The organism is Lysinibacillus sp. RS10, from assembly GCF_041956855.1.
GTDB lineage: Bacteria > Bacillota > Bacilli > Bacillales_A > Planococcaceae > Lysinibacillus > Lysinibacillus xylanilyticus_A.
In genome coordinates this window covers 1,153,425-1,614,797 of record NZ_CP167122.1, presented here as the reverse complement: position 1 = coordinate 1,614,797, position 461,373 = coordinate 1,153,425, and the positions used below count along the sequence as shown (strand labels likewise).

Below are 461,373 nucleotides of genomic sequence, written 5' to 3'. Positions count from 1 at the left end.
CTGTACAACAAGCCGCTCAAGCATCAAAAGCTGGACAAGGATCACCACAAACAAAAAATATTCATCAAATTATCGTGAGTCAGGTACTTGAATTAAATAAGCAAGGTCTTTCGGTAGCCGATATAAGTATTCGCTCAAATTTAACAGAAGAGCAAGTGCGACAAGTGATTGCAAATGGAGGTCGGTAATACATGAATAATTCCTCTATTCGTGCATTTGGCATTGCACTTTTTCTTGTAGGAGCAATGCTTGCTTTAGCAACTCGTTTCGATCTTCATATTGGCCTACCAACTAAAGCTTCCTCAGGTGAGGAAAATGTAGAGGAGCTGCAAAAAAAGCTCGAACAGGCCAATAAAGAAATTGCATTGTTAAAGGAACAAGTGAATCAAGCTCCAAAGGAAAACACTCAGAAGACAGATGCACCTGAAACAAAGGCTAAAGACAATCATGAATCAGCAGACGCCCCGGCAGCCAACGTTACGACTATGACACTTCAAATTTACAGCGGCATTACACCATATATTGTGGCGCAAAAGCTTGAAGATGGTGACATTATTGCCAATAGTGTTGAAATGGAACTGTTACTTGCAAACCCTAAATATGCTCGAAGCTTACAAATTGGTTCCTACGAAGTCAATTCATCAATGTCTTTAGAGGAAATTGCAAAATTGATTACAGGGAAAAAGTGATAACCTGATCCCTTAGTGAAAGATTAAATCAGGTGTGTTGATTAACCATTTTTATCCACACTAATTAATTTGAAGGCTCTGATTTCCGCTACGGGCTACTCGCTTTTCCGCGGGAGTCGAGTAGCCCGTAGCTACAATCAGTTGAAAATGGGGATATATTAGCAAAATAGCAACAAAAAAATCCTTTTATCGCTCAATAATTAACCTATTTTTTCCTAATCAACACGCCTAAGCTTAACTATTACTATTTTTCATAATAAATGGCTGTCATCCAAAAATCACAACTCCTGATTTTTGATGACAGCCTATTTTGTTTAGTTTATGAAATTTGTTCTAAAAAGGCTTGCATCATTTTGCTGCCCTCTTTCGTTCCAATGGATTCTGGATGAAATTGTAGCCCAAAAAGTGGATAATCTTTATGTCGAATCGCCATAATTTCACCATCATCACTGGAGGTTGCTAAAATAGTGAAATCCTCATGTAACGTGCTTTGCTCAATGATGAGAGAATGATAGCGCATTACTTCGATTTTACCGTCTAACTGAGCAAATAAATCTGTTTTCTTATATTGAATTGTAGATAATTTCCCATGCATAATATGGTTAGCTTGAACGATGCTGCTGCCAAAAGCCTGCCCTATCGATTGGTGCCCAAGACAAATCCCTAAAATAGGATATTCTGTATAAAGCTCTTTAACAACATCCACAATTATTCCTGCATCAGTTGGCGTACCTGGGCCAGGCGATAAAATAATGGCTTCTGGTTGCATTTTTTTAATTTCTTCTATTGAAATTTCATCATTACGCACTACTTCTACGTCTTTCCCTAGCATACTTATTTGCTGAAATAAATTATATGTGAATGAATCATAGTTATCGATCAGTAAAATCATTTTTTTACCTCCAATAGCGCGCGAGCTTTATTGAGTGTTTCCTCATATTCAGACCATGGCACAGAATCATACACAATACCAGCCCCTGCCTGAACATGTGCACGATGATCCTTAATAACCATGGTACGAATGGCTAAAGCTAAATCCATATCCCCTGTAGTGGAAATATAGCCTACTGCTCCAGCATAGACACCACGTTTTACGGGTTCTAGCTCATTGATTAGCTGCATAGCACGAATTTTGGGTGCACCTGATACTGTACCTGCAGGCAAGCAGGCTTTGAGGACATCCAAAACATGTACATCATCACGTAATTCACCGATAACCTCTGATACAATATGCATAACATGTTTATAACGCTCAATATTCATATATTTTACAAGCTTCACTGTACCGACTTTTGCAATTCGTCCAAGATCATTACGACCTAAATCCACTAACATCCGATGTTCAGCAATTTCTTTTTCATCATTGAGTAAACCTTCAGCAATCGCTTTATCCTGTTCCACTGTTTTGCCTCTAGGCTTTGTTCCTGCGATTGGATTTGTCGTGACCTTTCGCTCCTTCACCTTCACAAGACTTTCAGGAGACGTTCCTAAAATGATATACGTTCCAAAATCCATATAGAACATATAAGGTGACGGATTTGATGTACGCAACTGACGATATAAATCAAAAGGATTCCCTATAAATGGTGATGTGAAACGTTGTGATAAGACAATTTGGAAAATGTCACCCTTACGAATATACTGTTTAGCACGGTCAACCATTGCTACAAAATCTTCTTTTTCAATCATCGGCTTGAAATCGAGCTCTCCCAGTGACATGGCGTCGAATGTTTTACCAGCATAAAGCTGTTCCTCCATCTTAGAAATAGCCACTTCCATTGCTTCAAGAGAGCGCCCTTCATCAAATAAATCAATGGCCGCTAACGTTACATCTTGCTTTACATGATCAAAAACAACAAATGTATCATAGAAGAAGACATGAACATCTGGCATTTCTAAATCATCCTGCAAAAATTCTCCTATTTTCTCTGCATAAAAGGCCGTTTCGTATCCAAAGAAACCAATCGCTCCTCCGAAAAAGGCGAAAGGATATTGTTCCTCATGGAATGGCATAACCTGCTTTAATTTAGTGAGTACATTTTCACTCGCTTTTTCGTTTTCTCCACCTTTGGTAAAAGTATATCCGCCCTTATCTCCAATCAATTCCGCAACTGGATTGACGGCAATAAATGAATAACGTCCACTTTCTTCATGTTTGGCAGACGATTCGAAAAGCATCCTATGTTTCCCTTCAAGCGATTGATAGACGGAAATTGGCGTCATCATATCACCCTGTAATGTCTTCATAGCAAACTTTCTAAGCTCAACTGTCATACTCTTCTCTCCTTCTCTATGCTCTGCTCTACTACACCATATCTTTATTCTATAGGGTAGAAACATTTCTATTGAATAAAGAAATAAAAAAATAAAAAGACCTTTCCATCACAAAAGGACGGAAAAGCCGTGGTGCCACCTTCATTGGTCTAAATCAATTATACCCTACATAATTGTGCCGTAATCGGCGTTAAAAGACCCACTCTGTACCTTATAACGTAGGTAAACGCTAATCCATACTCTTTTTCAGGATTAGAGCTCCGAAGTCCATTCACCATTCATTTGTACTAGTTTCCACCAGCCACTAGCTCTCTGTAACAAAAAATAATAGCTACTACTCTTCATCCAAGCTGATTACTCATTTTCATTGTAAAATAAATAAATTAACAATTCAAATTATTTTTTACTGTGAAGCCATTCATCTTCAGCTGGAGCAGCTAGCTCAATATTTAGTTCCTCAAATATTTGACGAATAGCAAATAATATATCCTGTTTCGTACTTAGCATCACTGCAGTATCATTTGTCGCCACATAAAAACGCACAAGAATACGATAAGAGGTTGGATAAAATTCATCTATAAATACATGGATCAATTCTTTTTCTGTAGCTGTATGCAAATAAATTTCCTTTTGAATAGCACTTAAAGCACTCCGTAATTTTTCTTCTTTATTTTCAGCAGCTACGAATAAAAATTGTTCACATTTTCGTTTTTCTCGTCTAGATAAATTATAGATTGGCCGATTGACTAAATAAGAGTTCGGGACATAAACAAGTCCTTTATCACCCGTTTGAATTAAGGTACTTCGAAGATTAATATCTTCAATAGTTCCATCAATTTTTTGATCTTCTGTCGCTATCCAGTCACCAATCTGAAACGGATTATCTAATGCAACTGACATCCCACCAAAAACATGTGCTAAAGTATCACGTATACCAAAGGCGATGGCTACTCCCGTTAAGCCAATCCCTGTTAAAAAGCCATTCAAGTTAAAATTCCAGAAAGAAGCAATCGTAAACATCGCCGCTATCATAATAAGCACTTTTCCTACGCGCAGAAAAAACGGTAATAGGACGTTTGGTTCTTCTTCACTATTCAACTGCAAAGGCTGTTTTGTATAAAAATGTAAAACATCATATACACCTTTAAAGGCAAAGAAAACAATAATAGACAATACAAAATTCTTTGTCACTGCATTTGTAAATAAATTTTCTTCTAATAATATGGTTAAGCTGAGTACAATGACAGCTGACATAAATGCATAGCGAATCTCTTTATTAAATTGTTCTAGCACTATTGCCTGAAACTCTCGCTGACGATTTCTTAAAAATGCAACAATACGATTAATAATTTTCTTTATAACAAGTTGCTGAAAAAGCCAACCAACGACGCAAATAGCGATGGCAATAATAACGTCCATCCACGTTGGTGCTGAAATATTTGGTAGTAACCATTTCAATGAATCCATGTTTTTCTCCTTTAACTACTATGTATACTCACAGAAAAGGAGCCGATCAACAATGATGATCAACTCCTTTTTTATTGAATAGCATCATCCGCAAAAAAAGCCTTGTTGGCAAACCAAAACTGCTGTTCATTAAATTTTTGTTCATGCATAGCAATCACCAAAAATTCAGCATAATACTTACGCTTCATTTCATCGAGCATGGTTTTCGCTTGCTTTCCAACGAGATGCTGACCATCAATAGGCGTTCCTTCTGTAAAAATAATAATATCCGCTTCTGTACAATGTTGATTTTCTTGTAGCAAGCCCTTTACAAAATGAAGCACGGGCAGAATTGCTGCATCTCCCTTTGCTTTGTATTCAATAAAATCCTTAAAATCACATAAATTTAAATGACCGTTTTCAAATCGATAATGTACATGAATTTGACAGTCATATGGAACGATATATAAATCTCGCCCTTCACGGTGCGCAATCATAAAAAATGGTAAAATCATACTTTTGCAAAGATCCGAATATGCTGCCATACCCGTAGTTTGTTCAAGACATACTATGATTGGACCTAGTTCTTTTTTGTATTCATCAAACGGAACATATAGGATATTTCCTTTTTTTGTTATTTGATACTTTAGCTTTTGTCGTCTAGCTATCTGCCACTTTCGGTCATAATACAAACGCTGCTCTTTTCCATTGGTCAATCGTTCAGCTTGCTCAATAGCTGGTATGTTTTCACACATTTCACGCATGATATCTGCCAATTCAAGTGCAAATGCTGCCATATTTCGCAATGTTTCACTCTTGTAAAAATAATCAATAAAGATACGTTGTTCCTTGTCACTTAATTCTTCAAGATGTAAGTTATCATAGAGAAAATGTAAAAAGTCATGTTGTTCTGACGTGAGTGCCAGAGCAAATTTCTCTATAAGTGATTCTACAGCGTCTTTCACGAAGCAACACCTCCAAAGCACGTTTTTTTGGATAATGTCTATAGTATAACCAAAATTATTTTTTGACAATACAATTATGCCTGTAGTATTTGACGCTATTTTCATCAACAATGTTGCTGTTATCCTATAGCTTTACATCATCATGACAGTAAAAAAGAGAAGAGCTTGTCAACGGCTCTTCTCCTACTAATTATTCAATTCGTAATGTTTGCCTTTGATTAAGTAGAATAAGTGTTCAGCAATATTTGTTGCATGGTCAGCTGAGCGTTCTAAATAGCGGCAAACAAATGTTAAATGTGTAATTTGAGAAATATGTGCTGGATTTTCAGCACCTGCACGCAGCAATAGCGTTACTGTCGCTCCATATAAATCATCGACGTAATCATCTAGCTCTGCAATTTCCTTGGCACGGGCCGTATCTTCATCCGTAAAGGCTTTTAAAATACTTTCTAACATTTCTACCGTCTTGTTACACATCGTTTGCAAATTTGTTATAGGAAAGACGAGTGGTGCTTTTCCAATACGAATCGTCTCTTTAGCAATATTAACCGCATAGTCCCCTACTCTTTCCATATCCGATGCCGCTTTGACAAGCACCATGAGACGACGTAAATCTGTAGCTACAGGTTGCTGCTTAGCGATTATTAAAATAACATGATCATTGATTTCTTCTTCAAGACGATTAATGATTAAATCGTCTTCAAGAATCTTTAAGGATTTCTCTAAATCCTGCTCTACTAATGCTTCAAATGCCAATTTAAGAGCATTGATACTACTAGTAGCAATGTCGATAAATTGCGCTTGAACTTCTTTTAATTCCTGTTCAAAACGTTCACGTACAACCATCTTCTGCTCCTCCTTAGCCGAATCGACCTGAAATATAATCTTCAGTACGTTGATCTGCTGGTGTTTGGAAGATAACGTCTGTTTTATCGTATTCAACAACCTCTCCGCTTAGGAAAAATGCTGTACGGTCGGAAATTCGTGCTGCTTGTTGCATATTATGTGTCACGATAATAATTGAATAATCTTTTTTCAGCTCTTGTACAAGCTCCTCGACTTTTAATGTAGAAATTGGATCAAGTGCGGATGTTGGCTCATCCATTAAAATAACATCTGGTTCAATCGCTAAACAACGCGCGATACAAATACGTTGTTGCTGACCACCTGATAAACCGTATGCATTTTGATTTAAGCGATCCTTTACTTCATCCCAAATTGCTGCACCGCGTAAAGATTTTTCAACAATTTCATCAAGAATCTTCTTATTTTTTATGCCATGGATACGTGGACCATAAGCAATATTATCGTAAATAGACTTCGGGAATGGATTTGGCTTCTGGAATACCATCCCTACACGAGTACGTAATTCCTCAACAGTATAGCTTTTATCTAAAATATTACGCTCACGATAGATTATTTCTCCTGATGTTCGAACACTTGGTACAAGCTCTACCATTCGATTTAACGTTTTTAAATAGGTAGATTTCCCACAACCAGAAGGGCCTATTATAGCTGTTACTTCATTTTCATAGATGCTTAAATTAATATCTTTTAAACCATGATGATCGCCGTACCATAAATTTAAATTACGTGTATCATATACAACTTTTTTAGCAACATCAGCTGAAGGCTTTGTCGCCATATGATTCGTTTTGACAACTGATTTTTCCTGTTTAAAATCTAGTACCATAAGGTCACCTCATTAATAACGTTTTTGGAATTTATTTCGAATAAAGATGGCAATAGAGTTCATCAGTAAAAGTACTGTCATAAGTACTAAAATACCGGCTGCCGCTACATGTTGAAATTCCTCTTGCGGGCGTTTTGCCCAATCATATATTTGCATTGGTAAAGCAGTGAATTGGCTCAATAAACCATTTGGTAAAAACTGCAAAATAACTGGAATCCCAATCACAACAAGTGGTGCCGTTTCACCAATCGCACGAGACAAGGCTAATATACTCCCCGTTAAAATTCCTGGAATGGCCGCTGGTAGCACAACATGTACAATCGTTTGCCATTTCGTCGCGCCCATACCATAAGAAGCTTCTCGTTGTTCATTCGGTACTGCACGAATTGCCTCCTGTGCCGCAACGATAATAACTGGCAAAATTAATAAACTCATTGTTAAGCCAGCTGCTAAAACACTTTTTCCTAGTCCCATCATTCGAACGAAAATTGTTAACCCTAGTAAACCAAAAACAATGGAAGGCACACCTGCTAAGTTAGAAATATTCAAACGAATAAAGTCATTTAGTTTATTTTTCTTCGCATATTCCTCTAAATAAATTGCTGTTCCTACACCTAAAATAATGGACACTGGTGCAACAACTGCCATCAGCCAAAGTGAACCTACTAGAGCCGCCTTTATGCCCGCTTTATCTGCAAAGCGCGAAGCAAAATTTGTTAAAAAGTCGATTGTTAAATAGTCAACACCCTGCGTCACAATACGATAAAGCAAAACAGCTAGTGTCACTAATGCAAAGGTCGTCGCTAGGAAAAATAAAGCTTTCCAAACTTTATTGAATGTAATACGTTTTGTCATTCGTTTCATGACGACCGTGTCATCAATATAGCGCATGCTAGTAAACCTCCCTGAAGCGTTTCGAAATATATTGAGCAAGTAAATTCATCACTAAAGTAAAGATAAATAATGTGAATCCAACTGAATAAATAGAATAATAAATTGTCGTACCATAACCAGCATCGCCTGTTGCAACTTGTACAATATACGCAGTCATCGTTTGAATCGAGTCTGTCACATTTAAATCAAGTTTAGGTGTAGCGCCTCCTGCCAGTGATACGATCATCGTTTCTCCTATTGCCCGGGAAATAGCGAGAACAACGGAAGCGACAATGCCTGATAAAGCGGCCGGTAATACTACTTTTATAGCAACCTCAAACTTTGTTGCACCAAGAGCTAGAGCTCCTTCACGCATACTATTTGGAACAGATGACATAGCATCCTCGGAAAGTGACGTAATCATCGGTAAAATCATAATACCAACAACAATACCTGGACTAAGTGCATTAAAAAGTTTTAGTTCTGGGATAATTTGCTGTAACATCGGCGTTACGAACGTTAATGCAAAGAAGCCATAAACGATTGTTGGCACACCTGCTAATATCTCTAATATAGGCTTAACAGTACGTCTTACTTTTTCGCTTGCATACTCACTTAAATATATTGCTGAAGCAATCCCAAATGGTACTGCAACGACAACAGCAATTAAGGTAACTTTCATTGTTCCCGCGATTAAAGGTAAAATCCCGAATAACGGTTCATTTCCTGAGAATGGGAGCCACTCTGTACCAAATAGGAAATCCGTAATGGGAACACGTTTGAAAAATTCAAACGTTTCAAAAATAAGGGTGAAAACAATGCCAAATGTCGTCAAGATGGAGATAAGAGCTGCAGAAAATAATAGAGCTGGCATTGCTTTTTCCACTATTTTCTTTGATTTATTATTGCGCGAATTTGCAATTAATTGCTGCACAGATGTTGTCTTGTTTTCTTTTTGAGAAACCATTGGGTACTCCTTTCAAATAAGTGAGGGAAAGAGCATACATCTCTTTCCCTCTATGCATGTCTACTTATTTTAAGCCTTCTAAAGTTTTTAAAGCTTCTGTATATTTTTCTTCAGGTAGACTGACATAGCCAACTGCTTCTGCCATATCTCCCGCCTGTTCAAGTGTAAATTTGACGAAGTCATATGCGGCTGCGTTATCTTTCATCGCACTATTTTTCACATATGTGTATAATTCGCGTGAAAGTGGCGAATATTCACCAGCTTCGATTGTTTCATTTGTTGGCTCAACACCGTTTACTTTCACAACGCTTAATTTATCTTTATTTTCTAAGTAGTAAGCATAGCCGAAGAAGCCGATTGCATTTTTGTCACCTGCTACACCTTGAACTAGCATATTATCATCCTCTGATAATGTTGCTGTTTTTGCTAGATCCGCACCGTCTAAAATCACTTCATCAAAGTAATCGTACGTGCCTGAGTCAGTACCTGGTGAGTAATACACGATTTTTTCATCTGGCCAAGATGGATCGATATCAGACCATTTTTTCTCTTTACCATCCTCAACCCAAATTTTCTTTAATTGTTCGACTGTTAAATCCTTCGCCCAATCATTTTCAGGATTCACGACTACTGATAAGCCATCATATGCTATAGGAAGCTGTGTAAAAGCAATTCCTGCTTCATCTAGTTTTGCTTTCTCTTCATCTTTTATTGGACGAGATGCATTAGAAAAGTCTGTCTCACCTGCGATGAATTTTTCAAAACCACCACCAGTACCAGAAACACCTACCGATACTTTGACATCTGGTTGAGTTCCTGCATACTCTTCAACAACTGCTTCAATAATTGGTGCTACTGTTGATGAACCATCTCCAGCTACAGCCCCTTGCAGTTTTTCGTCAGCAGCGTCTTGCCCTGAGCTCGCTGGTGCGTTTGTTTCTGCATTGTTACCATTTTGCGCTGAGTCGCTTCCACATGCACCAAGCATTAATGCTGAACCCATTACCGCTGTCATCGTTAAGTACTTCCACTTTTTCATCTCATTTGCCTCCGTCACTAACATTTTTATAGTTATTTGCCTTACAACCTTTACTATAATGACTGATTGTTGAAGTCGTATAAACGGTTCGTAAAAGAGACGTAAAGGAATGTAATGCTTTGTAAACGATTGTAAAGATGAATTTACAATTGCAATCAATTTTCGCCTTGGCGTAATTGCCTCTGTCGCTTTGCTTTCGCACAGAAAACATTTGTTGCTGACGCTGCGTTTGCACTACGCTTTCGCACAGATAACATTTGTTGAATGAATAAACTTGCTTCCTATTGGAAAGATGCTATAATAAGCAATTGTGTCAGGAAATATTCTAAGAGGAGTTTGACTTTGTGATTAAGCATGCAAAAGTACAAAATGCCGATTACTTTAAAACGTATTTAACACTTGTTATGGATCATCGGGAATTTACTCTGCAAGAAGCCATTGATTTTATGGTAGAGTCTTATTTCTGTAATAATATAGAGCTATATGGAAAAAAACCGAAGCAACAATTTGAAATAGCTATTCAACAATTATCTGTATAATAAGTCTTCTATTATATAGAAATACAAAAAACACGGTATGAAATTGATTTTTCATACCGTGTTTTTTGTTCTCGGGTTTTCTCTGAAACTGTAAAAAAACCGCTAGGCATTTTCATGCACTAGCGGTTTCTATTATTTTTGCTCATCTTCACCAATTTTTTCTTTTGTGATTGCTGGTAAAATTGGTTGTTTTACATTACTCTCTGTCACTTTCTCAGTTTCATATTTTGCTTTTAACTCAAAATATTTATCGACAGAACGTCTAGCGATAACGTTATTATGTGTCAAATGCCCACGCGTTGTTGTTGCCCATGGAATGACAACAGCATAGGCAATTTCCGGATTTTCATAAGGAGCAAAACCAACATGTGTAAGAGTAAGTGTTTCCGTACCATAATACTCTTTTAACGGTCCGAAATACACTACCTCAGCTGTTCCTGTTTTCCCGGCCGCTGTATATGGAGCATTTGCAAATTCATGTCGTGCAGTACCTTTTGAACCTGTATAAACTCGACGTAATCCTTGTTTCACATAGTTGATTTCTTCCGGTGTATTATCAATTTGATTTAAAATAGTTGGTCCTATTTCAGTTACTAATTGTCCTAACTGTTGCCCATCTTCTGATGGCTCACGTACCTCTTTGACAACATGTGGCTGAATGCGATAGCCACCATTGGCGATTGTCGAAATATACTGCGCCAATTGTAAAGGTGTATACGTATCATATTGTCCAATCGCTAAGTCGAGTACTTTCCCCCCATAAGTCGGACCAGATGGACCTTGGAAACCGCTAAATTCATTTGGTAAATCAATCCCCGTATTTACACCTAACCCGAATTGCGCATAAGAATTACGCATTTTTGGGAATGTCTCGTCATTTAGACGTAATGGCATCATGTAGCTATACGGCGTCCCATTAATTAGCAAAGCTGTTTTAAACATATAAACATTTGAAGAACGCTCAAGTGCGCTTAAACCATCCATACTTATATAACCATTATGATTGAAAATCGATTTTTTTACTGGCGTTTGCAGTAAATGGATTGGTTCATCTCCTAATACAGTGTTTGGTGTTATGGCTCCTAATTGATAACCAGTTAGTAATGTTGCTGCCTTAACGGCAGAACCTGCCTCATAAGCTGTTGTAAAAGTACCATAAGAAAAATCAACGACTTCATTTTTCCCTGTTTCAGGATTTTTTTCAATCTTCTTACCAACCATTGATAAAACATCGCCTGTATTAGGGTTCATCATGACTAAAAAGGCACGATCTAATAAATGTGATCCAGGAAGTGCTTTTAATTTAAGTAATTCTTCCTCGACAATTTTTTCTGTTTCAACCTGTAATTCACTATCTAGTGATAAGACTAAATCTTTACCAGGCTCACCTTCATATGTCGTAACGGTGTCAACTACCTGCCCTTTTTTATTCGTAATATTTTTAACTACTGTTTTTTGTCCTTGCAGTAAGTCTTCATATTGCGCTTCAATATAACTTTCACCAACACGATCATTACGTGAATAATCGCGAGCTAAATAATAATTCAGCTTTTCTTTCGGAATACCTTTTGTTGGTACTGATGTACGCCCTAAAATACCGAGTGATGATAATTTCACACGTTTCCAGTCTGTCGTCGTGTTGACACCTGGTAATTCAGTTAAACGCTCAGAAACTCGTGCAAATTCATCAGCAGATACATTTTCACTCTTAATAATTTGCGGTGATAAATTATAGCCTGATACCATCTCTCGATAGATTGCTAATACTTCTAAATCGGCTTCTGTCAATTGCGTTATTTCTTCGTGTGTAATTCGTTCACGTACAAGTGTATCAATCTGAGAATTGATTTGACTTGTCGTAATATTTTCTTGTGCACTAATTTTCTTTTTCTCTGCCTCTGTTACCTTTGCATAGGCAGCGTCATGATTTTTTAATATCCAAAAATCCTGTTTATCACGTAAAGTGACACGGTTTGTTGGCTGTTCAATCAATTGTGCCAGCTTTTCAGCTATTTCTAGCATTTCCTCTGTTGTTGTTGTCTGCATTTTCGTATATGTAATCGCATTTTCTGGTTGGTTATCCACTAAAATATGTCCATTACGATCATACATTCTTCCCCTTGGCACACTTGTATTGACAGGTACTTCCTCTGTACGCTCTAAAATACGTACATAATCTTCCCCTTTTACGATTTGCATATAACCAAGCCTGAAAATTAACATCGAAAATAGGATAAATATTGCAAAGAAAAGGACATTCATACGAAATGTTAAATTAGAGTGATGTTTTGCTTTAACACTCGCCGCGCGATTTTTTCCCGGTGCTTTACGCATATGTATTCCCCTCCTCATCTAATTACAATTTAAATACACGATACCTAGTATACCATTCGAAGGTACGACAGGAAAGCATGCACTTGCGAATTCATGCTTGAAAACACCATTTATTTGACGGCACTTTACGATAAAAAGTTTCTGTTTCTTATCGATAGCTCGAAAAAAAGATGCTTCCCCATCTTTTTTGGGGTTCTATCCGTCGTTTCTGCTCTTCTTTCCGTCACTTTGACCTTTCTTTCCGTCACTCTGATGCGGCTATCCACGATTTTGGCTGTTCTATCCACGACTTTGACGGTTCTATCCACGACTTTGTCTATTCTATCCGCCACTTTGCCGGTTCTTTCCGTCGCTTTGACCTTTCTATCCGTCGCTCTGACTTCTATCCGTCTCTTCGGCTCTTCTTTCCGTCACTTCCGCTCTTCTTTCCGTCACTTTGCCGGTTCTTTCCATCACTTTGACCTTTCTTTCCGTCGCTTTGACTTCTATCCGTCTCTTCGGCTCTTCTTTCCGTCGCTTTGACGGTTCTTTCCGTCACTTTGACCTTTCTTTCCGTCGATCTGATTTCTATCCGTCACCTTGGCTCTTCTTTCCGTCACTTTGACGGTTCTTTCCGTCGCTTTGACCTTTCTTTCTGTCGCTCTGATTTCTATCCGTCTCTTCGGCTCTTCTTTCCGTCACTTTGACCTTTCTTTCCGTCGCTCTGACTTCTTTCTGTCACTTCTGCTCTTCTTTCCGTCACTTTGCCGGTTCTTTCCGTCGCTTTGACCTTTCTATCCGTCGCTCTGACTTCTATCCGTCACTTCTGCTCTTCTTTCCGTCGCTTTGCCGGTTCTATCCGTCACTTTGACCTTTCTTTCCGTCGCTCTGACTTCTTTCCGTCACTTCGGCTCTTCTTTCCGTCACTTTGACCTTTCTTTCCGTCGCTCTGATGCGGCTATCCACGATTTTGGCTGTTCTATCCACGACTTTGACGGTTCTATCCACGACTTTGTCTATTCTATCCGCCACTTTGCCGGTTCTTTCCGTCGCTCTGACTTCATTCCGCCGCTCTGACTTCTATCCGTCTCTTCGGCTCTTCTTTCCGTCACTTTGCCGGTTCTTTCCGTCGCTTTGACCTTTCTATCCGTCGCTCTGACTTCTATCCGTCTCTTCGGCTCTTCTTTCCGTCACTTTGCCGGTTCTTTCCGTCACTTTGACCTTTCTTTCCGTCGCTCTGACTTCTTTCCGTCACTTTGGCTCTTCTTTCGGTCACTTGTTCTACTAAACCTAAAAGAAAACAGTAAAAAAGGCTATGCCAAGGTGATTCATCACCTGACATAGCCTTTTTCGGCATAATTGCGTCCGGATAACGGTTTTGTGGTTGCACAAAGCCGAATCCGTGACATCTACCGAAGAATTTAAATTATTTTGCAGCTTGGAATTTAGCTTCTACTACATCCCAGTTTACTACGTTCCAGAATGCACCGATGTAATCTGGACGACGGTTTTGGTAGTTTAAGTAGTAAGCATGCTCCCAAACGTCTAAGCCTAGGATTGGCGTTTTACCTTCCATAACTGGTGAGTCTTGGTTTGGAGTAGATGTAACAGCAACTGAGTCACCATCAACGATTAACCAAGCCCAACCTGAACCGAAGCGAGTTGTAGCAGCTTTTGCAAATTCTTCTTTGAAAGCATCTAAAGAACCGAATTTAGCATCGATTGCTTTTGCAACTTCGCCAACTGGAGTATTTGAACCTTCTGGAGCGATTACTTCCCAGAATAATGTATGGTTAGCATGTCCACCACCATTGTTACGTACTGCAGTTTGTTTGTCAGCTGGAAGAGCATCAAGGTTTGCAATAAGATCGTTAATATCTTTTTCAGCAAATTCAGTGCCTTCTACTGCTGCGTTTAAATTTGTTACATAAGTATTGTGGTGTTTTGAGTGGTGAATTTCCATTGTTTTTGCATCGATATGTGGTTCTAATGCGTCATAAGCGTAAGTTAATTGTGGTAATTCATAAGCCATTATTAAGTTCCTCCCTAAATTAAAGAAATAATTAGTACATCCTTAGATTATCAAAATTGGTCAAACCATTCAACGAAAAATACTTCATATTGAAGATTTCAGCCTTTTGACCGAAAAACCAATACGATTATCCTGCCCTCATTTTTATATGACTAAACTTTCATAGGGATGGAAATCATATCGCGATAAAGAACACAACAATCATAACGATTTGAATGACAGCCTTCGCTATTGTTGATGTTAAAAAGCCAACTAGAGAACCAATACCGCTTTTCACGGCCTCTTTCAATGTACGGCGCTCTACGATTAACTCTGCAATCACCGCTCCTAAAAATGGGCCAACTAATATCCCTGCGACTGGAATGACGAATGGTCCAATTAACAAACCAATAGTACTGCCCCACATACCAGCATTTGAGCCACCGAATTTTTTTATACCAAAGGCATTTGCCACAGTATCAGCACCAAATAATAAAACAACAAACAAAATTTCAATCGCCCAGAACCACCAGCTTAACTCTGCAAATGAGAAAAATAACCCATATACGATATAACCACCGAGTATAAATAACACACCTGGAATTATCGGGTATACTAATCCAACAAATGAAACGATAAAGCAGGCAATCACTAAAATCCAGCCAACAACTTCCATAAAAATTCTCTCCTTTTGTCGTGCATTGCCTTTAATACGAAATCACAAAGTAAAAAGTTTCATTCGCTTAATGTCGAATTCCTAATATCGAGTCTGCTATATTAACTGCATGATCTCCTATACGCTCTAAATTGCTAACGATATCCGTATAGACGATTCCTGCCGCTCCATTACATTCATTTGTATTTAAGCGTGCAATATGCTTTTGTCTTAGTTTATCTTCCATGTCATCTATCAAACTTTCGAGCTCTGTTACTTCCTGTGCCAAGCTTAAACTCGCCGTATCTAGAGCCTCTATGCTCTTACGAACAGCTTCAATGGCTAAACTAAACATGCCTATTAAATCTTGTCGTGCTGACTTACTTAAACTTACCTCGTGATGATCTTTATATTGTAAAAGCTCTAAAATATTTTCAAAATGATCACCTATACGTTCAATGTCTCGAACATTTGTTAAAAGTGTATGATGCCTTACTGAGTCTGCACGAGAAAGTGGCTGCTTAGACACCATTACTAAATAATTCGTGATTTCCTCGTCTAAATGATTGAGCGCCACTTCTAACTGTAAAACTGTAGGTATGAGTGTAGCTTCACCTGTTTTCATATATAAAAATGTTTCTTCTAGACCACGGAGTGCATGCTCACCCATGCGTAACACTTCCTCCTTTGCTTGACCAAGTGCAATCGCTGGAGAGGAATCAATAAATGATGGATCTAAATGCTTCGTTGTTACATCAATATTTCCGTCATGTCCAGGAACTATCTTCGTGACAAGTGCAGTCAATCCTGCAATAAATGGTAGCTGAATCATCATATTAATAACGTTAAACGAGCCATGCGCTATCGCTATTTGCATTTTCGCTTCTAAATGGAATAGCTCACTAACCCACTGAACATAATGCATAAATGGTGTAAAGAACACCATGAAAATAATAGTACCTATCACATTAAATAGTACATGTGCCATCGCTGCACGCTTAGCATATATAGAAGCACCGAGCGAGGCTAAAACTGCTGTAATCGTTGTGCCTATATTTTCTCCAAACAAAATAGGTAATGCACTATCTAGGCCAATTAAATGCTCAGCATATAAGCCCTGTAGCACACCGACAGTCGCTGTGGAGCTTTGTACAAGTAATGTGAATATTGTCCCAAGAAAAATTCCTATAATGGGCTGATTACTTAGATGCAACGTTAATGATTCAAAGTCAGCTAATTGATGAAGTGACTGCATGCTTGCACTCATAAGCTCTAATCCTAAAAATAATCCACCAAAGCCAAATACTATTTGCCCAATATGCTGGTATGAGGCTTTCTTAAAGAAAAATAACAACCCAGCACCAAGCGCTAGTAACGGATAAAAATAAATGCCAATATCAATACCAATAATAAATGCGGTTATTGTCGTGCCAATATTCGCACCCATGATGACGCCGATCGCTTGACGCAATGTTAAAAAGCCTGCACTCACTAACCCAACCGTAATCACTGTCGTTGCAGAGCTCGACTGTATACAAATCGTCACAAATATGCCCACTAATACACCCATTAAAGGATTTGTTGTAAAACGATTTAACCACTCACGCAGTCGATCATCTGCCGATTTTTGGAGCCCATCCCCCATAAACTTAATGGAAAATAAAAAGACTCCTAAACCGCCTAAAAATTGAAACAGTATGCTTTGCCAATCTATTGTCAATTGTATTCGCTCCAATTCCTACGTCTATACTACTCTATTCCTAATCTTTAAATGATAGTGTACAAAAAGTAAAGAAAACCTTTAACTTTTTTACACAATGTTAACATTTCAATATCGTATTCTCAGTTATTATTACTTATTTCATATCTTGTCAAAGTTGAACATGATAGAATAGCGATTGGAGGAGATATGTTATGAAACACTCACAACTATTGATCGATAGCTTAATTCATCCAAAAAAACTTGCTGCCTATCGATTATTACCTATCGGAAAAGTCATTCAATATACCTTTCTTCTAATTACTATTGTTACAGTTTTCTCTTTTGGTCGTTTTACGGCTGGTATTTCTGTTGATACATTTGATATGAATAGTGTAAATGGTATAACTGAATACATAGAAGACATTAAATGGTTATTGTATCCCGTGACATTCATCATGCTATTTGTTTTTACAACGATGCTTATTTTTACACAAATTGCTCTCTATGCTTTGGCAGGTCTATTTATTTTAAAAGTCATGAAGCGTCGCGGTGAATACCGTCATATTTGGCGTACTACAACATTTGCCATGACATGGGCTGTTCTTTTAAGTATGTTATCAGATTATTTACAAATTAACAGTACAATTATCTCTGTTTTTTCTTTCCTTTTAACGGTAACTCTATTAATTGTAGCCCTCATAAAATATCCAAAACAACCAATTGCAAAATAATATGCATGATTCCCCTCTCTTCTAAATATAGTGTAGAAAAGGAGGGGATTTTTTGCGTGCATTAGTGTTAACAGCCATCATCATTATTTTTGCTTTTGTCATAAAAGTAGATTTAACAGAGGGGTCATTACATCTCGCTGCCTTTTATCCGAAAGATACAGAAAACGCTATTTGTGAAAAGCAGCGAGAACCAAACTATATAACCGTACAGACTATCCCAGGCGATACTATCCACAGCTTATTTGCACTACATCCTGCAAAAGTACCCATGACCTTTCCTGAACGCTTACAATTATTTTATGAATTGAATCCACACTTACAATTACAGGCACTTGTCCCTGGTGAAAATATTAAGCTTCCTCTGTCATTTGAATTTGAAAACAAATGTGGAAAATGAAAAGTTAGCGTTTCTTCCTTGTCCTTATTTTCTTACACTGCTAAAATAAATGTCAGTGACGGTCGAAAGTATGGCCCGAAAAGGAGAGAAAGTTAATGAGTGAAATTTGTCACCGTACAAATACACGTCCTGTGCGTGTCGGTAACTTAACAATTGGTGGTAGTAATGAATTATTCATTCAAAGTATGTGTACAACAAAAACACATGATGTTGAAGCAACAGTAGCAGAAATTCTTCGTCTTGAGGAAGCGGGCTGTCAAATTGTTCGTGTCGCAGTACCAGATGAACGTGCAGCAGATGCGATTGCAGAAATTAAAAAGCGTATCAATATTCCATTAGTAGCTGATATCCACTTTGACTATAAATTAGCATTAAAAGCAATTGAAAATGGTATCGATAAAGTTCGTATTAACCCAGGTAATATCGGGCGTAAGGAAAAAGTAGAGGCCGTTGTGAATGCAGCTAAGGCTAAAGGTATTCCAATCCGTATCGGGGTAAACGCTGGTTCATTAGAACGTCATATTCTAGAAAAATATGGTTATCCTACTGCGGACGGTATGGTAGAATCTGCCCTTCACCATATTAAAATTTTAGAAGACTTGGACTTTCACGATATTATCGTATCCATGAAGGCATCAGACGTAAATCTTGCGATAGAAGCCTATGAGAAAGCGGCTAAAGCCTTTAATTATCCTCTACATTTAGGGATTACTGAATCAGGTACACTATTTGCTGGTACTGTAAAATCAGCAGCTGGCCTTGGAGCAATCCTATCAAAAGGTATTGGTAATACTTTACGTATTTCTCTATCTGCTGACCCTGTCGAAGAAATAAAAGTAGCACGTGAGCTATTAAAATCATTCGGTCTTGCTTCTAATATGGCAACGCTTATTTCATGCCCAACATGTGGTCGCATCGAAATTGATTTAATTTCCATTGCTAATGAAGTAGAAGAATATATTTCTACACTTGCTGTACCATTAAAAGTAGCTGTTCTTGGCTGTGCGGTAAATGGACCTGGTGAAGCACGTGAAGCAGACATCGGTATTGCTGGTGCACGTGGTGAAGGTTTACTATTTATGAAAGGCAAAACAGTTCGTAAAGTGCCTGAAGAAACAATGGTTGAAGAGCTGAAAAAGGAAATCGATAAATTAGCAGCTGAAATGGCAGAAAAACGCGCTGCTGAAGAAGCAGAAAAAGCGAACGCCTAGGGAGGTGCTAGCATGAATAAGCCCCGCTTTGGAATTGATATTGATGGGACAGTGACATGTCCTAGTACACTCATTCCACATATCAATAAACAATATAATGTAAATATTACGCTTGACGATGTGTGCGAATATGATTTTTTATCAGCATTTCCCCACCCTGTTGATCGTGTTGCATTTAATACATGGTTTAAAGAAAATGAACCCTATATGTACGAGGTATCTGAAGCGGCTAAAGATGCGAAAGATATTTTACATGCATGGAAAGATAACTACGAGCTTTATTACATCTCTGCTCGTGGTGAGAATGTATCTGATGTTACGGTAAATTGGTTTAATGCTCAGTCAATTCCATACGATCATATTGAGCTCATCGGTAGCCATGATAAGGTTTCCGTAGCTAAAAAACATGGTGTTGAGGCATTTTTTGAGGATAAGCATGATAATGCGGTCATACTTGCGGAGGAATTAAAAATACCCGTCGTATTATTTGACACTCCGTATAATCGTCTTGCTGTTCCTAACAATGTCGTACGAGTTTATAACTGGCAAGAAGCCAACCAATTTATTACTAATTATTTCAAATAATGCAGTAAAGAGTCGTGTTCAAGTGCTGAACACGACTCTTCTTATTCCCTTCTCTTTATACTTCAAGTATTCCTCGTAACCAACGCTCAACAAAATTTTCAAAGGTAATGCCATAGTTTTCATATACACTATGGTACACAAAATAAGTCCCTAATCGCTCAAGTAATTCATCATTAATCTTCATCACAAACCACTCCTTTTTTATAATTTTACTGAATTTTCAGATACAGAAACTTCCGATTCTCTTGACATTCGAGTGGAGTTCGCATCGTTGCAAAACCGTCACAATCTGCCTCCTTCATGCCCTTTCTTCGTATTTTTCTTTTCGTTAATATAGTAGTAACAACTTGCAAAACTGGAGGGACTACTTGTGAAATGGATGACAAAGGTAGCTAGTATAACATGCCTCTGTGCGTTGCTAGCTGGCTGTGGAGATCGGCTTTCTGAAATTAAAGATGCAGCATCTGGCATAAATTCAGCAGCAAACTCCGCAGCTAGTGCAGTTAGTCGCGATGTACATGCTATACGAGCAATTGACATTAACTATAAAGATACATCCTTTACAGTTAATGACCTATTTAAAACTATTTTACGTGACGTACGCTGGGATTATGACGCTGAAAAAAATGAGCTTCATGTGAAGGGTACATGGCAGGCACCACTATTTTCTGAGCAAACGTGGGATAATGCCATGAAAAAACAACTCGCGGAAACCGGTGTAGTAAGGGTTACATGCACTTTAACAGACAATATGATTGATAGTGCATCTACAAATGTAACACTTGTTTTTAATGATGAAACAATTCTCGAAATGACTGGTGAAGATGCGCTTCTTCACCTATACGATACATATTTACAAAAACAAACTCCGTAGCTATTTAACAAGGCTGTTTTCTAAAAAATTGTTACTATTTTAAAAAAAGGCAGATTTAATCTACAAAACGTGTAGAAAAAATCTGCCTTTTTTTGATATTTCGTGAATCGAATTTTTAACTAAAGCACCCCGTTTATCAGTTAGGACCGTTAGTCGGTTAATGGAATATCTCCCGTATAGCAACAGTTCTCAACGTTTACGATTTGGCTGTATCTGTTTGAAAAAATGACTACATAATTGTTAGTGTCATTTTCTCATTACAGCTCCTTCTAGACTGTTATTCTGTGGAGAGGATATGTATTTTTTCTAAATAATACTTCACGATAGCTAAATATTCTCTGGTGTAGTACTTAATACGAAATTCAGGTGGTGTTGCAGCTGGTAAGCCGGTAACGTTAAGTCCTAAATCTTCAGCAATGGATTCGGCTCGATAGAGATGGAATCGGTTTGTCACAACTACAACTGTGGAATCTTTGTCTATGTAATCCAATGAATACTGAAAGTTTTCAAGAGTGCGAGTAGAATTGGATTCGGTGATGATTCGTTGTTCATCAATACCTAATTGTATTAATGATTCTTTAATTACAGAAGCTTCAGACACAATTTCGTCCTGCCCCTGGCCACCAGAAGCGATTGCAATTGTATTTGGATTCTCTTTTAAGTATGTAGCTGCGGTCGTGATGCGCTCGAACAGCAGACTAGACGGCTGATCCCCCGATAAACGTGTACCTAAAATAATGAGGTAATCTGCATCTTCTATCGCAGTATCTTTGCCTTGAGACACGATAAGTAAGTGTAGGCAAAGAAAAAAAACAAGTACTGCAGCAAGCAATATAGTGATAAGCTTGAATATCTTCTTCATAATAATCTCCTTTTTACATTGTAACGATTGACATTATATAAATTTTCGGTAGCAAATTTCAATTTATATTGTTGATGTCCAAAATATAACTATAACATCTTCACCTAAAACAATCTCGCTCGGTGGCAGTTCTTTAGTAAATAAATCCATCCCCCGAAGAAATCTTACAATTTAGAAATATTGTGCCCTATTATTTGAAATTCATAAAAGCATCACGTTATAATCAAAGTATCACGTGATGGTTCGGAGGTGTTTGCATTGGGACAGAGAAATTAAAAATTGGCGAGCTTGCAGAAAAAACTGGCATTACAAAAAGAACAATCGATTATTATACAAACATAGGCCTATTAGCAGCTGAACGATCTGCATCAAATTATCGCTACTATGCCCCTGCAATGATTGAACGACTTCATTATATTGAGCAACGCAAACAAGAGGGTCTTTCACTCATAGACATACAACATGAACTTAACATCACACCGTACGAAGAAATCGATGTAAAAATATTACGTATAAAAATGCAAGATTTAGAGCATGATGTAACTTCTTTACTAGAACAAATGAACAAACAAGACAATAAAGATATTGAAAAGATAAAAAAAAACGTTTCACCCGAAAGCATTGCACTTATGCAATCTTTACTTTTACTTATTCATAATTAGGAGGTGACGTTCTGTTCATACAGAACGACTATTTGGAGACCATACTTAACTTATCGATTTTCACTATTTTATTAGCTTTAACTGGCTTTTTCGTGGCAACAGAATTTGCCATTGTAAAAGTGCGTTCCTCAAGACTTGACCAATTGATTGCAGAGGGCAATAAAAGAGCTATTTCTGCTAAGCATGTTGTCAATCATTTAGACGAGTATCTTTCTGCCTGTCAGCTTGGTATAACTGTAACAGCACTTGGTATCGGGATGGTCGGTGAAAAAACTTTTGAATTTATGCTACACCCCCTTTTCGACATGATTGGCATTTCAGATAAATATATGACGATTTTTACAATTGGTAGCGCTTTTGCCATTGCAACATTTTTACACGTTGTTGTCGGTGAGTTAGCACCCAAAACTGCTGCCATTCAAAAGGCTGAAACGATTACACTTCTTTTTGCCAAACCTATTATGTTGTTCTATAAGGTGATGTATCCATTTATCTGGTTCTTGAACGGCTCAGCTCGAGTGTTAGTTGGCACATTTGGTATGAAGCCAGCATCTGAGCATGAGTTATCACATACAGAGGAAGAATTGCGCTTACTGCTATCTGAAAGCTTTAAAAGTGGTGAAATCAATAAAACAGAGCTAAAGTTTGTAAATAATGTCTTTGAATTCGATCAACTTATTGCTCGTGAAATTATGGTACCTCGAACAGAAATTGTTGGAATTGAAAAAAATGATTCTTTTACAAAGATCATTCATTTTATCGCGGATGAGAAATATACTCGATATCCTGTTTATGATGGTGATCGTGATAATATTTTAGGCTTTATGAATGCCAAAGAATTGTTTACACACGGTTTGCTTGAGCAATTAACAGACGACTCTTTAATTCTTGAAAATTTCATTAATCCTGTAATCCGAGTAATTGAAACAATTCCAATTCAAGAACTACTTGTGCGTATGCAAAAAGAGCGAATTCATCTGGCCATATTAATGGATGAATACGGCGGAACATCAGGGCTTGTTACAGTCGAAGATATTTTAGAAGAAATTGTTGGTGAAATTCGCGATGAATTTGACGATGATGAAATTGCAGAAATCCGAAAAGTAAATGACAATCACTATATTTTAAATGCAAAAATGCTCATAGAGGATGTTGAAAATCTATTAAATGTAACACTTGAAGCAGAAGAAGTTGAAACATTGGGCGGTTGGTTTTTAACATTGAATAATGGCATTAAAGCAACTAGAAATATCGAATTAGCTCCATATGTATTTAGTATCTTTGAGCAGCATGGCCATCAGATTCATTTTATCGAGGTTCGTCCCCTTCGCAAAATTATACCTGCTGTAACAGAAGCATAAGACAGCCGGTACATTTTTCATACGTTTAACTTTACTAGCATCATCCAATAGGTCTATTCTAGTTTTTCTAGATACTTTCGTCTTATTCCATTATTAGGTATATACGTATATAATAGAAACATGAATATGATTCTATTTTCAGGGGGCATCACATAATGAAATTATTTAAGCTATATCATTCGGACGGTATTCATATCATTACGGACGTCAAAAAACACAAAACGAACATTGAATTAAAAACGATCACAGGTGAGGTATTATATATTATCGTTGTGACAGACGAAAACTATACTGTATACGATGATCGCTTTGCCGGCGCTTCAAAGCAATTAAATTCAGTGGAGGCATTTGATATTGACGGCAACTTCCGTAGCTTGGATTTTGATAATATGCGTTCACTTTTCAAAGAGGCATTTACGAGGCTAATGCAAGAAATCGCAGAATGTGTCAATGATAATAGCGAACTAGTAGATATTGATACACTACGTCATAAAATAAGCGATCAAATTAAAGGTATCCATTTCCGCGTTATTTCTGATACGAAAAAATACGAGATTTAAGCATTTAACAGACTGTCCAAAAATAGAATGTTGGACAGTCTGTTTTTACGTTACAAAATGCATCGACCTACTCGCCATTCATCAAAAAACACCCTCGAAAATCCCGAATTCCCACGATTTAACCACAATTACTAGCGAAACAGAAAACACTATTTACCACTTTCATGTATAATGGTACTTAACTATCTGAAAGGAAGGGTGTTTGGATGAATCGTGAACAATTAATCACACTTATTTCAGAAAAACTGAAATTAATCCGTACTGAAAAAGATTTAACGCAGGATCAGATGAGTGATTTACTAGGACTTTCTAAAAAAACACTTGTCCAAATTGAAAAAGGTCGTATTCAGACTGCCTGGACTACAACTGTTGCGGTTTGCGCATTATGCCGAGAAAGCTCAATTTTACAGCATGAGCTCGGTGGTGATCCACTTGAGATTGTCGACCTAATCGCTAATAATGGAACATTACAACCTAAAGAAAAAACGATGGGTGGATACATATGGTGGAAAAACCTTAGCGAATACAATGGTTATCGCTTACAACAAAACGCCATTAGTCAGCATTTTCGAATTCTAGATACAAACAACTATCGACTACTATCAACATTTGATGAATCATTGGCCAAGCAAGAATGGGAAAAGATTACAGTATGAATCAATTCTGCCTCGGCATAATTGCATCCGGAATCGGCTTTGCGCTTAGGCCTGCACGAGGGCCGACACGATGTCGGTCATTTCGGTAATGCCACAGGACGTGGCGTTTTTACCGATGCAGGTCAGCTAGCCGTTATCGCATGGATGCGATGATTTTAGGCTAACATCCTTTGTGAACTCCTTTACGATACCGTTACATCCGCCAAAGGCTTTAGGCCAACAGATGTTTTCTGCACGAAAGCGAAGCGGCAGCGGCAGATGCTTTTTGCGCGAAAGCGAAGCGGCAGCGGCAGATGTTTTTTGCGCGAAAGCGAAGCGACAGCGGCAGATGCTTTTTGCGCGAAAGCGAAGCGACAGCGGCAGATGCTTTTTGCGCGAAAGCGAAGCGACAGCGGCAGATGCTTTTTGCGCGAAAGCGAAGCGGCAGCGGCAGATGCTTTCTGCGCGAAAGCGAAGCGGCAGCGGCAGATGTTTTTTGCGCGAAAGCGAAGCGGCAGCGGCAGATGTTTTTTGCGCGAAAGCGAAGCGACAGCGGCAGATGTTTTTTGCGCGAAAGCGAAGCGACAGCGGCAACAACACGACGTTGGTCACTCAGGCATTTTCACAGGATGTGAAGCTCTTAGCCTGAGTTCCTCTATTTCAGCGGATGTTTGGACACCCGCTGAAAAGTTACTTAAAACCACATTCATCTCACCATCTATAGAGGCGGGAGATTTCTGTAGCTGACGCTTTGCTTTCGCTACAAAAACCATTTGCTGAAAGAAGTTAAATTTTGTTCGCGTTTAACGTAAAAGCACAATGTTTCAACGTTAAGCGCGAGTAGTTCTACAATCTCCTCCACCATTCCGTTACCGAAGACTCGGCGTGGTCTAAGCCTCCTCGTCGCCCATACTTCGCTCTATGTACTTTCATATCATTCCAACTTTTATAATTAAGAACAGATTTTAGCCAAAAAAAATTAGTTTAGCATCTATTACCATCACACCAATAGATGTATTTGCAATGGCGTCATTATATTTTTCATAGCCTCGTTGAATTTGCTGTAGCAAATAAATCTTCGTATGCTCTAGCGAACACTATAGACAAATGAGTATGAAAATGAAATCACCTCTTCATATGATAAAGTATAACTAGATACTAGTGGTATGGAGTGATAACTTTACAATCCATCTTTTGGTGTAATGTTAGATCAGTCGAATTTTGCAGAACTATTCTTGATACTTAATAGTAACTGCTCTAATACTGGAGAGGATGCGCTTTATGAATCGAATACTAGCAATTAGTGATATACATGGAGAATTGGACCTTTTTGAAGAATTATTATTAAAAGCTAAGTATGATACTATGCAAGATCAGCTATTTTTACTTGGCGATTATATTGATCGTGGGCCTTCATCTTGTGGCGTTTTAAACTTAGTGGGTGAATTGCAAACAAAAGGTGCACGTGTTCTACTAGGAAATCATGAGGCCCTTATGTTAAAAGCCTGTCGCTCCGGTCACCCCAAATCCTGGAACCATTGGGTGAAACTTTGCGGTGGTCATGCAACTCTTGCAAGCTATGGTTATCAGTTAGTCGATTTTAAGGAAGCTATTGAAAACCATACATTGCCTAGCTTTATTCAGACCTTACCAAAGCTCGAAGAACATTTACAGCTTATTGAAACCTTTGATATTTACATCGAATTAGAGGATGTCATTTTTGTACATGGTGGGGTTGTTCCTGGAGTAGCTGTGACAGAGACAGATCCGATGCAATTTTTATGGATTTGTGAAAAATTCCATGCTGGTTATCAAGGAGAAAAAACTGTAATCTTTGGCCATACACCTACCTACAGACTTCACCAAAATCCAACAGAGTACAGTGTCTTTTTTGGTGAAAATAATATCATTGGAATAGATGGTGGGGCTGTTTTTGGAGGTCAGTTACACGCAATAGAATGGCCAAGTCGGCAAATAATCTCGGTGGACAGGAAAAGCCAACAAGTGTAGAATAACTTGTTGGCTTTTCGCGCTGGATGAAGATTTAATATAATTTAAAAATAACGCCTACTACTGAGTAAACAATAACCGTTGAAAATAAAATTGTCATATGGATAAGTGAGAAAACAAACATTTTGGTTGCCCACTTCGTTTGATCTTTATTACTACGATAGCCATAAATACTCATAACAAGCCATGCGATGCTTAGTAAAAGTGCAACAAGCATAATACCAACACTTAAAGTGCCAAATAAGAAGCTTGAAAAAATCAATAATATTAAATAAAAGTTCGTTTGATAATAAGTACGGCGCATCCCTTTTACAACTGGCAGCATAGGAACTTTAGCCGCTTCATAGTCAGCATGCTTACGAATAGCAATGGCATAAAAATGGGGCATCTGCCAAATGACCATCACGAAAAATAGACCAAGTATCGCAGGATGTGTAATATCATTAGAAACAGTAGCCCAACCAATTAAAGGTGGAATTGCCCCTCCGATACTCCCAATTTCCGTGTTATAAATTGTGCGTCGTTTTGTCCACATTGTATAGGGTACTACATATAAAAACACCCCTAAAAGACCGAATGCCGCAGCTAATGGTGAAGCAAGTCCTAGCAAAGCTACCCCGATAATGAGCATGGCAAAAGCTAATATCAACGTAGATTTCGCTGACATTTCACCTGTTACAGTTGGTCGACTTTGCGTACGAGGCATAATAGCGTCAATGTCACGGTCGTATACATTATTAAATGCTCCAGCAGCCCCAATAACAAGTGCAGAACCAATCGTAGAAAAAATAATTTCAGGTATATTCTCTACAAATGTCATTTTATTTTTGTAAATACCTAGCGTTAAACCAGCCCACATAGGAATTAAATTCGATTTAATGATTCCTGTTTTAACTGTCTGCGCTAAAATAGTAGAGCGTGAGGACTTCCCTGATGATTCCTTAGAAGATTGTAGCTTATGCTCCGTTTTTAGATTTTGTTCCATTCATCTTAATTCCTTTTCTCTCAAAATTTCTACACGCTTTACTCGATAGAAAGCGACAAAATTTGCATTTAACGTATCAAATTTTAATTTTACCTCTTTTAGATAGAGTCTGTCTCTATGTTCACATAAAGTACATGATTTTCTTTTCTGATGAATAAAAATCAATTACGCTTTGGTGTATTTACCACTTTCGTTTGGACATCCATTGCATGGGAGGTACAATCGCATTCATCTCATCAATGGGTCTTCTACTGAATGAAAATAAAGATACACGTTCATTCACAACATCTTCTATGATACCACCGACTGACGTGAATTTGAACCTAATTAGCTTGATTCTTTGCATATTGCTATTCAAGTAAAACAATCTACTCTATACTAATGTGTATGTTTTAACTTTATGAAGGAGTGTCTACCACGTGAAATACGGATTTATCGGCCTTGGAAATATGACTACAGCTATTATTAAAGGAATGTGCAAAAGCAGAGATTTTGATTCCACTTTTATTTATGGCTATAATCGTACCAAAGCAAAAACAACAAAATTAGCAACCTCTTTCGGTATTCAAGCCGCAAGCTCTATTGAAGATATTATGTCAAATTGTGACGTCATTATCCTTGGTGTTAAACCCCAAATGTTACCTGATGTTTTACCAGAGGTGAAAAAGCATTTACAAGACAACCATGTCATTGTATCCATTGCTGCTGGTAAAAATATTACATACTTCCAGGGTTATCTATCTGAGGTTACCCCTATTATTCGTGTAATGCCAAATATCAATGCGCTTATCGGTGCCTCTACAAGCTGCTATACAACAAGTGAGCAAGTATCAGATATACAGCTTCAACATGTCATTTCACTGTTTGAAACAGTTGGAACAATTATCGAGATCCCTGAACACCTATTTTCGATATTTACAACGATTGGTGGTGCTTCACCAGCATTTACTTATATGTATATTGACGCTTTAGCACGTGCTGCTGTACGTGAAGGGATGCCAAAAAGCATGGCTCTTGATATTGCAGCAAATGCAGTACTCGGCAGTGCAAAAATGATTTTACAATCACAGGAACACCCATGGGCACTTGTAGACCAGGTATGTTCACCAGGTGGGACAACGATTCAAGGTGTATCCTCATTACAAAGTAATCATTTTGAAACAACTATTCACGATGCAGTAGCTGCCGTGACTGACAAAGATCGCAGCTTATCGAAATAGCTAATTGATCTACTAAAGAATAAAATAAAACCGAGACATCCTACATGTCTCGGTTTCACTTTTATTGAATAGTATCTTGTAATTCCTGTGCTAAAAATGCAGTAAGGTCACGTAAATTGTCTGGTGTAACACCGTGACCATCTGGATACTGTTTAAATGTCACAGTAGCACCAAATTGCTCAAAGATTTCTTTACTTTCAGCGCCCCATTGCGACGGGATAATATAATCATAATCACCATGAGAAATAAATGCATGTAAATGATTAACTGGTCGAATTGCATATTCCTCTGTTACGAATTTTGGCGTATAGCCACTTAACGCTACTATTCCCGTAATTAAATTCCCCATTGCAAAAGCAAGTGATTGTGCCAAAACAGCTCCTTGACTGAATCCAAGCACGTACACTTTATGTAGATCAACTTGATATTCTTCAATTGCCTCTAAGATAAATCGTTGTAATGCTACTAACACTTTATCAAAAATTTCACGGTCTGGGTTTCCGACCTCTTGGATCGTGAAAAAAGCATAGCCTGGCTTTTGCGTAATAGGTCCACGTAAACTAAAAATATGGCATTGTTCTTTAAAATCCTGTACTAATTGTGGTAAATCATCTTCATTGCTACCCATTCCATGCAATAAAAAGATCGCCGGGTATTTTTTATTCGGGTCCATATTCGTAGGTTGTGTATGTTTAAATGTAAATGGTGTATTCATTGAAAAAATTCCTTTCTGATGTTCTTACTATCCCCTTATTATACTGCATAAGGTAGTTAGACAAGAACAGGATTACCTCATTGTCATTTTAATAAATGACATGCAAAAATTTTAGTTATGAGTCAAACTATAAAATACTGTTTTATCTCGCATGAATGGGCCGTTCAATCGGATGAAGAAAACCCCTCCGATTAAAGTTTAACTTTATTAATAATCCCATCAGTATGATAAGCAATATAGCCGTTAATAATACGAATTGTTTCTTGTGGATCTGCATTAAAAAGTACTTTTGATTGCTCAGGTGTTGAGACAAGCACTGTTAATAAATCTATGCGCATTGAATGTCCAGCAGAGCTATAAGCATAATCGTAGACAATATCTTCCTCTGTCATACCATCTGTCTCATATTGCTTATGGAACAATTCTTTAGCGGCATCCATTTGTTCCGCGACCTGCTGACGAATACGCATTTGATGCATCAAAAGCTCTTCCTCAAACACAGTAGTCTTTAACCACTCTTTCTTGTCGAGCATTCCCAGAAATTCTTTTTCCCAAACTTGCTCATTTTCAGTAAAATACAACATATTGACCATCAGCCTATCCCAAAAATCAATTTGTGTTGCTGCCGATTTACGGTATATCGCAATTGTCTCTTTAAAGTGCTCCTCAACTTTCGTAATATTCATACTGCGCACTAAATGATTACAGACATCTTCAATAAATTTATTTGCCACTTCTTGTGCCATCCAAAAACCCGTCCTTTATCTTACAAATCATTTCCCCACTATCATACCATGATTGAAGAATATAAAGAAACGGGCAACGTATACCGCCTTACATATAGGCTGTTGAAATAGTTTTCATCATTGACATAGCTTCAGAAACAAAAAGGAACATCTTCGCCATATGATGAAACGAAGATGTTCTCGATTGTCACTTTATTCTTAAATTGCAGTAATTGAATCTAAAATACTCTTTGCATTCTTGTGAAGCGTTTGATAGTTTTCCTGTAAAATATTTGGATGTATCGGTTTGCTGAATAAGAAACCCTGTACAGTATCACAATTACTTGTTACTAGATAGGAGAGCTGTTCTATCTCTTCTATTCCTTCAGCAACTACCTTTAACTGTAAATGCTTGGCCACAGAAAGAATCGTGTCTACTAAAGCCTTATCTGTTGAGCTCGATTGTATTTTTTGAACGAAAGACCGATCAATTTTTAAGCAATCAATAGGGAAATCCTTCAAATAAGACAATGACGAATAGCCCGTTCCAAAATCATCTACCGCGATTGTAATCCCAAGTTCCTTCAACTGATGCAAAACCGTCGTCATATGATCGATATTAATCGTCATACTTTCTGTTATCTCTAGCTGCAAATATTGTGGCTCTAATTGTGTTTTTTCAAGAACATTATGAATCATTCCAACTAAATTTTGCTGAAAAAGTTGACCTAATGACAGATTGACTGCCACTTTAATTGGTGGCAATCCAGCACCTTCCCAACGCTTCACTTGTTTACAAGCTGTTTCTAGAACCCATTGTCCAATAGGAATAATTAATCCCGATTCCTCAGCAATTGGAATAAAGACTCCTGGCGAAATCCAACCTTTTTTAGGATGCTTCCATCTGACTAAGGCCTCTACTGACTTAACTTGACCCGTCTGTAAATCTAATTGCGGTTGATATTCTAAAAAAAGCTCTTGGTTAGCTAATGCATTATGTAAATCATTTTCTAATAAAAGTCGTTCAGTCATTCTGCTAGACATTGAGGACTCATACAACTGTATACGTGTAGGCGTTTTATGTGCTTCATGCATAGCATATAATGCAAATCTAACAAGTTCCTCTTCCCTATATGAATCCGTTGGAAATAACGCAATCCCAATATTCAATTGACTACTTAGAGAAAAATGTTGTATTTGAAATGATTCTTCCATAACCAATGACTTAGCTGCGTTAGTTGATGGATATTATTGACCTCATCAATAAAAACAACAAAATAATCTTCTCTCGGCATGGTCAGTGGATATTCCTCTGGTAAAACATTTTTCAACCTTTGCGCTATTAGTTTGATCATTTGGTCTGCATATGTACTGCCTAAAGATGCTTTAATAGTTGAAATTCTTTCTATACCGATAGCAAGAATTGCCTTTTGAGATTTAGATATGTATAAATTGCTTTTTAATAATTCCATCAAAAAACGTTCATTTGGTAAATTTGTAACTTCATTATGATAAGCCATATAATGCATCTTTTCGCGAGACTTTTCCAAATGCCCTTGAGTATCAATTAATTGTTGAAAAGGTTTTTCGATAGATGAAAAATAAATAGCTCTAAATAAAAGATAAAATGCACTTAACTCAAAAATATGTCCAATAAAATTTTTAATATCATAAACATCTTGATACATTGTAAATAAGAAATCGCTCATGATTAAATAAATCGAACTACCTAATAATAAAAATACAATTTTGGGTGCTTTATTGAAATTTTTCAACAACAGTACCATAATCACCAAAAAGAACGCAACAGCTATATATTGCAAAGTATTTTTTAAAACAGTAGGACCTTCACCTTCGATTATAAGAGGTGGCAGCATAGGCGTTGGTGCATAGATAATGACCACACAACTAATGACTATTACAATCGGCAAACTATAAATAAGCCATCGATAAATTAATTTTATTTTCTTCTCCTTAACAAAATAAATGGCAAGAAAGCCAATCGATAATAGTAATCGACCAAGCATATAAAACCATGTTGCTGCATAGGGTGTACTTTCAGTAATGAAAAATGGCATTCCTTTATAGGAGAGCGCATGGGCAATTTCTATTAAGCTAAATGTTAAAAACAATCCCCCAACATACAGAACTCTATTAGATAAAATATACGGAGAAATTAACCACGTTTGAATCGAAATAGCCATCGTCACCACAATGATGAGAATTTCCATCATTAAATGAATCGCCACATAGTTGTTCTCACCAAATATCCCATAAAACTTATCTCCACCTAATCCAATGACGATTAGGAAAATCATTGATAATAGGATGAATTGAATGCCCTGCCTTACAAATGAAAAATCCTCATTAAATTTCCACATCTAACTCCTCTCCCTTGATTTCAAAATATTTTCACTCTATTCATTATTTCACAAAGGACTTTTGGAATAATTATACTATAAGATTACCATGAAAAATCGACTTTTCAATCAAAACTAAAACTGAATAAAACTGGCTCATCACCATAACGTGTGGTTGATTTCCGTTCCGGCTGGGCGCTTTGTTGCTGCCGCTACGTTAGCACTACGCTTTCGCACAGAGCAAAGCTTCCTGGGGGCGTCCGATGAGCCGCTTCGCTTCGCTCCAGGGTCTCGGGCCAACACGATGTTGGTCACGAAGGCGTTATCACAGGACGTGATGCTCTTAGCCTTCGTTCCCCTATCGCTGATCCCCGAGGAGTCGCCAGCCTCCACTCCAATCAACCTATATATATAACAAATGTCATCCACAAATTAATTTAGCGGTTTAACAAATGCCATCCACAACTTTTGATGATGAGCCATACATGCCAATATAAATTCAATCCACCAATTTACTCAAAATCTTCATCAACCCAGATTTCACCAATCGAGTAGGAGACTAGCCATTAATTGACTAGTCGACCTCTCACACCACCGTACGTACGGTTCCGTATACGGCGGTTCGAAAGTTTTATGGTTTTAAAATGATTTGGGAGAGACTTTTTAAATTTTGTTTCTCCCAGTATTTATTATTTAGGGCTCTATTTATGATTGGATTATTGGATGAACGCCAATATCCCTTTCGGGTATTTGCTATTCTGTAAGCGTCGTTCGGGCAGATACCAAGTTTCTTAAGGTTGCGATACTTGGTTGTGGTTTTCTTCCACTCTTTCCATCGACACGCTCTCAATCTTCGGCGTATATGGGCATCCATCTTTTTAGCGTATTCTCCAATGTCCGCGATTTTAAAGTAATTAACCCATCCCTGAATCAGGTAGTTGAGGCATTTAATTCTTTCATCCATTCGCATGCTTCGATTGCGATTCGTGAGATGGCGGATTCTATCTTCCAATTTCTGTTTACTTTTCTTCGGCACGTAAATCCTTGTTTGTTGCTTGTTTCGGTAGAAACTCACTCCTAAGAATGTCCGTGCTCTCGGCTTTCCCACTGCGGATTTCTCCTCATTTACCTTAAGCTTTAGTTTCTTTTCGATAAATGTTGTCATCCCTAATTTCACACGCTCTCCTGCTTTTAGACTTTTAACATAGATATTGCAGTCATCTGCGTAACGGACGAATCTGTGACCTCGTTTTTCAAGCTCTTTATCTAGTTCATGGAGAAGGATATTACTAAGTAGTGGACTCAGTGGGCCACCTTGTGGCGTGCCTTCTTGGCTATGTACTACGACCCCATTTGCCATAGTGCCAGCGTTGAGAAACTTACGGATTAGCTTTAAGGTTGGCTTATCCTTAATATATCCCGCAACTAGTGACATCAGTTTATCGTGTTGGACACGGTCAAAGAATTTTTCAAGGTCCATGTCTACCACGAATTTGTAGCCTTCATCCATATAAGATTGCGCTTGTGTAATTGCTTGATGGGCACTTTTATTTGGACGAAAACCATAGCTATAGTCACTGAAAATTGGGTCGATGATTGGTGTTAAGATTTGAACAACCGCTTGTTGAATAACGCGGTCTGTTACAGTTGGGATTCCCAATTTTCTCGTATCACCATTTCCTTTCGGAATTTCTACCCGTTTTACCGGTTGCGGTGTATATTGCCCTGTTTGAATTTGGCGAGTAATCTTTTCTTTATTTTCTTTTAAGTATTGGCGTGTTGCCTCTATATCTTTCGCATCGACTCCGGCAGCCCCTTTATTTCTACGTACCTTCTTAAAAGCTTCATTTAGATTATCTCGGTCTGTTATTAAATAAATTAGTCCATTTGTATCCATATGTTCTCATGGTATAGGTATGCATATGAACAGTTCCACTCTTTTCGTTGCGCGATTCACGTTCTGCGTTTCAAGGCAGCGAAAAGTCTTACGATTGGCTGTGTCTTCACTGTCATATAATGTGCCCTTCCATGTTCACTCCTTTCGTTCAGCCCTTCCCATTACTGGTACTATGGCTTCTGCTGACTTCTGATGATTCAGCTATCTATCACTAAATAGGTTCTGTTTCCAGGTATTCATCAGATCTCCCGGGGTAAGTCCGTCCACTTTCACCTCATATATCCGCCACATTTATTGCCCTGACTTCCGTGGATATTTTGGATTTTGATTTGTTTGGCAATCTCGTCCAGTCAGGACAACCTCGAATGTGATTCGTGTACCTCGGACCAAGGTTTTACCGCCTGCTTCCTTCAGATTCCGTGTCACCACGGACACCCTTGCACTTGGCTAGTGGTTCGCATATCCCAACGCCCACAGTGAACTTTCATCACCTAGTTGACGGACATGCCCGGCACACCAAAAAAAAGACGTCTCAACTTCTTGAGACATCTTATCAATTTCGCCTTGGCGTAATTGCGTCAAAGGCTTTATCTTCATTCAGTAGGCTGAATGAAGATAAATGTTATGAAAACACATAGCTATCCATATTATCTATTGTATTTTGAATAGCATCTTTTAATGATCGCTGATGCTCGCCGCAAACAGCCAGCGCCTGCTCTAATGTCATCGCTGCATTTGCCATAAACGGCGCCATCTGTAGATCCTTCGCTAATTGAATCAGAACAAGTGCTTTATTCCATAGCCAACGCGCATTTTTTGAATCTAAATTAATCGCTTGCTCCAAGTAGCCTAGGGCGTCGAATGGCATCCAACCGAAGCGGTGCATCGTTTGCCCTGTAATCCCCCAATATAAAGCTTTATTAGGGTTTTCATTTACAGCTTGTTTAAAACAATGGACACTCTCATTGTAGTGATGTGCAAACAAAAACAGTTCACCCTGTGTAAAGAATGATTGTGCCTTTTCAGTTGGAGTACCTGTTTTCGCTACATCCTCTAGCTCTTTAATACGCTGAGAAAACTGTGCTTCATCTTTTATTGCACGAATTTCGACGACGGCATCCGATTCAGGATAGCTTTCATCTGTTCGTTCTTCATGCTGAGTTTCCACAAACAACGTAGCCTTTGGGTAGCTAGCAAAATCATACTCTTCCAATAATTTAATATATTGATCAGCTAACGCTTTCTCGCTGTCATCTGTAACTTGCTTAGCTACTTCATAGCATTTCATTAGCTCACCATTATAAAAATAATCATCCATTGTCATTCAATTTTCCTCCAATGTACAGCTCGTCAGTATATTCAGTATACACTACAAAAATCAATTTCGCCTTGGCGTAATTACCTTAAGATTTTGAATTGTTCTCAGGCATGCACGAGCACTTACTGAATGAAGATAAAAAAAGACTGCTCAAAATAACTTTTGAGACAGTCATGGCTTTCCTTATTTTTTTAATACTTCAGCATTTAAATAGGCACGTAACTCTTCTTCTGGTAATGCACCGACAAAGCGGTTAACCTCTTTACCATCTTCAAAATGAATGAATGTTGGCGTCGCTTCTAAATGGTATTGATCCCATAAATTTTCGTATTCATAAGTGTTTAATTGAACAATATCAACACCCAGCTCCTTAGCAATCGGCATTAATACTGGTGTGAAGGCTTGACAATGTACACATGTCGGACTGAAGAAATAAGCATTGACATCTTCACCAGCTTTTATTTTTTTCTCAAGTTCTTCAGGTAACATTATGTTTTGGTAATTTTCATCATCTAATTGATCAATTGTTTCTTGTTTTAGTACTTTGTCGCCATAAGGATTCTTTGCACTTGTTAACTTACTTTCGTTCGATACTTTTGTTAGCATAACAATTGCTATAAATAACACAACAATAACTGACCCAATAATTAGTAGTTTTTTCACTAGAATGTGTTCCTCCTTTTCTACACTAAAAAATCCTAGTTTTAGTGTATTCGCGATTGATTATAAAGTTTTTTTAAACCCTAGTAAACTAATTTGTCTTTTAAAAATAAGTTTTTCTACAATTCAAACATAATTCCGCCCATTTTTGGGACCATAAATAGTACAAAGCTTAATATAAAGGTGGAGTGGTTAATAATATGAAACACACTATCCAACAAGTTTTTCAAATTTATAAAGGTGATATCCATAATATTTTAACAAACTGGGTAGTTGCTGTCATTATTGGTGGACTTATCTTTTTACCTTCTCTTTATGCGTGGCTCAATATTTATGCCTCTATGGATCCCTATGCCCATACAGCCAATATGAAAATTGCTATTGTCAATGAAGACACAGGAGCGAATGTTAGAGGAGAAGATATACATGTCGGTAACGATGTAATCGCTAATTTAAGCACAAATAAAAGCTTTTCTTGGCAATTTACATCTCGTGAAAAAGCCATTGATCGTTTAAAAAACGGTGACTATTTTGCGGTTATCGTAATCCCTAGTGACTTTTCACAAAAACTAACCTCCATACTGTCAAATCAGCCTACTAAAGCGCATATCGATTATTATGTAAATGAAAAAATAAATGCAGTTTCACCTAAAATTACAATTAAAGGTGCTAGTGGTCTAACTCAACAAGTTTCTAGTGAATTTATCTCAACTGTCAATGGAACACTTTTCTCTATTTTTAATACAATTGGTGTTGAGATGGAACGGGAAATTCCAGACTTAAGAACGTTTGAAAATTATATTTTTACAATTGAACAACATCTTCCTGGTATTGAGACCTTTTTAGCACAAACCGCTAAAGGTGGCAAAGAAGCTGAGACATTACTGAACCATACGATGACCCAAGTTCCTGAGGTTGAAAAATTAACGAATGAAGGTCTTACAACTATTCAACAAGGTTTAAAATTGATTAATGAAGCTGACACACTGTTCACCGAGCTATCCCCTATCATTAAAAAGGATTTAGAAGCTGTCCAAAATATTGCTCAACGATTTACAGAGCTAGTAGGGAAGCTAGAAAATGCGAATGTGGATACAGCAACCATTGCCCAAACAAAGGATACGATTAAGAAACAGCTGAATGCATCTCACGAAAAAATAAATTCTAGCATACAAACACTTGAAGCACTGCAAAAATTAACACAAGCTGATGCTTCAACTCATAAACAGCTTGAAAACAAAGTGCAAAACATCCTAACAGCCCTACAGCAAAGCAATTCTGAAGAGGTTAAAACTTTACTAACTAATAAAAAAATCATTGAACAACTTGAAGCTATACGCGGGGATTTACAGGCAAATCCTAGTTTAACTGATTATTCATTAAGCTCTTTAACAGCATTAAATCAGCTAAATACTTTACTAACTGACGTCTCAAATAAAGTACAGCAGTTAAATAATATTGATGGAGAAAAGATCAAAAAAGATCTCGCGGATGTTCAAAGTGTTGCGCAAAATGCTTCTAACAATCTTAATCAATTCCTTACTCATTATAACGATCATCTAGAACCACAAATTCGCACGACCCTGTCTTCTGCGAAAAATACATTAACAAATGCATCATCCATGTTAACGGATGTAAAAAGTTTTCTTCCTCAAGTATCAGATCGTTTAACAAATGCAAAAAATACGTTAGCGACAGCTAATAAAACAATTGCTACAGTACAATCGAATTTCCCTGCTTTAAGTACAAAAATTAAGGATTTAGCAGAGAAGCTAAGAACATTAGAAAGTGAAGCAGATATTTCTGAAATTGTTCAATTATTGAAAAACGATGTCAATGCCGAGCGGGATTTCTTTGAAGAGCCTATTAAGCTTCAGGAACATAGGATGTTTCCGATTGATAATTACGGAACAGCCATGACACCATTTTACACTGTACTTTCCATCTGGGTGGGCTGTTTATTATTAATTTCACTTTTATCTGTAGATATTCACGACAATCATCAATACAGTATTCGCGAAGTATACTTTGGTCGTTTATTAACTTTTGCAACTTTTTCATTTATCCAAACGCTCATTATTACAATAGGAGATATCGTTCTTTTAGATGGATCCATTAGTGCGCCTTATTACTTTATACCATTTGGGCTCTTGATTAGCTTAGTGTTTGTTACAGTTGTCTATACACTAGTTTCGGTATTCGGAAATGTTGGGAAAGCGTTAGCCATTGTTATGTTAGTGTTACAAATTGCAGGTTCTGGCGGCACATATCCAGTAGAATTATTACCTAAGTTTTTCCAAATAATAAACCCATTTTTACCTTTTACTTATGCAATTGAAATGATGCGAGAGGCTGTTGGTGGTATTATTTGGTCCAAGGTATTCGTAGATCTCGCCTTTTTATCTTTCTTCTGGCTCATTTTTATTCTATTTGGCTTCTTCATGAAAAAATTATTGAGTGAGAAAATGGAACTTTTAATGAACAAAACACGTGGATTAGATATTTTTCATTGATTTTCACCTGCGCTTCCTGTCAATGTTTAAGCGAACGATGGTATAATGGCAGTATTGTAAACATGTAGGAGGCGCTTCTATTGAAAAAACTACTATCTATTTTTGCTATATCGTTATTAGTGTTAAGTGCTTGTGGTGAGGAGAAAAAAGTTGCTGAAAAAAATCAAAACGAAACGCCAAAAGAAGCTTCACACGAAGAACACGCACATGCTTCTGGAGATATTCAGGAGGAAACTGCATCTGCAGATGTGCTACCATCCTTTTTAAATAATCAAACTGAAAATATTCGCTTAGTGTATCAAATTGCGGGTCAGTCTACAGAAATTCTAGAATGGATGCCATGCTATTGTGGATGTGGCGATTCAGTTGGACATAAAAGCAATCTAAACTGCTTTATTCAAGAAAAACGTGAGGATGGAACAATTGTCTGGGATGATCACGGTACGCGTTGTAACGTTTGCCTAGAAATCGCTGTACAGTCTGCAAAAATGCATAAAGATGGCATGAGTCTCAAAGAAATTCGTCAAACAATTGATAACAAATATAAAGAAGGCTACGCAAAACCAACACCGACAGACATGCCTGCTTAATAAAAAAACTCATCGTTATGATGAGTTTTTTTATTATTTAACTAGCTGTAGCACCGTTTTAAAATGTGGATGATCGGCACGTTGTAGTAGCTCATATAAAATCATTTCTGTGCTTGTGGGTAAAATTCCAAGTGCCTTCATCTTCTCTAGCCCTAACTCTTTATTGGCCTTTGTACGAGAGGACACAGCATCTACAACAACTTCGACCTCAAACCCTTGCTCTTTTAACTGTCGTGCTGTTTGGTAGACACAAATATGTGTTTCGATCCCTGTCACGATAAATTGAGTACGACCGCTTGCCTTCAATGCATCGACAAATTCTTGCTCCTGGCAAGCACTGAATGCCATTTTAGCAATAGCTTGCCCTTGAAGATGCTGAGCAATATTTAACGCAGTCCCACCTAAACGACTAGGATTTTGTTCAAGCCATAAAATAGGTACTTCCAATGCCTTCATAGCTTGTACTAGCTTTGACACATTGTCAATCACCGCTTCACTTTCATCAACAATGGTCGCTAACTTACCTTGTACATCAACGACAACTAAACACGCTTCCTCTATTGTAAACATTCAAAACACCCCTTATTTCATTTTCACAGTTCATTATACCGAAAGATACTTGGATTATGGGGAAAGTTAAAAAAATTTCCGTCCATCCTATTTTAACGGCAAATATCATCAATATTACATCTTAGCCTCCATCAAACCAGTGCATATAACGGTAATATGGGCAACTTAGGCATATCTAAACAAGATACGTTTGATCATACTTTTTTCGCTCTTCAAGATGCTTAATATCATGCACTTCTATGGGCTCTTGTTGTCATAGAAGAATTTCACTATATGAAGGCTAAAACGATTGCCATAAACCCCCTTTTCCAAACACGAACATTTTATAACACCGACGATTAACTAATACGTAAATCACGAAATATAAGCTCATATATGCACACCTAAATTTTCATTTGTTCGTATTTAAAGAAAAATACTTTTAAGAATTTATCTCAATTGTGTACATTTTGTTGCAAGCCTGTCACAATTTTGCTTGAATAGTGAGAATTTTATTTTTTCTCTTGAAAATTGAGTTATAATCCAGTAAAGTGCTTTTATCCCGCTTTAACGGTCCGTACAATGCTCTGAAATAAATGACTTTGAACTGACAATAAAAGCCCGAAATTCACCTTATTAAACAACACAAGGAGTGTACCACATTGACACAACGTGCATACAATTTTAACGCAGGCCCATCTGCACTACCAGTAGAAGTATTAGAAAAAGCCCAACAGCAATTAGTAAACTTCCGTGAGTCAGGTATGTCAATTATGGAAATGAGCCATCGCAGTGCCATTTTCGATGAAGTACATAATGAGGCAATTGCTTTATTGAAAAAGCTTTATGCTATCCCAGAAAACTATGAAATCCTTTTCCTACAAGGTGGAGCTAGTCTTCAATTTACGATGATCCCAATGAACTTCCTACAGGCCGATCAAAAGGCAAGCTATGTATTATCAGGCTCATGGTCTGAAAAAGCATTCAAAGAAGTGAAATTTTTTGGTACGCCTGTTGAAGCTGCTAGCACAAAGGACAATCAATATCGCAATATCCCAGCTTTAGCAGACATTCAATTCAATGAAGATGATGCATATGTGCATATCACTTCAAACAATACAATTTACGGCACACAATGGAAGGAATTCCCTGAAACAGGCAATGTACCGTTAGTTGCAGATATGTCTAGTGATATTCTTTCTAAGCCAGTTGATGTAAGTAAATTTGGTCTAATTTATGCAGGGGCTCAAAAAAATCTTGGTCCTTCTGGTGTAACAGTAGTTATTATTCGCAAAGATTTACTTGAAAAAGCGAATAAAAATATTCCAACAATGCTAAAATACACAACGCATGCTGACAGCAACTCTTTATACAATACACCACCAACTTTTGGCATCTATATGCTAGGTGAAGTATTAAAATGGGTTGAATCTAAAGGCGGCGTTGCTGAAATTGCGAAGCATAATGAGTTAAAAGCGAAAGTAATTTACGATGCCATTGACAATAGCAATGGATTCTATAAAGGTCATGCAACACCTGAAAGCCGTTCTTTAATGAACATTACTTTCCGTGTTGCTGATGAAGAGCTTGAAAAACAATTCCTTACTGAAGCAAAAGCAGCAGGATTTGTTGGACTTAATGGACACCGTTCTGTAGGTGGTTGCCGTGCTTCTACTTATAATGCTGTACCATTAGAAGCTTGTGAAGCATTACGTGACTTTATGGTAGCTTTCCAACAAAAACACCAATAATCATAAACGACGACTAAATACTATAAATTTAAAGGGGTAGCTCCAAGTGATGTTTCACTTGGGGCTACCCCTTTTTTTACACAGTTTCATGCTTACAATCCGGACACTTACCATAGATCTCAAATTTATGATTTTCAATTTCGTAGTCTGGCAGTTTCTCTCCAAGCATTTCCATAGGACAAAGATTTAACTCCTTGACATTGCCACAATCCAAACAAATAAAATGGTGGTGATGATGTTCAGACTCACAATGCATGCGGAAATTTCGCTCCCCAGATAACTCAGTTTCTTCCAGTATTCCAAGCTTCACAAACGTTGCTAAGTTACGATAAATTGTATCAAAACTCATACCCGGAAAATCTTTTTTTAAAACATCCAATAAGTCACGAGCTGTTAGATATTTATCTGTTGCTGCAAACATATCTAATATTAACTCCCGCTTATCTGTTTTTTTATAGCCGTTGTCTTTTAAAATTTCCCACGCTCTAGAAACATTCACTGTGCTACCTCCTCTTGTTTAGCAGCCATTTTAAATACTACTTTCTTCGCTAGAATAACTAGTAACAAAATGAAGATGGAAGTGACAACAATTGTACCACCAGGCGCTAGATCCAAATAAAAAGCACTGACAAGACCGATTAACACAGCTGCTTCCCCAAAGACAATCGAGTAGATGATCGTTTGCTTAAAGCCCTTTGCTAAACGCATTGCTGCAGCCACTGGTAATGTCATAAGTGATGACACAAGCAAAATACCAACTATGCGCATACTTGCAGCAATAACTAGTGCTGTCACAATCATAAATAAAAGATGAATCCAACGAGCAGGTAGACCACTAGCTTTTGCATATTCCTCGTCAAAAGATAAAACAAAAAGCTCCTTAAAAAATAACAATAAAAAGATAATAACAACGATAGCAATTCCCACCACTACCCATAAATCCTGACGTGACACAGCTGATACTGAACCAAATAAATAGCTCATTAAATCCGTGCTAAAGCCACTGGCAAGGGAGATGAAAATAGCACTAATCCCTATCCCACCTGACATAATAATAGGAATGGCAAGCTCCTCATAGTGCTTATATAAACGTCTTAGCCGCTCAATTAAAATTGAACCGCTGACAGAGGCAAGTATACCTAGATAAATTGGATTTAGCATAGCCAAGGCTGGAACAGATTGACTGAGATATAAGCTTCCTGCTATACCTGCGAGTGTCACATGTGACAAGGCATCTGCAATAAGCGACAGCCTGCGAACAACAATAAAAACACCTAGCAAGGGTGCCAATATGCCAATTAATATCCCCGAGAAAAAGGCATTTTGTAAAAATTCATAGTTAAAAATTGCTTCAATCATTGAGCCTTCTCCTTCTAGTGAATCTTTCTCACAGAATGACCATACCAAGCTTCAAGCGCATCCTGAGAAATTGTATCAAATTCATTTTTGTAACCATGGAAGTGAATCGTTTGATTTAAACATGCTACATGGCTGATACGGTTCGACACTGTATCGACATCATGAGTGACAAGAATCATTGTAATTCCCTGTTCCCGATTCAATTTGACCAGCATATCATAAAATGACTGTACATTCTCATGATCAATGCCGACAGTTGGTTCATCTAATATTAGTAGTCTCGGTTCGCTAACTAAGGCTCGTGCAATAAAGACACGTTGCTGTTGCCCACCGGATAATTCACCAATATTACGATTCATAAAAGCTTCCATTCCAACAGCTTTTAATGCTTCTAGTACTTTTCCTTTTGCATCTCGTCCAGGTCTTTTAAATAGCCCTAATTTTTTTGTTAATCCGCTTTTTACTACCTCTTGAACGGTTGCTGGAAATCCTGAATTGAAGGCATTGGATTTTTGTGACACATATCCTATCCATTCACGATGCTTAAAAGTTGCACTTGGTTCACCAAATAACTTTATTTCTCCAGTCATTGGTTTTAATAATCCTAAAATAATTTTTAATAATGTCGATTTCCCAGAACCATTTGGACCGAGAAGTGCTAAAAAATCTCCCTCTTCTACACGGAAAGAGATATTTTTTAATACTTGTGTATAGTCATATTGAAATGACAAGTTTTCAATATCAATAAGTGATTTTTTCATGCATGACCGCTTCTTTCTAATTCAAAATCATTACGATTTACAAAATGTAAGTATAAATGAAATCACTGTTTTTGTAAAGGAAATTAGTTTACTAATAGGCTGTCGCATGTTGTGGAAAAAAGTTTAAATACATTTAGATGTCACTTTTCGCTTAAACAAAGACTTTTTTACTTGAATCACGCTCAAATTAAGTTGTAAGGCATTGATTCTAAAACTTTTAAAGTAAGGGTTTTCAAAGTTGTCACGTCGTTCACAAGAAGGATTTCGTTTCAAAGAAACTAAAAAAACTTTAAAAGGGGGATTGGCTTTGAGTATTCAATTTTTACAGCAATTAGCACAAAGTAGTGATAAAGAAGTCGTTGCCATTGCTCGTGCTGAAGGATTTGACATTACAACTTCGGAAGTAAAAAAACTACGACCTTATTTGGAGCAATTCTCATTTACTTGGCTCTTTTTAGGTATTCCGAAAGATATACTTCTAGAGGTTGAAGCTGTTTTAGGTAGAAAGCGTTCTAGACAGCTAATCGCACTATTTACAAAATAATAGAAAATAGCCCGGAAATCAGGACTTATTCTAGCTGATTTCGGGCTATTTATTTTCTATCCTCTTAGAGCATCGATTACCTCAGGTTTAAACTCTCCATTACGTAGCATCTCAATTTCATGTTTATATGGAGCCGATTTTGATTTGGCATCACTATTTAATGCGACAAAGGGTGTTTCTAAGATTTTAGGAATCTCTTTTAATTGTGGGTGATGTACAACATAATTTAATGCGTCAAAGCCAATATGACCGAAGCCAATATTTTCGTGACGGTCTTTTCCAGCACCGCGAACATTTTTTGAATCATTAATATGCAGGACTTTAATACGATCTACACCTATTAATTTATCAAACTCATTTAATACGCCATCAAAATCCTCGACAATATTGTAACCGGCGTCATGTGTATGGCAAGTATCAAAGCACACTGACAGACGCTCATTATGTGTCACACCATCAAAAATTTTGGCAAGCTCTTCAAAGGAACGACCACATTCAGTTCCCTTCCCTGCCATCGTTTCTAACGCAATCTGCACAGGGTAATCCTGTGCTAATACTTCATTTAAGCCCTCAATAATTTTAGCAATCCCTGCATCAGCACCAGCGCCTACATGGGCACCAGGATGCAACACAATCTGTGTAGCTTCCAAAGCAGCTGTACGTTCAATCTCAGTCTGTAAGAAATCTACACCAAGACGGAAAGTTTCAGGCTTTTCTGTGTTTGCAATATTGATAATGTATGGAGCATGTACAACAATATTTGTCATGCCATGCTCTTTCATGTGTAGTAAACCGTTCATAATATTAAGGTCAGCAATTGCCTTACGACGAGTATTTTGAGGTGCTCCTGTATAAATCATAAAGGTATTTGCCCCATATGAAAGAGCTTCTTTACTTGACCCGAGGAGCATTTCTTTTCCACTCATTGAAACATGTGATCCAAGTAGCATTTGAATACCTCCTTATTTTTTCCCGCGAGCTTTTATGCGACGTTCACGTTTTTTAATTTTTTCCATTTCCCATTTCATATTACGTTTGTAGCCTGGTTTTACTTTTTTCGGCTTACGTACTAATGCTTTAGCTTTCGCATCGATTTCATTTTCTTGCTTCACACGATTTTTACGTGCATGGCGCTCTTTTAGTTCAGACCATTCGCCATCTTTTACATCTTTTTGAACAAATGGAATGCCCATTTTTTCAACACGTACTACTGCATCCTCATCTGATGGCTCAAACAATGTGATAGCTGTTCCTTTATTTCCTGCACGTGCTGTACGTCCAACGCGATGAATAAAGAATTCTAAGTCCTCTGGAATTTCGTAGTTAATGACATGTGAAATTCCTTGAATATCGATACCACGTGCTGCAAGGTCTGTTGCAACGATATATTGATAGTCCAATTCTCGAATTTGCTTCATCATCTTCTTACGATCACGTGGACTTAAGTCACCATGAATTTGACCACAGCGAATCCCATTTTCATTTAAGTAGCCAGCAACGTGCTCTGCTGTTTTACGTGTGTTAGTGAAAATTACCGCTAAAAATGGATTGATCCCTTCAATAACTTCCAACAAACGTTTGTTACGAGATTTAGAACGCACTGGGACAAGCACAAAGTCAATTCCTTCTGCGACCGGGCGTTTATCGTTCATATGGATATGAACAGGTGCTTCCATATATTTTTTCAAGAAAGGCTGAAGCTTTTCTGGAATTGTTGCTGAGAATACAAACATTTCAAGGTTTTCTGGCATTTGAGAAGCAAAGCCGTCAATCTCCTCTATAAAGCCCATATCGAATGCTAAATCTGCCTCATCGACAACTAACATTGGCGCCGTATGCACAAATAACGCTTGCGCTGAAACGAGATCACGAATACGTCCTGGCGTTCCAACAACAATTTGTGGTTGCGTTTTTAACTTATCAATGGAGCGTTGTTTGTCCGTACCTCCAATAAATAGTTTCGCTTGAATAGTTGTTCCTTCTATTAATTGATTTAATGCATCAAAAATTTGTTGTGCAAGCTCACGTGTAGGTGACGTAATAACTGCTTGTACTTCCTGCTTGTCAGCATTAATTCGTTGCACAATCGGAATTAAAAAACTATGTGTTTTTCCCGTCCCTGTATGCGCTTGTCCGATTGCACTCTTCCCTTTTAGTATTAGCGGAATAATTTCCTTTTGAATCGGCGTTGGTTCTGTGAAGCCAAGTTCTGCAATTGCGTCCTGCAAAAATGGCTGAAAATTATAATCAGTATATTTTGACATAATTCGTTCCTCCTAACATCTTTCCCATTGTATCATGATTCAACTTTTAGGTATATTAACGTCCTATTATCTTAAGCATGAACATTATTTTCTACTTTAATCATAGCTGTAGAGAAGCCCTTATCAAAGTTACTCGAAATGCTGTTAATATGCAATAAAAAAAGCACTGAAATGCTGTTGAAAAAAGCTAAGAATTAGTCTATTTTATGTCAATTTATTGATATCTAATGATTTGAAGAATTACCATATGTTACGATAAAAATGTAAGATATTAGAGGAGGTTGACTTATCATGAAAGCAGCAAGATGGTATAAAGCAAAAGACATCCGAGTAGAAAACATTGAAGAACCAGTAATTGCATCAGGAAAAGTAAAGATCAAAGTACATTGGACAGGGATTTGTGGAAGTGATTTACATGAATACGCAGCTGGCCCAATCTTCATTCCAGTGGAACAACCTCACTATGTAAGTAAAGATATTGCGCCAATTGTTATGGGACATGAATTCTCTGGTGAAGTAGTAGAAGTTGGTGAAGGTGTTACAAAAGTACAAGTTGGTGATCCCGTAGTTGTAGAACCTATTCTTGCATGTGGCGAATGTGCTGCTTGTAAAAAAGGTAAATATAATATTTGTAAGCATCTAGGTTTCCACGGTCTTTCTGGCGGGGGCGGAGGATTCTCTGAATATACAATGGTAGATGAAAAAATGGTACATAAAATGCCTGAAGGGCTTTCCTATGAACAAGGTGCGCTAGTTGAACCAGCAGCAGTAGCATTACATTCAGTTCGTCAAAGTAAATTAAAAGCTGGTGATAAAGCAGCAGTCTTTGGTACTGGTCCAATTGGTCTTCTTGTGATCGAAGCATTGCGTGCTGCTGGAGCAGCTGAAATTTACGCAGTAGAACTTTCAGCTGAGCGTGCTGCCAAGGCTTTAGAGTTAGGCGCAACAGCCGTTATTAATCCTAAAGACGAGGATGCAGTAGCTCGCCTACATGAATTAACAAATGGTGGCGTAGATGTTGCATTTGAAGTAACAGGTGTCCCTGTAGTATTACAACAAGCAATTGATTCCACAACATTCGAAGGTGAAACAATTATCGTTTCCATTTGGGAATCTACGGCTTCCATTCAGCCTAACAATATCGTTCTAACAGAGCGTTCTGTAAAAGGTATTATTGCTTATCGCGATATTTTCCCAGCAGTTATGGAATTAATGAAACAAGGTTACTTCCCTGCTGAAAAACTTGTTACGAAACGAATTGCTCTTGATGAAGTCGTAACAGAAGGCTTTGAAGCCCTAATGAAAGAGCGAAACCATATTAAAATCCTTGTAAATTCACAAGCATAAAATAGAGTCAGGTAGAGAAAATAAAGAAACTTTTCTCTACCTGTTTTTGATTTGTTATCCCTCTTTTTTGCCATGTCACCATAACGCGGGGTTGATTTTCGTTCCGACTGGGCGACTCCACTCCAAGCAACTTTTAGTGATGAGCCTCATTTCCCTCCATTTTTTTCATAATATCTAGGTTGGCCATAAGGAAGTTCACTTTATTTTCTCCAAAAACCCCAAATGATCGTTTTTCTGTATTTGCCTCTATAATTTTTTCAATCTCTTTCTTAGAGAGCCCGCTTGCTTGGGCAATACGTTCAACTTGTATTTGTGCAGCTTTTACACTGATATGTGGATCTAACCCTGAACCTGAAGCAGTCATTAAATCAGCAGGTATGTCTTGTCGTTTTACGGTTGGGTTTGCTAGTAAAAACTTCTCGATATCTGCTTCTATTCGCTTCTTCAATTCTGGATTAGATGGTGCATAGTTAAAAGTTCCAGAGCTAACGCCGCTATAATTCACCTGGCCATTTTCATCTGGTATCGTATCCTCTTCCGTATAAACATTGTAATTGACGGATGAAACACGTCCCCAGAAGTACTCAGGTGCTGTAAAAGCTTGACCTATTAATTCTGAACCAACAGCTTCACCATCCATTTCTATTAAACTGCCATTTGCTTCATGAGGAAACAACCCTTGCGCTAATGCAGTCACAGCAAACGGGTATATAAAACCACATAGAACGAACATCGTCATTGTGATCAATAATGCTTGCTTTGAGTTCTCAAAAAATTTTCGCATGTATCTTCCTCCTATAACCCGAACGTATGGAATAGTGGTCCAACTAGTAAATCAATCAACTTAATGCCAATAAAGGGAGCTATAATTCCACCTACGCCATAAACAAGTAAGTTTTTATTTAATAATTTTGCAGCACTCATCGGCTTATATTTTACGCCTTTCATTGCAATTGGAATTAACAATGGAATGATGACCGCATTAAAAATTAAGGCAGAAATAATCGCACTTGAAGGTGAATTGAGATTCATAATGTTTAGTGCGCTCATCTCAGGTACAGCGACCATTAGCATAGCTGGGATAATGGCAAAATACTTTGCAATATCATTGGCAATACTGAAGGTCGTTAGTGCGCCCCGAGTCATTAGCAATTGTTTCCCAATCTCTACAACTTCAATAATTTTAGTTGGATTTGAATCTAAATCGACCATGTTAGCAGCTTCCTTCGCTGCATTCGTACCTGAATTCATAGCAAGCCCTACATTTGCCTGTGCCAGTGCTGGCGCATCATTCGTTCCATCACCAGTCATAGCTACCACTTTCCCTTGTGCCTGCTCATCTTTAATGACTTGAATTTTGTCTTCCGGCTTACTTTCTGCAATAAAGCTGTCCACTCCAGCTTCCTTTGCGATGGATGCTGCAGTAAGGGGGTTATCTCCTGTACACATAACCGTTTTAATGCCCATTGCCCGAAGTTGTTCAAAGCGTTCCTTAAGTCCAGCCTTTACAACATCCTTTAAGTAAATAACACCTAAAATTTTATCGTTTAACGTTACTACAAGTGGTGTCCCACCTACAGAAGATACTTGATGGATCAGCTGTTCTAAATTTGCAGGAATGCTATAACCTGCTTTCATACTTTCTTTTTTTATCGTATCATAGGCTCCTTTTCGAATTTTTGTTCCATCCTTCATATCCAAACCACTCATTCGTGTCTGTGCAGTAAATGGAATATGTTCACTTGACTTGATAATATTTTCTTCACCGTCTGTTTTTACTCCTAATTCGCAGGCAAGTGACAAAATAGACTTTCCTTCAGGTGTATCATCTGTTAAGGAACTAAGCCATGCAGCTCGGATTAAATCTTTACTTTCCACGCCTGTTACTGGCAGAAATTCAGCTGCCATACGATTTCCATAAGTTATCGTTCCTGTTTTATCTAAGATTAATGTATCCACATCTCCACACGCCTCTACAGCTCTTCCAGACATTGCAATAACATTAAACTGTGTAACCCTATCCATTCCTGCAATTCCGATTGCCGACAATAATCCACCAATCGTTGTAGGAATTAAACAAACTGTAAGCGCAATTAATGTTGCGATAGAAATCGGCACATTTAAATAAGATGTCATTGGATAGAGTGTCACAACAACTAACAAGAAAATAATTGTTAAGCTTACTAAAAGTGTATTGAGCGCTACTTCATTTGGCGTTTTTTTACGACTAGCTCCTTCGATGAGCGATATCATTTTATCTAAAAAGGATTCACCAGGCATCGAGGTAATTTCGATCATCAGCCAATCACTCGTAACCGTCGTGCCGCCTGTAACTGATGAAAAATCACCGCCTCGCTCCTTTACAACTGGTGCAGATTCACCCGTGATCGCCGATTCATCTACAGTAGCAATTCCTTCAATGACTTCTCCATCATTTGGAATAACCTCTCCTGCCTGAACTAAAACGATATCGCCCTTTTTTAACTCATGTGCCTGTTTAGCTATTTCAGAGCCATCACTAAGCAGAACACGAGCCTGTGTCACTGTTTTCGTCTTTTTTAACGTTTGAACCTGTGCCTTCCCTCGTCCTTCAGCAATCGACTCTGCAAAATTAGCAAATAGAATGGTTACAAAAAGAATGACGGCAACGATCGCATTATACAAGCGTTCATGTTCTCCTACTTCGTTACCAAATATATTCGGAAAAAGGGTTAATAACAGGACAAACATAAACCCTATCTCTACTACAAACATAACAGGATTTTTCACCATATATACTGGACTAAACTTCTTTAAAGCGTCTATCATCGAGCTTTTAAACATTTTACCCGTAATAAAACTTTTTCTTGCAGTTTCCATAAGTGTCTCTCCTTACTAAAATCAATTTCGCCTTGGCGTAATGGAGTCCAGATTTTGAATTGTGCCTAGGCCTGCACGAGGGCCGACACGATGTCGGTCATTTCGGTAATGCCACAGGACGTGGCGTTTTTACTGATGCAGGTCAGTTAGCCGTTTTCGCAGGGTGCGAAGGTTTTAGGCTAACATCCTTTCATTCATTCCTTTCAAAATCCGTGACATCCGCCGGAGGCTCTTCATTCAATAGGTATTCGGATACCCACTGAAAAGGAATCACATCCGCATTCATCTCACCACACTAAAAGGTGGGCGTCTTAAGATGAATGAAGATAAAGTTGTAAGTGCTCTGTAATTGGCCCAAGAGCTAATGCTGGTAAAAATGTAAGAGCACCAATCATTAAAACGATCGCAACAAGTAACAATGTAAAAACAGTATTATCCGTTTTCAATGTTCCCACCGAATCGCTGTAAAACATTTTTTTAGCAAGTAGAGACGCTATAGCTAGTTGAATAATAATCGTCAAATAACGTCCAAAGAACATGGCAAGCCCTGTCGTCACATTCCAAAATGTTGAATTGTCAGCTAACCCTTCAAAACCTGAGCCGTTGTTAGCAGAGGCAGATGCAAATTCATATAAAACCTGCGATAAACCATGTGCACCCGGATTCGTTATACCCGCTACCCCTGCTGTTGTTGCAACTGCAAGTGCTGAAAATAGTAGAATAATAGCAGGATGAATCAAAATACAAAGAGCGATCAGTTTCATTTCCTTCTCTTCAATTTTCTTGCCTAAAAACTGAGGTGTTCGACCAATCATTAAACAGGCGATGAATATCGTTAGTAACACATACATCATCATGTTCATTAAGCCGACTCCCTTGCCTCCAAACACAACATTTAGCATCATATTAAACATCGGTACAAGGCCACCAAGCGGCGTCAATGTATCGTGCATATTGTTAACAGATCCCGTTGTAAAAGCAGTAGTCACTGTTGTAAATAGTGCTGATTGTGCTACCCCAAAGCGCATCTCTTTTCCTTCCATACTGCCAAGTTCCTGCGAAATTCCGAGCTCACTAATAATTGGATTACCTGCTTTTTCCGCTACATACACAGTCACAAGCCCGACTAGGAACAGCATACTCATTGCCGCAAAAATGGATAGCCCTTGTTTCCCAAATATCGTTTTCTTTTTCCTATATGCGACCATTAAACTAAATGCAACTACACAAGCACCTGGTAATAACATCATCGATAGCATTTCCACAACATTAGAAATGACCGTTGGATTTTCAAATGGTGTCGTTGAATTCGCTCCATTAAAACCACCACCATTAGTACCTATATGCTTGATGGATTCAAGAGAAGCTACAGGTCCAAGGGCAATATCTTGGAATTTACCTTCTATTGTTTGGACAGTCTTATTCGCACTAAAAGTTTGCGGTGAACCTTGCGCTACTAAAATAATGGCAACAACAATAGATAAAGGCATTAACACACGTGTAATAACACGAACGAAATCCACAAAGAAATTCCCTATAGTGTCAGTTTTAGCAACTAGACGACGGCAGAACGCCATACAAGCTGCATAACCAGTAGCTGCAGATGTAAACATCATAAAGATAATGACTAGCATTTGTGATAAATAACTGAGTCCTGATTCGCCACTATAATGTTGAAGATTCGTATTCGTCATAAATGAAATAATGGTATTAAATGAAAGTGTTGATTCCATATTGTCAATATCGTTTGGGTTTAAAAACAGCATCGCTTGAATGCGTAAAAGAACGTATCCAATAAACACCATAAAGGCGTTCGACAAAATTAACGAAAGCACATACTGTTTACCCGTCATATCGCCTTGTTTAATGCCGCATAATTTATAAATAACAGCATCAAATCTATCCATAATTGGATCAAGCCATGTTTTTTGATGCATCGTCACTCGAAATAGATAGTGCCCAGTTAAAATCACGAGCGGTAAATAAATGATTAATACAATGGCGATTTGCCACATACTGTAGTACCTCCTACCAGCCTATTAATAGTTTTCAGGATATAGTAATGCATGCCCTAGATAACCGAAAAGGAACACAAGTACAATCCCCATAAAGATCCACATTTTCATTCCTCCTTACTTTTCTTCCACAAGCTTGAAACACCAAGCGGTTAACGCATAAAGACATGCAAAGCTTATAATTAGTAAGCCAATCATATAAAAGTCCATCAATCGAAACACCCCTCCTCCAATTAGGATGCTCTCATCATACTGACTTTCAAATTAATGTAGTGTTAGGAAATCACTTTTTCTATTAAGAAACTATAAAGAGCGAAAATCTTAATACTTTCTTAATGGTAGATAACGCTATAATACAAATGAGGTGAAAGAGGATGGAAAATGCACGTCCAACTCCAGAGACGTTTTTAGCGAGGCTTCAACAAGAGGAACAATTCGTAGGAAAGCTCAAAATTTTCCTTGGTTATGCTGCTGGGGTCGGTAAAACTTATGCAATGCTGGATGCAGCACATCAGGCGAAAAAACTAGGTAAAGATGTGGTAGTTGGTTATGTAGAGCCACATCCTCGTCCAGAGACGTTAGCTCTACTCGAAGGGCTTGAGCAAATCCCTACGAAAAAAATAAATTACAAAGAGAAAACTTTTCAGGAATTAGATATTGATGCGGTATTGCAGCGCAAGCCGGAAATTGTCCTTATTGATGAATTGGCACACACTAATGTTCCAACGATGCGGCACAAGAAACGATTTGGAGATGTAGAGGAATTACTTGCAAAGGGTATTCATGTCTATACAACAGTCAATATTCAACATATTGAAAGTCTTCATGATTTAGTAGAAGAAATAACTGACATCAAGGTACGAGAACGTATTCCAGATTATTTAATTGATCAAGCGGCACAAATAAAGATTGTCGATATTGAACCAGATGAGTTAATCCAACGCCTACAAGAAGGCAAAATCTATGTAAAACAACAAGTAGAAAAAGCACTGCAATCTTTTTTCCGTAAACAAAATTTAGTATCACTGCGAGAAATTGCACTACGGAGAGCTGCAGATACGATTAACTATAAGCAGGTAAATAGCAACGAATCTACAAAACATCCTGTACAAATCGAAGAGCATCTACTTGTTGGTATTAGTAGTTCTCCTACGAATGCTAAAGTTATTCGAACTACCGCAAGACTTGCACAAGCATTACATGGCAAATTTACAGCTCTCTACGTACAAAACGTACAGGAGCATGATCGAAATAATGCAAATTCAGAACGACTTCAGCAGCATATAAAGCTTGTTGAACAGCTTGGTGGCCATGTCGTAATTGTTCAAGAAGATGATGTAGCCGCTGCCCTTGCCAACTATGCACAAATTAGCGGCGTCACGAAATTAGTCATCGGTAGAACGAGCATGAGAAAAAAATGGTGGCGACCAAACACAAAAATCAGCGATCGACTCACCGAATTTGTACCGAATTTAGCCATACACATAGTGCCAGATCAAGAAAATGAACAATTCTACTTTCCTAATGTGAAAAATAAGCTGTCATTTGAATGGCTTGACTTATTTAAAATGGTCATCGTGTTTGGCATAGTATCAATTGTCGGGCTCTATTTCTACACAATTGGTGTAAGTGAATCGAACATCATCACGATCTATATTTTAGGCGTTTTAATTCTTGCCATTTGGTCATCAGGATGGATGATGAGCATTATTAGCTCCATCATCGCAGTACTCCTTTTTAATTACTTTTTTACAGAACCACGTTTTTCATTTGAAGCCTATCATCGCGACTATCCGATGACCTTTATGATCATGTTTCTTTCAGGAGTGATTACAAGTAGCTTAACAAAAAAAATAAAGGAGCAAACCATTGTAGCAGTTCGAAAATCTTATCGAATGGAGGTGCTCCTTGATACAAATCGCAGACTTCAACATGCTAAATCTATAGAAGAAATTATTACTGAAGGCATGTCACAAATCGTTAAGTTAGTAGAAAAACCAGTACAATTCTTTGAAATTGAAAATAATTTAATTGTGAAAACTACTTTTTTCCGTGCTGAGGGCATGACTAGCCTTGAAAATAATAAGATTGCATCCCTTTTTGACAATCCGAATGAGCATGGTGTAGTAAGTTGGGTCATAAATAATAAGCATGTAGCAGGAGTAACCACTGATATATTTCCTGAAGTGAACGCCTACTATTTACCAGTTATATCTAACGGGCGTGTTAAGGGCGTTATTGGCATTGCACTGTCAAAGCAATCACTATTACCTGCATTTGAGCGTAATATTCTGCATGCCATTATCAATGATTTTTCATTCGCACTTGATAAGTGGTATTTACAGAAACTCAATGAAGAAGTGGCTAGAGAAGCTGAACTGGAACAGATGCGAGCTAACCTTTTGCGCGCAATCTCTCATGATTTAAGAACACCGCTTACTGCTATTTCCGGAAATGCAGATATATTACTGACCAATGCATCGCAAATACGGGATGATGAAAAAAGCAAAATATATGAGGATATTTATAAAAATTCTAAATGGCTTGTACAAATGGTGGAAAACTTACTTGCTGTTTCTAAGTTGGAAGATGGACACCTTGCTTTAGAGATGCAATTAGAGCTTGTAGAGGATATTATTCAAGAGGCATTAACCCATGTCGTTCGTCTAAACAATACACACACAATATCCTATCATATTGAACCAGAATTTTTATTCGCTTTAATGGATGCACGACTTATTATTCAAGTACTGATTAATATGATCGATAATGCATTGACTTACACACCACCAGGTAGCGCTATTACTATAACGGTGAAAGAAGTTGATGGCTTAGCACAATTTAGCATTTCTGATGATGGACCTGGTATCGATGATGCGATAAAAAGCAATCTTTTTGAGCCATTCACAACTGGAAAAGTACAACGTAGCGATAGTCGAAGAGGCCTGGGATTAGGCTTAGCGCTCTGTCAAACTATTTTAAAATTACATGACAGTGAAATAACTGTTTCAGACAATAAACCTAAAGGAACGATTTTTAACTTTTCACTGAAAAAAGGAGAAATGACATTCAATGAATAAACGAATTCTAGTAGTAGAAGATGATGTAGCCATTGGCAATCTAATTAAAATGACATTGGCTACGCAAAAATATGAATTCGAAATTGTAAGAGATGGTAACAGCGCACTACAAAAGGCTCTTGCCATGAAACCAGATGTTTTTATTTTGGATTTAGGACTACCTGACATAGACGGTGTAGAACTAATAACGAAAATTAGAAGCTGGACTCAAACACCGATTATCGTTGTTAGTGCACGTGGAGAAGAACACGATAAAATCAATGCATTAGATGCTGGCGCGGACGATTATGTCACAAAGCCTTTCAGTGTTGAAGAACTATTAGCCCGTATTCGAGTAGCCTTAAGAAGATTGACGTATGAGCATCAGCTAGAAAATGAACCCTCTGTCTTTGTCAATGGTCATTTACAAATAAATTACTTAGCAAATACGGTGTTTGTGAATGAAAAAGAAGTGCATTTGACGCCTATTGAGTATAAACTATTGGTTATTTTATCAAAACATGTCGGTAAAGTTTTAACGCATAACTTTATTTTAAAGGAAATTTGGCACAACGTACTTCAGTCGGATGTTCCAAGTCTTAGAGTTTTCATGGCCACACTTCGAAAGAAAATAGAGGACAATCCAGCTAATCCAAAATTAATCCAGACACATGTCCGCGTTGGGTACAGAATGCTTCGTTGTCATGACGAAGAATAAGGGTCTGATCATGCTTCAACTTCCTAATATACTATAGTTTTCCTAAACTTTAAACTGCAAGCTTTTTATTGCTAGAGTTGATAAAAAATGATACTATACTATAGTATTTATTTGATAATGATTATCATTTACAAGGAAGTAGGTAGATCTTATGAACCTTCATTCGGTTCAATTGGGTGAACTAGTTAAAGTGAAAGATCTTCAGCAAATTGACTCTCTTTTATCTAAACGTTTAAATGCTTTTGGCATTAAGGAAGGCTGCCGAATTTGTATGATTCAAAAAGGATGGTTTTCTGGAGCATGTATATTGGAATGCCAGGGGCAGAAAATCGGGCTTAGAAAAAAAGATTTAATGAATATAAAGGTTGAGCAATTATGAGTAGATTAGCTTTAATAGGAAACCCAAATATCGGTAAAACATCATTATTCAATACGTTGACAAATTCATATGAATATGTCGGCAATTGGAGTGGTGTAACCGTTGAAAAAAAAGTAGGACAAGTAAAAAAACTACAAAAGGAAATTATTGATCTACCTGGTGTCTATACGCTGAACCCGATTTCAAGAGATGAAAGTGTTGTTACTTCATTTTTACTTGAAGATCAGGTAGATGGAATATTAAATATTATCGATGCCTCTAATTTCGAACGAAATATGCAATTAACAATAGATATACTTGAACTTAGAAAGCCTGTTTTTATCTGTTTAAATATGATTGACGTAGCGAAAAAGAAAGGCATTTCAATTGATGTCGAAAAATTACAGCGTTTTTTAGGAGTACCTGTTATTCCAATAAGCGCTCGTACTGGTAAAGGTGTCGAAGGCATTTATGCTGTTATTCAAGACTCCGATCGTACTCAACAACGTTTTACATTAACCTACGATGATTTAATTGAAGAAGGCATCTCAAAAATTGAAGCATTGTTACAGCATGTTCCTGAAGAGCAAAGAAGATGGTGTACGATTCAATTTTTAATAGGAAATGAAGCCGTTGACGCTTATTTGAAAGAAAAGGAATACTTTGAAAAGCTAGTTGCAATGCGAGATGCTTTAGAGATGAAAATTGGTGAACCAGTCAATAAAGCTATTGCTAAAAAACGTGATTTATATATTTCTAACATCTACAGCGAAGTAATTATACAAGAGAAAAGTGAAACACAATGGTCAGATAAAGTTGATAAAATTCTAACACATCCAATTTTAGGTGTTCCGATTTTCTTAGCGCTTATGTTTTTAATGTTTCAAGCAACATTTGCATGGATTGGTACCCCACTTTCGGATTTACTGGATGGCTTTGTAAGTGGAACTCTTACAGAGACAGTTACGAATGGCTTAAAAGCTATTGGTGCCGCCCCTTTTATTATTAATTTAATATGTGATGGGATCATTGCAGGTGTTGGCGGTGTCTTAGTTTTCATTCCACAAATCTTTGTACTATTTTTCTTTATTTCACTATTAGAAGATTCAGGTTATATGGCGAGAATTGCTGTTGTCATGGATCGTCTTATGGAATTTTTCGGCTTAAACGGCAAAGCCTTTATTCCGATGATTGTAAGTTTCGGATGTAATGTTCCAGGTGTAATGGCTGCAAGAACAATTGAACAGCCAAGAGAGAGGCTATTAACTATTCTAGTAGCTCCGTTTATGAGCTGTTCAGCAAGGTTACCTGTGTATGCTTTGTTTGGGGCAGCATTCTTTACTGAACATCAATCTTTAGTAGTATTCTCCCTATATATAATGGGAATCGTGATTGCGCTTATTGTAACAAAAATTTTATCTATGACGATTTTGAAAAATGAAACTTCAGTTTTTATTGTTGAATTACCAGCCTATCATGTACCACAGCTTAAAACACTTTGGCGTTCCACTTGGGAAAAAGGAAAAGGATTTTTCCGTAAAGCTGGTACTATTATCTTTGCTGGTTCCGTTATCATTTGGCTCCTTTCTTATATAGGACCACATGGCGCTAATGTCAATATGGACGAAAGTTTCTTAGCCATTATCGGAGGCGCTTTTGGCGTATTGTTTATCCCGCTTGGATTTGGAACGTGGCAAGCTGGGGCATCCCTTATTGCTGGATTCCTGGCGAAAGAAGTAATTGTTTCGACAATGGCGATTATTTATGGAGTGAGTGAGGGTGTCTTATCCTCTACAATGACAACTCACTTTACCGCTTTAAGTGCCTATACATTCTTGGCCTTTGTTTTACTTTATATGCCTTGTTTAGCAACAGTAGGTGCAATAAAAAGGGAAACACAGTCTGTAAAATGGACTTTATTTGCAACACTTTATCCATTTGTTGTAGCTTATATTATTGCACTTATCATTTATGGTATTGGGAATTTATTGATGTGAGGTGATAAGAATGACTTTATTGGTTAATATCTTGATCGGTAGTATTATATTTGGCTATGCTGGTATTACCTTATATAAGAGCATTAAGAAGCAGAAGAAAGGTAAATGCGCCGCATGCTCATTACAGAAGAGTTGTTCTACTAACACTTGTGCACCTCCTTCTAAATTGAAAGATTTTACTCAAAATTAATACAGTGAGGTAGTTCCAAATTGTTAACTTCTTTGGCGACTACCTCACTTTTTTTGTAAGCATTTAGATAAGGAAGGCTCCTTACGTACTAGCTTAGACTTAAAATTCCCTCTACTTATTGACACTACATATTTAATAAGTAAAAATTCCGTGGTTTTTAGAGGGTTACATGCAATATTACCCTAGTTATTTATTGTGTATGTCGAACGCTAACATCCCCCACTGCATATCATATTTATAATCAGGTATGTCATCAATGTTAAAGAAAGGAGATCATTATGGTATTTAGACCACCTTATCAGTTTCCAATGTATCCTGGTGGCATGAGGATGCCCATGCAAATGCCGATGCCCATGCAAATGCAAATGCCTATGCAAATGCCAATGTCACCGCAGTCCTTTTACACGCCTGGAGGCTTCCCAAACCAACCACGAATTCCAGGTGGCTTTCCAATGTCTAGTGGAATAGGTACATTCGGGGGACAAATGCCAATGCCACCAGTGCAGGATGCTTCAAAAATCGGTTCATTTTTACAAAATGCGAATAACATATTCAACACTGCTAAAACATATACGCCTTACATTCAGCAAGCAATGCCAATGGTAAAAAATATCCCGTCACTTTTAAAATTGTATAAAGGATTTCAAGGTCTACCTTCTGTAGGAACTAAAGCAGGGGCTGGAGCAACGGAGGCTGCGGCAAGCAATGGAGCAGGTTCTACTATAAGTCGAAGTGCGTCGCGGCAAAATGCATCATTTACCCCTCCTGACCCACTTCCATCTAAGCCGCGTATTTTTCAGCCACCTATGTAGATGAACGTTTCTTTGTATTCGCCGTCCCTGTCCGTTATAATGTAGATAGGTAAGCTTGAAAGGAGTCACAACCATGCAAGTATTAAAAATTAATCCACGTGGCTATTGCTACGGTGTTGTTGATGCGATGGTCATCGCTCGAAACGCCGCACTCGATAAATCATTACCAAGACCTATCTACATTTTAGGTATGATTGTGCATAATAAACATGTCACAGATGCCTTTGAAGAGGATGGTATCATCACATTAGATGGTGATAATCGTTTAGAAATTATTCAACAAGTTGAAACTGGCACTGTTATTTTCACAGCGCATGGTGTTTCACCTGAAATTCGTGAAATTGCGAAGCGCAAAGGCTTAGTATCCATTGATGCTACATGTCCTGACGTTACAGTTACACACGATTTAATTCGTGAAAAATCAGCAGATGGCTATGATATTATTTATATCGGTAAAAAAGGCCATCCCGAGCCAGAGGGAGCAATTGGGGTTGCACCAGATCACGTGCATTTAGTGCAATCATCTACTGATATTGATGCATTAAATTTAACAAATGATAAATTACTAGTAACGAATCAAACGACGATGAGTCAATGGGATGTCGCTCATTTAATGGATAGTTTAGAAGAGAAATTCCCACATATTGAAGTGCATAAAGAGATTTGTTTGGCAACTCAGGTACGTCAAGAGGCAGTTGCTCAGCAAGCTGGGGAAGCCGAATTACTTATTGTTGTAGGTGACCCTAAATCCAATAACTCGAATCGTTTAACGCAAGTATCTGTTGAAATAGCAGGAACACCATCCTATCGAATCGCAGACGTTTCCGAGCTGAAAATTGAATGGTTAAAAGGAATTAATTCCGTTGCTGTCACTGCAGGTGCTTCAACACCAACGCCTATTGTAAAAGAGGTTATTTCATTCCTCGATCAATTTGATGAGAATGATGAATCAACACATATTATTAAACGTACCGTTACATTAGATAAAATTTTACCTAAAATTAAAACACCAAAGCCTGTCGAAAAAATTATGCCTTACTAACATAAAAAAAATCCTGATTGCCTATTTGACAATCAGGATTTTTCGTTATTTACTAAAATAATAATTGACTGGACGGCCAATACCCCCATAATGCACATCCATCGTAATTTCCTCTTGTTTCTCTAAATAATCTAAGTATCGCCTTGCTGTTACGCGCGCAATGCCAACACCACTCGCAACTTCTTCCGCCGATGCTCCTTCTACAGATTGCAAATATTGCACAACTTTCTCAAGTGTTGCACGATTAAAGCCCTTAGGTAAACTTTTTTCTGACCGTAAGACATTCGATTGCTGAACCTCATTATGCCCACCATGATAATGGAATAACTGATCAAGCTCCCCTTGCGTTAGCTCACGCTCAGTTTGCATTTGCTTTTTAAAGCGCAAATAATTTTCAAGTGTTCCTTGCACTCGTTCAAATGAAAAAGGCTTCATAATATAATCAAAGACGCCAAGATGCAGGACCTGTTTTACCGTTTCCATATCATTAGCAGCAGTTACCGTAATGACATCTACAGGTAATTTGAGTTCACGAATTTTTCGTAAGCTTGTCACTCCATCCTGCTCTGGCATGAAAATATCCATAAATACTAGTTCTGGTTTAAGTTTATGGATTTGCGCAATCCCCTCAACTCCATTTGAAGCTTGTCCAATTACTTCGAATCCAGCTATCTTTTCAATAAATTGGCGATTAACCTCTCGCACCATCGGATCATCCTCTATTAATAAAACCCTCATCTGTGTCACTGTCAGACCTCCATACACTCTGTTCTATCTCTATATGTGTAAATTTCACCTAAGGAAGCAAACTAAAGGAGCGCGTCACACGGTTCCTATAGAATTTCTCGCTTCTACTTCAAAATCAACTACGACTATTAAGTATGGTAAAAAGTTATTAAAAAGCTTGTTCCCTTATTTGGTTCACTTATGACCTCTACTTCACCTTGCCCTTTTTGCACAATTTCATTTATTAAATAAAGTCCAATACCTCGACCCTTTTTCTCTTTTGTTGAATAGCCATTATCAAAAATATGTGCCTTTACTTCATCTGACATACCTATACCATTATCTGTTACTAAAATTGCCAGCACATCCTCATCCTCATCAACAGAGACATGGATAATTTTTTCGTCCATTTGTACATCCCTCAATGCATCAAAAGCATTTTCTATTAAGTTACCAAATAAAATGACGAAATCATGATGATCTAAATTTTTCGGAAAAATTGTCAAACGACTTTCCCGATCAATCTCCAAGCGAATTCCCTGTTCTTTTGCATAGGAAATTTTACTAAGTAATAGCCCTGAAATATTTTCATTTTTAATCCGTTCATTTAAAAAATTTGTAATTTCATCATGTTCTTCCTTTACTTGTGTTAAATAAGAAAGTGCTTGTTCATGATGTCCAAGCTGTAAAAGACCAGCAATAGTATGCAATTTATTTTTATGTTCATGTGTTTGAACGCGTAATGCCTGTACAAATGCCTTAACACCCGTTAATTCCTCTGCAAGCTTTTTCACTTCTGTACGACCCTTAAACATTGCAACAGCTCCAACCGTTTTTCCGTTTACTTGTATAGGAATACGATTACTCATAATACTGTGTCCATTAATATAGAGCTCACGATTGAAAATAGGTTGATCTAGCTCCAAAATCTCAGGTAATCGTGTATCAGGTAACACGTCAAAGATTTTCTTCCCTATTAATGTTGACGGTTGTTTGTGAACATCTAATATTTCACATGCTTTTTCATTAAATATAGTGATTGTCAATTTATTATCAATTGCAATAATCCCTTCATGCATTGCGTTAAAGGTTTCTGTTCGTTCTACATACATTTTAGCAATTTCATGGGGCTCTAGCCCAAACATTTGCTTTTTCATATGCAGCCCCAAAGTATGAGCACCCCATGCACTAAAGAGAAGTGATATTAAAATTGTAATAATGAGTTCTGTTTGAATAGATTGTAGTAACTCCGTAACAGTTAAAACACTATAACCTACTACTACTACACCTATTTGCTTTCCTTCATTACTCATGACCGGGACGAATGCTCGTACCATATCTCCATGTTCGCCATGTGCAGCGGATGTATAATAATGCTCAGCAAACGCCGCATTTAGATCTGCTGACTGCGAAACTTGACCGATCTCTTTTGTATTTGGATGTGAGTACTTGCGCCTATGCATATCAAGTACAACAATATACTGTGCACCATTTATATCACGTATTTCTTCCACTACAGGATTAATGTGTTGAGTAGCCTCGTTAAAATCATTATTATTTGAAATGTAGGTTTTAAGTTCAGGAAGCTGTGATACGGTTTTTGCCACAAGTAAAGCCTGATTTTCGAGCTTATCCTTCTGCTCATTCATGACAAACGCTAGCAAAAAAGTACCACCTATACTAAAGGAGAGCATGAGAATAAAAAAAGTCAAAGACATGATTTTTCTCTTCATCGATAATTTTTGAAATTTCAAGATGTTCGCCTCCCTCTTACTATATTTTAGCGTACTCCATATGTTAGAATAACAAAAACATCAGAAAATACGAATTAATTGGGTGTAATAGATGAAAAAATTTATTATTGGAACAATCGTAACCGTTTTACTGTTAACAATCGCAATAGGCGTCCAACAAGATTTACTATTTGCAAAGCCTCTTCCCTATGATGATGAGCAAAAAGGTTTGGACACACAAATTACAATTCATTTAAGTCACGTTGTAGCTGAAAATACGCCAAAAGGACAGGCCGCAAGCAAATTTGCAGAGCTTGTGGAGGAAAAAACAAATGGCGAAGTGAAGGTACACGTCTACCCGAACTCCTCCTTGTTTAATGATGAAAATGAGTTTCAGGCTTTGCAAAATGGAGAAGTAGAAATGATTATCCCTACTTTTTCAAAGATGACATCCTATCTACCAAATTGGCAGGTTCTTGATCTACCCTACCTTTTTAATACGGATGATGAAGTTCATGAGGTTCTTACTGGATCGATTGGTGAACAATTGTTAAGTGAGCTTGAGCCTTTTAAAATAAAGGGGCTGGGCTTTTGGCATAATGGCTTTAAACATTTAACCTCTGTCGATCACCCTATTCATACATTCGAGGATTTAAAAAACTTGCGTGTCCGGACAATGCCAAGTAAAACGCTTGAAAAGCAATTCGAGGCTGTTGGAGCAACACCCATCCCGATTTCCTTTAGCGAGGTTTTTACTGATTTAGAATCACACGCCATTGATGCGCAGGAAAACACTGCATCAAATATTTATTCTAAAGGTTTTTACAAAGTACAGAAGCATATGACATTAACAAAGCATGGGATTTTAGGATACGCTGTTTTAATTAACGAGAATTTTTGGAATTCCTTACCTCCAAAAATTCAAAAGCAAATTATGGCCGCTATGAAAGAAACAACAGACTGGCAGTTTGAGCAAGCTGTACAAATGAATGAAAAAGATTTGCAAAAACTAGCGCAACAAGATAACTTTGAAATTTATACGATGAGTGATCAGGAACGCCAACGCTTTAAAGAAAAGCTAGCACCTGTCTATGATTTTTATAGAAACAATGTACAAAATAATGATGTTTTATCGGAAATTGAAGAAATTGTTTCCCCGTAAGTATTTTGGGGTCAACACCATAACGTGTGGTTGATTTCCGTTCCGACTGGGCGCTTTCCAGGGGTCTTAAAAAATGTCATCCACAATTTTTGGTGATGAGCCGTATTTTTGTTCATTTATGATAAATCCTCACATTAAGTGGGGATTTTTTTTTTGTATTATAATAGATTTCAAAATTACAAAACTACTATAAAACAGCTTAAACCCTTGCTATCACTACGTTTATTCATCCTTCCACTAAAAATGACCAAAATGAACAATAGAAACATTACGGTCATAAAAACTATTTTCGGAAAATTTCAGCTATGATAACGACATGAAAGCGTTCACAAAATTTTCATTAATAGTGTAAGGGGAGAACTTTATGCGTATAAATTTTAAAAACTTAACTGTACAAGTACTGATTGCTATTGTACTAGGTATCATTGTCGGTGCTTTGTTCCCTGAGTTCGGGGCGAAGTTAAAAATATTAGCTGATATTTTTATTAAATTAATTAAAATGTTAATAGCTCCTATCATCTTCTTAACGGTTGTTATTGGCATTGGTAGTATGGGCGATGTAAAAAAAGTTGGTAAAATTGGCGGGAAGGCATTACTTTATTTTGAAATCGTCTCTACTTTCGCACTAGCGATTGGCTTAATCGTTGTCAATATTGTACAGCCAGGTAAAGGCTTTAATACAGAGGCTGCAAACGGTGCAGATGTTTCTCAATATACACAGGCTGCTGCTGAAACAGAGCATGGTTTTGGCGCATTTATTATGAATATCATTCCTGAAAATGTTGTCGGAGCACTTGCAAACGGAGAGTTATTACCCGTTTTATTCTCAGCTGTGTTATTTGGAATAGCTGCTGCTGCTATTGGTGGACCAGCTAAACCAGTTATTACATTTTTCGAACAAGTAGCGGAGATATTCTTTAAAATTGTTAATATGGTCATGAAGGTTTCCCCGATTGGTGCATTTGGTGCAATGAGCTACACAATCGGAAATTTCGGTCTTAAATCACTTGGAAACTTAGGATTTTTAATGCTATCCGTTTATATTACGATGTTTATTTTTATCGCAGTCATCCTTGGCCTAATTACACGTTACTTTGGGTTCAATATCTTTAAGTTCATTAAATATATTAAAGATGAAATTTTTATTGTGATCGGGACATCATCATCAGAATCTGCACTCCCTTCGATGATGCGCAAATTAGAAAACTATGGTTGCTCTAAACAGGTGGTTGGTCTTGTAGTTCCTACAGGATACTCCTTTAACTTAGATGGTACGTCTATTTACTTATCCATGGCAGCTATGTTTATCGCACAAGCTTATGGGGTTGATTTAGATATTTGGCATCAAATTACATTACTTGCTATTCTAATGCTGACATCCAAAGGAGCTGCAGGTGTCACAGGCTCAGGCTTTATTACACTCGCGGCAACACTAGCGGCATTCCCTATGATTCCAGTAGAGGGAATTGCACTTTTAATTGGTGTCGACCGATTTATGTCAGAGGCCCGCGCCGTTACAAACTTAATTGGTAATGGTGTCGCAACAGTTGTCGTTTCAAAAATGGAAAAAGAATTCGATCCAGAGCAGGAAAAACGTGCTCTTGCAGGAGAAGCTATCATCAAATAATAAAATGAAAGGCTGTCCGAAAGTGAAATCTTCACATGATCGGCCAGCCTTTTATTTTCCCTTTCAATATGAAACCTCATGTACCACTTACCCGTATAGTAAGTAAATTGGAGGTTTATATATGACTACATTTACTCTTACCTACCCAAAAGCATTCGAAAGCTTTTCAAATATTCCTATTGTGAATGAACAAAATGAGACAGTTTGTGTGCTGCAAAAAGTTGAGCGTTCATCCGTTGGAAAAGTATTGAACGCTGTTATGCTAGTTGCTGCACAGCAATCATTACCACATCGCTATGAAACACATTCTACTTTAGGTGCACCACTTTTTCAGGTGCAATCTACACTATTAACAAAGGGTGTCAGCCATCAGCTTATTATGCCAGATGGATCCATTTTACCAATACAACGAAAGACGGTTCAATTACTTGAATCCTCCTACTCTTTTACAATGGATGGACTCGCGTTTCGCTTCGAAAAAGATTTTACATCTACCGCCTATTTATATTGCAATGATGAAAAAATAGCAAGTGCTAGTAATATCGAAACTGAACTCGTGCGTACTGGTGTAGCTTTTAAGCTTTTTAACTCAGATGATACACTTTTTGTTGCATTGCTAGCAACTTTGTATCAGGCACTATTTTCAATGAGTAATTAGTAGGTTCACCACCATTTCGGCGAAGCGGACGGCTTTTGCGGCGGAATAAGCAGTTTTAGCGGCGAAGTGGTCGGCTTTTGCGGCGGAATAAGCAGTTTTAGCGGCGAAGTGGTCGGCTTTAGCGGCGGAATAAGCAGTTTTAGCGGCGAAGCGGACGGCTTTTGCGGCGGAATAAGTAGTTTTAGCGGCGAAGCGGTCGGCTTTTGCGGCGGAATAAGCAGTTTTAGCGGCGAAGCGGACTTATGCCTCCAATTTCCTGCTAAAAAGTTTCAAAAATTTTTCTAAGCGTTGAAAGCGGAGGCAGGGCACGTAAAAAACCTAAGGATTCTAAACGTTTTCCTTTTAAAAATGAAGGAGGGGGATGTTCAATTTCTATGTGTTTCCACATAAAAAAAGCAATATGCACTTGTTACTGTACATACTGCTTAAGGATATTATCGAATTGTTTTTAATGCTGTTGTCCAAGGAATAAGTTGATCTAACATTTGATTTACTGAATCTATTTGTACATCCTTTGGTTTAATCGTACCGTTTTCAAAGTCTGTGAATAAGGATAAAGCTGGATGTACGCGAACATCTGCTACTAATAATTCACCTAGAATACCGCGTAAATGTTCAGCTGCTCTCGCCCCACCAACAGAACCGTAAGAAACAATACCTGCTGCTTTATTATTCCATTCGTTACGTAAATAATCTAACGCATTTTTTAATGCACCCGTAATGGAATGATTATATTCTGCAGCGATAAATACAAAACCATCACAGGCAGCGACTTTTTCTGACCAAGCAGCTACTCCTGAAGTATCTCCTCCTGGCTCCCCTAGAAATGGTAATTTAAAATCAGCGATATCAATTATTTCATATGCTGCATCACCGCGTTTTTCAGCTACTCCCTGTACCCATTCTCCAACTTGTGGACTTACACGACCTTCACGTGTACTACCTAAAATAATCCCAATTTTCAACATACTACTCCTCCTTCATTCATCCCTCAAATTGTGACCGAATCATTCATTTGAATTTAAAAACGGTTCTCCTAGCCATGTTGTACAGGAATCCATCCCTTTATTCAATTCACAGGTGGTTAATTTAGCCACTTTTTACTTTGAATCAAATTATCTTCAATTCAAAATAAAAATATCATATATTTACGAAAATTGCCAATTGTTTGATTCCGAATCAATTATGCCTCGGTATAATTGTGTCCGGAATCGGCCAGAGGCTTTAACTAAATTCGCATTCATCTCATCACCTATTGAGGTGGAAGACTTCTGCGAAAGAAGTTAAATTATTTTATCTTAATTGGTCTTTCTAATGCTGCAAGCTCATCTTCAATCGATGCATATTGTCTTTCTACAACATACTTTGCATCCGAAATAGCTACATTATAAATATGTGGAGCTACATTTTCCTTGATAAAGTCCAATACACGCTCTGCTTCAAATTCTGTAATATCCTCATCTCGATTATTATAAAAAAATCGTTGAATATCAGCTATGATCGTTTCCTGTTGTTCTTTTGTAAAACGAATAAACAAACCAAAACTCCCCTTTCATACCAAAGTATACTCACCTATCATAACACTCTGAAATTAATCTATGCATACACAAAAAGACTGAATTATATTTAAATACTATAATTCAGTCTTTTTATTATTACTGGTTACATTTAAATGAATAGCTTGTTGATAAAAACTTCTTTTCCTTTGAGACAATGGCTTCTCCGCCATCTTCTTCACACTGCTCTGTCATGGCGTCAATTTTATTGGCATTTATCTTATTTGTCATAAATGTCATACCTAGCCCAAACACAGCAATCATTAAACCAATTATAAGCCATAACTTACCGGCATTATTGCCAGCAGGTCTTTCACTCGCCACATCTATTCCCCTCTCTTACACGAATAAAAACGGTTCTGTATGAATAGTAGATTGTACAAATTCAACCGTATATTTTTTATCCTCACACATTTTTGCCATCTTTTTAGCTACACCTGCAATCATCACTTTTTCAACATGATGACCCGGATCCACGATTTGTAAACCAATTGCTTGTGCGTCCTGTGCAGTATGGAAATACATATCTCCTGTTAAAAATACATCTGCTCCTGCACGCTTTGCAGAATAGATATATTTATTGCCGTCGCCACCGACAAGCGCAATTTTTTTCACCTTCGACTGTAAATCGCCAACAACTCGGACAGCCGGTACATCTAGCTGCTGCTTTACAAATTGAGTAAATTCATGAAGAGTCATTTCTTGTGGTAAGAAACCAACACGTCCTAAGCCCATTACATTTGTTTGCTGATCTAGACGAATGATATCATAGGCAGGTTCTTCATATGGATGTGCATGTAACATTGCCTTTAATATACGGTTTCGAATAGACTCCGGAAATACTACTTCTACCTTCACTTCTTCTTCAACATGTAACTCACCAATAGAACCTACATGTGGATTTGCACCTGCTAGTGCACGGAAACGTCCTTCCCCCAATGTAGTATAGCTACACGCTTCATAATCGCCGATACGACCTGCTCCCGCCTTTGCTAATGCCTCACGTAAATCATTGGCATCTGCAGTTGGTATAAAAACAGCCAACTTCAACATATTTTCCGCATATGTTTCTTCTAGAATAGAACGTTTTTCAAGCTGTAGAGCATCTGCCAGTAAATCGTTGACACCACCTTCAGCCACATCTAAATTTGTATGTGCTGCATAAACGGCAATATCATTTTTTATAAGCTTTTCATATAAACGTCCAGCTGGATTATCAGTACGAATATTAGCTAAACGTCTGAAGATTGGTGGATGATGTGCGATTATTAGCTCGCAGCCTTGCTGTATTGCCTCTGCTGCTACCGCTTCATTAACATCTAATGTGACTAATACTTTACTTACAGGCTTGTTTAATGTGCCAATAGCCAGTCCAATTGGATCATTTTCCATACAGGCAAGCTTTTTAGGTGACCATGATTCGAATAATTGGATAATTTCCTGACCGTTTACTGTTTTCATCTCACAAAACCCCTTCCACTAAATCGAGTAGTGCTCCTAACTCAGCACGTTTTTCTTCAATTTCAGGTGTTTGATCTGCAACTTCAATGGACTTTAACACACGTTGCCAATTTTCTTTTTCACGTAACCATTTTTCAATAAATGCTGGTGATTTTCGCTGCATTAATTTTGGTCCAAATAAAATTTCTGATTCCGTTAACGCCATTGGACCTCTTTGTAATACAAGAATTTCGTAAATTTTTTCATCTTCCTCTAATATCTCTTCGTCGAGAATAGCCCAATTATGTGCTAAAGCCCACTCACGAATCACTTTAGCATGAATATTCGGTTGTAAAACAAGTCGTGTTACCCCTTGCAGTTTTTCTGGATGCTTTTCTAAAATTGATACAATAAGAGGTCCACCCATCCCCGCAATCGTAACCGTATCTACGTGATCATCTGCTTCTACTGCCGCTAAACCACTTGCAAGTCGTACCGTAATTTTTTCTGTTAAACCTTCTTTTTTCACTTGTCCAACTGCTGATTCAAAAGGTCCTTTCACAACTTCCCCTGCTATCGCATAAGAAGCAATGCCTTTATGAATTAAGTAGCATGGTAAATATGCATGGTCACTGCCAATATCAGCTACAACTGCACCTGAGGGAACAAATTTTGCTACTGTTTCTAATCGCTTTGATAATTTTTGTGCGTTCATTTTTTTACCGCCTACCTTATATAGAGTCCATTATTAGTATGTATGATGTCGTGAAAAAAAACAAATGGAGTTGCCTCAAATTTTGAGCAACTCCATTTTCCATTAGCTAAATGAAGAAAATAAATGTAGCTGTACCAATCACGCTTAAACGCTTTCAGTACAGCTACCTTGTCAAATTATTTTAGAGTTGAAATGTATTCAGCGATTGCTTTTGCTTCCGCTTCATTTTTCATTCCAGGTGTCATTGGTGTACCTTCGATACCGTTCGTTAAAACGTCTACGATACGTGCCTCATCTACTTCATGTAAGTTTGGCCCTACAGCACCAGTTAAGTCAGCAGCGTGACAGCCAATACAAGATTGTACTAAAGCTGAACCGTCATCAGTAGCTTCTGTCTTTTCGCCACCGCCTTCTTTTTCAGCAGCAATTTCTTTTTTGTTCTCTGCACCTGTTAAAGACATGAAGAAAATAAGACCAATACCAAATGCCAGAATTAAGATGTAAGGAACGACTGGATTGTTTTTCATATGTTTTCCCTCCTCATTGTAAATCTACTTCTATTATAATATAGAATCAGTCAACACCTAATATTGTACTTCATTAACCATGAAACGAAAAGCCCTATTCGCTAAGTTTTCCTTTGTTTGTAACAATTTCGACATTTCTGTATCTATTGGATAAAATATGTCTTGTTTTCTCCAATATTTGGACTATCTATTACCTTTTAGCAATTTGAAACTAGCTTTTCACACGCAGTTATCTTTCCATTCTTTGCGCTTTCGTATACCCTGAAAATCAAAAATTTCTTATAACCCTATTTGCAAACAATTAATTAGCTAAATAAGTTATCCTAATATCTTAAATCTGTATTTTCAAAAGCTTATTCTGTCAATGTTTCCCCCCAAAAAAACATACTACTTTTGCCGAAAAATAAATTTTGTTGATACAAAAAAAGAATCTGTAAGCTATTTGAAAGCAAACAGATTCCTGATAGACAAAGTGAGTTCTTAAGATAAGTTTATGAGATAGTAGCCAATCAGTGCTAGTAATCCTAGAACACCTGAGACCGTGAAATAAAATAACTTCATTTTTATACCTGACCAAAGCCAAACCCCACAATTTGCTGCAATCAAGCAAAACAATGCAATATTATCTCCATTAAAATATGTAGTGTAAATTCGAATAGTCATACTGAACAATAAAACCGCAGCTATTAAATGAAAAATAGGCGCTAATAAATCATTTCTCCGTGCCACTCGAAACGCTGTAAAAAATAATGTTAGTGCGGCTATTCCAACGATTACCGTTAAAATTAACATTAAAGAGGTTATTGTAAAATACATAAACAGAAGAGCAATCATAGCGATACATATACCTACAATTAAAAATACCAACTTTCTCTTTTCAGAAGGTAATATAGCTTGCTTATGATGCACTGGGTTCAACTCTTCAAGATCAGCTCCTTCTGCGTAAAGAGTCGCTAAAAAATCACAGTAGTGCTCTGGTAATAGCTTATTCTGCTTCCAAAACAATATCTCATTTAAGATTATTTTTTTTCGAGGATTTGTCATAGTAGTTACTCCAAACATTGCTTGATAATGGTTGTTATTACAATTTTATCTCAAAATCTTCAAAAACACATCTGTATAAAGTAGCAAAAATAGCAAAATTGTCTCATTCTAATTACTCTATATAAGTATTTTCGAAACTATATTTATTAAAGTTGATGTAAGTAATTAGTCATTTCTCTTCCGGGGTATTCTCTCGGGGCGCGGATATTTGCCCATCTTTCGCGGGTATTCCCTCCCCGGCGCGGGTATTCACTTCTCTTCCGCGGGTATTCTCCCCACTATCGCGGATATCTGCTCTTCTTCCGCGGATATTCTCTCCACAATCGCGGATATTTCCCCCGGACTCGCGGGTATTCACTTTTCCTCTTTCATGTTCAGGCGGCTATTAGAAAAGCCTAAAAAGGGCTACCTGATTAGTCATTACTAATCCAGATAGCCCAACTTGATTTATTCTATTCTAAGAAATCTTTTAAACGTTTGCTGCGAGAAGGGTGGCGTAGTTTTCTAAGCGCCTTTGCTTCAATTTGGCGGATACGTTCACGTGTTACACCAAATACTTTCCCTACTTCTTCTAATGTACGTGTGCGACCATCATCTAAACCAAAACGTAGGCGAAGGACATTTTCTTCACGGTCAGTTAATGTATCTAACACGTCTTCTAATTGCTCTTTTAACAATTCATATGCTGCATGGTCAGATGGAGATTGAGCTTCAGAATCCTCGATAAAGTCTCCTAAATGTGAATCATCTTCTTCTCCAATTGGTGTTTCAAGAGATACTGGTTCTTGTGCAATTTTTAAAATTTCACGTACTTTTTCTGGTGTTAAATCCATTTCTTCTCCAATTTCTTCTGGAGATGGCTCACGGCCTAAGTCCTGTAATAATTGGCGCTGTACACGAATTAATTTATTAATGGTCTCTACCATATGCACTGGAATACGAATTGTACGTGCTTGGTCCGCAATTGCACGTGTAATTGCTTGGCGAATCCACCATGTTGCATAAGTGGAAAATTTAAAGCCTTTACGGTAGTCAAACTTCTCAACAGCCTTGATAAGCCCCATATTCCCCTCTTGAATTAAATCAAGGAATAGCATCCCACGACCAACATATCGCTTCGCAATCGATACAACAAGACGTAAATTTGCTTCTGCTAGACGTTTACGTGCTTCCTCATCACCTTGCTCAATACGTTCCGCTAATGCGATTTCTTGGTTGGCAGAAAGTAAATCAACTCGACCAATTTCTTTTAAATACATGCGTACAGGGTCATTTATTTTTACACCTGGTGGTACACTCAAATCATTTAAATCGAACGTCTCTTCGCTTGCTTCTTCTTTCATTAAGCTCTCTTCTTCAAATTCTTCTTTTCCGATGATTTGAATGTCTTTATTCTTTTCAAGATCCTCAGCAAAGTGGAAAATCTCTTCATTCTCCAATTCATAAGGCGCTAATTTCTCTGAAATTTCTTTCATCGAAATTTCACCTTCTGTTTTTGCTTTTTCTTGTAGTATTTTTTTTGCTTCATCTAATGTAATTTCAACTTCTACCTCTTTTGAACGTTCTGACTTGTCCGCCATAAACCTTCCTCCTTCTAAACAACCGAATCGGGTTAAATCGCCGATAACGATTTTCTTAAATGAATAATCTGTTGGGCGATTTCAAGTGCACGCGCATACTCATGCATCTTCTCCGCTTCCTTTGACTCATGCATCTTTTGTTGAATTTCTTGCTCAATTCTATATTTTTGCAGCTGTCGTGTTGAGTCTGTGACCTCCGCCTCTGCTTGGTCGGGATCCCGCTCTGCTAAAGCCGCTTCCATAACAATCTTTCGTAATTCCGAGTCATCTAATACCTCAACAAAACGCTGATAATCAGGATGACCATATTCCTCATAAAATCCTACTAAGCGAACAAAAACTGCCATATAGGCATCTCGTACAAACGGCTCTTTTTGCTCACTACGTAATACCCTGTCCACTACATCTATATTATGAAGCATATGAGCCAGTAATAAACGTTCGGCACGTTCAGCTGCGTCCATAGGCTTATGTTGTTGAGTGACCGGCATCGAAGGCGTCTGAACAGGCATTTCTACTTTTGCAGAACGCACCTGATTTGCCTCTAGCTTTCGGAATTGAGCATAAATCGCTTCTTCCGAGATATTGGTTTCATTCGATAGCTGTCTTATATACAAATCTCGTTCAACCGGTGACGATCTACCTACCAGTTGTTCAAGAACCTCTTGAATATATTGAAGCGTATCATTTTCAAACTGAAAGTTCTTATTTCGTCTAGCATGCATCATCATAAAAGCAATATACGCATGAGGGTTTTCCAAAATTTGTTCTTTAAATGCTTGTCCACCTAAACTACGAATGTATTCATCAGGATCTAGCTTGTCTGGTAACACCGCAATATTGACTTTCATACGTTCTGTTTGAAGTAATTGTGCCGCTCTTTTTGCCGCATCAAAACCAGCATTATCACCGTCGTAGCAAATCGTAATCTGCTCTACTAAGCGCTTTAGCTTCGTGATATGCTGATTCGTAAGCGAAGTACCCATTGTTGCTACGGCATTCGTTACACCAACAGAAGTTGCTGCTAAAACATCCATAAAACCTTCCATCAATACTACTTGACGATTTTTTCTAATTGAGGTTCGTGCTTTATCTAGGTTATATAGCACTTCACTCTTTTGAAATATTGGTGATTCTGGACTATTTAAATATTTTGCCTCTTCACCAGTTGATGAAAGGATTCGTCCTGAGAATGCAATAATCTTACCGTTCTCATCACGAATAGGAAACATAATACGCCCTCTAAAACGGTCAAAATAGCGTTCTTCCCCTTCGCGCTTGATGATTAAACCACTTTCTGCAATTTCTTGTAAGTTATAACCTTTTCTTTCAAGCAATATTGTTAATGCATCGAAGCTTGGAAGAGACCATCCAATGCTATTAGATTCTATAAGTTCCCTTGTAAATCCTCTTTCTAGCAAATAATTTAAAGGTTCTTCACCATCTTCCGTATTTAACAGTAAATGATGAAAAAAATCTGCTGCAAAAGCGTGTGCTTCTTTCATCCTTTCTTCTGCTTTAGATACCTTTTTCGTTACTTCAGGTAAACTAGGCCCAACATCTAATTCTATGCCAACACGTTCACCAAGTTTCACAACTGCGTCAGGAAAAGAAACACCTTCTATATCCATGACAAAAGTAATAGCGTTTCCACCTGCACCACAACCAAAGCAATGAAAAATTTGTTTGTCCGTTGACACAGAAAAAGATGGCGTTTGTTCTCCATGAAATGGACAGAGACCAAACCAATTGCGTCCACGCTTTGTAAGCTGCATATATTCGCTTATCACATCAACAATATCCGATTGTGTACGAATCTGTTCAATCACTTCTTCTGGAATTTTCCCTGCCAAATCATCACCATCTTTAAATTACGTTCTAAAAACACAATTCGCTATCCGATTTAAAAATCCTTTATTTCTCGACAAAAAAATAGGATTTTTCTCTTTAGAAATATTTTTACCACAATTTTATTATTATAAAACAAAAATTAGTTTTTATCTATACTATTTTCAAAACCTACTCAAAAAAACCGCCTCTTACAACCGAGGTGGTTTATCGAAATTCGTTTCTTATTTACAGGTCGAGATATGCTCAATAATGACATTTGCTGTTTCTTCTACAGCCTTATTTGTCACATCAATAACTTTACAACCAATTTTACCGACAATTTTTTCAAAATGCTGAATTTCTTCTAATATACGCTTATGTTGCGCGTAGATAGCATCATCATTCAATCCAAGAGTCATTAATCTTTCTTTTCTAATTGAGTTTAATTTATCAGGAGAAATAATTAAACCAAAACATTTTTTTGGATCAATCTTAAATAGTTCTTCAGGTGGCTCCACTTCTGGTACTAAAGGGACATTCGCCACCTTATAGCGTTTATGTGCTAAGTACTGTGATAATGGTGTTTTAGAGGTACGTGAAACACCAACAAGTACAATATCAGCCTGCAATAGACCACGTGGATCTCTTCCATCATCATATTTTACTGCAAATTCAATAGCCTCAATTTTTTTAAAGTAATCATCATCTAGCTTATGGACGATTCCTGGTGCTTCTAATGGGATCTCTTCCATAAATGTTGCCATTGTTTTTAAAGCAGGTCCTAAAATATCGATTGCATATACTTTTTCTTGTTCACACAGTTCATGTAATAACGATCGCATCTCCTGTCGAACAAGCGTGTACACAATAAATGCCTGCTGTTTCGCTGCAAGGCAAACAATTTTTCGGATGAGCTCCTCTGACTGAATATGAGGAAAACGCCGAATCACCGTGTTTTCCAAACCAGGTCGAAACTGGCTAATAACTGCTTTCGCTACTTGATCACCAGTTTCACCGACTGAATCAGATATAACAAAAACACGTAGTCTTTTCATGCTGTTCTCCTTCAAATATTTAGACATTCTGTACAAGCGATAAGAAAGCTCGTGTAATCGTCGTTTTTGTAAGACGACCGACGATTGTCAATCCGCCTTCCTGCGTCTCTACAACTGGTAACGAATCAACTTCTCGTTCAATTAGTTTATTCGCTGCGACAACTAAAGAATCTGATCTCTCACAATACGAAATATTTGGCATGCGTGTCATAATGATATGTACAGGGATTTTATTTAAATCCTGAGTACCAATACTTGTACGTAGTAAATCCTTGCGAGAAAGTACTCCTGTCAAAAACTCATTCTTATCCACGACAAAGAGTGTTCCAACATCCTCAGAAAACATGAAGCAAATCGCATCATATACAGTCATTGTTTCTGGTACTACAACCGGTCCCGAATGAAAATCTTTCACCTTTAAATTGTTAATACTATCCGTCAATGTAACGGATGTTTTTTTACCTGAATAGAAATAGCCAACACGAGGTCTAGCATCTAAAAAGCCCGCCATTGTGAGTATAGCTAAATCTGGTCTTAAAGTCGCTCTTGTCAGACTGAGACGTTCTGCAATATGTTCGCCTGTGATTGGGCCGTTTTCTTTCACAATTTGTAAAATGTCTTCCTGACGTTTATTGAGTTCGATTGGACTCACCGCCTCAAATCTAATAGTGTTATACTTATGCTCAATTATTATATACTATTTTAATAATTATTGCGAAGAAAAGAACTACATGCTACAATATTGACACATACGCTTGCTCTAAATGTATTTTCGAGCGATTTGCGTTATACAGGCGATGATAGGAAAAGAGTATCTGTTCCATTTTAAAGCGAGTAGAAGATGGTGAAAGTCTACATAGTAACAGAGAAAAGGCACTCCTTGAGCTAACTTTTTGAAAAGAGGTTTTAAACATCACGTTTAAAACAATCAGGGTGGAACCGCGGGTTATAGCACTCGTCCCTGGGCATTTAATGTGCCCGGAGACGGGTGCTATTTTTAATTTAGTTCTTACTAAATTGAAAAATATCTTTGGCGAATTTGTCGATCAGTTTTATAAATTCGCTAAAACAAAATTACTGTTCACTCTGTGAAAACTATGAAGGAGGCTATTTTTTATGGCTAACAAATCAATGGAAACAATCGTATCATTAGCGAAGCATCGCGGCTTTGTCTTCCCTGGTTCTGAAATCTACGGAGGCTTAGCAAACACATGGGATTACGGTCCACTAGGTGTTGAATTAAAAAACAATGTTAAAAAAGCATGGTGGCAAAAATTTGTTCAAGAATCAGAGCACAACGTTGGACTAGACGCTGCAATTTTAATGAATCCAAAAGCTTGGGTGGCTTCTGGTCACGTTGGTAACTTTAATGACCCCATGATTGATTGTAAGGCATGTAAAGCGCGCCATCGTGCTGATAAAATCATCGAAGACGCTGCACTAGCTAAAGGCGATGAAATTATTGTCGATGGTATGACATTTGACCAAATGAAAGAAACGATGGTTAAGTATGACGTAGTGTGCCCAGATTGCGGTAAGGCTGATTTCACAGATATCCGTCAATTCAATTTAATGTTCAAGACATTCCAAGGTGTAACAGAATCTTCTACTAACGAAATTTATTTACGCCCAGAAACAGCACAAGGTATCTTCGTAAACTTTAAAAACGTTCAACGTTCTATGCGTAAACGTACACCATTTGGTATTGCACAAATTGGTAAATCATTCCGTAACGAAATTACACCAGGTAACTTCACATTCCGCACACGTGAATTCGAACAAATGGAGCTTGAGTTTTTCTGCAAGCCAGGTGAAGATCTTGAATGGCACGCATACTGGAGAGAATTTTGTAAAAACTGGTTGTTAAACTTAGGCATGAAAGAAGAGTCTATGCGTCTTCGCGATCATGAAGAAGATGAATTATCTCACTACTCAAATGCTACAACTGATATCGAATTTAAATTCCCATTCGGCTGGGGCGAACTTTGGGGCGTAGCGGATCGTACAGATTACGATCTAAAACAACATATGGAGCATTCTGGTGAAGATTTTACTTACATCGACCCAGTTACAAACGAACGCTATGTTCCATATTGTATCGAGCCTTCTTTAGGTGCAGACCGTGTAACATTAGCATTCCTATGCGATGCTTATGATGAAGAAGAGCTTGAAGGCGATGATAAGCGTACAGTTTTACGCTTCCACCCTGCTCTAGCACCATTTAAAGCTGCAGTCTTACCACTATCTAAAAAGCTTTCAGATGAGGCTACTAATGTTTGGGCAGAGCTTCGCAAAGCATTCCCAGTTGACTTTGACGAGTCACAATCAATCGGTAAACGTTATCGTCGACAAGATGAGATCGGTACACCATTCTGTATTACTTACGACTTCGACTCACAAGAAGATGGTCAAGTAACAGTGCGTCATCGCGATTCAATGTCTCAAGTTCGTATGCCAATTACAGATGTTAAAGCATACATTGAAAAACACCTTCAATTCTAATTTAAGACGTATATAAAGAGGGAGTCGCATAATCAGCGACTCCTTTTTATCTGCATGACGCTCAGCTTTCAACACTTTTGCTCCAAGCGACTCATCGGATGTGCCCAGTCGAAACAGAGATCAACTCCACGTTACGGTGATAGACAAATTTATACATGTATTCAATAGTTTTTCAGGATATAATTCCCTCTATTATCCCCTTCATCATTTTGATATAAATAAAGTATTATAGTTAATCTTTAAATAACAACAATTCACTACAATCCCAATCTATTAAGATTCAATCTCCCGGGATCAATACTAAAAGCTTGTACATATGAAGCAGAGGGAGACGAGTACTCCTGTTTTTGAGACACTATAGGCGCGTGAATTATGCATGACAAGGATGCTTAGACCATACCCGCAGAGAGCGCCCTCCTGCAATAAAAAGTGCAGGCAAGTACATATTTTGGTGAAGAGTCATCATCCTGAAGATTGAAATTGTGGGAGGATTCTAGCAAAAGGCAACACTATAAAATATTTTGATTACTTTGGAGGAAATAATTTGAAGACTAATCGTTTTTATCAAATCGCAATGGCCTCGGCATTAGCAACAAGTGCTATTGTCATTACACCCTCGGCACATGCTGCATCGGTATTCCCCGATGTAAATGCGTCAACAGAAGAAGGCAAGGCAATTATTAACTTAGCCGAACGTGGCATTATTTCAGGCTACCCAGATGGCACATTTAAACCCGCGAACCCAATTACTCGCACACAAGCGGCAAAAATTTTGGCTGGTATTTTAAAGCTCGATACGGTTCATGTGAAAAATCCTAATTTTAAGGATGTAAAACCTGGCGATGAGAATTATGGTGCAATCGCAGCCTTAGCAAATGCAGGCATTATTAGTGGCTCAAATGGCTATTTCAACCCAACAAAAAATATTACTCGTGGACAAATGTCAAAAATGATTGTGAAAGGCTTTAATTTAACGATTACAAACGATATTGACATTCCTTTCAACGATGTCAAAGCGGGCAGTGAATACGAACCATATATAAAAACACTATTTGCCAACAGCATAACAAAAGGTACAACCCCTACTACCTTTGGACCTCAAAGCAATGTAAAGCGCTCGCAATTAGCGTCTTTCGTTGTACGCGCAGAAAATGTTCAAGGCAATGTTACTGTTTACGCTAGTCAATTCAATCAGGACTATATCTTTGCTTCATATGGCGGTATTAACACAGCTGAAGATATTTTTACATGGGACGAAGAAGAAGATATGACGGAATCTATCACCTTTAAACCGCTAAAAGAAGGCACAGGAAAATTAGTGATTTCGGGCTTTAACGAAGAAACTGAAGAATTTATGGATATCTTTTATGTAGTTCATGTGAAAAATGTAGATGGAAAGCTGCAAACAACACTTCAAGAAGTGAATGAAGCGGATCACGTAGAAGACTTACCGCTCAACTTATTGGAAACTGATTTGAAATTTATCCCTACAGAGGTTAGTATTCAAACAGCAGATGGTCAAGCCCTATCTCCTGAATTATTTAGTTTTAAATCAACTAATAATACAGCTACACTTTCTATCTATAAAAACGGGCAATATATGCTGACATTCTCCAATGGTACACAACAACAAATGATGGCTGCAGATGTCGATACGTATGATTTCGTGCGCAGTATTGACATGTATCAGATTACAGATGAGTTAGCGTTTTCTAGTGATGATCTATCGTTCGAGCCAACAAGTGTTGCTTTAGAAAAGTTAAATTATGAGCCAGCGACTGTGAAAGCTTCGATAAAGGAAAACAAAGTAAATGTTACACCACTAGCAGAAGGCACTTCTATTTTACATATTACAGGTAAAAATGGTGAAACTGCTTATTTATATATTGAATTTCTAAAAATCGCTAATAAATGGGCTACTTATTACGAATTCATGGATGATCAAGAAGAAATTTAAAGTAAAATGCCAGAAGATCAATATTATTGGTCTTCTGGCGTTTTTTCTTGATCGGCACTTGTTCTTAGGTTTAATTCGGGCGTTCTCTCAAGCTGCTCGATAAATTTTTTAGTCTTAAAACGAATTCCTGTTTGCTCTTCATAAATTGTTGAAATTATTTTTTTTATAAAATACTTTGTTTCTTTTTTTAATTCTAATTTCCCAATCTGGTCAATCGGTACAGTATAAAACATTCGAATAAGCTTAAGCTGGGTCGGTGTTAATCGAATGATATAAGGATCATGATGATAGCAGCGATGACATAAAAAGCCTCCCTGTGCAAAGGAGAATGCAAATTCACCATCGACTGAACCACAAGCAGCACACGTATGTAAGATAGGCTGCACACCTGTATAGGGTAGCATTTTCCATTCTACGAATAATGTAATAGCCTCTGGGTCATAGCCTTCCTCAATTGCTTGTAATGCTTGTAGGAGCACATCGAATGCAAATGGCTCTGCTTTTCCTTCTTCTACTACACGCTCGACAAGTTCCATTATATAACTTGCATATGCCGTTGCCATTATATCCTCACGAATATGGCGCATTGAATTAAGATGCTCACCTTGTTGCATTGTCCCCATACCCGTATGATGCTGCACCATAAACATGCCATACGTGAATGGCTGTGTCACAGATGCTAATCTACTAGAAGGCTTCTTGGCACCTCGAGCCATCGTAGCAACCTTCCCTGCTTCTCTTGTTAGTAATGTGACAATTTTATTTGATTCTCCATAGGCACGTACCTTTAGAACAATCCCTTCCCATTTATAAAGCAATAGCCCTCCTCCTTTCTACAAGCTTCGCATGAAAATAGAGCTCTCCAAAAGACTTTTGGACAGCTCCATTCAAATTTTAGACATACATAGTAATGCCGTGGAATTATTTCACAATTTCACAACAGGATCTATTAATATTCATCATCACGGAAACCGAAGTCGCGTAAATGTGTTGATTTATTTCGCCAATCCTTCTGCACTTTTACCCAAAGTTCTAAATACACTTTTGAACCAAGAAGCATTTCAATATCTTTTCGTGCACGTATCCCCACTTCTTTTAATAGCGCCCCGCGTTTACCAATTACAATCCCTTTTTGAGAATCTCTTTCCACCATAATTGTCGCTGCTACACGAATTTTACCTTCATTTTCTTCATCTCGGCGAATTTTATCAATGACAACAGCGATGGAATGTGGGATTTCTTCACGCGTTAAATGTAACACTTTTTCACGAATCAACTCTGAAATAATAAATCGCTCAGGATGATCCGTTACCTGGTCTGCTGGATAATATTGCGGACCTTCCGGTAAGTATTTCGTTACTGTCTCCAATAAATTTTCTACGTTATTCCCTTGTAAAGCTGAAATAGGCACTATTTCAGCAAAATCATAACGCTCTTTGTAGCTTTCAATGATCCCGATTAATTCGTCAGGATGAATTTGGTCGATTTTATTGATGACAAGGAATACAGGGGTTGGATTACCCGCCAACATTTCAAGGATGAATTCGTCACCCTTTCCAAGCTTCTGCTCTGCATTGACCATGAACATAATAATATCCACTTCACGCAATGTATTTTTGGAAACCTTGAGCATAAAATCCCCTAGCTTATGTTTCGGCTTGTGGATTCCTGGTGTATCAATAAAAATCATTTGGCTATCATTTGTTGTAAGTACACCTTGTACTTTATTTCGTGTTGTTTGTGGTTTATCACTCATAATCGCGATTTTCTGACCAATGACACGGTTTAAAAATGTTGATTTCCCTACATTCGGTCGACCGATTATGGAGATAAAGCCTGACTTGTAGCCATTGTTAGTTTCCAGCATTCTCTAAATCCTCCGTTGTAAATGCAAACGGTAGTAATTCGCCTACAGACGTTACCGTGACATCACCTTTTAAATTTGTTAAATATACAGGCATTGATGGCGCACAAAATTCCATCATCACTTGACGACAAGCTCCGCATGGCGCACAAGGTCCTTCCGTATCAGCTACAATAGCAATTGCCTCAAAGTCATAAATACCTTCTGACACAGCCTTGAAAAATGCTGTACGTTCTGCACAATTGGTCATACTATAGCCAGCATTTTCAATATTACAGCCATGAATAACCTCGCCATTTTTCGTTAAAAGCGCCGCACCGACTTTAAATTTTGAATAAGGTACATAAGCCTTTTCACGCGCTTTTTTTGATTCTTCTAGTAATGCATGCATTTCAATTGTCATTAATGTTCACCTCTAAATAATAAATAGCTCATCACCATAATGTGGATTGATTTCCGTTCCAGCTGTGCGTTTCCTTGGGGCGTCCGATGAGCCTCTTGGGCCAAAAGGATGTTGGTCACGAAGGCGTAATCACAGGACGTGATGCCCTTAGCCTTCGTTCCTCTATCGCTAATCCCCAAGGAGTCGCCTAGCCTCCACGCCAATCAACTTATATAAATGGTATACATTTTAACAAATGTCATACCAAACTTTTGGTGATGAGTCTAATACATCATAAATTCTCCAGCACAATTGCTACTACTTCATGACCGATTAATAATTTTAGTAATGTCAAAACCATTTCGGTATAAAGATGAGTAATCCGATTATAGCACTGAATATCGCAAATACAAGCACTGCGCCCGCTGCAAGATCTTTCGCCTGCTTAGCGAGTGGGTGCTTTTTTGGTGAAGCTAGATCCACTACTCGTTCAATAGCAGTATTAACTATTTCAAGTGCAAACATTAGTGCTATTAATATTAGCACTATATACCATTCCACACGTGATAAACCTGTAAAATAGCCAGCAATTAAAACAATTCCTGCACTTAGCAAGTGAGACTTAAAGTTTTGCTCTTTACATGCTGTAACGATACCTTCAAAGGCATAACCAAAAGACCGGATATATTTGCGAACATTCATTTAATCTCGCCCTAAGCCAAAAGATTGTAAAATTTCATCCTGCTTACCGAACATAACCTTTTCATCTTCTGGTACCATATGATCGTAACCAAGTAGATGTAAAAAACCATGCACCGCTAAAAAACCTAATTCTCGTTCAAAAGTATGGCCGTATTCATCCGCTTGTTCTTTCGTGCGATCCGTTGAAATAATAATATCGCCTAAAATGCGGGGCATTCCTTCGAATGTTACTTCCATTTCTCCCTCGCCTAATTCCTCCAAGGCAAACGAGATAACATCTGTAGGTTGGTCCTTATCACGATATTCTCGGTTTATTTCTTGAATCGCTTCATTTGTCACAAACGTCACTGACACTTCTGTTTCCGGCTCAATATTCTCTACTTTCGCAGCATGCTGTAAAAGCTTTTCAACAAGCTCCATATGCTCTGCAGCTACTTCATTTGTTTCATCTGTAAAATCAATTGTTAAAATCATAGATCCTCCTACTTATCTGCCTTTGGGTATTCAATACGTGAGTGGAAAATTCCATTCAACGTTCCACAAAGTACTCGCTCTATACATTTTAACTCTTTTATTGAAATATCGCATTCATCAAACTGATTGTCTTGTACTCGATCATCAATAATTGAGCGTACCAACTTTTGAATTTTCTCTGCATTCGGTTCTTTCATCGATCGAACTGCTGCCTCCACACTGTCAGCAACACTAATAACTGCCGCTTCCTTTGTTTGTGGTTTTGGTCCTGGATATCTGTACTTTGTTTCATCTATACATTTTCCTTCTTCCTTCGCTTTAAAGTAGAAGTATTTCAACAGACTAGTCCCATGATGTTGCAAGGCAATATCAATAATTTCCTGTGGCATCTTATAACGATTTAGCATTTCAGCCCCATCAGTTGTATGTGCGATTATAATTTCCGCACTTGTTTCCGGGGACAATGAATCATGCGGATTTATACCAGACATCTGATTCTCGATGAAAAAGGCAGGGCGTTTCGTTTTGCCAATATCATGATAATAGCATCCTACACGCGCCAGTAATCCATCTGCTCCAATTTCCTCACATGCTGCCTCTGCTAAGTTCGCCACCATTACACTATGATGATATGTTCCCGGAGACTCCATTAGTAATTTTTTCAGCAATGGATGGTTTGGGTTAGAAAGTTCAATTAAACGCAACGACGACAACAAACTAAATGCTGATTCAAAGAATGGTAAGAGACCCATTGTAAGAGCCCCTGATAGAAGGGCCGATACTAATGCAGCGATAAAGTAAAACAGCCACTCTGACAAACCATAGGAAGATTGTGTCATCAGTAAATAAAATGCGATAAACGACATATTTACTAACCCTATGACCCCAACTGCATGTAGAATATGCGATCGCTTTTCCACACTACTTAAAAAGAATAAGCTCGCAAAGCCTCCAAAAATTATATACAGTGTAATTTCCATCTGCATGACAGATGAATAACCCTCTTGAAAAATAACACCAGCAGATGCCGCTGTCATTACTGTAATAAGAACTGCAGCACGATCATCCACTAATAGCCGTACAAGCATCGTTGCCAACGCTGTTGGGAAAAGGAATGCAACAGTAACATCGAAGCCCCCTGCGACCAGGCTAATAAATTTCATCAGCAGGATGGATAAACTATAAACAATTACTGTCACCAGTAAAGCTTTACGTTTCTTGTTTTCATCCTCAACCGAACGTTCAAATAAAATAAATATGAACACCATTTGTAAAAGTATTAAAATGATGAGACCTGCAATCGGCTTCATCGATACTTTATTACTCACCATACCTAGAAGCTCTAATTGACGGAACGCCTCATTATCAATAATTTGACCTTCCTGTACGATGACTTGACCTTGAAGAATTCGAGTGGGTTCAACCGATTCCTTTGCCTGCTCTTTTCGAATTTTCGTTTGTTCATCGTTAATCGTTTCGTTTTCGATAATACTTGTACGTCCAATTAAAACTACCGTATTAAATATTTTATCTGGATAGCCTCGTTGTCCGCGAATTTTTGTTTCAAAATCATTTTGAGCCGCAAACAAATTTTCTGAACGAATGGATTTTTGTAAATATTCCTTCACGAGTTTTGATAGTTGTGTACTTGTTCTTTTTAAATCTTCTTCACTTTGTACTAACAAACCTTCTAGCTGTGAATCAGTAAAAATAATGGGCATTTGATCTGAATCTATGGATTCAAATTTTTTTCGGAGTTGCGCCACTTGATCGCCAATTGGAACAGGTTCTTTTTTGCTCGCAACATCCTCCTTTACTTCAAGAACATAGTCAAATAAAGAAGTTACAATCGCGGCTCGCTGCTCGGCGACATCCTCGGAAAATTCATAAACTGGTTCTACAGCGCTTGCTGCTTTTTCTCGCTCCTGTTGGGTTTTATAAGTATCTTCAATCGTTTTAGTAGATCGAACTGTTTCAGGCGCTAGTTGTAAAGGTTTAAAATCATATGTAACACCTTTAACATTGCCATACATAAAAACAAATTGTAGGGCTCCTGTTAAGATGAGAACGACAATTAAAAAGTAGCGGAAACCAATAAGTTTTATGAATTTTTGTAATTGTTTCTCCATCTGGCACCTCCTCTATCTACCTACTATCATACCAATTCAAAAAACATTTTTCCCGAAAAATGTATAAGAAAGTAAAAAAACAGCTATACAAATTGTATAGCTGTCACATTTTTTCCATTTTAAAGGTCCTTCACCATAACGTGTGGTTGATTTCCGTTTTATATCATCCACAATTTTTGGTGATGAGCCTTTTTACAACTAATTTCATGTTAAATCGATATTGATAACGTATTTTGAGGTTACGCTTCAATAGTTTTTTAGAATGAACTATTTGCATCTAGTGCAACTTTAAATTCGTTGCACCTGTCGCTTCGCTTTCCGTACAGACTTTAATTCGTTGCACCTACCGTTCAGTTTCACTCCACTTTCGATGCAGACTTTAATTCGTTGCACCTGTCGCTTCGCTTTCGGTGCAGACTTTAATATGACCGCTTTAGCGGTCATATTAAAGTTGCTGTTCTTCGTAGGCTTTGATGATTTTGGCTACGATTGGATGACGTACTACATCACCCTGTTCTAAAATTTGGAAATTTATAGACTTTACATATTTTAGTGTTCGCTCTGCCACAATTAATCCTGATTCTGTATTTTTAGGTAGGTCGATTTGTGTTTTATCGCCCGTAATGACCATTTTTGAGCCAAAGCCTAGTCGCGTTAAAAACATCTTCATTTGTGGATGTGTCGTATTTTGGGCTTCATCTAAAATGACAAAAGCATCGTCTAGCGTACGACCACGCATATACGCTAAAGGTGCAATTTCGATTGTCCCTCGTTCAATAAGTCGTTGCGTTTGTTCTGTCCCGTAAATATCGTTTAGAGCGTCATAAAGAGGGCGTAAATACGGATCTACCTTTTCCTTCAAATCACCTGGAAGAAAGCCTAAAGACTCCCCTGCCTCTACTGCAGGGCGTGTTAAAATAATACGCTTAACGTGCCCATTTTTTAGCGCCTGTGTTGCCATGACTACCGCTAAATACGTTTTCCCAGTACCAGCTGGACCGATACCAAAAACAACGTCTTTATGACGGATTGCTTGTATGTATTCTCGTTGACCGATTGTTTTTGCACGGATAGGCTTCCCTTTCGTCGTGCGTGCTATTTCTTCATCATATAGTTCTGCAAAATATTCGATTGTTCCTTTTTGTGTCATTTCAATAGCTGTTGCAACATCACGTTGATCAATATTAATTCCTTTGCGAATGACCTTCAAAAGAGCATGTAAAAGGAATGTCGCTTGTTCCTTCGCATCTTCTTCACCAGCAAGCTGAATTTGTTCACCACGCGTAATAATGTGGACATGTAGAGCCTCTTCGATTAACTTCATATTGGCATCGGAAATTCCGAGCAGCATGACTGCCTCGTTTGGATTATCCACTTGTAATACAGTTAAATGTTCTGACATAATCATTCTCCTTGTAGGCCTTGTATTGGACTGGCAATGTTTTCATTGACTAAAAATAGAACTTTCCCTTCAACTGTACCATTCCCCCACTTTACCTGTAAAAGGTTTTCTTTTTTTATAACCGTTTTCGTAGGTAATGAACGCAGCACCTTTTCATGTAGTAATGGTATGAGCAATGAATCTATTTTGGATTCATCAAGCTCTACTTGCATTTTTTTAGTGTACTGTTCCTCAACAATCGAAATATATGGATCGAGCCAATTAGGTAGATCTTTCTTTTGCACATAGTCAACTTTTTCTTTATGAATGCCTTTCACTAATACACGCCACCGCTTCTGTTGTAGCGTTTCCATCGTGAGCTTTGTTGGAATTTTAAACGAACACTCAAGCCAATAATCAGCGTAAACCTCTCCCTTTGCCCCAACAAAAACATCGTCTTCACCACTTTCAATTACTCCGCTTACGAGCGTATCACCTTCGTATGCCGTATCATTCACTGAAATTTTACGTTCACCATTTTGAATATTAAAGTGAGTAATCACACCACTTTTTGTTGCTACTAAATGCGTCGCAAGTTTTTCATTCGTTTGTTTAGTTTGTTTAGGGGACTCCTGAGGTCGTAAAATTACACGTCCGCCATACTTTTCAATATGCACCCATGAAAGATCTCGATGCTCTTCTAAAAGCTTCTGACGAATGACAGCGTCTGAAGGTAAGACTTTTTTAGTCATGGGCGTTTCTAATTGAAATGTATTTTGAAAGGTCTTGCCTAGACGTTGCTCTAACTCTGGAGATGCCGCTTCTATGTCGACACGCCAAATAACCTGTGCACATAGTAATGGAATTAATATCATCATCGCTAGGCCAAGCAAGGTCCAAAGCTGTGCCCGAAAAACTTGAAGCTCATCAGCATAATAGACAGCCATTTTAAGTCGATATTGACTGCGTACACGACGAATTTTGGGTAGATAGTGCATAGTTGTTTCAAAAGCAACCTCTTGCTCACGGAAGACAACACGCTTTAATGGTACATGTTGTGCGTGCAATGCTTGAATAAAAGGATGAACATTTTCGTGGCGCTTTATACGTATGATAATTGGTCGATTATTCCACATTATCGCTCACACCCATATCCTTTGTCATTTTCATATGAAGCTCCTGCAAATCCTCTACAGAAAGATGAAGCATTTCTTCTTTAAGAGCATTAATTTCTACTGATTTTCCACGCACAGTAATATGATAGTCTGCATAGATAAAAGAGCATGACGAAGCATCAGCATGTAAGAAACGGTATGGGCCAATGATTTTTAATGTTTCATATTGGAATAATTCAAGTAGTGGCGTTAATTGAAATAGTTTTCTCATAAAAAATGCCTCCTTCTTCGGCAATATATGCATCGAAAAAGGAGGACATGCTGATTATTTTCTTTTTGCTTTCGGTGGACCTAAAACTTCTGCCATTACAACAGCCTGCATGAATGATTTTTTTGAATTTGGTAATTGAAAAGCCGACTTTGATCCAGCTACTTCCACCTCTTTTTTCCCAGCTGCCAAACGACCAATACTTTCTCTTTTCGTGGTACGACTAATTGTCTCAGTTGGGATTAACGGTGGTGCTATATAACTTGGCATTTCCTCTTTCACTGTTTCTTTAACATTTTTCTTTGACTTTTCCACTTTAGGCTGTTCATTGTTCCAATCTCCTAAAAATTCACGTGTAAAATCCTCAAAGCTTTGCGCTTTAGCAGTAGGACGTTGTTTTTGAACCTCCTCAACTGGAGGCTCAACATATGAATCCTTATTAAAAGGTGGCATTGTTTTTTGTTCTTTCTTATTTTTGGATTTCCCGAAAATAGAGCTGACTATGGCAATTATCGCAACTATAATTAATTGTTCCATTTATTAGTACCGCTCCCTTCCGTTTCTATGCGTTAGATTCATTGGTTTCTGGCTTATCTGAGCTTACTTTAGAAATGGAGTCTCGCATAGCTGTATCCGCTTGAATATTACGGTAGTTCATGTAATCCATAATACCAAGATTACCCGAACGTAGAGCCTCTGCCATTGCCTGTGGCACCTCAGCTTCTGCTTCTACTACTTTTGCTTTCATCTCTTGTACACGCGCAATCATTTCTTGCTCGTTCGCTACGGCCATTGCACGACGTTCCTCTGCTTTCGCTTGGGCAATGTTTTTATCTGCCTGCGCTTGTTCAATTTGTAATTCTGCACCGATGTTTTTGCCGATATCAACGTCTGCAATATCGATCGATAAGATTTCAAACGCTGTCCCAGAATCTAGACCTTTTGATAATACAGTTTGAGAAATCATATCAGGATTTTCAAGAACTGTCGTATGACTAGAGGCGCTACCAATTGTAGAAACGATCCCCTCACCTACACGGGCAATAACTGTTTCTTCACCAGCACCACCGACTAAACGTTCAATGTTTGCGCGCACTGTAATACGTGCCTTCGCTTTTACTTCAATCCCGTTCATAGCAACACCTGCAATAAATGGTGTTTCAATAACTTTCGGGTTAACAGACATTTGTACAGCTTCTAATACATCACGACCTGCTAAATCAATTGCCGCACAACGTTCAAATGTTAACTCGATATTTGCACGATGAGCTGCGATTAACGCATTGACTACTCGGTCAACATTACCTCCTGCTAAATAGTGACTTTCAAGTTGATTAATCGTAACAGGTAATCCAGCTTTATGTGCTTTAATTAACGGGTTCACAATTCGTGATGGGATTACACGACGTAAACGCATCCCGATTAACGTGAAAATACTAACACGGACGCCTGCTGCAAGTGCAGAAATCCACAGTGCCACTGGTACAAAGGTAAAGAATACTGCGAGCACAATAAACAATACGACTAGCCCTGCAATTGGACCTATTAAAGCTAAATCAAAACCCATTTGCTATTCCTCCATCTCTTTTTCTGTTGGTCTCACAACAATACGTGAGCCTTCTACTTTAATAATTTCTACATGTTCCCCTGCATCAACGTAACCACCTTCTGATACTACGTCAATACGTTCACTACCAAATAGCATTGTACCTGCCGGACGGAGTGGTGTAATTGTTTTACCCACTTTTCCGAGCAACTCTGTGCGATTAACGTTAGACACATAGCCTTCTTCCGTTGTTGTCGCATCCAACAAGACTAACTTGTTTAAAACATGCAATTTTTTACCGAAAAATTTCATCAGAATCACCATTCCTATTATCGCTACAACAAGCGCAATGAAAATCGCTAATATCATTTGCATCATGTTTGCACCTGCCAGTATTAGACTTAGTAATATAAGCACGCCACCTAAAACACCAACAATACCTCCGGGGACAAAAAACTCCGCAATGACAAGAGCTAAACCTACAATAAATAAAAGTAATGTTTCATAACCTGCGAAGCCCGCTACCATATGACCAAAGAAAAATAATCCAAGAGCTGACAATCCCATTACACCTGGAACACCAAAACCTGGCGAAAACAGCTCCATGACAAGCCCCAAGCTAGCAATCGACAACAGTATTGGTATTATTATTGGATTCGTAATAAAACGAGCAATTTTTTCTGAAAAAGTAGGTTCAATCTGTACGACATCACTACCTTTTAATTGCGTTTTTTCCAAAAGATCTTGGAAATTTGAAACGGTTTCTTCAGAATAACCAACTTCTTTTGCCTCTGAAGCAGATAAAGTTAATAATTTCCCTTTTTCTGCTCGAAAATCTGGTAAATCAAAGGATGCATCAGCCATTGCTCGTGCATATTTTGGATTGCGATTTGACGATTCCGCAGCTGCCTCCATTTGAGCAAGCCACGCACTATGAGCCTTTAAATCTGCCATATTCCCTGCTGAGTCGATTACCGCAGCCGCACCGATTGTTCCATTTGGCACCATATAGATTTCATCCGCATGTAAGGCTAAAAAGGCACCTGCAGAATGCGCGTTTTTGTTAATATACGCAATCGTACGTATGTCCGTTGCATCCATAAGCATAGCAATATCATCCGCTGCATTCACGAAACCTCCAGGCGTATGAATGTCTAGAATTATTGCTGTTGCACCGTTTTCTTCCGCCTCTTTAAAAGCTCGTTCTAAAAATGCGTGAAGCCCTCGTTCTACTTCATTATGAATAGGTATGTGGTAGACCTTGCTACTTGCAAAAGCCGACGTTAATGGAAACGCTAACAAAAAAGTCATCCAAATAACTAATAAATAGCTGAGGAACCTCCGTCTTCGCATCTTTTTCCCTCCCTTCCAACATGCTTCTCTTCTGTATATACGATTGACCATGTAAAAAGTTTCACAAATCCTAATAATTTTATTATACAGTGAATTTTACATCTGCGGGACTTTATTAATCGATATAGTTAACGATGTATCAACGGTAATATAAAAAGCCAAATGGATCGCAATGATCACATTCGGCTTCTTCGATATGTACGTAAATTTGAGCACAAAGTAAAATACCCGAAATTAATCAAAAAATGATTAATTTCAGGTATATTTTTGTCTGCTCAGTGAATCATACAATTGCGTGTTATGAACGTAGGGATTTTTAATGGGAAATTAAATTACCACTTACGTTTACGTGCAGCTTCTGATTTCTTTTTACGTTTAACGCTAGGTTTTTCGTAGAACTCGCGCTTTCTAACTTCTTGAATTGTACCACTTTTTGATACAGTACGTTTGAAGCGGCGAAGAGCATCTTCAAGCGATTCGTTTTTGCGAACGACAGTTTTTGACATCTCTCTTTCCCTCCCTCCGAACACACGTCAGTACACAAATAGGCAAATAACCTTCTGCTGTGTACTAAAGAATTATAACGTATTGTCTAAAAATGGTCAATAGAAAGTGTAAGAATTAATATGGTGAATTTTTAATTTTATTTCTTGAGGAATTTCAGGTTGATTTTTTGACCACAATATATTGAATCTTTTCATCATTGGAGGTACCTTTATCCCCGCTGATACTTAGGGCAGATTATACCCCACCTTGTTTGCTCTGGGCGTTATCGTGCCCGTTAATGCGGGATCAATATGTATTTCAAAAAAATGGTTTACAAAAAATAGAAAATAGGCGTAGAATAATCACATTCAATTGCATAACAGCCTAATCTCAATAATGTTTGAGAACGGAGGAACCAGTATTTTGGGGTTAATTCTGCTTTAGCAGAAGGAATGAGAAACTCTTTCGCCATTCTACCCGTCAGCTAACTTCGTCGGCTCCAGCGAAGGGGGTCATGTTAGACCACTATTATGAGTATGTTTATTTTTTATGCCTTTATAATCTTGAAGCATTTAAAACAGTTGGTCTTTTTATTATGTAAATTTAATATTTTTTAGGTGATTTTAAAAATCTTTATCCAAACATTGAGGAGATTAACATGAAAACAGTTAAAAATAAATTAAATCCTCCTAAAATACTCGTGTTGGGCTTTGCAACTATTATCCTGATTGGAACGCTTTTGTTAACTCTTCCTATTTCGACAGAGAATGGTCAGGGACTTTCTTTTTTAGACGCCTTATTTACGGCTACTTCTGCAACGTGTGTAACTGGGCTGATTGTTGTAGATACTGGCGATACATTTTCAGTATTTGGAGAACTAGTCATTTTATTTCTTATCCAAATTGGTGGATTAGGCTTTATGACGTTTGCAACATTATTATTTTTACTATTAGGAAAAAAAATTTCCTTAAAAGAAAGACTTTTATTAAAAGAAGCCTTCAATAATATTACAATGGCTGGTCTTGTTAGATTGGTTAAAAGGATACTACTTTTTACTGTAGTCATTGAAATGATAGGTGGTTTAATTTTATCTATCCGTTTTTCGTTCGATATGCCTGTAGGTAAAGCAATATATTTCGGTTTCTTTCACTCCATCTCGAATTTTAATAATGCTGGATTTGATTTAATGGGGGGCTTTAATGGGTTGACCGAATATGTAGACGACCCGTTTATCGTTTTAACTATTTGCGCTCTTATTACAATTGGGGGCTTAGGGTTTATCGTCATAAATGAACTATATGAATATCGGGAAACAAAACGCCTTTCCGTGCATTCAAAAATTGTATTAACTACAACGCTTATTTTAACAGTTGGCTCGACGTTTTTAATTTTCTTATTTGAATATGGAAATAGCAAAACCATTGGACCATTGTCTGAATGGGGCAAATTCCTTGGTTCATTATACCAAGCTGTTACTCCAAGGACTGCTGGTTCTAATACTCTTCCTATTGGAGACTTAACACAATCCACACTATTTTTAATCATCTTACTGATGTTCATTGGTGCAGGTTCTGGTTCCACTGCTGGCGGAATAAAAATAACTACCTTCGCGCTTTTAGTTGCCACGATGTGGTCACAAATTAGAGGAAAAGAAGATGTTGTCCTCTTTAGACGTAGAATAGTTAACGAAACCATATTAAAAGCTTTAACAGTCACAATGTGCGGCATGATGATTGTTATACTCGTCACGTTTGTCTTAAGTATTACCGAGCAAGGACATAGTTTTATGATGTATTTATTTGAGGCAACCTCTGCGTTTGCTACAGTTGGACTTTCAATGGGTCTAACTCCAGAGCTATCACCTGGTGGCCGACTCGTCATCATATTGACAATGTTTGCAGGGAGATTAGGTCCATTAACAATTGCTTTTGCCATAACAAAACGACGGAAATCTGAGGCATTCCGTCATCCTAAGGGAAATATTATGATTGGGTAATCACGATAAAGGAGTGTAGAGTGCAATGTCTATTAAACAATATGCTGTAATTGGCCTAGGTAGATTTGGAACAAGTGTAGCTCGCAGATTACATGAAGCCGGGCAGGAAGTTTTAGGAATCGACATTAATGAGGAAAGAGTCGAAGATGCCGAACTATATGTGACACATGCAGTAGTCGCTGACACGACAGAAGAAAAAGCTCTTACCTCTTTAGGAATAGGCAATTTCGATTATGTCATCGTTGCAATAGGCAATGATATGCAATCGAGTATTTTAACCGTATCGTTATTAAAAGAACTTGGCATCAAAAAAGTGATTGCAAAGGCTCTTGGAAAAAGACACGGGCAAGTTTTAGATAAAGTAGGAGCTGACTGGATTATCTATCCTGAAAGAGATATGGGAGAGCGAGTTGCCAATCAGCTTCTCTCACCCAATATGCTAAACTATATTGAATTATCAAAAGAATACAGTATAGAAGAAATTATGATTCCTTCAAAGATGGCTGGACAAAATCTGCGAGATTTAGACCTTCGCGCGAAATATAATGTAAGTGTCATTGCCATTGTTCGAGAAGGAGACATTATCATTTCTCCCTCTCCTGAGCAGATTATTGAAAAGGAAGATTTATTAGTAATGATTGGTCACCGGAAGGATCTTGCTTTATTCGCAAATATCGAATAAGCAATCAAATAGGGTATATCAAAAGGAGTTTTCTTTTGATATACCCTATTTCTTTTTCTTACTATACAACCAATCTCTATTATCTTATAAAATCTCTATAGCCTCTTTGAACAGTAGCTTAAAATTCCGCGAGACAAAAAGATATCAATCTATACCTCGGCATAATTGCATTCGGAATCGGCTTTGTACTTGCACAAGCAACTACTTTATTTTACTATCCCATTTTCCAGAAACGGCAGATAACATTAACCATGGCTCGATCACTAAATTAATGAAAATATGAGCTACGATTGGAGCAAAGGTACTTCTTCCAGCCATAATATATAACATCGCGAGAAGACTTCCTAAAATTGTAGTACATATAATCACAGGTAGTGCAATCTTCCAATCTCCTCTCAAAAGTATCCATGCACCGTGAGCCATTCCAAATAGTAGTCCAGAAATTAGTATTTGCAATAGATCTGAAAATGCAATAGATAATAAATATTCCATAAGTAAATGTCTAAAAACCACTTCTTCGACTATTCCAGTCACAATAGCAATCCATATACCGATTATTTTAAGCCAGGAAAAGGTAAATAAATGTGCTCTTACGAAAGGTAATGCAATGATTGTATAGGCGATGTAACCTATTACAATCAAAAGTGTAAAAATCCAAATATATAAATTTGAAATTACTTCTCTCTTATAGCCAATTCCATGTTCAATAAAACCTACAGGATTATTCACAAACCAAAAAATTATACTGACTGTGAGGACAGTCGCAATAATTGTCAATATCCAACCTGTTTTAATTCTTTCTTTTGAAGTAGTTAATGCCCCCATACGATAAATCAACCTCCTTTTTGAGCTCAATATATCGAATGAAAAGCACGCAAACAATGCGTTTGGAGTAACATGTTGCCACGATTGTGTAACATGCCTTTTTCAAAGAATAACCTGCATTTTCCCAAACACTGGGTATGCTATAATTTTTTGAGAGGTGATAATTCTGAAAATAGAGATAAAAATTGATACAGAGTATGAAGAACCACACATTACAATTTGTACAGCTAAACTTACTCCAACGATTCAAGCTGCTATTTCGTTATTACAACAAGAGAATGAAGAGCAAATTTTAACAGGAATAGCCAATAATAAAACATATATCATTGATCCAAATTCAATTATTGTTATTCGAACTGAAGGAAGAGAATTAGCTTTATATGATGAGGATGAGCATCGTCTTATTTTAAGTAAACCTTTATATGAATTAGAGCAACTATTGGGGAATAATTTTATACGGATTTCTAAATCTGCAATTATAAACCTATCAAAAATTAAAAATATTGAGGCTTCATTTAATGGAACAATGGAAATTGAGCTAGTTTTGGGCATTAAAGAAGTAATTTCTCGTAATTATCGAAAGCAATTTAAAAAGCGTTTGGGGGTTTAAATAGATGCATTTTATTAAGAATGTAGGATTTGGTATAAGTATGGGATGTACAGTTTTTGTTGTTATTAATCTTTTTGGTTATTGGATTTTTGGAGACAATTTTTTAGAAGCTGTTATGGCTGATTTCATACATCAGGTTTTAGGTTCAATTATTGTAGGAGTTGCTTGTGTATTACCATCATCTATTTATAAAGTAGAGCGTTTAACGTTTTTACAACAAACGGCTATCCATTTTACCATTTCTATAGGAATATTTTTAGTTGTTGCGTTACTTTTAAATTGGATTCCAGCATCATCTCTAGGATCGATTCTGTTAATGTTATTTTTCAGTATTTTACTTTTTACTATTTCTTGGCTGCTATTTTATTTATACAACCTAACTGAAGCGAAAAAAATGAATAGAAAGATTAATAAGCTAATCAATAAGCATCATAACAACCTAAAATAATTTTATACAAAAAAATGATGTGAAATTTCAACTCACATCATTTTTAGAATGGATGATTTGGTCTATCGTTTAAGGTTTTTAGGTAAAACAGGTAAGCGCATAAAGGCTTCGAGATGCCTGAAAGTTACTAGAATAACAAATCGGAAACTACTTGTACAATTAACAAGAACAAGATAATAGGTAAAAGCGTTTGAATCCATTTACCTTTCATATAAGGTAAAATTTTCAATCCAATAAACGATCCGAAAATTGAGCCAACAGTTACAGGTATAGCAATTCCCCAATTCATAATGCCTAAAAAGTAGTAAAAGACAAATGCTCCTGAACAACTTGAAAATGATATGATTCGTGTAAACTCAACTGCTTTTATATAAAGATAATGCTTTTTCAAATAATACGTTATATTCATCAATGCTGATCCTGGTCCAAAACCCCCATCATACATACTAATAAGAAATGGAATAGCCAATGATGTCGGCTGTATTTCCGTTTCTTTTTCATCAGCTGCTAGAAAATTATTGCTCTTTACTACAATGAAAAAGGCAAAAATAAGTATGATACAAGCGATAACATTCATTATTTGCTCGGATAAGCGAGTAGCAAAAAATGCACCCATTACACCTCCAAAACTAGAAATTATAATAAGGGGTATAACGGTTTGAATTGAAATATTTCTTTTTACAATAAATGTTATAACATTTGATAAAGCTGAAACGCCTGTTGCAAATTTATTGATCGCAACAGTTGTGTGTATTGGAACTCCAACTAATAACATAGCAGGCAATAAAATAAATCCAGCTGCACCAAACATAACACCTATAATTGCGGCAATTACCCCAATAGTAAATAGTTGCAATCCATTTATTGAAATCCATTCACTTAATAAAACTCCCATAAAATCACCTCTACCTTAAAAATACTGATATAATCCATATAAAACAATTTAATATTTTTAGCAAATTCATAATTTTTTTTTATGAAAGAGGTGTTTTATGAACTTACATTCATTACGAATTTTTACTAGTGTAGCAAGGCTAGGAAGTATTACGGCAGCTGCAAATGAACTACGCTTAAGTCAACCTGCTGTCACAATTCAAATACGTAATTTAGAAAAAGAATTAAATCTAAAATTAATCAAAAATAAAGGGCGTGGTATCCAACTTACAACAGAAGGACAATACATTTACGAACAAGGTCAACGCTTATTTTATTTAGAAGAACAAATGACTGAAAAAATAAAAACATTTATAACAAAAGAAGAAAAAATACAGATTGCCTCATCCTATATTCCGATTAATTATGTTTTGCCTCCGTATATTGCGGAATATAAATTGATGAAGCCAAACGTAAAATTTGTTATTTCATTAGGGAATGTTAAGAATGTAGAAGAACAATTACTAAATTATCAAGCTGACTTTGGATTTGTGGTTCAAGGCAATCTAGAACGAGAGGATTTAAACTTCGAAAAAATAGTAGACATAGAATTTTATTTTGTCGCACATCCATTGCATAAACTGGCGAACCAAACAGTACCGCTGAAGACTTTGTCAAAAGAGGAAATCGTTTATCGAGAGAAAGGTAGCGCCACGCTAGATTTACTTGAAGCTATATTTTACACAAATGATTGTCCTTTACCTAAAGTAGGCGTACAAATGCAAGGCTTACATGAATCGATCAAGGTTGTTGAAGCAGGTTATGGCTTTATGCTTGCCCCTTCTTTTAGTGTGACAAATAGCATTGAAAGCCAAAAGTTAGCTCGGATTTATATTGATGGAATTGATATTAAACAAAGCTTATTTATTTGCACGAGGAAAAATGAAACAATTGAACACCCCTTTATACAATTTCTAAAAGAAAACTTAGATATAAAGTGATAATTAGGTGAAATTCTTATCAAATTAAGCCCCCTTTAGCCATCCATGTAGGGCTAGGCTAGTACCTGGACACAATGAAGTACAGACCTCCCTTTTATCCCAGAGGGTCTAAAAAACCTATCTAGGTGCATTATATAGATGGACTGCAACAGCGGCATGATGTCCAAGTTTAAATAAAAGTGGGGCTAGTTCGTAAAGAACAGCCCCACAACCACTACTATATTTGATTTAAGTAACCTTAATAATTAGAATCTGCAATTAAGCCATTCATAATGGCTACACCAGAGCTTGCTCCAATACGAGTTGCTCCAGCCTCAATCATTTTTTTCATGTCCTCTAAGCTTCTAACACCGCCAGACGCTTTTACACCTAGCTCTGGACCTACTGTTTTACGCATTAAGGCAATATCCTCTACTGTAGCGCCACCTGTAGAGAAGCCAGTTGATGTTTTCACATAATCAGTCCCTGCTGCGACCGCTAGCTCACATGCTTTCACTTTTTCTTCCTCTGTTAGTAAGCAAGTTTCAATAATAACTTTCACTAGCGCACTGCCTTTTGCCGCTTCAACAACTGCAGCAATATCCGCTTGTACAAGGTCATAGTTTTTATCTTTTAAAGCACCGATATTAATGACCATATCTACTTCTTTAGCGCCGTTAGCAATCGCATCTTTTGCCTCAAATGCTTTAACTGCTGGAGTATTAGCACCTAGAGGGAAGCCAATTACAGTACAAACTAAAACATCTGAGCCTTGTAAAAGCTCACTACTATATTTTACCCAAGTCGGATTTACACAAACAGAAGCAAAGCTAAATTGTTTTGCCTCGGCACAAAGTTTTTCGATTTGCTCTTTTGTTGCTTCAGCCTTTAATAATGTATGATCAATCATACGCGCAAAATTTTGTTCCATTATTAGACTCTCCTTCTATCAACAAGTTGTACGTACCTCTTTGGCATCATACCATTTTTTCACGTTGTCGTCTAATTTCTTTCTTTTTATTAGATGACAATTTTAGTAACTCTTAGAAATCCCGCTTGATTCGCTCCCACTGAACAAGGTTTTGCTGAACTTGCTTAGTTATTCGCTTAGATGGACTGCTTTTCTGAGGTTAGTCCGCTCACCTCCCCTGTTATTCGCTCAGGTACTCCGCTTTTCCGCTCGGCTTCCTCTGTTACTGCTTAGCATGTAGATTTTTAAAAGAAACAAAAAAAAGGATTGTCCTATCAAAAAACGATAGGCAATCCTTTTACTATCTAACTGTTTCTAATACACGCACAAATTGTCCTTTAGAATGAGGGTATCCAGCTTGGGTAATTTTCACCTTCACAAGCTGACCGATTAGGCTTTCCGGACCTTCAAATACTACTTTCAAGTAGTTATCTGTATAACCAGTTAAAAGTCCTTCCTCATCACTTCCATCATGCACGAATTCTTCTGGAATTACTTCTAGTACTTGATCCTCAAAGCGAGAAGCATATTCCTTCGCCAATTGGTCATTTAAAGCGATTAAGCGGTGAACACGTTCGTTTTTAATATCCTCATCAATTTGGTCCTCCATACGTGCAGCTGGTGTGCCTGTACGTGGAGAGAACGGGAATACGTGTAATTCAGAAAACTTATGATCACGAATAAAGTTATACGTTTCCATGAACTCTTCTTCAGTTTCTCCTGGGAAACCTACAATTACGTCAGATGTAACTGCTAAGTCTGGTAAAGCTTCATGTAGTTTAGTTAAGCGTTCACCGAAAAACTCCATTGTATACTTACGTCGCATACGTTTTAAAACTGTGTCAGAGCCAGATTGGATTGGAATGTGTAAATGGTTAACTACGATTTTTGATTCACGTAACACTTCAATCACTTCGTCTGTTAATTGACTTGCTTCAATTGAAGAAATACGGAGACGTTTTAAACCTTTAACATTCGCCTCTAGTTCACGTAGTAATTGTGCTAGGTTGTAATCTTTTAAGTCTTGTCCATAACCGCCTGTGTGAATACCAGTTAGGACAATTTCAAGATACCCTGCATCCACTAGTTGTTGTGCTTGGCTTAATACTTCCTTAGGGTCACGAGAACGCATTAACCCACGAGCCCACGGAATAATACAAAAAGTACAGAAATTATTACAGCCCTCTTGTATTTTTAAAGATGCACGTGTACGGTCTGTAAATGCTGGTACATCTAGTTCCTCATACACACGATTTTTCATAATGTTGCGTACAGCATTAATCGGTTGACGCTCATTAAGATATTGCTCGATATAACCAAGCAATTTTGTACGATCCTGTGTTCCAACAACAATATCAACACCAGGTATCGCCATAATTTCTGCTGGAGACGTTTGAGCATAGCATCCTGTTACACAAATAACAGCATCCGGATTTTGACGAACAGCACGTCGAATGACCTGACGTGATTTTTTATCCCCTGTATTTGTTACAGTACACGTATTAATGACATAAACGTCGGCTTGCTTATCAAATTCCGTACGTTCATAGCCTTCTTCTTTAAATAACTGCCAAATTGCTTCTGTTTCATAATGATTTACTTTACAACCTAGAGTATGGAAACTCACGATTTTTGATCGCTCGTTACTCATAATATATATCATCCTTTCAAAAATACACTACAATAAATAAATTTATCAACGTGTCTTATAATAGCACAAATAAATATAATGAGCCTAGCTTTTTGGTTAGGGTTATTATATTTCATAAAAAAACAAGCACCATAATATTTAGTACCAATTATTTGTTTATATGGATCACTTGTGTATTAAGTGCTAGATCGGCATACCTTAGAATTTGATCCTTGCTTGGACGTTGATAGCGTCACAAATTATTTACCGGTCCTAAAAAGATGGTCTTTCTACTATTATAATTATCATGCTTTTAGACAAAAAATTCAGACCACCCATCATAGTAATGTGCTGCCTTGTGATTCTCAACAGCTGAGTCCATGTCTGCTATTGAATCGAATGTTGTGTATGTTTCTAAGTATTCAATTGCCATCGTTTTCACCTCACTTTCTTGATCCTTATACCAATTACTTGAATTTTTCTTCTACAGCTGCTAATCCTTCATCTATGATTCCCAGTAACATAGTCGCAAACTCGACAACTTCACTGGATTCATCGTACTTGATAATTCCTTTCAAGTAACCTTTTACGGTAGATAATACGAGCGTTTGCTCTAATAAATAGTTAGAACGTTCATGCTCGAACTTAAAATAATTATTCACGGATACTCCTCCCCAAAAAGTAATTTAATAAACCTGTGGAAGAAAATAAAGCATGATAATTTTAGCGAAAAAGAGCTATTGGAAATTGCTGAAGTGCTTGGAGAAATATGAAGCAAATTTTATCTTAGAAGATGAAACGAAGATATAACGTATATAGATAATGAGGAAACAGATAACTAATATTGGTTGTCTGTTTTTTTATATGTACTTTAAATGCATACTTTCTTACAATGATATTTGGAAGGAAGTGCATTTATAAATGAAGAAATTATTTTATATCGGGGCATTATCAGTATTATTACTGACAGCGTGTGGCGAGGAAGAAGCTAAACCTAAAGAAGAAACCCCTGTTGCAGAGGACCACTCAAAAACCGTTGATGAAAACGAATTAAAGGATTATGCCAGTAATATCAAAGCTGGAATGTTTGTTAAAAATATTTCATTAACTGATAATTATAGTGTCATTGAATATTATGCTAATTTTGATGAGTATAAAATCGATAATACTGATAACTATTTAACGGTTGATGACTATAAGATATTCTTCGATACTGAGGAAACAATAGAAAAAATTCTTGTCATTGAAAACGTTGATTTGTTACGACAATTCCCTGAACTCACTGGAGCAAAAATGACATTACCGTTTGACGGGAAAACATATTCAATCGACATAGATAGATCGTCCGTTAATGAATACCTTGGCTTTAAAGTTGAAGATTTAAAAACGGAAGATTCTTGGACTACCAAATTCGTTAATCCTATCGGTAACGATGACCAAAAGCGACAAGATTTCATGAAAAAGTTCGGCAAAATAAATTAAGTCACTCAATTGAAGTTGCCTTTTTAACGCTATAATTTCATCAAATGAATTTAACTGGATAAGAATCGTAATCTTTTATTGCATTTAGGAATTCGGTATCTACTTTTTATAAATCATTTTTTTTAATAATACATCCTTTGTGCTAATCTGAATAGTGAAAGCACATAAGCTAAATATCGGTGTCTGCACACTGATTTTTCTGGAAATCTACCCTATGATTTTCACAAATTAACATGTGTGTTAATACAGTTTAGTATTAATTTTGAAACGTTTCATAAGTAAAGTTGTTTTTTCGACTAATTAAGCCGATTCAAAGTTTTTTGAATCGGCTCTTATTGTTAGGATTACTCACTGGGTATGGTTTTTTCTTACTCCTTCAAGCCTTACCACGACTATATTTATTCGCAATCAAATCATAATATCGTTTACTCAGGCACAACTTGAGTATGGAAACTCACGATTTTTGGCGGCTCGTTACTTTGGTAAATTAATTATACCTTGGGATAATTGCGTACGGATTCGCCTTTATGCTTACACAAAGTACTTGTTACAAAAAATATTTGCTGAAAGAAGATAAATTGTAAAAAGCAGTTGAAAATTAGATTGACCGAATTTTCAACTGTCAACTCAATTCTTGGATTTTTGTCTATGGCCATTAAATATTTCAGGGCTTTTTTTATGATTGCTTTTTTTATGATTACTTTTTTTGTATTGAACAGCCCTTTTTATCATTTCCAGACAGAAGACTCCCACTTCAATCATTAGCTACGTAGTGGGTAGTTCATGTATTATAATCCTCTAAAACTATGAATTATCATTGACCAGCAGGAGGAGTAAGTCCTAAAAGAACAGGAGTTATTATTTGACTACCAGGTCCAAGGCGAACTTGTTGAACTTGCACTACTTTTACAGTAAGTTCCAGTACAATTTTTTCACGCAATGTGCTGAAAGTACCTTCTGGTGCTGCCATAATTGGTGAAAAATCAAGTTCAAAGAAGTTTGCAGCTATTAATTCGCCAAATGGTTGTTCATTGTATTTAACAAGATTTTGGAAGAAAGCCTTATCCAATCGAGCATCCATTTGAGTATTTTCATTTAGGAAGTTTACTTCGGAAAACTCGGAAATTCCAAAGATCGGAGTAGGGCCTTCAGGTGTTTGTGGGAAAGTAAGATCTGTAAAACCAGAAAACTGAACATCGGCAATTCTATCTCGAAGTGCCCCATTACATGCTGCTGAAGCATATTCTATATTTTTCCGAATATGCCCTGCTACAAATAATTTAGCCCTTGTTACCTTAAAAAAGTCAGTTGTACCAATACGTGCAAAGCTAACCGGTACTAGTTTAACTTGATTTAGGAATACATTTTTTTTCACTCTTTTGATTTCAGTTGCTGCTGGAGTAAGCGTAATATCCGACTCCACAACTATTTGAAGTGTCGGTTCTGCAAGTACAACTGGTACTTTAATAATTGGACCCGTAACTGGTGTAGCGTGTATTGGAGTAACTTCACTAGCTAATGGTATTTGTTCAGTCGATGTCACTGGACAAGGAAGGCATTGATTTTCTAATTGATCACTCAAACAGATTCCTCTTTTCATTTTTTTTAGTATTAGAGAGCGCTCTCTATATTTCTAGAATATGTAGTAATTAGCTATATGCATAGACGTATATACTAGTTATTCAACTGATAATCAATTATGCCTCGGCAGAATTGTATCTGTCGCTACAAAAGGCATTTGCTGAAAGAAGTTAAAAAAAAGATTTTTGACGTGAACAATAAGTTTCAATTATCCTCTAGACCCTCAACACTCGAATTTGCTGTATTTGTAGCATATGAATAATTAATTCTAATACTATGTTTTGGCACAATTGATTTGATTGAACTAATGACTCATGTTGTGTAGGTACCGTATTCATTGTGTGATATGCCGTATACTCAATATTTTGATTTATAAATCCTTCAATAATTAAATTTCCCTTTAACGCTGTACAAGTCCCATTACCTAATGTTTGAGAAAACTGATTAGGTACAAATCTACTATTGGTTAATACTATCTCATTCGAGATGTCTTTAACTCCCGCAATTCCATTGTCAAATACAAAATATTCTTCTAGGCATATTTCAATTTTGTACTCTCCTACTACAACTGGAACTCTAATATTCATAAAATCATCTGAAGTACAAGAGTGATTATGTGTCTCTCCTTTTTTAATTGATTGTGTATTATGTAAGGGAACTGCAACTGATTTAAACGGATTATTCTTCTGATTATTGTTATCAAAAGTATCATTTTTCATTAAAAATATACTTTCATTTATTTTAGAACGAACCAAACGACAATTAGGCTGTTCAGGATAATCCATCGTAGTATTAATTAGTTTGGTTTCAAATTGAGGAGAAAGGTGATTGTTTTGATCAAAAAATTCAAATGTATTTTTAGCTATCTCACCACAGATAGGAGCATGGAGAAAATCATCAATTTCAACGTGAGTAGAAATTAGGATTTTTTTGGTTAGAGAACATACTTTTCCTTGTATTGAATCGGGAAATGCACTGACATGACCTGCAGGATTGGTTTTCTCCAGATCTTCTGTATCTGTAAGACTCATAATTTTATCCTCACCAGCGGTTTCAGAAAAACTTATAAATTCACGATTAGAGTCTGGTTGAGCTGCAAAATCTTGTTCTTCCATAGGATTCGTTCCTTCTGCCTCTTCTGTTTCAAGGAGATTATTCATTTCATCCTCAATTTCAATTTTAGAAGCAATGAGCAGTTCACGATTGGAATCTAGATGTGTTGCTAGATCCTGTTCTTCTATAGAATTCGTTCCTTCTGCTTCTTCTGTTTCAAGGAGATTATTCATTTCATCCTCAATTTTAACTTCAGAAGTAAAGAGCAGTTCACGATTGGAATCTAGATGTGTTGTTGCTAGATCCTGTTCTTCTATAGAATTCGTTCCTTCTGCCTCTTCTTTTTCAAGGGGATTATTCATTTCATCCTCAATTTTAATTTCAGAGGTAAAGAGCAGTTCACGATTGGAATCTAGATGTGTTGCTAGTTCCTGTTCTTCTATAGAATTCGTTCCTTCTGCCTCTTCTTTTTCAAGGGAATTATTCATTTCATCCTCAATTTTAATTTCAGAAGTAAAGAGCAGTTCACGATTGGAATCTAGATGTGTTGCTAGATCCTGTTCTTCTACAGGATCCGTTTCACCTACCTCTTCTGTTTTAAGGAGATCATTCATTCCATCCTCAATTTTATTTTCAGAAGTAAAGAGCAGTTCACGATTTGAATGAAGATGTGTTGCTAGATCCTGTTCTTCTATATAATTCGTTCCTTCTGCCTCTTCTTTTTCAAGGAGATTATTCATTTCATCCTCAATTTTATTTTCAGAAGTAAAGAGCAGTTCACGATTTGAATGAAGATGTGTTGCTAGTTCCTGTTCTTCTATAAAATTCGTTCCTTCTGCCTCTTCTTTTTCAAGGGAATTATTCATTTCATCCTCAATTTTAATTTCAGAAGTAAAGAGCAGTTCACGATTGGAATCTAGATGTGTTGCTAGATCCTGTTCTTCTACAGGATCCGTTTCACCTACCTCTTCTGTTTTAAGGAGATCATTCATTCCATCCTCAATTTTATTTTCAGAAGTAAAGAGCAGTTCACGATTTGAATGAAGATGTGTTGCTAGATCCTGTTCTTCTATAGAATTCGTTCCTTCTGCCTCTTCTTTTTCAAGGAGATTATTCATTTCATCCTCAATTTTATTTTCAGAAGTAAAGAGCAGTTCACGATTTGAATGAAGATGTGTTGCTAGTTCCTGTTCTTCTATAAAATTCGTTCCTTCTGCCTCTTCTGTTTCAAGGAGATTATTCATTTCATCCTCAATTTTAATTCCAGAAGCAATGAGCAGTTCACGATTGGAATCTAGATGTGTTGCTAGATCCTGTTCTTCTATATAATTCGTTCCTTCTGCTTCTTCTGTTTCAAGGAGATTATTCATTTCATCCTCAATTTTAACTTCAGAAGTAAAGAGCAGTTCACGATTGGAATCTAGATGTGTTGTTGCTAGTTCCTGTTCTTCTATATAATTCGTTCCTTCTGCCTCTTCTTTTTCAAGGAGATTATTCATTTCATCCTCAATTTTAATTTCAGAAGTAAAGAGCAGTTCACGATTGGAATCTAGATGTGTTGCTAGTTCCTGTTCTTCTATAAAATTCGTTCCTTCTGCCTCTTCTTTTTCAAGGGAATTATTCATTTCATCCTCAATTTTAATTTCAGAAGTAAAGAGCAGTTCACGATTGGAATCTAGATGTGTTGCTAGTTCCTGTTCTTCTATAAAATTCGTTCCTTCTGCCTCTTCTTTTTCAAGGGAATTATTCATTTCATCCTCAATTTTAATTTCAGAAGTAAAGAGCAGTTCACGATTGGAATCTAGATGTGTTGCTAGATCCTGTTCTTCTACAGGATCCGTTTCACCTACCTCTTCTGTTTTAAGGAGATCATTCATTCCATCCTCAATTTTATTTTCAGAAGCAATGAGCAGTTCACGAGTGGAATCTAGATGTACTGCAAGATTCGCTCCCTCTACAAGGCTGCTTTTATCTTCTTTTTCTATATCAAGGAGATCATTTACAAAATCGGAATCAGGAGAATTTAACATTTCACATGTAGAATTAGGTTCAGATGTATAATCTTGTCTTTTTGGAGGCTTAATTTGACTCTTACAAATGATGAAAACTTTTTGCTTAGAAGAAATTCCCTTCATCTCACTATAGTTAATCCATGGAGTTTTCATTAATTCACTCCTCGTAATAAAGTTTTAAGAAATAAAGTGCAACAGTTAATTCTTAAAATATTCCTACGCTTTTTTTCAACTAAGACATCTTCTTGATCGATTTTTCGTTTAGACTTTTGAGTTCTTCTAGGAAACATGATCAAAATTCGTTTTCTTCAAGAAAAACTCACGTAATAACCCATTTTTATTGCTTTTACTAATGCCTAAAAACAAGCACTTTTCTATTTTTACCCGGAGATATGTAGATGTGTTTAGCTCATAAAGATGCCCATATTACGAATGTCAGCAAGTACAATTTAAACAACAAAATTATAAGCTACTTTTATTTTGAACTAAGTGTTGCACTTATCATTAAAACCATTTTATGCTTTACTTTTACTTTTGTCACAGAGCATTCCAAATCTTAGTAACAATTGAGAGGCGCTGACATAGTAAAAAATTGTGCATTACTCCAAAAATCAGTCATCGAAAGAAGAGAAATTATTAGTAAGATTTTCCATATAAGAATATTATAATAAGGCAACGTGTAAGTGAATTCTAATCGTTATCTATAACAAAAAAGGCAGTTGAAAGTTCGATTCAACCGAGCTTTCAACTACCAAGTTAAATATTGAATTTTTTTCAGGGCCCCTTGAAATGCCCTTTTTTATCTCCGTTGCTCCTCTATAAAACTAAAGATTTAACAAGGATTAGAAGGAGACTCATTAACTGGTGGAGTCAATCCTGAAAGATTAGGAGTTATTACAGAACCACCAGCATCAAGGCGGACTTGTTGAACTTGCACTACTTTCACAGTAAGATCTAGTACAATTTTTTCACGCAATGTGCAGAAAGTACCTTCAGGTCTTGCCATAACTGGTGAAAAATCAAGTTCAAAGAAGTTTGCAGCTACTAACTCGCCAAATGGTTGTTCATTGTATTTAACAAGATTTTGGAAGAATGCCTTATCCAATCGAGCATCCATTTGAGTTTTTTCATTAAGGAAGTTTACTTCGGCAAACTCGGAAATTCCTAAGATTGGAGTAGGGCCCCCAGGAGTTTCTGGGAAAGTAAGGTCTGCAAAACCCGAAAACGGAACATCGGCAATTCTATCTCGAAGTGCCCCATTACATTCTGCTGCAGCATACTCTATATTTTTGCGAATATGCCCTGCTACAAATAATTTAGCCCTTGTTACTCTAAAAAAGTCACTGTTATCAATACGTGCAAATCTAACCGGTACTAGTTTAATCTGATTTAGGAATACATTTTTTTTCACTCTTTTGATTTCAGTTGCTGCAGGAGTAAGCGTAATATCCGACTCCACAACTATTTGAAGTGTTGGTTCTGCAAGTACAACTGGTACTTTAATAATTGGACGCACAACTGGTGTAGCGACTACTCGAGTAACTTCACTAGTTAATGGTATTTGTTCAGTTGATGTTACTGGGCAAGGTTGGATTTGATCATTTGATTGATTATTTGATTGATTATTCAAAAAAAATCTCCTCATTTCATTTTGTATTTTTTGAGAGCTCTCCATACCAGAATATGCAGCAATTGAATCTATGAATAGACGTGTATACTAGTTTTTTATTTTTAAAAAAGGATTTTTGAGCTGAGAGATAAAAATGAACACAAAATGCCAGGTACTCACCGTTGTCGGCACCTGGTCTAATTGTTACTATCAATTATAATAATTTTTAACTTCTGTTTTAAAGTTTTCCAATACTTGGTCCTTGCCTGATCACTGGGACTTACCTTTTCCCATTTTATGCTTTTATTTATTTTCTCGTAGTGTAAAATACCGAATCCAAAACCTATACACAAAGCTAATATTGAAATTGTAATTGGTATTTTACCTATTTCAATTAAACGAATATTAGATAATTCAGGAAAAGAAATGGTATATAAGCCTGTAGCAATTAATGAAGATTTGAATCTATTCAACATTCACTAATTACACTTGTTATTAATTGATCCTATTCTAACTAGTTTTTTGTATTACAATGAAAAAGAGCCGATTCAAGTTTTATTTTTGAATCGGCTCTTTTTATTAGGATTACTAATATCAGCAGTATTATGGTGATTTCTATCTCTTCAAAGCTTGTCACGACTGCATTTATACTCAATTATACTGACGTTTACTCTTGCACAGCTAAGTGTGTGAAGAGCCTCATTTGACAAGTTTAAAAGCTATCTCATTCAAATTCATAAGATATTGCAGACAGTGCATAAAGCGGCGCTGTTTCTGCTCGTAATATTCTGGGTCCTAAAGACATCGTTTGGGCACCAGCTTGAAGCAGAGCATCCGCTTCTTTTCTTGCTATGCCACCTTCTGGACCGAAGATAATAAGAATTGATTTCGACTTCTTCTCATGCACGTTTTTTAGCTTCTCCGCAAACCTTGTACGTAGTTCTGCTTTTGCATCCTCTTCATCTGCTATAAAAACTGCGTCGAAATTGCCCATTTGTTCTACTAGCTGTTTAAAAGAGATTGGTTCATAAATTTCAGGGATCTGTGTACGATGTGATTGTTCAGCTGCTTCTTTTGCAATTTTTTGCAAACGTTCTTGCTTTTTTACGCCCTTCTTTTTATCCCATTTAACGATAGAACGCTCAGCTTCAAATGGCAGTAGGGCAAACATTCCAAGCTCTGTTGCCTTTTGTGTAATAAGCTCTAGTTTATCGCCCTTGGGCAAACCACATGCCACGGTTACATGAACAGGTAACTCAGGAGAAGGAATCGTCTGTCCTATAGATTGGACAAGTACCTCTTCTTCTTCAAAGGCAGTAATTGTACAAATATGGGCGATATTTTGTGCAACTACCACGATTTTGTCGCCCTCTTTCATACGCATTACTCGTTCAATATGTCGTGCGTCTTCTCCGCTAATACGCGCTTCCTCTATGGTCGTCTCAATAAAATAACGCTGCATGTTAAACACTCCTTTATAACAAGAAGAGAAAACGCCAAATCACAAGCACTCGGCTCACGATTTGGCGCTTCCTCAGTCAATTTATTGTGGACGACGGGCAATGATAGCTACCCAATCTTCCATTAGTAATACTTCTTCGATCACAAAGCCTGAAGCTTCTAGTGTTGCTTTTACATCATCACGTTTTGCGCCGATGATGCCTGAAGTGACATATAATCCGCCCGGTTTAACAATTGAAAATGCATCGTCAGTAAAGGACATAATAATTTCAGCCAAAATATTGGCTACAACGACATCTGCAGGTTCCTTTACTGTATCCAGTAAGTTCCCATGGAATACAGATACTTTATCATCAACTTTGTTTAACACAATATTTTCTTGCGCTGAACGTACAGCTACTTCATCTAAATCAAGCGCGTGTACGTTTTTAGCTCCTAATAAGGCTGCACCAATTGATAGAACACCTGACCCTGTTCCGATATCGATAACCGTATCTCCCTCTTTTACAACCTTCTCAAGCCCTTGTAAGCACATAACAGTTGTTGGGTGTGTTCCCGTACCAAAGGCCATACCAGGATCTAATTCAATTATTAATTCATCTGTTGATACTGGTGCATATTCTTCCCATGTTGGTACGATTGTAAAGCGTTCAGAAATTTTTACAGGATGATAGTATTGCTTCCACGCTGTTGCCCAGTCTTCTTCGTTTACTTCCACAATCGATACAACATTTTCACCAATATCGATATTGAAGTTCGTTAGATTTGTTATAGCCGCTTTAATTTCTTCGACTGTTTCGTTTAAAAAACTAGATTCTGATAAGTAGGCCTTAACAATAACACCATCTTTCGGAAAATCCGCTTCATTTAGTGCATAAATCTCACCATATTGATCTTCACGTGGCTTAGCAAATTCAGCAGAATCCTCTATAACAACACCACTTGCCCCAGCTTCATGCAAAATATTTGAAATTGCTTCTACCGCTTCATTTTTTGTATGAATGGATAATTCTGACCACTTCACGTAGCTCTTCAGCTCCTCTAATTATTCACCTTGGAATTTTTTCTTAAATTTATCGAAAAGTGAGCTTCCTTGTTCTTCAGGAATATCGCCACTAATTTCCGCAAATTCACGTAGTATTTGTTTTTGTCTTTCTGTTAACTTTTCTGGCGTTACAACTTTTACTGTTACATATTGATTCCCTGTGCCATAGCCATGTACATTTTTGACACCTTTGTCTTTTAGACGGAATTGTGCACCTGACTGTGTCCCTGCTGGAATTCGTAATTTTACTTTCCCGTGAACAGTCGGAACTTCAATTTCATCACCAAGAGCTGCTTGAGGGAATGTCAGTCTCAGTTCGTAATAAATATCATCGCCATCACGTTCAAACTCTTGGTGTCCTTGAACGCGGAACATAATATATAAATCTCCTGCTGGCCCTCCATTTATACCTGGTTCACCTTGACCAGACACACGAATTTGCTGACCATCATCAACACCTGCTGGGATTGTTACTTTGATTTTCTTACGTTGTTGAACTTTTCCTTCGCCACGACAAGATGAACATTTTTCTTTAATGATTTTACCTGTACCTTGACATGTCGAACAAGCACGACGATTCATCATACGGCCGAATGGTGTATCCACTGCCTGATTCACTTGACCAGCACCTTTACATGTTGAACATGTTTCAGGGTTAGTTCCTGGTTTTGCACCAGAACCGTGGCAAGTATCACATACTTCATCTTTAGGAATTTCGATTTCTGTTTCTTTCCCGAAAATCGCTTCCTCAAATTTAATATTCATACGATATTGTAAGTCATCACCTTTGCGTGGTGCATTCGGGTCTTGTCGGCGACCGCCACCACCAAAGAACGAACTGAAAATATCCTCGAAGCCGCCAAAGCCGCCGCCTCCGAAGCCACCACCAAAGCCTGCATTTGGATCTTCGTGACCAAATTGATCATAGCGCGCCTTTTTTTGATCGTCACTTAATACTTCATAAGCTTCAGCGATTTCTTTGAATTTTTCATCTGCACCTGGCTCTTTATTAAGGTCAGGATGGTATTGTTTTGATAATTTACGGTAGGCTTTTTTAATTTCATCTTTAGAAGCCGATTTCGTTAAACCAAGCACCTCGTAGTAATCGCGTTTATCCATGATTCACACTCCGCTCTTTTTGCATAAAATCTATTGTATCATGCAGTTAAAAAAACTGCCTCTATTTTTATTGTTAAATATTCATTAAAAATGTTGCATATATGTTTTTTCACTTTTCTCGCAGTTAGCCTATGCAACTTAACGAATCAATTATGCCTTGGCATAATTGCGTCCGGAATCGGCTTTGTGCTTAGGCCTGCAGGATGCAGGTCAGTTAGCCGTTATCGCATGGATGCGATGATTTTAGGCTAACATCCTTTAAGAACTCCTTTCCGATTTCTGTGACATCCGCCGGAGGCTTTAACTTCTGTCAGCGGATGTTTGGATACCCGCTGAAAAGAAACTTAAACCCGTATTCATCTTCCCACCTATAGAGGTGGGAAACGTCTGTACCTGTCGCTTCGCTTTCGCTACCAACACACTTGCTGAAAGAAGTTAAATGTTTGTAGGTTATACCTAATAATATAGAGAAAAGCCAAAGCCGCAAGCGGTCTTTGGCTTCTTCACTTAACTGTGTTACTTACTATTATTTATCGTCTTTTACTTCTTCAAAGTCAGCGTCAACGATATCGTCTTTTTTACCAGCGCCAGCATCTGCACCTGCATCGCCACCTTGAGCTGCTTGAGCAGCTGCTGCAGCTTGTTCATATACTTTCATTACTAATGGCTGTAATACGCCTTCTAGTTTTTCTTTAGCAGATTTAATGCCTTCTAATTCGCCAGCTTCTAATGCTTTTTTCAGTTCATCACGAGCATCTTCAACAGATTTTTTCTCGTCTTCTGAAATTTGTTCGCCTAAGTCAGCAATTGTTTTGTCAACTTGGAACACTAATTGGTCTGCTTCGTTGCGAAGATCAGCTTCTTCTTTACGTTTAGAATCTGCATCAGCATTTGCTTCAGCATCTTTTACCATACGTTCAATTTCTTCCTCTGATAAACCAGAATCAGACTGAATAACGATTGTTTGTTCTTTGTTAGTACCAAGGTCTTTCGCTTTAACAGATACGATACCATTTTTATCAATATCGAAAGTTACTTCGATTTGTGGTACACCACGTGGTGCTGGTGGAATATCCGATAATTGGAAGCGACCTAATGTTTTGTTGTCTGCTGCCATTGAACGTTCACCTTGCAGTACGTGAATATCTACTGCTGGTTGGTTGTCAGCTGCAGTTGAGAATACTTGTGATTTAGATGTTGGGATCGTAGTGTTACGGTCAATTAATTTTGTGAATACGCCACCCATAGTTTCGATACCTAATGAAAGTGGAGTTACGTCAAGTAAAACTACGTCTTTTACATCACCAGTTAATACGCCGCCTTGAACAGCAGCACCCATTGCTACAACTTCGTCAGGGTTTACACCGCGGTGTGGCTCTTTATTAGTTTCTTTACGTACAGCTTCTTGTACAGCTGGAATACGAGTAGAACCACCAACTAAGATTACTTGGTCAAGTTCAGATGTTGATAGACCTGCATCAGATAATGCTTGACGTACTGGACCTACTGTACGGTTTACTAATGGTAATGTAATTTCGTCAAATTTTGCACGAGTTAAAGAAATTTCTAAGTGTAATGGACCCGCTTCACCAGCAGTGATGAATGGTAAAGAAATTTGAGTAGATGTTACACCAGATAAATCTTTTTTCGCTTTTTCAGCTGCATCTTTTAGACGTTGCATAGCCATTTTATCTTTTGAAAGGTCAATGCCATTTTCTTTTTTGAATTCTGCTACAAGATACTCGATGATAGCATCGTCGAAATCGTCCCCACCTAGTTTGTTATCACCAGCTGTTGCTAATACTTCAAATACTCCGTCACCTAATTCAAGAATAGATACGTCAAATGTACCACCACCAAGGTCAAATACTAATACTTTTTGATCTTGATCTTGTTTGTCTAAACCATAAGCAAGTGCAGCAGCTGTTGGTTCGTTGATAATACGCTCTACTTCTAGACCAGCGATTTTACCAGCGTCTTTTGTAGCTTGACGTTGAGCGTCATTGAAGTAAGCAGGTACTGTAATAACCGCTTTTGTTACTTTTTCACCTAAGTAATCTTCCGCATAACCTTTTAAGTATTGTAGAATCATTGCAGATACTTCTTGTGGAGTATATTCATTTTCTTCCACTTTAACTTTTTCAGATGTACCCATTTTAGATTTAATAGAAATAATTGTGTTAGGGTTTGTTACTGATTGACGTTTTGCTACTTCACCAACTTGACGTTCACCATTTTTAAATGCAACAACAGATGGTGTTGTACGGTTTCCTTCTGGGTTTGGAATTACTTTCGGTTCCCCACCTTCAAGTACAGAAACGCAAGAGTTTGTTGTTCCTAAGTCAATACCAATAATTTTGCTCATTAAAATTTCCTCCTATTAATTAAACGCAAAGGATGCGTTTTCTACTAAATGTAATTGACTAAATAGTGCTATGACTATTCGTTTACAGATACCATTGTTGGGCGTAATACACGATCCTTTAACATATAGCCTTTTTGTAGCTCGCGTAAGACAACACCCGTTTCTTTTTCACTATCTTGCTCCTGCATGACAGCTTGGTGAACATTCGGATCAAATTGCTCACCTTCTGCTTTAATAATTTGTAAGCCTTCCTTCTCAGTTGCTTCTAGTAAAGAGCGGTACACCATTTCGATACCTTTTACGATAGAAGCAGTTTCATCTGAAGTCGCTTCAACTTGTAAAGCACGCTCAAAATTATCGATGACCGGCAATAAATCTGAGAGTAAGCTCTGAGCACGGTACTTTTCAGCAGCCTCACGCTCAAGTTGACTGCGACGACGTATATTATCGAAGTCAGCACGTAAGCGTAGATGACGATTTTCCTCATCGGCTAGCTTTGCTTGTAACTCAGCTAGCTTTGCTTCGTACTGTTCTTCGATTGTTAATTCAGTTTCTTGTCCTACTTCTACTTCATTTTCAGCTTGTACATTCTTTTCTTCTTGTACAAGGTCTTTGTTTTCAGTTGTTTCCGTCACTTGAATCCTCCTCATTATCAATCACTACGATTCTTCGTAAAGGCTAGTGTTAAATCCATTCGCATTACGTCTAGTAAAGCAACAACACGTTTATAATCCATACGTGTAGGACCAATAATTGCGATAGCCCCCTGCTGGTCTTCACCAATAGAATAAGTGGTCGTAATGACACTACAGTTTTCCATTTCTAACTGTTTATTTTCCGAGCCAATACGAATTTGAATGCCCGATTCATTGGGATGGAAGAGCGACTGCACTTGGCTAGTCGTTTCCATTAAGTCCAAAATCATACGGACTTTATTTAAATCGTGGAATTCCGGTTGGTTGAACATATTTGTTTTACCACCATAGTAAATTTTACTTTCCGAATTATGCATCGTCGCTGTAACGAGAGCGTGAACAAAATCATCCGCTGATCGAACATTCTGCTGTAATACTGCTAGCACTTCAGCTTCGAGTTTTATATGAATATCCTCTAATGACACACCAACTAGGCGGTCATTTAAGATATTAACCATTTTCTCTAATTCAGAAGCGGTAAAATTAGGTGGTAAATTAAACATCCGATTTTCAACATGTCCGTTATTCGTTACGATAATCGCTACTGCTGTATCGCTAGAGAGTGGCACAATTGAAAATCGTTTAACACGATGTCTTTGAACATCAGGTCCTAAAAGAATCGATGTATACGATGTCAGCTCTGATAAAATATTGGCCGACTTTCGGATAATATGCTCCACTTCTACTAAACGTTCGTTGAAAATTGATTGGATTTGCTGAATGTCCCTTGAATTAATGCCCTGTGGGTTCAACAAATGATCTACATAAAATCTATAACCCTTTTCCGAAGGCACTCGACCAGAGGAAGTGTGCGTTTTTTCTAAGAAGCCTAATTCCTCTAAATCCGCCATTTCATTTCGAATCGTGGCTGGACTAAATGTAATCTCTTGCTTTTTGGAGATTTGGCGAGAACCTACCGGCTGTGCAAACATAATAAAGTCGTCTACAATGGCTTGCAATATTTGTAATTGCCGATTTGTTAGCATGATTATCACCTCTGTTAGCACTCAATCAAGAGGAGTGCTAATACTATTAATAAGTTATCAAATCCCACATTTTATGTCAACGATATCGCTCAATCTTCTAGTAAAAATTGTTGAAATACTTCATTACCTACAAAACGACCTTTTCGCGTAAGACGAATTCCTTTTGGATCATCTTCCAAAAGACCTTCTGAAACTAGTTTTTCAATGACATGTCGGTAACGCACATGCATCGATTCCTTAAATTTTTCTTCATATATAGTGTGTGTAATTCCTTCTATTTTACGCAGACCTAAAAACATTTGTTCTTCTCGTTTCTCATTCTCTGTTACAACATGTTCATACACAATTGGTAGTTCCCCTGCATTCACTGTCTCCATATACTTTTTCAACGGTCCATGATTTGAATAACGCACACCAGCTAGATATCCATGGGCACCAGCACCAAAGCCTGCATACTCATCGTTTTCCCAGTAAATTTTGTTATGTTTAGAACTGAAACCAGCTTGTGCAAAATTGCTAATTTCGTATTGTTGAAGTCCATGTGCCTCCATCTGGTTCATCAGCACATCATACATATCCGCTTCAAGATCTTCAGTCGGTAAATGTAGCTTCCCTTTTGTGTATTGATTATAAAAAATCGTTTTTGGCTCCACGATTAGTGAATACGCTGAAAAATGTGGTAAATCAAGTGCAAATGCTTTTTCTAAGGTATCCTTCCATTGAGCCATCGTCTGCCCCGGCAAACCATACATTAAATCTAGACTAATATTTCTGAAACCAACCTTTTTAGCCAAAGCAATTGTTTCATAGACGTGCTTGTTGCTATGTGTACGACCAATTTTCTTTAACAACTCTTGATCAAAAGATTGCACACCCATACTTAAGCGATTTACACCACCATCAAACAATGCCCGCATTTTTGCCTCTGACAGCTCGTCCGGATTGGCCTCTGATGTAAATTCTGTCACACTGCTCATCGGAATATACGTACGAATAAGCTCAAGAAGTTTCACTAATTGTTGAGGCGATAAGGCTGTTGGTGTTCCGCCTCCAAGAAATATCGTTTCGATTTGTTTAAAGCTCTCGGGATATTTTTTTGTAGCAAGCTCCATCTCCTTGCCTAGCGCTTCTATATATTCATCCACAGGTTGATTTTTAAAATAAAATTTATTGAAATCGCAATAGTTACAAATTTGATGACAAAAAGGAATATGAATGTAAACACCTCGTGCCATAGCTATCCCTTCTTTCTCGTTAAGTCTTTTTCCATTTCCTCATTATAAACAAACACTCAAGAGAACGCTATGAATCAAACCATTTAGAATGACGAATCAATTATGCCTCGGCATAATTGCGTCCGGAATCGGCTTTGTGCTTAGGCCTACACGAGGGCCTACACGATGTCGGTCATTTCGGTAATGCCACAGGACGTGGCGTTTTTACCGATGCAGGTCAGTTAGCCGTTATCGCATGGATGCGATGATATTAGGCTAACATCCTTTGTGAACTCCTTTCCGATTCCGTGACATCCGCCGGAGGCTTAACTACTATCAACGGGTGTTTGGATACCAGCTGATAGGAGTTAAGTTTAACTCGTTACTAAAGAGTAAATATGAACTTGATATTTTAATCAGCATAACTATAACCGTCGAGGAAATTACACTAAATAACGTAACATAGATTTAAATGCACAAGTTTAACGAAGCGATAGCCCAATTACGCCAGGGTCACTAAATTTTTCGGCTATGTATTCCTTTAAAATTAATAATTTTTTTCAAATGAAAAAGCGTATTCGATTGTTAAGGTCGAATACGCTTTTATGTTCGTTGGCAATAAGTTACTACTATCAAAGTGTTTTGATAGTATAATAAAAATCTAATGCTTGAGACTGATTCACAATTTCAATGGCAAGCACTCGTGCACTAGTATCTCGACGTTGAGCCTTTACGGAAGTAAGCTATTCGATGCAATTATAATTACATTGAGCTTAGTTAAAAATAACGCCTACTACAACACCTATTAGCACAAGTAAATAAGGTGGAATGCTCCAGCGTATTAAAAGCAATAAAAATACTGAAGCTATAAGTATGTCTGTTCCATCTTGAATAGTTTGCGTTACTATAGGATGAATAAAAGCAGCAGCTAAAATCCCAACAACCGCAGCATTTGCTCCAGCCATCGCCCCTCTTAATCCAGCGATACGGTTAAGTGCAAGCCAAAAAGGCATTGCCCCCACTATTAGTAAAAATGCCGGTAAAAAAATGGCTACTGTTGCTATGATGGCCCCTGGTACTCCAGCAATGACCATACCTATATAGGAGGCAAACGTAAATAATGGGCCAGGGACCGCCTGTGTCATTCCGTAGCCTGCTAAAAAATCCGAGGAACTCATTAATCCACTTTGAACAAACTGTGCCTCTAGTAAAGGCAACACGACATGACCTCCACCAAACACTAATGCACCTGATAGATAAAACTTTTCAATTAACGTAAACCAATCATATTGAATAAATAGGCTAACAACTGGTAAACCAACAAGCAATATGACAAAAAGCGCTAAAAAACATGCACCAGTCGTTTTTGAAAGAGGTATAACCGCTTCTTTTAAGCCATCCCTTTCAGCGGTTTTCTTAAAAAATTGATAGCCTATGACAGAAGCAACGAAAATAGCAGTTACCTGTGCAAGTGGATGCATCCATAAAAGCACTACTACAAGTGCTAACAAAGCGATTATAAAATGGCGAATACTAAGGATTAATTTTTTTGACATATCAAAAATAGCTTGTGCAACAATCGCAACCGCTACTAATTTTAAGCCGTGAACCCAACCCATCTCCAACTCAGTCCGTGTAGAAAAATAGGCAAATGCCATAAGCAGCAAAACTGACGGTAATGTAAAACCAAGAAATGACACAATACTACCAAAAATCCCGCCTCTTAATAAGCCGATACTCATCCCTACCTGGCTCGATGCTGGTCCGGGTAAAAATTGACTGAGTGCAACAAGCTGACTGTAGTCATGATCAGATAACCATTTACGCTTTTGAACATATTCATTTTGAAAATACCCTAAATGTGCAGTGGGACCCCCAAAGGATGTACAACCTAATTTAAGCGAAACTAAAAAAATTTCCCATAACCTACGCAATATCTTCAACTACTTTCCATATCATCTATATTTATATTACGCGGGGTAATCCTCCTCTTGGATTAAGATATTGTAAATTTTTTCAGGTATGTCAATTATCCATATTAATTAAAAGGCTCTGATTTCTGCTAAGGGCTACAATCAGTTAAAATAGGGATTTATTGGCAAAGCAGCAACAAAAAAACCCTCTTATCGCTCAATAGTAAACCTATTTTTTCCTAATCAACACGCCTGAAAGTTTTTAATACAATTACGGTTAATCAAGGATAGTTATTTTTCCCTAATCTTAACAGCAGAACCGAGTTCACTTCCATCTACAGCAACAGGAATTAGCTCATAGCCCTTCCCCGTTAAATATACTGTATCGAGGCGAACACCCCACTTCGTATAATCTTCGTTTAAAGGATACGTAGTGTTAAAGTCCCAAGATTCCCCTGATGCTGATTGGATTTTAAAATGTATCGCTTCCTTTAAAAGGCTATTCTCAGAATGAAAGTAAATCGTTGTTGATATTGGTGTAGAAATAACCTTCTCGATCGTTATCTCTTGACCATCTAATAGCTTCACTTTTTTCGCAACAGGGAAAGTCTTCCTATCTTCTTGTAGTTGCTTTTGTGAAGCTTCCACTTGAAATTCCCACGGCTCTTCAATCTTTTTTTCTCCGTTCCAGTCGTTATAGCGAATATCTAAATTTAATACTTTAGCCTTTGGTAGTTCACTCAATTTCACACTACTATAGATAGTAAAAGTTTTATCGGATTGTGCGATGGACTGTCCTCCATTTCTAACCGTGAATTCTTTCCCATTCACAAAAACCTGTGGAAAGAGATAAATTTGATCATTGAAATTTACATCCTTTACTGGCTTAAAGGTAGCATTCAATAAGATCTGATTATCGTCAATTATTATTTCATTTAATGTTAAACGTCCGAGTTTATTTTCAGTAGTTTTACCAACAACTGTTTTGTAGGCTTCGAAATTCAATTCCTTATTAAACAAAAAATAAAAAACAAATACACAAGTAACTACCAATAAAAGCAATACTACAATAAACCATGCTTTACGTCCTCGATTTTCCTTAGGCTGGCCCTCGATAATCAAATCATTGGACATCATGTACACCTCATTCTAAGAAAGTATGTCTACACAAATGCTTTTTATTTATTGTAGTTTTCAGTTGAACATTATATAACCTCTAACAATGTCAAGGTGTGACGGATTTCACTATGTATCTAAAGGAATAATTTATATTCCTTTAATGTGTTGACTCTTTGGCAAAAATGTCACTAGTGATAAAACAAAACTTCAACAAGATGTATTTTTGCGCGAAAGCGAAGCGTCAGCAATAACATGCTTTTGTCTGTGCGAAAGCAACAACGCAAGCAAAGAAATCGGTTTGACGCTTGCTCACATGAAAGTATGGTCTGAAACAGAAATTACCCTCATTTAAAGTATTGCAACAACCACAAAGATTTCCTTGACCATTTTATTTTTCAACATGCTTTGTCTGACATCTTAATCATTTCATTCATACAATAACACTATGAAAGGAATAATCTATATCCCTTATTCTTGCTGTCGAATCTTTTTAGCCTCTTCCATTAAATACTCTACAAATACCTCATCTTTCACTAACCATGCTTGATAATTTCTTTTTAAAAACCATTCCGCTTCATAAAAGCTTGTAAAGATTTGATCTAAAGGAAGTTTATTTTTTTCAATTACCCAATCAAAATCACTTATTGAATATAGGAGGAAAATTTCTCCCTTGAGGTTTTTATACAATGTCCCAAAAGAAGAAAACCTTAAATTATAGCGATTTCGTTTCGCATCCTCTGGTATTGGTTCTATATGAAATGTTTGTGCCACGTACTGCTGATAAGCTTCATCTGTTAAAGAACAACCAGCCGCTTTTTGATGGCCCCCTCCTCCAAATTCTCCTGCAATTGCCGAAACATCTATATGATCATGAATCGTTCGAAAGGAAATCTTTTTGCCTCCCATATTTAAGATAGCTATAAAATCAAGGTGTGCATTTTCTTTTCCTAATTCATTACCAAGCTCGGAATGATAAGATTCTGCATAAACCACACCTGTAAAGAACTCTCCCATAGCTGTTTGCACGAGTTCCCTTTTTTTCCGGCGGATGTAACGTTTTATTTTCTCTTCTTCCATGTTTAAAATTTTCTTTTCAAATTCATCAAAGTCAAATTGCTCACTTGATTTTAAACGTTCAAGCATTTTTTCTTCAAATTCCTCGATGGAAACTAAATAAAAGAGAGTATTTAATCGATGTGCTTGGTGATTTTCATTCTTTTCCCATTCCCATGTATCGTATTGTCTAACTAACTCTACAAATTCTGTGATGGAATTCGTTTTTTCTATTAACCCCTGTGTGATAAGATACTGATAAAATAAGGACGTTGCTGATGTTAAATATCCGTTTTCATCTTCTACTAATACTTTACCCCATTCATACTCGTTCAAATGGTGAGCCGTTTTATGATGATCAAGCAGTTGAACATTGCCAGTTGCGTTATAAAAATCATTCAATCTTTTTTCATTTTTCTCATTCGGAGATAAATCGGTAATAAATAAAAAAGTATCTTGCTGGTTATTGTCTAAAAAGTACTCAATCTCTCGGTCAAGCGACGCAATTGAATTGTATCTTACTTTTACGTGATCATGAAAAGCTAGCTTGGCTAAAATTCCGCAACCTACGCCATCTAAATCATTATGTGATAGCAATTTATACATTTTTTCACCTCAATAAATAGTATGGTTTATCGTTGAAAAAATTATTGGTATGCGGAACAAGAAAAAACTTTATGTGATTTTGGAGAATGCTATTGCAATAATTCGAATAAAGCGACCATAGAACAGAATTTGCATCTATGCAGATTCTGTTTTGACTAAAGTAGTTCTCTCTCCAATAGTCATAAAGTATTAAAACTTTCACTTTATTGTTAAATCAAAAATTATTCAAGACATAGTATTTATCATTAAGTATTTATTTCTCCACAATGCTTAACAATCACTAATTTTTACAATAATTCTCTCATTATTGTCATAAAAACCCTCTTCGATACAACCTTTGTACAAATATCCTATTAGCAAACCTCCCTTTTCAATTAATTAGATTATTTAAAAATGTCGAAAATTAATTTTTCAAGAAAATATAAATTCATTTTCTGTTATAATATGTTATTATATTTTTAGCAAAACGACCTATTTTCACAAGATGAAAAATAGAGGAAATATGAACTATAAAGGATGATGAATATGAAAAAAATCCAACAATTATTCCAAAGCGAAGACGGAAATATCGAACAAAGAGAGAATTTTTTATCTCTGTTAGAGAAAATTGTTTCATCATTAGATGAGTTAAAGAATCCAAAAACAACAACTCTTGGACCGATGAAAGAGCGTTCTGACAATTTCTATAAAGAGCTAATGCAAGATAATCAAGTACCAACTTCAGGTGTAGGACTTGATCAGGTTGTGGATGGATTAACACAATTGATGCAAGGACATCCTTACCATACACGCAACTTTGTAACAAATGTTTTACCAATGGCCAGCATTCCTGGTATTTTAGGTCAATTTACAAGTGCCTTACTTAACGGTAACAATCTATGGGATGTATACGGACCAGCTGCCGCAGAATGTGAGGTAAAGGTTGTAGCAATGATGTCGAAGTTAGTTGGCTACGACTATACGCAAAGCTTTGGCTACACAACATGGGGAGGACAAGGGGCTGTTTTCAGTGGTCTACGTCTTGCTATCGCTAAACAATTCCCTAACGCAAAGGAAGATGGCGTACCAAATAATTTATATTGCTTCGCTTCAGAAAATGCGCATTACAGCTTATTAAAATCAATTGAAGCAGTGGGCATCGGTAGTAAACATTTAATTCGTGTTAAAGCTGGAAAAGATCATTCAATGGATATTGAAGACTTACAAGCTCGTATGACGGAGGTTATAGAAAACGGTGGCATCCCAGTGTATGTAGTTGCTACAACTGGTGCTACAGATCAATTTGCCATCGATGATGTACAAGCTATCAAAAACGTTACAACTAACCTTGAGCAAAAATATTCCTTAAAACCAATACATATTCATGCTGATTCAGCTTTAGGTGGTTTTTATGCCTTTTTCAATGATTATGATTTTAAGGCAAATCCACTTCAGTTCGAGTCTGATGTTTTACAAGGATTAGAACAAATTAAAGAACGTATGCAATATCTGCCTATTGCTGATAGCCTTTGCTTTGACTTCCAAAAGCTTGGTCAAACACCTTATTTGACTAGCTTATTCTTAATTAAAGAAGGGAAACATTTACAGCTGTTAGATATTGAGGACTTCGACACACCTTATGTAGGCAATCGAGGCTATGGTTCTTATCACACAGGCTATACATTAGAGTGCTCTCGTATGGGTAGTTCAATTGCTATTTACGCTGCATTACAGGCCTTTGGTAAAGAAGGCTACCAACAAATATTAGCGAATTATGTACGTGTGAATTTAGCGTTCCGTGCGCAATTAGCGGAAAAAACGCCTATGTTACAAGTAGTAAATGAATCTAATATCGGACCAGTCACAGCATTCCGTATGTATCCTGAAGGCTTTAATTGGAAATCTGAACAGTCTGGTAGCTATACACAAGATCAGATTGAGTATATTAATGGAATTAACGCTTCTTTATTTGAAATTATTGGTGAAGGTCGCGACGAAGTATTTTTCGGTGATACAACACGAGTTTGTACTGTTATCACTAGTGATACAAAACAACAAATGCCAGTCGCTGCTGCAAAATTCTTCTCTATTTCTCCTTATACTGAGACGGAGCATATTGGTGATATGATTCATTTCTTACAACAAAAGTTGAAAGTTTTGGAGGATGCTAAAGTTGAATATAGTAACTAAGCTAAAGAGTTCTTTACTCTATAAATATATTGCTAGCTTTACTATTCCAATTACTATTATTTCAATTTTATTTAGCGTCGTATTATTTATTGCGTCTAATCAAATTATCAATAATTTCGTTATTACACAATTTGAGTCATCTTTAGATGTTATTTCTAAAACTATTTTTGAAGATATAGACATAAACGACGTCAAAGCTGCAGATGACGGTGATAAGGATAAAAATGAAGAACTATTAAATCAATTAAATGAAACACTTAAAAAGTTTAATATTGAAAATGCCTACGTCCTTTCACGTGCAAATGGTAAGGAACATATTGTTGCATTAAGCAATGAAGATAATCAACAAGAGGACTATGTTTTTAGTAAAGAAATGCGTGAAGCGTTAGATTCTGAAACCGTTAAATTTAGTGGAATTTATAAAGATGAATACGGTATTCATAAATCGATTTTTATACCATTTAAAGATACTGATATGCTTTTTGGTATAGATATGGACGCTGCCTTCATTTCTAAACTTCAAACACAGGCTATTTGGATTTGTATCGTTATGACCTTAATTTTTGTGATATTTGGTGTTATCGTGGCTTATATCATTAGTAAAGGCATAATAAAACCAATTAAAAATATGACTGGTTATGTTAGTAAAGTGGCAAAAGGAGACTTAGCCGTGGAACCACTTCATATTCAGGGTTCTCATGAAATTGCACAGCTTTCTGAAGGCATTGAAAATATGACTGCAGACTTACGCTCGCTTATTCAGCAAATTGCTGAAAATGCTGAGCAAGTAGCTGCTATGTCTGAAGAGTTAACAGCAAGCTCTGAGCAAACAAGTGCATCTATTCAACAAATTACTTCTTCTATGCAAGAAGTAGCTGCGGGATCAGAAAAACAAACTTCCTCTATTGAAGAAGTAGAACATCATATTACAACAATCTCTACAAAGATGTCAGAAGTTGTAACGAGCGTTAATGATGTCACTACTAGGGCATTTAGTGCATCTTCTATTTCAGAGAAAGGTAATTCGACGATTCAAAATGCTACTGAAAAGATGGCTGTAACATCTGATGCAATTCAAGAAACTTCGGTAGTTGTGGAACGTTTAAGCACATACACAAATGAGATCGGTGACATCGTGACATTAATTAATGAAATTACTGATCAAACAAATTTACTTGCTTTAAATGCATCGATTGAAGCGGCTCGTGCTGGTGAGCATGGTAAAGGCTTCGCGGTTGTAGCTGATGAAGTTCGCAAACTCGCAGACCAATCGTTAGCAGCGACAAATAGTATTCGAACACGTATTGAAACGATTAAGGAAGAGTCTGCCCAAGCCGTAAAATCAATGGCAATAAGCAGTAATAATCTGGCTGAAAGCTCTACTACTTTTAATGCATCAGGTGAAGCTTTTAAAGAAATCAATGCACATATTACTGAACTCACTCAAGAAATGGATCAAGTTAATAACATCATTACTACAATGAACGAAGGCGTTAATAGCATTGCCATTTCTGTAGAGGAGGTTGGTGTAGTAGCCGTTCAAGCATCTGGAAACATTCAAAATGTAGCAGCTGCTTCTGAAGAACAATCAGCAAGTATTGAAGAGATTACTGCGTCGTCCAATAATTTAGCTGAGATGGCACAGCAACTTCGCAATATCATTCAAAAATTTCAGTTATAAGAAAAACTAAGCAATAATATTCTTCTTTCTGATCACAAAAATCCGCTATACTTTTTGTGGGTAAGTTTCTCCCAACAGAAGTCTATGCGGATTTTTGTTATGATTTTTAAAAGTACTTCTATTTTAATGCCCTCTTGTTCATCCATATAATCTTTTCTTCTAGCCCTACTCTATATGAAGTACGTGGTAACGTGCCTATTTCCTTTTCGTATTTTTCCCCGCTTAAAATGACCGGTTTTTCTGTTGCATACAATATTTCAACCACTTCTTTCATAGAAGGAGAAAATATTCCGATAAGACGAATCATCCCTTTAGAGACTGTACGAATACCTTTTTTGTAGCCTGTGATGTCACGTAAAATTTTTACTAGTTCTTCCCCTGTAATTGTATGAACAGCTGGCACGTTCCAATTCTGATTATATGTGTTATCTCGTAAAGCAAACTCAACCATAGCCTTTGCTCCATCAACTGTATAAAGGAATTCCCTTTTCACCTGCATATTTCCTACAAAATTAGCTTTTTTACCTTGCGCAACGTTTTTTAACGTTTCATAGAGTATTGTATTCTCTGCATTCGGTCCATATAAATCAGGCAAATGAACGATGGTATATTACTTTCCTTCAATTTATTTTCCATTGCTAAACGAATTTTCCCCTTCTTTGTCTGCGGTTCTTTTCTCGTCTCCTCTGTAATTCGGTTTGTGGATTGTCTTCCATATGCATAAATATTATCAACAAGCGCAATCTTTGCTCTTTGCTTTTCGGCTATTTTAACCACCATATCTAAACATCGCATATGTTGCTTTTCCGATACGAAAAACATATACATTTCTTAAAAAAATGTAGACATCTCTACTGTGACACAACTTATATCTTTTGACTTTCGTTTTTGTGTCTTCCTTATTCTCCGAGTCTGGTTTCGCCGAGGCTACTGCCATTTAGGTATGACTCTCCAAAGGCTTAAATTCCGCAGTATCGTTGCGTACACATCTAAGGCTTAGTTTCAGTTCAATTATGCCTCGGCATAGTTGCGTCCGGAGGCTTTAGACCAACAGATGTTTTTTATGCGAAAGCGCAGTGCTAACGTAGCGTCAGCAACACGTCGTTGGTCACTTAGGCGTTTTCACAGGGCGTGAAGCTCTTAGCCTGAGTTCCTCTATTTCAGAGGATGTTTAGACACCCGCTGAAATAAGTTAAATTCCTTAGATTGGATTATTTGCTAAGTTAATGCTTGCGTTCAAATCTCTATCCATCTTTAAGCCGCAAGAGCAGATAAATAATCTGTCTTTCAGTTTCAAATCGGATTTGATTTGTCCACAACCAGAACAGGTTTAGCAAATTTCCCAATGAACATTAATTCCATGCGTACCACCTCTCTTTCACTAAGATAAAATACTTTACCCTATTTAGAGAGGTTGTTAACATTTTTATAGTTGTATCTATTTTTCTTGTTCACACGAAGGCGCAACCCTTCATGCAGTCTTTCTCTCATGAGTAGACCTCTTATGCTTTCACATAAGCGCAGACTATATCTTCATCTTATCTTCTGATAAGAGCCACATTTTTCTTCCGCCATTCGCTTGCGGTTTTACTCTCCCTCAAGGAGATAGTCGTTGAACGTCTTCCTTGTCTCATTAGAGATTTAGCAATAGTTACTAAAAGAAAATTTACTTCTTGGATAATAGAAAGGTAAAAAGACGAATGTTAACTAAAACAATCGGATCACCTACATAGAAGGCGATCCGATTAAACTATAATTATGAAATTAAACTTTTCACAACTTTTGAGATAATAGCACCTTCTGCTTGACCAGTTAATAGAGGTTTTGCAATTTTCATCGCTTCCCCCATATTCATCCCTTTTACAACGCCAGCTGCCACAAGTTTTTCTACAATTTCTTCTTCAGTTAATTGCTTTGGCAAAAATGATTTTAATAGTACTAATTTCGCTTCCTCTTTTTCAATTAAGTCAGCTCGTCCTGCATTTTGAGCACCCTCTAATGCCTGATTTGTTTGCTTAACCTCACGATTAACGATAGCAATTTCCTCTTCAGTCGATAAAGCTTCTCCCTTTTCCTTCTCAGCTAAATCTAGGGCAGATTTTAAAAGCGTTAGTACGCCTTTTGCTAATACGTCCTTTTCTTTCATTGCCTTTTTTAATTGTTCAAATACCTCTGTTTTTAACAATCTTTTCACTCCTTCTAGCCATTTATTTCAAATAATATTATACCATCAAATACACCTTAGCGTAATTGTGACTGTCACTTTGCTTTCGCCACATAAGACATTTCTGAAGAAAGAAAAAACACCGTACCCCTATAGGATACGGTATGTTAACTTATACTATTTTGTTTGTTGAAGAACAGATACTTCAGCTTTTGTCTCTAATAAATCAAGTGATACAATTCCAACTTTTGAATCTAAAAAATCAATTTTTTTGCTTAAATTTTGTTCAACCTTATCTAACTTTACTTCCACTGCTTCGATTTTTTCATCTAATCTTCTTTCGACTGTATCGAGTTTCTCTTCTAATCTTCTTTCGACCGCTTCAATTTGTTGCTGAAGATCTAATTTCATTTCTTGCATTTGCTTAGAAAGCTCCAAAATTGCTTGAAGGATGGTATGTTGATTCACTTCTTGTTTCATGATCGTCTTCCTCCTCACTTTTATATAATCTATTAATCTATCAATTAAATTCACGAAATTAATTATATTGACATCCGCCAGATGTTTTTTGTGCGAAAGCGAAGCGTCAGCAACATGGTTTTTGTCTGTGCGAAAGCGAAGCGTCAGCAACATGGTTTTGTCTGTGCGAAAGCGAAGCGTCAGCAACATGGTTTTGTCTGTGCGAAAGCGAAGCGTCAGCAACATGGTTTTGTCTGTGCGAAAGCGAAGCGTCAGCAACATGACGTTGGTCACTCAGGCGTTTTCACAGGATGTGAAGCTCTTAGCTTGAGCACCTCTATTTCAGCGGATATTTGGACATCTGCTGAAAGAAGTTAAAAAAGTAGAGTTACACATAAGTAACTCTACTTGTCATTCTATCTATGATTTATCTCAAAGTCAAAGTATTAATAGATGGGATTTGTCAAGTATTCATCCGTTAATTTTACTTCAAATAATCTCATGATTTACCCTTTGTATGTAAAACTGCTATAACACATAATATGTTACTAATTCTCCTAATAAGTAAAGATACTAATTGCAATTGTCATTCAAATATTACTCTTTTGCATTTACCCAATAGACAAAACCAATAACCGCTCCCCCAATAATATTACCTAGTGTTACAGGTATTAAATTTGAAAAGGCTCCAGCAAACGATACTAGTTCACCATGAGGTACTAAAAGAGCAAGTGAAAACAATGTCATATTTGCTATACAGTGCTCAAATCCGATTGTAACAAAAGGAAAAATACAGCAGAAAATCATCACTAATTTCCCAGTCTCTGTCTTTAATTTATAGGTACACCATACTGCCAAGCATACAAGCAAATTACATAAAATACCTCGACATAAAAGTTCAATGAAACTACCACTCATCTTAGCTGTAGCCAGTTTTTCAATGTAAGCTGCTGTGTCTCCTGCTGCTAGCCCCGAGTAAAAAAATAATGCGGCTGCTAAAAGAGAACCAAAGAAGTTTCCTATGTAACTAGACATCCAAATGCCTAACATTTCAAACGGAGATGATTTTTTTGATAGTGTACTAACCGTTAAAACTAAATTATCACCCGTAAATAAATTTGCCCCAGCCATCATGACCATACTAAGGGCCACACCAAATGCTAATCCTTGTACGATTTTCATACTTGGTACCCCAGCAGGACTCAATAAGCCTCCAATAGTAACGATGAGCAAAATGCCAAAGCCAATAAAAAGCCCTCCAAAAATTGCCTGCAGTAAATAATTCACAGGTCTATGCTTCATCATTCTAATTTTTGTTTCAGCTGTTAAACAAACAGCAGAAATTGTTTCTTTCATACTTTCATCTCCTAAAAAACATCAAACTAATTTATATCTCATTTTTAACGCTGATCACAAGTGGTTACCCCATTTTCACTCTAATCAACTTTTAAACAAGAGTTTCATTTTATCAAATATTATCCCAAAATAATGGTTATTAGCAGATTTAAAGTAAATTGCATCAAATTAACATATATTCATGTATTTTAAAAGGGAAGAGCGTACAAAAGTAGTAAGATATATAGTACGAAGGTTGTACTTTTTCATATGTGCCAGAAATAATAGCTACCTTTTAGGAAACAGATTGATCATGATGCCACCCAACTATTCATCAGCTAACAACTGGTCAAAACAAGTGCTAGAGATCGAATACCTATCCAAAGCAAAAAAACGAAGGGTAAATTAGATTCCCCTTCGTTTCTCTATAGGCTATCAATAGCTTGATCTGTCCGAGGCTTTAACTTCTACAGATAGAAGTTAAAAAAATCTTCCCTTTAGTGGCTTTAGAAGATTCAACGACCGTTATCGCCTTTTTAATGTCTAACAAATCATAATAAGAATCAACTGCCATCATTTTTAACGCACCACTATTAACTAGATCGATTAAGTGATGAAATGTATCTTGCCATCTTTCAATCGAGACTTGCTTATTCCAATGACGTAAATGAAACATATTTGCCTTTACATTTGCCTCTTTAACGATACTTTCCCAATTCACTTGTACACCTGATAAAAGGCCAATTGCTAAAAAATTGCCTCCCGGTTTCAAACTGAAAGCAAGTTCATTGCCTGCTGCCCCTCCAACGGAATCAATTGCAGCATCAGCACCTTTCCCATTTGTTAGTTCCATTACTGTCTCATAGAGCGGTTCTATAGAGGTATTTATCACATAAGAAGCGCCAAGCTGAATTAAATCGTCAGTATGTCTATTATTTCTCGTGACCGCGATTAGTTGAAAACCTAACAATTTTGCAAGTTGAGCAAAAATATGTCCAATTGCGGACCCACAAGCATTCACTACTAATACATCATTTGGTCGCAATTGTAGTATGTCTGTACAAGTTACCCAAGCCGTCATTGGGTTAATATACATTTGGGCTGCGGTAAAATCATCTATTGAATCGGGAATGGGAATAGCAAATTCTGCGCTAGTCCTTACAATTTCCTGCCAAGTCCCTTCTCCTCGTAACGGTAATACACGCTTTCCAATAAGATTTTGAGAAACAAACGGGCCTACATCCTCTACAATCCCCACTCCTTCATAGCCAGGAATAGTTGGTAAAGAAATGCGATGAGCATACTTTCCCCATATTGGTATTAAATCAGAAGGATTAATAGGTCGTGCCAGCATTCGAACAAGAATTTCATGTTCTTGAGGAGGTTTAATCGTTTTATTTTCAAACTTCACAACGTCCTTAGGGCTTCCAAATTCATATAATTTAATGCATTTTGCTTTCAAACAACTGTAACTCCTTTATGATTAATAATATTTTTACAACTGCTCATAAAATAACATCATTCCTGGAGCATCAGGATCACGTACTTTGAATCCAAGTTTTTGATAAAAAGGTTGTTTACCCTTTGCACATGAAAGCTGAATCCATTTTATTTTTTCTTTTTGACAATGCTCTAACAAGACCTCCATAACCATTGTGCCAACCCCTTTTCGTTGATAATCAGGGTGCACCATGACATCACATATAAAGGTTTGATAAATGCCATCTGAAATAATTCTTCCATAGCCAATTAATGACTCATCATCATAAATAGAAGCGCTATACCAACTGTTAGAAATCGCTTGATATAGTTGATCATACGTATAAAGCCCTTTCGCATTCCAGCCTGTTGTTTGATGTAAAGTTTTATATGCCCCAATCGTTGGGTTTTCTTCACTAATTACGTACGTCATAAACATCACCCTTCCAATTTCGAATAAATATACAACGAACGAATTTTTTATTCAAGCTAGAATCTATGATTTAATTAACTGATGACCATTTTTTTATAACTGCGAAATGGTAAAATCACCATTCTCTGTCATGCATAGCTGCAAGTTTTTATTGATTTCTATCTTAATAGGACTAACAATCGCTTTTTTATCAGAAAAATACCAAATACGTTCACTTGGTCCTAAAAGCAAATTTGCACCATCCTCATAATTCCCCATAAACGTGAGAACATTTGAACGAATTTCGTTATTATTCATTGGCGTTATACCGTATTCTTTTAAACTATTAGCTACTGAATCAATAGCATCCGACGTTAAATTCATTTCACCAATATTTAGTACATGTTCGGGTGAAAAAGAATCGGCATCTTGTTTTGGATTTACTTCCTGCCTTGAAATGAGCTCTATAATATTTCCTTCTGGATCATAAAAATAACATGAATGAGCCTTTAATCTGTCATAATATACTTCATCCTGTCCTTCTGAAAATAATAATTCTGCATGATCTTTCACCCAGATTTTCCCTTGTTGAAATAAATTACATGGAATATTTAATGCAAAATGATATTGTTTTTTAACATAAGAAGGTATTTTTTCAAAAGTGATAATACTTTCACCAACAGCTATATCAACAAAATTATCTGTATTCGTTATTAATGCAAATCCTAAATGATTGCAGTAAAATTCCTTCATTTTATGTACATCATACGCGTATAGCTTCACTTTTGTAATCTTCATTGTCTAGCATCTCCTTTGCAATTTATTGTATTTACTATATCTACTAAAATAAATTTATACCTCATGCAAAAGAATGAAGATTATAATTTAAGCATTTCATCGCAAGAAAAATGAAAATTACTTTATAGCTGTAGACGATCGCCTCTACTATTTGGTTGTGAAATGACTAAAACTCTACTTCTTCTTCTTCCTCTGAATCATTTCGCATCTGATGTGGTTTAAGGGGCGGCACTTTAATTCCTTCATTCTTCTGTAGGACGATACATTTTCCTTCAATATCAATTGTTGCTGTTCCAGATAGTACAAAGAAAAATTGTTGTGCATGATGATGATAATGATTTACCTCTGCTGTTTTAGTGGGCATACGCTCATGAATGATACTGAGATCATTATTCTTAACTAAATGCCAACCATCACATTGATCTCCCCATATATAATGTTCTGCACACTGTTTGCTAATTTTCAAACCTAATGACCACCTTCCCTTAATCTTCATTGACATGGATATTCACCCAATATTTGTGTAAAATATAAATAAAGAATATTAACTTTTAAAAATTTCACACAGGAGTGAGAACGATGAATATTAAAAAGCAATTGCTAGGCACTGCAATAGGCTATATGTTTACAATATTAATCGCATACTTCTTTTTCGATTATTTTTCTTGGTCGTTTACTATAGGTTCCTTATTAGGTATCTGTTTATTTGCTCTAATTTTAAAGTCTATGAGAAGGAGATAGATCCCCCACTCATAATGTATTTAATAACTTTTCAAACTTGTTTGCACTCATGATTTCATGTGTAATAAACTGACCATTGTAAAGCAGCCCAAAGGTAGTCCATATGATAGGTGCATTCTGTGCCTCATCTTTCGTCATTAGTTGATAGGCCTGGAAAGGAGTGCACCTTTTCTCTGCTATATTTTTCAAATCACCTATAACACCTACTGCAAAAGGACATTGGGTAGTGAAGTATATCTCAATACCACTGTTATTAGATATAGGATTTTTCACCTGTAATTTAAATGAAGGATCCTCGACACAATCGTTAAATTTTTAGACAGCCAGCTGAAAATAAGGCGCTGCTTGATCTACAACTTTAAATCCTAAATGCTCAAAAAAACGCTTATCACTTAGGAATGGAAGCTTTTTCTTTCCAACTATATGTACGATGCCATCCATACCTTGCGCTAGTGCATCTTCCTTACACTTTTCAAACAATCGTCTAGCGTGATTTTGATTTTTGTATTTCCCTGAAACCCATAGGCAATTAATATACATATAATTCGGTGCATCAATGGGAACCCAAGCTTGATTTGCAGGTAAATATTCAATAAACACCTTTGCCCGATCATTTAGACGATAAAAACCCAACCCTTCATCCATGCGGTTCATTAACCATTCTTTCTTTTCTTTTACCGCTTGCTCGTATTGCTTCGCACCAAATGCACAACATATATGCTCCTGTTCAATATTGTTCCTAGTAATTTGAATATATTCCACTTTACCATCCACCTCTTTATTTACCAAAAATGGTAACCACATTTACCTATATACTATCGGTAATAGAAAATGGTTAGCAATGCCCCTTCCTCTTATCTTACAACTTTTCGATGATTGGCTATCATAATCCACTTAACTTTTTCGTTCAATAAATTTACAATAATATTACAGCCACTTGAAAAGGAGGAAGACATTTGGAGAGAGTTATTTTAAGACGCCCCCAACCAACAGACACTGAAGAGTTGCATACGTTTTTTTTACTCGTTATTGCCGATACATATGCAAAGGAAGGTCTTGCAGAGCTATATGACGAGCAAAAAAACGAATGGGAAATAAAAAAACATTATTTAAAATTAGATTGTGATAGCCAAGGTGAGGAACGATTTTTCTGGTTAGCCATTCACGCAGAAACAAAGAAAATTGTAGGAACAATAGAGTATGGTATCGCGAATGAATTAATTCAAAAAAACGTACAGGGAGATCTAACAGACTTTCCTGAGATCGGGACGGTTTTTGTGCACCCTAACTATCAAAATCGAGGCATAGGAACGATGTTATTTCAACAAATGTTAACTACGCTAGAGAGTAAAAATAGTAGAGGCTTTTGTTTAGATAGTGGTTATAAACAGGCGCAATTGATTTGGCAGAAAAAATTTGGCAAGCCAGATTTTTTACTTGAGCATTATTGGGGTGAAAACAGTCACCATATGATTTGGAAGCAAACATTTCCAAATATAAAAGAGGAGGAATAATTTATGCAATACAAAATTTCACAAGAACTAGATGCAGGCAAAAAATCTTATATTAATAACAAGCTATATGAATATAATCTAAAGCATTTTCCAAATGATTTAAGGGGCAAATATCAAGAAATCAACTTATTTCTTACAGATGAAGAAGGTCAAATTTGTGGAGGCATTCTGGGAGAAATTTGCTGGAATTGGTTAGAGATACATACACTTATGATTGATGAGAATCTTCGTGGATTAGGGTATGGGTCTAAATTATTGTTAGAAATTGAACAAATTGCTATAAATAACGATTGTGATTTCATAAAGGTAGATACTTTAAGTTTTCAGGCTTTAGATTTTTATCAAAATCATGAATATGAAATCTATGGTACATTGGACAATGTCGGAAGAGATTATAAGCATTACTATTTAAAAAAGGATCTTTCATAGGATTAGCAAATGTCCTCTATGCTTTGAACAAAAAATCAAGCTCTCGTCATGGTGCATGTAGCTATCCAACTACTATGAAAACCTTATATAGATACAAAGTTCTATGTTAGGACAATTATTATCATCATCATTTAATTCTCTTACTATTCATCTTTTCATTTCTATATTTATTAATATTGTATCCTCACTGAATGAGTAAGTTAACATTCCACATATTTGTGGTAGAATTTTTTAACACATGTACTATTAACAATATTTATTAAGAATTATGTAAGGTTTAAGTAAAAAGGACGTCATGTCACTAATTTAAGCTAACATGTAGGAGCTAAATCGAACAAACAATAATATATAGTCGAGGTGCATGACTTTTATGTATTTTGGAATCATTCCGCTTATTCTATTTTTTATTTTTCTTTTTTCTTACTTGAAAGATCCTAGAAAAATAATAAATGGCTTTTTATTTAATGCCTTTTTCTGTTCATTTCTTCTATTTTGTACGATTGCATCTTTAGCATCTGAAAATAATTATTTAAAACTCATAGTTCTTATTCCAATGATCGCTCTTTTCTTTATCATCCCTTTTGGAATCGTAGCTTTAATGTTTGGTCTATTTCTTAATGCAAGAGTTTTAATGAAAAGAGAAGGAAGAAGTTTTGCAAATTCTTTAACTTTAATTGTAGCTATCATGATTTTATTATTTATCCTAACCCCTATCATAAATCCAGCAAGTGTTTTATCTAATATGTTCCAACCTATATTTGGGGGAATATCGCTTATTATTTTTTATTTTTTGATCCATTTATCAAACTTCCTAACTGCTTATTTCCTATATCAATTTAATAGACCCAAGTATAACCAAGATTTTATCATCGTGCTAGGCAGTGGGTTAATTAACGATCAAGTACCACCTCTTCTAGCAAGTAGAATTAATAAAGCTATTAATTTTTATCAGAAACAAGCAGCCGTTACATCACCACCAACTATAATTTTCTCTGGTGGGCAAGGTTCCGATGAGAATCTTCCGGAAGCGGAGGCGATGCAAAAATACGCTGTTGAAAAAGGGATTCCAGTTGAGCATACTATGCAGGAACATCGTTCTGTAAACACCTATCAAAATATGTTATTTTCGAAACGGGTTATGGATACGTTAAAACCAGATGGTAAATACAACAGCATCTTTACAACGAATAATTTCCATCTTTTCCGTGCTGGCCTATACGCTAGACAAGCTGGTCTAAATAGCCAAGGAATCGGCTCAAAAACCGCATTTTATTATTGGCCAAATGCAATGGTTCGTGAATATGTTGCTATTGTTGTAATGGAACGTAAACGACATATGAAAGTCGTCGGAGTAATTCTTGGAATCTCTCTATTCCTTTCTTTATGTGGCTTATTATTCTTTTGACTATTATTAAGCTATCTTGTTTTTTAGAAGTGTAACAAATATTAATCAACAAAAGGGTACAGAATTGTAAATATTCTAGTACCCTTTTTGTGACGTCTGAATCAATACATAGCATAGTCCTGATTCATGATTAATGACCAAGCTTTTTTCAGAATTACAGCATGGAGAAGAAGCATGCGCCGACCATAATGACACTGGTAATAGGAAAACTAATAACTACTAATATTTGAACAAGTGTTTCTAAAGCAGTTGTCAATATTTCTAATGTCTTATCAGCAATAGCATTAGCGGGTATTGTGGACGGTATTTGCGCTATTTCTGGCTCACTACAAAATGAGTGACTTTTTTATATGTACATTTTATTCCCTATTTCCTAAAATGGAAATATAGAGGGAGGAATATACAAATGAAAAAATCAGTATTTATTGCTGCATTAGTATCAAGTATAGGTTCAAAATTCATATGAATAAAGAATAAATTTCGAGTAAGAAGATGGATAAAATTGCACCCAGAGCAAGAAATCTTAATTACAAGTGAACATTATAAACGCTTGGGTGATGAAGGATTACTAAAAATTATTATTGTAGGTTCATATACGGGTAAAATCATATCCTATGATCCACAATTATTTGAGATTATGCCACCTAGTCCTAATTTTGATCCTACTTCACTTTCAAAATTGTTTAGAGACTTCACACAATATTCTAGAGATCGTTATTTGGATAATAAGAAAAAAACAACTCATTATATATAATTTGTAAGTAACCAGGTACTTACTAATTTTGAGCATCTGGTTTTAATTGTTTATATGGCTTAAAAGTAATTCATCCATTTGAGTTTTAAGTGCCTAATTAGCTTACCTTAATACTTGGTCCTCAAGGTCAAGGGGCTAATGGAATCAGACAAGGCAAACATGTTTTTCAAATCTATGGTGATAATGAGGGCAGATGTAGGTCGTGAAATGAACAGTGCTGATACAAATTGGCATTACCATCTTGCCGAGGATAATTTCAAACATCACTATGCGCAAGTTGTTTTAAAACATAACACTTTACCAGCATGGGGGTCTCCGAAAAAGTGAATGAACATAAAGAGGTTTTTATTTTAAGCTATGGTTGTGATTTAGATCATAGTAATATTAATTTCTTAGTAAAAGAGCGATTGATGCCTTTCTCTCATTGGCATAATAAGAAATCACCTAATGAAACTGATATCTGCGTTCAATATGAAGTTTTTGACGTTAATCGAAAAAAGCACAAACAACTCTATTACGGCCATAAATTTTATATTAATAAAATAAGATTAGAAGCTTTTTTGTATTCTCTTTCTAAACTTAAAGGAAATCATGTTTATGCTAACCCTCAAGTTAGAGGACATGCTTGTGCTCTTATAGATGGAGTAGAATATACTGGACGTGTATATGAGTCGTTAGAGGATGCCCAAACCTTAGTTTTTATAGATGAGGATTCAACAAATAATATGCCTTTAAGAGAGAAGTTGCCTTCTTTACGAAAAGAGTTACACTTTCTAAAAATGCCAATTAACATAACTTTCGAAGAGAGCGATTTGTTAGTTGCTAAATGGATAAAAAGCATAATTAATGAAATAAAGTAATATCAAAATATTCAACACTTGCTTTGAGAGTTTGACTGTAATGTTATCCACATAAAAAAAATGACCTAGTTCAGTTTTTATCTGTACTTAGATCATTTTTTATTTTTTTACAATATTTATTAATCGGAAGACGCGTGAATGCTATACTCGCCAAACATAAGTGTAATCATAGGTATTTAAAGCAAGCATTAAATCAAACAGTATATCCATACAAATATATCAAAGAAAACCCTTTATCATTACTCAATTACTTCGAATCATCCATCTTCAGAACAGCCATGAACGCTTCTTGCGGTACTTCGACTGAACCTACTTGTTTCATACGTTTCTTACCTTCTTTTTGTTTATCAAGAAGTTTTCGTTTACGAGAAATATCCCCACCGTAACATTTCGCTAATACATTTTTACGCATGGCTTTAATTGTTGAGCGCGCCACAATTTTTTGTCCAACTGCTGCTTGAATTGGCACTTCGAATTGTTGGCGTGGGATTAATTCTTTTAATTTTTCTACGATGATTTTACCACGTTCGTACGCAAAGTCACGGTGTACGATAAAGCTTAGTGCATCGACTTGCTCGCCATTTAGTAAAATATCCATCTTCACTAGTTTTGAAGTCTGGTAACCAATAAGTTCGTAGTCGAATGATGCATAGCCCTTCGTATTTGATTTTAAATAATCAAAGAAATCATAAACGATTTCTGATAACGGCATTTCATAAATAATGCTGACACGTGATGTATCAATATAATCCATCGTCATGAAATTACCACGCTTCAATTGACAAAGCTCCATAACTGCCCCTACATAATCGTTCGGCACCATAATTGTTGCTTTGACATATGGCTCTTCCACTCGATCAATTTTTTGTGGATCAGGCATAAATGATGGGTTGTCAACCTTTATTGATGTATCATCCGTCATATGAACATTGTAAATAACGGAAGGTGCTGTTGTAATTAAATCAATGTTAAATTCACGCTCAATACGCTCTTGAATAATTTCCATATGTAGCAGCCCTAAGAAGCCACAACGGAAACCGAAGCCAAGCGCTTGTGATGTCTCTGGTTCATATTGTAATGCAGAGTCATTCAGCTCTAGCTTTTCTAACGCTTCACGTAAGTCATTATATTTTGCCGTATCGATTGGGTATAATCCGCAATAAACCATTGGATTTAAACGGCGGTAACCTGCTAATGCTTCAGCCGCAGGGCGATTCGCAAATGTAACTGTATCCCCTACACGAGTATCACCAACGTTTTTAATGGACGCTGTTAAATAGCCTACGTCACCAACTGTTAGTTCATCCTGTGGTACAACTTTTGGTGTATGTACCCCTACCTCAATAACTTCAAATTCTGCTCCAGTAGCCATCATACGAATTTTGTCGCCTGGTTTTACTGTACCATTGACAATTCGAATGGAAATAATAACACCTTTGTAGGCATCATAGACAGAGTCAAAAATAAGGGCTTGTAGTGGTGCTTCTGGATCACCAGTTGGTGCAGGTACCTTCTCTACAATTTGCTCTAAAATATCTTCAATACCGATACCGGCCTTAGCAGAAGCTAGTACCGCTTCAGAAGCATCTAACCCAATTACGTCTTCAACTTCTTGACGTACGCGTTCTGGATCTGCTGCTGGTAAATCGATTTTATTGATAACAGGTAAAATTTCTAGGTCGTTATCAAGCGCTAAATAAACGTTTGCTAGTGTTTGTGCTTCAATGCCTTGTGCTGCGTCGACAACTAAAATTGCACCCTCACAAGCAGCTAAACTACGTGATACTTCATATGTGAAATCGACGTGTCCTGGTGTGTCGATTAAATGGAATGTATACACTTCGCCATTTTTAGCTTCATACTTTAATTGTACTGCATTTAATTTAATCGTTATGCCTCGCTCACGCTCTAAATCCATTGAGTCGAGGAGCTGTGCTTTCATTTCACGAGATGTTAATGACTTCGTTTGCTCTAAAATACGGTCAGCAAGCGTTGATTTCCCGTGGTCAATATGTGCAATAATAGAGAAATTTCGTATATTCTCTTGTCTTTTTAAACGTGCTTCTCGGTTCATCTTTTCCACTCCTAATTAAACTATAATGAATTATACTATGAAAGATATGCAAAGTACAACAACAACTAGACTAGAAAGCCTATTACATCAATACTTGTAAGTGTTTTACGCGTTTTTTAGATTTTGCAGGTTAATGTATATTACAGCATGATTTTGGGGCTAGATTGGGGCTAGATTGGGTCTAATAAAATACGGCGAGCGTGTGTACAGGAATGCGTGAGTAAGAAAGATTGAGGCTAATTACTTCGGTCTTTTTTTGTTGGTAAATTATAAGAATAGCTCACTTATATAAAAAATAGTACTGCTTGGCACAGTGCATTTCTAGGTACATTAGATAACCCTTCACAGATAATTGTGGAAGGTTACTTTATTTTCTAAATAACTACAGTTAGAACCAAGGTAATTTTTATTTATAAATATAGCACTATACATATTTGTCCAAGGAATATGTTCAGAACATCTTTCGCATTTATCTACATATTTATCACGTAATATACCATTCTCTAAAAAGACATGCCATTGTTTATCCGATAAACTTTCAGATCCATTTTTTATGAGGAGCAATGATATTTCTAACACTTCACCATCGTAAAATCTATTCTCGCTTATTAGTTCTTTCAAATATGAAATAAATTTAGATGGTTTCTTAATATTCTTTGTTTAAGCTGTTCTCTTTGCATAAAACGTCCCCTTTTCCATCTATATTTAATTCGACAAAAGGGAATGATTTCCTTCTAAATTAGACAATATATAATGTCCAGGCCAGCTGTTAAACCGCTTGGCGCTTTAATATTGCACTTCAAGACGACACAAAAAGCTGATTGGCCATCATTTACACGGGCAATCAGCTTTTTGTCGTTTAGAGATGATTAATATACGTTGAATTGAACTACTCACCACTTAGCTAACGCTTGAGGCGGGAGTCTTCTGTCGGGAACTGATAAAAAATCCTACCGACAACGCTCGGCCCTTAGGGATACCACCCGCAATAAACCAGACAGAAAACTACTGTCAGTCTTATTACCTTGCCTACCACAGTAGGCGCCTTCTCTGAATGATAGAATAGCATCTTTATCCAATATATTCAGTAAAGCAACAGATGCTTACCCGAATTGCCACGGACGATTCGCGCTCGCATTTTTCCTTGGCTTATTGGTCCCTAATTCTTCTCGACTCATTATTTGCGGTTCCATTCCCTTTTCGATTTGCGAACTAAGTGCTCTCGAAAGTGAATACACATTCGGTGCAAAATAGACCCGATTTGACTCTAATTGGCAAATAGGACAAGTTGATTTGTCTTTATTCCCTGCCATTGATTTAAAAAATAACGTAAAATCTCCACAATCATTGCAACGAAATGTGTAACTAGGCAAGAATAAACCTCCTTATCCTATCATTTTGGCATAATATTTTTATCGAATATTTTTGTAGGGATTGCAATGGTACAACAAGCATTTGGAACATCGACTATGCCATTGATTCGACTTTCAACAGGTGCTGTACTCAGCAGCATATATGCTTGTTCACCTGTATATCCCAGCGTTTTTAAATACTCAATGGCATTCAAGCATGCCCGACGAAACGCAAGAGTAGCATCTAAATAATGTTGTTTCCCATCCTTATTATCTACTGAAATCCCTTGGAAAACGAGGAAATCATTATAGTTTGGATCTACTGGGCCCGGTTGGAATACAGGATTTTCGTAAATTTTATAGGTTTCCATGCCACCTTTAATGACATCCACCTTTAGATCAATCCATCCTGCCATCTCGATACCACCACAAAATGTGATTTCTCCATCCCCTTGTGAAAAATGAAGATCTCCTACCGATAACTTCGCTCCCTCCACAAATACTGGGAAGAAGATTTTCGTCCCTTTAGATAGATTTTTAATATCACAGTTCCCGCCATTTTCCCTTGGTGGTACTGTTCGAGCTCCTTCCTTAGCTACTCGATCAAACTCAGCCCCTTTTAATGTGCCGAGCACTGCCCTCTCCGGAGTTGGTGCATTGGCCAACGTTGGAACCCGGTCCGGGTTGGTCATAATGAGTTCTTTTTCTCGTTCATTCCATTTTTGCAAAAGTTCCATAGAGGGAGCAACGCCTATTAAGCCAGGATGGATAATCCCAGCAAACTTCACACCAGGTACGTGTCTCGAAGTGGTATAAATGCCTTCAAAATCCCAGATTGATTTAGCTGCTTCTGGAAATTCGTCAACTAAGAAACTTCCCCCATTCTCTCTTGCGAAAATGCCGTTAAACCCCCACGCCGAATCTTGAAAAGTACCAATATCTAAAATATCTACGACAAGTAAATCTCCAGGTTCAACGCCGTTCACATAGACCGGTCCACTCAACACATGAACACGTGCAAGATTCACATCCCGAACATCATTTGGGCTATCATCATTCTTAATTTGTCCATCTGTCCAGTCTTTACATTCCATTCTAAAAGAAGTGCCTGGATCTACTGAAAATGCTGCTGGTATGTCTGGGTGCCATCGATTGTGACCAGGATGTGCCTGTTCTTCCATTGATTTGCTTAAATCTAGTTTGTACAGAGTTTTCACCATTTGACTTAATCCCCCCAGTTTATATCTAAATGACGTATGCGATTTCATATTATCAAAGATAAATAGTAATGTCAAATTATTTTGAATATTCTATCTTTATTTCAAAGAACAAACTAGAATGAATCTAGGGCAGTCAAATGTATTATTTCTTATTTAAAAACCTCACACATTCAGTATCCCCTATACTCACCTGTTTTTCTAAATATTCTAATTATTTATAAGAAAAATAGATGCAAACAACTATTTATATATAGTTATCATTTAATTTATTTGTTATTTATTGTATATATAAATGATTTGTAACTAGGATCATTAATTTTTCCTTTTTTATGCAAATATGTACCGACAATAAAGTACAGTATTAACATTGGAACGCCAATTGGGGCTAACAACTAACCCCACAAGCTCTGAACCGTAGATATAAAGGAAATTCTGGAACCTTTAAACTAGTATGAATACTACTATGAACCTTATACAAACCACAACATTAGAACGGTATAAAGACAGTCAAATCAATGGTTATTCTGATTGATGTGCCATTTCCTCTGCAAAACATGATGAAAAGCGAAAAAGCGTTAATAGTTAGAACTGAGAAAAATGCAAGAGGTTTTCCTTTATTCTTAACATAAAAATAGCCAGCTACACCTATAGTAAGGTGCATGCTGACTATTTTTTTACTTAATTGATTATTTATCTATCGATTGTTGAATAAGGTTCGTTAACGTCTCAATACCTTTTTGTTCTAAATGTACACCATCTGAAGCAAAATACTCTGGATGGTTAATAGCAGCCGAATGCCAATCAATCAATGTAATATTATCATGCTCTTGAGCTTTTTGTTGTAAAGAATAATTCACTTTACCTTCCCAAGAACGCGGTACCCGAGTATTTACTAAATAAATATCGGCATTGGAGAAAGCTGCAAGTAGTGCATCAATCTGATCACTCGAAAAGTAACCATTTGTGCCAAGTTGAATAATAACTGCTTTATCTGGCTGATTAAAACTAGCATAATTTGGAGCCAGTTTGACGGCTTGTGAAACTTGGCGACCAACTTTTGCATCAATTGTAATGTCCGGATAGATCTGATGTAAGCTTGTAGCAATATCTATCATGACAGAATCTCCAATAGCCAATATTCCAGTATAAGATTCATTCATAGCGTTAGCAGTTGGATCATTTTCCTCCTGTTCAGGCTCTTTTATGTCCGGTTGAGCACTAGTTTCACCTTCCCCATCCTCAACATTTGATGAATCACTTTCTGTTGTTTCTTTTTCCGTTACGGTATCATCTCGCTTTGCAGCTTGTTCAGCACCATTAATTTTAACTTCTGTTAGCTGGGATTCTTTTGATTCCGTTTGTTCTTTCCCTACAACTCCTGTAATTCCAGTCAAAAATACTAAAAGGAATAGAGGAATGAGCACTGTTGAAATTTTTCTAGTGAACGAATAGCTGCCCCATTTATTTTTATTAAATGCAAGGTACTGTCGATAATAGGAACGGAACCCTTCCTTACGTATCGGCATTTCGATAAAACGATACGATAATTCAGCAATTATCAAAATAAGAACTAGTTGTAAAGCAACTCGCCAGAAAACAGGATTACCTATTTCGTGGACTGGCGTACCTAACACGATAATCGGATAATGCCATAAATAAATTCCATACGATCTTGAACCAATCCAACGTAGAGGCTTCATAGAAAGCATTTTCCCTAAAAAGCTAATCGGATGACAAACACATGCTATTAATACAGCTGCATTCAAACAAAATAGGAACATACCACCTCTATATAAGAAAGTTTGATATTCATCTACAAAAATAATACTTAAAATGAAAATAGTAAAAGCAACAAGGCTTATAATATCTAGTTTCTTGGCATGCTCCATAGATAGTTTTTGTGACGATAATCTTTTCATCGGCCAAACGAGAGCTAGCCAACAGCCTATTAATAATTCAAAGCAACGCGTATCTGTCCCATAATATACACGACTTGGGTCAGCTCCTGGCTCATATAGTATGCCCATTAACGTAGCTGAACATAATGCACCGATAAATATGAAAATGGCTAATTTACTCTGTTTTTTAACAATATAAAGCCCAAGCATTAACAGAATCGGCCAAATAAGATAAAATTGTTCCTCAATAGCTAAAGACCATAAATTTTTTAAAGGTGAAGGGGATCCAAAACTATCAAAATAAGAAATTTCATGAAAAATGAACCACCAATTACTTGAGTAAAAAATAGAGGATATTGCATCTCCGCGCAACGTATTGAGAAGTTCCTGATGAAACAGGGTCGCCCAAGCGAATGAAGTAATAATCATTACATACGCAGCAGGTAGTAAACGTCGAAATCGTCCAATCCAAAATTTCCCTAATCCTACTGTTAACTGATTTCCTTTTAAAGGTAAAATGGTAGAGGTTATTAAGTAACCTGATAAAACAAAAAAGATATCAACTCCTAGGAACCCACCACTGGCCCAGCTGAAGTTAAAATGATAAGCAATAACAGCTAGTACTGCTAAAGCTCGAATCCCATCAAGCCCCGGGATATAACGATGATTGAACGTCTTGCCTGACATAATATTCCTTCCTCTTCTTCCAATAATCTAGTTCATCACCATAACGTGTGGTTGATTTCGCCTTGGCGTAATTGCGTCCGGATTTTGAATTGTGCCCAGGCCTGCAAATGTTTTTTGTGCGAAAGCGTAGTGTTAACGTAGCGGCAGCAACAGATGTTTTTTGCGCGAAAGCGTAGCGACAGCAGCACGATGCAGGTCAGTTAGCCGTTTTCGCAGGATGCGAAGATTTTAGGCTAACATCCTAAATTCATTCCTTTGAAAATCCGTGACATCCGTCGGAGGCTTTATCTTCATTCAGTAGGGGGTATGGAACCTATTGACAGGGAACCACATCCGTATTTATCTCACTACCTTCAGAGGTGGGAGTCTTCTACTGAATGAAGATAAAAGGCATACGTTTTAACAAATGTCATCCTCAACTTTTGGTGTGAGCCAATTATCTACAAATATTTTACATTTTTCATAGTGTAAACTTTAGTATAAAGCCAAACATCGTCCCCTTTTAACTAACAATTCAGTGCACTCACTTATATGAATGACGGGTGAGTAACTATAAAAGTTTATATAAAATGATATCTTAGAAAATTTTTGTCCCTCTCAGACAGCTAATAGTTCAAGAGAAATAACTGGGTTCTCCACAACTTACACCCAATATTTCTCCAATCAATTCGCATGAATATTTTAAATTTTCCCTTGATAACTTAAACAACACAATTAAGCTCTTCATATGTATAGTTGTACTTTATTCCATTTAAAATAATCGCTTATCTTTCCACATTCTTTTCGTCAAAAAAGCATCTCCAAAAATGGTAGATGCTTCAAAAGCGTGTTTCGCCTTTTGCATATGCAGTTCAAAAACTTTTTCCAAATCAAATCTTTATAAACTGCCTTGAAAATTATAAGCCAAGGAATGAACAATTTAAAGGTCTAACAACTATTTTTTTTAAAAAAAATTCTTGGTAATTTTACTAACAATAGGCATCGTAATTCGGGATGACATTTGTAAAAAAAATGGGCAAAAAGATGGTCATCATAAGCAGTCCATCTTTTTGCCAATTCCACTATATAAATTATAGTAATCTTTTACTAGTTTTAAAATAAGAGACCTACTATTCTTGTTTTTCTGTAATAAAGGATTTTGCAATGGCTTTTCCTATTACGGCAATTGAACGATTCAATTCTTCTTCTGTATTATCAATTCCACCTAATTCGATTAAAATCATTTCTTTTGTTAAATCCTGATTATAGCGCCCATCTACATTGTCTCCACTTTTAGAGATAACACCTCTAGAGATCTTTGGCACAATTTCATTCATAGAAGCAGATAAACTTTCTGCATAAGCAGTATTCCAACGATAATTCGTATGCTCTGCACCTACGACAATGGCAATCCGTGCATAGGATTCGTAGTTATGTGTAATCGTTGTTGTATTTTTCTTAGCAGCATCTCGATGCAAATCAATAACTAAGTCATAGGACTGCTCTTGTAAACGTTTTGATAAATACGGACGCACAGTATTGTATGAATCCGGAAAACTTTTTCCCTTAAGTTTCAGTTCCTTCATAACATCAACCTCTAATACATCCGTCTGTATACCGTTCATGCTAAAATGCTTGGAAATTGCATCTTGTAAATTATAAATATTTGTCTTTTCATCATAATTGGCCGCTTTCCCGCTAACAGCTTTTACCATCGGTTGATATGATTCTTGTGAATGCGTAAATAATAATAATACTTTAAATGGATCTTTTGTCTCCTCTTTTGTCTCTTCTTTTGTCTCCTCGAGCACACTTTGTTCAGTTAAATTAGTAGCGGCATACACGACTGGTTGATCCTCTGGTTGTTTAATCGGAGTCGATGCTTGCTTGTTGAACGGAAGTTGCCCAGCAATGACAGGTAATACGAAGAAGAACAATAATAAACCAAATGACCACTGTAGTTTTTTTAGCAAAGTCACACCCTCCTCCCCTTATCGTATGGAGGGGATGTGGCTTTTAGAACGAAAAAAAATTACAGATTATTTGCCCATTTCATAAGCATAGATGATACGATTTTAGCATATTTATCTATCCAGTAATCGGCTTCCTTTGGCGTAACCATCAGCTGTGTATGCGAGCCTGCAAATGTTTCAGCAAACAATTGCTGACGTTCTTCTTTTGTCCAGGTAGCCCATTCACCAAAAATTGGTTTTATTAAAGACATATCAAGCTCTTTATTTATATCTGGTTGCCAAGATGATAATGACAATTTTGATGAAGGCTTGCTCCGTTCTGCAACTCGTGCCGCTAAAGAACGTAGCATGAACTCTACAGCATCTGCAATTAATACAGGTGCATCAACTACTGTTGGGATACCAATTGCGGTAACAGGAATGCCAAGCATCTCATATGAAATTTCCTTACGCTGATTTCCTACGCCTGAACCAGGATGTATCCCTGTATTCGTTAATTGAATTGTTTTACATAAACGATCACTAGCCCTTGTTGCAAGTGCGTCTACGACAATAATTAATTTTGGCTTCAGTCGTTCAGCCAATGCCGCAACAAAATCACCAGTTTCATATCCTGTTTGTCCTGTTACACCAGGCGCATACATGACAAATTTTTCATCAATTACATCTAAACTATGCAAATGATCAATAAGATACGGTCCTATAGCATCGGGTGTAATGGTACGATTACCTAGACCAATAATTAAAATTTTGTCGTCCTCATTCCACGACATTGCTTCATGCATTTTATTAAAACTTACAAGCAACTCTTTCTCCAGCTGTTCAAATCCATCCTGATCATCAAGCGTCAAAGTAGGTACGGAAAGTGTAATGTACTGCCCTTTCTTCTTACCAATCTGCTTCTCACCTTCTGCATTAACGAGCACATCAGTGATTTTTACCCGACCAGTATTCCGATCTTCAATTTGGACACCGCTTTTCTCTTCAAGCGTTTCCTTTTGCTCATTCGTTTGATGTAAAACAACTTCTTCCGACTCATCAATTAAATCCGTACGTTGCCAATTTAAATTTTGCATACAGTTCACCTCAAAAGTAGTTTGTTCAAACTGTCAAGTAAATATTCTTTGCATTTATCTATTGCAATTTAGCCTAGCGTTTGTTAAAATGATTTTTGTTGTATTGACACAAGAAATCAATGAGAAGATATCATCTCGTACCTATTTTAGGAGGTGAAACATATGCCAAACATTAAATCTGCGATTAAACGCGTAAAAGTTAACGAAAAAGCTAACGCTGCTAACACTCAAGCTAAATCTGCAATGCGTACTACAGTGAAAAAAGCTGAAAACGCTGTTGCTGCTAATGCTGAGAACGCACAAGAACTTTTACAAGCAGCTTTCAAATCTTTAGATAAAGCAGCTTCAAAAGGACTTATTCACAAAAACGCGGCGGCTCGTAAAAAGTCTCGCCTTGCTAAAAAAGCGTAATTGTTATAAAGGATCAGTATACTCTATTCAGAGTAGCTGATCTTTTTATTTTTCAAAGAGCATTAATTATGACCTTAATTGCTGTGCTGCGCTATCGCACAACATGCGTCTTGATTTTGATTGTGCTAACTGTATAAAGATAAAGAGCTGCCCATATTGCTTAGGACAGCTCACCAAAAGTTGATTTCTTATTAAAATTGACGCAGTAAAAAGAGTTCTAAATAACGCTCACGATTGCCACCCGCTGTTTTCAGCTGTAAATCGACCTTTGCTAGCTGATACAACGCCTTCAGTAAACTTTCCTCTGATGGACGATTACGCTGCTCAACCATCAATTTGACACGATAAGGATGTACTTTTAAATTTTTGGCAATTTGCTGTGGATGGTAGCCTTTTTTTAATAAATAAAACACATTAGACATCGTACGAACATTGGATGCAAGCAATCCAACAAGCATGATGGGCTCTTGCTTTTGACGTAGTAAATCGTGATAAATAGACAATGCCCCTACTGAATCATTCGCAAAATAAGCATTTAACATTTTAAAGGCATCCTGCTCCAATGTTTTTGCCACTAAATCCTCAACTAACGTAGCAGTAATTTCGCCTCCATCACCTAAATAGAGAGTTAGCTTCTCAATTTCCATTTGCAACTGTAACATATTCGGCCCAACCATTGCGACAAGCTGCTCAATCGCATTTTGCGTAATACTGTTACCCTCTGCTTTAACAACACTTTGAATCCAAACAGCTAAATCCTGCTCTTTGGGCGTTTCAGTTTGGACTAATAATGCATGCTCTTTCATTAGCTTTGTCACTTTTTTACGCTCGTCTAATTTCTCATAAGGTGCGATAAAAACGGTTACTGAAAAATCGGAAGGATTCGCAAGCCATGCCTCAAGGCGTTTAACATCATGGTCGATTTTCTCTTTACCCTTTTCAGTTGCCTTTAAAAAAGATGCATTTTTTGCAATAATCAGCTTCCGTTCAGAGAAAAAAGGAATTGTATCCGCTTCATCCATAACAACATCTACTGGCATTTCTTCTAAATCAAATGTTGACATTTCTATCTCTTCCTCAGGTCCTATAGCCTCTTTTAAACGTTTAACTGTTTCATCTATAAAATAGCTTTCCTCACCAACGAGTAAATAAACTGGTGAAAGCTCTCCTCTTTTGATATTATTCCAAACCGTTGAAATCATAATTTCCCCTCCATCTAGCAATACTACTAGTATACATGATTTGAATTCCTTTGTGACTTTGACCGAATTGTGTCGATTCCTTGCCACACGGCGAATTCTCCTTTTCGATATAGCTTTTATGAAAATGATGTCTTATAATAAATAACAGAATTGGAGGGATAACAATGAATCCATTTGAAGGAAAAAACATACAATGTCGCCGTAACGATGCAATCGATTCTGGAGTTGGTTTCGGTGTATCATTTGGAGCTTTCGCAATTATGTTTTTCATCGCAATTATAGTAGAATTCGTAGCTAGATAATTATTAATGTACGATTGAAAAGGACCTTGCTCATTGGACAAGGTCTTTTTCGATTTGCACTGACCATGTTTTTCCCCGAATTCGCACCTCAATCGTGCCGTCTATTCCAGTTGTTAATGTCGGTAAATTACGACTTGCGAAACGCTCCACTACCTCATCATGCGGATGACGATAGCGATTATTGAGCCCTGCGCTGAAAATGGTTAATTCAGGCCGTAACAGCTCTACAAAAGGCTCAATACTTGATGTTTTACTGCCATGGTGTCCAGCCTTCAACAATGTCATCTCCGCTAATTGTTTGTTGTAAAGACGAATAATCTCCTGTTCACCATGCTCCTCTAAGTCACCCGTTAACAATGCTCGAAATGCCCCCTGTTGTAAATACAAAACAATTGAATCATTATTCCCCTCATAAACGGTCTCAAGGGGCCATAAATATTGAAAGCTTGTCTCTCCTATACGCCACGTTGTACCATGCATCTTTTCTTTCACTTGAACCATTTGCTTCTTCGCTTCCATCAGTAAATCTTGCATAATAGGTTTATCCATTGAACCAGGAGTGAGATGAATTTCATGCATATTAATCTCCTGCAAAATCTCCTCAGCTCCCTCTACATGATCAGCGTCTGCATGGGTGACGATAAAAATATCAATGTCTCGAATCCCTTTTCCTTTTAAAAACGGTACGACAACCTGTCTTCCAACCTCATACGGGCTTTCTGAAGTCTTCCAGAGTTCCTGCTCAAAGCGCAGTAAGCCTCCTGAATCAATAACGTATACGGCCCTCCTAAACGGTAATTCAATAACTGTACAATCACCTTGACCAACGTTTAAAAACGTAAGCTTCGTTTCATTAAATAACATCGGCAATAAATGAATACAGATTGCAGGAATGAAAATCACAACTGCAAATTTACCATAATGCTTGATCTCTATAAAATAGAAGCCCGCTAACACACTTATCAACGCCACGCAAATAAGCCAAATAGCAGGTTTTCCCGGCGACCACAACTGAAAAGGCAATTCCTGGACATATAAAATGAATGTCGTAAGCCAAATACGAAGCGGCTCGTATCCAGCAAATAAAACCTTTGCTACTGGCATCGATATAATCGTTATGACAAACATAGCAATATTTAAGGGCAAAATAACAAAGGAAAACAGTGGTACGAAAATAATATTTGCCAAAAATGATGAAATAGAAATTTCATAAAAATGATGGAGTAATAATGGATAAACAAGAAGCTGGCACACAAATGTAATGAGAAATGAACGGATTAACCAGTTCGTGGATAGTCTTAAAATGACGCCAGAATAGACGAGACTAACCGTTGCTAAATATGACAATTGAAAACCAATCTGATAAATGACACCTGGTTCTAGTAAGACAAAGCAAAGAAAGCTAATTGCTAGGGCATCATCAATCGATATTTGCCACCTAGCGTAACGCATCAGCATGATTAATTCTACGACAGATACCGCACGCCATACGGACGGAGCACCGCCAGCTAGCACTCCATAGATAGGTAAGATGATGAGTAAAACTATAGTCGCCATTTCCTTCCGTACGCCTATACGTAGAAGACCTTCAAAAAACAACCATGAGACAAGTGCCACATGCAGACCAGAGATAGCAAATAGATGTGTGATGCCAAGCTTTTGATAGGCTCTTTGAAGCTCATGATCGACTTGATCCTGTGATCCTATTAGAAGTGCTTGTGCTTCTGCAACTAGTGACTCCGGGAATGTTGTTTCAATATGTTTTTTCATAGAGTGTCTCTGTTTAGAAAGAAACGAACGAATAGATTTTTTCTCTTCTATAAAGGTCCAGTTTGAAACTTCAAATATTCCTCTTGCACCTTTACTGATCAAATATTTTTCCATAGAAAATGCATACGCATGTGCAGGTGGAAGAGGTGCTATAAGTTCTCCATGAACTAGATAGGTCCTACCAGTCAATGAAGTAGTTTCATAAAAGCTTTTCTCTTGTTCTGATGAAAATGTATAGACGACATACAACTTCTCACCTGTTTCAGTTTTTACAAAACCTCGGAGTTTTTGACCATTTATTTTATATTCACTCGACCAAGTTATTTGGAATGTTGACGGTAGAGGGGAAGATTCCGTCAGTTGAAATGTAACAATGAAGAAATAGGAAAGAAAACCAATAACCATAACAAAAGCTGAAATTAAGTGTGTTTCACCTTTCAAGTTAAGCCATAACGCGAAAAGTAGAAGAATAGCGAGTAGCCAAGCTGACTTGTGTGCCGCTAATGAAGCTACAAGTACAGCTAGTGCTACGTAAACCCATTTATGCTTTAGAGCTTTTTGCCAAATAATGCACTCACCTTCTGTTCATATGGGAGCAATTTTTCTGCAGGCATGCCACATTCACGAAGCTCGTTTAGCATGTCTATGTACAAGGCTAATTTGTCGTCGCTTAAAAAGTCGATTTTACGTTCATCAAATGGAACGTGAACTACCTCCACACCCGCTTTTCCAAATAATTCCTGTGCATAAGGATTATTTTTATAATCAGTGGCGTAATAAACGCGTTCGATACCTGCTTGAATAATAGATTTCGTACATGGTAGACACGGGAAATGTGTAACATATAAGTCTGCACCTTTTGTAGGTGTACCATATTTAGCACATTGTAGAAGTGCATTCATCTCAGCATGCACTGTACGCACACAATGATTATCAACAACATAGCAACCTTTTTCAATACAATGTTCATCACCTGTAATTGAACCGTTGTAGCCACCTGCAATAATTCGCTTATCCCGAACGACGGTTGCTCCTACTGCCAGTCTTGTACATGTACTACGTAATGCGAGTAAATGGCTTTGTGCCATGAAAAATTGATCCCAAGTAATTCGCTCCATATGACTACCTCCAAAAAAATTCGATGACAATTTTTTATAAACTGTGCATACATTGCAACAGTCAATTTTCTACTATAGTGTAGCCCTTTTTGAAAAGGGTCGTCAATATCACAAAACGTGCCGCCTCACTTTACTGTAATAGAATCTTTCAGTTTTTCATACGTCTTTTCTCCAATACCGGTCACTTTTTTTAAATCCTCAATTGTTTTAAAGCCTCCATTTTCCTCACGATAGGAAATAATACTCTGAGCCTTTGATGGACCAATACCTGACAATGTCGTAAGTGCTGCTTCATCCGCTTTATTTAAATTGACCTTTTGATCCTCCATGCCATTATTACCTTGTGAAGTACCACTAGTAGGCATCGTCAACATATTAGAGGTGATTTCGTCTAGCTTTTCACCCTCTCTAGGGATATAAATAACCATTTCATCCTGAACTTTTTGGGCATGATTAATAAGTTGCGTATTAGCATCTTGCGTATAGCCACCTGCAAGCTGTACAGCATCTATAATACGTTGGTCGGGCTGTAGCTCATAAACACCTGGATACAGTACAGCACCCTTTATATCAACAAATACCTGTTGTATGACCGCTTCATCCACAGGCTCTTTTATTTCTAGTTGTTCAATAGGTTGGATTGTTTCGATGAGCTCTTCTTGGGGAGGTGAAGAGTCAGAACTCGAAAAAAAGAAGTAACAAAGTCCACCGATTACAAGTATGCCGGGAAGCAACATACTTTTTTTGTACTTTTGCCATAAAGATTGGATCATTCATAACATCCTTTCTTTGCAAAAGGTAATCATATGGAGTCTCCTTCATCTTACAATATCATTCTTACATTGAAAAGATAATTTATCTATTAAGACAAAAAGACATCCCTGGCCTTTGCTTTTATGACACCGACATAATGATGTAAAATTATGTTATGCTTTGAATAATAGCCCATCATCATATCTTGTGGTTGATCCCCAAGGAGTCGCCCAGTCGGAACGAAGATCAACCTATATACATAGCATACGTTTTAATAAATGTCATCTACAACTTTTAGTGATGAGCCACAATAAATAAGACACATTATGCCTTTGTGTACTGAATGGAGGAAGACTATGCAGCTAACAATACAGGCAAAGGGAGAATCTTTTCTATTATGATGCACGATTACAGCATAAAGATGTCATCGTTTTATGTGAAGTCATTGAACATATTCATGAGGAACGACTTCCTAAAATAATGTCATTACTGTTATCTCAATATAGTCCTCAAACATTAATCGTGACAACACCTAATGCTGAATACAATGCTGTATACGAATTAGATGAAATGCGGCACGATGACCACCGCTTTGAATGGACACGGAGTCAATTTCAAAAATGGTGTCATGTAATGAATAGCCATGAACAATATGCGCTTTTATTTACAGGCATCGGTAATGAACATAATCTTTATGGACAACCTACCCAAATGTGCATCTTTACAAAAAAGGAGGTAAGTGTATGAACATCACAGTTCCACACACAGGGATTGTTCTGCTAATTGGTCCATCCAATAGTGGGAAATCTACGCTTTTACAACATTGGGTTAATGTAGGTATGCTTTCTCCTTCTGAAATCATTAGCTCTGATAGTTATCGCACACTTGTTGCTGATACAAATTATATTGATTTTCAAAACTATTCAAAGGAAGTAGCAGATTTATTGTATGATGAATATTTCGCTACCTCTGCACAAGCCTTCGCTGTTATGGAACGCGTCTTAGAGGCTAGATGCACATTAAATAAGTGTACATTTGTCGACGCTACTCATTTACAATCAGAAGAACGTCAAAAATACATCTTGCTTGGGAAGAAACTACATGTTCCTGTAAGTGCGATCGTATTGGATGTTCCTCTTGAAGAATTGTTACAACGAGATACTTTACGCCAAGATCCAAGAGGAAGTAAACGTATCAAACAACAGGCACGCCTATTGAAAACAGAAAAACGATTGATTAAAAAAGAGGCATTTACTAAAACCTATATGGTGAAAGAAACAGAGGAGCTAACACTATCAAGACAGAAGTCATCCTTATACTTAGATGTAGATGCTGGGCTTGATGTTATTGGAGATATCCACGCTTGCTTTGATGAATTTATCGAATTACTGGGTAAGCTAGGCTACGAAGAAAACAAGGAAGGTTACTATATTCATCCACAAGGTCGACGTTTTGTTTCAGTTGGTGATATTATGAGCCGAGGACCAAAATCTATTGAAACGATGGCCTTTTTTGAACGTCATATAGAGCGCGGACTTGCCTATATGACCGATAGTAATCATGGTTGGAAAATCGCTCGTTGGTTAGATGGACGTAAAGTAACGCTCCATCATGGAGATGAGCTAGTTGAAGCTGAATTTATCGATTATGAAAATGTTTATGGGGTGGAGCAAACAAAAGAATTTAAAGCTCGTCTCGCTAAATGTTTACTGGCCGCTCCGTCTCACTATATATTAATGAACAACGGCATTTCTTCCGCTGTTGTTACACATGCTGGTATCCGTGACCGTTATATAGGCAAACAATCGGCAAGAATTTCTGATTTTTGTCGTTATGGTGATGTACTGGGACAAGATCCATCCGGAAAACCTATTCGTAATGATTGGTTTACAGAGCATCAATCATCACAGCTTATTATCTGGGGACATGATCCTAAATTACGTCCCTTAAAGCAAAATAATACGCTGAATATTGACCAAGGAGTTGTTTTTGGTGGTCAGCTAACTGCCTTTCGTTATCCTGAAAAGACCATTGAGTTTGTGAACGCTTATAAAAACTATGCAGGTATTGAACGGAATCCTCTACTTGAAGCGAAAGCTCAACGTTTTGATCCGCCAAATATCGGTGCATTTTTAGAAGGTTTCACAGTGGAAACTGCATACTTTGGCAATGTACAAATTGGTGGTGCTCATGCAAAGGCTGCCATAGACATTGTTTCTCATTATGCATTGCCATTAGAGCAGCTCGTTTATATTCCACCAACGATGAGCCCAACTCCTCAAACATCTGCTTTAGGGGACACATTAGAGCATCCTACAGAGGCGTTTGCCTATTATCAAAAGCATGGTGTCCATACAATGATTGCCGAGAAAAAACATATGGGCAGTCGTGCTGTACTGCTGCTGTTTAAAGATTCACTCATTGCAAAGGAATATATCGATACAGAAACACTTGGCATTATGACATCTAGAACAGGAAGACGTTTTTTCGATCAAGAGACAGAGCAAAAAATTCTTCAACAACTCCATTGTGAATTAATGGAAAAAAACTTTTTCGAACAGTTTAATACAAATTTCGTACTACTTGATGCGGAAATTTTACCTTGGAACTTAAAAGCGCAGCAGTTAATCGATCAGCAATATGCACATGTAGCTGATCAAGCATTAATGGACCGTACAAAGCTTATGGAGAAACTACGTGACACAGCACATATCGATGTTTCAGAATGGCTTCAGGAGTATAAGGGGTCACTTGAAAATGCACAACGATTTTCAACCGTTTTTCAAAACTATTGTTGGGATGTCCAGGATACTTCAGCTATTCAAATTGCCCCCTTCCATGTATTAGCACATAGTTCAGAAACTTTTTTCCATAAACCACATACATGGCATATGGAAATGAATCGACTGTTTGCAAAAAATTCAGCGCTATTCATTGAAACAGAATTTAAGGTAATTACAGATGAAGCTTCTGAACAGGAAGCCATTACATGGTGGGAGGAAATGACTGCAGCTGGTCATGAAGGAATTGTTATTAAACCCGAAACCTTTGTAACCAACTATCAGGGAAAACTACTTCAGCCTGCTATCAAAGTACGCGGACGCGAATATTTACGTATCATCTATGGTATGGACTATTTACAGCCATCAAATTTAACGAAGCTAAAAGAACGCAATCCAAGTAAAAAAATGAAGCATGCATTGCGTGAATTCGCACTCGGACTGGAAGGGATAGAACGTTTTGTAAAAGGTGAATCGACTGCTCGTATTCATGAATGTGTACTCGGCACACTAGCACTCGAAAGTGACCCTGTCGATCCTAGACTTTAGTAACGCAGGACATGTATCAAAAAGTCGAGGTGAGCAAAATGTGTTGCTTCCTCAAACGTTTTGGCTACCGACCTCCCTTTTTGACATTCTATCCGTCGCTTCAATGAATCTATCCGTTACTGTGGCTTTCTATCCGTCACTTCGATGGTTCTATCCATTGCTTCGGCTCTCAAAAAGCAAAAACAGCTTGTTAGTTTTATTCTACTAACAAGCTGTTTTACTATTTCACCGCACGGATAAAAATGCGTTCACTTTCGTATTCAGGGGCTTCATCTGTAAAATCTGCCGTTACTTCCACATGTGTAAAGCCAATTGCACGAAGCCATGCCATATATTGCTCAATTGAGAATGTGCGCTGGATATGCTCCTCATCAAAGCGTTCATACAGCTCACTCACAGCATCTCGCACATAAAACGTCATTTGATGAACAACGGAATGGTCAAAATCGCCGGGTTCCGTATGCCATACATAGCTAATGTCGCCATCGTCATAAGTAAATGGTCCATCTAAAAAAATATCATTCATTTTAAATAACGAATGCACGTCAAAAAACAATTGACCTCCATCACGTAATGCGTCAAAAATACGTTGTAACGTTGAATAAACCGCCTTTTCCTCCACTACATAATTCAGTGAATCAATAGCAATCGTTACAACGTCAAGTGCCTCAAAGCCTTCTAATTCATCCATTGACATACAATAGAGCGGCACTTGTAAATCAGCCTCAGCAAAGCGCTCAGCGGCAATTGAGAGCATATCTTCAGATAAATCAATTCCACCCACCTTATAACCAGCCTGCGCAAACAACAGGCCAAGTACACCTGTACCACAACCGATATCTAAAAGATTTGGGAATTGACTGCTTGGTGCATGCTGCAAAACCCATTCCACATAAAGACTGTAAGGAATATCCGTTTGTAGCTCATCATACACGTGTGCAAATCGTTCGTAACTACTCACTTAAGCCTCAGGCATGTCTAGTTGCGGTGCGTCACCCCATAGACGTTCAAGGTTATAATAAGCACGTTCATCTTTATGGAATACATGCGCTACAACATCTCCAAGGTCTACAAGAACCCAGCGTGCGCCATCGAAGCCTTCTACACGACGAATTTCATACCCCTCTTTTACTGCTACCTCTTGTAATTCACGCGCAATTGCTTGCACTTGGCGATCTGAATTACCATGAGAAATAATAAAGTAATCCGCTAAAAGTGAAATTCCCTGCATATTTAAAACGACAATATCCTCACCGTGTTTGTCGTCAATTGCTTTGTAAGCTGCTTGTAATAAAGTTGAAGTCATCCTTCACTTTCCTCTCTTTTCATCGTATCGTTATAACATTCTATGGATAATGGATAAATTGGCTGCTTTGTGTCAATTAAAAATGCCAATGTATGGCGCACACAAGCACTCATCGCTTTATCCAAATTTTTCATTGCTTTTTTTCGCAGACGCTCAACCCCATCAAATTTACGATTTGGTTCAATCATATCTGCAACAAAAATTATTTTTTCTAAACGACTCATACCCACGCGTCCTGTTGTATGAAAACGAATTGCATTTAACGTATCCTCATCTGTAATGTCAAATTCACTTGCTACAATATATGCACCTACTGGTCCATGCAGTAATTCACTGCCCCAGCCGATTAGACGAGCATCTAATTTTTCATCACGGACGATTTGCTCCATCCACTCAATATCTGCATATTTCGCAATATCGTGAAGAATGGCTGCTGTCTCAGCTTTTTTTTCGTCCTCACCATATAATTTTGCTAGCTCAATGGCGGTTTCCATTACACCAATGGTATGAATATAGCGTTTCTCTGGTATGCGTGGCTTAATCGCCGCTAAGTACTGTTCGCGTTCCATAAAGACCTTCCTCTCGTATGAACGTCTCTACCGCTTCAGGCAGTAAAAAAGTAACCGTTCCTCCAGTGGCCAGGCGTTCACGAATCAGTGTGGACGATAGATCGATTTGGGGAGCTTCCACCATTAGTATAGGATACTCTGTCAAGGCCTCTGTTCCTGGACGCTTTACTCCTACAAATTGCACAAGCTTCACTAATTCATCAATACAGTACCATGTATGAAGCGAATCAATCATGTCGCCTCCAATGATAAAGTAAAATTTCACATTAGGTTCTCTTATACACATCGAAGTAAGCGTCTTATAAGAATAGGATACGCCACCCTTCTCTACCTCATACGACTCCACAGAAAAATGCGGATATGGACTTATTGCATGCTTTACCATTTCAAGGCGCTCCACGTCACTAGCATCATGACGTGCAAACTTATGTGGTGGTAACGCATTTGGCATAAAGCGAACTTCATCTAAATCCAAGGCATGAAGTACTTCATTAGCCATCATTAAATGTCCATTATGTGGTGGATTAAATGTGCCTCCCAATAAACCGACCTTTTTCATCGTCTCACCTTATTTCGCTGCTTTTGGTAATACAATCTTTTTATGATTACGTGATTCTTTATATAAAACAACTGTCAGACCAATTAATTGAACGAGCTCCGCATGAGCACCCTTTGCAAGTGCCTCTGCCACTTCATGCTTGTCCTCCTCACAGTTATCTAAAATACGTACCTTAATCAGCTCTCGTACTTCTAATGCTTCTCGAATTTGCTTTGTCATCTCGTCATTAACGCCGCTTTTTCCTACTTGGAAAATCGGTGTTAAGTGATGTGCTTCCGCACGTAAAAAACGTTTTTGTTTACCTGTTAACATAAAAATTAATATCCTCCTAATTGCACCTTCAGATGCGCAATCATTGAATTTGTATTTGGGTATTCACTAAGCCAGTGCTCAAAAGCAATTGCTCCTTGGTGAACGAACATTCCAAGACCCGTAACGACGGTTGCTCCTTTTTCTTCAGCCGCTTGTAGAAAAGGCGTCATTAATGGATTATACACAATATCGGCCACAATTGCGCCTTTTGCAAGTCTTTCTAATGAAAATGGCATTGAAAAATTGCCCGTAGCAAGTCCAGCCGATGTCATTTGCACTAAAATACCGAAATCAGTTAATGTTTCCTCTGCCTCTGTTAAAGAAATAGCAGTACCTATACCCATTTCATCGACAATGGCTTGTGCATTTGCCACTGTACGGTTGGCAATGGTTAAATTTGTATAACCTTGCTGTTGCATGGCAAATGCAATACCACGAGCAGCACCGCCCGCACCAATAAGAAGAACTGGCTTATTTTTATGTGACTTACCAACTGCTTCTTCTAGCGAGCGAACAAAACCAACACCGTCTGTATTGTAGCCTTTTAATTTTCCTTCTTTTGTTCGGACAACCGTATTGACAGCTCCCATTTTTTCTGCCAACTCATCTAACTCATCTAAATAGGGAATGATTGCTGTTTTATGTGGGATTGTAATGTTCCAGCCACTTGCACCTAAAGTTTTCAAGCCCGCAACTGCCGACTCTAGGTTTTCAGAAGATACGTGCACAGGAATATAAGTAGCATCTATCAACATTTCCTCAAACCAAGCATTATGCATGGCTGGTGATTTTGAATGCTCAATCGGATCTCCAATAACCGCAAACCATTTCTTCATTTTCTTCCCTCTTCTCTACTAGTACATCCTAAATAAGTGATGGGCGAATTGAAACTTGTACACCTTTTGGCGCGTAAGCTGCTACAACTACATTTTCATGCTGCACAGTAATCCATCCAAGACCAGAGAATACAACGTCTGTTTTTGCTTCTTTGATGGAGAACTCATGACGCACTAATGGTGGTAGCTGTTCAATAAATTCGGCAGTTGGAGGTGCAAGTAATTCACCCTTATGCTCTGCATATAATGTATCTGCCTTCTCAAGCTTTGTACGATGAATTGGTAAGTCATTTGCCACATGTACAGTAAATGCCGATCGATCTCCTTGAATAAAATCAAAACGTGCAAGTGCGCCAATAAATAGCGTTTGTCCAGCATTTTGCTGATAAACTTTTGGCTTTATTTCTTTTTTAGGCATAATATATTTTAATTCACTAGCGTCAATATGGTGTGCCATCTGATGATGATTAATTATTCCTGGTGTGTCATATAATGCACTACCATCATCTAATGGAATTTCAATCATATCTAAAGTTGTACCTGGGAAATGAGAAGTTGTAATAACCTCACCTTCACCTGTAGCCTGCTTGATAATACGATTAATGAACGTGGATTTCCCAACATTTGTACAACCTACAACGTACACATTTTGTCCATTACGGTTCTCATCAATGGCTTCCATCGCTTCAGCCATTCCTTTACCTTTATGGGCACTCACTAAAAGTACATCGACAGGTTGTAGACCAAGAGCCTTTGCTTCACGTTTTAGCCAATTAATTACTTTTTTCGGTTTCACAGATTTCGGTAATAAATCGGCTTTATTCGCTATTAATAACACTGGATTTTTACCAACGAAGCGGTGAAGTCCTGGTAACCAGCTCCCATTGAAGTCAAAAATATCAACAATTTTTACGATTAGGCCTTGCTGTGTTCCAAGACCGTTTAATATGCGTAAAAAGTCATCATCTGTTAATGACACTGGTTGAATTTCATTATAATTTTTCAAACGGAAGCAACGTTGGCAAATGACCACGTCTTTTTCTAATGATGATGGGGGTGCATACCCAACTGCTGTTTTATCTTCTGTTTGAATTGTTGTACCACAGCCAATACAATTTGGCATTTCGTTCATTCTTTTTCCTCCCAAGTACTGATTCCTTTTCGTTTTAAATTATTGAACACACGACGTTCAATAAATCGGTTGAATTTTGTTACGAGACCATCTGATTGTGCAACTGGTTTTACTAGTACCGTATGCAAGCCTAAGCGATTAGCGCCCATTACATCTGTTAGTAGTTGGTCTCCTACCATTACTACTTCCTGTGGTCGTAGCCCTAATTGAACAATTGCACTATAAAAGGCATTACGAAGTGGCTTTCTCGCCTTATGAATATAAGGAATACCTAATGGCTCAGCAAATTGCTTAACACGTGCTTCTTTGTTATTCGACGCAATAATAACACGAATACCTGACTCTTTCATAATACGAAGCCAAATAATAAGCTCTTCTGTTGCATCTGCACGGTCCCATTCTACAAGCGTATTATCTAAATCCGTAATGATTCCTTTAATGCCTAAGTCTTGAAGCTTTTCCGGTGTAATTTCAAAAATACTCGTCACAAATTCATCTGGTAATAAAAAATTATACAAAATAGCGACCCCTAATCTAAATGTATTATTCGACCATTATAGCATATTTGCGAAGGCTTCACCCATTCGAATTGGGCTTCCTTGCACAACATTATCCGTAAATTTAATTGCATCCTTTTCAAATAGCATGACTACTGTTGAGCCGAATGAAAAATATCCGACTTCATCACCCTTACGCCACTGAGTTGTAGTATTAGTGAGTACGATCGAGTTAACAAATGTAGCGCCAACTTTAATAAACGCTATCTGCTGATTATTTGCCACTTTCAGCTCCGTCACTGAACGATAATTATGTGAAATTGGTTTTTTACCGTATGAAAGACCTAGCTGATTAACCGGGTATGATTTTTGACCAAGCGTATATTGTCTTAGTACTCTCCCATCAATCGGGCTATGAATACGGTGATAATCTGCAGGACTCAAGTAAAACACGATAAAATGGCCATCTGCATATTGCGCAGCACGTTCTGAATTACCAAGTAAATCTTGTAATGCATAAGGCTTACCCTTTACAAGAAACGTCATATCCCATTCGATCCGTCCAAATGATTCCACTTTCGCATCCACTGGACTTACAAAGGTAGTAGGATTTTGTTCAATTGGACGTGCATTTTCTAAAAGCTCTCTTGTAAAAAAGTCATGTAAACTTGAAAATTGTTGTCGTTTTTTTGAAACCTCTTCAAGGTTAATATCGTATACCTTCATATAACTAGGGATCATACGTTTACTCCACTTTGCTTTTGCAATGCTTTGCAAAAGATGGGAGGATTGCTTGCCATTTGTTAATTCAATCAAGCGTTGATATAGTTTTTCTTTCATAAAACAAAACCCCTATCGATTAATTTAGACTGTCAATTTTTTCGCATTCGAAGTATAATGGTACAATATCTTAAGTGCAAAGGAGTGATCCCCCTTGTTTCTATATCACAAGTTGGTGGATACCACGGTTAAGAAAATGAAATCGCAAGCAGCAAACTTCATTACAATCAGTAATATGTCCTTTGGTGGCGCGGCCATAATGGCTACACTACATGAATATTATAGCTACAGCGTCTTGTTTATCTTTATCGCAGCCCTTCTTGATCGCTATGACGGGAAGGTAGCTAGAGCCCTCGGACAAGTGTCTGATTTAGGTAAACAATTAGACTCTATGAGTGATATTATATCATTTGGTGTGGCACCTGCATTATTAATGTACAAAGTTGTTTTAGTCGACTTTGGTTTTGTCGGCATGACGATGACTGTACTGTATATCGTCTGTGGTGCAATGCGATTAGCTCGCTTCAATATTAGTGAAGCAAACGGCTACTTCACAGGGTTACCAATAACAGCGGCAGGTACGCTCTTAACTTTAACGTATTTCGCATCTAATACGTTCCACCCAGCGTTTTATCTTTTCCTATTCCCAATACTAGCATTACTAATGATTAGTACAATCACGTTAAAAAAAGTGTAACAGCGCATTTGCTGTTGCACTTTTTTTCATTTAACGCAGCTTCTTAACATATACTGTCGAAAAATGGGGAAAGGATGAAATCATTCAATGAGCGGAATTTTTACATCTATGTTGCAGTTATGGCTTGAGATCCCTGCGTTACTTGGCTATTTAAAGGGGCAAACATTCCATAAACCCTTTTCAAAAGAAGAGGAAGCTGCTTGTATTGAACGATTTTTAGGCGGTGATGAGCAAGCGCGTCTTGATTTAATTGAGCGCAATATGCGACTCGTTGCACACGTTGTAAAAAAATTTCACCCGAAACACGAACAACTAGACGACTATATTTCCATTGGTACTATAGGACTTATGAAAGCCGTAGAAAGTTACACTCCTGACAAAAAAACACGCCTTGCCACTTACGCTGCCCGATGTATCGAAAATGAAATTTTAATGCATCTGCGTACTCAGAAAAAAGTGCAAAAAGATGTTTCTTTATTCGAGCCAATTGGTACAGATAAAGATGGTAACGCCTTACAGATCCGTGATCTCTTACAATGTGATGAAGAGAGCGCAACAGAAAAAATTGAACATAAAGAACATGTTGCACAACTATATCATTATTTGCATATGCTCGACGATCGTGAACTCGAAATAGTAACCCTTCGCTATGGTTTAAACCAACATGATGCCCTTACTCAAAAAGAAATCGCTGCTCGTTTAAATATTTCTCGTAGCTATGTTTCTCGCATTGAAAAGCGAGCACTTATTAAACTCTATCAATTATATAAACGAGACCAAAAGTCTACTGAGTAATATATTGTAAATTGATAATTGAAAAATTTCAATGGATCCTTAACATTAACATACCATGAATCACGTATTTTTTGTTACAAAAGGATCTAAAGAAAGAATTCTTATCCATCGAAAGCTTTAGATAAATAATGTGTACAACATAGTGAATACTATCCATTTTTCTTTTATTTGACGCTCAAAAAAGCAATTACCTTAATCCTACTAACTTTTTAAAAGATAAACGTAGTTGTTGTTGAACCAATGAAGCTATAAAAAAAAGCTCCCTTGCGACTTTGAATGTCGCAAAGGAGCGTTTGCCTCAATGAAATTCTACAGATTCTGAAAGTTCTGCTGAAATAAGTGTACCGAGTAACGTCGTTATAATGACTACACCTGCTGTTAAAAATAGCATCATGAATGCCTCCCATCCAAATATGAAGAGATTTAATTAATAACAGTTTAGCATTAGTCAGACTTTTAAACTGTGATTTTTCTCACACTACAGATCACTCATTTTGACCATTCTGTGTACTTTATCCCTATTAACGGGCAGTAAAAGGACGATTGGTGAAAACTAATAATCAGCGAGTTGGTAAAAAACTCCCCACTAATTATAGTTTTACTTTATAGCGTTTCAATAGCTTTTAATACTATTTGCGTCGAATGCTTTGCAGCTACTGGTAAAAACTCATCAAAGCTAATATTCGATTCTTTCCCAGCAATATCAGATAAAGCACGAATAACAACAAACGGAGTACCAAATTGATAGCATACTTGTGCAACAGCTGCTGCTTCCATCTCAACTGCCTTCATTTGTGGGAAGTGTTGACGGACAGCTTCTACACGAACAGGATCATTCATAAAAGCATCTCCTGAGCAAATTAAACCAATACCAAATTGGTGCTCTCCAACAGCCTTCACTGCCTCTTCAGCCACTTTCATAAGTCTTTCATCTGATTTGTAAGCTGCTGGCATACCAGCCATCTGACCAATCTCATAACCGAAAATTGTAACATCTACATCGTGATGACGGACTTCATCTGAAATAACAACTGCGCCTACTTCAAGTGTTTCGTCATACCCTCCGGCAGAGCCCGTATTAATGACTACATCAGGCTTAAATTCATGTAATAGAATGGTAGTTGACATCGCAGCGTTCACTTTACCAATACCACTTTTTAATAAAACTACATCTTTCCCTTCATAAGTTCCAGTTGTATATTCACTGCCTGCGATTGTTGTGCTTTTTGCATTGTCTAATGCTGCTCGTAAAAGCTCTACTTCTTCTTCCATTGCGCCGATTACTGCAATTTTCATGTCTCTGTTACTTCCCTTCATTGTTTAACTCTATTAAAAATACTCAATCGAGTTATTTTCGTCAATAGGCGCCATTTAATGTATTTAGTTGCTCGAGTTTCACTGGTAACCAGCCCTCATTGTCAACCCACTCCATGTTGACGCGATACATTTTTGTCTTATCATTCGTTGAAACCGTTGCTACGGCCGTATTAGCACTGCCGTTATTTTGAATACGCCAAATAATCATATTGTCCTTTTCTATGCCTGTAACAGCTGTAACTGTTGCAACCTTTTCAGCCCAGTCAACTGATGTATCATCGTAAGAAGACACGTGCTGACCTGTTTGGGTTGTAGGCGTTGGCTTCCAATCTTTATTTGTTATAACCTTGTCAACAATTGGGTTATCTGATGTAGTTTCAATAGCAGCGTCCTTTTCAGATGATGGCTGTTCTTCTTTAGGCTCTTCTTTTGTAGATTCATTATCTTTTACTGAAACATCATTATTTTCCTCTTTAGAAGGCTTTTCTTTCCCATCTCCATCATCGTTCTTTTGCTCTTGTGCTGGTTCGTCTTTCACGGCAGTTCCTACATCATCCTGCCATTTAAACACGTATGTTGCAGTTATAATAATCAATATCACGACAATACCAATTAAAACATTCAAAAGTTTATCTAGCTTTTTATTACGAGATGGCTGCAAATGACGACTGCTTCTAGTTTGTCGTTCACTCATGAATTCTCCCCCTCTCTAGCCAATATTCTATCAAGTTCAACGGGACTTGCAAAATAATTGTGCTCATGTATTTAATCAAGGGTAAAATAAAAGCTCTCTTGACGTTCATTTCAATGGATGCTGTCCCTTGATGTAAAAACTTTCATAAAAGATGAAATTAAGATAAAAGCAGCTAGCTCTCCTTAAAAAGATAAGCTAACTGCTTGTACAAAATTATTTGATTGAAATAATTTTAACTTTCATTTCGCCACCAGGTGTTTGTACGACAACCTCTTCGCCTTCAGCACGACCTAGCAAGCCTTTAGCAATTGGTGATTCATTAGAAATACGGAATTCCATTGGATCTGCCTCAGCCGAACCAACAATCGTATACGATTCCTCATCCGTTGATGGTTTACCATTAATAATTTCTACAAATGTAACCGTTTTCCCTAGTGAAACTACACTGTTGTCTGTTTCATCCTCAGAAATAATAACTGCGTTACGAATCATTGATTTTAATGTAGAAATACGACCTTCTAAAAAGGCTTGTTCTTCTTTAGCTGAATCATACTCAGCGTTTTCAGAAAGATCTCCGAAGTCGCGAGCGATTTTAATACGCTCAACAATTTCTTTACGTGTTTCTGTTTCTAATTTTACTAATTCTTCTTCTAATTTTCTTTTACCTTCAGCTGTCATTGGGTATTGTTTTTCGTTTGCCAAAGTCCTTCACTCCTTATTTCATCAATACAAAAACATAAAACTCGACCAAATGCCATGTGTGATGCATTTAATCGAATTTTATTGTTTTTAATCGGTTTCAAAATTCTCTTTGACCTAATAGTATGCATGCTTTTCAAAAATATGCAATGATACGCATGTAAATATTGTCAATACCACTCTATCTTATTACAATACGTTGTCAGTTTCAAGAATAGTTTTAATTTTCGTGACCATCAAATCAATTGCAACTTCATTATCCCCACCCTCAGGGATAATAATATCAGCATAACGTTTCGTCGGCTCAATAAATAAGTTATGCATTGGACGCACTGCCGATAAATATTGTTCGATTACAGAATCTGTTGTACGTCCACGTTCTTTTATATCACGCATAATACGACGAATAATACGTAAATCTGAGTCTGTATCTACAAATAATTTAATGTCCATTAAATCACGTAAATCTGCATCCTCTAACACTAAAATACCTTCTAGTATAATAACATCTACAGGTTCTACATGAACAACTTCTTCTGCTCTTGTATGCTGTACATAATCATATACAGGCTTGTCAATTGGTTGACGCACCAATAATTTTTTTATGTGCTCAATTAACAAATCATTATCAAACGCTAACGGATGGTCATAGTTTGTACCTAAACGCTCCTCAAACGTTAAATGACTTTGATCTTTATAGTAAAAATCTTGTTCAATTACAACTACTGAATGATCACGGAAAACATCATAAATAGCACGGGTCACACTCGTTTTTCCTGAGCATGAGCCACCAGCGATTCCGATGACGACTGGACGCTTCACTGCCATTAATTATTCTCCTTTCGCATCATGTTATGCGGTTTTAATAGTGTGTCGCATTTAAATTTAATAATTTGTAGTGGATGACGGGCAGCATCTAAGCTATTGCCATCCTCATCCCAAATTTCACCCATTGTAAAACGGAAATTTTCGATTTCTGGTCCAAAGAATTCTACCTCATCGCCAGGTTTAAAATAGTTACGTTGTTGCATTGTCACAATTTTCGTTTCTGGGTCATGTTCTAAAATAAGTCCAGCAAACTCATACGTCGTTTTGCGGCCATGTACACCAAACATTTGCTCCTCGTGGCCAGGTGCATCGTGGAAGAATGCTTCAGCCGTATCTCGGTTAGCACATTTATCTAGTTCCTCAAGCCATTCACGTTTAATCTTGAAATTGTCAGGGTCAGCACAATAAGCATCAATCACTTTACGGTACACTGAAACAACTGTAGCAACATAGTGAATGGACTTCATACGCCCCTCTACTTTCAATGAATCAATACCAAGTTCAATCATATGTGGAATGGCTTCAATTAGCTTTAAGTCTTTTGGACTCATCGCAAAAGGTGCGTGATTATCATCGAAAAGTGCCTTTTCTTCATTATCTTCTAACTCATACAAATCATAGTCCCAGCGACAAGATTGACAGCAACCACCACGGTTAGAGTCACGAGCAGTCATGTGATTTGAAAGTACACAGCGACCCGAATAAGCGATACACATTGCTCCATGAACAAATGCTTCAATTTCAATATCGACTTTTTCCTTCATCAGCTTCATTTCTTCTCCGCCAACTTCGCGGGCCAACACTACACGATGTAAACCTTCTTCTTTCCAATACTGTACTGCCTTCCAGTTTGATAAAGATTGCTGTGTAGATAGGTGAATTTCAAGCTTCGGTGCAGCTGTACGGCATGTTTCGATGATCAAAGGGTCCGCTACAATAATGCCTGTAACACCTGCAGATTCAATATCTTTTAAGTATTGCTCTAAGCCGTCCATATTTTCATTGTGGGCGAAAATATTTGTCGTCACATAGATTTTTGCACCGTATTTATTGGCGAATTCAACACCTTCGCGCATTTCTTCAATTGAGAAGTTATCTGCGTTTGAACGTAGACCGAACTCTCGTCCACCAATAAATACAGCATCTGCACCGTAATGAACGGCAACTTTTAATTTTTCTAAACTACCTGCAGGGGCAAGTAGCTCTGGTTTTTTTGTAATGACACGTTTACCGTCGACAATCTCACGGATTTTGTCATTTTGTTCTAATGCTAATGCCATGTTCTTGCCACCTCCTAGTAAACAGTTTCCTTGAAGATAAAGCCAGTATCAAGAGGTCTGATGGCAGGCTGAATGTCTTCAATTTTTGCTAATAAATCATCTTTAGTATCTTCATATGCATCTTCTGATTCGTCAAAATATGTGTCAATTGCTTGACGATAAGCTTCTGTAACTGTGATTACATATTCTGGTGTTTGAAGGACACCCTCAATTTTCAATGCATCAATGCCACCTTCGAATAATTCGCCAAGCTCATCAATCATGCACATATCGTTTGGACTGAAAATATGCGTACCATTAACATCCTCATAAATTGGATATTTATTATTACGTTCATCATCATGAAGGAACATATTGCGATTTTCCTTACGATTCTCAATTTCCATTACTTTATCCTGATATAAGAAATAATGGCCAAGTAATGCACGTTTTGATTGGAACATACATGTCATCCCATGTACTTGAACTTCAATCTCTACTTCCGCATTTTCTTTAATTTCAAGCACTTCATCTAAAGAAAGTTCACGAGCAAGTACTGCGCGAGTTGCTCCTCGTTTCCCCCAATAATTTACCGTAAACCAGTTTGTTGCAATCGTTTCTGGACTCCAGTGTAACGGTATTGTTACACCTTGATCACGACGAATGATTACTACTGCTGGATCACCGTAAATTAAACGGTCAACGCCAATGCGTTGCATTTCTTTTAAATACTCGGCAAGTGCATCCAATTTTTCATTATGGAATAATGCATTTACCGCAACATAAACTTTTTTACCCGCTGCATGAATCAGCTTTGTAGCTTCTTCCACTTCACTAACAGAAAATTCTCCTGCTAGGCGAAGACCAAATTGTTGTTCACCCATGACAAAAGCATCTGCTCCAGCCTGTAAAAGTGCTTTTACATGGTCCACTGATTGCGGTGTAACAAGCAATTCAGGTTTTTTCATAATAGTCACCTCTTCAAACATAGTAATAAACCATCACCGACTGGTAAAAATGCACTTGTATAATCAGGGTGCTCCATAATCCATTCGGTAAAGTTTTTTAAATTGCGAATCATTGTACGTTTGCGACGCGGTACATCTTTTAAATCCAAATCTGATAAGCCATGCATATACATATTATCGATATACAGAACTCCACCAGATTTTACAAGAGGTGCATACTTTTCAAAAAAGCGTTGATATTGTCCTTTTGCAGCATCAATAAACACCGCATCGAATGTTGTATGAATGGCCTCATCGTTCACCTCTAAGGCATCTCCTTCAATGGCCGTAATACGATCTGATACTGTAGAACGTTCAATATAGGCCTTCGCTCTCGCAACACGCTCTGGATCTCGCTCGATTGTAACGATCTGCACATTCGGTAAAGCCTCCGCCATTCTTATTGCAGAATAACCAATTGCTGTACCAATCTCTAAAATTTTCGACGGATTTTGAATACGTAGCAGTTGGTTTAGTGCATCAATGCCTGCAAGCTGCATAATCGGCACATGATTCTCCTCCGCAAATGCTTCCATTTCTAAAAGCAAATCATTACGTGGTTGAATAAATGATTGTATATATGCATCTGATAATTCCATTTTTAAGTTCACCCTCATATCAATTATGCCTCGGCATAACTGCGTCCGGAATCGGCTTTGTGCTTGCACAAAGCCGATTCCGTGACATCCGCCAGAGGCTTCATCATGTAGCACCAAAAAGAAAAAGACCAAACGCGATGTCTTGGTACTTCGTCATATAAAAATGAGCAATTGTTTTTTATCAGCTCAAAACAATTGCCACCACGTATATTATCCCGCATTAACGGACTGCTTGAATTATTCCATGCGGATTGATTAAAAATCACATTTTATAATAGCACGAAAATAGAAGGAAAGCTATTTTTCTTTCCTTCTATCCACATTATTGCTATATATTTTTTAATGATTTCAATTATGCCTCAGCTAATTGTGTCTGGAATCGGCTGAAAAATAACTTAAACTCGCATTCATGTCATCCCCTATAAAGATGGAGAACTTCTGTAACTGACGTTGCACTTTCGTTACAAAAAACATCTGTAACTGACGTTGCACTTTCGTTACAAAAAACATCTGTAGCTGTCGTTTCACTTTCGTTACGTAAACATTTGCTGAAAGAAGTTAAAAGTAATTACTCTGCCTTACGCAAGTATTTTTCTACTTTCTGTAAATGTTCATCATATGTTTTCGAGAAGTGGTTGACACCTTGTTTATCCGCTAAGAAGTAGAGGTAATCTGTTTTACTTGGATTTAGCGTTGCTTCAATTGAAGATTTTCCAGCACCCGCAATAGGACCAGGTGGTAAGCCTTTATTTTTATAAGTATTGTAGACGTTATCTACTTCTAAATCTTTGTACATCACACGATCTTTATGTGAGCCAAGTGCATATAAAACAGTTGGGTCTGTTTGTAGTGGCATCCCTTGATCTATACGGTTATAGAATACGCTCGCAATCGTTTCTCGATCTGTTTGGGCAGTAGCTTCTTCTTCTAGTAATGAAGCAAATGTTAACAATTGATGTACGGATATTTTCTTTTCAGCTAAAACATCGCTGTAACTCTTCACAAGCTTGTCCATAGCCCCTACCATTTCGTCTACAATTGATTCTAATGAAGGTTTTTCTTCAAAGTAAGAATAAGTTGCAGGGAATAAATAGCCCTCTAAATCATAGCGAATATTATCAGCTAAAACTGCATCTGTCACAAGCTCGGGGTATTTAGCCTTCATTTTTTGAACAAATTCATCGCTTGTTACTAGGTCCATAAATTCTTTTTGAGTGTATGGTGTTTTCTTCTCCACAATATTACCAATTTGTTCAAGTGTTAAACCTTCAGGAATTGTCATTGTAAATACTGGCTTACGGTAGACTTTTCCAGTTTTCAAACTCTCTATGATCTCATCAAATGTCATCGCCTGTGTCAAATCATATTTCCCGGCTTGGAACTGGGATTCATTTTTAAACTTAGCGTAGTATTTAAAAACACGAGCATCTTTAATAATGCCCTCTTTTTCTAGTAAAGTCGAAATAGAGCCTAAGCCTGAGCCAATTGGTACTTCAACTGCTATTGTTTTAGTCGCATCCGGATCCACTGGTTTTAAGGCACTCTTTACATAATTATAGCCAAATAAACCGATGACCCCTAATAGTAGAACAATAGAAATTGCAACAATAGCAACTATTTTTCTCACAATTTTTACCTCTGATTTTCTTTCTTCCATTTTTGAAAACATTTCTTGTTTTTTTGAACCGTTATTCACGGGTTTCCCCCCTATCACTTCATTATCATACTAGAAATCAACTATAACGACAAACAGAAATAGATAATTCAGTAAAAATAGCACACATAAAAAACTCTGAGTAGCAATTTACTACTCAGAGTTTTAATTATAAATCATTTAAGATATCTTCAACAAATTCCCATTCTTCATCTGTTTCAATTGGTAATAATTCTTCAATCGTTCCGTCATTTCCAGCTACATATTGGGCAGCAAAAATATCTCGTTCCTCCATTGGCTCGTCCGTTGCCAAAACATATAGTACATAGGATTTACCAAATTGTTCTGATGAAAATGTATGAATAACCTCGCATACCTGATCTGTTCCATCTTCATCTGTTACTGTAATTAACTGTGGCCCCTCTTCAAATTCATCTAGAAGTGTTAGGACTACCTCATTAATCATTTCCGATACGAAAAACATATACATTCTAAAAAAATGTAGACATCTCTACTGTGACACAACTTATATCTTTTGACTTTCGTTTTGTGTCTTCCTTATTCACCGAGCCTGGTTTCGCTGAAGCTACTGCCATTTTGTATGACTCTCCAAAGGCTTAAATTCCGCAGTATCGTTGCGTACACATCTAAGGCTTAGTTTTTAGATCAATTATGCCTCGGCATCATTGCGTCCGGAATCGGCTTTGTGCTTAGGCCTGCACGAGGGCCGACACGATGTCAGTCATTTCGGTAATGCCACAGGACGTGGCGTTTTTACCGATGCAGGTCAGTTAGCCGTTATCGCATGGATGCGATGATCTTAGGCTAACATCCCCTAAGAACTCCTTTCCGATTCCTTGACATCCGCCGGAGGCTTTAGGCCAGCACGATGCTGGTCACTCAGGCGGTTTCACAGGATGTGAAGTTCTTAGCCTGAGTTCCTCTATTTCAGCGGATGTTTAGACACCTGCTGAAAGAAGTTAAGCTCCTTAGATTGAATAATTTGCTAAGTTAATGCTTGCGTTCAAATCTCTATCCAACTTTAATCCGCAAGAGCAGATAAATAATCTGTCTTTCAGTCTCAAATCGGATTTGATTTGTCCACAACCAGAACAAGCTTAGCAAATTTCCCAATGGACATTAATTCCATGTGCACCACCTCTCTTTCACTAAGATAAAATACTTTACCCTATTTAGAGAGGTTGTTAACATTTTTATTTTTGTATCTATTTTTCTTGTTCACACAAAGGCGCAACCCTTCATGCAGTCTTTCTCTCACAAGTAGACCTCTTATGCTTTCACATAAGCGCAGACTATATCTTCATCTTATCTTCTGATAAGAGCCACATTTTTCTTCCGCCATTCGCTTGCGGTTTTACTCTCCCTCAAGGAGATAGTCGTTGAACGTCTTCCTTGTCTCATTAGAGATTTAGGAGTTCGCTGCTAAACATCCATTGCCAAAGCACTTAGCGCTACCGTTTTCCGTTGTCACGATGATCCTTTACGGACACTGAGTAATTTTTTTCAGCTTATGCCATCCTTGTTGTTTTTTCTGCTTTCGCACCGTTACGTCTGCCGTTTCCAGCTCCGCTTTGGTCACAAGGCTTTAGGAGTTAAAAGCAATTAACGTGGAGTTCGCACCAATCGCTTGATACGAAGGGTATTCTGTTATCAATCTATGCTTCTATACAGGTTTGTATAGTTTTGTCTAAATTTTCTGCAACAGTTTAGTTACCCACTCCGCCTCTGTTTCAACAGGCTGTAAATTTGTCATTTCCCCATTGTTATCATCATAATCGAATGTCATAGCAGAAATGTCTCCAGGAATTTCATTACCATCTTCGTCGATTAACGAAAACAATACATATGATTTTTCTTCTGCATCGAAGGTAAAGACAACTCGACACTTTTGCTCTTTGCCATTCTCTCCAATGATCAGAAATTCTTGCGTTTCCTCGTTCATGTAATCTCCTCCTTAATTAGGCTTAATTATCTTTCAAACTTTAGTAGGAGCCCTTAGATATTCAGTATCTTCCGGTGATACTGAAACTATCTCAACATAGACTCGTCTTCCTCATAGCTTCATTCTTCCTAAAGTAAAAAAGGAACAAGGAGTGCTTGTTGCCATCCTTGTTCCACACTTATAAAGAACGATGATTATTCTTCGTTTTCATCCTCTAAAGCGTTTAATACGTCTTCTACCATATCCCATTCTGCTTCTGTTTCGATTGGTGTTAATTCACCATCTTCACCATTTTCAGATGGTACAAATGAAGATACGAAGATTTCTACTGAGCCATCTTCATCTTCTTCTGCGCCTATCATAGAGTAAAATACGTAGGATTTACCAAATTCAGCTGATTCATGTACGTGAATCACTTCACAAAGCTGTTCATTTCCGTTCTCGTCAATCACTGTAATGTGTTGTACGTGTAGTTCTTCTTCATGGTTATGTTCTTGTGCCATGTGCTTGTCACCTCATCAATTAATTTTTGCTATCCAAGTAGCCTTGTAAAATCATCACAGCAGCCATTTTATCTATGACTTGCTTACGCTTTTTGCGACTTACGTCCGCTTCGATTAGCATACGTTCGGCAGCCATCGTTGTTAAACGTTCATCCCAAAGCTTGACCGGTAGTGAAAATGTTTCTTCTAAAAGCTTTTTATAGTTTTCAGAAGCCTCTCCACGTGGTCCCACCGTATTATTCATGTTTTTAGGGTATCCTACAACAAATTCTGTTATAGAGTACTCCTTCACTAGCTCGGCTATACGCTCAATGCCGAACTCGCCATTAGCTTCATCAATTTTTACGGTTTCAATACCTTGGGCCGTCCACCCTAGAGCATCACTTACAGCAACGCCCACAGTTTTAGACCCAACGTCTAACCCCATAATTCTCATTTCTAGTCCTCGTTATTCTTTTTAATATAAAACTTAACAAGCTCTTCTAGAATTTCGTCACGCTCAAGCTTGCGAATTAAATTACGAGCATCCTGATGGCGAGGAATATACGCCGGATCACCAGAAAGTAAATAACCGACAATCTGATTGATAGGGTTATATCCCTTTTCCTCTAATGAAGAATGTACTTTCAACATTACCTGCTTGACTTCCTGTTCCATTGATTCTTCTGGAAAATTAAATTTCATCGTTTGATCAAATGAACTCATGACCAGCACCTCGCTTTCAGAAATAAGGAGATGTGCAAAAAGCTCATCTCCAATTTCTCTTTATTATAACATGTTTTGGCGTATTATCAATTATGCCCCGGCATAATTGCGTCCGGAATCGGCTTTGTGTTTAGGCCTGCACGAGGGCCGACACGATGTCGGTCATTTCGGTAATGCCATAGGACGTGGCGTTTTTACCGATGCAGGTCAGTTAGCCGTTATCGCATGGATGCGATGATCTTAGGCTAACATCCCCTAAGAACTCCTTTTCCGATTCCGTGACATCCGCCGGAGGATTTAGGCCAGCACGATGCTGGTCACTCAGGCGTTTTCACAGGATGTGAAGTTCTTAGCCTGAGTTCCTCTATTTCAGCGGGTGTTTGGACACCCGCTGAAAGAAGTTAAATGGATTTAACATAATCATACACAGAAAGTAGTGCTTCATCAAGTTTTGATGCTTCTTTCGCACCTGCCATCGCCATATCTGGACGACCGCCACCTTTACCACCACATGCCTCTGCTACCATTTTTACGATATTTCCTGCATGGTAATTGCCACCAACTAAATCTTTCGTTACCCCAGCGCAAAGCATAACTTTGTCGCCATCGACAGCACCTAAAACAATAACGGCCTTAGGCATTTTAACCTTCAAGTCATCCATCATTTGACGCAGTTGATTATTGTCCTTCGCCTCAACTTTAGTAGAAAGAACTGTTACATCACCAAAAGTCTGAGCAGCGTCTACAATAGCACCAGCTTGAGTATTAGCGATTTTTTGTGATAACGCCTCATTTTCACGTTGTAATTCTTTGTAGTCAGCTTGTAACGCATGTACTTTTGTCACAATATCTTTTGAATTTGCTTTTAATAAAGCTGCTGCATCGTTTAATAAAGCTTCTTCTTCTTTTACTGCTTCATATGCAACTTTACCTGTAACAGCCTCGATACGACGAGTACCTGCACCGATACCACCTTCTGAAACAATTTTGAAGAAGCCAATTTCAGAAGAACGTTTTACGTGAAGACCACCGCAAAGCTCAATAGAATAGTCACCAATTGAAACAACGCGAACGACATCGCCATATTTCTCACCGAATAATGCCATTGCCCCCATAGCTTTCGCTTCATCGATGCCTTTTTCTTCAATTAGGACCTCTATATCATCCCACACTTTTTCATTTACGATACGTTCAATTTGTTGTAATTCCTCTTTTGTCACTTGACCGAAGTGAGAGAAGTCGAAACGTAAACGATCAGGTCCTACATATGAACCTGCTTGATTTACATGGTCGCCCAGCACGTCTTTTAATGCACGCTGCATAATATGTGTAGCTGTATGGTTTTTAATAATTAAATTACGTTCATCACGGTTCACTACTGCCTTCACCGCATCTTCAACATTCATTTCGCCAGATTCTACAAGTACTGTATGAAGAGGTTGACCATTAGGTGCTTTTTGTACATCTTTTACAATAGCAGTAAAGCTATCATTTGAGATAACACCGCTATCCGCAATTTGACCACCCATTTCAGCATAGAATGGTGTTTTAGCTAAAACAACTAGTGCTTCTTGCCCTTCAGATGCTACCTTTGATACTTGACCATTGACAATGATCGCCGCAATTTCTGTGTTTGTCGTCAATGTATCATAGCCTACAAATTCACTTGCAACAGTCAGGTTGGCTAGTACTTCATTTTGTACTTGCATAGAATCTACATCTTGACGAGCTGCACGTGCGCGTTCACGTTGTTCTTCCATCGCTACCTCAAAGCCTTCATGATCTACCTTCATGCCTACTTCTTCTGCATACTCTTCTGTTAATTCAATTGGGAAACCGTAAGTATCATATAAACGGAATGCATCTGCACCTGGAATATAGTCATGTCCAGCTACTTTTTGGGCTTCAACTACTTCGTTAAAGATTGCAAGACCTCCGTCTAATGTTTCATGGAAGCGAAGTTCTTCATTTTTAATAACACGTTGAATAAATTCACATTTTTCCGTTACCTCTGGGTAGAAATCATTCATAATTTCACCAACAGTTGGTACTAATTCAAACATAAATGGTTTTTCAATGCCAATTTGTTTTGCATAACGCACAGCACGACGTAGTAAACGACGTAATACATAACCACGACCTTCATTTGAAGGAAGCGCGCCATCACCAATAGCAAACGCCACTGTACGGATATGGTCCGCGATAACTTTAAATGGTGTATTTACATCTTCTTCTGAACCAAAGATTTCACTTAACGCTACTTCACCTGGACGTTTGTACTTACGATTTGCAAACTGTTCGATTTTTTCAATAATAGGCATGAATAAATCAGTATCAAAGTTAGTTGGAACATTTTGGATAACTGATACGATACGCTCTAGACCCATACCTGTATCAATGTTTTGCTTTGGAAGTGGCGTATATGTGCCATCAGGATTATGGTTGAATTGAGAGAACACTAAGTTCCAAATTTCAAGATAGCGTTCATTTTCACCACCCGGATACATTTCTGGATCATTTTCATCTGAACCGTATTCTTCCCCACGGTCATAGAAAATTTCTGAGTTAGGACCAGATGGACCTTCACCAATATCCCAGAAGTTCCCCTCTAGTCGGATTAAACGTTCTTCAGGAATACCAATTTCGTTATGCCAAACATCATATGCTTCTTGATCTTCAGGATGGATAGTAATAGATAAAAGCTCTGGATCAAAGCCCATCCATTTTTTATCTGTTAAGAACTCCCAAGCGTAATGAATAGCTTCTTTTTTGAAGTAATCCCCAATTGAGAAGTTCCCTAACATTTCAAAGAACGTATGGTGACGAGCTGTTTTACCTACGTTTTCAATATCATTTGTACGAATTGATTTTTGAGCATTTGTAATGCGTGGATTTTCAGGAATAATACGACCATCAAAATATGGTTTAAGTGTTGCTACACCTGAGTTGATCCAAAGTAATGATGGGTCATTAATTGGCACAAGTGGTGCTGATGGTTCATGGTGATGACCTTTTTCTTTAAAGAATTCTAAATACATGCGGCGAATTTCTACTGCTTTCATATGAAAAGTTCCTCCCTATATGTTTTGTAAAATCACGATTTGAATCCACAAATCAATTTCGCCTTGACGTAATTGCGTCCGGATTTTGAATTGTGCACGCACAATTCATTCCTTCGAAAATCCGTGACATCCGCCGGGGGCATTATCTTCATTCAGTAGGTGTTTGGTACACCCATTGAAAAGGAACCTCAACCGCATTGAATCTCCTCTCCTTCAGAAGTGAGAGTCATTTGCTGAATGAAGATAAACAAAAAAAGCCCTCATCCCATAAAAGGGACGAGGACTTGTAATTGATCTCGCGGTACCACCCTAGTTGTAAGTAATAGTATACTTACCTCTTTAGCACTTGTAACGTCAGTGAACGGCAGTGATTAACTGCACTCTGGAGTAGCTTTCTGAATTTGCTATTGTGAGGATTTTTTCAGCCTAGAAATCCCTTTCTTTTACACGCACAAATACGTACTTGTTCCATCATCGTTTTTTACTATTTTCTAACGAGAATTATAAAAAAAATATTTTCTTCTGTCAATTGCCACTATAATTGCTAATCGTAACTAATCAACCAATTTTTGAAATAAACCCACATACTCCAAGAAATACGACTAAAAAAATAAACTAATGGTCATTGTAACAATTAGGGAATCTTGGTATGGCAATGGTACATTCATTCCGAAAAAGCTTGTAATCACTGTTAATGGCAACATAATAGTTGAAATTACTGATAATAGATTATGCCAGGTGTGTTGATTAACCATTTTTTATCCATCCTAATTCATTAGAAGGCGCTGATTTCCGCTGCGGGCGGGAGTCGAGTAGCCCTACGCTACAATCAGTTGAAAATGGGAATATATTTCAAAATAGCAACAAAAAAAATCTTTTTGTCACTCAATAATAAATCTATTTTTCCTAATCAACACGACTGAGATTAAGCTTTTCTATCGATTCACCATTCATAATTGAAAAATACTGTAGTTATATGCATACAAAGCAGCCCGTGACAAATCCTCTGCATATGCAAAATAAAGAAACCGTCAAATAGAAAAGAATACTAAATTTTTTAAACGATTTCTTTTTCAAAGCTAATTATCATTTTTTAAAAAGGTTTCCACTCTATTAACTAGTGATTCCCTATCATAAGTTTTATAAAGTACAGTTGCTACACGAACTGGGTCACCAAAGAAAAAGCGCTCATACAGTGTTTGTCTTGTACCAAAGCTACTCATCGTTAAATCCCAAGCTAAGCGGAATTTTTTGACGCGCGCCTCTCCACCCTCCTGAGAAGACTGTAAATAATGTTCAAGATCACCATCATCCGCTGCAAATGCTTTTTCACTCGGAATGGACATTAACCCACTCGCACCAAGTAACTGAATTATTTCTGTGAAGGTCGGATATACTTTAGGGAAAATCTGAATAGCTACTAGTAATGTTGGATGATCAGGTCTGATAAAGCCAAAAACATCTTTTTTTGCCTCAATCTCAGACTTTAACAGTAAAGCCTTCATCGTTTCAAGTGACACAATAATATCAACAACTTTTTGCTGCACATGTTGGTAATCGCCGATACTGATTGTATCAACAATTGACTGTACAACACCTAAGACAAATTCTGTTTTGGCAATTTGACGTGAAAGAACTTGATGTAAACCATATGTTTGAAATCCACTTACGTTCATAAAGCTATTGGCAACTTCTACATTCCCATAATAAAATACGCGTTCCCATGGGACAACAACATTATCAAATACTACAATTGCGTCCATTTCCTCGAAACGACTACTTAATGGATGGTCAAAAACCGATTCCCCTCCAACAAATGACTGTCTACATAAAAACTTTAAACCTTTCGTATTACTTGGTATCGAGAAACCAAAGCCTTTTCCTTCATCATAGCCATTCGTTGATAAAACTAGGAGTTCATCTGTAATTCCTCCCTGCGTCGCAAGTAGTCTTGCCCCTTTAATTACTAATCCCTCATTTGTATTATCTACAATTTTAGCGGCAATTGTAACTTCTTCATCTTCAAAATAAAATCGGTTGCGATTTACTTGTGGCTCTATAAACGTATGTGTCATTGTCAAATCATTCTCACGTGCATACTCATAAAAATTCAGTAAATGGTTAGGAAAACAGTTTGGCTTATCTTTTAAAAAATCTGCTGCTGATGCTAAAGCCATTAATGTTGTATTCATGTAATCAGGACATCTCCCCATAAAACCATGAGTGGATAATGCCCATTCCCGTGCTGCTTTACGCCTTTTCACAAGATCTTCGACTGTCGCCACTTGAAGGAAAGACATACCTACACGCTTATTGCTTGCTGGCGACACATATGTCATTTTCTCAAGCAATTCCTTTTCATTTTGTAAATCAAAAAGCCTTGCTTGACTCTTCATAACTCCCTTAAATGCTGGATGCTCCGACACCTTCCCTGTGACAACTTTCCCATCAATATAAATATACGTTTGTAAAGCGTCAATACGATCAATATATTGCTGCCCTGTAATTACTGGCATGAAAGTCACCCCTAAACGTTACAAATATTTTTTACTCATTTAGTATATGGAATTTCCTAATATTAGGTTCCACCATAGACAACTGTACTATAGCAAATACTTAAATCAACCAAACTGTACTACTTTATAAATACAGCTAAGAACCCTCCTTCATTGCACGTTTTTTCAGTTATTTTAGATAAAAACGGTTTCAATTAGCACTTTTCTCACGAGTTCGATTTTATGTCACATTCATGAAAAAGTCTTCTTCGACTAGTACAGAATTGCTAGATTTTTCATATACGTAGGTGTAAGATAGCTTCGTAACCAAAACAAGTACATCTTTTTATTAAAGGAGAACATATATATGAATCATCAAATCATCTCGTACGTAGCGAAAATGGAAGCTGCTTTAATGAATAAAATGGAAGATCATACTGAAGAAAATCTTTTATTTTCTATTGCTTCAGAAATGATTGCTAAAGAAAAGGATCAATTTAAAAATGTTTGCCAAGCATATGAAGTCGTTAAACATCACCTAGTTGGCATCCACTAATCAAAATAGGTATAATCAAGAAAAAACCCGATCAATTCAAATTGATCGGGTTTTTTCTTTTATTGCGCATATGGTAGAACCATCTTTTGGAATTGCTCAAATGTTGTTGTTTGATTACTGGACAAGCGTTTAATTTGATACACATCATCGTACGGATTGTTATAGCCAAGCGCCGTTGAAAACGCCATTGTGAATCCCGCTTCCTTTACCGCATTAGTGATGTTGGCATTATATTGCCCAAACGGATAAGCAAAAGCCTTTGCCTCAGGAATATATGTTAAACTGCGCTGTAAATCCTGAGCAACCTCATGATATGGAATCAGAAGCATTTTGCCTTTATTCCCCACTAAATCGTGTAAATTGTAAGTGTGTGATCCATACGTATAGACATCTTGCATATTTGTCATATCCTGACGTGAAAGTGACTGTAAATCATTATAATTAAATATTTGGTCATCTTTAGAATTTTCATTGCGGTACGTAATTAAAAACTGTGTAGCTTTAAAGCCATTTTCTTTGAGCACCGGATATGCATATTCACGTGTCGATAATAAACCATCATCAAAAGTCAAAACAATTGAATAAGCAGGCAATGTAATTTCATCGCGCATGAAACGTAATAATTCGTCCGCACTAACAGTTTCATAGTTCATACTTTTCAAATACTGCATTTCTTTCGTAAATTGAACATCTGTCATTGTAGTACTTACATTTTTAAAACGTCCAAGCTCATCCTCTTTTAGAAAATGATGATACATCATTACTGGGACACCGCGATCGAGCGCTACTTTAGAGCTATGGATATATCCTTCACGGCCACCAAGCACCGTTACGTACCAACTACCTTCTTTGCGCAAAATCGGATAACGGCGATTTAAATCTAGCTTGGCAAATGGCTGTAACGTTTTTGCTGTGTAGTCATAAATCTCACTGTTTGCAGAAATAGGGATAAGATACTCATTTTTCATGGCATTGTCCTTACCCATATTTTTATAAGCAGGAGTATTTATAAATTTCACTTTTGATTTTTCTGCATAAATATACGATTTCCCCCAACGAACTTTTACATATTTTGGATCTATTGCATCTACAACCTCTAGCTGTTGCCCTTTCATCAACGTAGCAATAGCCATTGGTTTTTCACGGCGGAAATCATAAAGAGTTACGTTTTCTAAAGCCTCGATGTACCCATTTTGCTTACTAGGTGGCGGAGTTGGTTTTTCATTAGGCTTTGTTGGCTTTTCGGGCTTTGCAGGCTTTTCGGGCTTTGTATTTATTGGATCCTGGCTTTTTTCTTCTTTAACAAATTTACTATGTACAAATCCTAATCGTCCATTTACAGCAATACCATACCAATTCCCCATTCTACTATAAATAGGAAAACGTACCCCTTCTGCCAATGTTGCAAATTGCACTAGCTCATCACCTGTATTATCATAAATTGGTGCATCACTTGTAGCGACAATATAATCCTTTATCTTTACACTTGTTGGGACTGTATTTTTATAAGTTGTTACTGGTACAACCGTTGTGTAACGTTTATCAACATAACCGTAATAACCACCCCAACGAATTTGCCACCAATTAGCTCCGTAATCTTTTGTTACTTCAAAAGTTTGCTCTGCTGATAATGTCCCCACCGGTACTAGTGAGCCTGAACGATTATCAAAGACAGTTGCTTCCTCATTCACTTGGATGACGGTATTTTTTGCATATGCTTTTTCTGCAAAAGGTAATAGCATCATGAATAGAAGCAATAATAATATGCGTTTCACTATATTCACCTCATAAAAATTTTCATCAACATTTACTCATCTAAATAATCATACGGCGAGATACCATCCATTCCAATCAAAGGATGGATATATGGTTCCGTTTCGACCGTTAGTTTACTATCAATGGATGGTTTTTCTTTCTGTAAATCGTCTTTCAAAGGAATCGTTTCATCTTCCGCAACTTCCTCTGCTATATTCATTGGATTGAGTCTTGCACGTAAGGACGTAAAGCGCTGTAAATCATCCGTACGTTGTAAGCCATCTGCTAGCACATCTGACTCACCACATAAAATCAAGAAATTTTTTGCACGCGTAATACCTGTATATAATAAATTACGACGCAACATTTTAGAATAGCCTCGTACAACTGGCATAATAACTGTTTGGAACTCAGAGCCTTGCGATTTATGAATAGAACAACAATAAGCAAGTGTCAATTGATTGAGATCACTACGCTGATAAGTTACTTCTATACCATCGAATGACACAACAAGCAAATCTTGTTTCTCAATTGTTTCCTTAGCCTTGATAATACTGATGACTTCACCCATATCACCATTAAAAACATTGCTTTCAGGTTGATTGACAAGCTGTAAGACTTTATCCTTTATGCGATATGTGACATCACCAAAGACAAGCTCTTTTCTAGTACCAGTATCGTTTGGATTAATTAGCTCCTGAATCATTTTATTTAAATTGTCTATTCCTGCTGGACCTTTGTACATTGGTGCTAACACTTGGATATTACGAATTTCTTGACCTTTCGCAACCGCACTTTTCACAACCTGTGTAACAACGCTTGCTACTTGATCTGAGGAGGCTTTAATAAATGAACGGTCAGAGGTTTTTACAGTTAAATCATTAGTGATCTGACCACGTTTAATTTGATGAGCAAGTTCAATAATTGTTGAGCCCTCTGCTTGTCGATAAACTTCCGTTAATTCCACAGTAGGTATTTGCTTGGAAGCTAACAAATCCTTTAATACCTGCCCTGGACCTACTGGTGGGAGCTGATCCTGATCGCCAACAAATACAACTTGTACATCCTCATGTAAGGATTTTAATAATTGATGTGCAAGCCAAGTATCGACCATTGACATTTCGTCTACAATAATGAGTTTTCCTGTAACCTCACGTTCAGTTTCTTCTTCTTTTTCCTGACCGGTAAATCCTAGTAATCTATGAATTGTCATTGCTGGAAGTTCTGTTGATTCCGATAAACGCTTGGCAGCACGTCCTGTTGGAGCACATAAAATAATCGGAAATGGCTCTTCTTTTTGTGCGTATTCCTTCGGGTTTAATGATAGTCCGTGTAACTTTGCATACACTTCTACTACACCCCGAACAACAGTTGTTTTACCAGTACCGGGGCCACCAGTTAAAATCATAACAGCTGAGTTTAAAGCTTGCTCAATAGCATTCGCTTGTGTTTCAGCATATGTGACATGAAGCATCTCTTCTGTTTCACCAATCGCTTTACGTATTTCGTCTTTGCTAAAATGTTCAGCCTTATTGTTACGTTCGATTAAAGCTAATATTTTTGATGCAATTCCGACTTCTGAGAAATATAGAGATGGTAAATATAGTCTCGTTTCTTCCCCACAAATTTTACTTTCCTCACGTAATTCGATACAAGCTTTAGAAATAGTCTCAAAGGGAATTTCTTCTCGTTGGCTTTGCTCAAGCATATCTTTTACTAGCGGTAAAACATGTTCTGCATCTAAATACACATGCCCATCCGATAAAGCTGCTGTATTTAGAGTATGTAAAATCGCCGCCTTAATACGGTCTGGATGATTGCCAGTAATCCCTAATTTTGCACCTAGCTCGTCGGCACGAAAGAAACCCACACCCTCTACATCCTCAATAAGGCGGTATGGATTTTCAGTTAATAATTCAACTGCCTCTGTTCGATATGTTTGGTAAATTTTCATACCTAGCTGTGGTCCAAAACCCCAGTCATTTAGTTGAATCATTACTCGTTCTAAGCCAAGATTTTGTTCAATCGTACGGTGGATGACCTCTTTTTTTTCAGCAGATAGACGAGGTACAGCATCAAGTGCGTTAGGGTCCTCTAAAATAAGACGTAAAGCATTTGCTCCTAGTTTCTCTACAATTGTTTCAGCTGTTTTTTTTCCGATTCCAACAAACAAATCACTCGATAAGTAGTGAACAATTCCTTGCTCTGTTGCTGGCACTTCTTTCGTAAACATCTCAATTTGAAATTGCACACCATATTTTGGATGTTGTTTCAATAAACCTGTAAAACGATATTGCTCATCCATTTGTAACGGTGGGAAATATCCAACAACAATTATTTCCTTATCCTCATACTGTAAGTTGGTCTCTTGAATTTTCACACGAACTATCGAATACATATTTTGTGCATTATGAAAGATAGAGACGATTGGACGTCCGAGTATAAAAAATTTATTTAGTTCAAATAAATCAAGATTCTCTGCCATTTGCGATTCGTCCTTTCGTGTTCATTTCAATCATTATATTTTACCACAGCATAACGAGAAAAAACGTGTAAAAAGACAATTCACTATATTTTAATCAAGTTGGCCTCGGCATAATTGCGTCCGGGATCGGCTTAGCTTTAGGCCAACAGATGTTTTTTGTGCGAAAGCGAAACGGCAGCGGCAACAAAAGGGTTTTATCTGCGCGAAAGCGAAGCGGCAGCGGCAACAAAAGAGTTTTATCTGCGCGAAAGCGAAGCGGCAGCAGCAACAACAACACGACGTTGGTCACTCAGGCATTTTCACAGAATGTGAAGCTTTTAGCCTGAGTTCCTCTATTTCAGCAAATGTTTTTGTACCGAAAGCGTAGCGACAGGTACAGATGTTTGGTTATCCGAAGAAGAGGTGGCAGACTTCTGTTAGTTGACATTTCGCATTAGCTATCAGAATATTCGCTGAATGAAGTTGACATTATTTTGACAAATGATTTCGCCGCTATTATCAACCTTTCCATGCTATGATATAGATAATTTGTTGCACGGAAGGATTGTGAAGCTATTGGAATTTAGACCTTGCATCGATTTACACGACGGCAAAGTAAAACAAATAGTTGGCAGCACACTTGGTCATACAGATCAAGAAGTCATCGAAAACTTTATTTCAAATCATGACTCTAGTTATTATGCAAAAATGTTTGCCAAAGATCATTTAACAGGTGGTCACGTCATTATGCTAGGTGATGGAAACGAAGAAGCCGCATTAGCAGCACTAGCAGCATATCCTCAAGGTTTACAGGTTGGTGGCGGCATTACGACGGAAAATGCAAAAAAGTATATTGATGCGGGCGCTTCCCACGTTATTGTCACATCATTTATATTCTATGATGGTAAGCTCCATTTAGATCGACTAAAGCAATTAGTACAGACTATCGGTAAAGAGCATCTTGTCATCGATTTAAGCTGCCGTATGCGCGATGGAAAGTGGTTTGTTGTTACTGATAAATGGACAAAGTTTAGTGATTTTGAAGTAAATGCTGAGTCTATTGCCTATATCGAAAATTTCTGTGACGAACTACTTATTCACGCTGTTGATGTAGAAGGAAAAAAAGGCGGTATGCAGGAAAGCTTAGTGCACGATCTAGTCGCTTGGACAACAATTCCAACAACATATGCTGGTGGCGTCCGTTCTTTAGACGACTTAAAGAAATTTAAAAAAATCGCAAATGGTAAGCTTCATGTTACAATTGGTAGCGCTCTTTCAATTTTCGGTGGAGACTTGCCGTATTCAGATGTAGTAAACTATTGCAAAAAAGGCGGGGTATTGTGAAATTAATATATAAAGATTTTGTATTTCCTTTTCAAGAAACAAATTTAGAGCGCATTTTAGATGGTAAATATTTCAAGGTGAATACAAAGGACGATTCACTTTCGTTGCATATACAGCTAGATAATGAACAAATGCTGCTTGAGTTTTCAAAATCTTTAAAGGCAACATGCGGCTTCCTACGAGATCAAGAAACAGAAGCGTATATTGGTACTTATATCGATTTACAAATATTTGTGAATGAATTTAATAAACGATACAACTTAAATGCTGAAATTATCGTTTAATACCTAAGGGGACTAAAAATCCCCTTTTTTAGTTGAAACAAGAATACTACACATAGTTTAGAGCACATATTTCTATTTAGTAGCTATTTTTGCTATTATTAATGACATCACAACAAGAGAATTTCATTAATGTTACTTGGTAAAAGAAAGGATTTAATGAAGTATGAAAAATGAACTCGAAGCAACCACTTTAAAAAACCTACAAGCAGAATTAAAACGTTTCTTTTTATCCTATCGATTTGCCTTACAAGAAATTGAAACGAAAATAAATATTTTACAAGAAGAGTTTAAGTTAATTCATGAATATAACCCAATAGAACATATATCAACTCGAGTAAAATCACCAAAAAGTATATTGTTGAAGATCAAGAAAAAGAACCTTGAGCCTTCTGTCGAAGCGATTCGTGAAAACATTCGTGATATTGCAGGTGTGCGAATCACATGCTCCTTTGTAGAGGATATTTATAAAGTGAGTGAGATGCTACAGGCACAAAATGATATTGAAGTTGTGGATGTAAAGGATTATATTAAATTCCCAAAGGAAAACGGCTATCAAAGCTTGCATCTTATAATAAAAATCCCAATTTTCATGTCCGACCGTGTAGAGAATGTGTATACCGAAATTCAAATCCGTACAATCGCAATGGACTTCTGGGCTAGTCTTGAACATAAAATCTATTACAAATACAACAAGGAAGTACCTGAACATATCCGTTTGGAATTGAAAGAAGCTGCTCTTCAAGCAGCAGATCTGGATCGAAAAATGGAACGACTTAATGAAGAAATAAATATTTTAAAAGCGAACGAAGCAGAGTCGTCATTAGATGCAATGCCTATTGTACAATTAGCACAATATTTATCTCAACTACCACTTGATTATTCTTCCGAAGATGATCAAGATTAATCTCACGATATAAAAGGATGCCGAAGTAATTCCGGCATCCTTTTTCAACTATGCGCTATTTTAGTTAAATCTCTGTGCAATCATATCATAAATATAACGCGCTTGGTCGTATTCTGGCTGTAATGTAAAGGCTTGTTTCAAGTGGTACATGGCATCTTTTGATTGTTCAGTGGACACCGCATAAAGTACACCTAAATTATAATGTGCATCTGCGTTATTCCAATCCTGCTCGATTAAATAGTCTAATTCTTTCTTACCCTCTTCAAACATTTCTAAAGCACATAGCACAATTGCATATGCTAAACGAATTTGTGTGTCTTCTGGGGCAAGCTCTGAAGCTCGTTGTAAATATGGCAGTGCAAGCTTCGGATTTTCCATTCGCTCAAAGCATTTGCCCATCATATAATAGACATCTGCGCCTTCAATGTTATGCTTTAACGCATGCTCATAAAGCTTTACTGCCTCCGCATATCGTTCCGCATTATAATATAAATTTGCTAAGCCATAATAAGCAGTTGCTGCTGTTTCATCAACAGTGATTGCTTTTTGAAAGAAACGCTCTGCACGTTCAGTATCCTCCAACACCGCTAAGAGATTTCCAAAATTCACATAACCAATTGCGTTTTCAGGCTCTGCTTCAATTGCTTGTGTAAAAAGTTGTGCAGCATCCTCATAACGCTTTTCTTGAAATGCTTGTATGCCCTGCTCGTTAAAATTCATTGTTTTTGTTCACCTCTATGTAGCGAAAGACTGCCTAAATTCTATACACCTTAGGAAAGGCTGTATAAGCAGTCTTTTCGCGAATTATCCTACATATGTTAGTTTTTCATTGTTTTTAAAGACTTCGTCGATTGTACCGCCACCTAAACATTCTTCACCATCATATAATACAACAGCTTGTCCAGGTGTGATTGCACGTACTGGTTCAGCAAACGTAATATGTGTACGTCCATCTTCTAAAATTTCTACTTCCACTGGTGTATCTGTTTGACGATAACGGAATTTTGCTGTGCATGAAAATTTCCCGGGCAATTTTTTTGTCGAAGTATAGTTCATTTTCACAGCAGTTAATGAAGTAGAATATAATGACTCATGATGGAAACCTTGTCCAACAAGTAACACATTGCGTTCCAAATCTTTCCCTAGCACGAACCAAGGCTCACCATCTCCACCAATTCCAAGACCATGACGTTGACCTAGTGTATAGTACATTAATCCGTCATGCTGGCCCATTACAACGCCATCCATCGTCTCCATCTTACCAGGTTGAGCAGGTAAATATTGACTTAGGAATTCTTTGAAATTACGCTCTCCAATAAAGCAAATTCCTGTTGAATCCTTTTTCTTAGCTGTAGCTAATCCAGCTTCCTCCGCAATTTTACGGACTTCCTTTTTCTCAATATGTCCAATTGGGAACATTACATGCGACAATTGTTCCTGCGATAATTGGTTTAAGAAATACGTTTGATCTTTATTATTGTCAATGCCTCGAAGCATTTTAACTTCGCCATCTCCACTACGATCAACTCGAGCATAGTGACCAGTCGCTAAATAATCAGCTCCAAGATTCATCGCATGCTCTAAAAATGCTTTAAACTTAATTTCCTTATTACACATAACATCAGGATTTGGCGTACGTCCTGCTTTATATTCTTCTAAAAAGTATGTGAAAACCTTATCCCAATATTGCTTTTCAAAATTTACCGCATAGTATGGAATCCCGATTTGATTACATACTTTAATAACATCATCATAGTCTTCTGTAGCTGTACAAACGCCATTTTCGTCTGTATCATCCCAGTTCTTCATAAAGATCCCGATTACTTCATATCCTTGTTGTTTTAGCAAATATGCAGCAACCGAAGAATCTACCCCACCCGACATGCCGACAACAACACGAATTTGTGAGGGGTCACGTGTTTCTTTCATTATGGTCACCTTTTCTTTATTTAAATTCCATTAAATATACAATTTTCAGCAAATCATTTTTTCGCTAGTCTTTTCACGATTGCTGCTGTTTTTTCAGCCGCATGTTGTACATCAGTTTCCGTTAAATCTTGACCGAAGCTAAAGCGGATAGAGTTACGTAATTCCTCTGTCCCTTGTCCAAACATCGCAACGAGAACATGTGATGGATCAATGGAACCAGCAGTGCACGCTGAACCACTCGAAACGCAAATACCTGCCATATCAAGATTCACTAGAAATGACTCTACTTCCATACCAGAAAAACTTACATTTAAAACGTGTGGAAGTGTATTTTCTAAATCTCCACTTACATGAAATTCCAGATTTTCCTGTGTGAACACATCAAGCATAATTTGCTTAAAGTGATTGTATAGCGCACGCTTCTCTTCGCGCAACTCATTTGCAATTCGCACCGCAGTCGCAAAGCCAATCACTGCAGGTACATTTTCAGTACCAGCACGGCGCTTTTTCTCATGCGCTCCACCTAATGCATAACTAGTGAATGGTGTCCCTACCTTTTGGTAAAGGAAGCCAATTCCCTTAGGGCCATTAATTTTATGTGCGGAAACACTTAGTAAATCAACATGTAAATCAGTAACATTAATTGACTCTAAGCCATATGCCTGAACTGCATCCGTATGGAAAGTAGCCGTATGTTCACGTAATAAGTCACCAATTTCAGCAATCGGTTGAATCGTACCAACTTCATTATTACCATACATAATCGTAACTAAAATCGTATCCTTACGTAATGCATTGCGCACATCTTCTACAGATACACGTCCCTTTTCATCAACTGGCAAATATGTCACATCAAAGCCATCCCGTTCAAGCTTCTCACACGTATGTAACACTGCGTGATGTTCAATTTGTGTGGTAATTATGTGCTTTCCTTCCGCAGCACGTGCATATACAGTGCCAAAAATAGCCGTATTATCCGCCTCGGTTCCGCCACTTGTTATAATAATTTCCCCAGGTTGAGCACCAATTGATTTGGCTAATTCTTCACGAGCATCATCTAAATATTTGCGCGCCTCTCGACCTGCCCCATGAATACTTGAAGCATTCCCATAAACCTTTTGCATTGCGGTAGTCATAGCTTCTATTACTTGGTCATTCATTGGTGAAGACGCTGCATGATCGAGATAAATATATGAATTCATGTTGAAAACTCCTTTGTACGAAAAGCGCTAAAGATCCGTTTCCCTGCCACACGACATTGCGTTGACTTAGGAAGCGGTGCTTTAGCCTAAACTTTTAAATGTAGAACATATAGCCTTCCGCTACATTTTCCTCAGTATATTGTGCTAAATCCTCGATTGTCGTTGTATCCAATACATTTTTCACAGCATCGCGAATGCGGAGCCACAACTCTCGCTGAGGTGCTTCTTCATTTTCAATTCCTTCTACTGGTTGAATTGGACCTTCCAACACACTAATAACATTAGCCGCTGAAATTTCACTTGGAGGATTTGCTAACATATATCCACCATATGCACCGCGTACACTTTTCACTAAGCCTGAATTACGTAATGGTGATACTAATTGCTCTAAGTATGCTTCAGAAAGCTCCTTTTCAGCAGCAATTTTGCGTAATGGAATAGGTCCTTCTCCATAATGCTTTGCTAGTTCAATCATAATCGTTAGCCCATAACGGCCCTTTGTAGAAATTTTCATTTTATCACCCTCAAATAGTCTAGTCAAAAATACTACAAACAGTATATCATAATCTCCTCTTGAAGAACTCGGAAATACTCTTGGGAGGTTATGATATACTATTAATTGCGCTTTGGTATAGTTAGGCAAAATACTATTATCGCTTCTTTATAAGCACAAAAAAACATTGAAAACTGTTGAAAGGGGGAATTTGTTATGCATAATGAACCACTCGCTTATCGCATGCGTCCGTTAACCCTCGATGAAATTGTTGGACACCAAGATTTTATCGGTCCTACTACCGCTCTTTATAAAATGATTGAAAATGAACATGTTCCATCTATGCTACTATACGGTGAGCCAGGTATCGGTAAAACGTCAATAGCGAATGCCATAGCAGGAAGCTCGGAGCTCCCCTTTTTCGCACTTAATGCTACTCGCGCTGGTAAAAAGGACGTTGAGGATATTGTACAGGAAGCACGAATCTCAGGGAAAGTCCTACTTTTTCTAGATGAAATTCACCGTTTTAATAAATTACAACAGGATGCTTTGTTGCCACATGTTGAAAATGGCTCAATTGTGTTAATTGGAGCAACAACAGAAAATCCATACCATGATGTAAACCCCGCTATCCGCTCACGTTGCGGAGAAATTTATCAACTAAAACGTTTAACGAAAGAAAATTTAATCGAGCTTATTAGAAAAGCACTTTCTGATGAAAAACGTGGGTTGGGTAGACATCATTTTTCATTAACAGATGATCAAATTGATCAAATTGGTGGAGCAGCTAATGGGGACGCACGGAAAGCATTGACTTTGCTCGAATCGATTTATTATGCAAGTGATGAAGTTGACGGTCAAACAGTTGCAGCCGATCATATTGTTGAACATCTTATCGGTAGAATTGGTGTTTACGGTGATAAAAAAGGGTCTCATTTTTATAACTTGCTATCTGCATTGCAAAAATCTGTGCGCGGAAGTGATACAAATGCAGCATTGTATTATTTAGCACATTTATTGGAAATAGGTGATTTAGTAGCTGTTAGCCGACGCTTACTTGTTATGGCTTATGAGGATATAGGTCTTGCCAATCCTGATGTAGGACCGCATATGCTTGCAGCTGTACAAGCGGCAGAGCGTTTAGGGTTACCAGAGGCGCGAATTCCGCTTGCTAGTGCTATTATTGAAATGTGCCTTGCATCCAAATCCAATTCTGCAATTGCAGCCATTGATGCCGCAATTGCCAGCATTCACGAAGGAAAAACAGGAGACATTCCACATCATTTACGCGATGCTCATTATGGTGGAGCAAAAGATTTAGGTCATACAGGTTACCAATATCCCCACAACAGCCCGATTGGAACATTCGGAGGCTGGGTTGACCAGCAATATTTGCCCGACGAGCTTGTGGGAACTGAATTTTACAAACCTGTCATTGCAGGTGAAGAAAAACGAATGGCAGGGATCTACGAGAAACTTAAATCTTTTCATAAAGATGAAAAGTAATATCGCTACATGATTAGAGTACTGAAAAACATAATCTTATGAAAATAAGGCACTTCCACTTTAAACAAGAAGGGCCTTATTTCTTTGCTTGCGGTACAGATTTATTACTGCCCGTTAATGCGGGAAAAACAGGACAGACTGCTAAACAATCAGCCTGTAAAGGTTACTTTATTTGTTGTATAGCGCTTACTGTAAAATAAGTTCAATGTATCTTCCACATCTCTCATCAAAGGGAACTTAGTCGTTTCTTGCTCCACCTTTTCACTTTCTTTTTCATGTAAATAATTAATAAATTTTTGAGTTTGAGTGAGTAAACTAGCAAACTCCTGGGCATTCTCCCGAACTTCAAAGCGTATTGCCTTTACAGCTATTGCTTGACCAATCGATTGCTCCCTTGATGGCGAGGTTTGATCATCTTCTACATCATCATCTGCTGCTCTGTATAATACTTTTAATGCCTCATAAACTTCCTTGTTATCACAAAATCGTTCCTTTATCCACTGCAAGACAAATTGTAATAAGACAACTGCATAAATAAGTGACAGCCATTCCTCTCCAAAAGCTTTTTTCGACAAACGTTTAAAGTAATCCTCTTGTGTCACGAGCTCGAATATGATTAGACGAATTGGATATAGGAGCGCATGTCCACTGTTGATATATAATTTTTCTTGATCTTTATACATTGCCAACCAAAAATCCCTTACGATCGAGATAGATTTTCTTGTCGAGAAAGCTAATGGACATTGGATAAGCCCCTGTTCAAGTGTTGGTTGTATAAGCCGAAGAAATAAAAGTTCTTCATCCTCACTTACTAATAAAAGTGGTTTTTCTAAGTTCGACAAATCAATATCGTTACCGTTTATTAACACTGCACAGCCTCCTTCCTACAAACCTTACACATAGTTTTCAATTTTTAACTATATTTCGACAAAAAATTATAAATCCCTTTTAAGAAAAAAGTCCTTTTTTCATTTCCTTTCAACAAAATTTTGACACTACCTCGACTCTCATTCATGCTATTCTAATAAAATCCACAAAAAAAATCTGCAAAACTTTAAGAAATGGAAACCCAACCACCCCCTCATCAAGCCCGAGCGCTGTAAGGAATGGAGGATAAACCGCAAAAAGTAAGCAGATTCTAGACTGTTATTCTATTTTCAAAAAAATGATGATTAATCAATTATCCCGTAATTTCATTATCAACAAATAATTTAAATTGTTGCAAACATTGTTTGACCGCACCTTTTTGTTCAAGTACTGCATGTCGTAATGATGTTATTTTCTCTTCATCCTCTACGACTTCACTATAAAGCGAAAAAATTTCCAATAACAATTGTTCATTCTCTTCCTGTTCAATGCTAGGTAAAGAAAGGGCAGCAACCGTTAATAATTGTTCAACTTTCTCAGGTGTTTTTTGTAGCTCATTGGATGAATAATAAGTTGATGACGCTAAAAAATAGCAGAGCTTTGCACAACAATCTATAAACAAATGCCAATAAGTATTACTACTCGGTATTTCACCCGCTCTTTCAGTAATATACGCTTTATAAAATGTTGTAACTTGCGTATATAACGGATCTAGTTCCCTCATAGCCTTCTGATAATTATTAGATGTATCCAAATAGTCAAATACAATATCATTCATTTTCTCTTGAAGCTTTACAATATCTAAATGATCACGAATTACTTGAATTTTCATTTTACCACTCTCCGATGTTGTCATTTGTTTTCTAAAAGTCATTCCTACTCCCCTAAGTAGTCCTGTACATTCCAAACAAACCAATCTAGTATCTATTAGAATTATTAAAATTATAGCAATAAACTAAATAAAGAAGTGGTCACTTGAACAAAATAAGGCAATTTCGTGAATTAATAGCATTTTGAGCACCGCAAGGCGAACAATTTTGGTAAAATTACGTCCTTTGTACATAATCGTCAAATAAAGATTGCTCTTTCGTTCGATCAACAATTTCTACAATACTTCCTTGCGAATATTTTTTTATTCTTTTTTGTGGTATATAAAAATAAGCATTGTTTGTAATTAACCAGTCACTAAGCGTTAATTCACTGCCTGGCAGTTGATTTGTCAATATACGTTTATGACGAAGTATATCCGCCATTTTGTAAAAACCATCTGACAGTTCATAAGCAGAAACATCAAAATTAAAAATAGGGCTAACAACCTGTCCAATATCAAAAATATGTATCGTATGCCCTTCCTCATCAATCGCTAATTCCACTGTGCCAATTTCATCGAATAGGTTTAAACCCCTATATTCCATTTGATAGATTTGCTCCATTATTAAATGTCTCCTTTTATAGGTTCTACATTAAATGTTAGAGGGATCACAAAAGTTGTAGACCCCTTCTTCTTCACGACGTTCCTATTGTAACATAGAAAAAGCAGCTGTCTCCAAAGCCACTTGAGACAGCTACTACTATAAAATGGCACATCACCATAACGTGGGCTGGAGGGCAGCAACACGTGTTTTTTGTGCGAAAGCGAAGCGGCAGCAGTCCAATTTTCTAGGATTTCTTCGCTTTTTAATTGTTATCGAGGAATTATTTAAGTTTATCGATAACAATTTTGAATTTATCGCCTAACTTTTTATATTTATCGACATAACAGATAGTTTTCAAAGTTGTATTAACCTTGTACACGTGTAATTTTTACATCTTTTAAGATTGTGTTCACTACCCAGCTTGCAGCAATTAAGCCTGCCACTGAAGGAACAAAAGCGTTGGAAGATGGCGGCATTTTTGCTTTACGGATGGCTGCATCTGGTTTTCCGACATGCTCAACGACATCTGGACGAACTACGATAGGGCTCTCATCTGAGAATACAACCGTTACGCCTTTATGAATACCATCTTTACGTAGTTTCGTACGAATTACTTTTGCTAATGGATCTGTATGTGTTTTAGAAATATCCGCAATTTTAAAACGAGTAGGATCCATTTTATTGGCTGCACCCATACTAGATATGATTGGAATATTACGCTTTAGACATTCCTTCATCAGATGAATTTTATACATCACTGTATCACTCGCATCAATGACATAATCTATGCCTTGTGCGAAAAATTCCTCATATGTTTCCTCTGTGTAAAACATATGCATATCGATCACTTCACATTCAGGGTTAATGTCAGCAATACGCTCCTTCATAACACCTGACTTTGATTTACCGACCGTTGAAAGATAAGCCACTAATTGGCGATTTACATTGGTAATATCTACATTATCTTTATCAACCAAAATAATGCGGCCAATACCACTTCGAGCACATGCCTCAGCAGCAAATGAGCCTACACCGCCTACACCAAGAATGGCTACCGTTGTATTTTTTAATTTTTCGAGTCCCTCTGTTCCTATCGCGAGCTCGTTACGAGAAAATTGATGTAACATTCTTACACTCTCCGTCTATTGAATTTTTTATCCCGCTTTAACGGGCAGTAAAAGCCCGATTGGTGAAGACTAATAATCAGCGGTGAAGACTCCCTCTGATTATAGTTTCACTTTATTAGTAAACCAAGTTATATACTAAGATAAAATCAAACCTATCTTACATTTTATCATGATATTCATCAAGTAAAAATTATAACTAAAATAAATAAGTATTCCTAATCAAAATACTTATGCGTATGTAAAAGTTTGACTTGGGTCGATCAGCGCAATGAATCCTCACTATCCAAAGTCTGTAGTAGAAAATTTTAGGCAATTGAACTTACTTCAATTGCCTTTAGTCTCGTTACTTTCGTTTACTTCCTATCCGTTCATATTCTTTTGAAAAGATTCGACAAAACCTGAACTGAGCTGTACATTTACTTGCTTAAAAGCAGCAATTACTGCCCCGCCGATTGGTTGTAAAACCGGTGTCATAAATTGCATTGGCAGCTCATCAGCTTTTGCGAGTTGCTGTAACTGAGGTATTATGAAAGCTTCATTATTAAAAACGCCACCCACTAATACGACAGGTACGTCCCCTTTACCCCAAGCCATACAAGAGTAACATGCTTTAATTGCCACATAATATTTCTTACAAGCATCTTCAATAATGCTAATGGCAACGTCATCTCCCTTTTCAGCCACATCAAATAAATATTTGCTTAATGGCGCAATTACTGTCCGAGGATGCTCCTCTCCATAAATATACTCTATCAATTGTGATACATTTCCCACAGAAAAATAACGCAATACAACATCTGTCAAAGCTGTTGAGTCAGCTCTTCCATCATAACTTTGAAAAATAGCTTTCAGCACTTGAACCCCTAAATCATAGCCACTGCCCTCATCATCAAAAAGATAACCCCAGCCCCCTACTCGACGAAAATGTTGCTCACGATCATACCCCATTGTAATGGCACCCGTCCCTGCAATTTGCACAATGCCTTCCTTCCCAAGGGTGCCTGCGTAAAGTGCTATTAAGGCATCATTATCAACAACAATAGCTACTGTTTCATCGACATATTGGCGTACTATCGTCTCTACAACTTCCTCTGCTTGTATCTCCTTTACCCCAGCCATGCCAGCAAAACAACAATCTATGGCTGCAAATACTTGCGGATTTTGCTGTTGCAAATTTTGAAGTATATCATGAATCGTTGACTTAAAATAATGAACATCCATTGCTGTTGGGTTACTCCGAGTCGTTTCTACTTTGGCATAAATATTGCCAAGCTCATCACAAATCACTGCTGACGTTTTCGTTCCACCGCCGTCAATCGCTAATACATACATATCTCTTTGCTCCTTTCTTTTCAATCCATTTCACCCTGTCTTATTTGTAGTTGTTACTACAGAAAACATTGGTAAATCAAGATTAAAAAGGTTCATCATCAAAAGTTGTGGATGACTTTTGTTAAAACGTCTACTATGCAAATAAGTTGATTGGAGTGGAGGCGGACGACTCCTTGGGGATCAGCGAATAGAGGAACGAAGGCTAAAATCATCACGTCCTGTGATAACGCCTTCGTGACCAACATCGGTGCTGCTGCCGCTACGTTAGCACTACGCTTTCGCGCAAAAAACATCGTGCTGCTGCCGCTACGTTAGCACTACGCTTTCGCGCAAAAAACATCTGTTGGCCCAAGACCCTGCAGCGAAGCGAAGCGGCTCATCGGACGCCCCCAGGAAGCTCTGCTCTGTGCGAAAGCGTAGCGACAGCAACAACAACAACAACAACAAAGCGCCCAGCCGGAACGGAAATCAACCACACGTTTTGTGATGAACCATAAAACAAGGGATTAAGCACTTTCAACTAATGGCTTAATCCCTTCTTCTGTAATCATTTCGTAAAGCCAAATGATGCCCAAGGCTGAATATGTGCTAATAAAAATTGCTCTTCTTCTACAACTCTTGCCACAACATTTGTGGATCCAGCATTAGGCATTTCCTTTAAAACAATTTGGAGCTCACCCTTATATCGTACATCTAAATTATTATCGATTGTCACATCCCCCAATTTTAGTGGATGATTATCATGTTCAGGGAAGTCACCATTTTTATATTTAACTCGAGATTGAGTACTACGGATCACATACTCCGAAACATCTCCACGATTAAAATGGGGCTCTTTAAAAAGTATCGCTTCTTCTAAAATAGACGTTTCAACAGACTGTTCAACCTTCAGCTCTAACTTATGGCGATTTATTCGGCCTAATGCACGTATTTCTTCCTCAGAAGCATACATATTGCCAATAATACAATCATCTATTAAACCAGTGTGCCATAAATCCTTTGCTTGCACCGTAATTGGCAGATGACGATGCTCTTCTAATGTTGGCAAGCCATACTCGGTTTCTTCCCAAGGTCCAAACAGAGCATGCTGCGATGAAATCATAGCTGCTGTTCGAATATGATTCGCTTTAAATTGTTGAGATGTTTGTAAAAAATGTTGGCGTGAAAGACCTGTAAAACGTCTCGGATAAAAATTATGGCAGCCAATAATATTATCTTTATTCGGTTGATAGGATAATATAGTTTCTACATATTTCGTACCGTTACTAATATTTAATTCTATTTTTAAATTACTTGCATCGAGAGACATAAACGCTTCTTCCTGGCCAGAGAAACCCATGTCTAAGCGCAATGCAGCTAAATGATAATGCTCCTTAAAGTAACCAATATCTTTATAGGTTAAGCCTAAATCTTCAAAGACGGCTGGTGCAATATCAGCAGAAATTTCAAAGCCAAGCTGCTGCGCAAATTCATTTATATGCATTAGCTTATGGCGTTCCTGATCATTATTTAACGACATAAGACATGTGAATATACGATCAAAACCATTATCATGAGCGAGTTGAACGTACCGCTTCATATCTTCTAATGTACTATGCTGAGGATATAGTGAAATCCCTAATCTTCTCAATTCAAAAACCTCCGTTAGCTTACAATTACACTTCAACTTTTTGATTCTCTAGTTTTGTCACATGCTGTTCTTTTTGTGACTCTGCTTCAGCAGCTCGTAGTTCATTCTGCTTTGCCATACGGTTTGCCATTGAAATGAACGGTAAATAAATACATACTGCGACTACAATTAAGACAATACTAAGGGCAGCTCCTTGCCAAGATTGCGTTGCTAAGAATCCATTAATAATCGGTGGCGTTGTCCATGGCGGTGAAACTGTAGCTGCTGGCACAAAGCCCCACTTCGTTGCAAAGAAAGCAATAGTTACGTTAACCATTGGTGTCAAAATAAACGGTACAAATAACACTGGATTTAACACGATTGGAAGACCGAAAAGTAATGGTTCATTAATATTGAAAAGCCCTGGTGCTGCCGACAATTTTCCGACGGTATTATATTGTTTATTCTTTCTAGCGATAATGAAAATAGCAATAATAAGTGCTTTTGTCGTACCGGAACCACCCATATTAATAAAGGCATCAAAGAATGGTTTATTTACGATGTATGGCGCTATTTCACCAGATGAAATCGCTTTTACATTCGCTTCTATAGCTGGTAAATTTATCGTTTGCATAAATGGTTCAATAATGTTGGCACCATGAACACCTAATGTCCATAAAAACGTAGGAATGAATGCTAAAAGTAAAGCCGCAATCCATGAATTTGTTAAGCCCATAAACGGCTCTTGGATGGCTGAGTAGAATGAACCGACAATGTCAGGAATATCAAAACCTGCCGAAATAATTGTACGAATTAGAGCAAATAAACCAATTGTCATAATAGCAGGTAGTAATGCGGCGAAAGATTTTGAAACAGCCGGTGGTACTCCATTCGGCATTTTAATTAGCAGCTTAGGGTTGCCAGTCAATTTACAAAATAATTCAGTTGAGAGCAAAGCAATAATAATGGCTATAAATATACCACCTGTACCTGTTGTTAATCCTGTTAATCCACCTTCTCCAAAAGTACCAAACGTCAAATAACTCGAAAGGCTGATTACACCGGCTGAAAGTCCATCCTTGTCATAGCTTTTTGCAAGATTGTAAGCAATGGAAAAAGCTAATAACAGCGAGAGGATTCCGAATGTCGAGTTCCAAATATTCCCGCCCCACTGTGTCCAAGTTTCATGTTTCCAGATGGAATCGAGTGCATTTTGATAAAATTTGATAGGTAAATTATTTACAAGAACCGCAAGAGATCCAACAATTGTTAACGGCATGATCGTAATAAAACCATCTCGAATGGCAACTAAATGACGCTGATTCCCTACTCTAGCAGCAACCGGCACAAATTTTTCTTCTAAAAAACGGAACATTTCACACACTCCCTTTATTTTTTAATGTGACATCAAGGCTTGATGCTACTCCCCATTGATTCGCTCATACAATTCAATCATTTCCGTTGCCAAATCGCGAAAGGTAATGGCATTCATTAAATGATCCTGCGCGTGAATTAACAGCATTGACACTTCTACTTTTTCTCCCCTTGCCTCTTGTGACAGTAACGCCGTCTGAGAATGATGTGCTTCAATCAATGCATCGTTAGCTAACTGTATTTTTTCCTTTGCTTCTTGAATCTGTCCTTTTTTTGCTAGCTGGATAGCCTCCATACACTCACTTTTCGTATTACCACTATGCACAATCAATCCCATAATGGATTCCATTAAAACTGTTTCTTCCATTCCCTTCCCTCCTTAATCAATCAACTTTAGTGCCTGCTTTAAGACATTTTCGCCATTCATCAAGCCGTAATCCGCCATATTAATAACATCAATTCGGAAATTCATTTCCTTGTATTTTGTTTCAAATGTCCCCTTTAAGTAACGGACTTGAGGACCCAATAGCAGCACATCTGCCATTTTAGTAGTTAATACTTTGTCAACCTCACTTTCAGCAATCGCATAAATATCTGCCTCAATGTTTTGTTCCTGTGCCACTTTTTGCATTTTAGACACTAATAAACTAGTACTCATTCCAGCTACACACACAAGCATAATATTTTTCATCAAAACACTCCTTTTCATGATTAAGTTCGTCTTACAAGTAAACTTTAATTTTGTAATTCCCCTAACTTTGAAACCGCTTTCTTATTTTGAGAATAGCACCTGTTGGTATATACCACAATACATATTTTACATCATCTCCCTCTTCAGAAAATGTTTTCAAAATTGGGCTATATCTTTACCACAGACTATTGAAAGGATTTACCCAACTGGTATAGTCCAGAAAAAAATTCAAAAAAATTTTAGTTGCTAAACCTACCTATCGACATACAATTGTTTACAAGTCTAAAAATATTCATAGAAGGTTGGCTTATTCGAAGGTAATGCCAATTGCCAACGCTTAATAACCTCTTCAGCCAGTTCTATATTTGCATACAAGACGGCATCCTTCACAGAAAGGTAGCCAACCATCATCGCTGAAAAAAGATTAATCGGTAATACTAACAAATGCATCTCCGGGATAAAATTTGTCTCCATTATCGAGACATCTCCACTTTTATTTATTTGATATACGTGATCATTCCAACTACAAAGCGCATCTTCAATTCGAATATACAATGACTCTTGAATATCTCCCCAAAGATAATGTTGCATAAACCGTAAAGCATCTACTATTCTTACCATCACATCCTGAACGACTTCCTTTTTAAACTGTGGTTCTTTAAAATAGAAGCCAAATTGATGGTCGTTAGAAGTAACTCCCTTAATGCTACTTACACTCGCCGCATGAGACGTTATAAAACGCCAAATCGCTTGTTCTGCTAGTAAATCCTCAGCTATAAAATCATGAATCTCAAACGTTCCATCCAGAACACTATAACGAATATAGCCTGCAATCTTATCAGACTTAAAATATGCTGCAAAATGACTTTCAGGCGCCCTTCTCTCTATTCTTTTCCACCAAGCATCATCACGTAGCATACTTCCATTATTGATGAACGCTTGTGCATTATGAAAATCCTTAATCCCCTGAAAAAGAGCAGAATCTGGCCATTCAAAACTCATTCGTTTTACTATATCCAAATGCTTTCCGAAAGAAGGAAACATCATTTGCGGAATGGTGTAATATAGCTTCTCAAAGAACAATTCCCAGCCAAAGTAACGATAAAAGGATACTGAAAATGGTGCTAACACAGAAACGCTTTGTCCATTTTCTCGCATTTTCTTAAGTGCCTCTATCATAAGCCTCTTGATAATACCCTGCTGCCGATACTCAGGATAAGTTGCAACAAAGCCAATTCCACCCATATCATATTTTTTACCATGGACTGTCATATTAAGTGGCAATATTAATAGCTGACCAACTACTTTATGTTCATCGTAAGCACCTAATGTCGTACTGTGCTCAACCCAATGGTGAAAATCATCGCGCCGTGCACCCGTATACTTATTAGGAAAACAATAATCTCTTAATTGATGTACCTGTAGATAATCTTTCGGTGGGATTATTTTTATTTCCATATGCAGGATCACCCCTTCTTCAGCACTGAATATTCACTCAATTCAAGATAGACCTAATAGATTATTTTTAACATATTCCTCGACCTCTGAGGCTGTGGATAGCTGTAAAATGCGTTCATTATGTGGCATTAGCTGTTGTTTGGAGAGCTTTGCGATATGTGCACGAGTCTTTAAAATAGAGGAAGCACTCATGGAAAACTCATTTAATCCAAATCCTAGTAAAATCGGTAACGCTATTTCATCTGCTGCCATTTCACCACACATACCTACCCATTTTCCTTGATGATGTGCCACATCGATGACATTTTTTATAAGTCTTAAGACAGCAGGATGGTACGGTTGATATAAATAAGAAACATTTTCGTTCATGCGATCCGCTGCTAACGTGTATTGGATTAAATCATTTGTACCAATTGAGAAAAAATCTACTTCTTTTGCAAATAAATCTGCAATGATGGCTGCCGACGGAATTTCAATCATCATTCCTACTTCTAACGTTTCAGATATAAGATACCCATCACTTGTCAAACTTTGTTTTTCTTCAAGCAATATTGCCTTCGCCATTTTAAATTCGTCCAATATAGCAATCATCGGAAACATAATTTTTAAATTGCCGTAAGCGCTTGCTTTTAGTAATGCTCGAAGCTGTACACGAAACATTTCTTGTTGCGTTAAACTAATGCGAATCGCTCGATAGCCAAGAAAAGGGTTCATCTCATCAGCAAGCTTTAAATACGGTAGATTTTTATCACCGCCTATATCTAATGTCCGAACAATCGTTGGCTTGCCTTGCATTTTCTCAAGTACGCTTTTATATGCTTGAAACTGCTCCTCCTCAGTAGGTAGCTCCTGTCGTTCCATATATAAAAACTCCGTACGAAACAGGCCGATACCATCTCCACCAGCATTAATGACCATTTCTGCATCTTCAGGGTTTCCTATATTCCCTGCAATTTCAACTGAAAATCCATCCGCACTTATACTTGGTAATGAACGATACTGAAGAAGTTCTTCAATCTCTTCATTGTGTATACGTTTCTGCTGCCTATAAAAGCTAGATACTTCCGATGTAGCGTTGACAATAATCTTGCCATTTGTCCCATCTAAAATAATTGGTACTCCATGTTGAATATCTACCGTGGCATTTTTCGTCCCGACTACCGCTGGAATCTCTAATGTTCGTGCGAGAATAGCAGAATGAGATGTTTTGCCACCAATATCCGTTATAAACCCCTTTACATACTTTGTATCTAGCATCGCAGTCATGGACGGTGTTAAATCTTTAGCAACGATAATAACATCAGAGGTTAAAAGATTCATATCTACCATTTCAACCCCTAACAAATGGGCTAACACTCGTGTAGACACATCTCGAATATCTGCAACTCGCTCCTGCATATAGACGTTATCTAACCCTTTAAACAAAGCAATGAACATATTCGATACTTCATCTAATGCAAATTCAGCATTCACCCCTGATTGAATTTTTGCTTCAATAGACGCTAACATTTCAGGATCCTCTAGCACTAATAAATGTGCCGCAAAAATAGCCGCCTTTTCAGCACCAAATTTCTGCTGAGCTATCTCATAGATTTCTTGGAGTTCCGCTTTCGTTTTCATAACTGCTACTTTGAATCTTTCTAGTTCAGCATCTACATCAGCAACCTTTATCTCTTCATAAGATAGATCAGGTTCCTTTAAACAATACGCATTTGCAAAGGCAATGCCCTGAGACACTGCAATTCCTTGTATTTCTAGCATTCTTCACCAATCCCTTTAGAAACAATTACTTCTGTTACTGTTTGAAAAAGCTTCTCCGCATCAGGTCCCTCTGCTGAAATTTCTACAATAATTCCAGGTGCTATTCCTAGTGCCATAACGCCCATAATTGATTTTAAATTAACCGATTTCTCTTTATACGTTAACTGAACATCACACTCAAACGGTGTTACAGCCGTTACCAGTAACGCTGCCGGTCTAGCATGTAGTCCCTCTGGCGCAGTTATGTTAAACATTTTCTTCATCGATATCCCTCCGCATGTTATTTAAAGTTAATACGATGTTGATAATTGGTAATCATAGCCTCGTTATGAGACAAATCAGAGTCAACATTATTACTTTTAAAAACTGGTAATATTTCGTCAGAAAAAGCCATGTTCTCAATGATTTCACTGATTAATGCATTTAAAATAAATGAACCGATAACTGTAGAGGATGGTGCATACTGTATTTCATTATGATGCAGCAAACCATCTCCTACTGGTATATGCGTATCGATAACTATATCTACTACACCCTCTAAGCGCTGTCCACTTTGATGACGTGTCGGCTGTTCACGATAAGCAAGAGATTGTAAAGACATAACAAATACCCCTGATTCTTTCGCTAAAAATGCTACATCTATAGGGGCTTGATTTCTACCAGATGTCGAAATAACAATGCAAACATCATTTTCACGAAAATCAAATTGATCTTTATACCGTTCGATTATAGTCGAGTCCTTCTCGTTTTCAGATGATGTCATTGCTCCTGCATGTAAAGTTAAAGGTTCAATAATTATTGGACGTACAGGTACAAGCCCTCCCGCACGATAAAATGCGTCCTGTGCTAAAAGATGAGAATGGCCACAACCAAATAATTGAACAATTCCTCCACGATGTAGCCTTTGGACAATTACTTGAGCGGCTTCTTTTATTTGGGCATATTCTTGCTCCTTCACGACCTGCATTAGCTTTTGAATTTCTAAAAAATATGCATCCATAAGATCACCTTTTAATTTCACTAATGAATTTGTATCGATCAGCTCGATAAGTACTTCGTACAAGCTCAAACGGGACTCCATCTGATAAGAAACTAGTACGTTTAATAATTAACACTGGTGCAGCATGATTAATTTGCAAAAATTTACTATCTTCTTTTGAAACAATTGCTGCCTCCATTTGCTGAATAGCATTTCCAATTTTTTGATGGGATTTTGCTTCGATTAAAGCATATAATGATCCGATTATCTTCTTTTCATCTAATTCAGGATATATTTTTACTGGTATATATGTTCTTTCGATTGCCATTGGTTTGGCATCTGCATTACGAATTCGTACAACAAAAAATACCTCTTCGCCCGGCTCTAACATTAAATCTCCTGCAACATCGACAGGTGGTACGATTTTCTCAAAGCGCAGAACTTTACTGCTCGGTTCCATCCCTCTAGCTCGCATATCCTCTGTGAAACTTGTTAATCCTTTTAGTGGTTGCTCTAATTTTGGATTAGCTACATATGTGCCTCGCCCTTTTTCACGATACAGTAATCCGCTATTGACTAAATTTGTGATTGATTGACGAACAGTCATTCTACTAACATCAAACTGTATAGAAAGCTCTCGCTCAGAAGGTATATTTTCACCGATTTTGTATTCTTCTAAAAAAATACGTTGTTTAATAATCTCTTCTATTTGTATATAGATTGGTATATGAGAATTTTTATCTAACAAGTCTTGCACCATCCTTATCGCCTCTTTACTTTCATTTCTCATATACAACTTTACCCCGACAAATCGTTTTTTGTACATTCAAATTTTCATCAAGTATTACAAAATCTGCATCGTAGCCTTTTGCAATACGACCTTTAGTTGTAAGCTGTAATTGCTCAGCAGCATTCGTAGAGGACATTGCGACAATTTCCTGCAATGAGCAATTGGTGATTGCCTTGATATTTTTTACTGCCTGTTCCATCGTTAACACACTACCAGCTAAAGCTCCATTAGATAAATAAGCTCCATCCTTAGAAACATGAACGGTTTGACCACCTAAATCATAATCACCGTATTGTAATCCTTTTGCCCGCATCGCATCGGTAATTAAAATAATGCCCTTTGCACCTTTAATTCGATACGCAAGATTGACGGCTTGAGGATGGTTATGCACGAAATCTGCGATAATTTCGACCTTCACCTTATCCTCTAAAAACACTGCACCGACGACACCCGGATTGCGATGATGGAGAGGGCTCATTTGGTTATATAGATGGGTAGCCTGTCTTACTCCCAATGCTACTGAGCTATCTACCTCCTCAATTGTTGCGTCAGAATGGCCAATAGAAGCAATAACATTTAAATCCTTTAATGCTTCAATAAACGTAAAGCCTCCCTCAACCTCTGGTGCAATTGTTACTTGTTTAATGCGATGCTTACTTATTTTCTGCCAGGATACAAATTGCTCAATAGACGGTAAAATAATGTATTCTATTGGCTGAGCACCTGCCCGTTTTTTCGATACATATGGCCCCTCTACATGTATACCTAATAAGATTGCCTCATCATCACTATTTTCAAATTGCGCAACATTAGTTAGAGCGCTTTCAATTGCTTCTATAGATTGCGTCATGGTAGTAGCGAGGAAGCCTGTAACGCCTTCTTGTACTAAAGAGCGTGCCATTTGATGTAAAGCTAATTGCGTAGCATCCATCGTATCATGACCAGCAGAGCCATGAATGTGCATATCAATATAACCAGGTAGCAGTAACCAATTTTTATCTTTGCCATCTATATAATGCTCAGCCTTATCAGATAAATCATAACCTATTTTCATAATCCTACCATTGTCAATGAATAAGTCACCTTTAGACGGCGTTTTATCATGATTGACGATCATAACATTGGAAATTAAAAGCGTATTCTTCAAAATATCACCCCCTATTCATTTTTGAGGAGCTTTGCATAAGTTAACAAGCTACCAATCAATTAGGTATAGTTGTCTATACCAATTATATGATGCTTTTCGAAAAATAAAAAGCATTTTTTTATATTTTCAAAATTTTTCTTCAACACTATGACATTCTACCGTCACTTTGATTGTCCTAACCATCGTTTCAGCTCTTCTATCCGCAGCTTTCCATAGCTTATATCTATTAAAATTAAACGCGAAAAAGGAGCGGTTAAACGCTCCTTTTAATCTTTATGTATGGACGAATCCCGAATGTGCCGTAATGCCAAGAAACATTCGTTTTGAACCCGCAATTTGCAGGGGGGTGCCTGCTTTGCAGTTTTAAACGTCCCGCTCCGCATGGGGCTTGTTTGCGACTACAAAATGAAGGCTCCCGATTCTATAGTGTTCGGTCAAAACTGTTAAGTAGAGCTAGCAGTTAAACAAACACTTCAGGATTCGTATTAATGTTATAATAACACGACATTTCTGATAATTCAAACTATTTTCTTTTAAAATATCTATTTTTTTGTAAAAGCGCAAAAAATACCTAGATTCCCAACAGTTTTTGCTAGAGAATCCAGGTATTTAGAAGTACTAATTATTTTCTGAATGGTTTGATTGCTAGACTTAACTCGCTCAATTGATCAGGAGATACTCCACTCGGTGCCTCTGTCATTAAGCAGCTAGCACTAGCTGTTTTTGGAAAGGCAATTGTGTCACGTAAGTTAGTGCGACCAGCAAGTAGCATTACGAAGCGGTCAAGACCAAATGCAAGACCTCCATGTGGTGGCACACCATATTCAAATGCTTCTAATAAGAAACCAAATTGTTCCTTAGCTTCTTCATCTGTGAAGCCAAGTAATTTAAACATTTTTTCTTGTAAATCGCGCTCATAAATACGTAATGAACCTCCACCAAGCTCATAGCCGTTTAATACGATATCGTAAGCTTGTGCACGGACTGCTGCAGGATCAGTATCCATTAACTGAATATCTTCATCAAAAGGACGTGTGAATGGGTGATGTGCTGCATAGTAACGGCCATCTTCCTCAGAGTACTCAAATAATGGCCAATCCGTGATCCATAGGAATGCAAATTCTGATTCATCGATTAAGCCTAAATCTTGACCTAATTTCGTACGAAGTGCACCTAGAGATGCTGCTACAACAGGCGCTTTATCAGCTACGAATACTAAAATATCGCCCACTTCAGCTTTCATACGTTCGATTAATGCCGCAGCTAATGCGTCGTCAAAGAATTTTGCAATCGGACCGTTCAAGCCTTCTTCAGTAACTTTTAACCAAGCAAGACCTTTTGCTCCGTAAATACCAACGAATTTTGTTAGTTCGTCCATGTCTTTACGAGAGTATTTATCGGCTGCACCTTTAATGTTAATACTCTTTACTTGCTTGCCTTGTGCTACTGTATCAGCAAATACTTTGAAATCGCAGCCATCAAAAATATCGTTTAATGCAACTAGTTCTAAACCGAAACGTACGTCTGGTTTATCTGAACCGTAACGATCCATCGCTTCTTGATATTTCATTCGTTGGAATGGAGCAGGAATATCAATACCTTTTACTTCTTTCATAACAGCTTGAATTAAGCGTTCGTTCATTTCTAAAACTTCTTCTTGTGTTAAGAAGCTTGTTTCAATATCAACTTGTGTAAACTCTGGCTGACGGTCAGCTCGTAAGTCTTCATCACGGAAGCAACGTGCGATTTGGAAGTACTTCTCGAAACCAGCCACCATTAATAATTGTTTAAATAGCTGAGGTGATTGTGGTAATGCATAAAATTCACCTTCATGAACACGTGATGGTACTAAATAGTCACGAGCACCTTCTGGAGTTGATTTTGTTAAAATTGGCGTCTCTACTTCTAAAAAGCCTTCGTTTTGTAAGAAGTTGCGAATTGTACGAGTAACATCTGAACGCATTTTGAATGTGTCAAACATAGCAGGACGACGTAGGTCAAGATAACGATATTTTAAACGTAAATCTTCGGATACATCCGTGCGATCTTCGATTTGGAACGGTGTTGTTTTTGCCGTATTAATAACGATTAATTTTGTTGCTTCTACCTCAATTTTGCCGTTAGGTACATTTGGGTTAATTTGATCTTCTGAGCGAAGGATAACTGTCCCTTCCACTTCAATTACGTATTCACTACGTACTTTATCAGCTAAAGCATGTGCTTCTGCTACATCAGGACTAAAAACGACCTGTGTGATTCCAGTACGGTCACGTAAATCAATGAAAATTAACCCACCTAAGTCACGGCGACGTTGTACCCAACCTTTTAATACGACTTTTTCGCCTTGTAACGTTTCTGAAAGCTCGTTACTAGCATGTGTTCTTGTTGCCATTTATTGATTCCTCCAAAATTTATTTGGCTAATCACCATAACTTATCCACATGACATACGTTTTTACAAAATGTCATCCCTAACGTTTTGGTGTTAGACCATTTATTTTACTTATGTAGCATACAGTTCCTACTAAGCGTAGTGAATTGATGCCAAGGAAAATTAGCAGTTCATTGTTAGCTGAATTATCTGTCCAAAATGACGTAGATAATTGAATCATTTGGACAGATAATCCTGTATTGATCTAAACGATTGATGCTTGTGTTCGTTTATTATTTTAACAGGTAGTTTACTAATTCTGAGAATGCGACTTTTTGTTGTTCGCCTGTTTCCATATGTTTAACAGTAGCCGCTTGCTCTTCAAGCTCTGTTTCACCTAAAACAATCGTATATTTTGCACCTAAACGGTCTGCAGATTTCATTTGAGCTTTCATTTTGCGATCTAAATAATCCATCTCTGCAGAAATGCCCTTTGCACGAAAGGTACTTGTTAATTCTACTGTCTTTAGCTTCGCTTCATCGCCCATAGCAATCATATAAACATCAAGTCCTGATGCAGTGTCTAATTCAACACCCTCAGCTTCAAGTGCAAGTAACAAACGCTCAATACTTAATGCAAAACCGATTCCTGGTACATCTGGACCGCCGATTTCTTGAACAAGACCATTATAACGACCGCCACCACAAAGCGTTGTAATTGCTCCGAAGCCAGAAGCCGTTGACATAATTTCAAAAGTCGTATGATTGTAATAATCAAGACCTCTCACAAGATTTGGATCGACCTCATACGTAATTCCTAATGTATCTAAATACGTTTTAACTTGAGCAAAATATGCCGCTGACTCCTCTGTTAGGAAATCAGTTAACGCAGGTGCGGATTTCATTAATGGATGTTCGCGATCTACCTTACAGTCTAAAATGCGCAGTGGATTTTTTTGCAAACGATTTTGACAATCTGAACAAAACTCATGAATTTGTGGTTCAAAATGTTGTAGTAGTGCTGTACGGTGTGTATCACGTGTTTCTTTGTCACCTAGTGAATTAATGACTAATTTTAAATCCTTTAAACCAGCTGATTCATAAACATCCATTGCTAGTGCAATTACTTCAGCATCAATAGCTGGATCCGCTGAACCAATCGCTTCTACACCAAATTGAACAAATTGACGGTAGCGGCCAGCTTGTTGACGTTCATAACGGAACATTGGTCCTAAATACGATAGCTTTACAGGCTGATCAGGTGCACCGAACATTTTGTGCTCAACATAAGCACGAACTACACCAGCTGTATTCTCCGGACGTAATGTTAACGAACGGCCACCACGATCCTCAAATGTATACATTTCTTTTTGAACAACATCTGTTGTTTCACCAACACCACGCGCAAATAAATCTGTTTGCTCAAAAATCGGTGTACGAATTTCGTTGTAGCGATATACACGACAAATATCTCGGATGATTGCTTCTACCTTCTGCCATTTTTCTGATTGACCAGGCAAAATATCTTGTGTCCCTCGTGGCACTTTAAAACTCATCTAAATACCTCCTTTATAGATTGCTTATGAATGAGCTTTTGGATTTTCCTTTTCAGCTTAAACGGACACACCTCATTTTGAGCAAGAATCTGCTCAAATTTGTCCAATAAAAAAGCTCTCGCCACCTTGCATATTGCAAGGGACGAGAGCTGTATAAGCTTCCGCGGTTCCACCCTAGTTGACGCATCAAATACATGCGTCCTCCTCCTAATCGGATAACGGCCGATTCCGTTTTTTCCTACTAAGATTACTTTTCAGAAAAAAGCCTCTCAAGTGTTGTTCACGTTATACATTTTTGTAGGAAAGATTGCAGCCTAGGTCTTTCCCTCTCTTCTCCAATAGAGGTATACGCTACTTGCTTGGTCATAAGCGGTTAATCATTTTTTGATTACCCTTTATGTTAGTCACAACGAAAGGTAATGTCAACTGTTTTTGTGTTTTTTACAATACAGTCGATAAAATTACCATTTCTATTACCTTTTTCCCACGAATCTATTACAAAAGCATGGTAAAATAGCACAAGGAATAGGAGGAATCTGATGAGGACAAAACTTTTACATATTATAATCATCTTTGTACTAGTGTTAACAATTGCGATTCCAAGTATGAACAATGTTCAAAGTGCACTAGCCGACACCAGTGATTTAAAAGTAACTGGAACGATTCTTCATTTACGTGAGGGACCTGGATTGTCTTATCCAATCATTACCACTTTAGAAGAGGGTGATCCGTTAACTTCTATTGGTCGTGAAGGCGATTGGATTCAAGTAAAAGCAGGTAATTACGAAGGTTGGGTAGCATCCTGGCTAACAGCTTCAACAAACGCTAAACAAACGATTGATCAAACCGTGATTTCACAGGTCGATCGTCTCAATATCCGTACTGAGCCTGATATTTCTGCAGCAGTTCTTGGACAATTATCAACAGGTGAACAAGCAAATCTTATTGAAAAAAATGGCGAATGGGCGAAAGTAGATTGGAATGGGCTAGTCGGTTGGGTATCTACAGACTATGTTACGATCAATGACCTACCTGAAAAACAAGCTGAAGAAGATGAACCTAAAGTTGAAGTATCTACAAAAAAAGTCAACAAAGATACAACATTTACAGTTTTAGTGGATACACTGAATGTGCGTAAAAAACCAGATTTAAATGCAAAAAAAATAGGTACTGTTTCAAAAGGACAATCCTTTAAGGTCCTAGTTCAAGAACATAACTGGGTTCAAATTCAATATAGTGATAAAACAACAGGCTGGGTTTATAGCTTTTATGGTACTTTTTCTAATGTAGAAAAAAAGACATCACAAGCTGCTTCTTCCTCAGAGCTTGAGTCTGTCACAATCATTTATAATGGGACAAACCTTCGGACAGATGCTACAACAGCTGCTGATGTTGTTGAACGTGTAGATGCTGGTGAAACTTACCCTATTGTAGGCGCTAAAGATGACTTTTATGAAATACAAGTAGGAGACAAAACGGCATTTGTGGCGAACTGGGTCGTTACTACTTCTTCGTCGAACAAAGCTGCTACTTCTACAAAAAAGGAAAATTCTAAACCACGCAAGGAAGGCACATTAAATGGGCTCACTATTGTCGTAGATGCTGGACACGGTGGTAATGATCACGGCACAACTGGTCAACGAGGAACTGATGAGAAAGATATCACTCTGAAAACAGCCTCTCTACTCGCTTCAAAGCTTAGTGCAGCTGGTGCAAATGTTGTTATGACAAGAGAATCGGATGAATATGTAGCACTCCGTAAACGCGTTTCAATTGCACATCAGTATGAGGCAGATGCTTTTATCAGTCTTCATTACGATGCAACGGAAGACAGCTCTATTAATGGCTTCACCACATATTACATGAACAGTAACCAAAAAGACCTTGCAGAGGCGATCCATGATGGACTTACAAGTAAAATTGATTTAAAAGATCGTGGTACTCAACAAGGGAATTATTTAGTTCTACGAGAAAATCGTCAAAAAGCTGTCCTCATTGAGCTAGGCTATTTAAGTAATGCCAGTGAGGAACGTAATGTAACAACAGCAAAATTCCGAGAACAAGCGACTCTCGGCATCTATCAAGGGATATTGAATTACTTTGATGAAAACCAATAAATTTTCGCTAAAAAAGCTGCGAAGGAAAGTAGAATTGTACTTTCCTCGCAGCTTTTTACTTAAAATCTATCAAGAAATTCCTATAGCCACTGCAACAATTAATGCAATACACGCGATGACTAACCAGCCAAGAATCATCTTCCAAATAAATTTGATCCATTTCTCATAAGGTATACCTGCTACTGCTAGATACGCCATCAGTGCAGACGAAGTAGGAATGATGGAGTTCGTTAACGAATCACCATATTGAAATGCTAGTACAGCAATTTGACGCTCTAATCCTAGTAAATCTGTAATTGGAATCATAATTGGCATTGTTGCAGCTGCTTGACCACTACCAGATGAAATGAATAAATTTAAAATTGCTTGAATAAATAACATACCGATTGCACTTATCGCATGTGGTAAATGACCAATTGTCTCTGATGCAGCATAAACGATCGTATCAATAATTTTCCCTTGTTCAAGTACAACTGTAATAGCTCGTGCGAAACCAACAATTAATGCACCAAATGTAACCGCTTTCGCCCCTTCAATAAATGAATCGAACATGTTGCCAGGTTTTAAGCCGCCTATTAAACCCGCAATTAACCCCATAATTAAAAAAGATGCTGTTAGTTGTGTTAAAAACCAACCCCAGTTGAAAACACCATAAATATTAAATCCGATACCGCAGGCCATAACAAGAAAAACTAGTTTATGTTTACCTGTTAAAGAAGGTATATCCGCAATCGGTTGATTCATTTTTGCCTTTTGTTCAATGTCATAAATGACGCTTGCTTTTGGGTCCTTTTTCACTTTAAAGGCATAGCGTGACACATAGAAAATTGCAAAACTTAGTACAAAAATATACACTACCGCACGGAAAGCAATACCAGAAAATAAAGGTACCTCAGCTAAAGATTGGGCAACCCCAACTGTAAACGGGTTTAACATACCTCCGAAAAATCCACTCGCAGCACCAAGCGTGATCATTGCTGTCCCCGTTACAGCATCAAATCCCATTGCACGTGCAATAGCTACACCAATCGGTACAAAAATGATTGTTTCCTCTGCCATCCCCATCGTAAATCCACCAATAGAGAATAGAATCATAGACAATGGTATTAATAATTTTTCTCGCCCCTCTAATGCTTTAACCCCTTTATAAACACCTGCTTCAATTGCACCAGTGGCACGAATAATACCAAACACTCCACTAACTAAAAAAATGTAGAAAATGATTTGAGCCCCTTTTTCAAGGCCCATAGGTATGGCTGTAAACATCTCAAAAAATGACACGGGATCACTTTCAATATGATGATAACTACCATCTACAACTAGCATTCGTCCTTCTTCATCCTCTACACGGTCAAACTCACCAGCAGGAATGATATAGCTTGCAATACCTGCGAGAAAAATAATAGCAAAAATTATTGTATATGTATGAGGTACTTTAAGCCAACTCTTCTTAGTTCCAACTTGTTCTTTTTCCATCTATACACCCACTTCATCTCAGAATTCAGACATTAGCTTTTTCTTTCAAAAAATGTAATTTCTCCTATTACCTCCATACCTAATAAATTATAAGTTCGTCTCCTCTCTCATTATTAATTTATAAAATATACATCTTTTTAATGTTGTCGCTATATGTCGCTAATTGAAATTAAATATACAACACTTCAAATTTATTGTAAAGTGCTAATTTTCTATTAATTTAGATATTAAATTGAGTTGTTGCCTTATATACCTTTCTGGGTCTCCCCTGATTGTAAGGTTGCTCCTCACCTGACAGTATTAAAAAATGATGATCTATTAATCGATTAATGATTCTTTCTGCAGATCTACGAGAAAGGTCCATATAATCAGCTAATTCAGCTGCTGAAAAAGCTCGGTTATTGTGCATTACAATAAACTGCTTGATGAGTTTTAAATTTTTTGCACTCATTTTTATTTCTTCAGCAATCTCTAAAATCTGCTTATCATTATTAAATAGTGGTATATTTTTGTCGTTTTCAAATATTGGACCGTGTAAACGACTTTCTTCATCTATAAGGCATAAAGTTGATTCTTGAAAATTATATTTATTCGTGAAAAATAAAGCTTGTGATGAATGCATCTCAGCCTCTTGTAACGAATAGCCAATTCCTATTCCAATATTAAAAAATGTTTCAAATCGCTTTTCTAATTGTTGTAATAAGGAGTTGAAATGGGCAATATTTGTTTTATTCATCACTCCACGTGTAGCATAAATTATATATGGCTCGCTTTGTGATTGTGAAACCCTTGCATTGAAAGTTTTACAAATCTCCTCTATATTTTCTAAAAATAAATGGTTGTTTACAATATTATTTTCTCTACTACGAATGGATACTACAGTTATTTGCGATGCGGACAATAATGAATATTTATAAGCATCAATTGCTTTAGATAACGTTGTAACAAATGTATGTTTACTTTCAACCATGTAGCTTGAAGGAATTCCTAATTGTTTTAGAGCAACAAAAACAGCATGTAAACTAGTAAGGGCTAACCTTGTTTCTCCTGCCTCATATAAATCCTTGTGAAAGCTAATATACTCATCTATTTGGAAGTCATCTATTTTTCGCTGTTGTTCGTACACCCATGAATAATCTTTTAAATGAATGGAAGCACACTGAATTCCCGCTTCCTTCATAACTTGATAAAAGCTATCTTCTTTTGGTAAATCAATTGAAACTTTAGATAGTTCGATATTTTGATTGTGTGTAATAGACAGTAATGACAGCGATAACATTAATTCATCAAAAGGCAAATACGCTGCTTGAATTTGCTGTGCTTGTATTTTTTCGAAACAATAATAATACGGAATCGACCCAGCAAACAAAAGAATGTCTGATTGCGATGCCGCCTCATCTATTAAATCCATACTTTGCTTAGGAGCAGTGTAAGGAAAATGGATAAATTGTACTTGTGGAAACTCTATAAAATTCACTTTAATATTATTCCAAAAAAACAAAGAACCGATAATAGCTACTGTTTGCATTTTTTTCCCTCGCTTATATTTTAACTACATAATAGGTCTTTCTATGTATGTTACATATGAAAGGCCCAATGTTCAAATAATTTAGTTTATTATCAGGCGTGTTGATTAACTATTTTTATCCATCTCAATTAATTTAAAGGCTCTAATTTCCGCTACAGGCTACAATCATTTAAAAATGGGAATATATTTGCAAAGTAGCAACAAAAAAATCCTTTTGCCACTCAATAATAAACCTATTTTTCCTAATCAACACACCTGGTTTATTATACATTTTTTGTATTAAACCCTTCGCAATTTTTTTATTTCCCCTAGTTCAATACATTCTCTAACAAAATTTCTTTTTTTACACGCTGAAACAAAAAAGCACCTCCTATTCACATGACATGAATAAGGAGATGCTGATTCCGCTTATTTTTAACTTGTTGCCAATGTAACCCATTCAATTTCGTCCGTACGAATGAAGAAAGGTGCACGGCTAACCTCTACAACAATATGGTCAGGTAATACAGAGACTAATTTACCTTGCTGATTATTTTTCTCCGTTTGCACTACAATTGCCTGACCAATCATCATGTTAAGAGTTTCGTATAAATATGGATTCGATATGCTTCCCACCTGCGTCATTTATAAGACACTTCCTTCCTACAAAAACTAACCATACTTAATAGTGTATGCAGGAATGATAGGAAATGTACCACTATTTTGACTCAAGAAGTATTGTAATCGGACCATCATTTGTTAGTGCAACATCCATCATCGCACCAAATATACCAGTCTCCACGCGTAAACCAAATTCACGTAAGGCATTATTAAAAGCCTCCCATAACGGCTCCGCAATTTCTGGTCTTGCTGCACTTGTAAAACTTGGACGATTCCCCTTTTTTGCATCTCCATACAATGTAAATTGTGAGACGGATAGAATAGCCCCTCCATGCTCTAAAATGGAATGATTCATTTTCTTATCGGCATCTTCCCAAAGGCGGAGATTAGCTACTTTTTTTGCTAAATATTCAACATCCTCTTGCGTGTCCTCATGTGTAATACCAACAAGAAGAACATAGCCACTATCAATAGCTCCTGTTACTTTCCCGTCAACAGTAACAGAGGCTGCTTTACTACGTTGTAAAACTACTTTCATTTTTTAAAACCTCAATTCTGTCATTGCATGCGCCAGAAGATTCATTTTCGGTACATTACAAAGTTACTACTACCCCACGATATATATTCAGCAGTGCAATCAATTAGTTAATCACACGTTGCACTGAATATATATCAGGTGTTTGTTTAATACGTTCCACTACTTTATGCAAATGAGAAATATTTGAAATCGAAATCGTTAAATGGATCGTTGCCATTTTATCTCGATCAACACGACCACTCACTGCTAAAATATTCGTTTTCGTTTCGCTTACAATTTGCATAATTTCATTTAAAATGCCTGGTCTATCGAAGGCTGAAACTTCAATATCAACAGGGTATTCTTTTTTCTCAGGCGTAAGTCCGCGTTCCCATTCAACTTCTATCAAGCGCTCCTGCTCATCATCAACTTGAATATTAGGGCAGTCTGCACGGTGCACTGAAACACCTCTACCTTTCGTAATGAAACCTACAATATCATCTCCTGGAACTGGCGTACAGCAACGCGAAAGTCGAATAAGCATATTGTCGATATCTTTTACGATAACACCCGATTCCGTACGTTTTTGTGGAATAGGGTTTTTCATTTTTTGCTCAATTTTCTCGAGCGCCTCTTCCTGTTCACGCTCTTTGCGTCGTTTTTCCGCTAGACGATTAACCACTTGCTGTGCTGTAATACCATTCACACCAACAGCAGCATATAAATCTTCTTCATTTGTATAGTTAAATTTTTCACAAACGCGCTTTAGATTTTCCGCTGACATTGTTTCTTTTATGTCAAAACCTTGTGCACGGATTTCCTTCTCTATCATCTCTTTTCCTTTGATGATATTTTCCTCTCGAAGATGGCGTTTGAAAAACTGCTTTATTTTATTTTTCGCCTGTGAGGATTGGGCTATTTTTAGCCAATCTCGACTCGGACCAAACGATTGCTTAGAAGTTAAAATCTCAATGATATCTCCCGTTTTCAATGGTGTATCAAGCGGTACCATTTTACCATTAATTTTCGCGCCAATTGTACGATTTCCAACTTCTGAGTGCACACGGTATGCAAAGTCGATAGGTACAGAGCCCGCTGGTAATTCAATAACATCTCCTTCAGGCGTGAATACATAGACCATATCAGAGAATAAATCAAATTTTAACGATTCCATAAACTCCTCAGCATTAGAAGACTCATTTTGGAATTCTAAAATTTCTCGGAACCACGTCAATTTTTGGTCGACATTTTGTTTTTCATTATCTATTTTTTTACCTTCCTTATATGCCCAATGTGCAGCAATCCCGTACTCGGCAATTTTATGCATATCCTTCGTACGAATTTGTACTTCTAATGGATCACCATAAGGACCAATGACTGTTGTATGCAGTGATTGATATAGGTTTTGTTTAGGCATCGCAATATAATCTTTAAAACGTCCAGGCATCGGCTTCCATAAAGTATGAACGATTCCAAGTACGGCATAGCAATCTTTAATACTATCGACAAGTACACGAATGGCTAATAAGTCATAAATTTCGTTGAATTGTTTTTTTTGTAACACCATTTTACGATATATACTGTAAATATGTTTCGGACGACCATATACATCGGCGCCAATTTCAACATCTGTAAGCTGTGACTTCATCTCAGTCATAACATTGTCTAGATACGCTTCACGCTCATCACGTTTTTTCTTCATAAGACTGACAATGCGATAATATTGCTGTGGATTTAAATAACGAAGTGCTGTATCCTCAAGCTCCCATTTAACAGTCGAAATCCCTAAACGATGCGCAAGTGGTGCAAAAATTTCAAGCGTCTCTTTAGAAATACGGCGTTGTTTTTCTGCAGGCAAATGTTTTAACGTGCGCATGTTATGTAGACGGTCTGCCAGTTTAATCAAAATGACACGAATATCCTGCGCCATAGCTACAAACATTTTCCGATGATTTTCTGCTTGTTGCGCTTCTTTCGATAAATATTTAATTTTTCCAAGCTTTGTTACACCGTCTACAAGCATTGCTACCTCTTCGCCGAATTCACGAACCAAATCGTCGCGCGTAAAATCCGTATCCTCGACAACATCATGTAAAAAACCAGCCGCAACTGTTTCTGGATCCATTTGTAATTCAGCTAAAATACCAGCTACTTGCACTGGGTGAATAATATACGGTTCACCTGAGCTTCGGAATTGCTCAATATGGGCATCCCTTGCTAATTCATATGCTTTTTTCACGAATGCGACATTTTCATCATTCATGTAGGATTTGACTAACTCAAAAACGTCCTCAGGAGTCAAAATTTGCTCTTTCGCCATAACATGTCCACCTTGTTCGTCAAATTTTTCAGATTAGATATAAATTCAATTGTATAAAATATTATGGGCTATTGTAAAGTAACTGTGTCATTTTGTTTAGTTAATCTCGTGAACAATGTGAAAAATGGAAAAAACATAATACGAAATGAATAAAAAGACCCTCTGCGAATTTAATATTTCGCAAAGAGTCTCTCTTCTCATATAATTGTTTAGCCTAATTTATTATACGCTACAGCAATTTTTGCACCAACTACTGCATTATTTTTCACTAATGCAATATTGGCATCAAGGCTTTTACCTTCTGTTAATTCTTTCACTTTTCCAAGTAAGAATGGTGTCACGTTTTTACCTTGAATACCGTTTTCTTCCGCTTCAACTAGAGCTTTTTCAATGATTTCTGTAATGAATGAATGCTCAAGTGCTTCAGCCTCAGGAATTGGATTAGCAATCACAGCTCCACCTTTTAAGCCTAATTGCCATTTTGCACGTAGCATTTCTGCAACTTCCTCTGGTGTATCAATCTTGAAGTTTACATCAAAACCGCTTTGACGTGTATAGAACGCTGGTAGTTCATCTGTTCCAAATCCAACGACTGGTACACCTTTTGTTTCAAGATATTCTAGTGTTAAGCCGATATCTAAAATAGACTTCGCCCCTGCACAAATTACAGCTACATTTGTTTGTGCTAATTCTTCTAAGTCTGCCGAAATATCCATTGTTGTTTCAGCACCACGGTGTACACCACCGATACCGCCTGTTACGAAAATTTCAATGCCAGCTAGCTCCGCACAAATCATTGTTGCTGCTACTGTTGTCGCACCTAATTTTTTTGTTGCTAATAAATACCCTAGGTCACGACGAGATGTTTTAGCTACACCTTGTGCATTACCAAACATTTCAAGTTCTTCATCTGATAAACCAATTTTAATTTTACCGTCGATTAATGCAATAGTTGCTGGTACAGCACCATTATCACGAATAATTTGTTCCACTTCACGTGCTGTTTGTACATTTTGTGGATATGGCATTCCGTGAGAAATAATTGTTGATTCTAATGCTACGATTGGTAAACCTTGTGCTTGTCCTGCTTTTACTTCTTCTGATAATACGATGAATTCTTTCATATTGTTATTCCTCCATTTCACTTTTTAACAAATCAACTGATAGCTCAGGTCTTACTGTATAGGGAGATGCAAGCGTATTTTTGGCATTCGTTAAGCCTGCATCAATACATGTTGCAAAGGATTGCCCAGTAAGCCAGCTATGGATCACAGCACTGACAAAGGCGTCCCCTGCACCTGTTACATCTTCAATTTTTTCTATAGCCTTAGCTGAGAAATGACTTGGCTTCGTTGTAGTAGAAGCTGCATACACCCCATTGCTACCAGCTGTAATAATTACATGCTCAGCACCTAATTTAAGAAGTTGCTGTAAAGCTTTTTCATAATGTGCAGAGCCTTCAATTGCATGACCGATAATTGTCTCTGCTTCATCTGTGTTACAAATAAACCACGTTACACCTTGCAACGTATCTGGCAGTCGATTCATTTTTGGCGAAGACACAGGTACGATGACAAACGGAATTTCGCGGGCAATCGACACCTGCTGAATGTAAGCTACTGTTTCCTTTGGACAGTTTAAATCCATAATAAAGCAGCCTGCATTCATCAGCATGGCCTCATGTTTTTTTAGCAAACTTGGCAACAGTAGTTCATATACTTCCATGTTTGCCACCGCTAATGCTAGTTCGCCCTGCTCATCCATAATCGCAGTATAGGAACCAGTCGAAGCATCAGGGAGCTGCTCCACATAACGTAAATTCATAAATGGCTCTGAAGCTTCTTGGATCACTTGCCAATCCGCATCTTTGCCGGCAGTAGTCAGTAATGTAACCTGATGATTTAATCTGCCTAAGTTTTCAGCAATGTTTCGACCAACACCACCTACACTAAATGAAGAGCTAGCAGGATTGGATGTACCGAACTGTACGTTCCCCTTTACATGAAATTTTCGATCAAGATTGGCTCCACCGATACAAACAATTTCATTTTCTTCAGGTAAAATATACGCACGACCGACAATTTTTCCCTGCTTCGTTAAGCTCGACACTAAATTAGCAAGGACTGGACGAGATAAATTCATCTTATCTGCCATCTCTTGCTGAGACATAAACGGATTCTGGCGAATTAATGCAAGGACCGCCTGTTCTCTTTCATTCATAGCATCACCTTTTATTATATTTGTTTATATTATAAACTTTTGTTTGAGCGATGTCAAAAATTTTTTATACAAAAAAGTTGAAGCCGATATGTTATGGGCTTCAACTTCAACTATTACTTCAATGAAATTTGATGTCTTATTAAAAAAGTATGGCTTTTCGGCATAACGTGGGGTTGATTTCCGTTCCGGCTGGGCGCTTTCCTGGGGGCGTCCGATGAGCCGCTTCGCTTCGCTGCAGGGTCTCGGGGCAACAGGATGTTGGTCACGAAGGCGTTATCACAGGACGTGATGGTTTTAGCCTTCGTTCCTCTATCGCTATTCCCCAAGGAGTCGCCCAGCCTCCACTCCAATCAACCATTTCACTTAGTATGCATTTTCTGGCATGTCACTCTAATTTATCTTGATAAAATGAAACTCCAGCAACAAATGTTTTTTGTGCGAAAGTGAAGCGACAATCAAAACAAATCGGAGGAACGGCGGCTCGATGCTGCTAAATACCGATCGCTAATAAAATTTCGAGAACCGACGAAAGCTAGAATTGCGCCCAAAGGAAAATCGAGTAGCCTATTTTCAAGTATTGGCATGATGAGGTGTTTGTTTTTTCACGATGATAACAAATAAACTTGCCAATGCACAGAACACCCCTGCAAGGAAAAAGGCCCAAGTATATGAATTGAAAAACTTATAGATAAGGCCTCCACCATAAGCTGTAACTGCTGCCCCTGCTTGATGTGATGCAAAAATCCACCCATAAATAATGCCACTTTTATTTGTTCCAAAAATTTGTCTAGAAATACTTATCGTTGGAGGCACTGTTGCAATCCAATCTAATCCATAAAAAATTGTAAAGATTGTCAGTAAAGTGAGCGACCCTTGCATTAATGCATACGGGAGTATAAGCAGAGACGTTCCTCTTAAAAGGTAATACCAAAACAATAACCATCGATTATCAAAACGGTCAGACAGCCACCCTGATAAAGTAGTGCCTACGAGATTAAATACTCCCATAAAAGAAAGAAAGGATGCAGCGGTTACTAAAGGGATACCAAAGCTAATACAATAAGAAACAAAATGAGTACCAATTAACCCACTAGTTGAAAGTCCACAAATGAAAAAACTTCCAGCTAATAACCAAAACTCTTTCTTCTTTATAGCTTCAAATAAACCATTAAACGCAATACTAATCGGATTTTTCTTATGATTCTCCTGTTGCATTTCTAGATTTTCTTCCATTCCATAAGGAAGAATTCCAATATCCTGCGGTTTATTTTTAATAAATATAGAAATAGTGATGAACATAACCATACTTAAAATGAGAATTAATCCAATCGCCCATCGCCAAGAATAATGCTCAATAATAATTGCCAATATAGGAAGGAGAATTAACTGCCCTGTTGCAGTACTTGCAGTTAAAATCCCTACTGCCAACCCTCTACTTTTCACAAACCAATGATTGGCTACATAAGGACTTAAAACCGTTAAAAAGAGACTTGCTCCTAAGCCAATAATACAGCCCCATATAATGATTAATTGCCATGATTGTGTCATAAAAAGCGTAAGCAACATGCCTATGAATAATGTAGCAATCGCTCCAAGCATCATTTTCTTTAAACCGACTACTTCTAGTAATGCCGCCATAAATGGACCTGAAAAACCATATAAAAATAGACTCACTGCAAAAGCTAAAGCTATTAAAGATCGATCCCAATTAAATTCTTTTTCAAAGGAGTCTATAAATACCCCTGATGATGACATTGTAATCCCTGCAACAATAATTGAGAAAAAGGTTACGACTAAAATAAACCAGCTATAATGAATACGCTTCATCTGAACACCTTCATTTCTTAATTGATTTTTTAAAATACTCTTTAATGAAAAAGATTACAGCTCGATATATGTATATGCATGCATCACTGGGGTAAATCCCTTTTAAAAACATGTATATACATATATAATCTTAGTAATCGCTTTTATTACTGTCAAGAAACATTTTCCACCTTAACAAAATAAATCAATAAGGCTACTATAATATTGAACCAACTCAAAAAGGAGTACGGAGCAATGAAGAATATAGATTACACACAAATATGTGTATGTGCAAACCTTCGTAAAAAAACACGAGTCGTGACACAATTGTATGATAAATTACTACAGCCCACTGACTTAAAAGTTACACAATACTCAATGTTAGCACATATCGATCATCAACAATCAGTTTCCATAAGTCGACTAGGAGAAATTTTGCTGCTCGATCAAACAACCATTACACGCAATATTAACTTGTTAAAGCAAAATGGCTATGTGGATTTAAATAGAGATCCGCAAGATGCTCGAACAAAGGTCATTACACTAACTGATAAAGGGGCTGAAAAATTAAAAGAGGCTGCTCCAATTTGGCAAGATATTCAAGAAAGAATTATCAATGATATTGGCTTAGAAAAATACAATGATTTTTATGAAACATTGAAAACTATGCAAAAAATAATTCAATCTTATGATGAAGAATAAATAAATAGACCTAAACAAAAGAATCCATTTTGAAAATGATTGATCAAAATGGATTCTTCGTGTTGTTGTCGAACTATTATGCTTGCCCTCCTACCATAACTCTTGGATTATTTTTATTTATTAATTTTGTAATGATGTTAGAAGGTCTACCCATACTATGCCCTTGAAGAAACGAGTACTCTTGATCGAATTTATTTAGTATGTGGTTATGAAAAAGATAATAAGTTAACGCCCCATTTGAAGTACCTGTTGCAGCTTCCTCATCAATACCGTAGAGCGGACAAAAGTTTCTACGCACTGCTATCCCTTCTTTTGTGTCGAGCGTAAATGCATGCACGCCCCCACTTTATTGATCTTTGTATATTCAGCTAGTGCTTTAAAATCAGGATTTAAAGTATATAAATCATCTTTTGTTTTTATTGGAAGCATTATATCTCAAAGACCTGTACTCGTAGCTTGAGAAACTAAATTGACATTTATATCTCCTATTTGACTTTTATCAATTTTGAAAAGGTTAGACAAACTATCATAATCATCGAATATTTTTCCTAACTGAGGTTTAGCTTGCTCCATCATAATAAATGATTGATTCACTTCAACAGTAAGTGTGCCGGCGAGTGTGTTTATAAAATATGTATTATTATCTTCAATCGCACAACTGTCTAATAATGCCTTAAAAGATGCAATAGTAGCATGTCCACAAAGTTCAACCTGTGCAGTCGGTGTAGAAAAACTTTATGTCAAAATTTTCATCTGTCTATTTTTTTAATCAATGCGGTTTCTTAAAAACGCACTTCTGCAGCAAATTTCTGCATAAACACTTCATCTAAATTTTCATGGATTACTACACCTGCTGTATTACCGCCAAATTTTATCTCTGTAAAAGCATCAATTACATAATATTACAATGCTAACTCTCCCTTACTTTAGAATTTAAATTGTTACTAATACCTTACTATATCGATTAATCTATATGTAAATAAAAAAACGCCACAAAAATGTGACGCTTTTCATATTATTGAAGTACTATATGCCGATGACTTTAAGGTGCCATATTAAATAAATTATGGCTCTCCTGAAAACGAAGGGTAGATTTCTGTTCCATCTGAGCACTTTCCTGAGAGGTGTTCAATCTCCACTACAATCAACTAGTTCGTTTAGCAAGTATCCAATAGTTATTAATATTCAATAAGTGTTTTTATGTTAATGTCGCCAAGTTTTGTACGTCCGTTTAGCTCTTTTAACTCGATAAGGAATGCACAGCCAACAACTTGACCACCTAATTCTTCAATTAAACGTACAGTCGCTTCAACTGTACCACCTGTCGCAAGTAAATCATCACAGATTAATACTTTTTGACCTGGTTTAATCGCATCTTTGTGCATTGTTAGCGTATCTTTACCGTACTCAAGACCGTAGTCAGCACTTATTACTTCACGTGGTAATTTTCCTGGCTTACGAACAGGCGCAAAACCAATTTCAAGTGCATAGGCAACTGGACATCCGATAATGAAGCCACGAGCCTCAGGACCTACCACAATTTCTGCACCTAATTCTTTTGCGTAACTTACGATTTGATCTGTTGCATATTTGTATGCAGGACCGTTATCCATAATTGTTGTAATATCTTTGAAGCTAATGCCCTCTTTCGGCCAGTTTTCAACCGTTGTTACGTATTGCTTTAAATCCATGTTATTGTTCCTCCTACGAAACTTATTCGTATATTAATTTAATCGTTCATCAAACCATTGTTTTAATTCTATATAAGGGGCATATACTAGCTTCTGCTCCATTTCAATCTGTTCTGAACGCTGTTTGTAAGACGGTGCCTCTGTGAGTGCTTGTTTTGGGGCATTCACGTTGACAGTCGTCAGCCCACCCTCCATTTTAACAAAATCAAGCTCAAAAAACACCTGTGTCATAAATTTTAATGCGTCTAATGGCCAACCTGTATGCTTCGCTAAATCAGCCAAATGCATATTTATTGGAAAAGCAGGTCGATTTTTTAGAAACTTATAGTACCAAGAGAATTGCTCACGCGTAGGCAACCCATTGAAATACTGTGAATCCGGCATGTAAAAGTGTGCATAGATACGGGAAGGTGTTGTTTTCTGTAATACATTTTCTAACATTCGAACATTTTGTGGCAAATCTAATAGTACGATATACTGGCTTGGATTTACATTTGAAAGCGTAGAATCCACTGCTAGAATCGGTACACCAATAAGTGACTGATAATAGGTAATCGTTTCTGGACGAAAGGCGATAAACGTTGCCTCTTCCTTTGATACAGTATTTAACCAGCGTGATGTTTGACGTATACCACGAATGTCAAATAATTGCCACTCTGTCGTTTGAACATCTTCTATCATAAATTGTGCCTTTTTACGTCCCTGCCATTCATTAATTTGTAAATCCCCTGTGAATGACACTTTTATTCCAAATGTTAGCTCGTCGTGTAGATGGCCCTTATTAAAACCGACACTATCTAATTTTTCATAGCCATCAGTTAGTTCCATTTTAATATGATTTTCAGCTGCTCCAATTTTACGCATGGAGGCGATTTCTACATCTTCAAGGACATAAACAGGCTTCGGAAAATCTGTACCAAATGGACCAAGTGTAGAAATCTCTTCAATCGCGTCTGCTGAGATTTCATCCATTTTTAGTGGTATATCAATATTAAGTACAGGTGTCAAATGCTCTTCTGATAAACAAGCCCTTGCTTGCGTATCTAAACGGGATCTCAATTCATCCACATGGTCAAGGGATAAGGTCATGCCGGCTGCCATAGGATGCCCACCAAAATGGGGTAATATATCGCGATTCTTCGCTAATTCATTATACAAATGGAAGCCTTCAATACTACGAGCTGAGCCTTTGGCTGTTCCTTTTTCATGGTCTAATGAAAGTACAATTGTTGGACGATAATAAAGCTCTACAAGACGAGATGCAACAATCCCTACTACTCCAGCATTCCAGCCTTCTCCAGCAATAACTAAAACGAGTGACTCTCCGACCTTTTTATCTGATTCAATGAGAGCAATCGCCTCATCTGTAATACTCTTTACAATATCTTTGCGTTCGCTATTACACGTATTCAACTGTTTCGCTAATGCTATTGCCTTAGTATTATCCTCAGCCATTAATAGCTCTACTCCTGGTGCCGCTTCTCCAAGTCGACCAACTGCATTTAAGCGAGGTCCAAAGTAAAAACCGATTGTTTCTTCACTGATTTTAGCTTGCTCTGCACTGGCTACTTCACACATTGCTTGTACCCAAGGGCTAAGTGAACGGCGCATTTCTTCTATTCCTCGTTTTACTAGGTAGCGGTTTTCATCAACTAAAGGTACTAAATCCGCTACTGTTCCAACAGCGACATATTCAATTAAATGCGTTGGTAGTTCCCCATATAGAGCATGTGCTAACTTAAAGGCTACACCAACGCCTGCAAGCTCGCCAAATGGATAATGTCCTTCTGGGATACGAGGATGTAAAATAATATCGGCAGGTGGTAATTCATCGCCTGGTTCATGGTGATCTGTAACGATAACATCCATACCTAGTTCCTTTGCGACACGAATCGGTTCCATGCCTGAAATACCATTATCAACTGTTATAATTAGCTGAACACCCTCTTCATGTGCTTCACGAAATAGCTCTTCATTCGGTCCATAGCCGTGAATAAAACGGTTCGGTATTTTAAACGATACATCGGCGCCGAGATCAAGCAACACATTCAGCATTACTGTCGTGCTTGAGACACCATCCGCGTCGTAATCGCCAAATACAAGGATTTTCTCTCCGTTTTCAAGAGCTTGCTCAATACGCGCTACAGCTTCTGCCATTCCATGCATTAAAAACGGGTCATGAATACTTACTTCTGTCATATTTAATAAGCTCTCTGCATCAGCTGTTGTTTCGCAGCCTCGTGCTGCTAAAATTTTCGCTGCAATCGCAGAAAGTTGTAGGTCATTTTGTAATGTTTGGACAAGCTTAGCGTCTGGGCGCTCTACCTGCCATCTCTTTTTCGATAGGATCATCTTTTCACTTCCTTACGTAGGCTATTATACAGAAAATCTAGCCTGTCCGCACTATCCATCAGATTGATAGTTTTTTCCTTCCGATTCTCAATTGAATCTGTCATCTATACCTTTCTAACCGACATAATCGAGTAGGAGACTAGCCATTAATTGACTAGTCGACCTCTCACACCACCGTACGTACGGTTCCGTATACGGCGGTTCGAAAGTTTTATGGTTTTAAAATGATTTGGGAGAGACTTTTTAAATTTTGTTTCTCCCAGTATTTATTATTTAGGGCTCTATTTATGATTGGATTATTGGATGAACGCCAATATCCCTTTCGGGTATTTGCTATTCTGTAAGCGTCGTTCGGGCAGATACCAAGTTTCTTAAGGTTGCGATACTTGGTTGTGGTTTTCTTCCACTCTTTCCATCGACACGCTCTCAATCTTCGGCGTATATGGGCATCCATCTTTTTAGCGTATTCTCCAATGTCCGCGATTTTAAAGTAATTAACCCATCCCTGAATCAGGTAGTTGAGGCATTTAATTCTTTCATCCATTCGCATGCTTCGATTGCGATTCGTGAGATGGCGGATTCTATCTTCCAATTTCTGTTTACTTTTCTTCGGCACGTAAATCCTTGTTTGTTGCTTGTTTCGGTAGAAACTCACTCCTAAGAATGTCCGTGCTCTCGGCTTTCCCACTGCGGATTTCTCCTCATTTACCTTAAGCTTTAGTTTCTTTTCGATAAATGTTGTCATCCCTAATTTCACACGCTCTCCTGCTTTTAGACTTTTAACATAGATATTGCAGTCATCTGCGTAACGGACGAATCTGTGACCTCGTTTTTCAAGCTCTTTATCTAGTTCATGGAGAAGGATATTACTAAGTAGTGGACTCAGTGGGCCACCTTGTGGCGTGCCTTCTTGGCTATGTACTACGACCCCATTTGCCATAGTGCCAGCGTTGAGAAACTTACGGATTAGCTTTAAGGTTGGCTTATCCTTAATATATCCCGCAACTAGTGACATCAGTTTATCGTGTTGGACACGGTCAAAGAATTTTTCAAGGTCCATGTCTACCACGAATTTGTAGCCTTCATCCATATAAGATTGCGCTTGTGTAATTGCTTGATGGGCACTTTTATTTGGACGAAAACCATAGCTATAGTCACTGAAAATTGGGTCGATGATTGGTGTTAAGATTTGAACAACCGCTTGTTGAATAACGCGGTCTGTTACAGTTGGGATTCCCAATTTTCTCGTATCACCATTTCCTTTCGGAATTTCTACCCGTTTTACCGGTTGCGGTGTATATTGCCCTGTTTGAATTTGGCGAGTAATCTTTTCTTTATTTTCTTTTAAGTATTGGCGTGTTGCCTCTATATCTTTCGCATCGACTCCGGCAGCCCCTTTATTTCTACGTACCTTCTTAAAAGCTTCATTTAGATTATCTCGGTCTGTTATTAAATAAATTAGTCCATTTGTATCCATATGTTCTCATGGTATAGGTATGCATATGAACAGTTCCACTCTTTTCGTTGCGCGATTCACGTTCTGCGTTTCAAGGCAGCGAAAAGTCTTACGATTGGCTGTGTCTTCACTGTCATATAATGTGCCCTTCCATGTTCACTCCTTTCGTTCAGCCCTTCCCATTACTGGTACTATGGCTTCTGCTGACTTCTGATGATTCAGCTATCTATCACTAAATAGGTTCTGTTTCCAGGTATTCATCAGATCTCCCGGGGTAAGTCCGTCCACTTTCACCTCATATATCCGCCACATTTATTGCCCTGACTTCCGTGGATATTTTGGATTTTGATTTGTTTGGCAATCTCGTCCAGTCAGGACAACCTCGAATGTGATTCGTGTACCTCGGACCAAGGTTTTACCGCCTGCTTCCTTCAGATTCCGTGTCACCACGGACACCCTTGCACTTGGCTAGTGGTTCGCATATCCCAACGCCCACAGTGAACTTTCATCACCTAGTTGACGGACATGCCCGGCACACCAAAAAAAGCCTACTCCATTAAAGAGTAGACTTCCCAAGATCACCTTTTGAAGCGGACACTAATGCCTCAACCTTCGTTAAATTACCTTCATGTAAAGCTGTTACAATTGCACTGCCAACGATGACACCATCACCAAGTGCCCCCATGCTTACCACCTGCTCAGGAGTCGATATTCCAAAGCCCGCAAGCACAGGTATGTGACTAACTTCACGTAAGTGTGCAAAATGCCCCTTTAAATCATGAGCAAAGTTTGTGCGAGCCCCTGTAATTCCGTTTACTGTCACAGCATAGACAAAGCCTTGACTCGCAGCCGCAATACGTGCAATTCGCTCTGGAGGGCTTGTTAACGATACAAGCTGGACAAGATCGATACCATGAGGATTTAATGTTTCACGTAAAATGGTACTTTCCTCAAGTGGTACATCAGGGACGATTAACCCTTTGACGCCCCCTGCTACACAGGCTTCAGCAAATGCTTCTAACCCATAAGCTAAAACAGGATTAAAATAAGTCATAACAACTAATGGAACATGAATTTCTTCTTTGAATGAAGCAAGTGTTTCGAAAACTTTACGTAAAGTTACGCCAGCTGCTAAAGCTCGCTCTCCTGCCTGCTCTATTGTCGGACCGTCTGCTACAGGATCAGTGAATGGAATACCCACTTCGATCGCCGTTACATCCATTTGCTGCAGCTGCAGGATTGTTGGCTTCAAAGTCTCCAGCCCCCCATCACCTGCCATAATGTATGGTATAAATGCTTTATTACCAGTGACTGTCGTTTGTTCAATTGCCTGCTGTAATGTTGTCATTATCTATCTCCTCCTAACGCTTTACGGACAGTATGAACATCCTTATCTCCTCGGCCTGATAAACATACAACAATGATGTCATCTGTAGACATTGTTTGCGCAAGCTTTGCTGTATAGGCAATAGCATGAGAACTTTCTAGCGCAGGTAGTATACCTTCTGTTCTACTTAGTAACTGCAAGCCCTCAAGTGCTTCACTATCTGTAATCGAATTAAATTTAGCACGCCCAATATCATGTAAATAACAATGCTCAGGACCCTTCCCCGGATAATCTAGTCCGGCTGAAATAGAATGTGCCTCCTGCACAAAGCCATTTTCATCTTGTAATAAATACATGTATGCACCATGTAAGACTCCTAACTGTCCACCAGCAATTGCCGCTGCATGCTTTCCTGTCTCAATGCCACTTCCCGCAGCCTCTACTCCATATAGCGCCACAGTCTCATCGTCGACAAAAGGATGAAACATACCGATTGCATTACTGCCACCACCTATACAGGCCACGACTGCATCTGGTAAACGTCCTTCCTTTTCTAAAATTTGCTTTCTAGTTTCTTCACCAATTACACGTTGGAAATCCCTGACGATTTTTGGGAACGGATGTGGACCTAACGCTGAGCCCAAAATATAATGAGTGTCCTCAACATTTGTTACCCAGTAGCGAAGTGCTGCATTGACTGCATCCTTCAATGTTTTTGAACCTGTTTCTACAGACTCCACTTTTGTTCCAAGCAATTCCATGCGAAACACATTTAACTGTTGGCGCTCTATATCCTCGGCTCCCATAAAGACGACACATTCAAGATTTAGTAATGCACAAGCAGTAGCCGTTGCTACCCCGTGTTGCCCTGCACCTGTTTCAGCCACAATTTTCTTTTTACCCATTCGTTTTGCAAGAAGCGCTTGACCAATCGCATTATTTATCTTATGGGCTCCAGTGTGATTTAAATCTTCACGCTTTAAATAAATCTTTGCTCCGTCAAGCTCTTTTGTTAAATTTTCAGCGTAGTACAATGGTGTTTCACGACCAACGTATTGTTGTAAATAATAGGTAAGCTCATCCGTGAATGTTGGATCTTTCATTGCCTCATCATAAGCTGTCTCTAGTTCTAACAAAGCTGTCATTAATGTTTCTGGCACATATTGTCCACCAAATTTTCCGTAACGACCTTCCTTCGAAGGTACACTATTTGCAATTGAATTCGCCATTATGCTCTTCCCTTCTTGACTGCGTGAATAAATGCATTAATTTTTGTTATATCTTTTACACCGTCTGTCTCCACACCACTCGAAACATCTACCATATATGGCGACACAAGTGACACTGCCTCCCCAATATTCTCAACCTTTAAACCACCAGCTAACATTAACTTATCTTGCGGAATCTCTACCAATTCAAAAAGGGTCCAATCAAACGTATGACCACTACCTCCTTTGAAATCCGTCCCTGGGGCATCGAATAAGTAATAGTCCACATCATAATTAGCAGCTACCCGAACATCTTCAGCACAACGTACGGACAATGCTTTGATTGCTGGATAGCCTTGTTCATGAATAAAGTCTGGTGTTTCCTCCCCGTGATATTGCACGTAATCTAAAGGGACGCTTTCCACTGCAGTTCTTAATTCTTTTGCGCTTGGATTGACAAAAACACCAATTTTTAAAATCCCTGCTGGCACATGTTTTGCTAATTGCTGAGCCTGTTCAATTGTCACTCGACGCTTACTAGGAGCAAAGACAAAACCAATTGCATCCGCTCCCGCCTTTATAGCTGCTTGCACATGGTGTTGTTCCTGCAGTCCACAAATCTTTACCTTTGTCATACAGTTGCTCCCACCTTATTTACCTGTAAACTTTGTAAAGCAGCTCTAACATCACCACTACGCATTAATGCTTCACCGACAAGTACACCACTAGCTCCCATAGATGCCACTGCTTTCGCATCTTCCTGTGTCCAAATACCGCTTTCACTGATTAATACCCGCTCCTCTTTGAACGGGAAAGCTTCAGCAATTTCACGAGTCCGTTCTAAGCTCACCTCAAAAGTACGTAAATCTCGGTTATTGACGCCAATTAGCTTAGCTCCTACTGCAATAGCACGTTCAAGCTCCTCAAGGTCATGCACTTCAACTAACACCTCTAAATCTAAGCTTTTTGCATAGCTAAACAAGTCACGTAATGCCTCATCTGTTAACGCAGCTACAATTAATAAAATAATAGATGCACCTGATGCCTTAGCAAATCGAATTTGCACACGATCAATTATAAAATCCTTACAAAGAAGTGGCGTTTGAACAGCATTTGCAACTGCTTCCAAGTCATCAAAGGAGCCTTTAAAAAACTCTTTATCAGTTAAAATAGAAATTGCCGCTGCCCCTGCTTGTGCATAAATTTTTGCTTGTGCAACTGGATCTGCTCCTTCTGCAATTAACCCCTTTGAAGGTGAAGCACGTTTCATTTCAGAAATAACCTGCAATGTTTCAGCTTTTCGCAATAGCTCAAATAGTAATGGACGCGGTTTTTCTGTAAAATTTGCTAATGGATCGGGCTGTTCAAGTAAAGCATTAACTTCGATTTTTTTTTGTTTGAGAATTTTATTTAAAATATTCATTGTTGGACCTCCACTTCTTTAATGTTCTCACTATAAGCAACGACTGCCTCTAATTTTCGGCGTGCACGCCCGCTAAAAATACTATCCTTCGCCATTTCTACACCCTCTTTAACAGTTTCAGCAACTCCATAACTGAACAGCCCTATACCAACATTCAATAAAACTGTGTCAAAGTAAGCACTTTGTTCTCCGGCTAATAATTTACGCATAATAGCAGCATTTTCATCTGCATTGCCTCCTCGAATAGCCTCTAACGGTGCATAACTAAGACCTGCATCCTCTGCGGTTAATGAAAATGGAATTAAGTCTCCCTTATCTACTAAGACAAACGTATTTTGACCTGCTAATGACGCCTCATCTAAACCTTGAGGCCCTGAAACGACCATTGCACGTTTCCGCCCAAGCATTTGTAAGACGGATGCATATTCCATGACAAAATTAGGACGATTAATGCCCGTAAATTGTGTTGATAAAGGCACTGGATTTGTAAGTGGACCGACGAGATTAAAAATAGTTGGCTTGCCTAGTGCTCGACGAACCTCTCCAATTCTCTTTAATTTCGGATGCACATTTGGAGCATATAAAAAAGCAATTCCTTCTTTCTCTAACAGATCAACAGTTTGTTCAATGGAAATATTCGTATGAATCCCAAGTGCTTCTAAAACATCCGCGCTTCCCGATGCTGAAGAAATTTTACGATTTCCGTGCTTCGCCATTTTGACACCAGCCCCTGCTAGTACAAAGGCGGAAGCAGTGCTAATATTAAATGTATTGAGCCCATCGCCACCAGTACCGCAATTATCCATATATACGCCTGCTTTTACTGGTACATCTAGTGCAAACGAACGCATTATAGTTGCTAATGCCGCTACTTCATGTGCAGTCTCACCTTTCACTGATAGTGCCGTTAAAAAGCTTGCGATTTCTTCCTTCGGTGTATCATCATGGAAGATCCATTTTGCTGCCTGCAGCATTTCCTCATACATTAAATGCTCTCGCTGTTGTACTTTTTGACGAATATCTTCCATTACTAGTGACCTCCTGCTTTTTCAACTAATTGTAAAAATCCTTGTTCGTCCTCTTCTACTTGTTTTAAAACTTCCTTAACATTCGTGTATTTGGTTACCGTTACAGTTGATTGCATATGCATCGTTTCATTTTCAAAGACAATGGATTTCCCTAGTAAAGCAAAATCAAGATGACCGTTAAAACCAATAAAACCGATAGCTCCTCTTAATATCTCAACGGTTTGACGATATTTTTTTGGAAGCCCTGTTGATGTAAAGGATGGTAACGTCGCAGCTAATACATCCAAAGCATGAAGCATCGGTAAAATTTGACCCTCGACTCTCGATGTCATGTGTAATAAATGCTTTGAACGCTCAATTCTCATCGCCTCAATGACTTGAATGGAATCTCGGAAGCACACGGACTGAAGCTCCTGTTGAACAGCAGATACAAGTACAGCATGTGACTTCCTAATATCTGTGTTGTTATATAGCTTTCGTTCATGTTCTAAATCTTCACTTTTTATGGAACTTCTAGGAAATGTCCCCTCTGTTGGTGTTGCAATTACACGCTCACCTTGTACTCGAATCAGACTTTCGGGAGATGTTCCCAAAACAATATGATCCTCAAATTCTACATAATACATATAAGGAGCAGGATGTTTTTTACGCAATTGACGATAGAAAGCGAAAGCGTCCCCTTGTAAATTCGCTAACAAACGCTGTGACAGTATGACCCTTGTAATATCTTTATCCAAGGAAGCTTTGATAGATGTAAGGGTTGTCGCAAATTGTTCATTCGTTGTCGTTTCGAGCATCCGATAACTACATGTTTTATCCTCATCCTCTCTGCCCTTTAACAGTTGTTCAGCCAACTCCTCTAAATTTGGTTCTTTCTTTTCTGCATCAATATTCGTATGAATTAATGTAACTTCGTCTGTTATATGATCAAATACAATGACTGTCTCATACACATGGAGGTGCACATCTGGTAGCTGCACTTTATCCTGTTCAGTAGTTAATACCGACGTTGCCCCCTTACCAACAAAGCCTACAGCTCCACCGGAAAACGGGAATTGCGTCGTATTGGATATACGTGGCATTAATCTCTTCAGTAAGACGAAAAGGTCGCCTTTATGCGTATACGTTTTTCCAGTCTTATATGAATATTCCTGAATCTCATCTCCAAAGCCTTTATATGTTTTTCTTGGATTCGCACCGATAAAAGAATAGCGTCCTGCTCCCTCATGCTGTGCCGAACTCTCTAACAAAAATTTGTAATTGCCTTGTAAGCGTCTAAAAATTAAAATCGGCGTTAAAGAATCAGCATTAATGGTTTTCATTGTTGTTCTTGAACTCGTCGATAACATAATTATCAAGCTCCTTCTTTAATATTCCTAAATAGAATGTAAGACTTTTAAAGGCTTAGCCGCTGAATAGACGTTTGTTGAATAAAAGGCTCTACTTCAAATGTGGAGCGAGGCACATTGTAGCTTTCTCAATCTTTCATGCACCTGCCTTTCCGCCGACTGACTATCAAGGCTCCTCAGTTTGTTGCCACAAACACTATTAGGTCTTAACTTGCCATTATTCAACAGGAGTCTCTGAGGAAAAATAAAAAAAGCCCCCTGCAAAAAGGATTTTTCCTAATTGCAGAGGACGATCAAGACCGCGTTGCCACCTCATATTAGAGCATATTTGCTCTCCCTTATGTGCTCAACCTTAGTTCGCCAGTTAAATTGACGTATCTTTTGGGTTAATGGCAAAAGATTTATCTAAGTGGAAGCACCCCCCTATAACGTGGGGAACCCGTTCGCTATCATCAATTTCGCCTTGGCGTAATTGCAATCTGATTAAGCGACTCTCATAAGTCCATTCACATAAGCTACAAATCAGTTTGCACCATCCACTGACTCTCTAAATTGCACACTTATGCTACTACTCTTATTCAACAATTTCTCAGCTATTCTCATCTAAACTCAGCTCATCTGTTCTAAGGCTGATCTCGCTCCCGAGACCTCCTAGCCTGTACCGAACAAAAAGTTAGCCTTATTTTATGCCATACTACTGAAATTGTCAATTAATTCAGATAAAAAGTGAGAATGTTAGAAAAATTCCATCGCTATATAAAGGAAGAATTCCTCATTTCCATTTTACGTAAAATGGGATTAAAACTGCCTACTTTTAAGTATTTTTCAAGTATTGACCTTAAAAAAATATCAAGTTATATTAATTTCAGAACTTGGATTCTCTAATACAATTAAAGAAAGTAGGAACGAATATGTCCGTTCGTAAAAAACTAAATATTGGTTTTATTTCACTCACTTTTTTCCTTTTAGTGTCAAGTATTATTTCATTTATTCAATTTAAGTCGGTTGAAGGAGATATAGTAGAGGTACTTGATCACAGAATCGTGCAAATCCGATTAACAGAGAAAATACGACAGGAGCTTGCCTCACAAGGGCTATTTTTAAACGCTTATATTCTAAGTAATAAGGATGAAGAGACAAAAGAAACTTTAGATTATTATGAAAAAGTATTGCCCGAAACGATTAATGAACTTTCAGGCATTGTTCGTTCCGATTACACAATAGATATTATGAAGCAAATAACTGAATTACAGAAAGATTTACAAACAAGCTCTGATAAAGCTAGACAAACATTCAATAATGGAAATACAGATTTAGCATTGTCATACATAAATGAAGAAGTTTCAAAAATCAGTGATGAAATTTACTTTCTAACTAGTGATTTATTAGATTATCATGATAAAAATCTTGAACAAGTCAAAACAAGTGTTGTTCAAACAGTTGCACGAGCTATTATTATTTCTATTGTCTTACTTTTTTTAAGTGCAATCGTTGGTTTTTATTTTATGCATTTTGTAAAAACTTCCATCACCACACCGCTTCTTAAAGTGATTGACGCAGCCGATACATTAGCAAAAGGCGATTTAACGATTGCTCAACTTGAACATAACGCTAAAGATGAAATTGGTACACTTGCAGTAGCAGTAAATAAATTAAAACAAAACTTATCTGTATTAATAAAAAATGTTCAGGACAACGCTATACATTTATCTGCTGCGTCTGAAGAGCTTTCCGCAAGTACAGAAGAAGTGACAGCAACTTCAACTAACATTGCACATCGTGTACAAGATACGACAAATCATTTATCTTCAGCTGCTAGTGTCTCTCAGCAAAGTGCGATCGCTATGGATGAAACAGCTGCTGGTGTACAACGAATTGCTGAAGCTACACAAACTTTGCATCACAATGCCATGAATATGACACAACTTGCCCATACAGGAGGCAAAACGATTACAACGGCTAAAGAACAGATGGATACAATTTCTGAGACTACTACTCAAATTGCCGATTTAACGCAGAAGCTAAGTAAGCAATCTGAAGAAATTGGACAAATTACAAAAGTGATTACTACGATTACTGAACAAACAAATTTACTAGCACTGAATGCTGCCATCGAAGCAGCACGAGCTGGTGAGCATGGCAAAGGCTTCGCGGTTGTAGCAGATGAAGTACGAAAGCTCGCAGAGGAATCACATCAATCTGCTGGTCAAATTGTCGCTCTCACAAATGAAATTCAAACGGATACACGGAATGTAGCAGCTGCTGTTGATGCAGGATTAGCCTCTGTCCAGGATGGCGTAGCGAAAATTAACGAAGCAGGAGATGCATTCTATTCCATTACAGAATCTGTTCAAGTATTTACTGATCAAATCGAGGATATTTCAGCCACTTCCGAACAGATTTCAGCAAGTGCTGAAGAAGTAGCTGCCTCTGTAACAGAAATTGCAAACGGTGCGAGCGTTTCAGCGGCTAACGCACAAATCATCACTGAAGCAGTAGATGAGCAAGCAGCAACTATGCAGCAGGTTAATGAGGTAGCTGAAGAATTAAGCAACAACGCTCAGCAGCTGCAGTCTTTACTACAACAATTCAAACTTTAATAGATCATTACAAAAGAAACTGTTGCTTTTCCGAAGAAAGCAAACAGTTTCTTTTTTTGTATTTAAAAGGTTCTGCATTAAATGTTGTGGATGAAGTAATCCGTCTGTTCAACAGTCAAGTCCTTAATCTTGTGTAAAAGTAAATTCCCAGAGCTATGTAAAGTACTTGGCTTGAATACTCCTCGTCTTTATCCATTAAGATTGCTCCAATTAAACGTGTGGCGGAGCGATTATTCGGGAAAATTCGAATCACTCGTTCACGGCGACGTACCTCTTGATTTAAGCGTTCTAATGCGTTTGTACTATGAATCAACACATGCATTTTTTGGGGATACTGTAGATATTGAATCGCATCTTCAAAACCATTTTCAAGGATGGCTAGTGCCTTCTCATACTTTCCTTGGCCTTCGAATTTCTCTTCTAATTCTCTATATCTTTCACGTGCTTCTGCTTCCGTTAAAGACTGAAATATTCGCTTGATTCCTGCTTTAAATTCCTCTGTATCTTTTTTCGGTAAAGGCTGAATGAGATTTCGTTTAAAGTGAACGGTACAACGCTGCCATGCTGTTCCTTGAAATTCAGTTTGAATGGCTTTTTTTAATCCTTCATGTGCATCTGAGATGACTAATTTTGGTCGACCTAGTCCTCGTACTTTCAAAGATTGAAAAAATTGTTTCCAGGCTTCATAGCTTTCAACATCTGACACCTGATAACCGATGATTTCACGTCGTTGTCGCATTGTAAGGGCCGTTGCGATATAGACGGCTTTTGAAAGGACGCGTCCATTTTCACGCACCTTAATATACATGGCATCCAAAAATAGATAAGAACATTGAATATCTGCTAGCGAACGGTTTGACCATTTTTCTATGACGGGATCTAGTTTCTCCATTAGTGAAGATACAAATGATTTTGATACTTTTTGTCCGCACAGCTGCTCTACGATATGTGTAACTTTCCGCGTAGAAACGCCCTGCACCACCATCTCTATTAATGACAACACCAGTGCCTGATCCATTCGGCTATATTTTTCGAACAGGGTTGTACTAAATTCACCATCTCGTGTGCGTGGTACACGTAATGTGACCCGCCCAATCGTCAAGGTTAAATCACGCTCATAATAGCCATTTCGTTGTCCTTTACGCGCATCAATTCGTTCATACGCCTTAGCCTGTATATAATCATCTCTCTCTTTTTCCATAAATTCATTAAGAATTAACACCACTGTCGACTTCACAATCGCTTCCATATCTGAGTCCATAACAGATTCTTTTAAAAAGTCCATGTTTAGAGTAATATTAAATTGAGTCATTTTTATTCCTCCTCAATGTTTTGGTCGTACTTAACATTTACCCAGGAAGAATAAAATTGACTCATTTTCTTTTACACAATTGTATGGACTTAATCTGTTCAACTCTTCTATCCGTCGCTTTGGGCTATTCTATCCGTCACTTTGCCCTTTCTATCCGTCGCTTTCAGCTCTTCATTCCCTCTCTATTATTTTCCATAAAAAAAACAGGGAAAGAAATATTTCCTTCCCTGTTTCGTATTATAAGCTGATGTTAAACAGTAGGTTCATCAGTTCCCCATTGTTTTTTCTCTTTTTTGTGGATTTGTCCATCTGATTTTTTCATTTCACGAACTTTTAGTGAATACCAGATTTGTGCAGCGATACAAATCGAAGAATACATACCTGTGAACAAACCAACTAATAACGCAATTGAGAAGTTTTGAATCGATGGTGCACCGAAAATAAGAAGTGCCACTGTAACGATAATAACCGTTAACACCGTGTTGACAGATCGACCCATTGTTTGACGAAGTGATTTGTTAACGATATCCGCTAAAACTTCACGGTCCTTAATTGTATCATATCGATTTAAGTTTTCACGCATTCGGTCAAATGTAACAATCGTATCATTAATAGAGTAACCGACAATCGTCAGTACAGCAGCAATGAACGTAATATCGACTTCTAAGCGCATAAAGCTAAATACAGCAACAATCAAGAATACGTCATGTATTAACGAGGCAATTGCCCCAACACCCATGCGCCACTCGAAACGAATTGCTACATAGATAATGATACCAATAGCCGCAATTGCTAATGCTTTTATCGCATTTTTCGCAAGCTCTTTACCGACAGTTGGTGATACTGTACTTACACCAGGTTCAGAACCATATTTCTCGCCTGCTTCTTTTTTAATTTTCAAAACTTCTGCTTGCGATAGGTCATCTTTATAACGGATAACCGCAGAGTTACTCTTTTCACCTGTAAGAACGATATCATCAGATGAGAAGCCGATACTATCAAGATATTTAGATACTTCTTCTTTAGTCAACGTATGGTCTGCTTCAATTTGTACACGAGTACCATTTGAGAAATCAATACCAAGGTTTAAGCGGAAAATACCAAGGACCACTAAACCAGCCACTAAAATAGCTAATGAGAATGTATAGAATTTCTTACGGTTGTGCACAAAATCAAAACGATCAAATTTCGTTGATAAATCTAATGTACCGATATTTTCATCCAAGCTATGCTGTTTAGATTTCGCAATACCAAACCATGCTGGACTGTTGAAATATCCACTGTTAACGAGTAAGCCTAATAGTACACGAGAACCCCAAACAGCTGTTAGGAAGCTTAATAAAATACTGATAATTAAAGTTGTTGCAAACCCTTTAACTGAACTTGTCCCGAATTGGAATAGTACAGCTGCTGCTAATAATGTAGTTAGCTGTGCATCGATAATCGCTGATAGGGACTGCTTTGAACCAATTTGGAATGCTTGTTTCACCGAATAACCGACACGTAGTTCCTCACGAATACGTTCTGCGGCTAGAATATTCGCATCTACCGCCATCCCTATACCAAGCACGATTGCTGCAATACCTGGAAGTGTTAACACTGCATTAATCCAGCCAAACACAACTAATACTAGGAAAGTGAAAATAGTAAGTGTAATGATGGAAATAAAGCCAGGTAAACGATAGTAGAATAGCATAAATAAGAAGATAATGACTACGCCGACAATACCTGCGAAGACTGTACTCTTCAATGCTTCATCACCGAATTGTGCACCAACTGAAGTAGAATACATTTCTGTAAGCTTTACAGGAAGTGCTCCAGCATTTAAAATTCCTGATAAATTTTTTGTTTCATCAACTGAGAAGTTACCGCTAATCATTACATCAGTTGTATTTAATGTTTGGGTAACTTGTGCAGCCGATGCATAACGAGGCTTCGCTTTTTGTGATTCAGCTTTATATGAATCAACACCCTCTTCAAAGTCTAACCATATAACGAGTAAGTTTTCACCTGGTGGTTTCGCCGCAATCTGACTTGTAACATCGGCAAATTTTTTCGCATCCTTTAACGTTAGCGAAACAATTGGACGATTTTGCTGATCAAATGAATCTTTAGCGCCACCTGGCTTTAAGTCATTACCATCTAGTAATACATTGTCATCGACATCACGAATTGTTAAATTCGCAGAAGTCGACAATAATTCACGTGCTGATTCTTGATCTTCGACACCAGCTAATTGCACACGAATACGGTTGTTTTCTTCAACTTGAATGCTCGGTTCACTTACCCCGATCGCATTTACACGTTCACCAAGTGCTGTTGCAGTTGCTGTCATAACATCCTGTGTAATTTTTTGTCCTTCTTTTAATTCTGTAACCTCATAAAGAACCTCAAACCCGCCCTGTAAGTCAAGACCAAGCTTAATGTCCTTTAAGACGCCGCCTACAGTCGTACCAATGGTTGCTGTAAAGATCACCAAAAGCAGTACGAATGCAACTATACGACTTTTTAGTTTCATTTATAAATCCTCCTCGAATAGGTGTAAGAGCGTTCTTACACTACAAACAAGTATAATTGCAATTCCTTTTGAAACGTTTATTCCCCCTTTTCCTTTAGAATAATGTAGCCTGTGCTTCAAAAGGATTACTCTACTTATTTCAATCGTTCATAACGCGCAAATTTATCCCTGTATGAATAGGTGTTAAGCCTCCAACTTCTGTTAAGAATCATAAGGAGGGTTTTCAGTAAAATTATTTTTACAAATAAAAAAAGCGCAACACACTCATTATGAAACACGTTGCGCTCGGTGTCAATTCAACACTTTTAGTATTCTATTATTATTTGACAAATTTCACATAGTCTTCTTAAATTTTAACCGGCCCAAGCAGCATTTTTAACTCTTCCGTATTCAATTCTGTAAACCAATCATTACTTTGTAAAAATTCTACTTGATTAAATGAGACGATATCAGACGGTGATATCGCAAAAATAGTGGCGATAATTTCATGTAAACGTAATTGCTCAATATTTTTTTTGCGCCATTTTTTCTCCACACAATAGCGCCATAGTTCTTCAGCGGTAATCGCATCGTATTGATAATATTTACACTCTTCTATCTTACTATCAATTGCCGGACGAATTTTTTCAAATAGTTGCTCATGTTGGATACTCATTTTGAATCATCTCCAATCAAAGTTGTATCGTAAGACATGTTTGCATACAAATAGTGTAAATGAATTTTTGCGGCTTGAGAAGGGACGGATGGCATGAGTTCTTTTGTACGAGGTACACTATTTTTAATGTTTGTAATTTTTTTATCGAAACTCTTCGGCTTCTTTTATAGAATGCAATTTATGCGTATCGCTGGTGAAGAGGCAGTCGGCATTTATATGACCGTCTATCCAGCGTTCATTTTCTTCATCTCACTCATTCAACTTGGACTACCTATCGCTGTGGCAAAAATTGTAGCAGAGTTACTAGCTAAAAACAAACGTGAAAGCATCTTTGGTGTTATGCGTACGGCTATTCTTTGGTCATTTATTGGAATGATCATCTTTATGCCGATGGTTGCACTTACAATACCATATATATCGACTACACTTTTACATAATGAACAAACAACATTCACGCTATGGATTGCACTTTTTGCTGTGCCAGTGTCAGTTGGCTCTGGATTATTACGTGCCTATTTACAAGGCATTGCAAAAATTACACCAACAGCTTGGTCTCAAATGATTGAACAATTTATCCGCATTTGTTTTATCACATTTTCGCTTCCTTTAGTGGCTGCCTATAATAATGCTGCCGTTACAGCAGCTTCTGCCATGGGGATTACGCTTCTAGCTGAAGTCGTTGCTTTCTTGTATTTATGGTTGCATTATATTGTCTCAAAGAAAAAATTATTGACACGAAAAAGCAAAATCGAGGCTTATCCTGCCTCCCCGATGTTACGAATTGCCCTTCCTTCTGCTGGAAGCAAGCTATTCGGATCTTTTACTTGGTTTTTAGAGCCCATCATTTTTTTAAAAGCTTTAACAATGGCTGGATTAACTGCTTCAGCAGCGACAATTTTATATGGGGTTATTTCGGGTGTATTAGTCCCTCTATTATTATTCCCAGCTTTTGTTTCTGTAGCACTTTCGATAGTCCTTATACCGGCTGTTAGTGACGCTGTTGCCCGTCAACATATACCGCTCCTACAGGAACGTATTTCTGTATCATTGCGACTTTCTTCCTTGGTGGGCTGTGTTGCCGCTACGTACTTTTTCGTTCATGGCGATGAATTAGCAGTGAAGCTCTTTCACCTAGATGAAAATCGTGGTTATGTGAAAATATTAGCGCCTATTTTTTATTTTTATTATATTCAAAGTCCATTGCATTCGATCTTACAAGCAATTGGTGAAGCCCGTGCTGCCATGATGAACTCCATTTACGGTGGTCTTGGAAAGCTCTTTGTCATGTTCGTACTTGCTTCTCAGCCTGGTATACAGGAAAAAGGTGCCGTTGTAGCAATTGGCTTTGGTGTTTTACTAACTTCGTTTTTGCATATCGCAACTGTAAGACAGCGCAAAAATTTACGTGCCGGCTTTAGAATGTTTGTTGTTCCATATAGTTGCTTTATTGCTGTTTGTGTTACCCAGTATTTCCTGATGCAAATGTTGCCACTACCATTCATTTTAAGTAGCTGTGTGACCTTATTTTTACTATTTACATTCTTACTATTGTCCAATCAGTTACGCATAACAGACTTGCGCTACCTTCGTAAGTTGGCCAAGAAAGTTTAATTTTCTTTCAACTGAATATGCAGCCGATTATCCTCCCAAACACAAAAAAATACAGTGCTACTATCTTGAATATTATTTTTAGCGAGCTCTGCCATTAACCAATCAATATCTTTATGCAATATTTTTAAATGTCTATCCTGAATATCACCATCAGTAATAAGTGGGTAAACAAATGCCTTTTCATCTTTTTTATAAACAGAAAGATTGCCTGAAGGCTCTAAATAAGCATAAGCAATATCTGTGACAGAAGCAGTACCATTTTCGCGTAGTTGTTGACATAAATCATCTAAATTATAGCGTTGCTTGCGCATTTCACTTTCTAAAAGGACACCATCTCTTATGAGTAATACTGGATCACCATCAACTAGGTCACGGAATTTTTTACTTTTTAGTGAAAAATACGCACTTGTTATTTGAATGAAAAATAATATGATGATTGGTAAAATTACATTAAATAAAGGACTTTCAAAGTCATCAAGCGCAAATGCTGCAACTTCAGCCATTAAAATGGATACGACTAAATCTATGACAGATAATTCGCCGACCTCACGTTTACCCATTAAACGAAAAATTATTAGGATAAACACATATAAAAAGCATGTTCTAAAAATAATCATTAAATAATCTTCCATGCAGTCACCCCCATATCATCAAGGTGACCGTGTAAGTTACTTTTTATACAAAAAGCCTTATCAAAATGGTTATTTTGACAAATCTAAATAAAATGAGTAAGGCGTTGTCCACATATATGATGGACAACGCCTTATAAATGTTAGTTATTTACAATACGTCCGATTGCTTGACGATCAAATTTCACGCGCACATTGTCTGCGATTTTTAATGTTACAGCAGTGTCCTCAATTGAGTCGATCTCTCCGTGTAAGCCACCGATTGTAATAACTTTATCTCCACGTTGCAAATTACTCTGCATATTTTGTGTTTCCTGCTGTCTCTTTTTAGCAGGGCGGATTAAAATAAACCACATTGCAACGAACATTAGTAATATTGGTGCTAATCCAATTAGTTGTTCCATGATTCTTGCCCCCTTTCCAATTCTCACTTTTTTAGTATAGACTATTTCACCTTAAAAAAGCGATGACCAAGCCCAAAATTTTTCTATATTACTAATATTTTTTCTATAATAGACAATTTTTTGCTAGTAATATTCACAATTCACATAAATTTACATGATTTTTTTACTAAAGATTAGAAGTTCTTTGCATTTGGTCCGTTAAAACCATATTTCTCGAAAAACTCTTCTCGGAAATCGCCAAGACGATCTTCACGAATTGCCTCACGTACTTGCTCCATTAGCTTCAATAGGAAGTGTAGGTTATGGTATGTCGTTAAGCGGATACCAAACGTTTCTTCAGTACGAATAAGATGGCGAATATAAGCGCGTGAATAGTTTTTACATGTATAGCAATCACAGTTCGGATCAATCGGCCCAAAATCACGTGCATATTTTGCATTTTTAACAACTAAACGACCTTCTGAAGTCATTAATGTACCATTACGGGCAATACGTGTTGGTAGTACACAGTCAAACATATCAATGCCTCGAATAGCCCCATCAATTAATGAATCCGGCGACCCTACCCCCATTAAATAGCGCGGTTTGTTCGCTGGCATCATTGGCGTAGTAAACTCTAAAACTCGGTTCATGATGTCTTTAGGCTCCCCAACAGATAGCCCTCCAATTGCATAACCTGGGAAATCTAGCTCTACTAAGGCTTCTGCAGAACGACGGCGTAAGTCCTCGTATTCTCCCCCTTGTATGATACCGAATAGACCTTGATCTTCTGGACGGTTATGAGCTTCTTTACAACGCTTAGCCCAACGCGTTGTGCGATCTACTGATTTTAACATATAGTCATATGTCGCAGGATAAGGTGGACATTCATCAAATGCCATCATAATATCTGAACCTAAATCATTTTGAATTTCCATTGCCTTTTCTGGACTTAAAAACAGTTTATCCCCATTCAAATGATTACGGAAATGAACCCCTTCTTCTTCAATTTTACGGAATTGACTAAGTGAGAACACTTGGAAACCACCTGAATCTGTTAGAATCGGGCGATCCCAGTTCATAAATTTATGCAAGCCCCCTGCTTCTTTCACAATATCATTACCTGGTCGCAGCCATAAATGATACGTATTTGACAGAATAATACCTGCATTCATTTCCTTTAAGTCCTCAGGTGACATTGTTTTTACAGTTGCTTGTGTACCAACAGGCATAAATGCTGGCGTTTCAAAAGAGCCATGTGGCGTATGCACGATGCCAAGGCGTGCTCCTGTTTGTTTACAAGTATGAAGTAGCTCATAACGAATTGCTGGTTGTGTCATAAAATAAATATTCCTCTCTTATCTAAAGTAAAAACAGTACTTCGATTTTTTCCTTAGTTTATCCTTTTGGACGAATAAACATAGCATCACCAAAGCTAAAGAAGCGATATTTTTCTTCTACAGCTTGTTTATATGCACTTAAAATTGTTTCTCTTGTCGCAAGTGTGCTAACAAGCATGACAAGGGTTGATTTTGGTAAATGGAAGTTTGTTATTAAACCATCTACAACCGAAAATTCGTATCCTGGATAAATGAAAATGGACGTCCAACCTTGCTCTGCTCGAACCTCGCCTCCATATTTAGAACCGATCGTTTCCAATGTACGGTTAGAGGTTGTACCAACTGCTATCACCTTTCCACCTTTACTCTTTACACGGTTAATAATAGATGCCGCTTCTTCCGTTACACTATAAAATTCGGCATGCATTTCGTGATTTTCAATTGAATCTACACTTACAGGACGGAAAGTTCCTAGTCCTACATGTAAAGTGATAAATACAACTTCGACCCCTTTTGCTTTAACTTGCTCTAGTAATTCTTCTGTAAAATGAAGACCTGCAGTTGGTGCTGCTGCTGAGCCACGTTCTTTTGCATAAACGGTTTGGTAACGATCCTTGTCCTCTAATTTTTCACGAATATACGGAGGCAATGGCATCTCACCAAGTTGTTCTAAAATTTCATAAAAAATCCCATTATATTTAAACTCAAATGTACGCCCACCATGCTCAAGCTCTCCTGTACAAGTAGCAGTCAGTAAACCATCTCCGAATGTTACAACTGTACCGACCTTTACACGTTTAGCTGGCTTAACAAGTGTTTCCCATTCATCCGTACCAGCCATTTGCTTTAATAGTAGTACCTCTATATGAGCACCTGTTTCTTCTTTAACGCCCATTAATCGCGCTGGTAAGACCCTTGTATCATTTAACACAAGACAGTCCCCTGCTTGTAGCTCCTCTAAAATATGAGCGAAATGATGATGCTCAACATTTTGTGAGCCTGGTGTCACGACCATTAATCGACTAGCTGTACGATCAATAAGTGGTGTTTGTGCAATGAGCTCCTCTGGCAATTCAAAATCAAAATCTTCTACACGCATGAAAATACTTCCTTCTTCTAGGTTTGTTGGGGATATTCATATCCAAAATGTTCGTAGGCTAAATGTGTTGCCACACGTCCACGTGGCGTCCGTTGTATAAAGCCTATTTGCATCAAATACGGCTCGTACACATCCTCTATTGTTACACGTTCCTCACCAATAGATGCTGCCAACGTATCTAAGCCTACAGGGCCACCACGGAAGCGCTCAATCATATTGGTCACAAGTTTATGGTCAATATGGTCAAGCCCTCTAGGATCGACTTGCAATAGTTCAAGAGCTTGCTTAGCAAGTCCCTCAGTTATCATACCATCTCCAAGCACCTGTGCATAATCTCGCACCCGTTTAAGCAGGCGATTGGCAATACGGGGTGTCCCACGCGACCGTCTCGCCATTTCAAGTGCTGCTACTTGTTCAATATCAACATCAAATAAGTGTGCACTACGCTCTACAATTTCTGCAAGTGAAGTATTATCATAAAACTCCAATCTTAATAATACGCCAAAGCGATCCCTTAAAGGTGCTGATAATGCGCCAGCTCTTGTTGTTGCACCAACGAGTGTAAATGGCGGTAAATCAAGCCGTACAGAACGCGCTTCTGGGCCTTTACCAACAACTATATCTAAACAAAAATCCTCCATGGCTGGATAAAGCACCTCTTCTATTGCACGAGGCAGGCGATGTATTTCATCGATAAATAGCACATCTCCTGGCTCCAGTGAGCTTAAAATCGCCGCTAAATCTCCAGGACGTTCGATTGCAGGGCCACTAGTCATGCGCACATTAACATTCATTTCATTAGCAATGACCGCAGCTAATGTCGTTTTACCGAGTCCAGGTGGTCCATATAACAGCACATGATCTAAACTTTCCTGACGAAGCTTTGCCGCTTCAATGAAAATTTGTAAATTCTCCTTTACCTTATGCTGACCAATGTATTGCGCTAATCTTTGTGGACGTAAAGATAATTCAAACTGTTCATCATAGCCACCTGCCTCACTAGCCATCATACGTTCAGACATGTACTTCCCCCCCTTTTCACTATTTTAACTTTAATAGCAATTGTAATGCTTGTTTCATAAATGCATCTGTTGTTTCAAGCTTGTCATTTTCCTCAAGCTGAGGACGTATTTTTTCAAGTTCTTTTTCAGAATAACCAAGTGCCATTAACGCAAGAATAGCTTCTTCAAGCTCATGTTTAAATGGATTCACACCAAATAATGGCAGCTCATCCTCTGAACTAGGTAGCTCGATAGTCTCCATTAATCCACCAAGTTTACCTTTTAAATCCAGAATCATTTGACGGGCCGTTTTCTTGCCAACACCCGGGAATTTCACTAAAAACGATTCATCCTCTCGTTCAATGGCACCTATCACCTGTTGCGGATTCCCAGTAGCTAAAATAGCTAACGCACCCTTTGGTCCAATTCCTGATACTAATATAAGTTTTCGAAACAGCTCTCGTTGGTCTAAATTTGGAAAGCCATATAACACTTGAGCATCCTCACGTACATGCAAATGTACAAAAATTTGCTGTTCAAGTGCAGATGTCCTAAACGCAAATGGATTAGGTGTATTGAGCTGCCAACCAATTCCTTGTTGCTCAAGCACAATATACTCAGGAGTAATACGCTTTATTTGTCCTTTTAAATAATCATACATTCTATAATCCCTCACAATCATCGTCTTCGATTATAGCATATAGCGAACGAATGCTCGACTATAAGAAAAAGCACAAGTAATCGTTCACACACAAAAATGACCGCCAAAAGACGGTCATTTCTTCATCATTCTATCAATATCGTACCACAGTTTTGGCCAATATGTGAGGGCACGTTTTGTAAACGGCACTAAATAATCTAAAAACACTAGCTGTTGATCTAATGGTAAATCCACTGCAAAAAGCCATTCACGTAAAAGCTCATTTGGATATTTTAAACGATGTAGCTTTCTTTTGTCTAATCGGTTCAGCTCCGGTAGCTCTGTAAATATTTTACTAAGGTCATAATCTACAGCTGGCAGTACACGATGTAACCATAAAATATATTCATCATCCGCTTCTCCAAGATGAGCTAAATCAAAATCAATTAATCGCAATTCCCCATCTGAGCACCATAAAAAATTATGATGTACGACATCTCCATGTAAAAGCGTTAATTCTTTTTCGGGTACATCCTCCAGTGCGATTAACTGCAACGACTTCTCACTATAGTGTGAAATTTGATCGATTTCTTCTTTCGTTAAAAAAGCACGAAATTCATTCCGCCTGCTCTTAAAACGCATATGACGCATTTGCCATTTTAAAAGCTGTGAATAGGTATGCAAGCCCGGCACCCGCTGCCAAGCAATTTTCTTATGTGTATCATGTAAGGTATTTAATAACTTAAGTGATTCCATCCGATCTTTTTTATGTGCAAAATTTGCACTATGACTTCCTTCTTGCCAAACTTGCACGATTAAGTACTCATCATCACTTTTCATTAAAGGTAAAATCAGTGAGGGTTCAAGTCGTCCAAGCTGTCGATGTATAACCCTCACCTTATCTGCTATTTCTAACTGCTTTGCACGTTTCACAAAATAATTATTAGATTGATATTTATACTTCCAAATATTAGGCTTTATTTCTTCAATGATATACGCTTTTTTACCATCGATAAGGCGTCATCCCGCCTGGGTACATGTGCGGTGACATCCATGGCCCTGTTGAAGAATACGGCGTCGGGCACTGTGATGGACATGGCATTGGACATGGTGGTGGGCACGGTGGTGGACATGGCGGTTGACAGTGACATGCGTCCATTTTCCAATTTGGCATCATGATTGGTTGTGCATTACAGCCACAGGACTGCTTCATTTCCATCTCCTGCATAGGCTCATATCCGGGCTTCATAGGGAAGAATGGAGATGTACTAGATTCTAAGAAATCCGGCATTCCAGCAACTTTACTGCATGGCTCACATGATGCTTGCTCCGGCATCGTATATGCTTCTACTTGTTGTTCCATCGGCATTGGCATTGGCATCGGCATTGGCATCGGCATTGGCATCGGCATTGGCATATGACACCACATATGATGATGCACCGGCTGATGACAACTTACACAATGAGGCATTACTGGCATTTGTGGCATTGGTTGTGGCATTTGTGGCATTTGTGGCATGATATAAATCGGTTGTGGCATTGGTTGTGGAGGTAGTTCTGGTTGTGCTACAGGCGGTGGTGGTTGAATTTGAACTGATGGCGGTATAACCATTTGAGTTTGTTCTACTTGTGGCATGACTACTTGTTGATGCCAATTAAGCTCTACAGGCTGTGGTACAAACGTCGGTTGCTGAGGCATTGGCATTGGCATTGGATACGGAATTGGGATCATCTGTGGTTCTGGCATCGGTGGTGGTGGTGCAACAATAGGTGGTGGCATCGGTCTTTGTATCTCTTTTTTGATACTTTCTTTAACAGGCCTTGTAGGTGACTCCTTATGCATAGGTCTTTCCTTATGTCCTTCCCTATGCATATCCCAATTTGTATCTCTATTTCCTTCTCTATGCGGTTCTTTGTTTATTTTTTCAGGCAAAATAATTTCCATGCCCGGTACTATATAATCTGGGTTGGCAAGATGGGCATTGAGTCGTTTTAAATCTTCAAATGAAATACCATACTCTTTTGCAATCTTCCACAACGTATCTCCCTTTTGAACAATATGAATACGCAATTTTTTCCTCCCTTCCTCTCTACGTATCATATGTTCAATGTTTCATTTGGATACAAAAATTTCACGCATGTTGCAAAGGCTTCATGGTACACTAGTTTTAAGGAAAACGGCTTCCTTTATTACAGGCAGAGGTGATCTCTTATGAAAAAAATGTTAGGCGAAGAACGCCGACTGCAACTTCTCGCACAGCTAAAAAAAAGCACCACACCTATTACAGGGACTGACTTGGCGAAATTTGCTAACGTTTCTAGACAAGTCATTGTCAATGATATGACATTATTAAAGGCTAGAAATGAACCTATTATTGCAACTAGCCAAGGATATCTTTATATGCATCAGGAACAATTACATCAAACTGTTGAACGTACAATCCCTTGCTTCCATACTTCAGAGGATGCAGAAGATGAACTTATAACAATAGTTGATTGTGGTGGTACAGTAAAAAATGTTATTGTAGAACATCCTATTTACGGAGAAATTACTGCATCTATTATGGTCTCTAACCGTCATGAAGTAAAAAAATTTATTCAACGTGTTACGGATACACAGGCAAGTTACTTATCCGAACTAACGGGTGGTATACATCTCCATGTTATTTCTGCGCCTTCTGTTGAAATTTTAGATTTAATTGAGCTTACATTACAAAAAAAAGGTTATTTAGTAGTTGATCAATAATATAACAATCTTTACTTAGCTGCTGGCTTTCACAAAGGCTAGCAGCTTTCTATTTATATGAATTTAAATGATTTACTATCAGGCGTATTGATTAACCATTTTTATACTGAATTAATTCGAAGAGGCTTATTTCCGCTACGGGCGACTCGCTTACCCGCGGGAAGCTTCGCCCTGCGACGATAGCGAAGCAACAGGAGCACTCGAGTAGCCCTGCGCTACAATCAGTTAAAATGGAAATATATTAGCAACATTGTAACAAAAAAAGAGGCTGGGACAGAACTCGATTATTTTGAAAAATAACGAAAACAGATAATAACTTTTCCGCTTCAATGAGTAGAGTGTTCCTTCCTAAATCAAAAAAATGTTAGACCAATTGCAATCGGTCTAACATTTTTTCTTTTTGTCCCAGCCTCTTCAAAGTTAGAGAAACCTTTTACGCTGTGAAGGTGTTGGCAATAAGCACATTTCTCTTTGACCGAAAAGGCGATACCGATTTTTTGCAAATATTCGATACATCCTATTTCGTATACATGATGGGATCAGGATGAAAACATAGCAGACAGGCCAGAAACTATCTAATCTCCGACAGATTTTAAGTGCAGCTGTGGATTCAAAATACGCCTTCCCATGCTCAAATAATATGACACTATCTATATTTTCTGGTACTTCGTATTGTGCAAGTAATGCCTGCCCTGCATCACTTTGAATCGATGCAAATTGAAAATAGGCTCCCTGATCATGTTTGATAATAAATTGCACACTATTGTCACAAAAATTGCATACTCCGTCAAACAAAATAATGCCGCCCACAATGATTCCTCCTAGCCACTTTGATTACTCTTCTGACGTCAGATAAGTAAAGTATGTACCAAGTGACTTCACCTTGCAACCAAGTGCAGCTAGTTCTTCCATGGCCCCACGCATCATAGGCTCCTTTTCATCTGCCAATACATCAATCATAAAGAAATAATCACCTAAGCCCGTTTTTAATGGTCGTGATTCGATTTTACTTAAATTTAGCTGTCGCCATGCAAATACTGATAGTACTTGATGTAATGCCCCTGAACGGTCCGTTGGCAATGTTATCATAAAAGTTGTTTTCGCCTGTCCATCCGATAATTCTTGCGGTAATCGTATGTTTTGCTTAGATAATACGAAAAAACGAGTATGGTTAAAATGAAAATCATGAATATTATCTTGAACAATTTCTAAGCCATATTTTTCTGCCGCCGCTGCATTACCAACTGCCGCAATACATTCGCTTGGATTTTCGGATACATATTTTGCCGCTGCTGCCGTCGATGTTGTTTGATGTAACGGAACATGGCTGAATCGATAAAATAAGTATTTATGACATTGTGCTAGCGCATGTGGATGTGAGTAAACTCCATTAATCGATTCCCAATTGTTCTTCTGCTCTTGATTGACCATTAAATGCTGCTGTATTTTCAACTGAAGCTCTCCTGTAACATATAGTGTTGCCTCATGAAATAAATAATCGAGCGTTAAAGGGACAGAGCCTTCTAAAGCATTTTCCAGTGGTACAACTGCTAAATCTACCTTCCCCTTTGCTACAGCCTCTATACATTCTGGTATTGTAGCACAAGGGACAAGCCACTCAGTTGGAAAGGTGGCTTTAGTTGCTAAGTATGTAAATGATGCTTCCGGTCCTAAATAGCCAATTCGTTTTTCCCATTGTTCCTTTGTCATGATATTTACCTCCCTCACTACAATTGTAGTATAAATTTTGAGTTTAATTAGCTCTTCACCAAAACGTGTGTATGATTTCCGTTCCGACTGGGCGCTTTGCTGGGGGCGTCCAGCCTCCACTCCAATCAACTTATATACAAGGTATACGTTTAACAAATATCATCCACAACTTTTGGTGATGAGCCTTTTAAATTGCATTAATATAAAAATTTAGAATCTTTAGTTTTTAAAAGTTCCTTTTATAGTTCTACATTAAATGTTTAGGTGAGGACAATACGAAACTTCCAAAGCGTTCCAAAAACTTTCTTTATGAACTCTACCTGTCACTTCGGCTTTTCTATCCGTCTGTTCGTTGGTTCTATTATAGAATAAGGAGCTGTCCCATAAAGCGATAATTACACCACATGGGACTGCTCCTTTTAAGCTTATTTACTTTCTGTCAAAAATTCAAGCTTGCTTTTAGTCATTATAATGCACCAGAACTAATTACTTCCGCTGACTCTACAAAATCTAAACGTTTGAGTTGTTGTATTAAATCATCAAGTTCACATGTCATACTAGTTACATCTAATGACAACGTAACATTTGCTCGTCCTTGAATCGGTATAGTTTGATGGATAGTCAGTACATTGCAATGCGTAATTGTCACTGTTTCTAAAAGCTTTGCAAGTGTTCCTTTACGGTCCTGAAGCTGTAAAAAGACTGTTAAAATGCGTTCCTGCACAATTGAGTGAAAAGGAAATACAGCATCACGATATTTGTAAAACGCACTACGCGATAAATCCACCTGCTTTACCGCATCCCATATGGAAGATACCGAACCACTTGAAAGTAAGTGTTTCGCCTCCAAAGTTTTTTGCATAGCATCCGTTAAAACATCTTCACGAACTAAATAATATCGCTGATTCGCAACATTCTTCATACGCTTCCCCCTAAAACTCTTGTCTTAATCGACAAATTCAAATTCAAACTCTTGCAGACGAACTATATCGCCATCTTGTGCGCCACGTTCGCGTAGTGCTTCATCCACGCCCATTGCACGCAATTGACGAGCAAAACGGCGAATACCATCTTCACGGCTAAAGTCAGTCATTTTAAATAGGCGTTCAATTGCGTAACCACTAATGATAAATGTACCATCATCATCACGAGTAATTTCGAAATCTTCACCTTTTCCTTCATGTTTATACATTACCGTTGCATCTGATTGCTCTTCTAAATCATCGAATAGAGGGAATTCAGGCGTTACTTCCAGTAAATCAGCAATGGCAAATAGTAACTCTTTTAAGCCTTGACGTGAAATTGCTGAAATCGGGAAAATTTGAATGTCTTCTCCCACTTTTTTGCGGAATTCCTCTAAGTTTTCTTCTGCTTCTGGCATATCCATTTTATTTGCCACAATAATTTGCGGACGCTCTGTTAAACGAAGATTATATTGTTTTAGCTCTTCATTAATCGTTAAATAATCCTCGTATGGATCTCGACCTTCCATCCCAGACATATCAATTACATGGACAATAACACGTGTACGCTCGATATGTCGTAAAAACTGATGGCCTAAGCCCACTCCTTCATGAGCTCCTTCAATAAGTCCAGGTAAATCTGCCATCGCAAAGCTACGATGATCATCCGTTTCAATCATCCCTAAATTTGGAACAATCGTTGTGAAATGATAAGCACCAATTTTTGGCTTAGCAGCAGAAACAACAGATAGAAGCGTTGATTTACCAACACTTGGGAAACCTACTAGTCCCACATCCGCTAAAACTTTTAACTCTAATATAACATTTAATTCTTGTCCTGGCTCACCTTTTTCAGAAAGTTCTGGAGCTGGATTTGCCGGTGTTGCGAAGCGTGAATTTCCTCGGCCACCTCGGCCAGATTTTGCGATAATCGCTTGTTGACCATGCTCGACTAAATCGGCAATAACAGCCCCTGTTTCTTCGTTCATTACGACTGTGCCTGGTGGTACTTTAACGATTAAATCCTCTGCACGTTTACCATGCATTCCTTTACTCATACCATGCTCACCACGGTCAGCCTTGAAGTGGCGTTTATAGCGAAAATCCATTAATGTTCGTAAACCCTCTTCAACTTGAAATACTACGTTACCACCATGTCCACCGTCACCACCGGCTGGACCACCATTCGGTACATATTTTTCTCGGCGGAAGGCAACCATTCCGTCACCACCGTCGCCACCTTTTACATAAATCTTAACGTGATCGACAAACATTTAGTTCACTCCCTATTTGCATTCAATACATATTGCCAGCACGTATTCGTCTGTTCAATTGTTTGAATGTCTAATTGTTTCAAACCTTTTTCGGTGAATGCATCAGCACTCCATAGCCCATTTAGCGTGAATGTCACGGCAAATGTATGATCGTCAACACGTACATCGAGCGCTAAGCTCTGCTCTGTAAATGGATCTAATGTATCATAAACATGCATAACTGTTTTGTTTAAGTAATCTACAATTTCCGTATCAATATTATTTGTGACGGGCTTTTTTATCTCACCGCTAAGTTTCATTGGTAATGATTGATAGCGCCAGCCTGCTGTTTGCAGCCACTCGATTGTTTGCGGTAATTGTAGACGATTAAGGATAGAAAGTGCTTGTAATTGTTCCGAATAATTTTGAATAAGTTTTTTTGATTCATCAATTCTACCTAAATCTAAATTCATGCGAATAAGCTGGAGCTGATTCACATAATCATGATTTGCAAAACGTAATACTTCACTAATGGTTAGTGATTGATTGTTCATCCCATTCACTCCAATAAAGTTATCCTTACTAGTATAACAAGTTTTGCTGTATTTTTCCCTTAAATCTTTATCAATTATGCCTCGGCATAATTGCGTCCGGAATCGGCTTTGTGCTTAGGCCTACACGAGGGCCTACACGATGTCGGTCATTTCGGTAATGCCACAGGACGTGGCGTTCTTAGACTGAGTTCCATATTTCAGCGGATGTTTGGACGCCCGCTGAAAGAAGTTGAAATTTAGCCAAAAAAAGGACTGCAATAAATGCAGTCCTACGCTTTATGTTTATCTTTTTTAAAGATTAAGCTTCTTGTGATGCTGGGTAAACAGATACTTGTTTGCGATCGCGACCTAAGCGTTCGAATTTAACAACGCCGTCAACTTTAGCAAATAGTGTATCGTCACCACCACGACCTACGTTTGTACCTGGGTAAATTTTTGTACCGCGTTGACGGTAAAGAATTGAACCACCAGTTACGAATTGGCCATCAGCACGTTTAGCACCAAGTCGTTTTGACTCAGAGTCACGTCCGTTTTTAGTAGAACCTACCCCTTTTTTAGATGCGAAAAGTTGAAGGTCTAATGCTAATAATAATTTCATCGTGTTCCACCTCCTACTTGGTTGTAGTTGATTTGGATGTATTGTCCGTAATTTTGCACCATAGAATACACTTGGGCAGTCATTACTTGGACAATTAACTGTAGTTTTGCATCAATCTCAGGCTCTATATCTGATGGTAAATCTACCTTAAGATAGCCTCCACCTTCAGCAGCTTGTTCGACTTCTGGCTGTAATTGTAATAGTGCATAAATAGCATTCACCGTACCTATGGCAATGGTAGATGCTCCTGCACATACTAAATCCTTACCAGATTCATCGTATTCAGCATGTCCTGAAAATTCGAATGCGGACACATGTCTATTTTCATCGTGATGAATCGTAACTTGTATCATTCGTTACACCTCACAATTAAGCGTTGATAGCTTCAACAACTAATTTTGTGTAAGGTTGACGGTGACCTTGTTTACGACGGTAGTTCTTTTTAGCTTTCAATTTGAAAACAACGATTTTTTTCGCACGGCCTTCTTTAACAACTTTAGCTGTTACAGTAGCGCCTTCTACGAATGGAGCTCCAACTTTAACGTTTTCGCCACCAACGAATAAAACTTTATCGAAAGTTACAACCTCGTCAGCTTCTACACCTAATTTTTCAACATAGATTTCTTGACCAGCTTCTACTTTGATTTGTTTACCACCAGTTTCAATAATTGCGTACATTTTACTGCACCTCCTCATAGACTCAGACTCGCCTGTTTATAAAGGTGATCATACGATACTTTAACCTTTCCAGTGCGGTTGCAGTAGCACAGGTGCTACAAACAATAACATTAAGATATTACCACACGATTTATTTTAAGTCAATCTATTCATTACATATTTCTCAAATGCTAAACGATATTTTCGATAATTCCATTCTTTTAACGCTTGAAGCCATATAAATAAACATAGAATTGCTAAAAAAATAGATTGTGGGAGGTAATATGAAGTTATCATGAGTAGTATAGTCGCAATTGTAAGAGAAAGCCAGTAGTAATATTCAAATACCCGAACACTTGGAAAGACTAAAAATAAAGACGCTAAAAATATTCTGCCACCGTCCAATGGAATAATCGGTAATACATTGATTGCTAATAGCACAAGTTGTACATCGATGAGCTTTGCAGCAAGTAGTTCAGGCATAAAAAAAGCAAGGCCAATCCCTATTATTGTAGCGATTGGTCCCCCTAAGGCAATCCAAAGGAGTGACGTAGCTGGCACAACCGCTGGATTTTCAAATTCTATTTCCCCTCCATAAGGTGTGATAACGCATGATTTCACCTTAACACCACAAATCATTGCAGCTAACAAATGACCTGCTTCATGCCACAGTAGCGAAGATAAAATAATAGCATAATAAGCAATTTGACCACTAAAAATCATTATAAATACGAAAGGGATACATAGAAGATGCAGTTTAATTTTCATTGGACGCCGCTGTTTCAAGCCACTGTACAACCTGCTCTAAACTATAAGATGTCTTATCCTTTTCAATCGAGATATAGAGTTGTCCCGCCTCTTTCATGCCGATTAAATCATTTGCCTGTACTGTTGTATATGGCAGTTGCGCTAAACTATCAAGCATACCATAGGAAACTGTTGTGCCATCATCATAGCTAATCGTCATTGTTTTACCAGTATATTTTGTATGACCAGTGAAAACAACAAGACCATTCTGCCCAGCATACACTGGAAGACCAGCATCATACTGCAATAAAAAGCCTTCATTAAAAACTTGCGCGTCGGCAAATGTTAATAGTTCAGTTTGCCCAACATCACTTGATACTAAAATTGTTTCCTCCTCTTTATTTAGCCAGCTTTGTCCGAGCTCGCTTAAATAAGTTAAATCTGCTGATGTTGTAACAAGTTTTCGCACAGGTGTTTCCAATATACCTTGATCCTCTAAACGAATTACAAGCATAATTGCAGCCACAAGTAATATCGTGACCAACCATTTCCATTTCTTAAACAAGCCCTCATCCTTTTTTTCACACTATATGAGGCTGCATGTCCATTCATGCACAAGAAAAAAACCTTCTCGTACAAATGCACGAAAAGGTTTAAGATTATCTTGAAAATAACGCTTTAAGTTTTGAGAATACACCTCTATGTTCATCTTCAATTGCCATAAGTGGCACAGATTCCCCAAGTATTCGACGGGCAATATTACGATAGCCTAGAGAGGCTTTGTTAGTTGGATCCATTACTACAGGTTCGCCTTTATTGGAAGACGAAATAACCCCTTCACTATCTACAATTATCCCTAATAGATCGATAGACAAATGTGTTGTAATTTCATTCACATCCAAAGTATCGCCACTTCTCATCATATGTTGGCGAATGCGGTTAATAATTAGTTTAGGAGCAGTGATTTCTTCCTGTTCAAGCAAGCCAATAATTCGATCTGCATCACGCACAGCAGAGATTTCTGGTGTTGTTACGACAATTGCATGATCTGCACCAGCAACAGCATTACGATAGCCTTGTTCAATGCCTGCTGGACAGTCTATTAAGACATAATCATAGTCTCGTTTTAATTCCTCTACTAGGCTCTTCATTTGCTCAGGATTAACAGCATTTTTATCTGTTGTTTGAGCAGCAGGTAATAAGAATAGTTTCTCATCTACACGTTTATCTTTTATTAACGCTTGATGAATCTTACAGCGACCTTCAATAACATCTACTAAATCATAAATAATACGATTCTCAAGGCCTAAAATTACGTCTAAATTCCGTAGACCAATATCAGTATCTACTAAACATATTTTTTTACCTTGTAGAGCCAATGCAGTTCCAAGGTTAGCCGCGGTCGTTGTTTTTCCGACACCGCCCTTACCTGAAGTTATGACGATTGCTTCTCCCACACTAGCTTCCTCCCTTAGACACATTTAACAATGGTCGAATATTTTTTAACGCGTGAATTTGATCATACGTAATGCGCCCATCATAGCCGATAAATGCACAAGTCATCTCTTCCTGATTTTTTGCTTTTACATGTTCGTCTGACATTACCTGAACCTGATCAGCAATCATAATATGTGTAGCTTCAAGGCGAGATGCTGCAATAATCGCTTCTTTATTACCATGAACCCCAGCATGTGCAATTCCTTTGAGTTTACCTAGGACATACACATTGCCACCAGCTTCTACACGTCCATTCGGATTGACATTCCCGACAATAATAATATCGCCTGGCGAACGCAGAATTTGACCTGATCTGACTACACCTAAATATGTATCTTGTTGACTTTCAATCCTTTTCTGGTCGCTCTCATGGACAGTCAGTACTTCACTTTGCACCTTTGAGACGATTAATTGCTCTGTTTCTTGAACAATTTTAATAAGCTCTTTGATTTGTTCATCAGAACAGTATCGATAGCCTAAATATAATTGTACATCTACTTTGCTATCGATACCGCTTTCTGAAACTTTCTTTTTAAGCTCTTCTACTAAATCGACATACGCGCATTGATCGTCTAAATGAAGAACAAATCCATCCTTTGTTCCCTTCATATTAACCAACTGTTTTTTCATGAATGCCTCACCCCACGTTGCTCTTTGTTAAGAAACTTCACGTGCTCTCTGTAAGACACGCGCATTAATTAGATATTTGAAGGCCCAACCAAGAATCATTAAAAATAGTGCATTAGCAATGATCGTTGGTAGTAGTCGTGAACGTAAGAAATCCGATAATGGGATCGATGTAAAGTCGATAAGATAGAAGAATTGATAGAGTATAAATTCTAAAATCGCTACTAAAACAACTGAAATCGTCGTTGTCACAACTAAGTGCTGATGAATAATTTTCACAATAGACCCTGCTAAAAAACAAATAAGCGGAAACAGTACTGAATATAATCCAATAATATCAATGTAAAAGACATCATACAAGACACCAAAAAAAAGTCCATACATTACCGCTCGCTGGCGGCTATAATAGATGGAAATAAATATTAAATATAAGATTAAAAATCTTGGCACTAAATAATAGATTTGCCCTTTGATTTCAATGGGTGAAAGCATAGCAAACTCTGGTTCTAGTAAAAATAGTAAAACCGCCACAGAGGGGATGAGAAATCGAACCATTATTTTTCCTCCTCTTCACTCGCCTCTGGTGGATGTGTTAAATCCTCGTTCGTTGCACTACCATCAGATCCATCTATCACAGTAGTGGAACGTTTAGCAATAACAACATAGTCTAAAATTGAAAAATCTGCAGATGGTTTTACATAGGCCATTTTTGTTAAGCCAAAATCATCTGTACTTACTTCAGTAATTTCTCCGATTGGCACATTCTTTGGGAAAATACCCCCAAGTCCTGATGAAACTACTTGCTGACCTTTTTTAACTGGTAAACTTGAATCGATTCGCTTCATAATAAGTTCATTACGTTCTTCATCAAAGCCCTCAATCAAACCGTATGCTTCTGTATCTCCTAAAACCATCGCAGAAACACGATAGTTTGGATTACTTGTATATAAAAGCTCTACCTCAGAGGTGAAAGGTGTCACTACTGTAACTTTACCGACTAACCCTTTCGCTGTCATAACTGCCATATTTTTTTCTACACCGTGTGAAGAACCTTTATCTAAAATAATTTTTTCTTCCCACTGGTCAGGATTTCTAGCAATAACTGTGGCATGAATCGGATTAAATTCTTTTAAGCTCTCTGATTTGTCGAGAAGCTCACGAAGCTTTTCATTATCTGATTTTAATTCCGTTGCCTCAGCTTGTACAGCTGCAAATTCTTCTAAGCGTGCTTTTAAACGTTTATTTTCTTCGTACGTGTTTAAGAGGGAATCAATATTATTAAAAACACCTGCAATATAATTCGCCGGCTTCGCAACAATAGATTGTGCGACGCCGACAGTATCTTTAATAATTTGCTCTGGTAAAGTTGCATTCGTCCGATCACGTAATGAGAAGCTAATCAATGCCACAAGAAAAACCATGCCTACAAGCAGCAAAATTAATTTCTTATTGAAAAAAAAATGTGGCATTGCCTAAACCTCCTTACCCTTTAACTTGTTGTGAACGGATTAAATCAATATGTTCTAGAGCCTTACCTGTACCAATAGCAACACAGTCCAGTGGATCTTCTGCGATAAATACTGGCATATTCGTTTCTTGGCTAATAACTTTGTCTAAATTTGTTAATAGCGCACCACCACCTGTTAAAACAATTCCGCGTTCCATTACGTCTGCAGATAATTCAGGAGGTGTTTGTTCAAGTGTTTTGCGAACGCCATCAATAATAGATGATACCGCTTCACGTAAAGATTCAGAGATTTCTTGTGAAGAAATTTCGATTGTTTTAGGTAAACCTGTTAAAAGATCGCGTCCTCTAATGTCCATTCTACTTTCTGGACCCTCAGCCAACGCTGTACCAATTTCCATTTTCACTGCTTCTGCAGTACGTTCACCAATTGTTAAATTATATGTTTTACGAATATACGAAATGATGGATTGGTCCATTGCATCCCCGCCAACACGCACGGATTCACTTGTTACAATACCACCTAATGAAATAACAGCTACCTCTGTTGTACCACCACCGATATCAACGACCATTGACCCTGTTGGATCCCAAACTGGTAAGTTAGAACCGATTGCTGCTGCAAATGGCTCTTCAATTGTAAATGCTTCTTTAGCTCCTGCTTGGCGAGCAGCATCAATAACCGCACGTTGTTCAACTGATGTAATACCGTAAGGCACACAAATCATAACATTCGGCTTCTTCCAATTTCCACCAGAATTTTTGCAAGCTTCTTTTAAATAGTATCCTATCATTGCTGTAGTAATATCAAAGTCAGCAATAACGCCATCTTTCATAGGACGGATTGCTACGATTGAACCAGGTGTACGACCAATCATATTTTTGGCATCATTACCAACTGCAACGATATCTCCAGTTTTTGTATTTTTTGCTACGACTGAAGGTTCGCGTAAAACGATTCCCTTCCCTTTAATAAACACTAATGTATTCGCTGTGCCGAGGTCAATCCCGACATCTTTACTTCCTAATCCAAACAATTTGTGTACTCCCTTTCTATTTAAGCCATACTTTCGTTGACATCATCTACACTCCTGCGCGTAATGACACACAGAGGCTTTATCTTCATTCAATCGATGTTCAACACCTACTGAAAAAACTACACACTCAATCATCTCACACCTGTTGAAGTGAGAGGCTTCTTCTGAATAAAGATAAAATCATACCGTTCATTATAACGGATAAACGCAAGAATTTATAGTGCCACATGCTCTTCTCGCGGAAAAGATACTATTTTAATTCCCTCCTAAACTAAAAATAGTACGTATAGATTAGCATATAATTTTTATTCTTGTAAGACAACGTGTATTAGGCTACCAATTTTTGTGAATATTATAGACATTTCTACGAGTACAATAACGTTTTACTTAAAAAAAGGTTCGCTTTCATTTTAGTTTTTCGCAAAAAAATACAAAAATATTTATTTTTAAAGTAACGAAGAGATTTGAAGCAACACCAAATGTTAAGATGCGAACAACGCGAGGGATTTCCAAAACATTCCACACTCTCTCTTTTTGATGTTCTATCCGTTTCTTTTGAATGTTCCTGCGAATACCCCTACTTTTCATAGAACCAGCTATTTTTATTAATATATTGATTAAGTCAATCGAGTAGGAGGAGGTGATTAACCTCCGACCTCTCCCACCACCGTACATACGGCTCCGTATACGGCGGTTCAAAAGTTTTATGGTTTTAAAATGACTTGGGAGAGACTTTTTAAATTTTGTTTCTCCCAGTATTTATTATTTAGGGCTCTATCTATGATTGGACTATTAGATGTTCGCCAATATCCCTTTCTTGTATTTGCCATTCTATAGGCGTCGTTCGGTCGGATACCAAGTTTCTTAAGGTTGCGACACTTCGTTGTGGTTTTCTTCCATTCTTTCCATCGACACGCTCGCAGTCTTCGGCGTATATGGGCATCCATCTTTTTAGCGTATTTACCAAGCTCTCCGATTTTAAAGTAATTACCCCACCCCTGAATCAGATAGTTGAGGTATTTAATTCTTTCATCCATTCGCATGCTCCGATTACGATTCGTGAGGCGGCGGATTTTATCTTCAAATTTCTGTTTACTTTTCTTTGGCACGTATATCCTTGTTTGTCGTTTGTTTCGATAGAAACTCACTCCTAAGAATATCCGTGCGCTCGGCTTTCCCACTGCGGATTTCTCCTCATTTACCTTAAGCTTTAGTTTCTTTTCGATAAATGTTGTCATCCCTACTTTTACACGCTCTCCTGCTTTTAAACTTTTGACATAGATATTACAATCATCCGCGTAACGAACGAATCTGTGACCTCTTTTATCAAGCTCTTTATCTAGTTCATGGAGAAGAATATTACTAAGTAGTGGACTCAGTGGACCACCTTGCGGCGTGCCTTCTTGGCTATGTACTACAACGCCATTTGCCATAGTACCAGCGTTGAGAAATTTACGGATTAACTTTAAAGTTGGCTTATCCTTAATATATCCCGCAACTAGGGACATCAGTTTATCGTGTTGAACGCGGTCAAAGAATTTCTCAAGGTCCATGTCGACCACGAATTTGTAGCCTTCATCCATATAAGATTGCGCTTGTGCAATTGCTTGATGAGCACTTTTATTTGGCCGAAAACCATAACTATAGTCACTGAAAATTGGGTCGATGATTGGTGTTAAGATTTGAACGACTGCTTGTTGAATGACGCGGTCTGTTACAGTTGGAATCCCTAATTTTCTCGTATTACCGTTTCCTTTTGGAATTTCTACCCGTCTTACCGGTTGCGGTGTATATTGCCCTGTTTGGATTTGACGAATAATCTTTTCTTTATTTTCTTTTAAGTATTGGCGTGTTGCTTCTATATCTTTCGCATCGACTCCAGCAGCACCTTTATTTCTACGTACCTTCTTAAAAGCTTCGTTTAGATTATCTCGGTCTGTTATTAAATAAATTAGTCCATTTGAATCCATATGTTCTCATGGTATAGGTATGCATATGAACAGTTCCACTCTTTTCGTTGCGCGATTCACGTTCTGCGTTTCAAGGCAACGTAAAGTCTTATGATTGGCTGTGTCTTCACTGTCATATAATGTGCCCTTCCATGTTCACTCCTTTCGTTCAGCCCTTCCCCTTATTGGTACTATGGCTTCTGCTGACTTCTGATGATTCAGCTATCTATCGCTAAATAGGTTCTGTTTCCAGGTATTCATCAGATCTCCCGGGGTAAGTCCGTCCACTTTCACCTCATCTATCCGCCACATTTATTGCACTGACTCCCGTGGATATTTTGGATTTTGATTTGTTTAGCAATCTCGTCCAGTCAGAACAACCTCGAATGTGATTCGTATACCTCGGACCAAGGTTTTGCCTCCTGCTTCCTTCAGATTCCACGTCGCCATGGACACCCTTGCACTTGGCTAGTGGTTCGCATATCCCAACGCCCACAGTGAACTTTCATCACCTAGTTGACGGACATGCCCGGCACACTAAAAAAACTCTGCAAAATACATTGCAGAGTTAAAAATATCCTTTTTCTTTCAAACTAATAAATTGATGATCACCGATGATGAGGTGATCAATCAAATCAATGCCCATAATATATCCAGCCTCTAAAATTCGTTTCGTCACTTCAATATCCTCTTCACTGGGTGTCGGCACGCCGCTAGATAGCAATAGGTAAGGCTTTGAAATCATCTTCACCTTTTCCCCTGCTCCACACCGTGCATGCAACTTTCATCGCACACGGCGTTCCATCGACCGTTCATTTATTTCATTTCCCTCAATTGAATCAAACAATCCCTTGTGTTACTTGATTTCTCCATTTCCAATCAAGGCTCTTAATTTGTTAAGCTTTTGTAATTGTTCCTTATTTAATTGCAGGCCTTCAAAATAGGTTCGAATCGTTTCAGCGTCCGTGGCATGAATGAGACGATGCACATCTCTTATCACTAAAATGAGATTTGAATACCTGTCATCTTTAGTCTCACTCCATAGAGTTTTATGGTGACAATCCATTTCCGTCAGGATTAATTCTTCACCTGTTACCCCGCATTTCCCATTTTGTGCAACGAACAACGAAATACGATTATCATTAAACTCAATCGTTGCCCGTTCGTTAATAACAGGATGTTCTCGAATCCACTGCACTTTCCATTCGGGTATGCTCCTTTGTTCACGGTGCATGAGTGCGCGTCCTTCTTCAGTAAACTTACACACGCCATTCTTTGGCATTAACGCGTTTTTCGTCTTAATAAACCCAATAGGAATGATAGGATAGCCGTTGATATATCTTGTCATTTTAGACTTTAAATAAGGTTGGATGCCTTTGTCTTTGATTGGATAATTGGTCATTTTCTTGAGTGAAAATGATTTTAATCGTTGTCGTTCTACAAGTGTTAATTGATACTGTATTGGCATGAGACTCGCATTCACCTGTGTGGCTATACGATAATAATTATGAATGCCAATCACCATACTATTGTAGATTTGAACTTGTTTGATTAAGTCATTTCCGTTTGGTGCTCTTTGCATTTGAATAATTTGGTCTTTTAATTGCTTTTTAATCCTCAGACGTGCTTTTTCAGTAATGTGTGACTGACAGACAAACTTTTTACGTCCTACACGGTCGTAGCCTTTTCGTTTCATCTTTAGGTCAAAACCTAGAAATTCACTACTCTTCTTTTTCAGATTCGTAATTTGCGATTTTTCTTCAGAAATAGGCAAGCCAAGTCGTTCTTCTAGCCACCTTTTACTGGCGATAAAAATCTTTTCAGCATTCGCTCGTGTTGTTGTAAAAATCTTAAAATCATCTGCATAGCGTACAATATACATTTCTTTGAGCTTTGATGTTTCTCGTAATTTCCGATAGCGATATTGATGGCTGTATAGACCCGTTTTCTTTATGAAATGGTCGTTGATGGAATGACATTTCTTACTTTCCCACTGGTTTGCAATCCACCAATCAAATTCATTCAAATTAATATTCGCAAGTAATGGCGAAAGAATACCACCTTGAGGTGTGCCTTTTTGCGGATAAACGACATCACCATTTGGCATAACAATAGGTGCTTTCAACATTTTCCGTAGGATAACGAGCAACTGTTTATCTTGAATACCCAACGTCCAAATTTGTCGCATTAATTTTGTATGCTTTACTTCATCAAAGAAGCCTTGAATATCTATATCCACGACGTACTGCATTTGATTATTGTTTATCCGATTCGCACATGCCGAAATCGCATTCTCCGCTGATTTTGTTGGTCTAAACCCAAAACTATACCTATAAAATTTCGCCTCACATATCGGCTCTAGCACTTGTAAAATGCATTGTTGTGCAATGCGGTCCCACATGGATGGGATACCTAAAGGTCTAGTTTTACCATTTGGCTTTGGAATTTCTACCCGTTTTACTTTTCGAGGATTATAGTGTACAAAACGGTTTTTCACAACTGTAATAAATTCTCGCGTACTTAACTTTTCAAGATCGTAAATGGTAACCTTGTCCACCCCAGCCGTTGCACTTCCGTTGTTTCGCTTAATATTACGATAAGCAAGCAGTATATTATCGTCTGAAGTAATAATGGACATGAGGTTTTTAAATTTTTCATCGTCGTTACTTTTTACATACAGCTCATCAAAGGTTTCGGTCATACCATAATATTCAGCATGCCTTAACCTCGTATTTTTCATTCTAGGGATTTTCTTAAAGTTTTGGTTCAAGGTCTATCACGCTCCATTCACGGCTCGTGATCTTTTTCGTCATACGAGAATCCTTGAATTTTGAGTTGAAATAACATAAACAATCGACTTGAGGCTATTGCTTCATTTCTATTACAGAAACTTCAACGCTCTTGCCTCTACTCTCACTACCATAAAGAGAAGTTATAGACGAATCCTTTCCTCCCCACCACATCATCGGGTGTGTCCCCTCTTGTGTCAGTAGCTTTCCACGTTCCCTTCACTCTATCAATACTTAACGTAGGTGCTAGCTCTTGCCTGACGTCCTCTCCACCGCCTGTAACGATGCATGGAGCTTTCAAAACCACCATAAGTACTCGCCCACGGAACGCGCTTGACACTTTCATCAAGCCCACTCATTTCTAAGTGTTCGCCACTCACAGACATTTCCTTCGCTAGTTCGTCAGTGTTTTACCACATTCTCACCATATTAAGCTTTTTACGACTCCCGGCCTATCAGTTGCACCAACTACCTCTAGTTAGCTTTCGGTTACCCATACAAGCACTACGGCAACATTCAGCCGACTTCACCGAGCTTCACACGGCATTCTTCTACACACTCAAATCCGCATGTCGGAGTATTAGAGTAGGCGTTTCAAGGCGTTACCCTCTCATTCCACCTATCAAGTGAAGAGTTCACGACTCTCTTCTAGCCATTTGACTATAAGACAGCGTGCGCAACCTTTTTAGTTACGAACGTGTCGCACGATGATTATGCGCACAAATTATAGAAGCCGCAGATCTCTTTACAGCCTCGCGAAATATTTCTCTAGGATGGACGATTGAAGCATTTAGACTGCCTATAAAAATCGTCTGCCTATGAATAATTTGATTTTTTATATTTAAAAAAAGAACTACAAAATGTTCTTGATTCAGTGAGGTCATATCAGGCATTAAATAGGAGGCGGCATCTTGCGGTGAGCGTATCGTATATTTTTCATCGCTTTGTTTCTGAGCAAGACGTCTACCAAGTTCAATGGCTGCTAATATTTGAATGGCTTTAACCTCACCAATGCCTTTAATCGCAACCATTTCTTCTATAGTTGCATGTTTTAAATAATGCAAACGCTCAAAAACACTTAGTATGCGATTTGCAAGTACAAGTACAGACTCTTCTTTAGTGCCTGTCCTTAGTAAAATGGCCAGTAGCTCCTGATTCGATAAACTCATTGCCCCTTGTCGCAGTAGTCTTTCACGAGGTCGATCCTGTATATTAACGTCTCGTATCATCATTCTTGGTAAAACATTATTTGGCAAAAAAGCCTCACTCCTTCGCAAATTGGATAATATCGAGACCTACCAAATGCGTAAACAACGCTGCAAGTGGTAAGCCGACAACATTGTTATAATCCCCTTCAATTCGCTTAACTAAAAGTGTACCAGCAGTTTGAATGCCATAACCACCTGCTTTATCAAATGGGTCTCCCGAATCTACATATGCTTCGATCAGCTCCTGCGATAAATGATGAAAGACAACATTTGTCTCCTCGACAAATGTTGTTTCATTACCGTCAGGCTCAATAATGGCAACAGCTGTCATGACCGCATGATGCTTGCCTGATAAACGTAATAAGTGAGAAATTGCCTCCTCACGATCTTTTGGTTTATGAAGTAGCTTATTATCATAAACAACAATAGTGTCTGCCCCAATAATCGTTGCATTTGGCGCTTTTTTTGCCACATCCCTTGTTTTTAATAGAGCTACACCTTTTACATAATCTTGCATTGTAGTTGCCTGGACACTTGTCTCTTCTACTTCACTGGTGATTATGTCAAATGGAAGTGATAGCATTGCGAGCAATTCCTTTCGTCTAGGTGAAGCAGAAGCAAGCACTAGCTTGTGATTTGTATTAAACATTATCTGACCATTCCTCCTTATTAGTTATCATAACGGAGAATTTAGGTTTTGAAAATTTTCAAAAAATCAAGATAATGCTTATTTCGCCATCTTTCATGCTTAAAATTTCACTTGAAGACAAGTATTTTTCGATTTGTAATGGGCAAAAACATGTAAACGAATGATGCTAATATCGTTTGAAATTGAAGAGGCTGCCGCACCAATAGATTGCCAATCAGCAGGCAGTGTAGAATCCTTCGAATTATTCTTAAAATTTAATTTTGTTGCCTTTTTGTCAGCTAGCACAGATGGTAGCTCTGCAATCGTTGCCTCCTTACAGCTGTCACTACTTACACTAAATGCTTTTTTAAATGTGGGAGGATCTTTTAAAAAGACAAGCTGACTTTCATCGGTTACCATACTTGTCCAAACGTAAAATTTCCCATCAACCTCGACAATGGCACTCTCTTTTAATGAAGGGTGTTCAGATACAAACGAACTTGCACTTTCATAATTTGAATACACCCCTGCTTGACTTGCAAAAAACATAGTTCCATCCATTGCTCCACCTGCTGTCGGAATTGTTTCTGCGTCTGTATTTTTATTATTACTATTACTGGCTATATCGCTGCCATTATTTTTCAAAGAAAATTGAGTGCTCGCTTGAAGAACACCTAAAAAAATAGCTACTCCTAAAAGCCCGACTACTCCTCCAATAAACATCGCTCGAAATATTTGTTTTTTCATGACCTGACTGACAATTTTCATTCTTCCATCACCTCTTCCTTCACGTATCAAAGCCTATCTATAAAAAGACAAGACTGTTTATGACTACAATTTGATATAAGTATATGTATAAAAGTATGTGTAAATGCTAATTTACTTCATTTTGATTTAGTAGTGGTTTTTGAGGTTTATCATAAAAATTAAATATTTTGTATCCAAATTTTTTACCATCGAATCCCCTTTTTACGAAACATAAACTAGATAAAACCATTTATAGCCTCTTTAATGAAAAACGGGCAAGTCACAAAACAACCATTAGCTTTCACCAAGAAAAACTCTCCAATCAAAACTAATAGAAGAAATAGAAATATATTAGGAAAAAGTGCTTGAGGAAATCCGAGAGAGGATATCAGAATTTTAATAGTAATAGGAGGATTATAATGAATCCTATTTGTCACAATGACCTTGGAATAACTAATCTGCAAAAAAGCCCTACCGTTCACACAATATAAAAGAAAATCAGGGCCTCACTTTATAATGAGAACCTGATTTTCACTAGAAATTACATATTATACACTTTTTAATCTACTACGTACTTCAGTTAATAAATACAACGAACCCGATACAATAGTTCTCGACTTACTTTCTGACTGTCGTTGTAAAAATTGAACATAATCTTCTAACACTGCTTTATGAGAGGCATTGGACAGCTCAAGCATTTTTTGAGCAGCCATCGCACGAGAATTACTGAAATCAACAAAGTAAAAATAATCACTTACCTGCTCAAACTGAAGCAATATCTCTTTTACAGCTTTATCAGCAAGAATGCCAATGACAAAAGAAATCTGCTCTTCTGGGAACTCATGTTTTATCGTTTCTATTAATTTCTCAGCACTTGCTGGATTATGAGCACCGTCTAAAAAAATATAAGGCAAAATTTCTTCAAAGCGTCCTAAAATGGTTGCGTTTTTCACAGCTTTTTGAATAGCCTCTTTACTAATTTGTATCCTAAATGTGGTTGCCACTTCAAAAAAGGCTGTAATAGCAAGTGCCATGTTATTCGCCTGATGTGCTCCCTTCATTGTGCGTAGGAGCTTTGTAATACGGAAGCCATTATCATTATGCACATAACTCTCTCCATCATTCCTCTGCTCCACATAAAACTGATGATTTAACTCAAAAACGGATGAATGTATTTTTTTAGCTTCCTGATAAACTATATTCTTTGCCTCTAACGGCAACTCACCGATAATAACTGGTCGATCTGGCTTAATAATTCCAGCTTTATGGCGGGCAATACTTTCAATTGTATCTCCTAAAAAATTCGTATGCTCTAATGCGATACTTGGGATGATTGACACAATTGGTGTAACCACATTTGTACTATCAAGTAAGCCCCCCATACCTGCTTCAATAAGGGCAATATCTACATTACTCGCAACAAAATGTAAAAATGTTGCAACAGTTAAAAGTTCAAAATCTGTTAATTTTCCACTAAGTCCAGCTGCCTGCATTTGTTGGAATACCCGATTCATTTCCGCTTCCGTAATTGCTCGGCCCTCTACTTGAATTTGGTCATGTACGTCCAAAATACAAGGAGACATAAATTTACCAACACGTAAGCCATGTTCTTTGGCGATTGATTCTAGGAATGTAAGAGTCGAACCTTTACCATTAGTCCCTGCCAAATGCACGACTCGCAATTTTTTCTCTGGATTACCTACTCGTGCCAATGCCTCTTCAATTGCAGTTAGACCAGGTTTAATAACATCATCGCTCAAAACATTCCATTTTTCCTTATAGCTATTAAATTTTGGGATCATCGTTGTTCCCCCTGTAGCCATTGTCGTATTTCAGCTATGAAATACAATGAACCTGTAATGACTATAATATCCTCATCATTTCTTTGATGTAGCACTGTTTGAACCATTTCACGCCAATCCACACTAGACGATTTGTTCGTATTTGTAGATAATGAAGCTAATTTATCAGCAAGCATAGCATTCGGCAGTTCAATTTGTGTAAATGCTATTGATGTAGCAATACTATCCATTAAAGCAATACTATTCGCATGATCTTTATCTGACAATGCTGCATATATAAATCGATAATTTTGATGTGGATATACCGTTTTAAGTGTTTGAATTAGTGCAGCAGTTCCTTCTGAATTATGCGCTCCATCTAGTACTATATTATCAGGCAATTGCTCAAAACGTCCTGCCCACTGAGCGATCGCCAATGCTTGACGAATTGACTCATCTGAAATGTCAATTGCTCCATTCTCTCTTAACACGAGGATAGCTGTAATCGCTAGACTTGCATTATCTATCTGATGTGGCCCGGCCATTTTTACTGGGACATCTACCATCTCCACATTTACTTTTTGGTAATTAAAGAGCTGTATGTTAGCACTTTGCACAATGTTTTCAACCGTAAAATCTTTTCCTAAAACAAAGCATGGCGCATGTTGCTCATTTGCTATCTCCCGGATAACAGTAAGTGCCTCTTCACTTTTAACCCCGACAACAACTGGTACACTTTCTTTAATAATTCCTGCCTTTTCAAACGCTACCTTTGCTAATGTATCTCCTAAAAACGCAGTATGTTCTAGTGAAATCGTTGTAATAATTGAAATAAGTGGCGTAATGACATTCGTAGCATCTAAACGTCCACCAAGTCCTGTTTCAATCAGTGCAATATCCACTTCTTCATCCGCCAAGTATTGGAACATAATAAGTGTTACGACTTCAAAAAAGCTTGGAAATTCACCTTTATAATGTGTCTCAATAATAATAGAAACTTTGTTCATATAATGTAAAAATTGCGCATCAGAAATTGGAGTTCCATTAATAGTTATTCGTTCATTGACACACTCTAAATGAGGTGAAGTAAAGGCACCAACTTTGTAGCCAGCATGTTGTAGCATTTCTCTTAGTGCATTCACTGTTGAACCCTTACCATTTGAACCCGCTAAATGAATAGCGCGTAGCTTGTCCTGTGGTTTACCTAGAATCTCCAGTACCTCTCGCATCAATACGAGTGGTGCCCGTTTATGATCAACTGCCTTTAACGTAAAAATAAAATCTGTACATTCTTTCATCGATTTAAACAAAAGAAACACTCCCTCTTACTACAATATCTCTATTTTAGTACAAGTGATGCCCAATACACATACATTTCGAAAAAACTCTTGTTTACCTACACCATTTCACTGAATTTTGAGGCGGACGCCTTGTACCTGCCGCCTAGCTTTTAAAAATACATTATTCTGGTTCATCACCAAAACGTGTGGTTGATTTCCGTTCCGACTGGGCGCTTTCCTGTGGGCGTCCGATGAGCCGCTTGGGCCTACACGATGTAGGTCACGAAGGCGTTATCACAGGACGTGATGCTTTTAGCCTTCGTTCCTCTATTTGCTCGCTCCAGGGTCTCGGGCCAACACGATGTTGGTCACGAAGGCGTTATCACAGGACGTGATGGTTTTAGCCTTCGTTCCTCTATTCGCTGATCCCCAAGGAGTCACCCAGCCTCCACTCCAATCAACTTATTTACATAGTATATGTTTTAACAAATGTCATCCACAACTTTTGGTGATGAGCCATTATTCTATAAAATCTATATATTTTTTCCTAATATAATGCATATCTTTTGGTGCATATAAAAACAGCGGATGACTTTTCGTCATCCGCTGTTTCCTATTTACATATTTTTTAGTTCTTCTAAACGTTTTAATACAATCGCATGTTTACTTTCGTAATCGGCTAATTTTTCACGTTCAGCATTAACTAATGCTTCTGGCGCTTTGGATACGAATTTCTCATTCGATAATTTACCAGTAACAAGCTTCACTTCTTTTGCCCATTTTTCTAATTCTTTTTCAAGACGAGCAATTTCTTCTTCTAGGTTAATAAGTCCAACAAGTGGTAGGAATAGCTCCGCTCCAGTTACTACTGCTGTCATAGACTGACTAGGGGCCTCTAAACTTTCTCCAATTGTTAGTGACTCTGGATTACAGAATTTTTCTAAATATGCTTTATTTGCTTCAAGTACTGTAACCGTTACTGCATCTTTTGCTGAAATATATAGCGGTACTTTTTTGCTCATTGGTGTATTAACTTCCGCACGAATATTACGTACTGAACGTATAATATCCATTAGGAGCTTCATATTGTCTGCTTCCTCTGTAAAATGAAGATCCGCACGTACTGTTGGCCACGCTGCCACTGTAATTGATTCACCTTCATGTGGTAAGTGTTGCCAGATTTCTTCCGTAATGAACGGCATTAATGGATGTAATAGACGCATCGTTTGGTCTAACACGTAAGCTAAAATAGAACGAGTCGTTTTCTTAGCTGCTTCATCTTCACCATTTAACGGTAATTTCGCCATTTCAATATACCAAGAACAGAAATCATCCCAAATAAAGTTATACAGCTCGCGGCCAACTTCGCCAAATTCGTAGCGCTCTGCAAGTGATGTTACACGCTCAATTGTTTCATTTAGGCGAGTTAGAATCCATTTATCGGCAACTGATTTTTCACCAGTTAAGTCAATTTCATCATATGTCATACCTTCCATGTTCATTAAAGCGAAACGAGAGGCATTCCAAATCTTATTAGAGAAGTTCCATACAGCTTCTACTTTTTCAGTTGTATAGCGTAAATCTTGACCAGGTGATGATCCAGTAGCTAAGAAGTAACGTAATGAATCGGCACCGTATTGATCAATAACGTCCATAGGGTCTACACCATTGCCAAGTGATTTACTCATCTTGCGTCCTTCACCATCACGTACTAAACCGTGAATTAATACATCTTTGAATGGGCGCTGACCTGTAAATTCAAGACCTTGGAAAATCATTCGAGATACCCAGAAGAAAATAATATCATAACCAGTTACAAGTGTGCTTGTTGGATAGTAACGTTTATATTCTTCATTTGCTTCATCTGGCCAACCCATTGTTGAAAATGGCCATAATGCTGAAGAGAACCATGTATCTAATACATCTTCATCTTGTGTCCAATTCTCTGCATCTGCTGGCGCTTCTTTTCCTACGTAAATCTCACCTGTTTCATTGTGATACCATGCTGGGATTTGATGACCCCACCATAATTGGCGAGAGATACACCAGTCACGGATATTTTCCATCCAGCGAGAATATGTGTTTTCAAAACGAGATGGTACGAAGTTTACTTTTCCTTCTTCATCTTGTTGAAGCGCAAGTGAAGCATCAGCAAGTGGTTGCATTTTTACGAACCATTGTGCTGAAAGATACGGCTCTACAACGGCACCAGAACGTTCAGAGTGACCTACTGAATGGGTATGTTCTTCAATGCGAATAAGCACGCCTGCCTCTTGTAGATCAGCTACAATTTGCTTACGGCATTCAAAACGGTCCATACCATTATACTTGCCAGCAAGCTCGTTCATTGTACCATCTTCATGCATTACAAGAATGCGTTCTAAGTTGTGTCGGTTCCCAACCTCAAAGTCGTTTGGATCATGTGCCGGTGTCATTTTTACAACTCCAGTACCAAATTCCATATCTACGTAGTCATCTGCTACGATAGGGATTTCACGACCAACAATTGGTAAAATAACGGTTTTACCAATTAAGTGTTGATAACGCTCATCATTCGGGTGAACTGCTACTCCCGAGTCACCTAGCATTGTTTCAGGGCGTGTTGTCGCTACTTCCACAAATCCTGAGCCATCAGCTAATGGGTATTTCATGTGATAGAAAGCACCTTGAACATCGTGATAGATAACTTCAATATCTGATAACGCTGTTTTCGCAGCAGGGTCCCAGTTAATAATACGTTCACCACGATAGATTAAACCTTTTTCATATAATTGAATGAACACGGTTTTAACTGCATCAGAAAGACCTTGATCAAGTGTGAAACGCTCACGAGAATAATCTAATGCAAGGCCAAGCTTCGCCCATTGGTCGCGAATATGACTAGCGTACTCTTCTTTCCATTCCCATGTTTTTTCGAGGAATTTTTCACGACCTAAATCATAACGTGTAATATTATCTTCACGCAGTTTAGCCTCTACTTTTGCTTGTGTCGCTATACCTGCATGGTCCATTCCAGGTAACCAAAGTGCATCATACCCTTGCATGCGCTTCATACGAATTAAAATATCTTGTAATGTTGTATCCCAAGCATGACCAAGATGTAGTTTACCTGTTACATTCGGTGGTGGAATAACGATTGAATAAGGTTCCTTTTCACTCGTAGGCTGTGCCTCGAAAAATTTCCCTTGTAACCACCATTCATAACGACCCGCTTCAATGGACAGCGGATCATATTTTGTTGGCATTGAGATGTTTTCTGTCATTTTGACTCCTCCTGTTGATTCATTAGTTTTACCGATGTGAGATCGTACCAATCATTCTGTTTTATGTCTCATACCGAGGCACATTGACCAGAAGATTTAATGAAAATAAAAAAAACTCCTAACGTCTAAAAAGGACGAAGGAGTTTAAATTCGCGGTACCACCTTTAATTCCAGCAGAGGCGAATTAAGCAGTCACTTTACACACATTTCATCAGGAAATAGCATGCACTACTTTGCTTAAGCCTTTTACTACTGGCTCTCAATTCGGTAACGGTGTTTAACCGGCTTTAACTACTGTTAGTTCACTAAAGCTGCTCGAGGGCTACATTCAATTAGGTACATATAGAAACTTTTCAGCTACCGTTTCCTCTCTGAAAATGTACTATTAATTTACTCTTCCCTGTCATAGCATCTATATTCGACTTTTTCACATTGTACCGCAGAATCGTACAATTTTTCAAGTGATTTAGTCATTTTTTAGGAAGCACTACAAAGTAAGTAGAGAAGGAAGTGAAAATTCAAATGCGACGACGTAAGTATAATCCTTGGCTTTTACCACCATGGCTACGACAAGTTCGTTTTTATTGTAGAACGATAATCATGCCAATTTGCGCTTTTCAATTTATACGTGTCATCATCATTCCAACATCCGGTGATTTCATCATCCTATTGCTCCTGCTACTTCTATGCTATTTACTTTTGAATGATATTATTTAAAACACGAACCTTTAGCGGCGTATAGTCTTCCGTTAAATCCCAAATCATTGATGGAACTTCATGCCATGAGCTAGACTCACGAACTACAATATGACTTGAGGATTCTCTCAACACGGTTTTTTGCTCAACTGATGTAGTTTTTTCTTTTTTGGCTGAAGCTACTATAGCTTCAGACTTTTCCTTTTGTGCTGAAAATGTTACAGCTTTTGATTTTTCTTCTTGTATCGAAGTAACTACAGCGGCAGGTTGTTTTACTGGCGCTGGTTCTTCTACAAGTGCAACCTTCTCTATTTGGGCTGAAGCATTTACAGCGATCGACTGTTCTTCTAAAACATGAGCTTTTTCAAATGTTTGCTCAGGCTCATTAAAAATACTTGTAACCGTCCATTCGAGCTGACACATTTGATTAGTCAGTGTAGGTCGAACATCCTTGACCATTAAATCTTCAATAGCAGAATCCCTAGGTAAATCCACATTTAAAGGAACTGCATACTCAAAATAACCAGTATCTCCTTGAATATCAAGTGCATCAATTTGTACTAATTCTTCATCATCCATGAAAGCTTGCATGTCTCGAAAATCAAAGCGAACATGTGCGGTGATGTGATAAATACCCATTAATCGTAGTGAATCTTCTAGCTGCATTGTCTGCCACCTTGGCTTAATTTGCACAGCTGCTATTTCTGTTGGGCAGCCATAACCAGGAAAACAGAAAGTTTCACTCATATTCCAAGTTTTGTGTTCGATAATAATCCCTCCCCTTGCATCATATGAAGCTTCGGAGATTAATATGCTATAAGATAGTAAATAAGGGTACTGATGATAAAGAAGGTTTTTCGACGCTCATCCCTTCTTGATAACTAATATAATAGCTTACAAAAGTTCACGTAGAAATTTTTATTTTTGCATTAAAAATGGCATACTAGAAAATACTTCTAGCATGCCATTTTACTGTTGGTTTAACAGCTTTATTATACATTCACCAATTTAATTTTATTTGCTACACGATCTGTTAACATTTGTGTTGCTTTTGGTACGATTGGCTTAAAGATTGGGTTTAAAACAGGACCAGCTAATCCTCCTGCCTTTACTTCTAAATAGCCTGTCATTTTTGTATGATCTGCATCAATACTTTCTGCAAGGAAATAACCGTTCCCTGAAAAGTTATCAGAAAGTCCTTTTAATTCGAAAGTTACTTTCGAAGGTGCTAACCATTCTAAAATAGTAATCTCTACTTCAACTGTTTTTTTCAGAACACCGACGTTACCTTTAAACGTCCATGTTGAATGTTTTTCATCAATCATTTCATGTGCATTATAACCTGGGACAAGCTTTGCCCATTTTTCCATATCACTGACGAAATCCCATACATTTTCAATTCCTACGGGTACTTCGACTATGTGTGTGCCTGTTGCCATATCAATTCACTACTTTCTTTTATGAATAGATATATTATAAACGATTTCGCCCACAATTTGGCTATGCTGAAAGTTTTAATTTTGACAAAAAAATTATTTCAGTAATAACGATTATCTTCCCATTCACAAAAATCGAAAAAGCTATTTAAGATAAAGCCTTAGCTGTATTAAAGTGAGACCTTGAGTTGTTGCTCTCTATTTACATTCTACTTTCACGTAGAGGAAGGTTTAGACTTCATCGTCCCGCCCTGCTGTAACAGTAAATCTTTCTTGTTAGTCATACCTGTTCATATTACCCAATATTTATAAATGTAGTATACTAGAATGAAATGTCCGATTATTCAGTCATTAAAACGACGCAGCAATTCAGTTTAAGAAAAATGTTTTAGCTTGTTCAACTATTGGGCAAAATTATGTAGTTTAATGCTCTATAAGTATTAAAAGGCGCAAGCTGAATAGAGATAAATGGAGGGAAATATAGTGAAAAAACAACGTTCAAACAAAATATCAATTTTATTCGAGTTGATTTTTTATGCAGTATTACCTTATGTTATATGGAATCTTGGTAGAGAGCCTTTAGGTGATTATACAGCAATGCTGATTTCAACCATTCCTGGAATTGTTTATACCATTTACCGTTTTATTTTAGATAAGCAATTTAACATTACAGGCTTATTAATTTTAAGCTCACTAGCACTAGGTACGACGGTTAATTTGCTATCAGGTTCAGCAGAGCAAATGATTTGGAATGGTGTATATCTAAGTCTCTTCTATACATTTCTCTATATTGTTACGCTAATGATTAAGCGTCCTCTTTCTTTATATTTTGCTGTTGATTTTGTATATTTGCAAGGTTATGCACGAATGGAGAGCCGAGCATTATTTTTTCAAAAAGGCATCTTTAAATGGTTTCAATTTATTCAGGTTATTTTCATCATAAGAGGACTTTTTATGGCAGGATTAACAGTATACCTACTCCAAAAATACGGAATTGATGGTTATGGTGGCATGTTGATATATAAGCAAATCGCTGGGTGGGCTTTCTCGATTTTACTTATAGGCATGTTCTTTTATATAAATGTCCCAGTACGAAAGTTTTTTGCTAAGCAACAAAATCAATTGCAAGACAACAATCATCTAGCTCTCCAACAATCAAACGCAACTGTTGAATAAGCTTTATTTTCTTCTTCTCCTAACAGGGGCTTTCGTTTAATAAAAATAGGGCATCAACGAAGTAGTTATAGAAGGCTCTAACAAGCAAAATGATTGAGTTGATTATATTGGGTTATTCCCTTTCTCTTGGCATTACCTTAGATATTCCCGCAAATGTAAAGTTCCGTCCTCAACATGGATGACACCCTGATCAAGGCAATGTTCAATAAAAATAGATAGAGTATTTACCTATAATTTTTGCACGTTTACTTTAGATGTGTTGTTGAATCGTCTATCTGCAATAAAATCCTCATGTGCAAATTTTATAAGCATACAAAAAACCACTTCTTATCATATGTTAGAATTGATAAGAAGTGGTGACTAATTTGTTAATTGATAGAGAATTACACTACTTCATAAAAGGAACGTATTTTCGCTCTCTTTTTATCTTGCTAATTGTGCAAATACTTTATGGAAGGCTTCAACCGTTTTTGCGATATGCTCCTCCGTATGTGCAGTAGAAATGAATAATCCTTCAAATTGAGATGGCGGTAAGAAAATACCTTCCTCTGCCATTAGACGGAAATATTCAGCGAATAATTGTAAATCAGACGTTTTTGCTGAAGCAAAATCAATAACATTGTCATTCGTAAAGAAGAAACCTATCATGGAACCAGCACGATTAACAGTGTGTGGAATATTGTATTTCGTTGCTGCCTCTCGGAAACCAGCTTCTAATTGATCACCTAATTTTTTGAAGTATTCATACGTGCTTTTATCTAGGCGAGATAATGTTTCATAACCAGCAGTCATTGCTAATGGATTCCCTGACAATGTTCCAGCTTGATAGATTGGACCAGCTGGTGCTACTTGCTCCATAATGTCCTTTTTCCCTGCAAACGCGCCAACAGGAAGTCCACCGCCAATTACTTTTCCTAATGTTGTCATATCTGGTGTTACATCAAAATAACCTTGTGCACAGCCATAGTCAACACGGAAACCTGTCATCACTTCATCAAAAATCAACAGGGCTCCATACTCCTTTGTTAATTCACGTAAGCCTTGGAGGAAGCCTGGTTGTGGTGGTACAACACCCATATTTCCTGCCACTGGCTCAACAATTACTGCAGCAAGTTCAGAACCAAATTTTTCGAATACTAATTTTGCCCCTTCCAAATCATTGTACGCTACTGTTAATGTGTTACGTGCAATATCTGCTGGGACACCAGGGCTGTCAGGTAAGCCTAATGTAGCTACACCAGAGCCAGCCTTAATAAGCAAGGAATCTCCGTGACCATGATAAGAGCCCTCAAATTTTAATATTTTATCGCGCCCTGTAACACCACGAGCTACGCGTAAAGCAGACATCGTAGCCTCTGTCCCGGAAGACACGAAGCGAATCATTTCCATACCAGGCAGTCGATCTAACACTAATTTAGCTAATCGGTTTTCTGTATAACTTGGTGCTCCAAATGAAGATCCCTTCGCCGCCGTTTCTGCAATTGCTTTGACAACTTCTGGATGCGTATGACCTAAAATAAGAGGTCCCCATGATAATACATAATCAATATACTCATTGCCATCAATGTCTTTAATGATAGCACCATGACCAGACTCCATGAAAATCGGATCCATATTTACAGATTTGAATGCACGTACTGGGCTACTTACACCACCTGGCATTAAGTTAATCGCTTCAGCATATGCTTGTTTTGATTTTTCGTAAGAACGCACCATTTATTTCTCCTCCAACCAACGTGCTACATCTTTAGCATGATACGTAATGATTAAATCAGAGCCCGCACGTTTCATACCAAGTAATGTTTCAAGCACTACTTTTTTCTCTTCAATCCAGCCATTAATAGCTGCTGCTTTGACCATTGCATATTCACCAGAAACATTGTATGCAACAATCGGTAATGTATAGTTATTTTTCACATCACGAATAATATCTAAATAGCTTAGAGCTGGCTTAACAATTAAGAAATCTGCACCTTCAGCAATATCCGACTCCGCTTCACGAAATGCCTCTATACGATTTGATGGATCCATTTGATATGATTTACGATCACCAAATTGCGGTGCACCATCAGCTGCATCACGGAATGGCCCGTAGTAGCTAGATGCATACTTTACGGCATATGACATTATCGGTACATTTTCAAAGCCTGCTTCGTCTAAGCCTACACGAATTGCAGCTACAAAACCATCCATCATATTGGACGGAGCAATGATATCTGCACCAGCTTTTGCTTGTGATACAGCTGTACGTGCTAAAACATCTAGTGAAGAATCGTTTAAAATTTGATCACCTTCAATTAAGCCACAATGCCCATGATCTGTAAATTCACATAAGCATGTATCTGCAATAACTAAAAGCTCTGGATGGCGAGCTTTAATGAGTCGTGTTGCTTCTTGCACAATACCATGATCATGGAATGCACCAGTTCCGACTGCATCTTTTTCTGCAGGTAAGCCAAATAAAATAACAGCAGGTATACCTAAAGCAACAACTTCATCAATCTCAGCTTCAAGTTTATCTAACGAAAATTGAAAAACGCCAGGCATAGAAGATACTTCGTTTTTAATATTTTCGCCTTCAATAACGAAAATTGGATAAATTAAGTCCTCTTTGTGTAAGTATGTTTCTTTTACCATTGATCGTATTGCAGCATTTGCACGCAAACGACGATGTCTTTGAAATTGTAATTTTGTCATTTTCTTTCTCCTACTTTCGTTATTTCCTCGATGACTGCTTGCATTGTATATACGCTCGGCATAACACCCACAATAGCACCGTGATTCAAAATAGCTGCTTCTGTAATATGACCGATTGCTGCTAGGCGTGCAGTCTCCCAACCAATTACCGAAGCTACATCCTTTGCGTAGACATCAACAGCGGAAGGGCTAGCAAAAATCACGGTGACGTCACTGTTCCTACGGATACAATCCATAATTACTAGTTTTTGATCGTGTCGCTCAATCGTTTCATAAACTGTCCATTCCTCCAATTTAAAGGGCAGCCCTTCCTTCAATGTCTGTTTCGCTTTTTCTCCACGAATAAATAGACAAGTAGAATTGCTACCTACTACGCTAGGAAATTCTTGGACAAATACATCTGCACTAAATATAGAAGGCATAAAACTCACATGGAAGCCTAGGTTTTCTAATGCTGAAGTAGTTTTAGAACCAATAGAAGCAATCTTCACTTGAAAATTCTCAGTACTCAAATTAAAGCGTTGCATTTTGCTAGCAAATGCATCTACAGCGTTTTGACTCGTAAAAATGAGCCAATCAAATTGACGCGCAACCTCTAAACGCTCATCATCATTTCTATCGATAAGCTCACAAGTTTCAATCAACGGGGCAATTACTGCTTGGCCACCTAAAGCTGTGATGTCATCTATAATGGTTGTCGTCTTAGATGTACCTGTCAAAATAATTGTTTTACCTTCTAAAGGCAAATTACTTTGCATCTTGCTCTGCCTTTACTCGTTGAATTAATTCAAAAGCACCTTGCTTCGTTAAAATCTCAGCAAGCTCTTTCCCAACTGCTGCCGCATCAGTGCCAACTACTGTTTCCTTGTAAACAACTGAGGCATCTGGTGCAGCAACAAGACCAGTTAGTGTAATTTCTTCCCCATTAGACTTCGCATATCCTGCAATAGGTACTTGACAGCCACCATCCATAGCCGCTAGGAAAGCACGTTCTGCATGTGCTTCTTGCCATGTAATACTATCTGTTAACTTGCCTAATTCCACTAATAGCTCCGTATCGTCTCCACGGCATTCAATACCTAGAGAGCCCTGTGCTACTGCTGGTAGACAATCCTCTACAGGTAAAAACTCAGTAACTACTTCATCGCTCCAACCAAGGCGTTTTAGTCCAGCCGCCGCTAAAATAATGGCATCGTATTCATCCGTTTCAAGTTTAGCTAAGCGTGTATCTACATTTCCACGAATCCATTTAATTTCTATATCTGGGCGGACTGTTAAAAGTTGAGCACTGCGACGAAGAGAACTTGTCCCAACTACAGCTCCTGCTGGAAGATCGGCAAATTTCACATGCCCTTTTGAAATAAATGCATCACGCGCATCTTCACGGGGTGGAATACAGCCAATTACTAATCCTTCTGGCAGTATAGCAGGCATGTCTTTCATAGAATGAACAGCAAAGTCAATTTCTTTGTCGTAAAGTGCTTGTTCAATTTCTTTTACGAAAAGTCCTTTACCACCTACCTTAGATAGCTGCACGTCTAAAATTTGATCGCCTTTCGTGACAATTTCTTTCACTTCAAACTCAAATGGTGCACCAGCTGCTTTTAACTCATTAATAAACCAATTTGTTTGCGTTAAAGCTAGCTTACTTCTTCTAGAACCTACAATAATTTTTCTCAACAGTCTCCAACCTCTCTTCTAATACCATAAATGGAATCGCGATAAACTACTTCCTAAAAAGAAGTTAACAACAACTAAAAGATAAGCGTATATATGTACCCACGCATAAGTTGTCCCTGTCAGCTTACTTTTACGATTCACATACAATATAAAGCAATACAAAATTAAAATAATAAAGGACCCAATAATCTTCGCATCAAAAACCGAAAGAGTATCTAGCGTTAGTAGTGCCCATTCAAACCCTAAAATTAAACTTATAAACAGCACTGGGATCCCAATGAAAAATGACACATTCATCCAGCTGCTTGTCTGTTGTAGTGATGGTAGCCTTGTCCATAAATGTGACCATTTTTTCTTTTTAAGCAAACGATATACGACTAAATACAATATCGCAAAAACAAAAGTTAACGTAAATGCTGCATACGATAACATCGCAAACGATATATGAATAAAAAGCATTTCCGAAATTAAAGTATCGCTAACTGCTCCCGTTGGTCGTTTCGGCATAAAAGTAAAAATACTAGCGAACAAAAACCCTAGTATATTAATAATGAACACCGGAAGATCAACTCGTGCAATACAGTGCAGAATAATAGATAATGTTACGAGCAGCCAGGAATAAAAGAGAATCCCTTCAGATAAGGATAAAATCGGAAAACGCTTCGTTTCCACAAAAGTTAATATAATAACGGCACCTTGAATTACCCATACGAATGAAACAAGCCAAAAAGCAATTCGCCTTGCACGTACTTGCTTATAAAAGTAATCAGTAAAGTAAAATACTAGACTGATCGCGTACAAGACGATTATCACTTCGTAGAGCCTTGTCATTGTCAAATCAGCCAATAGACATCCCTTCTTTATATTGAAAGTGCTAAAGTGGTGTACTTTAGCCTAGAAAAAAAAAAAACGTTTTCGTATCCTTAGTTTACCATACAGATACGAAAACGCCTCAATTAATATCAGTAGAAAATCTCGTTCGAGGGAAAAGCTTAAAGGAACAACTTTTACTTCTAAAGTTGCACCGCGAACACTTAGACATCTTTAGAAAGAGTACTTTGGTTCAGTGGAAGATTGTGATGACTGCAAGCGTTCATTGCGTTCAAGCTCTTGCTTTGTCATTGCAGCAATTTCAGCTTCCACAGCGTCCTCAATACCGAAAATTTGTTGGAATAAACGTAACTGTTCATTTGCTTTTGATGAATTTGCCATTTCCTTAGCTTGTAAAATTGGTTCTTTTAACAATTGATTAATAATAGACTTTGTATGCTTACTTAAAATTTTACGTTCTCGATCCGTTAAATCTGGCATTTTATTTTCAATACTAATCATTGTCTCTTCTTGAATATGACTCGCTTTTTTACGTAATGCTGAGATGACAGGGACAACGCCAAGAGTGGCAACCCAATCTTTAAACTCTACAACCTCTTTACTAATCATTGAAGTAATATCAGCCGCAGCGTGTTCACGCTCAGCTAAGTTTGCTTCAACGATGCCTTGTAAATCATCTATATCATATAAGAAAACATTTGGTAAATCCCCAACATGTGGATCAATATCACGTGGAACTGCAATATCTACCATAAATAAAGGTTTACCTTTACGAAGACGTTCAACAAATTGCATCAATTCATAGTCAATAACATAATCTGTTGCACCTGTAGATGTAATTAAAATATCTGCTTCCAGTAACGAACATTGTAGTTCCTTCATAGATTTTGCTTCGCCGTGGAATTTAGCTGCTAGACTTTCTGCTTTTTCGAACGTACGGTTAATAACGGTTACTTTCCCTACACCGCTACCGTAAAGGTTCTCAATTGCAAGTTCTCCCATTTTTCCTGCACCTAAAATTGCCACATGTTTACGTTTTAAAGATCCGAATATTTTCTTTGCTAATTCAACTGCTGCATAAGAGACTGATACCGCGTTCTCACCGATAGCCGTTTCATTATGTGCACGCTTCGCAAATGTCACCGCTTGTTTAAATAGCTGATTGTATATCGTTCCTGTTGTTCCAATCTCTTGTCCATTTAAGAAGCTTTTCTTTACTTGTCCTAAAATTTGAGTTTCGCCAAGTACCATCGAATCAATTCCAGCTGTCACTTTAAATAGATGCTCGATGGCCTCATCTTCTTCACGAATTGTTAAATACGAAGAAAATGACTCCACAGGCAGGTCGAACCAATCTGCTAAAAATTGTTTAACAAAATGACGTCCAGTATGCAATTGATCAACTACTGCATAAATTTCTGTACGGTTACATGTCGAAACAATCACATTTTCTAATATACTTTTTTGTTTTTGTAGCGCTTCCATTGCCTGTGGTAGTTCACTCTCAATGAATGATAACTTTTCACGAATTTCAACTGGCGCTGTTTTATAATTCAAGCCTACTACGATGGCATGCATGAATAACACCTCTCACGTTCTAATTCATAAATCTCATTATAGCACAGTTCGACAAGAGTTCATCTATTATTTGTGAACATGTCATGAAGAACTGTAATTCGTCATCTACATTAGAATTATTATAAATTAAGTGTACCAAATTATACGTCCTGTTTCAAATTTAATGTTTGACCGTAAATTTTTATAAAGAATCAAGGTAAGCGATTCATTCCCGAAGTTAGGATAAAAATTTGTTGAAATATATGATGGGATAAGTTGATTGGAGTGAAGGCTGAACGCCCCCAGGAAGCTTTGCTCTGTGCGAAAGCGTAGTGCTAACGTAGCGGCAGCAACAATGTTTTATCTGTGCGAAAGCGAAGCGGCAGCAACAATGTTTTATCTGTGCGAAAGTGCAACGACAGCAACAATGTTTTATCTGTGCGAAAGTGCAACGACAGCAACAATGTTTTATCTGTGCGAAAGTGCAACGACAGCAACAACAAATGTTTTATCTGCGCGAAAGCGAAGCGTCAGCAACAATGTTTTATCTGTGCGAAAGTGCAACGACAGCAACAACAAATGTTTTATCTGCGCGAAAGCGAAGCGTCAGCGGCAAAGAGCCCAGCCGGAACGGAAATCAACCCCACGTTATGGTGAATGCTATAAAAATTAGTATTTAAAATCAAAAAAGCTGAACTAATTGTTAGAATTAGTTCAGCTTAAAAATAACTTTTATCTATTAATTTGTGATTGTCGTAGTTTTTAAAGCAATAATTTTACCATCTTTATCATATGCTACAAACTCAATTTCATCATTCACTTTGAAGTCCTGCATCGTTTGAACTGGTTTTGTTAGCATGTAGACACTATCACTACGCTTCGTCAATTCAAATTGTACATCACCACTTAGAGAAGAGAAACGTACATTTACCTTTGCAACATTAGCACAATTACCATCAATTCTAGCATTCATTGTAATATTGCCTTTGCGTAATGTGACAGTCGTTTCTTCAAATAAATCTTCAGGATTTACGCAACTTGAAGACGATGTTTTACATAGGATTGAATCTATAATTTTTTGGAATACTTGATGTAATTGTAAATTATCATTCGCATGATAATAGGCGCCACCAGTTTCAGTAGCCAACTGCGTTAAAATCGTATCATTGACTTGTGATTTTTTGCCCATACTAACTGTATAAACTTTAACACCTTGCTTTTTCGCATCATTCAGCACTTTTGTCATCTTCGATTTACTTGTCTTACCATCTGATATGACAATAATCGCTTTCGAAGTCTTCGCATCATTTGAGAATTTAGACAGTGCTAGTTCTACACCTGCAAAAATATCTGTAGCACCTTTCTCTTTCGATGCTTTATACAGATCCTTTTTCAACACATTTTCAGTACTGCCTTCTCCAAGTACAGTAGCTTTTGTATTTGTTTCAATAACAATATTGTTTTTAGCCTTAAGTTGATCGATTACTTCTATCATTTTCTTACCACGATAATTTGACTGGTCAGTACCTTTCATGGAAGCAGAGTAATCAACTACGTATGCGACTTCCGTTGCTAAAGAACAAGAATTTTTACTGAAGTAAGGATTAGTGAAGATTTCCTTAGTAAATGTATTATCTTTTAAATCTTTCAATATTGTTGCATAACGAGGATCAATTTTATTCACTAATGTTGCTTCAACTTTAGATTTCCCATAAATTACTGAGTCGAAGTAAGCTACAGCTGTTCCTGGTCCCCCTGTTTTATCTACATAATCCGAGGTATTTGTAACAAATGAAGCTGTTTTCTCAACACCGTTAAATTTAATTTTTACTGTTCCTTGATAGTCAGTAATAGGTTCTCCACCTGGTCTCACTAATGTAACCATTACTTTTGTATAACGATCTTTACCAGATGGTCTTGACGCCGCGTCCGCACTTTCCTTTAATGCTTCCACTCGTTTTTTATAGGCTTCTACTTGACCGAGCAATTTACCACCTTGGTATTTTAATAATACTGTTCGATCATAATTACTCAAACTTGTTAAAATAGCATAAATTTTCATCACACTATCATAATGCTCTAGCGTCAGTTGTTTTTCCTCTGGCATATAGCTCATAAGTTGAATAATAGAACCAACTGGGTTAATGTTCTCAACCTGTGAGGCAATCGCATCATCAATTCCTTGAATACGATAAATTGGACGCCCATCTTCTGAAATCATATACATAATTTCTATCGTCTTTTTATCATTCACAGAATCCTTTAAGCGTTTTTGAATAATCGTTTCAAATAGCCAGACTGAAATATCGTAGTTTTCAAATTGTAAAATGGCATTTTTATAACCTAAAGCAGGATATTTTTTATCACTACCACCATATTGTAAATAAACATTTTCAACTTTTCCTAAAGCATTCGTTACATTTGTTTGTTGTCCAATACTAAAGAGCTTTTCTTCCGGATCAATCCAATGGACATTAATTATGTTTTCTGTAAAGAACTCCGGTAATTTTTCAAACGGTACATATGGAGGCGTTACAGTTCCATTATCATCAGTATTTGCCGGATCATACACTTGGTAATCAATGCGCATTTCTGGCTGAGGCGAATAACGTACTTGTGCATTTAGTTTTTCACCCTCTAGACATTTCATAGCAGGGTCTGTGTTGTTAATAAGCTCAAACGAAATTGTATCACGTACAGATTTTGTTAGTTTTGGTGCAATAACAATTGCAGATACAGTTGAGCCGTCTGATTGTACATTACGAACAGCTTCACCTGATGTGTCAACGATTTTTGCACCATATGATGAAGTTACACGGAATGTGTAAGACTTATCGTCAGGAATTGGATCTCCTTTACAAGTCTTTAAAGATACAGTAATTAGCGTTGAATCTTGGTCATTTGCGATTAAATCTGGTTTTTCAACATCGATACTTTGTAGTGCATTATTGACATACTTTGGTCCAGTAAAATCGTTAGAATTGTCTTTCGGCTCTTCAAAGTCGGCGTTGTTTGAGCCCATGAAGCCTGGTGGTAAAGTGATTTTATCGTTATCACGGCCCGCTGCAGTACGTTTTATTCCTTGTACAGCAAAGTTGCCGCTTTGCACAGCACGATATAAAAATTCAGCAATATCTCCACGAGTTAGCTTTGTAGAAGGATTAAAATCGGCAAATGTCTTTTTACCAGTGCTTCCTGTTGAAATATCGTTTGTGTATAAATATTGAACTGCCTGAGGCTCATCAAAATCTAAGCCTTTAAAGGCAGCATAGATACGTGCAAACTGTCCGCGTGTAACAGCTTTTGAACGATTGGCTGTAGTATAGGTACCATTAAAAGGTAAATAAAAATCACTATAAAAATTATAAGCTACACTGTCGTTATATGTTAATGCATAGTTTTTATCAAGCTTTGCAAACATTACGACAAGCTCTCGCTCAGTGATCTGTTCACTAGGTAAAAAGTTATTAGCGCTATTCAATGAAAGTAAATCATTATCGACTGCCCATGAAATAGCTTTGTATTTACTATTATTTGTTGGTACATCATTAATTGTCGTAGCTGCCTGAGTAACAGCTGGAGTCGCTGTCACAAAGACTAGTACGAAACAAAGCAATGATAGAAATGCTTTTTTAGCATATGTCATTTGTTTCAGTCCTTTCTTTAATTAAAGAACAAGATATCGTCGCGATAGTTTTGTTTTAAGTCGTTTTCTAAATAATTTAAGAAACGTTCTAGTACAACAGATGCTTGTGCTCGTGTTAACGGTTGGTTCGGATTAAAACGACCTGTTACAGGATCACCAGTCATTAAACCTAATTCATTTGCTATGTAAATACCGTCTTTAGCGTACGATGGGATTTGTGCATCATCCGTAAATTTTGTTACATAACCTGGGTCTGGTGCTTTGTTTTCAAGCCCTAATGCACGCACAAAAATCGTAGCAGCTTGGGCACGTGTAATTGGATTATCTGGTTTAAAATACTCTGGCGTCACACCTTTAATAATTCCCTTTTTAACCGCAGATTCAATATAGGCATAATCTTTTGAAGAAGTTTTCACATCTTTAAAGATACTTGTAGCCGTTGTTTTTTTCGATTTGTTTTCTTCCATAACGCGCAAGTCAACTGCCTTACCAATGGCTGTTGTAAAATCAATTCGCTTCATTGGTGTATTTGGTGAGAAGAAGTTACTTGCATCAGAGTAAATTCCTAATGAGTATAATTTTTCAATAGCTCCCTTAGCGTAATGATTTGTTAAATCACGGAACTTAGGAATGATTAAACGTTCAATTGTTGGCATATATTCTTTGTCTAAGTCAACTGTACCTTTTTGTCCAGAGGCTAAATCATACGTATATTCAGAAATTACATCCTTGTTACTGAGAACTGCATAGCCCCCATCAAAGCTACCTAAACTCCCTAGATTTTCCTCGTAGTTTAGTACACGTGATTTACTTGTAGATAATCGATTTTTAACATGACTTGTCTTACCATCACTATAATTATATACAGATTCTGTAATTTGCGTTTCTGTTGCTCCCCAGAAGTTTTCATAGCCCGCATGTCGACTATCCGTATCAATCGTTACAGTATTTTTGACTGCATTTTTCCCAGTCCCAGTCTGATAAGCATATGTTTTTCTCGAAATCACATTCCCTGAGTAATAATCAGAGGCTGCACGATTGTCCGTTACTGTACCTTGAGAAAATTGGTAATCTACCAATGTGTATGTTATTTTCCCAACAACAATTTTCTCTGTATACTTTTTCACTACACCATTCGATGTTTTTTGACCAATCGAAGCATGATCTACCACATCAGATTCGTATGCAATATTTCGTGTCAGTGTAGCACCATTACTTGCTGTAAGCTTTAAACTATGTGTTTCAGTTACCTTACCTTTAGATTCTTTTTGTGAAATTTTAATGTCTTTACTAGTGCCTTTAAATATAATAGGTGTTCCTGTAATAAAAACAGCTTCCTCATATGTATACTCATTTTTTACTGCACCCGTTGTTTCTAATGTAGCAGCTGATGCATTTACTGGGATCGTAACTCCAATAACTACAAAAGCAAGAACAACTAACATTAATTTAGATAAATGTTTTCGCATTCGTTTTTGTGTCCCTCTCTTTCATTCAAATGCATACTTCATATATGAAGTTGTCAAATAGGTTGTTCAAATCAAACTTAAAATCTGCTCGTCTTCTGCAAGTATGCTTTTACGTTTCACATTACTAAAATAAAGAATACTATTAGCAGAAGATTTGCAGATTCTATTTTATTAATCAACTAATATAAAATGAGCTTTGCCAAAACGATCTGATAATACTACTAAACGATCAGCTGGGTTTAAATCAGATGGTTGAATAACTTTACCAGCTTTAATAAGCGTAGCTTGGTTAATATTCATATCCACCATTTCCCCTGCTTCATACCATCGACCATTTTGCCATTGACTAACGCTCTTCACATTAATCGTAGCTGGATATGTCGATTTTACTGACTGTAGTTTACCAGTTAACATCAATGGTGCAACAGGCTTAGCTTTATTCAGAATATGAAGGGCCTGTACATGTCCATCTTTCACATAGAAATAACCATATTCACCTTCAGATAAATGAAGCTCAATATCAGGGACTACACTATATGTTTTGTTGCCATCATCGACCATTGCCTTCGTTGAATTACTAACTGACAGTACAGTACGATCTGTTTTCTTGAAAACATTTGACTCGATCTTCATTGCGTCATCAATTTCAATTAAATAGCCGTCCGCTTGTGATAAACGTCCATAATATAATTCATGCCCTGCTAAGTTTGGTGACATAAAGCTGTCACTTGTTACTTGTACAACTTGTGCATAATGATCACGCGCAGCGCCATCTGAAATAACAAACGCCGTACCATAAGCCATCAATCCAGTAGGCTCAATTAAACGACCATTTCGAATTAATATCGTTCCATCGTGGAAGTACAATGTACCTGCCGATTTAAGTTTTAATAATTTATATTCTGTATCTACAGAAAGCATAGGCTCATAATAAGTACGCTCGTTATTTTTCAAAACAACAATCTTCTCAATGACTTCTTTGCCGAATTGTTTAACGGTCGCATAGTATGCTTCACTGCCAATATAATTTTTTAGTTGGCCTTTTTCAATCTTTGTATTTCCAACATAAATCGGTACCTTTGATGTAAAATCCATCGTTGATAAAGCTGTTGTTGTGCTTGAGCCAAATTGCCAATTTATAAATGCATGTTGATTTTTGACAGTTAACTTATTTGTATTGGCATTAACTGCTTGTATTTCACCTTTATATAGGTTTTCAACTAATGTACCTGTCTCACTAATTTCTATTTTTGTGACAATGGATGTGTTTTGGTTTTTAAGATTAAGCTTTACACGATCCCCTACGTACAGTGCACTAATATCGACAGCTGAAGAGTTCTTTTGATAAGTTGTATCTTTATTGATATAGTAGGTTGTTTCCTCCCCAATATCTGGCTTCAGGATTATGAATAACCCATTTGGATCGATACTTGTCACTACTCCAGCAAGTTTTTTAGTATTTTGTACACCTGGTGTAGATTCTGTTTCTTTTTCTTTTTCGGTTGTGGTATTGGAAGTACCTCGTAGCTCAACAACACTTCGAAGGGAAATATCCGCTTCTACTTTCATACCCATCTTAAATCCTTCAATTGTTGTTACTGTATTATTAATATACAGACGGGCATTATCATTTATATTGTATGTAACTGTACGACCGCTATCATTTTGCAAAGTAATTTTACTAAGCTTTTTTTCTATTACTCCATTAGAATTTGCATATTCTGAAAATGTTACATCAACAAAAGTCCCAGTTACCATTTGCGCAGCATGAGCTGGTTGATTTGATGAAAATCCGAGAATCGTTAGTAATACAATCAGTAGTATGTATGGAATTTTCTTCAACAAATCCCGCCTCCTTTAAAAGTTGTTATTTATAATAGTATATCGTATTATTGGTAGTTTTTCCTATTTAAAAAGTTACAAATTAGCATATTGTCCTTTTTTTATAACAGCTACCATTAGATATAAAGATAGAGGTAGCTTCTCACTTCAAGCTACCTTTTCCTTCATCACACTTGAATGTCAATTGTATGTCCAGATGTCGGATGTGGAGCATCTAACATTTCAACTAACTGTTCAGAATTTTGTTGCTGCATGTCCATAGCTTGCTTTGTTACAGCTAGCGATACATTTTGCATTAAAGTCGCTTGATTCATTGCAATTGATAAAGCCGCGATATCCATATAGTCCACCTCCTATCTGATTTATCGGTCAAATGTTTCAATCATCAAGCGATTTCCCCTTTTTTCTACATAATTTTCTGTTGCTCTCGCTACTGGGAACCTCCACAGCTTTCGTAACATAAAAAAACATCTACTGTCCTAAATATTAGACGCAATAGATGTTTTTTTTATCTCCATTCAGCAGATCTTTTCTGTGTGAAAGCGAAGCGACAGCAACAAAATGTTTTAGTAGCAAAAGAAAACGTCAGTTACAGAGGACTCCTACCTCTAAAGGTGGTAAGTTGAAATGCGGATGTAGTTCCTTTTTCAGTGGGTGTCCAAACACTACTGAATGAAGATAAATATCCTCTGGAGGATGTCATTACATTTTATTTTCGATAGTACGCCAAGCTTCTTCAAAGCCAATTCCTTTTTCTGAAGAAAAAACAATAATTGGATCATTTTTCTCCATATCTAGCGTTTCTTTCACGATTTTTTTATGCTTATCCCATTTACCTTTTGGAATTTTATCTGCCTTTGTTGCAATGACAATACAAGGAATATTGTAATGCTTTAAAAAATCATACATCAAACGATCATCAGCTGTAGGGGGATGACGTAAATCAACAATTTGTACGACTGCCTTTAATTCATTGCGCCCTGTAAAATAGCGCTCGATCATTTTTCCCCATGCTTCACGCTCAGTCTTTGAAACCTTTGCATAACCATAGCCCGGAACATCTACGAAAAACAACTGTTCTTCGATTTTGTAAAAATTAAGCGTTTGTGTTTTTCCGGGTTTAGAAGAAATACGTGCTAAAGCTTTACGACCGATCATTCGGTTAATGAAGGAAGATTTCCCTACATTTGAACGACCGGCTAGTGCAAATTCTGGCAGTCCATCTTCTGGATATTGGTCTGGTCTTACAGCACTTATGACCATTTCGACATTATGGACTTTCATGTTCTTAAAAACCTCCGTCCAGTGCATGGGCCAATACTTCGTCAGCCGATGACACTAGTTTAAATGTTAGTTGTTCGCGTACACTTTCAGGAATATCTTCAATATCTCGCTCATTATCTTTTGGACAAATAATTGTTGTTAATCCTGCTCGATGCGCACTAAGTGTTTTTTCCTTTAAGCCACCAATTGGCAGTACACGACCACGTAATGTAATTTCACCTGTCATGCCAACCTCGCGGCGTATTGGACGATGTAAAATTGCGGAAACAATTGCGGTTGCCATTGTAATACCTGCTGAAGGTCCATCTTTTGGCACAGCTCCTTCAGGAACATGAATATGAATATCTTGTGTTTCAAAATATTCAGCATCCACTTTGAGCTCGTCCGTCTTTGTACGAACATATGATAAAGCCGTTTGAGCAGACTCCTTCATGACATCTCCTAGCTTCCCAGTTAGCTGCAATTTCCCTTTACCAGGTGTTAATGATACCTCAATTTGCAATGTATCACCACCCACAGTTGTATAAGCAAGCCCAGTAGCTACACCGACTTGATTTTCTTTCTCTGCTTGTCCATAACGGAAGCGATGTTTGCCAAGTAACTCTTCTAGTGACTTTGAGCTAACTGTTACTCGTTTCTTCTCACCAGAAACGATGATCTTAGCAATTTTACGACATAGTGTTGCGATTTGACGCTCTAGTCCTCGGACACCCGCTTCACGTGAATAATAACGAATAATATCTATTACCGCTTCATCTTTAATAATAACTTGTGTTTTTTTCAAGCCATGCTCTTTTAATTGTTTTGGTATTAAATGATTTATTGTTATTTGCACCTTTTCAATTTCTGTATAGCCAGCAATTGAAATTACTTCCATACGATCTAGTAACGGTCCAGGAATTGTACTTAAATCATTGGCAGTTGCAATAAATAATACATTTGATAAATCGTAAGGTTCTTCGATGTAATGATCGCTAAATGTATTATTTTGGGCTGGATCTAAAACTTCAAGCATTGCTGCTGCAGGATCTCCCCTAAAATCATTAGACATTTTATCAATTTCGTCTAGTAAGAACACGGGATTAATCGTCCCGGCCTTTTTCATACCTTGGATAATACGACCTGGCATTGCCCCAACATACGTACGACGATGACCACGAATTTCTGATTCATCACGTACCCCACCTAATGAAATACGGATAAATTTACGATCCAAGCTTTCCGCAATAGATCGAGCTAGCGACGTTTTACCGACACCTGGAGGGCCAGCTAAACATAATATTGGTCCACGTAACGAGTTTTTCAACTGTCGTACAGCCAAATATTCCAATACACGTTCTTTTACTTTTTCTAATCCATCATGATCACGATTTAAAATGTTTTCTGCATGTTCGATATTCATACGATCCTCAGTCGCATTTGTCCATGGTAGCGCTACAATCCAATCAATGTAGTTTCGGATTACGCCACTTTCTGCACTAGCTCCTGGTAACTTTTCATAGCGATCTAACTCTTTAAGCACTGCTTCTCTCGTTGATTCAGGCATTCCTGTTTCGTCAATACGCTTACGTAATTCAGCTACTTCGCCAGTTTTTCCTTCACGATCCCCTAGCTCTGTTTGAATAGCTTTCATTTGTTCACGTAAATAATATTCTTTTTGCGTACGTTCCATAGATTGCTTAACTTTTGTATTAATTTTCTTCTCAAGATCAAGCACTTCTTGCTCGTCGTGCAAACGAATAATTAAATGATCTAGACGTTTTTTGACACTGAGCATCTCCAATACTTCTTGTTTATCAGCAATCTTAATTGGCAAATGTGATGCAATGATGTCTGCTAAACGACCCGGCTCTTCAATGTCTACCACAGTATTAATGGTTTCAGATGTAATCTTATTAGAGGCTTTCGCGTATTTTTCGAAATACGTTAACAACGTGCGCATTAAAGCCTGTGTTTCAACATCCTTATCGATTGGTTCATCCTTAACATCGATGTCTACAACCGTATATTTTTCCAACGCTTGATAGTTACTCCACGAAGCACGGGCTACACCTTCCACTAAAATACGTAGTGTTCCATTTGGTAATTTTAGCATCTGCTTAACATATGCAATCGTGCCAATTGTATATAAATCTTGTTCATCAGGCTGTTCATCATGCATTTCTTTTTGTGTTACCAATAATATCAATTGGTCCTCTAACATTGCCTGTTCTAGCGCTGCTACAGAACGATTTCTACCCACATCAATATGTAACACCATCGACGGGTATACTAAAAGTCCACGTAAAGGCAATAATGGTACATTTGTTGTTTTTTGTATTGTCACCATGCGGGTATTCACCTCCGTCAAAATTTTCTTATTCACATCCCGCGCTACTAGTATGTGTCTAAAAAGTCGATTCACACTAGTTTATCAAGCGAGCCAGAAATTTCATTTTTTATAGCCGGCTTTATGTATGAATGAATAAAAAGCTGACTATCGATATGTGCGAATATTGCACAATCGAAGTCAGCTAAATTACTCTTTATCTCATAACAATAGACAGCCACGCTGTTCGTTATGCTGAAGTTTTTGTGTCGCTACCTTCATCGAGTTCCGTGCCATCTTCAAGAAGCAATTTCGGTTTTTCTTTATCCGTAATTGTTTTTGCAGTAATGATACATTTTTTCACGTCTTCACGTGAAGGTAATTCGTACATTACCTCAAGCATTGTTGACTCAATAATTGAACGAAGACCACGTGCACCCGTTTTACGTTCAATTGCTTCTTTTGCAATTTCCGCAAGGGCACCTTCATCAAACTCAAGCTCAACACCATCGAGTTCAAGCATTTTTTGATATTGCTTAGCTAGTGCATTTTTAGGCTCTGTTAAAATTTGAACAAGCGCAGCCTCGTTTAATTGCTCTAGACTTGCAAGTACTGGTAATCGACCGATGAATTCTGGTATAAGACCAAATTTCAACAAATCCTCTGGAATCAGCTTTGCCATTATTGAGCCTTCATCCACATCGATTTTGTTTGGATCTGAACCAAAGCCAATTACTTTTTCACCCTGACGACGTTTAATAATGGATTCTATTCCATCAAACGCTCCACCCACAATGAATAAGATGTTTGTAGTATCGATTTGTAAAAACTCTTGGTGAGGGTGCTTACGTCCGCCTTGTGGTGGGACACTCGCAACTGTTCCTTCTAAAATTTTTAGAAGGGCTTGTTGTACACCTTCACCTGATACATCACGTGTAATAGATGGATTTTCAGATTTACGCGCAACTTTATCGATTTCATCAATATAGATGATTCCTTTTTCAGCACGCTCAATATCGTAATCTGCCGATTGAATTAATTTTAATAAGATATTTTCAACGTCCTCACCTACATAGCCAGCCTCTGTTAGAGAAGTAGCATCCGCAATAGCAAAAGGAACGTTTAATATACGCGCCAATGTTTGAGCTAATAAAGTTTTACCGCTACCAGTTGGGCCGATTAACACAATGTTCGATTTTGCTAATTCTACATCATCAATTTTACTATTCGTATTAATGCGTTTGTAGTGATTGTAAACCGCAACTGCTAAAGCTTTTTTAGCACGTTCTTGTCCAATTACATACTCATCTAAAATCGATAAGATTTCTTTCGGTTTCGGAATATCTTGGAATTCGATTTCCTCTTCAACGCCCAGTTCCTCTACAACGATTTCTGAACAAAGCTCGATACATTCATCACAAATATAAACACCAGGACCTGCAACTAATTTACGCACCTGTTCTTGTGGCTTTCCACAGAATGAGCATTTTAAATTGCCTTTTTCATCATTAAATTTGAACAATATGTTTCACCCCTATTCAAGCAACAATCTTACAAGATTATTGAATCTTTATCAAATAAATTGTCTGCACCCATTTACACCACGGCGTTTATGGTCCGAGATTTTAAAATATGTTTACGACATGCAAAGTGCGGAAACACTGATATTTACCGTAAAGCTAGTAATTATTTAACTTGATGAATTTACAATTATACCTTTCATTTCCACATATGTGTAACAATTCGTTCTTCAGAAACTCTTAGCTACCAAAGAACTTACGCTTTTCTTAAAATCTTTTACATTTGCCAGAGGCTTAACTTCATTCAGAAGAGGATGTATTTGCTATAGTGTTTAAAACTTCAGAGCATTGTTTCTCAATTGGAAGAGTGAGACATTTTTTATCTTCATTCAGTAGATGTTTGGACATCCACTGAATGAAGATAAAAAACTTAGCTCTGCTCTGCTGAATGAAGATCAATTATGCCTCGGCATAATTGCGTCCTGATTCGGCTTTGTGCTTAGGCCTGCACGAGGGCCGACACGATGTCGGTCATTTTGGTAATGCCACAGGACGTGGCGTTATTACCGATGCAGGTCAGTTAGCCGTTATCGCATGGATGCGATGGTTTTAGGCTAACATCCCCTAAGAACTCCTTACCGAATCCGTGACATCTGCCAGGGGCTTTAACTTATTTCAGTGGATGTTTGGACACCCGCTGAAAAATAACTTAAACCTGATTTCACCTCACCACTTATAGAGGTGGGAGACTTCAACTGAAATAAGTTAAAATTTAGCATCGTGTGAAAAGTCAAACAATACTATGTATAAGAGAAGTGTAAAGGCTCTGCTTACCCCTCTTCAAAAAAGTACTTCCTTTGGGAGAATGCTTTTTGCGGTGAAAATAGTCGTAACATCCATTAACTATGTCCAACCAAACCTAAGGGGAATCTGGCTTAACCTAAACAAAATATATGTGATAAAACAAGGCACGGTTTAATGCCGTACCTTGTTTTCATTTATCTATCCAGTTACAAAAAAATCCTATTCAGTAATTTTAGCGTTTTCTACTAAAAATTCAACTGTTTTTTGAATTTTAATGTCGTTTTCAAGAACTGTAGTACCACCTAAAGCTCCTGTAATTTGCTCTTTTGTCATGTTGAATTGAGCAGCCATTTTTTCTAATTCAGCTTCGATATCAGCTTCAGTAGCTTCAATTTTTTCTGCTTCAGCAATTGCTTCAAGTGTTAAAGATACACGTACACGGCTTACTGCTTCTTCTTTCATTTGTCCACGTAAATCTTCTTCTGATTGACCTGAGAATTGATAGTAAAGGTCTAAGTTCATACCTTGCATTTGTAAACGTTGACCAAATTCTTGTAACATACGATCAGTTTCAGAGTTAATCATACCAGCTGGCACTTCGAATTCTGCATTTTCAGCAGCTTTTTCTACTAATTCATCACGAAGAGTTGCATCTGATTCTGATTGTTTTTGGTTAGCAGTTTGCTCTTTGATTTTAGAACGTAAAGCTTCAACGCCATCAACTTCTGGGTCTACTTCTTTAGCGAACTCGTCGTTTAATTCTGGAAGAACTTTTGTTTTAACTTCTTTTACAGTTACTTTGAAAGTAGCTTCTTTACCAGCTAATTCAGCTGCATGGTATTCTTCTGGGAAAGTAACAACTACGTCTTTTGATTCGCCAGTTTTCACACCTACAAGTTTCTCTTCAAAGCCTGGGATGAATGAACCTGAACCGATTTCTAGTGGGTAGTCTTCACCTTTACCACCTTCAAATGCTTCTTCACCTACGAAACCTTCAAAGTCGATAACAGCTGTATCGCCTTCTACGATTGCTTCGTCTTCTTTAATTTCAAGCTCTGCTTTACGAGCTAATTGTTCTTGAATTTGCGCTTCTACTTCTTCATCAGTAACTTCTACTGCTAGTTTCGCAACTTCTAAACCTTTGTACTCACCAAGTTTTGGCTCTGGTTTAACAGTTACTTGAGCAGTAAATGCGAAATCTTTACCATGTACAAAGTTTTCTGTACCAGAAATCTCTGGGTAGTCAACTGGCATAATACCAGCTTCATCGATCGCTTTTGCATAAGCATCAGGAACGATGATTTCTAATGCATCTTGGTATAAAGATTCGATACCAAAGCGTTGTTCAAACATTTTACGAGGCATTTTACCTTTACGGAAACCTGGTACGTTAATTTGTTTTACAACTTTTTTGAATGCTTGATCCATTGCTGCGTCTACTTCTGCAGCTGGTACCTCGATTGTAAGAGTACCGATATTACCTTCTTGTTTTTCCCATTTTGCTGACATGTATAAATACCTCCAAATAAATAATCAAGTTTAAAATGTTAGACAATTCATTCGTAACTACGATTTTGACAACCATTTTAGTATAACATAGATGCGTATAGTTTCAACTTATTTCATACTTCATGTAGTTCCGTTAGTTTTTCTAACATTTGTAAAAAGTCGATGATTTCATAGTCCATTTCCTGCACTTTTCCAAGCATGGATTGTACAAAATCAATATAACCATAGGCAATATCATCGGCTTCGAATGAGTGCCATTCAAACGGATACGTCACAATGGCATGCTTTGCCATTAAATATTGTACCATTTCCTGCGTCGATGGGTCTTGCTCTAATTTACTTTCAATTATTTTTTTTACTTCCCCATACTGTGGCAATTGATTTGGTAGTACTAAATTAATAGGATTAATAGTCATTGTTTTATTAAACTTTGAAACAGTAATCTCAATTGAGACTTCTTGTTCCACTAATAATATTAGTGCTAAGCTCTGGACGAATGGATGGATCGTTGGACATTCAATAATAGCTTTCAATGCCGTTTTTAATTGTCGTACATTCGTATCCATTAAGCGATGTAATCGAATAGATTGTTCGTCTGGTGTTAATGCACTAAATTCTGACAGTGCGAATTCTTGCTCTTCTAACAATCGTTGTGCATCCTCTTTTTTTTGGAGATTCTTAGCTACTTCTTGATTCAAGCTTCTCAAACGTTCAAATTTCTCTAGCTGATCTATCGGAAATGCATTTTCTTCAATTAATGTCGTAATTAACGACTCTACTTGATGGAATTCCTTTAGCTGCATACATACAGTAACATACAGTTCCATTACTTCCACATATAATGTCGTTCCCATAGCAAGCAATTGCTCACAAACATTTTTAACTTTATCATATACCTTTAATTCGTATAAAGCATATGCATAGGCACTTAATGCTAATTCATCCCCATCTTCATATAAAAATGCTTTTTCAAAGCTTGCCACTGCCTCTTCATATTGATAATTTTCCGCATACATATGTGCTTCACGTATTAATGTTTGAAAAGCACCAGGAAATACAACAATATTGTCATGTTTTACAACATGTCGTTTTCGTTTCGTCATTCCCCTCACCTCTTTACTACTATTTTCTTATAAGGTCTTATACTAGCTCATCACCTAGGGTTGATTGACTCAAAGAGTCACAAACTCTTCACTCCAATCAACTTACACGGCATTCACTTTAACAAATGTCATCTTCAACTTTCGGTGATCAATCTAACCCCTGTTTATTTTTAACGAAAAGTCATCGCTCTAAGTATCGACAAAAAGATATGCAACAAATCTTACAGCACTATTAACCGAATCTTCATTATAGTAAATGGCTGTTCGGTATAAAGTCAGCCGTTATATTGTAACCAGGATGAGACATACTTAAATAGGTATGTCTTGCTATTGTGCAATCCTTCATAAGTCTATCCCTTTTTGTTGCTTTTCTATCATACCAACTTTATATAAATTCTGGAATTCCCATTGTAAATATACTCCTATATCACTAGAAAACTTCACAATTCAGCAAACTTGTCTTTGAAAGGCTATAATGAAAAGACTTAGCTCCATAGTAAGCAATTTTAAAAAAAGTAGTTGCAAAGACAAGTGATCTTTAAGGAACACGTAATAAAAATTGCTCTTATAGAGAACCTAACTTAACTTTTGGGGGAATTATATATGATTATCAAAAATGCATTACAATCATTTTCAACTATGACACATTCAGCACGCCAACAATTTATGTTACAAGAAGGCGATTGGTTGTTACAAGAAATGTTAACGCACATCGGTTCACCAGATGCAGAACTACGAGACCAATTAATTTATCGTACTTTTATTGATATACTCAGCGACAATTTACTGAGCACCCAACAGCTACAAAATTTATTTGATACAACGACAAGCGACGATTTTTTATATAGAAGCATAGGCGAAGAAATGACAGATAGTGTCTTTACACGTTCGTTTTCCGCTTTACTTGTAGCAAATCTTCTTACAAAGGATGCCGAACTACTGATTTTAAATGATGATCGTCTACAAATTTTCTTCCAAAAGATTGGTCGTTATTTATTATTGGAAAAAGATACGAGAGGTCATGTTCAAGACAAGGGGTGGGCGCATAGTATTGCACATGGTGCCGATTTAGCAGCAATGACAATTAAACATCCTAAGTTTGATTTACAGCATGCACCTTCAATCTTACATGCATTGAAACTTGTTTCATGGAAAGGTACTGTCTTTGTCAACGATGAAGAGGAACGCTTAGTTAATATAGTTGAAGCGTTATTGACTTGTGACTACTCCGAGGAAGCATTAATAGAATTTATCGAGCAAGTATTCGATAAATTTGAAATTCATTTAATGACACAAGGCTATAACGAATCCTTTTTTAGTGGACGTACATGCACATTAAATTTAATGAAAACATTGTATTTTGCCTTAAAAATGAATAACCTAGCCCCAAAACTTCAAAATACTATCTATGGACAAGTAGCAAAATGGCTAAAGCTAGGGGCATAGAAATTCACTTTCTTTCTGCTTAGAACATCTATTTTCGTCCTCATAACCTAAATTTAGCAAACTAGGAATATTCTTAGTTTGCTTTTTTACCCTAATGCATTTTTTTACTTTTCAGATAAAACATATCGCCCCTAATATATGGTATTAAGTAGTTATATTAACATAATTAATACCAGTTTCCAAAAACCCCCTTTACAATCATTCCTTACATTGAGAATATATCCTGATATACCCTTTTTATCGCCTTTCGTCTACCCCTTTTTTTTAGAAAACGCAACAAAAAAGCATTCAATCCCTTAAACTAGCGGTGATTTTATTACAAATTGACGTCTAAAATGTGAAATGATATTTTCACAAAAAAAACTATTTACTTAGTTAAAGATGATAAACTCAGTATTTTCAACGTTTTAACAGTGTTTATTTTATAAAACACAATAATACCAATATTGAAATAACATTTTTTGTTCAAAAAATGTTCATATTCATCCCCTGTTTGCTATTAATTCAATAACAAAATAATTTTTTTTCTTCGAAACGAGGCGTATAATCACTGTTGCAAACATCAACATTTGTGTCTCTCGATTTTGACAACATAGTCTAAAAATCGTTGCACAGATTAATAACTTTGCGAACGCTTGCACTAGACCAATCAAATACTAGATTCAATGTTTCATATTGAACCATATCATTGTAAGTATTTCTGATTATTCGATTGGTACAACTACTTAAAAGAGGTGACCTTATTACCCACTATTTGTAAATTCGAAATCTATATTCAAACACATGCAATTTATGAATAGCCGTTTTATAGAAAGGAGTCAAACATGAAGAAAAAGTTAAGCTTAATGTTTATTGCATTTGGTGCGTTAGCAATTCTTACTGGCTGTGAACCATTAACAGTCTTTGATACAAAAGGACCGAATGCCAAAACATTATCAGACACAATTATTTTATCCATTATTACAATGGCCTTTATATTACTAGTCGTGTATGTGCTTTTAGCATTTATGCTAACTAAATACCGTGCTTCAAAGGCACCAGCCGATTACGAGCCTCCTCACGAAGAGGGTAGTCATCTACTTGAAATTACATGGACAGTTATTCCGATTATCATCGTAGCATTCTTAGCTGTTGTTACTGTAAAAACAACAAGTACAGTAGAGTCTCAACCAGAAGGGTATGACAATAAAGAGCCACTTGTTATTTACGCATCATCTTCTAACTGGAAATGGCACTTTAGCTACCCAGAGCAAGGGATCGAAACTGTGAACTATGTAAATATGCCAATTGACCGTCCAATTGAGTTCAAACTTTACTCATTCGGACCAATCACAAGTTTCTGGATTCCTCAGTTAGCTGGTCAAAAATATGCGATGAGTGACATGTTAACAACTATTCACCTTGCTGCAGATGAGATTGGCTCATTCATGGGTCGTAACTCTAACTTTAGTGGTCGTGGTTTTGCTGAAATGGAATTTGAAGCGCAAACGATGACACAAGCAGACTTCGACAAATGGGCTGCCGATGTAAAAGCAAACGAAAAACCATTAACAGAAGAAAAATTTGATGAACTATTAGCTGCTGAACACGTTGGTCGTTCAAGCTATTCATCTACACACTTAGAATTTAGCCCTGCTCCAATGGAACACAGTGAACACATGAAGAAGGGCAATATGGATCACAGTGACATGGATCACTCTGAAATGAATCATGAGGATCATTCACAAGAAAAATCTGAAGAAACACATTCACATTAATTTTTATACTTGAAAGGAGCGCATCCAATGAGCATGGAAGAAATTTTCCATCCACTAAAAGAACCGATGATTTTGGGAGCAGCTATTAGTATCATAGTTGGAGCAGTGGTTATCGCAGTTGGCCTTACTTATTTCAAAAAATGGGGCTATTTCTACAAAAACTGGCTATCTACTGTTGACCATAAAAAAATCGGTATTATGTATATCGCCACAGCACTTTTGATGCTATTCCGCGGTGGTATCGATGCATTGTTAATGCGTGCACAAACTGCAGTTCCTGATAATGGACTTCTTGATGCACAACACTATAATGAGATTTTCACAACACACGGTATAGTCATGATTTTATTCATGGCAATGCCATTCGTAATTGGTTTAATGAACATTGTTATCCCACTGCAAATTGGTGCACGTGACGTTGCCTTCCCACGTCTGAATGCAGTCAGCTTCTGGTTATTTGCTGCTGGTTGTGGCTTATTAAACCTATCATTTATCATCGGTGGTTCACCAGATTCTGGTTGGACAGCCTACTTCCCTCTAGCTGGGACAGAATTTAGTCCGACTGTTGGGAACAACTACTATTCTTTAGCTTTACAATTATCAGGGATTGGTACGTTACTGACTGGTGTTAACTTCATCACGACAATCATTAAAATGCGTGCACCTGGTATGACATTAATGAAAATGCCAATGTTTAGTTGGTCAATTTTAATCACAAACGTTATTATCGTATTCGCGTTCCCAGTGTTAACTGTAGCGCTTGCATTAATGATGTTTGACCGTCAATTCGGTACACAATTCTTTGCCATGCAAAATGGTGGTATGGACATGCTTTGGGCCAACCTATTCTGGGTTTGGGGACATCCTGAAGTTTATATCGTTATCCTACCTGCTTTCGGTATCTTCTCAGAAATCATTGCGACATTTGCACGTAAAAACTTATACGGCTATAAATCAATGGTTATGAGTATGGTTGTTATTTCGTTACTATCATTCTTAGTATGGGCCCACCACTTCTATACAATGGGTCACGGCGTTATGGTAAACAGCTTCTTCTCTATTACAACAATGGCGATCGCTGTTCCAACAGGGGTTAAAATATTTAACTGGTTGCTCACAATGAGGCACGGTAAAATTCAATTTACAACTCCGATGCTTTATGCACTTGGATTTATTCCAATCTTTACAATTGGTGGGGTTACAGGGGTAATGCTAGCAATGTCAAGTGCTGACTATCAATATCATAATACGATGTTCTTAGTTGCCCACTTCCACTATGTATTAATTCCAGGTACAGTATTCGGTGTACTTGCAGGTTACCATTACTGGTGGCCAAAAATGTTCGGTTTCAGATTGAATGAAAAACTAGGGAAAGCTGGTTTCTGGTTTATCGCAATTAGCTTCAACGTAGCTTTCTTCCCTCTATTTATTTTAGGTTTAGATGGTTACGCTCGTCGTATGTACACTTACTCTGAGTCAACTGGATATGGTCCATTGAGCATGGTATCGTTCATCGGTGCACTTGGTCTTGCTGTCGGCTTCGCGTTAATTGTTTATAACATTTACTACAGCTGGAAACATATGCCACGCAACGAAAAAGCAGATGTTTGGGATGGTCGTTCGTTAGAATGGGCTACTCATTCTCCAGTTCCTGAATACAACTTTGCAGTAGTTCCGACTGTTTCACGTTTAGACGAATTCTGGTTCGCTAAAAAAGAAGGTCGTGATATTACAGCAGGTAAGATCGAAAAAATTCATATGCCTAACAACACTGGCGCACCTTTCTGGATGAGTGGATTCTTCTTCCTTGCAGCATTCTTCGCTGTATTTAGTCTATGGACTCCAGCCATCATTAGTATGCTTTGTGTATTTGGCTTTATGATACATCGTTCATTTGAAGACGATCATGGTCGTTACATTTCAGTTGAAGAAGTTATGGCAACTGAAAAAAGCTTGAGAGGTGATAAATAAAATGAAAATCGATTCTTCACTTCCATTAGAATATAGTACAGAGGAAAATCGCCTGAAAATCTTTGGTTTCTGGATTTTCCTTGGTGCCGAAATCATGTTATTCGCCACACTATTTACAGTGTATTTCACACTTGAAACACGTACTGGTAGCGGCCCAACTGGCACAGAAATTTTTGAATTAACTCCAGTATTATGGGAAACATTCTTATTATTATCAAGTAGTTTCACAATTGGTCTTGGTGTTCATGCAATGCGCCTTGGCAATAAAAAAGCTATGATGACATTTTTCATCATCACGCTTATTTTAGGTCTTGGCTTCTTAGGCATTGAGATTGATGAGTTTGTCACTTATGTTCATGAAGGTGCTACAATTCAAACTAGCGCATTCTTATCTGCATTAATGACTTTACTTGGTACGCACGGCGCCCACGTAACATTTGGTTTCTTCTGGGGCGTTGCAATTTTAATCCAAGTAGCAAAACGTGGTTTAAACCCACAAACGGCTAACAAAGCGTTTATCTTCTCACTGTACTGGCACTTCCTAGACGTTGTTTGGATTTTCATCTTCAGCTTCGTCTACTTGAAAGGACTGATTAGCTGATGAAGGATTTATTCCCAAAACAACATGTGATGGGCTTCGGCTTCTCACTATTACTAACAATTGTAGCTTTATCTGTTGTTAAATTTGATATGTCATTTAACATGGCATTTGGTATTTTACTAGTGACTGCTATTGCACAAGCAACTGTACAATTAGTATTATTCATGCACATCGGTGAATCTGAAGATAAGAAAACGTTATATACAACGATTTTATATGCAGTATTCGTAGGTATTGTTACTATCCTAGGTACATTATTCGCAATGATCTGGGGCTATAACTGATAAAAAAAGTCGAGAAAATGCTATCATTTTCTCGGCTTTTTCTTTTCTGAAAAATAGTATTTTCATTAAATGAACAATATCTCCTACTCTACAAGCAATTAAGCCTCGAACACTGGATCAACACTACAAACTGAACTCACCTATTTCAAATCATTTGATACCTATAGCAAGAAACTAATCTACTAGCGATTTGTATCAGCACTATTGTGATACAAAACTAAATGAATTTTTAAAACAACACTATTATTCATGTACTATTTTTTCTTGTACTTAGTGTGCAAGAAGGCCATATTAATAAAGGTATACATTGGGTATTTACTATTATTTTAATATTATAATAGTATTTTTTTCAAAATAACGAAACTTTTCCTTTTATAGTAATGTATACTAATAGATATTGTTTTTTATTAAGAATAGGAGATGAAATTAATGAAGAAAGTTTTTAAAGTTTTAAGTGTTGGAGCACTAGCACTAACACTAGCAGCTTGTAACAGTAGCGCTACCCCAACGAAAGACACATCTAAAAAAAGTGATCTCACTTTAGAGCAAGTATATGACAAAGCGGTAGAACGCCAAGCTGACATTAAAAGCGTAAGTGCAACAATGGAGATGTCTCAAAAAACAAAAGCTGGATCAGGTGATCAAGCTATGGAGATTGCCATGGATTCAAAAATGGAGATGGATGTAATTTCTGATCCACTTGCTGCGCACATTACAGGATCAATGACAGTGCCTGATATGGCTAGTGAAGATAAAAAAACTATGGATATGCCGATCGATATGTACATGAAGAAGGAACAAGGCTTTTTCATGAAGGATCCAACAACTGAAAGCTGGTTTAAATTACCAAGCGAACAGTTTGATGCAATTTTAGAGCAAACTGCATCATCTGCAAACGCTAAAGAACAATTAGAACAGCTTAAAGAGTTTATTGGTGATTTCAAATTCGAGCAAAATGATGATGCATATATTTTAACTTTAGACGCAAAAGGTGATAAATTTAAAGAACTTATCGATTCTGAAATGCAAAAGTCAATGAAAGACCTTGGTCTTGAAGAAAATCCACTTGATAACATAACAATCGATAAAATAAACTATGTTCTACAAATCGATAAAGAAACTTTCGATACAGAAAAAATGGATATGAATTTTGATTTAAAAATGAAAGTTGAAGATCAAGAAATCTCAACTTCAACAAAATCAGTTGTGACTTATACTGAATTCAATCACCTAAAAACAATCGACATTCCACAAGACATTATCGATAACGCAGCAACACCTGGACAATAATTAAACATCTATCTTCAAAGTCTATAAAAAAGAAATCTGCCTGCTTCCTATAGGAATGCATGCAGATTTCTTTTTACTTGGAATGCCATTTCAATTAAAGAAATCTTATATCTTAAGTGTACACCCTTTTTATTAACTTATTAACGAACAATTAGAACATCGCATTTAGCGTGTCGGACGATTCTCTCTGCAACTGAGCCTAGTACCATTTTCTCCATCCGATTCAACCCTGTTGCGCCACATACGATTAAGCTAACACCAGGTAGTTCAGTTAAAATCCCTTTCGGAGAACCAGTTACTACAACTGCTCCTACCTCTTTTACTCCTGCTGCTAAAACTTTCTTTTTTAGCTCTTCCATTTTATTTGAGTTGTCGTTTTTCAATTCCTCAGCGTATTTTAAATCATAGGCTGAAATTGCCCCAAAGGACTTTGTATCAATAACGTTAACTAATTCTAAAGCGGCATCATACTGTAAAGTTAATTCAATAGCTTGTTCCAATGCTTTTAATGATTGTTCTGAAAAGTCAATTGCCACTGCAATTTTTTTATAATTTGTAGTCATAGTAGATCTCCTTGTCCATCAACATAATTGAATGTTACTTATTTCATTATATCACAAATGGAATACAATACAGTTATTGTCATAATCTACCCTAACGTAGCCCTAGTTTTATTATTGGCCGTTGTAAAGAGCTGAGCAACCATCCCTTGCCGTTTTTCGCTACCATCAAATCGGCCTTTCACTTTAATACAGAGCATCCTACGAACAGCAGCATTGTTAGCCATTTCGAGATACTGGCTTTCTTCACCCTTTTCATTTAACTCCAAAAGAAAAAGACGTCACTTAGACGCCTCCCCTATTATGCTTTCAAACTCTAATATTTCACCTTTAGCCTTTGTTTTTTCCAGCACCTCTAAATACTCTTCTTTTCGATTGATGAGTCGTTCCTGCTGCAATTTTTGGTATGAATTAAGAAAATCATAACTAGCTGCTTTTTCCATTAACTCACCTCATATAGTTTGTTTTATTGTCACTATTATAATGTTGGTATTTTTTTCTGACAATTATATTTTTAATTTTTGATTATTACGTACCAATTGCACGAAGGCTAAAAGGTATATATTATTGGCTCAACATTCATATTTATCTAAACTTCTTAGACATATTCCCTATGTAGAGTAATTTAACTTTAGTTTCAATCCACGATCTTTGTATCTAAACTCAATGGAAAAATAGACGAATAAAAATCCGCCAGACTTTTCCTGCCTAGCGGATTTTATATTACTTAGACTATAAGTGAACTGTTACATGACGATTTAAAACATATTTAGCTGCCTCAACATATTCGGCAATTGCTCTTTTACTAACTGCCGCTTCTGGAACGATGCTTTCAAAGGCATGATAACAGCTCGGATACAAATGGAATTCAACATCAACGCCAGCCTGACATAGCTTCGTTACATATTGTAAAGTTTCATCTCGGAAAGGATCTAATTGGCCACTACATGTATAAGTGAATGGTAAGCCAGATAAGTCTTCTGCTCTTGCAGCTGCAGCATATTGTGACATATTATCACTATCATTCTGCAGTAGCCCTTAAAAATCCTTTCATTCTAGATTTAGATTGTTATACGTATATTCATAGTTCATTCCGAGCTTATCTAAAATTCGGATAGATGCCACGTTATCAGGATGAACAACAGCGATAATTTTAGGTAAACCAATATCTGCTGTTGTAAATATACTACTCCCAATAATTCTTCATTAACTCTGTTGCCCAATATGGTTGTTTTATTTCACCTTTTGGTAAAAACTCTTTCATTACTGGTTTTATATCTATAATAGGTGTTCCATCAATAGCGTCTAAGCCTTTAACGATTAATGTTCTATCCTTCAATTCTAGTAATTCCACAACCGTTAAACCTATTTTATTAGGTCTATTTTTACCTCTCTGTGCAAAAATACCGACTTCTGGATAGTCCTTATTATTTCTAGGATGTCTCGCTTCATATTGGATTTTCTCATCTGAAACTTTGTCAAAATAAAATATAATTTCTAAATGAGAAAAATCATCAATTCCTTTTAAAGAAGATTCTTGCATATCCTTTGTCAATTCAATAGTAGAAATAATGCCACCCCAATTGTCATCTTCAATCATCTTTCGACTATTGCTTACTGCAGCTATGGGTTTAATGTTATATTGCATATAATGACCCTCTTCTATTGTGGATTTCCTTTCGATACACCTTCCGTTTAATTCCAGTATACTCCAGCTACAAGCAATGTCAATTTACGACAATTAGCCTACAATCATTGGCTTCATAGCACTTAAACAAAAAACCGTACGCTATAATTCTTCTACATTATTGACCGACAAAAATTACTAATCTTTTGAACTAAAAAATATTATGAAATGTTGTGAGGGATGTGATATGGTATAGTATCTACAATGAATTTTTAGAAGGTGAAAAACATGCTAGAAGTAAGTGATAGTAAGTTAGCACAATATATTATACATTTTATTGGGGATACACTCGTGTTAGGCGAGGAGTCATTTTCGCAGCCAGAGGTTATGCTAGAGGCAGCTTTTACACAGCTAGCATTTAGTAAAATCGATTTAGAGCAGCAATACGAATTTTTTCATGAAACAGATATTGGATTAAATGAGGTATACACATATGTGAGGGCTATTTTTGATGAGGAGAATAATTTCCTTGAGCAATCAAAAAACATCGCTACACACTTACATAGTGTATCTCAACATCCTAACATTAAAAATGGCGAATTGTTTATTGGATTATTTGACAATTGTTTTCTGTCTACAGAAGTTAAAAAAATAATTGCCATTGTTAAAATTGATGAAAAAGAAATGTTTTTAGATGTAAAAAGCGATCAAAACAAAATGGTGGTCAATGGCATTGACGGAATTAATGTCAAGAAGATCAATAATATGGCCATCATCGTAGATATGGGGACGGATGAGGCACCTGCTGTCTTTATAAAAACAAAAAGAAAAGAAGATATTGTTTATTGGCAAGAACGATTTTTAAAGATTAAAGCAGCGGATGAACATTATTATAAAACGAATTTAGCGCTAACAGAATGTAAAAAATATATTTTAAAAGAAGAGAGCTTCACGAATACTGAAAAATTGGGGCTTTTGAACAAAACGCTTGATTATTTTAGAAATGAAGATGAATTCCAAGTAAACGATTATATTGAAACGGTATTTGAAAATGCTGAGCCAACACAAAAAGATATCATCATAAATTCGGTAAAACCTTATGAAACCGTTATTTCTGAGAGTGCACTTGAAAAGGCTGAAAAGAAATATAAACGTAAAATTAAACTCGATTCCAATATTGAAATTCAGGTGAACGTACAGGATATTGAGCAAGTGGATGAACTCATTGAAGTAGGCTACGATGAAGCGACAAATCGAAAGTTTTATAAAATTTATTTCCAGGAAGAACTATAATATACTCAGAGGCTTTCCTAAGATTTATCGGAAAGCCTCTGTTATTTTATTTATCCAAAAGAAGAACCTACTAAAGGTGATTGCAATAAAAGACAAAGTCCACGATAGATTTTAGATCATAAAATAAAGGACTTGTTTTTATGTTTTTTCAACAAATCCTTTTGCTCTTCTATTTTACTCTTCCACATTTTAATGCTCTGGCCCAATCAGGTCTATTTTGGTCTTCACTTTGTTTAATAACTTCCGTAGTATCATAAGGAACGCTTAACTGCTCTATAATCCATTCATCATTCCTTTTTTCTACAACTGTATAATTCGCAAATGGTGTGCCTGATTCAATCTTATAATAGAACGGTTCTTCTTCTTCATAAGCAGGCAAACCGACACTCCCCGGATTAATAATGATTTTGTTATTAGGTAAATAAACAATCGTCGGTAAATGGGAGTGACCACAAAAAATAATATGTTGTGGGATGTCTTTTACTAATTTCATTATTTCCTCTGTTTGTTTTAAAGTAACACCATTTGGCGTAATTTCATTCAACATATAAAGCTCATCATTTTCAGGTGAAGCATGACAAAAGTAAAAATCATCTGTCTGAATTGAAAATGGCAGGTTTAATAACCAGCTTTTATGTTCTTCCGTGAGCATATCTAATACATATTGAATAGTTGGATTTTCCGATGAAGACTGTAATAGTATCCGATCACAATTTCCACTTACACCTTTAATATCTGTACTCTTTATCATTTCATATGTTTCTAACGGAAATAATGGTCCATAAAGAGTATCACCTAAATTATAAACCCTCTCGATATTTCTATATTTTATATCCTCTAACACTGCTTTTAACGCATCTTTATTTCCATGAATATCTGATAGTACAGCTATTTTCACAATATCCTCACCTTAATTAATTTTACATTTCCGGAGCTTCCATCCCAAAATTTCCCCATTCCTCTTTAGCTGGACCATAAATGCCTGGGACAGTTAATCCCGCCTGTCGCATAAGAACTGTCATTTGTCCTCGATGATGATTCTGATGTTGAATTAAAAACATTAAAAGTGTACCAATTTCCATTTCTTGACCGAAAAATTCAATGTGCTCTTGAAGAGTTTGATCAGTCCAATTGGTTTTTACTGCTTGCACAAACGCATTATTGACTTGAGAATAGCTATCTGCAATAAATTGTGCTGAAGTAGGAACCGGATAATCTTTAGTTGGAGCATCAAATGTTACACTTGTATTTGAAGTAATGATGCGAATTGCAGTAACAGTATGCCAAGCAATACGTCCTAAAGTCCAATTTTCAGACGTAATTTCCTGTTTTAGTGATTCATCAGTTAGATTATTCAATAATTTCTGTGTACAATTGGCTTCAAACTCCCAAGACTTAAAAAAATCATTTAAAGTCTGATACATAATAATCCCCCTTTTTCCTTGCGTGATTATTCATAATTTCATCTTTAAAACAGAAAAGTGCTCTCATCTAAAGGAACTGCGTTTACAGATTAGTAGAGTTGATCAATATACTTATTTAATTCTTGTTGATTAATCTGTCCTTTTATTGTGTACTTTAATATACCTTTAGAATCAAATATAAAAGTTGTTGGGTAAGCCAATACTTCAAATGATTTTTGAAGTGTATTATCTAAATCAAGAAATATAGGGAAACTTAAATTGTATGATTCTTGGAACTTCATTACATTTTCACGACTATCATGTGAAGTAGCATTGATTGCTAACAGCTCAACATTTTCAGGTTTATTGTTATAAAAATCCCTTAAATCAGGAGCTTCTTCTTGACATGGCTCACACCAAGATGCCCAAAAGTTAACGATTAGGACCTTTCCATTGTATTCTTTAAGTGTTGTTGTTGATTCGTCTAATCTTGTTAACTTTGTATCGAAAACAAGCTGTTTTGTTCCATCCTCTTTTTCTACTATCGGATTAACCGTTGCTTCTTTTATGAATACATTTTTCAAAACAATTCCTACAAGTAATACGACTAACAAAGCTGAGAAATACAAACCTAAACGTTTTTTAAATTTCATAAACGATCACCTAAGATTCCCTTGTGTATTTGTACCTTATAAGTATATCTATTATATATCGCGTGTTAAATTTTTACATTATATTCAGAGAAATAATAGCAGTAACAGATTAAATTTCACGCTTGCTAATAATAGAATCTAAAAAAATATTTAAATAAAGACACTCCTAAAATAAGAGTGTCCAAATTCGTCTATTGTAACTGTAATTTTATAGTAGCTGGTTCTGAAATTTATTTATGTAATATCAGGTGTATCAATCAATTCTACCCATACTAATTAATTGGAAGGCTCTGATTTCCGCTAGGGGCAGTTAAAAAGGGATATATTAGTAAAATAGCAACAAAAAAATCCTTTTATCGCGGTTGATTGGAGTGGAGACTGGGCGACTCCTTGGGGATTTAGCGAATAGAGAAACGAAGGCTAAAATCATCACGTCCTGTGATAACGCCTTCGTGACCAACATCGTATTGGCCTGAGACCCTGGAGCGAAGCGAAGCGGCTCATCGGACGCCCCCAAGAAAGCGCCCAGTCGCAACGGAAATCACCCCCTCGCTTTGCCGAAGAGTCATACTTCATTAAAGTGTTTCATAAATAATTTGTCCCATTTGAGTGACGTCATAATCACCTAGTGCGGCTACTTCTGATTGGAAATCGGGTGACGTTAAAATCTCTTTCACCGATTCAATCAGTTGTTGGTTTTCAGGCGTTTTTAATAGCACAATATCATAACGTTCTCTAATAAGTGGTATAAAATCAACCTCTATGAGTTTAGATATTTTTTCAATGCCTATGCCAATATCTGCATTCCCATTTGCCACAGCAGAAGCCACATCGATATGGCTCATTTCCTCTTCGTTATATCCTTCAATAGAGGATGGAGCTATGTGGTGAACTCGTAATTGTTCATCTAATAAAGTTCGAGCACCTGAGCCTTTTTCACGGTTAATCAGTTTTAGTGATTTGGTCTTAAAATCATCAAATGATTGAATTTGCAAGGGATTTCCTTTTGGAACATAAAAGCCTGCTCGGCGTGAAATTAGATTGATGAGAACATAGGCGTGACTCACAAAAATCTTTTTCAAATAAGTCGTATTGTAATCCCCTGTATCACCGTCGTACAAATGTAAACTCGCAATATCACATTCTCCATTATACATCGCCATGACACCATTAAAGCTACCTTCATGGGAGCGTAATACTTTATTGGATTGTTTTTTCTCAATATATTTTCCTAATAAGTCTAATACTAAATCTTGTCCACTAATAATAATTTTTTTATTCTTTATCGTAAGGGTAGTCGGTGCAGTAGACGAAGTAGGAGTGACTCCCGTTTTGCTCTTTTGTATATATATTTGTAAATCTGTTCGGTCCACACGCATTTGTCGACCTACACGAAAAACAGGTAAATCTCCCTTTTTCACCAAATCATAGATCGTTAATTTGGAAACCTTTAATAATTGTGCAACCTCTTCAATCGTATAGGAATGTTCATGTGACATGTAAAAATCTCCTTCTATGCTTCTATTGATACCATAGTAACGTATTTATGCTTTTTTTAACATCTTGAACGTTTCTAGCAATTAGGTATTTCTTTTTTAGACATAACTAATTATAATTAGTTATGTCTTGTTATAACGAGTTATATAAGGAGTATATTCAAAGTGAAAAAGTTCTATAGTTTATTCGCTTCATCGTTACTACTTGTTGGTATTTTAACAGGTTGTGGTAGTCAAGGTAGTAACAACAAAACAACAAACGAACCTGTTGAAATAACAATTTCCGCAGCGGCTAGTTTACAAGAGTCATTAGAAGAACTTCAAAAAACCTATGAAAAAGAACATGATAATATTAGAATCATCTATAACTTTGGTGGCTCTGGAGCATTACAGCAACAAATTGTAAAAGGTGCTCCTGTAGATCTTTTCTTTTCAGCAGCAGAAGATAAATTTGATGAACTAGTAAAAAACGGTTTAATCGACCAACAACAAGGAACGGACCTTTTAGCTAACGAATTAGTATTAATCGTTCCTAAGAAAAATGAAAAACACATTCAATCTTTTGAAGATTTAACGAAGGCTGATAAGATTGCCGTTGGTACACCAGAATCGGTTCCTGCTGGCAAGTACGGTGTAGAAACATTGACAAATATGAAACTTTGGGAAGATGTAGCATCAAAAGTTGTGTATACAAAAGACGTACGACAAGTACTTACTTATACAGAAACTGAAAATGTTGATGCAGGTATGGTATATAAAACAGATGCCCTTGTTTCAGATAAAGTGGATGTTGTTGCTACAGCACAAGGTGATACACATACACCTATTATTTATCCTGTAGGTGTTATCAAAGATAGTAAGCATGCTAAAGAAGCCGAAGATTTTTATAACTATTTACAAAGCGATAATGCGATGAAAGTATTTAAAAAATACGGCTTTCAAGGAGCTCATTAATTGATGAGTACCGATTTCTGGTCACCCCTTAAACTTTCTATTGAAATTGCATTTGTGTCAGGAATCATTGTTATAGTAGCAGGTATTCTATTTGGTAAGTGGATGGCAAAACGCAATTTCAAAGGGAAATTATTTCTTGAAACGGTACTGCTTTTACCATTGGTATTACCTCCTACGGTAGTAGGCTTCCTTCTGATTATTATTTTCGGCAAAAACAGCGTGTTAGGTAGCTTGATTACATGGCTTTTCAACCAACCCGTTATGTTCACATGGTGGGCGGCAGTTATCGCCTCTACTGTTGTTGCATTTCCTTTAATGTATCAATCGGCAAAAACTGGATTCGAAGCTGTTGATGAGGATATCGAGAACGCCGCACGTGTTGATGGTGCTAACGAATGGCAAGTCTTTTTCTTCATTTCTATTCCTCTTGCATTAAAAGCGATTGTGGCAGGTGGAATTTTAAGTTTTACACGAGCTTTAGGTGAATTTGGGGCAACCTTAATGTTTGCGGGAAACCTTCCAGGCAAAACGCAAACAACGCCACTTGCTATTTATATGGCGATTGAATCGGGTAATATGTCACTCGCTTGGTCATGGGTGATTTGTATGATAGGTATTTCCTTCCTTATGCTTCTGAGCGTCCATCTATTGAAAGCATAACAATACAACTGTATCTTTGTAGCAAAAGAGCATGTTTTGAAAAGATCCAAAACATGCTCTTATTTAATGTGTCAGAACTAGTTGCACTATTTTAGGAATCTTTTTCATCTGTGAATATTTTAAGTGCGCCAAATGCGATTACTAAAGGAATTACCACTAACGTAAATCTAAGAAAATAAATATCAAAGATGAAACTAATGACAACGATGGGTAATCCAATCATAACGACCTTTGAGGCAAATTTAGTATAACGGATCACTTCATTCGATAACTGGGGTTCTTCTTTGTACATCCATCTTTTCCCGAACAACAGACTTTCTTCAGGATAAAAATAAGACCAAATTACTAAACCATAAATGGGCATCATTAAAATAAAAAATAAAATCTTTTCAGCCATACTATCCCCCCCTTGATCTTTACCACTATTTTACTAACTTTTCATCCTATTTTCTTGTTTTAATAACCTGCTTCGTTAATTTTAAGTACAAAAATTTACAATCCTCACAGTCGAATTCACATGAATATCCAACAAAAAAATTATCTTACCTCTAAGAAATCTCTAGAAGAAAGATAATTTTCATCAGACTATATTATCAATTACCAAGCTACATCTTTACTCTTTACCCACCACTAATTGGTGGAATAAAGGCGATTGTGTCCCCTGTTTTTATAACCGTTGAATCGGTTGCAAATTCCTCATTTACCGCTGTCATAACATGTTGCAAAGAAATTTGTGGATATTGGCTTTCCATCCATGCTTTAATTTGTCCAACTGTACGGTCTGACAGCTCTACAGTTAATTTTGGCTCACCGATGATTTCTTGTAAGTGTGCAAACAATAATATGTTAATCACCAAAATCCTCCTCACTGATTGTTGGGTTTCCTTTTGGATAAGGTACATTTTCTAATTGATCGCCAATCCATTCGGTTCCATCTTCCCAATACTCTTTTTTCCAAATAGGCACAATTTGTTTAATACGATCAATAGCAAATTCATTTGCTGCATAGGCCATTTTACGATGGGGTGATGAAACCGCAATTACTACAGCAATATCCGAGATTTCTAAATGACCAACACGATGCGTAATGGCTATTTTCGCCTCTGGCCATCGCTCTTGTATTTCTTTAGAAATTTGTTCAAACATTTTAATGGCCATAGGTGGATAGGCTTGATATTCCAAATGTAATGTTTTCTTTTCTTTCGTCATTTCACGGACTGTTCCGATGAAAACAGTGATTGCACCAGCGTTTCTACTTGTTACTTTTTGTCTAACTTCCTCAACATCAATTGGTTTATCGATGATTTCAAACAACGATGTATTCATGATTTTCTCCTCATTTCTCGCATAAGAACTTCTATATATTGTGCTTTTTCATGAATTGAAAAAGTTGGATAATCTAGTGGTTTATCCAGTGGATAGGTCGGCCAGTAAAGAACACAGACGATATTGCTTACTTTTTGTAGCAAGGATTGATCTTCCGCTTGTCGCAAAAGAACAACCTTCGGATAGTGTTCATTTTTATAGCCTTCAATTAAAATGATATCCATTTCAATTGACTCATAAATAGCTAGTATATCACCAAGTTGCCAGTTACTTTGGTGAATACTCATGCGCAAAGTACCTTCTCCTTCAACTGCCGTTACACTTGCGCCAGCCTTTTCATGACGAGCACTGTCTTTCGAACTTTCTATCGTAGGGATACCACCATGTCCATGATGCTTGATTGTTCCTACACGCAAGCCTTCAGTCGTAGCTTGTGTAATGAGTTGTTCCATTACCGTTGTCTTCCCACTATTTTGATAACCTACGATTTGTAGGATTTTTCGATGTTGTCCCAAGGCCACTCACTTCCTTGCAAATCTTCTAACAATAAGACAGCTACTTGCATGCCTTTTTCGTATCCACGTGATCCACCTGGTAATACAATAAAGGCATTGGCTTCCGCTAAAGACGAAATAGCACTAGATTTATCAAAACCAGAAGGAACTGCAACTAATTGACCTTTTTCATAAGAAACACTAGCACGCACAAAACGGGTAAACGGATTCGGTTTTTTAAAGTCCGCACCTAAAATAGCCTGCTCTCTACGTAGATGTGGCTGCTTATGGCCCAATGCCTTTCGAATAATAGGTCGTGTAAATAGTTCAAAACCTACATAGCAAGCTGATGGATTACCTGAAAGTCCAAATAATAATTGACCATTTCGAGCAGCAACAGTTGTTACACTACCTGGTCGCATCGCTACTTTATTAAAAAGTACTTTTGCGTCAATGGCTTCATAAATGGCTGGTAAGTAATCATAATCACCTACTGATACTCCTCCTGTTGTAATCAATATGTCTACTTCTTGTAGCGCTTTCTCTACAACATCAATACATAAATTTATGTCATCACTAAATTTACCAAAATATTTAACGGTTGCCCCAGCACGTTCAATTTGGGCCATTATCATGTATGCATTACTATTACGAATTTTCCCTGGCTGTAAAGATTCACTCGGTTCTAGTAATTCACTTCCTGTTGCAATGACACCTACGATTGGCTTTCGAAATACAGGTACTTGATCATAACCAAAAGTAGCAAGTAATGCGACAACACCTGGATTGATCGATTGTCCTTTTTCGATAAGGATTGCGCTTTTTTGAACGTCCTCTCCCTGATATGAAATATTTGTTCCTGTTGCATAAGAGCGTTTAATCGACATATACATTTGATTGTCTTCTTCAAATGTATGCGCTAATTCTAACATAACGACTGCATCGCATCCTTTTGGGATAGGTGCTCCTGTCATAATGCGGACCGCTTCTTTAGCACCTACTACTTCCTCAAATACATAGCCCGCGCCAATTTCTCCGACTACTTTAAAGGTTACTGGATTTTCTGAACTTGCCTCTTGACTATCGACCGAACGAATAGCATAACCATCGTAAGGTGAACGATCAAAAGCAGGTACATCTTGGTCTGCTGCAACGTCTTCTGCTAAAAAACGCCCATATGCTTGCTGTAGTGAAACAATCTCTATTTTTTCTTGGAATGCAAACTCCATAACACGTTGAACCGCTTCACCTACAGCTATTGGTTTTCTTTTCTCTAACATTTGGAACACTCCTTTATCCGAGTAAACGATAATAAATGGTTTTAGCCTTTTGTACATCTTGTATCCCATGAATAACAACACGTCCATCCTGGAAAATCACCAGTCGATAATCCTCCGCTTGGCAAGAAAGTAAATAGGGATTTTTTTGAATATCGCCATAGGGACGAATTTGGACAGCAAGCTGATCAAGATTATAGTGAATCGGTTTAGGTGGACGAATTTGAATGGCATCGCGACCACATAAAATATCTAATTTTGTTTGATTTTCGTAGGACAAATACGGATATGTGGGGTTGTTTCCACAAGATGGACAATCACTTTTACGTATTTTTTCCACATTTATTTCATAGTGTTGATTTTGCCAAACATCAAAGGTTAAAAAGCTTTTTCGAACCGCTTCTTCATCCCCTACTAAAAGTTTGAAAACCTCAGCTACTTGATAAGCTGCTACTATTTGAACAGTCGGACTAATAATTCCAACTGTATCGCATGTCATTCCTGTATTAGGCATCGCCTCTAGCAAACAATGTAAACAAGGTGTTTTACCTGGCACAATCGTATAAGTAGCGCCATAACTACCAACACAAGAACCATAAACCCAAGGAATTTGATATTTTTGTGCAAGGTCGTTCATCATAAAACGAATATCAAAGTTATCTGTTGCATCTACCATGACATCTACATCTGCAAGTAGTGCTATTAATTGCTCTGAACTTGCATCCAGAATATATTCGTTGATTTCCACCTCTGAGTTTATACTTTGTAGTCGTTTTTTGGCAGCAATTACTTTAGGAATTTTTTCTTGCGCATCTTGTTCGGTATATAGTTGCTGTCTTTGTAAATTACTCCACTCTACATAATCACGATCAATAATCGTCAACTTCCCAACGCCTGCCCTCACTAGAGCCTCTGCGCTAGCACTGCCCAATGCACCAACACCTATGATTAGAACATGTTTTTGTTTTAGTAATTGCTGCCCTTTCTCTCCGATTGGGCTGAATAATTGTTGTCTAGAATATCTATTATGCATAAATGTTTTTGCCTTTCTATCTATGAATTTTAGTTTGACCTTTTAATTTATAGCTTTATAATAAGAAAAGCGCATTCGAGCCCGTTTAGCCGCGACAAGCTTTGGCGAGTCCGAAGCGACCTCGAGCGACTAGCACGAATGCCTAGACACTATTTTAAATAGAAAAATTTCACACTTTCTTACTCTATAAAAGGAGGTCTTTACCCTTGCATCCTACACATCATCAACTTCCTATACGAGCTGCCATTTTAACTGTGAGTGACACACGCACAAAGGCAGATGATCGCGGTGGCCAGTGTATTCAATCGTTACTTCAAGAAGCTTCATTTGAATTAGTGGACTACCAAATATCAAAAGATGAACCACTTGACATCGCAAATCATGTAAAAAAATGGTGCGTTGATCACACCATCAATACGATTATCGTAACAGGTGGAACAGGATTTACTCCAAGAGACCAAACATACGACACCCTTCTCCCTCTTTTCGAAAAAGAGATGATGGGATTTGGTGAATTATTTCGAACATTAAGCTACGAAGAAATCGGTCCAAAAGCCATGTTTAGTCGTGCCACAGCAGGGAGTCGCGATAAAACGGCCATCTATTTGTTACCAGGTTCCACCAATGCCGTGACACTTGCCATGACAAAACTAATTCTTCCGACTGTGCAACATTTTGTCGGTGAGCTGAATCGTGTATGAAAATAGCTGGTGTTGTCTTAGCCGGTGGTCAATCTTCTCGATATGGTCAACCGAAAATGTTTGAGTTGTTTGCTGGCCAGCCACTATATAAGCAAAGTCTCATAGCCTTACAAAAAAATCAACTACAGCCTTTAATTATTGCTACTAATGCTAGCTTGCAATCGAAGTTTGTAGAAGAAAAGGTCCAATGGATCATTGAAAAACAGCCTCATCAAGGACCTCTGTTTGCCCTGCAAAATATCATGACTAATTTTCCCGATGTCGAATGGTTTTTTGTCGTAGCTAGTGATATGCCTTTTATCCATGCAGATTTTATCCAAACCATGCTTACATTTATCGATGATCGTTATGATGCTATTATTCCGAAACAAGATTCAAGATTACAACCTCTTGCTGCTTTATATCGACGCAGTGCTTTACCGATAGCAAATCAATTAGTGCAACAAAACAAGCGAAGTATGAAAGTCTTGTTAGAGCAACTTCAAGTATGTTATGTTCCATTTGAAGAAGAAAGCTCAACATTTATCAATATCAACTCTCAACAAGATTGGCATCAAACATTTGAAAGGAAGTCTAATAATGAGTAATTTTACACACTGGAACGAAGAAGGTCGTCCTAAAATGGTCGACATCTCTGAAAAAACAAGCACCAATCGCACAGCCATTGCTCGTAGTACGATCACTTTATCCGATGAAGTCTATCAAGCCATCCAACAAGGAGGCATTAAAAAAGGTGACCCTACGCAAGTAGCGCAAATTGCCGGGATTATGGGCGCTAAAAAAACAGCTGATATTATCCCTATGTGTCATCCGATCATGTTACAAGGTACCGATTTCCAATTTGACTATACAAAGGCACAGGTTGGCTACGAACTTCATATTCAAGCAACAGTAAAATGTAGTGGTAAAACAGGCGTCGAAATGGAAGCTCTAACTGCTGTATCTATTGCCGCACTGACTTTTTATGATATGTGTAAAGCCGTTGACAAATCTATGGTCATTAAAGACACATACCTTGTTGAAAAAACAGGCGGAAAAAGTGGCACCTTTGTGCATAAATAAACATCAAATCAATTTCGCCTCGGCGTAATTGCCGCTGCCGCTTCACTTTCGCGCAGATAAACAATGCGTCCGGATTTTGAATTGTGCTAGCACCATTCATTCCTTTGAAAATCCGTGACAACCGCCGGAGGCTTTATCTTCATTCAGCAGGTGCCTTTTGTACCAAAAGCGTAACGACAGGTACTTGGACACCCACTGAAAAGAAACCTCATACGCATCCATATCACCACCTTCTAGGGCAGTAGCTTTCTGCTGAATGAAGTTAAAAATCCGGCATTATTGTGCCGATTTTTTCTGTTTTTTTACATAGCCAATCCGAACTAATACCACTCTATTTCGTCTAACCACCGATGTGTGACATTTCGATTTTTGAGTTTTTCCGTTTTTTCATTGTCTGTTCATTTCGTTCATCGGAATAGCGATCTTTTCTATCTTCCCAAACATTTGAAATGCATTGGGTGATCGCTTCATCGTCTGCTCCAGACCTTAACAACTCTCGTAGATTCGTACCCTCTGTTGCAAATAAACACGTATAAAGTTTTCCTTCTGCAGAAATACGAGCACGCGAACAATTTGAGCAGAAAGAATCTGTTACAGATGATATTACGCCGATTTCGCCCTTAGCATCTTGATATTGATAACGCGTCGCCACTTCCCCTTTATAATTAGGGTCAACAGGATGCAAAGGAGAAAACTGATGAACTTGGTCAATAATTTCTTTCTTCGATACAACCTCATCTAGTTGCCAACCATTCGAATTACCGACATCCATATATTCAATAAAACGAAGAATGTGCTGTTTCTCTTTGAAAAATTGTGCCATCGAAACAATATCCTGTTCATTTTTTCCTTTTTGAACAACCATATTGATCTTTACTTGTAAGCCTGCTTCTGCCGCTTTTTCTATACCTTCTAATACCGTTGTCACTTTTCCACGATGACCATTCATCTCGAAAAAACGTTCCTCATTTAATGAATCTAGACTTATAGATACTCGTGATAATCCTGCTTTTGCTAAATCATTTGCATATTTTTTCAATAAAGTACCATTGGTTGTTAAGGCAATCTCCTCCACTCCAACTATACGATGAATACGTTCAATTAATTTTGGCAGATCACGACGTAGTAAAGGCTCACCGCCAGTAATGCGTACTTTTCTCACACCTAATGAAACGAAAATCTTTACTAATCGTTCGATTTCTTCAAAACTCAATACTTTATCGGACGGTAAGAAAGCATAATCTGGACCAAATACTTCTGCAGGCATGCAATATTGACAACGAAAATTACAACGGTCTGTCACGGATATCCTTAAATCTCTTAATGGTCTGTGTAGTTGATCTTGTAGACTAGTAATTGTAATCTCCTTCTTTCATTTTGATCAATTATGCCTCGGCATAATTGTGTCCGGAATCGACTTTGTGCTTAGGCCTGCACGAGGGCCGACACGATGTCGGTCATTTCGGTAATGCCACAGGACGTGGCGTTATTACCGCTGCAGGTCAGTTAGCCGTTATCGCATGGATGCGATGGTTTTAGGCTAACATCCCCTAAGAACTCCTTTTCGATTCTGTGACATCCGCCGGAGGCATTAGCTTCTTTCAGCGGATATTTGGGCCTCCTGCTGAAAATAATTTTAACCTGCATTTATCTCACCCTATGGAGGTGGGAGACTTCTGTAACTGACGTTGCACTTAAGTTACAAAAACATCTATACCTGCAGCAGATGTTTTTTGTACAAAAAACATCTGCTGAAAGAAGTTATAGTCAATCATTTGTAGGTAATTGAATACGCTCTTTGTGTGTATAAATGTTAAGTGTATTTTGACGAATAAAACCTACCGTTGTAATACCGAGTTGCTCTGCTAATTGCAATGCTAATTCTGTTGGAGCAGATTTAGATAATACTATTTCACAGCCAATCTTCGAGACTTTCAGTAAAATTTCAGATGAAATCCGTCCGCTAAATACGATAATTTTATCTTGCATGCTAATGTTGTTTCGTAGACAATGTCCATAAATTTTATCTAATGCATTATGGCGCCCAATATCCATTCGACTTAATACAATACCATTCACATCACAAAGCGCTGCATTATGAACACCACCCGTTTGTTTGAAAATCTCAGCCGAATCTTGCATATCGCGCATTAAACGAAAACAATCATCTGTTGTAATACGCACATGAATACCTTCCATTTTTTTAGAAACTAATGCATCATTAGCAAAAACAAAACCTTGACGACTCATGCCACAGCAAGATGTAATGTATCGTTTATTTTGAATTTGTTGAAAGTAAGGATTCACATGCTTTGTTTTAACATGCACAAAACCTTCTTTTTCTTGGTGCCAAATTTCTTCAATATCTTCGTTATTGCGAATGATTCGTTCAGAAGCCAAATAGCCAATCACCATATCTTCTACATACTCTGGTGTGCAAACCATCGTCACAAATTCTTGCTGATTAATCTTAACTGTGACAGCGTATTCAGTGACAACGGTATCTTCCATTTCTTTGATTTGATGATCTTCAACACGTATAATTTCTCTTGCTACCGCTCTATCCATAAGGCATCCCCTTTATTCACTAATATTATCTTCAAAAACAAATACAGAAATAGCAAAATCCTCTTCAATTTTGATATCCGAAAATAAATGGAGTAACTTAGAGCCCATCAATTCTTCCATGCCATCTGGAGGACTTTTAGTATACAAATCTTGAATCATCCTTGTACGTGCAGCGTGTACCATTGTTAACCCTTCAGGTGTACTTGCAATAAATTTTTCAGTTGGTGTGATATTACCATATAAAGTTGAAACAGCCATGTTCTCGACGAAAACAGTATGAATACGCTCTGGTCCCTTTCCAAATATATCTTTGCGTAATTTTCGAATAATGTCGTTGAACTCATGTACTTTTTTTGACATTTTAACGATTCTCCCAACGTAATTAAACTTTTTTCCTATGCTCACGGGGGTCACCCTTACAGATTGTTAATAATATAGCAACTTGAAAAAAAATTAAAGTGAAAATATTAGTTGATAATTATTATCAATTAATAAATTTTATTATAAATTTATTATAATTATTGTCCATTTTGACTGAAAGGGCTATAATAAGTGGTATTATAAATGGAGTTAAAGTATTTTGATTCTTATGTCATGGTTTACTACTAATAAAGTTGAACTATTCGCATGGAGGGTTTTAATATTTGCATTCTATTGTTATATTGAATAAAAAATAAAAGTAGATTGAGTTTTTAGCAAGGCCTGTTAAGAATTTTATCCACCATGACTAATCAGCATGTAATATACGTGCCGTTTCATGGTGGTTTTTTTTATTTTTTGAGCAATAACAACACTGACACCTCGTAATAAAGGATTCTTCATCTACTACGGTGTAGAAATTTGATAAATCGGGAAATAGAAGTATAACAAGACACCTTTAACTAAAATAATCAACTCGAAATTCTATTCCCGTTTTATCCTAAGTATTAACCTGTTGTCATATAAGTCATCAAAGAACAAAAGGAGGAACCCACCTTGACTAAAATTAACATTAATGGCGTATCGTACGATGTAGCAGATGGAGCTACAATACTGGATACCATTAATCAACACGGAATCGACCATCCACAAATTTGTCATGTACCATCAGTTGATCCTATCGAAACTTGTGATACATGTATCGTTGAAGTGAACGGCCAATTAGTTCGTTCTTGTTCAACAAAAGCAGTAGCCGGCATGGATATCCAACTTACTTCTGAGAAAGCGAAAGCAGCACAAACAGAAGCCATGGACCGTCTACTAGAAAACCATTTGCTGTATTGTACCGTTTGTGACAATAACAACGGGAATTGTACATTACACAACACTGCAGAATTAATGGAAATTGAACACCAAAAATATCCTTATCAACCAAAAGTGGAACCACATGAAGTGGATATGTCTCATCCATTCTATCGATATGATGCAAACCAATGTATTGCATGTGGACAATGTGTAGAAGTGTGTCAAAACCTACAAGTTAACGAAACGTTATCGCTAGATTGGGAAGCTGATAGACCAAAAGTAATTTGGGATGAAGGCGTAGCTATTAACGATTCTTCCTGTGTAGGTTGTGGTCAATGTGTTACCGTTTGTCCATGTAACGCCTTAATGGAAAAATCAATGCTTGGCGAAGCTGGTTTTATGACTGGGCTTAAACAAGATACGTTAGATCCGATGATTGATTTAATTAAGGAAGTTGAACCTGGCTATAGCGGTATCTTTGCGGTTTCTGAAGTCGAGGCTGCTATGCGTAGTAAACGTACGAAGAAAACAAAAACAGTTTGTACTTTCTGTGGAGTAGGTTGTTCGTTTGAAGTTTGGACAAAAGACCGCAAAATTTTAAAAGTGCAACCTTCTGACGGTCCTGTCAATGCTATTTCTACTTGTGTAAAAGGGAAATTCGGTTGGGACTTCATCAACTCTGAAGAACGAATTACAAAACCATTAATTCGTAAAAATGATGCATTTGTTGAATCTTCATGGGACGAAGCGCTTGACTTAATTGCTACTAAACTAGGTGGCATCCAAAAAGAATATGGTTCTGGATCTGTCGGCTTTATTTCTTCTTCAAAAATTACAAACGAAGAAAACTACTTAATTCAAAAAATGGCGCGTCAATTATTCGAAACAAACGACGTTGATAACTGCTCACGCTATTGTCAATCTCCAGCTACTGATGGCCTACTACGCACAGTTGGTATAGGTGGCGACGCTGGAACGATCAAAGATATCGCAAAAGCTGGCCTTGTTATTATTGTTGGGGCAAACCCTGCAGAAGGTCACCCTGTTTTAGCTACTCGTGTAAAACGTGCCCATAAGTTACACGGTCAAAAATTAATTGTTGCCGACGTTCGTAAACATGAAATGGCTGAGCGTTCTGATATTTTCATGCGCCCAAAACAAGGAACAGACCAAGTATGGTTAATGGCCGTTACAAAATATATGATCGATCAAGGCTGGCATGATGAAGCCTTCATTAAAGAGAACGTGCACTTCTTTGATGATTTTAAAGATGTACTTGAAACATACACACTCGAATATGCAGAAAAAGAAACGGGCATTTCAAAAGAAACGTTGATAAATGTTGCTGAAATGATTCGTGATGCTGACGGTACATGTGTACTTTGGGGTATGGGTGTTACACAAAATACAGGTGGCTCCTATACATCAGCTGCAATTTCTAACCTACTTCTAGCTACTGGTAACTATCGTCGTCCAGGTGCAGGTGCCTACCCTCTTCGTGGTCACAACAATGTTCAAGGTGCTTGTGATATGGGTACACTACCAAATCTATTACCAGGTAATCAAAAAGTAATAGACGACGAAGCACGTAAGAAATTTGAAGAAGCATATGGTGTGAAAATCAAACCTGAACCAGGTCGTACGAATATGGCCATGTTAGATGCGATCATGGAAGGTAAAATGAAAGCAATGTATTTAGTTGGGGAAGATATGGCACTTGTAGATTGCGATGCTAACCATGTAGATAAAGTACTTTCACAATTAGATTTCTTTGTTGTACAAGATTGCTTCCTTTCACGTACAGCACAATATGCAGATGTTATTTTACCAGCAGCACCTTCTCTTGAAAAAGAAGGTACGTTCACGAATACAGAGCGTCGTGTGCAACGACTATATCAAGTATTACCAACACTCGGTGAATCAAAAGCCGATTGGGAAATCCTTCAAGCAGTAGCACGTCGCCTAGGTGCTGACTGGAATTACAGTCACCCAAGTGAAATCTTTGCTGAAATGGCCAGTCTTGCTCCATTCTTCTCGCAAGCGAACTATGATGTATTAGAAAATTGGGGTAGCTTCTGTTGGGGTAGCCATGATGGTAAAGACACACCTTTACTATATGAGGATGGCTTTAACTTCCCTGACAAAAAAGCTCGTTTTGCTTTAAACGATTGGATCAGACCGGTTGAATATGAAGCGCAATATGATTGCCATATTAACAATGGCCGTATGCTTGAACACTTCCATGAAGGTAATATGACAAACAAATCAAAAGGTATTCAATCGAAAGTACCTGAAATTTTTGTTGAAGTATCACCAGAGCTAGCAAAAGAACGTGGCATTGAAGATGGAGCTCTTCTTCGTTTAGTGTCTCCTCAAGGCGCATTAAAATTAAATGCCCTAGTGACAGATCGCGTACAAGGAAATGAACTTTTCTTACCTATGAACTCTGTTAGCAAAGATTCAGCGATTAATTTCTTAACGGGTCCAGCTGCAGACATCAATACATCGACACCTGCTTATAAACAAACAAAAGTACGCGTAGAAGTATTGAAACAAAAAGGAAAAACGCCACTTCCTAGAACAAACCCACGTTATAAAAAACGCCATCCACAAAATGGTGTTGAAGTACAACGTAAATGGGATCGTCCTGGCTACGTTCACTTAACAACAACTAACGAAAGGAAGTGATTTCATGGCTGCGCCAATTACAACAATTAAAAAACAACAACTAACAGAAGAACAACTGAAGGAAGAAAAGTTAGACAATTTAAAACAACTTCTTTCTGAGAATGAAGAAATGGTCAATCAAGTCTTTTCGATCATGGCAGAATTAAATGATATTGGAGCACTTGAAGCAGCTACAAAGCTACTTGAAGCAAAAGAAGATGTTGCACATATTGCACTTGGTCAATTAACTCGCAAGCCCGTTACAAATCTCATCAACAACTTAATGGGTGCTGCTGGAGCATTAACCGAACTGAATCCAGAAACAACAACAAAGCTAATTGAAGGCTTAAATTCAGGCTTAGATGAAGCAAACAAAGCTGTTGAATCTGATGAAAAAGTTAGTGCTTTTAAGCTGTTCAAAATGCTAAACGATCCTGATGTTAATCGTGCTGTAAATTTTGGCGCTCACTTCTTAAAAGGGCTTGGCAAAGGCCTAAAATAGGAAGGTGGATTCTGATATGCTAACGAACGAACACATTTTAAAAACTTTGCAGAAAATCGATGACCCAGAACTTCATAAAAGCATCGTTGACTTGAATATGGTACGAAATATTCAAGTTGACGGTACACATATCTCACTGGATCTTGTCTTGACTATTCAAGGTTGTCCATTAAAAGCCAAAATTCAAGCAGATGTTGAAGAAGCGTTACAAGCGATCGGTGCATCAAAAGTATCCATCCAATTTGGTTCTATGACAGATGACGAACGTCGCAGTTTAACAGCTTCTTTAAAATCTCAAAATGTTACGGCTAAAGGTATGCCTACAATGCTTCTACCCGACTCTGGTGTCAAATTTATTGCCATTACTAGTGGTAAAGGTGGCGTCGGTAAATCTACTGTGACGATTAATTTAGCAGTAGCCCTTGCCCGCCTTGGTAAACGAGTAGGGATTTTAGATGCTGACATTTATGGCTTTAGTATTCCTGCCATGATGAAGGTTCAACAAAAGCCAACAATGATTGACCAAACTGCTATTCCGGTAATAAGTCATGGAGTAAAAATCATGTCGATGGGTTTTTTCACAAACGAAAACCAACCTGTCATGTGGCGTGGCCCAATGCTCAACAAATGGATTCGTAATTTCCTTGTTAATACACATTGGGATGAATTAGATTATCTCCTTATTGACTTACCACCTGGTACAGGAGATGTAGCCATTGATATGGCAGCAATGATTCCACAAGCGCAGGAAATTATTGTAACAACACCACACCTTGCAGCTTCTCATGTTGCTTCTCGTGCAGGTCTGATGGCTCAACATACGAAACACACGATTCTTGGTGTTGTTGAAAACATGGCTTACTTCGAAAACTCAAATGGTGAAAAGAACTATTTATTCGGTCAAGGTGGCGCAGAGAAATTAGCAGATGAGCTTCAGTCAAGTATCATCGCTCAAATTCCATTTGCCCAACCTGAGGAAAATACAGGTTCTTCCGTTTATGACGAAGACTCTATCATCGGTGAAGTATTTACCCACCTTGCAGAAGATATAACGTATCAATAAAACAATAATAACCCTTGACTCGTTCTTACACGAGACAAGGGTTTTTTTATATAGCAGTGTTCTAACGAAACACTCCCCTACTATTTAGTTCAATAACCAGCCTTTTTTAAAACCTGCATAAAATAAAAACGATACGTATTTTTTACGAAAGTATCTAAAGGAAGCCCAACATTTAATTGATACTTTGTAAAAATAAAATAAAAACGCTTATCCCATTTTAAACGTAATAATTCCCCAGCATCTTCACCGTATTTCTCTGTAAATTCCTCAATTAAAGGTTCGACCATATAGTAGCAATAGTCTTTTAAGTTTGCGAGGGCCTCTATATCTTTCTCCTTTTGAAAACGCGTTATCCAATCAGCTAATTGTTCATTCATTTAAAAATTCATCTCTCTTTATATTGAGTTTCTTCCTATTATATTATAACTCTTTTTCTATAAATTCTCGCTTCTCACGTTTCTTCGATATTTCATAAGTAATGGCTCACCACCATAACGTGTAATTGATTTCCGTTCCGACTGGGCGCTTTCCTGGGGGCGTCCGATGAGCCGCTTCACTCGCGTTGCTCGCTCCAGGGTCTCATCTGTGACGCTGATCCCCAAGGAGTCGCCCAGTCTCCACTCCAATCAACTAATATACAGTGCATATATTTTAAAAAATGTCATCCACAACTTTTGGTGAAAAGCCACTGAAGCAGAAACGATACACTTACCTACTTCCCTACACTAACATATATAAATATATTACAATTTAACAAACGATTTTTTATTCAGGTTTTAAAGAAAAGGACAGTTTTGGAAGAAACCAATAATGAGGGGGGATGTAAGATGAGTAAAAAAGATTTTAATTACAGTTAGTACCCTAATCACTGTTATTGTCTTTGCTATGCTAATAGATTTTATTTATGTACTAAACAACGGGAATCCATATACAAAATACATCGCTAATAAGTATGTTCCAAAATATTTAGAAGAGCAGAGATATACAGACGATAAAATTAAAGAATCACATTATGTTGAGCAAAAGCACTTAATAAATAAAGATTTTTATCACGGACATTATATGGTCATTTTTAAGGATGAGCCTAATACAACCTATTATTATGGAATAACTAAAAAAAGAAACAAGTTCAGCAATTTTGTGAAAAAGACAGACTATCATTGAACTATTCATTTATCTACAACACGGACAATTTCGTTTTCTAAACGTTGATAAAAAAAACGCTTTAATCCCTACTAAAGGATTTAAAGCGTTTCGTAATATTAATTATATGAGAGTTTTGCAGCAATGCTTACAGGATTCAATATAAAGATGATTAATTATTGAAGTAGCCGACTCATCACCATGATTTATTCCTCATTAAACCACAGTTCATCTTTGTTATCAACGTCACCATTATAATTGATTAGAATTTCTTCTCCAGCTTTTATATCTTTATAAGCAAAAAAGTCAAATGTTTGATTTTTAAAATTAATCTCATATGTTGCATTTGGTTCATAAGAATGATTAAACAACATTCCATAACCAAGAAGAATCGCAGAACGACCTATTCCATACTCAAAAGCGTAATCAGCGAGCAAGGTTTGCTCAATGTATTGATGCTCTTCATTTGGATAAGCAATTACAGGTGCCTCATGTAAAAGCTCTCCTTTTTGGATATCGCATGTAGCAAATACCCCTCTATTGAATTCTCCATCACTTAATGGAGATGTTTTTATTTCAATCATGTTTGTTCTCCTACTCATTAATAAAATTTTCTTTCTAACTGTAACATTAATTTGAACATTGAGCTCTAAAAAAATGAAATTATTTTAAATTAAACACCTTAATTGTCACCGAATAATGGCTCATCACCATAACGTGTGGTTGATTTAACAAATGTCATCCACAACTTTTGTTGATGAGCGCGAAAAATTGAAGATCAACAAGGATTATCAAAAAAATCTTTTTGTTTGTGCAGAAAATGTGTAGAGTCTTTTCATTTTTTATCCTTGTCAAACGTATTCTTAAAAAGGAAAAGCGCCTCAAACCCTAATACTAAAGGATTTGAAGCACTCTTCAGTTGGTTAGAATCAGCGTCTCCAACTAAAATTAAGCAGCTATTTTATCCGGTGATTTTTTATTCATTTTACTTAACAAAATAAATATAAACACAATAATTAATATAACTGGGGCTAACTCTTTTGGGAAAAATAGCATTAGAGAAATTCCTACTAGTAAAGGTGTCTTTAAAATAGCAATCGAAGCACTACCACCTATAACAGCTACGATAAAAAGCACATCTAGTTGCGGGAAAAAAGTCGCGATCGCATAGCCCTGTAAAATGGAAGCGAAGATAACTGGTAAAACATTTCCACCAACCCAACCTGACTTAAAACAAAACTCCATAAAAATCAGTTTTAAAACAGAAGCTAAAATTAAAGTAGCCATCGAAAGTGTTGGTACTAAACTAGGTAAATCTTGCATAGACAGTTGACCGGAAAAAAGTAATTTAGGAGCGATTAAAGATATCAAACCAATCCCAATACCACCGATAACAGCACTTAAAATAATTTTATTGTTGATTTTAGAAAAGATTTTATTCATCGCTCTTTCCATTAGTTCATAAAGTTTACTAAACAAAATACCGAACAACACAAAAGGAATAAAAAGAAACAATTCATCCAATCCCCAATTCGTTTCGCCTAACTTGGTCACAAAAGGAGGTTGATCTGATATTTTAATAAAAAACATAAAGGTCACTATGCCATTAATGATAAATAATATATATAAGAATTTCTTCAATAAAAGCAGTTTTTTCTCTTTAGGTGCCTGATCAGGATTATAGGGAATAAGGTAATGATGAGGTAAAGCAAATTTTTTTAGCCTAATTAACCAAGATTCCTTTTTCCATTCATTGTAGGAAAAATAAAAGTAACGCATTTTATCTGCCTGCCATACTGATAACGCAATAACAGAACTTAATATGGCTGCTGCAGGACCAACACTTGCACCAAAAATTAAAATTAAAAAAGCAATTAAAAAATTGAGACCTACATTTGAATAGTTCATTCTTTGAGTTGTTTTTAATTCAACAATAGCTTCATTAGCCGTTTGAGGCAGGCCCCCCCACTTATACTTGCTAACACCTACTAAAACACCACCCAAAATACATAAAAGTAATGTATAAATAGCGGGTACTTTTAAAGTATTGGATACGTCAGTCCATAAAAAATCTGCCAAGCCATTAACTAATATTAAAAAAACAGAAGAAATAAAACCGATAATCCCACTTAAAATTAAGCCATAAACTAGTAATCCGATTATTTTAGAATATTTCTCATTCAATACAAAATCCACCACTTTTTATACATATATTAAGACACTCTCTTGTTAGTAACTATATTTATTTGAAATACAGCCATTTTTATAATGCCCATATAACTATACTAGACTTTGTGCTGAAAGAGCTAGTATTTTCCTCTCTAGTATCTAAACAAACTAATAGATAGATTGCCTAGTTTATTTCTTAAATGATTGTCACCATTCCCGTTTCTTTGCTTCTCATATTCCATAACTGTAAATAAACCTTCGATGCACTATTACCATTTGTCTACCAAATTACAATTTACTATGTTATGATTTGGTTCATCACCAAAACGTGTGGTTGATTTCCGTTCCGACTGGGCGCTTTGTTGCTGCCGCTACGTTAGCACTACGCTTTCGCACAGAGCAAAGCTTCCTGGGGGCGTCCGATGAGCCGCTGATCCCCAAGGAGTCACCCAGCCTCCACTCCAATCAACTTATTTATATAGTATATGTTTTAACAAATGTCATCCACAACTTTTGGTGATGAGCCTATGATTTCCTTATAAAAGGAATTTTTAGTAAATTAAGATACGTGTAAGTTTATTGAATAAGGGGGAAGAGGAATCGAATAATGGATACCATCATCTATATGATAAGACACGCAGAATCACCATTTGTTTTCGGTCAAGAACGCACGAGAAAACTATCCAACCAAGGTGCAATAGACGCAAAAAAAGTAACGGCAATAATGAATGAGCAGAAGATTGATCTGGTAATCTCAAGTCCTTATACAAGATCAATTCAAACAATCGAGGGAATTGTCGATTCCCAAAATATAGAAGTAAAGGTAATTGAGGAATTAAGGGAAAGGCAATTAAAGGGCGCTTATAAATTACCTGAAGAAGAAATACAACAGGCAATAAAAAAATCCTATGAAGATATTGATTTTAACTTATCGGGCGGAGAATCAGTAAGAGACGTCCAAAATCGAGCTATTCCTATAATAAAAGAACTTCTAAATAATTATGAGACACAGACTATTATTATAGGAACTCATGGAAATGTTATGACTATTATTATGAATTATTTTAATAAAGAATACGGATATGATTTTTGGAAAAACACTTCAAAACCAGACATATACAAGTTGGTATTTTCAGGAGAAACACTAAAATTAGTACAACGTAAATGGGAATGACTAAGGCAGAGGCTATTATCCCCTTCTCAAAATCAAAAACAATAGCCTTCAGATATCAAACTAGGGGGCTTTTGGATATAAAACATACACAAAAATCCTTTTGTTATGCTTCCTCAATCACTTCTATAGCTCCACTCTCTAGTTTTGTTCCAGATACTTTTTCAATAATGCTTAACTCAACCAATTTGGACACTAAAGGGATTAAATTTATGAAATTAGCTCAATCATCAATGTAAAAAATTCTTTTAATTAGTAGATGTTAAGTATGGACATTCAGTTAATTTATGAGTCTTTGGTTATATTCAACCCACTTTTCCATTTCTTTCTCAACTGCTCGATTTTGCCATTCAAACCATATGCCCGAACACTCACTACAATGACTATCTACTCCACTTTTTTTATGTGCATCTTTACATGTAAATACAGTCTTTTTACGACAACTATAGCAGTAAACTTCTTTATCTTTATAAAATTCCATAACCATCAACTCCCACATTTTACACATATTCATTTCCGTTTTGTACACAAATTATTCTTATTTACAAAGTAATCGTGCCCGATATACTAGGGCCATACGATAAGTTCAAACGCATTTAACGAATCTGTAAGGGTTGATAATGAAGGAAAGGAATTAAATTGCACAGGTTGTCTAAATGAAGCTATCACGCCATGTGTGGGGCTATAGGGGTTTCTATGAGCAAACAAAAGGACTTGCAGATATGAAGAATAATCATCATGCAAGTCCTATCTTGATGTTTATGTCAAATTAGCTTATTGTTTCAAGAATCGAATCTTTAAAAATCACACTTTCAACAATCGAAATTCAATATCAAACGTATAAATTTACCTGCCTCCATTAGTCGAATAACAGGTACTCGCCCCTTCTTGAATCAACGTACCGATGCAAAGCTAATTTTAACATCTAACATACTTGCGTTTGAACCCGATTCTCCCTTTATCCATTTCTTTTTGAATACTTTCGTAAGCATTTAGGAAACTTGTTTTTTTCTTGTCCCGTTTGACTTCTACTATACCTACTTCTTTTGCGGTCTCGACAGCCTTTTCATGTAGTGGCAAATATGAAAGTCCTACTGTGTATAGAAAATTATTCATAGCAGATTTCGTTCTTTCTGGCGAATTATGAATAGAATTTTTCACAATATCAAGCATATTGGAAATCTTGCCTTCGGAAAATTCATTGTCCTTGCGATTCCCTAAAAGCCAGCAGTAGCAACTCCAACCCGCTGACATTCTTAGCTCGTCACCGCTTGCAATCCATTTATCTGCAACGTCTTGTGCAATAGCTGACTCTGATAAAGTTACTGCCACTACATAATCAGACAGCATATAAAAATACGCTTCATCTATCCAACGATCAAAATCCGACTCAGTCATAGCTTTTGGGTCTGCTATGATGCCTGCAAAATACATTGCATCATAGTTACCTGTAGCATAAAGCTCTTCAGCTAAAGATTGATTTATTTTTATTTTCTTTGCGATTGGTTTCATAGCACCTGTAGCCACACCAAAAACAGGCTCGTGTGCACCATTAGATATGTACATTTTTTTAGTTCGTTCCTTACCGAGGGATTCAAGCTCCTGCATAACTGTTTTGAAATCCATATTTTCTTACTTCCTTCCTTACTATTAATACCTTTTTAATGATAACCAACTAGTTTCTATTCCTTATCAAGTCTTCCATACTTCCTGATTTTTTAACCATAATCGTATTCAAGTATTCCGCTTCGTTTGTTTTAGTACATTCCTACACAATGTTTAAATCGATTTTGACATAAACATCCAATAAAAAAATCACCTCTAAGGAAACTACGAGGTGATTTTATCAAACTTTATTACAATTTATCAATCTTTATAGTGAAGTTAATCTAACACATTAAGTATGGACATGTTTTGATCAATCTTTTTCAAAAGATACATTTATTATTAATTTTCATTTCAATGTAAAATTCATATTTGAGAAAGTACCTCTCATGACTAATACCTAATTAATAATACCTGTTGGGTATAATGTAGTTCCTCCAATTGAAACATTTATTTCATTCGATAATGGAACATTGTATTCATCAATAATTGTTCTCCACCACTCCCATGCAAGACCTGTACATTCTCTTGCATAAATTCTTATATTTTTTGAATTAGGTGGAAGTGGTATTACTGTAGAGAAATGAGCTGTTTTATCTTTCCAGCTTCCATCCCAAGTTTTATGGGATAGTACTTCATTTCCATTTTCATCATATGAAAATTCATCCCAGGCTACTTCAAATTGAGCAACATATGCACCAGAATGATCAAGATTGATGCTTCCTTTAGAATATTCGGTAGTTGTCGTCTCGATATAATCTGTATTGTTATGAACAGCAGCAATTGAATTGTCCTTTAAGAAAACACTCGTATATGATATTGGGTATGCTGGATTTTTAAGACTAAATTCTGCATTATCTTTAATTATTTTTCTAATTTCATTAAAGTCTTTTGAGACAACCTGGTTATGCGTTTGTGAATCTCCGCCTAATACTACAGCAGTAAAGGAACTTTCTTCAAAAATATCTTTGTATTGTCCACTAGTTTCTACATTGGTATTGACATCATTCAGTAAAGCTTTAAAAGCAGCTTGTACATCCTTGCTCTTAGAGCTTGTTTCTAATTTCACATAAATTGTTCTGCCATACGCTACATTTGACACCATAACGGGAGGAGCATCATTACTTACTCCTTTACGGGTTAACTCTTCAAAAAGAACACTTTCATCAAAAAGGTCTGATGGATTGTTAGGTAGTTCTGCACTTACGGTATAAAATATTTGTTTATATGCCGCAACCATCACCTTTTTCTCTCCACTTTCAATCGCATTAAAGTCAATTCCCAGTGAATTTTCAAGAACTTTGGCGTTAACATTCAGAGTGCTTGCTATTTGAGATTTGCTATAAACCATAGATTCTGAATATTGTAGTCTTGCAGGTAAAGTATGGGTTGTTGAATATTTTTCATTCCAAGTAGATACTAACTCATCTACTGCCCCAGATACATTACCATATGTTGGATTATCCACAGTTATCGTATTTTCTCTTTTCATACCAGGTAAGTCTATGCTAATATTTAGCGGTTTTCTTTTGGCCACCAATAAACTAGGTTGATTGTCTACAAAAGCTTTGTTTGCAAGTTGTAATGCTCCTGGATAGGTACGATTCGCCATAGAATCGATAATTGAAATATCCACCGGTGAAGTTGTAAGTGATTTTTTATTACGTTCAACTACTATAAATTTATCTTTTGAGTTTTTACCTTCTTTTGGAACAAAACTATTAATCTTATCCCCATTCACTGCCAAAACTTCGCTGTTATTGTAGTTCAAGTTTGCTATACCAGTATCAATGTCATTAGGTATGCTTGTTTCACTAGCTAAATTAGTATCAAGTGTTTCAGCAAAGGAAATAATCGGATAGTTAATAATGCATAAACAAACAGATAAACTTACTAAAAATTTTATTACTTTAAAATAATTTCGCTTTCCCAAAAAAATCCTCCTCCTTTTTTAGGAAATTATACCACAAGAATATTTTAAATAAATATAGTAGTTTAGTTTCATATTTCGAACAATACGTAGTACATTTGAAGGGGTTCTCTATTAGTTAATCAAAGTATTTTTGATTATGCAAAAAAAAAAAGACACCTACTTGTGAGAGGGCACTGAAAAAGTCTATATCTTCTCACATTGTGACTCTACTGTTGTTTTCCGAAGCATTCCGCTCGCTTTCCGCGGGCGAGCGCCGAGCCTCCTCCTACACTTCGCTTCGTGCGGGGTCTCGTCTGTCTCGCTTTCCCGCAGGAGTCGAGCGATGCTTCTCCAAACAACGCAATGTTTCACACTATTATTTTAGTCACGCTTTCCTTTATAATAAAAGAATTAATGTGCAGGTGGTGCCCCCCATGATTTCAAATCAAGAAACCCTTAATTTAAGTCCATATATGGCGATCTACGATATTGTTGTGCCAAAAGATAATATACTTCGCCAAATCAATGAACTTGTTGATTTTTCATTCATTTTAGAAGAGTTAAAAACAAAATATTGTTTAGACAATGGACGTAATGCCATTCCTCCAATTCGTATGTTTAAGTACTTATTATTAAAAGCAATTTATGATGTATCAGACGTCGACCTTGTAGAGCGTTCGAAGTACGATATGTCATTTAAATATTTCTTGGATATGGCGCCAGAAGATCCAGTCATTGATTCAAGTTCGCTTACAAAATTTCGTCGGCTTCGTCTTCAAGACGTAAGCTTATTAGACATGCTCATTGGGAAAACAGTTGAGATCGCATTGGAGAAAAAAATCATCAACAGTCAAACGATTATTGTGGATGCCACACATACAAAAGCACGTTACAACCAAAAAACGCCTAAAGAATTTTTACAAGAGAAATCAAAAAACGCTCGAAAAGCTGTCTACAAAATTGACGAATCGATGAAAGACAAATTCCCCACAAAGACCACTTCTAACGAAGTAAAGGATGAGTTAACTTACTGTAAGGAAGTTATTTCAGTCATTGAAAAGGAACCACAAATTGCACAAATGCCATCTGTCAAAGAAAAGCTGAATGTTTTAAAAGAAGTCGTAGAAGATTTCCAAGAACATCTAAATTACTCTTCTGATGCGGATGCGCAAAAAGGGCATAAGACGTCGGAATCTTCTTTCTTCGGGTATAAGACACATATCGCGTTGAGTGATGAACGTATTATTACAGCGGCTGTCATTACAACAGGTGAAAAAAGCGATGGAAAATATCTTCAAGAGTTAATTGAAAAAAGCACACAAGCAGGTATGAAAATTAATACAGTTATTGGAGACGCAGCTTACTCTGAAAAGGCAAATATCGAATATACAAAAGAAGAGAAAATCGCGCTTGTGGCAAAGTTGAATCCTATTCTTACACAAGGACCACGAAAAGAAGAAGACAAGTTTGAGTTTAATAAAGACGCTGGAATGTTTGTTTGTAAGGCCGGTCATCTCGCGACAAGAAAAGCACGTACGGGTAAAAAAGGAACGAGTAAGAGTCAAAGTCAGACATATTATTTTGACATTGAAAAATGCAAAGTATGTCCAATGAGAGAGGGCTGTTATAAAAAAGGCGCAAAAAGTAAAACATATTCTGTCACAATTAAGTCGGATACACATGCCGAACAAGAGGCATTTCAAAATACGGAAGCATTTAAGCAATTAGCCGCAAATCGCTACAAAGTAGAAGCGAAGAATAGTGAATTAAAAAACGGACACGGGTACGATACGGCATCGACTGCGGGTCTATTTGGCATGGAAATTCAAGGTGCTACAACGATATTCGCTGTCAATTTGAAACGGATATTAAAGTTACTAAACGAAAATGAATAAGGAATAGAGACAGAAATAAGGCACTTCCTGTTCAACATTGAACAAGAAGTGCCTTATTTTTATCTGAGAAAGGTTCGCTTTTATGAAAACGTAAGTTTTTCAGTGCCCTCACTTGTGACGGTGCCTTTTTGGAATGAGACTAGTATTTGATTTTGAGAGTATCCCCCTCGACATAAACTCCCTCGGAACGGGAAATCGGCAGCTTTTGCTCTGCTGAGAAGCCGATCGTTTCTCCATCCCTTAAAGTGACGTTCTCATCTACAATATATCCGGAAATAGTAATCAAAAAGTCACGCATCTCGGCAGGGGATGCTTGGCTGTCCAGGATTTCAATTTCATCCTTGCCAAAGGCTTTTAGCCCATTGGTATATCCATCGACCCCGGTTTCCGTCCCGACTAGGCCGAAATAAACCAGATTCAGTAAAGGGAACATGTCGTCATCCTTCATCATTTCAGCCATATCTAGATAAAGTTCAGGCTGAAATACGGTGCCGCATGTATAGATCCCTATTGCGTTAGGTAGCTTTAGGCAACTAGCCGCTAGCTTGGTGTATAGCCTGCCGCTGTCCAGCGGGGAGCCCGAGCGTGTAAATACAGCCAGAATGATTTGAGCTACATGCGTTTGGGTAACCTCCACGGCTTCTTTCCACAGATAGTTTCCCTGTGCATAATATTCAGCCTCACCATCCGGTATGGGAGCATCGACAAAACTTACTGCTAACATGCAGTCGTCCACTTCAAAGACCAAGGTTCCTTCCTTTGTTTCTTCGTCGTTTTCCTCATCCTCTTCCGACGAGCAGGTGATGTTCCAATCATTCAAAAGGTTGGCTTTTATCTGATCAATATCACATTCTGCAGAGTTAAGCAGCACGAACCCGTTAAAAATACCAGAACCATTGTCTTGCGTTTCCGCCTCGTCCTCCATGGTTTGGGCAGCTTCATATGCTGCAGCCTGCTGCATCCAATATTCTCGGATTAATTCTACCATCTTTACAGCTTCTTGCTCTGCAGTCGCAGGGTCATAAGGTTGCATCTCGCTGAATATATGGCCGCAATGCTCGGTGTCAGACGGGTCCTCATAGCCTCCACATACGCCAAGGAGCCATTTTCCAAGCATTGCTTTTTTATACCTGAATATATAGTAGTGCATATCATGTAAATCAAACTCTCCTGCAATTTCTATTTTGCTAGGTTCTCTCCCGAGTTCGCGTTCATCCGCAAGCCATTCAATCATGGATTGCATCGCTGCTTGTTGTTGAGCTGTCATTAATTTCTCCCCTTTATGAATGTATTATTCTACCATTATTATACCAGCTTTTATGGAAAGAAATAGTGAAGCAAGAATTATTCCTCTTATGGTAGATTACTCCTATTTCTATTATAGGAAGTCGTTCAATTATTGAGTGCTGGGATGAGTAGCAATATAATCCCGACTTTTTGGCCATAAAAAAAATCCTCCATTCAATTGAATTGGAAGATAATTTCGGTACTATATTCATGTAATTTTCGGAGTAATAATAAAGGGATTCTACGTCAGTGACCGAACCCCCATTTTTTTCAATAGTTTGCATGTGTAGTTCAAACGGTGAAATTTTGTAGATGTTCAGAACTAATACTATATGAAACAACCTTCTTCTTGTACTTCTTGACTACATCAACGTGATTGTCGTAACTAAAAACAAAGAAATTAACATCTTTTTTGCCTCTTTTTACGTTCATGATAAATGGAGTAACATTAGTCTCTGGCTGTAAAAATAATTTTTCATTACCTGGAAATATATAGTGTTTTTTCAAAAAGGAAGCTTTATTAAAATAGTCTGTAAATCTATTTTTTTCTTCCTCTTCTAAATTCTTTCCATTAAATGTTACCATAACATCATTTGAATCAAGTTTTTTATGAAGTTCAAATTTTCTTACCCCCCATGCCACAGCTATACTGGGAGGGCTCATTAACAATTTAATAATAGATCCAATCACTATCGTAATAATCAAACCTGTTGTCATACCATACCAACTCTTTCAAAAATTTTATCATTTTAGTAGCATTTACTATATTACTATATTATTACCTACATTGCACATTATTTCACAAAAATAATTAGTAATTAGGCTATATCGATGTTTAACCATCCACCTCTCAATGATAAGGGATTTATTTTTTTTATAACCATCCAATTCGAAGCTTTTTTGACCATCCATTCACCTTAAATTTTAAATTGAACCATCAAATCTAACACATTTTTAGTCATCCCATGTCTGCATACTATTAAGAGCTTCTGCAAACCTTTTGATTCCCTCATCTATTGAATCTTCATCTTCCTTTGCGAAAGTAAAACGAACAAATCCATCTTTGGATCCCAGTGTAGAACCAGGAACATAAATGACGCCTCTTTTAATGGATTCTTCAAGCAATTGGATTTCATTATAATTTTTAAGTATTTGACACCATATATGAATACCACCTTGAGGGATAGAATATTCCACCAGATCTTTTAAATAAGTATCAAGGCTTCTTATAATTTTATCTCTCCTTTTTTCTAATTCCTTAATTAAACTTTTTATATGAATATGAAAATTTTCTGATTCTAAAAAATCATTCGCTATCCATTGTGTATAGCTAGAATGACCGAAGTCAACTTGTTGTTTTGCATCGGATAATCTTTCAATCACCGATGTTGGGCCAATAATCCACCCTATTCTTAATCCTGAGGCAACAATTTTGGACAAAGAACTAATGTATAATACGTTTCCATTCCTATCCATTGATTTAAGGGTAGAGATTTTCTCTCCCGAAAAAGCTGTTAAACTATACGGATCATCTTCTACTACTGGAATTCCAAACTTTGAGGATATGTCTAAAATCGCTTCTTTTTTCTTTTTATTCAATAAGGAGCCCGTTGGATTTTGAAAATATGGATTTAAAAAAATCATTTTAATTCGGTGTTTTTTATATAATGACAGCAAATCTTCTGGGTTCATTCCATCCTTATCGACAGGTAGATAATGTATTTTTATACCTGCCGATTTGAAAATTGGAAGATTATAATTGTAGGAAGGATCTTCTATTGCTATTGCATCTCCAGGCTTTAACAAACACTGTACAATTAAATGTAATGCTTGTTGCGCTCCTGATGTTATAAGTATTGAAGAAGAATTAGTTTCGATTCCCCGACTTTTTTTTACGTGTTTTGTAAGGGTATTTCTAAGGATTTCATTCCCCAGTGGATGATCGTATCCTAGGCTTCCAATAAAAGAACGTGTTGAAGTTATCTCGCTTAAAAAGCTTTTTGGGAAAAGTTCTTCTGACAATTCACCGGAAGCTAAATTTATTAATTTATGTTCAACAGCTTCTTTTCTTATTTTTTGCGTTACAGGTTGACTAGGTAAAAAAGAACCCGCCTCAATATACCTATTCCAGCTAGGAATCCGTTTTTTTGTTATACCCCATATATCTTTACTAATGGTAGTACCGCTTCCTCTATTTCTTTCAATTAGCCCCATCGATTCTAATTCGTCATATGCATTAACGACAGTACTTCTGTTTAAACTGAGAGCACTTGCTAAATATCTCTCTGATGGTAATGGTTTATCAGGTGGAAATGTACCATCTGCAATTCCCTTTTCAATATATTCTGCGAGTTGTTTATAGATAGCTTTTTTCGCTTGTCTATCAGGTTTCCAATCCAACTATACTCACCTCATTAGTTCCTTCAAACTTGCTCTTTCTTCTTTAGCAGTGTTATTTCAGGTAAAAGATTATATATTAATATTATTTCAATTGTAATTAACCATCCACTTCATTGTTATTTTAGCCATCCACTAAAAAAATCAATCCTCATTTTCTATTTTATATCCAATGTTACAATGAGCGTGAAATAAACTCCTATTTCATAGAAAAAAAGCAGAATTTAACTCTGCTTTTCTACTGGAATACCAAAGACTTGGAATATATAATCTTTCTCTTGTTCTATTGTAGCAATACCAGTGGCTATACCACCTTCTTTTGTCCCTTGAATAAACCACATATCATTATGGTCTTTGTCAACCGATTTAAAATCACCTTGTTTCCAACGATTTAAAATATCTAAATATTTTTCACTATGTTCGTATCCATCTTTATTTTCCTCTACAATTTGCAGTAAAGTCTCAATTCTTTTCGTTGTAATCATAATTGATGATTCTTTCTCATCAGCAATGATCTTCTGATGTGACATTTCTTGAATAACTTCTTGCATTAGATTATCAATAAAGGGTTCATCTCCACTCTTCCATTCATCAATCCTTTTGGAATACGTAGTGTTTTCCCAACCAAAATTCGTATCCACTGTCGATACAAACTCTTTCTTATCATCTTCTTTTGAAATTGATTGACCGCTATCTAATTCACTCTCGGCGCTATTAGAAGTTTCGTTTTCATAGTTCTTTTTCATAATCAAAAACGTACCACTTATACTCAATAATGCTGTTAAAACAACTATACCTAAAACATGAATCCGCTTCATTTTTTTACCACCTTCATTAATATTACCATAAAATTACCATATATACATTTCTCTGTAAACATCAGCACAAAAATAGAAGTCTCCGACTATACAAGATACCTTTTTTCATAAAAAGTTTTATTCAAGTTCATATTTGTGGTGACAAAACTCTCTAGCTTGATTTTAAGATTATCGGTCAAGGTATACCAAAAGGCCTTAAACCCTGTTTTTAGACGTCAGGATTTCTTTGGCCTTGATTCGCCATTCCAGTGGCAGGGCAGCACAAAAAAACAGGCGTTTGAAACCTGCGAATTGGCAACTTCTTCAGCAGTGATATCCATTAAACTTGTCACGACAAGTATTTCTTTACCCCCAAGGTCCATGAATTGAACAACACCTTGCGCTTTTTCGTTTATTTTTGCGGTGTCCCAAGAAATTCCTTTTTCACAAAAAATCAAAGCTGGTGAAATTTTACTCGTCGTAAAATTTCACCAGCTTTTTAGATTTCAGAAATTGGTTTTGTCCCAACCTCTTGACGCTTACTGATGAAGAAAAAAATAGATGGCTTCGAACATACCTTAAAGTATGCTCAAGCTTGTTTCCTTTAGATCAGTGATTAGCATATGACCCGGTGCATGGGTAATTATAATAGAAGGTTTACTTTCCATCGCTACTGCCTGAGGGGTTACGCCACATGCCCAAAATACTGGTATTTCCCCTGGCTTAATGGACACAGCATCACCGAAATCTGGTTTTGAAATATCCATAATCCCTATTTGTTCTGGACTACCAATATGAATGGGTGCACCGTGCACATTTGGAAAACGCGAAGTAATTTGGATTGCACGAATCGCATCCTCTGGTGTCATAGGGCGCATACTGACAACAGTTGGTCCTTCAAACACACCTGCTTTTTCACACGCGATATTTGTTTTATACATTGGCACATTACAGTTTTCTTGAATATGTCTTATTGGAATACCCGCTTCAAGAAGTGGTGTTTCAAATGTAAAGCTACACCCTATTAAAAAACCTACCATATCCTCTTCCCAATACTCTGTAATATCTAATACTTCTTCAGTTAAAATACCATCCCGATAAATACGATATTTCGGAATGTCCTTGCGAATATCTGCATTTTCAGCAATCTTTGAAGGTATAAATGATCCAGGTTCTGTCACATCTAATAATGGACATGGCTTTGGATTTCGCTGACAAAATAGTAGAAAGTCAAAGGCATGCTCCTTCTTCAAAATCACTAAATTTGCTTGTGTAAACCCAATCGACATGCCAGAAGTTGGTCCAGAAATTTCTTGATTACGAATAAGTTTACGGATTTCATTCGGCTCTAAAGCACTATATGTTGTCATCATCAATTCACTCCTTATAAAATAACCATCCATGAAAAGATGCTCATGGATGGTTGGTTGTTAGATTAACTAAAAATTTTCGGAATTTCTTTAATAAATGTAATAATGCTGAGATATCCCATAAGAACAACTACAATTGCTCCAGTTACAGTTAACCAACGTGGATGCTTATATGTGCCAACAATTTCTTTTTTGTGTGCAGCAACTAACATAATGCCAAGTGATAATGGTAAAATCAGTGCATTTAATGCACCTACCAAAATTAACACATTAACAGGCTTTCCAACCAAGGCGAAAGTTGCTGTTGACATGACGATAAATGCTATAATCACCCAATTATGATATTTCTCAATGTTAGGGTGGAATGAACGAATAAATGAAACGGATGTATAAGCTGCACCTACAACAGAAGTAATCGCTGCAGCCCACATAATCATACCAAACATACGATAACCAATATTACCCGCAGCTAGTTGAAAAACAGATGCAGGTGGATTGGCAGGATCAATGACTAAACCTTTTGAAACAACACCAAGAACCGCTAAAAATAAAGCAACACGCATTACGCCAGTAATCAAAATCCCTGTCACAGAGCTTTTTGTTACTTCTGACAAGGATTCTTGTCCTTTGATGCCAGCATCCAAAAGGCGGTGACCACCAGCAAAAGTAATGTAACCTCCAACTGATCCACCAACCAAAGTTACAATCGCAAACCAGCTAATTTCTTTAGGCCAAACAGTGTTCACAATCGCTTCTCCTACAGGTGGTGACGTTTTAAAAGCAACGAATAGCATGAGTAGAATCATGACACCGCCAGCTATTTGCGCAACCTTGTCCATTGCCTTCCCTGCTTCTTTATAGATAAATATAAAAATAGCAAAAAGTGCACTTACAATGGCGCCCATAATTGGATCTACGCCAAGCATTGCATTTAACCCTAATCCAGCTCCAGCAACGTTACCAATATTGAATGCTAAACCACCTATAACGATCATAATTGCAAGGAGAACACCTAATCCAGGTAACACCTTATTGGCAATTTCTTGCCCTCGTAAGCCAGAAACAGCAATGATTCGCCAAACGTTTACCTGAGCGACAATATCTAGAATCAATGAAATTAAAATGACAAATCCAAAGCTAGCCGCTAATTGCTGTGTAAATACTGTCGTTTGTGTTAAAAAACCTGGTCCGATAGATGAGGTAGCCATTAAAAAGGCTGCTCCCATTAACACACTTTTACTTGCTGTTTTCTTAACAAATTTACCTTTTTTCTCTTGCTCGATCGCTGCTTCACTAACTTCCGTTTTTTTTGCTACCATAGACTTACCCCTCCTTGATTGCATGTACTGATATTTGATGTTCTGCTAATCTTGAATGAATATATTTTGCAAACTCTACAGCATGTTCCCCATCCCCATGAATACAAATAGTATTTGCCTGTAATGGGATTTCGATTTGCTGTTGTGACAGCACAATTCCCTCTTTTACCATTCTCACAACCTGATTCACAGCTTGTTCCTTATCGGTAATCAATGCATCAGGTTGTTTACGAGATGTTAAAGAACCATCCTTCTGATAGGTACGATCTGCAAACACTTCATGAGCCGTTTGAAGCCCTACTTTTTCTCCGGCTTTTGTTAATTCACTACCTGAGAGGCCGAATAACACAAGTGAAGGTGAAATATCATAAATGGCTTGTGCAATTGCCTCAGCAATCGCTGGATTTTTAGCAGCCATATTATAAAGTGCTCCATGCGGCTTAACATGCTGCATGGTTTCATTGTAAGTCGTTAGAAAACCTTGCAATGCTCCAACTTGATAAATAACCATATCATAGGCTTCCTGTGGTGTGATGTTCATCTCACGTCGTCCAAAGCCATTTAAATCCGGTAATCCTGGATGTGCCCCGATTTTCACACCATTAGCAATGGCTAGCTTAACTGTCTCTCGCATGACTGTTGGATCTCCAGCATGGAATCCACAAGCAATATTAGCAGAGGTTACATATTTTAAGATTTCTTCTTGCTCTCCAAGTCGATAACGACCAAAACTTTCCCCTAAATCACAGTTTAAATCAACTCGAAACATCTTCTTCCCCCATTTTCTTCCCACTAAAGTAGTTATAATGAATGCGTTTACAACTATTTTGTACCGATATTCGGAACTTGAGTTTTGAAATTTAAAAAAATCTTAACATATTTTATAATTGCTGAAAAGTATAAATTTAAAATTTTGAGAAAGAATATTTTTTTTGAAATTTTCATTCAAATTAAACTTGTTTTTGTTTATTGTTTAAATATAATTATAATAATCCGTTATTTAAAACTTATATACCGAATTACGAAACTTCAGGGAGATGGTTTTTATGCTGAATTTAAAAGAGAATGTACAGATAAGACCTTTGAGCGATTCTGCACTAGTTATACATGTAGGTGAAGGAATCAGTGAGGCCATTCACAATAAAGTTAAAAATATATTAAATTTATTAGAGAGAAATCCATTTGAAGGATTCATCGAGGTTGTGCCTGCCTATAATAATGTGACAGTTTATTACAATCCGATTGAAGTATACTTTTCAAATATAGAAAAAGGAGGCGAAATGCCTTACGAAAAGGTGAAAGCAACAATTCTTTCTTTAATGAACCAATCTCATATAGTTGAAACAACGAAGGAACGTGTCGTAAAAATCCCTGTAGTATATGGTGGTGAAATGGGACCCGATCTAGAATTTGTAGCCTCTTATCATGGTTTAACACCTAATGAAGTCATTAAAATTCACTCTTCTGTAGAATATCTTGTTTACATGATAGGCTTTGCTCCAGGTTTTCCGTTTTTGGGAGGTATGGACAAACAAATTGCAACACCTCGTAAAGAAACTCCACGGTTATCGATTACTCCGGGATCTGTTGGAATTGCGGGCAATCAAACAGGGATTTACCCATTAGAAACCCCAGGTGGATGGCAAATCATCGGACGAACACCTTCTCGTTTGTTTCTACCTGAACAATCTCCTCCAACCTTATTACAACCGGGTGATCGAATTCAGTTTGTACCAATTTCGGTGGAAGAATATAAGAGCGAATGGGAGATGGAAACATGGGCATAAAGGTATTACAGCCAGGTATGCTGGCAACCATTCAAGACCTAGGAAGATATGGGCTACAAAAGTTTGGTGTTATCGTCGGAGGAGCAATGGATTCAATTTCCTTACGAATTGCGAATTTGCTTGTTGGAAATTCGGAAGGAGAAGGCGCTCTTGAGGTGACACTTTATGGAACAACCCTTTTATTTGAAACTGATGAACTCATCGCAATTACAGGTGGCAATTTACAACCTACAATAGACGGAAAAGAAGCACCAATGTGGCGACCACTTTTGATTCAAAAAGGATCTGTTTTAAAATTTAATACTGCGATTAGTGGTTGCCGAGCCTACGTATCGTTTAGTGGCGGAATTCAAGTGCCCGAAGTGATGAACAGTAAAAGCACCTACATACGTGCTGGAATTGGAGGATTTCAAGGAAGAAAATTGCTGAAGAATGATGTCTTTGACTTAGACAGACGCTCAGAGTTAGGAGAGGATCTTTTTAAACAATTAAAAAAAGAATCAACGTACCTTTCTTGGTCAGCTGACTACACATCCTTTGTTACATTTAAAAAAACGCAAACAATCCGCTTTATAAGAGGCTCTGAATATCAGCATTTCGATGAGGAGAGTTTAAAAAAATTCCTTTCAACGCCTTACACCATCACAACACACGCAGATCGAATGGGCTATCGATTAGAAGGAGAGGCTATTCAATTAAAAGAGCCATTTGAATTATTATCCGAAGGGGTTACATTTGGAACGATTCAAGTGCCCGCCAATGGGCAACCTATTGTTTTAATGGCAGATCGTCAAACAACTGGTGGATATCCTAAAATAGGACAAGTGATTTCTGCCGATTTACCATCATTAGCACAAATGCAAGCAAATGGTCGAGTCTATTTTAAAGAGGTCACTCTTGAAGAAGCTCAATTGGCATTAATACATCAAGAAAGAAAACGAAATGAATTAGCATTTGGACTCCGTTTAAAAAGGTTATAGAAGCGTTAGAGGCTATTCAATCGTCAAAAATTCGATTATTTAGATAGTAATATTTTACAAAAATTTAGCAATTTCAGCGCAAAATGGGTAATCTCAAATGACTTTTGAGACTACCCATTTTTTAAAGCTGTTCATACCCCAATTGTTTAGAAATCTCTGCGGTAGCCTTCTTAAGTTTATCGACGAAGATTTCAACGTTTTCCCCTTGATAATTGGTTTCTAGTCCCGCAATACTCATTGCTGCAACGACTTCTCCTTTATGATCGTAAATCGGTGCTGCAACAGCAGATGTATAATTTTCTAATTCTGAATGGCTGATTGTATAACCAAGTTCTCTAGCCTGCACAATCGTTTCAAAAAGCCTTTCCTTATCTGTAATCGTCCCCATTGCAAATGATTTAAGTTCTACCGATTCGAGATATTCCTTTATGTCTGCATCCGGTAAAAAGGATAATACAGCACGAGGGCATGCCCCTGCATAAAGAGGACTTTTTCTACCAATTGCAGTGTAGAGTCGAACTTTTTGCTTCGTATCTATTTTCTCGATATAAACAGCATCATCACCATCACGAACGATTAAATTAATCGCTTCTTTTACATCATTATGTAACTCATTCATAATTGGATCTGCAATTTTTCGCACATCTAGGCGCATTGATACTAGATGTCCAAATTTAAGGAAGAGAATACCTAACCTATATTTTGCATCAGTTCCCTTTTCTAAAAAATCCATTTCCTCGAAAGATTTCAACATGCGGAAAGCAGAGGTTTTAGGGATTCCTGATAACTCAATTACTTCTTGAAATGACAGTTCAGCATGATCGATAAATAGATTTAAAATATCCATTGAACGGACAACCGTTTTATTATTATTTGGCAATTTAAGTTTCCCCCCTTCTATACTAGATTTAATCTAATCATCATTTTTCTTTTCTTAATTTATAATTATACCTAATATCTTACTGTTTTTATATACCCTGGCTCTTCACCAAAACGTGTGATTGATTTCCGTTCCGGCTGGACGCTTTGTAGCTGTCGCTTTGCTTTCGCTACAGATAAAACATTGCCACTGACGCTTCGCTTTCGCGCAGAGCAGAGCTTTCTGGGGGCGTCCGATGAGCCGCTTCGCTTCGCTGCAGGGTCTCGGGCCAACAGATGTTTTTTGCGCGAAAGCGTAGTGCTAACGTAGCGGCAGCAGCACGATGTTTTTTGCGCGAAAGCGTACGGCAGTAGCACCGATGTTGGTCACGAAGGCGTGATCACAGGACGTGATGATTTTAGCCTTCGTTCCTCTATTCGCTAAATCCCCAAGGAGTCGCCCAGCCTCCACTACAATCAACTTACATACAAGGTATACGTTTAACAAAATGTCATCCACAACATTTGGTGATGAGCCTATACCCTGTAAATCAGGTTAGTAAAGGCATAAAAAACAGGAGCAAAGAATGGTTGCTTTGCTTCCATGCTCTTTACCCCTGCTTGTTATTCTTATTTACGCTCTGACGTTTTTCCTTAAATAAAATCACCCCAATCAAACCAACGATGGAGAAGATCACTGGCGTGATGAAACCATAGTAATATCCATCAAATAGATTTCCTGAAGTTGATTGAAAATGATCCAATATATATCCAAAAATGATAGGTAGCAATACAGCACTTAGAAAGCCGCCCGTATTCGCAATCCCTGAAACAATTCCTGATTCTTCAAGTTTAAAAGATTGACGTACAGCTGCAAAGGTTAATGCACTTGCCCCATATCCAAAGCCAATAATAAAGAAAATAATAATTAGAAAGAAAAAGGAAGGATGACCATTACATAAAAGGAAAGAAAACCACCCTAATAAAACAATGATATGAACGACAATATACGGCTTTTTAATTGTTTCTAACCGACTTGAAATCCAACTAGCTAGAGGTGCTCCAATAAGTGCACCGATAAGTCCGATCATAATCAGCTGGCTGGCATCTGAACGAGTCATTTCATACATATTCATCCCATATGGTACTGCCCACGAACTGATAAACCCTACATAACCGCCGACTACGCCAAAATGGCAAAAGAATAGGGCCCATGCTTGCGGATTTGAAAATATTCTTCGTAGTAAAACTGATGTTTTTTCACGTGGCACTTCTTCTGTATCAACTACTTGCTCATCCCCGAAAATTTGTTTTGTTTTTTTTACAAGTACAAAATAAAGGAGAATGCCACATAAACATAATAGTAGTCCTACTGAGAAAAATGTTACCCTCCAACCAAATAAAAGTATCCACGTGGAGTAAGGTACTGTCGCCAATAAAAAACCAAGACTTCCTGTCATGCCCGCCAGGCCAATTAATCGAACAAATTCCTTTGTATGAAACCATTGGGCCAAAATTAGCACCATGTTAACCCATATGGTCGCATCCCCTACCCCAGTTAGTATTCTGGCAAAAAACAGGACGAATTCATGTGTACTTAGACTATAAATAATTGTACCTAAACCTGTAAGAGTAGCACCAATAATTAGAAAAAAATTTGGCCCAAATCGATCAGCTAAAATCCCCATCGGAATTTGCAAACTCGTATATACAAAAAATTGTATACTCGTCAATAACCCAATCGTTGATGCTGTTACATTAAAATCTCGCATCAATTGGTCTGTAATCAGTCCTGGGGCGGTTCGTTGACTCGCCATTAACAAATAAGTAAATAATACAGAAACAAATACAACCCATCTATATTTGCTATTTTGTTTGTCCAAAGATTTCTACTCCTATTAGCTTTTACTCTATATATATGAATTACAGGTAACGTTAAAAACCTATTTTTCAAAGTAGTTTTATATATGAATTTGGTTGAAGATGCTTTTAGTTCTCAATGTTCAATATAAAACTTAAATTCTTTCTGTTTTAATTTTTATTTGCTTTTAATTCATTAAGAAAACTTCCTTATTTAAAAGATTAATTAGAAAACCATCCAACTGGCTTGGCTTTAAAGCTAATATTAACTTGCTTCTGTTCCGAAAATTCATCAAGACCAAAGACTCCTAAACCTCTTCCAACTCCACTTTGTTTATAACCACCCCATGGGGCTTGCACTGTTGCAACATGATAACAATTTACCCATGTGATACCGGCCTTTATTTTGCTGACTACGCGCATTGCTTTCTCCAAATCCTGACAAAAGACAGCACCAGCCAACCCAAATACTGTATCATTTGCTAAAGTAATTGCTTCTTCTTCATCTTTAAATTTTTGAACGACTAAAACAGGACCGAAGATTTCTTCTTGTACAATTCTCATATCCGGTGAAGTGTTGATAAAAATAGTAGGTTCAACAAAAAAGCCGTTTTCAAACCCGTTCGCTACAATTCTATTTCCTCCACAAGCAAGTGTTGCACCTTCCTGTATTCCTATTTCAATATAGCTTAATACCTTTTGCATATGTGCTTCACTCACAAGCGGCCCCATTTCACTTGTAGGTGTATTTCCATGACCAACGACAATCTTTTTTGCACGATCTATCAGTCTTTCGATAAATTGATCGTGAATGCTTTCTTCAATTAAGAGACGGGAAGCTGCTGTGCACACTTGACCACTATTAAAGAAGAGATTAAATAGTGCATTATCTACTGCAATTTCTATGTCATTATCAGCAAATACAATGTTAGGAGATTTTCCTCCTAATTCTAAGGTGATTTTCTTTGTTTGTTCTGCAGCAACACGCATAATATTCTGACCTGTTTTCGTTCCACCAATAAAAGCTACTTTATCTACTAAGTTACTTTCGACCATTTCACTGCCAACAGAACTTCCAGCTCCCATTACTAGATTAGCGACTCCTGCTGGTACACCAGCCTTTTCTATAATTTCAAAGAGTTTAACAGCAGTAATCGGTGTAACTTCTGATGGTTTTAGTATAAAAGTATTGCCAGCCGCTAACGCCGGAGCAATCTGCCATGCCGCCATAAGGAGGGGGAAATTCCATGGAACAATAAGACTACACACGCCGATGGGTTCACGAATGACGATTGTTTGAACTGAATCGCCTACATTATATATTTCGCCTTCTGATTGAGTAATAAGACTTGCATAGTATCGGAAACACTCAATCGCATTTTGAACATCTGTTTTTGCAGCAAGTAACATTTTCCCACTATTCAATGTTTCTAGCATTGCTAAATCATCTGCCTCTTCTTCCAACAGATTTGCGATTTTATGCAAATACTTTGCACGAGTTTTAAAAGGGAGTTGTGACCAAATTCCACTATTGAAAGTACTACGTGCTACTGAGATTGCATATTGTGCATCCTCAGCAGTACCTTCAGCTACTACTGCGATTAGCTCACCATTTGCAGGATTTTTCACTTCTCTTTTTTCTTTAGAAGTTGAAGTAATCCATTTACCATCAATATACATCCTAAGTTCCAACATTTATCTCTTCTCCTTTTCGCCAGTCGATATAGGAAACGATGATACTTACTAGGAAGCTCTTATATTCTGATTTGATCCTACGGCAATAATTTGATTTTCACTAACCTCTCTATTTAGAAAGTCAATATCAGCACGACGTTATTTCATTCTTTTAACTCAATTTCTAAACAGCAAAACAAGGAGGACTCCGGTATTGCATGAATGTTCTGTCAACATAACATTTGTTAGGTTTAACTTTTAAAATTTCCTAACACAAAAATCTTGTTAAAACATTCTTTTCAAGTTATACGAAATGTTATGCTAAGCTTTTACTAGAGCTTCATTTTTGTATAAAATTTGTCCATCTATAATCGTCATCTCTACTTTTAAATCTTTTATACTATTATTGTTTTGACTGAGAATACTATTATCTAATACTACTAAATCTGCTAATTTCCCTACCTCTAAGCTACCTTTAATATCTTCTTCGAAACTCGCATATGCTCCATTGATCGTATATATTTTTATAGCTTCCAATATTGTAACTTTTTGATTCACTCCAATTTCAGAATTACTGCTACTTATTCGATTGACTGCTGTATGAATGCCTATTAGAGGATTATAATCCGTAACTGGTGCATCAGAACCACCTGCACATATAATACCTTTATCAATAAAGTCACGTACTGGATACATATAATTAACTCTTTCCCCATAATTCTTCACATAAATATCTCCAAATTCAAACGGGAAAGGTGGATTTGGAATTGGAATTACACCAAGGTTCTTCATTCTATCTTGTAAATCTGGTGTAGAAATTCCCGCATGCTCAATTCGATGGCGATGATCTTCTCTTGGATGCTCATTAAGCGCTTTTTCTACACAATTCAAATACATTTCAATTGCTCGATCCCCCTGAGCATGTACAGTTATTTGATAGCCTTTTTTATGAGCTTCACCTAATACACGATAGATTTCATCTTCACTATAGTAAAGAATTCCATGATCATTTGGATTACTTGTATATGGCTCTCTTGTTGCAATAGTAGGACCTGTACTACTTCCATCCGTAAATATTTTAGCTGGACCAATTTTAAAGCGTTCATCACCCGTACCTGTTAGTACCCCTGCAGATAGCATTTCCCCTACAAATTCATGTGAATTATTTAAAGTACAAATGATTGCATAAACACGAACAGCAATATCCTTATTTTTTACTGCTTCCTGTAACAGACGATAAGTATCTGTATCAAAAACACCCGCTTCATGGACACTAGTAATACCGGCTTGAACAAAATGATCAGAGGCTATTTTCATCGCTTGTCTTAACTCACCCTCTGAATATTTAGCAATTTCATTCATTCGCATATTCGCTTTTTCTATTAATTTACCTGTTAATGCACCATTAGCATCTCGCTCAATTACTCCCCCATCAGGATTGCTTGTATAAGCATCAATTTCGGCTAATTCTAATGCTTTACTGTTTACAATGGAAATATGACCACAAGTACGAGTAATCATAATCGGATGTTCTGAAGAAATTTCATCTAGCTCCTTAATAGATAAGTAACGATTTTCTTTTATTGTCGTTTCATTAAAGCCCCACGCTCGAATCCATTGACCTTTAGGAACAGTTTGAACTTTTTTTCGTAATTCCAGTTTTATGTCCTCATTTGAAGTAATATTTTGAGCCTTGCAACTGATAGCTAGTTGGTTTAATCCATACATAACTAAATGAATATGAGCATCTATAAACCCTGGTAGCAATGATTTTCCGCACAAATCAATAACTTCTGTTTTACTGTCTATCAGTTGCTGTACCTCTAAGGTAGAACCTACAAAAATAATACGATTTTCCTTAACTGCAACAGCTTCTTCAATTCGAGAATCCGCATCCATTGTAATCACTTCACCATTTATAAATACTAAATCTGCTTTCATTTGTTACATCCTCCTTCGACTCTTTGAAGGTAAAGCTTAGATAAAGTCATTAAAACAATCCTTAAACCGCACAAATGGAAAATTATATTTTTTTACAAACATTGTATAAAGGGTATTGACGATCATAAGCAAAAAGAATGTAGTCAAATCCATTGTTTAATCGAGATTGTCTACAGTCTGAGCTAGTTAAAGTAAATCCCTTATACATTCACCACTTATTAACAACCGTAACACCCATATTTGCATAAGTCCCCATGGATTCAATTACACTTCCCGCTTCTTCTATAGATATTGTTTGAGTTACTAAATCTTTAGGACTTAATATCCCATTTTCAATCATTCGTAACATTTGAGGAAATCTTGGTGCTTGCATACCATAAGAGCCAACAATCTGTATTTCATTAATGACCATAAGATCAATAGGAACAGGGATCATTCCTTTTTCATTACTGGTCGTTAATCCTATTTGTAAATGGCGTCCTCTTTTAGCTAAACTATTTATAGCTGATTGACAAGTTTCAGTTATTCCAAGAGCATCCACTGACACATGTGCCCCGCCTTTTGTTAATTCTTTAATCAACTCAGCAGCATTTTCTTTTTTGGAATTGACTGTGGCTACAGCACCTAATTTCTTTGCAAAAGCTAATTTTTCATCATTAATATCAACTGCAATAGCATGTGCTCCTAGGGCTGTAATGATTTGAATTGCAGAAAGGCCAACTCCCCCACAACCATGAACAGCAACCCATTCACCCGGTCTTACCTGTGCTTGATCAGTAACCCCGTGAAATGCCGTCATAAATCGACATCCTATACCAGCTGCCTCGACAAAGTCAATATTTTCCGGTAAAATCACTAGATTGGTATCAGCATTAGGGATATGAACAAATTTTCCGTATCCACCCCACATGGTGATACCAGGTAGCGTAATGTTATCGCAAACATTATGGTGTCCAGCTTGACACATAGGACATGTGCCATCACCTTGAGTAAATGGAACAATTACTCTGTCACCTTTCTTAAATCTTCTAACATCTTTCCCAACATCTTCTATGACACCGCAAAACTCATGTCCCATTATATGAGGAAGAGGAGTCTCAACTCCTAGCCAATTCCAATGCCCTAACCAGCTGTGCCAATCACTTCTGCAAACTCCGTTAGCTTCAACACGAACAATTACTCCATCCGCTGTGTTGGTTGGATCCGGCATATTTCTAACAACTAACGGCTTGCCGATTTCTTCTAAGACAAGTGCTCTCATAAAATCCCCGCCTTTTATGTTTTCTTTACTTTAACAGAAATCAGAAATTTCTGTTAACTCTCGTATAGTTAAAATAAGAGAGTATTTTCTTTTACATTATGTCCATTGTGAAATCAAAGAGAACAGTTTATCAAGTTTAATGTTACTTTCACTTATTCATAGACTTACTGATGCAGCAACCAAGTCTAAATATACTTGTAGTAGTGCCACCTCTCTTCCCTCACATTGAATCTTACTGCTATCCTAAAACAACAAACTATTAGCTGGTTAGTTCAAAATAACATCAATCTTTAGAAAACAGCCGAAAATTTATCACAAAGATTTTCCATTCATTACTGTTACTCGAATTATTTTCTTAATTAAAGTACTACCATCCTCACGTCTCAAAAAAATCAGGGCAGTTCGATACAGAACAGACAAGTACCTCATTCGTACCACTTTTATTTGTGGAGAAAATTTGTAGAAACGTTTCATTTTATATCCTTTTCTAACGAATTCGCAAAAAGGAAAAGCGCCTCAAACCCTTGATGTTAAGGATTTGAGGCGCTTTTCATTTGGTTCAAACTTTTTCTATCTGAACCTTGATACGCCGTAGGTGAAATGGAGTAGTAGAGTATATCTATTCTATTAATTACATTAGTAGCTTTGTAAAAAAATCTAAGAGAAAAGATCGACTTTTTGTTTACACAGTCTTTATTAAGCTTTAAACATATCTACATACTAGTTCAACATCCCTTTTCTAAAATATAGTTGAATACATATTTTAAGATAGGAGATGGAGAAAATGAGTAAAAAATTATTAATAGGTGCAGGGTTGGCATTATCATTGTTATTCACCCCGTTCAATCAAGCGTTTGCAGAAAAACCAACAGTAGGCGAAAGAAAACAGGTAGAAAATGTAGCACACCGTGGTGCAGCAGGTTATGCACCTGAAAATACGATTGCTGCTTATGATTTAGCAGTTGATATGAAAGCCGATTATATTGAAATAGACGTTCAAAGAAGTAAAGATGGGGAATTAGTATCGATTCATGATACAACAGTAGATCGTACAACAGATGGAACAGGAAAAGTAGGGGATTTAACACTTGAACAGCTTAAAAGTCTTGATGCAGGTAGTTGGAAAGGGGAACAATTTACAGGAGAACAAATTCCAACATTTGAAGAGATTCTTGATCGTTACCATGGGAAGGTTGGAATTTTAATAGAATTAAAAGCTCCTGAGTATTACCCTGGTATTGAACAACAAGTGGCAGATTTAATAAAAGAACGAAATCTCGATAAACCACAAAATAAAAAAATCATCATTCAATCTTTTAACTTTGAGTCAATGAAAAAAATGAATCAGCTTCTTCCTCAAGTTCAAATTGGTGTATTAACTTCTAATCGTGCACATACAACTATGGATGCTTTAAAAGAATTTTCTACCTATGCGGATTGGTTTAACCCAAGCTATGGAATTGTGACAAAAGAGTTAGTGGATCAAGTTCACTCTAATGGTATGAAAATTGGATCATGGACGGTACGTAGTCAAGAAGCTGCAGACTTTCTATTCGAAATGAAGGTAGATGCAATAATTTCTGATTATCCAGATTATGTAGATCCTAGAAATTAATATATTTGTAGAGAAGTTAAGAAGGAGTAGTTTGGGGCTTATCCTTAGAAAACGGGCATGATGTACTTCATTTAAATCATCATTCAGTTGTTCTGCTTGCCTGATTGCATCGCATAAATGGTTAATTAGGTCACGCTTCTCTCCGTCAGGGGTAAGCTCCCATCCTCCATCAAGAGCGTATGTTTCAGGAGTTACATACAACTGCTTCGCCCATTTTGGCGGCTGCATTTGCCACTCCAAAAGCTGATTTTGAATATCTTGTGGTGCATCTTTAAAAACAATCGGATTATGAAACAAGCCGCGCTCCATACATGCATTCCCTTAGATTTACAACTATATTAAAATACGGAAAATTATTTTGGGAATCCTACACCTGCAAAATGTATATCATTGATTCTTTAATCTATATCTTAAATAAGGCTAGGAAACTCCAATCTAGTCGAGAATATATTGAATGACAACGCATCTCTAAATTCGAGGCAATTGTTTCACCGCAAAGAATAACGAACTTAAAAAACTACGTGCTCGCTCAGAAGCAGATAGCATTAAAAAAGAAGCGTTGGCATTGGCTACGATCTACAATACTTCAACTAATGATGAAGCCAGAATTGAGGACAACGGCTTGATGCAAAAATGATGTTTATTGACCGCCAAAACTTATTAGCAAACCATCCATTATTAAAAAAACTTCCTAAGAATGCCTTAAAACACTTCAATCTAGTTAGTTTAGTTGTATTTTTAACTTCCATCTGTTCTAACCATGTATAAATCACTTCACTCGTTATATCTATCAGATACTCGACTTTAGTATCTCTAATGAAGTACTGAACGATTATACGGTAATCGTATAGGGTTCTCTCACGACATCCACTTACTTCAAGTTGCTTTAAAATTATCAGATAGCGCTTGTTCAATTTTTATATCGTTTCGTTTCACTTGCTGTTTTTTCATTTGAATTACCGGTTGTTCAATTTGGATATCAAATATCCCCTTCTAGTTGAAAGGGTAGCCTTTGAGGCACGAGAGATTAGGATACAGGGAGACACATGTAAGGAACGGCTTGAGTTTCTTGCAGAGGATTTAATATACAAAATACAAAAAACAAGGCTTCATATAGAATACTCTTTCAAGCCACACCAGTATTATCTGAAAAGCTCGTTGATTGGAAGACTCAAAATTTCCAGCAGGTATATGAAGTAGCAAATATGGGGAAAAGTTCAGGTGAGATTAGAAAAAATGCATTAGCACTAACGATGTAACTTTTGCATATCAAGCATGTATAGGTCAACGAACTGGGGAACTAATCATGAATAATGAAGATGTTGATCCAAAGACCGAGTCACAGCGTCTTGTTAACATGCTTTGGTATGGAATAGGAGAAAATATTTAATTAAAGCTATCAAGTACGGTATGTTTATTACCGTAGTGCAATTCACGGGACTATCTATGTAACTTTTAGAGATAAATTGCACCTATTTTAAGTGCTTTTTTGCACCCAATCGTTCAAATAGTGTTGCTTTAAAATAAAGTTTGATCAAAAATTCTTCACAGGCCAGCATTTTACGATAAATAAAAAGAATCCATTTTGAAAAAAGATTGATCAAAATGGATTCTTATCCCTCAAATTTAAGATTGGTTTTTATAAAAAAGATCGATTATTTTCTACCAATAGGCTTTGGATCTACAGGTTTTTCTGGTTGCTCTGGCCCTTCAGGTGTTGGCTCTATTGCTACTGGGAAGGATTTCCGTCTTTTAGAACAAAAGCAGTTTTACTTTCCACACCTGTAGCAGATATAGACTTTATACCATATGTGTATACTTTACTATTATTTGCAAGAGTATCTACATAAATAGTATTACCTTGTGTGTTATAAACCACGTCTACTATATTTTTAACGTCTTCATATGATCCTTCTTTTGTTCCATCAAATCGGTATATTACATATTTCCTTGGTTGAGTACTATTTTCATCTGTAATAGTAAGCTTCATGCCGGAAGACTCTTTACTCAATTTAACATCAGTTGGACATAAAGGTATTGCAGAGCCTTTCCAATAAATTGTAGGTGTTAAAGCTTTATAATTGTATAGTTGCTGATTTAGATAAGAAGCATATCCAAGAGCGTTATTGTTAATACTTCTTAGAGAAAAATGCATTTGTCCTTGAGCATTTTTATTTGCTCTGTTGGCGATTACTTGGCTGATAAGTTCCGTCTTATTATTCCATGCAGTATCGGAATCATTTCCAACTTTATGATTGGCCATGCCAATATATAGATTAACAGGATGGACTTTTGCGTACGTTTGAACTTCTCTTCCCCACCAATCTAATAAAACAGAGTAATTTGCTGCTTTATGATTTCTGGACCAATAGATTTGAGGAGCAATATAATCGATACTTCCATCTTTAATCCACTGTCTTGTATCAGCATAAAGATCATCGTAGTTACTCATTCCATTCGTGTTACTACCAGTAGAATCTTGCCCTTTGTTTCGCCAAATTCCAAACGGAGATATTCCATATTGAACATGAGGTTTAATTGCCTTAATGCTTTCATAAACCTTTTTTACTAATTGATTAACATTATTTCTGCGCCAGTCTTCAATATTATTGAATGAGCCACCATACTTTTTAAAAGTTTGTTGATCTTGAAAAGTCTCTCCTTTTATTTTATAAGGATAGAAATAATCATCCATATGTACAGCGTCGATATCATAGTTGCTTACTAATTCTTCTATGGTTGATAATAAGTAATTTTGAACTTCCGGCAAACCAGGATCTAAATAGTATTGTTTACCGTATTTCACTACCCAATTAGGATTTTTACGGGCTACATTATCGGCAGCAAGATTAGTCAAAGATTGCGAAGGCATAGTGACCCTATATGGGTTTACCCAAGCGTGAAGTTCTAATCCTCGCTTATGTGCTTCATCCAGCATTATTTGCAATGGATCAAAACCCGGATTGGTCCCTTGTGTTTTTCCTGTTATATACGATGACCATGGAGCAAGCTTTGACGGGTACAGTGCATCGTTTAATGGCTTAACCTGAAAAATAACTGTATTAAAGTTATCAGCTTTTAATTTGTCTAAGGTACTTTGAACCCATTGAGTATATTGGGTTTTACTCATGCCTGCCTTCATATCAATATTAGATACTGTTGCAATCCATGCTGCACGCATTTCATTTTGAGGTAGTGAATTAGCTGAAGCCTTTTGATTTGTAAAAACAGGGATAAGTAAAAGTAAAACAAAAAAAGTTACTAAGCACTTTCCAAAAAAATTTTTAAACATAAATAATGAAATCTCTCCTTTTAATTCTCAGCTATTAAAAACCTAGCTGTTACTTTTAACCTAAGTAAATACCCTATCAGCCTATTCTATAAAAGTAGGAACTGATTTAATCCTTCCAAAAAGTGTCTTACAGTAATTAGGTCTGTAGCATTTTGTCGGCAGGACCCTCTATTGGTAATTACAATTGTTTGCGAAGCTCGTTGGAAAATTTTATTCTTGTTTCTTCACTCACTATATAATACCACAAATACCCAACTATTCTCCCTTCTCCGGTAATTTCCATTTATTTAATATTCTTGACGCCAATTTTATGAGAGCGTTGAATAGCAATCATTTGGTCAATTGTTAAGTTCGTTTGATAAAGTGGACCATACGGTGGAAGGATTGGAAGAAATTCTAAGATAAACATCAGGTTTAACATAAATGTCCGTAAGCCCGAAATATAAAAAAAGCGCACCTTCTCGGTACGCACGACGAATGGCCATCTATCCTATTTTTTTCGGATAGATGGCTATTTTGCACATGTGACTTGGATTTTTTTCGACCAAGGCATGTAATTATTTAAAATCTCTGGTTGTTGGTGAATCGGTAAATTTGGCAATTCTGTCATTAACGTCACTAGGTATTGATAGAAATCGATGCCGTTTGCTTTTGCCGTTTCAGCCAAACTTAAACAGATCGCATTTGCTTTAGCGCCTGCTTCACTAACAGAGAAAAGCCAGTTCTTACGACCGATCACATTTGGACGAATCGCATTTTCAGCTGGATTATTATCGATTTCAATTCGACCATCGTATAGAAAAGCCTTTAATCCGTGTACACGATTTAATGTGTATTCGGCTGCTTTTGCGAGCGCATTTTTCCCGAAGAAAGGCGATTCGTCAACCCATTTTAGAAACTTCTCTACAATCGGCTTTGAATGTTTTTGCCTTGCTTTTCGGCGTTTACCTGGTGAAAGATGCTTGAATTGACGTTCTAGGTGATACAGTTGATCACAGTAATCCACGCCAATTTGCCCGTTTTTGCTATTGGCTTTCAGCCAATAACGCCGCACATGCGCCCAACAATTGGCGAACGTGACATCAGGTAGATTACCATATGCCGAATAACCATCACAAATCACGGTTCCTTTAAAGCCTTCTGTAAATTCTACTAGTACAGAACGACTTCTCGATAATGCACTTTGAAAAAGAACGATGATCGGTCCTTGACTTGGCACACTTCGGAACACCCAATTATAGGCGTTCGATTGACCGGATTTTCCGTCTGAACGATTGATTATTTGCGCATAGGTTTCATCCACATGTAGAACAGATTTTGCTGTTAATGTCTGCTTCATCTGTTCATAAATCGGTAGAAGCCAATCTTCAGCTGCACGGATTACCCAGTTTGATAAGTTCTTATCATTCGTAAGCAGGCCATATCGTTCCCACTCCTTTACCTGACGGTAAAGAGGTAAGTATTGGATGAACTTATCATAGATGAGTTTTGCTAGAACGGTAGGTCCCGCAATGCTTCGCTGAATGGCAGCTTGTGAAGCTTTCCCTCGTTTCATTTGTGCCTTTTGTGTGGCATCCATTTTACAGTGCTTGCACTCGTAGGCATGTTCAATATGCTGGATGCGCATCATTTTTGCCGGAATAAATTTTGCTTCTTCACGCGCAATAGTTGTACCGGCTTCGGTCATTTGGCCAAGGCAACAGTCGCATTGTGTATTGGTGGGGTGATGATGAATTTCTTCTATTTCAATTCCTTCATGAAAAGAATCATTCCGTTTTTTCTTATGTAGTTTACGGTTAACAGTGTAAGTAATCGTCGCTGTGCTTTGTTCTTCTGTGTGCTCAGATTCGTTAAAAGACGGATCGTCATCGAATAAAGAGCCTTGTCCGTCTGGTGCTTGATACTTTGATTTTTCCGATTTTGAACCGTACAAAGCCTTGGTTAATTGGCGAACTTGTTCTGTTAACACTTCGATTTGTTTCAATGATTGATCCAACTTCTTTGTCAGTTCATTGTTTTGCTGATTTGAATGAGCCAATTGTTGCTCAAGTAATTGAATGAATCGTTCATTTTGGTCAGAAGATACGTTACCCACTGTATTCACCACATTTCCGTTCAGTATAAGTTATGGATGATTATACCATTTTAATAGGTGAGTTTAAAAGACACCTTTTTCAGATTTCGTAATCGCTTTTGGCTGCTGAAGCGATAAACCTTCTAAAAGCCAGCGAAGTTCCTTTTGTGAAAGGTTACGTACTTCCTTTTCATCTTTTGGCCATTGCAGTTTGCCATTATCTAATCGTTTATAAAGTATGGCGAAGCCATCTCCATCAAAATACAAACATTTATAACGGTCTTTACTCGTTCCAGAAAATAAGAAGATGGAATCACTATATGGATCGAGTTTAAAAGAATCCTGAATGAGTGCTGCGAGACCGTCGATACCTTTACGCATATCGGTCTTACCGCAAATAATGTAGATGTTCTGCACGCTCGTAAAATCTTGCTTCATTGATTATTCAACTCCTTCAGGATCGTTTGGATGATGCGCTCATCTACGCCATTAAAGAAGGAAATTTCAGCACTAGTTGTTTTAATGATGCAGCTCGGCTCAGGAGAGTTTTGTGGTGAAGTTGTTGATGAAGAGTTGTCAGTGATCGGATCTAGTGTCACAGGGACAATTGTCAGTTTGGTAGTTGACATAAAGAAGCACCTCCTCTAATTTGATACATTTATCATCGTACCGGAGGTGCCTGGTTGTTTATATGCGTTATTTGATTACGGGCTTACAAATGTCCAATAAAAAATCATCTCAAAGGATAACTAAAGAGATGATTTTTATCAATCTTTATTATAAACGATCAATCTTTTTTACAAAGCTACAAATAGACGTTTTAATTTTGTTATAAATACAAATATAAAGAGCGTATTTTGAAAAAACTTTGTTCAAAATACGTTCTTATTTAATCGACTATTTTTTTATAAAAGTGTGGTTAATTTCATGCTCCTTATTCATACAGATAGGTAAGCCTTTGAAATTATCGCCAGCTTTTCCCCCTGTTCACACCGTACGTGCGACTTTCACCGCATACAGCGTTCCAACTAATCCAATTCAATTAATCATCAACACTTCTGATATCAAAATACCTTCTATGTCTCAATTCTTCCGTTTCAATAAGTCGGTGCCTCCCTTGGAAGGTGAACCTCTTTTAGTCTCACGAGAACCTTATTAACCGATAAAGATTTGCCAAGCATGATTAAATAATTCTTCATTAGTCTAGTGGCTATCCCTCCACGTTCATTACACGCTTCAACGGTACTGTGCCACCACTTTCACTGATATAAAGTAAAGTTATATAACCGCTAATCTTACGATTATTTTCCTTCGCAACGCTTCAAAGAGAGTAAGCCCTCCACGTTATCAGCTTACAATGTTGAATTATATCTATTATAGAATGAAATTAGGTGCTTCCTGTAAGCCTGTTAGCATTCATACGCCTGTAACGTATCATGGATTTTCATATTAGCTAGTCTTACTCACCCACATCTAACCTCACAATTTGGTGACATACACATTTCTATGTATCGCAGTTATAGGCCCGTACATTCAGAAGTTTGTCAGCTTAACCTTTTCTTTTAGGTTCATTCGCATTCTCACCATATTCATTCAACTCAAGCACCATGATTTACACCACCCCCGCGGGTAGGCTTTCGTCAGCCGAACTGTTACGGTAAATTCTCACGCCTTTTCGCCGAGCTTATAACACTTTCATTCTTACTAAATCAAGTGCTATTCGACTAAGAGAGAACCCTTCCGAGCGTTACCTCTTCATTTGATTCTTCGATATAACCCTTCAATTCCGAAAGGAACTGCCTAGCTTTACCAGAGTAATGTGACCATTCTCCATTTGAGCTAGGAACATTTCGCACAACTAAACTGCACCGTTAGCCTTCCATGTAGCGCAAAACTCAGCACTTCACCACAGAAAATGAAAGATGATTAAGTTCTTTCATGGGAGTTGAATACATTAACTCACATTTTTAAATACATTTATTATTTTTCAAACGACTTTATTGTTTTAAACAACTTTATTATCCGTATAAATAAAAAATAATGGAATATGGGTTGCCCAGAAGTCTGCTCGACTAATTGTATGCGAATAGTTACACTTAACCTTTTTGCGCCTTAGTGTAATAACAGTCACGAAGCGACTTAGTAATACTTTTTCTTGTGTAGAAAATGTGTAGAAACTTTTCATTTTCTATCCTTTTTTAACGTATTTTCAAAAAAGGAAAAGCACGCCAAACCCTTGATATTAAAGGATTTGAAGTGCTTTTCAGTTGGTTCAAACTTGTTCTATCTGAACCTTGATACGTCCCAGGAGGGATTCGAACCCCCGACCGACGGCTTAGCTTACCACTATAGTTTTCACTACTTATATTAGGCACACCAAGCGTTTGAGACGTATTTAATTCGTACTAAGGATTCGGTCAAATTACGTTCTTAGACCGAAAGTATCTTTAGAATCATAATACCATCACTCTCACTATAATGTACATATTCATTCCCAATATAAGCCGTATCGTTTTCCTAAAGCCCTTTCGTGTGCGCGGAGCAGGAACGCTTTATGTTAGTATTTACAACACTAATTTATCGGTAAATACCGCCCCTCCCCCATTAAATTAAAGCCAAAAAAAGAGACAACCAATTGGCTATCCCAAAAATACAACTAGCTGTGTGAATGTAATAGGACTAGTGTAAACAACACTAATGTTCTTTCAAATGGTCTAAAGTATGGGGGCTATCTCTGTTCTTTTTTGTAGCTCTAAGGTGGCTCTAGTGACCTCAACATGACCACTTAAAAGAATGATTTTATTCTCTCGCTATTTCAATTTTATGTACTAAATACATGTCGATAACTAAGAGATTCGAATACTCTTTTCTCAATCTTAGTTCAAGTTAGTTAATCTTTCGAGTCTGAATAACAGTAAATTATGTCCCTCACTAATAGTGCTATTAAAAATAATGCCATCATATCCAGTTGATTAGGTATAATACCCCTAAATATGCGGTAGTTTTTAATGAGAAGCCCAAAAATGACGAAAAAACATACAAAACTCTATAATCTAAGTTCAAAAGAAAAGTTTACATATTTTCAACAAAAGCTATTAGCATGGTCTGCTCATCAAGAGACCATTTTTTCTTTAATTGCGGAGAATGATACGGATTATCACTATGGATATATGGTTGTGAAATAATGCTTTTAGCAACGGGAGCCATATGAATTTTATTAATGACTTCCAATGGTGCCGGGTATTCAAAGTATAAATTCAATCTAGGTTGTGGGTTTTCATTTCTCCATTTGGCAAATCCTTGAGAAAAGCTCTTGTGTTCCGGCATTTTTATCTGTTGAAATATCTCTGTGGGCAATATGTTTTGTGCCAAACTATAAAGACCATGTGCAGGCAAACATAACCGTTTCAATGCTTTACTGAAATCCGCACGCATGTATCCTGAACACACATTCTGCAAGTGCATTCCCATTGCCTTGACATCTTCTTTGTGTAGTGAAAGTAGAAACGCAGCTCCTGAACGCTCCCATTGTGGTTTCTTTGTTCCAACAAATTTTACTGCAGCTTCAAGGGCTTTTGGTAACAGTATTTCATCTCTATACCACATTGCCATCAAGAGATTGCTCATCACAACATAAAATGGGTAACCATTTTTCGTTACACCTAGTTCGGATGGAAGAATGCGCTCCATTGTTTCATTATCCCCGCAAGCCAATGCCTCTAAGGCATTTAAGAAGTTTCGACAATGATCATACCCTCCTTCGCATCCCGGCAGTAAATCATGACGCATTTGCTGGAAGATCAAGTCATTCCATTTTTGCCAGTCTTCATGTAAAAAGCACTCATCCAGCCATACATCGTAGTTGGTTTCTAAGATTCCAAATGACATTGATCTGGTAATCGCTTTTAATACTTCATTATCTTGTACAGTTCCTAGTTTTTTTCTAGTTATAATTTCTTCATAATTTACAATAAGCCGCTCAATATATTGACTTTTCTCCAAATCCATCAGCTTCACAACCCCGATTATTAATTTTTCCGTTACAAAGCAAGAATCATAGTGATTTTCTTTTTCAAATCCTATGAATTTCCCCTGAAATAATTTACCATTTTTATATAACTTTACTATTTTATCTTATTATCTTTATTATGTCTACCACTGTCAATCTCGTAACTTACTCGCTAGTACATATGCTTTTCTTATTACGTCAGTAACCGATGTAGTACTTAACGTTACCAAACGACGCTTTGGGAACTATGTTACACTCTGTTTAAATAAAAGGAGCTGAGAATATGGAATACATTTGGCTTGATGAATCGCCTATTTTACAGCTAATGGATTTGAACAAGCAGTATTAGAAGATGATGACCCATTTGGTGAAGATTAGAGGAGTTAATATTAATGGAAAACACAGTACAAAATGTATATCAGCTAGAGGGAGAAGTACTAAATACAACTTCTCATAAACGTAAAAGAATGAAAGGCAACAAAATAGAAGAAGCTGTACTAGGCACATGCTCTATAAAAAGAGTTTCTGTTTGCTGTGAGTGCCTAAAAATACCCTATACTATTAATATTATGTCATTTTGCTACTTTTGAACGTGTTTTTTGAAAAATAGTTTTAAAATATTAGTTTTATTTTTCTTTAAACCTACATCAACATATTTCTAGATAATTTGAAGCTTGAGTTGAAAACAAAAGCTTGGTGCAAAACGACTGTCTACATCATAGAAACAGCATGAATCTAAGACATAGACAGCCATTATAATTTATAGATACTCTCTCAAATCCTTCGCCACTTCTTCCACATCTAAATCTAGATACTGAGTTGTGACAGCTAAATCTGAATGACCAAGAGCTTTACTGATTAAAGCAACACTAGCTCCCTTGTCATGTAAGTTCTTTGCATAAGCCCTTCTGATAGCGTGTGCATTGATATTCTCAAGTCTATAGCTCTTAGCATACTTAGTAAGTTGTTTAGAAATGGCATTATTGGTTGACTTCGTGTTCAATGTTGTTGCCTTCGAGGATATAAACAAGTTGGCATTACTTTCTCCATAGTGTTCTCTAAGCTTGTCATTACATTGAATTAGTACTCGATATAAATCCATTAATTGGTCATCTATTGGTAACTTCAACACTTGGTGGTTTTTCAATATCGCTCCATCTAGCACAAGAACTTTGTTTCCCCAATCAATATGTCGCTCATTTAACTGCCCTAGTGTATTTATGCGAATCCCTGTCTTGTACATCGTTAAAATAGCAGTTACATCTCTCAGACCAATGAATGTACTTTTGTCAATCAACGAAACTAGAACTGCTATGTCATTAGGCTTTGCTCCCTTTTTAACCTTCTTATCTACCTTCACGTTGATTGATTGCCAAAAGTTTAAGCTCAGCCAACCATTGGTGAAACACTTGCCTAAGAACGATTTCAGAACCTTTAGGCGTGTTAGCTTTGTTTGGTTCACCACCTGCATACTATCAAGCCATGAGTAAATAGTTTCTACTGTGATTTCTTCTAAATAGGTAACTCCTGTACTCTTTGAGAAGTTCATCAGCACTGTATCATAATCTTTGATGGTACGTGGTCTATATCCACTAACCTCCATTTGGCTTATAATAGTTCCCACCGCTTCTGAAAAGAGCTTGTAACGAGCAGCAGTTGACTTCCCCCCTTTAATAGAAGCGGTAAGCTCATTAGTTGTCAGTGTGAAGTCTACATCAAATAATCCCGACTTTTTGGTCATAAAAAAAATCCTCCATTCAATTGAATTGGAAGATAATTTCGGTACTATATTCACGTAATTTCTTAGGGTAATAAAAAAGGGATTCTGCATCAGTGACCGAAGCCCCGACCGAATCCCTAGTTTCTCACAAATCCAATTGTATCAATGGTTTGTGACTGTTTTTAGACGTCCCAGGAGGGATTCGTAAAATTCTCTAGATTGTTGATACTAAAAGATTTGTTAGTATCAATGTGTAGAATTTGTGTAGATTCGAATTCTTACAAAAAAACATTGTATTTGTTACATTATACTTTGACTTTTTATTATCTGGCTCTTTAAATAATTAGAAACATCTATTTGAGTAACATCCAAAGCTTTAAACCATTCTAAATAAAATTCCGATGTATATCTAGATTGTTTTTTAAACTCGTGATCTAATTTAAGTGATAATTCTCGTGAAAGTCCCAATGCCATAAATTCTAGTGCAGGACTTGTACAAGCTCCAAACTCTAGATAGAATGAAATATTTGGAATTTTATCTATCTTTTCTTTCATATCATTTTCTTCTAAGAAGGTTCTTAATACTTCTGTATATATTTGGGTAAATTTTACCATCTCATATCGTATATTCTGATTTATAAAGTCCATTTGATTTTGAACGTGACGTGTTAACTCTTTTTCACCTAGACGATAAAAATCATTTTTATAAAAAATGAGTTTCGACATCGGTCGACCAATCATCCAATTATAAGTATTATTAGTTAGCTTAAAAATATATTTTTCAGCCCATTCTCTTTCATTCATAAAATAAGCATTGATTAACTTTATAATTTGCTCTAATCTTAAATATACTGATTTATCATAAAGTACAGGCGAGAGTGGGAAAAAATCTTCAATCCGTTCTCGATTTCTCTCAAGAAAGCTCCAAAAATCATTAATTCTATCAGGTAATACTCCAGGTAAATTTTTCAATAAACTTAATGGTGGCTTAAACTCGTTAATAATAATTTCTGTAACCTCATCTATTTCTATTAATTCTTTTTCATTTTCCTTATTCCTAAAAATCGACTCTTTCATTTCATTTCCATTTATTCTCTCTTGGATAACCATAGAAACTAATTGCTCATTATAATCATCTTTTCCTGAAGGGTTTTTTCTATCCATTATGTAATTTTTAAATTTTAAAGTATCATTTTTCAATCTACCCTCAGAAGATGGTAAAACCTGATGTTGTTTTTTCTCTAAAATATGATTGTCTTCCCAATCATTAGGATCAATACAAAAAATATTCCCTGAGAAATCCTTTCCCATTCTTCCCGCTCTACCTGCCAAATTCCAAAAACTGAGGCTATCCATAGGTACTTTAGACCCCTTTTTAGGCTTGTATATAAAAATATTTTTAGCAGGCATATTTAGACCTTCTAGTAGAGTAGAAGTACAACATACAATTTTAATCGCGCCTTCTTTAAAAAGATCCTCTATTCCCGATCTAATAATAGATGGTAACGATCCAAAATGAAATGCTAGACCACATCTTATGAATTTAGCTAGCTCATATTTATTAGAAATATATTCTTCAATAAAATCTGCAAACTCTTCTAAACGCTCATCATATAGCCTCGGGAATTCATTACTTTCAAAAAGAATTCTAATAACTTTTACAGAATCCATAGGCCCATTAGAATAGATAATTGACGTTTGAGAATTCCATAATTTTATGGCAACATTTGCAAGCCGTTTTGCAATTGCAGTCCCTTGTATACCACAAGAAATAGTCTTTATATGAATTTCTTCATTTTGATAAATAGCGCTGATATTCAAGGATTTGCTACCAATCGTTTTTACTTTTATTATATTTTGTATTACGAGAGGAAAATCATCCTTTTTATCTTTCCCTTTCTCAATATTGAAAGTTGAAAGAAATTTCTCTGGATTACTTACTAAAGGGCTAGAGAAAAGAATTTTTGCGTTTGGAAACAATTCTTTTACATAATTAACTGCTCCTTCAAGTAAAATACCTCTTCCGCCACTTTGTATATTGTGCGCTTCATCTACTACTACCATTTTAATTTTTAGTTTATTAATTTCCTCATTTGTACAAAGCTGATACAATCTTTCCTGAGTGAGTACAAGAATATTTGAATAACATTCATAATGTAGCCAACTTTTAATATCAGACGAACTGCCCACGTATATATTTTTCAAATTTAATTCATTAATATTTTCTAGAAAATCATTCATCACTTGTTTAATTAATGCTTTCGTGGGTACAATATATACAACTGTGATTCCAGGCTCTTTATTAATCAAATCGATAACATATTTTAATAGAATAAAAGACTTCCCAGCAGAAGTTGGTGCAGATAAACTAACACCTCTGTTTTTCTCCATAATATCAAATACTTTGTTTTGAAAGTTAGTTAATAAGTATTTTTTATCTATAAACGTTCTTTCATTAAATCCTTCTATAACATATTCTTCAAATGCTGATATACCACTTAATAAACTTTTATACTCGTCTATATTTATTCTCTCTTCAAGTAATTTTATTCCGGGATAATTCCCGAGTTTTCTTAATATAATAAAGGAATTTAAGAATATACCTTTATTATCAATAATCTTAGGTAAAGCAACTGCAATTTCTAACGCTTTTCTCTTATCAGATAATCCTTTTGATACAGCTAAAAGGTTCGCTGTTTCTGCTAGAAATTTTATTTCTGTTAAATCTATACAGTCATCTGATTTAAATGATAATTCTTTTTGAAGAACTACTTTTTTTAGCTTTTTTAAAACGCCATTTAAGTATTCAGCTTCTATCCTGTTACTTAAATGCTCCATACTTATTCCTCCTCTAAGGTAACATCTCTAAAATTGTATTTTCAAAACTTCCTATTGTATTAAATGGAAGAACAAACCAACTAATCTTTATTTCCTTAAAATAGTTTTTAGTAGACAGATGGTCGAAAATAATAGTTTCATTCTCTACACACTCAGTCATAAAATTTGTAGCTATTATTGTCTCTACTTCGCTCTGAGTAAATTTCTGATTTTCAATTTTATTGATAAACATCGAGTTGTAACCAGTAAATACTATAATTTCTAAATCCACATTTTCCCACTTACGATTCAATGGGCTACTAAAATCCTCAATCATCTTTTTTAAAGGGCTAGGCTCCATTTGTTTAAGAATATAATCGTCTGGTACAAAAATATCCCCCTCAATATTTTTTAATTCTTCTATTATTTCTATTGTTTCTATTACCGCTGATTTTAAATCTACATTTAACTTTCCAACCCCTAAATTTAACACTAACTTCTTAGAATCATTTATACCAATATGCACATCAGTATAAATATGATTGGTATCATCTAAACTTATCCTCGAAAATACCTTAGGAGCTTTTAATATCCCTTCAGCAATTGTCCAAAGAAATAAAGTTCCCAAATTTTTATCATCTTTCATCTTAGAAATAGCTTCACTTGTTTTTTTATAAAGATCCATTGCAAACATCCTATTTTGTTCTGCTTTATGAATATCTTCTAAAGAATTAGCATAATCAATCATCATTCTTACCAAGTAATCACTTAATTCGTTCACTCTATTCTTGCCATCTTCATTATATTTAATATGATAGGAATCAATCTGTAAATTAACCCCTAAATCATTTTTTTTATAATCTATTTTCTTAAATAAGTCGTTACAAGTCTTTTTTTGTCTATCTAATCTTTGATTAATTAAATTATTTTTATCTCCAAGTAATGATCCTGTTTTAATATTATGCTCATTAAAAAAAGAAATTATTTTATGTACACTTATAGCTTTTATTGCTGACTTAAGCAAACTAACATCCTCTGTTAAAACAATTGCCTTTATCTTTCCATCAATTACAATAGGGGCTCCTGACAATCCACCTAAATCATATTCCCATTCATCTTTTATATATGTACTACTTAAATCTATATCATAGATAGTTGAATCTATAGTTGTTACATTGTAAATTTCACCTTTAAGATAACAAAATTTACTGCCCTCTTTCGATTCACTCCAATTAATGGGAAATCCTACTGATTCCCAATTATCAGTTTTTTCTATCTGTTGGCTACTTAATTCTAACCATTCTGAAATATGCGTAGCTGCAACAGATAATTTTAATACAGCTATATCAAACTCTTCGCTTTCAAAAAGTACCTTAGCCTCTACTTTGTTGTCTGTAAAATTTGTTTCTATAAAAAATTCCAGAAAAATATCCTCATTATTTTTTATTGTATTCTCAATGGTATGTCTGGCAGTTATTGCTGTATCTTCATTTATCAAGAAGGCTGTTCCATTTTTATCACATTTAACTTTAGATATTAATTTGTACAATATATCACTCATTACTTCTTACCTCCTATAGAAATCATTCCAGAACAATATTCACTACTTCATTAAATATAGATTGAGTACGATCATTAAAATACTCTAGTTCATATTTGTATTTCTCTTTTAATTCTGGAATATCAATTTTTTCATATAAATGAACTGGTTTATAATTAAAAATTATTTTCTTAGGTTCTTTATTAGAAACTATAATTCTACTTAAAGTTTCGATATCTGGGTGTTTAAAACCCTTTCCCCTACCATTACTAGAAATTATATATTTATCAGCTTTAATCATTTGTAAAAACTTCGGACTAGTATTATGTTTACTCCCGTGATGTGAAATTTTAACTACATCAAAAAATAAACGCTCCCCCGCATTCTCTTCATATAATGTCATTAATGATTCTTCAATTACATCTGAATGAGAATCACCTAAAAAAAGAATCTTTTTTCCTTTAAAATTTAAAATAAAAGAAATAGAACTACCGTTCACTTCTTTTTTATCTGGAACAAATATATCCTCTTTAATAATATCTTCAATCTCAAATATTTCTCCAGACACATTTTTAGTCTTACGAGTATTCTTCTTTTCTTCTAAAGAATTAGCTAAATGAATTTCAAAGGCATCTTCTAATAATTGATTGCTCATTATTTCCTGTTCATATCCTAGCTCTTTTAAATATTTCTCCCATTTTTTATCAAGTTCTTTTAATTTTTCTAAACTTGGGGAAAGTAATGTTAACTTAACTTCGTCGCTAAGATTGATATTTTTCAATTTATTTTCCTCTTTTGAAACCATTATTGCTTGATGATTAAATTGCTTATTCCATCTCTCTATATAATCATTTTTATATAATAACCCTGTCAAAGTTGAAGCATCATTAAAACCTATATTTGATACTGTTCTTACTCCTGTCTCCTTAATGAAACCCTTACTTACTATATCTTTTAATATCCCTTCAGACTTACTATCAATTTCTAATTCATCAATTAATAGTTTTTTTTCAAATTGCATATGTTTATAACTATTATGCCAAATTTCTTCAATATTAATTATATTAGGAGAATTCGCTAGTCCATTTTCTTCTAATAATTTTATACCACCTAATATATGGTCTTCATCTATATGAGTAAAAACAACTAATCTCAAATCTTCTTTTTGCTCTTTAAGTTTTAATAATTCTTTTTTTATTACTTCATCATATGTAGACTTAAAACCCGTATCAATTAATATATTTATTTTTTTTTTCCCAAAACAAGATACTAAGAAACTGTCTCCGTAAGAAGCAGGGAATACTTTTATAGAAATGTTCATCAAAATTCCTCACTTTAGTATATATTTTATTCCCTTAAGTTTATCATAATTAAATCAAAAAACTTTATTTGTAAAAAAAGTTAATTAACATTATATAAAAAATAATATTTATTTTAACTGAAATAGTTAATAGCTATTGTATAGACCTTGGTTTTCATAAACGGACTCTTTTTTAGATAATGTTGTCGTGCGAATCCACATATCCCGCTTCAACCATTGCTTTTTCGAATTTATCTTTTAAGCCTGAAGCCCATTCAAACGGAGATGATGCTTTGGCTGCAACCATATCGCTTGACTAAAGATATGCATCTTTCATACATTCGTCTGTCTTTACATTCTTCTCTCTCAATTTTTTTATCTTATTGTAGGTGAAAAACTCGCAATCCATTCAGAACAGTCAGAGAAAGTTACAATGACATCAAGGTTGTCATCTTCAACATTCCATTCACCTTCATCCCATTCTTCACTAACCCATATCATCTGGATATCGGTTAATAAAGAAATTCAACGCTTTATATATACTAGAAAAATTTGAAATATACATTTCACTTTGAATATATTGTAAAATTGTTTGTATACTAAAATGGGAGGGAATTATTATATGTTAGACGTGAAAGGTATAGATATATTTGGAATTAACGGTATAAATGATTTAAAAATAGTATTTGAACCAGGTATTAATATTATCTGCGGAAGAAACGGAGTAGGAAAAACGACTATTTTAGAATGTATTGCAACAGGTATAACTAACAAAAAGAATAATAAACTTAGTAAAAATTTAAGTTCTTCTGAAGGTTACTACTTCATTTATGGATACAATGATTATGATCCATTTTCTCAAGAAAGATACCTAGATACTAAAAATAACAATCGGCATACAAGAAAAATATCGAATAATCTTTTATATTTTACAATACATAGAACGCAATCCAATTCATTTAAGATGAAATCTATTCAAAAATGGTTTGGAGAAATGTTTGAAAAAAATCAATTAGCAATTTCTGAATATGATGACCTACAGTTAGCTATTGAGTGTTTTCAAAAATTAGATCCAAATATTAAGTTTAGTAGAGTTATATTTAAAAATAGTAATAAAGATAAATCTTTTAATCCTCGATACTACAATAACGAGTTTATAGAAACGGATGCTGAAATTTTAGTTTCAACACTTGAAGGAGAAATTCCCTTAAGTTATTTATCTGCTGGCTACTTATCTTGTTTATCTATATTTTTAGAGATTATTAAAAAAGCAACTGATGTTGATTTTAATCAACCCATTCGAGAATATGACGGACTCATTTTGATAGATGAAATAGACTTACATCTTCATCCTGAATGGCAAAAGAAAATACTTGAGATCTTAAGATGGATGGTTCCTAACGCTCAAATAATTGCAACCACACATAGTCCTCACATAGTTCAAGTTACACAAGCTAACGAAGTTATTACAATTAAAAATAACTATGGTCTTTGTTTTGCCCAACGAAATAATGCGAACCTTGAATATGGTTATCAAGGATGGTCCATAGAAGAAATTTTAGAAGACGTAATGGGCTTAAAAAATACGCATTCAGATTTATATAACGAATTAATAGAATCAATTAAATATTCAATAGACCATTTAGAAATTGATAATGCTCAATATAATTTAGAGGAATTAAAACGCTTGCTACATCCTAATAATCCTCTGGGTAAAATTTTATCAATACAAATTGCTACTATGAGAGGTAATTTATGATAAAAATAAATAAGGTACCCTGCCCAAGCGAACTAACAACACAAGTTAAAGTTACTCTCACTCAAGACTATAAAGATAATAGTAAACCTGTCTGGAGGAAAAAATATATAAAGGAAGCTCTTTTATTAAGCTCCCACAATAAATGTGCATTTTGTGAATGCCTATTAAATAAAGAATCAAACTATTTAGAAGTAGAACATTTCCATCATAAAGATAAATATCCGAATGAAGTTGTTGACTGGGATAACTTATTACCTAGTTGCAAAAGATGCAATACATCTAAGGGAGAATACGATACCTATATAAATCCTTTCGTAAACCCTTCTATTATGTCACCTAAAGATCATATGGTTCTCGATAACTTCCTTTTGCGCCCTGTTACTTTAGCCGGTGATAATACCATTGAAGAGCTTAACCTGAATGACTTCGATAAATTATTTTCTGCTCGATATTCATTAAGTCAAGTCACAATTAAAGGTTTAGAAAACATTTATCAACTTATTCTAAATTACCGAGAAAACAAAACTAATCGAATGTTAACTAAAATTGTTAGTTCTACACAAGCAATCTTAAACGAAGGCGTTGAAACCTCTCCATATTCAGCAATTATCAGCACCTTAATAACTAACAGTACAACATTTATGATAATTAAAGAATTTTTAATTATTGAGGGGAAATGGGATATTGAACTTCATACAAAATTAACAGCTCTTGAAAAAAACGCTCTATCCACAGATATCACTTTATTTAAAAAATACCTATTAAGAAACTTTCAACAACAATCTCACTATTAGGCGTTTATTTAAAATGTCACAAGCTAATACACTGGTAAAGAATAATAACGAACCTTCAATTAGATTTTTTTACTGAAGTTTATTTTTATTCTAAGGGACTTGGGAAATTCCCCTATGCCCAATCAATATTTTCTTATTAAACAAACTCAGCACCTCTTACGAAAATAAGTTTATAAGGGGTGAAGGGGATTAATTATGAAAATTGGAATTTTATATGAGTCTGATGCTCAGTAGTACCTAGAAAGACGATTGAATTATTTAGTGTAATGAAAAAAGAGAAAACAGAGCGAATTTTACGGATTTGTAGATTCTCTCTGTCTTCCTTTGAAACCTCTTTACTTTAGCAATTTAAAACAGATCACTTGCTAACCAAAATGCTCACACATTTGCTCACATAATTTTTTTTTGAGTTGAGTTTATTTTATTCTGTTAATTTGAGGATTGCTTAAACCTAGATAAATCAGACTTAATCGAACTACAATTACTGAGTTTAACTAGTTTGATTAAGTAACTTCATCCTTCTTGGATTAATGCACTTCGTTAGCTAATATTAAACGCATAGATAGAAGATACCCCACAATAAACTCTTAATTCTTTGATATTCTCGTAATTCTTATAGAGATTCATCCAATCCAGCAAAAAACGATGAATCTTTCTTATATCCGATTAGGAATGCACTGAAAAAAATGCTATTCACAAAGATACCACCAATCACTTCTGCTAACTCCATTCCAAATCCACCTCCTAAAGATGCTCTATTTAATCTAACGCTCAATTTCACTTTTAGATTTATGCTTATAGCTGTCTATTACATTCATTCGATCGAAACAATTATAAATTCCATTTCTAATAAAATTACCCTTTTCAATAACAAAAAGCCCTTCCTCTTCAAATAGCCTGCACCATTATCAAAATTGACCATTGCTATATCGCTTTGCATCATTCATTTGATTAGTACAATGATTCTTCTGTACTTGATAAAAATTCATTTGTTTTTCTTTCTCGCCATAGCCCACCGTATTTTTTTGCGCAAATAATAACTATTAAACATCAAATTCTCTCGTATAAACACCTTTCTTATATCACAATACATATTCATAGTCTCTCCTATTGTTTTTTATATACCTAATAGAATTTAATGTACTCATAATCATTCAGTAACTATTTAAGTAATTGAACAGTTTAAATATTTTGGTAGAGGAAGATTCAAATGCAACAGAAATTAAACTTAAACGTTACCGTTCAAATTCCTGAAGGATATGTCATTGTCGACAAATTCGAGTTAGAGGAGTTACAGAAAAACCGATTAGACGGTGTTTACTGGTCAATGCAAGATTTACAGGATCGCATAAATAGAAAGCAAGATTGGATTAAAGAGAATATCCTCTATATCCCTAAATTCAAACAAGAATTGGATGCATCCTTAGGCGGGTTCGTCTTTTATCCTTATAAAAAAGGACAGCCCTGGAGCTTTCACGCGAAGAGAATGATGAAGTTTTTAGATGAAAACTTTAGTGACATTCATCATCCTAAACAACAATGAGAAATTTCGTGCTTCTACAAACTTACTTTCATTCCCACTTTTTAGAGATCGTTTATTTTGAGAATGATTGGCTAGTTTTAGCCTATAGAAATAGTGGGAATGATTTAGCTATACCTAAAAATCTAAATAGACACTCAATGTATCGAAACGGAGGAATATAATTTGGCAAGCATATCAAAGCGGGGGAACACTTGGCAATACACTGTGAGTTATATGGAAAACGGTAAATATAAGCCGATTCGAAAAGGAGGCTTTCGCACAAAAAAAGAGGCTTCTGTAGCAGCAGCTCAAATTGAAACCAATATAGCCCAAGGAATTGCAGGTGTAAAAAAGGATATAGCCTTCGCTCAATATTTCTTAGAGTGGTATCAGACTTATAAGAAGGATGTTAGTGCTATTACTTTAAAATCGTATCAAGCAACGTACAATAAAATTCTTAGTCATTTTAAAGATACGCCTATTCAAAAAATCACAAAGCGAGATTATCAAAGCTTCCTAAATGACTTAGGAGAAACAAATGCAAAGGATACTAATCGGAAGCTAAATGGTTACATTCTCACCTGTTTGAAGGAAGCATTTGATGAAAAATTAATAAAAAATGATTTCACCCGAAATGTCACTGTCACAGGTTCTTCTGGGAAAAAGAGTTCTGAAAAATTTCTTGATTATATGAGTAGCCAATCGTTACTACAAGATTTACACAAAAATGTTGACCAAGGTATTGAAAATACTATGTTAATTTTAGCTCTATCTACAGGGATACGATTCGGAGAGTTAATTGGCTTATGTATTAATGACTTAGACTTTAAAAACAATCGGATTAAGGTACGTCGTCAATGGCAGTATAAAGAAGGCGGTGGTTTTGGCCCCTTAAAAACTGAAAAATCGGAGCGAACAATTACGACTGATAAACGAACAATGAAAGCATTACAAAAGCATTTAATTACCGTGAAAAATGATCCAGCGAATGTGCATAACTTAGTTTTCTTTGAACCATCTTCGGATATATCCGTTGTCACAAATGACAGGCTAAATGATACCCTTCGCTCCATTCTAAAGCGCTTAAATATTAAACCGCTCATTACTGTCCACGGCCTAAGTCACACGCACTCGAGTATCCTGCTTTACAAAGGTATTTCGATTTTATATGTATCAGAACGTCTAGGACACGCTAGCATCGATATTACAACGTCTACGTATGCTCACGTCTTAAAAGAGTTGCGAGAGCGCGATTCAGAACAGGCGAGCGATATCTTTGAACAACTTCTTGTGGTTTAGAAACATCGTTTTCTATAAAGACGCAAACCGCTTAAATCCTATTAAAGGATTTAAGCGGTTTTATTTTCGTGATTTCTAACAAGAGGCCTCCACATATTTTCGAGAAAGCCTCTAAACGGAAGCTTTAGTTGAGGATTCGGTTAACTAAATACCTGTGCCTAGACTAGAAAAGTGAATGTTGGGTTAATTTACGAGCCCTTGGTTATATTCAATCCATTTTTCCATTTCCCGCTCCACTGCTCGATTTTGCCACTCAAACCAAATGCCTGAACATTCACTACAATAACTGTCCACTCCACTATTTTTATGCAGATCTCTACTGTAAATATAGTCTTTTTAAAGCAGCTGTAGCAATAAATTTCTATATCTTCATAAAACACTTATAACTATCTACACCTTCATTTTACACATATTCATTTCCAATTTTCATTTAATTCATTCCAAATTATAAAGTATTTCACGAAGAATGTTGAATGGCATTCAAAAATAAGTGGTTTAATGAGAACTTCGGCTAATTGTATGCGAATAGTTACACTTAACCTTACAGAGGCTTAGTGCAACAGTAGACAAGTAGCGTCTTCGTGCTACTCTTTCTTGTGTAGAAAATGTGTAGAAACTTTTCATTTTCTACCCTTTTCTAACGGATTCTCAAAAAAAGGAAAAACGCCTCAAACCCTTGATATTAAAGGATTTGAAGCGCTTTTCAGTTGGTTCAAACTTATTCTATCTGAACCTGGATACGTCCCAGGAGGGATTCGAACCCCCGACCGACGGCTTAGAAGGCCGTTGCTCTATCCTGCTGAGCTACTGAGACATGGTGTCATCTCTATATAAACTATATTAACGACAATATTTATTATATGCGCTTTAAAGCAGAATGTCAACATTAATTTTACTATGAAGGCAAGGTTTGCCTCATGATAAATATTATATGATTTCATATACCCCTTTATGCCATTTCTCAAAACTACTTTTGCTAATCATAACAGATTTTTTACTAAAATAATCAAAAGCAAAAAAACTGGAGGATCCTAAAATGTTTGAATGATTTAGTAGTGTCGTAACTGGTGATGCACAAGGGATTGGCAAAGACATTGTATTAGCATATGCACGAAATAATGCCAATGTTGTAATAAGAATAAAACAGATTCACTTCTTTCATAACTGGAAGTACCTTAGAGTATTCTAGATTAGAAAGAATATTAGAAGGAGTGGATACTCATTGTTCCCTTACCCAGATGGATATTATATGAATCCTTTAGGCACGCTCTATAATACCTCTCACGCCCAATATACCGCACCGATTCGCCATTTTTCACTACCACAGAACGATTGTCGGCGCTGTATTAGTAAAGCTGAAGCTGATTTTATGGCAATGAATCGTTTATTATGGATGGAGCACGTCAATTGGACGAGGATGACGATTATCAGTATTGTCTTTGGCTTACCTGACTTACCCTATGTGCAGGAACGACTGCTACGAAATGCGACCGACTTAGGCAATAGTCTACGTCCATTGTACGGTGACCAAATTGCTGATCGCTATACCGAGCTGATTAAGGAACATCTTATTATTGCAGCACAGTTAGTGACTGCAGCTGCCAAAGGGGATGCAGCAACAGCAGAGGCAAAAGAAAAGGAATGGTATCGTAATGCTAACGACATCATAATATTTTTGAATCGAATTAATCCATATTTGAGTATAGAGGCAGTGCAAAAAATGTTCTATACGCATTTAGCTTTAACAAAAAAAGAAGCTGTAGCAATGATTCAGAAAAACTATCAAGAGGGTGTTCAAATTTTTGATGTCGTTCCGGCCGAGGCAATTGCTATGTCGGATATGATTGCTAGTGCCATTGTGATGCAATTTTGCTATCTTTTTTATTAATGTTATTAATAAAACCAGCTCTTTTAACAAAGTTAATTTGTTAATAAAGCTGGTTTTTCATTTCCACTATTGGTGGATCAATTCTAGCCTTTTGTATTTTTGAATAATGAGCTATTGGATGAATTCCTTTTGTTGTTTCATTCACAAAAGGAGCTAGTGTATTGCTTCCGATATCAATGTTGACCCGTTGCAACTGCCATGGCATATGACTTATATCTATGCGCAGTAATAAATTTTTCCATTTCGACCAAGAATGATAACGTTCCACCAACCATTTTTCTAAGGTAGAACTCATTATTGCACCGGAAATCGGTTGATATGAAATCTTCAACCTTTCAGCCAGCGCTCCGTGATGTAAACTTGTCAAAGAAAAATGGTTACCTCTTTGTTTTAAAGATATTTTTGAATGGCGATATGATAGACCACCCTTTGTAGCTATTTGTACAATAAAACGATTCGTAACATCTAAGTTAAAAAAATAAATACCTTTCATGCCGTTATATGTAACATATGTACGGACATTAAGCTGTAAATAGGAATCCATCCCAGGGAATGGTGGTAGAAATCTCAAGCGTTGTCCTTTTACTTTAAAAAGGACAACACTAAGCCAAGCGTTATTTTCATAGAGATCCAGTTGCAATTCTTGAGGGATGTACGGCTCTATTTCATTAGGTGATATTGGCCAATGTAGAAACAACACATCCTGCCATATTTGCGTCAAAATCCACGGTTTGCTCCACATAAAATAACTCCCTTCTGTAGTAAAATTCTTTCCTACAAAGGAGTTATTCAAACGAAAATGATTATTTTTGTTCTGAATCGAACGTTTCTTTTTCAACATATTTGTAATATAAATTGCGTAATTCGGATTCTTTATAATTGCCTAAATGACTTTTATATTGTGGATGCACCAAAATTCCATGATCTCGAAGTTGCTTAACAAACCAACCTTTTGAATACTTATACACGTCACACATTCTCCTTCACATATATTCATACATAGCGTATGCTCAGGAGTTTCGTGTGGTTACGGTTATTGCACATAAAAAAAACGAAGGAATTTATCCCTCGTTTTTAACTTATGTGCCACAAAAAGTTCGATATGGTTGGTTAGACGGTGTTGGTAATGTAGCATATTCCCGCTGCTCCTTAGTATGTGCAAAAGGCTGTGCAAGAGCGTTCAGTAATCGTTCCATTACACTGTAGTCTCCACATTCAACAGCAGCCTCTAATGCTTCTTCTACACGGTGATTTCGTGGAATTACTGCTGGATTATGATCCCGCATTAATTGGTGAGACATGGCTGTTGTTTCCTGTTGTCTTTCACGTCTTCCAAGCCATTTCTGATGCCATTCTTTAAATTCTTTTGCACTAAATAACTTTGATTCATCAAATTTATCGAAGGTTAATGCAATAAATGTATTCGTATAGTCTGCCTGATACTGCTGCATTAACGATAGAAACTCTTCAATTAGTGCTACGTCCTGATCTTCTTCGTTAAATAACCCAAGTTTTGCTCGCATACCTGTTAACCAGTTTGCATAATACAGCTGTGGATATTGTTGTAATGTCTCTTGAGCTAGGTTTATGGCATCTTCCTGATTTTCATCGATTAATGGTAATAATGATTCAGCAAAACGTGTTAAATTCCACCCTCCGATATTAGGTTGGTTACCGTACGCATAACGACCTTGTCGATCAATCGAGCTAAATACTGTCGCTGGATCATAGATATCCATGAAAGCGCAAGGACCATAATCAATCGTCTCCCCACTAATGGCCATATTATCTGTGTTCATGACACCATGAATAAAACCGACTAACTGCCATTTCGCAATGAGAGATGCTTGCTTCTTCATGACTTCCTGAAGTAGGTAGAGGTAACGATTTTGAGCTTTATCAACATTAGAAAAATGTCGCTCCAAAGCATAATCTGCCAAAGCTTTTAGCTCCTCTTCAGTTCCCCAATTTGCTGCGTATTGGAAAGTTCCCACTCGTAAATGACTGCTTGCAATCCGAGTTAAAACTGCACCAGGAAGCTCGGTTTCACGAATGATCGTTTCGCCTGTAGTCACGACAGCCAAGCTTCGAGAGGTTGGAATACCGAGTGCATGCATTGCTTCACTCATAATATATTCACGTAGCATTGGACCAAGTGCTGCTCTGCCATCTCCACCTCGGGAATAAGGGGTTCTTCCCGAGCCTTTCAGCGCGATATCAAATCGCTCATGATTCGGTGTTATTTGTTCACCTAACAACAGCGCTCTTCCGTCTCCTAGCATATTAAAATGCCCAAATTGATGTCCGGCATAAGCTTGGGCGATGGGCGTGCCACCAGTCGGGCTGTTGTTACCCGCAAAAATCGCTACCACTTCTTCGTTTTGTAATGCATTGAAATTTAATCCAAGTGACTGTGCGACCGCTTCATTTAACATTACTAATTTTGGTGAACGAACTGGATTTAAAGTGAGTAATGTATAAAAAATGTTTGGTAGACGGGCATAGCTATTATCAAAATTCCATCCTTTTGTATTGTCCATGTTTTCTCCTTTGTCGTTTATAGTTATTTTTTCTATTTCATCATAAACAATTCATAGCCATTTTTACCATTTAGCTTTCTGCTAATAAAACAAAAACGCTTTGAGTTATTTTAACCTAAGCGTTTTTGTTCCATCATTTTCGTATAAACTTGTGAGTGGAAATACAGTGATTATCATCCGTAAAAAACTTTACTTCAAAATACGTATCTTCAATCTCGACAAGGGCAAAGCTTTTTTCTTTACGACCACGTGGTTTTAATAAGCTCCCCGGATTTAAAAATAAGACATCCTCAATCATTTCAGCAGCAAGAATATGAGAGTGCCCAAAGCATACAATTTGCGCATCTACCTCTTTGGCACGATATGATAATGACAAGATTGAAGTTTTAACATTGAATAAATGACCATGTGTTACAAAGACTGTTACGTCCTCTATATCGAATACTGCTTCATCCGGAAAAGCTTGATCGATATCACAATTTCCTCGTACTTTCTTCATACCATCCAATGCTTTATGTGAGAACGGAAGCTCACTATCTCCACAATGAATGAACGTATCGACTTTTGGGTAAAAGCCTCGAACTTTTTCAATCACATCACTATCGCCATGTGTGTCACTCATGACTAGTATTTGCATGGATATCACCTCTTATTTTATAAGATTTGGCAATTGTTCCTTCAGCTTACGAATCGCATTCCCACGGTGGGAAATTGCTCCCTTTTCTTCGGCAACTAGCTCAGCCATCATACGGTTTAAGCTTGGGACAAAGAAGACAGGATCATAACCAAACCCATTAGTACCACGTTTTTCGTGTGCAATGACACCTTCACAAGTACCAAAAACTGTTGTCGTTTCAAAACCTGGCCCCGCAATAGCGATGCAACAGCAGAAACGTGCAGTACGCTTTTCATCTTCGACATTCTTTAGGTTTTCTAACAGCTTAACCATGTTTGCTTCATCATCATGATCACCAGCGTAACGTGCAGAATAAACGCCTGGCTCACCATTTAATGCGTCAACAGCTAAGCCACTATCATCAGCAATAACAATTGTGCCTAGCTCTTTTGCTAATGTTTCTGCCTTTATGATGGCATTTTCCTCAAAGGTAGTGCCTGTTTCATCTATTTCCATTTCTGGTGCAACATCAAACATCGTTACTACTTCATAGCCAAGTGGACCAAATAATGCTTCGAAATCTTTTGCTTTTCCTTTATTTTTAGTGGCAATCACTACTTGATTCATATTATTCATTTCCTCCCACTTTGTTAGCCAAACCACCTAGTGTCTCTTTTTGAAGTGCAATCAATTGTTGAATGCCCTTTTCACCTAACGCTAGCAGTTCATTTAATTCTTCACGAGAAAACGTTGCTTCTTCGCCTGTCCCCTGTAGTTCAACAAATTGACCTGCCCCTGTCATAACGATATTCATATCTACGGCAGCAGCGACATCTTCAACGTAGTTTAAGTCTAAAACTGCCCCTTGCTCCTCAACAATACCAACACTTGTTGCAGCTAAATAGTCTGTTACTGGGAACTTTTCTAGTTGTTTTTCTTCTGCAAATTTGGCAATTGCCTGTGTCATCGCTACAAATGCGCCTGTAATTGAGGCTGTACGTGTGCCTCCATCTGCTTGAATCACATCACAGTCAATCCATACAGTACGCTCGCCAAGTGCTTCTAGGTCAACTACAGCACGTAATGCTCGACCAATTAAACGTTGGATTTCCATTGTACGGCCATTGACTTTGCCACGAGATGATTCGCGTGGTGTACGCTGTGCTGTTGCACGAGGTAGCATCGAGTATTCTGCCGTGATCCAACCTTTACCTTGTCCACGTAAAAACCCAGGAACCTTATCTTCAATCGTTGCTGTACAAATTACTTTTGTATTGCCTACTTGAATTAAAACTGAGCCTTCTGGGTGTAATAAATACTCACTATCTATTTTCACAGGACGCAGTGCATCTACATTTCTTCCATCAAATCTTGTCATCATTTTTTTCCTCCTAAAAACTTTCGCGCCCTCATCTTACCATAATTTTATCCTTCAAAAAAGTGCTCAGTCCCTTATGTACAATGCTAAAAATGGCAAAAATCAGCCTAGCCCACTGCTAAGCTGATTTTTTATTTTAATGTAATACGTTTTATATTGAGAGTACCTTGCTCAAGCCAATTTTCAGCAATCGAACGGAAAATTGGAACAGAACCGGTTGCAAAAAATTTATGAGCAGGCACTGCATCTGTGTCAGCCAAAGTACCATTATACGCAAGCATTTCTTGAACATCCTTTGCTGTTTCCTCTGCGGAAGATAGTACAAAGACTTCTTCTCCGACCACAGCTTCAATTTGTTTTTGCAATATTGGATAATGTGTACACCCTAGTATAACTGTATCAAATTGTTCATTTTTCAACGGCTTTAAGCCTTCTTCAATTAGTTTATTTGCAAATTCACCTTTATATTCGCCACTTTCTACAAGTGGTACGAATGTTGGACATGCCAATGGAATAATATGTGTTGACGTATTCAGTGACAATAATGCTTCCTCATACGCCGAACTTTTAATAGTTCCTTCTGTTGCAAGCACAACGACTTCATGTCGCTTCGTTTTCTTTACAGCTGCACGTGCGCCAGCATTAATAACGCCTAGTACCGGAAAAGGCATATTTCTTTGTAAACTTTCGAGTGCTACTGCAGTCGCTGTATTACAAGCAATGACGAGCATTTTGATATTCATTTTCTCTAGTGCTTTTGCCATTTGCCAAGTGAAGTTTCGTACTTCCTGACGAGTTCTCGGACCATAAGGACATCTTGCTGTATCACCAATATAATAGATCGTTTCATTTGGTAATCGCTTCATTATTTCTTTTGCTACGGTCAAACCGCCTACTCCTGAGTCAATAACGCCTATCGGGGCATTCATACTTTCCGCCTCAATCCTGTTTCATGTGTACATGTAGTTTTTCTAAAAAGCTTGATAATTGCTCGACTTCTTGTTCGTTAAAACCAACAAGTTTTTCTTGCAAATATTGCTGTCTTTTTTCAATTACTTCTTGAATAATACGTTCGCCCTTTTCGAGAAGATGAACAACAACGACACGACGATCATTTTCGTCACGTACACGTTTGACTAATTCATTTTTCTCCATCCGGTCCACTAAATCTGTTGTTGTACTAAAAGCTAAGTATAATCGGTTTGACAAGTCGCCAATTGTTATATCTCCAAGCTCTTCTAACCACTGTAATGCAACAAATTGTGGCGGCGTAATCGCATATTGTGAAACAATTTCTCTTCCTTTTTGTTTCACAATGGCCGCTATATAGCGTAATTCCTTTTCAACCGTTGCAACGGTTTCAGGTGAGTGCTTTGTTAGTTCATCCGACATATAACTATTTCACTCCTAAAAATACGTTGAATAGTTCTATTTTGTCGTTTTTTCTCTGAAATAGCAAGTGTCCATTAGTCTAATTTGAATTCTTCTAAGCGTAACAGCTCAATTAACGCCTGAGATCGATTCGTTACACCTAACTTTTGAATTGTGTTGGAAATGTGATTTCGCACTGTTTTTTCACTGATACCAAGTTGCTCTGCAATATCCCTCGTTGTTTTTTCAGCTAATAAAAGCGCAAATATTTCACGTTCTCGGTTAGTTAAAAGAGAACGATGATGAGAGCCATTCATTTTCAGTTACACCCTCCTCCCCCGCACGTATTGTAACTTATGTTAAGGAACGAGGAGCGGTGACGGCTATTTTCATGAATATCACATGTTTCCTGAAAAATTTTGAAAACCGCTTCCATAAATCAGTAAATTCATGTGAAATTGCAATTTCATCAGCCGAAATGTTTGTTAATGGCGAAAAAATGCACCCAATACTCTCTATCTATTTTTAGCTCCGTAACCTCAATATTTTGAATCGACTTTTATGTTACAGAATCCCCAGGCTAACGAGTTGAGCACTTGTTTCTTCAGATAGAGGTACACTCTTCCCAGTCCGAGGATCCATTTGCACTATCGTACCACGACCTGTAAAGCAAACCCCATCATGTTGGTTTTTCGCTAAATAATGAATATCCATCGATGAGTTTCCTACTTTCGCTATCTTCGTATAAATTCTTAATACATCATCAAAAAAAACTTGCTTCACGTAGTCACACTGTAAGTCAGCTACGATCGGAATACTATCCACATTTTCATCACTTGCTGATGGCATTAGAATCCCTAAATGGCGAAAATAATCGATTCGTGCCTGTTCAAAATATGTAAAGCTAACTGTATTGTTCATATGACCGAACATATCCGTTTCTGAAAAACGTACACGTACCTCAGTAAAAAACGAAAAATCCTTTGCCCATTTCTGAAAATCTCCGATATAATTTGCTTTCATCTTAACCATCCCCCTAATTTTCATTCACTTCTTCTAAGCTACATACAGAATTAGTGAACAATAATGAATATATATTCATTATATAAGAAAACATGAAATCATCCTAGAAAATCCGAATTTTCACTCATTTTTTTCAACAAACTACCCTATCTTCGGGATCAGTCAACTATCCTTATTCAATCATTGGTCCTATGCTTAAGCGGTATTTGTAAGAGCACTGTCTTTATATCAAATGATTAGGGGAGGCACAATGCGAAGCTTTCTCAAACGCTTCGCCGATTGTCTACGGAGTCTCCTCGGCTTGTTGTCACAAATATCGTAGTTAAAGAACTCTTTTAGTTTATTAATCTTTATCGAATAATGCCCCTTAGGATAGAATTTCCTGTAAATTACTTATTTTAAAATAGAAAAAACTCCCTCACACATTTAGTGTAAGGGAGTTTGGGCGTAAAGCTTGTACTATTAGTCTACGAAGTGGTCAGAACCGAAGAAGTTACGGAACATTTGCACTGTAGTTGCACGGTTTAATGATGCGATAGATGTTGTTAAAGGAATACCTTTTGGACAAGCAGCTACACAGTTTTGTGAGTTACCGCAGTTTGCAAGGCCTCCATCACCCATAATTGCATTTAAACGTTCGTCTTTAATCATGGCACCCGTTGGATGAGTGTTGAATAGACGTACTTGTGATAATGGTGCTGGTCCGATGAATGAAGCTTTTTCAGACACGTTTGGACAAGCTTCCATACATACACCACAAGTCATACATTTAGATAATTCATAAGCCCATTGACGTTTACCTTCTGGCATACGTGGACCTTCACCTAAATCATAAGTACCATCGATTGGAACCCATGCTTTAACTTTTTTAAGTGCATTGAACATACGATCACGGTCAACTTGTAAGTCACGAATAACCGGGAATGTTTTCATAGGCTCAAGGCGAACTGGTTCAGTCAATTGATCAATCAGTGTTGAACAAGATTGACGCGGACGGCCATTGATAACCATTGAACATGCACCACAAACTTCTTCAAGACAGTTCATGTCCCATGCAACTGGTGTTGTTTTTTCACCATTTGACAAAACAGGATGCTTTTGAATTTCCATTAATACAGAAATGACGTTCATACCATGGCGGTAAGGAACTTCGAATTTCTGCCAGTAGCCATTGCCACCTTGTGTATCTTGACGTAAAATTTCAACTTTTACCATTCTTCCAGTATTAGCTGCGATATCCATAATTCTTAGTCTCCTTTCGCAGAGTAATCACGTTTACGTGGCGGGATTAATGAAACGTCAACTTCTTGGTAAGTGATGATTGGCTCACCCGTAGTTGGATCAAATTTCGCCATAGTTGTTTTTAAGAAGTTTTCATCATCACGTTCTGGGAAATCTGGCTTATAGTGAGCACCACGAGATTCGTTACGTAATAATGCACCTTTTGTCATTACTTTCGCAAGTAGTAACATATTTTTTAGCTGACGTGTAAAGTGTGCACCTTGGTTGCTCCACTTTTGCGTATCGTTGATGTTGATGTTATCCCAACGTTTTAGAAGATCATCAAGTTTTTTCAATGTATCTTCAAGTTGATCGTTGTAACGTACTACTGTCATAGTAGCTGTCATCATTTCGCCAAGCTCTTTATGAATCAAGTAAGCGTTTTCTGTGCCATCCATTTTCATGACAGCATCCCATTTTGCTTGCTCTTCTTTTACGCGAGCATCATAAATTTCTTGCGGAAGATCTTCAGCATGCTTTTTAAGATGTTTAACGTAATCTACTGCGTTTGGTCCAGCAACCATACCGCCATAGATAGCAGATAATAATGAGTTCGCACCAAGACGGTTTGCACCATGTTGAGAATAATCACATTCACCTGCTGCAAATAGACCAGGAATTTCAGTCATTTGGTTGTAGTCAACCCATAATCCACCCATTGAGTAGTGAACTGCTGGGAAGATTTTCATTGGTAATTTACGTGGGTCATCCCCTACGAATTTTTCGTAGATCTCGATGATACCACCTAGTTTAACGTCTAATTCATGTGGATCTTTATGAGAAAGATCTAGGTATACCATGTTTTCGCCGTTGATACCAAGTTTTTGGTTTACACAAACGTCGAAAATTTCACGTGTTGCAATATCACGTGGTACTAAGTTACCATATGCAGGATATTTTTCTTCCAAGAAATACCAAGGCTTACCGTCTTTGTAAGTCCAAATACGGCCACCTTCACCACGAGCTGATTCTGACATTAGACGGTTTTTGTCATCTCCAGGAATCGCTGTTGGGTGAATTTGGATGAACTCACCATTCGCGTATGAGGCACCTTGTTGGTAAACGATAGAAGCAGCAGAACCTGTATTAATAACAGAGTTTGTTGTTTTACCGTAGATAATACCAGGGCCACCAGTCGCCATAATAACAGCGTCTGCACGGAATGATTTGATTTCTTCTGTACGCATATCTTGCGCTACGATACCACGACAAACGCCGTCAGGATCGACTACTGCACCAAGGAATTCCCAGTGCTCATATTTGTTCACTAAACCAGCTACTTCGTGAGAACGAACTTGCTCGTCTAGTGCGTATAGTAATTGCTGACCAGTTGTTGCACCAGAGAAGGCTGTACGGTGCATTAAAGTACCACCGAAACGACGGAAGTCAAGAAGACCTTCTGGTGTACGGTTGAACATTACACCCATACGGTCCATTAAGTGAATAATACCAGGGGCTGCATCACACATACCCTTAACTGGTGGTTGGTTTGCTAAGAAGTCCCCACCGTATACTGTATCATCAAAGTGGATCCAAGGAGAATCCCCTTCACCTTTTGTATTTACCGCACCATTAATTCCGCCTTGCGCACATACAGAGTGTGAGCGTTTTACAGGAACTAATGAGAATAAATCAACTTCAGTACCAACTTCAGCTGCTTTAATCGTTGCCATCAGACCAGCTAGACCACCGCCGACAACAATTATTTTGCTTTTCGCCATGATTATTTCTCACTCCTCTTTAAAAATTGCAATGATTGAATGGACTCTATAGTATCTTCTATTAAATTAAACGAAAGATAAAATAGCAGCCACACCAACTACACTTAGAATTACGAAAATAATGTTTGTTACGTAAGTAGCAATCTTTTGAGACTGAGGAGATTGTGTAATACCCCAGCTTACTAGGAATGCCCATAAACCGTTTGATAAGTGGAAAGTTGCTGATAAAATACCAACAATATAGAATCCAAGCATAAATGGATTCGCAACGATATCTGCGATCATATTGAACTCAACATCTGCACCTAACGCTTTTTGGATACGCGTTTGGAAAATATGCCATGCAATGAAAATCACTAAGAATACACCAGTGAAACGTTGTAATGAGAACATCCAGTTACGGTATGTACTGAAACGCCCTGTGTTTGGTGAAGCAGTGAATGCAATGAAGACACCATAGAATGCGTGGAACAATAATGGGATATAAATAATTACCCATTCCATTACTAACAGAAGACTATGTGGAATTAATTCCATCTTACCTACTGCATCATTGTAAGCTTGTTCACCACCAACAGCAGTGAAGTTCATTGACAAGTGGAACATCAGAAACAGACCTACTGGAATGACACCAAGTAGAGAATGTAAACGACGCCATAAAAACTCTCGATCTTTCGACAAGACTGTTACCCCCCTTAGTACTTAAAATAGCACAGCAAAGAAGTCATCATTTTGTAAATGATACCTCATTGACTGTGTATTTCATCATGGTACAATATTATGACATGTTTATTGTACTCTCAAGTGCTACGAGCGTCAAGGCAACTCGGCGTTTTTCACAGCCCTTATTAAAGAAATAATCTAGTACGTGATGCATCGTTTTTTCTCGGAAAAGCCACCTTTACTTTATTAACGTCAAATTTTAAGAAAATTCTAAGAAAGAAGGATTTCAATGTTAAACACTTCATCTCCTACAATCTCATCATTTGGCTATGAGATAATTCGCGATCATATTCTATCTACCATTCTTGGCAAACATGAAGATGACGTCCTTTATTGGGCAGGAAAAGAGCTTGCTCGAAAGTTCCCATGTAAAAGTCAAGATGAACTTATCGCATTTTTCGCAGATGCCTGCTGGGGTAATTTAGAGCTTATGAAAGAATCGAAGGATGGACGTATATTCCAACTGACAAATGATCCAACAATTTTACAAATCGGTTTACGTAGCTTTAGACTTGAAGCAGGATTTATAGCTGAACAAATCCAGCAAGCAAAAGGTTATTTAACAGAATGCTATGATGAAAAGCGTGAAAAGCAACAAAACGTTATGTTTACAGTGAAATGGGACGTCAAAGAACGAATCATGCACACCGTTCCTACCGAATAAAATAAAAAGGATTGTCGTCCCAAATTGATGGATGACAATCCTTTTCTATTTCTATATTTATAGTTGAGCATGTCTTTCTTTTAAAAGTACATCTATTAACGACATAAATGCTTCCAAAATATTAAGTGAGTGTTGAATCGTTTCCTCTAAATTAATAATTGACAATTCATTAACTAATTTTTGAGCAGCCGTATGTACTAATTCATGAGGTTGTTCTATTCGACGAAACTCCGGTAAATTCTGATATTGCTCAACATGTCCATAATACCATTTCCCAAACGCACATTGATGATGCGTTTTTAACTTTTCTTTATGTCCTGCCTTTTGAATAGCATTTCGCAAAAAACTAGCATGATCCATTAATCTTGCTGACAATTGGCTAATTACCGTTTGCTCTGAGGGCTTTCGAATTGTCGGTGCAATAACATGTAACATTTCAAATACTTGATTCTGTATTATTTCCGAGAAGTCACTTGTATGTGATAATTCTGTCATTGTTACAGCTAAACGATCTACAGCTACTACATTTTCTTCTGATGCAGCTGTTATTTGATGAATTCCACTTGCTACTTCTTCAATATTTTTACTTGTTGCTGTCAAATTAGCAATATTACCTTTCATGATACTTAAAAAACCAGTGAAGTAATGTTCGACTTGTTCAATATTTTTTAATGTATTATGTAATTGCTTATCGATAACTGATCGAATCTTCGTCATTTCTTGCAATGAATCTTTCGAGCTATTAGCTAACTTCCCTACCTCCATCGCGACAACATTGAAGCCCTTCCCTTGCTCACCTGCACGTGCAGCTTCAATAGAGGCATTTAAAGCCAGTAGTTGTGTTTGATCGGCAATCCCTGTAACACTTTTACTAATATCATTCATTTTACTCATTTCATTGTTCAACTGTTTTGTTGAATGAGCTCCTTTAGCTAACAGCTCCTGAACCATTTCACCTTTTATAATGGATGATTCCATTTCCTCTACAAGTAATAACGAATGCTGTTTTATTTCTTGAATATTTGCATTAACATTTTGCTCAACCGCAAGTATCTCTTCTGAATTTGATGACATTTCTTCAGCCATTGCTGAAATATCTCTTACTTTTGTTGAGACACTTTGAACCTTTAAAGCCGTTTGACAATTAATTAACTCCATATGTGCAAGTACAAAGTCCAAAATCGCATTTCTCACATCGATGCTTTCTTGCTCAAGTTCCAATTCCTGAATTCGCTTTTTTAATATTTGTATTTCGGAATCGTTGTGTATTTCAACGCTTTCAATTGGCTTTTGAAATAAACCTAATAATGCCATACAAACCTCCACCTTTTCCTTGGTAAAACATATAATTACATTTTACTATACAATAATATCAATAGATAAAATATTAAATTAATATAAAGAAAAAAATAGGATGTGCCTTTTATTGACACACCCCATTCATTATTATACGTAAAGTGCATGTTCTAAATTGAATTCATCGTGTAATGCATTTGCTGCACGAATCATTTCGTCCTGAGGTACAACAACAGATACTTTTATTTCAGATGTACTTACCATTTTTACCGGGATACCTTCACGACGCAAACGATCAAACATACGGGCAGCAACGCCTGGATTAGATGCCATACCTGAGCCAACTATTGAGACTTTTGCTAAGCCGATTTCAAAATCAGCAAAACTAAATCCTAGTGATAATTTACTATCTTCTAAGACACGTAATGCTTCTGCAAACGCCTCTTTTAAAATGGTAAACGATACAGTCGGCTTTAAGCCATCTATTATTGCTTGCACAATGATATCGACGTTTATGCGATTTTTTGCAAGTATTGTGAACATATCTGCTAACGAAGCATCAGAATAAGCATCATAACCAACCGTTAAACGAATAACATCTGACTCATAGGCAACACCACGAACTATTAAATTTTTCTCCATTCCAACTTCCTCCTTCAATAAAGTACCTACTGTATCTACTACGCTCGACCGAATAATAACTGGGATTTGAAATTTCTTCGCTAACTCTACAGCTCGCGGGTGTAAAATTTGTGATCCTAAGTTTGATAGCTCTAGCATCTCGTCATAGGAAATTTCTTTTAGCTTTTGTGCCCTAGCAACATGACTTGGATCAGCTGTATAGACTCCTTCCACATTCGTGTAAATATCTACGCGCTCCGCTTCCAATGCCGCCGCGATAGCTACAGCCGTCGTTTCCGCTCCGCCTTTACCAAACGTCGTAATATTCTGTGAACAATCAATACCTTGTTCCCCCGCAACGATTACGATTTGTCCTTGTGCAAAATGCTCTGCTATTCGACTAACATCAATATCATCGATACGCGCATTGAAATACATATCATCAGTTTGAATACCTGCCTGCCAACCTGTTAATGACACTGCATGATATCCTTCTTCCTGCAAAGCAATCGCAACTAACGCACTTGATAGTTGTGAGCTTGTTGAAAGTAGTACATCTAGTTCACGCTTAGACGCACTATCTGATAAATCACAAGCCATCTCTGCTAATTCTTTCGCCATACTCCTCATTCCCGCAGTTACAACGACAACATCATAGCCTCTTTCCTTTTCAGCTATCGCCCTTTTCGCAACATCTTGAATATGCTTTGTCGATGCTAATGCAGCACTACCGAATTTCATCACAATTCTCGCCATACAGATCATTCTCCTTCGTATTCAATCATTTCGCTGTCTCTAGAAAACTAAAAAAGGCAGCCCTCACATAACGTGAAAGCTGCCTATAACATGTACAATAATAGTTACTTGCGCATGTGAGATAGCTCTCCGAAACGTTTAGAATCGACAGTTTTACATTTATTAAATGCAAAACCAGCACAGCATCGGAAACAACGATGCTCCACTTCGGCAAGCTCCCCTTTCATACATTGTCACTGGACTTGTTCGCCCTCTAATGTACTACTCTTGAACCTTGCACCTCTATCATCACTTAAATAGTGAATGTATTTAATTTTGCCTTAGCGAAAAAATTTGTAGTATATATAGTTGAAACATCTACAATAAGCTAAGGAGCCGTATATAACATTGCTATTTTAGATCAATGTTATATACAACCTTAGCATATGACTAATCCTTTGACAATGACTCTTGTTGAAAAGGAATTCCATCTGCATTCATTTCACCACCTTCAGAGATGGGAGTCTTCTATAGCTGACGCTTTGCTTTCGCTACAAAGAACGATCTGCTGAATGAAAATAGGCGTGAATATTGTTAGCTAGATTAGCAGGCATACCGGCTTCTTGTAACGCCAACTCACTTGCCTCACGGATTTTTTTGACAGAGCCAAAATGCTTAAGTAATTGCTGTTTTCGCTTTGGACCAACACCCTCTATATGATCGAGAACAGATTGAATGGCATGCTTCTCGTGCTGCTGTCGTAAGAAGGTAATGGCGAAACGGTGTACTTCGTCCTGAATTCGTTGCAGTAAATAGAATCCATCACTTGTGCGCTTTAACGCAATTACTTCAGGTGGGTCACCAAATAAAAGCTGTGACGTATTATGCTTTTCATCTTTTGCTAATCCGGCAATTGGAATGACTAGGCCGAGCTCATCTTCTAATACTTCTCGTGCGACTTCCATTTGCCCCTTCCCACCATCAATTAGTACTAAATCTGGCAAAGGTAAACCTTCCTTTAATACTCGTGTGTAACGACGCCTTATTACTTCCTGCATTGCCCCGTAATCATCATGTTTGGCAGCTGTGCGTGTTTTGTACTTTCGATACTCCTTCTTTGCTGGTTTTCCATCGATAAATACAACCATTGCAGATACTGCATCTGTTCCATGCATATGACTATTATCAAAAGCTTCAATTCGTAAAGGCGTTGAAATACTCATAGCTTCACCGAGTGCCTCACATGCGCCTATTGTTCGTTCTTCCTGACGTTCGATAAGTTGGAACTTTGCTGCTACAGCAATTTCAGCATTTTTAATCGCTAATTCTACAAGTTCTTTTTTTTGCCCGCGTTTTGGTGTTAGCACTCGAACATCAAGTAATTCCGTTAAAATATCCGCATCAATAGATTGTGGGATAAAAATCTCCTTCGGCTTAATGTGTTCTAACTTGTCGTAAAATCGGCCAACGAACGTTAAAAATTCCTCTTCTGCCTCTTGATAAATTGGGAAAATCGAGACATCTCGTTCAATGAGCTTTCCTTGACGAACAAAGAAAACTTGCACACACATCCAGCCCTTCTCGACTGCATAGCCAAATACATCGCGGTTCGTTGTATCACTTGAGACGATTTTTTGCTTTTGCATAACAGTGTCAATATGGGCAATTTGATCGCGAAACTCTTTTGCACGCTCAAACTCTAAATTTTCTGCAGCTGCAAGCATCTTTTCCTCGAGCTCCTTTTTGACCGCCTCAACACCACCATTTAAAAATTTCGTCATATCCTCAATCATATCGTGATAAATTTGGGCATCAATATCTTTTACGCAAGGTGCTAGGCATTGTCCCATGTGATAATACAAACAAACCTTGGAAGGAAGTTGCACACATTTTCGAAGCGGATATAAACGATCCAGTAGCTTTTTCGTTTCACTAGCTGCATAGGCATTTGGGTATGGGCCAAAGTATTTCGCCTTATCCTTTTTCACTTTTCGCGTCGTAATAAGACGTGGATGTTTTTCATTTGTAATTTTTAGATACGGATACGTTTTATCATCCGTCAGCATAATATTGTATTTCGGATCATGTAGTTTAATAAGATTAAGCTCTAAAATTAAAGCTTCTATATTGGAGGATGTCACAATATACTCAAAATCTTCTATTTCGCTTACAAGTCTCTGTGTTTTCCCTTCATGCGTACCAGTAAAATACGAGCGTACTCGATTTTTCAGCACTTTGGCTTTCCCAACATAAATAATGATTCCTTGCCGATCCTTCATCAAATAGCAGCCAGGCTGATCTGGTAAAATTTCAAGCTTTCGTTTAATTAAATCATTCATCGCCTACCTGCCCTCCTTTTTGTTAAAACTAGCGTTCGCTTTTTCTCTTTATTATATAACGAAAAAAAGCCGAGCACATCTTAGATGGCTCGACTTTTCTTTTCTTACAGGATCATTATGCCTCGGCATAATTCCGTGACATCTGCCGGAGGCTTTGGGCCAACGTGATGTTGGTCACTCAGTCGTCGCCACAGGACGTGGCGTTCTTAGACTGAGTTCCTCTATTTCAGCGGGGGTGTTTGGACATCCCTGAAAAGAGGTTAAATTCGCATTCATCTCCCATCTGTAGAGGTGGGAGACTTGTGCTGAAAGAAGTTAAGCATGTTTTGCGATAAATGCTTCTAACGCTTCTTTTGGTTGGAAACCAACAGTTTTGTCTACTAATTCACCATCTTTAAATAATAGTAATGATGGGATAGACATAATTTGGTATTGCGCTGCAGTACCTTGGTTATTATCTACATCTACTTTTACGATTTTAGCCGCACTACCTGCAGCATCCATTTCTTCAAGAACTGGCCCAATCATTTTACAAGGTCCGCACCAAGCAGCCCAGAAGTCTACTAGCACTAACCCTTCTTTAATATCGTCTTGGAAAGTTGCATCTGTTGCATGTACAATTGCCATTTGAAATCCTCCTTAAACTTACTATGCTTGTAGTATAGCATGGATAAATTCGCTAGAGCGAACAATCTGCCTAGTATGCATAATTTATGAAAAATTAGGTCGAAAAAGGTATTAGGTTGATTTGCTAATTAGCTAATTTTATTGAAAACGACCTTTATACACATAAGTTAACGTAATAAAAAGATAAATAGCTAATGTAATGCCTGTTACGATAATAGATGTTGTAAAAATAATACCAATCAGAATTGCACTTAACGCAATAATAGCGATCCAAGTTGTATAAGGGAACCATTTCACTGCATAGGCACTTGTTTTTTCCGGCTGTTGTTTACGCGATTTCAAATGCGCAATCGCAATAATTAACCAAATAAATAACACGGTGTATCCAAGTGAACCCATTAGGTAATCAAAGGCTTTGCTTCCCACAAATAAAGAAATGATTACGCCCATATATAACGCTAAAGTACACATCAATATAGCATATACTGGAACTTTTCTTTTCGATAAATGTGCAAAGATTTTAGGAACACGCCCGTCCACAGCTTGTGTATACAAAATGCGTGATGAACCATAAAGTCCGGAGTTCATTGATGAAATAATGGCAAGTAAAACAACAGCGTTCATAATATGGTCAGCACCAGGAATCCCAATCATTTTAAACACCATCACAAACGGACTTTCTGGTACCCCATTAACTTCATTCCAGGGAATCAAGCTAACGATAATAAAGAAAGGCAGTATATAGAAAGTCACAATGCGTACTAATGTACTGCGAACAGCTTTTGGCACTACTTTTTCAGGATTTTTCGTTTCAGCTAATGTAATACCAATAATTTCAGTGCCACCATAAGAATAAATAACGACAAGCATTGCAGCAATTAACCCCGTTGATCCATTCGGGAAGAAACCACCATGCTCCGTTAAATTAGAAAAACCAACAGCCGTATGATTACCAAAAGTAACAAGTAATAAAATTAGTCCCGCTATGATGAACACCACAATAACGGTAATTTTAATTAACGCTAGCCAATATTCTGTTTCAGCAAAAACTTTCACTGATAACAAGTTAATGGCTGTAACTAACACCGAAACGGCTAATGCAAGTATCCAAATTGGGTAATCTGGCAACCAATATTGAATAAAAATGGCCGCAACTATGGATTCTGCCGCAATATTCAAAACCCACATTTTCCAATAAATCCAATCTAGAAAATAAGCTGGGTACTTCCCTAAAATGTTTTGAACTAAATCTCTAAATGTTCTAGCCTCGCTATTACGGACTGCCATTTCTGCTAGACCTTGCATAACAAATAACAGAATAATACCACCTATTAAGTACGCTAAAAGTACGGATGGCCCTGCCATATCAATGGCTGCACTGCTCCCTTTAAATAACCCTGCACCAATGGCACCACCTAAAGCCATCATCGTAATATGTCGTGAGGTCATTGTTCTCTGTAATTTCTGATTATCCTTTTCCATTTCCTTACCTCCTAAAATGAACAAATATACTAAAGCGCTTTTTTACATCCGACAAGCGCTGGAGAGCCCGAAGCAAAAAGCAAGCGCTCCTCCACTTTTGCCTGAGGGATTAAAGTGACCTCGAGGATGTAGCACTTTAGCCTAAACGAAAATAAAAAGGCATATCGTCTGTTCCTTCATTATCAAATGAAAGAAGAGACGATATGCCATAGCAAACCGCGGTACCACTCTAATTGGTTCTATAAAAACCCTACTTAAAAACCTTGTAACGAAGGTTACTCGTCAAGTAAATAGAATAATCTGTTAATTCCACTTATCTTACCACTCCTAGGCAAGTTCAAAGTCTTATTGGACTGCGTTGCACCATCCCGCAGCTCTCTTCACCAAATAATGAGCTTTTACTACTCCTAATCTTTGCGTTTCAAAACATTATTTTCGAAAAATTTAAATATTACAAATCACTATACGGTCTAAAATTAACTCTGTCAACACTTTATTTTGCAATAACTTTAAAAACTCGAAAAATTCGAACACAAAAAAGCGGAGAAGATACATCTTCCCCGCACTAATATCAATTTCGCCTTGGCCTAATTGCGTCCGGATTTTGAATTGTGTCTGCACGATTCAAAATCCGTGACATCCGCCGGAGGCTTTATCTTCATTCAGCAAATTTGCTGAATGAAGATAATTTAATTATGCATTTACTTTTAACGCTTTAAATTCTTCAATTAGAAGAGGCACTACCTCAAATAAATCACCAACGATACCGTAGTCTGCAACTTTGAAAATATTCGCCTCTGGATCTTTATTAATCGCAACGATTACTTTTGAGTTTGACATACCAGCTAAGTGCTGAATTGCTCCAGAAATACCCGCTGCAATGTAAAGGTCTGGTGTTACTACCTTACCTGTTTGACCAATTTGAAGTGAGTAGTCACAATATTCAGCGTCACATGCACCACGTGAAGCACCAACTGCACCACCAAGTAAATCTGCAAGCTCTTTTAATGGCTCAAAACCTTCCTCTGATTTTACACCTCGACCACCTGCAACAACTACTTTTGCCTCTGAAAGATCTACACCCTCTGAAGATTTACGTACTACCTCTTTAATGATTGTACGAAGGTTTGTAATATCCACAGCAATAGAAGTTACATCTCCTGATTTACCAACTACTTTTTCTAATGGTGCAATATTATTTGGACGAATTGAAGCTAAAACCAAGCCGTCTTTTACTTTAACTTTTTCAAAAGCTTTACCAGAATAAATTGGACGGATGAATACAACATCATCACCTGCACCTTCAATTGACGTTACATCCGATACAAGACCTGCTTGTAATTTACTTGCAATTTTTGGCGATAAATCTTTACCGTTTGCAGTATGACCAAATACGATACCAGTTGGCTTTTCTTGCTCAATTACTGCTACTAAAGCTTGACCATAACCATCAGATGTATATTGTTTTAAATGTGGATGTTCCACAGTTACAACACGGTCAGCACCATATTCAAATAATGGACCTGTTAAACCTGCCACAGCATCGCCTAAAAGTACACCAACAACCTCACCACCATCTGCGATTTGCTTTGCAGCTGCAATTGCTTCGAAAGAAACATTACGTAAGCTTCCTTCACGAACTTCACCTAATACTAATACTTTTTTTGACATAGTATATTCCCTCCGTTACCCTTTAAGATTCGATTTGCATGTTCAGATGACTTAAACTACTTTAGCTTCTGAATGAAGTAGGTTTACTAGCTCTTTTACTTGAGCAGAAAGTTCGCCTTCAAGAACACGACCTGCTGCCTTTTGAGCTGGTAAGAAAATATCAACTGTTTCTACCTTAATTTCTACATCATCTTCATCGATATCTAAATCATCTAATTCAAGCTCTGCAAGCGGCTTCTTTTTCGCTTTCATGATACCTGGTAAAGATGGGTAACGCGGCTCGTTTAAACCTTGTTGAGCTGTTACTAAAAGTGGTAAAGATGTTTCGATCACTTCCGAATCACCTTCGATGTCGCGTACAATTTTCGCAGATGTTCCGTCAATTTCAAGCTTAGTAATTGTCGTTACATAGTTAATGCCTAGTAAATCTGCAACGCGTGGACCTACTTGACCAGAACCTCCGTCAATGGCAACGTTTCCTGTTAAAATTAAATCAGGATCTTTATCTTTTAAATATTCAGCTAAAATATATGCAGCTGCGTTTTGGTCTAATTCATCTAAATCATCTTCTGTATTAATCAGAACCGCCTCGTCTGCTCCCATTGCAAGCGCTGTACGTAGTTGCTTTTCTGCATCTTCGCCACCAATCGTAACAACTGTTACTTTACCGCCAGCAGCGTCACGCACTTGAATTGCCTCTTCAATTGCATATTCATCGTAAGGGTTGATGATGAATTCTGCACCATCTTCTTGGATTTTACCACCCGACACAACGATTTTTTCTTCTGTATCAAACGTACGTTTAATTAATGCAAAAATATTCATATATCCATACCTCCTGAAACGTTTTTTATTTCTAAGTAAACTTATAAATATTATATATTTTCAGTGTCGATAACGTCGATAACACTCTTTCAAGTCGCTATCGACACTGATGGAATATTATTTGCCAGTAAACACAGGCTCGCGTTTTTCAATAAATGCTTGAATTCCCTCTTTAGCATCTTCCGATACGAATACCGTACCAAAGGATTTTGCTTCAGCCTCAATACCTTCATAAAATGAAGCATGCTTAGCATATTGCAATGTTTGAATAGCTGCTTTTAAAGCAACCGGACTCTTCTTCGCAATTTTTTTTGCTACCTTTAGCGTTTCATCAAGTAATGCTTCATCTGCAAATGCACGATTCGCTAACCCCCATTGCACAGCTTCTGCACCAGAAATCGGCTCACTTGTAAACATCATTTCTGCAGCTTTTGCAACCCCTACGTATCGTGGTAGACGTTGTGTACCCCCGAAACCTGGAATTAGACCTAATTGTAATTCAGGTAGCCCTAATTTCGCAGTTTCTGCCACAAAGCGCAGATGACAACTCATCGCTAGTTCAAGTCCCCCGCCTAATGCGGCACCATGAATTGCAGCAATAATAGGTTTAGAGAACGATTCCACTCGCTCAAAAACTTGCTGACCATTGCTCGCTAGCTTCGTAAATTCATCCCCAGATTCAACCTCTGTAAATTCCTTAATGTCTGCCCCTGCTGAGAAGAATCGGCCTTCGCCATGAAGTACAAGGACACGTACAGAGTCATCGTTTTCTACGGCATCTAGCACAGCATTTACTTCGGTAATGATTCCGCGGGATAATGCGTTTGCTGGCGGACGTGCAATCGTAATAATTGCTACTCCATCTTCTACTTTCCAACTTAGAAATTCCATTTCTCCACATCCTTTTAAGCTTTAATGCCGTTCAGGATTAATGCCTGAACCTTTGGAACCTGTTCTATCAAATCATATCGATAGTCATTCATAACCCATGACGTAATGGTTTCGTCAATTGTTCCAAATACCATTTGACGTGCCAATCGTACATCCATCGTTGGATTGAACTCACCTGAAAGCATACCGTCGATTAAAATTTGATCAAGTAATTGTAAATACTCTCTTAACACCGAATTGATCTTTAATCGTAAATCTTTGTTCGATTGTCGTAGTTCCAATTGTGTGACGGTTGCTAGGTATCGATCTGTTGCTAGAACATTAAAATGATTTTCTATCATTCGTGAAAGTTTGTCTTTAGACGTACTTCCATTTTCTATTATATCTTGTAATGACTCTACAAAAACAGCCATTTTTTCATTAAAGACAGAAATTAATATATCTTCTTTATTTTTAAAATATAAATAGATTGTTCCATCGGCCACCCCTGCCTGTTTGGCAATCTTCGATACTTGTGCTTGGTGATACCCATTCTCTGCAATAACGATGACAGCTGCATCAATAATTTGCTTATATTTTGGCTTATCACGTTTCACCTTTATATCACCACCTAAAAAAACTTGCGTCGTAAACATTCATGCTCAATCACTATGTTCATACCTGCAATCTCAAAATTGTTTCACTAATGACTTGGAAGAATGTGACGTGTTAACCTAAAAAAAATATGAAAATATGAATGGTCATTCATTCATATTTTCATATTATATTTTACAACTTTACTTGTCAATACTTTATCACGTCTTTATTTTGCTTCTTTATTCGCCAATTTTGTTTTTTCTTCGTCCACTAAAGCTCGACGCAAAATTTTTCCAACGGCTGTTTTCGGTAGTTCATCTCTAAACTCATAATAGCGTGGAACTTTGAAAGCAGCCAAGTGTTGTCGGCAATATTTATTTAATTCGTCTTCTGTAATCGAATATCCTTCTTTTAAAACAATATAAGCTTTTACTGTTTCTCCTCGATATGGATCCGGTATACCGGCAACTATACATTCTTGGATTTCCTCTCGTTCATATAGTACTTCCTCTACCTCACGGGGGTAAATATTAAAACCACCTGCGATAATCAAATCTTTTTTACGATCAACGACATAGAAAAAACCTTCTTCATCCATATAGCCCAGATCCCCAGTTAAAAACCATCCATCTACGAACGCTGCTGCCGTATCTTCTGGCCGATTCCAATAGCCCTTCATAATTTGTGGCCCTTTTACAGCTATTTCCCCAACCTCTCCGACTGGAAGCGCCTCTGTATCCCCAGTACGTAAAATTACCGCATCCGTATTAGGCCAAGGTACACCAATTGATCCGATAACTCGTTTACCCCAAATAGGCGTACCATGTGTAACAGGAGAAGTTTCTGTTAATCCATATCCTTCAACCAGCTTTCCTCCTGTTACCGCTTCAAATTTCTCCTGCACCTCTACTGGCAGTGAAGCGGAGCCACTTAAGCATGCTTTAATGGACGATAAATCGTACTTTGTAATATCCGGATGATTTAATAAACCAATATATAAAGTCGGTGCACCTGGGAAAAGTGTTGGTTTTTGCTTTTCAATCGTTTTCAACGCTGTTTCTACATCAAACTTTGGTAAAAGCACCATTTTATTTTGCGTAACAACAGATAATAACATAACGGTCGTCATACCATAGACATGGAAGAATGGTAGTATGCCCATAATGGTTTCCTCACCATGCGCGCATTTATACATCCATGCATCACACATGGTTGTATTGGCAATTAAATTTTTATGAGTTAACATAACACCCTTAGGAAAGCCTGTAGTTCCCCCTGTATATTGCAGCAACGCAATATCTTCTTCAAAATCAAATGGAATATCCATCATTTTGATTGGCGTAGAACGCATAATTTCTGTAAATAGATGATTTTGACCACTATGTTCAACCTTTACACTAAAACCGTACTGCTTTTTTTGAATAAACGGATAAACTAAATTTTTGGGAAATGGTAAATAATCTTTAATGGCAGTGACAATTACATTTTCAAGTGCAGTTTCCTTTATGATTTTCATGACGCGTGGATATAAAATATCCATCAATAAAATAACTTTCGCACCTGAATCAGCCATTTGATATTGAAGTTCACGCTCAGTATAAAGTGGATTTGTTTGCACAACAATCGCTCCAGCGTACATTGCTCCGTAGTAAGCGATTACACTTTGCGGTGAGTTTGGCAGCATAATAGCCACACGGTCTCCCTTTTCTACCCCAAGAGCTTGTAAATAGTTTGCGAATCTAAGCGCAGACTCATATAGCTCTGTGTACGTCAAATCCTTACCCATAAAATGAATCGCCACTTTGGATGGATTCTTTTTATAGGCACGTGTCAAAAATTCTTGCACAGGAATTTCCTCAAACGTTAAAGACGATGGTACTTCTTCAGGATAATTTTTCAGCCATGGTTTTATTGTCATACGTTCACTCCCCTTTGTCCCAAACTTTATAAATACTTATTTTAATTATAATGAAAAAGAAATATAGTTTCAAACGCAAAATAGAAAATAAATGCATTTTCGATTAATTATTATGCGTTTTACAACATTTATATAACTGTATTTCTCAGGTTTTTGAATTTATATCCCTTATGAACACTCATTCATTCTTTCTTTTTTCATACAAAAGATTGAGGTGATATTCCTATATTCCAAAAATAATTTTTGAATGCTATCTTTTTAATAGATGAAAGAATATTAATAGATTTTAGTAGTATTTTGCGATGGTTTTGATTTGCTGATGATGTAACTTGATTTTTTCGAGGGGATTGTAGTCTTTTATCTAATTGGAGCGATTACACACTCAACCTGAGCAGTTTTTCTCTGGGCCAGAGCATTTCTTCACTCTTTTCCGTTGCTCTGACACTTCGATCCGACGCTTTGACACTTCTTTCCGTCGCTTTAGCTTTTCGATCCGTCGCCCTTGCCTCTTTCCGTCGCTTTGACTCCTCTTTCCGTCGCTCTGGCTCTTCTTTCCGTCGCTTTAGCTTTTCGATCCGTCGCTTTGACTCTTCTTTCCGTCGCCCTGGCTCTTCTTTCCGTCGTTCTGGCACTTCTTTCCGTCGCTTTAGCTTTTCGATCCGACGACCTGGCCTCTTTCCGTCGCTTTGACTCCTCTTTCCGTCGCCCTGGCTCTTCTTTCCGTCGCTCTGGCACTTCTTTCCGTCGACCTGGCCTCTTTCCGTCGCTTTGACTCCTCTTTCCATCGTTCTGACACTTCTTTCCGTCGCTTTGACTCTTCTTTCCGTCGCCCTGGCTCTTCTTTCCGTCGTTCTGGCACTTCTTTCCGTCGCTTTAGCTTTTCGATCCGACGACCTGGCCTCTTTCCGTCGCTTTGACTCCTCTTTCCGTCGCCCTGGCTCTTCTTTCCGTCGCTCTGGCACTTCTTTCCGTCGCCCTGGCCTCTTTCCGTCGCTTTGACTCTTCTTTCCATCGTTCTGACTCTTCTTTCCGTCGCTTTAGCTTTTCGATCCGTCGCCCCGGCCTCTTTCCGTCGCTTTGACTCCTCTTTCCGTCGCTCTGGCACTTCTTTCCGTCGTTCTAGCTCTTCGATCCGTCGCCCTGGCCTCTTTCCATCGCTTTGACTCTTCTTTCCGTCGTTCTGACACTTCTTTCCGTCGCTTTAGCTTTTCGATCCGTCGCCCCGGCCTCTTTCCGTCGCTTTGACTCCTCTTTCCGTCGCCCTGGCTCTTCTTTCCGTCGTTCTGGCTCTTCTTTCCGTCGTTCTGGCTCTTCTTTCCGTCGCTTTAGCTTTTCGATCCGTCGCCCTTGCCTCTTTCCGTCGCTTTGACACTTCTTTCCTTCGTTCTGATACTTCTTTCCGTCGCTTTAGCTTTTCGATCCGTCGCCCTGGCTTCTTTCCGTCGCTTTGACTCTTCTTTCCGTCGTTCTGACACTTCTTTCCGTCGCTTTGACTCCTCTTTCCGTCGCCCTGGCTCTTCTTTCCGTCGCTTTAGCTTTTCGATCCGTCGCCCCGGCCTCTTTCCGTCGCTTTGACTCCTCTATCCGTCGCTCTGGCACTTCTTTCCGTCGCTTTAGCTTTTCGATCCATCGCCCTGGCCTCTTTCCGTCGCTTTGACTCTTCTTTCCATCGTTCTGACACTTCTTTCCGTCGCTTTAGCTTTTCGATCCGTCGCCCTGGCCTCTTATTGTCGCTAGATACCCGAGCAGCCCTTCTCTTTACCCATCAATATAAAAAAAACGCATCCTCTCAAAAGGATGCGTTTTCTTACTTAAATGGTCATCATATAGTAGACACCGACTGCCAAAAATGCGATGCAGACAACGATTAGTATTTTTGCTAATTTTTCCATGTCATTACACTCCTATGCAATACTTGCCCCAATAACAAACGATAGACCGACTGAAATAGTAAAGGATATGAAGCCGACTGAACGATTATCATTTGCGATTTCTTGATCAACATTAAAACGTGGTGTCATAAATTCAAATAAGAAATACGCCACAATAAGTAATATAAAACCAAATAGACCCCAGCCAATCATTTCACTTAAATTACTATGGCGTGCAATGGAAAAACGAAAAATATTACAAATCCCTAGTATTTTTCCACCTGTTGCAAGCGCCACAGCGATATTACCATTTTTAATTTCTTCCCAATTTTTATATTTCGTAACGACTTCGAATAATGCCATCGAGACGACTAAACATAACACAACTACACTAAAATATCCTGCCGTTTCGATAATTGGATATCGCCAAAAGTTAGAATTCAGCATTTTCTCCGTCCCCTTTACAGCTTATTTCAATTCCACAACCGTGACGCCGAAGCCCCCCTCACCGGCTTCACCAAAACGGAAGGATTTTACACGCTTATGCTTTTTCAAATAGGTTTGAATTCCTTGACGTAATGCGCCTGTACCGACACCATGAATAATTGACACACGCCCATAATTTGCAAGTAAGGCATCATCAATATATTTTTCTGTACGTATAATGGCATCTTCAAATCGCTCGCCACGTAAATCTAATTCTAATTTTACTTGGCTATTGCGATTTTTCACACCCGTAATACGTTGCACAGGTTCCTTTTCTGGTTTAATGTACTCTAGATCACTATCCGAGATTTTCATTTTCAAAATTCCCATTTGGACAACCCATTCGGAATTCGATACTTTTTCAAGCAATGTACCCCGTTGACCATAGCTTAACACCTTTACCTCGTCTCCGACAACTAAGTTTTGTGCACGGGCCTTTACTTGTGCTGCTTTTTTCAGCACTTTATTGTTTTCAAGCGGTGTAGCTTCTTCCAATCGTTTACGAGCTTCGATAAGCTCATGCTCCTTGACAACTTGGTCTGCATTTTTGCGCATTGCCCGAAGATCCGCAATAATTGATTCTGCTTCTTTTTTTGCTTCATCAACAATTTTACGAGCTTTTTCTTTCGCTTTTTTATCGAGTGCTTCTTTGCGTTCTTCGTAAGCAAGTACTTTTTCTTGCAGCTCTTTGCGTAGGTCTTCAGACTCCATCAGTAATTCACGAGAGCGTTCTGCATCATCTTCAGATTGGCGACGAGTCGCTTCAAGTGAAGCAATCATTGACTCTACCTCATGGCGATCTGTGCCTGTAAAGCTTTTTGCGCGATCAATAATCGACTCTGGTAAGCCAAGGCGACTTGAAATTTCAAATGCATTCGAGCGACCTGGTACACCGATAAGTAGACGATATGTTGGACTCAATGTTTCAATATCAAACTCCACACTTGCATTGGCAACCCCTGGACGATTATAGCCGTATGCTTTTAGCTCAGGATAATGCGTCGTCGCCATAACACGGGCGCCTCTACCATGTACTTCATCTAAAATGGAGATGGCAAGAGCTGCCCCTTCCTGAGGATCAGTCCCAGCCCCTAATTCATCAAATAGTACTAGTGACTCGTGATCAAACTTTTGTAAGATGTCTACAATATTGACCATATGGGATGAGAATGTTGACAGTGATTGCTCAATGGACTGTTCATCTCCAATATCCGCAAAAAGCTGCTTGAAAACGGCTAGCTCTGAACCATCAAGTGCAGGCACTGGTAACCCTGCCTGTGCCATTAATGTACACAGTCCAACTGTTTTTAAAGTCACAGTTTTACCACCAGTGTTTGGTCCTGTAATTACAACGGCCGTAATGTCTTTCCCAAATTCAATATCATTGGCAACTGCAGTTTCGATCGGTAAAAGTGGATGACGTGCACGCACAAGTCGAATATAGCCATCGTTATTCATTTTAGGCATTGTACATTTGTTCGCTTGACCGTACTTGCCTTTTGCTAAAATGACGTCTATTTCACCTAGTACTTTTACTAGGTTAAATAAATCAGGCGCTACTTCCTCTACCATTGCACTTAAAGCTAGTAAGATGCGTTCAACCTCAGCTTGTTCCTTCATTTTTAATCGATGAATTTCATTATTCGCTTGGACAACAGAATCTGGCTCGATAAATAATGTTTGACCAGAAGATGATTGGTCATGCACAATTCCACCATAATGATGACGATACTCCTGCTTAACTGGGATAACAAAGCGATCATTACGAATCGTTACAAGTGTATCTGAGAGCATTTTTGAAGCATTGCTCCCACGTGTAAGGCTTTCAAGCTTAGAACGAACTTTAGCCTCCTCAGCGCGCAAAGATTGGCGAATTGAACGCAAAGTTTGGCTTGCAGAGTCTAGCACTGAGCCGTTGTCATCAATACAGTTATTAATTTCATGCTGCAAACCTGTCAAAACAGGCATTGAATCCTTTTTGGCGATGAAATGGGGAATCTCAATCACTTCTTCTGATTCGATATCTTCAATAAAATTGCGAAGAATTCTACTAGCTCGAATTGTACTTGAAACTTCCATTAATTCTATCGCTGAAAGCATGCCACCAATTTGTGCACGTCTCGCAGCTGGTCGTACATCAAAAATACCACCCATCGGCACATTGCCTTTTACACGTAAAATAGATAGTCCTTCATCCATTTCTTCTAATAATTGTACAACTTTTTCATAGTCTGTTTGTGGTACAAGCTCATCAATGGCTGATTTGCCAATTGATGAAGTACAGAATGTAGCCACTTGCTGACGTACTTTATCATATTCTAGTGTTTTCAATGCGCGTTCTGCAATCACTGAGAACACCTCCTCAACCTATTTATTTCGTCGAATAAACGCTTCAAATTGTTCTCGCGTCCATGTATTTACAATCATATCCTTTTTCAACCATGCTCTGTTTGCGTAGCGCACCCCTATATCCATAAAGCGTAAATGAGCAATATCATGGGCATCTGTATTGATTGCTACGGGCACGCCGGCAGCTAAAGCCATTTCTAAATGCTCAACACATAAATCAAGACGATAGGGATTCGCATTTAACTCTAAAATTTTACCATATTCCTTTGCCCAAGTAATTAATTGCTCCATATCAGGATTATAGCCATTACGATCCTCAATAATGCGACCAGTTGGATGTGCAATCATATGAACATAAGGATTTTGCATCGCCGTAAGTAGACGCGCCATAATTTTTTCCTGCGATTGTGTAAAGCTTGAGTGAATGGAGGCAATGACAAAATCTAATTTTCTTAGCACTTCATCTTCAAAATCGAGAGAACCATCTGGCAAAATATCCATTTCTGTCCCTGCATATAAATGAAAATCTGCATGCGCTTCATTAAATGCCTCTATTTCAGCTCGTTGCTTTTTTAAACGCTCTGGTGTTAAGCCGTTCGCTACTTTTAAAAATTGTGAATGGTCAGTAATAACGCTATATTGATAGCCTCGCTCTATCAATGCCTCGCCCATTTCCGCTACAGAGTACGCACCATCAGACCATGTCGTATGCATATGCAAATCTGCATTAATATCCTCTAGTTTTACTAGACCTTTAATGTCTTTCGTTTTGTCAAATTCCGTTGTACCTGTGCGCAAGCTAGGCGGGATAAATGGTAAATCAAAATGCGCAAAAAATTGCTCTTCATCCTTAAATGTCAATACGGTACCATTTGCTTGCTCTACGCCATATTCACTAATCTTTTCACCACGGGCTTTAGCAATTTGGCGCATGCGAACATTGTGATCTTTCGAGCCTGTGAAATGATGCAAGGCTGTTGCATATTCAGCATCTTTCACTAATCGAAAATCTACGCTCACTGGCTCTTCTAGATCTAAAATAACTGAAATCTTTGTATCACCAGCTGCCACTACCTCTTGGATAGAAAGCTCATTCAGTAATTTTTCACGTACAGCTTCAACTGCTTCAGTGACAACAATAAAATCAATATCTTTACTTGTTTCTGCAGCACGGCGGAAGCTTCCAGCAACAGAAAAACGTTCCACTTCTTCCATACTACTTAGAAGTGCTTCAATTTGTAAAACGACAGGTTCTAGCTGCCAAATCGGTAACCGTTCTGAACGATTTGCTAAATTTGCAAGCTCTTTTAATATTTTTTCTTCAGTTTTTGCTGCAAAGCCTGCTAGTTCACGAACTTTGCATGACTCACAAGCAGCCTTTAAACTTTCCGCAGAATCAATGCCTAACTCTTGATGAAGCTTGGCTATTTTTTTACCGCCTAAGCCTGGAAGTTTTAATAATGGGAGCAACCCTTTTGGTACAATTTCCTCTAATTCTTTTAGTAGGCTTGATTCCCCAGTTGTCATTAAATCCTCAATAACAGCAGCTGTTCCTTTACCAATGCCTTTAAGCTTTGTTACATCCTCCATCTCGCTTAACGAGCGCTCGTCTCCTTCAAGTGCAGCGGCAGCTTTTCGAAAGGCAGACACTTTGAATGGATTTTCCCCTTGTAATTCCATATACAATGCAATTTTTTCAAGTGTGCGAATAATTGTTTTTTTGTTCACCCAGAATTCCTCCTATCGTAAAAACACTTCCCTCAAAACCGAGAGAAGTGCACAGTTTGCTATTGCATATAAATATACCACCAGTCTTGGAACATATTTGTAATAATTGGTGTATGCTCCAAAATGAGACCACTTAACAACGACTTCGACATTAAACTTTGGATACCATCAACTGGCAATAAAGCAAGGATGTATAGCAAAATAAACATAATTAAATAGTTTTCAATTATGCCAAACAATGCTCCAAGCCAACGATTCACTGTGCCTAACACAGGTAAATACGCTATAAAATCAAAGATCGATGCAACAATTTGCAATGTAATTTTCACCGCAAAGAAAATAACAGCAAAGGCAATGACTCGGTAAAAAGTACGGTCTACATCCAGGCTATCGATCGCTATCCCAAGACCACCTGAATCTGTTACACCTGGATACGGTACCCAAAACACAAATTTTTGTGCTAATGGTTTATAATAAATATACGCAACAATTAGGGCAACTACAAAGCTAACGATGTGCATCATCTGTACGATGAAACCACGTTTTGCTCCAACGATGAGCCCGGCAAATAGCACCACTAATATGATTAAATCTAACATTCACTTCAACCCTTTAATTTTTTCAATTCTTCTTCTAGTTGCTCTATTTGTTCTTTTAATAGTAAATAATCATGAACGGTATTTACTGCTGTCAGAACGGCAAGCTTTGTGCTATCAAGTGAGGGATTATGTACATTCATTTCGCGCATACGGTCATCAACAATCGAAGCGACAAGTCGCATATGTCCAATGGATTCAGAACCGACCATTTTATATGTATGACCATAAATTTCCACAGAAATTTTATTCTTTTCTTGATTTTCCATAGTCGCACCCTCCTTTAAAGTCTTTGTGCACACAATTTTTTTGATTATGTGCAGTATCACACAAAAAAGCTATTTATTATCATACCATGAAAGGTATAAAATTGTGAACAATGAGGACAGAAAGGAACGATTAAATGTCAAATATTGTACTTTTATTATCAACAAATTTGCAAAAAGAGGTGATGTCTTTCTATGCAAACAATTTCGTGGAACGTAAAGCACCTGGTGTAATCTTTGCCGCAAAACTCCCAGATACCGCAATTACGATGTATAAATCAGGTAAATTAATGTTCCAAGGGGGAGGGGCTGAGCGTGAAGCTGCACGTTGGGGCAACATCGAAATAACAAATACACAGAAATCATCAGCAATCGGAGCAAAGGGTGATGTTCTGCCAGATGGCTTTGCTTCGATGTCGGTGCTAGGTTCAGACGAAACTGGTACTGGTGATTATTTTGGTCCAATTACAGTTGCCGCAGTATATGTGCCTGCTTCAAAAATTGAGCTAGTAAACGAACTAGGTGTCAAGGACTCAAAAATGTTAACAGATGATTATATGCGTAAAATAGCTCCCGATTTGCGTGCCACTTGTGTTCACAGCGTGCTAGTACTACGCAATGAAAAATATAACGAATTACAATCCCGAGGCTACTCTCAAGGTAAAATGAAGGCCATGATGCACAATAAGGCACTTAAAAATGCACTGTCAAAAATGGCACCCGAAAAACCTGAACATATTTTGATAGATCAGTTTGCTGAACGTGGTGTCTATTACAATTACTTAAAAAATGAGCGAGAAATTGTTCGAGATGATGTACTATTTTCTACGAAAGCAGAACAATTACATGTTTCAGTAGCAACAGCATCGATATTAGCTCGTGCGGCGTTTTTAAAAGAAATGGACCGACTAAGTGAGATTGTCGGTACTGAGTTATTGAAGGGAGCTTCAGCAAAGGTAGATGCATTAGCAGCACGTATTTGGCGTGGGCAAGGTGAAGAATTTTTACGATCCGTTACAAAATGGCATTTTGCTAATACAGAAAAAGCGAGGAAAATGAAATAAAAGAAATTTTAATCAGTAGGGTTTTCTGTTATTCTCCACTGATTATTTGTCTTACTTTTACGAGCAGTTAATTTGAGATAAATCTGGTCTTAAATAAAAAAATTTCGCTAAACTCCAGCGGATTACAAGTTTATACGACTTGCCATCGACTGTAGTTAGCGAAATTCTTTGTATCAAAAATTTATCATGATCTTTTTAGAAGTCTTTAATATTTAAACTGTTGAATCGTCCGTTGAAGATTTTCAGACATGTCAGCAAGCGCTTCAGCTGATGCTGCAATTTCTTCCATAGATGCAAGCTGTTCCTCTGTTGCAGCGGAAATATTTTGTGCACTTGCTGTATTTTCATTTGTTTGCTCAAGCACCGTTTCAATCCCCATTGCCACTTGATTGGCATGTTGAGAAATGACTTTAGATGCCTCCGAAATTTGTCCTATTTCATATGTTACACTTTGTACATTCGTACGAATCTCTTCAAACGACTTTCCTGCCATATTTGTTACATCAATACCCTTCACGACCTCAGCTGAACCTGCAGCCATTGATTCAACTGCCAGCCCTGTATCTGCTTGAATCCTTGAAATAATTTCCTTAATTTGTAGTGTAGATTGTGCAGATTGTTCAGCGAGCTTTCGCACTTCGTCAGCTACTACCGCAAAGCCTTTACCTTGCTCACCTGCACGGGCAGCTTCAATTGCTGCGTTTAAAGCTAATAGGTTAGTTTGTTCAGCAATTTGAGTGATGGCCTCCACAATGTCTTCAATTTCGTGAGAACGCTTGTCTAATGTTTGCACTGTCTTTTCAAGGGTTAGTACAGTATTTTGAATCATAGTCATTTGTTGAACGGCCGTTTGAATAGTCTCATCACCACTCAAAACAGCATCCATAGCTTTATTTGACATCTCATTAACAGCATCTGCTTTTACCGAAATACGCTGAATGGATGATGACATTTCTAGTACAGAACTGTTACTGTCATTAATTGTTTCTGCTTGTATATCAACCGTCTCGGCAAATGTTTGAATGGAATCAACGATTTGCGATGTAGCTCGTTTATTTTCTGTAGTACTTGCCGTCAGTTGCTCCGATGATGCAGCCAACTGATTGGATTCCTCACCAATGTTACCAACTACTTCACGTAAGGATTGAATCATTTTATTGAATATATTCGCCAACTTGCCTATCTCATCTTGTGTTTTAACTTCGATGAGATTGCGCAAATCACCATTCCCTACCTGCTCAGCTACTGTAGACAGCTCATTTAGAGGTCGAATGATTGTTCTAATAATGACAGCACCAATGATTCCAAATATGATAAGAGCTATGACAATAACCGTCATTGTGTTTATTAATATTGGTTTTGTGACAGTTGCTACATCTGCTAAATCCATTGTGCCAATAATTTTCCAACCTGTTAGTTTATTGGTAGTGAAGAATACTTGATACTCTTTTCCATCTTCCTCAATGAAAAAGCTACCCTCTTCTTTTCCTTGCATCTTTTCTATATAGGACTTTTTAAGCTCCGATCCTACCTCTGCCTGTGGATCGGCAATAATAAGATTATTGGCATTTACTAATGAGGCGTAACCATTATCACCAATTTCCACTGTTTTTACAAGATCGGAAATTCCCTCTAAATTTAGGCCAATAGAAAGAACCCCTGACTGGTCCTGTAATCCAGCTGAAACTGCTAGTATTAATTCCCCTGTAATAGTTGATTTATAAGGATCGACCATTACTCCCTTGCCTGGCGATTCTATAGCCTTTAAGTACCATGGTCGGGTAAATGGATTATAATCTGCTGTAGGTTTAACGTATGGCTCACGTAAAAATTTATGCCCTTCAATCGCTAAATTAACAACAGAAACATTGCTATGTAATGCATTATATTTTTCTAATTCCTTTAAAGCTTCTGCATCTTGCACATTCTTATTAAAAAAATTAGCTAAATACTCCGTATCGCTAAGTATAGGTGATATCTCATCTGAAATTAATGTATTTAATAATTTTACATTTTTACGTGAGCTATTACTTAACTCCTGTTGATATTGGTCGGACGCCTTCATATATGAAAACGTACCAATAGCAATGCTGGGGATTAAAAGTATTAATGTGAACGCCCATATTAATCGTGTTCTTACTGAAAGGCTTCTTTGTTTTCGATGATTTTTCAAAATAACTATCACCCCGTAGTAAAATTTTCTATCCAAGTTCTACTATACACAAAATAAATAATAATTAAATAATAATTATCATTTTTTTGTTATTTCTAGCAATTATCAAAACCAAAATATAGAAAAACACTAAGAATATCTACTCTCTCGTGCCCTCTTTCACTCATACTTTAGTGCGGACTATCTATGTAATAGATATATGAAGTTACCCAATCAAACAAAAGCTGCCTCATTACGAGACAGCTTGTAATAGTAATTAAATTAACGTACTTCTGTACCTTCAATTGTTGCAATGGCTTTTAACACCTTATTATGTGCTGCAACAACCTCTTCGTCTGTTAATGTACGCTCTGGATCGAAGTATGTTAGGGAGAATGCAACTGATTTTTTACCAGCTTCCATCTTTTCACCTTCATATAAGTCGAATACACGAACATCTTTCAATAATTTCACACCTGCTGAACGAATAGCCGTAATGACTTCTCCAGCCGTTGTTGCACGACCCATGATAAGTGCAATATCACGAGACATAGCTGGGAAACGAGGCACTGGCGTATAGGCAAGAGGTGCTTCTTTAGCATTAGCATTTAATAATGCTACTAGGTTCATTTCCATTACATAGGTGTCTTTTACACCCCATGTTTTTTGTTCTGCTGGATGTAAGCCGCCGATAATGCCGACTTGTTCACCATCTAAAAGAATGCTAGCTGTACGTCCTGGGTGTAAACCATCTACTTCAGCTTTCACAAATGATATACGATCCTCTAAACGTAGCTTACCGATAACACCTTCTACGATTCCTTTTAAAACGAAGAAATCTACCGCTTTTTTCTCGCCCTGCCAAGCATGATCTAGCCATTTTCCTGTTAAAACTGCTGCCACATGCTCTTCCTCATATGGTTGCCCTTCTTCTGATTGACCGAGGAAAACTGAACCGACTTCATACAATGCTACAGTATCAGCCTTACGCGCAACATTATAAGCAGCCGCTTCAATTAAATGCGGTAGAAGACTTTGACGCAGTGTTGAACGTTCCTCACTCATCGGCATTAGTAAACGTGTTACCGGCTCCGCTTTCAATGCAAAACGTTGTGACAACGCTTCAGATGTTAATGAGTACGTTACAGCTTGATAAAGACCTGCACCCTCCATGAAATTGCGCACTACGCGACGATTTGCTTGGTATGGTGTTAGACGACCTACCTGGTTTGCTCCTTCTGGTAATGTCATCGGAATTTCATCATAACCGTATAGACGAGCAATTTCCTCTACGATATCTTCTTCAATTTTAATATCTTGACGACGTGTTGGGGCATCAACGATCAATAAACCATTTGCAGCTTCTACACCAAATTTAAGACGCTCTAAAATAGACAGCATATCTTCTAATGAAATTTTCATACCTAAACGTTCATTGATAAAATCTGGAGAGACAACAACACGTGCTGGTGATTTATCTAGTTCATCCACGATGCATGTTCCTTCTAACACTTCACCACCAGCTAATTCAGCTAGTAGTGCAGCAGCACGTTCTGCAGCAGGTAACACACGGTTAGGGTCAACACCCTTTTCAAAACGAGCTGAAGCATCTGAACGGAGCCCAAGATGACGCGATGTTTGGCGTACAGTTAAGCCGTCGAAGTAAGCAGATTCAATAACAACCGTTGTAGTAGATTCAGTTACTTCAGAGTTTGAACCACCCATTACACCTGCGATAGCTACTGGCTCTTTACCATTTGTAATAACTAAATCTGTCGCTTTTAATGTACGTTCTTGGTCATCTAATGTCGTGATTTTTTCACCCTCTGTTGCTTTACGAACCACGATTTCGCCAGTCGCTAGGCTATCGTAGTCAAAGGCGTGAAGCGGTTGACCATATTCCATTAAAATATAGTTCGTTACATCGACAACATTGTTGTGCGGGCGTACCCCTGCCGCCATTAGACGATTTTGTAGCCACATTGGTGATTCTGTAATTTTTACGTTTTTCACAACTTTTGCAACATACATTGGATTTGCTTGTAAATCTTCTACTCGAAGTTTTAACATGTCTTCAGCTTTTTCAGAAGATGTACTATAAGAAATTTCTGGATACTTTACTTCCTCTGAAAAAATTGCACCGACTTCATACGCCACGCCTAGCATTGACAGTGCATCTGAGCGGTTTGGCGTTAATCCAAGTTCTAATACTGTGTCACGTAGACCTAAAATAGCAAGGGCATCCGAGCCGACTTCAGCATCAGCAGGAAGTACATAAATACCTTCAGAATATGCTTTAGCAACAAGTTTTCCTTCAATCCCTAGCTCTTGCAATGAACAAATCATACCGTTTGATTCATGTCCACGAAGTTTTGCCTTTTTAATTTTAATGCCACCTGGTAAATGTGCACCTGGACGTGCCACAATAACTTTTTGACCGGCATCGACATTTGGAGCACCACAAATAATTTGTTGTGGCTCAGCTTCACCTACATCCACTTGGCAAATATTTAATTTATCCGCTTCAGGATGCTTCTCTTTTGATACAACATAGCCGACAACAACTTTATCCATTCCTTTAGCTCGATCAATTACTGCATCTACCTCAATCCCAGAGCGCGTAATTTTTTCAGCTAACTGTTCAGGCGCTAAGTCCTGTGTATTTACATAATCTTTTAACCATTCTAATGATACTAACATTTTTTATCCCCCTTACGCCTCTGTTCGCTCGAATTGTGATAAGAAACGGGTGTCACTTGTGTAGAAATGACGAATATCGTCGACACCATATTTCAACATTGCGATACGTTCTGCACCGATACCGAATGCAAAACCTGAAACTTTCTTCGGATCATAGCCAGCCATTTCAAGTACATTTGGATGTACCATACCTGCACCTAAAATTTCAATCCAGCCTGTACCTTTACATACGTTACATCCTGAACCACCACATTTGAAGCAAGAAATATCCATTTCAACAGACGGCTCAGTGAATGGGAAGAAGCTCGGACGCAAACGAATTTCACGGTCATCACCAAACATTTTTTTCGCTAGAGTATCTAATGTACCTTTAAGGTCACTCATTCGAATATTTTCGCCAATAACTAACCCTTCAATTTGCATAAATTGATGTGAGTGAGTGGCATCATCGTTGTCACGACGGAATACTTTCCCTGGACAAATAATGCGTATAGATTCACCTTTTTTCGCTTCCATTGTGCGAGCTTGCACCGGAGATGTATGCGTACGCAATAATATTTCCTCGGAAATATAGAACGAATCCTGCATATCACGAGCAGGGTGTCCCTTCGGCAAGTTCAGTGCTTCGAAGTTATAGTAATCCTTTTCTACTTCGGGACCTTCTGCAATTTCATAGCCCATACCGATAAATAAATCTTCAATTTCTTCAATAACGCGCGTTAGTGGATGACGATTTCCAACCTTAATTTCACGGCCAGGTAAAGTGACATCAATCGACTCACTTGCTAATTTTTCAGCAATTGCCGCTTCTTCTAGTACAGTCACTTTAGCTTCTAACACAGCCGTTACATTTTCACGAACCGTGTTCACTAATGCACCCATTTTCGGGCGTTCCTCTGCTGATAATTTACCCATCCCTTTTAATAAATCTGTGATAGGTCCTTTCTTTCCTAGATACGCTACTCGCACATCATTTAACTCTTTTAAATTTGCTGCCACTTCAATTTTAGCAAGTGCTTCTTGCTCTAACTGCTTTAATTGCTCTTCCATGTATATACCCTCCTTGATAAAATCAATTTCGCCTTAGCGTAATTGTAGCTGACACTTCGCTTTCGCTACAGAAAACATTTGCCGCTGTCGCTTTGCTTTCGCGCAGAAAACATTTGTAGCTGACACTTCGCTTTCGCTACAGAAAACATTTGTTGCTGTCGCTTTGCTTTCGCACAGATAAACAATGCTTCCGGATTTTGAATTGTGCCCAGGCCTGCCGAGGGCCGACACGATGTCGGTCATTTCGGTAATGCCACAGGACGTGGCGTTCTTACCGGTGCAGGTCAGTTATCCGTTTTCGCAGGATGCGAAGGTTTTAGGCTAACATTCTTATTCATTCCTTTGAAAATCCGTGACATCCACTACTTTGATGGCATAAAAAAACTCGCCCCTAAAAAAGGGACGAGGACATTTCGCGGTACCACCCTAGTTATTGCATGGCAAACTCCAAGCAATCACTTCATTGACATAACGACTAGATTAAAGCCGGCATACCTTTACAGCTTGTTGCTGGTCCCGGTAGCTGCTCGCAGGATGAATTCAAAACTGCATTGGTACGGCGTTGGCTCTCAATCTCCGGCCTACGCTCCCTGTCGTCCATTCACAATCTTTACTACTTCCCGGTCAAAGCATTTTTGTATTCAAACTTACATTTTACATGTGATTATACAATACTATACCAATTCAAATCAAGAGCCATGTGCCTATTGCCATCGATATCGATGGTTCTATCGGTAATTTTAGGCTCCTCACCATAATGTGTGGTTGATTTCCGTTCTGACTGTGCGCTTTGTTGCTGTCGCTTCGCTTTCGCACAGAGCTTCCTGAGGGCGTCCAGCCATACGATTTCACCATATTCTTGCAATTACAGGTGTGATCGCAATTATTAACTACTTAACAAATCCATATAAAACGATTCCCGTTGCCACTGCTACATTTAAAGACTCCGCTTGGCCAAAAATTGGGATAATAATATTTTGATCTGTCATTGAAAGTAACTGCGGCTGAATCCCACTACCTTCATTCCCCATCATTATAGCGAATGCACCCGTATGCTCAATATCACTATATACAACCGCCTCTTCATCTAAAGCAGTTCCAAATACTGGTACACCATTATCCTGTAACTGCTCAATCCATTCCTCTAAATCACCTCGGAGGACAGGAATATGGAAATGTGAGCCCTGTGCAGAGCGAAGCGTTTTAGGATTATATAAATCGGCACAACCTTTACCTAGTATGACTGCATCTAAGCCAGCAGCATCCGCTGTGCGAATCATCGTTCCAATATTCCCTGGATCTTGGACAGCATCAATAAGTAGTACTTTGCGCCATGAAACCATTACATCTTGTTCTAACAAAGGCTGCTTACAAACTGCAAATACACCTTGAGACGTCTCCGTTTCAGCAAATTCCTTGGCAACAGCCGCTGTTATTTCAACAATGGCTACATGGTCAATCGGCCAAAGCATTGGTAAATCTACACCTTCACGTACAATTAACTGTAGCACCTGTTCCTTATTTTTTAATGCTTCCTCTACCAAATGGAATCCTTCTACTATGAATTCTCCAGATCTTTCACGCTCTTTACGTGTTGTTGCTAGTTTCTTCCAATATTTCACTAACGAATTTTGCGTAGATTCAATTTTTTTCATCGTAACTCGTACCGCCTTTTTCCTTTTTACTGTTCATTATTATACAGTAGAAAATGACAAATTACATAGTCATGCAAAAAACAGTTTAATTGTTAAAAGTTCATTCTTTTATAATCACCTTTTCTTTAATGAGCGAAGTGGAATTATCACTCCTAGATAATTCTAAAATTACAGAAATATATGTTATAATTTTCAATATTTTAGAAAAACAAACCGATTCCCATTTAGGGTGATGGCTAGAGTAAAAAAGAAATAATATAAGGGTGAAAATAGAATGAAAAAAAATGTACATGTAGTAGGCGCCATTATTGAAAATGATAAGCATGAATTTTTTTGTGCGTTAAGAAATCCTACTATGGTATTAGCGAATTATTGGGAATTCCCTGGTGGTAAAATCGAAGAGGGTGAAACGCCTGAACAAGCTTTATCTCGTGAAATATTAGAGGAATTTAATTGTTCTATTCAAGTTGGGGAAAAAATTGAGGACACCATTTATGAATACGAAAAATTTATAGTACGCTTAGAAACATTTAAAGCGTCGATTATAAAGGGAGAGCCGGTCATGCTAGAACATGCTGAAATTAGATGGGTTCCTCGAAATGAACTTCTAAATCTTAATTTTGCTCCCGCTGATCTTCCAGCAATCAATAAAATACTTACCGAAAAATAGTAGGGATAGAGTGAAACTTTAATCAGTGGGGTTCTTCATCCCCCACTGATTAATAGTCTTCACCAGTCGGTCCTTTATGAGCAGTTAATGTAGGAGAAAAGAGCAACAATGTTTGTTACCCCTCTGCATGCTGCTTTTTCTTTTATAGACTCTCATCTAAAACCATTTTTTATTTGGCGGAATACTTTGAGGAAAATGAAATACATTAAACGGATCGTATTTTCCCTTTACTTCTCTAAGCATTCTAAGATTACGACCATAATAGGCAGTTGGCCAATCCTTTATATAACGATCAGGGAAATTCACATAATCTCCAACAGTGAAAGGTGACAAAGCCCGTCTTAAATTCTCGACCCACTGAATATTTTTTTCTTCTTCTTTAGCCTTTTCCCATGAGGTAATATACTCCTGAGCAATTAAAGCATTTCTATAATAATAAGCTGTTCGGCTTGACGCAATTTGACTTACCGCGCCTCTAAGAGATTGCTGCCAAATGGTCGTATTTCTATTTGGAGCGTTAGATAAAAATTCTTTCATTTGTACAATGGCAGCATGAGGGAATGGCCTTTCAATAAAGGATCCTGACCTTTTACGAAGGGCTGGTTTGTTGCCGCTCGGTAAGTCGAAAAATTCTACAGCTTTAATATAAGGTACTTCCTTTATCCATATATTCGTTGGTGACCCTGTTTTCCTCAATGGACGGAGTAGTTTCTTTAACTCAGATGCTGTACCTATAAACTCACCTTGAGCAACAATATCACCCACTTGCTTAGATTTAAGCTCAATTTGTGAGGTCAAGCGTTCATCTGTATAAGGTGCCCATTTTTGCCATGCGTCAAAGGCTCGTTCAAAATCTTCCCATCCCCATGTAATGGAGAAAATCGATACGTTAGAAATAGGATGCAATTTAAATGTAAGAGCTGTAACGATGCCAAAATTCCCACCGCCCCCGCCACAACTTGCCCAAAATAAATCACTATTTTTCTGCTTGTCAGCTTGGATTACTTCAGCCCCTTCATGGCCACTTGCAACAACCATTTCAAGTTCCAGTAAATTGTCACATGTTAGCCCAAATGGACGCGATAGCATGCCAATTCCCCCACCAAGCGTCAAACCAACAACCCCTACACTCCCTTCAGTTCCTGCCGGGATTGTAAAACCATTTTCCCATAATACCCGATATACTTCTCCTAAATTAGCACCTGCTTCAATTTTCGCTGTCATATCTTGCTGGTTAATTGTTATTTCATTCATATCACTAACATCTATAACAAGACCTTCATTTAATATTGAATAATTTTCATAGCTATGTCTCCCACTTCTGATTCGAAATGGTTCATTATTTTCTCTCGCCCATCTTAATGCGTTGATAACGTCTTTCTTATGTCGACAAAATACAATGATACTCGGAAATTTGGGATCATTTAAGTTATTATTTGTTCTTGCTTGCTTATAGTCCGGATCTTTAGGGGTAACAATTCTTCCTGTGAGCTTTACTTTCTTCAAAATACAGCTCCTCTCTCAAATGATGCAATGCAATGTTTTATCCTATGCTTATCACTTGGAAAGAATATGAAGATTGAAATTTTTATCACTTAAAAATTAAAGATAAATGCTCATTCTCTTTATTCATACATATGATGCTATATTGAAACCACCTAGGAGGTGTTCTAATGATTATTCATGTGGTGAGTGCTGGTGAAACCCTTTGGCAAATTGCAAACCACTATTCCGTACCTATCAATTCCATTATCCAATTAAACGCATTATCTCATCCAAATCAATTAGTCATCGGACAATCACTCGTGATCCCCTCTCCTTATACAACTCATACGGTAAAAAGGGGCGACACTTTATGGTCAATTGCTCAACAATATAGTGTGCCTATTCAATCAATTATCACAGAAAATCATTTAACAAATCCAGATGTTTTAACACCTGGAACTAAGCTCGTAATTCCACCTATTACACATATCGTGCAGCCTGGAGAGACACTATCGCAAATTGCCAATCAATATGGTACGACCGTTCAAGCAATCGTTGTGGAAAATGGAATTACAAACCCAAATATGATTTATGCTGGCACACGTTTGATTATTCCAAGAGCTAAGCCTTCCATTGAAGTAAATGCTTATACGTATCAAAAGCCTGAAGAAGCTGTTCGTTCGATTAACGCAATCGGTCATCTTCTTACTTATTTTAGCCCATTTGCTTACATGATTAAGGAGGATGGATCTTTACAGCCTGTAGAAGATAAAGAAATGCTTGATGCAGCTATTGCCAAAAACATTACACCTATGTTAACTCTGACGAATTTCTCTTCTACAGAAGCAGGCTCCAACTTAGCGCATGTTATTTTATCTAGTGCAGCATTACAGGAAAAGGTCATCAACAATGCCCTGCAAGTGATGGAAGAGAAAGGCTATAAAGTATTAAATATTGATTTTGAAAATGTACTTCCAGCAGATCGGGAAAATTACAATGACTTTCTTCAGTTAGCTGTTGACCGTCTTCACCCAAAAGGATTCCTAGTCTCAACGGCACTTGCACCAAAGACGAGCGCAACCCAGGCAGGAACATTATATGAGGCACATGATTATGAGGCACACGGAAGAATTGCAGATTTTGTAATTTTAATGACATATGAGTGGGGCTATCGACTTGGTCCACCACAAGCTATTTCACCCATTAATGAAATGCGAAAAGTTGTAGAATATGCTTTATCAGTAATGCCTGCTGACAAAATATTTTTAGGTTTTCAAATTTATGCTCGCGATTGGCTTTTGCCGCATGTTAAAGGGCAAGAAGCAGAAACATTCAGTTCTCAAGAAGCCATAAACAGAGCTGTAAAATATGGCGCAATCATACAATATGATAGGATCGCACAATCACCTTATTTTCGTTATGTTGATGAACAAGGTAGAAATCATGAGGTATGGTTTGAAGATGCTAGAAGTGCACAAGCTAAGTTTGACATGGTGAAGCAATATAATCTCCGAGGTATTAGTTATTGGGCATTAGGTTTTCCTTTCCCACAAAATTGGGCACTATTAAATAATGATTTTACCGTCAAAAAGGTTTCTTTATAAATAAAATACGACTCATCATCCAAAGTTGGAGATGACATTGGCTACATCAAATACTAATTATAAAAGTAAGCTTAGTTTACGCAGTTAAGGATTTTCTATTAACACAAAAATGATTTAGACATGTCTACATTAACCCTTGCTCTTCCCCAGTTTTTCCTATTATAAAAAAATCAATTGAAAGCCATATTAAGAAATATCAAAGCGAAAGGAGAAACTAAACATGGGAAGAGACAATAAGCAAGGGCAAAGCGCCAACAAAGGGTCATTGCCTCAAACACCGAAAAATCAAAAAATAGCGCCAAACAAAGTTAGTGAAGAATTTTCTCAAGAGTTTATGGACCTTATTAATTCAGTTACTAAAGAAAAAAAGACAAAAAAATAAGGGGTACAACAAGTGGATTATAAACGTGCACAAGAAATTGTCGCCTCTCCATCAGAATATGAAGTAAGCTATAATGGCGTATCCGTCTGGATTGACAAGCTTCATGATGATGGTAAAACAGCAACTGTTCATTTACGTCGTTCTTTAGAGGAACGTTCCGAAGTAGACGTAGGAGAATTAAAGGAAGAATACCTCGCGCATTAAAACCTCATAATAAAAATCTGCTTACTTACAGTGTGTGAAGTAAGCAGATTTTTTCTTTTTGAAAAATACATATCGCCAATACAAATCCATTAAACGGAAGTAACGGCAACAGCACCGATGTTGGTTACGAAGGCGTTATCACAGGACGTGATGGTTTCAGCCTTCGTTCCTCTGACGCTGATCCCCAAGGAGTCGCCCAATCTCCACTAATCAACTATATGCATGACATAAGTTTTAACAAATGTCATCCACAACTTTAAATGATGTAATCCTCTTCATATTTCATCCCTGTTAAAATATCACTTGCTCGATTGTGTAAGTCTTTGTAGTTATTCGCAATCTGTTCAGCAGAAATCGGCTTACTAAATAAATAGCCCTGAATATAATCGCAATCACCCTCAATTAAAAAAGCAAGCTGCTCGACTTCTTCAATTCCTTCGGCAACAACCTTTAATCGTAAATGCTTCGCCATTGATAAAATCATAGAAACGAGTGCTTCATCATTTGGATTATGCTGAATATTTCGAACAAACGCACGGTCAATTTTTAAGCAATCAATTGGAAAATCTTTGAGATACGAAAGCGACGAATACCCTGTTCCAAAGTCATCGACAGCAATTTGGATACCAATTGCCTTTAATTCATGAAGTAGCTGTGTCATTTGATCGATATTCATCGTCATACTTTCCGTAATTTCTAATTGTAAATAGTTTGGCTCTAAATTTGTACGTTGTAAAATTTCTTGTACCATTTGCACTAAATCTTGTTGGAATAATTGACCAAGAGATAAATTAACAGCAACCTTCATTGGTGGCAGACCTTGCTTCTCCCATGTCTTCGCTTGAGAGCATGCTGTCTCTAAAATCCATTTCCCTAATGGAATAATTAGTCCAGATTCTTCCGCAATCGGGATAAACACCCCCGGTGAAACAAACCCACGTGTTGGATGACGCCACCGCACTAGTGCTTCGACCGATTCAATTTTACTAGTTTTTAAATTTACCTGTGGCTGAAAATCTAAATAAAATTCTTCATTAGCTAATGCCTTATGGAGCTCTTGCTCAATTAATATACGGTCAGCAATGCCATTTGACATATATGGCTTATAGAAAAGAAATCTTTGAGGCATTTGACTTGCTTCTCGCATCGCTAACTGAGCATGCATTAAAAGCTCTTCACCTGAGCAATTCTCATCATGCAGGGCAATTCCAAAATTAAGATTTCCGTTGAGAGAAAATAATTGCACTTGTAACGGTTTTTTCATAGCATCCTTCAAGTTAAAGCAAAATTGTAATAGCTCTTCACTTGTTGTTACATGATCAATATAAATAATAAACTGCCCCTCACGAAGCTTGGTTGCATAATAATGAGGTGGTAATATAGCTTGTATTCTCTTAGCCACAAGCTTCATCATTTCATTGGAATAGCTAATACCTATAGACGAGCGGATGGCTGCAAGGCGATCAATCTCAATTGCAATGATTGCTTTTTGATGGTTAGTGGCATGTAAATCCTCTTTTAAGGTTTTTAATAATAGATGCTCATTCGGGAGCCCTGTAATATCATCATGAAAAGCTTGAAAACGTAACTCCTGCTGCGAATACTCAAGGTCTTGCTTTATTTTTAATAATTGCTGATACGGTTTTTCGACCGATGTATAATATATTGCTTTTAGGAAAAAGTAGAATGCAAAAAATTGATAAATAAGTGCTGAAAAACCCCAAATAGATTCCCTATCTTTAATGAAAACAAAGAAAATATCACTAATAATTAAATAAATCGCAGCGCTATTTAGCCATATTTCTCGTTTTGGCAACTGTTTTATATACTTACTTAAAATCACGATCGTTGTACCTTGTAAAACAGCAGACAACAAATGGACAATAGTCTTAACTTTATTCAACAATGGTTCTTCAAGCAAGAAATAGGTTGAAGAGCAATATACTATTACAAAACTCAACAATACAAATAGTAAGGAACTTCCATATGTATAAAAACGATCATTCATCATTAAGCGTTTTTTGGGCTTTAAAATAATAAAGAGAAAACCGATTGATAAGCACAATCGCATTATTAAATGTAAAAGCATATCCATATATTGTGTTTCAGCTATTGGATTTTGTGTAATAACTAAGCTCACTATTTCCAACAAGGCGACGACAAAAAATAAATTACCTATGTATAATATTTGATTTGATAATAAGTGTGGAAAAATGAGCCAAGATTGAATAGCGATTGCCATCGTACAAACAATAATTAGTATTTGTATAATCAAATCCAAGTATATGTAGCTTTCTTCCTTAAAAATACCGAATATCCAATCACTTATACCTAATAGTGGTATAACTAGCAATAATGGCCATACTATATACCAAACCTCTTTCTTTCCTAGTTCTAATTGATTCAACAAAAACCCTCCATACCCAAAATATATCTTTAAATAGGTAATTTTATCTACCTAAAGGAGACTCTTCATCAAAATATGTATCTGACTACACATTCTACGGAAATCACCTCACATGATGGTGATAAGCCTTTTTATTAATTTCTTACAAATCATAACACTTTTATGCCAAAACAAAAGTATGCCAATATTCATTTTCCATTTTGATATTAGCATACTTTTGATGTTTTATCGCTCTATTCTTCTCTAGAAGATAACCGTTCACGCAGTTTAATCATTATTCTTGTGCGTCTTTTTTTAACTGCATCTACAGATAAACCTAGTTCTTTAGCTATTTCCGAGTAACTATAACCTTCTACATAAAAAAGTAGTAATATTTTTCTTTCTTCTTTTTTTAAACAGGACATAATACATTCTATATGAACGGGATTTCTCTTACTTATTTCATAATCACGAACATAATTTATCATTTCATTGTCCATAGGTGTATAATTCTTTAGAAATAGTCTCTCCTTTGAAAGTTCTTTTAAAATTTCTCCTTTGACGCATGTATAAATATAAGCAGAAAACAGCCCTTTTGATGGATCTGCTTTGCGCCAAGCCTCCCAAACAGCTATAGATGCTATGTGACGATAATATTCAAAATCCTTGTAAATTCGGCACTTTAATAAAATCGACGTGATCATTGGCTGGACAAATTCCAATACTTCTTCAAATGGTTGTTCAGGTGATAACTTTTGCTTATTACGCTGTGTTGTCATCCTATTTTCCTGTCGACTATGCACAGTCCATTATTCCTAGGTGCCTCTATCATAATTATTATACTACGAGTATGTCGAACAGCCCTTTTGACGATATGACTAGAGAGTTTTTATAAACTATACTTAATATTTATACATTACAACAGTACGATATTTCAGAAATCATATGTTTTTACTGGATTTCTATACATATTTCTAAAAAGGTTGGACAGATTACTACTAAGGAGGCGAAATAGATGAATTTTCAAATAAGAGATGCGATTACGACAAACGTACATGGTCAATCTGCGGCCGAATTCAAGGATATTGTCGAGGATGCTATTAGCCGTGGTGAAGAGCATTTACTGCCAGGGCTTGGTGTGTTTTTCGAAAAATGGTGGCAGCAATCTAGTCCTGCTGAGCAGGATGCATTTGTTCAAAAACTAGAAAAAGTCTTTGCTCACTAATTTTTTATAGACAGTTCATTCCATTTCCAATAAATGAGTGATAAAGTTTTATTTATCAGAAAATTTGGAGGGATTGGAATGACTGTTGCTGTAGAATTAATAGTAAATCAACTAAAAGAGGTTTTAATTGAAGAACAGGTGTCAATAAACGAAACAGTGCGACAGCTACATGGAAGGGACGAATCTCATCATTCAATGAGCTTACCAGATATCGTTGTCTTTCCTCGTTCCACGGCCGATGTCAGTGCCATCTTAAAAATTGCGCATGTGGAACGTGTACCCGTCGTACCTTTCGGTGTTGGCTCAAGCTTGGAAGGAAATGCAATTCCTATTGCAAATGGCATTTCTATCGATTTCTCTGAAATGAATACTATTTTAGAAATTCGACCAGATGACCTGCTAGTGAAAGTACAACCAGGTGTAACACGTGCCCAATTAAATAAAGAATTAAAAAAACATGGGCTTCAATTCACTGTTGATCCTGGTGCTGATGCTACACTTGGTGGAATGGCAGCGACAAATGCCAGCGGAACAACAGCAGTGCGCTATGGAGTGATGCGCGATCAAGTACGAGATTTAGAGGTTGTACTCGCAGATGGCTCAGTCATTCATACCGGTAGCTTAGCAGCAAAATCTTCTTCTGGTTATCACTTGAATGGCCTTTTCATTGGCTCTGAGGGTACTCTAGGTTGCTTTACAGAATTAACTTTACGAGTTTATGGTATACCTGAATTTGTCACTGCAGGACGCGCAGTTTTTGCGACAGTTGGCGATGCTGTCAGTGCAGTAACCGCATTGTTGCAGGCGGGTATTTCAATTGGTCGTGTTGAACTGGTCGATGAAGCCTCTATCAAACAAGCTAATATTTATAATGAAACATCCTATAATGAAAAACCAACACTATTTTTAGAATTTCACGGAAATGAAGCAGGTATGCATGCTGATATAGAATTTGCTAGCGAAATTTTTGAGGACTTTGGTTGTCTTTCTGTAGAATTTGAACAAGACAATGCAGCACGTAATAAGCTCTGGGAGGCGCGCCATTCATTGGCCTATGCATATATCCATGCCTATCCGGGGAAAAAGCTTATGTCGACTGACGTTTGTGTACCCATATCTATGCTTGCTGATTCTGTTTTATATGCTCGTGAACAGCTTGAGCAAGTTGATCTTGCAGGCGGAATTGTAGGTCATGTTGGAGACGGTAACTTCCATGCCCTGTTAATGTTAGATCCAAATGATGCTGAGGAACAAGCAAAAGCCGACCGCTTCAATGAACATATTGTCCAATATGCTCTACTACGAGGTGGCACTTGTACCGGTGAACATGGTGTTGGTATTGGAAAAATGAAATATCAGTCTACAGAGCATGGAACATCTCTATTGGTGATGAAGAGCATCAAGGCAGCACTTGACCCACATAATATTATGAATCCAGGGAAGATTTTCACTATGTAAACTTATTATCACTTTTAAACAAAGGAACCCGTTGGATATCGATGGGTTCCTTTTTATAGATCATCAAATGAATACCCGCTAAACAAGAAAAAAAGCAACCTAGCGTCTCCCAGGTTACTTTACTATGTAGCGATGTGGTCATCCACCTTGACAACATACATCGCGCGTGGCTAACATCCCTCTGTCTGCACACCACTGTTATGTTATTCTCATTGACACCCCCTGTTGCCAATGAGAACTCTATATATCTAGTACTTCTCAACCCGAGAAGTATATGTCACAAATTAAGCTAAAATTGATGCTAGAACCGCCTTCTGTGCGTGGAGTCTGTTTTCTGCTTGCTCAAAGATGTAAGAATTTGGACCATCAATAACAGATGCTGCTACTTCTTCTTCACGATGCGCTGGTAAACAGTGCAGGAACATGTAATTCGGCTTTGCGTATGCAACAAGTTCATCATTAATTTGGTAACCTGCAAAGTCTTCTAGACGTTTTGCCGTTTCCTCTTCTTGCCCCATTGACGTCCATACATCAGCGTACACTACATCCGCATGTAAAACCGCTTCTACAGGATCATTTGTGATTGTAATAGTACTACCATTTGCTGCCGCGATAGCCTGTGCTTTTGCAATCACCTCTGCATCACATTCATAGCCAACTGGCGTTGCAACTGCTACGTTCATTCCTACATGTGCAGAAGCTACCACTAATGAGTGCGCCACATTGTTGCCATCTCCAACATAGGCAATTTTAAGTCCCTTTAGTTCCCCTTTATGTTCAGCGATTGTTTCTAAATCAGCTAAAGCTTGGCATGGGTGATAGATATCCGTTAGTCCATTAATAACAGGTATAGATGCATGCTCTGCAAGCTCCTTCACCATAGCATGAGAATTTGCACGAATCATAATACCATCTAAATAGCCTGATAATACATGTGCTGTATCATAAATCGATTCACCACGACCAATTTGTAAATCACGCGCATGCATAAACATACCTTTTCCACCTAATTGATTCATGCCTACTTCAAATGAAATACGAGTACGAGTTGAATGTTTTTCAAAAATCATGCCGAGCGTCTTACCTTCTAGCAGCTTCGGACATTTCTCTTCTTTTGTAATTATTTTCAGCTGTGTTGCTAATTCAACTAACTGTTGAACTTCTTCACTTGTATAATCTAGCAAGGTTAGTAGGTCTTTACCCTTTAAGCTAGACACTAACTTTAACTGTACTTCCTCGAGTAATTTCATAGCATTCGCTCCTTATTTCGTTACTGTTGAATCAAGTATAGCATGCATAAATATAAAATCAACTGAATTTTTATGTTTATTTTCAAAAATTAGAATTCTTTCTTAAAATGTGACCAAAATGCGAATTATTGAATTTTTATTCATAAATCAATATTTTAATCCTCAGCATCACATTCCAGATAATTGCATTATTGTTATTCCATTTTTATAATTAAAATGGATTGATTATTTTAATGGTAAAATAAATGGATAAAGAGCTGGTACATCTTAGTAAGAGATTGTTAAAAAGATTGCAGAGAAGTGATTATCGAGTTAGATACACGAGGATTCTTTGTTTTCAGAAGCAAAAGGAAATGAAGCTTGCTATCGTTTATAAATATTATACAAAGCTTCAGAAAGAGGATTTGTTACATGGAAAATACATATTTTTGAAATTACATTCTATTATTTCAGATCAACAGAAAAATAAACGTTTGTAATGGAGGTATTATTGTGGATTTATATGATTTAAAAAAGGACATATTTAAAATTGCTTATCCCTTTATAAAAACTCGCCCAAATGTTGCTTTGTCCATCGGCATTATTGATCAAAACCAAGAAGCTACTTTTACTTTCAATGGCTCTAATTTTATGCTCGAAGAAAAGCCTTATGTATATGAGGTTGGGTCCATTTCTAAAGTTTTTACTACGTCAATATTAGGTGAAATGCTTCAGGAAGGTAAAGTTCATTTAGAAGATTCCATCAGCAACTATTTTTCTGCACTCCCTGATCATCACCCTGTGACGCTAAAACGTCTAGCAAATCATACATCAGGTCTGCCAGGTATAGGTGTGCTTAAAAATATTTACAATCTTTTTGATACTCAAACACCTCGTGATCCTTTTTGCCAATATTCACTGGACGAGACTATACATTATTTTAAAACACATACAAACGAGCCAAAAGTTAAGTTTAGATATTCAAATGTAGGCATGGGGCTTTTAGGGTATATTTTAGCCAATACGCTTCACACAGATTTTGAAACAGCCATCAAACAAAGAATTACAGATCCTTTAGATTTGCCAAATACATTTATTTCTATCCCTTCTGATAAAAAGGAGTTGATATTACAAGGATACGGTATTCGAGGGCATAAAAAGCCTCCTCTCCACATGAATAACTTTATGGCAGCAGGGGCAATCCGTTCAACTGTCGATGACCTATTAAAATTTATGAAAGCTCATTTAAGCGATGAAAATTTAGGCTATACATTCACACACCAAGCTACTGAAACTATTTCAAAAGATTTAAGTATTGGTTTAGGATGGCTTCTTGAGGACGATATTATTTGGCATAACGGTTCAACAAAAGGCTTCTCTAGTTATTTAGGATTTGATAAAACACAGCAAACAGGGGTCGTTGTTCTATCCAATTATCGATCGAATATATTGACAATAAATCCTGGACAAATTGGTAGAGATATATTAAAGCTTTTACAAGATGAATAGATACTTTATCTGAATACAAAATGAAATTCTTCGCTTTTCATTTTTATCGAGAGATTATGTATTTATCGACATAAAAAATACAAAACAGCCCTCAAACAAAAGAGGGCTGTTTTACTTATAATGCTTAGTCAAAAATAATTTTATTCACTGCATCACAGTTTAATTGTTGATTTTAATAACTTACAACAAATATTCAAATCACTTTACCAACCGCCACGATTCTGAATTTCGTCTGTTTTAGAATCAATGTTACGTGCAAATTCTTTCACTTTTTGTACAGAATCATCAATTTGACGCTTCGTTGTTTGAATGCGATTTGCTATGCTAATCAATTGCGAAGGTTCTGGTGGGCTTGGCTGATTCGCAAGCATCATCAATTCTTGTTGAATACCTTCGAAATTAATCCCAGCATTTGTAATCATGTCACAAGCTAAAGTGATTTGAGAAGCAGTGTGGTCTACTGAATCGGCAACTCGATGATTGTTATTCCAATTCGTTCGACCTCCACCCATATATGAATTCATCTTTCGCTCCCCCTATCCTTGTAGCTTATCTGTTAATTCGTCGATTTCAGTAATTTTTTTATTAACACTGTCAGTGAAGGAATCAATTTCATCCGTTAATTTATCAACGTCTTTTACATTGCGCTGAACTTCGGCTAAGTTATTTAATGCATTTTGCACTTTACCAGTAATCCCCATAGCTACGCTTTCTAGCATCGCTTTTACATGAGGCGGCGCATCTTGTCCAACTTGCGCTAGCAACATATCAACTTGTGGTTGAATTTCATTCAATGTAGTTTGAGCGTTAATTAATTCGCGTGAACAAGAATTCAATTCATTGTCGATTTTGTCCGAAGAACGGTCAATGTTCGCTTGAACATCTTTTATTTCACCTAACACCTTATCTATTTTATTACCAACTTCTCTTGCAGTAGATTTACTAATAATCATAATTACAAGTTCCTCCTAGAAAAAATATGTTTATTCATATATATTACCAAAAAACTCTTATTCTTCCTAGCACTATTCTCCAATTAGTAATTCAGATATATTTCTTTGATCTAATCAATGCGAAAAGCCTCCTAACATCCTAGTTAGAAGGCAAAAAGAATAGTTCAATTTAGTTCTTTATACTGTATTAGTCAAAAATAATCTTATTGACTGCATCACGGTCTAATTTTTTTATAACTTCTACCACTAATTTTACAGCATTATCATAATCATCACGATGTAAAATACCAGCATGTGAATGGATATAACGTGTAGCAATACCGATTGATAGAGCCGGCACACCATTAGCAGTAATGTGCATGGAGCCAGCATCTGTACCGCCACCAGCCATTGCTTCGAATTGGTATGGAATATTGTGCTCATCAGCCACGTCTAATACGAATTCACGTAAGCCACGATGTGATACCATTGAGGCATCGTAGACAACTATTTGTGGACCAGCGCCCATTTTACTAGTTGATTCTTTCGCAGTTACTCCTGGTGTGTCTCCTGCTACACCTACATCAACAGCAAAGCCAATATCTGGTTGGATTTTATGCGTAGCCGTTTTCGCACCACGAAGCCCTACTTCCTCTTGTACGTTCCCTACAGAATAAAGGATGTTAGGATGCTTTTCATTTTTCAAAGCTTTCATAACATCTATTGCAATTGCACAACCAATGCGGTTATCCCATGCTTTTGCTAATAGATACTTTTCGTTTTTCATCACATTAAATTCAAAATATGGTGTGACCATATCGCCAGGACGTACGCCCCATTCAAGTACTTCATCTTTTGAAGCTGCACCAACATCGATAAACATATCTTTAATGTCTACCACTTTGTTACGCACATCTGCTGGTAAAATATGAGGTGGTTTTGAACCAATAACCCCAATAATTTCATCGCCTTTACGTGTTGTAATTGTTACACGCTGCGCAAGCATAACCTGGCTCCACCAACCGCCTACAGTTTGGAATTTGATGAACCCTTTGTCATCGATTTGGGTAACCATGAAGCCTACTTCATCTAAATGACCGGCAACCATAATTTTAGGACCATTTTCATCGCCAACTTTTTTAGCAATGACGCTTCCTAAATTATCTGTTTCAACTGAGTCTGCAAATGGTGCAATGTATTTTTTCATAACCTCACGTGGTGCACGTTCATTACCTGCAATACCATTCGCATCCGTTAAATCTTTAAACATTTGTAATGTTGGATCTAGTTGTGTCATCCTTTTTCCTCCTGCTTCTTGTATCCCCTCTATTATACTTCGTTTACCGAAATATTCCTAGCCTAAATCGTCTGAAAATTGGTGTATTTCTTACTTTAATATCCTGAACGCTGACGATTATAATTCTCTTCATTTTTCTCAATATAGGCCCCTACAACGTCCTCAAACGTAAAGCCTAGATTGTACGCAAGTAATCCATAGCATTGCCAAATAGCTAAATAACTATCCTCTGTTGGTTGACTAATAAACTTTAAAATATAGTCCTGTGTCATTAAAAATGTCTCTGTTAAATCTCGCTTCTCTTCAATTACTGGCCATTTTTCTATCGCTGTATAACCTTTTAATAGGCCAAGTGATAATATAAAATGAATCGAATCCACATATTCCTCTAAAATCACATCACGCTCTGAGGGTCCCTTTGTGCTCCAAAACTTAAAGCAACGTGTTTCATTAGCAAGTTCACCCAGCTCTACCATTAATGCTAAACCTTTTTCTTTAAATACATCACGATCAATTTTTTGTGTTTTCTCGATGAAATCATCAAGCTCTTTCTGCATTTTATACAAATGTTGTAAATTCATTTTTTTCTCCTAAATTTCTTAAAAATATTTATAAAAAGTGAAACTAATTGCCCCCTCCAATCGTATAGGAGGGAATAACCTTTCTTCAAGGGGGAAATTGAAAATGTTGCCATTACTTATTCGACTTGCTGTTATTGCGCTTATTATCTATGTATTTTATAAAGCGATTCGTTATATAACCGATCCTAAGCGAAAACTTGATGAAGCCTATGAAAGAGGCCACTATTATTTTTATGATGACGTCAAAAATGTCCGAAAAAATTTCTTTATCTCTTATAAGGGTACTCTTTTCGAAGGTGAAAAATACCTTGGTACTACCGATGATGCCTTTGAAGTTGTTACGATTTTTGTTGGCGCCCGTGACGCCGCTACACTGCAAGGTTTTTCGAGAAAAGACTTTGAATACCTACAGCAGGAAATCCTATTGAACTATCCAAGCGCAAAAATAAACTGGAAACAACCCATTGAAAAGCTTATGCACAACACATCCTCATGATGAGGATGTGTTTTTTATATATCGCAACATTTTTACGATTTATCGGAAACATTTTAGGCTTTATCGGAATATTTTCGAGATTTATCGGAAACTTTTTAAGTTTTATCGGAATATTTTTGCGTTTTTTCACCAGATTTGTACGATGATAAAAATTTGAATAGCCGCTAGTAACGGGAATCCAAATGCAAAACTGTTATGGCGTGTTTTATGACGGAATAAATACATTCCTAGTACGCCACCTACTGCACCACCAGCAATTGCTAATGTAAATAACGTACGTTCAGCAATACGCCATTCATGCTTTTTCGCTTTTGATTTATCCATACCCATCATCACGAGCAGAACTATAGAAACAACTGCCATATAACCTAATAATGCTTGTCCCATTGAGTACTCCTTTATTTTTACTATTTACTACTACTCTAACACAAAAAAAGACTGACGGATAAGTCCATCAGTCTTGTAAGAAATTTTGCACCTGTCGCTTCGCTTTCGGTGCAGAAATAATTTTTAACTTCGTCAAAAATTATTTAGCTACTGCTTTTTTAGCAGATTCAGCTAATTGAGTGAATGCTGCTGCATCAGTTACAGCTAGGTCAGCTAACATTTTACGGTTAACTTCGATACCAGCAACTTTTAAACCGTGCATTAAACGGCTGTATGAAAGACCGTTCATGCGAGCAGCTGCGTTGATACGAGTGATCCATAATTTACGGAAATCACGTTTTTTCTGACGACGGTCACGGTATGCATATTGACCTGACTTCATTACTGCTTGGTTTGCAACTTTGTATAATGTATGTTTTGAACCATAGTAACCTTTAGCTAATTTTAAAACCTTTTTACGACGCTTGCGCGTCACTGTTCCGCCTTTTACGCGTGGCATATGAATTACCTCCTGCTTTTCATTTAAAAATGAATGTTAGTATTTTGTTTGTAGTCAAATTATTTCATGTAAACAAGTAATGATTTGATGCGTTTGAAGTCACCAGATGAAACGATGTTTGCTTTACGTAGGTGACGTTTTTGTTTTGTAGATTTGTTTGCGAATAAGTGGCTTCCATAAGCACGGTCATATTTTAATTTACCTGAACCCGTTTTTTTGAAACGTTTCGCAGCTCCACGGTGAGTTTTCATTTTTGGCATGTCGAATTCCTCCTAAACTGTTCGTCTAATATTATTTCTCGTTCTTTGGTTGAAGAACTAAGAACATGCTTCGGCCTTCCATCTTCGGTTTTTGTTCAACCGTCGATACTTCAGCACAAGCTTCAGCAAAACGATCTAATACACGTTGACCAATGTCTTTGTGTGTAATCGCACGACCTTTGAAACGTAGGCTACATTTTACTTTATCGCCTTTTTCAAGGAATTTAATCGCATTACGTAGCTTCGTTTGGAAATCATGCTCATCGATTGTTGGGCTCAGACGAACCTCTTTCATTACGATGACCTTTTGATTTTTACGAATTTCACGGTCTTTCTTTTGCTGTTCAAACTTAAATTTACCATAGTCCATGATACGAGCGACTGGCGGCTTGGCTTGAGGGGCCACAAGGACAAGATCCAAGTTTACACGAGTGGCGATTTCTAGCGCTTCGTTACGTGTCTTTACACCAAGCTGGTCACCATTGTGATCGATTAATCGAAGTTCACGTGCGCGAATGCCTTCGTTTACATACATGTCTTTGCTAATAGTAATCCACCTCCAAGTAGTTGTCGCGAATACATGGTTTGGGCAAAGCCTTGCCCGGTTGAACGGTACATCCTCTTGTCATGTCCATAAAAAAAGGACGGACACTTGAAGATGTCCGCCCGCTATATGTGCATGCGCAAGTCAGCGCAAAACAATTCAACGTGTCATACCTGTTCACAGCCTAAAAGCGTTGTATCAGGTGAGAAGCGGGCAGCCTCTACTTCAACCACAAACTTTGTATTCATTAACCTTAACTATATTAACATGTACTACATAAGCTGTCAAATGTTTATTTAAATTATTTCTAATAAAATAACTTAAAAATTTATTTTCTAGACTTAAGATAGAAGTTAAAATTCTTCACTAAAGCATATGCTTGTCAGCGATTTCTACACTCTTTCAGAGGACAAGCAGCGAGTCGCCTCCTCCGCCACATGCGGAATCTCGTCTAACTCGCCGCTTTTCTATAGAAGTGTCCTAGAATTCGCTGGCAAAAAAACTATTTTGTAATTTCTGCTTTAATATTAGCTAGGAAGTCTTGGAAGCTAATTGTTTCTGAATCTTTTGAGCCGTAACGACGTACGTTAACGCCACCAGCCTCAACTTCTTTATCACCGATGACAAGCATATACGGGATTTTTTTCATTTGTGCCTCACGGATTTTGTAGCCTAATTTTTCTTCACGGTCATCCATTTCAACACGTAAGCCCGCTGCAGTTAATTGCTCTTCAATTTGTTTTGCATAATCAAAATGTGCTTCGTTTGAAACCGGGATAACTTCAACTTGTACTGGTGCTAACCAAGTTGGGAATGCACCTTTATATTCTTCAATTAAGAAGGCAACGAAGCGTTCCATTGTTGATACAACACCACGGTGAATAACAACTGGACGATGTGGTTTACCATCTTCTCCAACGTAAGTTAGGTCAAAGCGCTCTGGTAATAAGAAGTCAAGCTGTACTGTTGATAAAGTTTCTTCCTTACCAATTGCAGTTTTCACTTGTACGTCAAGTTTAGGACCGTAGAATGCAGCCTCACCTTCAGCCTCGAAGTAATCTAAGCCAAGCTCATCCATTGCTTCTTTTAACATGCTTTGTGCTTTTTCCCACATTGCATCATCATCGAAGTATTTCTCAGTATCCGCTGGATCACGGTAAGATAAACGGAATGAGTAATCATTTAAATCGAAGTCTTTGTAAACTTCTAAAATTAACTGTACTACTTTTTGGAATTCCACTTTAATTTGGTCTGGACGAACGAAGATATGTGCATCGTTTAAAGTCATCCCACGTACACGTTGTAAGCCTGAAACAGCTCCTGACATTTCGTAACGGTGCATTGTACCAAGCTCTGCAATACGTAATGGTAGGTTACGATAAGAATGCATGCTGTTTTTGTACACCATCATATGGTGAGGACAGTTCATCGGACGCATAATTAATGTTTCATTGTCCATTTCCATTGGTGGGAAAATGGAATCTTGGTAGTGATCCCAGTGACCTGAAGTTTGGTAAAGCTCTTTAGAACCAAGTACTGGTGTGTAAACATGCTTGTAACCAAGTGATAACTCTTTATCTACGATATAACGCTCAATAACACGACGGATTGTCGCACCATTTGGTAGCCATAGTGGTAATCCTTGACCAACCTTTTGAGAAGTTGTAAATAATTCTAATTCTTTCCCGATTTTACGGTGATCACGTTCTTTTGCTTCTTCAAGCATTTGAAGGTGATGTTTTAATTCTTCTTTTTTAAAGAATGCTGTACCATAAACACGTTGTAGCATTTTGTTATCTGAGTTACCTCTCCAGTAAGCACCCGCTAATGAAAGAAGTTTGAACTCACGAAGCTTGCCAGTTGATGGTACGTGGATGCCTCGGCAAAGATCGAAAAATTCACCTTGGTGGTAAATAGATACTTGCTCATCTGCTGGAATTGCTTCAAGTAATTCTAATTTGTATTCATCGCCAACTTCTTCATAGATTGTTTGTGCTTCTGCACGGCTAACATTTTTGCGCTCTACTTCAAGGTTTTCAGCGATAATTTTTTTCATTTCTTTTTCGATTACTGGTAGGTCTTCAGCTGTAATTGGTGTTGGTGCATCAATATCATAGTAGAATCCACCTTCAATAACTGGACCAATTCCAAGTTTAACTTCTGGGAATAAACGTTTAATCGCTTGTGCTGTTAAGTGTGCAGTCGAGTGACGTAGAATTTCAAGTGCTTCCTCATCATCTTGTGTAATAATTGAGATTGTTGCGTCCTCTTCAATTGGTGTTTTTAAATCGACTAAGACACCGTTTACTTTACCCGCATATGCTTTTTTACGAAGTCCTGGGCTGATTGATAATGCCACATCATCAGTAGATGTACCTTTTGCAAATTCCTTTACAGCGCCATCTGGGAAAGTTAATTTAATCATATCTGACATTTTGTTTGCACTCCTTAATGTTTTTCTGGGATACATTGATTGAGAAAACGGTATAGACTTTCCGGATTGAGCATCTTTTACCTGGTGAGTAGATTCAAGCGACTACCCGAGAAAATAAAAAAAGCTCCGTCCCTAACAAAAGGGACGAAGCGTATGCTCGTGGTTCCACCCTTCTTCCTTCCGACTCTAATAAGTCAGACGAAGCTCAAGGCTAGCTAACGGGCTAGGGACCGGCGAAAGATTTTCCCTTTCGCTGCTCAGTAGGTAGTAAATGATGTGCTCTAACTAGGAAGCTTACAGCCAATGACTTCCCTCTCTAAAAGCTGATACACAAAATTCATGTCCTCATCAATGCATTTGATCAATTTTACCTCGGCATAATTGCGTCCTGAATCGGCTTTGTGCTTAGGCCTGCACGAGGGCCGACACGATGTCGGTCAATTCGGTAATGTCACAGGACGTGGCGTTTTTACCGATGCAGGTCAGTTAGCCGTTATCGCATGGATGCGATGGTTTTAGGCTAACATCCTTTATGAGCTCTTTCCGATTCCGTGACATCCGCCGGAGGCATTAACTTCTTTCATCAAGTGTTTGGACACCTGAAAGAAGTTGTTTATTATATGAGACAGTATACGCTCGATTGTCATAAAATGCAACTGCAAATCTTACATACGTCGATTTTTGCCGTGCATTTCAATCGGCTCTGTTAAGGCTTTGACACGTTCCATAATACGTCCAGCCTTCACGACTTCTATGTCTCCTTTTTGCGTCTGTGCTAAATGATGCTCTAGTTCATCATAATTAAAGTTAGATGTAATGAACGTTGGCAATTGCTCCGCCATACGATAATGGAAAATGGTCCCTAGAATTTCATCACGTGTCCATGCGGTCATTGTTTCGGCTCCTAAATCATCAAGCATTAGCACCGGAGCCTTTTTCACATAGTCAATTTTTTCATTCAATGTATTATCGCCAATTGCATTTTTCATTTCTCGTAAAAATTCAGGCACGAAAACGACTACTGAACGAATTTTGATGGAGGCTAACTCATTCGCAAGTGCACCAAGTACAAAAGATTTCCCTACACCAAATTTTCCGTATAAATAATAACCCTTCGCTGGGAGCTTTCCTGTTTCTAATGTTGTCTTCACAAATTGTGCCGCTTTTTGCGCAATCATAACACGAGATTCATCGTCAATGAGTAAATCTTGAATTGTCGCTTGCAGCACATCCTTCGGCATATGCATGCTCGCAATCATATTAGCTACGTCACGACGCTCTTCCTCACGTATCTTTTGCTCACATCGCACATAATCAATTTCAACGGTACTCCGCACTACACGTAAAGTAGGTAAAAAACCTTTTAAATAGTTTGTACAACTTTCTGTATTGTCACAGCCACAGCAGGTAGTAGATTGACTAATAAACTCATGAAGCTTCGGTAAATTACGTTCAATTGTCGCATAGCTTAACTCATTTGCATGTTCTGTTAAAAATTCTTGTACACGAGGGTTTTCTAAAATTTCTCGACGCATCGCTTCGTAACGTTCTTGAAATGATGGTACATTAATTGCTCTTTTTAATGGTCCATTAATTGGTTCGATTGTCGTTCACCCTCCTTACTTATCACTTTTCCCTAGCATCTCCAATATTTTTTGACGCTCTCGCTCAAAATCTATCGTGCTGGAAGTGTTTTCTTCTTGTTGCTCGTTACGTTTGTAAAACCATTCAGGTACCTTCTCTTCACGTTGATTTCCTGAACGCCCTTTAACACCTTGATTACTTTTCCTCGGTGTCTGCTGGGGCTTATTTTTCCACGCAGTGTATTTATCATGCTCCTGGCGTGCTAGCTCCATTGCTGCCTTTGCTGTTTGAATATTTTTACGTACCCAATGATCTGCTATCGTTTCCACATATTTTTTAGGTAGCTTCATATCAGTTGTTAGCATGACATATTCCAAAAGCGCATTGACAACGCCTACTGGCATTCCATGCTGGACAATTAAACTTTCAGCAAGCTGTACGGAAGTCTGTAGAGGTTCTTTACCATTATTAATATCTCGCAGTACTTGGACTGGAGGAGTCGTCTCTAAATAATGCTGAAGCTCCTGATCCTTTGTTTTTTGTCCGGAATCTTCAATAGATGGTGGCTCACTCACTCTAGCAAGCTTTGGTGGCTCTTTTGATACCGTTAGCTTATAAAAATCCGCAGCTGCCTTACGTAATCGTTCCAAAGAAATACCTAGGTCATCATCTAATGCAAGAATCACTACTTTTTGCATATCCAGTGCAGTTAAGTGATATAAAAACGCTAATTTCGCTATATTTTCACGTACCTCAATTGTTAGTAAGCTTGTCGGCACAAGTTGTTCCGACAAGCCCGCTTGCAGTAATTCAAAGTCAAACTGTTCAAAATAAAACGGATACACCTTTTGCTGCTGATCCTTACGACTAGTATCCACTTGTAAATCATCTGGAATCTTTGTACTTACTGGCTTAAAAACATCTATGAAAGCACGTGATACATCTTTAAATTCTGCATCTCTTGCAGAAGGAATAAAACGCTGACGCAATTTCCGATAAGCTTGTTCCCCAATTTTACTAAACAAAAACATCGACAGCAGTGGATCTTTCATAAAGCTATCTGCATCAAGAGGACGCATAAGCTCATATAAAAAACTTCGTTGGTCAGCATCTTCTTTTTTCCATGTGTGTAACAAACCAATTGCTTCGAGCGCAATACGTGCCTCAAATACTTTACCAATTGGAAGCCCTAGCACATTCATTAAAAAATAATGCGTCATTTGCTGCCTTGGCATTTGCTCGGCTTCTGCCCATAGTGTTAAATAAAGGCTGATTGGCTCCGCTCCAATTAAAGGCTGATAAAATAGCGTTACTAATTGACGTTCCTGCGTAGACAGTGCATGAGGTAGACGAATGTCAAAAGGATCAGCGGGCTGCAATTCCTTATACAAATGGATCAACGTCATTCACCCTCTCTGTTTTTCTATGATTTCTGCTCTGTCTGACGTTGAATAATCTCTTTGATTTCTTCAATAAAGACATTGATATCCTTAAATTGACGATAAACCGATGCAAAGCGCACATAAGCAACCTCATCGATTTTCGCTAAGCGATCCATGACCATTTCCCCTACATCCTCAGATTGGACTTCAGAATTCCCAATGCGACGAAGATCTTTTTCAATAGACATAACTAGTCCCTCAAGTACTTCAAGAGAAACAGGACGTTTTTCGCAAGCACGAATAAGTCCACGAAGTACCTTTTCGCGGCTGAATTCTTCTCGTGAACCTTCCTTTTTCACTACAACTAACGGTGTCTCTTCAATTTTTTCAAACGTTGTAAAGCGGAAGCCACATGACTCACATTCACGACGTCTACGAATTTCTTTATTATCATCTACAGGCCTCGAATCCACTACACGCGTTCCGTTAAATTGGCAAGATGGACATCTCATATAATTACTCTCCTGATTTCACAACAATTTAATATTTCTATTATAACAAATTTCCCGTATAGACAAAAGAAGATACCTAAGAATCTAATTTCGTATCAAGGAAGTTGGATATGTCTAGTAACAGCTGATGATCAAAAGCGTAAGAGTATGCAAATTGAAGTCAAAGGAGGGTTTGAACAAGCAAAAATGATATTATAGGAAGAAATAATTAAAAGCACTGAGAAGTTCACTCTTCTTGCCCAGAATGTAGACAAAAGATTTTTTGCAAATCTGTGATTGAGGGTTGCTAAAGAAGTTTATTTACGTCCAGATAAAGCAGACAATATATTAGAGAAACTCAAGTTAACTGTTATCAAAAATGAGCACATCGAAACCACTTGGATTTCAATGTGCTCATTTTAATTATTATGCGTTTACTGTTTCTAAAGCTTTCGCCACTTTTTTCACAAGATCTACTACGCGTGCAGAATAACCCCACTCATTGTCGTACCAAGCAAGTACTTTTACTTTGCGGTTACCCATTACCATTGTAGAAAGTCCATCCACTGTAGAAGAGTAAGTTGTTGTATTGTAATCAGAAGATACTAGAGGCTCAACTGAGAAGTTTAAGATACCTTTCATTGGACCTTCAGTAGCAGCCTTCACAAATGCAGCATTAACAGCATCTACTGTTACGTCTGTATTTAAATCAACTACAAGGTCAACTAATGATACGTTTGGTGTTGGAACACGAAGTGCCATACCGTGAATTTTGCCTTCTAATTCTGGTAACACTAATTTCAATGCTTTTGCAGCACCTGTAGATGTTGGAATGATTGATTGCGCGCATCCACGTGCACGACGTAAATCTTTATGTGGATTGTCTAGATTCTTTTGATCATTTGTATAAGCGTGAACTGTTGTCATTAATCCGTTTTCGATACCAAATGTGTCATTTAATACTTTAGCAACTGGTGCTAAGCAGTTTGTTGTACAAGAAGCATTTGAAATAACATCATGTTGTGCGATATCAAGTTTCTCGTCATTAACACCTAAAACAATTGTTACGTCCTCGTTTTTACCAGGTGCTGTTAAGATTACTTTCTTTGCGCCTGCTTCTAAGTGCATTGCTGCTTTTTCACGATCATTAAATTTACCAGTTGCTTCAATAACGATATCCACACCCATTGTTGCCCATGGTAATTTTAATGGATCACGTTCGCTAATAATTTGAACACGTTTACCATTTACAATTAAAGCATCGCCTGCTGGTTCAACCGTACCTTCAAATGTTCCGTGATTTGTGTCATACTTAATCAAATGTGCTAACGTTTCAGCTGGATAGCTCGCGTTAATTGCAACAATATTTAAACCTTCTTGTACGATTGCTTGGCGGAAAACCATACGTCCGATACGTCCGAAACCATTAATAGCAACTGATACTGTCATTTATAAAATCCTCCTGTGAGTACAAACTCAGATTAATTATATACTTTATGCTGATTAGTATAACACAATTTCAAAAAAGATGAACATTATATATGTCATAATATTAAAGTTCTTATTTTCTGAAAAATAAAATCGTCAAATTTCAGTCTTTATTTTGGCATAAGTCCATAAAAAAATGCGTAGCAAATTGTTTTTGCTACGCACCGAATAATTTTACAGATTCTTAATTCATTTATAATACGTCCCAATATGTCAGGATTTTTTTCAATTGACTCTCTGTATGTTCTAAATTTTCATTATTGTAGATAACCGCATGGGCACCTTTTTCTTTGACAGACATAGGTAGCTGAGAATGCATACGTGCTAACGCATCCTCCTTCGATAAATTATTGCGCTCCATTAAGCGTCTAAGCTGTACCTCTTCACTAACCGATACAACAAGAATACGCTCAACAAAATGCTGTAATTTACTTTCAAATAATAATGGGATATCCATCACAACATGCTTTTCTCCTGCCTCTAAATAAGCATCGCGCTGGCGTAACATTTCCTGACGAATAGCCGGATGCATAATATCATTTAAAATTTTACGCTTTGCAGGTTCATGGAAAATGATATCACCAAGCTTGGCGCGATTTAAACTACCGTCTTCTAGCAATAGATCTTGCCCAAAACTTTCAGCTATTAACGTTAATGTCTCCGTTCCTGGTTCTACGACATCACGTGCTACAATATCCGCATCGACAATCGGTAAACCAAGTGCTGTCATCATTTTCGCTACTGTACTTTTTCCGCTTGCAATACTTCCCGTTAGTCCGATAATCATAGTTAAATCCCCTTTAATGTTGACAATTTGGGCAAAAGACTGATGTGCGCCCGCCTATCGTCATTTGGCTTGTTGCCGTTTCACACACTGGGCACATTTTCTTGCCATACATTTGCAGTCGATTCTGCATACTCCCAGCCTCACCATTGATATTACGGTAATCTGAAATTGTTGAACCTCCGGCCTCAATGCTTCGACGTAAAACAGCAACAATCGCCTCGAATAATGCACGCTTACGTTTATCGCTAATACGATTCATCGAGCGAGCTGGATGAATTTTCTGAGCAAACAACGCCTCCGTAGCATAAATATTGCCACAGCCAGAAATAACCTGCCCATCCATTATTACTTCTTTGACGGCTTTTTTCTCATATTTCGGCAACTTTGATTTAGCAATAAAAAAATCACAAGCTACTTCATCAAATGGTTCTGGCGCCATTTTTGTTAATGGGGCATGATCCTCAATTTTTGTTAAAAAACGCAGTTCACCGAAGCGGCGAATATCCGAATATATTAAATAACCACCGTCTGCCATGTGAAATGTCGCATGAATATGCTTTTGAAATTTCGCCTCCTCGATTTCCTCAGGCGAATTTACCACAAACCATGCTCCTGTCATGCCTAAATGACTGACAAGTACATAAGGAACATCCTCTTTCAGCAAATGAAAAAAGATGTATTTTGCACGTCGTTCGATTTTTGTAATCGTCATTTGACACAAGGACGTTTCAAACGCATCGGGTTCGGCTTGTTTCACAATACATTGCTTTCCCTCTCCAAAGGAAAAACGAATTATTTCAGATAGTTGAACTTGCTGAATTGTACGCCCTTCAATCTTAGGTTTTAATGCCTGGACGACACCTTCAACTTCTGGTAATTCAGGCATTTTAACTCCTCCTTATTTTGCTTCGTACCAAGTCGCGCCGTAATTGAAGTCCACTTTTAGCGGTACAGCAAGCTCAATCGCATTTTCCATAACCTCTGGTACTATTTTTTCAAGCATCGCAATCTCTTCCTTCGGTGCTTCAAAAATTAATTCATCATGCACTTGTAATAAAAGCTTTGCCTGCATATTTTCTTTTTTCAAGCGAGCGTCCATATCAATCATTGCTTTTTTAATAATATCAGCTGCACTCCCCTGAATCGGTGTATTCATCGCAGTACGCTCTGCAAAGCTTCGTAGATTGAAATTAGAGCTCGCAATATCAGGTAAATATCGGCGTCTATTTAAAATCGTTGTTACATAGCCATTGAATTTCGCATCCTGCACGATATCATCCATATATTCTTTTACACCTGGGAAGCTCGCAAAATACTTCTCGATAAATGTAGCAGCTTCCTTACGAGTAATATCTAAATTTTGTGATAAGCCATAATCACTAATACCATAAACAATACCAAAGTTTACTGCTTTTGCAGCGCGTCGCATATTACTATCGACCTCATCTGCTGAGACATGGAATACATCCATTGCTGTTCGCGTATGAACATCCATATCTTCACGGAAAGCTTCCACTAAATTTTTATCCTTTGACATATGAGCCAATACTCGCAATTCGATTTGTGAATAGTCGGCAGAAAACAATATCCAATCTTCTTTCGATGGGACAAATGCTTGTCGAATTTTTCGCCCCTCCTCTAAACGAATCGGGATGTTTTGTAAATTCGGATCCGTTGAGCTTAGACGTCCCGTAGCCGTTAATGCTTGTTGGAATCGTGTATGCACCTTTCCATCCTCTTTATGGATTTCCTTCAGCAAGCCTTCAATATAAGTTGACTGTAATTTTCCAAGCTGACGATACAAAAGTATATGCTCGATAATAGCATGCTCTGGCTTTAATTTTTCCAATACATCCGCTGCAGTGGAATAGCCTGTTTTTGTCTTTTTAATAACAGGAAGACCAAGTTTATCAAAGAGGATAACGCCTAACTGTTTCGGCGAATTAATATTGAAGGCTTCTCCTGCCTCCGCATAAATCTCCTGCTCAATTACAACTAACTTGTCCTTTAGCTCCTGGCCCATCTTCTCCAAAGTAGCACGATTAACCGTAATACCCTCACTTTCCATTTCACCTAAAATAGAAGCAAGCGGAAGTTCTAAGTTTTTATAGAGTTCGAACTGTTCATTTTCCTTTAATAATGCCTCTAGCTTTGGCTGTAATGACCATACAGCAAAGGCTTTGCGACCAGCATGCTCAGCAAGTGCCTCAATGGCAGGTATAGCACGTTTTGCTCCCTTCCCATAAACAACCTCATTTGCTTGCACATCACGATAACCCAGTTCCTTTGCAAGTGTTGCCACATCATCCCCACTAAGTCCAGGATTATTAATATAAGAAGCAAGTAATAGGTCAAATTCAACACCCGCTATACGAATACCTGCACGTTTTAACGCTGCTTGTGCTGCCTTTGAATCTGACATATATTTTATTTTTGTAGCATCTTCTAACCAAAGGCGAAGAGCATCTGATTTAGCCGCAATATCAAACGGCACATAAATTGTGCTCATGCCATCTGTTAAAGCAATGCCTAGTTGCTGACATGTGTGATAATGCTCATCCTCTAGCTCTAAGTGCACCGCCATGACATCCTTTAAATGCTCTGCCTTAACTTCTTGCACAATTTTATAATCAAACGGTGCTTGCTCTTCCTCTTGGACGGTAAAATCGCTTTTATCGATCAGTGATTTAAAGCCAAGCTCCCGCCACACGTTCATTAACCCTTCCTCATCTGGACCATTATAAGCAAGGTCAGAAAGCGTTATTGCAATAGGCGCCTCCGTAAAAATGGTCGCAAGCTTTTTACTCATTAGTGCCTGTTCTTCATTGGCAACTAGCTTTTCTTTCATCTTAGAAGCCTTCACCGCATCCATTGCCGCATAAAGTGCCTCCACCGAACCATGCTCTTTTAGCAATTTAACGGCAGTTTTTTCACCGACACCTGGTACACCAGGGATATTATCTGAAGCATCCCCCATTAAACCTTTCATATCAATAATTTGTTGAGGGGTTAAACCGTACTTTTCTTCAATAAAGTCTGGTGTATTTTTCTCAATTTCGGTAATGCCTTTTTTCGTAATGTATACTGTTACCTGTTCAGTTGCGAGTTGCGTTAAGTCACGATCTCCCGATACGATGATGACATCCATATCCTGCGATGAAGCTTCTTTAGCAAGTGTCCCAATAATATCGTCCGCTTCGTACAATTCAAGCTCATATCGCTTAATACCATAAGCATCAATAAGCTTACGTATATAAGGAAACTGCTCAGATAATTCTGGTGGAGTCTTTTGTCGACCACCTTTATATTCCGTAAATGTCTCATGACGGAAGGTTGTCTTACCCGCATCAAAAGCAACTAGAATTTTCGTCGGTTGCTCTTCCTCTAATATTCTTTGTAGCATTGTTGTAAAGCCGTACACTGCATTCGTATGAATTCCACTATCATTCGTTAATAGAGGTAACGCAAAAAACGCGCGATATGCTAAACTATTGCCGTCCAATAATAGCAATTTTTCCTTTGTCATGATTTTATCCTCCTGCGTTGTCGTCCTCTTAATTGTAAAACGAAAACGTATGTTTGAAAATGCCTCTTCTTTTTTACTTTATCGAGAAAACGGTAATTTTACCAATCATAACGATGAGAATCACGAAAATTTCTACATCAATATATTAACTATAATCGAGTAGGAGACTAGCCATTAATTGACTAGTCGACCTCTCACACCACCGTACGTACGGTTCCGTATACGGCGGTTCGAAAGTTTTATGGTTTTAAAATGATTTGGGAGAGACTTTTTAAATTTTGTTTCTCCCAGTATTTATTATTTAGGGCTCTATTTATGATTGGATTATTGGATGAACGCCAATATCCCTTTCGGGTATTTGCTATTCTGTAAGCGTCGTTCGGGCAGATACCAAGTTTCTTAAGGTTGCGATACTTGGTTGTGGTTTTCTTCCACTCTTTCCATCGACACGCTCTCAATCTTCGGCGTATATGGGCATCCATCTTTTTAGCGTATTCTCCAATGTCCGCGATTTTAAAGTAATTAACCCATCCCTGAATCAGGTAGTTGAGGCATTTAATTCTTTCATCCATTCGCATGCTTCGATTGCGATTCGTGAGATGGCGGATTCTATCTTCCAATTTCTGTTTACTTTTCTTCGGCACGTAAATCCTTGTTTGTTGCTTGTTTCGGTAGAAACTCACTCCTAAGAATGTCCGTGCTCTCGGCTTTCCCACTGCGGATTTCTCCTCATTTACCTTAAGCTTTAGTTTCTTTTCGATAAATGTTGTCATCCCTAATTTCACACGCTCTCCTGCTTTTAGACTTTTAACATAGATATTGCAGTCATCTGCGTAACGGACGAATCTGTGACCTCGTTTTTCAAGCTCTTTATCTAGTTCATGGAGAAGGATATTACTAAGTAGTGGACTCAGTGGGCCACCTTGTGGCGTGCCTTCTTGGCTATGTACTACGACCCCATTTGCCATAGTGCCAGCGTTGAGAAACTTACGGATTAGCTTTAAGGTTGGCTTATCCTTAATATATCCCGCAACTAGTGACATCAGTTTATCGTGTTGGACACGGTCAAAGAATTTTTCAAGGTCCATGTCTACCACGAATTTGTAGCCTTCATCCATATAAGATTGCGCTTGTGTAATTGCTTGATGGGCACTTTTATTTGGACGAAAACCATAGCTATAGTCACTGAAAATTGGGTCGATGATTGGTGTTAAGATTTGAACAACCGCTTGTTGAATAACGCGGTCTGTTACAGTTGGGATTCCCAATTTTCTCGTATCACCATTTCCTTTCGGAATTTCTACCCGTTTTACCGGTTGCGGTGTATATTGCCCTGTTTGAATTTGGCGAGTAATCTTTTCTTTATTTTCTTTTAAGTATTGGCGTGTTGCCTCTATATCTTTCGCATCGACTCCGGCAGCCCCTTTATTTCTACGTACCTTCTTAAAAGCTTCATTTAGATTATCTCGGTCTGTTATTAAATAAATTAGTCCATTTGTATCCATATGTTCTCATGGTATAGGTATGCATATGAACAGTTCCACTCTTTTCGTTGCGCGATTCACGTTCTGCGTTTCAAGGCAGCGAAAAGTCTTACGATTGGCTGTGTCTTCACTGTCATATAATGTGCCCTTCCATGTTCACTCCTTTCGTTCAGCCCTTCCCATTACTGGTACTATAGCTTCTGCTGACTTCTGATGATTCAGCTATCTATCACTAAATAGGTTCTGTTTCCAGGTATTCATCAGATCTCCCGGGGTAAGTCCGTCCACTTTCACCTCATATATCCGCCACATTTATTGCCCTGACTTCCGTGGATATTTTGGATTTTGATTTGTTTGGCAATCTCGTCCAGTCAGGACAACCTCGAATGTGATTCGTGTACCTCGGACCAAGGTTTTACCGCCTGCTTCCTTCAGATTCCGTGTCACCACGGACACCCTTGCACTTGGCTAGTGGTTCGCATATCCCAACGCCCACAGTGAACTTTCATCACCTAGTTGACGGACATGCCCGGCACACCAAAAAAAGCCAATTGCACATCGCAATTGACTTTCCTCATGTTATTCGTTGGCCTCATTTATTTTTTCTTGTCGATAAAAAATCTCTTCATATATAACTGTCAAAATAAAGGCATTCATAAAGGCAAACACTAAAAATAATGGCATACCGCCTAGCTGCGGATGTGTAAGCTCTGAATAAAATACCATGACAGTACCAATTTGCGCTAAGAAGAAAATGAAGCCAATCCCAACTTGCCATATTGGACGCTGTACTTTACGTTTTTCGTACCAAAATAATTTCTTAAATACTTTTCGTACATCCTCTGCAATAACTAAACTTAACAAAAATAATAAGACAAAAAATACTGGTATATGATAAACACTTTTTGTGATCCATGCAAAATCTGATAGACGGAAGAAAAGTGTAAACAACGATGCAATACTACATGCTATCCCTAAATTTTGGAGCCACATGTTAATGTGCAATTTCACAGCTATTACCCCCATTTTTTAATTCTGAACATTATCATTCTATCAGAAAATAGTCATCTGCGAAACACAAAATTATAAATTTCTATCATTTTCATTATATATAATTGATAATTGAAAGATATTTATAAAATATATGATTAAAAATACCTAAAAACCACACCATGAAGGCTCCTCACTATAACGTAGAGTTGATTTCCGTTCCGACTGGGCGTTTTGTTGTTGCTGCCGCTACGTTAGCACTACGCTTTCGCACAGATAAAACAATGTTGCTGCCGCTTCGCTTTCGCACAGATAAAACATTTGTTGCTGACGCTTCGCTTTCGCACAGATAAAACATTTGTTGCTGACGCTTCGCTTTCGCACAGAAAACATTTGTTGCTGACGCTTCGCTTTCGCACAGAAAACATTTGTCGCTGACGCTTCGCTTTCGCGCAGAAAACATTTGTTGCTGACGCTTCGCTTTCGCACAGAAAACATTTGTCGCTGACGCTTCGCTTTCGCGCAGAGTAGAGCTTCCTAGGGGCGTCCGATGAGCCGCTAATCCTCAAGGAGTCGCCCAGTCTCCA

At 37.4% G+C, this 461,373-nt stretch carries 429 protein-coding genes, 1 tRNA gene, 1 other RNA gene, 7 pseudogenes, 2 riboswitches and 7 other annotated features (1 of these 447 cut by a window edge); of the genes and pseudogenes, 115 read left to right on the top strand and 323 right to left on the bottom strand.

Annotated elements, in window-relative coordinates; translation table 11 throughout:
• Nucleotides 1–188: the 3' portion of a hypothetical protein gene (locus ACB089_RS08105; protein ID WP_374965969.1), read on the top strand. Its footprint begins 262 nt before the window's first position; only the last 188 of its 450 coding nucleotides appear in the window; the start codon falls outside the window, past its left edge; its stop codon occupies nucleotides 186–188.
• Nucleotides 189–191: 3 nt separating this feature from the next.
• The gene (locus ACB089_RS08100) at nucleotides 192–689 is read left to right on the top strand and encodes a hypothetical protein (protein ID WP_368638594.1); all 498 of its coding nucleotides are present in this window, start codon (nucleotides 192–194) and stop codon (nucleotides 687–689) included.
• 319 nt (nucleotides 690–1,008) lie between these two features.
• On the opposite strand, the gene ACB089_RS08095 is transcribed toward ACB089_RS08100, so the two are convergent.
• The 9 genes from ACB089_RS08095 to ACB089_RS08055 form a co-directional block, all read right to left on the bottom strand.
• Nucleotides 1,009–1,581, bottom strand: a complete 573-nt coding sequence (locus ACB089_RS08095) for an anthranilate synthase component II (RefSeq protein WP_374965968.1) — start codon at nucleotides 1,579–1,581, stop codon at nucleotides 1,009–1,011.
• On the bottom strand, nucleotides 1,578–2,963 hold the full coding sequence (gene trpE, locus ACB089_RS08090) for an anthranilate synthase component I (RefSeq protein WP_374965967.1): 1,386 nt from the start codon (nucleotides 2,961–2,963) through the stop codon (nucleotides 1,578–1,580). Before trpE ends, ACB089_RS08095 begins: the two co-directional genes overlap by 4 nt.
• A gap of 111 nt (nucleotides 2,964–3,074) precedes the next feature.
• Nucleotides 3,075–3,320 (bottom strand) — a binding site (T-box leader).
• 39 nt (nucleotides 3,321–3,359) lie between these two features.
• Nucleotides 3,360–4,430, bottom strand: a complete 1,071-nt coding sequence (locus ACB089_RS08085) for a mechanosensitive ion channel family protein (RefSeq protein WP_374965966.1) — start codon at nucleotides 4,428–4,430, stop codon at nucleotides 3,360–3,362.
• 71 nt (nucleotides 4,431–4,501) lie between these two features.
• Complete coding sequence (locus tag ACB089_RS08080) at nucleotides 4,502–5,374, bottom strand: hypothetical protein (RefSeq protein WP_374965965.1); 873 nt, start codon at nucleotides 5,372–5,374, stop codon at nucleotides 4,502–4,504.
• Between the two features lie 186 nt (nucleotides 5,375–5,560).
• Nucleotides 5,561–6,220 carry a phosphate signaling complex protein PhoU gene (gene phoU / locus ACB089_RS08075; RefSeq protein ID WP_374965964.1) on the bottom strand — a complete coding sequence of 220 codons (660 nt, stop codon included), beginning with the start codon at nucleotides 6,218–6,220 and terminating at the stop codon, nucleotides 5,561–5,563.
• Between the two features lie 13 nt (nucleotides 6,221–6,233).
• Nucleotides 6,234–7,019 (bottom strand): phosphate ABC transporter ATP-binding protein PstB, encoded by a 786-nt coding sequence (gene pstB, locus ACB089_RS08070; RefSeq protein WP_068984056.1) that lies wholly within the window; start codon nucleotides 7,017–7,019, stop codon nucleotides 6,234–6,236.
• 60 nt (nucleotides 7,020–7,079) lie between these two features.
• Nucleotides 7,080–7,958, bottom strand: coding sequence for a phosphate ABC transporter permease PstA (pstA, locus tag ACB089_RS08065; protein WP_374965963.1), 879 nt, complete (start codon nucleotides 7,956–7,958; stop codon nucleotides 7,080–7,082).
• Between the two features lies 1 nt (nucleotide 7,959).
• Nucleotides 7,960–8,907: a phosphate ABC transporter permease subunit PstC gene (gene pstC / locus ACB089_RS08060; protein WP_368638587.1), complete on the bottom strand. Its 948-nt coding sequence runs from the start codon at nucleotides 8,905–8,907 to the stop codon at nucleotides 7,960–7,962.
• A gap of 64 nt (nucleotides 8,908–8,971) precedes the next feature.
• The gene (locus ACB089_RS08055) at nucleotides 8,972–9,946 is read right to left on the bottom strand and encodes a PstS family phosphate ABC transporter substrate-binding protein (RefSeq protein ID WP_374965962.1); all 975 of its coding nucleotides are present in this window, start codon (nucleotides 9,944–9,946) and stop codon (nucleotides 8,972–8,974) included.
• Nucleotides 9,947–10,290: 344 nt separating this feature from the next.
• On the opposite strand from ACB089_RS08055, the gene ACB089_RS08050 reads away from it, so the two are divergent.
• Nucleotides 10,291–10,485, top strand: coding sequence for a hypothetical protein (locus tag ACB089_RS08050; RefSeq protein ID WP_368638585.1), 195 nt, complete (start codon nucleotides 10,291–10,293; stop codon nucleotides 10,483–10,485).
• 132 nt (nucleotides 10,486–10,617) lie between these two features.
• On the opposite strand, the gene ACB089_RS08045 is transcribed toward ACB089_RS08050, so the two are convergent.
• Complete coding sequence (locus ACB089_RS08045; RefSeq protein ID WP_374965961.1) at nucleotides 10,618–12,819, bottom strand: peptidoglycan D,D-transpeptidase FtsI family protein; 2,202 nt, start codon at nucleotides 12,817–12,819, stop codon at nucleotides 10,618–10,620.
• A 170-nt stretch (nucleotides 12,820–12,989) separates the two neighbouring features.
• Here ACB089_RS08045 and ACB089_RS08040 point away from each other — a divergent pair, with 170 nt between their 5' ends.
• Genes ACB089_RS08040 through ACB089_RS08015 form a run of 6 tightly spaced genes read left to right on the top strand, consistent with a single transcriptional unit; the run spans nucleotide 12,990 to nucleotide 14,142 of the window.
• The gene (locus ACB089_RS08040) at nucleotides 12,990–13,280 is read left to right on the top strand and encodes a hypothetical protein (protein WP_374965960.1); all 291 of its coding nucleotides are present in this window, start codon (nucleotides 12,990–12,992) and stop codon (nucleotides 13,278–13,280) included.
• The gene (locus ACB089_RS08035) at nucleotides 13,277–13,423 is read left to right on the top strand and encodes a hypothetical protein (protein ID WP_374965959.1); all 147 of its coding nucleotides are present in this window, start codon (nucleotides 13,277–13,279) and stop codon (nucleotides 13,421–13,423) included. Before ACB089_RS08040 ends, ACB089_RS08035 begins: the two co-directional genes overlap by 4 nt.
• A 17-nt stretch (nucleotides 13,424–13,440) precedes the next feature.
• The gene (locus tag ACB089_RS08030; RefSeq protein WP_374965958.1) at nucleotides 13,441–13,587 is read left to right on the top strand and encodes a hypothetical protein; all 147 of its coding nucleotides are present in this window, start codon (nucleotides 13,441–13,443) and stop codon (nucleotides 13,585–13,587) included.
• The gene (locus ACB089_RS08025) at nucleotides 13,584–13,730 is read left to right on the top strand and encodes a hypothetical protein (RefSeq protein ID WP_375122139.1); all 147 of its coding nucleotides are present in this window, start codon (nucleotides 13,584–13,586) and stop codon (nucleotides 13,728–13,730) included. The genes ACB089_RS08030 and ACB089_RS08025 overlap by 4 nt, the downstream gene beginning before the upstream one ends.
• Nucleotides 13,666–13,875, top strand: coding sequence for a hypothetical protein (locus tag ACB089_RS08020; RefSeq protein WP_374965957.1), 210 nt, complete (start codon nucleotides 13,666–13,668; stop codon nucleotides 13,873–13,875). Before ACB089_RS08025 ends, ACB089_RS08020 begins: the two co-directional genes overlap by 65 nt.
• A 57-nt stretch (nucleotides 13,876–13,932) precedes the next feature.
• Nucleotides 13,933–14,142: a hypothetical protein gene (locus ACB089_RS08015; protein ID WP_374965956.1), complete on the top strand. Its 210-nt coding sequence runs from the start codon at nucleotides 13,933–13,935 to the stop codon at nucleotides 14,140–14,142.
• Between the two features lie 82 nt (nucleotides 14,143–14,224).
• Here the strand turns inward: ACB089_RS08015 and ACB089_RS08010 are convergent, their stop codons facing one another.
• The 3 genes from ACB089_RS08010 to ACB089_RS08000 all read right to left on the bottom strand — a co-directional run bounded on the left by ACB089_RS08010 (nucleotide 14,225) and on the right by ACB089_RS08000 (nucleotide 17,184).
• Entirely contained in the window at nucleotides 14,225–14,830 is a 606-nt protein-coding gene (locus ACB089_RS08010) for a superoxide dismutase (protein ID WP_374965955.1), read from the bottom strand.
• A gap of 175 nt (nucleotides 14,831–15,005) precedes the next feature.
• Nucleotides 15,006–15,485, bottom strand: a complete 480-nt coding sequence (locus ACB089_RS08005) for a DUF456 domain-containing protein (RefSeq protein WP_368638581.1) — start codon at nucleotides 15,483–15,485, stop codon at nucleotides 15,006–15,008.
• Between the two features lie 67 nt (nucleotides 15,486–15,552).
• Nucleotides 15,553–17,184: a Na/Pi cotransporter family protein gene (locus ACB089_RS08000; RefSeq protein WP_374965954.1), complete on the bottom strand. Its 1,632-nt coding sequence runs from the start codon at nucleotides 17,182–17,184 to the stop codon at nucleotides 15,553–15,555.
• Nucleotides 17,185–17,378: 194 nt separating this feature from the next.
• Between ACB089_RS08000 and ACB089_RS07995 the strand changes: the two genes are divergently transcribed.
• The 4 genes from ACB089_RS07995 (at nucleotide 17,379) to ACB089_RS07980 (ending at nucleotide 20,090) form a co-directional block, all read left to right on the top strand.
• The gene (locus tag ACB089_RS07995) at nucleotides 17,379–17,897 is read left to right on the top strand and encodes a DUF1189 family protein (protein WP_374965953.1); all 519 of its coding nucleotides are present in this window, start codon (nucleotides 17,379–17,381) and stop codon (nucleotides 17,895–17,897) included.
• A 52-nt stretch (nucleotides 17,898–17,949) separates the two neighbouring features.
• Nucleotides 17,950–18,294, top strand: a complete 345-nt coding sequence (locus ACB089_RS07990; protein WP_368638578.1) for a hypothetical protein — start codon at nucleotides 17,950–17,952, stop codon at nucleotides 18,292–18,294.
• A 95-nt stretch (nucleotides 18,295–18,389) separates the two neighbouring features.
• On the top strand, nucleotides 18,390–19,505 hold the full coding sequence (gene ispG, locus ACB089_RS07985) for a flavodoxin-dependent (E)-4-hydroxy-3-methylbut-2-enyl-diphosphate synthase (RefSeq protein WP_374965952.1): 1,116 nt from the start codon (nucleotides 18,390–18,392) through the stop codon (nucleotides 19,503–19,505).
• 12 nt (nucleotides 19,506–19,517) lie between these two features.
• Entirely contained in the window at nucleotides 19,518–20,090 is a 573-nt protein-coding gene (locus ACB089_RS07980) for a hypothetical protein (RefSeq protein ID WP_374965951.1), read from the top strand.
• 55 nt (nucleotides 20,091–20,145) lie between these two features.
• On the opposite strand, the gene ACB089_RS07975 is transcribed toward ACB089_RS07980, so the two are convergent.
• Complete coding sequence (locus ACB089_RS07975; protein WP_263297627.1) at nucleotides 20,146–20,277, bottom strand: hypothetical protein; 132 nt, start codon at nucleotides 20,275–20,277, stop codon at nucleotides 20,146–20,148.
• Between the two features lie 192 nt (nucleotides 20,278–20,469).
• Here ACB089_RS07975 and ACB089_RS07970 point away from each other — a divergent pair, with 192 nt between their 5' ends.
• On the top strand, nucleotides 20,470–20,964 hold the full coding sequence (locus ACB089_RS07970; RefSeq protein ID WP_368638606.1) for a hypothetical protein: 495 nt from the start codon (nucleotides 20,470–20,472) through the stop codon (nucleotides 20,962–20,964).
• Nucleotides 20,965–21,241: 277 nt separating this feature from the next.
• Here ACB089_RS07970 and ACB089_RS07965 read toward each other — a convergent pair whose 3' ends face one another.
• Nucleotides 21,242–21,826 carry a YdcF family protein gene (locus tag ACB089_RS07965; protein WP_374965950.1) on the bottom strand — a complete coding sequence of 195 codons (585 nt, stop codon included), beginning with the start codon at nucleotides 21,824–21,826 and terminating at the stop codon, nucleotides 21,242–21,244.
• Nucleotides 21,827–22,083: 257 nt separating this feature from the next.
• Here ACB089_RS07965 and ACB089_RS07960 point away from each other — a divergent pair, with 257 nt between their 5' ends.
• From ACB089_RS07960 to ACB089_RS07935, 6 genes are all read left to right on the top strand, one after another.
• Entirely contained in the window at nucleotides 22,084–22,488 is a 405-nt protein-coding gene (locus ACB089_RS07960) for a MerR family transcriptional regulator (protein WP_374967523.1), read from the top strand.
• Nucleotides 22,489–22,520: 32 nt separating this feature from the next.
• Entirely contained in the window at nucleotides 22,521–23,849 is a 1,329-nt protein-coding gene (locus tag ACB089_RS07955) for a hemolysin family protein (RefSeq protein WP_374965949.1), read from the top strand.
• A gap of 155 nt (nucleotides 23,850–24,004) precedes the next feature.
• Entirely contained in the window at nucleotides 24,005–24,409 is a 405-nt protein-coding gene (locus tag ACB089_RS07950; protein WP_368638572.1) for a hypothetical protein, read from the top strand.
• Between the two features lie 206 nt (nucleotides 24,410–24,615).
• The gene (locus ACB089_RS07945) at nucleotides 24,616–25,065 is read left to right on the top strand and encodes a helix-turn-helix transcriptional regulator (protein WP_374965948.1); all 450 of its coding nucleotides are present in this window, start codon (nucleotides 24,616–24,618) and stop codon (nucleotides 25,063–25,065) included.
• A gap of 172 nt (nucleotides 25,066–25,237) precedes the next feature.
• The gene (locus tag ACB089_RS07940) at nucleotides 25,238–25,693 is read left to right on the top strand and encodes a hypothetical protein (protein WP_374965947.1); all 456 of its coding nucleotides are present in this window, start codon (nucleotides 25,238–25,240) and stop codon (nucleotides 25,691–25,693) included.
• Nucleotides 25,694–26,325: 632 nt separating this feature from the next.
• The gene (locus tag ACB089_RS07935; RefSeq protein ID WP_374965946.1) at nucleotides 26,326–27,054 is read left to right on the top strand and encodes a metallophosphoesterase; all 729 of its coding nucleotides are present in this window, start codon (nucleotides 26,326–26,328) and stop codon (nucleotides 27,052–27,054) included.
• A gap of 34 nt (nucleotides 27,055–27,088) precedes the next feature.
• Here the strand turns inward: ACB089_RS07935 and cyoE are convergent, their stop codons facing one another.
• A complete protein-coding gene (gene cyoE, locus ACB089_RS07930) occupies nucleotides 27,089–28,039 on the bottom strand; it encodes a heme o synthase (protein ID WP_374965945.1) in 951 nt (316 codons plus the stop codon).
• A 419-nt stretch (nucleotides 28,040–28,458) separates the two neighbouring features.
• Between cyoE and proC the strand changes: the two genes are divergently transcribed.
• A complete protein-coding gene (gene proC / locus ACB089_RS07925; protein WP_368638568.1) occupies nucleotides 28,459–29,259 on the top strand; it encodes a pyrroline-5-carboxylate reductase in 801 nt (266 codons plus the stop codon).
• Nucleotides 29,260–29,320: 61 nt separating this feature from the next.
• Here the strand turns inward: proC and ACB089_RS07920 are convergent, their stop codons facing one another.
• From ACB089_RS07920 to ACB089_RS07890, 7 genes are all read right to left on the bottom strand, one after another.
• Nucleotides 29,321–29,974, bottom strand: a complete 654-nt coding sequence (locus tag ACB089_RS07920; RefSeq protein WP_374965944.1) for an alpha/beta hydrolase — start codon at nucleotides 29,972–29,974, stop codon at nucleotides 29,321–29,323.
• Between the two features lie 191 nt (nucleotides 29,975–30,165).
• Nucleotides 30,166–30,720, bottom strand: coding sequence for a hypothetical protein (locus ACB089_RS07915; protein ID WP_374965943.1), 555 nt, complete (start codon nucleotides 30,718–30,720; stop codon nucleotides 30,166–30,168).
• Nucleotides 30,721–30,918: 198 nt separating this feature from the next.
• Entirely contained in the window at nucleotides 30,919–31,914 is a 996-nt protein-coding gene (locus ACB089_RS07910) for a putative bifunctional diguanylate cyclase/phosphodiesterase (protein ID WP_374965942.1), read from the bottom strand.
• Nucleotides 31,878–33,080: an MASE3 domain-containing protein gene (locus ACB089_RS07905; protein ID WP_374965941.1), complete on the bottom strand. Its 1,203-nt coding sequence runs from the start codon at nucleotides 33,078–33,080 to the stop codon at nucleotides 31,878–31,880. The genes ACB089_RS07910 and ACB089_RS07905 overlap by 37 nt, the downstream gene beginning before the upstream one ends.
• A gap of 610 nt (nucleotides 33,081–33,690) precedes the next feature.
• Entirely contained in the window at nucleotides 33,691–34,956 is a 1,266-nt protein-coding gene (ltrA, locus tag ACB089_RS07900) for a group II intron reverse transcriptase/maturase (RefSeq protein ID WP_374965264.1), read from the bottom strand.
• A gap of 622 nt (nucleotides 34,957–35,578) precedes the next feature.
• Entirely contained in the window at nucleotides 35,579–36,280 is a 702-nt protein-coding gene (locus ACB089_RS07895) for an O-linked GlcNAc transferase (RefSeq protein ID WP_374965940.1), read from the bottom strand.
• Nucleotides 36,281–36,457: 177 nt separating this feature from the next.
• Nucleotides 36,458–36,937, bottom strand: coding sequence for a thioredoxin family protein (locus tag ACB089_RS07890; protein WP_374965939.1), 480 nt, complete (start codon nucleotides 36,935–36,937; stop codon nucleotides 36,458–36,460).
• A 197-nt stretch (nucleotides 36,938–37,134) separates the two neighbouring features.
• Here ACB089_RS07890 and ACB089_RS07885 point away from each other — a divergent pair, with 197 nt between their 5' ends.
• Nucleotides 37,135–39,447: a YhgE/Pip family protein gene (locus ACB089_RS07885; protein WP_374965938.1), complete on the top strand. Its 2,313-nt coding sequence runs from the start codon at nucleotides 37,135–37,137 to the stop codon at nucleotides 39,445–39,447.
• Between the two features lie 80 nt (nucleotides 39,448–39,527).
• Nucleotides 39,528–40,037 (top strand): PCYCGC motif-containing (lipo)protein, encoded by a 510-nt coding sequence (locus ACB089_RS07880; RefSeq protein WP_374965937.1) that lies wholly within the window; start codon nucleotides 39,528–39,530, stop codon nucleotides 40,035–40,037.
• A gap of 33 nt (nucleotides 40,038–40,070) precedes the next feature.
• On the opposite strand, the gene ACB089_RS07875 is transcribed toward ACB089_RS07880, so the two are convergent.
• On the bottom strand, nucleotides 40,071–40,607 hold the full coding sequence (locus ACB089_RS07875) for a hydrolase (RefSeq protein WP_068983568.1): 537 nt from the start codon (nucleotides 40,605–40,607) through the stop codon (nucleotides 40,071–40,073).
• A gap of 641 nt (nucleotides 40,608–41,248) precedes the next feature.
• On the opposite strand from ACB089_RS07875, the gene serC reads away from it, so the two are divergent.
• Nucleotides 41,249–42,337, top strand: coding sequence for a 3-phosphoserine/phosphohydroxythreonine transaminase (serC, locus tag ACB089_RS07870; protein WP_374965936.1), 1,089 nt, complete (start codon nucleotides 41,249–41,251; stop codon nucleotides 42,335–42,337).
• A gap of 76 nt (nucleotides 42,338–42,413) precedes the next feature.
• Here the strand turns inward: serC and ACB089_RS07865 are convergent, their stop codons facing one another.
• Genes ACB089_RS07865 through ACB089_RS07855 form a run of 3 tightly spaced genes read right to left on the bottom strand, consistent with a single transcriptional unit; the run spans nucleotide 42,414 to nucleotide 44,457 of the window.
• On the bottom strand, nucleotides 42,414–42,836 hold the full coding sequence (locus ACB089_RS07865; protein WP_368635969.1) for a Fur family transcriptional regulator: 423 nt from the start codon (nucleotides 42,834–42,836) through the stop codon (nucleotides 42,414–42,416).
• Nucleotides 42,833–43,696 carry a metal ABC transporter permease gene (locus ACB089_RS07860; protein WP_374965935.1) on the bottom strand — a complete coding sequence of 288 codons (864 nt, stop codon included), beginning with the start codon at nucleotides 43,694–43,696 and terminating at the stop codon, nucleotides 42,833–42,835. The genes ACB089_RS07865 and ACB089_RS07860 overlap by 4 nt, the downstream gene beginning before the upstream one ends.
• A gap of 14 nt (nucleotides 43,697–43,710) precedes the next feature.
• On the bottom strand, nucleotides 43,711–44,457 hold the full coding sequence (locus ACB089_RS07855; RefSeq protein WP_374965934.1) for a metal ABC transporter ATP-binding protein: 747 nt from the start codon (nucleotides 44,455–44,457) through the stop codon (nucleotides 43,711–43,713).
• Between the two features lie 307 nt (nucleotides 44,458–44,764).
• Here ACB089_RS07855 and ACB089_RS07850 point away from each other — a divergent pair, with 307 nt between their 5' ends.
• Nucleotides 44,765–45,001 carry a Nif11 family protein gene (locus ACB089_RS07850; protein WP_374965933.1) on the top strand — a complete coding sequence of 79 codons (237 nt, stop codon included), beginning with the start codon at nucleotides 44,765–44,767 and terminating at the stop codon, nucleotides 44,999–45,001.
• Between the two features lie 56 nt (nucleotides 45,002–45,057).
• Here the strand turns inward: ACB089_RS07850 and ACB089_RS07845 are convergent, their stop codons facing one another.
• Both ACB089_RS07845 and ACB089_RS07840 read right to left on the bottom strand, forming a co-directional pair.
• Nucleotides 45,058–45,951: a deoxyribonuclease IV gene (locus tag ACB089_RS07845; protein WP_374965932.1), complete on the bottom strand. Its 894-nt coding sequence runs from the start codon at nucleotides 45,949–45,951 to the stop codon at nucleotides 45,058–45,060.
• Nucleotides 45,952–45,963: 12 nt separating this feature from the next.
• A complete protein-coding gene (locus ACB089_RS07840; RefSeq protein WP_374965931.1) occupies nucleotides 45,964–47,265 on the bottom strand; it encodes a DEAD/DEAH box helicase in 1,302 nt (433 codons plus the stop codon).
• Between the two features lie 291 nt (nucleotides 47,266–47,556).
• Between ACB089_RS07840 and ACB089_RS07835 the strand changes: the two genes are divergently transcribed.
• Nucleotides 47,557–48,612, top strand: a complete 1,056-nt coding sequence (locus tag ACB089_RS07835; RefSeq protein ID WP_374965930.1) for a 2,3-butanediol dehydrogenase — start codon at nucleotides 47,557–47,559, stop codon at nucleotides 48,610–48,612.
• 133 nt (nucleotides 48,613–48,745) lie between these two features.
• On the opposite strand, the gene kdpC is transcribed toward ACB089_RS07835, so the two are convergent.
• From kdpC to kdpA, 3 genes are all read right to left on the bottom strand, one after another.
• The gene (gene kdpC / locus ACB089_RS07830) at nucleotides 48,746–49,396 is read right to left on the bottom strand and encodes a potassium-transporting ATPase subunit KdpC (RefSeq protein WP_368635963.1); all 651 of its coding nucleotides are present in this window, start codon (nucleotides 49,394–49,396) and stop codon (nucleotides 48,746–48,748) included.
• Nucleotides 49,397–49,407: 11 nt separating this feature from the next.
• Nucleotides 49,408–51,471, bottom strand: coding sequence for a potassium-transporting ATPase subunit KdpB (kdpB, locus tag ACB089_RS07825; RefSeq protein WP_374965929.1), 2,064 nt, complete (start codon nucleotides 51,469–51,471; stop codon nucleotides 49,408–49,410).
• A 311-nt stretch (nucleotides 51,472–51,782) separates the two neighbouring features.
• Nucleotides 51,783–53,486, bottom strand: coding sequence for a potassium-transporting ATPase subunit KdpA (gene kdpA, locus ACB089_RS07820; RefSeq protein WP_374965928.1), 1,704 nt, complete (start codon nucleotides 53,484–53,486; stop codon nucleotides 51,783–51,785).
• A gap of 374 nt (nucleotides 53,487–53,860) precedes the next feature.
• Between kdpA and ACB089_RS07815 the strand changes: the two genes are divergently transcribed.
• From ACB089_RS07815 to ACB089_RS07785, 7 genes are all read left to right on the top strand, one after another.
• Nucleotides 53,861–56,566 (top strand): DUF4118 domain-containing protein, encoded by a 2,706-nt coding sequence (locus ACB089_RS07815; protein WP_374965927.1) that lies wholly within the window; start codon nucleotides 53,861–53,863, stop codon nucleotides 56,564–56,566.
• Complete coding sequence (locus ACB089_RS07810; protein ID WP_374965926.1) at nucleotides 56,559–57,263, top strand: response regulator transcription factor; 705 nt, start codon at nucleotides 56,559–56,561, stop codon at nucleotides 57,261–57,263. Before ACB089_RS07815 ends, ACB089_RS07810 begins: the two co-directional genes overlap by 8 nt.
• A 151-nt stretch (nucleotides 57,264–57,414) precedes the next feature.
• Nucleotides 57,415–57,642, top strand: a complete 228-nt coding sequence (locus ACB089_RS07805) for a FeoA family protein (protein WP_068983583.1) — start codon at nucleotides 57,415–57,417, stop codon at nucleotides 57,640–57,642.
• The gene (gene feoB, locus ACB089_RS07800; RefSeq protein WP_374965925.1) at nucleotides 57,639–59,618 is read left to right on the top strand and encodes a ferrous iron transport protein B; all 1,980 of its coding nucleotides are present in this window, start codon (nucleotides 57,639–57,641) and stop codon (nucleotides 59,616–59,618) included. The genes ACB089_RS07805 and feoB overlap by 4 nt, the downstream gene beginning before the upstream one ends.
• A gap of 10 nt (nucleotides 59,619–59,628) precedes the next feature.
• Entirely contained in the window at nucleotides 59,629–59,808 is a 180-nt protein-coding gene (locus tag ACB089_RS07795) for a FeoB-associated Cys-rich membrane protein (RefSeq protein WP_374965924.1), read from the top strand.
• Between the two features lie 278 nt (nucleotides 59,809–60,086).
• Nucleotides 60,087–60,620, top strand: a complete 534-nt coding sequence (gene vrrA, locus ACB089_RS07790) for a VrrA/YqfQ family protein (RefSeq protein ID WP_374965923.1) — start codon at nucleotides 60,087–60,089, stop codon at nucleotides 60,618–60,620.
• A gap of 73 nt (nucleotides 60,621–60,693) precedes the next feature.
• Nucleotides 60,694–61,662, top strand: coding sequence for a 4-hydroxy-3-methylbut-2-enyl diphosphate reductase (locus ACB089_RS07785; protein ID WP_374965922.1), 969 nt, complete (start codon nucleotides 60,694–60,696; stop codon nucleotides 61,660–61,662).
• Between the two features lie 45 nt (nucleotides 61,663–61,707).
• On the opposite strand, the gene ACB089_RS07780 is transcribed toward ACB089_RS07785, so the two are convergent.
• On the bottom strand, nucleotides 61,708–62,409 hold the full coding sequence (locus ACB089_RS07780; RefSeq protein WP_374965921.1) for a response regulator: 702 nt from the start codon (nucleotides 62,407–62,409) through the stop codon (nucleotides 61,708–61,710).
• A 128-nt stretch (nucleotides 62,410–62,537) separates the two neighbouring features.
• On the bottom strand, nucleotides 62,538–64,082 hold the full coding sequence (locus ACB089_RS07775) for an ATP-binding protein (protein WP_374967522.1): 1,545 nt from the start codon (nucleotides 64,080–64,082) through the stop codon (nucleotides 62,538–62,540).
• Nucleotides 64,083–64,233: 151 nt separating this feature from the next.
• Between ACB089_RS07775 and ACB089_RS07770 the strand changes: the two genes are divergently transcribed.
• The 3 genes from ACB089_RS07770 (at nucleotide 64,234) to ACB089_RS07760 (ending at nucleotide 67,568) form a co-directional block, all read left to right on the top strand.
• Complete coding sequence (locus ACB089_RS07770; protein WP_374965920.1) at nucleotides 64,234–65,283, top strand: TRAP transporter substrate-binding protein; 1,050 nt, start codon at nucleotides 64,234–64,236, stop codon at nucleotides 65,281–65,283.
• A gap of 364 nt (nucleotides 65,284–65,647) precedes the next feature.
• Nucleotides 65,648–66,910, top strand: coding sequence for a dicarboxylate/amino acid:cation symporter (locus ACB089_RS07765; RefSeq protein WP_374965919.1), 1,263 nt, complete (start codon nucleotides 65,648–65,650; stop codon nucleotides 66,908–66,910).
• A gap of 121 nt (nucleotides 66,911–67,031) precedes the next feature.
• Nucleotides 67,032–67,568 carry a hypothetical protein gene (locus ACB089_RS07760; RefSeq protein WP_374965918.1) on the top strand — a complete coding sequence of 179 codons (537 nt, stop codon included), beginning with the start codon at nucleotides 67,032–67,034 and terminating at the stop codon, nucleotides 67,566–67,568.
• A 434-nt stretch (nucleotides 67,569–68,002) separates the two neighbouring features.
• Here the strand turns inward: ACB089_RS07760 and ACB089_RS07755 are convergent, their stop codons facing one another.
• The 11 genes from ACB089_RS07755 to ACB089_RS07705 all read right to left on the bottom strand — a co-directional run bounded on the left by ACB089_RS07755 (nucleotide 68,003) and on the right by ACB089_RS07705 (nucleotide 77,967).
• On the bottom strand, nucleotides 68,003–68,536 hold the full coding sequence (locus ACB089_RS07755) for an NADPH-dependent FMN reductase (protein ID WP_374965917.1): 534 nt from the start codon (nucleotides 68,534–68,536) through the stop codon (nucleotides 68,003–68,005).
• Between the two features lie 320 nt (nucleotides 68,537–68,856).
• Nucleotides 68,857–69,105, bottom strand: a complete 249-nt coding sequence (locus tag ACB089_RS07750) for a DUF2164 domain-containing protein (RefSeq protein WP_374965916.1) — start codon at nucleotides 69,103–69,105, stop codon at nucleotides 68,857–68,859.
• Nucleotides 69,106–69,223: 118 nt separating this feature from the next.
• Nucleotides 69,224–69,448: a hypothetical protein gene (locus tag ACB089_RS07745; protein ID WP_368635946.1), complete on the bottom strand. Its 225-nt coding sequence runs from the start codon at nucleotides 69,446–69,448 to the stop codon at nucleotides 69,224–69,226.
• Nucleotides 69,449–69,463: 15 nt separating this feature from the next.
• Nucleotides 69,464–70,585 (bottom strand): Nif3-like dinuclear metal center hexameric protein, encoded by a 1,122-nt coding sequence (locus tag ACB089_RS07740; RefSeq protein WP_374965915.1) that lies wholly within the window; start codon nucleotides 70,583–70,585, stop codon nucleotides 69,464–69,466.
• A 1-nt stretch (nucleotide 70,586) separates the two neighbouring features.
• A complete protein-coding gene (locus ACB089_RS07735) occupies nucleotides 70,587–71,279 on the bottom strand; it encodes a tRNA (adenine(22)-N(1))-methyltransferase TrmK (RefSeq protein WP_368635944.1) in 693 nt (230 codons plus the stop codon).
• Between the two features lie 176 nt (nucleotides 71,280–71,455).
• Nucleotides 71,456–71,806, bottom strand: coding sequence for a c-type cytochrome (locus ACB089_RS07730; RefSeq protein ID WP_374965914.1), 351 nt, complete (start codon nucleotides 71,804–71,806; stop codon nucleotides 71,456–71,458).
• A gap of 480 nt (nucleotides 71,807–72,286) precedes the next feature.
• Nucleotides 72,287–72,850 carry a hypothetical protein gene (locus ACB089_RS07725; RefSeq protein ID WP_374965913.1) on the bottom strand — a complete coding sequence of 188 codons (564 nt, stop codon included), beginning with the start codon at nucleotides 72,848–72,850 and terminating at the stop codon, nucleotides 72,287–72,289.
• Nucleotides 72,851–73,302: 452 nt separating this feature from the next.
• Nucleotides 73,303–74,430: an RNA polymerase sigma factor RpoD gene (gene rpoD / locus ACB089_RS07720; RefSeq protein WP_068983600.1), complete on the bottom strand. Its 1,128-nt coding sequence runs from the start codon at nucleotides 74,428–74,430 to the stop codon at nucleotides 73,303–73,305.
• A gap of 32 nt (nucleotides 74,431–74,462) precedes the next feature.
• The gene (dnaG, locus tag ACB089_RS07715) at nucleotides 74,463–76,283 is read right to left on the bottom strand and encodes a DNA primase (RefSeq protein ID WP_374965912.1); all 1,821 of its coding nucleotides are present in this window, start codon (nucleotides 76,281–76,283) and stop codon (nucleotides 74,463–74,465) included.
• A 219-nt stretch (nucleotides 76,284–76,502) separates the two neighbouring features.
• Nucleotides 76,503–77,315 carry a pyruvate, water dikinase regulatory protein gene (locus tag ACB089_RS07710; RefSeq protein ID WP_368635940.1) on the bottom strand — a complete coding sequence of 271 codons (813 nt, stop codon included), beginning with the start codon at nucleotides 77,313–77,315 and terminating at the stop codon, nucleotides 76,503–76,505.
• Between the two features lie 19 nt (nucleotides 77,316–77,334).
• On the bottom strand, nucleotides 77,335–77,967 hold the full coding sequence (locus ACB089_RS07705; protein ID WP_368635939.1) for a helix-turn-helix transcriptional regulator: 633 nt from the start codon (nucleotides 77,965–77,967) through the stop codon (nucleotides 77,335–77,337).
• A 464-nt stretch (nucleotides 77,968–78,431) separates the two neighbouring features.
• Here ACB089_RS07705 and ACB089_RS07700 point away from each other — a divergent pair, with 464 nt between their 5' ends.
• Complete coding sequence (locus ACB089_RS07700) at nucleotides 78,432–79,817, top strand: glycine--tRNA ligase (RefSeq protein ID WP_374965911.1); 1,386 nt, start codon at nucleotides 78,432–78,434, stop codon at nucleotides 79,815–79,817.
• Nucleotides 79,818–80,361: 544 nt separating this feature from the next.
• Nucleotides 80,362–81,774, top strand: coding sequence for an S-layer homology domain-containing protein (locus tag ACB089_RS07695; RefSeq protein WP_374965910.1), 1,413 nt, complete (start codon nucleotides 80,362–80,364; stop codon nucleotides 81,772–81,774).
• Nucleotides 81,775–81,797: 23 nt separating this feature from the next.
• Here the strand turns inward: ACB089_RS07695 and recO are convergent, their stop codons facing one another.
• The 13 genes from recO to rpsU form a co-directional block, all read right to left on the bottom strand.
• On the bottom strand, nucleotides 81,798–82,592 hold the full coding sequence (gene recO / locus ACB089_RS07690) for a DNA repair protein RecO (RefSeq protein WP_368635936.1): 795 nt from the start codon (nucleotides 82,590–82,592) through the stop codon (nucleotides 81,798–81,800).
• A 131-nt stretch (nucleotides 82,593–82,723) separates the two neighbouring features.
• A complete protein-coding gene (gene era, locus ACB089_RS07685; RefSeq protein WP_374965909.1) occupies nucleotides 82,724–83,641 on the bottom strand; it encodes a GTPase Era in 918 nt (305 codons plus the stop codon).
• Complete coding sequence (locus ACB089_RS07680; protein ID WP_374965908.1) at nucleotides 83,628–84,041, bottom strand: cytidine deaminase; 414 nt, start codon at nucleotides 84,039–84,041, stop codon at nucleotides 83,628–83,630. Before ACB089_RS07680 ends, era begins: the two co-directional genes overlap by 14 nt.
• Before the next feature lie 330 nt (nucleotides 84,042–84,371).
• The gene (locus ACB089_RS07675) at nucleotides 84,372–84,722 is read right to left on the bottom strand and encodes a diacylglycerol kinase family protein (RefSeq protein WP_374965907.1); all 351 of its coding nucleotides are present in this window, start codon (nucleotides 84,720–84,722) and stop codon (nucleotides 84,372–84,374) included.
• Complete coding sequence (gene ybeY / locus ACB089_RS07670) at nucleotides 84,723–85,196, bottom strand: rRNA maturation RNase YbeY (protein WP_068983609.1); 474 nt, start codon at nucleotides 85,194–85,196, stop codon at nucleotides 84,723–84,725.
• 8 nt (nucleotides 85,197–85,204) lie between these two features.
• Entirely contained in the window at nucleotides 85,205–87,325 is a 2,121-nt protein-coding gene (locus ACB089_RS07665; protein WP_374965906.1) for an HD family phosphohydrolase, read from the bottom strand.
• 445 nt (nucleotides 87,326–87,770) lie between these two features.
• Nucleotides 87,771–88,727, bottom strand: coding sequence for a PhoH family protein (locus tag ACB089_RS07660; protein WP_374965905.1), 957 nt, complete (start codon nucleotides 88,725–88,727; stop codon nucleotides 87,771–87,773).
• Between the two features lie 2 nt (nucleotides 88,728–88,729).
• Entirely contained in the window at nucleotides 88,730–89,842 is a 1,113-nt protein-coding gene (locus ACB089_RS07655; RefSeq protein ID WP_374965904.1) for a sporulation protein YqfD, read from the bottom strand.
• Nucleotides 89,832–90,092, bottom strand: a complete 261-nt coding sequence (locus ACB089_RS07650) for a hypothetical protein (RefSeq protein WP_068983613.1) — start codon at nucleotides 90,090–90,092, stop codon at nucleotides 89,832–89,834. Before ACB089_RS07650 ends, ACB089_RS07655 begins: the two co-directional genes overlap by 11 nt.
• Before the next feature lie 54 nt (nucleotides 90,093–90,146).
• Nucleotides 90,147–90,626, bottom strand: coding sequence for a hypothetical protein (locus ACB089_RS07645; protein WP_374965903.1), 480 nt, complete (start codon nucleotides 90,624–90,626; stop codon nucleotides 90,147–90,149).
• Between the two features lie 25 nt (nucleotides 90,627–90,651).
• The gene (floA, locus tag ACB089_RS07640; RefSeq protein WP_068983615.1) at nucleotides 90,652–91,656 is read right to left on the bottom strand and encodes a flotillin-like protein FloA; all 1,005 of its coding nucleotides are present in this window, start codon (nucleotides 91,654–91,656) and stop codon (nucleotides 90,652–90,654) included.
• Nucleotides 91,657–91,659: 3 nt separating this feature from the next.
• On the bottom strand, nucleotides 91,660–92,988 hold the full coding sequence (locus ACB089_RS07635) for a nodulation protein NfeD (protein ID WP_374965902.1): 1,329 nt from the start codon (nucleotides 92,986–92,988) through the stop codon (nucleotides 91,660–91,662).
• A gap of 332 nt (nucleotides 92,989–93,320) precedes the next feature.
• Nucleotides 93,321–93,494 (bottom strand): 30S ribosomal protein S21, encoded by a 174-nt coding sequence (rpsU, locus tag ACB089_RS07630; RefSeq protein WP_004227078.1) that lies wholly within the window; start codon nucleotides 93,492–93,494, stop codon nucleotides 93,321–93,323.
• A gap of 351 nt (nucleotides 93,495–93,845) precedes the next feature.
• Nucleotides 93,846–93,988, top strand: a riboswitch (cyclic di-AMP (ydaO/yuaA leader).
• Between the two features lie 144 nt (nucleotides 93,989–94,132).
• Here rpsU and ACB089_RS07625 point away from each other — a divergent pair.
• Together ACB089_RS07625 and ACB089_RS07620 are read left to right on the top strand one after the other, a co-directional pair.
• Nucleotides 94,133–95,470 (top strand): TrkH family potassium uptake protein, encoded by a 1,338-nt coding sequence (locus ACB089_RS07625; RefSeq protein ID WP_374965901.1) that lies wholly within the window; start codon nucleotides 94,133–94,135, stop codon nucleotides 95,468–95,470.
• Nucleotides 95,471–95,495: 25 nt separating this feature from the next.
• The gene (locus ACB089_RS07620) at nucleotides 95,496–96,152 is read left to right on the top strand and encodes a potassium channel family protein (RefSeq protein WP_374965900.1); all 657 of its coding nucleotides are present in this window, start codon (nucleotides 95,496–95,498) and stop codon (nucleotides 96,150–96,152) included.
• Nucleotides 96,153–96,353: 201 nt separating this feature from the next.
• Here the strand turns inward: ACB089_RS07620 and ACB089_RS07615 are convergent, their stop codons facing one another.
• Entirely contained in the window at nucleotides 96,354–96,977 is a 624-nt protein-coding gene (locus ACB089_RS07615) for a CPBP family intramembrane glutamic endopeptidase (protein ID WP_374965899.1), read from the bottom strand.
• 157 nt (nucleotides 96,978–97,134) lie between these two features.
• Here ACB089_RS07615 and ACB089_RS07610 point away from each other — a divergent pair, with 157 nt between their 5' ends.
• Both ACB089_RS07610 and ACB089_RS07605 read left to right on the top strand, forming a co-directional pair.
• The gene (locus ACB089_RS07610; RefSeq protein ID WP_374965898.1) at nucleotides 97,135–97,587 is read left to right on the top strand and encodes a LytTR family DNA-binding domain-containing protein; all 453 of its coding nucleotides are present in this window, start codon (nucleotides 97,135–97,137) and stop codon (nucleotides 97,585–97,587) included.
• A 4-nt stretch (nucleotides 97,588–97,591) separates the two neighbouring features.
• The gene (locus ACB089_RS07605) at nucleotides 97,592–98,035 is read left to right on the top strand and encodes a DUF3021 domain-containing protein (RefSeq protein WP_374965897.1); all 444 of its coding nucleotides are present in this window, start codon (nucleotides 97,592–97,594) and stop codon (nucleotides 98,033–98,035) included.
• A 127-nt stretch (nucleotides 98,036–98,162) separates the two neighbouring features.
• Here ACB089_RS07605 and ACB089_RS07600 read toward each other — a convergent pair whose 3' ends face one another.
• Entirely contained in the window at nucleotides 98,163–98,930 is a 768-nt protein-coding gene (locus ACB089_RS07600) for a sulfite exporter TauE/SafE family protein (RefSeq protein ID WP_374965896.1), read from the bottom strand.
• Between the two features lie 97 nt (nucleotides 98,931–99,027).
• Between ACB089_RS07600 and ACB089_RS07595 the strand changes: the two genes are divergently transcribed.
• Nucleotides 99,028–99,909, top strand: coding sequence for a LysR family transcriptional regulator (locus ACB089_RS07595; protein WP_374965895.1), 882 nt, complete (start codon nucleotides 99,028–99,030; stop codon nucleotides 99,907–99,909).
• A gap of 238 nt (nucleotides 99,910–100,147) precedes the next feature.
• Here ACB089_RS07595 and deoC read toward each other — a convergent pair whose 3' ends face one another.
• The 3 genes from deoC to ACB089_RS07580 all read right to left on the bottom strand — a co-directional run bounded on the left by deoC (nucleotide 100,148) and on the right by ACB089_RS07580 (nucleotide 103,150).
• Nucleotides 100,148–100,819, bottom strand: coding sequence for a deoxyribose-phosphate aldolase (gene deoC / locus ACB089_RS07590; RefSeq protein ID WP_374965894.1), 672 nt, complete (start codon nucleotides 100,817–100,819; stop codon nucleotides 100,148–100,150).
• 340 nt (nucleotides 100,820–101,159) lie between these two features.
• Nucleotides 101,160–102,509 carry a tRNA (N(6)-L-threonylcarbamoyladenosine(37)-C(2))-methylthiotransferase MtaB gene (mtaB, locus tag ACB089_RS07585; protein WP_374965893.1) on the bottom strand — a complete coding sequence of 450 codons (1,350 nt, stop codon included), beginning with the start codon at nucleotides 102,507–102,509 and terminating at the stop codon, nucleotides 101,160–101,162.
• A gap of 446 nt (nucleotides 102,510–102,955) precedes the next feature.
• Nucleotides 102,956–103,150 carry a hypothetical protein gene (locus tag ACB089_RS07580; RefSeq protein WP_374965892.1) on the bottom strand — a complete coding sequence of 65 codons (195 nt, stop codon included), beginning with the start codon at nucleotides 103,148–103,150 and terminating at the stop codon, nucleotides 102,956–102,958.
• Between the two features lie 259 nt (nucleotides 103,151–103,409).
• Here ACB089_RS07580 and ACB089_RS07575 point away from each other — a divergent pair, with 259 nt between their 5' ends.
• The gene (locus tag ACB089_RS07575) at nucleotides 103,410–103,970 is read left to right on the top strand and encodes a hypothetical protein (RefSeq protein WP_374965891.1); all 561 of its coding nucleotides are present in this window, start codon (nucleotides 103,410–103,412) and stop codon (nucleotides 103,968–103,970) included.
• An 814-nt stretch (nucleotides 103,971–104,784) separates the two neighbouring features.
• Here ACB089_RS07575 and ACB089_RS07570 read toward each other — a convergent pair.
• From ACB089_RS07570 to ACB089_RS07510, 13 genes are all read right to left on the bottom strand, one after another.
• Complete coding sequence (locus ACB089_RS07570; protein ID WP_374965890.1) at nucleotides 104,785–105,552, bottom strand: CsxC family protein; 768 nt, start codon at nucleotides 105,550–105,552, stop codon at nucleotides 104,785–104,787.
• A gap of 214 nt (nucleotides 105,553–105,766) precedes the next feature.
• Nucleotides 105,767–108,769 carry a BC_2427 family protein gene (locus ACB089_RS07565; RefSeq protein ID WP_374965889.1) on the bottom strand — a complete coding sequence of 1,001 codons (3,003 nt, stop codon included), beginning with the start codon at nucleotides 108,767–108,769 and terminating at the stop codon, nucleotides 105,767–105,769.
• Between the two features lie 679 nt (nucleotides 108,770–109,448).
• A complete protein-coding gene (locus ACB089_RS07560; protein WP_374965888.1) occupies nucleotides 109,449–110,246 on the bottom strand; it encodes a CsxC family protein in 798 nt (265 codons plus the stop codon).
• A 703-nt stretch (nucleotides 110,247–110,949) separates the two neighbouring features.
• Entirely contained in the window at nucleotides 110,950–111,687 is a 738-nt protein-coding gene (locus tag ACB089_RS07555) for a 16S rRNA (uracil(1498)-N(3))-methyltransferase (protein WP_374965887.1), read from the bottom strand.
• An 81-nt stretch (nucleotides 111,688–111,768) separates the two neighbouring features.
• Nucleotides 111,769–112,710 carry a 50S ribosomal protein L11 methyltransferase gene (gene prmA / locus ACB089_RS07550; protein ID WP_374965886.1) on the bottom strand — a complete coding sequence of 314 codons (942 nt, stop codon included), beginning with the start codon at nucleotides 112,708–112,710 and terminating at the stop codon, nucleotides 111,769–111,771.
• A gap of 21 nt (nucleotides 112,711–112,731) precedes the next feature.
• Nucleotides 112,732–113,850: a molecular chaperone DnaJ gene (dnaJ, locus tag ACB089_RS07545; RefSeq protein WP_374965885.1), complete on the bottom strand. Its 1,119-nt coding sequence runs from the start codon at nucleotides 113,848–113,850 to the stop codon at nucleotides 112,732–112,734.
• Nucleotides 113,851–114,376: 526 nt separating this feature from the next.
• Entirely contained in the window at nucleotides 114,377–116,215 is a 1,839-nt protein-coding gene (gene dnaK, locus ACB089_RS07540) for a molecular chaperone DnaK (RefSeq protein WP_368635897.1), read from the bottom strand.
• Nucleotides 116,216–116,289: 74 nt separating this feature from the next.
• Complete coding sequence (grpE, locus tag ACB089_RS07535) at nucleotides 116,290–116,865, bottom strand: nucleotide exchange factor GrpE (RefSeq protein WP_374965884.1); 576 nt, start codon at nucleotides 116,863–116,865, stop codon at nucleotides 116,290–116,292.
• A gap of 2 nt (nucleotides 116,866–116,867) precedes the next feature.
• Entirely contained in the window at nucleotides 116,868–117,896 is a 1,029-nt protein-coding gene (gene hrcA / locus ACB089_RS07530; RefSeq protein WP_374965883.1) for a heat-inducible transcriptional repressor HrcA, read from the bottom strand.
• Between the two features lie 89 nt (nucleotides 117,897–117,985).
• The gene (gene hemW / locus ACB089_RS07525) at nucleotides 117,986–119,131 is read right to left on the bottom strand and encodes a radical SAM family heme chaperone HemW (protein WP_374965882.1); all 1,146 of its coding nucleotides are present in this window, start codon (nucleotides 119,129–119,131) and stop codon (nucleotides 117,986–117,988) included.
• A gap of 752 nt (nucleotides 119,132–119,883) precedes the next feature.
• The gene (gene chrA / locus ACB089_RS07520; protein WP_374965881.1) at nucleotides 119,884–121,044 is read right to left on the bottom strand and encodes a chromate efflux transporter; all 1,161 of its coding nucleotides are present in this window, start codon (nucleotides 121,042–121,044) and stop codon (nucleotides 119,884–119,886) included.
• 270 nt (nucleotides 121,045–121,314) lie between these two features.
• Entirely contained in the window at nucleotides 121,315–122,157 is an 843-nt protein-coding gene (locus ACB089_RS07515; protein ID WP_375122138.1) for a DUF4179 domain-containing protein, read from the bottom strand.
• 453 nt (nucleotides 122,158–122,610) lie between these two features.
• Nucleotides 122,611–123,801: a DHH family phosphoesterase gene (locus tag ACB089_RS07510; RefSeq protein WP_374965879.1), complete on the bottom strand. Its 1,191-nt coding sequence runs from the start codon at nucleotides 123,799–123,801 to the stop codon at nucleotides 122,611–122,613.
• 525 nt (nucleotides 123,802–124,326) lie between these two features.
• On the opposite strand from ACB089_RS07510, the gene ACB089_RS07505 reads away from it, so the two are divergent.
• Complete coding sequence (locus ACB089_RS07505; protein ID WP_374965878.1) at nucleotides 124,327–125,970, top strand: pyridoxal phosphate-dependent decarboxylase family protein; 1,644 nt, start codon at nucleotides 124,327–124,329, stop codon at nucleotides 125,968–125,970.
• The gene (locus ACB089_RS07500) at nucleotides 125,954–127,651 is read left to right on the top strand and encodes a methyl-accepting chemotaxis protein (protein WP_374965877.1); all 1,698 of its coding nucleotides are present in this window, start codon (nucleotides 125,954–125,956) and stop codon (nucleotides 127,649–127,651) included. The genes ACB089_RS07505 and ACB089_RS07500 overlap by 17 nt, the downstream gene beginning before the upstream one ends.
• A gap of 118 nt (nucleotides 127,652–127,769) precedes the next feature.
• Here ACB089_RS07500 and ACB089_RS07495 read toward each other — a convergent pair whose 3' ends face one another.
• The 5 genes and pseudogenes from ACB089_RS07495 to ACB089_RS07475 form a co-directional block, all read right to left on the bottom strand.
• Entirely contained in the window at nucleotides 127,770–128,246 is a 477-nt protein-coding gene (locus ACB089_RS07495) for an NAD-dependent epimerase/dehydratase family protein (RefSeq protein WP_374965876.1), read from the bottom strand.
• Nucleotides 128,192–128,446: a hypothetical protein gene (locus ACB089_RS07490; protein ID WP_375122148.1), complete on the bottom strand. Its 255-nt coding sequence runs from the start codon at nucleotides 128,444–128,446 to the stop codon at nucleotides 128,192–128,194. Before ACB089_RS07490 ends, ACB089_RS07495 begins: the two co-directional genes overlap by 55 nt.
• Before the next feature lie 406 nt (nucleotides 128,447–128,852).
• Nucleotides 128,853–128,978 (bottom strand): annotated as a pseudogene (locus ACB089_RS07485) (zinc ribbon domain-containing protein); the annotation flags it as partial.
• A 429-nt stretch (nucleotides 128,979–129,407) separates the two neighbouring features.
• Nucleotides 129,408–129,836, bottom strand: coding sequence for a GatB/YqeY domain-containing protein (locus ACB089_RS07480; protein WP_374965875.1), 429 nt, complete (start codon nucleotides 129,834–129,836; stop codon nucleotides 129,408–129,410).
• Between the two features lie 156 nt (nucleotides 129,837–129,992).
• Nucleotides 129,993–130,295, bottom strand: coding sequence for a hypothetical protein (locus ACB089_RS07475; protein WP_374965874.1), 303 nt, complete (start codon nucleotides 130,293–130,295; stop codon nucleotides 129,993–129,995).
• Between the two features lie 90 nt (nucleotides 130,296–130,385).
• On the opposite strand from ACB089_RS07475, the gene ACB089_RS07470 reads away from it, so the two are divergent.
• Nucleotides 130,386–130,652 carry a hypothetical protein gene (locus tag ACB089_RS07470; RefSeq protein ID WP_375122137.1) on the top strand — a complete coding sequence of 89 codons (267 nt, stop codon included), beginning with the start codon at nucleotides 130,386–130,388 and terminating at the stop codon, nucleotides 130,650–130,652.
• Nucleotides 130,653–130,871: 219 nt separating this feature from the next.
• On the opposite strand, the gene ACB089_RS07465 is transcribed toward ACB089_RS07470, so the two are convergent.
• From ACB089_RS07465 to ACB089_RS07440, 6 genes and pseudogenes are all read right to left on the bottom strand, one after another.
• Nucleotides 130,872–131,630 (bottom strand): formate/nitrite transporter family protein, encoded by a 759-nt coding sequence (locus ACB089_RS07465; protein ID WP_374965872.1) that lies wholly within the window; start codon nucleotides 131,628–131,630, stop codon nucleotides 130,872–130,874.
• 439 nt (nucleotides 131,631–132,069) lie between these two features.
• The gene (locus ACB089_RS07460) at nucleotides 132,070–133,071 is read right to left on the bottom strand and encodes a zinc-dependent alcohol dehydrogenase family protein (RefSeq protein WP_374965871.1); all 1,002 of its coding nucleotides are present in this window, start codon (nucleotides 133,069–133,071) and stop codon (nucleotides 132,070–132,072) included.
• Nucleotides 133,072–133,104: 33 nt separating this feature from the next.
• Entirely contained in the window at nucleotides 133,105–133,521 is a 417-nt protein-coding gene (locus ACB089_RS07455; protein ID WP_374965870.1) for a GNAT family N-acetyltransferase, read from the bottom strand.
• 93 nt (nucleotides 133,522–133,614) lie between these two features.
• Entirely contained in the window at nucleotides 133,615–134,298 is a 684-nt protein-coding gene (locus ACB089_RS07450; protein WP_374965869.1) for a VOC family protein, read from the bottom strand.
• 122 nt (nucleotides 134,299–134,420) lie between these two features.
• Nucleotides 134,421–134,764 (bottom strand): annotated as a pseudogene (locus tag ACB089_RS07445) (cupin domain-containing protein).
• A gap of 284 nt (nucleotides 134,765–135,048) precedes the next feature.
• Nucleotides 135,049–135,801: pseudogene (locus ACB089_RS07440) on the bottom strand (GNAT family N-acetyltransferase).
• A 194-nt stretch (nucleotides 135,802–135,995) separates the two neighbouring features.
• On the opposite strand from ACB089_RS07440, the gene ACB089_RS07435 reads away from it, so the two are divergent.
• The 6 genes from ACB089_RS07435 (at nucleotide 135,996) to ACB089_RS07410 (ending at nucleotide 140,001) form a co-directional block, all read left to right on the top strand.
• Nucleotides 135,996–136,553: a GNAT family N-acetyltransferase gene (locus tag ACB089_RS07435; protein WP_374965868.1), complete on the top strand. Its 558-nt coding sequence runs from the start codon at nucleotides 135,996–135,998 to the stop codon at nucleotides 136,551–136,553.
• A 3-nt stretch (nucleotides 136,554–136,556) separates the two neighbouring features.
• Nucleotides 136,557–136,982, top strand: a complete 426-nt coding sequence (locus tag ACB089_RS07430) for a GNAT family N-acetyltransferase (protein WP_374965867.1) — start codon at nucleotides 136,557–136,559, stop codon at nucleotides 136,980–136,982.
• A 370-nt stretch (nucleotides 136,983–137,352) separates the two neighbouring features.
• Nucleotides 137,353–138,387 carry an ElyC/SanA/YdcF family protein gene (locus ACB089_RS07425; RefSeq protein ID WP_374965866.1) on the top strand — a complete coding sequence of 345 codons (1,035 nt, stop codon included), beginning with the start codon at nucleotides 137,353–137,355 and terminating at the stop codon, nucleotides 138,385–138,387.
• 502 nt (nucleotides 138,388–138,889) lie between these two features.
• A complete protein-coding gene (locus ACB089_RS07420; RefSeq protein ID WP_374965865.1) occupies nucleotides 138,890–139,141 on the top strand; it encodes a hypothetical protein in 252 nt (83 codons plus the stop codon).
• Between the two features lie 138 nt (nucleotides 139,142–139,279).
• Nucleotides 139,280–139,468: a hypothetical protein gene (locus ACB089_RS07415; RefSeq protein ID WP_374965864.1), complete on the top strand. Its 189-nt coding sequence runs from the start codon at nucleotides 139,280–139,282 to the stop codon at nucleotides 139,466–139,468.
• Nucleotides 139,465–140,001: a hypothetical protein gene (locus ACB089_RS07410; RefSeq protein WP_374965863.1), complete on the top strand. Its 537-nt coding sequence runs from the start codon at nucleotides 139,465–139,467 to the stop codon at nucleotides 139,999–140,001. The genes ACB089_RS07415 and ACB089_RS07410 overlap by 4 nt, the downstream gene beginning before the upstream one ends.
• Nucleotides 140,002–140,248: 247 nt before the next feature.
• Here the strand turns inward: ACB089_RS07410 and lepA are convergent, their stop codons facing one another.
• The 6 genes from lepA to gpr all read right to left on the bottom strand — a co-directional run bounded on the left by lepA (nucleotide 140,249) and on the right by gpr (nucleotide 150,260).
• Entirely contained in the window at nucleotides 140,249–142,075 is a 1,827-nt protein-coding gene (lepA, locus tag ACB089_RS07405; protein WP_374965862.1) for a translation elongation factor 4, read from the bottom strand.
• A gap of 1,103 nt (nucleotides 142,076–143,178) precedes the next feature.
• Complete coding sequence (locus tag ACB089_RS07400) at nucleotides 143,179–143,448, bottom strand: zinc ribbon domain-containing protein (RefSeq protein WP_374965861.1); 270 nt, start codon at nucleotides 143,446–143,448, stop codon at nucleotides 143,179–143,181.
• Between the two features lie 20 nt (nucleotides 143,449–143,468).
• Nucleotides 143,469–144,647, bottom strand: coding sequence for a formamidase (gene fmdA / locus ACB089_RS07395; protein ID WP_374965860.1), 1,179 nt, complete (start codon nucleotides 144,645–144,647; stop codon nucleotides 143,469–143,471).
• A gap of 686 nt (nucleotides 144,648–145,333) precedes the next feature.
• Nucleotides 145,334–147,232 (bottom strand): acyltransferase family protein, encoded by a 1,899-nt coding sequence (locus ACB089_RS07390; RefSeq protein WP_374965859.1) that lies wholly within the window; start codon nucleotides 147,230–147,232, stop codon nucleotides 145,334–145,336.
• 1,109 nt (nucleotides 147,233–148,341) lie between these two features.
• Nucleotides 148,342–149,190, bottom strand: coding sequence for a stage II sporulation protein P (gene spoIIP, locus ACB089_RS07385; RefSeq protein WP_374965858.1), 849 nt, complete (start codon nucleotides 149,188–149,190; stop codon nucleotides 148,342–148,344).
• 53 nt (nucleotides 149,191–149,243) lie between these two features.
• Nucleotides 149,244–150,260: a GPR endopeptidase gene (gene gpr, locus ACB089_RS07380; RefSeq protein WP_374965857.1), complete on the bottom strand. Its 1,017-nt coding sequence runs from the start codon at nucleotides 150,258–150,260 to the stop codon at nucleotides 149,244–149,246.
• A gap of 162 nt (nucleotides 150,261–150,422) precedes the next feature.
• On the opposite strand from gpr, the gene rpsT reads away from it, so the two are divergent.
• Entirely contained in the window at nucleotides 150,423–150,671 is a 249-nt protein-coding gene (gene rpsT, locus ACB089_RS07375) for a 30S ribosomal protein S20 (protein ID WP_068983677.1), read from the top strand.
• Nucleotides 150,672–150,862: 191 nt separating this feature from the next.
• On the opposite strand, the gene holA is transcribed toward rpsT, so the two are convergent.
• Nucleotides 150,863–151,873 carry a DNA polymerase III subunit delta gene (gene holA, locus ACB089_RS07370; protein ID WP_368635872.1) on the bottom strand — a complete coding sequence of 337 codons (1,011 nt, stop codon included), beginning with the start codon at nucleotides 151,871–151,873 and terminating at the stop codon, nucleotides 150,863–150,865.
• 164 nt (nucleotides 151,874–152,037) lie between these two features.
• On the opposite strand from holA, the gene ACB089_RS07365 reads away from it, so the two are divergent.
• Nucleotides 152,038–152,175: a YqzM family protein gene (locus ACB089_RS07365; protein ID WP_374965856.1), complete on the top strand. Its 138-nt coding sequence runs from the start codon at nucleotides 152,038–152,040 to the stop codon at nucleotides 152,173–152,175.
• Between the two features lie 30 nt (nucleotides 152,176–152,205).
• Here the strand turns inward: ACB089_RS07365 and ACB089_RS07360 are convergent, their stop codons facing one another.
• The 3 genes from ACB089_RS07360 to ACB089_RS07350 all read right to left on the bottom strand — a co-directional run bounded on the left by ACB089_RS07360 (nucleotide 152,206) and on the right by ACB089_RS07350 (nucleotide 155,836).
• Nucleotides 152,206–154,386 (bottom strand): DNA internalization-related competence protein ComEC/Rec2, encoded by a 2,181-nt coding sequence (locus ACB089_RS07360; protein ID WP_374965855.1) that lies wholly within the window; start codon nucleotides 154,384–154,386, stop codon nucleotides 152,206–152,208.
• 107 nt (nucleotides 154,387–154,493) lie between these two features.
• Nucleotides 154,494–155,063, bottom strand: coding sequence for a ComE operon protein 2 (locus ACB089_RS07355; RefSeq protein ID WP_374965854.1), 570 nt, complete (start codon nucleotides 155,061–155,063; stop codon nucleotides 154,494–154,496).
• Nucleotides 155,064–155,188: 125 nt separating this feature from the next.
• A complete protein-coding gene (locus ACB089_RS07350) occupies nucleotides 155,189–155,836 on the bottom strand; it encodes a helix-hairpin-helix domain-containing protein (protein ID WP_374965853.1) in 648 nt (215 codons plus the stop codon).
• A 460-nt stretch (nucleotides 155,837–156,296) separates the two neighbouring features.
• Here ACB089_RS07350 and ACB089_RS07345 point away from each other — a divergent pair, with 460 nt between their 5' ends.
• The gene (locus tag ACB089_RS07345) at nucleotides 156,297–156,563 is read left to right on the top strand and encodes a hypothetical protein (RefSeq protein ID WP_374965852.1); all 267 of its coding nucleotides are present in this window, start codon (nucleotides 156,297–156,299) and stop codon (nucleotides 156,561–156,563) included.
• Nucleotides 156,560–159,145: a polynucleotide kinase-phosphatase gene (locus ACB089_RS07340; protein ID WP_374965851.1), complete on the top strand. Its 2,586-nt coding sequence runs from the start codon at nucleotides 156,560–156,562 to the stop codon at nucleotides 159,143–159,145. The genes ACB089_RS07345 and ACB089_RS07340 overlap by 4 nt, the downstream gene beginning before the upstream one ends.
• Nucleotides 159,146–159,365: 220 nt before the next feature.
• Here the strand turns inward: ACB089_RS07340 and ACB089_RS07335 are convergent, their stop codons facing one another.
• Genes ACB089_RS07335 through ACB089_RS07295 form a run of 9 tightly spaced genes read right to left on the bottom strand, consistent with a single transcriptional unit; the run spans nucleotide 159,366 to nucleotide 165,196 of the window.
• Entirely contained in the window at nucleotides 159,366–160,106 is a 741-nt protein-coding gene (locus ACB089_RS07335) for a class I SAM-dependent DNA methyltransferase (protein ID WP_374965850.1), read from the bottom strand.
• Nucleotides 160,107–160,451, bottom strand: coding sequence for a ribosome silencing factor (gene rsfS / locus ACB089_RS07330; RefSeq protein WP_368635863.1), 345 nt, complete (start codon nucleotides 160,449–160,451; stop codon nucleotides 160,107–160,109).
• Nucleotides 160,448–161,020 carry a bis(5'-nucleosyl)-tetraphosphatase (symmetrical) YqeK gene (yqeK, locus tag ACB089_RS07325; protein WP_374965849.1) on the bottom strand — a complete coding sequence of 191 codons (573 nt, stop codon included), beginning with the start codon at nucleotides 161,018–161,020 and terminating at the stop codon, nucleotides 160,448–160,450. Before yqeK ends, rsfS begins: the two co-directional genes overlap by 4 nt.
• Nucleotides 160,989–161,579, bottom strand: a complete 591-nt coding sequence (locus ACB089_RS07320) for a nicotinate-nucleotide adenylyltransferase (RefSeq protein WP_374965848.1) — start codon at nucleotides 161,577–161,579, stop codon at nucleotides 160,989–160,991. The genes yqeK and ACB089_RS07320 overlap by 32 nt, the downstream gene beginning before the upstream one ends.
• Nucleotides 161,580–161,588: 9 nt before the next feature.
• Nucleotides 161,589–161,891, bottom strand: coding sequence for a ribosome assembly RNA-binding protein YhbY (gene yhbY, locus ACB089_RS07315; RefSeq protein ID WP_374965847.1), 303 nt, complete (start codon nucleotides 161,889–161,891; stop codon nucleotides 161,589–161,591).
• A gap of 5 nt (nucleotides 161,892–161,896) precedes the next feature.
• Nucleotides 161,897–162,727: a shikimate dehydrogenase gene (aroE, locus tag ACB089_RS07310; protein ID WP_374965846.1), complete on the bottom strand. Its 831-nt coding sequence runs from the start codon at nucleotides 162,725–162,727 to the stop codon at nucleotides 161,897–161,899.
• Between the two features lie 28 nt (nucleotides 162,728–162,755).
• Nucleotides 162,756–163,859 (bottom strand): ribosome biogenesis GTPase YqeH, encoded by a 1,104-nt coding sequence (gene yqeH / locus ACB089_RS07305; RefSeq protein ID WP_374965845.1) that lies wholly within the window; start codon nucleotides 163,857–163,859, stop codon nucleotides 162,756–162,758.
• The gene (locus ACB089_RS07300) at nucleotides 163,856–164,377 is read right to left on the bottom strand and encodes a YqeG family HAD IIIA-type phosphatase (protein ID WP_374965844.1); all 522 of its coding nucleotides are present in this window, start codon (nucleotides 164,375–164,377) and stop codon (nucleotides 163,856–163,858) included. Before ACB089_RS07300 ends, yqeH begins: the two co-directional genes overlap by 4 nt.
• A gap of 36 nt (nucleotides 164,378–164,413) precedes the next feature.
• Nucleotides 164,414–165,196, bottom strand: coding sequence for a phosphatidylserine decarboxylase (locus ACB089_RS07295; protein ID WP_374965843.1), 783 nt, complete (start codon nucleotides 165,194–165,196; stop codon nucleotides 164,414–164,416).
• Nucleotides 165,197–165,290: 94 nt separating this feature from the next.
• Between ACB089_RS07295 and pssA the strand changes: the two genes are divergently transcribed.
• Both pssA and sigK read left to right on the top strand, forming a co-directional pair.
• Entirely contained in the window at nucleotides 165,291–165,833 is a 543-nt protein-coding gene (pssA, locus tag ACB089_RS07290; protein WP_083226923.1) for a CDP-diacylglycerol--serine O-phosphatidyltransferase, read from the top strand.
• An 87-nt stretch (nucleotides 165,834–165,920) separates the two neighbouring features.
• Nucleotides 165,921–166,628 carry an RNA polymerase sporulation sigma factor SigK gene (sigK, locus tag ACB089_RS07285; RefSeq protein WP_068983691.1) on the top strand — a complete coding sequence of 236 codons (708 nt, stop codon included), beginning with the start codon at nucleotides 165,921–165,923 and terminating at the stop codon, nucleotides 166,626–166,628.
• A 603-nt stretch (nucleotides 166,629–167,231) separates the two neighbouring features.
• Here the strand turns inward: sigK and mtnN are convergent.
• The 17 genes and pseudogenes from mtnN to hpaB form a co-directional block, all read right to left on the bottom strand.
• The gene (mtnN, locus tag ACB089_RS07280) at nucleotides 167,232–167,924 is read right to left on the bottom strand and encodes a 5'-methylthioadenosine/S-adenosylhomocysteine nucleosidase (RefSeq protein ID WP_068983692.1); all 693 of its coding nucleotides are present in this window, start codon (nucleotides 167,922–167,924) and stop codon (nucleotides 167,232–167,234) included.
• 61 nt (nucleotides 167,925–167,985) lie between these two features.
• Complete coding sequence (locus tag ACB089_RS07275) at nucleotides 167,986–168,639, bottom strand: YrrS family protein (RefSeq protein ID WP_374965842.1); 654 nt, start codon at nucleotides 168,637–168,639, stop codon at nucleotides 167,986–167,988.
• Between the two features lie 213 nt (nucleotides 168,640–168,852).
• Entirely contained in the window at nucleotides 168,853–169,341 is a 489-nt protein-coding gene (gene greA / locus ACB089_RS07270) for a transcription elongation factor GreA (protein WP_068983694.1), read from the bottom strand.
• Between the two features lie 186 nt (nucleotides 169,342–169,527).
• A complete protein-coding gene (gene udk, locus ACB089_RS07265; protein ID WP_374965841.1) occupies nucleotides 169,528–170,166 on the bottom strand; it encodes a uridine kinase in 639 nt (212 codons plus the stop codon).
• Nucleotides 170,166–171,446 carry a U32 family peptidase gene (locus ACB089_RS07260; RefSeq protein ID WP_374965840.1) on the bottom strand — a complete coding sequence of 427 codons (1,281 nt, stop codon included), beginning with the start codon at nucleotides 171,444–171,446 and terminating at the stop codon, nucleotides 170,166–170,168. Before ACB089_RS07260 ends, udk begins: the two co-directional genes overlap by 1 nt.
• A 14-nt stretch (nucleotides 171,447–171,460) precedes the next feature.
• On the bottom strand, nucleotides 171,461–172,393 hold the full coding sequence (locus ACB089_RS07255; protein WP_374965839.1) for a peptidase U32 family protein: 933 nt from the start codon (nucleotides 172,391–172,393) through the stop codon (nucleotides 171,461–171,463).
• A gap of 5 nt (nucleotides 172,394–172,398) precedes the next feature.
• The gene (locus ACB089_RS07250) at nucleotides 172,399–173,031 is read right to left on the bottom strand and encodes an O-methyltransferase (protein ID WP_374965838.1); all 633 of its coding nucleotides are present in this window, start codon (nucleotides 173,029–173,031) and stop codon (nucleotides 172,399–172,401) included.
• 568 nt (nucleotides 173,032–173,599) lie between these two features.
• Complete coding sequence (mltG, locus tag ACB089_RS07245) at nucleotides 173,600–174,727, bottom strand: endolytic transglycosylase MltG (RefSeq protein ID WP_374965837.1); 1,128 nt, start codon at nucleotides 174,725–174,727, stop codon at nucleotides 173,600–173,602.
• 127 nt (nucleotides 174,728–174,854) lie between these two features.
• Nucleotides 174,855–175,169, bottom strand: coding sequence for a DUF1292 domain-containing protein (locus tag ACB089_RS07240; protein ID WP_223553607.1), 315 nt, complete (start codon nucleotides 175,167–175,169; stop codon nucleotides 174,855–174,857).
• A 505-nt stretch (nucleotides 175,170–175,674) separates the two neighbouring features.
• Nucleotides 175,675–175,788: pseudogene (locus ACB089_RS07235) on the bottom strand (zinc ribbon domain-containing protein); the annotation flags it as partial.
• A gap of 605 nt (nucleotides 175,789–176,393) precedes the next feature.
• Nucleotides 176,394–176,648, bottom strand: a complete 255-nt coding sequence (locus ACB089_RS07230; RefSeq protein ID WP_374965836.1) for a DUF1292 domain-containing protein — start codon at nucleotides 176,646–176,648, stop codon at nucleotides 176,394–176,396.
• A gap of 194 nt (nucleotides 176,649–176,842) precedes the next feature.
• Nucleotides 176,843–177,151, bottom strand: a complete 309-nt coding sequence (locus tag ACB089_RS07225) for a DUF1292 domain-containing protein (protein ID WP_368635849.1) — start codon at nucleotides 177,149–177,151, stop codon at nucleotides 176,843–176,845.
• 19 nt (nucleotides 177,152–177,170) lie between these two features.
• Entirely contained in the window at nucleotides 177,171–177,587 is a 417-nt protein-coding gene (gene ruvX / locus ACB089_RS07220; RefSeq protein ID WP_368635848.1) for a Holliday junction resolvase RuvX, read from the bottom strand.
• Nucleotides 177,588–177,589: 2 nt separating this feature from the next.
• Nucleotides 177,590–177,856, bottom strand: a complete 267-nt coding sequence (locus ACB089_RS07215; RefSeq protein WP_004226839.1) for an IreB family regulatory phosphoprotein — start codon at nucleotides 177,854–177,856, stop codon at nucleotides 177,590–177,592.
• Nucleotides 177,857–178,257: 401 nt separating this feature from the next.
• Entirely contained in the window at nucleotides 178,258–180,918 is a 2,661-nt protein-coding gene (gene alaS, locus ACB089_RS07210) for an alanine--tRNA ligase (RefSeq protein WP_374965835.1), read from the bottom strand.
• Between the two features lie 269 nt (nucleotides 180,919–181,187).
• Nucleotides 181,188–181,402: a binding site (T-box leader), on the bottom strand.
• Nucleotides 181,403–181,520: 118 nt separating this feature from the next.
• Nucleotides 181,521–181,673: a CorA family divalent cation transporter gene (locus ACB089_RS07205; protein ID WP_374965834.1), complete on the bottom strand. Its 153-nt coding sequence runs from the start codon at nucleotides 181,671–181,673 to the stop codon at nucleotides 181,521–181,523.
• Between the two features lie 324 nt (nucleotides 181,674–181,997).
• On the bottom strand, nucleotides 181,998–183,434 hold the full coding sequence (gene hpaB / locus ACB089_RS07200) for a 4-hydroxyphenylacetate 3-monooxygenase, oxygenase component (RefSeq protein WP_374965833.1): 1,437 nt from the start codon (nucleotides 183,432–183,434) through the stop codon (nucleotides 181,998–182,000).
• A gap of 346 nt (nucleotides 183,435–183,780) precedes the next feature.
• Here hpaB and ACB089_RS07195 point away from each other — a divergent pair, with 346 nt between their 5' ends.
• Nucleotides 183,781–183,969 (top strand): hypothetical protein, encoded by a 189-nt coding sequence (locus tag ACB089_RS07195; protein WP_368635844.1) that lies wholly within the window; start codon nucleotides 183,781–183,783, stop codon nucleotides 183,967–183,969.
• Nucleotides 183,970–184,028: 59 nt separating this feature from the next.
• Here the strand turns inward: ACB089_RS07195 and ACB089_RS07190 are convergent, their stop codons facing one another.
• A complete protein-coding gene (locus tag ACB089_RS07190) occupies nucleotides 184,029–185,744 on the bottom strand; it encodes a polysaccharide deacetylase family protein (RefSeq protein ID WP_374965832.1) in 1,716 nt (571 codons plus the stop codon).
• Between the two features lie 32 nt (nucleotides 185,745–185,776).
• Nucleotides 185,777–188,209 carry an ATP-dependent RecD-like DNA helicase gene (locus ACB089_RS07185; RefSeq protein WP_374965831.1) on the bottom strand — a complete coding sequence of 811 codons (2,433 nt, stop codon included), beginning with the start codon at nucleotides 188,207–188,209 and terminating at the stop codon, nucleotides 185,777–185,779.
• A 156-nt stretch (nucleotides 188,210–188,365) separates the two neighbouring features.
• Here ACB089_RS07185 and ACB089_RS07180 point away from each other — a divergent pair, with 156 nt between their 5' ends.
• The 4 genes from ACB089_RS07180 to ACB089_RS07165 all read left to right on the top strand — a co-directional run bounded on the left by ACB089_RS07180 (nucleotide 188,366) and on the right by ACB089_RS07165 (nucleotide 190,720).
• Nucleotides 188,366–188,521, top strand: a complete 156-nt coding sequence (locus ACB089_RS07180; protein ID WP_374965830.1) for a hypothetical protein — start codon at nucleotides 188,366–188,368, stop codon at nucleotides 188,519–188,521.
• A gap of 243 nt (nucleotides 188,522–188,764) precedes the next feature.
• On the top strand, nucleotides 188,765–189,532 hold the full coding sequence (gene hisA / locus ACB089_RS07175) for a phosphoribosylformimino-5-aminoimidazole carboxamide ribotide isomerase (RefSeq protein WP_374965829.1): 768 nt from the start codon (nucleotides 188,765–188,767) through the stop codon (nucleotides 189,530–189,532).
• Nucleotides 189,529–189,816, top strand: a complete 288-nt coding sequence (locus tag ACB089_RS07170; RefSeq protein ID WP_374965828.1) for a hypothetical protein — start codon at nucleotides 189,529–189,531, stop codon at nucleotides 189,814–189,816. Before hisA ends, ACB089_RS07170 begins: the two co-directional genes overlap by 4 nt.
• 163 nt (nucleotides 189,817–189,979) lie before the next feature.
• Complete coding sequence (locus ACB089_RS07165; protein WP_374965827.1) at nucleotides 189,980–190,720, top strand: GTP pyrophosphokinase family protein; 741 nt, start codon at nucleotides 189,980–189,982, stop codon at nucleotides 190,718–190,720.
• Between the two features lie 60 nt (nucleotides 190,721–190,780).
• Here the strand turns inward: ACB089_RS07165 and ACB089_RS07160 are convergent, their stop codons facing one another.
• The 4 genes from ACB089_RS07160 to cymR form a co-directional block, all read right to left on the bottom strand.
• Nucleotides 190,781–191,440, bottom strand: coding sequence for a tetratricopeptide repeat protein (locus ACB089_RS07160; RefSeq protein ID WP_374965826.1), 660 nt, complete (start codon nucleotides 191,438–191,440; stop codon nucleotides 190,781–190,783).
• Between the two features lie 84 nt (nucleotides 191,441–191,524).
• Nucleotides 191,525–192,649, bottom strand: a complete 1,125-nt coding sequence (gene mnmA / locus ACB089_RS07155) for a tRNA 2-thiouridine(34) synthase MnmA (protein WP_374965825.1) — start codon at nucleotides 192,647–192,649, stop codon at nucleotides 191,525–191,527.
• 53 nt (nucleotides 192,650–192,702) lie between these two features.
• Nucleotides 192,703–193,851: a cysteine desulfurase family protein gene (locus tag ACB089_RS07150; RefSeq protein WP_374965824.1), complete on the bottom strand. Its 1,149-nt coding sequence runs from the start codon at nucleotides 193,849–193,851 to the stop codon at nucleotides 192,703–192,705.
• Between the two features lie 94 nt (nucleotides 193,852–193,945).
• The gene (gene cymR, locus ACB089_RS07145) at nucleotides 193,946–194,365 is read right to left on the bottom strand and encodes a cysteine metabolism transcriptional regulator CymR (RefSeq protein WP_053484768.1); all 420 of its coding nucleotides are present in this window, start codon (nucleotides 194,363–194,365) and stop codon (nucleotides 193,946–193,948) included.
• Nucleotides 194,366–194,560: 195 nt separating this feature from the next.
• Here cymR and ACB089_RS07140 point away from each other — a divergent pair, with 195 nt between their 5' ends.
• Nucleotides 194,561–195,850 (top strand): replication-associated recombination protein A, encoded by a 1,290-nt coding sequence (locus tag ACB089_RS07140; protein WP_374965823.1) that lies wholly within the window; start codon nucleotides 194,561–194,563, stop codon nucleotides 195,848–195,850.
• Between the two features lie 149 nt (nucleotides 195,851–195,999).
• On the opposite strand, the gene ACB089_RS07135 is transcribed toward ACB089_RS07140, so the two are convergent.
• The 18 genes from ACB089_RS07135 to hisS all read right to left on the bottom strand — a co-directional run bounded on the left by ACB089_RS07135 (nucleotide 196,000) and on the right by hisS (nucleotide 214,326).
• Nucleotides 196,000–196,719 (bottom strand): hypothetical protein, encoded by a 720-nt coding sequence (locus ACB089_RS07135; protein WP_374965822.1) that lies wholly within the window; start codon nucleotides 196,717–196,719, stop codon nucleotides 196,000–196,002.
• A 311-nt stretch (nucleotides 196,720–197,030) separates the two neighbouring features.
• Complete coding sequence (locus ACB089_RS07130) at nucleotides 197,031–197,591, bottom strand: hypothetical protein (RefSeq protein WP_374965821.1); 561 nt, start codon at nucleotides 197,589–197,591, stop codon at nucleotides 197,031–197,033.
• Nucleotides 197,592–197,763: 172 nt separating this feature from the next.
• Nucleotides 197,764–198,150 (bottom strand): hypothetical protein, encoded by a 387-nt coding sequence (locus ACB089_RS07125; RefSeq protein ID WP_374965820.1) that lies wholly within the window; start codon nucleotides 198,148–198,150, stop codon nucleotides 197,764–197,766.
• A 347-nt stretch (nucleotides 198,151–198,497) separates the two neighbouring features.
• Nucleotides 198,498–199,259, bottom strand: coding sequence for a ThiF family adenylyltransferase (locus tag ACB089_RS07120; RefSeq protein WP_368635831.1), 762 nt, complete (start codon nucleotides 199,257–199,259; stop codon nucleotides 198,498–198,500).
• A gap of 360 nt (nucleotides 199,260–199,619) precedes the next feature.
• The gene (locus tag ACB089_RS07115) at nucleotides 199,620–200,615 is read right to left on the bottom strand and encodes an N-acetylglucosamine kinase (RefSeq protein WP_374965819.1); all 996 of its coding nucleotides are present in this window, start codon (nucleotides 200,613–200,615) and stop codon (nucleotides 199,620–199,622) included.
• A gap of 523 nt (nucleotides 200,616–201,138) precedes the next feature.
• Nucleotides 201,139–202,221 (bottom strand): DUF871 domain-containing protein, encoded by a 1,083-nt coding sequence (locus ACB089_RS07110; protein WP_374965818.1) that lies wholly within the window; start codon nucleotides 202,219–202,221, stop codon nucleotides 201,139–201,141.
• A gap of 25 nt (nucleotides 202,222–202,246) precedes the next feature.
• The gene (locus ACB089_RS07105) at nucleotides 202,247–203,575 is read right to left on the bottom strand and encodes a PTS sugar transporter subunit IIC (RefSeq protein WP_374965817.1); all 1,329 of its coding nucleotides are present in this window, start codon (nucleotides 203,573–203,575) and stop codon (nucleotides 202,247–202,249) included.
• A 45-nt stretch (nucleotides 203,576–203,620) separates the two neighbouring features.
• The gene (locus ACB089_RS07100) at nucleotides 203,621–203,941 is read right to left on the bottom strand and encodes a PTS lactose/cellobiose transporter subunit IIA (protein ID WP_374965816.1); all 321 of its coding nucleotides are present in this window, start codon (nucleotides 203,939–203,941) and stop codon (nucleotides 203,621–203,623) included.
• Nucleotides 203,942–203,953: 12 nt separating this feature from the next.
• Nucleotides 203,954–204,265, bottom strand: coding sequence for a PTS sugar transporter subunit IIB (locus ACB089_RS07095; RefSeq protein WP_374965815.1), 312 nt, complete (start codon nucleotides 204,263–204,265; stop codon nucleotides 203,954–203,956).
• A 282-nt stretch (nucleotides 204,266–204,547) separates the two neighbouring features.
• Nucleotides 204,548–205,723 (bottom strand): enhanced intracellular survival protein Eis, encoded by a 1,176-nt coding sequence (gene eis, locus ACB089_RS07090; RefSeq protein WP_374965814.1) that lies wholly within the window; start codon nucleotides 205,721–205,723, stop codon nucleotides 204,548–204,550.
• A 42-nt stretch (nucleotides 205,724–205,765) separates the two neighbouring features.
• Nucleotides 205,766–207,484, bottom strand: a complete 1,719-nt coding sequence (gene ptsP / locus ACB089_RS07085) for a phosphoenolpyruvate--protein phosphotransferase (RefSeq protein ID WP_374965813.1) — start codon at nucleotides 207,482–207,484, stop codon at nucleotides 205,766–205,768.
• Nucleotides 207,478–207,747: an HPr family phosphocarrier protein gene (locus ACB089_RS07080; protein WP_374965812.1), complete on the bottom strand. Its 270-nt coding sequence runs from the start codon at nucleotides 207,745–207,747 to the stop codon at nucleotides 207,478–207,480. Before ACB089_RS07080 ends, ptsP begins: the two co-directional genes overlap by 7 nt.
• Nucleotides 207,748–207,764: 17 nt before the next feature.
• A complete protein-coding gene (locus ACB089_RS07075; protein WP_374965811.1) occupies nucleotides 207,765–208,547 on the bottom strand; it encodes a sugar isomerase domain-containing protein in 783 nt (260 codons plus the stop codon).
• Complete coding sequence (locus ACB089_RS07070; RefSeq protein ID WP_374967521.1) at nucleotides 208,489–209,211, bottom strand: GntR family transcriptional regulator; 723 nt, start codon at nucleotides 209,209–209,211, stop codon at nucleotides 208,489–208,491. The genes ACB089_RS07075 and ACB089_RS07070 overlap by 59 nt, the downstream gene beginning before the upstream one ends.
• Nucleotides 209,212–209,242: 31 nt before the next feature.
• On the bottom strand, nucleotides 209,243–210,400 hold the full coding sequence (nagA, locus tag ACB089_RS07065) for an N-acetylglucosamine-6-phosphate deacetylase (protein ID WP_374965810.1): 1,158 nt from the start codon (nucleotides 210,398–210,400) through the stop codon (nucleotides 209,243–209,245).
• 283 nt (nucleotides 210,401–210,683) lie between these two features.
• Nucleotides 210,684–210,883: non-coding RNA, 6S RNA (gene ssrS / locus ACB089_RS07060), on the bottom strand.
• 139 nt (nucleotides 210,884–211,022) lie between these two features.
• Complete coding sequence (gene aspS / locus ACB089_RS07055; RefSeq protein WP_374965809.1) at nucleotides 211,023–212,792, bottom strand: aspartate--tRNA ligase; 1,770 nt, start codon at nucleotides 212,790–212,792, stop codon at nucleotides 211,023–211,025.
• 271 nt (nucleotides 212,793–213,063) lie between these two features.
• A complete protein-coding gene (hisS, locus tag ACB089_RS07050; RefSeq protein ID WP_374965808.1) occupies nucleotides 213,064–214,326 on the bottom strand; it encodes a histidine--tRNA ligase in 1,263 nt (420 codons plus the stop codon).
• 135 nt (nucleotides 214,327–214,461) lie between these two features.
• Nucleotides 214,462–214,702: a binding site (T-box leader), on the bottom strand.
• Nucleotides 214,703–214,865: 163 nt separating this feature from the next.
• Between hisS and ACB089_RS07045 the strand changes: the two genes are divergently transcribed.
• Nucleotides 214,866–216,443: an N-acetylmuramoyl-L-alanine amidase gene (locus ACB089_RS07045; protein ID WP_368635817.1), complete on the top strand. Its 1,578-nt coding sequence runs from the start codon at nucleotides 214,866–214,868 to the stop codon at nucleotides 216,441–216,443.
• A gap of 69 nt (nucleotides 216,444–216,512) precedes the next feature.
• On the opposite strand, the gene ACB089_RS07040 is transcribed toward ACB089_RS07045, so the two are convergent.
• The 8 genes from ACB089_RS07040 to ACB089_RS07005 form a co-directional block, all read right to left on the bottom strand.
• Entirely contained in the window at nucleotides 216,513–217,919 is a 1,407-nt protein-coding gene (locus ACB089_RS07040) for a YfcC family protein (protein ID WP_374965807.1), read from the bottom strand.
• Between the two features lie 220 nt (nucleotides 217,920–218,139).
• Nucleotides 218,140–219,447 carry a MarR family transcriptional regulator gene (locus ACB089_RS07035; protein ID WP_374965806.1) on the bottom strand — a complete coding sequence of 436 codons (1,308 nt, stop codon included), beginning with the start codon at nucleotides 219,445–219,447 and terminating at the stop codon, nucleotides 218,140–218,142.
• A gap of 414 nt (nucleotides 219,448–219,861) precedes the next feature.
• Nucleotides 219,862–220,071, bottom strand: coding sequence for a DUF2642 domain-containing protein (locus tag ACB089_RS07030; RefSeq protein ID WP_374965805.1), 210 nt, complete (start codon nucleotides 220,069–220,071; stop codon nucleotides 219,862–219,864).
• Nucleotides 220,072–220,144: 73 nt separating this feature from the next.
• The gene (gene dtd, locus ACB089_RS07025; RefSeq protein WP_368635813.1) at nucleotides 220,145–220,585 is read right to left on the bottom strand and encodes a D-aminoacyl-tRNA deacylase; all 441 of its coding nucleotides are present in this window, start codon (nucleotides 220,583–220,585) and stop codon (nucleotides 220,145–220,147) included.
• A 103-nt stretch (nucleotides 220,586–220,688) separates the two neighbouring features.
• Nucleotides 220,689–222,884, bottom strand: a complete 2,196-nt coding sequence (locus tag ACB089_RS07020) for a RelA/SpoT family protein (protein ID WP_374965804.1) — start codon at nucleotides 222,882–222,884, stop codon at nucleotides 220,689–220,691.
• 209 nt (nucleotides 222,885–223,093) lie between these two features.
• Nucleotides 223,094–224,008 carry a pseudouridine-5'-phosphate glycosidase gene (locus tag ACB089_RS07015; protein WP_374965803.1) on the bottom strand — a complete coding sequence of 305 codons (915 nt, stop codon included), beginning with the start codon at nucleotides 224,006–224,008 and terminating at the stop codon, nucleotides 223,094–223,096.
• 4 nt (nucleotides 224,009–224,012) lie between these two features.
• On the bottom strand, nucleotides 224,013–225,104 hold the full coding sequence (locus tag ACB089_RS07010) for a carbohydrate kinase (RefSeq protein ID WP_374965802.1): 1,092 nt from the start codon (nucleotides 225,102–225,104) through the stop codon (nucleotides 224,013–224,015).
• A gap of 570 nt (nucleotides 225,105–225,674) precedes the next feature.
• The gene (locus tag ACB089_RS07005; RefSeq protein ID WP_374965801.1) at nucleotides 225,675–226,931 is read right to left on the bottom strand and encodes an MFS transporter; all 1,257 of its coding nucleotides are present in this window, start codon (nucleotides 226,929–226,931) and stop codon (nucleotides 225,675–225,677) included.
• A 234-nt stretch (nucleotides 226,932–227,165) separates the two neighbouring features.
• Between ACB089_RS07005 and ACB089_RS07000 the strand changes: the two genes are divergently transcribed.
• A complete protein-coding gene (locus ACB089_RS07000; protein WP_374965800.1) occupies nucleotides 227,166–227,612 on the top strand; it encodes a MarR family winged helix-turn-helix transcriptional regulator in 447 nt (148 codons plus the stop codon).
• A 76-nt stretch (nucleotides 227,613–227,688) separates the two neighbouring features.
• On the opposite strand, the gene ACB089_RS06995 is transcribed toward ACB089_RS07000, so the two are convergent.
• The 12 genes from ACB089_RS06995 to ACB089_RS06940 all read right to left on the bottom strand — a co-directional run bounded on the left by ACB089_RS06995 (nucleotide 227,689) and on the right by ACB089_RS06940 (nucleotide 239,446).
• Nucleotides 227,689–227,910 carry a PhzF family phenazine biosynthesis protein gene (locus ACB089_RS06995; RefSeq protein WP_374965799.1) on the bottom strand — a complete coding sequence of 74 codons (222 nt, stop codon included), beginning with the start codon at nucleotides 227,908–227,910 and terminating at the stop codon, nucleotides 227,689–227,691.
• A gap of 137 nt (nucleotides 227,911–228,047) precedes the next feature.
• Nucleotides 228,048–228,299: a hypothetical protein gene (locus ACB089_RS06990; protein WP_374967520.1), complete on the bottom strand. Its 252-nt coding sequence runs from the start codon at nucleotides 228,297–228,299 to the stop codon at nucleotides 228,048–228,050.
• A gap of 95 nt (nucleotides 228,300–228,394) precedes the next feature.
• Nucleotides 228,395–228,487 carry a hypothetical protein gene (locus ACB089_RS06985; RefSeq protein WP_268637443.1) on the bottom strand — a complete coding sequence of 31 codons (93 nt, stop codon included), beginning with the start codon at nucleotides 228,485–228,487 and terminating at the stop codon, nucleotides 228,395–228,397.
• Nucleotides 228,488–228,790: 303 nt separating this feature from the next.
• Nucleotides 228,791–229,303, bottom strand: a complete 513-nt coding sequence (locus tag ACB089_RS06980) for an adenine phosphoribosyltransferase (RefSeq protein ID WP_374965798.1) — start codon at nucleotides 229,301–229,303, stop codon at nucleotides 228,791–228,793.
• A 33-nt stretch (nucleotides 229,304–229,336) separates the two neighbouring features.
• Entirely contained in the window at nucleotides 229,337–231,655 is a 2,319-nt protein-coding gene (gene recJ / locus ACB089_RS06975) for a single-stranded-DNA-specific exonuclease RecJ (RefSeq protein WP_374965797.1), read from the bottom strand.
• A 211-nt stretch (nucleotides 231,656–231,866) separates the two neighbouring features.
• Complete coding sequence (ltrA, locus tag ACB089_RS06970) at nucleotides 231,867–233,132, bottom strand: group II intron reverse transcriptase/maturase (RefSeq protein ID WP_374965264.1); 1,266 nt, start codon at nucleotides 233,130–233,132, stop codon at nucleotides 231,867–231,869.
• 535 nt (nucleotides 233,133–233,667) lie between these two features.
• Nucleotides 233,668–234,459 carry a tryptophan synthase subunit alpha gene (trpA, locus tag ACB089_RS06965; protein WP_374965796.1) on the bottom strand — a complete coding sequence of 264 codons (792 nt, stop codon included), beginning with the start codon at nucleotides 234,457–234,459 and terminating at the stop codon, nucleotides 233,668–233,670.
• A complete protein-coding gene (gene trpB / locus ACB089_RS06960; RefSeq protein ID WP_374965795.1) occupies nucleotides 234,459–235,667 on the bottom strand; it encodes a tryptophan synthase subunit beta in 1,209 nt (402 codons plus the stop codon). Before trpB ends, trpA begins: the two co-directional genes overlap by 1 nt.
• The gene (locus tag ACB089_RS06955) at nucleotides 235,667–236,281 is read right to left on the bottom strand and encodes a phosphoribosylanthranilate isomerase (protein WP_374965794.1); all 615 of its coding nucleotides are present in this window, start codon (nucleotides 236,279–236,281) and stop codon (nucleotides 235,667–235,669) included. Before ACB089_RS06955 ends, trpB begins: the two co-directional genes overlap by 1 nt.
• Entirely contained in the window at nucleotides 236,278–237,069 is a 792-nt protein-coding gene (gene trpC, locus ACB089_RS06950; protein WP_374965793.1) for an indole-3-glycerol phosphate synthase TrpC, read from the bottom strand. The genes ACB089_RS06955 and trpC overlap by 4 nt, the downstream gene beginning before the upstream one ends.
• On the bottom strand, nucleotides 237,066–238,097 hold the full coding sequence (gene trpD / locus ACB089_RS06945; protein WP_374965792.1) for an anthranilate phosphoribosyltransferase: 1,032 nt from the start codon (nucleotides 238,095–238,097) through the stop codon (nucleotides 237,066–237,068). The genes trpC and trpD overlap by 4 nt, the downstream gene beginning before the upstream one ends.
• Nucleotides 238,098–238,099: 2 nt before the next feature.
• Nucleotides 238,100–239,446: a chorismate-binding protein gene (locus tag ACB089_RS06940; RefSeq protein ID WP_374965791.1), complete on the bottom strand. Its 1,347-nt coding sequence runs from the start codon at nucleotides 239,444–239,446 to the stop codon at nucleotides 238,100–238,102.
• Nucleotides 239,447–239,728: 282 nt separating this feature from the next.
• Nucleotides 239,729–240,037, bottom strand: a binding site (T-box leader).
• 320 nt (nucleotides 240,038–240,357) lie between these two features.
• Here ACB089_RS06940 and ACB089_RS06935 point away from each other — a divergent pair.
• A complete protein-coding gene (locus ACB089_RS06935) occupies nucleotides 240,358–242,046 on the top strand; it encodes a methyl-accepting chemotaxis protein (protein WP_374965790.1) in 1,689 nt (562 codons plus the stop codon).
• A gap of 115 nt (nucleotides 242,047–242,161) precedes the next feature.
• On the opposite strand, the gene ACB089_RS06930 is transcribed toward ACB089_RS06935, so the two are convergent.
• The 3 genes from ACB089_RS06930 to ACB089_RS06920 all read right to left on the bottom strand — a co-directional run bounded on the left by ACB089_RS06930 (nucleotide 242,162) and on the right by ACB089_RS06920 (nucleotide 246,531).
• Nucleotides 242,162–243,358, bottom strand: a complete 1,197-nt coding sequence (locus ACB089_RS06930) for an IS256 family transposase (RefSeq protein WP_374965789.1) — start codon at nucleotides 243,356–243,358, stop codon at nucleotides 242,162–242,164.
• 250 nt (nucleotides 243,359–243,608) lie between these two features.
• Nucleotides 243,609–245,876: a protein translocase subunit SecDF gene (gene secDF / locus ACB089_RS06925; protein WP_374965788.1), complete on the bottom strand. Its 2,268-nt coding sequence runs from the start codon at nucleotides 245,874–245,876 to the stop codon at nucleotides 243,609–243,611.
• 346 nt (nucleotides 245,877–246,222) lie between these two features.
• A complete protein-coding gene (locus ACB089_RS06920) occupies nucleotides 246,223–246,531 on the bottom strand; it encodes a post-transcriptional regulator (RefSeq protein WP_068983749.1) in 309 nt (102 codons plus the stop codon).
• A 93-nt stretch (nucleotides 246,532–246,624) separates the two neighbouring features.
• Here ACB089_RS06920 and ACB089_RS06915 point away from each other — a divergent pair, with 93 nt between their 5' ends.
• Nucleotides 246,625–248,142, top strand: coding sequence for an oligosaccharide flippase family protein (locus tag ACB089_RS06915; protein ID WP_374965787.1), 1,518 nt, complete (start codon nucleotides 246,625–246,627; stop codon nucleotides 248,140–248,142).
• Here the strand turns inward: ACB089_RS06915 and ACB089_RS06910 are convergent.
• The 8 genes from ACB089_RS06910 to ACB089_RS06875 all read right to left on the bottom strand — a co-directional run bounded on the left by ACB089_RS06910 (nucleotide 248,139) and on the right by ACB089_RS06875 (nucleotide 255,305).
• A complete protein-coding gene (locus ACB089_RS06910) occupies nucleotides 248,139–248,774 on the bottom strand; it encodes a DUF421 domain-containing protein (protein WP_368635794.1) in 636 nt (211 codons plus the stop codon). The two genes, ACB089_RS06915 and ACB089_RS06910, sit on opposite strands and share 4 nt — an antisense overlap.
• A gap of 140 nt (nucleotides 248,775–248,914) precedes the next feature.
• The gene (gene yajC, locus ACB089_RS06905; RefSeq protein WP_068983752.1) at nucleotides 248,915–249,175 is read right to left on the bottom strand and encodes a preprotein translocase subunit YajC; all 261 of its coding nucleotides are present in this window, start codon (nucleotides 249,173–249,175) and stop codon (nucleotides 248,915–248,917) included.
• A gap of 173 nt (nucleotides 249,176–249,348) precedes the next feature.
• On the bottom strand, nucleotides 249,349–250,494 hold the full coding sequence (gene tgt / locus ACB089_RS06900; protein WP_374965786.1) for a tRNA guanosine(34) transglycosylase Tgt: 1,146 nt from the start codon (nucleotides 250,492–250,494) through the stop codon (nucleotides 249,349–249,351).
• A 58-nt stretch (nucleotides 250,495–250,552) separates the two neighbouring features.
• On the bottom strand, nucleotides 250,553–251,593 hold the full coding sequence (gene queA, locus ACB089_RS06895; RefSeq protein WP_374965785.1) for a tRNA preQ1(34) S-adenosylmethionine ribosyltransferase-isomerase QueA: 1,041 nt from the start codon (nucleotides 251,591–251,593) through the stop codon (nucleotides 250,553–250,555).
• 17 nt (nucleotides 251,594–251,610) lie between these two features.
• Nucleotides 251,611–252,615 carry a Holliday junction branch migration DNA helicase RuvB gene (ruvB, locus tag ACB089_RS06890; protein ID WP_368635791.1) on the bottom strand — a complete coding sequence of 335 codons (1,005 nt, stop codon included), beginning with the start codon at nucleotides 252,613–252,615 and terminating at the stop codon, nucleotides 251,611–251,613.
• Between the two features lie 19 nt (nucleotides 252,616–252,634).
• Complete coding sequence (gene ruvA / locus ACB089_RS06885) at nucleotides 252,635–253,255, bottom strand: Holliday junction branch migration protein RuvA (protein ID WP_068983756.1); 621 nt, start codon at nucleotides 253,253–253,255, stop codon at nucleotides 252,635–252,637.
• 114 nt (nucleotides 253,256–253,369) lie between these two features.
• Nucleotides 253,370–254,167, bottom strand: a complete 798-nt coding sequence (locus ACB089_RS06880) for a phosphotransferase (RefSeq protein ID WP_374965784.1) — start codon at nucleotides 254,165–254,167, stop codon at nucleotides 253,370–253,372.
• 70 nt (nucleotides 254,168–254,237) lie between these two features.
• Nucleotides 254,238–255,305, bottom strand: coding sequence for a LysM peptidoglycan-binding domain-containing protein (locus ACB089_RS06875; protein ID WP_374965783.1), 1,068 nt, complete (start codon nucleotides 255,303–255,305; stop codon nucleotides 254,238–254,240).
• A 141-nt stretch (nucleotides 255,306–255,446) separates the two neighbouring features.
• On the opposite strand from ACB089_RS06875, the gene ACB089_RS06870 reads away from it, so the two are divergent.
• The gene (locus tag ACB089_RS06870; RefSeq protein WP_374965782.1) at nucleotides 255,447–255,980 is read left to right on the top strand and encodes a transcription repressor NadR; all 534 of its coding nucleotides are present in this window, start codon (nucleotides 255,447–255,449) and stop codon (nucleotides 255,978–255,980) included.
• Nucleotides 255,981–256,400: 420 nt separating this feature from the next.
• On the opposite strand, the gene ACB089_RS06865 is transcribed toward ACB089_RS06870, so the two are convergent.
• The 27 genes and pseudogenes from ACB089_RS06865 to ACB089_RS06735 all read right to left on the bottom strand — a co-directional run bounded on the left by ACB089_RS06865 (nucleotide 256,401) and on the right by ACB089_RS06735 (nucleotide 282,867).
• On the bottom strand, nucleotides 256,401–256,790 hold the full coding sequence (locus ACB089_RS06865; protein WP_374965781.1) for a thiol-disulfide oxidoreductase DCC family protein: 390 nt from the start codon (nucleotides 256,788–256,790) through the stop codon (nucleotides 256,401–256,403).
• 24 nt (nucleotides 256,791–256,814) lie between these two features.
• Entirely contained in the window at nucleotides 256,815–257,690 is an 876-nt protein-coding gene (gene pheA / locus ACB089_RS06860) for a prephenate dehydratase (protein ID WP_068983761.1), read from the bottom strand.
• 466 nt (nucleotides 257,691–258,156) lie between these two features.
• Nucleotides 258,157–258,612, bottom strand: a complete 456-nt coding sequence (locus tag ACB089_RS06855) for an ACT domain-containing protein (protein ID WP_053484814.1) — start codon at nucleotides 258,610–258,612, stop codon at nucleotides 258,157–258,159.
• A gap of 24 nt (nucleotides 258,613–258,636) precedes the next feature.
• On the bottom strand, nucleotides 258,637–259,926 hold the full coding sequence (gene obgE / locus ACB089_RS06850) for a GTPase ObgE (protein WP_374965780.1): 1,290 nt from the start codon (nucleotides 259,924–259,926) through the stop codon (nucleotides 258,637–258,639).
• A 5-nt stretch (nucleotides 259,927–259,931) separates the two neighbouring features.
• Nucleotides 259,932–260,459, bottom strand: coding sequence for a Spo0B domain-containing protein (locus tag ACB089_RS06845; RefSeq protein ID WP_068983763.1), 528 nt, complete (start codon nucleotides 260,457–260,459; stop codon nucleotides 259,932–259,934).
• Nucleotides 260,460–260,757: 298 nt separating this feature from the next.
• Nucleotides 260,758–261,057 carry a 50S ribosomal protein L27 gene (gene rpmA / locus ACB089_RS06840; protein WP_053484817.1) on the bottom strand — a complete coding sequence of 100 codons (300 nt, stop codon included), beginning with the start codon at nucleotides 261,055–261,057 and terminating at the stop codon, nucleotides 260,758–260,760.
• Nucleotides 261,054–261,410 carry a ribosomal-processing cysteine protease Prp gene (locus tag ACB089_RS06835; RefSeq protein WP_049667663.1) on the bottom strand — a complete coding sequence of 119 codons (357 nt, stop codon included), beginning with the start codon at nucleotides 261,408–261,410 and terminating at the stop codon, nucleotides 261,054–261,056. The genes rpmA and ACB089_RS06835 overlap by 4 nt, the downstream gene beginning before the upstream one ends.
• Nucleotides 261,411–261,426: 16 nt before the next feature.
• Nucleotides 261,427–261,735: a 50S ribosomal protein L21 gene (gene rplU, locus ACB089_RS06830; RefSeq protein ID WP_036124117.1), complete on the bottom strand. Its 309-nt coding sequence runs from the start codon at nucleotides 261,733–261,735 to the stop codon at nucleotides 261,427–261,429.
• 14 nt (nucleotides 261,736–261,749) lie between these two features.
• Nucleotides 261,750–261,825, bottom strand: a sequence feature (ribosomal protein L21 leader region).
• A gap of 45 nt (nucleotides 261,826–261,870) precedes the next feature.
• Entirely contained in the window at nucleotides 261,871–262,500 is a 630-nt protein-coding gene (locus ACB089_RS06825) for a stage IV sporulation protein FB (protein WP_368635784.1), read from the bottom strand.
• Nucleotides 262,472–263,026: a peptidoglycan DD-metalloendopeptidase family protein gene (locus ACB089_RS06820; protein ID WP_368635783.1), complete on the bottom strand. Its 555-nt coding sequence runs from the start codon at nucleotides 263,024–263,026 to the stop codon at nucleotides 262,472–262,474. Before ACB089_RS06820 ends, ACB089_RS06825 begins: the two co-directional genes overlap by 29 nt.
• Before the next feature lie 94 nt (nucleotides 263,027–263,120).
• The gene (gene minD / locus ACB089_RS06815; RefSeq protein WP_368635782.1) at nucleotides 263,121–263,918 is read right to left on the bottom strand and encodes a septum site-determining protein MinD; all 798 of its coding nucleotides are present in this window, start codon (nucleotides 263,916–263,918) and stop codon (nucleotides 263,121–263,123) included.
• A gap of 1 nt (nucleotide 263,919) precedes the next feature.
• A complete protein-coding gene (minC, locus tag ACB089_RS06810; protein ID WP_223553552.1) occupies nucleotides 263,920–264,588 on the bottom strand; it encodes a septum site-determining protein MinC in 669 nt (222 codons plus the stop codon).
• A gap of 27 nt (nucleotides 264,589–264,615) precedes the next feature.
• Nucleotides 264,616–265,140, bottom strand: coding sequence for a rod shape-determining protein MreD (gene mreD, locus ACB089_RS06805; RefSeq protein ID WP_068983769.1), 525 nt, complete (start codon nucleotides 265,138–265,140; stop codon nucleotides 264,616–264,618).
• Nucleotides 265,140–266,054: a rod shape-determining protein MreC gene (gene mreC / locus ACB089_RS06800; protein WP_374965779.1), complete on the bottom strand. Its 915-nt coding sequence runs from the start codon at nucleotides 266,052–266,054 to the stop codon at nucleotides 265,140–265,142. Before mreC ends, mreD begins: the two co-directional genes overlap by 1 nt.
• A gap of 13 nt (nucleotides 266,055–266,067) precedes the next feature.
• Entirely contained in the window at nucleotides 266,068–267,087 is a 1,020-nt protein-coding gene (locus ACB089_RS06795; protein ID WP_068983771.1) for a rod shape-determining protein, read from the bottom strand.
• Between the two features lie 704 nt (nucleotides 267,088–267,791).
• Nucleotides 267,792–269,057, bottom strand: coding sequence for a group II intron reverse transcriptase/maturase (ltrA, locus tag ACB089_RS06790; RefSeq protein ID WP_374964162.1), 1,266 nt, complete (start codon nucleotides 269,055–269,057; stop codon nucleotides 267,792–267,794).
• 547 nt (nucleotides 269,058–269,604) lie between these two features.
• A pseudogene (locus ACB089_RS06785) lies at nucleotides 269,605–269,751 on the bottom strand (JAB domain-containing protein); the annotation flags it as partial.
• 141 nt (nucleotides 269,752–269,892) lie between these two features.
• A complete protein-coding gene (gene ltrA, locus ACB089_RS06780) occupies nucleotides 269,893–271,776 on the bottom strand; it encodes a group II intron reverse transcriptase/maturase (RefSeq protein WP_374965778.1) in 1,884 nt (627 codons plus the stop codon).
• A 176-nt stretch (nucleotides 271,777–271,952) separates the two neighbouring features.
• Nucleotides 271,953–272,135: a hypothetical protein gene (locus ACB089_RS06775; protein WP_374965777.1), complete on the bottom strand. Its 183-nt coding sequence runs from the start codon at nucleotides 272,133–272,135 to the stop codon at nucleotides 271,953–271,955.
• A 397-nt stretch (nucleotides 272,136–272,532) separates the two neighbouring features.
• Nucleotides 272,533–273,054: pseudogene (gene radC, locus ACB089_RS06770) on the bottom strand (DNA repair protein RadC); the annotation flags it as partial.
• A gap of 34 nt (nucleotides 273,055–273,088) precedes the next feature.
• The gene (locus ACB089_RS06765) at nucleotides 273,089–273,682 is read right to left on the bottom strand and encodes a Maf family protein (RefSeq protein WP_374965776.1); all 594 of its coding nucleotides are present in this window, start codon (nucleotides 273,680–273,682) and stop codon (nucleotides 273,089–273,091) included.
• A 99-nt stretch (nucleotides 273,683–273,781) separates the two neighbouring features.
• Complete coding sequence (locus ACB089_RS06760; protein WP_374965775.1) at nucleotides 273,782–274,429, bottom strand: hypothetical protein; 648 nt, start codon at nucleotides 274,427–274,429, stop codon at nucleotides 273,782–273,784.
• A 527-nt stretch (nucleotides 274,430–274,956) separates the two neighbouring features.
• Nucleotides 274,957–276,210, bottom strand: a complete 1,254-nt coding sequence (locus tag ACB089_RS06755) for a bifunctional folylpolyglutamate synthase/dihydrofolate synthase (protein WP_374965774.1) — start codon at nucleotides 276,208–276,210, stop codon at nucleotides 274,957–274,959.
• Nucleotides 276,207–277,499, bottom strand: a complete 1,293-nt coding sequence (locus ACB089_RS06750) for a bifunctional folylpolyglutamate synthase/dihydrofolate synthase (protein WP_374965773.1) — start codon at nucleotides 277,497–277,499, stop codon at nucleotides 276,207–276,209. The genes ACB089_RS06755 and ACB089_RS06750 overlap by 4 nt, the downstream gene beginning before the upstream one ends.
• 587 nt (nucleotides 277,500–278,086) lie before the next feature.
• Nucleotides 278,087–280,732, bottom strand: coding sequence for a valine--tRNA ligase (locus ACB089_RS06745; protein ID WP_374965772.1), 2,646 nt, complete (start codon nucleotides 280,730–280,732; stop codon nucleotides 278,087–278,089).
• A gap of 127 nt (nucleotides 280,733–280,859) precedes the next feature.
• Nucleotides 280,860–281,148 (bottom strand) — a binding site (T-box leader).
• Between the two features lie 277 nt (nucleotides 281,149–281,425).
• Entirely contained in the window at nucleotides 281,426–282,094 is a 669-nt protein-coding gene (locus tag ACB089_RS06740) for a valyl-tRNA synthetase (RefSeq protein ID WP_374965771.1), read from the bottom strand.
• A 326-nt stretch (nucleotides 282,095–282,420) separates the two neighbouring features.
• A complete protein-coding gene (locus tag ACB089_RS06735) occupies nucleotides 282,421–282,867 on the bottom strand; it encodes a CoxG family protein (RefSeq protein ID WP_374965770.1) in 447 nt (148 codons plus the stop codon).
• 480 nt (nucleotides 282,868–283,347) lie between these two features.
• On the opposite strand from ACB089_RS06735, the gene ACB089_RS06730 reads away from it, so the two are divergent.
• Complete coding sequence (locus ACB089_RS06730) at nucleotides 283,348–284,040, top strand: VC0807 family protein (protein WP_374965769.1); 693 nt, start codon at nucleotides 283,348–283,350, stop codon at nucleotides 284,038–284,040.
• Between the two features lie 423 nt (nucleotides 284,041–284,463).
• On the opposite strand, the gene hemL is transcribed toward ACB089_RS06730, so the two are convergent.
• The 6 genes from hemL to hemA all read right to left on the bottom strand — a co-directional run bounded on the left by hemL (nucleotide 284,464) and on the right by hemA (nucleotide 290,826).
• Nucleotides 284,464–285,756, bottom strand: coding sequence for a glutamate-1-semialdehyde 2,1-aminomutase (gene hemL / locus ACB089_RS06725; RefSeq protein WP_368635772.1), 1,293 nt, complete (start codon nucleotides 285,754–285,756; stop codon nucleotides 284,464–284,466).
• Nucleotides 285,757–286,737 (bottom strand): porphobilinogen synthase, encoded by a 981-nt coding sequence (gene hemB / locus ACB089_RS06720; RefSeq protein WP_374965768.1) that lies wholly within the window; start codon nucleotides 286,735–286,737, stop codon nucleotides 285,757–285,759.
• Entirely contained in the window at nucleotides 286,734–287,495 is a 762-nt protein-coding gene (locus ACB089_RS06715) for a uroporphyrinogen-III synthase (protein ID WP_374965767.1), read from the bottom strand. The genes hemB and ACB089_RS06715 overlap by 4 nt, the downstream gene beginning before the upstream one ends.
• On the bottom strand, nucleotides 287,485–288,417 hold the full coding sequence (gene hemC, locus ACB089_RS06710) for a hydroxymethylbilane synthase (RefSeq protein WP_368635769.1): 933 nt from the start codon (nucleotides 288,415–288,417) through the stop codon (nucleotides 287,485–287,487). Before hemC ends, ACB089_RS06715 begins: the two co-directional genes overlap by 11 nt.
• Nucleotides 288,418–288,435: 18 nt before the next feature.
• Nucleotides 288,436–289,263: an inner membrane protein YpjD gene (locus tag ACB089_RS06705; protein ID WP_374965766.1), complete on the bottom strand. Its 828-nt coding sequence runs from the start codon at nucleotides 289,261–289,263 to the stop codon at nucleotides 288,436–288,438.
• Nucleotides 289,264–289,461: 198 nt separating this feature from the next.
• Nucleotides 289,462–290,826, bottom strand: coding sequence for a glutamyl-tRNA reductase (gene hemA, locus ACB089_RS06700; protein ID WP_374965765.1), 1,365 nt, complete (start codon nucleotides 290,824–290,826; stop codon nucleotides 289,462–289,464).
• Between the two features lie 298 nt (nucleotides 290,827–291,124).
• Here hemA and ACB089_RS06695 point away from each other — a divergent pair, with 298 nt between their 5' ends.
• A complete protein-coding gene (locus tag ACB089_RS06695; protein ID WP_374965764.1) occupies nucleotides 291,125–291,478 on the top strand; it encodes a hypothetical protein in 354 nt (117 codons plus the stop codon).
• Between the two features lie 66 nt (nucleotides 291,479–291,544).
• On the opposite strand, the gene ACB089_RS06690 is transcribed toward ACB089_RS06695, so the two are convergent.
• From ACB089_RS06690 to ACB089_RS06650, 9 genes are all read right to left on the bottom strand, one after another.
• On the bottom strand, nucleotides 291,545–294,451 hold the full coding sequence (locus ACB089_RS06690) for a VWA domain-containing protein (protein ID WP_374965763.1): 2,907 nt from the start codon (nucleotides 294,449–294,451) through the stop codon (nucleotides 291,545–291,547).
• Nucleotides 294,452–294,468: 17 nt separating this feature from the next.
• Complete coding sequence (locus ACB089_RS06685; RefSeq protein WP_374965762.1) at nucleotides 294,469–295,920, bottom strand: S-layer homology domain-containing protein; 1,452 nt, start codon at nucleotides 295,918–295,920, stop codon at nucleotides 294,469–294,471.
• Between the two features lie 171 nt (nucleotides 295,921–296,091).
• Nucleotides 296,092–297,762, bottom strand: a complete 1,671-nt coding sequence (locus ACB089_RS06680) for a hypothetical protein (RefSeq protein WP_374965761.1) — start codon at nucleotides 297,760–297,762, stop codon at nucleotides 296,092–296,094.
• A 167-nt stretch (nucleotides 297,763–297,929) separates the two neighbouring features.
• Complete coding sequence (locus tag ACB089_RS06675; RefSeq protein ID WP_083226928.1) at nucleotides 297,930–298,103, bottom strand: YjfB family protein; 174 nt, start codon at nucleotides 298,101–298,103, stop codon at nucleotides 297,930–297,932.
• A gap of 361 nt (nucleotides 298,104–298,464) precedes the next feature.
• Entirely contained in the window at nucleotides 298,465–299,046 is a 582-nt protein-coding gene (gene yihA, locus ACB089_RS06670) for a ribosome biogenesis GTP-binding protein YihA/YsxC (protein ID WP_368635762.1), read from the bottom strand.
• A gap of 4 nt (nucleotides 299,047–299,050) precedes the next feature.
• Nucleotides 299,051–301,375 (bottom strand): endopeptidase La, encoded by a 2,325-nt coding sequence (gene lon, locus ACB089_RS06665; RefSeq protein ID WP_374965760.1) that lies wholly within the window; start codon nucleotides 301,373–301,375, stop codon nucleotides 299,051–299,053.
• 229 nt (nucleotides 301,376–301,604) lie between these two features.
• Entirely contained in the window at nucleotides 301,605–302,876 is a 1,272-nt protein-coding gene (gene clpX, locus ACB089_RS06660; RefSeq protein WP_374965759.1) for an ATP-dependent protease ATP-binding subunit ClpX, read from the bottom strand.
• Nucleotides 302,877–303,897: 1,021 nt separating this feature from the next.
• Complete coding sequence (tig, locus tag ACB089_RS06655) at nucleotides 303,898–305,187, bottom strand: trigger factor (RefSeq protein WP_374965758.1); 1,290 nt, start codon at nucleotides 305,185–305,187, stop codon at nucleotides 303,898–303,900.
• Nucleotides 305,188–305,300: 113 nt separating this feature from the next.
• Nucleotides 305,301–306,290 carry a hypothetical protein gene (locus ACB089_RS06650; protein WP_374965757.1) on the bottom strand — a complete coding sequence of 330 codons (990 nt, stop codon included), beginning with the start codon at nucleotides 306,288–306,290 and terminating at the stop codon, nucleotides 305,301–305,303.
• Nucleotides 306,291–306,893: 603 nt separating this feature from the next.
• Between ACB089_RS06650 and ACB089_RS06645 the strand changes: the two genes are divergently transcribed.
• From ACB089_RS06645 to ACB089_RS06620, 6 genes are all read left to right on the top strand, one after another.
• Nucleotides 306,894–307,736, top strand: a complete 843-nt coding sequence (locus ACB089_RS06645; protein ID WP_374965756.1) for a DUF2785 domain-containing protein — start codon at nucleotides 306,894–306,896, stop codon at nucleotides 307,734–307,736.
• Between the two features lie 824 nt (nucleotides 307,737–308,560).
• On the top strand, nucleotides 308,561–309,493 hold the full coding sequence (qoxA, locus tag ACB089_RS06640) for a cytochrome aa3 quinol oxidase subunit II (protein ID WP_374965755.1): 933 nt from the start codon (nucleotides 308,561–308,563) through the stop codon (nucleotides 309,491–309,493).
• A 27-nt stretch (nucleotides 309,494–309,520) separates the two neighbouring features.
• Complete coding sequence (qoxB, locus tag ACB089_RS06635) at nucleotides 309,521–311,464, top strand: cytochrome aa3 quinol oxidase subunit I (protein WP_374965754.1); 1,944 nt, start codon at nucleotides 309,521–309,523, stop codon at nucleotides 311,462–311,464.
• 1 nt (nucleotide 311,465) lies between these two features.
• Nucleotides 311,466–312,065 carry a cytochrome aa3 quinol oxidase subunit III gene (gene qoxC / locus ACB089_RS06630; protein ID WP_374965753.1) on the top strand — a complete coding sequence of 200 codons (600 nt, stop codon included), beginning with the start codon at nucleotides 311,466–311,468 and terminating at the stop codon, nucleotides 312,063–312,065.
• Nucleotides 312,065–312,349 carry a cytochrome aa3 quinol oxidase subunit IV gene (gene qoxD / locus ACB089_RS06625; RefSeq protein ID WP_374965752.1) on the top strand — a complete coding sequence of 95 codons (285 nt, stop codon included), beginning with the start codon at nucleotides 312,065–312,067 and terminating at the stop codon, nucleotides 312,347–312,349. Before qoxC ends, qoxD begins: the two co-directional genes overlap by 1 nt.
• A 429-nt stretch (nucleotides 312,350–312,778) precedes the next feature.
• Nucleotides 312,779–313,639, top strand: a complete 861-nt coding sequence (locus ACB089_RS06620) for a DUF6612 family protein (RefSeq protein WP_374965751.1) — start codon at nucleotides 312,779–312,781, stop codon at nucleotides 313,637–313,639.
• A gap of 140 nt (nucleotides 313,640–313,779) precedes the next feature.
• Here ACB089_RS06620 and ACB089_RS06615 read toward each other — a convergent pair whose 3' ends face one another.
• From ACB089_RS06615 to tsaA, 5 genes and pseudogenes are all read right to left on the bottom strand, one after another.
• Nucleotides 313,780–314,202, bottom strand: coding sequence for a universal stress protein (locus ACB089_RS06615; RefSeq protein ID WP_374965750.1), 423 nt, complete (start codon nucleotides 314,200–314,202; stop codon nucleotides 313,780–313,782).
• A 278-nt stretch (nucleotides 314,203–314,480) separates the two neighbouring features.
• Nucleotides 314,481–314,642, bottom strand: a complete 162-nt coding sequence (locus ACB089_RS06610; RefSeq protein WP_368635750.1) for a hypothetical protein — start codon at nucleotides 314,640–314,642, stop codon at nucleotides 314,481–314,483.
• Nucleotides 314,643–314,931: 289 nt separating this feature from the next.
• Nucleotides 314,932–315,228: pseudogene (locus ACB089_RS06605) on the bottom strand (alpha/beta hydrolase fold domain-containing protein); the annotation flags it as partial.
• A gap of 21 nt (nucleotides 315,229–315,249) precedes the next feature.
• Nucleotides 315,250–315,366: a GNAT family N-acetyltransferase gene (locus ACB089_RS06600; protein ID WP_374967519.1), complete on the bottom strand. Its 117-nt coding sequence runs from the start codon at nucleotides 315,364–315,366 to the stop codon at nucleotides 315,250–315,252.
• Nucleotides 315,367–315,385: 19 nt separating this feature from the next.
• Entirely contained in the window at nucleotides 315,386–315,847 is a 462-nt protein-coding gene (gene tsaA, locus ACB089_RS06595) for a tRNA (N6-threonylcarbamoyladenosine(37)-N6)-methyltransferase TrmO (protein ID WP_374965749.1), read from the bottom strand.
• A gap of 267 nt (nucleotides 315,848–316,114) precedes the next feature.
• On the opposite strand from tsaA, the gene ACB089_RS06590 reads away from it, so the two are divergent.
• On the top strand, nucleotides 316,115–317,119 hold the full coding sequence (locus ACB089_RS06590; RefSeq protein WP_374965748.1) for a nucleoid-associated protein: 1,005 nt from the start codon (nucleotides 316,115–316,117) through the stop codon (nucleotides 317,117–317,119).
• Nucleotides 317,120–317,288: 169 nt separating this feature from the next.
• On the opposite strand, the gene ACB089_RS06585 is transcribed toward ACB089_RS06590, so the two are convergent.
• From ACB089_RS06585 to ACB089_RS06570, 4 genes are all read right to left on the bottom strand, one after another.
• The gene (locus ACB089_RS06585) at nucleotides 317,289–318,017 is read right to left on the bottom strand and encodes a metallophosphoesterase family protein (RefSeq protein WP_374965747.1); all 729 of its coding nucleotides are present in this window, start codon (nucleotides 318,015–318,017) and stop codon (nucleotides 317,289–317,291) included.
• A gap of 22 nt (nucleotides 318,018–318,039) precedes the next feature.
• The gene (locus tag ACB089_RS06580; RefSeq protein WP_374965746.1) at nucleotides 318,040–318,543 is read right to left on the bottom strand and encodes a DinB family protein; all 504 of its coding nucleotides are present in this window, start codon (nucleotides 318,541–318,543) and stop codon (nucleotides 318,040–318,042) included.
• Between the two features lie 89 nt (nucleotides 318,544–318,632).
• Entirely contained in the window at nucleotides 318,633–319,175 is a 543-nt protein-coding gene (locus ACB089_RS06575; protein ID WP_374965745.1) for a TlpA family protein disulfide reductase, read from the bottom strand.
• Between the two features lie 575 nt (nucleotides 319,176–319,750).
• Nucleotides 319,751–320,674, bottom strand: coding sequence for a substrate-binding domain-containing protein (locus ACB089_RS06570; protein ID WP_374965744.1), 924 nt, complete (start codon nucleotides 320,672–320,674; stop codon nucleotides 319,751–319,753).
• A 162-nt stretch (nucleotides 320,675–320,836) separates the two neighbouring features.
• On the opposite strand from ACB089_RS06570, the gene modA reads away from it, so the two are divergent.
• A complete protein-coding gene (gene modA / locus ACB089_RS06565) occupies nucleotides 320,837–321,625 on the top strand; it encodes a molybdate ABC transporter substrate-binding protein (protein WP_374965743.1) in 789 nt (262 codons plus the stop codon).
• A 3-nt stretch (nucleotides 321,626–321,628) separates the two neighbouring features.
• On the top strand, nucleotides 321,629–322,285 hold the full coding sequence (modB, locus tag ACB089_RS06560) for a molybdate ABC transporter permease subunit (RefSeq protein ID WP_374967518.1): 657 nt from the start codon (nucleotides 321,629–321,631) through the stop codon (nucleotides 322,283–322,285).
• Between the two features lie 91 nt (nucleotides 322,286–322,376).
• On the opposite strand, the gene ACB089_RS06555 is transcribed toward modB, so the two are convergent.
• The 6 genes from ACB089_RS06555 to ACB089_RS06530 form a co-directional block, all read right to left on the bottom strand.
• Nucleotides 322,377–322,682 carry a hypothetical protein gene (locus tag ACB089_RS06555; protein ID WP_374965742.1) on the bottom strand — a complete coding sequence of 102 codons (306 nt, stop codon included), beginning with the start codon at nucleotides 322,680–322,682 and terminating at the stop codon, nucleotides 322,377–322,379.
• A 223-nt stretch (nucleotides 322,683–322,905) separates the two neighbouring features.
• Entirely contained in the window at nucleotides 322,906–323,139 is a 234-nt protein-coding gene (gene moaD / locus ACB089_RS06550) for a molybdopterin converting factor subunit 1 (RefSeq protein WP_068983814.1), read from the bottom strand.
• Nucleotides 323,132–323,611 carry a molybdenum cofactor biosynthesis protein MoaE gene (locus ACB089_RS06545; RefSeq protein WP_374965741.1) on the bottom strand — a complete coding sequence of 160 codons (480 nt, stop codon included), beginning with the start codon at nucleotides 323,609–323,611 and terminating at the stop codon, nucleotides 323,132–323,134. The genes moaD and ACB089_RS06545 overlap by 8 nt, the downstream gene beginning before the upstream one ends.
• The gene (gene mobB, locus ACB089_RS06540) at nucleotides 323,608–324,132 is read right to left on the bottom strand and encodes a molybdopterin-guanine dinucleotide biosynthesis protein B (protein ID WP_374965740.1); all 525 of its coding nucleotides are present in this window, start codon (nucleotides 324,130–324,132) and stop codon (nucleotides 323,608–323,610) included. Before mobB ends, ACB089_RS06545 begins: the two co-directional genes overlap by 4 nt.
• Nucleotides 324,093–325,385 carry a gephyrin-like molybdotransferase Glp gene (gene glp, locus ACB089_RS06535; RefSeq protein ID WP_374965739.1) on the bottom strand — a complete coding sequence of 431 codons (1,293 nt, stop codon included), beginning with the start codon at nucleotides 325,383–325,385 and terminating at the stop codon, nucleotides 324,093–324,095. Before glp ends, mobB begins: the two co-directional genes overlap by 40 nt.
• A 13-nt stretch (nucleotides 325,386–325,398) precedes the next feature.
• Nucleotides 325,399–326,415 (bottom strand): thiazole biosynthesis adenylyltransferase ThiF, encoded by a 1,017-nt coding sequence (locus tag ACB089_RS06530; RefSeq protein WP_374965738.1) that lies wholly within the window; start codon nucleotides 326,413–326,415, stop codon nucleotides 325,399–325,401.
• A gap of 206 nt (nucleotides 326,416–326,621) precedes the next feature.
• Here ACB089_RS06530 and ACB089_RS06525 point away from each other — a divergent pair, with 206 nt between their 5' ends.
• The 3 genes from ACB089_RS06525 to moaC are packed head-to-tail and all read left to right on the top strand — an operon-like array spanning nucleotide 326,622 to nucleotide 328,178.
• Nucleotides 326,622–327,116 carry a molybdenum cofactor biosynthesis protein B gene (locus tag ACB089_RS06525; protein WP_368635737.1) on the top strand — a complete coding sequence of 165 codons (495 nt, stop codon included), beginning with the start codon at nucleotides 326,622–326,624 and terminating at the stop codon, nucleotides 327,114–327,116.
• Entirely contained in the window at nucleotides 327,113–327,703 is a 591-nt protein-coding gene (locus ACB089_RS06520; RefSeq protein WP_374965737.1) for a molybdenum cofactor guanylyltransferase, read from the top strand. The genes ACB089_RS06525 and ACB089_RS06520 overlap by 4 nt, the downstream gene beginning before the upstream one ends.
• Nucleotides 327,696–328,178, top strand: coding sequence for a cyclic pyranopterin monophosphate synthase MoaC (gene moaC, locus ACB089_RS06515; RefSeq protein ID WP_374965736.1), 483 nt, complete (start codon nucleotides 327,696–327,698; stop codon nucleotides 328,176–328,178). The genes ACB089_RS06520 and moaC overlap by 8 nt, the downstream gene beginning before the upstream one ends.
• A gap of 340 nt (nucleotides 328,179–328,518) precedes the next feature.
• On the opposite strand, the gene moaA is transcribed toward moaC, so the two are convergent.
• The 3 genes from moaA to ACB089_RS06500 all read right to left on the bottom strand — a co-directional run bounded on the left by moaA (nucleotide 328,519) and on the right by ACB089_RS06500 (nucleotide 331,106).
• A complete protein-coding gene (gene moaA, locus ACB089_RS06510) occupies nucleotides 328,519–329,535 on the bottom strand; it encodes a GTP 3',8-cyclase MoaA (RefSeq protein WP_374967517.1) in 1,017 nt (338 codons plus the stop codon).
• A 410-nt stretch (nucleotides 329,536–329,945) separates the two neighbouring features.
• On the bottom strand, nucleotides 329,946–330,746 hold the full coding sequence (gene fdhD / locus ACB089_RS06505; protein ID WP_374965735.1) for a formate dehydrogenase accessory sulfurtransferase FdhD: 801 nt from the start codon (nucleotides 330,744–330,746) through the stop codon (nucleotides 329,946–329,948).
• A 12-nt stretch (nucleotides 330,747–330,758) separates the two neighbouring features.
• Entirely contained in the window at nucleotides 330,759–331,106 is a 348-nt protein-coding gene (locus ACB089_RS06500) for a DUF2294 domain-containing protein (RefSeq protein WP_368635734.1), read from the bottom strand.
• Nucleotides 331,107–331,721: 615 nt separating this feature from the next.
• Here ACB089_RS06500 and fdhF point away from each other — a divergent pair.
• Genes fdhF through ACB089_RS06485 form a run of 3 tightly spaced genes read left to right on the top strand, consistent with a single transcriptional unit; the run spans nucleotide 331,722 to nucleotide 336,202 of the window.
• Nucleotides 331,722–334,658, top strand: a complete 2,937-nt coding sequence (gene fdhF, locus ACB089_RS06495) for a formate dehydrogenase subunit alpha (RefSeq protein WP_374965734.1) — start codon at nucleotides 331,722–331,724, stop codon at nucleotides 334,656–334,658.
• A gap of 4 nt (nucleotides 334,659–334,662) precedes the next feature.
• Nucleotides 334,663–335,139, top strand: coding sequence for a DUF1641 domain-containing protein (locus ACB089_RS06490; protein ID WP_374965733.1), 477 nt, complete (start codon nucleotides 334,663–334,665; stop codon nucleotides 335,137–335,139).
• 16 nt (nucleotides 335,140–335,155) lie between these two features.
• Complete coding sequence (locus tag ACB089_RS06485) at nucleotides 335,156–336,202, top strand: Mrp/NBP35 family ATP-binding protein (RefSeq protein WP_374965732.1); 1,047 nt, start codon at nucleotides 335,156–335,158, stop codon at nucleotides 336,200–336,202.
• A gap of 89 nt (nucleotides 336,203–336,291) precedes the next feature.
• Here ACB089_RS06485 and ACB089_RS06480 read toward each other — a convergent pair whose 3' ends face one another.
• Entirely contained in the window at nucleotides 336,292–336,579 is a 288-nt protein-coding gene (locus ACB089_RS06480; RefSeq protein ID WP_068983827.1) for a hypothetical protein, read from the bottom strand.
• A 508-nt stretch (nucleotides 336,580–337,087) separates the two neighbouring features.
• Between ACB089_RS06480 and ACB089_RS06475 the strand changes: the two genes are divergently transcribed.
• Nucleotides 337,088–337,366, top strand: coding sequence for a DUF3139 domain-containing protein (locus ACB089_RS06475; protein ID WP_374965731.1), 279 nt, complete (start codon nucleotides 337,088–337,090; stop codon nucleotides 337,364–337,366).
• Nucleotides 337,367–337,551: 185 nt separating this feature from the next.
• Here the strand turns inward: ACB089_RS06475 and ACB089_RS06470 are convergent, their stop codons facing one another.
• Both ACB089_RS06470 and ACB089_RS06465 read right to left on the bottom strand, forming a co-directional pair.
• Nucleotides 337,552–337,929, bottom strand: coding sequence for an SET domain-containing protein (locus ACB089_RS06470; protein WP_068983829.1), 378 nt, complete (start codon nucleotides 337,927–337,929; stop codon nucleotides 337,552–337,554).
• A gap of 364 nt (nucleotides 337,930–338,293) precedes the next feature.
• The gene (locus ACB089_RS06465) at nucleotides 338,294–339,529 is read right to left on the bottom strand and encodes a chloride channel protein (protein WP_374965730.1); all 1,236 of its coding nucleotides are present in this window, start codon (nucleotides 339,527–339,529) and stop codon (nucleotides 338,294–338,296) included.
• 592 nt (nucleotides 339,530–340,121) lie between these two features.
• On the opposite strand from ACB089_RS06465, the gene ACB089_RS06460 reads away from it, so the two are divergent.
• Entirely contained in the window at nucleotides 340,122–340,688 is a 567-nt protein-coding gene (locus ACB089_RS06460; RefSeq protein WP_374965729.1) for a histidine phosphatase family protein, read from the top strand.
• A 277-nt stretch (nucleotides 340,689–340,965) separates the two neighbouring features.
• On the opposite strand, the gene ACB089_RS06455 is transcribed toward ACB089_RS06460, so the two are convergent.
• From ACB089_RS06455 to ACB089_RS06445, 3 genes are all read right to left on the bottom strand, one after another.
• Nucleotides 340,966–341,166, bottom strand: a complete 201-nt coding sequence (locus ACB089_RS06455; RefSeq protein ID WP_374965728.1) for a hypothetical protein — start codon at nucleotides 341,164–341,166, stop codon at nucleotides 340,966–340,968.
• Nucleotides 341,167–341,603: 437 nt separating this feature from the next.
• Nucleotides 341,604–342,311 (bottom strand): DNA alkylation repair protein, encoded by a 708-nt coding sequence (locus ACB089_RS06450; RefSeq protein ID WP_374965727.1) that lies wholly within the window; start codon nucleotides 342,309–342,311, stop codon nucleotides 341,604–341,606.
• Nucleotides 342,312–342,690: 379 nt separating this feature from the next.
• On the bottom strand, nucleotides 342,691–344,223 hold the full coding sequence (locus ACB089_RS06445; RefSeq protein ID WP_374965726.1) for a thiol-activated cytolysin family protein: 1,533 nt from the start codon (nucleotides 344,221–344,223) through the stop codon (nucleotides 342,691–342,693).
• 413 nt (nucleotides 344,224–344,636) lie between these two features.
• Between ACB089_RS06445 and ACB089_RS06440 the strand changes: the two genes are divergently transcribed.
• Nucleotides 344,637–346,097, top strand: a complete 1,461-nt coding sequence (locus ACB089_RS06440; protein WP_374964340.1) for an IS1182 family transposase — start codon at nucleotides 344,637–344,639, stop codon at nucleotides 346,095–346,097.
• Between the two features lie 139 nt (nucleotides 346,098–346,236).
• On the opposite strand, the gene ACB089_RS06435 is transcribed toward ACB089_RS06440, so the two are convergent.
• The 7 genes from ACB089_RS06435 to ACB089_RS06405 all read right to left on the bottom strand — a co-directional run bounded on the left by ACB089_RS06435 (nucleotide 346,237) and on the right by ACB089_RS06405 (nucleotide 354,036).
• The gene (locus tag ACB089_RS06435; RefSeq protein ID WP_374965725.1) at nucleotides 346,237–347,364 is read right to left on the bottom strand and encodes a DUF4261 domain-containing protein; all 1,128 of its coding nucleotides are present in this window, start codon (nucleotides 347,362–347,364) and stop codon (nucleotides 346,237–346,239) included.
• 311 nt (nucleotides 347,365–347,675) lie between these two features.
• Nucleotides 347,676–348,101: a YfmQ family protein gene (locus tag ACB089_RS06430; RefSeq protein WP_374965724.1), complete on the bottom strand. Its 426-nt coding sequence runs from the start codon at nucleotides 348,099–348,101 to the stop codon at nucleotides 347,676–347,678.
• 237 nt (nucleotides 348,102–348,338) lie between these two features.
• The gene (locus ACB089_RS06425; protein WP_374965723.1) at nucleotides 348,339–349,784 is read right to left on the bottom strand and encodes a PLP-dependent aminotransferase family protein; all 1,446 of its coding nucleotides are present in this window, start codon (nucleotides 349,782–349,784) and stop codon (nucleotides 348,339–348,341) included.
• A 221-nt stretch (nucleotides 349,785–350,005) separates the two neighbouring features.
• Nucleotides 350,006–350,599 (bottom strand): DUF6241 domain-containing protein, encoded by a 594-nt coding sequence (locus ACB089_RS06420; protein ID WP_374965722.1) that lies wholly within the window; start codon nucleotides 350,597–350,599, stop codon nucleotides 350,006–350,008.
• A gap of 557 nt (nucleotides 350,600–351,156) precedes the next feature.
• The gene (locus tag ACB089_RS06415) at nucleotides 351,157–351,948 is read right to left on the bottom strand and encodes a putative hydro-lyase (RefSeq protein WP_374967516.1); all 792 of its coding nucleotides are present in this window, start codon (nucleotides 351,946–351,948) and stop codon (nucleotides 351,157–351,159) included.
• A gap of 65 nt (nucleotides 351,949–352,013) precedes the next feature.
• Nucleotides 352,014–353,231 carry an NRAMP family divalent metal transporter gene (locus ACB089_RS06410; RefSeq protein ID WP_374967515.1) on the bottom strand — a complete coding sequence of 406 codons (1,218 nt, stop codon included), beginning with the start codon at nucleotides 353,229–353,231 and terminating at the stop codon, nucleotides 352,014–352,016.
• 40 nt (nucleotides 353,232–353,271) lie between these two features.
• Nucleotides 353,272–354,036 (bottom strand): LamB/YcsF family protein, encoded by a 765-nt coding sequence (locus tag ACB089_RS06405; RefSeq protein WP_374965721.1) that lies wholly within the window; start codon nucleotides 354,034–354,036, stop codon nucleotides 353,272–353,274.
• Between the two features lie 277 nt (nucleotides 354,037–354,313).
• On the opposite strand from ACB089_RS06405, the gene pxpB reads away from it, so the two are divergent.
• A complete protein-coding gene (gene pxpB / locus ACB089_RS06400; protein WP_374965720.1) occupies nucleotides 354,314–355,054 on the top strand; it encodes a 5-oxoprolinase subunit PxpB in 741 nt (246 codons plus the stop codon).
• Nucleotides 355,045–356,034, top strand: a complete 990-nt coding sequence (locus ACB089_RS06395) for a biotin-dependent carboxyltransferase family protein (RefSeq protein WP_374965719.1) — start codon at nucleotides 355,045–355,047, stop codon at nucleotides 356,032–356,034. The genes pxpB and ACB089_RS06395 overlap by 10 nt, the downstream gene beginning before the upstream one ends.
• A gap of 121 nt (nucleotides 356,035–356,155) precedes the next feature.
• Here ACB089_RS06395 and ACB089_RS06390 read toward each other — a convergent pair whose 3' ends face one another.
• The 5 genes from ACB089_RS06390 to ACB089_RS06370 form a co-directional block, all read right to left on the bottom strand.
• Entirely contained in the window at nucleotides 356,156–356,914 is a 759-nt protein-coding gene (locus tag ACB089_RS06390; RefSeq protein ID WP_374965718.1) for an IclR family transcriptional regulator, read from the bottom strand.
• A gap of 589 nt (nucleotides 356,915–357,503) precedes the next feature.
• A complete protein-coding gene (locus ACB089_RS06385) occupies nucleotides 357,504–358,775 on the bottom strand; it encodes a nitrate/nitrite transporter (protein ID WP_374965717.1) in 1,272 nt (423 codons plus the stop codon).
• A gap of 199 nt (nucleotides 358,776–358,974) precedes the next feature.
• A complete protein-coding gene (locus ACB089_RS06380) occupies nucleotides 358,975–360,447 on the bottom strand; it encodes an aldehyde dehydrogenase family protein (RefSeq protein WP_374965716.1) in 1,473 nt (490 codons plus the stop codon).
• 300 nt (nucleotides 360,448–360,747) lie between these two features.
• Nucleotides 360,748–362,367, bottom strand: coding sequence for an amidohydrolase (locus tag ACB089_RS06375; protein ID WP_374965715.1), 1,620 nt, complete (start codon nucleotides 362,365–362,367; stop codon nucleotides 360,748–360,750).
• A 208-nt stretch (nucleotides 362,368–362,575) separates the two neighbouring features.
• Nucleotides 362,576–363,628, bottom strand: coding sequence for a zinc-dependent alcohol dehydrogenase family protein (locus ACB089_RS06370; protein ID WP_374965714.1), 1,053 nt, complete (start codon nucleotides 363,626–363,628; stop codon nucleotides 362,576–362,578).
• Nucleotides 363,629–364,412: 784 nt separating this feature from the next.
• Here ACB089_RS06370 and ACB089_RS06365 point away from each other — a divergent pair.
• Nucleotides 364,413–365,243: a glycerophosphodiester phosphodiesterase gene (locus ACB089_RS06365; protein WP_374965713.1), complete on the top strand. Its 831-nt coding sequence runs from the start codon at nucleotides 364,413–364,415 to the stop codon at nucleotides 365,241–365,243.
• A 1,729-nt stretch (nucleotides 365,244–366,972) separates the two neighbouring features.
• On the opposite strand, the gene ACB089_RS06360 is transcribed toward ACB089_RS06365, so the two are convergent.
• From ACB089_RS06360 to ACB089_RS06335, 6 genes are all read right to left on the bottom strand, one after another.
• Nucleotides 366,973–368,535 carry a glycoside hydrolase family 10 protein gene (locus tag ACB089_RS06360; protein ID WP_374965712.1) on the bottom strand — a complete coding sequence of 521 codons (1,563 nt, stop codon included), beginning with the start codon at nucleotides 368,533–368,535 and terminating at the stop codon, nucleotides 366,973–366,975.
• Between the two features lie 511 nt (nucleotides 368,536–369,046).
• Nucleotides 369,047–370,630, bottom strand: coding sequence for an IS66 family transposase (locus ACB089_RS06355; protein WP_374963680.1), 1,584 nt, complete (start codon nucleotides 370,628–370,630; stop codon nucleotides 369,047–369,049).
• Between the two features lie 63 nt (nucleotides 370,631–370,693).
• Nucleotides 370,694–371,047: an IS66 family insertion sequence element accessory protein TnpB gene (tnpB, locus tag ACB089_RS06350; protein WP_374963681.1), complete on the bottom strand. Its 354-nt coding sequence runs from the start codon at nucleotides 371,045–371,047 to the stop codon at nucleotides 370,694–370,696.
• Entirely contained in the window at nucleotides 371,044–371,238 is a 195-nt protein-coding gene (locus ACB089_RS06345) for a hypothetical protein (RefSeq protein WP_068982732.1), read from the bottom strand. The genes tnpB and ACB089_RS06345 overlap by 4 nt, the downstream gene beginning before the upstream one ends.
• A 1,376-nt stretch (nucleotides 371,239–372,614) precedes the next feature.
• A complete protein-coding gene (locus ACB089_RS06340) occupies nucleotides 372,615–372,794 on the bottom strand; it encodes a hypothetical protein (RefSeq protein ID WP_374965711.1) in 180 nt (59 codons plus the stop codon).
• An 887-nt stretch (nucleotides 372,795–373,681) separates the two neighbouring features.
• A complete protein-coding gene (locus ACB089_RS06335; RefSeq protein WP_374965710.1) occupies nucleotides 373,682–374,617 on the bottom strand; it encodes a hypothetical protein in 936 nt (311 codons plus the stop codon).
• A gap of 393 nt (nucleotides 374,618–375,010) precedes the next feature.
• Here ACB089_RS06335 and ACB089_RS06330 point away from each other — a divergent pair, with 393 nt between their 5' ends.
• A complete protein-coding gene (locus tag ACB089_RS06330) occupies nucleotides 375,011–375,208 on the top strand; it encodes a hypothetical protein (RefSeq protein WP_374965709.1) in 198 nt (65 codons plus the stop codon).
• Between the two features lie 170 nt (nucleotides 375,209–375,378).
• On the opposite strand, the gene ACB089_RS06325 is transcribed toward ACB089_RS06330, so the two are convergent.
• The 4 genes from ACB089_RS06325 to ACB089_RS06310 all read right to left on the bottom strand — a co-directional run bounded on the left by ACB089_RS06325 (nucleotide 375,379) and on the right by ACB089_RS06310 (nucleotide 382,016).
• On the bottom strand, nucleotides 375,379–376,359 hold the full coding sequence (locus ACB089_RS06325; protein WP_374965708.1) for a tyrosine-type recombinase/integrase: 981 nt from the start codon (nucleotides 376,357–376,359) through the stop codon (nucleotides 375,379–375,381).
• Nucleotides 376,360–376,638: 279 nt separating this feature from the next.
• Nucleotides 376,639–379,176: a DEAD/DEAH box helicase gene (locus ACB089_RS06320; RefSeq protein WP_374965707.1), complete on the bottom strand. Its 2,538-nt coding sequence runs from the start codon at nucleotides 379,174–379,176 to the stop codon at nucleotides 376,639–376,641.
• Between the two features lie 13 nt (nucleotides 379,177–379,189).
• Nucleotides 379,190–380,716 (bottom strand): Hachiman antiphage defense system protein HamA, encoded by a 1,527-nt coding sequence (locus tag ACB089_RS06315; protein WP_374965706.1) that lies wholly within the window; start codon nucleotides 380,714–380,716, stop codon nucleotides 379,190–379,192.
• Between the two features lie 22 nt (nucleotides 380,717–380,738).
• Nucleotides 380,739–382,016, bottom strand: a complete 1,278-nt coding sequence (locus tag ACB089_RS06310; protein ID WP_374965705.1) for an MBL fold metallo-hydrolase — start codon at nucleotides 382,014–382,016, stop codon at nucleotides 380,739–380,741.
• Between the two features lie 601 nt (nucleotides 382,017–382,617).
• On the opposite strand from ACB089_RS06310, the gene ACB089_RS06305 reads away from it, so the two are divergent.
• The 4 genes from ACB089_RS06305 to ACB089_RS06290 all read left to right on the top strand — a co-directional run bounded on the left by ACB089_RS06305 (nucleotide 382,618) and on the right by ACB089_RS06290 (nucleotide 387,369).
• Nucleotides 382,618–383,754, top strand: a complete 1,137-nt coding sequence (locus tag ACB089_RS06305; protein WP_374965704.1) for an AAA family ATPase — start codon at nucleotides 382,618–382,620, stop codon at nucleotides 383,752–383,754.
• Entirely contained in the window at nucleotides 383,751–384,548 is a 798-nt protein-coding gene (locus tag ACB089_RS06300; RefSeq protein ID WP_374965703.1) for an HNH endonuclease, read from the top strand. The genes ACB089_RS06305 and ACB089_RS06300 overlap by 4 nt, the downstream gene beginning before the upstream one ends.
• A gap of 1,210 nt (nucleotides 384,549–385,758) precedes the next feature.
• Entirely contained in the window at nucleotides 385,759–386,091 is a 333-nt protein-coding gene (locus ACB089_RS06295) for a DUF771 domain-containing protein (protein ID WP_374965702.1), read from the top strand.
• Nucleotides 386,092–386,253: 162 nt separating this feature from the next.
• Nucleotides 386,254–387,369: a tyrosine-type recombinase/integrase gene (locus ACB089_RS06290; protein ID WP_374965701.1), complete on the top strand. Its 1,116-nt coding sequence runs from the start codon at nucleotides 386,254–386,256 to the stop codon at nucleotides 387,367–387,369.
• Between the two features lie 740 nt (nucleotides 387,370–388,109).
• Here ACB089_RS06290 and ACB089_RS06285 read toward each other — a convergent pair.
• Nucleotides 388,110–388,183, bottom strand: a tRNA-Arg gene (locus ACB089_RS06285).
• Between the two features lie 435 nt (nucleotides 388,184–388,618).
• On the opposite strand from ACB089_RS06285, the gene ACB089_RS06280 reads away from it, so the two are divergent.
• Complete coding sequence (locus ACB089_RS06280) at nucleotides 388,619–389,257, top strand: hypothetical protein (RefSeq protein ID WP_374965700.1); 639 nt, start codon at nucleotides 388,619–388,621, stop codon at nucleotides 389,255–389,257.
• A gap of 40 nt (nucleotides 389,258–389,297) precedes the next feature.
• On the opposite strand, the gene ACB089_RS06275 is transcribed toward ACB089_RS06280, so the two are convergent.
• The 13 genes from ACB089_RS06275 to ACB089_RS06215 form a co-directional block, all read right to left on the bottom strand.
• The gene (locus tag ACB089_RS06275; RefSeq protein ID WP_374965699.1) at nucleotides 389,298–389,999 is read right to left on the bottom strand and encodes a YqjF family protein; all 702 of its coding nucleotides are present in this window, start codon (nucleotides 389,997–389,999) and stop codon (nucleotides 389,298–389,300) included.
• A 61-nt stretch (nucleotides 390,000–390,060) separates the two neighbouring features.
• A complete protein-coding gene (locus ACB089_RS06270; protein WP_175401694.1) occupies nucleotides 390,061–390,234 on the bottom strand; it encodes a DUF2639 domain-containing protein in 174 nt (57 codons plus the stop codon).
• A 102-nt stretch (nucleotides 390,235–390,336) separates the two neighbouring features.
• A complete protein-coding gene (locus ACB089_RS06265) occupies nucleotides 390,337–391,797 on the bottom strand; it encodes a YdiU family protein (protein ID WP_374965698.1) in 1,461 nt (486 codons plus the stop codon).
• Between the two features lie 133 nt (nucleotides 391,798–391,930).
• On the bottom strand, nucleotides 391,931–392,434 hold the full coding sequence (locus ACB089_RS06260; RefSeq protein ID WP_374965697.1) for a metallophosphoesterase: 504 nt from the start codon (nucleotides 392,432–392,434) through the stop codon (nucleotides 391,931–391,933).
• Nucleotides 392,435–392,446: 12 nt separating this feature from the next.
• Nucleotides 392,447–393,040, bottom strand: coding sequence for an XTP/dITP diphosphatase (locus ACB089_RS06255; RefSeq protein ID WP_368635683.1), 594 nt, complete (start codon nucleotides 393,038–393,040; stop codon nucleotides 392,447–392,449).
• Between the two features lies 1 nt (nucleotide 393,041).
• Nucleotides 393,042–393,791 carry a ribonuclease PH gene (rph, locus tag ACB089_RS06250; RefSeq protein WP_374967514.1) on the bottom strand — a complete coding sequence of 250 codons (750 nt, stop codon included), beginning with the start codon at nucleotides 393,789–393,791 and terminating at the stop codon, nucleotides 393,042–393,044.
• A gap of 131 nt (nucleotides 393,792–393,922) precedes the next feature.
• Nucleotides 393,923–394,720 (bottom strand): glutamate racemase, encoded by a 798-nt coding sequence (gene racE, locus ACB089_RS06245; protein ID WP_374965696.1) that lies wholly within the window; start codon nucleotides 394,718–394,720, stop codon nucleotides 393,923–393,925.
• 10 nt (nucleotides 394,721–394,730) lie between these two features.
• The gene (locus tag ACB089_RS06240) at nucleotides 394,731–395,183 is read right to left on the bottom strand and encodes a MarR family winged helix-turn-helix transcriptional regulator (RefSeq protein ID WP_368635681.1); all 453 of its coding nucleotides are present in this window, start codon (nucleotides 395,181–395,183) and stop codon (nucleotides 394,731–394,733) included.
• Nucleotides 395,184–395,257: 74 nt separating this feature from the next.
• A complete protein-coding gene (locus ACB089_RS06235) occupies nucleotides 395,258–395,479 on the bottom strand; it encodes a LuxR C-terminal-related transcriptional regulator (protein WP_004226437.1) in 222 nt (73 codons plus the stop codon).
• Nucleotides 395,480–395,726: 247 nt separating this feature from the next.
• Nucleotides 395,727–396,185 carry an acyl-CoA thioesterase gene (locus ACB089_RS06230; RefSeq protein WP_374965695.1) on the bottom strand — a complete coding sequence of 153 codons (459 nt, stop codon included), beginning with the start codon at nucleotides 396,183–396,185 and terminating at the stop codon, nucleotides 395,727–395,729.
• Nucleotides 396,186–396,647: 462 nt separating this feature from the next.
• Nucleotides 396,648–397,427 (bottom strand): succinate dehydrogenase iron-sulfur subunit, encoded by a 780-nt coding sequence (gene sdhB, locus ACB089_RS06225; RefSeq protein WP_368635678.1) that lies wholly within the window; start codon nucleotides 397,425–397,427, stop codon nucleotides 396,648–396,650.
• Nucleotides 397,428–397,432: 5 nt separating this feature from the next.
• The gene (gene sdhA, locus ACB089_RS06220) at nucleotides 397,433–399,187 is read right to left on the bottom strand and encodes a succinate dehydrogenase flavoprotein subunit (protein ID WP_368635677.1); all 1,755 of its coding nucleotides are present in this window, start codon (nucleotides 399,185–399,187) and stop codon (nucleotides 397,433–397,435) included.
• A gap of 66 nt (nucleotides 399,188–399,253) precedes the next feature.
• Nucleotides 399,254–399,868: a succinate dehydrogenase cytochrome b558 subunit gene (locus tag ACB089_RS06215; protein ID WP_068983915.1), complete on the bottom strand. Its 615-nt coding sequence runs from the start codon at nucleotides 399,866–399,868 to the stop codon at nucleotides 399,254–399,256.
• Nucleotides 399,869–400,139: 271 nt separating this feature from the next.
• On the opposite strand from ACB089_RS06215, the gene ACB089_RS06210 reads away from it, so the two are divergent.
• A complete protein-coding gene (locus ACB089_RS06210; RefSeq protein ID WP_368635676.1) occupies nucleotides 400,140–400,574 on the top strand; it encodes a YslB family protein in 435 nt (144 codons plus the stop codon).
• A 57-nt stretch (nucleotides 400,575–400,631) separates the two neighbouring features.
• Here ACB089_RS06210 and ACB089_RS06205 read toward each other — a convergent pair whose 3' ends face one another.
• The 10 genes from ACB089_RS06205 to ACB089_RS06160 form a co-directional block, all read right to left on the bottom strand.
• Nucleotides 400,632–401,888 (bottom strand): methyl-accepting chemotaxis protein, encoded by a 1,257-nt coding sequence (locus ACB089_RS06205; protein ID WP_374965694.1) that lies wholly within the window; start codon nucleotides 401,886–401,888, stop codon nucleotides 400,632–400,634.
• A gap of 132 nt (nucleotides 401,889–402,020) precedes the next feature.
• Nucleotides 402,021–403,247 (bottom strand): aspartate kinase, encoded by a 1,227-nt coding sequence (locus ACB089_RS06200; protein ID WP_374965693.1) that lies wholly within the window; start codon nucleotides 403,245–403,247, stop codon nucleotides 402,021–402,023.
• Between the two features lie 114 nt (nucleotides 403,248–403,361).
• Nucleotides 403,362–403,540: riboswitch (Lysine riboswitch) on the bottom strand.
• A 237-nt stretch (nucleotides 403,541–403,777) separates the two neighbouring features.
• Entirely contained in the window at nucleotides 403,778–405,565 is a 1,788-nt protein-coding gene (gene uvrC, locus ACB089_RS06195; protein WP_374965692.1) for an excinuclease ABC subunit UvrC, read from the bottom strand.
• Nucleotides 405,566–405,880: 315 nt separating this feature from the next.
• Nucleotides 405,881–406,192, bottom strand: a complete 312-nt coding sequence (trxA, locus tag ACB089_RS06190) for a thioredoxin (protein ID WP_004226420.1) — start codon at nucleotides 406,190–406,192, stop codon at nucleotides 405,881–405,883.
• A gap of 138 nt (nucleotides 406,193–406,330) precedes the next feature.
• Nucleotides 406,331–407,674 (bottom strand): amino acid permease, encoded by a 1,344-nt coding sequence (locus tag ACB089_RS06185; protein WP_374965691.1) that lies wholly within the window; start codon nucleotides 407,672–407,674, stop codon nucleotides 406,331–406,333.
• 191 nt (nucleotides 407,675–407,865) lie between these two features.
• Nucleotides 407,866–408,098, bottom strand: a binding site (T-box leader).
• 269 nt (nucleotides 408,099–408,367) lie between these two features.
• On the bottom strand, nucleotides 408,368–409,345 hold the full coding sequence (locus tag ACB089_RS06180) for an electron transfer flavoprotein subunit alpha/FixB family protein (RefSeq protein ID WP_368635671.1): 978 nt from the start codon (nucleotides 409,343–409,345) through the stop codon (nucleotides 408,368–408,370).
• Nucleotides 409,346–409,396: 51 nt separating this feature from the next.
• A complete protein-coding gene (locus tag ACB089_RS06175) occupies nucleotides 409,397–410,170 on the bottom strand; it encodes an electron transfer flavoprotein subunit beta (RefSeq protein WP_368635670.1) in 774 nt (257 codons plus the stop codon).
• 117 nt (nucleotides 410,171–410,287) lie between these two features.
• Nucleotides 410,288–411,061 carry an enoyl-CoA hydratase gene (locus tag ACB089_RS06170; protein ID WP_374965690.1) on the bottom strand — a complete coding sequence of 258 codons (774 nt, stop codon included), beginning with the start codon at nucleotides 411,059–411,061 and terminating at the stop codon, nucleotides 410,288–410,290.
• Between the two features lie 14 nt (nucleotides 411,062–411,075).
• Nucleotides 411,076–411,657 (bottom strand): TetR/AcrR family transcriptional regulator, encoded by a 582-nt coding sequence (locus ACB089_RS06165; RefSeq protein WP_374965689.1) that lies wholly within the window; start codon nucleotides 411,655–411,657, stop codon nucleotides 411,076–411,078.
• A 206-nt stretch (nucleotides 411,658–411,863) separates the two neighbouring features.
• The gene (locus ACB089_RS06160) at nucleotides 411,864–413,555 is read right to left on the bottom strand and encodes an AMP-binding protein (protein ID WP_374965688.1); all 1,692 of its coding nucleotides are present in this window, start codon (nucleotides 413,553–413,555) and stop codon (nucleotides 411,864–411,866) included.
• A gap of 459 nt (nucleotides 413,556–414,014) precedes the next feature.
• Here ACB089_RS06160 and ACB089_RS06155 point away from each other — a divergent pair, with 459 nt between their 5' ends.
• The 6 genes from ACB089_RS06155 (at nucleotide 414,015) to ACB089_RS06130 (ending at nucleotide 415,426) form a co-directional block, all read left to right on the top strand.
• On the top strand, nucleotides 414,015–414,245 hold the full coding sequence (locus ACB089_RS06155) for a hypothetical protein (RefSeq protein ID WP_374965687.1): 231 nt from the start codon (nucleotides 414,015–414,017) through the stop codon (nucleotides 414,243–414,245).
• On the top strand, nucleotides 414,242–414,472 hold the full coding sequence (locus tag ACB089_RS06150; protein ID WP_374965686.1) for a hypothetical protein: 231 nt from the start codon (nucleotides 414,242–414,244) through the stop codon (nucleotides 414,470–414,472). Before ACB089_RS06155 ends, ACB089_RS06150 begins: the two co-directional genes overlap by 4 nt.
• The gene (locus ACB089_RS06145) at nucleotides 414,469–414,636 is read left to right on the top strand and encodes a hypothetical protein (protein WP_374965685.1); all 168 of its coding nucleotides are present in this window, start codon (nucleotides 414,469–414,471) and stop codon (nucleotides 414,634–414,636) included. The genes ACB089_RS06150 and ACB089_RS06145 overlap by 4 nt, the downstream gene beginning before the upstream one ends.
• Before the next feature lie 78 nt (nucleotides 414,637–414,714).
• Nucleotides 414,715–414,924: a hypothetical protein gene (locus ACB089_RS06140; RefSeq protein WP_374965684.1), complete on the top strand. Its 210-nt coding sequence runs from the start codon at nucleotides 414,715–414,717 to the stop codon at nucleotides 414,922–414,924.
• A complete protein-coding gene (locus ACB089_RS06135; protein WP_374965683.1) occupies nucleotides 414,903–415,130 on the top strand; it encodes a hypothetical protein in 228 nt (75 codons plus the stop codon). The genes ACB089_RS06140 and ACB089_RS06135 overlap by 22 nt, the downstream gene beginning before the upstream one ends.
• Nucleotides 415,127–415,426, top strand: coding sequence for a hypothetical protein (locus tag ACB089_RS06130; RefSeq protein ID WP_374965682.1), 300 nt, complete (start codon nucleotides 415,127–415,129; stop codon nucleotides 415,424–415,426). Before ACB089_RS06135 ends, ACB089_RS06130 begins: the two co-directional genes overlap by 4 nt.
• Before the next feature lie 33 nt (nucleotides 415,427–415,459).
• Here the strand turns inward: ACB089_RS06130 and ACB089_RS06125 are convergent, their stop codons facing one another.
• Genes ACB089_RS06125 through zapA form a run of 5 tightly spaced genes read right to left on the bottom strand, consistent with a single transcriptional unit; the run spans nucleotide 415,460 to nucleotide 420,854 of the window.
• Nucleotides 415,460–415,873 carry a DUF350 domain-containing protein gene (locus ACB089_RS06125; protein WP_068983927.1) on the bottom strand — a complete coding sequence of 138 codons (414 nt, stop codon included), beginning with the start codon at nucleotides 415,871–415,873 and terminating at the stop codon, nucleotides 415,460–415,462.
• 21 nt (nucleotides 415,874–415,894) lie between these two features.
• Nucleotides 415,895–418,261, bottom strand: coding sequence for an endonuclease MutS2 (locus tag ACB089_RS06120; protein WP_374965681.1), 2,367 nt, complete (start codon nucleotides 418,259–418,261; stop codon nucleotides 415,895–415,897).
• An 18-nt stretch (nucleotides 418,262–418,279) separates the two neighbouring features.
• Nucleotides 418,280–419,989 carry a DNA polymerase/3'-5' exonuclease PolX gene (gene polX / locus ACB089_RS06115; RefSeq protein WP_374965680.1) on the bottom strand — a complete coding sequence of 570 codons (1,710 nt, stop codon included), beginning with the start codon at nucleotides 419,987–419,989 and terminating at the stop codon, nucleotides 418,280–418,282.
• A gap of 59 nt (nucleotides 419,990–420,048) precedes the next feature.
• Entirely contained in the window at nucleotides 420,049–420,588 is a 540-nt protein-coding gene (locus tag ACB089_RS06110) for a CvpA family protein (RefSeq protein WP_068983929.1), read from the bottom strand.
• Between the two features lie 5 nt (nucleotides 420,589–420,593).
• Nucleotides 420,594–420,854, bottom strand: a complete 261-nt coding sequence (gene zapA / locus ACB089_RS06105; protein ID WP_068983930.1) for a cell division protein ZapA — start codon at nucleotides 420,852–420,854, stop codon at nucleotides 420,594–420,596.
• 134 nt (nucleotides 420,855–420,988) lie between these two features.
• On the opposite strand from zapA, the gene rnhC reads away from it, so the two are divergent.
• On the top strand, nucleotides 420,989–421,915 hold the full coding sequence (gene rnhC / locus ACB089_RS06100) for a ribonuclease HIII (protein ID WP_374965679.1): 927 nt from the start codon (nucleotides 420,989–420,991) through the stop codon (nucleotides 421,913–421,915).
• 205 nt (nucleotides 421,916–422,120) lie between these two features.
• Here rnhC and ACB089_RS06095 read toward each other — a convergent pair whose 3' ends face one another.
• The 5 genes from ACB089_RS06095 to ACB089_RS06075 form a co-directional block, all read right to left on the bottom strand.
• A complete protein-coding gene (locus ACB089_RS06095) occupies nucleotides 422,121–424,088 on the bottom strand; it encodes a methyl-accepting chemotaxis protein (RefSeq protein WP_374965678.1) in 1,968 nt (655 codons plus the stop codon).
• A gap of 261 nt (nucleotides 424,089–424,349) precedes the next feature.
• Complete coding sequence (gene pheT / locus ACB089_RS06090) at nucleotides 424,350–426,767, bottom strand: phenylalanine--tRNA ligase subunit beta (RefSeq protein WP_374965677.1); 2,418 nt, start codon at nucleotides 426,765–426,767, stop codon at nucleotides 424,350–424,352.
• Between the two features lie 12 nt (nucleotides 426,768–426,779).
• On the bottom strand, nucleotides 426,780–427,817 hold the full coding sequence (gene pheS, locus ACB089_RS06085; protein WP_068983933.1) for a phenylalanine--tRNA ligase subunit alpha: 1,038 nt from the start codon (nucleotides 427,815–427,817) through the stop codon (nucleotides 426,780–426,782).
• A gap of 33 nt (nucleotides 427,818–427,850) precedes the next feature.
• On the bottom strand, nucleotides 427,851–428,060 hold the full coding sequence (locus tag ACB089_RS06080; RefSeq protein WP_374965676.1) for a hypothetical protein: 210 nt from the start codon (nucleotides 428,058–428,060) through the stop codon (nucleotides 427,851–427,853).
• A 647-nt stretch (nucleotides 428,061–428,707) separates the two neighbouring features.
• Nucleotides 428,708–429,472 carry a TrmH family RNA methyltransferase gene (locus ACB089_RS06075; RefSeq protein WP_374965675.1) on the bottom strand — a complete coding sequence of 255 codons (765 nt, stop codon included), beginning with the start codon at nucleotides 429,470–429,472 and terminating at the stop codon, nucleotides 428,708–428,710.
• Nucleotides 429,473–429,746: 274 nt separating this feature from the next.
• On the opposite strand from ACB089_RS06075, the gene ACB089_RS06070 reads away from it, so the two are divergent.
• Nucleotides 429,747–430,142, top strand: coding sequence for a (deoxy)nucleoside triphosphate pyrophosphohydrolase (locus ACB089_RS06070; RefSeq protein WP_374965674.1), 396 nt, complete (start codon nucleotides 429,747–429,749; stop codon nucleotides 430,140–430,142).
• A 156-nt stretch (nucleotides 430,143–430,298) separates the two neighbouring features.
• On the opposite strand, the gene ACB089_RS06065 is transcribed toward ACB089_RS06070, so the two are convergent.
• Nucleotides 430,299–431,648, bottom strand: coding sequence for an FAD-binding oxidoreductase (locus ACB089_RS06065; RefSeq protein ID WP_374965673.1), 1,350 nt, complete (start codon nucleotides 431,646–431,648; stop codon nucleotides 430,299–430,301).
• Nucleotides 431,649–431,815: 167 nt separating this feature from the next.
• Here ACB089_RS06065 and ACB089_RS06060 point away from each other — a divergent pair, with 167 nt between their 5' ends.
• From ACB089_RS06060 to ACB089_RS06050, 3 genes are all read left to right on the top strand, one after another.
• A complete protein-coding gene (locus tag ACB089_RS06060; RefSeq protein WP_374965672.1) occupies nucleotides 431,816–433,231 on the top strand; it encodes a LysM peptidoglycan-binding domain-containing protein in 1,416 nt (471 codons plus the stop codon).
• 220 nt (nucleotides 433,232–433,451) lie between these two features.
• Entirely contained in the window at nucleotides 433,452–433,613 is a 162-nt protein-coding gene (locus tag ACB089_RS06055; protein ID WP_368635654.1) for a YfhD family protein, read from the top strand.
• A 12-nt stretch (nucleotides 433,614–433,625) separates the two neighbouring features.
• Complete coding sequence (locus ACB089_RS06050) at nucleotides 433,626–433,817, top strand: H-type small acid-soluble spore protein (protein WP_068983938.1); 192 nt, start codon at nucleotides 433,626–433,628, stop codon at nucleotides 433,815–433,817.
• Nucleotides 433,818–434,073: 256 nt separating this feature from the next.
• Here ACB089_RS06050 and ACB089_RS06045 read toward each other — a convergent pair whose 3' ends face one another.
• Nucleotides 434,074–436,224 carry an EAL domain-containing protein gene (locus tag ACB089_RS06045; protein WP_374965671.1) on the bottom strand — a complete coding sequence of 717 codons (2,151 nt, stop codon included), beginning with the start codon at nucleotides 436,222–436,224 and terminating at the stop codon, nucleotides 434,074–434,076.
• Between the two features lie 233 nt (nucleotides 436,225–436,457).
• A complete protein-coding gene (locus ACB089_RS06040) occupies nucleotides 436,458–436,982 on the bottom strand; it encodes a sigma-70 family RNA polymerase sigma factor (RefSeq protein WP_374965670.1) in 525 nt (174 codons plus the stop codon).
• A 236-nt stretch (nucleotides 436,983–437,218) separates the two neighbouring features.
• Between ACB089_RS06040 and sspI the strand changes: the two genes are divergently transcribed.
• The gene (gene sspI / locus ACB089_RS06035) at nucleotides 437,219–437,428 is read left to right on the top strand and encodes a small acid-soluble spore protein SspI (protein WP_068983940.1); all 210 of its coding nucleotides are present in this window, start codon (nucleotides 437,219–437,221) and stop codon (nucleotides 437,426–437,428) included.
• Nucleotides 437,429–437,506: 78 nt separating this feature from the next.
• On the top strand, nucleotides 437,507–438,886 hold the full coding sequence (locus tag ACB089_RS06030) for an FAD-binding oxidoreductase (protein ID WP_374965669.1): 1,380 nt from the start codon (nucleotides 437,507–437,509) through the stop codon (nucleotides 438,884–438,886).
• A 284-nt stretch (nucleotides 438,887–439,170) separates the two neighbouring features.
• Here the strand turns inward: ACB089_RS06030 and argF are convergent, their stop codons facing one another.
• Nucleotides 439,171–440,136 carry an ornithine carbamoyltransferase gene (gene argF, locus ACB089_RS06025; RefSeq protein WP_368635650.1) on the bottom strand — a complete coding sequence of 322 codons (966 nt, stop codon included), beginning with the start codon at nucleotides 440,134–440,136 and terminating at the stop codon, nucleotides 439,171–439,173.
• Between the two features lie 492 nt (nucleotides 440,137–440,628).
• Here argF and ACB089_RS06020 point away from each other — a divergent pair, with 492 nt between their 5' ends.
• On the top strand, nucleotides 440,629–441,624 hold the full coding sequence (locus ACB089_RS06020) for a serine hydrolase domain-containing protein (RefSeq protein ID WP_374965668.1): 996 nt from the start codon (nucleotides 440,629–440,631) through the stop codon (nucleotides 441,622–441,624).
• Between the two features lie 203 nt (nucleotides 441,625–441,827).
• On the opposite strand, the gene ACB089_RS06015 is transcribed toward ACB089_RS06020, so the two are convergent.
• The 4 genes from ACB089_RS06015 to ACB089_RS06000 all read right to left on the bottom strand — a co-directional run bounded on the left by ACB089_RS06015 (nucleotide 441,828) and on the right by ACB089_RS06000 (nucleotide 444,434).
• On the bottom strand, nucleotides 441,828–442,148 hold the full coding sequence (locus tag ACB089_RS06015) for a hypothetical protein (RefSeq protein WP_374965667.1): 321 nt from the start codon (nucleotides 442,146–442,148) through the stop codon (nucleotides 441,828–441,830).
• Between the two features lie 12 nt (nucleotides 442,149–442,160).
• A complete protein-coding gene (locus tag ACB089_RS06010) occupies nucleotides 442,161–442,577 on the bottom strand; it encodes a hypothetical protein (protein WP_374965666.1) in 417 nt (138 codons plus the stop codon).
• A 187-nt stretch (nucleotides 442,578–442,764) separates the two neighbouring features.
• A complete protein-coding gene (locus ACB089_RS06005; protein WP_374965665.1) occupies nucleotides 442,765–443,853 on the bottom strand; it encodes a M42 family metallopeptidase in 1,089 nt (362 codons plus the stop codon).
• Nucleotides 443,854–443,948: 95 nt separating this feature from the next.
• Nucleotides 443,949–444,434 (bottom strand): dUTP diphosphatase, encoded by a 486-nt coding sequence (locus ACB089_RS06000; protein WP_374965664.1) that lies wholly within the window; start codon nucleotides 444,432–444,434, stop codon nucleotides 443,949–443,951.
• 103 nt (nucleotides 444,435–444,537) lie between these two features.
• On the opposite strand from ACB089_RS06000, the gene ACB089_RS05995 reads away from it, so the two are divergent.
• Entirely contained in the window at nucleotides 444,538–444,930 is a 393-nt protein-coding gene (locus ACB089_RS05995) for a sigma-w pathway protein ysdB (RefSeq protein WP_374965663.1), read from the top strand.
• 126 nt (nucleotides 444,931–445,056) lie between these two features.
• Here ACB089_RS05995 and ACB089_RS05990 read toward each other — a convergent pair whose 3' ends face one another.
• From ACB089_RS05990 to ACB089_RS05920, 15 genes are all read right to left on the bottom strand, one after another.
• A complete protein-coding gene (locus ACB089_RS05990) occupies nucleotides 445,057–445,317 on the bottom strand; it encodes a DUF1294 domain-containing protein (RefSeq protein WP_374965662.1) in 261 nt (86 codons plus the stop codon).
• Nucleotides 445,318–445,456: 139 nt separating this feature from the next.
• A complete protein-coding gene (gene rplT / locus ACB089_RS05985; RefSeq protein ID WP_049667524.1) occupies nucleotides 445,457–445,816 on the bottom strand; it encodes a 50S ribosomal protein L20 in 360 nt (119 codons plus the stop codon).
• Between the two features lie 59 nt (nucleotides 445,817–445,875).
• Nucleotides 445,876–446,076: a 50S ribosomal protein L35 gene (gene rpmI / locus ACB089_RS05980; RefSeq protein ID WP_004226312.1), complete on the bottom strand. Its 201-nt coding sequence runs from the start codon at nucleotides 446,074–446,076 to the stop codon at nucleotides 445,876–445,878.
• 31 nt (nucleotides 446,077–446,107) lie between these two features.
• Complete coding sequence (gene infC / locus ACB089_RS05975; RefSeq protein WP_024363824.1) at nucleotides 446,108–446,611, bottom strand: translation initiation factor IF-3; 504 nt, start codon at nucleotides 446,609–446,611, stop codon at nucleotides 446,108–446,110.
• A 511-nt stretch (nucleotides 446,612–447,122) separates the two neighbouring features.
• Entirely contained in the window at nucleotides 447,123–449,054 is a 1,932-nt protein-coding gene (thrS, locus tag ACB089_RS05970) for a threonine--tRNA ligase (protein WP_374965661.1), read from the bottom strand.
• Between the two features lie 665 nt (nucleotides 449,055–449,719).
• Nucleotides 449,720–450,649: a primosomal protein DnaI gene (dnaI, locus tag ACB089_RS05965; RefSeq protein WP_374967513.1), complete on the bottom strand. Its 930-nt coding sequence runs from the start codon at nucleotides 450,647–450,649 to the stop codon at nucleotides 449,720–449,722.
• 24 nt (nucleotides 450,650–450,673) lie between these two features.
• Nucleotides 450,674–452,044, bottom strand: coding sequence for a replication initiation and membrane attachment family protein (locus tag ACB089_RS05960; protein ID WP_374965660.1), 1,371 nt, complete (start codon nucleotides 452,042–452,044; stop codon nucleotides 450,674–450,676).
• A 17-nt stretch (nucleotides 452,045–452,061) separates the two neighbouring features.
• Nucleotides 452,062–452,532: a transcriptional regulator NrdR gene (gene nrdR, locus ACB089_RS05955; protein WP_053592410.1), complete on the bottom strand. Its 471-nt coding sequence runs from the start codon at nucleotides 452,530–452,532 to the stop codon at nucleotides 452,062–452,064.
• 405 nt (nucleotides 452,533–452,937) lie between these two features.
• On the bottom strand, nucleotides 452,938–453,960 hold the full coding sequence (locus tag ACB089_RS05950) for a glyceraldehyde-3-phosphate dehydrogenase (protein ID WP_368635640.1): 1,023 nt from the start codon (nucleotides 453,958–453,960) through the stop codon (nucleotides 452,938–452,940).
• Between the two features lie 232 nt (nucleotides 453,961–454,192).
• Nucleotides 454,193–454,786 carry a dephospho-CoA kinase gene (gene coaE, locus ACB089_RS05945; protein WP_374965659.1) on the bottom strand — a complete coding sequence of 198 codons (594 nt, stop codon included), beginning with the start codon at nucleotides 454,784–454,786 and terminating at the stop codon, nucleotides 454,193–454,195.
• Nucleotides 454,787–454,799: 13 nt separating this feature from the next.
• The gene (mutM, locus tag ACB089_RS05940) at nucleotides 454,800–455,672 is read right to left on the bottom strand and encodes a bifunctional DNA-formamidopyrimidine glycosylase/DNA-(apurinic or apyrimidinic site) lyase (RefSeq protein ID WP_368635638.1); all 873 of its coding nucleotides are present in this window, start codon (nucleotides 455,670–455,672) and stop codon (nucleotides 454,800–454,802) included.
• Nucleotides 455,673–455,684: 12 nt separating this feature from the next.
• The gene (polA, locus tag ACB089_RS05935) at nucleotides 455,685–458,312 is read right to left on the bottom strand and encodes a DNA polymerase I (RefSeq protein WP_374965658.1); all 2,628 of its coding nucleotides are present in this window, start codon (nucleotides 458,310–458,312) and stop codon (nucleotides 455,685–455,687) included.
• 239 nt (nucleotides 458,313–458,551) lie between these two features.
• Nucleotides 458,552–459,817: a group II intron reverse transcriptase/maturase gene (gene ltrA, locus ACB089_RS05930; protein WP_374965264.1), complete on the bottom strand. Its 1,266-nt coding sequence runs from the start codon at nucleotides 459,815–459,817 to the stop codon at nucleotides 458,552–458,554.
• Between the two features lie 558 nt (nucleotides 459,818–460,375).
• The gene (locus tag ACB089_RS05925; protein ID WP_068983956.1) at nucleotides 460,376–460,807 is read right to left on the bottom strand and encodes a DNA polymerase I; all 432 of its coding nucleotides are present in this window, start codon (nucleotides 460,805–460,807) and stop codon (nucleotides 460,376–460,378) included.
• 175 nt (nucleotides 460,808–460,982) lie between these two features.
• Nucleotides 460,983–461,249, bottom strand: a complete 267-nt coding sequence (locus ACB089_RS05920) for a hypothetical protein (protein WP_374965657.1) — start codon at nucleotides 461,247–461,249, stop codon at nucleotides 460,983–460,985.
• Nucleotides 461,250–461,373: the final 124 nt, after the last annotated feature.

What these genes read in the sequence shown, in the direction of transcription:
- ptsP (WP_374965813.1), bottom strand. Translation starts at nt 207,484, where the DNA reads ATGCTAGAAATACAAGGAATTGCAGTGTCTCAGGGCATTGCCTTTGCA.
- ACB089_RS08055 (WP_374965962.1), bottom strand. Translation starts at nt 9,946, where the DNA reads ATGAAAAAGTGGAAGTACTTAACGATGACAGCGGTAATGGGTTCAGCA.
- hisS (WP_374965808.1), bottom strand. Translation starts at nt 214,326, where the DNA reads ATGAGTTTTAAAGTGCCACGAGGGACACAAGATATTTTGCCTGGTCAA.
- ACB089_RS06070 (WP_374965674.1), top strand. Translation starts at nt 429,747, where the DNA reads ATGAAAAAAAATGTACATGTAGTAGGCGCCATTATTGAAAATGATAAG.
- ACB089_RS07815 (WP_374965927.1), top strand. Translation starts at nt 53,861, where the DNA reads ATGGAAAATGCACGTCCAACTCCAGAGACGTTTTTAGCGAGGCTTCAA.
- ACB089_RS07510 (WP_374965879.1), bottom strand. Translation starts at nt 123,801, where the DNA reads ATGTATAAATTGCTATCACATAATGATTTAGATGGCGTAGGTTGCGGA.
- ACB089_RS07625 (WP_374965901.1), top strand. Translation starts at nt 94,133, where the DNA reads ATGAAAACAGTTAAAAATAAATTAAATCCTCCTAAAATACTCGTGTTG.
- ACB089_RS07950 (WP_368638572.1), top strand. Translation starts at nt 24,005, where the DNA reads ATGAAATTATTTAAGCTATATCATTCGGACGGTATTCATATCATTACG.
- ACB089_RS07770 (WP_374965920.1), top strand. Translation starts at nt 64,234, where the DNA reads ATGAAAAAATTTATTATTGGAACAATCGTAACCGTTTTACTGTTAACA.
- hpaB (WP_374965833.1), bottom strand. Translation starts at nt 183,434, where the DNA reads ATGCCAGTAATTACAGGGCAGCAATATATTGATCGTATTGACGCTTTA.
- ACB089_RS07935 (WP_374965946.1), top strand. Translation starts at nt 26,326, where the DNA reads ATGAATCGAATACTAGCAATTAGTGATATACATGGAGAATTGGACCTT.
- ruvB (WP_368635791.1), bottom strand. Translation starts at nt 252,615, where the DNA reads ATGTCTGAACGTATGATGGCTAGTGAGGCAGGTGGCTATGATGAACAG.
- ACB089_RS06200 (WP_374965693.1), bottom strand. Translation starts at nt 403,247, where the DNA reads ATGGCGAGAATTGTGATGAAATTCGGTAGTGCTGCATTAGCATCGACA.
- ACB089_RS06980 (WP_374965798.1), bottom strand. Translation starts at nt 229,303, where the DNA reads ATGGATTTAAAGCAATACGTAACAACGGTTGAAAACTGGCCGAAAGAG.
- ACB089_RS06555 (WP_374965742.1), bottom strand. Translation starts at nt 322,682, where the DNA reads ATGGCTGAAAAGATTTTATTTTTTATTTTAATGATGCCCATTTATGGT.
- ACB089_RS07455 (WP_374965870.1), bottom strand. Translation starts at nt 133,521, where the DNA reads ATGACGTACGTAATTAGTGAAGAAAACCCAACGATTGGGGCATATAAA.
- ispG (WP_374965952.1), top strand. Translation starts at nt 18,390, where the DNA reads ATGAGTGAAATTTGTCACCGTACAAATACACGTCCTGTGCGTGTCGGT.
- dnaK (WP_368635897.1), bottom strand. Translation starts at nt 116,215, where the DNA reads ATGAGCAAAATTATTGGTATTGACTTAGGAACAACAAACTCTTGCGTT.
- racE (WP_374965696.1), bottom strand. Translation starts at nt 394,720, where the DNA reads ATGAATGCCCCGATAGGCGTTATTGACTCAGGAGTAGGCGGTTTGACC.
- ACB089_RS06610 (WP_368635750.1), bottom strand. Translation starts at nt 314,642, where the DNA reads ATGGAAAAAGCAGCTAGTTATGATTTTCTTAATTCATACCAAAAATTG.
- kdpA (WP_374965928.1), bottom strand. Translation starts at nt 53,486, where the DNA reads ATGTGGCAAATCGCCATTGTATTAATCATTTATTTACCGCTCGTGATT.
- ACB089_RS06210 (WP_368635676.1), top strand. Translation starts at nt 400,140, where the DNA reads ATGTTAAACACTTCATCTCCTACAATCTCATCATTTGGCTATGAGATA.
- ACB089_RS06870 (WP_374965782.1), top strand. Translation starts at nt 255,447, where the DNA reads ATGAAAAAAATGTTAGGCGAAGAACGCCGACTGCAACTTCTCGCACAG.
- grpE (WP_374965884.1), bottom strand. Translation starts at nt 116,865, where the DNA reads ATGAGGAGGATTCAAGTGACGGAAACAACTGAAAACAAAGACCTTGTA.
- ACB089_RS06715 (WP_374965767.1), bottom strand. Translation starts at nt 287,495, where the DNA reads ATGCAAAGTAATTTGCCTTTAGAAGGTAAAACAATTATTTTGACAGGT.
- ACB089_RS06765 (WP_374965776.1), bottom strand. Translation starts at nt 273,682, where the DNA reads ATGTTTAATACAAATCACAAGCTAGTGCTTGCTTCTGCTTCACCTAGA.
- ACB089_RS06335 (WP_374965710.1), bottom strand. Translation starts at nt 374,617, where the DNA reads ATGGATTTGGAGAAAAGTCAATATATTGAGCGGCTTATTGTAAATTAT.
- ACB089_RS07575 (WP_374965891.1), top strand. Translation starts at nt 103,410, where the DNA reads ATGAAGAAATTATTTTATATCGGGGCATTATCAGTATTATTACTGACA.
- ACB089_RS05990 (WP_374965662.1), bottom strand. Translation starts at nt 445,317, where the DNA reads ATGGGACAAGCATTATTAGGTTATATGGCAGTTGTTTCTATAGTTCTG.
- ACB089_RS07030 (WP_374965805.1), bottom strand. Translation starts at nt 220,071, where the DNA reads ATGACGCAGGTGGGAAGCATATCGAATCCATATTTATACGAAACTCTT.
- ACB089_RS06360 (WP_374965712.1), bottom strand. Translation starts at nt 368,535, where the DNA reads ATGTTTAAAAATTTTTTTGGAAAGTGCTTAGTAACTTTTTTTGTTTTA.
- sigK (WP_068983691.1), top strand. Translation starts at nt 165,921, where the DNA reads ATGAGCGGAATTTTTACATCTATGTTGCAGTTATGGCTTGAGATCCCT.
- ACB089_RS08005 (WP_368638581.1), bottom strand. Translation starts at nt 15,485, where the DNA reads ATGGAAGTTGTTGGCTGGATTTTAGTGATTGCCTGCTTTATCGTTTCA.
- ACB089_RS06375 (WP_374965715.1), bottom strand. Translation starts at nt 362,367, where the DNA reads ATGAAAGCAGATTTAGTATTTATAAATGGTGAAGTGATTACAATGGAT.
- ACB089_RS07165 (WP_374965827.1), top strand. Translation starts at nt 189,980, where the DNA reads ATGAAAAATGAACTCGAAGCAACCACTTTAAAAAACCTACAAGCAGAA.
- ltrA (WP_374965264.1), bottom strand. Translation starts at nt 459,817, where the DNA reads ATGGATACAAATGGACTAATTTATTTAATAACAGACCGAGATAATCTA.
- ACB089_RS06760 (WP_374965775.1), bottom strand. Translation starts at nt 274,429, where the DNA reads ATGAAAATTGTCAGTCAGGTCATGAAAAAACAAATATTTCGAGCGATG.
- ACB089_RS07595 (WP_374965895.1), top strand. Translation starts at nt 99,028, where the DNA reads ATGAACTTACATTCATTACGAATTTTTACTAGTGTAGCAAGGCTAGGA.
- ACB089_RS07680 (WP_374965908.1), bottom strand. Translation starts at nt 84,041, where the DNA reads ATGACAATTGAAATGCATGCATTACTAGAAGAATCAAAAAAAGCGCGT.
- infC (WP_024363824.1), bottom strand. Translation starts at nt 446,611, where the DNA reads ATGTATGTAAACGAAGGCATTCGCGCACGTGAACTTCGATTAATCGAT.
- ACB089_RS07730 (WP_374965914.1), bottom strand. Translation starts at nt 71,806, where the DNA reads ATGAAAAACAATCCAGTCGTTCCTTACATCTTAATTCTGGCATTTGGT.
- ACB089_RS07895 (WP_374965940.1), bottom strand. Translation starts at nt 36,280, where the DNA reads ATGACAATGGATGATTATTTTTATAATGGTGAGCTAATGAAATGCTAT.
- pheA (WP_068983761.1), bottom strand. Translation starts at nt 257,690, where the DNA reads ATGACAAAGGAACAATGGGAAAAACGAATTGGCTATTTAGGACCGGAA.
- ACB089_RS07760 (WP_374965918.1), top strand. Translation starts at nt 67,032, where the DNA reads ATGACTACATTTACTCTTACCTACCCAAAAGCATTCGAAAGCTTTTCA.
- phoU (WP_374965964.1), bottom strand. Translation starts at nt 6,220, where the DNA reads ATGGTTGTACGTGAACGTTTTGAACAGGAATTAAAAGAAGTTCAAGCG.
- ACB089_RS05920 (WP_374965657.1), bottom strand. Translation starts at nt 461,249, where the DNA reads ATGTTTTCTGCGCGAAAGCGAAGCGTCAGCGACAAATGTTTTCTGTGC.
- deoC (WP_374965894.1), bottom strand. Translation starts at nt 100,819, where the DNA reads ATGGAACAAAATTTTGCGCGTATGATTGATCATACATTATTAAAGGCT.
- qoxC (WP_374965753.1), top strand. Translation starts at nt 311,466, where the DNA reads ATGAAAATCGATTCTTCACTTCCATTAGAATATAGTACAGAGGAAAAT.
- ACB089_RS07840 (WP_374965931.1), bottom strand. Translation starts at nt 47,265, where the DNA reads ATGTCAAAATATACTGATTATAATTTTCAGCCATTTTTGCAGGACGCA.
- ACB089_RS06325 (WP_374965708.1), bottom strand. Translation starts at nt 376,359, where the DNA reads ATGACCAAAAAGTCGGGATTATTTGATGTAGACTTCACACTGACAACT.
- ACB089_RS06170 (WP_374965690.1), bottom strand. Translation starts at nt 411,061, where the DNA reads ATGGAATTTCTAAGTTGGAAAGTAGAAGATGGAGTAGCAATTATTACG.
- ACB089_RS06675 (WP_083226928.1), bottom strand. Translation starts at nt 298,103, where the DNA reads ATGGATATCGCGGCTTTATCAATTGCAATGAATCAAGCGACTTTAATG.
- ACB089_RS07740 (WP_374965915.1), bottom strand. Translation starts at nt 70,585, where the DNA reads ATGAAAACAGTAAACGGTCAGGAAATTATCCAATTATTCGAATCATGG.
- vrrA (WP_374965923.1), top strand. Translation starts at nt 60,087, where the DNA reads ATGGTATTTAGACCACCTTATCAGTTTCCAATGTATCCTGGTGGCATG.
- pheT (WP_374965677.1), bottom strand. Translation starts at nt 426,767, where the DNA reads ATGTTAGTATCATTAGAATGGTTAAAAGATTATGTAAATACACAGGAC.
- ACB089_RS07465 (WP_374965872.1), bottom strand. Translation starts at nt 131,630, where the DNA reads ATGAAAGAAACAATTTCTGCTGTTTGTTTAACAGCTGAAACAAAAATT.
- ACB089_RS07350 (WP_374965853.1), bottom strand. Translation starts at nt 155,836, where the DNA reads ATGATCCAATCTTTATGGCAAAAGTACAAAAAAAGTATGTTGCTTCCC.
- trpE (WP_374965967.1), bottom strand. Translation starts at nt 2,963, where the DNA reads ATGACAGTTGAGCTTAGAAAGTTTGCTATGAAGACATTACAGGGTGAT.
- rpmI (WP_004226312.1), bottom strand. Translation starts at nt 446,076, where the DNA reads ATGCCAAAAATGAAAACTCACCGTGGAGCTGCGAAACGTTTCAAAAAA.
- pstC (WP_368638587.1), bottom strand. Translation starts at nt 8,907, where the DNA reads ATGGTTTCTCAAAAAGAAAACAAGACAACATCTGTGCAGCAATTAATT.
- pheS (WP_068983933.1), bottom strand. Translation starts at nt 427,817, where the DNA reads ATGGAAGAGCAATTAAAGCAGTTAGAGCAAGAAGCACTTGCTAAAATT.
- trpA (WP_374965796.1), bottom strand. Translation starts at nt 234,459, where the DNA reads ATGACAACATTACAGCAGGCAATTGAACAAACGACAGTCACTGGTAAT.
- ltrA (WP_374965778.1), bottom strand. Translation starts at nt 271,776, where the DNA reads ATGAAAAATACGAGGTTAAGGCATGCTGAATATTATGGTATGACCGAA.
- argF (WP_368635650.1), bottom strand. Translation starts at nt 440,136, where the DNA reads ATGAAATTACTCGAGGAAGTACAGTTAAAGTTAGTGTCTAGCTTAAAG.
- cyoE (WP_374965945.1), bottom strand. Translation starts at nt 28,039, where the DNA reads ATGGAACAAAATCTAAAAACGGAGCATAAGCTACAATCTTCTAAGGAA.
- dnaJ (WP_374965885.1), bottom strand. Translation starts at nt 113,850, where the DNA reads ATGGATAAACGCGATTACTACGAGGTGCTTGGTTTAACGAAATCGGCT.
- ACB089_RS06275 (WP_374965699.1), bottom strand. Translation starts at nt 389,999, where the DNA reads ATGTGGAGCAAACCGTGGATTTTGACGCAAATATGGCAGGATGTGTTG.
- ACB089_RS07295 (WP_374965843.1), bottom strand. Translation starts at nt 165,196, where the DNA reads ATGAAAGAAAAACTATATCAACGCTTGATTGAATTAACAAATGGCAAG.
- ACB089_RS07205 (WP_374965834.1), bottom strand. Translation starts at nt 181,673, where the DNA reads ATGGTTAATCAACACACCTGGCATAATCTATTATCAGTAATTTCAACT.
- rpsT (WP_068983677.1), top strand. Translation starts at nt 150,423, where the DNA reads ATGCCAAACATTAAATCTGCGATTAAACGCGTAAAAGTTAACGAAAAA.
- ACB089_RS07910 (WP_374965942.1), bottom strand. Translation starts at nt 31,914, where the DNA reads ATGGAAGAATCATTTCAAATACAACATTTTTCTCTAAGTAGTCAATTG.
- ACB089_RS07835 (WP_374965930.1), top strand. Translation starts at nt 47,557, where the DNA reads ATGAAAGCAGCAAGATGGTATAAAGCAAAAGACATCCGAGTAGAAAAC.
- ACB089_RS06380 (WP_374965716.1), bottom strand. Translation starts at nt 360,447, where the DNA reads ATGTTGGAACTTAGGATGTATATTGATGGTAAATGGATTACTTCAACT.
- lepA (WP_374965862.1), bottom strand. Translation starts at nt 142,075, where the DNA reads ATGAACCGAGAAGCACGTTTAAAAAGACAAGAGAATATACGAAATTTC.
- ACB089_RS07100 (WP_374965816.1), bottom strand. Translation starts at nt 203,941, where the DNA reads ATGGAAGAAACAGTTTTAATGGAATCCATTATGGGATTGATTGTGCAT.
- ACB089_RS07105 (WP_374965817.1), bottom strand. Translation starts at nt 203,575, where the DNA reads ATGTTCCGTTTTTTAGAAGAAAAATTTGTGCCGGTTGCTGCTAGAGTA.
- ACB089_RS07860 (WP_374965935.1), bottom strand. Translation starts at nt 43,696, where the DNA reads ATGATTGAAGCAATTTTTAACTATGAATTTTTACAAAATGCCTTTTTC.
- ACB089_RS07945 (WP_374965948.1), top strand. Translation starts at nt 24,616, where the DNA reads ATGAATCGTGAACAATTAATCACACTTATTTCAGAAAAACTGAAATTA.
- pstA (WP_374965963.1), bottom strand. Translation starts at nt 7,958, where the DNA reads ATGCGCTATATTGATGACACGGTCGTCATGAAACGAATGACAAAACGT.
- nrdR (WP_053592410.1), bottom strand. Translation starts at nt 452,532, where the DNA reads ATGAGATGTCCATCTTGCCAATTTAACGGAACGCGTGTAGTGGATTCG.
- ACB089_RS07755 (WP_374965917.1), bottom strand. Translation starts at nt 68,536, where the DNA reads ATGTTGAAAATTGGGATTATTTTAGGTAGTACACGTGAAGGTCGTGTA.
- ACB089_RS06745 (WP_374965772.1), bottom strand. Translation starts at nt 280,732, where the DNA reads ATGACAGAAAACATCTCAATGCCAACAAAATATGATCCGCTGTCCATT.
- obgE (WP_374965780.1), bottom strand. Translation starts at nt 259,926, where the DNA reads ATGTTTGTCGATCACGTTAAGATTTATGTAAAAGGTGGCGACGGTGGT.
- aspS (WP_374965809.1), bottom strand. Translation starts at nt 212,792, where the DNA reads ATGGCAACAAGAACACATGCTAGTAACGAGCTTTCAGAAACGTTACAA.
- ACB089_RS06160 (WP_374965688.1), bottom strand. Translation starts at nt 413,555, where the DNA reads ATGACAATAAAACCATGGCTGAAAAATTATCCTGAAGAAGTACCATCG.
- hemL (WP_368635772.1), bottom strand. Translation starts at nt 285,756, where the DNA reads ATGGTGCGTTCTTACGAAAAATCAAAACAAGCATATGCTGAAGCGATT.
- ACB089_RS07980 (WP_374965951.1), top strand. Translation starts at nt 19,518, where the DNA reads ATGAATAAGCCCCGCTTTGGAATTGATATTGATGGGACAGTGACATGT.
- secDF (WP_374965788.1), bottom strand. Translation starts at nt 245,876, where the DNA reads ATGAAACTAAAAAGTCGTATAGTTGCATTCGTACTGCTTTTGGTGATC.
- ACB089_RS06690 (WP_374965763.1), bottom strand. Translation starts at nt 294,451, where the DNA reads ATGACATATGCTAAAAAAGCATTTCTATCATTGCTTTGTTTCGTACTA.
- ACB089_RS06575 (WP_374965745.1), bottom strand. Translation starts at nt 319,175, where the DNA reads ATGAAATTTAAAAAACGTTTAGGTTTGTATTTCTCAGCTTTGTTAGTC.
- ACB089_RS06055 (WP_368635654.1), top strand. Translation starts at nt 433,452, where the DNA reads ATGGGAAGAGACAATAAGCAAGGGCAAAGCGCCAACAAAGGGTCATTG.
- ACB089_RS06490 (WP_374965733.1), top strand. Translation starts at nt 334,663, where the DNA reads ATGGCTGCGCCAATTACAACAATTAAAAAACAACAACTAACAGAAGAA.
- ACB089_RS06185 (WP_374965691.1), bottom strand. Translation starts at nt 407,674, where the DNA reads ATGGAAAAGGATAATCAGAAATTACAGAGAACAATGACCTCACGACAT.
- ACB089_RS07665 (WP_374965906.1), bottom strand. Translation starts at nt 87,325, where the DNA reads ATGGAGAAACAATTACAAAAATTCATAAAACTTATTGGTTTCCGCTAC.
- eis (WP_374965814.1), bottom strand. Translation starts at nt 205,723, where the DNA reads ATGGAAATAAAAATAATCCCACCGAAAGATTATCTACAGGTACATCAA.
- ACB089_RS07040 (WP_374965807.1), bottom strand. Translation starts at nt 217,919, where the DNA reads ATGGAAAAAGAACAAGTTGGAACTAAGAAGAGTTGGCTTAAAGTACCT.
- ACB089_RS06060 (WP_374965672.1), top strand. Translation starts at nt 431,816, where the DNA reads ATGATTATTCATGTGGTGAGTGCTGGTGAAACCCTTTGGCAAATTGCA.
- kdpB (WP_374965929.1), bottom strand. Translation starts at nt 51,471, where the DNA reads ATGGAAACTGCAAGAAAAAGTTTTATTACGGGTAAAATGTTTAAAAGC.
- modB (WP_374967518.1), top strand. Translation starts at nt 321,629, where the DNA reads ATGAGTACCGATTTCTGGTCACCCCTTAAACTTTCTATTGAAATTGCA.
- ACB089_RS07805 (WP_068983583.1), top strand. Translation starts at nt 57,415, where the DNA reads ATGAACCTTCATTCGGTTCAATTGGGTGAACTAGTTAAAGTGAAAGAT.
- ACB089_RS07275 (WP_374965842.1), bottom strand. Translation starts at nt 168,639, where the DNA reads ATGAGTGAACGACAAACTAGAAGCAGTCGTCATTTGCAGCCATCTCGT.
- yqeK (WP_374965849.1), bottom strand. Translation starts at nt 161,020, where the DNA reads ATGGAACGCGAACAGTACTTAGCGGCGATTAAGCCACGCATACCAGAG.
- ACB089_RS07430 (WP_374965867.1), top strand. Translation starts at nt 136,557, where the DNA reads ATGCAATACAAAATTTCACAAGAACTAGATGCAGGCAAAAAATCTTAT.
- ACB089_RS06175 (WP_368635670.1), bottom strand. Translation starts at nt 410,170, where the DNA reads ATGAATATTTTTGCATTAATTAAACGTACGTTTGATACAGAAGAAAAA.
- ACB089_RS06570 (WP_374965744.1), bottom strand. Translation starts at nt 320,674, where the DNA reads ATGTCACATGAACATTCCTATACGATTGAAGAGGTTGCACAATTATTA.
- ACB089_RS07240 (WP_223553607.1), bottom strand. Translation starts at nt 175,169, where the DNA reads ATGTTTTTCGTATCGGAAATGATTAATGAGGTAGTCCTAACACTTCTA.
- ACB089_RS06405 (WP_374965721.1), bottom strand. Translation starts at nt 354,036, where the DNA reads ATGTTTCGAGTTGATTTAAACTGTGATTTAGGGGAAAGTTTTGGTCGT.
- rsfS (WP_368635863.1), bottom strand. Translation starts at nt 160,451, where the DNA reads ATGACTTCAACTTTATTACAAGCAGCTTACAAAGCAATTGACGACAAA.
- ACB089_RS07915 (WP_374965943.1), bottom strand. Translation starts at nt 30,720, where the DNA reads ATGGCACAAGAAGTGGCAAATAAATTTATTGAAGATGTCTGTAATCAT.
- holA (WP_368635872.1), bottom strand. Translation starts at nt 151,873, where the DNA reads ATGATTTCAACGGTTTGGAATAATATCAAAAGAGGAGAGCTTTCACCA.
- uvrC (WP_374965692.1), bottom strand. Translation starts at nt 405,565, where the DNA reads ATGAATGATTTAATTAAACGAAAGCTTGAAATTTTACCAGATCAGCCT.
- ACB089_RS06615 (WP_374965750.1), bottom strand. Translation starts at nt 314,202, where the DNA reads ATGACTACAAATTATAAAAAAATTGCAGTGGCAATTGACTTTTCAGAA.
- pstB (WP_068984056.1), bottom strand. Translation starts at nt 7,019, where the DNA reads ATGGCGACAAAGCCTTCAGCTGATGTTGCTAAAAAAGTTGTATATGAT.
- rph (WP_374967514.1), bottom strand. Translation starts at nt 393,791, where the DNA reads ATGACAAGATTTGATGGAAGAAATGTAGATGCACTGCGTCCTGTGAAA.
- hemW (WP_374965882.1), bottom strand. Translation starts at nt 119,131, where the DNA reads ATGGCACGAGGTGTTTACATTCATATTCCTTTTTGTCATCAAATTTGT.
- ACB089_RS06310 (WP_374965705.1), bottom strand. Translation starts at nt 382,016, where the DNA reads ATGAACATTTCTATAAAAGTATTCCCTGCTTCTTACGGAGACAGTTTC.
- ACB089_RS07675 (WP_374965907.1), bottom strand. Translation starts at nt 84,722, where the DNA reads ATGAATGTTCGCAAATATATCCGGTCTTTTGGTTATGCCTTTGAAGGT.
- ACB089_RS06420 (WP_374965722.1), bottom strand. Translation starts at nt 350,599, where the DNA reads ATGAAGCGGATTCATGTTTTAGGTATAGTTGTTTTAACAGCATTATTG.
- ruvX (WP_368635848.1), bottom strand. Translation starts at nt 177,587, where the DNA reads ATGAGAATTATGGGGTTAGACGTTGGGTCTAAAACTGTGGGCGTTGCT.
- cymR (WP_053484768.1), bottom strand. Translation starts at nt 194,365, where the DNA reads ATGAAAATTTCTACAAAGGGCCGTTATGGGCTAACGATTATGATTGAA.
- ACB089_RS06370 (WP_374965714.1), bottom strand. Translation starts at nt 363,628, where the DNA reads ATGAGAGCACTTGTCTTAGAAGAAATCGGCAAGCCGTTAGTTGTTAGA.
- ACB089_RS06500 (WP_368635734.1), bottom strand. Translation starts at nt 331,106, where the DNA reads ATGTCAAAAAAAGTACATGAGTTCAACGACATTATTCGAAAATTACGC.
- ACB089_RS07905 (WP_374965941.1), bottom strand. Translation starts at nt 33,080, where the DNA reads ATGTGGAAATTTAATGAGGATTTTTCATTTGTAAGGCAGGGCATTCAA.
- sspI (WP_068983940.1), top strand. Translation starts at nt 437,219, where the DNA reads ATGAATTTTCAAATAAGAGATGCGATTACGACAAACGTACATGGTCAA.
- ACB089_RS06935 (WP_374965790.1), top strand. Translation starts at nt 240,358, where the DNA reads ATGTCCGTTCGTAAAAAACTAAATATTGGTTTTATTTCACTCACTTTT.
- tsaA (WP_374965749.1), bottom strand. Translation starts at nt 315,847, where the DNA reads ATGCAATATAACATTAAACCCATAGCTGCAGTAAGCAATAGTCGAAAG.
- ACB089_RS07080 (WP_374965812.1), bottom strand. Translation starts at nt 207,747, where the DNA reads ATGAAGAAAATGTTTAACATAACTGCGCCAGAGGGACTACATGCTAGA.
- ACB089_RS07490 (WP_375122148.1), bottom strand. Translation starts at nt 128,446, where the DNA reads ATGCGATGTTTAGATATGGTGGTTAAAATAGCCGAAAAGCAAAGAGCA.
- rpoD (WP_068983600.1), bottom strand. Translation starts at nt 74,430, where the DNA reads ATGGCGGACAAGTCAGAACGTTCAAAAGAGGTAGAAGTTGAAATTACA.
- ACB089_RS07250 (WP_374965838.1), bottom strand. Translation starts at nt 173,031, where the DNA reads ATGGAATTATCAGATGCATATATACAATCATTTATTCAACCACGTAAT.
- ACB089_RS06030 (WP_374965669.1), top strand. Translation starts at nt 437,507, where the DNA reads ATGACTGTTGCTGTAGAATTAATAGTAAATCAACTAAAAGAGGTTTTA.
- ACB089_RS06775 (WP_374965777.1), bottom strand. Translation starts at nt 272,135, where the DNA reads ATGGTGGTTTTGAAAGCTCCATGCATCGTTACAGGCGGTGGAGAGGAC.
- ACB089_RS07415 (WP_374965864.1), top strand. Translation starts at nt 139,280, where the DNA reads ATGGAATCAGACAAGGCAAACATGTTTTTCAAATCTATGGTGATAATG.
- ACB089_RS07215 (WP_004226839.1), bottom strand. Translation starts at nt 177,856, where the DNA reads ATGAGTTCATTTGATCAAACGATGAAATTTAATTTTCCAGAAGAATCA.
- ACB089_RS07605 (WP_374965897.1), top strand. Translation starts at nt 97,592, where the DNA reads ATGCATTTTATTAAGAATGTAGGATTTGGTATAAGTATGGGATGTACA.
- ACB089_RS06455 (WP_374965728.1), bottom strand. Translation starts at nt 341,166, where the DNA reads ATGGAATTTTATAAAGATAAAGAAGTTTACTGCTATAGTTGTCGTAAA.
- tig (WP_374965758.1), bottom strand. Translation starts at nt 305,187, where the DNA reads ATGTCAGCAAAATGGGAAAAACAAGAAGGTAATATCGGTACTCTTACA.
- ACB089_RS07425 (WP_374965866.1), top strand. Translation starts at nt 137,353, where the DNA reads ATGTATTTTGGAATCATTCCGCTTATTCTATTTTTTATTTTTCTTTTT.
- ACB089_RS07515 (WP_375122138.1), bottom strand. Translation starts at nt 122,157, where the DNA reads ATGTCCAATGATTTGATTATCGAGGGCCAGCCTAAGGAAAATCGAGGA.
- ACB089_RS07650 (WP_068983613.1), bottom strand. Translation starts at nt 90,092, where the DNA reads ATGAGAAAACTATTTCAATTAACGCCACTACTTGAATTATTCCAATAT.
- yhbY (WP_374965847.1), bottom strand. Translation starts at nt 161,891, where the DNA reads ATGTTAACAGGTAAACAAAAACGTTTTTTACGTGCGGAAGCACATCAC.
- fmdA (WP_374965860.1), bottom strand. Translation starts at nt 144,647, where the DNA reads ATGGTGAAAACTCTGTACAAACTAGATTTAAGCAAATCAATGGAAGAA.
- tgt (WP_374965786.1), bottom strand. Translation starts at nt 250,494, where the DNA reads ATGACACAACCAGCAATTCGTTATGAGCTACTTCATACTTGTAAACAA.
- ACB089_RS07225 (WP_368635849.1), bottom strand. Translation starts at nt 177,151, where the DNA reads ATGGCACAAGAACATAACCATGAAGAAGAACTACACGTACAACACATT.
- ACB089_RS06255 (WP_368635683.1), bottom strand. Translation starts at nt 393,040, where the DNA reads ATGAATCAAGTAGTGATTGCCACTAAAAATAAAGGAAAAGCAAAAGAT.
- mreC (WP_374965779.1), bottom strand. Translation starts at nt 266,054, where the DNA reads ATGCCACATTTTTTTTTCAATAAGAAATTAATTTTGCTGCTTGTAGGC.
- ACB089_RS07875 (WP_068983568.1), bottom strand. Translation starts at nt 40,607, where the DNA reads ATGTTTACAATAGAGGAAGCGTGTTTAGTTGTCGTTGATGTACAAGGT.
- ACB089_RS07735 (WP_368635944.1), bottom strand. Translation starts at nt 71,279, where the DNA reads ATGAACGCACAAAAATTATCAAAGCGATTAGAAACAGTAGCAAAATTT.
- ACB089_RS07000 (WP_374965800.1), top strand. Translation starts at nt 227,166, where the DNA reads ATGAAGAATATAGATTACACACAAATATGTGTATGTGCAAACCTTCGT.
- ACB089_RS06520 (WP_374965737.1), top strand. Translation starts at nt 327,113, where the DNA reads ATGAAAATAGCTGGTGTTGTCTTAGCCGGTGGTCAATCTTCTCGATAT.
- ACB089_RS07005 (WP_374965801.1), bottom strand. Translation starts at nt 226,931, where the DNA reads ATGAAGCGTATTCATTATAGCTGGTTTATTTTAGTCGTAACCTTTTTC.
- ACB089_RS07775 (WP_374967522.1), bottom strand. Translation starts at nt 64,082, where the DNA reads ATGCTCTCCTTTAGTATAGGTGGTACTTTTTTGCTAGCGTTTGTCATG.
- ACB089_RS06330 (WP_374965709.1), top strand. Translation starts at nt 375,011, where the DNA reads ATGGAAAACACAGTACAAAATGTATATCAGCTAGAGGGAGAAGTACTA.
- ACB089_RS06475 (WP_374965731.1), top strand. Translation starts at nt 337,088, where the DNA reads ATGCTAATAGATTTTATTTATGTACTAAACAACGGGAATCCATATACA.
- lon (WP_374965760.1), bottom strand. Translation starts at nt 301,375, where the DNA reads ATGGTGACAATACAAAAAACAACAAATGTACCATTATTGCCTTTACGT.
- ACB089_RS07010 (WP_374965802.1), bottom strand. Translation starts at nt 225,104, where the DNA reads ATGAATGAAAGAGAACAGGCGGTCCTTGCATTAATTCGCCAGAATCCG.
- alaS (WP_374965835.1), bottom strand. Translation starts at nt 180,918, where the DNA reads ATGAAAGCAGTAGAAATTCGCCGCATGTATTTAGAATTCTTTAAAGAA.
- polA (WP_374965658.1), bottom strand. Translation starts at nt 458,312, where the DNA reads ATGACAAAGGAAAAATTGCTATTATTGGACGGCAATAGTTTAGCATAT.
- trpC (WP_374965793.1), bottom strand. Translation starts at nt 237,069, where the DNA reads ATGAATATTTTAAATAAAATTCTCAAACAAAAAAAAATCGAAGTTAAT.
- ACB089_RS06460 (WP_374965729.1), top strand. Translation starts at nt 340,122, where the DNA reads ATGGATACCATCATCTATATGATAAGACACGCAGAATCACCATTTGTT.
- ACB089_RS06320 (WP_374965707.1), bottom strand. Translation starts at nt 379,176, where the DNA reads ATGGAGCATTTAAGTAACAGGATAGAAGCTGAATACTTAAATGGCGTT.
- glp (WP_374965739.1), bottom strand. Translation starts at nt 325,385, where the DNA reads ATGTTAGAGAAAAGAAAACCAATAGCTGTAGGTGAAGCGGTTCAACGT.
- ACB089_RS06180 (WP_368635671.1), bottom strand. Translation starts at nt 409,345, where the DNA reads ATGTCAAAAAAAGTATTAGTATTAGGTGAAGTTCGTGAAGGAAGCTTA.
- ACB089_RS06530 (WP_374965738.1), bottom strand. Translation starts at nt 326,415, where the DNA reads ATGCATAATAGATATTCTAGACAACAATTATTCAGCCCAATCGGAGAG.
- ACB089_RS06930 (WP_374965789.1), bottom strand. Translation starts at nt 243,358, where the DNA reads ATGACTCAATTTAATATTACTCTAAACATGGACTTTTTAAAAGAATCT.
- ACB089_RS06650 (WP_374965757.1), bottom strand. Translation starts at nt 306,290, where the DNA reads ATGACGAAACGAAAACGACATGTTGTAAAACATGACAATATTGTTGTA.
- ltrA (WP_374965264.1), bottom strand. Translation starts at nt 233,132, where the DNA reads ATGGATACAAATGGACTAATTTATTTAATAACAGACCGAGATAATCTA.
- ACB089_RS07160 (WP_374965826.1), bottom strand. Translation starts at nt 191,440, where the DNA reads ATGAATTTTAACGAGCAGGGCATACAAGCATTTCAAGAAAAGCGTTAT.
- ACB089_RS06685 (WP_374965762.1), bottom strand. Translation starts at nt 295,920, where the DNA reads ATGCGAAAACATTTATCTAAATTAATGTTAGTTGTTCTTGCTTTTGTA.
- udk (WP_374965841.1), bottom strand. Translation starts at nt 170,166, where the DNA reads ATGGCAGTGAAGCGTCCAGTCGTCATCGGAATCGCTGGTGGCTCATGC.
- ACB089_RS07475 (WP_374965874.1), bottom strand. Translation starts at nt 130,295, where the DNA reads ATGAAACAAGAAGTGAATCAACATACCATCCTTCAAGCAATTTTGGAG.
- fdhD (WP_374965735.1), bottom strand. Translation starts at nt 330,746, where the DNA reads ATGGATAGAGCGGTAGCAAGAGAAATTATACGTGTTGAAGATCATCAA.
- ACB089_RS07615 (WP_374965899.1), bottom strand. Translation starts at nt 96,977, where the DNA reads ATGGGGGCATTAACTACTTCAAAAGAAAGAATTAAAACAGGTTGGATA.
- mreD (WP_068983769.1), bottom strand. Translation starts at nt 265,140, where the DNA reads ATGGTTCGATTTCTCATCCCCTCTGTGGCGGTTTTACTATTTTTACTA.
- floA (WP_068983615.1), bottom strand. Translation starts at nt 91,656, where the DNA reads ATGGGTTTTGATTTAGCTTTAATAGGTCCAATTGCAGGGCTAGTCGTA.
- ACB089_RS06040 (WP_374965670.1), bottom strand. Translation starts at nt 436,982, where the DNA reads ATGACAACACAGCGTAATAAGCAAAAGTTATCACCTGAACAACCATTT.
- hemA (WP_374965765.1), bottom strand. Translation starts at nt 290,826, where the DNA reads ATGCATGCCATCGTAGTAGGCTTGAATTATAAAACAGCGCCAGTTGAA.
- ACB089_RS07195 (WP_368635844.1), top strand. Translation starts at nt 183,781, where the DNA reads ATGAATCATCAAATCATCTCGTACGTAGCGAAAATGGAAGCTGCTTTA.
- ACB089_RS06845 (WP_068983763.1), bottom strand. Translation starts at nt 260,459, where the DNA reads ATGAACAATCAATCACTAACCATTAGTGAAGTATTACGTTTTGCAAAT.
- ACB089_RS07365 (WP_374965856.1), top strand. Translation starts at nt 152,038, where the DNA reads ATGAATCCATTTGAAGGAAAAAACATACAATGTCGCCGTAACGATGCA.
- ACB089_RS07725 (WP_374965913.1), bottom strand. Translation starts at nt 72,850, where the DNA reads ATGACAAATCCTCGAAAAAAAATAATCTTAAATGAGATATTGTTTTGG.
- ACB089_RS07140 (WP_374965823.1), top strand. Translation starts at nt 194,561, where the DNA reads ATGCATAATGAACCACTCGCTTATCGCATGCGTCCGTTAACCCTCGAT.
- ACB089_RS07765 (WP_374965919.1), top strand. Translation starts at nt 65,648, where the DNA reads ATGCGTATAAATTTTAAAAACTTAACTGTACAAGTACTGATTGCTATT.
- thrS (WP_374965661.1), bottom strand. Translation starts at nt 449,054, where the DNA reads ATGTCAGATATGATTAAATTAACTTTCCCAGATGGCGCTGTAAAGGAA.
- ACB089_RS06005 (WP_374965665.1), bottom strand. Translation starts at nt 443,853, where the DNA reads ATGACACAACTAGATCCAACATTACAAATGTTTAAAGATTTAACGGAT.
- ACB089_RS06265 (WP_374965698.1), bottom strand. Translation starts at nt 391,797, where the DNA reads ATGGACAATACAAAAGGATGGAATTTTGATAATAGCTATGCCCGTCTA.
- ACB089_RS07600 (WP_374965896.1), bottom strand. Translation starts at nt 98,930, where the DNA reads ATGGGAGTTTTATTAAGTGAATGGATTTCAATAAATGGATTGCAACTA.
- ACB089_RS06280 (WP_374965700.1), top strand. Translation starts at nt 388,619, where the DNA reads ATGAATCCTTTAGGCACGCTCTATAATACCTCTCACGCCCAATATACC.
- ACB089_RS06415 (WP_374967516.1), bottom strand. Translation starts at nt 351,948, where the DNA reads ATGACAACATATAGTGCTTTAGAGCCGAATGAAATCCGTAAACTTATT.
- ACB089_RS06915 (WP_374965787.1), top strand. Translation starts at nt 246,625, where the DNA reads ATGAGTTCTTTTGTACGAGGTACACTATTTTTAATGTTTGTAATTTTT.
- ACB089_RS06000 (WP_374965664.1), bottom strand. Translation starts at nt 444,434, where the DNA reads ATGAATTTACAACATTTGTATAAAATGCAGAAAGAGCTTGATGATTTC.
- ACB089_RS06755 (WP_374965774.1), bottom strand. Translation starts at nt 276,210, where the DNA reads ATGATCCCAAAATTTAATAGCTATAAGGAAAAATGGAATGTTTTGAGC.
- ACB089_RS07120 (WP_368635831.1), bottom strand. Translation starts at nt 199,259, where the DNA reads ATGTTACATCAATTTTCTCGTAACGAGCTCGCGATAGGAACAGAGGGA.
- ACB089_RS06435 (WP_374965725.1), bottom strand. Translation starts at nt 347,364, where the DNA reads ATGACAGCTCAACAACAAGCAGCGATGCAATCCATGATTGAATGGCTT.
- hrcA (WP_374965883.1), bottom strand. Translation starts at nt 117,896, where the DNA reads ATGCTAACAAATCGGCAATTACAAATATTGCAAGCCATTGTAGACGAC.
- ACB089_RS07645 (WP_374965903.1), bottom strand. Translation starts at nt 90,626, where the DNA reads ATGGAACAATTAATTATAGTTGCGATAATTGCCATAGTCAGCTCTATT.
- ACB089_RS06485 (WP_374965732.1), top strand. Translation starts at nt 335,156, where the DNA reads ATGCTAACGAACGAACACATTTTAAAAACTTTGCAGAAAATCGATGAC.
- ACB089_RS07355 (WP_374965854.1), bottom strand. Translation starts at nt 155,063, where the DNA reads ATGGAGCGAATTACTTGGGATCAATTTTTCATGGCACAAAGCCATTTA.
- minC (WP_223553552.1), bottom strand. Translation starts at nt 264,588, where the DNA reads ATGAAAAAACAGTTGGTTAATATGAAGGGAACAAAGGATGGATTTGTT.
- zapA (WP_068983930.1), bottom strand. Translation starts at nt 420,854, where the DNA reads ATGGAAAATCAAGAAAAGAATAAAATTTCTGTGGAAATTTATGGTCAT.
- ACB089_RS07785 (WP_374965922.1), top strand. Translation starts at nt 60,694, where the DNA reads ATGCAAGTATTAAAAATTAATCCACGTGGCTATTGCTACGGTGTTGTT.
- rnhC (WP_374965679.1), top strand. Translation starts at nt 420,989, where the DNA reads ATGTCAAATATTGTACTTTTATTATCAACAAATTTGCAAAAAGAGGTG.
- sdhB (WP_368635678.1), bottom strand. Translation starts at nt 397,427, where the DNA reads ATGGATATCGCAGCTAATACTGGAAGAATGGTAAAAGTTGAAATTTTA.
- trpB (WP_374965795.1), bottom strand. Translation starts at nt 235,667, where the DNA reads ATGGCGAATTCAATTGCAAATAGTGTACCTTCGAAGGAAGGTCGTTAC.
- ACB089_RS07555 (WP_374965887.1), bottom strand. Translation starts at nt 111,687, where the DNA reads ATGCAGCGTTATTTTATTGAGACGACCATAGAGGAAGCGCGTATTAGC.
- qoxA (WP_374965755.1), top strand. Translation starts at nt 308,561, where the DNA reads ATGAAGAAAAAGTTAAGCTTAATGTTTATTGCATTTGGTGCGTTAGCA.
- ACB089_RS06340 (WP_374965711.1), bottom strand. Translation starts at nt 372,794, where the DNA reads ATGAAAAGTTTCTACACATTTTCTACACAAGAAAAAGTATTACTAAGT.
- ACB089_RS05995 (WP_374965663.1), top strand. Translation starts at nt 444,538, where the DNA reads ATGTTGCCATTACTTATTCGACTTGCTGTTATTGCGCTTATTATCTAT.
- yihA (WP_368635762.1), bottom strand. Translation starts at nt 299,046, where the DNA reads ATGAAAGTCCATAATGTCGAAATGGTCATAAGTGCTGTAAGACCAGAC.
- ACB089_RS07970 (WP_368638606.1), top strand. Translation starts at nt 20,470, where the DNA reads ATGACAAAGGTAGCTAGTATAACATGCCTCTGTGCGTTGCTAGCTGGC.
- ACB089_RS06740 (WP_374965771.1), bottom strand. Translation starts at nt 282,094, where the DNA reads ATGCAGCTAGAAGATTCACTACGATTAATGGGTATTTATCACATCACC.
- hemB (WP_374965768.1), bottom strand. Translation starts at nt 286,737, where the DNA reads ATGACAAAATTACAATTTCAAAGACATCGTCGTTTGCGTGCAAATGCT.
- ACB089_RS06545 (WP_374965741.1), bottom strand. Translation starts at nt 323,611, where the DNA reads ATGAATACATCGTTGTTTGAAATCATCGATAAACCAATTGATGTTGAG.
- yqeH (WP_374965845.1), bottom strand. Translation starts at nt 163,859, where the DNA reads ATGAACGAAATGCCAAATTGTATTGGCTGTGGTACAACAATTCAAACA.
- ACB089_RS07710 (WP_368635940.1), bottom strand. Translation starts at nt 77,315, where the DNA reads ATGAAAAGACTACGTGTTTTTGTTATATCTGATTCAGTCGGTGAAACT.
- ACB089_RS08040 (WP_374965960.1), top strand. Translation starts at nt 12,990, where the DNA reads ATGCTTCCCCATCTTTTTTGGGGTTCTATCCGTCGTTTCTGCTCTTCT.
- ACB089_RS07635 (WP_374965902.1), bottom strand. Translation starts at nt 92,988, where the DNA reads ATGCGAAGACGGAGGTTCCTCAGCTATTTATTAGTTATTTGGATGACT.
- ACB089_RS06940 (WP_374965791.1), bottom strand. Translation starts at nt 239,446, where the DNA reads ATGTTATCGACGAGTTCAAGAACAACAATGAAAACCATTAATGCTGAT.
- ACB089_RS07855 (WP_374965934.1), bottom strand. Translation starts at nt 44,457, where the DNA reads ATGAAAAAATCACTTATTGATATTGAAAACTTGTCATTTCAATATGAC.
- rplU (WP_036124117.1), bottom strand. Translation starts at nt 261,735, where the DNA reads ATGTACGCAATTATTGAAACTGGTGGTAAACAAATCAAAGTAGAAGCT.
- ACB089_RS06430 (WP_374965724.1), bottom strand. Translation starts at nt 348,101, where the DNA reads ATGACAACAGGTTTGATTATTACGATAGTGATTGGATCTATTATTAAA.
- ACB089_RS06590 (WP_374965748.1), top strand. Translation starts at nt 316,115, where the DNA reads ATGCTAGAAGTAAGTGATAGTAAGTTAGCACAATATATTATACATTTT.
- ACB089_RS06920 (WP_068983749.1), bottom strand. Translation starts at nt 246,531, where the DNA reads ATGAGTATCCAACATGAGCAACTATTTGAAAAAATTCGTCCGGCAATT.
- ACB089_RS07255 (WP_374965839.1), bottom strand. Translation starts at nt 172,393, where the DNA reads ATGAAAAAACCTGAATTGCTTGTTACACCGCAATCAGTGGACCATGTA.
- ACB089_RS07320 (WP_374965848.1), bottom strand. Translation starts at nt 161,579, where the DNA reads ATGAAAAAGGTCGGTTTATTGGGAGGCACATTTAATCCACCACATAAT.
- ACB089_RS06855 (WP_053484814.1), bottom strand. Translation starts at nt 258,612, where the DNA reads ATGAAGAATGTTGCGAATCAGCGATATTATTTAGTTCGTGAAGATGTT.
- ACB089_RS07020 (WP_374965804.1), bottom strand. Translation starts at nt 222,884, where the DNA reads ATGGCGAAAGAGCAAATTTTGACTCCTGAGGACGTTTTTGAGTTAGTC.
- mtaB (WP_374965893.1), bottom strand. Translation starts at nt 102,509, where the DNA reads ATGAGTAACGAGCGATCAAAAATCGTGAGTTTCCATACTCTAGGTTGT.
- ACB089_RS08085 (WP_374965966.1), bottom strand. Translation starts at nt 4,430, where the DNA reads ATGGATTCATTGAAATGGTTACTACCAAATATTTCAGCACCAACGTGG.
- trxA (WP_004226420.1), bottom strand. Translation starts at nt 406,192, where the DNA reads ATGGCAATTGTACATGCAACAGATGCAACTTTCCAAGACGATATTAAA.
- ACB089_RS06080 (WP_374965676.1), bottom strand. Translation starts at nt 428,060, where the DNA reads ATGACCGACATCGTGTCGGCCCTCGGCAGGCCTGGGCACAATTCAAAA.
- ACB089_RS06910 (WP_368635794.1), bottom strand. Translation starts at nt 248,774, where the DNA reads ATGGAAGATTATTTAATGATTATTTTTAGAACATGCTTTTTATATGTG.
- ACB089_RS08100 (WP_368638594.1), top strand. Translation starts at nt 192, where the DNA reads ATGAATAATTCCTCTATTCGTGCATTTGGCATTGCACTTTTTCTTGTA.
- ltrA (WP_374964162.1), bottom strand. Translation starts at nt 269,057, where the DNA reads ATGGATTCAAATGGACTAATTTATTTAATAACAGACCGAGATAATCTA.
- ACB089_RS07450 (WP_374965869.1), bottom strand. Translation starts at nt 134,298, where the DNA reads ATGAAGATTACAAAAGTGAAGCTATACGCGTATGATGTACATAAAATG.
- ACB089_RS07345 (WP_374965852.1), top strand. Translation starts at nt 156,297, where the DNA reads ATGTCATTACTGTTATCTCAATATAGTCCTCAAACATTAATCGTGACA.
- yajC (WP_068983752.1), bottom strand. Translation starts at nt 249,175, where the DNA reads ATGGAACAACTAATTGGATTAGCACCAATATTACTAATGTTCGTTGCA.
- ACB089_RS07185 (WP_374965831.1), bottom strand. Translation starts at nt 188,209, where the DNA reads ATGGCAGAGAATCTTGATTTATTTGAACTAAATAAATTTTTTATACTC.
- pxpB (WP_374965720.1), top strand. Translation starts at nt 354,314, where the DNA reads ATGCTGAATTTAAAAGAGAATGTACAGATAAGACCTTTGAGCGATTCT.
- ACB089_RS06395 (WP_374965719.1), top strand. Translation starts at nt 355,045, where the DNA reads ATGGGCATAAAGGTATTACAGCCAGGTATGCTGGCAACCATTCAAGAC.
- ACB089_RS06205 (WP_374965694.1), bottom strand. Translation starts at nt 401,888, where the DNA reads ATGGCATTATTAGGTTTATTTCAAAAGCCAATTGAAAGCGTTGAAATA.
- gpr (WP_374965857.1), bottom strand. Translation starts at nt 150,260, where the DNA reads ATGCAAAATTTAAATTGGCAACGTACGGATTTAATTGATGAGTCGGAA.
- ACB089_RS07655 (WP_374965904.1), bottom strand. Translation starts at nt 89,842, where the DNA reads ATGTGGAATAATCGACCAATTATCATACGTATAAAGCGCCACGAAAAT.
- ACB089_RS08095 (WP_374965968.1), bottom strand. Translation starts at nt 1,581, where the DNA reads ATGATTTTACTGATCGATAACTATGATTCATTCACATATAATTTATTT.
- ruvA (WP_068983756.1), bottom strand. Translation starts at nt 253,255, where the DNA reads ATGTATGATTATTTAAAAGGACAAATAAAGCGTATTACTCCTGAGTAT.
- ACB089_RS07810 (WP_374965926.1), top strand. Translation starts at nt 56,559, where the DNA reads ATGAATAAACGAATTCTAGTAGTAGAAGATGATGTAGCCATTGGCAAT.
- ACB089_RS06365 (WP_374965713.1), top strand. Translation starts at nt 364,413, where the DNA reads ATGAGTAAAAAATTATTAATAGGTGCAGGGTTGGCATTATCATTGTTA.
- ACB089_RS07125 (WP_374965820.1), bottom strand. Translation starts at nt 198,150, where the DNA reads ATGGAGCAAATCTATCAAATGGAATATAGGGGTTTAAACCTATTCGAT.
- ACB089_RS06240 (WP_368635681.1), bottom strand. Translation starts at nt 395,183, where the DNA reads ATGTCGGATGAACTAACAAAGCACTCACCTGAAACCGTTGCAACGGTT.
- ACB089_RS07035 (WP_374965806.1), bottom strand. Translation starts at nt 219,447, where the DNA reads ATGCAAACAGTAGCTATTATCGGTTCTTTGTTTTTTTGGAATAATATT.
- ACB089_RS08045 (WP_374965961.1), bottom strand. Translation starts at nt 12,819, where the DNA reads ATGCGTAAAGCACCGGGAAAAAATCGCGCGGCGAGTGTTAAAGCAAAA.
- ACB089_RS06295 (WP_374965702.1), top strand. Translation starts at nt 385,759, where the DNA reads ATGCAACAGAAATTAAACTTAAACGTTACCGTTCAAATTCCTGAAGGA.
- ACB089_RS06440 (WP_374964340.1), top strand. Translation starts at nt 344,637, where the DNA reads ATGATTTCAAATCAAGAAACCCTTAATTTAAGTCCATATATGGCGATC.
- ACB089_RS07130 (WP_374965821.1), bottom strand. Translation starts at nt 197,591, where the DNA reads ATGACTTTTAGAAAACAAATGACAACATCGGAGAGTGGTAAAATGAAA.
- ACB089_RS06010 (WP_374965666.1), bottom strand. Translation starts at nt 442,577, where the DNA reads ATGATTATTAGTAAATCTACTGCAAGAGAAGTTGGTAATAAAATAGAT.
- moaC (WP_374965736.1), top strand. Translation starts at nt 327,696, where the DNA reads ATGAGTAATTTTACACACTGGAACGAAGAAGGTCGTCCTAAAATGGTC.
- queA (WP_374965785.1), bottom strand. Translation starts at nt 251,593, where the DNA reads ATGCGTGTAGAAGATTTTGATTTTGAATTGCCAGAGGAGCTCATTGCA.
- ACB089_RS07965 (WP_374965950.1), bottom strand. Translation starts at nt 21,826, where the DNA reads ATGAAGAAGATATTCAAGCTTATCACTATATTGCTTGCTGCAGTACTT.
- ACB089_RS06300 (WP_374965703.1), top strand. Translation starts at nt 383,751, where the DNA reads ATGATAAAAATAAATAAGGTACCCTGCCCAAGCGAACTAACAACACAA.
- mtnN (WP_068983692.1), bottom strand. Translation starts at nt 167,924, where the DNA reads ATGAAAATTGCAGTAATCGGCGCAATGGAAGAAGAAGTAGAGCTTTTA.
- ACB089_RS06315 (WP_374965706.1), bottom strand. Translation starts at nt 380,716, where the DNA reads ATGAGTGATATATTGTACAAATTAATATCTAAAGTTAAATGTGATAAA.
- aroE (WP_374965846.1), bottom strand. Translation starts at nt 162,727, where the DNA reads ATGAAGAAATGGTTTGCGGTTATTGGAGATCCGATTGAGCATTCAAAA.
- dtd (WP_368635813.1), bottom strand. Translation starts at nt 220,585, where the DNA reads ATGAAAGTAGTTTTACAACGTAGTAAAGCAGCCTCTGTTACTGTTGAC.
- ACB089_RS07660 (WP_374965905.1), bottom strand. Translation starts at nt 88,727, where the DNA reads ATGTCAGAACATTTAACTGTATTACAAGTGGATAATCCAAACGAGGCA.
- ACB089_RS06620 (WP_374965751.1), top strand. Translation starts at nt 312,779, where the DNA reads ATGAAGAAAGTTTTTAAAGTTTTAAGTGTTGGAGCACTAGCACTAACA.
- ACB089_RS07505 (WP_374965878.1), top strand. Translation starts at nt 124,327, where the DNA reads ATGAAAAAAATCCAACAATTATTCCAAAGCGAAGACGGAAATATCGAA.
- kdpC (WP_368635963.1), bottom strand. Translation starts at nt 49,396, where the DNA reads ATGCGAAAATTTTTTGAGAACTCAAAGCAAGCATTATTGATCACAATG.
- ACB089_RS07260 (WP_374965840.1), bottom strand. Translation starts at nt 171,446, where the DNA reads ATGGCATTAGCATTAGAACAAAATGACAAAATCCGTGAGATTGTCGAC.
- ACB089_RS07095 (WP_374965815.1), bottom strand. Translation starts at nt 204,265, where the DNA reads ATGAAAAATATTATGCTTGTGTGTGTAGCTGGAATGAGTACTAGTTTA.
- rpmA (WP_053484817.1), bottom strand. Translation starts at nt 261,057, where the DNA reads ATGAAATTATTATTAGCATTAGACCTTCAACTTTTCGCATCTAAAAAA.
- ACB089_RS06270 (WP_175401694.1), bottom strand. Translation starts at nt 390,234, where the DNA reads ATGTGTGACGTGTATAAGTATTCAAAAGGTTGGTTTGTTAAGCAACTT.
- trpD (WP_374965792.1), bottom strand. Translation starts at nt 238,097, where the DNA reads ATGGAAGATATTCGTCAAAAAGTACAACAGCGAGAGCATTTAATGTAT.
- sdhA (WP_368635677.1), bottom strand. Translation starts at nt 399,187, where the DNA reads ATGGCGAAAAGCAAAATAATTGTTGTCGGCGGTGGTCTAGCTGGTCTG.
- ACB089_RS07795 (WP_374965924.1), top strand. Translation starts at nt 59,629, where the DNA reads ATGACTTTATTGGTTAATATCTTGATCGGTAGTATTATATTTGGCTAT.
- ACB089_RS06580 (WP_374965746.1), bottom strand. Translation starts at nt 318,543, where the DNA reads ATGTATCAGACTTTAAATGATTTTTTTAAGTCTTGGGAGTTTGAAGCC.
- mutM (WP_368635638.1), bottom strand. Translation starts at nt 455,672, where the DNA reads ATGCCTGAATTACCAGAAGTTGAAGGTGTCGTCCAGGCATTAAAACCT.
- recJ (WP_374965797.1), bottom strand. Translation starts at nt 231,655, where the DNA reads ATGATCCTATCGAAAAAGAGATGGCAGGTAGAGCGCCCAGACGCTAAG.
- ACB089_RS07995 (WP_374965953.1), top strand. Translation starts at nt 17,379, where the DNA reads ATGAAACACTCACAACTATTGATCGATAGCTTAATTCATCCAAAAAAA.
- ACB089_RS06075 (WP_374965675.1), bottom strand. Translation starts at nt 429,472, where the DNA reads ATGAAAAAAATTGAATCTACGCAAAATTCGTTAGTGAAATATTGGAAG.
- ACB089_RS07390 (WP_374965859.1), bottom strand. Translation starts at nt 147,232, where the DNA reads ATGTCAGGCAAGACGTTCAATCATCGTTATATCCCGGGGCTTGATGGG.
- qoxB (WP_374965754.1), top strand. Translation starts at nt 309,521, where the DNA reads ATGAGCATGGAAGAAATTTTCCATCCACTAAAAGAACCGATGATTTTG.
- ltrA (WP_374965264.1), bottom strand. Translation starts at nt 34,956, where the DNA reads ATGGATACAAATGGACTAATTTATTTAATAACAGACCGAGATAATCTA.
- coaE (WP_374965659.1), bottom strand. Translation starts at nt 454,786, where the DNA reads ATGATTATCGGACTAACGGGAAGTATTGCAAGCGGAAAAAGTACAGTA.
- ACB089_RS06305 (WP_374965704.1), top strand. Translation starts at nt 382,618, where the DNA reads ATGTTAGACGTGAAAGGTATAGATATATTTGGAATTAACGGTATAAAT.
- ACB089_RS06835 (WP_049667663.1), bottom strand. Translation starts at nt 261,410, where the DNA reads ATGATACAAGTTACGATTCATCACGATGAAAATAGACATGTGTCCGCA.
- ACB089_RS06260 (WP_374965697.1), bottom strand. Translation starts at nt 392,434, where the DNA reads ATGCAAATACTAGTCATGAGTGACACACATGGCGATAGTGATGTGATT.
- ACB089_RS06480 (WP_068983827.1), bottom strand. Translation starts at nt 336,579, where the DNA reads ATGAATGAACAATTAGCTGATTGGATAACGCGTTTTCAAAAGGAGAAA.
- ACB089_RS06470 (WP_068983829.1), bottom strand. Translation starts at nt 337,929, where the DNA reads ATGATTGAAATAAAAACATCTCCATTAAGTGATGGAGAATTCAATAGA.
- rplT (WP_049667524.1), bottom strand. Translation starts at nt 445,816, where the DNA reads ATGCCACGCGTAAAAGGCGGAACAGTGACGCGCAAGCGTCGTAAAAAG.
- tnpB (WP_374963681.1), bottom strand. Translation starts at nt 371,047, where the DNA reads ATGAAGCAAGATTTTACGAGCGTGCAGAACATCTACATTATTTGCGGT.
- ACB089_RS06345 (WP_068982732.1), bottom strand. Translation starts at nt 371,238, where the DNA reads ATGTCAACTACCAAACTGACAATTGTCCCTGTGACACTAGATCCGATC.
- ACB089_RS07015 (WP_374965803.1), bottom strand. Translation starts at nt 224,008, where the DNA reads ATGAAAGAATTCATCGTATTATCAGAAGAAGTAAAAGCAGGACAAGCA.
- ACB089_RS07230 (WP_374965836.1), bottom strand. Translation starts at nt 176,648, where the DNA reads ATGAACGAGGAAACGCAAGAATTTCTGATCATTGGAGAGAATGGCAAA.
- rpsU (WP_004227078.1), bottom strand. Translation starts at nt 93,494, where the DNA reads ATGTCAAAAACTGTCGTTCGCAAAAACGAATCGCTTGAAGATGCTCTT.
- ACB089_RS07150 (WP_374965824.1), bottom strand. Translation starts at nt 193,851, where the DNA reads ATGAATTCATATATTTATCTCGATCATGCAGCGTCTTCACCAATGAAT.
- mnmA (WP_374965825.1), bottom strand. Translation starts at nt 192,649, where the DNA reads ATGAAAGAAACACGTGACCCCTCACAAATTCGTGTTGTTGTCGGCATG.
- qoxD (WP_374965752.1), top strand. Translation starts at nt 312,065, where the DNA reads ATGAAGGATTTATTCCCAAAACAACATGTGATGGGCTTCGGCTTCTCA.
- ACB089_RS07045 (WP_368635817.1), top strand. Translation starts at nt 214,866, where the DNA reads ATGAGGACAAAACTTTTACATATTATAATCATCTTTGTACTAGTGTTA.
- ACB089_RS08010 (WP_374965955.1), bottom strand. Translation starts at nt 14,830, where the DNA reads ATGGCTTATGAATTACCACAATTAACTTACGCTTATGACGCATTAGAA.
- ACB089_RS06955 (WP_374965794.1), bottom strand. Translation starts at nt 236,281, where the DNA reads ATGACAAAGGTAAAGATTTGTGGACTGCAGGAACAACACCATGTGCAA.
- ACB089_RS06645 (WP_374965756.1), top strand. Translation starts at nt 306,894, where the DNA reads ATGATTATCAAAAATGCATTACAATCATTTTCAACTATGACACATTCA.
- ACB089_RS06230 (WP_374965695.1), bottom strand. Translation starts at nt 396,185, where the DNA reads ATGAAAGCAAATTATATCGGAGATTTTCAGAAATGGGCAAAGGATTTT.
- ACB089_RS06735 (WP_374965770.1), bottom strand. Translation starts at nt 282,867, where the DNA reads ATGGCAACAGGCACACACATAGTCGAAGTACCCGTAGGAATTGAAAAT.
- ACB089_RS06110 (WP_068983929.1), bottom strand. Translation starts at nt 420,588, where the DNA reads ATGTTAGATTTAATCATATTAGTGGTGCTATTTGCCGGGCTCATCGTT.
- ybeY (WP_068983609.1), bottom strand. Translation starts at nt 85,196, where the DNA reads ATGATTTTAACAATTGATTTTACAGATGAAACAAATGAAGTAGCTGCA.
- era (WP_374965909.1), bottom strand. Translation starts at nt 83,641, where the DNA reads ATGCTGGAAACTAACAATGGCTACAAGTCAGGCTTTATCTCCATAATC.
- feoB (WP_374965925.1), top strand. Translation starts at nt 57,639, where the DNA reads ATGAGTAGATTAGCTTTAATAGGAAACCCAAATATCGGTAAAACATCA.
- ACB089_RS05950 (WP_368635640.1), bottom strand. Translation starts at nt 453,960, where the DNA reads ATGACAGTATCAGTTGCTATTAATGGTTTCGGACGTATCGGACGTATG.
- ACB089_RS05960 (WP_374965660.1), bottom strand. Translation starts at nt 452,044, where the DNA reads ATGACGTTGATCCATTTGTATAAGGAATTGCAGCCCGCTGATCCTTTT.
- ACB089_RS06015 (WP_374965667.1), bottom strand. Translation starts at nt 442,148, where the DNA reads ATGAATTCATATATGGGTGGAGGTCGAACGAATTGGAATAACAATCAT.
- ACB089_RS07845 (WP_374965932.1), bottom strand. Translation starts at nt 45,951, where the DNA reads ATGCTACTTGGATCACATGTTTCAATGAGTGGAAAAGAAATGCTCCTC.
- ACB089_RS06235 (WP_004226437.1), bottom strand. Translation starts at nt 395,479, where the DNA reads ATGAATGGCTCTCATCATCGTTCTCTTTTAACTAACCGAGAACGTGAA.
- ACB089_RS07885 (WP_374965938.1), top strand. Translation starts at nt 37,135, where the DNA reads ATGAAACACACTATCCAACAAGTTTTTCAAATTTATAAAGGTGATATC.
- ACB089_RS07340 (WP_374965851.1), top strand. Translation starts at nt 156,560, where the DNA reads ATGAACATCACAGTTCCACACACAGGGATTGTTCTGCTAATTGGTCCA.
- ACB089_RS07565 (WP_374965889.1), bottom strand. Translation starts at nt 108,769, where the DNA reads ATGAAAACTCCATGGATTAACTATAGTGAGATGAAGGGAATTTCTTCT.
- ACB089_RS06125 (WP_068983927.1), bottom strand. Translation starts at nt 415,873, where the DNA reads ATGCTGAATTCTAACTTTTGGCGATATCCAATTATCGAAACGGCAGGA.
- ACB089_RS07620 (WP_374965900.1), top strand. Translation starts at nt 95,496, where the DNA reads ATGTCTATTAAACAATATGCTGTAATTGGCCTAGGTAGATTTGGAACA.
- ACB089_RS07700 (WP_374965911.1), top strand. Translation starts at nt 78,432, where the DNA reads ATGGCTAACAAATCAATGGAAACAATCGTATCATTAGCGAAGCATCGC.
- ACB089_RS07920 (WP_374965944.1), bottom strand. Translation starts at nt 29,974, where the DNA reads ATGAATACACCATTTACATTTAAACATACACAACCTACGAATATGGAC.
- ACB089_RS06450 (WP_374965727.1), bottom strand. Translation starts at nt 342,311, where the DNA reads ATGGATTTCAAAACAGTTATGCAGGAGCTTGAATCCCTCGGTAAGGAA.